The following is a 461,373-nucleotide window of genomic DNA, read 5'->3' as shown; positions in this document are numbered from 1 at the left end:
GAAAAATTTTAGAAATATTAAAATCATAAACTATTTTTAGTTTATGATTTCTTCTTTTAAAGGAAGAATAAACATAAAAGCTAATCCTTCTTTTGTTTTTTCTGCTTTTATTTCACCTTCTAATCTTTTTGTTATCAATTTTTTTGCAAGTGCCAATCCAACTCCACTACCTTCTTCTTTTTTAGAACTAAAATTTAAATCAAAAAGTTTTTCTATATCAATATTTTTTGTTCCTCCACCATTGTCTTCTATTTTTATAACTATTTTATTTTTATTTTTTTTCACAGATATAAAAATTTCTCTATTTGAAGTTTTGAAATTTTTAAGTTGATATATTGCATTTTCTAAAACAATCATTAAAGCATTTAAAAAACTTCCTTTATAACCATAATAAGATAAAGGTTCAACAGCTTTTATAATACTTATTGAGTTTGATTTAATCGCATCTTTTATCATTCTTAGAAGTGATTCTATCTCTTCTTCTATATTGAAATTTTCTTTTGATGATGGATTTGAGTAAAAATTATAAATATCATCAATTGTATGATTTAAAAATGTAATACTATATTTCATCTTAGGTAAAGTTTCTTTTATCGTTTTATCAAAATTATTTTTATCAAGTTCATAGATAGCTTCAAGCAAAAATATTTGCGAACCAAGTTGTGCAATAGGTGTTTTCCATTGATGTGTTATATTTGCAATATTTTGTCCTATTGTTGTAAATCTTGCTTGTGAAATCAAAAGTTGTTCTGTTTCATTTTTTCTTTGTTCAATCTCTTTTAGTCTACTAAATAAAGCAAGAGATAAGAAAATTACATCAAGAATAATACCAATAGGAACAATAACCCAAATATATTCAAAAGATTCAAAATATCCAATAGTAACCATCACAACATAAACAACTAATAATAAGTAAAAAACTTGCCCAAATAAATAATACATTGCTCCTGAACGTTTATTTTTTATTGCCCAAATAGAAATAAGAAGTAAACTAGGGATACTAATAAATGTTATAAAATCTGTATATTTTGTAAAATATCGAATCTCTGGGTTAGTAAATGAAAAAGAGTAAAGTATTACAGTACATATATCAATGATTAAAATTGAAATAAAATATTTAAAAATAAAAGTCTCTTTTTTAGGTTTAAAAAATAAAATAGGAAATAAAATAGTGAATACTTGTGTTAAGAAACCAATTATCCAATTTAGATTATTTAGATATTGTAAATTCACGTTTTCAAATATTTGATATGCTACTCCATTTACGCAAAGTTGGTAAGTTGCAAAAGATAAAGACATAAAAATATAGTTTAAAAAAGCAAACTCTTTTATAGAAAAAAATAGAACAAGATTATAAAAACATAAAGTAAATATTATACCTATAAAAATACCCCAAACAGTCGATTCGATATTTTCAAATTTTTCAAATGTTACTCTATTTTGCAAAGTCCAAAGAGTTGAAATACTACTATAACTTTTATGCATTATGTAAAAATCATAAAGAGTTTGTTTTTCAAGATTTAAATAAAAAGTGCTTTTTTTTGTTTTTAGTTCTCTATTTTTTATATCTCTCATATCTCCAAGTTCAATTTTTTTATAAAAACTTCCATTTTTGAAAATATATACATCTATAATATCAACGCCAGCTTTACTATTTTTAAAAAAGATCTCTTTTGTATCTAAAGTATTATTTAAAATAGAAAATCTCGACCAAATATGGCTTTTTGTTGCTTTGAAGTTTGTTTTAGAAATATTTTTAAAAGGTTCATTTTTTATTTCATCTATAGTTTTGTTATGATTTTTGTCAATATAAGTATCACTAAATGTTTCAAGAGAAATTTGTGGAATATTATTTTTTTCTAATATAAAAGTATTAGAAAATGAAAAAGATATAAAAAACAGTAAAAAAAGAATTATTCTCATATTTAATTACTTTTTAGTGAATAACCGAGGTTTTTATGATTTTCAATTAATTCTTTTCCTATTTTCTTTCTGAGTCTATAAATAAGATTTTTTAAAGCATCCTCTCCATGATTTTGCTCTTTCCATATAAAAGCAATCAATTCTTCTTTCATTACTAATTGATTTTTTTTATTAAATAAGTATTCAAAAACTTCTATTTCAAGGGCAGTTAATTCAATCTTTTTATCATTTACAAATAATAATTTCACATTTGGATCATAAAAAGTTGTTTCATTTATAATATGTTTGATATTAGTATATTTTTCAACTTCTTTTTTACATTCATATAATACTTGAAATAATTTTTCATAAATTATAGGTTTTTCTAAATATTGCATAAGTTTTAAAGGAATACATTTTAAAAGTTTCTCTTTTTCAGTATGGTTACTAAGTATTACAATAGGTATTGTTTCTGAAAGTTCTCTAATTTTTACTATTAATTCATAACCATTTAAATTAGGCATTTCATAATCAGTTAAAATCATGTGAATTTCATTTTCTTTAAATATTTCTAAAGCTTCAGCTCCATTTGAAGCAGTATAAACCTTTTGAAATAAAAGAGATAATATTTTGCTAATATTTGCTTGAACTTCAAAATCATCTTCTACATATAAAATTGATAGGTTTTTAAAATTTGTCAAAAAAAGCCTTAAAATTATTAATTTCTATTTAAATTCTTATTATAACTTAAAAGAAATCAAAATTTAAGGCTTTATTACTTTAGTATGACTTTAGATAAATATATATTTTTTTAAATTATTTATAAAATTTCTTCTACAAAATATCTATTGTTTTTTTCACCTATTGTTAGTTTTGTTTCAAAAATCTTTGATAAATTTTCACTTGTTAGAATTTCTTCTTTTTTACCACTTTTATAGATTGTGTTATCATAAATCAATGCTACATTTTCAATTTCTTCAAAAATCTCTTCTAAGTGATGAGTTACCAAAATAATAGATGAATTAATAGAAAGTTTTTTTAACATTTTTATAAAATTTATTTGGGCTTTTATATCAAGTCCAACTGTTGGCTCATCTAAAATAAATGCTTTTGGTTCATGAATAAGTGCCCGACCAACTATACATTTTCTTAGTTGTCCTGTACTCATCTCAGCTACTTTTTTATCTTTTAAATCAATAATATCTAAAAACTCTAAAACCTCTTTTGCTTTTGTGATTTGTTCTTTTGTAAAGTCTTGATGTGTAAATATCCCAACAGAACTATAATGTCCACTTAAAACAACTTCAAATCCACTAAGATAACCAGCTTCTCTTGCAAAATAGTTATGTAAATCATTTGTTATAATTCCTAACTCTTTTCTAAGCTCAAAAATAGAATAAGTTGCTTTTCCTAAAATCTCTTTTTTAAATGGTTTATCTCTTCTTGGATGAATTTCAGATTGTATAACTTTCATCAAAGTTGATTTTCCACTTCCATTTGCTCCTAAAATTGCCCAATGTTCACCTTGTTTAATCTTTAGATTTACATCTTTTAAAACGATTTTTTCATCATATCCTACATTTAAATTTTCAAAATCGATTATATTCATAGAATTTCCTTTTTTAATCTATATTCAATAATTTCTTCAATACTAATAATTGGCATAGAGTGTTTTTTTGCAAAATTTATAATTTGTTCACCTTTTGCCATAGAACCATCTTCATTTGTTATCTCACATAAAACAGCATTTGGTTCTAAATTTGCAATTTTAATTATATCAATACTTGCTTCAGTATGTCCATTTCTTTCTAAAACACCACCATTTTTTGCACACAATGGAAATATATGTCCAGGAGAGATTATATGATTTATCCCATCTTTTTTTAGAGCTGATTTTATAGTTGTAACTCTGTCTTTTGCACTAACGCCAGTAGATATATCTTCTTTTGCTTCAATTGAAATTGTAAAAGGTGTTTGAAATTTAGAATGATTTGTTTCAACCATCATAGGAAGATTTAATTCTTTTACTTTTTGAGGTGTCAAACATAAGCATACGATACCACTACATTCTCTTATTAGCAGTGCCATTTGTTTTTCAGTAATCGTATTTGCATGAAAGATAATATCAGCTTCGTTTTCTCTATTTTTATCATCAGTGATGATAATACCAGTTCCATTTTGAAGTGCTTTTATAGCAGTTTCAATATTTTTTTGTTGATTCATAGTTTTCCTTTTTTATAAAGTAAACTTATTGAATCAGGGCAATAAACCTAATTTTTTTAACAAATAATAAAGTTTAATCTTCTCTTTCATCCAGACTATGACTGTTGGTTTTGGATTTTCACCAAATCTGCTTGACCCTTATAAAATATAAGGCGCTCGTGGACTTCTATAAAATAGTTACCACCAGTAAGGAATTTCACCTTGCCCTGAGAAAATAAATTTGTGAGATTTTAACTAATAGTTTCTTATATAAAAGTGATTTATTTAGTAAATACTTGTTAGAATCTATAAAATTTTGAAGGGAAAAAATAATTTATGATAAGTGATAAAATCTTAACATCATCTTTACCAAGTAGTAGTAATATAAATAGTTTTATTTCAAAAATTGATTTTAGTGATTCTTATGAAATAAGATTAAAAAAAGATGATGACATAAAAAATATATATTTAAAATTTCTTCTAAATAGTCCTAAATTAGTAAAATATTTAATGTTATTACGAAATAAAATCATGTCTTTATTTGGCTTTAAAACAGAAATTATAAACTCAAATAATATAAAAGATATTCAACTAGGCAATAAAGTTGGATTTTTTAATATATATTTTATTAATGAACATGAAATTATTGCTGGAGAAGAAGATAAACATCTTGATTTCTTAGTATCTTTTTATAAAAGGGATACTACTTTAATAGTTACTACATTAGTAAAATATAATAATATTTTTGGAAAAATTTATATGACTTTTGTAAAACCTTTTCATAAAATAGTTGTAAAAAATATGTTAAAAAATTTAAAATAAAGAAGTAAAATGATTGAATGTAATTCAATAGATGAAGTAAGAAATAACATAAATAATATCGATGAGCAAATAGTAAAATTAATCGCTTTAAGAGGTACTTTTGTAAAACAAGCTGCTAAATTTAAAAAAGATAGCCATGATGTGAAAGCTTCTAAAAGAGTGGAAGAAGTAATTTCAAAAGTAAAAAATATTGCACGATTAAATGGTGCAAATGAAGAAGTTGTTGAAAACGTTTATAAAGCTATGATAGAAAGTTTTATAAAGCTTGAGATGAAAGAGTTTGAAAATTTAAAATGAAAGAATTTTTAGAAGAAACCCAAATAATTGATTTTAACAATAAAGAAATTTTAGCTCTTGCACAAGAGTTGGCAAAAGATTGTAAAACTGATGAAGAAATAGCGAAGAATTGTTTTATTTATGTAAGAGACAATATCAATCATAGTGGTGATTTTAAAGATGAAATTACAACTTATAAAGCTAGTGATGTTTTGAAATACAAAACTGGTTGGTGTTATGCAAAATCTCATCTTTTAGCAGCACTTTTAAGAGCAAATGGTATTCCAACTGGATTTTGTTATCAAAGATTATCTTGTAGTGAATATAAAAAAGATATTTATTGTTTACATGGATTAAATACGATTTATCTAAAAAATTATGGTTGGTATAAAGTTGATGCAAGAGGAAATAAAAAAGGTGTAAATGCACAGTTTACTCCACCTTTGGAACAACTCGCTTTCAAATTAGAAAAAAATGAGTTTGATTTAGCAAAGATTTATTCAAAACCTTTAGATGTTGTAGTTGAATCTTTGAAAAAAAATAAAACTTATGATGAAATGATAAATATTTTTCCTGATGTTGAATATTTTATAGGAAAAGCAAAAACTTTAGATGCTTTGAGATTAAGTGTAATATCAAAAGATTTAACAAAATATATTTTTGAAAAAGAAGTACCAAAATGGTTTGAAGATGAACTTTCACAAGAGAGTTTTGAAAAAAGAATTTCTAGTTTAGAGTATGAGCATTTTGTTTATGTAATGAAAGATGAAATCGTAGGATTTATAGCAATCAAAGATAAAACTCGACTTTTTCATCTTTTTGTTGATGAAAAATATCATAAAAAAGGAATTGCAAAAGAACTTTGGCAATATATCAAAGAGAATTTTGATGTTTCAACTATGAGTGTAAATTCATCAATTTATGCAATAAAAACTTATGAATCTTTTGGTTTTAAAATAAGTGGTGAAGAAAGTGAATATTTAGGTTTAAAATATCAACCAATGAGTTATAAATGCTAAATAATTCTGAAAATAAATCTTTTTTCCTTATTGATTATGATAAAAAATATTTAAAACAAATCATTGAACTTTTTATAAATACCGTTCATACTGTCAATAAAAAAGATTACATAAAAGAGCAGTTAAATGCTTGGGCAAATCCAAATTATGATTTAGAAATTTGGGAAAAAAGATTTGAAAAATCAAAACCATATCTTTGTGTTTTAGAAGATGAAGTTGTGGGGTTTTGTGAGTATTATGATGGATATATTGATTGTTTTTATGTTCATTTTAAATATCAAAATTGTGGTATTGGAAAACTACTTTTAAATCATATATTTAAAATTTCAAAAGAAAATAATATCGATAAAATTAAAGCTGATGTAAGTATCACGGCAAAGCCATTTTTTAAAAAATCAGGGTTTATTGAAGTTAGAAAAAATGTTGTAAAAAGAAATAATGTTGAGCTGATAAATTTTAGTATGATAACTGAATTACAAAATAAATAACAGGAATAAAATATGATAGCAAATACTTTAGAAACTCCATATTACGCTGTGATTTTCACTTCAATAAGAACAAAAGGTGATAATGGATATGAAAAAATGGCTAAAAAAATGTTGGAACTTGTGAGTGAACAAGAAGGCTTTTTAGGCGCAGAATCAGCAAGGGAAGATTTGGGAATAACTGTTTCGTATTGGTTAAGCTTAGAATCTATAAAAAAGTGGAAAGAAAATATTTTACATCAAGAAGCACAGAAAAAAGGCAAAGAAATCTGGTATAAAAACTATAAAGTTAGAATTGCAAAAATAGAAGAAGACTATGAATTCTAAAAAATTTAAATAAAAAAGGATATTTTATGGCATTTTCAAAAGAAGAAAGAGAAGAACTTTTAAAAGTAAAGTTTGTAGGCGAAACTGTAATAAAAAGATTTGAACAAATAGGAATTGACTCTTTAGAAAAACTCTCGCTTAGTAGTGTAGAAGAGATAACAGATATAGTTTCAGATATTTTAGGAAGTAGTTGTTGGAAAAACTCTCCACAAGCTAAAAAGGCTGTTTCTAATGCTATTGAGTTTGCGAGAGAGAAGAGTATGAATATTTAGAATAAAATATAAAGATTTATAATGAGAAAAAATATGAATTTATTTGATAAACATTTAGGTGGTTCAATTGCTATAAGAGGCTTTGAGTTTCAATTTTTATATTCATGTTATTCTATTCTAACGGAATTAACTGAAGAAGATTTAACTAAAAAAATTGGTTTAGAAAGATTAGAAGATTTAGATATTATTCATAAAAATGAGTATGTTCAGTTAAAAACTTCACTAAATGATTTAGATGCTAGTTTCTTTATAAAAACTAATATATTAAAAAACTTTTTAGACTTATATCAATATGATAAAAGTGCAAACTTCAAATTAGTGCATAATTCAAATATTTCTGATGGAAACTTAAAAAAACTACAAAATAAAAGTATTGATAATAAAACTTTAGAACATTGGACTAAAAAGATAAATGAATTAGATAGAAGTATAAATATTGATATAAAAGATTTTTTAAGTAGGATATCTTTTGAAAAAACTACAGAAAAAGAGTTATATATTAAATCTAAAAAGTTGATTCTTGAAAAGTTTAATCTTACTATTGGCTTGGAAGATACTTTTTTATTCTCACTTTTACATCATATTTTGATTTGGTCAAAAGAGAGAAAAGAAGTTACTTATACTGATGTATTAAAAGTTATTCAGTTGATTAAAGATTCCGCTTCTAAAACTCCTACTTTAGAAGCGATAAATAAAAACTACATTTCAAAAATATCTTTTAATAAGAAAATAGATTCTAAAAATTTTGATAACTATTTTGATGGAAAATCTGCAAGACCTGAACATATTATAAATGAACTTCCAATAAGAAGAAACTTTTGGGAAGAACAGATAGTAAAGAATATAATAACTCATGATGTTGTAGTTATAAAAGCATCAAGTGGACAAGGTAAATCAACTTTAGCATGGCAAAGTTCAAAAGTATTTGAAGAAGAGTATGGTTTTAATATTTATCAATTAAATTATTGTGACAATGAAACTAAAGTTGAAGAACTTTATGACTTTTTCTTGACTCGACTAGAAATCGGTGAGTTACCATTAATTGTAATAGATGGATTAAATAAAAATCTAGAAAAATATGCTCTACTTTTAGAAAGACTTTATGGGTTTTCAATAAAAGTTATAATTACCGCAAGAGAAGAAGATTGGAATATATATAAATCTGATATATCAAAATATGATTTAAGTATTATAAATATAAATCTTTTAGAAAATGAAGCAAAGAAAATATTTGAAGAACTAAAAAATAAAAATAGAGTTTTTAAAGATATTGATACATGGCAACCCTCTTGGGAAAAAGTGAAAGATAAAGCTTTATTAATAGAGTATATTTACCTTTTGACACATGGAACTATGTTAAAAGATAGGCTAGATTTTCAAATAAAATCTTTAATGGAAAATAAAGATGAATCAGCAGTAAAAATTGAAATTTTAAGGATAGTTTCTTTGGCTGATATTTTAAATATAAAAATTCAAACAAAGAAATTAACAAAATATATCCAAGATAATATTGGCTTTAAATCTGATAGAGAAAGAATATATATTTTATTAGAAAAAGAGTATTTTATTAAATTTGATAATAAGTATATAGAGGGTTTACATCCAGTTAGGTCAGAGCATTTATTAAAGATATTACATAATTTTATTCAGATAGAAGAAACTGCTATAAATTTATTGAAAATAATTGATGATAAATTTATTTATGATTATTTTATATTAATTTCTAATTATATTGATAGTGATGTAGATGACTTTTTTGAGGAAACTTCTAAAATAATATCTCAAAAAAGTTTTTCAATAATGGTTGATGTTATTGATGGTTTAATGCACTTTGAAGCATATAATTATTGGTTAGAGAATAAGAAGATTTTTGATGAAGTTTATAAAAAAGGATTTGTTAATGAATTTATTTGGGATACTATACCATTTACTAAACTTAATACAATAAAAAGTTTAAATGACACAATTCAAACTCCTGTATTTGGGTATTTAATAAAGAAACTAGATGAACTTAGTATTTATTCCACACAAAATTCAAATATTTATAAATTTGTTTTACAATTGTCACGTAACATTATAAGTTTTACAAATCAATCTTTATCATATGATAAAGTAAATTTTTTAATTAAATGGTTTAGACAACTTAATATAAATTTTAATCAGTCTTTTGAATTTGATGAAAAAGATTTAATCAATATATTACAAAATGAAAAGATAGAAGAATCAAGAGCTTTATTCAATTTTTTATACACACAAAATATTGATAAATATAATGATTTTATTGAAAAATATAAAAGTGATATTTTTAGTATTTTAAAAATGAAGACAAATAGTTTAGTGATTAAAGAAATTGATGAAGATATAGAAATAGAGTATTTGATTGATAATGAAAAAGCAGAAAAATTAAATGAATGTAGTATGGAAAGAATAGATACTATCTATGATTTCTTCCCAAAATATAAAAGATATTGTACTGAGGCATTGTATTTACCATTTCCAAATGAAGAAATATATAAAGTTATAGTGCAGAACTCTATAAAACACATTCCAAATGAAAATTTATATCATGATTTTGATACACATATAAATAGACTTTGGATAGATAGAATTGAATATGAATACTCTTATGAAACAGTATATGAATGGCAAAGGTTTATTTTTGAATTAAGAAAAAATAGTGTTGATTATTTTAAAAAATTAAATAAAGTTTTTGAATTAGTAATTTGTAAAAATAAAGTTCAAAATAAAGCTGATGAAATTGATAATATTTTTTTAGAAATTTCATCAATTTTAAAATTAAAAAAGAGTTTTCCTTTTAGTTTAAATAAAAAAAAGAAAAGAGCATTTGAAAATGAAATTAAAAATATTAATGATTATATAGGGGCTTTCCAAAAGATTTTAAATCAAATATCTTCATTAGTTAAAGATAGGTTCTCACAAGATAGTAATTTGGCTATTTTCAATTTGAAAGATTTAATAAAACATCTATTTCCAATGCAAAATAGTTTTAACGAGATTCAAAAAAACACTAGTATTTATTTTGATTTTAAAGATATAGAAATAGAAGAAGAATATTGGATAAATAGACTTTTAAAAACTATCGATTTTTACAGATACGCAGAAGATATAAAATCAAGTGATATTAAAAATCAAATAGAAAAGTGGACTCAAATCAGAAGTAAAAAAGAATTAAGAAATATTTATGATATTTTAGATACTTTTGAAATAGAATCAAATTTTAAAATTATTTATCCAAAATCAGTAATTGAAGATGCTAATCTTAGAGAAATTGTAATTGGAATAAAAGATATGAATGAATATGACTTTGAAAAGGTTGTATTTGGATTAGTTAATTTATATAAAATAGAGGGATTGAGTTTTGTAAATATAATCAATGTAATAGATAATTATGCAACTTTTGCATTTGGAATACCAATTACATACTTGTTCAAAGTTAAACATTTTCTAGAAACTGATGAATATGAAGAAGATGAGTTTGGTAATCCTCATCCTATTAATGTAACAGATGAATTACTTTCTTATTTAAATGAAAAGATTTATATTCAAGAAGTTAATTTTAATAAAAGTGCAAATAAGTTGATTAAAATTTTATTTGATATATGGGAACTTACTGAATATAGAAAGTATTTAAATAAAAATTCAGATATTGAATTTAAATGGCTTAAAGAAATAGAAAAAGATTATACATATAAAATTAAAAATGAAATAGATGAAAGTCTAGAAAAATCATCTGAAATTATAAATAATATTTTAGAAAATAAAATTAATGTTACTAAAGAAAATATACTAGAACTCCTAAATATCATTGTGCAAAAAGATTTTTTATTAAATGATGAAGTTAAGTTTACATTAGAATATCAAGAATAATTGATGATTTTTTTAATTAATTAGTAGAAGATATTAAAAAATAAGGAATTATAAGTGTCTTTAAAACAAAATGACATTTTTGCAAAAGATGTTGATATTATTTATGAATTTTTTAAAAATGATATAGAAAAACAAGGAAGGAAAACTTTAGAAAAAATCTATCAAAATACTTCTTGGATGGATGCATATTAAAATGGATTTTTATAAAACAAAAGAAAATTATAAAAACTCTATTTTAGAGATGCTAAGAGTTTCAAAAGAAGTTAGACTTTTTCCGCTTGTAGATATACAAAATAGCAAAGTTTTAGAAGAAAAAAACTTTTCACCATTTGTCTATAAAATAATAGAAGAGTTATCAAAAGATTTTAAATGTGAGATTATAAAAACAGATTTTGAGTTTCAAGTAAAAGCAAATTATTATTTGAAAATATTTAAATAAAACAAAAGGAATACAAAATTGAAAGCAATAACATTAAATTTAGCAGTTAAAGATATAAAAGAAACTATAAAGTATTATCAAGAAAATTTTGATTTTGAAGTACAAATGTTAGTTGATGAATCAAAAACTATTTTTGATACACAAATCAAAGAAGAGTTAAACTATGTTTGGGCGATGATACATAAAGATAATGTTTCTTTAATGCTTCAAAGTATAGAAAGTTTGAAAGAAGATGTAGGAGAATTTTTTCAAAATCTTGGCGCTTCTTTGACTATGTATATCGAAGTTGAAAATGTAGATGAATTATATTTAAAAATAAAAGATAAAGTAACCATTTATAAAGAAATCAAAACCACTTGGTACGGGCAAAAAGAGTTTTATATAAAAGATATAAATGGTTATATTTTAGGATTTACAAGCAAAAATAGTTGAATTTATAGTCACATTATTCTTCAAAAAACTTTTTAATATCAACATCTAAAACTTTAGTAATTTTTACAAGATATTTGATATTAAAATATCGAAACAATATCCAAAATCTGAATAAATAAATATTGATGATATAAAAAATATATAATAAAAAAGCAATAAAATCTAATTGACTAATAAGTCAACTAATTGCTATAATATTCTTGACTAATTAGTCAAGAAATTTATATAGGAATAAAAAATGAAAGTAATTGAAAAAATAGTAGAAGATAGAAACTACACTGCGATAAATCTAGGAAATCTTGATGAATTGATGGAATATTCATTAATTCATCAAATTAATAAACAAAAAATTGAAGGTAAAGTATATTTAAAAGAACCAACAAACGCTACAGGTACAGAAATTTCTTTTAATTCTTTAGCTCCTAAAACTGAACAACCTTATTTTCATATTCACCATAAAAACGAAGAAACATATATAATTTTAAAAGGTTTGGGTTATTTTCAAGTAGATGGCAAAGCTTTTGAAATAAAAGAGGGTTCTGTTATTCGTGTAGCACCAGATGGAATAAGAGGTATTAGAAATGATTCAGATGAAACAATGATTTATTTAGTTGTTCAATCAAAAGAAAATTCTCTAGAAGAATATACAACCGACGATGGGGAAAGAGTAACTTTTGATCCAAAATGGAGATAGAAATATAAATAGTTAAAAAAGTATATAAGCAACTAAAACCAATATAAAAAAATATTATAGTAATATATCTTTTCAAAAATAAATAATAAAGAGAAAAGATGAAAGTAAAATATTTAGAAAAGTTTTATGTTGCAGGAATTACAATAAGAACAAATAATGTAACAGAATTAGATGAAACAACTGCACAAATACCACAACTATGGCAAAGATATGTAGATGAAAACATAGAGGGAAAAACTTTAAATAAATCAAAAAGTTTAGCTATGTATGGAGTTTATAATAAGTATGAAAAAGATGTAAATTCTGATTATGATTATACAATTGGTGTTGAAGTTACAAAACCAAAAAATGCTATAACAATAGAAAAAGATAGATATTTAGTATTTTCAAAAAAAGGTGAATTTCCAGAAGTAGTTATAGATGCTTGGCATGATGTATGGAACTATTTTAACTCAACTGAGTGCGAATATGAAAGAGCTTATAATTATGATTTTGAAAAGTATGCAAAAGAGGACGAAGTAGAAATATATATTTCTATAAAATAAAAAATTAGTTAAAAAATGAATCAATCCATAAAAAAAGTTATTGAAATAGGTATAAACCAAGAAACTGATTCTTGGTTAGCTGGAAAAATAAAACTTGTAAATATTATCTCTTTGGTGAATTTTATTTTTATTTTAAATATGATTATAATTGATTTTTTCATAAATAAAACTCACTATTTATCTATCGTGCTTTTATTTGTAAGTTTTGTTATGTTGCTTCCATATTATTTAAATTATAAAAAGAGATATATTGCTTCTCGAATAGCATTTTTGATATTTGCATATATTTCTATTTGTTTTTTAGCTATTGTTTTTGGTAAAGAGTTCTATTTTCAGTATTATTTAGTTCCAGGTGTAGGGATGTCTTTGATTTTTTTTAGAGATGAAATAGGAAAGAAAAAATGGATATTTACATTTGCTGGAATACCTTTGTGGATTTTTTTAGAAATTTGGTTTTTTTATAATCCTGCTCTTGTAATTTTGGATGGGAAATATGTAAGTATAATTTCATATTTTAGTAGTTTTCTTATTTTTGCAACAGCAATTGTAATGTTTGGTGTTTTTACACATGAAAGTGATAAACAACTTATAAATATTTCAAGAATGAATAAAAAGTTTAAGCAACTGGCAAATGTCGATGCTTTAACAGGGCTTTATAACCGTAGATTTATAGATGAACAAATGGATTTGATTTTTAAAACAGCAAAAGAGGATAAAAGTTTTTTATCTTTAGTGATTTTTGATATTGATTTTTTCAAAAAAGTAAATGATACTTTTGGGCATGATGCTGGTGATAAAGTGCTTCAAATGATTGCAAAATTAGCAAATGAAAATTTTAGACAAACTGATTTGGTAGGTAGAATTGGTGGAGAAGAGTTTTGTATTATTTTTACAAATACAAATAAAGAAAATGTTTTAAAAATAGTTGATAGATTTCGTAAAACTATAGAAGAACAAACAGTTGTTTATGAACAAAAAAATATAAAAATTACATCTAGTTTTGGAATTAGTTATTTATCCCAAAAAATAGATAGTTACACAGATTTATTTAAAAATGCAGATGAAGCTTTGTATAAAGCAAAAAAAGATGGAAGAAATCGTATTTGTGAATACGAAAAAAAATAAATTTAAAAAAGGAAAGAACAATGAATATTTTATTTTAAATTCAAGGATAAAATCTAAAAACTACAATTGTCCTTGATACTCAAATAGCAATAAATCAAGGAATTTTATGCAACATTTACAAATAAATAATCTTACATTTAAATATCAAGATATAGATATTTTCACAAATTTAAATCTTAGTTTTACAAATGGCTGGACTGGAATAATAGGAACAAATGGTTCAGGGAAAACAACACTTTTAAAACTAATCTCAAAAAAATTGAGACCTCATTTTGGAATAATAATTGGCAATGATTTATTTTATTATTGTAATCAAAAAATGGATTCTTTACCCGATAAATTTGAAGAATTTAGAGATGATTATAGTAGTAAAAAATACAAGTTTGAAGAGTTATTATCCATAGAAGATGAATGGCTTTATAGATGGAAAAGTTTAAGTTATGGAGAAAAAAAAGAATACAAATCGCTATTGCACTTTATAGTGAAACAGATATTTTACTTTTGGATGAACCTACAAATCATTTAGATTTATTAACAAAAAAAATAGTGATAAATGCTCTTAAAAAATTTGATAAAATAGGTATTATTGTAAGTCATGATAGAGAAATATTAGATTCTCTTTGCACAAATACTGTTATCATTAAAAATAAAAATTTCTATAAATATAATACATCTTATTCAAATGCAACTTTAGAATTTGAGAAAGAACAAAATAGTTTAAAAAAAGAGTTTGATAAACAAAATCAAAAAATCTTATCTTTACAAAAAACAATACAAACTCAAAAAGAAAAAGTATCTCAAAGTAAATCAAAATTTTCAAAAAAGAATATTGATAAAAAAGATAAAAGTAGTAAAGAAAAAATAAATTTAGCAAAACTTACAGGAAAAGATAAAAATGACTCAAAAAAAGTAGATATCTTTAATACAAAGTTAGAACAATTAAATTCTCAAAAGATTATTTTGAATAAAGAATATAAAAAAGGAATTATTATAGAAAGTTCATCAAAAAAACATAATTTATTACCTTTTTCTTTAAAATCAAATAGTATAAAATTATCTGATGAAAAAACTTTATTTTTTCCTGATATTTTTATAAATAAAGGTGATAAAATCGCTCTTTTAGGAGATAATGGTGTAGGTAAAAGTTCTTTTATAAACTATTTGATTTCACATCTTAATCAAGAAGATATATTTTTTCTTCCTCAAGAAATTGATGCAAAAAATGAGAAAGAATTATTTGAAAATATTAGTAATCTATCAGATGAAAAAAAAGGAGAGATATTTACTTTAGTTACAAGATTATCTTCTAATCCTAAAAATCTTTTAAACAATCAAACACCAAGTTCTGGTGAATTAAAAAAATTACTATTTGCAAAAGCATTACTTGAAAATATTGATTTTATGATATTTAATGAGCCAACAAATCATATGGATATTGATTCTATTATCTCTTTTCAAGAAGCTTTAGAAAAATATAAAGGTACAGTTTTATTCATCAGTCATGATAAATTTTTCATTGAATGTATTCAAACAAAAACTTGGAATATTTTAAAAAAAACAGCTTCTGAATTTTATATAAAGATTTAAATAATTTTAAAATTTGTAAAGAGAAATTATTTTCTCTTTACAGCTTTTGCGTTTGGTAAATCTGTGATTGTTCCATCAAAAATCTCAGCAGTCATACCAATAGACTCGTGAAGGGTAGGGTGAGCGTGAATTGTAAGAGCTATATCTTCTGCATCACAATCCATTTCAAGTGCTAAAGAGATTTCTCCAAGAAGTTCTCCTGCATTTTCTCCTACAAGTGCACCACCAATTAGTTGATGTGTATCTTTATCAAAAATTAGTTTAGTCATACCTGTATTTGAAACATCACTAGCTAATGCTCTACCACTTGCACTCCAAGGGAAAGTTGAAACTTCATAGTTGATACCAGCTTTTTTAGCTTCAGTTTCAGTCATACCAGCCCATGCAATTTCAGGGAATGTATATGCAATAGATGGAATTTGTTTTGGTTCAAAGAATACTTTGTGACCCGCAATTACTTCAGCAGCTACATGGCCTTCATGTACAGCTTTGTGTGCAAGCATTGGTTGACCGATGATATCTCCAATAGCAAAGATATGATTTACTTTTGTTCGTAATTGATTATCAACTTTGATTAATCCTTGTTCATTTACTTCTACATTTGTATTTTCAAGTCCAAGTTTATTTCCATTTGCACTTCTTCCAAGAGCAACTAAAACAGCATCATATAAAATACCTTCTTTTGGTGCATTTTCACCTTTGAACTCTACATAAATTCCTTCATTTTTAGGAATAATACTTTGAGTTTGAGTTTTTGTCATGATATTAAATCTGTTACTATTTGCTTTTGTATATAGTTTGATTATATCAGCATCAGTTCCAGTCATAAGTTGCTCTCCTCGAATCGCAACATCAACTTGACTTCCTAAAGTTGAGTAAACTGTACCCATCTCAAGACCTATGATTCCACCACCAAGAATAAGAAGTTTTTTTGGTACTTCTTTTACTTCAAGTGCATCAGTTGAATCCCAAACTCTTGGGTCTTCATGAGGAATAAATGACATTTTAGAACTTTGACTACCAGCAGCTATAATACAATACTCAAAAGTGATTTTTGTTTTTTCATCACTATTTGTAAGAGCAACTTCAACACTATGTTCATCTAAAAATGTTGCATAACCTTGTACATGGTTTACTTTTCTCATTTTAGCCATTGCGTCTAATCCACCAGTAAGTTTTTTTACTACTCCACTTTTGTATTCAGCAATCTTTTTTATATCAATTTTTGGCTCTTCATAGAAAATACCAGCTTTTTCTATATGTTTTGCTTCTTCAACAACCTTTGCAACATGAAGTAAAGCTTTTGATGGAATACAACCAACATTTAAACAAACTCCACCTAAAGTTGAGTATCTCTCAACTATAGTTGTTTCTAATCCTAAATCCGCACATCTAAAAGCAGCTGAATAACCTCCAGGACCTGCTCCGATTACTAAAACTTGAGTTTTTATTTCTGTCATCTTAACTCCTTATAAGCTTAGTAATCTAATATCACTTAAAAGCTGTGATAAAGTAGTAGTAAATCTAGCACCATCTGCACCATCAATTACTTTGTGATCATAAGATAAACTTAATGGTAAAATCAATTTTGGTTTAAATTCTTTACCATCAAATACAGGTTTAATAGAAGATTTTGAAACACCTAAAATTGCAACTTCTGGAGCATTTATAATTGGCGTGAAGTATGTTCCACCAATTCCACCAAGGCTAGAAATAGTGAAGCATCCACCACTCATATCTGCACTTGTTAATTTTCCATCTCTTGCTTTTTTAGAAAGTTCAGCTAATTCAATAGCTATATCTTTGAAACCTTTTTTATCAACATCTTTGATTACTGGAACTAATAAACCATTTGGTGTATCAACAGCAACTCCAATATTAAAGTATTTTTTCATAATTAACTCTTGTCCATCATTACTTAAACTTGCGTTGAATTTTGGATGAATTTGTAAAGCTTTAGTAACAGCTTTTATAATAAATACTAAAGGAGATAGTTTGAAATCTACTGCAATACTATTTTGTGCTTTTCTAAACTCTTCAAGTTCAGTAATATCAGCTTCATCAAATTGTGTAACGTGAGGCATAGATAAATAGTTTTTATGTAAAAATGGTCCAGAAACTTTTTGAACACGACTCAGTTCAACTCTTTCAACTTTACCAAATACAGAGAAATCTATCTCTTTTGATTCAGGTAAGTTAAATCCAAAACCAATATTTGAAGCAGTTGCAGGTTTATTTAATTGCTCTTTTACATAAGCTTTTATATCTTCTTTTAAGATTCTTCCTTTTTCACCACTTCCTTTTACAAATCCTAAATCAACACCAAATTCTCTTGCTATTTTTCTTACACTTGGACTTGCATAAACTTTTGTAGCTTTTTTAGTAAGAACTTTACTATCTTCTTTTTCTATACTAATTGCTGCTACTTCTTGAAGTGTTGGAGTAGAATTTACTATTTTTTCTACTTTTGTGGGAGTTGTTTGTGTTTGAAATGCTGGTGTTGGAACTTTGTTTTCAATAACTACAGTTTTAATCATTTTTGCAATCAAATCACCACTGTTTATTTTTTGACCTACTTGTACAAATAGTTCTATTATTTCTCCACCAAAAGGAGCAGGAACATCCATAGATGCTTTTTCTGTTTCAAGTGTGATTAGACCATGGTCAGCTTCAACAATATCGCCAACTTTAACCATAACATCGATTAAATCAACATCTTTATCAGCACCTAAATCAGGAACTCTTACTTCTTCAACAACTGATTGAATAGATTGCTCTTTTACAAATTGAGTTGGAGTTTGAACAGCAACAACTTCTTCTTTTGATTCTTCAACTTTTATAGGTGTCGCAATTTCTTCTTTTTGCTCATCAGCACTTGAATCATCTTGCGCTTCAACTCTAGCAATTAAATCACCACTATTTACTTTATCTCCAACTTTTACTAAAATTTCTTTAATAATTCCAGCATGAGTTGTAGGAACATCCATAGAAGCTTTTTCAGTTTCAAGTGTGATTAAACCATCTTCAACTTCAACAATATCACCCACTTTGACCATTATGTCGATTAAATCAACATCTTTATCAGCACCTAAATCAGGAATAAAAATATCATAAATTTTTGCCATTTTTTACTCCTTATGCATTTCTTGGATTGATTTTATTTGCATCAATCTCATATTTTTTCATTGCATCTATAGCAACTTTTTTATCAATTTTTCCATTTATTGAAAGTTGTGCTAATGTTGTATAAACAATAAAGTTTGTATCAACTTCAAAGAAACTTCTTAAATTTGCTCTACTATCACTTCTACCAAATCCATCTGTACCTAAAGCTTTGAAACTTCCTTTTACAAAAGGAGCAATTTGCTCTGAATAAGTTTTGATGTAATCAGTTGCACTAATGATAATATTTTCACTATCATTACCTAAAACTTGATTTACATAAGAAGTTTGTGCTTCTTTATCTAAATTTAATAAATTATTTCTCTCTACATCTTGAGCTTCACGTGCAAGTTCATTATAAGAAGTTACAGAGTAAATTTCACTTGAAATTCCATACTCTTTTTCTAAAATATCTGCTGCTTTTAAAACTTCTTGGAAGATTGACCCAGAACCAAGTAACTTAACTTTGTAGTTATTTTTTGCCTCTAAAGATTTAACTTTATAAATACCTTTGATAATTCCTTCTTCTACACCTTCTGGCATAGCTGGTTGTACATAGTTTTCATTTAAAGTTGTAATATAGTAGAAAACATCTTCTTGATTTTCCCCATACATTCTATTCATACCATCTTGAACAATAACGGCAACTTCATACCCATAAGTTGGGTCATAAGTAACACAATTTGGAATAGTATTTGCTAAGATATGAGAATGTCCATCTTCGTGCTGTAACCCTTCACCATTTAAAGTTGTTCTACCACTTGTTCCTCCAATTAAGAAACCTCTTGATTTTTGATCACCTGCTGCATAACATAAATCTGCTGTTCTTTGGAATCCAAACATTGAGTAGAAAATATAAAATGGAATCATTGGACAATCATTTACAGAATATGAAGTAGCAGCAGCAATCCATGAACTCATAGCTCCAAGTTCATTAATTCCTTCTTGTAAAACTTGTCCCTTAATATCTTCTTTATAAAATGCAACTTGGTCTTTATCTTGAGGGATATATTTTTGTCCAACAGAAGAATAAATACCAACTTGTCTAAACATACCTTCCATACCAAAAGTTCTAGCTTCATCAGGTACAATAGGAACAATTTTTTTACCAATATTTTTATCTTTAACTAAAACATTTAATACTCTTACAAATGCCATAGTTGTTGAAATTTCTCTATCTCCACTACCATCTGTAATTGCAGAAAACGCGCTTAATTCAGGAATCTGTAAATTTTGAGAGAACTTTTCTCTTCTTTGAGGTACATATCCTCCAAGATTTGATCTTCTTTCTTGCATGTATTTAAATTCTGCTGAATCTTCAGCTGGTCTATAATACGAATATGATTCAACTTCTTCATCAGATATTGGAAGATTAAATCTATCTCTAAATTGAATTAAGTTAGCTGTATCTACTTTTTTTACTTGGTGAGCAATATTCATACCCTCAGCTGCAGCTCCCATTCCATAACCTTTTACAGTTTTAGCTAAAATTACAGTTGGTCGTCCTACTGTTTCATTTGCTTTTTTAAATGCAGCATAAACTTTAACAGGATCATGTCCTCCTCTATTTAATTTCCAAATTTCATGGTCACTCATATTTTCTACAAGTTTCGCTGTTTCTGGATATTTATTAAAGAAATTTTCTCTTGTATAAGCTCCACCTTTTTGTTTAAAGTTTTGGTATTCACCATCAACTGTTTTTTCCATAAGTTCAAGAAGTTTTCCTGATTTATCTTTAGCTAAAAGTGGATCCCATAAACTTCCCCAAATAACTTTTAGAACTTCCCATCCAGCACCTCTAAATTCACCTTCAAGTTCTTGGATAATTTTTCCATTTCCCCTTACTGGTCCATCAAGTCTTTGTAAGTTACAATTTATAACAAAGATTAAGTTATCTAAACCTTCTCTTCCAGCAAGTCCAATCGCTCCAAGTGATTCAGGTTCATCACACTCACCATCTCCCATAAAACAATATACTTTTTGAGCAGAACAATCTTTTATTCCTCTATTAGTAAGATATTTTAAAAATCTTGCTTGATAGATTGCTTGTAAAGGTCCAAGACCCATAGAAACAGTTGGAAATTGCCAATATGAAGGCATTAATTTAGGATGTGGATATGAAGATAATCCATCATTAAACGCCTCTTGTCTAAAATTATCCATTTGATCTTGAGTAATTCTTCCTTCAACAAAACTTCTAGCATAAATACCAGGGCTTATGTGTCCTTGGAAAAATATCAAATCTCCACCATCTTTTTCATTTGGTGCTTTAAAAAAGTGATTAAACCCAACATCATATAATGTAGCAGAAGATTGAAAAGACGCTATATGTCCTCCAAGTTCTAAACCTTTTTTTGATGCTCTTTGAACCATAATTTGAGCATTCCATCTAATAATAGATCTGATTTTTCTTTCAATATCCATATTAGCTGGCATTTTTGGCTCTTCATTTAAAGAAATTGAATTTATATAAGCTGTTGTAGCACTATATGGTAAGTGAGCTCCACTTCTTCTAGATTTATCAATTAATTTTTCTAGTAAGAAATGAGCTCTTTCTACTCCTTCTTCTTCAATAATTGCATCTAAAGCCTCCATCCATTCTTGTGTTTCTAATGGATTAATATCTTCTAAATTTAACTGTGACATAAAACTCCTTTATAAAAAATATCTTAAAATTTATAATTAATTTCTAATTTTAATAAACTTTAAATTATAATACACTTATATAAATTATTTTAGGATAAATATAGATGATATTTAATAAAAAATTTAGATTGATTATATCACATAATATTAACTCAATTGGTAACACAAATATAGATAATGCTTTATTTAAATCTTTTAAAAATGATAGTATGCCTATTTTACGGCTTTATTCGTGGGAAAAAGGTATTACATTTGGTGTAGGACAAAATCTAAATGACTATGATAATTTATTAAAAGAATATGAAAATAATTTTTCAAAAAGAATTACAGGCGGTGGAGTTTTATTTCATGGTCATGATATTTCGTATTCTTTAGTAATTCCTTCAAGTTTTATAGAAAATAAAAACGTAAAAGAGACTTATGAATTGATTTGCTCATTTATACTTGATTTTTACAAAAGTTTAGGTTTAAATGCCTCTTTTGCAAAAGATATTGAAAGTATAGTTTTAAGTAAAAGTCCCTTTTGTCAAGTTGGATTTGAAGCTTATGATATAATTGTTAATGGAAGAAAGATTGGTGGAAATGCACAAAAAAAAGCAAAAAATGTGATTTTTCAACATGGTTCAATTCCTTTAATAAGTATAAAAAATGATGAAAAATTTGGTGCAAGTCTAGAAGATTTTTCTATAAATTTGACTTTTGATGAAGCAATAGAAAAATTAAAAGAAGCATTTAAACGAACTTTTAATGCTGAACTTTTAGAATCACAATTAAATGAAAATGAATTAAATATATATAATGAATTATGTAAGGTACAAAAATGACTAAAGAGATAAAATTTAAAAAACCTGAGTGGTTAAGAAAAAAACTAACTCCACATACACAAGTAGAAATGGAAAATTTACTAAAAGATGTTGGTGGACTTCATACTATTTGTCAAGAAGCAAAATGTCCAAATATTAGTGAATGTTTTGCAAATAAAAATGCAACATTTTTAATTTTAGGAAATATTTGTACTAGAAGATGTACATATTGTAATGTAACAACAGGAAAACCAACAGAAGTTGATTTAAGTGAGATACAAAAAGTTACAACATCAGTTTTAAGACTTGGACTTAAATTTGTAGTCATTACAAGTCCCGCAAGAGATGATTTGCCTGATGGTGGAGCAGAACAGTTTTTTAGAGTAACACAAGATATTATAGAAAAATCTCCTGATACAAAAGTTGAGATATTAATTCCTGATTTTAAAGGTAAAGTTGAAAGTCTTAAAAGAGTTATAGCTTCAGGTGCTACTATTATTGGACATAATGTAGAAACAGTTCCTAGTTTATATAGAATTAGAAGAAATGGTACTTATGAAAGAAGTTTAGAAGTATTAAAAAAACTAAAAGAACTTGGTGGAGATAAAGTACAAACAAAAAGTGCTTTGATGGTAGGACTTGGTGAAACAGAAGAGGAGATGGTACAAGTATTTAAAGATTTATTAGCTGTTGGTTGTAAGTTTTTAAGTATAGGTCAATATCTTGCACCAAGTGGAGATTTTGAAAAAGTTATTGAATATGTAAAACCTGAGCAATTCTTAAGATATGAGAAATTGGCATATGATTTAGGATTTGAATTTGTAAAAGCTAGTCCATATGCAAGAAGTTCATATATGGCACATCATTATTTAAATATGGCATCAGCACTTTAATATTGCAAAAATAGGTAAAAATAATTTTTTTTGTAATAAATAACTAAAAACTAATAATAGTTTTGATACATTACTAAAATAATAATTTTTACTTATAAGAGGAGAACCATTATGAAAGGTTTTGCAATGTTAAAAATAGGGCAAATAGGATGGATAGAAAAAGAAAGACCAACGTGTGGTGTAATGGATGCAATAGTAAAACCTATTGCTGTTTCACCTTGTTCTTCTGATGTTCATACTGTTTGGGCTGGTGCTTTAGGTGATAGACATAATATGATTTTAGGGCATGAAGCTGTTGGTGAAGTAGTAGAAGTTGGTTCACTTGTAAAAGATTTTAAAGTTGGTGATAAAGTTGTTGTTCCAGCAATTACTCCTGATTGGAATAGTTTAGAAGCTCAAAGAGGTTATTCTATGCACTCAGGTGGTATGCTTGCTGGTTGGAAATTTTCAAACTTCAAAGATGGAGTATTTGCAGAATATTTTCATGTAAATGATGCAGATGGAAATTTAGCACTAATTCCAGAAGGTGTTGATCCAATAGAAGCTGTAATGTTATGTGATATGGTACCTACAGGTTTTCATGGTGTAGAACTTGCTGATGTTCAGTTTGGAGATAGTGTTTGTGTTATAGGAATTGGACCAGTTGGATTGATGGCAGTTGCAGGAGCAGCTTTGAGAGGTGCTTCAAAATTATTTGCAGTTGGTTCAAGACCAAAATGTGTTGAAATAGCTAAAGAGTTTGGAGCAACTGATATTATTAATTACCGTGAAGGTGATATAGTAGAGCAAATAATGGAAAAAACACAAGGAAAAGGTGTTGATAAAGTTGTCATTGCTGGTGGAAATTCTGATACTTTTGTTCAAGCTGTTAAAATAGTAAAACCTGGTGGAAGAATAGGAAATGTAAATTATTTAGGTAGTGGTGATTTTATTCAAATTCCAAGAGTTGAGTGGGGAAATGGAATGGCTCATAAAACAATAGTTGGTGGTTTGATGCCAGGAGGAAGACTGAGAATGGAAAAATTAGCTTCTTTAATACAAACAAATAGAATAAGTCCTAAAAAACTTATTACTCATAAATTTAATGGTATGGAACATATAGAAGAAGGTTTACTTTTAATGAAAGATAAGCCAAAAGATTTGATTAAACCTGTTGTGATTTTTTGATTAAAAAACTATTAAAATTATAAGAAAGCATTATTATTGTATAATATGGCATTTAATGTTTAAAGGAAAATAATGAGTCAATTACCAAACTGTCCAAAATGTGGAAGTGAATATACTTACGAAGATGGAGATTTATATATCTGTCCTGAGTGTGCACATGAGTGGTCTCAGGATTCATCTGTAGAGAGTAGTGATGGTGATACATTAGTTGTAAAAGATGCAAATGGTACTATTTTACAAGAGGGAGATGATGTAACTGTTATAAAAGATTTAAAAGTTAAAGGAAGTTCTTCAGGTATAAAAGTTGGTACTAAAATCAAAGGTATTAGACTTGTTGAGGGAAATGATGGTCACAATATCGACTGTAAAGTTACAGGTGTTGGAGCTATTAAATTAAAACAAGAGTTTGTTAAAAAATCTTAATTTAATCAACTAAGAAGTTTTGAGTTTTAAAACTTCTTAGAAATCTTAAGCCTTATAATTATCAATTTTAAAGGCGTTAAATAAAATATCTGTTGCTAACATTCTTGCTCCGTGATTTAGAGCATCTATTATATCTTTGTCTTGCCAATCTAACTTTCTTAAATCATTCATATCATTTTCATTTACTTTGTGAGGATTTTTCATAGAGTTGATTACAAATTTTAAAAGAGCATTTTCTTTTTGAGTTAATTTTGAACTATCTAAATCTTTTTTCATAGATTGTACTTCTTCAAGAGTCCATTTTGCGTAATTTACTAACATTGCTGTATTAAAATCGATACAAAAATTACACTCTTCTTTGCTTGATACACAAATTCTAATACTAGCAAGTAATGGCATTGATAAAGTAGGGTGAGTTGCGTAATATTTTATAAAATCTAATTGTTGTTTTAACAGCTCTGGACTTGAACTAAATAGTTTGGCATTATTTCCAACACTTCCTCTTACTTTGATAATTTCATTATAAATTTCTAGTAATTCACCGGTTGCTTCATTTGTTTCATATGTTTTTATAATTGGCATTTTATTTCCTTTATTTTTGTTAACAAGTTGGTCAAGTCTAATTTTAATAAAACTTGACCAGTTTGTCAAGTAAAAAATGTTATAATTTCAAATGGAAAATAATACAAGAAAAAATTTAATAGATTCAGCCTTTGATGAAATTTACTCAAAAGGTTATCAAGGTGCATCACTTACCACTATCTTAAAAAATGCAAAAGTACACAAAGGCTCAATGTATCATTTTTTTGAAAATAAAAAAGATATGGCATTGGTTTGTATAAAAGAAAAAATTTATGAAAGATTTGTTCAAAGATATTCTTTGATACTTACTTTAGAATCAGGTTACTTAGAAGCTTTTATAGATGGTTTAAAAGATACAACAAAAAGAGATTTTAACAAAGGTTGTCCTATTGCAAATGTTGTACAAGAGATGTCAAATATTGATGAAGATTTCAAAGTTTTGATGGAAGAGATATATCAAACATTTAGAAAAAATATAAAAGATATTTTGAATATTGCAATACAAAAAAATGAGATGAAAGAGTGTGATACAACAAAATTAGCTCTTTATATAGCTTCAACTATTGAAGGTGCTATTTTATCTGCAAAAGCTACTCAAAATATACAAGATTACGTAGATGTGATAGATATTTTATCTTCTTATATAATGTCATTTAAAAAGAGTTAATATGAATTTAGAAAAACTAAAAGATATGGAAGCTGAGTTTTTAACTTTTTATCCAACAGGTTTTGAAGATGCAAAATTTTTTCCAACTATGAAGAAGTTTAATCCATCAAAACTTGAAGAGTTTACAAAAGAAAATCTAAAAAAAGAGAATTTTTCAAACCCAAATTTGGTTGTTGATGCTTTTTTCAAAATTATTCAAAAATCTGTTTTAGTTTCATTGTTTGATAAACTAAAATTTAGAGATATGTTAGCAAATTTAACTTCTTATGAAAAAGATATGTTAAGTATAGAATTGTATGAATTATTACATGGAAATCAAAAAAATGGTTTTGAGGGATTAGTTGAGTTTTTAGCTCAATATAATCTTGCAAAATGGACGATAATCTCTGTTGTTTTATATTATAACGATAGACAAGTTGAGTATTTTATAAAACCTACAACTACAAAAAATGTACTTAAATATTTTGAAATAAAAGATTTAGTTTATAAACCAACTCCTAGTTTTGAATTTTATGATGCTTATAAAAAAGTATTAAATGAGATGAAAAAAAATGTAGATAAATCTGTGAGTTTTGATAATGCCGCATTTACAGGATTTCTAAGAATTGGAATGGAATAAAAATAATTTTATTTTTATTCACTATTTAGAGTTTTTGGTAGTTCTATTTCAAAAAGTGCACCTAAATAATTTTTATTTAAGTATTCAAATTGTGTATTTTTTGCCAAAATAATACCATTGAAACTTTTTTGTATAATTTGTAAAGACATATATAAACCAATTCCTGTTCCTTTTTTATCTCCTTTTGTTGTGAAGTAAGGTTCAAAAATTTTAGTTAAAATTTTTTCATTTATTCCTCCCGCATTATCTATAATTGATATAGAAAAATTGGAGTTAGTTTGAGAGGTTTTTATTTTGATAATTCTGTTTTTTATATCACTTTCTTCAAATTTGTCAATCGAATTATTAAATAAATTAATAAGAATTTGCATAAGTTGATTTTCAAAACCAAATATTTTAAAATCCTCAATCTCTTTTTTTATAGATATGCCGTTATTTGAAAATTGAGAATTAATAATTTTTAAGCATTTATCAATACAATTACTAATCAAAAAATTACTTTTAGGTGTATGAGGTGTATAAAAATCTCTAAAATCATCTACAGTTTGACATAAATAATTTATATTATTCATAATTTTTTCAAGTAATTCAATCTCTTTTTTATTATCAATAATTCCTAATTCTTTTTGCATTTTTATGCCACTTGCTGTTATGGTTATAACATTTAAAGGTTGTCTCCATTGATGAACAATATTTCCTAATAATTCACCAATTGTTGATAATTTTGATTGTTGAAAAAGTAAAAAATCTTTTTTTTTATTTTTCTCTTTTTCTTCTATTAAAGCATTGACATATTTTAAAAGAGATTTTTCTAAAAAGTTAGTTATGAAAAATGAACTATATAAAGATACAAAAAAGATAAAAATGGAGAAAAAAATCAATTCTTTATAGTAATAGTCAAATAATTCATTATGGTTAAAGTACAAAAAAAATGAAATAAAAAAATTAAACATAAGTATTATAACAAGAGGTGCATATTTTATAAAAAATAAAACTCTGTTTTCATTTTTTCTATTACTAAACATATTTTATCTCTCCTTTAAATTTATTTATAATTATTAAATAATAAAAGAATTTCCTTTTAATTTTTTAGATAAAATTATTTTTTCCAATTAAAAAGTTATTATCTTATCTTATCTTATCTTTCTATTAATCCTCCATTTTATTTATATTTAATTTTTAAGCCATTATGTTAGAATACAAAATGAAAAAAATCCCGTTTTATTTACTTATTAATAAACTTTATAATATGAGTTTTAAGAATTATTTTAATCATTTAAAAAAAAATATTTTATGTACAGAGTGGTTCAAAAAAGCTTGCAAAGAGAAAAAAATCACAATAAGATATTTATCAAAAAATTATTTTTCAAATGAAATAAAAAATTCTTATCTAAAATATAAAAAAGATACAGTATATTTTTTTAAACTCTTTTTATTGAAATTTGAATATAAAGAGAAATTAGAAAATGATAATCATTTAAAACTTTTAAATGTAAATATTAAAAATGAAACTATATTTAATGTAGTTTCTCTTTTGTTTTCACTACAAAAACAATTTTTGAATACAAATTATTATCAAGATATAAATATCTTTGATAGAAAAACATTTATTGTTAAATATTATGAAAAATATAATTCTTATATTGATCTTTCAATTTTGTCAAAAATTTTGAACAATGTTTTATATTTATGTGGAAATAATATATATAAATTGACTTATTTAATACCTCCAAAAAGATTTTTGTACTCTTTATATATAAAGGAGTTGATAAATTCTGATATAAGTTTATTAAAAGGAGATTCTCAATTATCTGAAATTTTATTTGAAAAATATGGTATAAAAATATCAAGAAGAACAGTTTGTGATATTAGAAATAAATTTTTAATTCCTAAAATACAAAAAAAGAAATCTTTTAATTTTTATTTATATCATGAAAATTTTTATTGTGATAAAAAAAAATTAGATAAATTAAATATTTCACATTTAGAAAATAATGTAAAAGGAATTTATGAGTTATCTTCTAATAAAATAAATAAATATCCTTTTTCAAAAAATAGTATTTTATATATAGGTTCATCAAAAAATATAAAAAAGAGATTGTGGACTTATACTTCTGAATATGCGCATACAGAGCAAATTAGGAATTTTTTGGAAAAAAATGAAGATGTATATTTTAGGATAATCAAAACTTTGGATTATAAAGAGTTTGAAATGCATTTTATTAATGCTTTTATAGATATGAATGGTGAATTACCAAAATTAAATAAACAACGAGTTTTAAATGCAAATTCTTTTGTTTAGTGGAGAATAAATTGATAGAAAGTTATTATAATCAACTAAGAGAAAGTTGTAAAAAATATTTTGATTTTGATGATGAAAATTTTGAAAGATTAAAAAATATTACTTTTTTAAAAAAGATAAAAAAAGGAGAAGTTTTACTTGATAATTATTCCAAAGCAAAATATATCTATTTTATCTGTAAAGGAATTTTACGAACTTATTATTTAGGTGAAAATGGTGAAATTTATACAAAAAATCTTTTTAGTGAAAACTACTTTTCAGCTTCAAAAGTATCACTTCTTACAAAAGAAGATTCATATTTAAATATTGATGCTTTGGAAGATTGCACACTTATTTTTATAGATTTTGATAAATACAAAGAGTTGATAGATAAATATAATGAATTTAAAACTTTTTATATAAATTATTTAGAAAAAAATTGGGTAATAGTAAAAGAAAAAAATGAAATATCTTTAATCCTTGATGATGCAACAACTAGATATGAAAATTTTGTAAGAAATAATCCAAATATAGAAAATAGAATCGCTTTACATCATATTGCAAATCATTTAGGTATAACTCCAACTCAGTTGAGCAGAATTAGAAAAAAGTTGAATAAATAAAGCTTTCTAATCAACATATGTAAATGACTTAAATATCTTTTTTTATTAGTATTCTGATAAATTTTTTAAAGGAATAGTATGAAAAAAGTTTTGGTAAATTTGGTTCATCCAAATATAAAAAATTCAAAAGTAAATAAGATATTGGCTCAAACTGTTGCAAATGAAGAAAATGTAACTCTAAATAATTTATATGAAAAATACCCAGATTTTAAAATTGATGTAGAAAAAGAACAAAAGCTACTTTTAGAAAATGATATTATTATATTTCAATTTCCTATGTATTGGTTAAGTTCACCAGCACTTTTAAAAGAGTGGTTAGATGTAACTTTAACTTATAATTTTGCTTATGGAGAAAACTATAAACTAAAAGGAAAAATTTTAATTATTGTTGTAAGTACAGGAGCAAGTCTTAAAGAGTTTAGTTCAGAAGGAAGTAATAAATTTACAGTAGAAGAGATTTTAAATTCTTTTGAAGCAGTTGCAAGTTATATAAATATGATTTATCAAAAACCTTTTATAACTTATGAAACATTTGTTTTGGATAATGAAAAACTAAAATTAATTGCAAATAATTATATAAAATATATAAAAGATTTATCTATGTAAATATAAAAGTATTTCAAAAGAAATACTTTTATATTTTAAGAAGTTGTAAATTTAAGTCCGATAATACCTAATATAATAAGTAAAATACTTATAATTTTTATAATATTTACAGAATCATTAAATAAAATTATTCCAGCTATTACAGTTCCAACAGTTCCTATTCCTACCCAAACAGCATAAGCAGTTCCTAAAGGAAGAGTTTTTAAAGAAATACTTAATAACCAAATACTAATCAGCATTGCAAATATTGTAAATAAACTTGGGATTAATTTTGAAAAACCATCTGTATATTTAAGACCAATTGCCCAAAATATTTCAAAAATTCCAGCAATAACAAGTGTGACCCAACTCATAAAAATTCCTTTTTTATAATTTGAGGCCGTCCTCTATGAAATGAAGTGGCAAGGTCGTCCTTGCTTTCTTGTATAAATTTTATACTTTTTTAGGTAATAAGTTAATAAATATACAGTAATCTTCTAAAAATCAACATATGTAAATGACTTTAATTGTATATTTCATTAATATTATAAGAATTTATTTTAAAAGGATTTTTTTTGGAAGAGAAATTAAAAGCACATTTATATGTGTTATTTGCAACATTTTTAATAGCTGGATCTTTTATTGCATCTGCTAAACTTTCAGGCGTTATTGATTCTATTTCTTTGACTTTATATAGATTTGTTTTAGCAGCTATTATTTTAGCTCCAATTGTTTTGATAAAAAAAGAGTATAGAAAAAAGATTATTTCAACTTTTCCAAGAGCTATGATTATAGGATTATTTTATTCTTTATATTTTATTGGAATGTTCAAAGCTTTGGAGACAACAACAGCTTTAAATACAGGAACTTTATATACCTTAGTTCCTTTAATGACCGCGATTTTATGTATATTCTTTTTTAAAGAAAAAATGAATTTAAAACAACTTTTTATATATTTTATAGGAATTGTAGGTACTTGTATAGTTGTATTCAAAGCAGATTTTGAATTGTTTTTAGGTTTTTCTTTAAATGAAGGAGATATTATATTTTTACTTGCTTCAACTTCTATGGCTTTGTATTCGATATTTTTGAAACTTCTACATAAAAAAGGAGATATTCTTTTAGTGTTAGTTTTTACAACACTAATTGGTGGATGTTTTTGGATGTTTCTTACTATGCAGGTTTTAAATATACCTTTTGGATGGGAAAAAATAAAAGGTGATTTGTTTTATTGGATGGCTTATTTAGTTATTGGAACAACAATTGTAACTCTATATTTATATCAAAAAAGTTCTATTATTTTAGGTCCAAAAAAACTGATGGCTTATGTATATCTAAGTCCTGCAATGGTTGCTATTTTATCTTTTATAATAGAAAAACAGACTATTAATTTTAATGTTTTTATAGGGATTATCATATCAACATTTGCTACAATGATTCTATTAAAACAGAAGTGAGAAAATATTATGAAAATACCAAATATGATTTATGGAACAGCTTGGAAAAAAGAAAACACAACTGCTTTAGTTTTTGAAGCTTTAAAACAGGGATTTAGAGCTGTTGATACAGCTTGTCAACCAAGACATTATCGAGAAGATTTAGTTGGCTTTGGTTTACAAAAAGCTTATGATAATAAAATTGTAAAAAGAGAAGATTTATTTATTCAAACAAAATTTACACCAATTGATGGGCAAGATAAAAATAATATGCCTTATTTAGAGAGTGATGAAATAGAAATTCAAGTGGAAAAATCTTTTGAAACTTCTAAAAAAAATCTAAAGACAAATTTTATAGATGCTTATATTTTACATTCACCGGTTTATCCTGGAAGTAAACTTCAAAAAGTCTGGCAAAAAATGGAAGAGTTTTTTGATGCTGGTGAAGTAGGGCAATTAGGAATTAGTAATTGTTATGATTTAGATGTTTTAGTTTACATTTATAACAATGCAAGAATAAAACCATCAATCGTACAAAATCGATTTTATGCTCAAAGTGGATATGATAAAGAAATAAGAGCTTTTTGTAATCAAAATGGTATAAAATACGAGAGTTTTTGGTCTTTAACTGCAAATCCAGATATTTTGACAAGTGCGATTTTACAAACTTTATCACAAAAATATCAACGAGGTGTTGCTGAGATTTTTTATAGATTTTTAAATCATATAAATATAACGCCTTTAAATGGTACAACGTCTACAGAACATATGATTGAAGATTTGAAAATTGGTGAGTTTGAATTGTTAGATATAGAAATAAAAGAGATTTATAAATTGTTAGATTAAATCAGTTTATTTATTAAACAAAATAATTACTTATTATTTAAACCTTTAGATATAATAATTTAATAAAGATTTAAAATTTTATCTATAAAGGTTTAAAATATGGGAATAATTAAAAATGTTTTTAAATCTAAAATATTATTAATAATTTTATTATTTACATTTGTTTATTCTCAAGAAAAAGTAACTTTACAACTAAAATGGTTTCATCAATTTCAATTTGCTGGATATTATGCTGCAAAAGAAAAAGGTTTTTATGATGAAGTTGGTTTAGATGTTGAGATAAAAGAAAGAGATTTAAAATTTAATAATATAGAACAAGTAATAAAAGGTGAATCTCAATATGGAGTTGCAGATTCTGCTTTATTCTTGTATAAGATTACAAATGAACCAGTTGTTATAGTTGCTCCTATTTTTCAACACTCTGCAAATGTACTAATTTCATTGAAAAATAGTGGAATAGATTCTCCTTATGATTTAAATAATAAAAATATTTCAATTTATGCAAATAGCACAGATAGTTTTACAATATTAGCAATGTTAAAAAAATTAGGAATTAAACCAAACTTTTTACCAGAAAGAAAGAGTGATGATTATTTAAAATTAATAACAAAACAGATAGATTTAACTTCTGCATATTTAAGTAATGAACCTTTTTATTTCAAAGAAAAAGATATAGATATAAATGTCATAGATCCTATTTTTTATGGATTTGATTTTTATGGAGATATGCTATTTACAAATAAAGAAGAAGCTATAAATCATCCTTTAAGAGTTGAAAAGTTCAAAAGAGCAACATTAAAAGGTTGGGAATATGCCCTAAATCATAAAGAAGAAATAGTTCAACTAATTTATAATAAATATAGTGCTAAAAAATCTATTGAGCATCTTATGTTTGAAGCAGATGTTATTCAAAAAATGATTGATATAAAAAATGTTCCTTTAGGTACGCTTGATAAAGGACGTTTTAAATATATCTCTGATTTATATAAAGATTATGGATTAGATAATAAAAACTTAAATGTAAAAGATTTTATTTTTGATGAGTTTGAAAATCATCTTAATTTAACAAAAGAAGAGTTGAATTTTATAAAAAATAAAAAAGAGATTACTTATTGTATTGACCCAAATTGGATGCCTTTTGAAAAAAATATTGAATCAAAACATATTGGAATTACAGCAGATTATTTTAAAATTTTTCAAGAAGAGTTGAGCATTCCTTTTAAATTTGTACCAACAACAAATTGGAGTGAGTCTTTATCTTTTATTGAAAATAAAAAATGTGATTTTTTATCTTTACTTATTGTCTCTGAAAAACGTAAAAAATTTTTAAATTTTACAAAACCTTATTTACAATCACCTTTAGTTGTTGTAACTAGAAATGATGAGATTTTTATCTCTAGTATTTTGGATATTGAAAATAAAAAAGTTGGAATTGTAAAGGATTATGCTTTTATTGAGATTTTAAAAGAGAAATATCCAAATCTTAATATTGTTGAAGTAAAAGATATAGAAGATGGATTAAATAGAGTTAAATCAAAAGAGTTATACGGTTTTATAGATACTTTGACTACAGTTGCTTATATGATACAAAATAAATATGTAACACAACTAAAAATTAGTGGAAAATTTGATGAAACCTTAGATTTATCTATTGGAACAAGATATAATGAACCTTTATTAACTAATATTTTTAATAAAGTAATAAATAGTGTCTCTAGTGAAGATAAACAAATAATTATTAATAAATATACTTCAATTAAAGTTGAAGAAAAGATGGATTATAAACAGATTGTTTTATGGGTTTTAGGAACAATTTTTTTATTTGGAATAATTCTATTTATTTTTATAAATGCAAATTTAAAACTTACAAAAGAGATAAGAAAAAGAGAAGAAATTGAAAAAAGACTAAAAAGTTTCAATGAGTTAATTGATGAAAATATTATCTCTTCTTCAACCGATTTAAGAGGATACATAACTGATGTTTCAAATGCTTTTTGTCGTATTAGTAAATATTCAAGAGAGGAATTGATAGGTAAAAATCAAAATATTGTAAGACATCCAGATATGAGTAGTGAAGTTTATAAAGAGTTATGGAAAACAATAAGTTCAAATAAGATATGGGAAGGAGAGATAAAAGATAGAGCAAAAGATGGAACAGATTATTGGATACATATAAAAATAACTCCAAAATTTGATGAATTTAATAATAAAATTGGCTATATATCTATAAAACAAGATATTACAGATAAAAAAATTATTGAAGAAATATCAATTACAGATGGATTAACTAATCTTTATAATCAACGATACTTTAATGATTTTTCTCAAAAATTTATAAATAGTGCAAAACGAGAAAATCATTTTATTTCTTTTTTAATAATAGATGTTGATTACTTTAAACAATATAATGATACTTATGGACATTTGATGGGTGATAATGTTTTGAAAAAAGTTGCAACAGCTTTAAAAGATTATAGTTCAAGATCTGATGATTATTGTTTTAGATTAGGTGGTGAAGAGTTTGGAATATTATTTAAGTCAAAAAATCAAGAAAAGGCTTTTCAATTTGCAAAAATGATTCTAGAAAATATTGAAAATCTAAAAATAGAACATAAAAGTAGCATTGTTAGTAAATATATAACTGTATCAATGGGCTTATTTAGTGATTATTCAAAAAATATTATAGATATTGATGATATTTATAAAAAAGCTGATAAAATGCTCTATCTTGCAAAAGAAACTGGTAGAAATAGGGTGATAAATGAGCTCTAGATTCTATTTTAAAGATAAAAGTAAAGAGTTAAATGAAAGTTGTATTACCTAATTTTTTAGAAAAGAATTATAAATTAAACAAGTTAGAAAATTTATCAATTTGTCAATATATCCAATATGAAGAACAATATAAAAATGAAGTTTTTACTTCAACAAATATGCTTATATTTGTGATAAAAGGTTCAAAAATACTCAATTTTAAAGATGAAAAAATCGTTGTAGATTCACAAGATGTACTTTTTTTGAAAAGTGGAAATTATGTAATGAGTGAAATTTTAGATGGTTATTATGAATCAATATTATTTATGTATGATGATGTTTTACTTTTAGACTTTATAAAAAAGTATAATTTAAATTTTGATAAAAAAGATATATTTGATAAAAATATTTTAAAAATAAAAAAAACATCAAAGTTTGATATTTTTCAGTCTTCAGTTTTAGAATATCTGCAAACAGCAAGTATAAATCAAGAATTTATCATAAAACTAAAGTTAGAAGAGGCTTTTTTAAATATTTTAGAATCAGATACAAAAGAAGAGTTTAAATGTTTTTTATCTTCTATTTATGAAAATAATTATTTTAAAACAAAAATTGAAAAAGAGTTTGAGATAGATAAAAATATACTTTTATTTGCAAAAGAGTTTCAAATTACAGATTTGGCTTTTAGAAATAAATTTAAAGATACTTTTGGAATAACTCCAAAAAAATGGCAAAATAAAAAAAGACTTGAAAAAGCAAAATTATTACTTGAAACAACAAATTATAATGTTACAGAAGTGTGTCAGACTTGCGGATTTGATAATATCTCTTGGTTTATACAGAGCTTTAAAAAAGAGTATAAAATCACTCCAAAACAGATAAAAAACAACAAAAATTGAAGTTTTTCTAATAGAATAATTTTTTTTAATAATATATACTATGAAAATTAAAAGGAGAAAATTATGAAGAAAATAGCATTATCAATATTTTTTAGTGCAAGTATGATTTTTGCACAAAATTTTACATTAAGTAGTTCTGATTTACAAGGACAATTAACATCAAAACAAGTATTTAATGGTTTTGGATGTACAGGAGAAAATATATCTCCTGAACTTTCATGGAAAGATGCTCCAAAGGGTACAAAATCTTTTGCAATTACTGCTTATGATCCTGATGCACCAACTGGTTCTGGATGGTGGCATTGGATAGTTTTTGATATATCAAAAGATAAATTTACATTACCAACTGGTTTTGGAAATAGTGAATCAAAAAATGCAATCCAAAGTATAACTGATTATGGTAAAAGTGGTTTTGGTGGTGCTTGTCCTCCTGTTGGAGATAAAGCACATAGATATGTATTTACTGTACATGCACTTGATATAGAAACTTTAGGATTAGATAAAAATGCAAATCCTGCACTAGTGGGGTTTTATTTAAATTCTCATACGCTTGCTAAAGCTTCTTTAATTTCATATTATGGAAGATAAGTAAAAGAAAGAATATACTACAATATATCCTATAACATAAAATAGGAATTTTAGACGTGAGTGTACAAATTAGTATTGAAGATTATAAATTCAGTGATTTAATTGATATTGTTGATTTTAAGCAGTTACTTGAAAGTTTTTATAAAGCGACTAAAATTCCAAATACTCTACTTGATTCAGGTAATAAAATCATTTCTCAATTTGGTTTAACAAAAGCTTGTTCTCAGTTTTATAAAACTAATTTTGAGAGTGATTTATTAAAAGAGTTTATTGATGGAAAAAAACCTTACTCTTTTTGTAAAAATGGACTTATGTATTATTCAACTCCAATAGTTGTAGAAAATCATCATTTAGCAACTCTTATTTTAGGAGAATTTTTAGATAAGACTCCAAGTAAACTATTTTTTACTCAACAAGCAGAAAAATTTAATTACGATAAAATCAAATATCTTGAAGCAATAAATAGTATTCCTATTATTAAAAAAGAGCAAATAGAGTCTTTAATGAATTGTATTGTTCAAATGGCCAAAATGCTTGCAAATAATGCTTTACTTAAATTTCGAGAAACAAAATTAGAAGATAATTTAAATAAAAGCACAGAAGAAAAAAGTGAGTTAAAAAATATTTTAGATTTCTCTCCAATTGGTATTGCTTGGTCAGATGAAGATGGTAATATAAAATATCTTAACCATCAATTTATAAAACTTTTTGGTTATACGATTGATGATATACCTACTGTTCAAGTTTGGTATGAAAAAGCTTATCCTGATATAAAATATAAAAAAGAGGTTATTGAACCTTGGCATAAAGAAGTTGTTATTTCTAAACAAACAGGAATTTTAGTCCCTGATTTAGAAGTTACAATAAGATGTAAAGATGGAAGTGAACGACGGGTATTTGTAAGAGTGTCTTGGATTGGAAATAAAAGACTTGTTAATTTTAATGATATAACTCAACATTGGAAAAGTGAACTAAGAAATCATATACATGACTCCATGTTAGAAATGGTAGCTAAAAATACATCTTTATCAGATATTTTAAATACAATCGTTAAAAATATGGAATATGAAGATCCTGGTTCTTTTTGTAGCGTTTTATTACTTGATAAAGATGAAAAACATTTGATTTTAGGTGCTGCACCAAATTTACCTGATTTTTATAATAAAGCTGTAAATGGCGTTAAAATTGCAGAAGGAGTTGGTTCTTGTGGTTCTGCTGCTTATCTTAAAACACGTGTAATTGCAGATGATATAAGCACTCATAAATATTGGCAACCATATAAAAGTTTAGCTTTACGTGCTGGATTAGCATCTTGTTGGTCTGAACCAATTATGTCTTCAACTGGTAAATTATTAGGTACATTTGCAATTTATCACTCAAAACCTTCAATTCCAAATTCTAGTGATATGGAACGTATTAATTTTGCTGCAAACTTAGCTTCTATTGCAATAGAAAATAGAAATACAAGATTAGAACTTGAGCATAGAGCATATTTTGACTATCTTACAGATTTACCTAATCGAAGATATTTTATAGAACAAGCAGAACTTGAATTATCTCGTTATCATAGATATGGTGGTGAACTCTCTTTGATAATGTTTGATATTGATCATTTTAAACAAATAAATGACAAATATGGGCATAGTATAGGAGATTTAGTTCTTCAGAATTTAGCAAAAATTAGTCGATTGATTTTAAGGGATGTTGATTTAATTGGGCGTATAGGTGGAGAAGAATTTGCTATCATTTTACCTCAAACTAATATTTCAGAAGCTTTAAATGTTGCAAAGAGATTACAAACAGCAATTTTAAATGAAAAAATTATTGTAAATGAAGAAATTTCTTTTAATTTTGCAGCTTCTTTTGGTATTACATCTGCTTGCAAATGTACAAACATAGATGATTTATTGATTCAAGTAGATTTAGCATTGTATAAAGCAAAAAATAGTGGAAGAAATCAAATTTGTATCTCTAATAAAAATGATTAAATTTGATTTCTAAATTGTTCTTTTATAAAAGATATAAAAGTTTCAAAAAGTAGATTTTTTGATTTTTCTTTATGATAAATCAAATAAAACTCTCTTTTTAACTCTAAATTTTTTAGTTTTATTTCGAAGAGTTTTTTTTCTTCTAACTCTTTTTGAACAATCACTTTTGAAATTGCTGTTACTGTATCAGGATTATTTAAAACAATTGTTTTTATCTCTTCAAAATCTTGAAGTTGCATAAAAATATCTAATTCTTTTGCAATTTCACCAATTTTATGTATAAATATTTCTCTTGTTCCACTTCCAATTTCCCTTAAAATCCATTTTTTCTCAATTGTATCAATAAAAGCTTCTTTTTTGTAGTTTTTATCACTTGTAACAACTATTAATTCATCATTTCCTAATTTTTCTTTTATTAAGCTACTATTTTGTGTATCTACTTCAATAAGTCCAATATCAAGTTGAGATTTTAAAATATTTTCTATGATTTTACTTGAGTTTATTGTCAATATATCTAGTTTTACATCTTTATATTTTGATAAAAAATTATAATAGACATTTGGCATAATATAGTTTGAAATAGTTTTACTTGCAGCTATTTTTATATTTCCAGCTAGCTTATTTTCTTGAAAAATAGTTGTTGCATCAATAAGTGCTAGATAATGAGAAAGAGTTTTTTCTTTAAAATATTTTCCTTTTTCGTTTAATATCAGCTTTTTACCAATTCTATCAAAAAGTTGTTCATTTAGGCTACTTTCAAGTGATTTTATAGCTAAAGAGATTGCTGATTGACTTATATTTAATTCACTTGCAACTTGTGTAACTTGAGGATTTTCACTTAATTTATAAAAAAAATTTAACTCTTTTAATGTCATATTTTTCCTTATTAAAAATATTAATCATTATATTAAAAATAATATATTTTACAAATTAAAAGATTAGAGTTATACTTCTACAATTAAAGGAGTTTTATTATGAAAACTAATAATAAAAGTATTATAAATACTTTTTATGGTGTTTTATTTGTAGGTATTTTTGCATTAATTGCAACAATTATAGCAGAAGCTGAATTTTTTAAAAAATTAGGAATTAGTCCTCTTATTATTGGTATTATTCTTGGAATTTTTTATGCAAATACTTTAAAACATAAACTTCCAAATCCTTGGCAAAGTGGAATAATTTTTTCTACAAAATATATTTTAAGATTTGGAATTATTTTATATGGATTTAGACTTACTTTTCAAAATCTTCAAGAAGTTGGAATAAATGGGATTTTAATAGCTTTTTGTGTTGTTTTTTTTACTTTTATTTTTGGATATTTTATAGGAACAAAAGTTTTAAAAATGGATAAAGAGTTAACTATTTTATGTAGTGCAGGAAGTTCGATTTGTGGAGCAGCAGCTGTTATGGCAACTCAAAGTGTTTTGAAAAATGAAGCTTATAAAAGTGCTGTTGCTGTATCTTTTGTGGTGATTTTTGGAACAATTGGAATGTTTTTATATCCATTTTTAGATAAGTTAGGAGTTTTTCTTTTTACAAGTTCTCAAATGGGAGTTTATATAGGAGCAACACTTCATGAAGTAGCACATGTTGTTGCAGCTGGAAATGCTTTAGGTGAAGTTGTATCAACAAATGCAATTATTGAAAAGATGATAAGAGTTATATTTTTAGTTCCATTTTTGATTTTATTATCATTTTGGTTGATTAAAACAAATTTTCATACAAAAAAAGAGAAATCAAGAATAGTAATTCCTTGGTTTGCAATATTTTTTATAGTAGTAGTTGGATTTAATTCTTTGGAACTTTTGGAAGAAAATATAATAAAAAGTATAAATTATTTTGACACTTTTGCTTTAACTATGGCAATGACTGCTTTAGGAATGGAAACAAGTTATGATAAGTTTAAAAATACAGGAATAAAACCACTTTATTTATCATTGATTTTATTTATTTGGTTAATGGTTGGAGGATATTTTTTAGTTAAGTTCTTTTTTTAAGATAAGTATTTTTAATACTTATCTTACTTCAATTCCATATTTTTCTAGCATATTAACCCAAACAATATTATTACCATTTTTATCAAAAATTGTTGGTGTTCCTTGAACATTTAAATTTAATCCAATTTGAATTTGTTCTTCTAAATGTTTTTCAAGTTTAGCAAGTTGAGTTTGTGTATATTTTGAATTTTTTACTTTATCTAAATTTTCACTTGCATCAAACATAGCATCAATTTTTTCATTTGTTGTTTTTTTATTCATAATATATAAAGATAAATCTTTTGCATTTTCATGTGATTCTAAAGGATAATAAAACACTCTAATTTTAACTTTATCTTTTATTTGTGGTAAATATGATTCTAATTTTTTACAATATGGACATTCTGGATCTGTAAATAAAAAGTACTCTTCTTTTCCTGTTCCATAAACAAAAGCTTCTTTTCCTCTAACTCCTGTTAAATCAACTGGTGCAGATACTTTCATTCCATTATTTACATCAATAACATCACCTGAAAGAATAAGTTTTTTATCTTTTGTTAAATAAATTTCATCATTGTTCCCTTGAACTTTGATGCTTAAAATATAAATACTTCCAACATCAAAAGCTTTTGTTATTTGTATATTTGCTCTTTTAAATAGTTCTAATTGTTCCATTTGAGCTATTTCAGCTTTTGATACTTCTTTTGTTGCAGCATTTAAACTACAAGTTAGGATAAGAGAACTGATTAACATTTTTTTAGTTAAATCAAACATAAGGTTTCCTAATATAAAAATTTTGCGTATTGTATCTTTTTTATATTAAGAATGTGTGAAGTAATTTATAAATTACTTCACAATTTTACTTTTTAGAGTAACTTTATCTTATTTTATGAGAGTATAAAAAATTCCTGTTGTAAATAATGAGATAATTGTTCCATATCCTACAATTGCAGAACTTAATTTTGGGGCAAGTCCAGCCATAGATGCTATAGCACCTGCTGTTATCATAGTTGGCATTGCAGCTTCCATAATTGATACAATTGATGCTGTATTATGCCAATCAAATGTTTTACAAATAATAATTGCAATAATAGGTGCAATGAAAAGTTTTACAATAAGTGCGATACTAAAAGGTTTTATCTCTTCTTTTTGTAATTTTAGTTGAAGTTGAAGTCCAACTGCAACTAAAGCAAGAGGAACAATCGTACTAGAAAAAGCACTTAAAACTTTTATTGTAACTTGATTAAATTCTGTTCCAATTAATAATAAACCAACCATTAAAGCAATAAATGGTGGAAAAGTTAAAACTTTGAATGTAATCAATCTAAAAGTAACTTTACTATTACTAGAATAGAAACTTGCTATAAAAGTACCATAAATTGCAAGTGCAATAAAATTTCCTAATTGGTCATAAACTAAAATATAAGGAATAGAACTTTCTCCCATATAAGAAGTAATTATAGGAATACCAATAAATGAAGTATTTCCTAAAACTGCTACAAGCATAAGGCAACCTGTTACTTCTTTTGAAAAATTAAATATTTTAGATAAGAACAAAATTATTACTGCACTTAATGTCATAACTGTCCATGATATTATGATAGGAATAATTGCTTCAATAGAAATATCTAATTTTGGTATTTGTAATAAAATCATCGCTGGAAGAGAAATATAGATTAAAAATTGATTTAAAATCATAGGAGCATCTTTGGAAAAGATGTTTAATCTATTAATTATATAACCAATAGACATTGCTAAAATAATTAAAATAAAATTTTCCATCTTTTAGTCACAAAAAGTATTTTGACAAGGATTATCAGATGTAACTTTTCCAAATTCTTTTACATAATCAATTCCCCATTGATGCATCTCTTCTAAAACAGGTCTTAATTTTTCTCCACAAGGAGTTAAACTATACACAACTTTTGGTGGAACACTAGCAAAACATTCCCTATGAATAATATTTTTTTCTTCTAGTTCTTTTAGTTTTATTGTTAAAGTTTTTTGAGTTATTTCACTTATTATTTCATGTAATTCTTTAAATCTTTTTTCTCCATCAAGTAAGTGCCAAATAATTGCTAACTTCCATCTATCATTGAAAATATCCAGTGTTACAGCAACTGAACATCTATATTCTTTATCATTTATATAATACATAATTAAAATCCTTAAATTTGCAGTTTGAATTATAACATAAAGAAAATTAATTTCCATTACTTACCTAAAGTAAAGTAAGCATATATTAAGTTTGTTGTAAATATAATTTTCAAAATTAAAGGAGCAAATTATGAAAAAAGTTTTAATTTTAAATGGGCATCAATATTATAAAGGTCCAGCTAATGGTGAATTAACTAATCATTATATAGAAAAAGCAAAAGATTTTTTTTCTAAAAATGGATTTGAAGTAAAATATACTTATATGGAAAAAGGTTATGAAGTAGAAGAAGAGTGTGAAAAATTTGAATGGGCTGATTATGTTTTATTTCAATATCCAGTTTATTGGATGGGTGTACCTTGGATTGCAAAAAAATATTTTGATGAAACATTTACTCAAGGAAGACACTATGAAAGTGATGGAAGAAGTAGAAGTGATGCAAGTAAAACTTATGGAACGGGAGGATTATTAAAAGGTAAAAAATATATGTTAAGTGTAACTTATAATTGTCCATTAAGTGAATTTGACAATCCAAAAGGTTTTTTTGATGGTTTATCTTTAGACCAAGCTCATGTTGCAACTCATAAAACTTTTGAATTTTGTGGATTAGAACCACTTAAAACTTATTCTGTTCATGATATTTTTAAAGGTGATTTAGATTTAGCTAAAGAGTTAGAAAAATTTGAATCAGTTTTAAAAGAGAATTTTTTATAGGAAAAAAATATGAAAAATATTGTAATAGTTGCAACTATTAAAGCAAAAAAAGGTTTTAAAGATGAAGTTTACAATGAACTTTTAAAACTTCATAAAGCAACTCATGAATTTGATGAAGGTTGTATTCAATACGATTTACATAAAGATTTAAGCGATGAAGATAGTTTTACTTTTGTTGAAACTTGGGAAAATCAAGAACTTTTATCTTTACATGAAACAAAAGAGCATTTTAAAAAATTTGTATCTAAAACCGAAAATAAAATAGATGGTTTAACAATCAATAAACTAGAAAAATTAGAAATCTAAAAAGGATTTTTTATGAGCTTATTATTAAAAAGTGGAAATATTGGAGCATTAGAGTTAAAAAATAGAGTTGTTATGCCACCTATGTGTATGTATAAAAGTGATAATAGTGGAGAAATAAAAGATTTTCATAAATATCACTATGTATCAAGAGCTTTAGGTGGAGTAGGGTTTATTATAGTTGAAGCAACTGCAATAGAGCCAAAAGGAAGAATCTCTTCAAATGACTTAGGTCTTTGGGATGATTCTTTGATAGAAAAACATAAACAATTAAATAAAGATATACACTCTTTTGGTGCTAAAACTGCAATTCAAATTGCTCATGCAGGAAGAAAGTCAACTGTTATTGATTCAACTCCTATTGCTCCAAGTTCAATTGCTTTTTCAAAAGAGGCTCCATTTAAAATTCCTAAAGAAGTTTCAATAGAAGAGATAAAAAATATTAAAAAATTATTTATAAATGCAGCTTTTAGAGCAAAAGAGGCAGATTATGATGCTATTGAACTTCATGCAGCTCATGGCTATTTATTATGTGAGTTTTTATCACCAATTTCAAATAATAGAACAGATATTTATGGTGGAACTTTAGAAAATAGATGTAGATTAGTTTTAGAAATAGCCCATGAGATAAAACAAAAATTAGATTTGCCTTTGATTGTTAGAATTAGTGCTGATGAGTGGATGAATGGTGGTTGGAATATAGAAGATTCTATTTATTTATCAAAAGAATTAGAAAAAATTGGAATTGATGCAATTCATGTATCAAGTGGTGGAAATTTAGAGAAACCTAATAATGCTCCAATAATTCAACCTTTATATCAATCTTCTTGGGCAAAAAAAATAAAAGAAAAAGTGAATATTCCAGTAATTGCAGTTGGGTTAATTACAACAGCAATTGAAGGAGAATATTTACTTAAAAATAGTTCTTGTGATTTTGTTGCATATGGTAGAGAGTTACTTAGAAATCCAAATTTTGTTTTTTATGCAGCAAATGAATTTAAAGAAAAAGAGAAAATAAATGTCTCTTATCAAAGAGCATTTATATAATAGAAAGTAGATAAAATGATTCAAAAAAGTAATACCAAATATTTTATTGGTATGTTTATAGCTATGATAATTTGGGGAATTGCATGGACTTCAGGAAAAGCAGCAACAGAACATTCGAATCCAGAAGTTGCCACATTTTGGAGATATGCAATCTCTTTTTTAACGATAATTCCTGTTATTTTATATATGAAAACGGTTTTAAAAACAGATAAAATAGGATTAATTTATATGATAGGTGCTGGAATTTTAAGTGCTATATTTAATTATCTGTTTTTCAAAGGATTATCTCATGGAGCAGCTGGTTATGGAGGAACAATGGTAACCTCAATTGCTCCAATAATTACATATATATTATCAATTATAATTTTTAAAACCCAAGTATCAGCAAAACAGATTTTTGCACTTGGAATTGGAATTTTTGGTGCATTAGTTTTACTTCGTGTTCCTTCAGAAGGATTTGCTTTTTTAAATGTAAATAGTTCATATTTTTTAGCTTGTGCTGTAGTATGGGCTATGGTTACAATATTTTCACAAAAAGCATCAAAAAGAGCAGACCCGATGTTTTATACTTTAGTTGTTTTTGGGATTACTGGATTTATAAATATGATTTTTGCTTTACCTTATCATCCTTTTGCTTTTGCATCGTATGATTATGTATTTTGGTTAAATATTATTTATATTGGAGTTTTTTCAGGGACTTTTGCAATGACACTTTTTTTTGTATCAGCTGCAAAAATTGGAGCCCATAACACAGGAGTATTTATGTTTATAGTTCCCATAGGAGCGATAGTTTCAAGCTATTTTGCATATAATGAGAATATTGCTTTATCGACAATTATGGGATGTACTTTATCATTTGTTGCTGTTGTATTATTTAATACAAAAAGTAAATTAGAGCGATTAAAAGCCAAACAAAATTTAATTTAAAAGGATAATTATGGAAAAAACATTTATGGAAGCTATGGATTTTAGACATGCTTGTAAGATTTTTGATGAGACTAAAAAAATTAGTGATGAGGATATGAAATTTATTTTAGAAGCAGGAAGAAAAAGTCCGAGTTCTTTTGGTATGGAAGCTTGGAAGTTTTTAGTTATCACAAATGAAGAGTTAAAAGCAAAATTAAGACCTGCTTGTTGGGATCAACCACAAATTACAACTTGTTCTCATTTAGTTGTTGTTTTAGCTGGAATTGAAAGTGTAAAACCAGAATCTGGGATACCTGCTTTAAGATTTGGAAGACGTGAAATGCCTCAAGAGAAAAAAGATTTTTATAATAAATTATATAAAGACCATTTAACAGTTACAAAAGTTTTAGATAGTGATGAAAATGTTTTTGCTTGGACAGCTAAACAAACAGCATTTGCAGCTGCAAATATGATGACAGCAGCTGCAATTAAAGGAATAGATTCTTGTCCTATTGAAGGATTTGATAAAGCAAAAGTTGAAGAAATTTTAGGACTTGATACTAAAAAATATCAATTATCTTTAGTTTTACCTTTTGGATATAGAATAAATCCACAATCTAGTCAAATGAGATTAGCTTTTGATGAAGTAGTTGAATTTATAAAATAATCTTTGTAGCCTTTTAAATAATAATTTAAAAGGCTATATATCTGCATATATAGAGCTTCTAGAAAATAAAAAATAATAAAAATGATACCTTTATAATACCATTTTCTATTAAAATACTTAATATAATTAATTTAATAAGGATTTTTGCTAAATGGATACAATATTTATAGATACAAATGATAAAAAAAATAAATCAATATTAGTAATCAGCGATGATATAATTTTTATAAATGAGTTGAAAAAAAAGGTTAATTCAAACTTTAAACTAAATTTTTTTGAGAACAATAAATTTTATTTATTAAATAGTGATATTAATAGTTTTGATGTAATTATTTTTGATAATAGTAAAAATGATTTAAAAAAGTTTTTGGATGTATTTAAATTAACAAAATCTTATAATTTTAATATACCTATAATTTTATTGAAAGAAGATGTTAGTGAAGATGATTTATCTTTGTATAAAATAATCAATGTTTATTCTATTTTAAAAAAACCAATAAATAAAGATTTTTTATTTAATACAATTGAACTTTGTTTAAATTTTTTAGATAGTAATAAAAAAGTGCAATTTGAAAATGGATATTATTTTGATTTAACAAGAGAAGAGTTATTTCAGGGTAAAAAGATTATAAAACTTACAAGAACAGAAAAAAAGTTAGTTAAATTATTGGCTGAAAATCCTAATAGTTTAGTTACTTATGAAGAGATTTCTTCAATAGTTTGGAAAGGAAAAGTTTTTTCTATCTATTCTTTACGAAATGTAATTAATCATTTAAGAGAAAAAACAGATGATACATTTATTAGAAATTTTTCAAATAGAGGATATATTTTAAATACTATTTGATTTTTTACTTTTTCTTAAAATTACTATATAATAATCCTTAATATGAAAAAATTAAATATAATAGTCTTTATAGTAATTTTATTTTTTTTTAATGGATGTGAGGATACGTCAAATAACTATTCTCCAACTTATCAGAAAAATAAAGTATTAGATAAAAAAATTTATATTTTAGGTGTTCATCCTTTACATAATCCAAAGCATTTATTTGAAGTATATCAACCTTTAGTGGATTATTTAAATGAAAATTTAAAAGATATAACTATTCAGCTAGAAGCTTCGAGAAATTATGACTCTTTCAATGAAAAATTATCTTTAAGACATTTTGCCTTTGCTTTACCAAATCCTTATCAAACATTAAAATCTTTAGATTATGGTTACAAAATTTTTGGAAAGATGGCAGATGATGAAAAATTTAAAGGGATAATTATTGTAAGAAAAGATAGCAATATAATAGATTTTAAAGATTTAAAAGATAAAAAGATTAGTTATCCTGCTTCAACTGCACTCGCTGCAACTATGTTACCTCAATATTTTTTATATGAAAATGGAATAGATATAAATAAAGATTTAAAGAACATTTATGTTGGTTCTCAAGAATCTGCTATAATGAGTGTTTATTTAAAAGCAACAGATTTAGGAGCAACGTGGACTCAACCTTGGGAAATTTTTAAAAAAGATAGACCAAATATTGCAAATGAATTGAAGGTATTATGGGAAACTAAAAGTTTACCAAATAATGGTTTAGTTGCACGAAATGATGTTCCCGAAGAATTGATAAATAGAATTGGTAATTTATTATTTAACATGCATTTAGATAGCAAAGGTATGTTAATACTTAAAAAAATCAATTTAACACATTTTGAAAAAGCAAATAGTGAAACTTATGATGAAGTAAAAGATTTTATAAATAAGTTTGAAAAAGATATAAGAGTAATAAAATGATAGATAAAATAAAAGCTTTTTATAGCCATTCTATTAAAAGAAGATTGATAATAACTGTTACTCTTACTCATGTATTTTTGATGAGTATTTTTGTTTATGATTTGATTAGTGAACAAAAAGAATTTTTAAAAAATCAAAGTAATGAACAAGTTACAAGTTTAACAAAAATGATTGTGAGAAACTCTGTATCTTGGATTTTATCAAATGATTATGTTGGTTTAGAAGAGTTAATCTCTTCAATCTCAAAATATCCAAATTTAGAATATGCGATGATTATAAATAAAAATGGAAAAATTTTAGCTCATACTCAAGAAGAAAAAATAAATTTGTATCTATCTGATAAATTAAGTACAGATTTTTTTGATTCAAAAAAGATTGAATCAAAAATGCTTATTCAAAATAATAAAATTTTAGACTATATTTCTCCTGTTTTTAGAGAAAATCAACATATCGGCTGGGTTAGAGTTGCTTTAAATCAAAATATAAACTCTCAAAATATAGAAGAAATTTTTAAAGAAGGATTGTTTTTTATTAATATTGCAATAATTGTTGGGTATATCTTTGCATACTTTTTAGCGAAAAATATAACAAAAGATTTATATACTTTGATGAAAATTGCTAAACAAACCGCAACAGGAACAAGAAATCAAAGAGCTGATATTTCAAGAAAAGATGAATTAGGTGTTTTAGCAAAAGATATAAATAATATGTTAGATAAGATAGAAAAAGATGAAAAACAATTAGAAATTTCTAATAGAGAATTAGAAAAAGATATTGTAAAACTTGAGTTAATGGATAGTAAATTAACTTTATTAAATAAAAATCTTGAAAAAAAAGTTGTAGAAAAAACTTATGAATTAAAAAAATTAAATGATAATTTAAAAAAAGAGATAGAAGAAGAAGTAGAACAAAATAGGCAAAAAGATAATATGCTTTTTCAACAATCAAAAATGGCTTCAATGGGTGAAATGATTGAAAATATAGCGCATCAATGGAGACAACCTTTAAGTTTTATTAGCACAAGTGCAAGTGGAATAAAATTAAATAAAGAGTATCACACTTTAACTGATGAAATTTTAGATGAAGCTATAGAAAATATTATGAATAGTACACAATTTTTATCAAATACTATTGATGATTTTAGAGATTTTTATAAAATTGATAAAATAAAAGATAAATTCAATGTAAAAGAAATTATTCATAAAACTTTAAAGCTTACAACTTCAAGATTTACAAGTAGATCTATTCAAGTTATTGAAGATTGTGATGATGTTTTTGTTTTTGGTTTTGAAAATGAATTAGTTCAAGTTTTTATAAATATTTTAAATAATGCAAGAGATGAATTAGAAAAATTACCTTATGAAGAAAGATTTATATTTATAACTATTAAAAAAGAAAAAAATGAAGCTTATATTTCATTAAAAGATAATGCAAATGGAATAGAACCAACAATTTTAGAAAAGATTTTTGATCCATATTTTACAACAAAAGGTTCTGATAAAGGTACTGGAATAGGACTTTTTATGTCAAAAGAGATTATAGAAAAACATTTCAATGGTAAAATAATTGCAGTAAATGAAAATTTTATTTATAATAAAAAAGAGTATAACGGTGCTAATTTTATAATAACTATTCCTTTATAAATAGTATTAATTTCTATTTATTATGATAGTAAATAAGACACCATTTTTTTTATTTTCTACAAAAATATCACCTAAATTATCCTTTTCTAAAATATTTTTACAAATATAAAGTCCTAATCCAGAACCATTCTTTTTATTTTTTGTTGAAAAATATGGATTAAAGATTTTTGATATTATATTTTCATCAATTCCTCCAGCATTGTCTTCTATAAAAATTTTTTGTTCTTTTTTATTTTGATTAAAAGAAATACTTATCAAAGGATTTTCTATATTTTTTTCTAAAATAGCATCTTTTGAATTATTTAATATATTTAATATTATTTGAATTAATTCATTTTTTGGAAGATTTAATTTTGAAAGTTTTTTATCTTTTATTTCAATTTTTATATTTTGAGATAAAAAAGTTTTTTCAAGCATTTTATGAGTAATTATAACTATTTCATTTAGAGTTATTAATTCTTTTTTAGAATCAATTGTAAAAAAATTTCTAAAATCATCTATTGTTGTGGACATATATTGAATATATTTATTTATATCATTTAAAATAGTATCTAAAAAAATTTTATCAAGTTTGTTTATTTCATTTTTTAATTTTATTCTAGTAATCATAGTTGATATTGTTGATAAAGGTTGTCTCCACTGATGAGCAATCATAGAAAGCATTTCTCCCATTGCAGAAAGTTTAGATTGGCGAATTACCATTTTTTCTTTCTCTTTTAATTCACTTAAATCTAAAATAAAAACCATTTTATATTCTTTATCTTTATATTGTACATTTTTGATTTTAATAATTACAGGGATAATATTTCCATCTTTTGTGATTAAAGAGATTTCTTGAAAAAGTTTTTCATTATATTTTATAAATTTTTCTTTTGATGTTGGGATTAATATCCCTGTGGCTAATTTATCAATCAATTCTTCTTTATTTTCATATCCTAAAATTTCAAGTAAAGAATGATTGATATTTTTTATAAAACCTTCTTCAATTACTAAAATACCTTCAATAGTATTATTTATAACATCACTTAAATTTATAAATATATTATTATTTTCACTCATTTTTGTCCAATACTGTTTTGATTATATAGATTTTATCTAATTAAATACAAAATATACAGAATTATGAGTAATTTTCATAAAATATTATTTTTTTATAAAAATTAATAGTATAATAAGATATATAGTCAAAGGAGCTAGCATGAAAAACTTATTTCTTATTCTTCTTATTAATTGTTTATTCTTAGGTTGTACTCAAAACCAAGTTACAGAAGAGATTTGTAAAAAAGAAGGTAAAATTTACAAAGTCAATAAAGTGCTAAATTTGAGAAGTGGCAATTATGAAGATAAAGCTCAATGTATTTAAAAAAATTAAAAACAAGAGAGAAAAATGACAAATACAAATGTAACAGTTGATTTACAAAAATTGGAAAAACTTTTAAATAAAGTAGGGGATTTAGTAATAACAAATTCTATGATGGCTCAATCAGTAGAAAATCTACCTTCAAGTGATGAAAAAAAGAGTTTAATAGAAAAAATTACTCTTTTGCAAAGGCATATTGTTGAACTTCAAGATTATGCTACAGAAATAAGAATGATTAAATTTGGAACAATGTATGAAATATATGCTGATTATTTAAAACAAATAGTTCCACAAAATAAAAAAGTAAAACTTCAATTAGTTGGAGGAGAAATCAAGGTTGATAAATCTTTAATTGAGCAATTAGATTTATTAATAAAAAAACTTATTTCAAATGCTGTTTTATTTGGAATAGAAACAGTAGATCAAAGAGTTTTAAACGATAAAAATGAAGAAGCAATAGTAAAAGTAGTTATTGAACAATTAAATGGACAAATCTCATTTTCAGTTGTTGATGATGGGGATATAGTAGATAAAGAAGATATTGAAAACATAAGTGAATTAAAAGAAAATATTTCTAAATTTAATGGAAACTTAGAAATTGAGAGTGTAGAAAAAGTTGGAACAAAAGTTTCAATTATTATTCCTTTAACTCATTCTATATTAGATGGATTAAATATTAAAATTGGAAATAGTATATTTATTCTTCCAACTGCTTCAATAGTAGAATCAATACAGCCAACAAAAGATATGATTAAATATGTTGGAGATGGAAGTAGCCAGTTATTGATGTTAAGAAATGAGTTTATTCCTATAATAAAATTATATGAGTATTTTAATATAACACCAAAATCAAAAAAACTAGAAGATGGACTTTTAATAATTGTAAAATCACAAGGTCAAAAAGCAGCATTTTTAATCGATGAATTTCTACAACAACAACAAGTAGTTTTAAAAACTATAGAAACGAACTTCAGAAAAGTGGATAGTGTTGCTGGTGCAACAGTTCGAGGTGATGGAAGTATTGGTATAATAATTGATGTAAAAACTATTTTAGAGGCTCATTAAAGGAAAAATTTTGATAAATTATATCTCCTTAGAAGAATATGGTAAAAAAATATCGGTTTTATTTGTTGAAGATGATGAAAATATAATAAAAGAGATGGGTTTTTTACTAGGAGATATATTTGAAAAAGTTGATATTGCTGTTGATGGTAAAGAAGGTTTTTTTAAATATAGTGAAAACTATAAATTAGATAAAAATTATTATGATTTAGTAATTACTGATATTCAAATGCCAAATATGAATGGAATTGAATTGATAAAAAATATTTATAAATTAAATGATAAACAAAAAGTTATTGTTTTATCTGCTCACAATGAAGCTGACTATTTGATGGAACTTGTAAATATTGGAATTTCTCAATTTATTTTAAAACCTATTGACTATAACAATTTTTTAGAAGTAATCTATAAAATATCAAAAAATATTTATGAATTAAAATATAAAAAAGATATTAAAATTTCAAATTTAGTAGAAATTGATAAAGATTTATTTTGGAATAAAGAGTTAAAACAATTAAGTTTAAAAGATAAAGTTATAAAGTTAACAAAAAAAGAGTTTTATTTAATAGAATTACTTTTAAAATACCCAGAAAAAATATATACAAATGAAGAAATAATAACTTATCTATGGAAAGATGATTTTACAAATCAGGCTGATATTTCTAATTTAAAAAATATTATTTCAAGACTTAGAAAGAAAATACCACTTTTAAATATAGAAAATATTTATAGCTTTGGTTATAGATTAACTATAAAAAATTAGAAACTAAAATTTATGTAAAAAAGATATTATTATGGTTTTATCATTTAGTAGCTATAATTGATAAAAATTATTGAATAATAAAAGGTTTATATTGAGATTAAAAAGTATTCTTTTTCTTTTTGTTTTTATTTTCTCATTAAATTCTTATGCAACTACTCAAAATCAAAAAATAAAACTTCAACTACAATGGAAACACCAATTTGAATTCGCTGGTTTTTATATGGCAAAAGAAAAAGGTTTTTATCAAAAATTTGGGATAGATGTAGAGTTTGTAGAGTTTGATGGAAAAACAAATATTACAGATAAAATATTAAATGAAGAGAACCAGATTGGTGTTTGGGGTTCAGGGATAATAAATGAATGGCTAAATGGTAAAGATGTTGTTTTTCTTGCTAATTATTTTAAAAGATCTCCTCTTGCATTAATAACAAAACCAGAAATTAGAACGCCTGAAGATTTAGTTGGAAAAAGAGTAATGATACCTTTTTTTGATGTATCAAGTGCAAGTTTTCAACAGATGTTTAAATTTTTCAACATTTCTAAAGATAGTTTAAATATAGTTGAGCCAAATTTTAAAATTCCAGATTTTGAAAAAGATAATATTGATGCAAGTTCAACTTTTTTACCAAATGAACCATACTATTTTATAAAAAAGGGAATCCCTTATAATATTTTAGACCCTAATAATTATGGTGTAGAGTTTTATGATGTTAATCTTTTTAGTTCAAGAAAATTTGTAGAGCAAAATTCAGTATTAATAAAAGATTTTATAGAAGCAACGAATAAAGGTTGGGATTATGCTTTAAAAAATGTAGATGAAACTGTAAATGTAATTTTAGAAAAATATAATACTCAAAATAAAACAAAAGATGCACTTATTTTTGAAGCAAATGAGAGTAAAAAATTTATTTTACAAAAAAATTATCCATTAGGAAGTATTGATATTAATAAAGTGAAAAAAATTTCTGAATTATACATTGAGTTAGGATTTGCTCCTAAAAGAGATAATTTAGAAGATTTACTTTTTATATCAAATGAATCTACAATTTCTTTGACTAATAAAGAAAAAGCTTTTTTGAAAGATAATCCAATAATAAAAGTAAGTAATGAGATAAATTTTCCTCCTTTTGATTTTTCTATTGGTGGAGAACCGTATGGTTTTAGTATAGATTTATTGAACCTTTTATCAAAAAAGATAGGATTAAAATTTGAGTATGTAAATGGTAATTGGGTTGAATTATATAATGATTTTAAAGATAAAAAAATAGATTTATTGCATACCTTGAGTAAAACTTCTCAAAGAGAAAATGATGGTTTTTTCTCTGAACCATATCTTTGGTATCAAACACACTTTATTATTAGAAAAGATAATCCTGATATACAGAATATTGAAGATTTAAATGGAAAAATATTAGTTGTAGGAAAATATTGGGCAAGTGAAGAGTATATTTCAAAAAACTATCCAAAAATAAAATTATTAGTTGTTGATAGTTTTGAAGATATGTTAGAGGCCGTTTCTAAAGGTGAAGCTTATGCTTTAATCGGTGAAAATCTAATTTTTAAATATCTAACTAAAAAAAGAGGTTTTACAAATCTGAAGTTATCATTGCCTTTTGATGAATTTAATAGTTTAGAAAGAACTTCTTATCGATTTTTGGTTTCTAAAGATAAGCCTATTTTAAATCAACTTTTAAATAAAGGACTAAAAAGTTTAACCTTTAAAGAGTTAAATGAATTAGAAGAAAAATGGTTTGGAAAAGAAAATGATATTAAAGAATTTGACAATTCAAGTATAAAACTTAATGAAGAAGAAGTAGTTTATTTATCAAAAAAAAGATTGATTAAAATGTGTGTTGATCCTAATTGGATGCCTCTTGAAAGAATAAATGAAAATGGTTTACATGAAGGAATATCAGCAGATTTGATAAAAACTATGTCACATAAATTGAATCTCAACATTGAATTAGTAAAAACATCTTCTTGGAAACAGAGTTTAGATTTTATAAAAAATAAAGAATGTGATATTTTATCTCTAGCTATGAAAACAAAAGAAAGAGAAGAGTATTTAGATTTTACAACTCCATATTTTTCTTCTCCTTTTGTTATTGCTACTTTAGATAAAGAGTTATTTGTTGAAAATATTGAACACATTTTAGATAAAAAAATTGCATTAGTAAAAGATTATGCTTTTACTGAATTTTTAAAGAAAAAATATCCTAATACGAAGTTTGTAGAGGTAAATAATGTAAAAGAAGGTTTGACTTTACTCTCTGAAAAAAAAGTTTTTGCATTTATTGATACTTTAATTTCTATTGGTTATACAATTAAAGAAAATAGTTTTTATAATATAAAAGTTGCAGGTAAACTTGATGAAAAATGGGAATTATCTATTGCAACGAGAAATGATGAATCTATTTTAAATAAAATTTTTGAAAAAGCAGTAAATTCACTTTCTGATAATGATAAACAAATTGCTTATAATAAGTGGTTTTCAATAAAATTTGAACAATCAGTAGATTATTCGATGTTATGGAAGATTTTAATTCCTATATTCCTTTTAATTTTTATTTCTACTTATTGGAATAGAAAACTTTATAGTGAGAAAGAAAAAACAAAAAAAGCATTGGATTCATTGAAAAAACTTCAAGATATATTAGAAATAAAAAATTTTGAATTGCAAAGAATTTCAAATACAGATAAATTAACTACGCTTTATAATAGACATAAATTAGATGAAGTTTTAAAATATGAATTATCAAGATTTAATAGAACAAATATAAGTTTTGGATTAATTATTTTAGATATTGATTTTTTTAAAGATATAAATGATACTTTTGGACATAATATAGGAGATGAAGTTTTAGTTGAAATTTCATCACTTCTTAAAAAAAATGTTAGAAGTAGCGATATTCTAGGAAGATGGGGTGGAGAAGAGTTTTTGATTATTGCTCCTGATTCAAAAGAAAAAGATCTTCTTTTATTTGCAGAAAAACTAAGAAAAGAGATAGAAAATTATAATTTTGGTATAGTTGGTAAAAAAACTTGTAGTTTTGGTGTAACAATTAGCAAAAATAATGATACTGAAACTTCTATTGTAAATAGAGCAGATAAAGCTTTATATATAGTAAAAAATAGTGGTAGAAATAAAGTGCAATTTTTATAATGTATATTTTTTTATTGCTTAATTCTATAAATTTTGTAATAATTTCATTTTAGGAATCAAAATGAATTATCAAAAAAATTTAATAAATTATATAGAAAATAAAAATCAAGAGGGAATAATTGACACAAATATTTCAGCTCTTAAATTTTTTATAACAACTGAACAAAGTGAATTCACAAGTGTTGTTTATGAGCCCTCTTTATGTATTATTTTACAAGGAGAAAAGGCTATAGGATTTGCTGATGAGATGTATAGTTATGATTCTACTAGATATTTATTAGCTTGTACACATATTCCTGTAAAAGTTAAAATAAATATGGCTTCAAAAGATTTGCCTTATATTGCTCTGATGGTAAAATTTTCACTGGAAGAAATTTATGAAGTTTTAAAACAAACTACAAATTATAAAATTGAAAATAAAATAGATGTTCAAAAAGGGTTTTGCTTATATCAATTAGATGAAACTCTATTGGAACCTATTTATAGATTAGTAAAACTACTTGAAAAAAATGAAAAAGATATTGAATTTTTTTCTTCTTTAATCAAAAAAGAGATAATTTATATTCTGTTACAAACAAGCAGTGATTTTCTAAAACATCATGTTTTAGAAGGAACTTTAACAAATCAAATAGTAAAAGCAATAAGTGAAATAAAAAATAATTTTGATAAAACTATTAATATGAAAGATTTATCAAAATCTATTGGTATTAGCGAATCATCTTTATACCAAAATTTTAAAAAAGTTACTTCAATGTCTCCTTTGCAATTTCAAAAAAAGATTAGATTAGAAGAAGCAAAAAATATTTTGCTTAGCCAAAATATTGAAGCTTCTGAAGTTGCATTTTGTGTTGGTTATGAATCTCCTTCTCAATTTAGCAGAGAATATTCAAGAATGTTTGGAATGTCTCCTAAAGCTCACTCTTTTCATATCAAAAATAATAGTATTGCTTAATTTTTTAAATTTACAGAATTAGGCAATCTTTGTGGATTATCTTTCTATTTCAAATAAACACTTTTTTATATAATAAAAAAATTAAATAAAATAGGAGTTTTATAATGCAAAATTTTACATACAGAAATCCAACAAGAATAGAATTTGGGAAAAATAAAGAAAAAAATATAGGGAAATATATAAGTGAGTATGGAGTTAAAAAAGTGCTTTTAACTTATGGTAGTAATAGAATAAAAAAAGATGGTTTATTTGATATTGTAATTGAAAGTCTAAAAGAGTTTAATATTGAATTTATAGAACTTGGTGGAATTATAAGTAATCCTGTTTTATCAAAAGTAAGAGAAGGAATAACTTTAGCAAAAGAACAAAAAGTTGAAGCAATTTTAAGTCTAGGAGGAGGTTCTGTACTAGATAGTTCTAAATCAATTGCAGTTGGTGCTTTGGATGATGGAGATGTTTGGGATTTTTTTATTGGTAGTAGAACTATTGAAAAAGCTTTAAATGTTTTTGATATTATCACGTTAGCTGCAACTGGAAGTGAGATGAACTCTTTTGCCGTTGTAACAAATGAAAAGACAAAAGAAAAATATTCAATTATGTCAAATCATATTTATCCTAAAGTCTCAGTTATAAATCCAGAACTTCAAAAATCAGTATCAAAAGATTATTTAGTTTATTCTGCAGCTGATATTATTGCTCATTCTATTGAAGGATATTTTACTGCAAAAGTTCATCCCACTATAATTTCAAAATATGTGGAATCAAATATTTCAACAGTTATTGAAACTACTGAAATCTTACTAAAAGATAGCGAAAATTATGATGCAAGAGCAGAATTTGCTTGGGCTGCAACAAATGCTTTAAATGGTACAACTTATTTAGGAGTTAGTGAATATTCATTTCCAAATCATATGATAGAACACTCTTTATCAGCTTTATTTAATGTTGCTCATGGAGCAGGATTATCAGTTGTAATGCCAGCTTGGATGAAATGGTACTATAGAAATAATGTAGCTCAATTTGAAAGATTTGCAAATGAAATTTTCGGAGTTTACTCTTCTCAAGAAGGAATAGAAGCACTAGAAAATTGGTTTAATAAAATTGGAACACCAACAAAATTAGGTCAGTTAAATATAAAACAAAGTGATATAGAAGTTATTGTTGAAAATATTTTAAATAATGCAAAACATTCAAGATTAGATAATATTTATACTAAAGAAGTATTAACTCAAATTTTAAATAATGCTTTATAAATAATATTTTTATGTTGTTTATTTTTTTAGCAATATTCGATTGTAAAATTAATAATTTGATTTATTTTATAACTAAAATGAGAAAAATAATTACTTTATCATAATAATTAAATATTGAATATTTTATATCTATAAATTATATTCCTATATAAGAAATTAAATGCTAAAATACCAAAAAATATCAAAAAGGTAGGTTATGTTTAATCTTGGAGAAATCGAAAATTGGTTAAAAGAACATTCAATAAATAATTATATGATTTCGGAAGATTTATATGTTTCAGTTCAAGGAAATGTAAATTTAAATGAGAGATTAAATGGTAAAAAACTTCCTATAAAATTTGATAGAATAGAAGGATATTTTGATATTAGTAATAATAATCTAACTTCACTAGAAGGGTGTCCAAAAACTGTTGTAAAAGATTTTAATTGTTCAAAAAATAAATTAATCTCTTTATTTGATTGCCCTACAGAAGTTGGTGATTTTGATTGTTCATATAATCAATTAAAAACTTTATCTTATGCTCCAAAAGAAGTAAAAGGGAGTTTTAATTGTTCATTTAATGAATTAAAATCAATAAAAGCAAGTCCTAGAACTATAAAAGGACATTTCAAATGTAATGATAATAAATTAGTTTCATTAGAAGGTGGTCCTAAAAATATAGATACTTATTTTGATTGTTCAAACAACTTTTTAGAAAGACTTACTGGTGGTCCAGTTACTGTTAAACATGATTATATTTGTAATGGAAATAATCTAAGTGATTTAGAAGGTCTTGCAGATGAAATAGGTGGAGATTTAGTAACTAATATTAAATTAAATAATTTAACATCAAGATTTAATGAAGAAGAAAAATTCTGGAAATATAAAGGTAGTGATGTTATAGCACATATTTATAAACCAATGGTTGCTCTTATTAACAATGAAGATATTGTTAATTGGTTAAATAAATATGAAATTAAAAACTTCTCTATTTTGCCCGATGGTTCAGTTGATGTTCAAGGAGATGTTAAGTTATCAGGAAGACTAACAAATTTATTTAAATTACCTATAAACTTTAATTTTGTTGATGGTGATTTTGATATTAGTGAAAATGAATTAGTATCTTTGGATGGAAGTCCTAAGAAAGTAACAGGAAGTTTCTTAGCTCACAAAAATGAATTAAATTCATTAAGAGGTGGACCAAAAGAAGTAAAAGGAAGTTTTATTATTTTACATAATAATATTACTTCTTTGTTAAATTCACCAACTATGGTTAAGGGTGATTATATCTGTTCTCATAACCCTTTACGATCATTAGAAGGGTTAAATACTGTTTTAGGATATGTTTTTACAGGTGTGTATATTCCAAGATTAAAGTGTCAGAAATACAATTATAAGGGAGTTACAACTTATAAATATCCAGGTGATTCAGTAATGAAATATTTAGATGAAGAGTATATTTCATTAACTGATGAAGAAAAAGCATTTGAAGCAACTAAAAAGAATTTAGAAAAAGTTATCAAAAAAATGCTAAATGCAGGAACTTTGACAAAAGAGATGATAAATGATACTTTAATTAAAAACTTAACTAAATATCAATTGGATCAATTAAAAACAAAAGTTTTATGGATAAAAAATCCACCAAATGAAGATAATAGTGATATTGTAAGTGAAGAAGATATTATGAAATTGGCTTTTGAAAAAGAGTTATAAAAAAAGTAATTAAGTCCTAAATATATTTTTTTAGATATAATCGCAAAATCAATACAATTAAGTAAATAAAATAAATGGAGAGAATTATAATATGGTTCAAACTGTCAATCTTAAAAAAGCTTTTGGTCCAAGAGTTTTATTTCAAGATATAAATTTAAAATTAGATACGGGGAAAAGATACGGACTTATCGGTGCAAATGGTGCTGGTAAGACTACATTTTTAAAAATATTATCAGGTCAAGAAGAAGCAACAGAGGGTGAAGTTCAAATCCAAAATGGTAAAAAAGTTGGAGTATTATCACAAAATCAATTTGCATATGAAAATTACTCAATTTTTGATACAGTTCTTTTAGGAAATAAAAAATTATATGACGCTGTAAAAGAAAAAGAAGAACTTTATATGAGTCCAGAATTTACTGATGAAGTAAATAATAGACTTGCTGAACTTGAAATTATCTGTTGTGAAGAAGATCCAACTTATGAATATGATGTAAAAATTACAAGAATTTTAGAAGATTTAGGATTTCCAGCTTCATCTCATCAAGATTTAATGAGTACATTAACTGGTGGAGATAAATTTAAAGTTTTATTAGCACAAGTTTTATATCCAAAACCAGATGTTTTATTTTTAGATGAGCCTACTAATAACTTAGATATTGCAACAATTGGTTGGTTAGAAAATCAATTACAACATCATGATGGAACAATGGTTGTAATTTCTCACGATAGACACTTTTTAAATGCAGTTTGTACTCATATTTTAGATGTTGATTTTAAACAAATTAGAGAATTTACTGGAACTTATGATGATTGGTATATTGCATCAACTCTAATTGCAAAACAAAATGAAAAAGATGTTAGTAAAAAATTAAAAGAAAAAGAAGAACTTGAAAAATTTATCGCTAGATTTAGTGCAAATGCTTCTAAAGCAAAACAAGCAACTTCAAGACAAAAACAACTTGATAAACTAGATGTTGGTGCAATTCAAGTATCAAGCAGACGTGATCCTTCTATTATTTTTAAACAAAAAAGAGAGGTAGGGAAAGAGCTATTAACAGTTAAAAATATCTCTAAATCTTATGATGACCATATTGTTTTAAATGATATTTCATTTACAGTAGAAAAAGGTGATAAAATTGCTCTTATTGGAACAAATGGTATTGGAAAAACTACTTTATGTGAAATCTTAGAAGGAAATTTAAAACCTGATAGTGGAGAAGTTCTATGGGGTGCAACTATTCAAAACTCTTATTTCCCACAAAATGCAACAGATATAATTGAAGGTGATATTACACTTTATGATTGGTTAAGAAATTGTGATAGAGATGCTGATATTTCTGAAATTAGAAATTGTCTTGGAAGAATGTTGTTTAATGGTCAAGAGCAAGAGAAAAAAGTAAACTCATGTTCTGGGGGAGAAAAACACAGAATGATGCTTTCTAAAATCATGTTAGAACAAGGGAATTTCTTAGTTTTAGATGAACCTACAAATCACTTAGATTTAGAAGCAATTATTGCTTTAGGTGAAGGTTTAAATGATTATGCAGGTTCTGTTATTTGTGTATCTCATGATAGGGAATTATTAGATGCATATGCAAATAGAATTATTGAAATTCAACCAGGTGGAACAATAATTGATTTTAAAGGAACTTATGAAGAATATATTGAGTCTAAAGAAGAGGCTTAATATATCTTTTAATTAAAAAAAAAGGGGGGGAAGATTTAAATCTTCCCCCTTTTTTTTTAATAAATGAATTATTTATTATTTTGAATGTCTAGAAGCCATTCTAATTTCTCTTCTTTGAATTGCATCATTATATCTTCTTTTATCATCTTCTGTTACTAAATCTAATTTTGGTACAGGAGCTGGTTTACCATGTTCATCAACTGCAATCATAGTAAAATAACAAACATTTGTATTTTTAATCGTATGATCTTTTATATCTTCTGAAATTACTTTGATTCCAATTTCCATCGATGTTCTTCCTGTATAATTAACAGAAGCATGGAAAGTAACAAGAGAACCTATTTTTATTGGGTCTTTAAATAAAACCATATCAACTGATAATGTCACAGCATACATTCCTGTGTATCTTGCTGCACAAGCATATGCAACATGATCTAACATTTTTAAGATTTCACCACCATGAACATTTTTCCCAGAAAAATTAGCTTTATCTGGAGTCATTAACATAGTCATTGTAAGAGACTTTTCTCTTTTTACTTCTTCACTACTCATTTTTAAAACCTTCTATTATAATTCTTTAAATATGTGACATTATAAAATAAAAACGCAGTATAAACATAGCAAATCCAGAAATATAGTAACAGAGATTATAAAAGTATAGAAAAAAGTAACATTTTGATTTTAATTCTTTTAATCTTTATATTTATTTCTAATCTCAATAAATTCATCGATATTCTCGAAAAATAGGTCTACAAGTATTGGATCGAAATGTTTTCCTTTTTCTTTTTTTAATAATTCAAAAATTTTTTCATCTTTCCATGCTTTTTTGTAACATCTGTCACTTCCAAGTGCATCAAAAACATCTGCAATAGCTGTTATTCTTCCATAAATGTGGATTTCTTCACCTTTTAATCCCAATGGATAGCCACTTCCATCATATTTTTCATGATGTTCTTTTGCTACAATTGCAGCAGTTTTTAAAATATCTCTATTTGAATCTTTCAAAATGTTATATCCAATTATAGAGTGTTCTTTCATTAATTCAAATTCTTCAATTGTTAGTTTATCAGGTTTTTTCAATATAGAATCAGGGATACCAACTTTTCCAATATCATGCATAGGTGAAGCAATTAAAAGATTATCAGCTTCATTTTTATCAATACCATATAATAAAGCTAGAAGTTTAGAATATTCTGCAACTCTTTTTACATGATTTCCTGTTTCTTTACTTCTTGTTTCTCCAATTTCTCCCATTTTATAGATAATCTCTTTTTGAGTTGATTGAATCTCTTCATTTAATTTAAATAATTCTGTTAAATCATTTATAATCCACATATATTCAATCGTAAAATTATTATCATCTTTAATTGGAACAATAGTTATATTTATCCAGTAATTATCACCATTTTTTGATTTATTATTTAAAATTTTGTTAAAAATCTTTTTATCATCAATTAATAGTTCAAGATTTTTAAATAAAGAATCTTCAATATCCTCATGTTTAAAAATCTTATAATCTGCTCCAATTAACTCTTTTCTTGAAAATTTAGTTAGTTCTAAAAACTTGTCATTCACATAAGTAATCTCTCCAAAGTTATTAGTTCTTAATAAGATATTACTTATATCAATTGCATTTTCATACTCTTTTGCAAGTTTTATTGAATGATTTAAATTTTCTTCTGAACCTTTTAATTTTAGTTTAAAATACTCTTTTACATTTTCTTGTTCTGTTATATCATTTCTTAAAGCAATAAATTCTTCTATGTTTCCATTTTTATCTAAAATAGGTTTTATAAAAGCTTCAACCCAATAATAACCACCATCTTTTTTTTTATTTTTTATTTTTCCTTTCCAAATTCTTTTTTTATTTTTTATTGTGTCCCAAATTTCCTCAAAGAGTTTTTTAGAACTATCTGGATGTCTTACAATATTGTGACTTTTACCTATTAATTCTTCTTTTTTATAACCAGATAATAAACAAAATTGTTTATTTACATAAGTTATAATTCCTTTATCATTTGTTTTTGAAACAATTGAACTTTCATCAACTGCATCTTTGTATTCTTGCAATAATAAAGAAGAATGAATTGATTCTTTTTGTCTTTTTTTATAATCAATCCATAAATCAATTTTTAAATATAATTCTTCAATTAAAACTGGTGTTCTTAAAATATCTACAACACCTAAATTATAAGCCTCTTTGATATTTGATATATTTTTTATATCTTTTAATATTATTGGAATTTGTAATTTATTAATTAAAAATTCATTTTTTTCTAAAAAAGATATTAGATTATAATTTTTTGAATTGCCATTTAATAAAACTAAATCAGGCTGCGTAGAATCTATTATTTCAGAAAAATCATCTAGATTTGAAGATAAAACAACTTGATAATTTCTTTTTTCTAGTAAATTCTTGAATTTTTGTTGTTTATTAGAAGAATCATCAATAATTAAAATTGTATTGTTTTTATTTTTTTCAATTTTTTCGATAGTTTCAAGAATTTGTTTACTTCTATTTACCAAAAAATCATCTTTTATAATAAAATCAATAGCTCCAATATTTGTAAAAGACTCTTTTTTTTCATTGTTTTTTTCTTTTGATAAAGCAAAAAACTTTATAGAATTTTTATTTAAAATAGTAATAAAATTATTATCTTTTATTTCAATAAGATTTATATCAAATAATAAATAGTTTATTTTTTCTTTTTTGATTATTTCTTTTGCTTTTTCTATTGTTGATACATTAAAAGTTATGTAACCTTTATTATTAAACTCTTTTGTCAATATTTCATTTATAACTTTTGAGTTATCTACTATTAAAACATTACATTTAATTTTATCAAAAATAAAATTCTTTTCAATTCTCATTTTTATCGCTTAGTAAATAATATAAATATTATTTTATTTAAATTAAAATTTAATAATTTAAAAAATAACTTATCTTTTCTTATATAATCGTACAACTTAAGTGTAACATAAAATCATAATTTTGTTATATAAAAAATTGTTTGAAATATTTACAATTTTTATTCCATTAAAAAAATAACTATAATAAAACTTGATAAAATGATATTTTTATAATACTTTTTTATAATATAATTAAATTAATAGATAAATATAAAGATGAAATTTTTTAAATTAATATTTCACTTAAAAATTATAGGAATAAAATGGAAAAATTTGCTATTTTGATTGTAGATGATATAGAAGAAAATATTTATTCATTGAGATTATTAATTGAAGAGAGTTTTGATGTAAATATTTTTACAGCATTAAATGCTAAAGAAGCGATTAAAATATTAGTTGAAAATAATATTGATTTGATTTTAACTGATATTCAAATGCCAGATATTGATGGATTTGAATTTGCTCAATATATAAAAGGTATAGATTCAATTAAACATATACCAATAATTTTTATAACAGGTATTTATGATAAAGATGAATATAAAAGTAAAGGTTATGATGTTGGTGGTGTTGAATATATAACTAAGCCAATTGACAAACATCTTTTAACTTCAAAATTAAAGATTTATATAGATATTTATAACAAAATAAAAGCAACAACAGAAAAATTAAATGAAACTCAAGATTTACTAATTCAAAATAGCAGAATTGCTTCAATGGGCGAAATGGTAGGTTTAATTTCTCATCAATTAAAACAGCCATTAAATGTTTTATCAATGTATTGTGATGATGTAAATATGTCTTATGATTTTAATGAACTTGATGAAGAACATATGAAACGTTTTTCAGATAATACAAAAAAACAGATTAACTATATGGATGCTACAATAAATGGTTTTTTAAATTTTTTTAAACCCAATAAAAAAAAGGAAGAATTTTTACTTAAAAATTGCATTGTTAAAACAGAAGAGATATTAAAAAATAAAATAAAAGTATATAGTGCAAATATAAATTTAGATTTGGATGAAGATTTAAAAATTTTTGGTGTTGAAACGGAATTGTTACAATTGATAATTAATATTGTAAATAATTCTTTAGATGAATTTAAAGAAAGAGATATTAAAGAACCAGAAATATTTATAAGTGCACATAAAGAAAATGATAAAACAGTTCTTATTTTAGAAGATAATGCAGGTGGTGTTGAAAAAGAAAATTTAGACAGAATATTAGAACCTTATTTTACAACCAAAGAAAATGGAACTGGTATAGGTTTATATTTAGTTAAAATAATTGTTGAAAACAGTTTTGAAGGTAAACTAGAAGTAGTAAATGCAGATAAAGGATTAAAGTTTATTATTATACTTTAAAAATAAATAGATGATAAAAATCATCTATTTATATACTATTCATCTCTTCATTTGAAATTGGAAGTTTAAAAGATTTTTCAATTTTATCTTTATTTATAAAATCTAATTCATCATTCGAATAAAGAACAATCAAGTTATTAACTAATTTTTCATTTATTTGATTTCTTTCTAAATCAGTTAATTTTGAAATATCAATTATAATTTTTGAATTTTCATTCTTATTTTTTAAATCAATCAACTTTTCTAAGGAATTTGTTTGTTTAACAATATATTTTTTATTTAATACGGTAATTAAATTTAAAAAAGTGATTGGATCATTATTTAGAATTAAAACAGTATCTTTATTTTTTTTCTCCTTAGTAGAATCTTTTTCTAATTCTAGATTTTCATATGAATTTATTGTTGATTTATCTTCAATTACACTTAGCATTTCATTTGAACTATTTATATCATTTCTAAAATTTTTAGGGATTAATAATTCAAAAATTGTTCCTTTATTTAATTCACTTTTTACATCAATTTTTATACCTAATAATTCACATAATTCTTTAGAAATTGCTAATCCAAGTCCTGTTCCACCATATTTTCTAGTTGTACTACTATCTACTTGTTTAAATCTTTCAAAAATTTTATTAAGATTCTCTTGAGCAATACCAATACCATCATCTTCTATATTTATTTTAATAAAATCATTTTCATTTTGAACTTTTAATCTAATTTGACCTTTATTTGTAAATTTAACAGCATTACTTAAAAGATTATTGATTATTTGTTTTAATTTTCCTAAATCTGTATAAATATCTTCAATATCTTCATTTATTTCTAAAACAAATTCCAAATTTTTATTTTTGGCTTGTTCATAAAATTTATTATAGATTGTTTGAATAGATTTTTTTATATCAATTTTTTCTATAATAAGATTTGTTTTTTTTGCATCCAGTTTTGATAAATCTAAAATATCTGTTATTAAATAAATTAAATCTTTACCACATTTATTTATAATTTTGATATTTTTTAATTGAGTTTCATCTAAAGAATTAGATTTATTTTTAAGCATAATATCACTGATTACATTTATTGAATTTAATGGAGTTTTTAATTCATGACTCATATTTGCAAGAAAATCATCTTTTGCTCTATTTGCTTCTTCTGCAAAAACTTTTGCATCATATAGTTTTTTGTTTTTCTGATTTAATTCATTAATCATTTCTGAAAAATTTTGATTTAATTGAGAAATTTCTAATATATTTGTATCAAAAATTTTTACCTTATTGCTTGTCTCTTTTATTTGTGAAGTTTGCTCAGATAAATCAATAATAGGTTGAGTAATTGAAAAAGAAAATTTATTGATTTTTTTTAATAATAAATAGAAAAATATGATATAAAACACTAATAATAAAACAATAGCAATATAACCAATTTTATCTGATAAATTTTTTAAATATTCAATTGATGCAAATATGTTCTTTTTATCAATCAAAATCATTAGTTTCCAGTTTGTTTCATTTATATTTTGTTGTAGTGTTAGATATTCATTATTGTCGATTTTTAGTGTTGAAAGAGTTTTATTATTTTTTATCAAATCTTTAAAATGTTCTGCAAATGGACTTTTATTTTTTAATAGATTAAATTCTTCAGGTTTAGAAATAGTTTTTAAAATAGCATCTGTATATAAATGCTCTTTTAACTCTTTTAGTCCCAATAATTCTTCTATTTTTTCAGGCATAGCAATAATCATACCATCTTTATCAACCATAAATAAATTTGCATCATATGGAAGTTTTCTATTTAAAATATTTTTAACAAATCTATCAATTGTAATATCAAGTCCTGTAACTCCTTCTAAAAAATCATTTTTGTATATTGGAACTATACATGATAACATCCAACCATTTCCAGCTGGATCAAGATAAGCTCCCGTCCAAACAGGTTTTTTATCTGGATTATGTTTTTTATTGGCTAAATAGTAAAAATTATAATCTTCCATATTTATGTGTTCACCATATTGCTCATAAACTTTTGGAATAAAAGGATATAAACGATTCATATTATCCCAAGAGTTAAAATATGCTGCAACAATATCCGGATTTATATCTACAACACTTTTTAAAGATATATCCATAGCTTCAGTAAATGTTGCTTTATCTATTTCTTTTTGTGATATAGGTGTTTTAGAAGAATAATATAAACTTGCTCCTATTTCATTTGTTTTATAAAAGACACCATTTTGTGCAATTGCAAATTTTGGTTCATTATTTGGTAAACCAAATCTATTTGGGTTTTCAAAAATTGCTTGGTGTTCATTTTGTAAAAGAAGTGCTATTTTTGAAACTTCATTTAATTTTTCACTAATAAAATTAGCTTCATTCTCAAGTATTGCTTGAGAATGTGATTGGGCTTCATTAAGTAATAAATTAATATTTTTTGAGGAAATATATGCATTGATTGAAAAGTACATCACTAATAATGCAACTTCAACAACTAAAATTGGAATTAAAGAGTATCTAACAAAATGTTTAGATAAAAACTTTTCAAGTCGTTGCTTTTTTACCATTTATATTTCCTTTTAAGAAATTAGTTTGTTCATTTCATCTTCTGTTATTGTTGTAACATTTAGTTCAATGGCTTTATCATATTTACTTCCTGCATCTTCTCCAAAAATCACATAATCTGTTTTTTTAGAGACACTTGAAGCTACTTTTGCACCTAATAATTCAAGTGTTTTTTTAATCTCACCTCGGCTAATACTCATTGTTCCAGTGATAACAACAGTTTTTCCTTTAAAAGGATTTTCTTCTACTTCAATTTTCTCTTCAACTTTTGGATTTATTATAGAGATTAATTTTTCTACTAACTCTTTATTTACTCTCATAAATTCAGTAAATGAGTTTGCCATTTGTTCACCAATTCCATCTAAGGCTATAAGTTGTTCAAAAGTTAAATTTATAACATTTAATCCAAATTCTAAGCAGATTTGTTTTGAAGCTACTTCTCCAATATGTTCAATTCCTAAAGCATTGATAATTCTATGAAGTTCACTTCCTTTTGTATTTTCTATTGCATTTAGAAGATTATTTATTTTTTTTTCTTTAAAACCTTCTAAGTCTTGTAAATCATCATATTTTAATGAGTAAATATCTAAAATATCATAGATTTTTTTCTCTCTTACAAGTTGTTCAACTATTTTATTTCCTAGTCCATCAATATTCATACAATTTTTACTTGCAAAATAGATGATAGAGTTTACAACTCTTGAAGGACAATCAAGATTTTGACATTTTATAAGTGCACCTTCATCTAAAAGTTCACTAGAACAATCAGGACAAGAAGTAGGGCGAGGAATATCAAATTGAGTTCCATCTCTTCGTTCAGTAAAAACTTTTGTAATTTTTGGAATAACATCACCACTTCGTATGATTATTACTTCATCATTGATTTTTATATCTTTTCTTGCAATTTCATCAAAGTTATGTAAACTTGCTCGTTCTACTATAACTCCTTCAATATCTGTTGGTTCAACAACAGCAACAGGAGTAATAACTCCTGTTCTTCCAACTTGTAAGATAATATCTTTGATTTTTGTTGTTTTTTCTAAAGCAGGGAATTTATATGCACATGACCATCGTGGAAATTTAACTGTATAACCTAATTCATCTTGTGTTTCGATGTCATCTATTTTTATAACCATTCCATCAAGCATCATTTCTATATTATCTCTTACTGCAATAATCTCATGGTAAAGTTTTTCAATTCCTTCAACACTTGAAGTTAAAGTTTGCATAGGTGGTTTTACAAAACCTAAAGAGTAGATATAATCCATCATTTCAGAGTATTTTGTATATCCAAGTGAGTTTAAACCAACTCCCCAAACATTAAAAAACAGTTTTCTTTTTGCTGTGATATTTGGGTCAAGTTGTCGCAAACTTCCAGCAGCTGCATTTCTTGGATTTGCAAAAACTTGTTCGTTGTTTTTTATTCGCTCAATATTTATTTTTTCAAAGTCAGCTTTTTTTATAACAATTTCACCTCTGATTTCTATCAATGATTTTTCTTCTATTTGAAGTGGAATAGAAAAGATTGTTTTTACATTGTTTGTTACATCTTCTCCAATACTTCCATCACCTCTTGTAATTGCTTGTTTTAAAATACCATTTTCATAGATGATATTTAGTGAAGCTCCATCAAATTTTGGTTGACAATAAAAATCTAAATTTGTTGCTACTTTTGAAGCTCTTTTTATCCAATCTTCAAGTTCTTCTGTATTAAAAACATCTTCTTGTGACCACATACGAGATAAATGTGAAGCTTTTTCAAAACCTTCTAGTACAAATCCACCAACTCTTTTATTTGGTGAATTTGGATGTGAAAGTTGTGGATTTTCTTGTTCAAAAGCTAAACAAGCACGAGATAGTTTATCATACTCTTCATCAGTTGCTATTGGATTATCAAATACATAATAGGCTTTAGCCCAAGAGATTAATTTTTCAATATTTAAATCATATTCATTTTTTGTCATAACGTCTCATTTTATTAATTTAAAAGAAATAATTATACTAAATTGATTTAGTAGTTTAGATAAATGTCATTTTTAGTAGAGAATAATATTAAAAATTTTTATGTTATACTTATTAGAATATAAGATAAGTGAAGTAGGAGAGAAAGTGGAAAGTAGTGCTTTGAAATTTAGTATTGCAAAAAAAATGTTCATCTTTGGGGTGGGTGTATTTGTAATAATTTTAGTAATGGCTGTTTTTAAATTTAATACAGTTTTAAATGCAGATAAAAATTTTGATATTTTTAAAGAAAAAGCTGTAAATGGTAAATTTTTAGCTTTAGATATTGAAAAAGAGTTAAATTTGATGGATAGTTCTGTAAAAAATATTTTTTTAGGAAATTCTTATGATGAAAATCTTGCAAATATTTTAAAAAATAAAGAAAATATAGAAAAACTTTTTGAAGAGTTGTATTTAAGTTTTAAAGGAACTTTTAATCAAGATAAAAAACTTAAAGAGACAATAGATTCAAAAGAAAAAACATTTGCTTTATTAAATCAAATTTTAGTTGACATAAAAAGTTTAAAAGATTTAAATAAAACTCCTGAAGTTTTAAGTTTGATGTACAAGCAGCATCTTGAAAAAACAGAAAATTTATCGAAATTAAGTAAAGAAGCATTTGACATAATAATTAAAACAAAAAATAATGGTTTAAATATTAGAACTAAAGCTTATCATGAAGAAATGACAAGTCTAAAAAACTTTATTTTTATAGAATCATTTATTATTTTATTTATAATCATTTTTGCACTTTTTATTTTAACAAAAGATATTGTAGGTTCATTAAATAAGTTTAAACATGGTCTAAATGCTTTTTTTGATTTTCTAAATAGAAAAAATGAAAATATTGAACTTATTGATATTAAAAGTTCTGATGAATTTGGTCAAATGGCAAATTTGATTAATGAAAATGTTAAAAATATTCAAAATAATTTAGAAGAAGATAAAAAACTTATTGATGATGCATCTATTGTAATTTCAAGAGTTAAACATGGTTGGTATAGTCAATTAATTGAAGAAAAAACTTCAAATAAAACATTAGCTATTTTAAAAGATGGTATTAATGATATGATTAAATCCACAAAACAGCACTTTGTTACTATAAATGAAACTTTAGAAGAGTATGCAAAATATAATTATATAAATGAATTAAAATTAGATAATATTGAAAAAGGTGGAGTTTTTGAGTTATTAATCACTGATATAAATAAATTAAGAAGTGCAATTAACTTAATGCTTCAAGAAAATAAAAGAAATGGATTAACTTTAAATGAATCTTCGAATATTCTTTTATCTAATGTAGCAAAATTAAATCAAAGTTCAAATGATGCAGCTGCAAGACTTGAAGAAACAGCTGCTGCTTTAGAAGAAGTTACAAGTAGTATTTCAAACTCAACTTTAAAAATTTCAGAAATGGCACAAATATCAAATAATGTAACAACTTCTGCAAATCAAGGCGAAAAATTGGCTTCAAAAACAACTAATGCAATGGAAGAGATAAATCAAAAAGTTGAAGCAATAAATGAAGCGATAAGTGTAATAGATCAAATAGCATTTCAAACAAATATACTTTCACTTAATGCAGCAGTAGAAGCAGCAACTGCAGGAGAAGCTGGAAAAGGATTTGCTGTTGTTGCTGCTGAAGTAAGAAATCTTGCTAGTAGAAGTGCAGAAGCAGCACGTGAAATAAAGAATTTAGTACAAGATGCAACTGTTAAAGCTGATGAAGGAAAAGAAATTTCAAATGAAATGATAAAAGGATATAGTTTATTAAATGAAAATATAAACCAAACAATAAGTTTAATTTCAGAAATAACAACATCTTCAAAAGAGCAGCAAAAAGGTGTAGAACAAATAAATGATGCTATTAATAGTTTGGATAAGCAAACACAAGAAAATGCTTTAGTTGCAAATATGACGAATGATATAGCAAAAAAAACTTCAAAAATTGCAAAAAAAATAGTTGAGAGTGCAGATGAAAAGGAATTTGAAGGCAAAAATTCTATAAAGATAGAAGATAGTAAAATAGAAAAAGAAATATCAAACGAAAACATATCAAAAACAAATAAAGCTATTTCTAATCAAAAAGTTGAAAAAATACAAGCAATAAAAAATAAAGAAGATGATGAGTGGGAAAGTTTTTAATAATAGGTGATTTATGAGTTATTTAGATATTTGTATAATTGGTTGGAATTTAAATGCTTTGATGTTTGTATTAAATTTTTTAATAGCAATACGAGTTATTTCTAATCAAGATAGAACAAAATTACAAGAAGAGAGTTTAGTTTTAAAAGAATTAAAAGAGGAATTAGATAAGTATTATCCATATAGAACATATGCTACAGTTTTAGCTTATATGGTACCTTTTACAGCTTTTTTTAGAATTTCTTTTAGGCTTGTAGAAATGTTTTTATTTTTTCAAAAGAATGAAGAAGCAAAACTTTTTGACTATATGGTATATAAATATAGTTATGATATTGAAAAGGCTAGAAATAAATAGGAAAAATCCTATTTCATTTCTTGAGTTATTTTTTTTACAATTTTATAAACATTTTCTACTGATTTTATTGAAACTTGTTCTTTTTTAGAGTGAGGAAAGTTTATAGTAGGTCCTATTGAAGCTACTTTTATATGAGGATATTTGTCTTTAAATATTGCACATTCAAGTCCAGCATGAATAGCTTCAAGTGAAGCTTTAGGATTAACCTCTTTATAGATTTCTAAAACTTTTGATGTAAATTCATTTATATCTGGTTTCCAAGCTGGATATTTTCCATTTGTTTCAACAATAAAGTTATAATCTTCTAACATTTTTATTGTTTCATCTTTTAGATTTTTTAATTCAGTATTATCCATAGACCTAGCGCTTAATTCTATTTTTATTTCATTTATTCCAGTTTTTATGATTGCAAGATTTATAGAGTTTTGAACAACTTTTAATTCATCATTCATAGCTCTTACACCATTTTGAAAATCATATATAAAATCAATAATTTTGTCATCATAAACATTTAAATGTTCAGATTTTGTATCTATTTTTTCTATTTCCATAAATTCATGGCTAGCAATTGGAGTAGATTTTGAAGCAATTATTGCTTTTACATTAACAGGAATTGAGTTGATTCTTTCTCCTCCGTTTATATCAAGAAGTTTTCCATCACATTCTTTTATAGTTTTTGCAATTAGTTTTATACCATTTGGAATATTTTTATCTATATCAACTCCACTGTGCCCACCTTGAAGTTTAGAAATAGTTATTTCATATAAATCAAGATTATCTGTATTTGGAATAATTTTTTTATTTGAATTAATTCCAAAAATATCAACTCCTCCTGCACAACCTATACAAATCTCTCCTTCTTCTTCACTATCAAGATTTAGCATATAAGAGGCATTTAGTGGTAGACTTAAATTATTTGCTCCAATAAGTCCAATTTCTTCATCACTTGTAAATAAAAACTCTCCATCATATTTTTCACACATTAAAGCAATCATATATGAACATCCAATTCCATTATCACTTCCTAGTGTTGAATCAGTAGCTTTTAATAAATCTCCATCTTGTACAATATTAGGAACACAATTATCACTTAAACAAACAATATCATAGTGAGATTGGAAGACTAATTTTGCATTTGAATTTTCTTTTTTACATAAAATATTATTATATTCATCAACTAAACATAAATATCCTAATTCTTTTGATAAATTTTTCATATAATTTATAAATGCTTCATGAGTTCCTGAACATCTTGGAATTGCAGTAATTTCTTTAAAAATATCAATTATATTATTGTCCATTTTCTAAAAATCCTTTAAATTTTTTTGTATTATATCATTATAAACTAAGAGGTAATTTTATAGTAAAAAGAGCACCATTTTCACTATTTATTACACTTAGATTTCCTTTACAATGATCATCAATTATAATTTTACTCATATAAAGTCCTATACCTGTTCCTTCTTTTTCTTTTTTTGTTGAAAAATATGGATCAAATACTTTATCAATAATATCAGGTGAAATTCCACCTGCATTATCTTTTATTTGAATTATTATAGAATCAGCTTCTTTATAAGTTTTTATACTGATTTTTTTATTTTTAATTCTTCTTTCAATAAAAGCATCTTCTGCATTTTTTAAAATAATTAGAATTACTTGTTGTAATTCAGTAGTATATGTAATGATTTTTTCATTGAAATTATTGTTTATTTTTAGTTCAATATTTTTTGATACAAAAGAAGTTTTTATAATATTTACAGATTTTTCTATTAGTTCTTCTAAAGTAGTTTCACTTTTTATTTTATCAGTTTTAAAGAAATTTCTGAAATCATCTATTGTTAAAGATAGATGTTGTGAATAATCTATTATTAGATTTAACTCTTTTTTTAATTGTTCATTATCTATTTTTTCATCTAATAAAAGTTTTAATAATAAAGTATTAGTTGTTGCACTAATAGCTGATAATGGTTGTCTCCATTGATGTGCAATCATACTAATCATTTCTCCCATTTGAGCCAGTCTTGATTGTTGAATTAATTGATTTGTTTTTTCTTTATTTTTTTTGATTTCTTCTTCAATACGCTCTTCTAATTTATAAGTTAAACTTTCAAGTTCTTTTTCCATTTTTTTACGTTTATTAATATCTCTAATAACTGTATGAATAACAGATATATTATCTATTTCAATTGCTGTAAGAACTACTTCTATCCAAAGTTTTTCAGAATCTTTATTTTGATGAATCCATTCAAAACTACAAATTCCGTTTTTTAGAACTTCATTTATTTTTTCTTGAGCTTTTATAGATGATTCTTTCATATTTAATTGATATTTAGGAGAAATATCAGGTAAAAATTTATTTAGAAGTTCATCTTTCTCATATTGAAGGATTTTTAAGCTTGCTTCATTACAATCAATAATTTTATTATCTTTTATAAGTAAAACACCATCTGCTGATTTATTATATAGTTTTTCAAAAAGTTCTTTTTGTTTTTCAATTAATTTTGTTTTTTCTGCAATTTCATTATTTGCAAGTTTTAAAAGTCTGTTATGTTTATTTAAAATTACTTGTCTATAAGTTAAAACACTTAAAATAATAAAAATAAAAGATAAAACTTTCCATAATAAAGAATAATCATACGAATCTTTTAAAAAAGAGTTTGTCCATTTATTGGATATTGTTGTATACTCATACTCTTTTATTTGACTTATTGTTTTATTGAAAATCTCATATAAAACATAATTTTCTTTTAATATTGCAAATTTTACATTTAATGTCATGTCAGTATATCTTGATATATAAATATCATTTAAAGCATATTTAGACATATAATAAGTTATTACAGGTAAAGGTTCAACTGCATAATATACTTTATTGTTATTTACAGCTTCTAGGGTTTCATAATCATTTGATGTTTCAAAAATATTTATATTAGGATATTTTGATTTTAGAAGATTGAGGGTTTCAGAAGTTGATTTCTTTGACATTGTTTTGTTTATAATTTCATCTAAATTTTGAACAACAGGTTTGTTCTTTTGAGTTATGATTGCTAATTTATAACTTAAAATAGGAGTTGTTAAAAGTGCAATATTTTTTAAATTTGTATTTTCAATTGTTGTTGGTAAAATATCACAAGTTCCATTTTTTAAGTAGTTTATAGCTGTTTGATAATCATTAACTTTTATATCTTCAAATTTAATAGCTAATTTTTTTGCTATTAAATTTAATAAATCTATGTTTATTCCTTGAAATTGATTATTTTCAAAAAATTCAATAGGTTTTAAATCTATAATATGGCAGATTTTTATAGAGTGTTTATTAATATAATTTTTTTCATCATTTGTTAAAAAATTCTTTTCATTTTTAATATCTGTTGTTCCAAACCATTTCTTTTTTAAGTTTAATAATTCTTCGTCTGAAACGCTATTTTGAGCTTTGATTAAAATAGTGTTTAGTAAAGGTTTGTTTTTTGATGTTGCTATTCTTATATGACTTATTAATTTATCTTCATCTATATAGTTTGTAGGAATAACTTCTGAAATATTTTTAGTTGATATTAAATAATCTAAAACATTTTTTTTATCAATAGTTGCATCAGCTTTACCTAAAGATAACAATTTTAATGCTTCAAGAGAATCTTTTACTAAAATTTGATGTATATTTGGATAATTCTTTTCTAGATATTCTTGAGCAAAAAAACCTTTTGGCATTACGATAGTTTTACCTTCAAGTTTTTCTAATGAATCTAGAGTTTCATTTCCTTTTTTTACATAAATTGCATTTGAAGCTAAATGATAGATATTTGAAAAATCAAAATATTTTTCTCTTTCTTTATTTTTTGAAATATTTATAATTGCATCGATTTCATCTTTTTTTAACATTTCCATAAATTCATCCCAAGATGGACCAGTGATATATTTTATTTTGATATTTAATTTTTTTGCTAATAAATTCATATAATCAATCGCAAAACCTTTTGGAATGCCATTTTCATTGAAATTATATGGAGGCCAGTTTAGTTCATTTTGTATTTTTAAAGGTTGATTTTCTACTAAAAATTTATATTCTTCTTTTGTTAATACTATTTCATTATTATTTGCATTTAATGATATATTGAGAATTATGATAAAAAAAATGAAAAATGAAAATTTCATTCTTCATTTTCTTCATATTTCAATGTATAACCATGAGAATAAACTGTTTCAAATAAATCATAATTTAGTTTTTGTTTTAATCTTGTGATTAAATTTCTTAATTTTTTAGTATTATTTTCATAGTTATTAAATAGATGATATTCTATTTCATCATAACTTTTTGAGTTACAATTAGTAGAAATAAACAGTTCAAAAAGTTTTCTTTCATATTTTGATAATTTGATTATTTCATTGTTTTTTTGTAATTGATTTATATTTTTATCCCAAATAAAACCTGATTTTAATTTGACTTTATTATCAAACTTCTTTTCTAAATCATATTTTTGAATTAAATTATATAAAGTTTGTAATATTTGTTCTAAAGTGTATGGTTTTAGGATATATCCGTCAATTCCTTGATTTATAGTCTTCAAAAAATATTCTTTATCATCGTGTGCTGAAAGAACAATAATAGGTATCTTTTTATCAATTCTTCTTACTGATTCAATTAGTGAAATACCATCAACTAAAGGCATTTTTATATCTGTAATAATTAAATTAAAACTAGCTTCTTTAAATAGTTCAAGAGCTTCTTTTCCATTATTTGCAAGTTCAATTTTTTTAAAGAAAGATGATAACATTTTTGTTGTTTGTTGTTGTACATCAATATTATCTTCAATATATAATACATTGAAGTTTTTTGTATAAGATATAATATTCTTTAATTTATCACTATGCATTATTTTCCTAAGATTAAATTTAAAAGGTGAATATTATATGAAAAGTTTGATATTAAATAAGTTAAATTTTGTTTTATGAGATTAAAATAATTTTTTGAGGAGTTAAATAACTTAACTCCTCAAATTTTTTAGATAGTTTCTTTTAAATCTCTATTTCTAAATGCAAGTATAATAGTAATAATTGCTACAGAGACTGTTATATAAGCCCAAACTGGAATTGGAACAGGATCTCCTGTTGCATAAGAGTGCATTCCAGATAGATAGAAGTTAACTCCTACATAAGTCATAATTATTGAACTAAATCCTAAAAGTGAAGCTGTAGCTAATGCATAAGGTGTATTTAATGATTTAACAAATCTTAAATGAAGTACAATTGCATAAACAACAATTGATACATAAGCCCAAGTCTCTTTAGGATCCCATCCCCAATATCTTCCCCATGATTCATTTGCCCAAACACCACCAAGGAAATTTCCAATTGTAACAGCAGCAAGACCAATAATTAAAGCAATTTCATTAATTGCAGAAATATGTTTGATTATTGGATCAAGGTGAGGTTTTCTTTTTCTAAAGATGAACATAACTAAAGTTAAGAAACCTAATATTGCTCCTAATCCAAAGAATCCGTATGAAGCTGTTAAAATAGAAACGTGAATAGTTAACCAGTACGATTTTAATACAGGAACTAAGTTTGTGATTTGTGGGTCAACATCTGTTAAGTGAGCTGTAAACATGAAAATCCCAGCAATAATAACAGCTGCTCCTAAAGCTAAAAGTGATTTTCTAAAGAAAATAACTCCTGCAAATACAGCAGACCAAGAAATATAAACTAAAGTTTCATAAATATTTGACCAAGGTGCATGACCTGAAAGTACCCATCTATAACCCATTCCAAATGTTTGTAATGCAAATAATATTGCTAAAACAACAAAAAATGATTTAGTAATTTTTTCGAATTTAAATTCTGGTTTAAATATAATCATAAGTGCAACAACAAGCATTACGAAACCAAGAAGCATATAAGCTAAAGTTAATTTAAAGAAAATATCTATCTTATTAAATAATATTTCAGCATCAATTTTTGATTTTGGAAGCATTACATCAGCTCCAACTCTTTCTTGATATAAAGAAATCATATTTATAAAATTATCAGCATCTTCCCATTTATTTTCAACAATTGCATTTATCAATCCTCTTGTTATTGTTTCAACAGCAGCTTGATTTTGTCCTGTGAAGTTTTGCATTGCTTCTAATGGAGAATACCATTTAAAATTATCATCTTGATTATTTGTATCTTTTACTTTAGGATAGATATTTAGTAGTGAACCATTAAATACAGAATACATAATATTTAATTTTTCATCAAGTTTTATAATATCCTTTTCGTAAGTTCCTCTTTCAATTGGTTTTGTTTGTAGAGCTTTTTCAGCTTCTGCTGCTAATAAATATTCTCCATCTTTAAATACCTCTGAAAAAGCAATATATTTTTCATTTACATCAACACCTAAAAACTTTTTAAGTTTTGGAGTTTGAATTTTAATCATTTTCACATCTTTCCAAACATCAGGTTTAGATAACATTCCAATTACTAATTGATCAGCTGTCATTCCTAAAAAAGTAGCTCTTCCACTTAATTTTTGTATTATTTCTCTATCTAATGTTGCTAATGGTTTCATTCTTCCACCATTACTTTGCACAACTAAATGACCAAATTTATCAGCTGTTTGTAAAGATTCATCTTTTAATTTATTTAAATAATCAACAGTTAATTTTGAATTATCAACTTCAGGTTGATTTTCAGCTGCTTGTAAAGAATTTGTTGCAAATGTACATGCAATAGCAATTGCAAGTGCAGCAATATTTTTACTACTTACAAATTTAGTTAATTTCCAAAATCTTGATTTTTTATCAAAGAAATTTAAAAGTAATCCAAGTGTTAATAAAAAATATCCTAAATAAGTTGGCCATTTTCCTGGGTCATTATTTACAGATAAAACTGTTCCTGTTTCATCAGGGAAATATGAACTTTGGAAAAATAAGAAATTTCCTTCACTTAAAGTTCTATTCATAAAAATTCTATAGTCATAAGATTTTCCATCCTCTTTTATTACTGTAACTTCAGATGCATATGAAGAAGGAGACATACTTCCTGGATATCTATCAAGTTGGAAGTCATTTAATTTAATAGAAAAAGGTAAATCAACAATTTTTGAACCATAACCTAAAGTTACTTTTAAATCACCAAATTGTATATCCCTTGGAATAGGAGCTTGTCCTCTAATTCCTGGCAATCTTAATTCCTGTTTTTCTCCATTATAAGTAACTTCTACAGTTGTTAATCCCATTTTAGCACCATTTTTTTTCACAAACATATAATCTTTATAGTTTACTTCTAAAGATTTATCTCCAAAATGAATAACATGAGAAAATTTATTTAATTCAGGAAATAAAGATGTAAACTCTTTTTGATATTCTTGATAATAAATTTTTTCACCATCTTTTATAGTAACTTGTAAATAAGGTTCAAGAGAAAGCATTTGATTCTCTGTTTTACCTTCTGGTATTTGCATAATACCCTCATATCCAATATATCTAGTAATTCCAGCACCAATTAAAATGATAACAAAAGATGAGTGAAAAATGAATCTAGCTTTATTTCTCCACATTTTGTATTTAAAAATTATTCCAACTAAATTGATTGCAGTTAATACAAGAATTGTTTCATACCAAAGGTTATTATAAACCAAAACTCTAGCTGAAGAAGTACCAAAATCATTTTCAATAAATGTAGCAACTCCTGCGCCAATTGCTAATAAAGCAAGTAATATAAGTGTAGTCTTAAACGAGAATAAGACATTTGTAAGCTTCAAAAAATATCCTTTTAATTTTAGTTTTGTCGATTATATTAATAAGAGGTTAACTTAGCGTTAATGAAATGTCAATTTTCTGTTATACTTATTAATTTAAGATGGAATTTTATCTTAAAAATTTATAATTACACCATGAATTTAGAAATATTACAAAATAAAAAACAAGAATGTCGTACTTGGAAAAATGTTGAACCTTGGTATTTACAGCTTCAAGAAGCTTGTAAAATAAAAAAATCAGATTTGAAAATAGACTATGGTGATTGGTTTAGTGTAGGAAAAAGAGAAGATTTAACAAATGACGAATATGAAGTTATAGTTAAAACAGCTAAAAAATTAATCCCTTGGAGAAAAGGTCCTTTTAATGTTTTTGGTTTAGAAATAGATAGTGAATGGCAAAGTAATATTAAATACAATCTTATACGTCCTTTTTTTAATCTAAAAGATAAAATTGTTGCTGACATTGGTTGTAACAATGGTTATTATATGTTTAGAATGCTTGAAGACAAACCAAAAAGATTAATTGGTTTTGATCCATCACCTTTAACTTTACATCAATTTGAGTTTATAAATCATTTTGTGAAATCAGAAATAATCTATGAAATGCTAGGAGTTGAGCATTTAGAATTTTATAATCATAAATTTGATTTTATTTTTATGCTTGGAGTCTTATATCATAGACCAGACCCAGTTGGAACTTTAAAATCATTGGCAAGAGGATTAAATAGTAAAGGTGAAATTTTAATTGATACTTTTATGATAGATGGCGAAGATGAGATTTGTTTGACACCAAATAAAAGATATTCAAAAATTCCAAATATCTATTTTATTCCAACAATTCCTGCACTTAAAAATTGGTTAGAAAGAGCAGGGTTCGAAGATATCGAAATTCTTGCTACAACAGTTACAACATCCGAAGAACAGAGAAAAACAGAATGGTCTTTTGATCAAAGTTTAGAAGATTTTTTAGATGAAAATGATAATACAAAAACTGTTGAAGGATATCCAGCACCCAAAAGAGTTTATGTAAAAGCTAAAAAAGTTTTATAAAAAATATGAAAGATACTAAAGATTAAAATAAATCAATAGTATCTTCTGCACTTAAATCACTAAATTTAAATAGTTGACTTCTCCCTTTATTCTTTGCTTCGTATAAAGCAATATCTGCATTTTTTATACAATCTGTTATTGTAATATCAGAGTTTATTTTGTAGATTTCAAATCCGATACATATAGTCTTTTTTAATGTTTGTTTAGTTTGTTCATTAACAAGAATATCAATTTGTGCAAAATCTGATATTATTTTTTTTGCTAATTCACAAGCTTGATATTCATTTGCATTATTTAAAATAGAAACTAAAAACTCATCTCCATTTAATCTTCCAACCATATCAAATTCATTTATATTTGAGTGAATTACTTTTGCAAGTTCGATTAAAACTCTATCTGCAACATCATAATCAAATTCATCAATTACTGCTTTAAAATGGTCAATTCCTATCATCAAAAAGTAAATTTCATCTTGTTTATTATTTGAAAGTCTAAGATGCGTTGTTAAATTTTCGATTAAATAATTTCTATTGTAAACATTTGTAACTGAATCTAAAGATGAAGAATCTATAAAGTTCTTCTTTAAAATTGCACTTTGAACCATAGGTGAAATTTGAAAGAAAGCAGCTTCAATAACTGAATATTTTTCTTCTAAAATTTTAAAATGTACTTTTGAAGTTGCACAAAAAGAGACAGTTGCATTTAAACTTGTATGTGTATTTATTATAAAAAAATGAGATAAATCATCATCTAGATAAAATTCTTCACCTTTTACTAAAATCTCTTCTTTTGTATTTTTATTTATATCAAAAAGTGAGAATACCATATTATCTATATTAAATTCTTTGTTTAACCAAGAAAATATATCCTCTGCTAGCTGTTTTATATTTGTAGCATATTGAAGTTGTTCATGTAGGCTAAAAATACTAACTAAAGATTTATACGCATCTTCATTTGTAGCAGATAATTTTATTAATTCAAGAATCTTATTTTTCATATTTCTACCTAAAAAAAATCTATTTTATTTGTATCTTCTTCATTAAAGAGAAAAACTTGTCCTCGCCCTCTATTTCTAGCTTCATATAGAGCAATATCAGATTTTTTTATTATTTCATCTATTGTTGTTGCATCATCAGGATAGATAGAAATTCCACCACAAATAGTTTTCATTAAAGTCTGTTTAGTCTCTTCATTTATCACAACTTTTTCTTTGCTAAAGTTATTAATAAGTTTTTCAGCAATGAGTATAGCATTGTTTTCATTAATTATATTTAATAAAATAACTAGAAACTCATCATTAGAAATTTTAATAACTAAATCAGATTCTCTAACACTATTTTTTAAAGTTTGTGCTAAAACTTTTAGAACTTTATCTCCAATTTCATAATCAAATTCATCAATTACTGCTTTGAATTGATCAATACCAATTTTAATAAAAGCAATTTTTTTCTGCTCTCTATTTGATAAACTTAATAAATTTCCAACATAATTATTTAAATAACAACGATTATAAGAGCCAGTTACATGGTCAACTAAAGACATTTCATTTAAAGTTTTTTCCATATATTTGTTATATAAAGATTGAGAAAATATTTGTAAAGACAATTTTATGAAACCAAGATTTTCTTTTATTGAAGTATATTCTTCTTCATTTTCAGATAAAAAGTTAAAAATAATTTCTGTATCACAATTTTGTTTGAATTCTAATGTGTTTACAAAATAGTTTATATTAGAGTTCGAACAATTGAATAAATTATCAATTGAATCATTTTTTTTAATATTTATAGTTAAAAAATTTATATTATGGTGTAATCTTAAATAATCAAAAATATTTAAACAACTTTTTTCTAAATCAGAAAGTTTTAATTTTTCATTCTCATTTATTATCGTCTCACAAGATAGGTTCATAAGCTAAGCCTTTTTATATATGTCTTTCCCATTGTTTTAGAGTTTGAATTTCATTTTTTAATGTTGTTTTATCTCCATGACCTGGATAAATATGAAAATCTTCATTCCATTGTAAAATTTTATTTAAACTTCGTTTCATTAACATAGCATTTGAGTTAGGAAAATCAAATCTTCCAATAGTTCCTTTAAAAATAAAATCACCTGTAAATAAATGTTTACCTATTTGTAAAGCACTACAACCTGGTGTATGACCTGGAAAATGGTGAAATTTTATTTTAATACCTTGAATTTCTATTTCTTCATCAGGATTTACTAAAATATCTGCATAAGATGGTGGCATACCCATTCCATATGGATCTAAAGTTAGCATAAATTCATCATCTTTTGGAGTATATAATTTTATATTATAGTTTTCTTTTACTGCTTGATTTGACCAAATATGATCAAAATGTCCATGTGTATTTAAAACAGCAATTGGATTTTTTACATTTGATTTTATCCATGAAAGCGCATTAACCCCTGGATCTATAATAATATCTTTCCCATCTATTGTTACAATATAACAATTTGTTTGATAATCACCCATTGGTTGAACTTTTATATCCATTTTAAACCTTACTTTGCTAAAATTGCTTGATTATATCAAAAAAGAGGTTATTTATGGATTATTTTTATACACTTGAAAAAGTTTTATTGACAAGTGAGCCAAAAATTAAAATTGAGAAATTTAAAAGTTTCTATGAAAATTTTTTAAATAATACCCTTTCTTTTGATAATTCTTATGAAGCTCCTATTTTAGATAAACCTTCATATTCTGATTTTTTAGAGATTATTAAACCAACTGCTTTACCTCCTATTAAAAATTTTAAATCTATAGAAGGTAAAAAATATCTAGTTCATACAATTTTACATATAGAATATTCTGCAATTGATTTAGCTTTAGATGCAGCTTTAAGATATAAAAATATGCCAGTTGAATATTATAAAGATTGGTTGGAAGTTGCAGATGATGAAATAAGGCATTTTTTAATGCTTGAAGAGTTAATGCATGAACTTGGCGGAGTTTATGGAGATTTTCCTGTTCATAAAAATCTTTTTGAAGCAATGGAGCAAACACCTGATTTTTTAAGAAGAATGGCAGCAGTTCCTAGATATCTCGAAGCAAATGGACTTGATCAAAATCCCAAAATTATGGAAAAATTAAACTCAAATAGAGATGAATTTAATATAAAATTTATTGAAGCATTAAGAGTTATTTTAGAAGAAGAAGTAAGTCATGTAAAAAAAGGTGATTTTTGGTTTAAATATGAGTGTGAAAGACTAAATTTGGAACCAGAATCTACATATATAAAAATCATTGAAGAAGTTTTTCCAGGAAGTACAAATAGAAAAATGGACTTAAATTTCACTGCAAGAAAAGAAGCAGGTTTTTCTTGTAATGAACTAAAAATTTTATCAAAAAGAGAGGATTGCAACGAATGATTAGCTCAAATTATGATGTTTTACTTTCAACAATTCAAAAATCAGATGCAGTAATAAAACAAGAAGTAGATAGTTTTTTAAATAAGCTTGTTTCTTCATCTTCAACAAATAATACAAATTCAATAGTTAGAACTAATGATTTAACTTATGAAAATATAAATGGTATAACTTTAGAAGAAATAGATACTCTATTTGAAAATGAAGATGATAAGAATATGGCAAGAAATTTAAGACTAGCAACACTTTTTTCAAGTGATGAAAACCTATCAAAAGCTTTATTTAATACAGTTTTAGGACAACCTTTTAATTTAGGTTATACATTCTTAACAGATAGATATAATGACAAAAATATATTTTTAAGTTCAAATAGTAGTTCATTATTTGATTTATTAGAAAGTTCAATTACAAATAAAATAAATAATACTCAAACAAATTCAACTGATGTAATATCTCAAGATAAATTAGATGAGATATTAACAAAAGTTAATTCATTTGATTTTTTGAGTGCTTTATCAAGTAGTTCAAAAAAAGGTTATGATAAGTATAAAAATGAAAAAAACGATTATTCATTTTTATACAATGATTATAATTTAAAATATCAAGAATTAATTTACAAATATCAAGATTTAGAAAATTACAATAAAAACTTAATCAAACAATTTTAATAAATATTTATTGTAAGATTAAGCTTTAAATGATCATTTTCATTTGTAACATTTAAACTAGAACCAATTCTATGTTTAGAAAGTTCACCCTCAATAGTTTGTAAAATATGCCAAAATTTTTCATTAAATGGCATTTCAAGTTTTTTTATTTTATGTTCTATAATTATTTCAACGATAGTTTGAATACAATGAAAATAAAATATTTTATTTTTTGCTCTTTGTATTTTATAGTTTCGCATTAATTTTAGATTTGAAATATATACATATTTTTCAATTTCTGATAATGAAGTTCTATTTTCTACTTCTTTTTCTTCATTGTCTAAATGTATTAAATATGAAGAAATTTCTTTGTTCATAGTCTTTTCTAAATTTGGGTGAAATTTTAGAAGAATAGTTAATACTTCATTTGAAGATAAATTTTTATGGTTTATTTGATTAGAATATATTTTTTTATCTTCATATGGATGATTAATAGAATTTAAAATGTCAATAGCAAAAGTTAAATATACAAATTTATCTTCTTTCCCATTTTTAAAGAAAATTCCCCTTTCATCTATAATAGGTTTCGCACCTGCATATTCAACTTTCATTATCTTTCCCCTTGTATTATATTAAAATTTTGAGTTTGGAATAGGGTAGTTATTAATAACAAAATCAATATCTTTATCCCCTCGACCACTAAGACTTACTAAAATAGTTTTTTCTTTATCCAATGTTTTTGCTAGTTTCATCGCAAATCCAACAGCATGAGCTGATTCAAGTGCTGGAATGATTCCTTCAAGTTGAGATAACTTGTAAAATGCTTCAACAGCTTCATTATCGTCACAAAGTCCAACTTTACTTCTTCCTGATTCTTTTAAATAAGCATGTTCAGGTCCAACACTTGGATAATCAATCCCACTTCCAATTGAGTAAACAGGCGCAGGATTTCCATCTTTATCTTTTAACATTATAGAGTTAAATCCGTGCATAACTCCTTCTTCTCCATAAGTTAAAGATGCTGAGTGTTCTCCAATGTTTTCACCTTTTCCTAAAGGCTCAACACCATAAAGTTCAACTTCTTTATCATCAATAAATCCAGAAAAAATTCCCATAGCATTACTTCCACCACCAATACAAGCAGCAATTGCATCTGGAAGTTTTCCTTCTTGTTCTAAAAATTGTTCACGTGATTCTAGTCCAATTATACTTTGGAAATCTCTAACCATCATAGGAAATGGATGAGGACCAACAACAGAACCAATACAATAAATAGAATTTTTAGTATCAGCTAAATATGCTTCAAAAGCAGAATCAACAGCTTCTTTTAACGTTTTTAGTCCATGAGTTGCTGGAATTACTTTTGCTCCAAGAATTTTCATTCTAACTACATTTGGATGTTCTTTTGCAATATCAACTTCACCCATATGAATTTCACACTCTAAACCAAAATAAGCTGCTGCAGTTGCCAATGCAACACCGTGTTGTCCTGCACCTGTTTCAGCTATTACTTTTTTCTTTCCAAGATGTTTAGCAAGTATAACTTCAGCCATACAGTGGTTTAATTTATGAGCTCCTGTGTGATTTAAATCTTCTCTTTTTAGATAGATTTTTGCTCCTCCACAAAAGTTAGTTAAATTTTTTGCAAAAGATACGGGAGTAGGTCTTCCTTGATAATGTTTTCTTACATATTTTAATTCTTCTATAAATTTAGGAGAATTTTTTAACTCTTCATAAGCTTTTTTAATTTCTTCAAAAGGTTTTTCTAATTCAGGAGGAATAAATGAACCTCCAAATTTACCAAAAAAACCATTAGCATCAGGCATACTTTCTAAATATGATTTATTCATTTATTTTCCCTTGAGTATTTTTATAAAATTTTTATGAAAACCATTTCTTAACTTTGTCAAACATAGATTCAAATGTTGATTCATGAGGTTTACTTTCTATTCCAAAACTATCTTGAAGTTTTTCTAAAAGCTCTTTTTGTTCACTATTTAAAGCTTTTGGATATTCGATTTTTATTTGTACTACTAAATCACCTTTTCCATATCCTTGAACAGATTTTACACCTTCACCTTTGAAAGTGAATTGTTGTTTATCTTTAGCACCTTTTGGAATTTCAAGTTCTAATTTTCCTCTTAAGCCTGGAACAGTTATTTTTCCACCTAGTGCAACTTGAGTAAAGAAAATTGGTGCTTCAAAATAAATATCATCATCATGTCTAACAAAGTGAGAATCCTCTTTTACTTTAACTTGAAGATATAAATCACCACGACTTCCATCAGGAGCAATATTTCCTTTATTTGAAACTCTAATTCTCATTCCATCGTTTACACCTTCTGGAATATCAACTTTAAATGTATCTTTTACTTCATCATATCCTGTTCCACCACAAGATTTACAAGAATCTGATGCAGCTTGACCTGTTCCTCCACATTTTGGACAAGTTTGAGCAAAAGTCATAAATCCTTGTCTTGAATGTACTTGACCATGTCCATTACACATAGAACAAGTAGACATTTTACCATCTTTTGCACCTGTTCCTTTACAAGATTTACAAGCAGTTTTATATTTATAACTTATATCTTTTTTACAACCAAATACTGCTTCATTAAACTCAAGTTTAACCTCAATAGTAACGTCTAAATTGTAGTTATATGATTTTTTTTGTTTTCTGCTTCTTGAACTAGAACCAAATCCAAACATCTCTTCAAAAACAGAACTTAAATCTTCAAATCCACCAGAAAAACCACTACTTCTTTGCCCATGACCTTCAAGCCCAGCTTTTCCATATCTATCATAAATAGCTCTTTTTTCTTCATCGCTTAATACTTGATAAGCTTCATTTATAGCTTTGAATTTTTCTTCAGCTTCATTATCACCTGGATTTTTGTCAGGATGATATTTCATAGCCATTTGTCTATAAGCTTTTTTGATTGTGCTTTTATCAGAACTTTTACTAACTTCTAGTAATTCATAATAATCAATCTCAGTCAATTTCTATCTCCCTTAAAAAATATAATAAATTTAATGTAAGCCGTGATTTTATCTAAAGGTTAATAAATCTTAAATGAATTAGATTTGGGTTATTTTTCATAAAAATTTTTATTGCAATTAAAAAAGTAATAAATTCAGAAACACTAAGTGCCATAAATATCCCAATATTCCCAAATATAGAAGATAAAATAAAAATTGCTGAAATTGGTAAAACAAGACTTCTTAATATAGCAATAAAAGCTGAAAGTGATGCTTTTTGAATTGAAGTTAAATATGAAGTTATCAAAATATTTAAACCTGAAAATAGAAAAGCAGGCCAAGCATAAGTAATAAATTCTAAAGTAATTTTTCTTGTTTCTTGTTCTGAATCTTTTAAAAATAGGTTTATTAAAATTTCAGGTATTGTTAGAATTAAAATAGTCATTAATAATTCTATTAATAAAATTGAAATAGAAGCAATTTTAAAAAAACTTTTCATTCTATTAAAATTTCGTGCACCATAATTTTTACTAAAGATTGGTTGCATAGAGTCTGAAATAGCAAAACTCAATAAAATACTAATCATTATAAGATAACCAATAATTGTATAAGAAGCAACTCCTTGTGTACCAAAATTTTTGAGCATTATATAGTTAAAAACTAAAACAGTAATTCCTATTGATGATTCATTTATAAATTCTGAAAAACCATTTTTTAATGTATTAATAATATTAAACCAGCTTCCTTTTGGTTTTATTAGTTTTAAACTTGTTTTTTTTGAAAAAAAATGAGGAATTAAAATAACAATAATTATGACATAAGATATTCCTGTTGCATATGCTGCACCACTTAAGCCAAAATCAAATTTAACAATAAATAAATAATCTAAAATTATGTTTGTTAAAGCACTTAAAAATAGAGCTAAAAATGATAAAGTAGGGTTCTCATCAACTCTTACAAAATAGTCTAAAACTATTGCTGTCATCAAAAAAGGTAAAAAAAACAGAATAATAGGAAGATATAATAATGTTTCTTCTTTTAAAATATTTTCAACTTTAAATAAGTTAAAAAAAGTTTCAAGATTAAAATATATTAATAAACAAAGGAAAATACCAATTATAGAAATTGAAATAATTGATTTTGTAAAAATATTTGAGATTTCATCTTTTTTATTTTCTCCCATTAATTTTCCTACTATTACAGAACTACCTACTGAAAACATTAAAGCAAATCCAAAAAGTATAGTTAGCATTGGATGAGAAATATTAATTGCAGCTAAGCCAATAGAACCTACATAATTACCTATAAAATATCCATCAACAATACTAGCAGATGAAATAGCTAAAAGGCTTAAAATAGAAGGAATAGCGTATTTGAAAAATAAAATAAGTGGTTTAGTATCTAACATAAAAAGTCTTTTAAATTTTTTGAAAAAAATAATAATTTTTGAAATGATGCCAAAGAATGTATTAAAGTATGATTTTCAAATAAAGTATATCTTAATAAAATTTATTAAAAATCTTAGATATAATCTGCGACATGAATAAAGGATTAGAAAAATTTTACGAACTTGTTGAAGCTTTTGAATCTTTACCAACTATTGGTAAAAAATCAGCTCTACGTCTAGCATATCATATAGTAATGAATGATAATTATTGTGGGATCAAAATTGCTCATAGTATTGAAAATGCTTTAAAAAATATCACAAAATGTTCACGATGTGGATCAATGAGTGAACATGAAATTTGTGAATTTTGTCTTGATGAGAGTAGAGATAATGAAAAACTTTGTATTGTTCAAAGTGCAAAAGATATTTTTGTTATTGAAGATTCAAATCAATTTGATGGAAGATATTTTGTAATAGAAGAGTTAGATCAAGATATATTGGATTCTTTACAAAAGTTTATAATAGATAATGGTGTTAAGAATATACTATTTGCAATTACTCCTTCTATTGCAAATGATGCTTTTATCCTATTTATCGAGGATAAACTTAAAACTTATGATTTGAAATTTACAAAAATTGCACAAGGTGTTCCAACAGGTGTTAGTTTGGAAAATGTAGATATTTTATCACTATCAAAAGCTATACAAAGTAAAGTTGAAATATAAAAGATTAGAGTATGGAAAAAAGAATAGTTTGTCAAAAATGTATATATTATTTTGTTACTTGGGAAGCAAATAGACCACATGGTTGTAAAGCATATGGATTTAAATCTCTTTTAATGCCATCTGTGACAGTAAAAAATTCAAGTGGTGAAACTTGTAAATTTTTTACTCAAAAAAATTTTAATACATAGTTGGAATAATGGAAAATTTTTTAGAACAAATAGAAAAAAATAAAATTACTATTATTCGAACTTGGATTTCATTTCCTATTGTTTTAGATTTAATAAAGAATAATTCAATTGATGAAAATTTATTTATTAGAAGATATGCTTTTGCTCTTATTGAACATTTTATTTTAGTTATAAAAAAAGATGAAAAAACTGAAAAAAATTCTGCTGTTATTGATTTTTTGAAATATTTAAGAAAACAAAATATTAAAATAAATGAACTTTTTTTGCTCTTTTCTACTTTCAAAAATTCTTTAATAGAATTTGCTTTTAAATCAAAGCTTGAAACAGCGAAATTAATAGAAGAGATAGATTTTTATTTTGAAAAAATTTTTTCTGTTTTATTAGATATTTATTCAAAATCAATAGCTCAAATAGAAAATGCATTAAATAAATCGGTTGATATAGTTGATAAATATGTAATTATGTCAAGAACAGATATTAATGGTGTAATTATTAGTGTTTCAAATGCTTTTTGTAAAATTTCTGGATATGAATCTTATGAAATGATTGGAAAAACTCAAGAATTTTTCAAACATCCAGATATGAAAGCAGAATTTTTTAATGAGATAAAAAAAACTATCCAATCTGGAAATATGTGGCAAGGTGAGATAAAAAATCTGAAAAAAAATGGAGGATTTTATTGGTTAAAAACTACAATCCATCCAAATTTTGATAATGATGGAAATATTATAAGTTATGATGCTATAAATGAAGATATTAGTTTTCAAAAAGAGTTAAAAAATCAACAAGATTTACTGGTAGAACAGTCAAAATCAGCTGCACTTGGCGAGATGATTAGTATGATAGCACATCAATGGAGACAGCCTTTACAAGCAGTTTCTATTTTGATTCAAAAACTTCCTTTACTAAAAGAATTAAAGGGTGAAATATCTGATGAAATGTTAAATGATGTTGTTTCTCAAGTATCGAATCAACTTGATTATATGTCAAAAACAATAGATGATTTTAGAGATTATTTTAAACCAAATAAGAAAAAAGAAGAAGTTTATATAGAAAATGTTATAAACAAATCTATGGATTTTTTATCATATTTATTTAAAATAAATTCAATAAAAGTAAATTATAAAAATGAATCTACTTCAAAAGTAGATATTTTTTTAAATGAAATGGTGCAAGTTTTTATAAATCTAGCAAAAAATTCATGTGATGCAATGATTGAAAAGAATGTTGAAAATAGAGTTATAGATATCTATAGTTATGAAAAAAATAAAAAGTTATATATTGAGTTTGAAGATAATGCTGGTGGAATAAGTGATAAGGTTATTAATAAAATATTTAATCCTTATTTTTCAACAAAAAGTAATAAAAATGGAACAGGTTTGGGATTATATATGAGTAAAACTATTATTGAACAATATAGTTTAGGTAAAATAAATGTATATAATACTGAAATTGGAACAAAATTTATAATTGAATTACCATTAAAATAGGAGTTAAGTTTGTTATATAAAGATTTTAAAGAGAGTATAAAAACATTAGGGTTTTTAAGTATTGAAGATTTTATGGTTTATGCAGGTGTTACATCAAATGATGTTTTGAGTTGGGAAGAAAAAAATGAAGTTCCATATTTAGTTTCACTAATTTTACATCTTTTAAAAGGTGAAAAAGAATTATTACCAACAAATTGGGCTTTAGATAATGTTATTGAAGAGTGTTTACCTCTTGCTTCATTACTTGAAGAAGTTTCTTCTTTCCCTCATAAACTTGAAGAGATGTTTTTATTACAAAAAAAATTAAATGATTCTACAAATGGTAAAAATTGGGAATTAGGTGTAAATAAATTTGGAAAAGAGATAAATTGGCTTAGATGTATTCATATGGAAGTGGCTGAACTTATTGAATCAACTCCATGGAAACATTGGAAAAATATCAATGCAGATCCTGATATGAACAATATTCATGTTGAGCTTGTAGATATTTGGCACTTTTTAATGTCTTATATTTTACAAGAGACAAATGTTCCAAAAGCAGTTTCTTTATCTAATACTCATTGTATCTATGAAGCAGCAACAGAAATTGATGTAAAACTTATGGTAAAAGAAGCTGAAAAATTATCTTATATTGCTTTAGCAATTGATACAGGGAATATGCCTTCATTTAGTGGAATAGAAAGATTTATTGATCAATTCTTTAGATGTTGTAAAATTTCAGGATTATCTTTTATGTGGTTACAAAAGCTATATATTGGTAAAAATTGTTTAAATCAATTTAGACAAGATAATGGTTATAAAGAAGGGCATTACATCAAAGTTTGGAATGGTAATGAAGACAATGTTGTAATGGTTGATTTATTAAAAAAAATGGAAGATGTAGGTTTTGATGACTTATATAACAAATTAAAAGAAGAGTATTCTAAAAATAGATAATTTTTCTTTATAAAATTTTTATATTTTTATGGTTCTTTTTGATTCTCTCTTTACAAGATATGAAATATAATTGACATAACAAATCCAAGAGGAGGTTGTTATGTCAACTTCAAATATTTTAATGCTTTCAATCTTAAGTGTTTTAACTTTTATTTTATTGCTAAGATTACCAAAAGCCTAAAATGAAAAGAGTATTTATTAAGTATAAAGAACATATGTATATTTTAAAAGCGTTAATAATTTTAGTAATAATTACTGGAATTAGTCATATATTCAAATTTTATTTAGATATTATAAATATTGCTTTAATTCATATAATTCCAGTTGTAGTTGTGGCAATTCATGGAAATATTAAAGCAACTCTTTTTATGACATTTTTAAGTGTTTTATGCCTAAATTTTTTATATATTCCACCTTTATATAGTTTCAATGTTAATAATGAGTTATATCTTTGGAGTTTTTTGATTTTTGGAATAGTTGGTTTAATAATAACAATGCAAGCAAAAAATTTAATTAGACAAACAAAACAAAATCAATTAAGAGAGAGTTTATTACATATAATTTCTCATGATTTAAGAACTCCATTATCTACAATCCATGGAAGTATTAATTTAATTTTATCAAATAAAAATCTTAATACAAAAAAACAAGATAGTCTTTTAGAAGATATAAATTATGCTTCACTTAGAATGAAAAGATTAATTACAAATCTTTTAGATAGTACTAGGTTATCAAATGAAAATTTTGATTTAAAATTAGAATGGTGCGATTTTGAAGATATTATTGGAGTTACTTTAAATGAATTTTCTCAAAAACAAAATGATGAAAAACTAAATATAAAAATAGATGAATTATCACTTTTTTGGGGTGATAATACACTTTTAACTCAGTTAATTGTAAATTTGCTTGATAATGCTTTTAAATATTCAAAAAGTGACACAAAAATAGATTTAGAAATAGAAAATTTAAATAATTTTATCAAAATAAAAATATTTAATGAAACAGAATTTATAGATAAAAAGAAGTTAAAAAATATCTTTGATAAGTTTTATAGATTTGAAGATACAAATGATATTTCAGGAAGTGGAATAGGATTAGCTATTTGTAAAAGTATCGTAAAGCTACATAATGGTGAGATAAAAGCAATAGCTAAAGATAGAGGAATTTTAATTGAAGTTGAACTTCCAATAGTAAAAAGAGTAAATATAGAATGAAAAATTTAATACAAATAATTGAAGATGATAAATCAGTAAAAAAACTTTTAGAGATAACTTTTAAAGAGTTTGATTTTGATTTTATTTCAAGTGAAAATAAAAAAAATGCTTTAACAATGTTCTTAAGTCATAATCCAGATTTATTGATAGTTGATTTGGGTTTACCTGATGGAGATGGAAAAGATTTTATTAAACAAATAAGAGAAATTTCAAAAATTCCAATCATTGTTTTAACAGCACGACATGATGAAAAAGAGATTATTTTAGCACTTGATGCTGGTGCTGATGATTATATAACTAAACCATTTTCAGTAAATGAATTACTTGCTAGAATTAGAGCAAATTTAAGAAGAAGCTTAAATACTGTTGATATAAATAATACATTTATTTGTGATGAATTAAAGTTAGATATAACTTCACGAGATATATTTTTGAATACTGACAAATTGAAATTAACTCCAATAGAATATGAATTATTAAAATATTTTATTTTGCATCCAAATAAAACTTTAACCCATAAACAAATACTTCAAGAAGTTTGGGGTACAGGTTATCAAAATGAAATGCAATATTTAAGAACTTATGTTAATACTTTGAGAAAAAAGATTGAAAAAAATTCAACAAGACCTAAATATATAATAACCGAACCAAGTGTTGGATATAGATTTAATTGTAATTAATAAGAAAAAATCATGCAACATAAATATGTGAAATCAATTTTTTTAGGTTATGTTATTCTTATTCTTATTGGCGCAATACTTTTATCTTTGCCTATTTGTCATATAGGAGAATTAGCTTTTATAGATGCTTTATTTACATCTGCAAGTGCAACTTGTGTAACAGGTTTAATCGTAACGAGTACATCTGAGAATTTCACTTTTTTAGGAGAATTTATAATTTTGACACTTATTCAAATGGGTGGAATAGGTTATATGAGTTTAGTAATAATCTTTTTTTTATTTATAAGACAAAGTTTGAATATTGATAAAAAAAGAGCAATGAAACAATCTTTAGACTTACCAACTTTACATGTTAGAAGTTTTTTAAAAAAGATTTTACTTTTTGTTTTATTTATAGAATTAGTAGGTGCAATTATTTTAACAATACAGTTTCTTAAAAAATTCGAATTTTTAGATGCATTATGGTTTGGAATATTCCATAGTATAAGTGCTTTTAATAACGCAGGATTTTCTCTTTTTACTGATAGTTTAATGTCATATCAAAGTGATACAATTTCTTTATTGACAATAGGTTTTTTAGTAATTCTAGGAGGATTAGGATATTTTGTTTTAATTGAAATTTATGAAAACAGAAAGTTCTCAAAAAGATTTAGTATTCATACAAGAATTATGCTTTATGGAACAATTATTTTGATTGTTTCTGGAATGGTTTTATTTCTATCAATAGAATGGAATAATTCTAAAACTTTTGGAAATCTATCTTTTTATGAAAAAATATTAAATGCTTTCTTTTTATCTATAAATTTTAGAACAAGTGGATTTAATAGTATTGATATTGGAGCTTTAAAAGATTCATCTTTATTCTTCTCCACTTTGTTTATGATGATTGGAGGAGGGCAAGGAAGTACAGCCGGAGGTATGAAAATCACTACAGTTGCTATTTTAATAATTACAGTAATTTATATTCTAAAAGATAGTAATCAAGAACCAAGTATTTTTAAAAGAACTATTGAACAAAAAGTTATAAATAAAGCATTAGCAATTATTATTTTTTCTTCTTTTCTCGTTCTTTGTATCACTTTGATATTAGTTGAAACTCAAAATCTGCCTTTTGTAAAAATTTTATTTGAAGTAGTTTCTGCTTTTGGAACAGTTGGTGTCTCAACTGGAAATGGAGATATATTAAGTTTCTCTCAACAATTTGATACTTTTGGAAAAAGTTTAATTATTATTTTGATGATAGCAGGAAGATTAGGTGTTTTTGCCTTTGGAATTATTTTATTAGGAAAAGCAAAAACTAAACATTTTAAATATCCAAAAGGAAGGATTATAATATGAAAACAATAGCAGTTATTGGTTTAGGAAGGTTTGGATTTTATGTTGCAAAAAGTTTATCAAGATTGGATGTAAAAGTAATTGCAGTTGATAATGATGAAAAAAAAGTTCAAGAAATAAGTGAATTTATTGATGATGCGTATATTATTGATAGTATAAATAAACAAGCTTTAGAAGAAGTTGGTATTTACAATCTTGATACAGTGATTGTAAGTATTGGAGAGAATATTGAAGCTAGTATATTAACTGTAATGGCTTTAAAGGATTTAAATAATAAAACAATTATTGCAAAAGCGATTAATTCAACTCATGGTGAAATTTTGTCAAAAATAGGAGCTTATAAAGTTGTTTATCCTGAAAAAATAGCTGGAAGAATGCTTGTTAAAAAACTTGTTGATACAATAACAGTTGAAGAGATAGATATAAGTAATTCAATAAAAATGATAAAATTATTTGCAAATGAAAAATTTATAAATAAAAAAATTTTTCAGATAGAAAACGAGTTTAAAAATTTAAAAATAGTTTCTTATAAAAGTTCTGGAAATTGGTTTATAAATATTGATTCAACATATGAAATAAAAAAAGATGATTTATTGGTTTTTATTTGTGAAGTAAAATATGTAAAAGATTTTTTATTAAGTGTTAAATAATAGGTTTTAAACCTATTATTTATTTTTATCTATATTCATTTTTATATTCTACATAATGTTCAGCGTGAGCTATTAATTTATCAACATCTTCTTGAGTTAATTGTTTAACCACTTTTGCAGGACTTCCCATAATCATACTTCTTGGAGGAAATACTTTTCCCGATGTTACAAGTGAATTTGCTCCTACTATACTTCCTTCTCCAATTACAGCATTATCTAAAATAGTTGCACTCATACCAATCAGACAGTTATCTTCAATTTTGCAACCATGAAGCATAACTTTATGACCAATTGTTACATTGTCTCCAATTATTGTTTTTGTATTTGTGTCTGTGTGAATACATGATAAATCTTGAATATTTGTGTTTTTTCCAATTCTAACTTCATTAACATCAGAACGAATTACACAACCAAACCAAACTGATGAATCTTCACCAATTTGAATATTTCCTATTAAATCTGCACTTGGTGCAACCCAAGCACTTGGATGAATTTCTGGGTAAAATTCTTTAAATTTCAAAATCACAGCTCTCTCCTTAGCTTAAATTTAGAAATCATTATAGCAAAGGAAAGACTATTTTGGAAGATATTCTAAAATTATAGGTTCACTATAATTTGGAACATTATCATAAGTAAATATTGCATAATATTTTGATATATCAATTGCTCCAAAATCATCAAACGTATATTCATCAACTCCTGCATAAAGTTTTTGCCCATCATGAGAAGAAAGAGGTTTTCTAAATGGATTTTTTATTACTTTTACTCCTACAAAATCTTCATTTTTAGGATTTGTCCAAGATAATTTGATTTTATTATTTTCAATAATTAAAGATACATTTGATACTTTTTCAACTGGAAATCTTCTTTTTACAATATGTTCAATTATTAGTTTAGGCTCTAAGTTCGCACTTTTTGTTTCCCAAGAAACTTTTTTGTTTTTTAAACTTTTTAATGCAGATGTTGGTTTTAAAATAAATGCGACATCTGATTTATTTTTTAATTTTTCATTTAAAACGATTTCAGAAAATGAATCAAATATGAAATATTGAGTTTGATTATTTTTTAATTCATTTGCACTTACATCATAACCAATATTTTGTATAACTTCTCTATTTATAACTGATTCATAATTTTTTTCTAAATGTTCATCGATAAATTCAAGATGAAATCTAATATCATCTTTTAAATAGATTTTTGTAGAGTTTAGTTCAAAATATGCTTTTGTAATCATTGTATCATTGTATGGTGGTAAAGAAGAGAGATTAAATTCGAAAATAGAATATATTTTATTCCCTTTTTCATCAAATCCAGCACTAATTTCATCTTTTTTTATTTCTGCTTTACTTAGAGTAAAAATCTCTTTTGGATACAAAGTAGTGATAGTTGGTTCTACTGTAAAAGTTAATTCTAGTCTTGGACGATAGTTTAATCCAAAACCAAATTTTCCATATCCAATATCCCATTGCATCATCTGTTTTGTTCTTCCAATTTTTAACTCTTTTGGTCCTTCAACTCTTAAAACAATAGTATCTTTTCTAATAGAGTTTTTTAAAGTTATACATTCTAAACCTGATAACTCCCAACTTCTCCAAATACCTTGTGTTAATTGAAAAGATTGAGTAGCTTGACCAATATATTGTAAAATTTGTAAATTTTCTACATCTTCAAAATTTGTTATATCGCCCATTGTATCTTGATTTACAATTCCAACATTCCATTCCCCATATTTTTCAATAGTTGTTGAAACTCTGTTTATTGGATAAAGGTTTAAAGAGGCTGATTTTATAATGGCATTTAAAGGAAGAGATTTTACATTTATTGAAATAATTGCATAAGAAATACCTTTGTCATCATCAACTCCAACAAATAAAGAGTTTACTCCAAAGTGTTTAGGATTGTTGTTTAGATTTTCAGCAACATAACCTGTTCCTTTTGCATTTGCATAGTAAGTTCTACTAAATTCATCATATTCAACTAAAGTTCGCACCTTTATTTGTGGACAAAATGGTGATTTTTGATTTGTTTTTTTATTTACGGCTCTTATGTTGTAATAGTAGTTTTTATTAGAAGTCAGATTTATATCATTGAACTCTAAACTTTTTGTTTTTGCTATCAAATTTGATGAGTTACAATATTGTTTATCTTTTGTACTTCTAAATATTTCAAAATAAATATTTTCATTTACTTCATATTCCCATTTTAGAGTCACGTGATTTGATCCAATATGAGTAATATTAAACTCTTCAACTCTCTTTACAAATCTATCTTTTGCATAGTTATCAGTCTCTTTTAAAGCATAAATAAGTGCAGGAATATGTTCTTTGATATTTTCACTTAAATCTTGCATATAATCACTGATATTTCTAGTTCCTACCTCAACAACAGTTGCAATAATTCCTAAAGAGTAATAAAACTCCCTGCCACTTCCACCTATTAGTTTTGCAGGTGGTTTCCCTTGATGTATTCCATATTCACGAGCAGATATTTTTCTTATCTCTTCTGCCATATTTGCACATAAAGTATTCATATCTGTTGTATCAAAAGTATCTTCATGTCTGAAATCGTGTGCTGGAAAAAAGACATTTCCTTGGCTATGATAATCAAGTGCAATAGTAATATTTGGATGTGCTAAAACAAAATCTCGTAAGGCCTTAGTTTCTGGTTCACTAAAAGCTTCACAACCTCCATAAACATTTGAAGTTGTAGTAGTTGTTTTATTGAAGCCTATAGAAAAATTTCTATTTAAATCAACTCCATAAGTTCCATCTGCATTTTGTCTTCTATTTTTTCTCCAAAATGAAAAGTGATTTCTTGAGTATTCAAAACCATCAGGATTAGCACAAGGTACTATATAAACGGTACTTTCATTTAGATAAATTTGTAGCATGGGATCTGTTTCTAAATTTTTTAAAATATATGTCACAAACTCTATTGCTAATTCATGTCCAATCCACTCTCGAGCATGAATAGTTCCTGTATAGAAAAGTGCTGGTTTTATATGGGCTGTTTGTATATTTTTCGAAATGGTTATTAGATATATATCTCTTTTTTCCCAAGTTTGACCAATAGATTCTATTTTTAGATTATTTGGATATTTTTTTTGCAAATCAAAAAAAATATTTGTTGAATCTTTATATGATCGATATAACCTTTTCAAAATTTATTCTCCAACTTTTAATCTTGATTTTAATTGGGCAAACTTATTTTTTCCAATTCCTTCAATATTTTTTAAATCCTCTATACTTACAAATTTCCCAATTTTTTCTCTATAATCAGAGATAATTTTTGCTAATTTATTTCCAATTCCTTTGATTTTTTTCAAATCTTCTTTATTAACACAATTAATATCAATTCTCATATCATCAATATGCTCTTCCCAAGATTTTAACATTTGCTCATCTATTGATTCAAGTTCAAGTAAATCAGAGCAATCAGTGATGATGTTATCTTGTAAATATTCTTTAATTTCAATTGCTAAATCCTCCTCCATTCCATAAAGTGTCATCAAATCTGTTAAACTAGCTTTGTTAAAATCTATTTTTTTTACCATAAATTCTTGTTCATTTTGATTTTGTTTATCTATTTGTATATTTAAATCTTCTACATTTGTAAATGGCATATCAGATTCTTTTGATTCATCAGTCATTTCCATTTCAAAAATATCTTTTTTATCTTTTACAAATCTTTCTCCATCATAACTTTGTGTGTATTTACCAAAAGTGATGTTTCTTAGAGTTCTTAAAAGTGATGAATCAATTTTTCCTAACTCTTCCCAAGAAAATAGGGGAATATGTGGTTTTGGATATTTTCCTTTTGAAAAATCCCACATTAAATATTGACAAATCCAATCTCTAATATATGGAAAAGCAGCAAATGCCGTAGCACACTCTAAAATATAAGCTTTATTTGTGTTTTCATCAATAGCTATATCACAAGCAAAATATTCAGCTTTTGAAGCTTTAGAAGCATTAACTGCAAGTTCTAAAGCATTCATTGGAACATTTTTATATGACATTGAACCACCTTGAGAAGTATTTGTAATCCATTGATTTTTTCCTGAATATCTCCAAAATGCACAAACTGGTTTATGCCCAATTAACATAACTCTAATATCTCCTGAATCTTTTAGTTTGATTGCATTTTGTGTATAGATTGGATTATATTTTTTTAATTCAAGTAATTCTTTTGCTTCTTGAAAATTGTTCGCTTTATGTACATAATATCCACCATAATTTGATGGTCCATAACTTCTTTTTATAATTTGTGGATAGTTTGCTTTGTTTTTTAAGTAGTCTAAACCTTTTTCCATATTGTAAAAGATTTTTGTTTTTGGAATTGATAGATTATATTTTTTACAAAAAAGCGTTACATTTTCTTTTGATTTATTTGGAAATTGGCTCTCAATTGAAGGAACAAATCTAACATTTGGTAATTCTTTTGCAATTTGTACAAAAGTATCGTAAGCAGTTGCTGGAATATTTCCAACTAAAATATCAATCTTTTTTTTCTTTACTTCTTTTATAAATCTTTCTTTATCATTTTTCCAATGATAAACAACAGATTCAATTTTGTCACTCCAACCTTTGAAGTTTGATTTATCAAAGAATCTTAAAACATAATCTAGATATAAAAGTCCAATTTTCGGTAGCTTTTTCATTTTATTTCTCCTTTGTTTAATGCTTTTCTATCTATTAAATCAACAATTAAATCAATTTTCTTATCATTAAAATTAAGACCTAGTTTTTCTTGTTCAGGAGTTGCAAAAGCAGGTATTCCATTTACTTCTAAAACTATGTATTCCTCTTTTTTTCTATCATAAATTATATCAACTCCCGCAATATCAAGTCCTAAAACTTCTGTTGCTTTGATTGCAAGATTTATTATCTCTTCATTTGGTTCTCTTAAAAATACACTTCCACCACTTGTGATATTTGTTTTCCAATGTCCAACGGCTGCTTTTCTTCCATAACAACCAACAAATTTACCATCAACAATATCAATTCTATAATCAGTGTTATCGTAATCCACATATTTTTCCACATAGAAATATTTAAGATTTATTTGATTTAAAAAAGGAATTAACATATTTAAAGCTTCAACGCTATCTATTTTAGTAACTCCAATTCCTCCCCAACCATCAGTTGGTTTATAAACCATTTTGTTCCATTTTTTCATAATAGTTTCTAGTCTATAAGTTTCATCTTTATTACAAAGTTTATAATCAGCAGTTCTGATTCCATGTTTTCTTAAAAAAAATGATGTATGAAATTTATCTTCACTTATTTCAAAAGCTTCATAAGAGTTAATCATAGGAATGATTCTATTTAAGGCTTTATATAAATATACTTGATAAGGAGTTTGTTCTCCTGCGTTGTAAGAAAAAAATAAATCAAGTTTATCAAGTTTTAGATTTTTATTTTTCATTTCATAAAGGATATGACCATTTTTAGCAATTGCATCTTTTAGATTGATATTTGTTATAGTATCAATATCTCTTTCTTTTAACTTTTTAATCATCTTTTTTTGAATAACATCTCCACCACTATTTTGATAAAGCCACATACCAATATTTCTTTTTGCCATAATTTCCCCTTTTATAGATTTTTTTGAAAATGATTTAATATTTTTGTCATAAGTTCTATTCTTGAAGTAAAACTACTTTTTACTGCTCTTTCATTTATTGTATGGTCACCATCACCAAATGGACCAAAACCATCAAGTGTTGTTACACCACAACTAGCAACTATATTTGCATCACTAACTCCACCTCTTTTTTCTTTTAAGATTTGTCTGTTTGTGATGTTTTCTAACTCTTTTATAAATTTTAGTTGTTTGTCATTTTCAGACATAACATCTCTTTGTATTCCTCCACTAAGAGTTGATTTTGAGCCTTTTACATAAGAAGTATTTACTATTTTTTCTAATGATTTTAAAACTCTTTGTTTCTCTTCATTTGATGTATATCTGATTTCTAAAAGTAGTTCACATTTTGGAGAGATTGTATTTGCTCCAATTCCTCCATTTATTTTTCCAACGTTTACAGTTGTTTGAAGTTCTAGGTTTGTTAGTTTTACAAGTTCTTGAAGTTTGAAACTTGCTTCCAAGTTTGCATCAATTCCTTTATCATAATGATTTCCAGCATGACTAGCAAGACCTTCAATAGTAATTGTAAAAGTTCCTACACCTTTTCTTTGAGTTACAACTTCAAGATTCTCTCCCGCTGCTTCAAATACAAAACAGTAATCATAATTTGTGGCAATTGATGAAGTTAATTCTTTTGAATCATCACTTCCAGTTTCTTCATCAGAAACCAAAAGAAAGTCAATGTTGAATATTTTTTTGTTTTGATTGAAAATATTTCTAAGAGCTTGTAAAGCAACAATATTCCCACCTTTCATATCACAAACTCCAGGTCCATAAACCCAAAATTCATCTTCTTTGAATCCTTCAAAACTATTTGGAGGAAAAACTGTGTCATTGTGTCCTAAAAGTAAGATTTTATTGCCAGATTTTTTTTGGGAGGAAAAGAGTAGGTGATTACCAATATTTTCTCTTGTAAAAATAGAAGTATTAAATCCAAGAGGTTCAATCCAACTTGTCATTTTTTGTCCAACTAAATCAACACCTGATTTGTTTTTTGTGTAAGAGTTTATATTTACGATTGTTTCTAAATCTTTTAAGTAATCCATACTTTCCTCACTGATAAGATGGATTATTCTAATGTTGAAAAATTACAGTTGAGTGACAGTTACAAAATGGTTATGAAAAGAGAAAAAAGAAGTGGGGAAATAAGTTTAGCTAAAGTGGAAATTCCACTTTTAGCTTATTTTCTGTTTGGATTGCTTCCAGCGATGATAAATCTTAAAGCATTTAATCTAATAAATCCTTCTGCATCTTTTTGATTATAAACTTCATCTTTTTCAAAAGTTGAATAAGCATCGTTATATAAAGACATTTTTGAATCTCTTCCAACAACAGTTACATTTCCTTTATAAAGTTTAATTCTAACTGTACCTTCAACATTTTTTTGAGTTGCATCAATAGCTGCTTGAAGCATTTCTCTTTCTGGTGAGAACCAGTATCCTTGGTAAATTAACTTAGCATATTTTGGCATTAACTCATCTTTTAAGTGAGCAGCTTCTCTATCTAAACAAATAGATTCGATTGCTCTATGAGCTTTTAACATAATAGTTCCACCTGGAGTTTCATAACAACCTCTAGCTTTCATACCAACATATCTATTTTCAACGATATCAACTCTTCCAATACCGTGTTTATTTCCTAATTCATTTAATTTAGCAAGTAATGTTGCTGGTGACATTTCAACACCATCAATAGCAACTGGGTCACCATTTTTATAAGAAATAGTTAAATATTCAGGTGCATCTGGTGCTTTTTCAGGAGCAGTTGTCCATAACCACATAGATTCTTCTGGCTCATTTGCTGGATTTTCTAAATGTAAACCTTCATAAGAGATATGTAATAAGTTTGCATCCATAGAATAAGGACTTGCTTTTGGATTTCCATTTTCATCAACGTGTTTTTTAGAGATTTCAATTCCATTTTTTCTTGCATATTCAAGTAAACTTTCTCTTGAATTTAAATCCCATTCTCTCCACGGAGCAATAACTTTAATATCAGGTCTAAGAGCTAAAGCCCCTAATTCAAATCTAACTTGGTCATTTCCTTTTCCAGTTGCTCCATGTGAAACTGCATCAGCTCCAGTTTCATTTGCAATATCAATTAATTTTTTTGCGATTAATGGACGAGCTATTGAAGTTCCTAATAAATATTCACCTTCATAAATTGCATTTGCTCTAAACATAGGGAAAACGTAATCTTTAACAAATTCTTCTTTAATATCTAAAATATAAACATTTTCAGGTTTGATACCACAAGCAATTGCTTTAATTCTTGCTGGTTCAACTTCTTCACCTTGTCCTAAATCAGCTGTAAAAGTAACAACTTCAGCTTTATATTCATCTTGAAGCCATTTTAAAATAATAGAAGTATCAAGACCTCCACTATAAGCTAAAACTACTTTTTTAACATCTTTTTTACTCATAAATCTATCCTATGGTTACATTATTTTAAGGATGCTATTTTATCGAAAATAAGTTGTAATTCAACTAAAAAATAAAATAGAATAAATAGTATTGTAATCTATATGTAATATATTAAATGAAAGATTTGATATTAAAGTATGAAATTTCTTTTAAATGATTCTAAATATTATTTAGCTTATTTTAGTTATAATCTATGTTATGAGAATAGATAAATTTTTAAATGCCGTTAATATTACTAAACGAAGAGCAGTTGCTGAAGATATGCTTGAGCATAAAGTTGTTTTTATAAATGACCAAGCTGTAAAAAAAGCAAAAGAGGTAAAAGTTGGAGATATTATAGAAATAAAATATCTTGAAAAAAGTGAAAAGTTTAAAGTATTGCAAATCCCAACTACTAAATCAACTCCAAAATCAAAAATTGAAGAATATGTACAAAGGATAAACTAAATGTTTAATGCAGCAAAATTAAAATTTGATGATATTTTTGAAAATAGATTATCACAAGAAGAAGTTAGAGAGTATTTATTAGAACTTTATGAAAGAGGTGAAACAGCTGCAGAAATAGCAGGTGCAGCAAGCGCAATGAGAGATCATCTTATTCCTCTTCCAATTTATGAAGATTTAAAAGAAAAAGCTATTGATGTAGTTGGAACAGGTGGAGATAAAAGTTATAGTTTTAATATCTCAAGTACAGTATCTATTTTACTTGCAGCTTGTGGTTCTTATGTAGCAAAACATGGAAATAGAAGTGTTACAAGTAAAAGTGGAAGTGCAGATATGCTTGAAGCTTTAGGAATAAATTTAAATTTAAGTCTAGAAAACACTGCAAAAATGCTTGAAGAAACGGGTTTTGCTTTTATGTTTGCAAATAATCATCATCCTTGTATGAAATATATTACTCCTGTAAGAAAAACAATTCCACATAGAACAATTATGAATATTTTAGGACCTTTATGTAATCCAGCAGGAGTTACAAAACAAGTAATAGGGGTATTTGATAAAGATTATATAAATAGAATAGCAGCTGCTCTTGATATGCTTGATAGTAAAAGAGCAATGATTTTATCATCAAATGATGGAATGGATGAAATTTCTGTATCTGATATAACTTATGCAACACTTTTAATAAATGGGAAAATTACTGATATCGAAATTAATCCAGAAAATTATGGTATTCCAATGGCTTCAAAAGAAGATATTATAGGAGAAGGCCCAGAATTTAATGCAAGATTAACAAGAGATATTTTATCTAAAAAAATTGTTGGAGCAAAACTTGATATTGTTTTACTAAATACTGCTGCTGCACTTATTGTTGATGAAAAAGCTAGAGATTTTAAAGATGGTATTGATATGGCAAAAGAGGCTATTATTAGTGGTGCAGCTCAAAAAAAATTAGAACAAATTATTGAAGTATCTAAAAAGTTAAGTTAGGATTATTTTGAAAAAAGAGTTTGAATTAGAGTTAACAGATTTAAATATTTTAGTTGATGAATTAAAAAACATCATTGGAAATGAAGATACTATTGTTATATTAAGAGGAGATTTAGCAAGTGGGAAAACAACACTTGTAAAAAATTATGTTAAAGCATTAGGATTAAATGATTTAGTGACTTCTCCTACTTTTTCATTGCAAGCTATTTATTCAGATAATATTTTTCATTATGATGTTTATAATAAAACTTTAGGTGAGTTCATTTCTCTTGGAATGCTTGAGGAGTTTGAAAAAGAGGGTATTCACTTTATAGAATGGGGTGATGAAAAACTTGAAGAAATATTAAAAGATTATGGATATAAAGTTATTTTAATAAATATTGAAAAAAAAGAAAATAAAAGGCTGTATAAAATAAATGCATAAATTAGAGATAAAAGACATAACAAAAACTATTAAGAAAACGCAAATTTTACATGGTATTTCTCTTGAAGTAAATTCAGGAGAAATAGTTGGATTATTAGGTCCAAATGGTGCAGGAAAAACAACAACTTTTTATACAGTTTGTGGATTAGTAAAACCAACGAGTGGAAATGTTTATTTTGATGATAAAGATATAACAGCTTTACCTTTACATAAAAGAGCAATAAAAGGAATAGGTTATTTACCACAAGAGTCTTCAATTTTTAAAGATTTGTCAGTTGAAGATAATTTGATGCTTGCAGCTGAAATTATTAGTAAAGATAAAGATGAACAACAAAAAAGAGTTGAAGAATTACTTGAGTTATTTAATATCGAGCCAATTAGACAAAGAAAAGGTGTTTCTTTATCAGGAGGTGAGAGAAGAAGAACGGAAATAGCAAGAGCTTTAGTTTCTCATCCTAAATTTTTACTTTTAGATGAACCTTTTGCTGGAGTTGATCCAATTGCAGTTAAAGATATACAAGAGATAATTCATCAATTAACAAAAATAAATATTGGTGTTTTGATAACAGACCATAATGTAAGAGAAACTTTACAGATATGTGATAGAGCTTATGTTATGAAAGCAGGAAGACTTCTTTCTAGCGGAACAAGTGAAGAAATTAAAAATGATGAAAAGGTTAGAGAACATTATTTAGGTGAAGATTTTAACTTTTAAATAGTAGTAATATTTAAGTTACTACTATATTTTTACCACTATTTTTTGCCAAATAAAGAAGTTTATCTACCTTTGATATTAATGAATTTTCATCATCAGAATCAATCATTTGAAGTACACCAAAACTTGCAGTTATTTGAAGATCTTTATCTGTTAAAGAATTTTTGATAATAGCTGTTCGAATTTTTTCTGCGACAGTTTTTGCTCCATCTAAATTTGTTTGAGGAAGTAAAATCAAAAATTCTTCTCCACCCCATCTTACACAAATATCAAGATCTCTAACATTATTTAAAAGTAATTTTGCAATTTCTTTTAATACTTCATCACCAATTTGATGTCCATAAGTATCATTTACATTTTTAAAATTATCAATATCAAAAAGTATTATTGATAAATCATTGTTATATCTTTTTGCTCTTTTTATCTCTTTAGAATAAATTTCATCAAATCTATTTCTATTAAATAAACCTGTCAATTTATCGTGACTTGCTTGATATTCAAGTAAGTTTGATTTTTCTTTTAATTTTGTAATATCAGTTAAAGAAAAAACATAATAATCTTCTTTGTTTTCATAATAATCAACATTTATAGCAAAAATTTTTTCTTCATTTAATGAATTTTTTATTTTAACAATTCTATCTATTTCATGTAAATCTTTTATATATTTTACCCAAGAAATTTGTCTATTTATTTTCTCTTTTGTGATAAATCCAAACTCTTCTTGGAAAAAATCAAAAATATTTTTTTTAGTAGATATAAATTCATTAAAATTCATAATTTCAAAAAAATCTAAAAATTTTTTATTTACATTTGTTATTTCATCTTTATTTGTAACAATTATAATATTGTCTTGAGCATCTAATATAGATTTTATTTTATTTATTTCTTGTTCTATTTTGCTTTCTAAAGATAGGTTTAATTCTATAAGTTTTCTTTTTAATAAAATGGGCTCCATAGCTTTTATGATACTTTCTATTAATTGATATAAATCAATTGGTTTCATAGCATAAGTATTTACGCCAACTTCGATAGCTTTTTTTAAAAAATTTGTATCATTATGTGCACTTGTTATTACAAGAGGCATTTCACTATTTATTTTTCTAATTTGCTCACACATATCTAAACCGTTCATTTTAGGCATATTTATATCTGAAATGATTAAATCTATATTATTTTGATTCTCTTTAAATAGTTCTAATCCTTCTAAACCATTTTTTGCAGTATAAACTTTTTTTAGCAAAGAACTTAACAGTTTAGAAGTAAATTCTCTAACATCATTTTCATCTTCTACATATAAAACAGAAATATCTTTTAAAACTTCTTTATTCATTATTCTATCTTTTCTTTAAATTCATTTATAATTGGCTCTGCAATTGGTGCTGAAAAATAGTAGCCTTGTGAATAATCAGCACCTAATTCTTTTATTATATTGAAAATTTCTTCATTTTCTACATATTCTGCTATTGTTTTCAAATTTAAACTTTTAGCAAATTCTATTATAGTTTTTGTAATTTTATATGAATTTTCATTTTTTGCAACATTTTTTATTAATGATGCATCAATTTTTAGATAATCAACATTCATTTTTAATAAATGTTCAAAATTTGAATAACCACTACCAAAATCATCAATAGCAACTTTACATCCTAAACTTTTGATTTCATCAATAAATGAGATTAAAAGATTATAATTTTTTATATTTTCATCTTCTAATATTTCAAAAACAACTCTATTTTTAACATTATATTTTTTTAACATCTCTTTTATAAAATCTAAAAAATTACTATTTTCTATATCTTCATAAGAGATATTTACTGAAAATTCAAAAGGAAGATTATCAAATTTTTTAAATGATTTTTCAATAACAATTTTTGTTAATTTTGTGTATTGATTTGACCTTTTTGATATGTCTAAAAAGAAATATGGATTTACGATTTTTCCATCTTCATCAATAAGTCTAACTAAACATTCATATTTATCAACATTTAAAGTTTTATTGTTTACTAAGGGTTGAACAAAAACTTCTATATGGTCATTTATAAATGCAGATTTTAATTTTTTAGTCCAAAACATATTATTTTCATATTCTTGAAATTTATCCAATTCATCATAGAAAATCAAATAATCTTTATGGTCTTTTTTTGCAGTTTGTAAAGCAATATCTGCTGTTATTAATTTATTGTTTTTATCTGAAAATGAAATTCCAGCTGTCATTCTTATATCAATTTCATAATGTTCAAAAATAAAAACATTTTTATAAATTGTTTCAATAATCTCATTTATTAAATTTACAAACTCATCACGAGAATTTTCTGTGTTTACAATACAATATGTATCTGATGGGAATTTGTATAATTTTAAATTTTTAAAATTTTCTATTTTTTTTGAGATTAGTTTTGCAACATCAATTAAAATCGAATCACCAACTTTATGACCAAAAAAATCATTTACTTCTTTAAATGAATTGATATTTAGTAAAGAAACAGCTTGTAAATTTAAACCATTATTTTGTAAATCTTCTATTAATTTTGCACGATTAGGAAATTTTGTTAAATTATCAGTATATAAAAGTTTATATAATTCATGTTTATGTTCTACTTCATGACTAATGTCATTTAATATAATAATATTTGTATCATTATGAGATAAATGAATTTTTTGTATTGAAAAAAATCTTTTTTTATTCTCTAAATCTTTTATACAAACTTTTAATGTTTTTTCTTTTGTATTATCAATAGAAAGTAAATCTAAATCTGTAATACAACCTTCTTCGTTTTCAAAAATATCATTTGTTGTTTTATATTTTTTATTTAATTCTTCAAGTGAAAAACAATTTGTAAGTTCATAAAAATGATTATTTGCAAATATTATATGTTCTGAATCAGTAGAAAAAATTGGATAATTAATATTATTGATAATTGAATTTGAAAAATCTTCTTCTTTTTTCAATGAAATATGATTGTTTATATTATTTATGAAAAGATTTATTTTAAAAATCAATTTATTAAAATCCAAAGGTTCGTATAATATATCACATTTTTTAGAGTTTGGGATTTTTGCTAAATCTGAATTATCTTTGATTATAAAAACGATGTAAGGTTCATTTTTTAGGTAGTTATCAATAATTTTAAAGTATTCAATAGAATCAATATGTACAATAAGTACATCTACAAATTCTATTTCATAAATCATATCTTCAACATTTGGAAATAAAGAGATATTTGTATTTCTAAGTTTCTTTTGTGAATAATCTTTAAAATCATTAAATTTAATAAGATTATCTATGATGAAGACATCATAACGCATAAATTCACCTTCGTTTTTATTTATTTCTTAGTTTTGCATAAAAGTGCTTTAATATTACTTTACTTATTAAATAAAGTAATAAAGCACTTTTTATGATTATTTTTTGAAGATTTTTATTGCGTTATCTAAATCCTGTTGAGTATCTATACCAAAAGATTTAGATGCAACTTTAACCATAGCAATTTTATGACCGTTATCAATTGCTCTTAATTGTTCTAGTTTTTCTATGTTTTCTAATTTTGATGAGTTTAATTGACAAAAATTATTTAATGATTTTTTTGTAAAACCATAAATTCCTAAATGACCAAAATATGATGCACTTTCATGATGATCTCTATGATATGGAATTTTAGCTCGAGAGAAATATATAGCATTAGAAAGTTCATCTAAAATTACTTTTACATGGTTTGGATCATCTGCTAATTCTGGACTAATTTCTTTATAACAAGAAGTGATCATAATATCTTCATTATTTTCTTTTATTTGTTTTACTCTATCTATAACAGCTTGTACAACTTGAGTTTCTATAAATGGTTCATCTGCTTGAACATTTATTATAATCTCATTTTCATCTAAATTTAAAATATTTACAGCTTCATTTATTCTATCTGTTCCACTATTGTGAGAAGTTGATGTTAAAACTGCATCAAAACCATGTTGTGAAGCTAAATTTATTACTTCTAGTGAATCAGTTGCAATTACAACTTTATCTAAACTACTTACTTGAGTAGCTGTTCTTATTACCATAGGTAATCCTAAAATATCAACCATAATTTTATTTGCAAATCTACTAGAATTTAATCTTGCAGGTATAATAATCATTTACTTTCCTTTTGTTATAAAACCTTATTTTTAGTGACATTATTATAATATAAAATCTTTAAACAAGCAAAGAAAAGAGATTTTATGAAAAAAACAATTACAGTTATAGATACATTTGGATTTTTATTTAGAAGTTATTTTGCTCTTCCACCTTTACGTTCAAGAGATGGATTTCCAACAGGCTTATTAACAGGATTTATAAATTTTATATCAAATATAGGAAAAGATTTTCAAACAGATTATGTAGTTTTTGCACTTGATGCAAAAGGAAATACTTTTAGAAATGAACTTTATGATGGATATAAAGCCCATAGACCTGATGTTCCAGAAGATTTATTAACTCAACTTCCAATTGCTATTTCATGGATTGAACAAATGGGATTTAAAGTTGCTATTAGAACAGGATTTGAAGCTGATGATATAGTTGCTTCAATAGCACATGATGCAAAAAATAAAGGTTTAGAAGTTAGAATTGTTTCTCATGATAAAGATTTATACCAATTAATAGAAGATGATACAATATATTTATTTGATCCTACAAAAAAAGTAGTTATAAATGAAGAAAAATGTTTTGAAAAATATGGAGTTTTTCCTTCTCAATTTACTGATTATCAATCACTTTTAGGTGATAGTGCAGATAATATCCCAGGAGTAAAAGGAATTGGTGCAAAAACAGCAGAAGCATTAATCAAAGAGTTTGGGACTTTAGAAAATATCTATGCAAATCTTGAAAATATAACTAAAAAAAGAACAAAAGAGTTACTAATTGAAGGTAAAGAAATGGCATTTATCTCTAAGAAACTTGTAACTTTATCAAAAGATTGTCATGTAATTGATAATTTAGAAGAATTTGTTTTACCTACTGAAAATCCTATTTTAAAAATTAGTGATATTTTAATTAAATATGATATGACAAAAATTTTAGAAAAAGTAAGTAAAAATGGAATGGCTTACAAAACTGAAATTCCAAAAGAGATAAAAAAAGAGGAAAAAATAGAATATATTTTACTTGATAATGAAAATAGTTTATCTTTAGTCATAAATACTATTCCAAGAGATTCTATAGTTGCATTTGATACTGAAACAACTAATATAGATGTAACTTGTGCAAAAATTGTTGGTTTTTCTTTTGCATATGAAAAGAATAAAGCATATTATGTTCCCATTGCACACTCATATTTAGGTGTTGGAAATCAAATTTCAAAAGAGGCAGCTTCTCAAGCAATCTATCAATTAAATAGATATAAATTAGTTCTTCAAAATTTTAAATATGATTATGAGATTATTAAACATAATTTTAATATTGAATTAAAACTTTATGCTGATACAATGATTTTATCTTGGCTTTTAAATACAAATGAAAAAGTTGGACTTGATTATCAAATTGATAAACAATTTAAACATAAAATGATTAGTTTCTCTGATGTTGTAAAAAAAGGTGAAAATTTTTCAAATGTAGATATATCAAAAGCTTGTGAATATGCTGCTGAAGATGCTTTAATGACACTAAAATTATTTAATAGACAATTAGAAATTTTTAAAGAAAAAAATGATGAAGAACTTTTAAAACTTGCGTTCGATGTTGAATTTGATTTTATTTATGTATTAGCTGAAATGGAAAATAATGGAATAAAAATCGATGTTAATCTTTTAAAGGAGTATAAAGAAAAATCTAATAAATATATTCAAGAATTAACTAATAAAATTTATAAAGTTAGTGAAGTTGAATTTAATATAAATTCTCCAAAACAATTAGGAGTAGTTTTATTTGAAACTTTAGGTTTGAATACTTCAAAAAAAACAAAAACAGGTTATAGTACAGATGAAGCTGTTTTAAGTAGTTTAGTAAATGAACATGATGTAATACCTCTACTTTTAAAGTATAGAGAAGCTTATAAATTACAATCCACATATATTGAACCTTTATTAGAACTTGGCTTAAAAAATGAAGATAATAGAATACATACTTCATTTTTACATACAGGAACTGCTACAGGAAGATTAAGCTCAAAAAATCCAAATTTACAAAATATTCCAGTGGGAAGTGATTCTCTTTTGCAAATAAGACAATCATTTATTCCTAAAAATGGATATAAATTAGTAGGAATTGATTATTCTCAAATTGAATTAAGATTATTAGCTCATTTTAGTTGCGATGAGGCTTTAGTAGAAGCATTTAAAAATGACCTAGATATTCATTATCAAACTGCTGTTAAAATTTTCGGTGAAGAAAAAGCTAAAGAAAAAAGAGGAATTGCAAAATCAATAAATTTTGGACTATTATATGGAATGGGAAGTAAAAAATTAGGAGATACTTTAGGTATTCCATCAAAAGAGGCAAAACTTTATATTGATTCTTATTTTGAAGCATTTAAAAGTGTAAAAAATTATTTAAAATCAATAGAAGATTTTGCTTATACAAATGGTTATGTGAAAACATTATTAAATAGAAAAAGGTTATTTGATTTTAATTCTGCAAATGCAATGTTAAAAGCTGCATATTTAAGAGAAGCTGTAAATACATTATTTCAAGGAAGTGCAGCTGATTTAATAAAATTATCAATGATACAAATTCATAAAAAATATAAAAATAATGATAGCATGAGATTACTTTTACAAATTCATGATGAATTAATTCTTGAAATAAAAGATGAGTTAGTTGAGGAATACACACGTGATATTAAGGAAATAATGGAGAATATTTATACTTTAAATGTTCCTTTAAAAGTATCAGTTGCCATTGGAAATTCTTGGCAAGAACTTAAATGAAGATAAAAATTGTCTAAATATATAATTTTCTTTGACAAATAAAGAAATTTTTGTTATTATTATATCTTAAACCAATATTTAAAGAGTAATAATATGTTAAAAACAGTAAGAAATATAAGAAAGTTGTACAATGCAAAGCTACTTTTTATAAGTAATGATCAAGCAGTAAAACAAGCAATTGAAAATGAGTTTGATGATTATTTCAAAGAATTGAAAATTGCAGTTACTATGGAAGAGGCTTTATCTCTAGCATGTTCAAATAATTATGATATGTCTATAATTGATGCAGATATTGAAGGTGTTTCATTTTCTGAGTTATGTTCAGAGTTATCTCAATTAGCTCCAACATTACCAAAAATAGTTATTTCTAGTTCAGATGATAATGAAAATATCGTAACAGCTATTAATTCAGGTGCTTATACATTTTTATCTAAGCCTTTAAGAGCAAAAGATGTAAAACTAGCTGTTATTATGTGTCTAAATCAAACAAAAAGAGGTGATAAGATTGAATTTGAAAATGGAATCTATTTTGATGAATATAGAGACCAATTTTTCAAATCAGGTGGAGTATTAATTGACTTTACAAGACTAGAAAAGTCATTTTTAAAATTATTAATAACTAAAAGAAATGAAATTACTGATTATGATACTATAAAAGATATAGTATGGAAAGGTAAAGACATGTCTATTTATACAATGAGAAATATAGTTAATAAAATTAGACAAAAAACTTATTATGAAATAATTAAAAATCATTCGAATAAAGGTTATACTATCGATATTCTTAAAAATAATTAATAATGATAGTTTGCAAAATCTTAGTAAAAAAGTTATAATATGGAAGAACTGATTGTTTCCAAAGAAGAATTAATTCAATTGTTTGAAACACAGAAGATAGATGACACTGGAAAAGGTTGGGTTATGGATGGTAAAGTTATTGATATAATAGCTTTGCATGATATAGATCCAAAGTTTCTCCAAGATGTTACAAATGCTAAGTTCTACAAATTAATAATTAAAGGTAATAAATAATGTCGCATTGCCCATTTTGCAAAAAAAAGATTGCTATGAGTAAGGCTTTTTGTTCAAGGAGCTGTAAAGAGAATTATTTTCAATTGATAGCTATACAAGTACCGAAACCTTTTTTAAAAAGAATTTTTGTATTTTGTACACCTGAACAAAGAGATGCTGAAATAGAAAATTTTGCAAGTAGACATGGCTGGAGATTAGATTTATTAAAAAATAAGATTGTTGAGTTAGCAGCTGAATCAGGTTATACCAAAGAAATGAAAATAAATAGTTAATTTTAACTATTTATTTTTCTTCTATTTATGAAAATTATCACACAAATTACTAAAATTATTAAAGATTGTAAAATCCCCATAGTTAGCCAATCACTATATAAAAACCCTAATTGAATATCTGGTTGTCTAAAAAATTCTGCAATTATTCTTGCTAATGAATATAAAAATCCATACATAAGTGCTAGTTGTCCATCAAATGTTTTTCTTTTTCTAAAATAAGCTAAAATAATAAATACGACTAAACCTTCAAGTATTGCTTCATAAATTTGAGAAGGATGTCTTAATACCCCTCCTACATATATTCCCCACGGAACATCTGTAATTCGTCCAACTAATTCTTGATTGAAAAAATTTCCAATTCTTCCAAAAATATACGCTGCACTAATTCCTAATACAGCTATATCAGTTATAAACCAAAAAGATATTTTATTCTTTCTACAAAATAAATAAGAAGCTATTATAAATCCAAAAAAAGCTCCATGATAACTCATCCCTGAAATTCCTGCGTATACACCATTTATATATGGGTTAAATATTTGCCAAGGATGTGTTAAATAATACATGGTATGTGTATCATAGAATAAGACATAACCCAGTCTTGCGCCTAATATTACACCAATTTCTGCCCACCAAATATATGAATCAAAAAGTTCATTTGTAATAGGTAATTTATCATGTTTTATAAACCATTTTGCTACGAAAATAGCTGAAATTAATGCTAACGCATACATTAATCCATACCAGTGAACTGCTACTGGTCCTAAATTAAAAGCAACGGGATTAAAATTTGAATAAATATTTTGCCAAAATTCCATATTTTAATCTTCCAGTGCTTCAGCAATTAATTCAATTGGATTTTTAAATTGAACATCAACATTTGCTTGATATAAAGAGTTAGTTATTTGCATTCTACATGCACTACATTCAGCACTTACAATTTGTGCTTTTGTATCTCTAATCATCGCAGCTTTTGGAGCACCAGCAGCTTTTGCAAAATCATATTTTTCAGTTTGCATAGTTACTCCACCAAATCCACAACATCTATTTGAGTCACTCATTTCAGTTAAAACATAATTTTGTTTTAAAAGATTTCTTGGTTCTTGCCAAACATTTTGCATTTTTTTAGCATGACATGGGTCATGATAAGTTACTAATGTATCAATTTTTTTACCACTAGTTGCAAGTAAATCTTTTAAATCTGTATTGTTTTCTAACCATTTTGTAGCTAAAAAGATTTTTTTAGATAATTTTATTGCTCTTTCTTTCCATTCTGGTTGATTATGTAAATAGTGTTCCCAATCTTTATTTATCATTGCACTACATGTTGCTTCTGGAATAATAACTGCATCAACTTCATCAATCCAAGTTTCAAAATATTTGATATTTTCTTTAACTAAATAATCAACTGTATCAAAAGCTCCAGTAAAATATGCAGGTGCTCCACAACAAAGTTGTTTTTTTGGAATCATGATATCTAAATCTAATTTTTTTAGAATTTTTACTAAAGAATCTCCAGTATTTGTATATGTATAGTTACTCATACAACCAATAAAAATTGCAACTTTATTTTTTTTACCAATTTCTTCTTTTTTATTTATTGCTGGAATATTTGCAGGATATTTATTCAAAAAACTTGTACTATCAGCAAATGGTAATGCTCTATCTTTTTTTACAATTGGTAATGAAAATCGTGGAAGTGCTGATTGTTTTGCATTGTCAATTTTTAAAGCACAAGTTTGGAACATCCAACCCATTTTTGATAGAAAATCCATAGTTTTTCTATGTCTTAAAAGATAGAAGAATAATCTTTTATACCAAGCAATACCATATTTTTGAGCAATATCTGATCTTACTTGCTCAATAATCATATCTGTTGGTAAATCATTTGGACAAACTTCAACACAATTTGTACATAAAAAACATGATTCAAATATATCTTTTGCTGTTTTATCAAGCTCTAATTCATCTCTTTTATACGCTCCAAGTAAATCAATAAAACCCCTTGGACTTGTTGCTTCATCTTGATTTATATTAAAGATTGTACAAACAGGTTTACATTTTCCACACTTTACACAATCATCAGAAATTTTTGTATAGTCAAATTTTTCTATAGCCACTTATAGACCCTTTATAATTTTAAAATTTATAATATTTATAATAAAAATTTAATATACAAAAATATTGGTTAAAAGTTCTTAAATAGGGAATTTATCCCTATTTTATGGAAGTTGTGACTTAGCTTTTATTTTTTCTTCTAAATTAATATTTGTACGATTAATCCCATAATTGATTAAATCTAAATATTCAACATTTGAAGTGAGAGTTTTTGCTTGATTATATAAATTATTTGCAATTTCAAGTTTTCCATAAGCTTCATAGATTAAAGCTAGATTATAGATTACTTCAAAACTTTTTTGATTTAATTCTTTATCTAAAATTTCAAGTTCGGCTTTTGCAATATCTAATCTAGTATCTTCAATTAGATTTACAATGTTTTCAAATCTATTTCTTTGTTCTTTTGTATATATTGGATTCTGATCATCTAATTCTTCGATAATATTGATGTTGAAATAGACATAATGAGGAGAAATGTCATCCAAAATATCACTAGCTATTTCATCTGCAATTTGAGAATTTATTCTATGTTTATCAAAAGATGATCTTGTATGTGGAAAATAAGGAAATGAATAGGGTGGTCTATCATAACATTCAGTTTCATAACTTGATTTATCATAAGTTTTTGAGAAAATTACACTGTTGTTTATAGGTTTTATAACTTGAATATTTGTTGTAACATTATATGTTCTATTTTCACAAGGGATATATCTAATAGCATATTCTATACAATGCTTTATTTTACTTTTTTCATCATATCTATAAAATCTACATCTTGAATAATCTATTTCATTTCTATAATATGTTTGAAAAGCAACTGAAGAATTTAAAACTTCTCCTGTAATTATTGCATCAGTTCCGAAAATATCATTTTTTAGTGTAAAAACTCTTTGATTATCTACAATTTTATTTGCTATTTTATTTTTTAAACTTATTGTTTGATTTACATCATCATTTCTGAATCTTTCAACAAGAACTGTATTTATTTTTTCTTTTTCAATTTTTGAAGGATGTAAAGTTCTTACAGTTAATTTTTTAGCACTACAGCCACTTAAAAAATATGATAAAAATATTAATAAAAAAATTTGGAATAAATTTTTCATAAAAATCCTTTTTGTAATAAAAAATTATAACTTATTAGTATAAATAATGTGTAATTATTACTAAATAAGAATAATTTAATTCTAAAATGAGATAATATTATCATTTAATAAATATTATAGTTAAGGATAGTTTTATGGGATTTTTTACAGCAGATTTATGCGATGAGTTTAGTGAAAAAGTACAAATTTTAGGACCAGATTTTAAATCTTATGGTGGAAATAAAAAGTTTAAGGGTGAAGTGATTACTGTAAAACTAGAAAAAAATAATAAAGATTTAGCAACATTTTTAAAAAACAATGATGGAACGGGAAAAGTTGTAGTTGTTGATGTAAATATGAGATATTTTGCAGTAGTTGGAGATAATCTAATGAAATTTGCAGCAGATAATAAATATGAAGGAATTATTGTAAATGGTTATGTAAGAGATACTATTAATACAAAAGATTTTGAAATTGGTCTTCTTGCAAAAGGAACTTGTCCAAGAAAATATATTCCAGTTCAAGATGGACAAATTGGTGTTCCTTTAGTTATTGATGATGTAGAAATTTATCCAGGTGATTATATTTATGTTGATGTTGATGGAATAGTAATTTGTAAAGAAAAATTGGTTTAATTATGTATCTTTTTGGTTTTGGCTCACTAATAAATCTTTCTAGTGCTCAAAAATCTTTTAAAAGAGTTTTATCTCAAAAAGATTTACTTCCTGTGAAAATTAAAGGTTATGAGAGAATTTGGAATGCCGTAGAATCTATACAATTTGAAGGGGAAGATAAAGCTATAAATGGAGTTTTTTTAAATATTAAAAAAAGTGAAAACTCTACTTTATATGGTGTAATGATTGAAATATCTGATGAAGAGTTAGAAATTTTAAAGCTAAGAGAAAAAAATTATAGTTGTATAACTATAAAAAAAGAAGATGTTTTAAATTTAGATGTAAAAGCTGATTTGATAGCTTTTATGACTACAAAAGAAGATAAATTAGCAAAAACTGGTGATAAAAATTCTTTTATACCAGAAAAATATACACAAATAGTAAAAGATGCATTAAAAAATTATGATGAGGATTTTAATAAAGATTTTGAAAAAATTTTTGAAAATTATCCTTTTATCTTAAAAAATGGAAATTATAGTTTTACTGATTCAATTCAAAATAAAGCTGCACGTGAAGGAACTAAAAGTTAAATGAACCAAAATAGTTGTTTTATTCATATTTCAAAACTTTGTAATTCAAAGAGAAAAACAAAAGAAGATAGTTGTATCACAAAGAAAAATAATAGTTTATATGTAACATATTGTGAAAACGATAGTTTAGATAAGTTTGAAGCAGATATAAATTTGCTGGCTGGAACTTCTTCTTTTTTATATTTTTTGAAAAAAAGATTTATAGCAACTTTTATTTCAGTTATTTCTGTTCTTGTGATTTTAATAGCTTTATTATCTGTATCAATTTATGAAGATTTTTTAAAGAAGATGATATTTGAAATGCCTTCTTCTTGGGAATTTAATGATTATATATCTTTTATTTTTGTTTTTGTTTTCTTTTTAGGATTATTGATGATGCCATCAATTTTAGATGGTGAAGGAAATGAATTTAAAACTTTGATTTCATCTTGGTTTAATAAAGATATTAGAAAATTAAGAAAACTAGAACTAGCTCTTTCAAATTTTGATAAAAAGATGGAAATTCATCTTTATAATTTTGATTTAGAAGATAGTGAACATTGGATTTGGAAGATATTTACAAGTAGAGTTGTAAATAGATTTTCAAATATAAATTTTTATATCAGAAATGATAAATTACAAACAATTATAAAAAGAGTAAATAAATTTGAAATATTAAATTTAGAAGTAATAAAATCAGAAAAAATACCTAAAAAATGTGATGTAGAAATTCTATTAAGCGCAAAAGAACAAAAACTTTATTCTTTAATGCAACTGTGTTCAACAGTTATTGCAAAACAAAGAGATAAAAAGACTTTTATATCATTGGAGCTTTTTGAATATTGTGGAAAGAACTTCATAAAAGAAGAAAATGATTCAAAAAATCAACTGATTTTTGGTTTTCAAAATTTTATAAATAGAAGTTTTGATGATTTTAGATTTTTAGTTCAAGAAAAATCTTTACAAGTTTTTTTCACACAAAATGTAATCTTTAAAGATTTAAGTGAAGAGGAAAAACGTCTTGCTTATTATCTTAGAAATCATATTGAAGAGTGTATTGAAAGATTTGAAAATCCTATATCTCTTTTGATTTTATATTATTATGTAAAAGATATAGTTTTAGATAAAAGAAGAACTATAAAAATTTTAGAAAAATTTATAAGGTCAATTAAAAATAAACAACAATATGAATTAATAAATTTTTATTGGTTTGAAATTGCTGGTTATATGTTTGATTTCAATGATGTAAACACTTTTGAAAGTTCAAATAACTCTTATTATAGAAAGATTTCAATAGATGCTTTAAATGATTTAGCATTTTTATTTGAGAGAAATGGGCACTTTGAACAAGCAATACTTTTAAATCAATATTTATATGAAATTAATCCAAATAAATATGCTTTAAATATTTGTTCTTTATATGAAAGAATGGGAAAATTTGAACAAGCTTATGATAGTTTACCAAAAGAGTTAAATTTAGGAAAAAGTTCAAAACCAACAGATATCGAAATCAGATATTATCAAAGAAAAGCTGCATGGATAATAATCTCTCAAAGAAATGAAGCTTTAAAAGAAGAAGCAATAGAGTCTTTAAATAAATTAGAAACATTACTATTTTCTCACAGTGAAGATAATGAACCATTATGGTTGTGGCATTTTTATAATATAAAAGCAAATCTAAAAGAATGGGAAGAAAATTATGATGAAGCAATAGTTTTCTATAAAAAATGTTTATCAATTCCAACACTTGGAGCTTTTGAATATGGAGCAACATTTGTAAATATGGCTATTTCTTATAGATGTAAATATATAGAACAAGAAATAAAAGATGAAAAAATCATTGATAAATCAATCAAATATGGAAAACTAGGAATGATTCTGAAAGAATCTGTTGGAGATAGGGATGAAATGCCTATTGTTTTACATAATTTTGCATTAAATGTGTTATATAAAATTTTGAATTCTTTTTCATTGAATTTATGTAATGAAGTTTTAAATGCAACAAATGATGCTTTAGAAATTCTTGAACAAACAAAATCAGTAAAAAGATTAGGAATGGTTTTAATAGAGAATTATATTTCAAAATCTCTTTTAAAAATAGAAGTAGATGATGTAGTTTTAAAACTTGAAAATTATATTTCATTTTTAGGAGAAAGTGAGTTGAACCAACTATTAAATATATACAAAGAGTTTGAAAAAAACAATAAAATAAAAAAATTAGAATTTTTAGATAGATTAATTTGAATAAGAGTATAAAAGGAAATGAATGAATTATATAAAAAATAGCGTAAATTTAAGTACGGGCACAATTGAAGAAAAAAGAGTTGAAATTAAAAAGCAGTTTTTACAAACTTATGAATTGGATGAAAAACTTTTTGATTTATTGAAAGAAAAAAAATTTATTTATGAACAAGCAAATAGATTAAGACATCCACTTATTTTTTATTACGGACATACTGCAACTTTTTTCATAAATAAATTAGTTTTAGCAAATATTTTAAAACATAGAGTAAATAAAGAGTTTGAATCAATTTTTGCTATTGGTGTTGATGAAATGAGTTGGGATGATTTAAATTCTGGGAATTATAAATGGCCAACTTTTGAGGAAATAAAAGAGTATAGAGCAAAAGTAAAAGAAATAATTTTAGATTTAATTGAAAATATAGAGTTTACAATGCCAATAAATTGGGATTCACCTATGTGGATTATTTTGATGGGAATTGAACATGAAAATATTCATATTGAAACTAGTTCTGTATTACTTCGAGAATTAGATATAAAATATTTAAAAGAAGATGAATTATTTAAATATTCAAATGAATTTTCTCAAAATTATCCTACAAATGAGTTAATTGATGTAAAAGGTAATACAGTTATTTTACAAAAAGATAGAAAAAATCCAATTTTTTATGGTTGGGATAATGAATTTTCATATCATAAAGCATTTATAAAAGATTTCCAAGCTTCAAAATATCTTGTTTCAAATGGTGAATACTTAGAGTTTGTAAAAGAGGGTGGATATAATAAACCTGAATTTTTTTCAAAAGAAGGAAGGGAATGGTTAGATTTTACACAAGCAAAATATCCGATATTTTGGATAAAAAAAGATGATAATTATTTCTTAAGAGAGATAAATAGAATAATTCCTCTTCCTCTTAATTATCCAGTTGATGTAAATTTATATGAGGCAGAAGCTTTTTGTAAATATAAATCTTCAAAATTAGGATTTGAAGTTAGACTTCCAAGTGAAGATGAATATTATAGACTCTATGATTTTGTAGATGCTCAGAATAAAGATGCAAATATTGGACTTAAACAGTTTAATCAAAGTAGAGTTGATAAACATAAATTTGATGAGTTTTATGATGTTGTTGGTAATGTTTGGCAATGGAGTTTAACTCCAACTTATCCTTTTGATGATTTTATCACACATCCTATTTATGACGATTTTACAACTCCAACTTTTGATGATAGACATGCTTTAATGAAAGGTGGTTCATTTATAAGTTTAGGAAATGAAACATTAAAAGAAGCAAGATATGCTTTTAGAAAACACTTTTTTCAGCATGCTGGATTTAGATATGTAAAATCTTCTAATGAATATAGAACAAAACTGAATAATAATGTTTATGAAACAGATGAATTAATTTCTCAATATTGTGAATTTCATTATGCTGATGGAAATTTTGGAGTTAAAAACTTTTGTGTAAATTCTGTTGAATTATTAAAACCGTATGTAAATGGTTTAAAAACATCTAAAGCACTTGATTTAGGTTGTTCAGTAGGGCGAGCTTCTTTTGAGCTAGCAAAACTTTATGATGAAGTATTAGGGATTGATTTTAGTGCAAACTTTATAAATGTCGGTGTTAAACTAAAACTTTATGATTCTTTGATTTATAAAATTAAAAAAGAGGGTGAATTATTTGAAGAAAAATCTATCTCTTTAAAAGAGTTAAATTTAGAAAATATTAAAAATAAAGTAACTTTTATGCAAGGTGATGCTTGTAATTTAAAGGATATTTATACAGGCTATGATTTAGTATTTTGTTCAAATTTAATAGATAGATTATATTATCCTCAAAGATTTTTAGATGATATTCCATCACGGGTAAATAAAGATGGATTACTTGTTCTTTTGAGTCCTTATACTTGGCTTGAAGATTATACACCAAAAGAGAATTGGTTAGGTGGATTTATAAAAGATAATAAAGAAGTAACTACATTTGAAACTTTAAGAGAAAACTTATCTTTAGAGTTTGAATTACTTGATACTTTAGATGTTCCTTTTGTAATAAAAGAGACAAATAGAAAATATCAACATACAATTTCACAGATGTCAATTTGGAAGAAAAAATAGAGTTTTATACTCTATTTTTTTGTTTTAGTTGTTCTAGAAGTTTTAATTGTTCACTTGAACTAATACTTAACAACTGGTTCTCTTTTAAAGAAGTACCATTTTCATTAAGTATAAAATTATTTTTTAATCCATTTATTTTTTCTTCAATTTCTTTTTGAAGTGGTAAAAAACTATTTGAATCTTCATCAATATTTCTAACTGATCTTCCTGTTGCTTTTTCTTGTGCTTCAATTAAAGTTGTTTTTAAATCTTTTAGTGTTGATTCTATTTGACTTAATGTTAAATCTCCATCAGATGACTTTCTTTTTTTTAGTGTTTCTAATTTTTCTAGAAGTTCTTTGATTCTTTCTAATTCACTTTCTGTAAATCCTGTTTTTAATAAGGATAATAAATCTTTAACTAAAGCCTCTCTTTCTTCTTTTTCATCATTTTTTATTTTTATATTTTTTTGTTTATCTTCGTTTTTTTCTTCAATTAAAGATTCAAAAGAATTATTTAAAATTTCATCTTTATCTTTTGATAAAAGTGTATCTTTTGATGTTGTATTGAATAATGAAGTAGAGTTTGTTATTTGCATTAAAAAGCCTTTCAGATGATTTTTTTATGTATAATAATCTTTATGATTATTAATAAAATGAAAAATAAACAAATTGTAACAATTTTATTCTTATTTTCACTATTTTTATTAAATATTTCTATTGAATATAGTAAATATTTAGATTTAGTTGATGAAGAAATTTATGAAACAAAAGTTGAAGTTCTAAATATTTATAATAAAGAAGAATTTAATATTTTGAGATTAAAGGCAGATAATTATGATTTTTTTACAAATATTGATAAAAAAGAAGATGTAAAAAAATCTGATTTATTAAATATTATTTTTATTTCAAAAAATATTAGTTTTTTAGATTATCTAAAAGGTTTTTATACAAAAACTATTTCTTTTGATATCTTAGAAAAATCTCCTTTATTTAGAGATAAAATTGTACAAAAAATAGATTCAAATCATCAAAATGAGATGATAAAGGAACTATTCCAAGCTTTGTTTTTAGCAATTCCAATTTCAAAAGATTTAAGGGATATTTGTACAAATTACAGTATAAGTCACTTAATTGCATTAAGTGGTTTTCATCTTGTGGTTTTATCTTTTGTTATTTATTGGTTATTATATTTTCCTTATTCTTTTTTACATAAAAAGTACTTTTTATATAGAAATAAAAAATATGATTTACTTTTGATTACAATTTTGTTTCTTTTTTGTTATTTACTTTTAACTGGAATAATTCCTTCACTTTTAAGAGCTTTTGTGATGTTTTGTTTAGGTATTTTGTTACTTCGTTCAAATATAAAAATTTTATCTTTTGAAACTCTCTTTTTTACAGCTTTAATTGTAATATCTTTATTTCCTAAATATCTTTTTTCTTTAGGATTTTGGTTTTCAATTATTGCTGTTTTTTATATCTTTTTATATCTTCAATATTTTAGTTTTAAAAATAGATTGATTCATCTTTTTTTATTTAATATTTGGATGTTTTTGATTTTTAATCCAATAGTTCATTATTATTTTCCTCAAACGTCATATATACAGTTTTTATCACCAATAATTACAATTTTTTTTAGCTTTTTTTATCCTTTTGAGATTTTTGCACATATTTTTAATTTTGCTATTTATTTTGATGGCTTTATTAAATATTTTTTGGATTTTAAGATGTTTGTTTATGAAGTCAAAACACCTTTTTATTTTTTTATTTTTTATTTGATTTTCTCATTTCTTTCAATATTTAATAAAAAGGCGTTTTATATTTTGAATATTTTGATGATGGTATTTAATCTATTTTTATATTTAAGATTTTAAAACTTTATCTAAAGTATATTTTAAATCTTCATCTAGTTCCATACTTGTTCTCATCCAGTTTAGATAATTTGTATCTATTTTTGCAACTTCTTCTACATCTTTACCTTTGTATTTTCCAAATTTGAAAGTTTTGATAAAAACAGGAGTTTTTGTCAAATCCACAAGTTTTTCAATTGGATTATAATCAGGATAAAATTCTCTACATCTTCCTACAAGTTTTGTTAAAAAAAGTTTCATTACAAGTACATCACCAATTGCATCATGAGCTTTTATAGTGATATTATGTTTTGACGCTTCTATTTCTTCTACTTTATAAAGTTCAAGTGCATATCTTATATATTGAAGTCTATGATAAGGAAGTTCAGGAAATAGATGTTTTGCACATCTTAAAGTGTCAATAATTTGATATTGATTTACAAATCCCTCTTTTTTTATCATTCCCATATCAAAAGAGATATTGTGTGCTATTAAAAAGTTTTCATTAGAATTTAATTCTTCTAATCTCTTATAAAAACTCGTTTCAGTAGCTTTTGGTTTTCCTATTAACAAATTAGGAGTTATATTATGAACTTCCATCGCTTCAAGTTTAATTTCAACATCACTTGAACAAAATTCATCAAAAGCTTCAACTTTTCCTTTTTGATCAACAATCATAGCACCAAATTGAATAACTCTATCTTCTTCTTGGTTTCCTGTTGTTTCTGTATCAAATAGTACGTAATATGCCATTTTTGTCCTTTAAATTATTAACATACCATCACCATAAGAGTAAAATCTATATTTCTCTTTTATAGCTTCATGGTAAATTTCAAGTGTTTTTTCTAATCCTACAAAAGATGCAATAAGCATAATTAGTGTAGATTTTGGTAAGTGAAAATTTGTAAGTAAATAATCAACTTTAATTGGTTGATTTGATGGATTTAAAAACAAATCACATTCACCTTGAATTTTATTTGTTCTTGCATAGTATTCAACTGTTCTAGTAACTGTTGTACCTACAGCTAAAACTTTTTTTGCATTATCTAAAGCTTTTTTTGCTTCAATACCTATTTCAAAATATTCACTATGCATTGGATGATTTAAAATCTCATCTACATCAACTGGTTTAAAAGTTCCAGCACCAACATGAAGTGTAAGATAATTTACATCATATTTATTATTAATTTTTTCCAATAGTTCAGGTGTAAAATGAAGTGATGCTGTTGGCGCTGCAACTGCTCCATAATTTCTAGCGAATAAAGTTTGATAATCTTTTTCATCCTCTTTTTCATCTTCTCTATTCATATATGGAGGAAGTGGAAGATGACCAATCTTATTTAAGATTTCAACAAGCTCTAAAAAATCTAGGTTTTTGTCTTCTTTAAAAAATTTAACAACTCTTGTTCCATCTTCATTTAATTCAATTACTTCTGCAATTAAATCTTCATCAAAAAATAGTTTTGTTCCAATTTTTACTTTACCTCTTATCATTACAAGATATCTATCCATAAAAAGAGGTTTATTTAAAAGAAGTTCAACTTTTCCACCTGATTCTTTTTCTCCAAAGATTCTAGCTTTTATAACTTTTGTGTCATTTAGAAAAATAGATAAATCAGAAGGTAAAACTTCCATAAGGTTTTTAAATGTTGTATGAGTGATTTTGTTTTCTTTTCTATTATAAACCAAAAGTCTAGCACTATCTGCTGGACTTACTGGTTTTGTTGCAATTAATTCTTTTGGTAAATCATAATCATAACTTGAAGTTTTAAGAGGGTCTAACAATTTTATTCTTCCTCTTCTTCTTTTACAGCTGGATTAAATACTTTTGCTACATAAATAGAAATTCCATATAATAAAATAAGTGGACCAGCCATTAAAAATTGAGTTAAAACATCAGGAGGAGTTAAAAGTGCAGCAATTATAAATATAAGCACAACTGCATATCTAAAAAAATCTTTTAGCATTTTATCATCAACAAGTCCAATCTTTGCAAAGAAAAATGTAATAACTGGTAATTCAAAAGCAATCCCAAATCCAATTAATAATTTAGTAAAAAAACTTACATATGCACCAATACTTGGTAGTACAGTAACAACAGCAGAACCAAAATTTACTAAAAATTCAAATCCAAAAGGAACAACAATATAATAAGCAAATGATCCTCCAATTGTAAACATTAATGTTGCAAAAAATACAAATGGAATAACAAGTTTTTTTTCATGATCATAAAGTCCAGGAGCTAAGAACAACCACATTTGCCAAAAAATTACAGGTAGTGAAAAAACAAATCCTGTAAAAAAAGCAACTTTTAATGCAGTGAAAAATGTTTCTTGAAGTTCAACTGCAACCATATGTGAATTTTTAGGAAGTACGGCTTCAACAGGAACCATCATCCAGTTTAATATTGGTTCATAAAAAGAAAAACATACAAAAAACATTGCAACAATAGTTAAAGTAGATATTACAAGCCTTTTTCTTAAATCTGCAATATGTGGTTTTAAATCTTCAAACATTAGGCATTTTCCTCTTTATTATCTAATTTTTCTTTTGATTTATTCTCTTTTTTAAATGAAACTTTTTCTGTTTTTTCTTTTATTGAATCATCTTTTAAATCATCTTTTAAAATTTCATTTAATCCTAAATCAATTTTAGAATCAAGAGATAATGAAGCTTTAGTCTCTTCTATTTGAGATTTAAATTTATTTGCTTCTGATTTCATTTCTGAAATATTTAATTCGTTATCTAATGTAGATTTAGCATCTGCAAGACCTGTTTTAAATTTATTGATAAATTTTGCAATTTGAACCATTGCTTCAGGCAATTTGTCAGGTCCTAGTGCGATAACTGCAATTATTGCAATTAGTAAGATTTCCATAAAGCCCATTCCAAACATTTGTAACTCCATTGTCTATTTAAAGGGAGAGATTTTACCTAAAATTTGTTAAAATCAACCAAAAATTAAAACTAGAATATAAGGGAAAATATGGAATTAGTAGTTTTAGCAGTTGTAATTGCAATTTTATTTTTTATAGGAAAAAACTATAAAACAGAAGAGTTTAAAAATATAAATTTAAAAAGAAAAGAGATATTTGAAGGTGATTTATTACACCACGAAGCAGGACTTTTAGTAGCTTTAATGGCAAAAGTTGCAAAAGCCGATGGAAAAGTTAGTGAACTTGAAGCTGAACTTTTAAAACATACATTTAATGATATCTCAAGTCATTTTGAAAATTTTGAAGAAGTAAGAACTAAATTAAAGAATTTATATGAAACAGAGAAACAAAGTTTTGATAATCTTATTGTAATTAGCGAAAAATTATATGCTTTAACAAGAAATGATTATAATAAACGTTTAAAAATCATGGAATATCTAATAAATTTAGCATTTATTGATAAAGAGTTTTCTAATACGGAAAAGATGATAACAGAAGATATTTCAAATGCATTAAAAATCAAAAAAGAGGATTTTGATAGATTAGTTTCAACTTTCGAAGCATTTTATGCACAACAAGCTTCAAATAAAGCTACAAGTTTAGAAAAAGCTTATGAAATTTTACAGTCAACACCAAATGACGATGCAGCAACATTAAAGAAAAATTATAGAAATTTAGTGAAAAAACACCATCCAGATATTATAGCAGGACAAGGAGCTAGTCAAAATATTATTGATGAAGCTACAAAAAAACTTCAAGAGATAAATGAAGCATATGAAATCATCAAAAAAGATAAAGGTTTATAAAAATTGCTAAATTTTCCTAAAACTTATGAAGTATGTAACTGTAAAAAAGTTACAATTGCACAAATTGAAGATGCAATAATCACTCAAAATGCAAAAACTCTTAGAGATATTCAAGATATTACAACTGCTGGAACAGATTGTAGATTTTGTATATTTGAAGAGGCTGATTTTGGAAAAATTAAGAAAAAGATATATTGTAAAGATATTTTAAATAGTGAAAAAGAAGGAATTTGATGGCTAGAAGTTTCCCTCACTCTTTTGTGGTTTGTACTTGTAAACACGTAACTTTAGGTGAAATCATTTATTCAATTAAAGAAAAAGGTGCAAAAACTCTCGAAGATTTATCTAAATTAACAGATGCTGGAAGTTGTTGTAAATCTTGTCAAAATTCACAAAGTGATATTGGTGTTGAAAAAATGGAACTATATTTAGAAGAAATTTTAAATAAATTTAATAAAGAATAATTATGAAAGAAATATTAATAGAAAATATAAAAGAGTTAATCAAAATAAATCCAAATGATAGTATTGAAATAAATCCTAAATACCTTGAATACTTTGATGAAGAAGAACTTTTGAATATTCAAAAAGAGTTAGAATTAAGAAAAGAAAACATATCTAAAATAAGTAATAATTATTTAGATGAAATTTATGAAAAAACAAAAAAAGATGAGATATAATTACTTAATAAAGGATTAAAAATGATAAATTGGGAAAAAATTAAGCAAGATTTAATCTTATTTTTAAAAGATGAAGTTGCTAAAACAGGGCTTAAAAAAGTAACTGTAGGACTTTCAGGAGGTTTAGACTCAGCTGTTGTTGCTATTTTATGTAAAGAAGCTTTTGGTGATAATTTAAACTGCGTATTAATGCCATCACAATTTTCATCAAAAAGTTCAACAGAACATGCAATTGAAGTATGCGAGAAATTCAATATCAAATATGAAATTATCTCAATTGAACCAATGGTTAGTGCATTTATAAAAAATATGGATGAAGATAAACTTAGAATTGGAAATTTCTCTGCAAGAATGAGAATGTCAGTTTTATATGATGTATCTTCAAGAGAAAAATCACTTGTTGTTGGAACTTCAAATAGAAGTGAATTACTTTTAGGTTATGGAACAATTTTTGGAGATATTGCTTGTGCAATTAATCCAATAGGGGAAATTTATAAAAGTGATGAGTTTGAATTTGCAAAATATTTAAAAATTCCTGAATCTATTTTAGGAAAAGCTCCTAGTGCAGATTTATGGGAAGGGCAAAGTGATGAATCAGAATTGGGTCATACTTATAAAGAAATGGATGATTTATTAAAAGCAATGATTGATGAGAATAAATCAAAAGATGAATTAATAAAACTAGGTTTTGATGAACCTTTTATTGATAAAATAGATTATAGAGTAAAAGCAAACTCATTTAAAGGTAAATTACCAACAATAGCTAAAATAAGGTGGAATTGATAAATGGCAAAAAATATTGCAATATATAAAGCAACAATTGATAATGATGAATTTAATCAAATTAAATCAGTTTTGGATTCAAAAAATGACTTATCAAAAGTTTTAGAATTTGAAGATGGAATAAAAAAATATATTGGTGCAAAATATGCTATTGCAACTGCTACATCTACAGCTGCTGTTCATTTAGCACTAAGTGCTATTAAACTTAAAAGAGGAGATAAGATTTTAATGTCTGTAAACTCTTTTATAAATCTTCCTGAAGTTGTAAGACATTTTGATGCGGAACCAATTTTTATTGATATTAATATGGAAGATATGAATATTGATATTGATAAATTTGAAGAAGCCTTGGCAAATAATGATTCTAAAAAATTAAGAGGAGCTATTATTACATTTATTGGTGGCCAAGCTCCGGATTTAGATAGAATTTATGATATTGTAGAAAAATATGGAATTATTTTAATAGAAGATTGTAGAGCATCTTTAGGTGCAACTTATAAAGGGAAAAAAGTTGGAAATTTAAGAGCTGATATGACAATTTTTTCAACAAATCCATCTCCTTCAAAATATGCGATCAGTAGATCTGGAGTTATTGTAACAAATAATGAAGAGATAGCAAATCGTGCAAAACTTCTAAGAACACACGCACTTACAACTGCATATGATAGTTATGGAAACTTAGATTACGTATATGATGTTGTTGATATTGGTCATAAATATGATTTATCTGAACTTGATGCAGCTTATGCGTTAGCACAATTAAATAAAACAGATAGATTTATAAAAAGAAGAAAAGAGATAGCTAAACTTTATGAAAAAAGATTATCAAATGTAAAACATATCACAATCTTACCTCATAAAGATGAACATATTTTTACTCAATTTATTATAAAAATTTCTAGAAATAGAGATGCTTTTGCAAGAGCATTAAAAGAAAGAGGAGTATCAACTGGACTTAATTATATTCCATTACATCTTTTATCTTATTACAAAACAAAATATTCAATAAAAATTACAGCATTTCCTAATGCTTTAAATAACTATCAACAGATTTTGTCACTTCCAATTTATGCTGGGCTTAGTGATGAAGATGTAAACTATGTATGTGACCAAGTAATTGAAGTTGCATCACAATGGGTTTAATTTAGTTTGAAACAAAAATTTTACTTATGGATTGAAGAGTATCTCTTCTTTCCAAATAACTTTCAAAAACTTATCTCTTTTTTATTATTACCTTTAACGTTTATTTATATGCTAATTATTCTTACAAAAAGGGCAATGGCAAAACAAATAGAGTTTGGAATACCAATTATTTCTGTTGGAAATATTATTGTTGGTGGTAGTGGTAAAACCCCAGTTACTATAAATCTTGCTTCAAAGTATGAAGATGTTTGTATAATTTTAAGAGGTTATGGAAGAGCTTCAAAAGGTTTACAAATAGTAAGTTTAAGAGGAAAAATAGAAGTTGATGTAAAAACAAGTGGTGATGAAGCTATGCTTTTAGCAAACTCTTTACCAAAAGCAACTGTAATTGTAAGTGAAAATAGGGTAACTGCAATTTTAAAAGCAAAAGAATTAGGTTGCAAAATCATATTTTTAGATGATGGATTTTCAAAATATCATATTTCAAAATTCAATATTCTTTTAAGACCCAAAGATGAACCTACAAATATTTTTTGTTTACCAAGTGGTGGATATAGAGAACCAAAAGGTTTTTATGCTCAATCAGATATAGAACTACTTGAAGGAAAAGATTTTAAAAGAGTTATTACTATAAAAAAAGATGGAAATATTGAAGAACTTCCAAATAAAACTCTTTTAATAACAGCAATTTCAAAACCTAAAAGATTATTGGAATATCTACCAAAAGATATAAAAATGATAAGTTTTCCAGATCATCATACTTTTACAAAAGAGGAAATTTCACAAATTCAAAAAGAGTATAAAGATTATGCTATTTTAACTACTGGAAAAGATTTGGTAAAATTAAAAGAGTTTAATATAAAAAATCTTTATTTAATGGATTTAGAGATAAAAATTGATGAAAATGTTGATTTTTCTTTAATGAATGAATATATAGAGAGTTTTAAGAAAGGAGTTTAAAAATGATGGGTATTTTAATGTCTTCTTTTATGATGGTATTTGTAGTCTTTACTTTTGTTTTATATATTTATGTTTTAATTGACATTTTAAAACATGAGTTTACTGGATATAATAAAATTATCTGGATTATAGTGTTGATTTTTTTCCCCGTTATTGGAGCAATTTTATATCTAATTTTTGGAAGAGGGCAACGAATAAAGTAGCTGAAAAGCCACTTTATTAGATAGTTTTAGAAAATCTTCTTTTTTCTTCAGGAATTTTATTTAAATATGCATCAAAAGGCATACAAATATTTCTAATAAGCATAGTTCCTGTTTGTGAAACTTCAATTTTATCATCACTTATTTTTACAAGTTCTGCATCTTCAAACTCTTTTAAAGCTTCTAGTGCATCACTAAAATAATCTTTAAAGTCTATTTTAAATTGTTCTTCAACTCTTGTAATATTTAAAGAGAAGTTACTCATAAGTTCCATGATTACAAATTGTCTTAATTGGTCATCATCACTTAATCTATAACCTTTAAATACTGGTAAATCTCCATTATCAATTGCATTTTCCCAAGGTTCTAAATCTTTGAAATTTTGTGCATAATAATCAACACCATTTCCAATAGATGTAAGACCAATCCCAATTAAGTCTGCACCTCCTTTAGTTGTATAACCTTGGAAGTTTCTATGTAATTCACCTTTTTCAATTGCTTTAAACAGCTCATCTTCTGGTTTTGCAAAGTGGTCCATTCCAACCATTTTATAACCATTTGATGTAAAGAAATCAATAGTATCTTTTAACATCTCTAGTTTAACTTGAGGTTTTGGAAAAGTTGTTTCATCAAATTTTCTCATTGTTTTCATAAGCCAAGGAACATGAGCATAATTAAATACTGCAAATCTATCAGTATTAAGTGTAATCATCTTTTCTAAAGTTTTTTTGAAACTCTCTCTTGTTTGAAAAGGTAATCCATAAATTAAGTCCGTATTTACAGAGTGAATTCCAGCTTCTCTTGCTATTTTAATTACATTTTGAGTTAATTCAAATGGTTGAATTCTATGAATAGTTTTTTGAACCTCTTCATCTAAATCTTGAACTCCAAAACTCAAACGATTACAACCACCAGCTTTTAAAACATTCATATGTTCAACAGTAAAATATCTTGGGTCTACTTCGCAAGAAATTTCTGCATCGGCACTAAAGTTTGGGAAAATCTCTTTAATTGCAGTTATAACTTCTTCAAGTTGAGAAGGAGAGAAATAAGTAGGTGTTCCTCCTCCAAAATGCATTTGCGTTACAACTCTTGAAGTATTTAGATGATTTTTTAAGATATTTAACTCTTTTTTTAAATACTCAATATATCTAGTTTTTTTATCTTCTTTTGAAGTAAAAATTGTATTACAACCACAAAAATAACATGCACTTCTACAAAATGGCATATGAATATAAAGTGATAATGCTCTATCATCACTTTGATTTTTGTAATACTCTTTTAAATCTTCTTGTGTGAAAGTTTCACTAAACTCAGGGGCTGTTGGATATGAAGTATATCTAGGTCCTGGTTTTGAATATTTTACAAACTTAGCGAAGTCTATCATTATTTCTCGTCTCTTTTTCTATCTAGCCAAACCATTACACCTTTTTGTGCATGTAATCTATTTTCAGCTTCTTCAAAAATAAGACTTTGAGAACTTTCCATTACTTCATCACTAACTTCATAACCTCTATATGCAGGTAAACAATGTAAGAAAATAGCTTTATCTTGTGCTAATTTCATCATATTTGAATCTACCATATATCCAGCAAAATCTTTTACTCTTATCTCTTTTTGCTCTTCTTGTCCCATAGAAACCCAAGTATCAGTTGTAACTACAGTTGAGCCTTTTATTGCTTCTTTTGGATCATTTGTGATAGTGATTTTTGCACCACTTAATTTTGCCATTTCTAAAGATTTTGCCAAAATAGTTGCATCTACTTCATAACCTTTAGGAGTTGCAATTCTAAGTTCAAAACCTAATTTAGCTGATAAGTTCAGCCATGAATGAGCCATATTATTACCATCACCAACATAAGCCACAACTAAATCTTTATCTAATCCAGCTTCTTGGATAGTCATATAATCAGCCATAAGTTGAACAGGGTGGTATTCATTTGTTAAACCATTTATTACAGGAACTTTTGAATATTTTGCAAATTCTTCGATTTTAGATTGTTCAAAAGTTCTAATCATCACCATATCTACCATTCTAGAAATTACTCTAGATGTATCACTCATAGGTTCACCTCTACCTAATTGGATGTCATTTGATGAAAGAAATAAACCAATACCACCTAACTGATAAATACCTGTTTCAAAAGATACTCTTGTTCTTGTAGAGCTTTTTTCAAAAATCATACCTAATGTTTTTTTAGGCATATAATCTTTAAATTCTCTTCTTTTAGTCTCTTCTTTGATTTGTTTAGCTAAAGCAAGTATTTCTAAAATCTCTTCTTTAGTATAATCAGCCAATGTTAAGAAATGTCTCATTTTATTTCCTCTGTAATTAATAAAAACAAACATTCTATTTAATTTAACTTTAGAATATCTTAAAATTTTGAAAAATTAAGGATAAAAAATATTCAAATTAAAATTTATTATTAAAAAAACTCCCATAAAATGACACTTTTGTGACAAAAATGCTTATATCTTATTAAGAACAACTCATCTAGAATTACAAATCTATTGAAAGGAAAAAATAATGATAGTTGATATATTAAAAAGAGATGGAACTAAACAAAAATTTGAATCTTATAAAATAGAAGATGCCATAAAAAAGGCTTTTAAAAGTGTAAATAACAAATATGATATTTCGGTATTTTTTAATGTTCTATTTGAATTAAAGTGTAAAAGAGTAGTTGCTGTTGAAGATATTCAAGATATTATTGAAAAAGAGCTTTATAAAGCGAGATATTTTGAAGTTATGAAATCATTTATTTTATATAGACATCTTCATAAAATTCAAAGAGAACAGATTTTACAAATAAATGATGATACAACATATATAAACTCAACACAAACAATAGAAGAGTATATATCTGGAAATGATTGGAGAATAAAAGCAAATTCAAATACAGGATATTCTCACGCTGGACTTATAAACAATAGTGCTGGAAAAATTATTGCAAACTATTGGCTTGATAAAGTTTATACAAAAGAACAAGGATATGCTCATAGAAATGGTGATTATCACATACATGATTTAGATTGTTTGAGTGGTTATTGTGCAGGTTGGAGTTTAAGACTTCTTCTTGATGAGGGATTTAATAAAGTACGTGGAAGAGTTGAAAGTAATGCTCCAAATCATTTTAGGGAAGCTTTAGGGCAAATGGCAAATTTTTTAGGAATACTTCAAAGTGAATGGGCAGGTGCTCAAGCTTTTAGCTCTTTTGATACATATCTTGCTCCTTATGTTTTCAAAGATAAACTTGAATATAAAGAGATAAAAAAAGCAATTAGAAGTTTTATTTATAATCTTAACGTTCCTGCACGTTGGGGACAAAGTCCTTTTACAAACATTACTATTGATTGGACTGTTCCAAGTGATTTGAAAGAGCAAATTCCAACAAGAAATCAAAAACATCTATTTAAAGATTTTTATGATGAAGAGCTATTTTTAGAGATTCAAAAAAGAGGTTTAACTTCGTTTGAACAATTAACTTATAAAGATTTTCAAAAGGAAATGAACCTAATAAATAAAGCCTATTATGAAGTTATGACAGAGGGTGATAAAACAGGACAGCCTTTTACTTTTCCAATTCCAACGGTTAATATAACTGAAGATTTTGATTGGTATGGCGAAAATACGGATTTACTTTTTGAGAACACATCAAAAATAGGAAGTTCTTATTTTCAAAATTTTATAGGAAGTCAATATAAAAAAGATGAAAAGGGAAATTTAATACAAAACGAACAAGCCTATAAACCAGGACATGTAAGAAGTATGTGTTGTAGATTGCAACTTGATTTAAGGGAACTTCTAAAACGAGGTGGAGGTTTGTTTGGAAGTGCTGAAATGACTGGAAGTATTGGAGTTGTTACAATCAATATGGCAAGACTTGGATACTTATATAAAAATGATATAAATGGTTTATTAAAAAGATTAGAAGAGTTGATGGATTTAGCAAAAGAGAGTTTAGAAACAAAACGAAAATTTATAAATAGTATGTATGAAAGAGGACTTTATCCTTATACAAAAAGATATTTAAAGAGTTTTAATAACCATTTTTCGACTATTGGAGTAAATGGGATGAATGAGATGTTGAAAAACTATTTTGGAGAAAATATTGATATTTCAACAAAAATAGGAAATCAATTTTGTATCGAAATATTAGATTTTATGAGAGATAAAATGGTCAAATTTCAAGAAGAAACTGGAAATTTATATAATCTTGAAGCAACACCAGCAGAAGGAACAACTTATAGATTTGCAAAAGAGGATAAAAAAAGATACAAAGATATTATTCAAGCTGGCTTTGATAAAAATATTTATTATACCAACTCTTCTCAACTTCCAGTTGATTTTACAGAAGACCCATTTGAAGCCTTGGAATTACAAGATGAATTACAATGCAAATATACAGGTGGTACAGTTCTGCATCTTTATATGAGGGAAAAAATCTCATCAGTTGAAGCTTGTAGAAAATTTGTAAAAAATGTAATTTCAAATTTTAGATTGCCTTACATTACTATAACTCCTGTATTTTCTATTTGTGAAATTCATGGATATATAGAAGGTGAGCATGAGTTTTGCCCAAAATGTGATGAAGAGATTTTAAAAAAGGAGTTAAAAGATGACAAATCAAGAATTGCTTGAGAAAAATATGGAAAAAAGAACTAAATGTATAATATATACTAGAGTTATGGGTTATCATAGACCAATTGAAAGCTTTAATATAGGAAAAAAAGGTGAACACAAACAAAGAGTTAAATTTGCTGAATCAAAAAGTAATTTATGATTTTACAAAATTTACAACAACGGATTATGTAGGACATTTATCATGCATAATCTGGTTTATAAAGTGTAATTTTAGATGTTTGTATTGTTATAATGATAATATGGTTTATACAAAAGAAGGAAATTACAGTTTTTTTGAGATTTTAGAGTTTTTAAAATCAAGGGTTGGTTTATTAGATGCTATTGTTTTAAGTGGTGGAGAAGCAAGTTTATATGACTTAGAAACTTTTTGTAAAAAGATAAAAGAGTTAGGTTTTAAAATAAAACTTGATACAAATGGAACAAATCTAAATTTAGTAAAGAATTTAACAAAAAAAGGTCTAGTTGATTTTATCGCTATTGATTTTAAAGCTCCAAAATATAAATTTTCTCAAATTACAGCTACAAATTTTTATGAAAAAGTGATAGATACCATAAAATATCTAATAAAAATTGGCTTTGATTTTGAACTAAGAACTACAATAAATACAAGGCTTTTAGATGAAAAAGATATAAATTTTATGATTGAAACTATCAGTTGTTTAAATTATAAAGGTATTTATTATTTACAAAACTTTATAGAAACCTCATCAAATATAGGAAATATCAAAAAAAGTAGGCTTATAGATAAAAGTTTAATTGATAGTAAAAATTTAGTTATTCAATACAGAAATTAAATAACCTTGTCCTGAAATATTTTCAATTAAATCTTTAGAAGTTTTTAGACGTAATCGTTTTATAAAAGTTCTTAATCTTTCATCATTTACCTCTTCATTCCAAAGAGAAGTTTTTATAGTTTGAGTTTTTACTATTGAGTTTTTGTTTTTTATAAGAAGATATATAAACTCTTTTTCTCTTTTTGTTAGATTTATTAATAGTTCATTTTTATGTAAAGAGAAGCTATTGTTATCAAAAATAAAATCATCTTTTAGTATTGAAATCTTTTGTTTTTCTATTTTTATTGAGAGCTTCTTTATGTGTTCTATTACCTCATCTGGGTCAAAAGGTTTGATAAAATATTTATTTATTCCAACATCTATGGCTTTTAAAAGTTTTTCTTTATCAGAGTGTGCACTTAACACAATTATAGGAATATTAGAATCAATCTCTTTGATTTTTATAGTCATATCCAAACCATCAAGTTTTGGCATCATAATATCAGTGATTATAATATCAGGTTTAAAACTTTTGTATTTTTTTAACCCTTCAGTTCCATCTTTTGCAATAACTACTTTATAAAATGAATCATTTATAGCCTCTTTTAAAAGTTGAGCTAATCTTTTTTCATCTTCAACTATTAAGATTTTTAGAGTTTTTAATATATCTTGCATTTTTACTCTTTCTCATTTAAAATTGTTATTGTAAAGATAGAACCATTTCCACTATTTTTATGGCTTAAAGTACCTTCTAAACTCTTCTCTAGAATCATTTTTGACATAAACAATCCAAGTCCAGTGCCTTGTGATTTATGTTTTGTTGTAAAGTAGGGCTCAAAGATAGAATCTTGATTTTCTTCTTTAATTCCACCTGCATTATCTTCAATCTCAAGTAAAAAATATTTTTTGTCTAAATCTTCTTTTAGAGTTATTAAAATATTTTTATCTTCTACATCATTTGTAATAAAAGCATCTTTTGCATTTTGAATTAAATTTATTATAACTTGTGATAGTTCATTTGAAACACCTAAAACTTTATAGTTTGTAGGAACATCAACCTTGATTTTTATATTTTCTTGTTGAATTAGTTTTTTCAAAATAGTTAAAGCTTCATTGATACTATCTTTTATCTCAAAACTTTTTTTCTCTTTTTTAGGATTGAAAAAGTTCATAAAATCTTCAATAGTTGTTGACATACTTGAAATTAGATTTTTACTCTCTTTATATAACTCTTCAACTTTTTTTTCATCTTTTTTTAAAGAGGCTTTTTTCATATTAAACAAAGTAAGATTTAACTCAGTTAGAGGTTGTCTCCATTGATGGGCAATATTTCCTATCATTTGTCCTAAACTTGCCATTCTTGATTGCCAAAAAAGAAGTTTTTGTTTTTCATCATTTTTAGCTATCTCTTCTTGAACTCTTTTTTCTAAAGTTTTATTTAGCTCTTTTAATTGTTTAGTTTGTTCTTTTACTTTTAATTCTAGATTTTGATTTAACTCTTCAAGCTCTTTTTCTTTTTGCTCTAAACTTTTTTTGAGCTCAACCTCAAAAGTTACATCATATCTTATAGCAATAAATTCAATAATATTTTCAAATTCATCTAAAATAGGGGTTATTGTAGTATTTAAATAGACAGTTTTTCCGTCTTTTGTAAGATTTTTTACAGTTGCTTTATATGGCTTTTTATCTAAAATAGTTTTCCATAAAAGTTCAAAACTTGAAGCTTGTACCTCTGGATGTCTTACGATGTTATGGTTTTGACCTATTAATTCATCATAAGAGTATCCAGAGATTTTGCAAAACTCATCATTTACAAAAGTGATAATTCCATTTATATCAGTTTTTGATACAATATTTGAATTTTCAATTGCTTCTTGATAAGTTGTGCTCATTTTTAGTTGTTTCTTAAGATTTCGCAAACCTCTTTTGCATGGTAAGAGATGATGATATTTGCACCCGCTCTTTTAAATGCAATCATTGTTTCCATCATAACTCTTTCATAGTCAATTAATCCAGCAATTCCAGCATGTTTAAGCATTGCATATTCACCACTTACATTATAAACACATAAAGGAAGATTAGTTTGGTTTCTTATGTCTCTAACAATATCTAAAAATGCAAGTGCTGGTTTTACCATAAGTATATCTGCACCTTCTTTTTCATCTTCAAGTGATTCTTCAATTGCTTCAAGTCTATTTGCAGGATTCATTTGATAAGTTCTTCTATCACCAAAACTTGGAGTTGATTCAGCAACATCTCTAAATGGTCCATAATATCCACTTGCAAATTTTGTTGAATATGCCATGATTGGAAGATTTTTAAATCCATTTTCATCAAGTGCATTTCTTAAAGTTGTAATAATTCCATCCATCATTCCAGATGGTGCAATCATATCAGCTCCAGCTTTAGCGTGAACTACTGCTTGTTGAGCAGAGATTTCTAATGTTTTATCATTATCAACACTTCCAGTTTTTGGGTCTAAAATACCACAATGTCCATGGTCTGTATATTCACAAAAACATAAATCAGTTACGATAAACATTTGAGGGAATTTTGCTTTGATTGCTTTAATAGTTCTTGCAATTATACTCTCCCCACATAAACATTCACTTCCAACTGAATCTTTAGTATCTGGAATACCAAAAAGAATAATTGATTTTAAATTTATACTTACTAAATACTCACACTCTTTTAAAATTTCATCAATACTCATTTGATAAACACCAGGCATTGATGCAACTTCAGTTTTTATATTTTGACCTTCTCTTACAAATAATGGATAGATGAAATCATCAGGTGTTAAAACTGTTTCTTGTACTAAATTTCTTAGTGTTTCATTAATTCTTAATCTTCTAAATCGTTTAAACATTCTATTTACCTCTTTTGGTTATAATCTTCGGATTTTAACAGTTTAAGGTTTAAATACAAATGAATATTGAAAAGTCAAATATTGCTAAATTACCAACAAAACATGGAAATTTTAAAATAAAAGCATATAAAGATGATATTCAAGAACATTTAGCAATCATGAGTGAAGATTTTGAAAAAATTGAAGTTCCATATGTGAGAATTCACTCAGAATGTTTAACGGGAGATGCTCTTGGAAGCCTAAAATGCGACTGTCAAGCACAGTTGAATTTAGCATTAGATTTTATAGCTAAAAATGGTGGTTTAGTGATTTATCACAAACAAGAAGGTAGAAATATTGGTCTATTTAACAAAGTAAATGCTTATTCTTTACAAGACCAAGGAAGAAATACAATAGAAGCTAATTTGGAATTAGGTTTTAAAGAAGATGAAAGAGATTATTCTATTATTGGATATATTTTAGAAGATTTAGGTGTAAAAAAATTAAAACTTATCACAAATAATCCTAAAAAAATAGAGTATATTGAGAGTTTAGGAATAGAAATAGTTGAAAGAATCCCAGCAATTATCGAAGCAAATAAATACAATGAAGAGTATTTAGCTACAAAAAAAGAGAAAATGGGGCATTTACTTTAATGTTAAAAGAATTACTTGAATCAAATAATTTAAAATTTGATGAAAAATTTTATAGTGATTGTGAAGTTTTTACAAAACTTTTACAGCAATGGGGAAGTGTTCATAATCTAAGTGGTAGATTAACAAAAGAGGATATAAATGAAAATATTTTAGATTCTTTATATCCTTTAACTTTTATAGATAAATATGAAAGTTTTGCAGATATTGGAACAGGTGCAGGTTATCCTGGACTTATACTTGCTATTGCTTTAAGAGATGTAAAATCTTATTTAATCGAGCCAAGAATAAAAAGAGTGTCTTTTTTGAACTTTGTAAAAGCTAGTTTAAAACTTGATAATTTAACTGTTTTATGTAATAGAGTAGAAGAGGTTAAAGATTTAAAAGTTGATTTGATAACTTCAAGAGCTGTAACAAATACTTCTTTACTTTTAGATATTACAAAAAATATCAAAAAAGAGAATAGCTCATACCTTTTTTACAAAGGTAGTATGCTAGAAGTTGAGATTGAAAGTGCTAAAGTAAATAATTATAAAATAGTAAATAGAAAAGATAGAAACTATTTATATATAAAAGGTTAATAATGGTTTTAAAAGTTATATTAGTAATTGCAGTAGCCTTTTTAGTTTATGTTTTTTTATTTAAAAAAAGTAGAGAAAAAGAGATAAATAAAAAAGACGAAATGATTACAGATGATATGGTAGAGTGCCCAACTTGTAAAACATATGTTTCTAAAAAAGAAGCAATTGTAAGTAATGGTAAATTTTATTGCTCAAATGAGTGTTTATTAAATAAATAGGTTACTAAAATGATTATAATTGGAGATGATTTAATTCCATTTGAAGAATTGAATTTAATAAATTCTATAGAAGATATAAAAAATACAAAAGCAAATTCAGCTTTGTTATTTTTTTATAATGAAGAGTTATTAAAATATTGTTTTAAAAATGAATTAACAAGTGCAATTGTTGTAAAAAGTATAAAAGAGGCTATTTATTGCAATAGTTTAAATGCAAAATATATAATATGTGAAAAAAAGTTAGCTAAAAAACTACAAAAAATAGCAGATAACTATATGTATGATTCTAAGATTTTAGCGATTATTAAATCAAATGATGAGTTAGAAAACATTGCAAAAAATGAAATTGATGGAGTTATATATAAAGATTTAATTTTATAATCATGAAAATATTTATATTAATATTTACTTTATATTTCTATTCATTTGCGTGTAGTGGAGATTGTATGTCTTGTCATGCAACTTTAAAAAACTCAATCAATGAAGAACACCATAAAATTTTAACCTCTTGTATAGCTTGTCATACAAAAACGCCAACTACCATGGTTGAATGTGGTGGAGATTGTTTTGCTTGTCATTCTCAAAATAAATTAATACAATCAAATAGAATGGAACATCAAAATTTGGCATCGTGTAAAAAATGTCATATAAATAAAGAAGATATTTTTAAAACGCCAGGTATGAATGAAGGCTCAACATTGGCTGATTTACTAAAGAATAAGTAATTATTAGTTAGAATATTAGCCTTTTATTAGATATAAATTAGGAAAAATGTGAAAGATATATTAGACACAATAATACTTATTATGTTTGTTATTATGGTTGCTTTGTTTATCATAAATTTTAATAGACAACAAATCAAAAAACATACAGATAAAATTGAAGAAAACGAAAAAATCAATAACTCTAAGAAGGAAAACGTAGATGAATAAACCATTATTAATTGAGATTGGTGTTGAAGAATTACCAGCAATTCCGTTTTTAAACGAATTACCAAATATTGAAAAAAAATGGAGTGATATATTAGAAAAAAATAGATTATTATGTGATTTTGACTTTTTTTATACACCAAGAAGATTAGTATTATGGCATAGAGAATTTCAAGTTAAACAAGAAGATTCAACTGTTGAACAATATGGAGCTCCTATTAAAATAGCTTATAAAGATGGAGTTCCAACAGGAGCTGCTATTAGTTTTGCTACAAAATGTGGAGTTGATGTATCTGCTTTAGATAAAATTGATTTAGGTAAAGGAGAAGTTCTTTATTTTAAACAAGAAGTAGTTGGTAGTGAATCAAAAACTTTATTAAATGATATGGTAAATGAATTTGTTGCTTCTTTAAACTTTGGAAAATCTATGAGATGGGCAAGTAGAACAGATAGTTTTATTAGACCAATTAGAAGTTTATCTATTCTTTTAGGGGAAGAAATAGTTGATGCTGAACTTTTTGGAGTTAAATCTTCTAATTTCTCATTTGCACATAGAATGGTTTCTTATGAACCATTTACTTACTCTTTTGCAGGAGATTATTTCTGTAAACTTGATAAAAATGGAGTTATTTTATATCCAGATGAAAGAAGAAAAATCATCTTAGAACAGATGAAAAATATTGAACAAAGACACAATGTAAAAATTGAAATTGATACTGAATTACTTGAAGAAGTTGTTGCAATTACAGAATATCCAACAGCTTTAATAGGTAAATTTGATATTGAGTTTTTAGAATTACCAGAAGAAGTAATTGTAACATCGATGAAAGAAAATCAAAGATATTTTGCAGTTTACAAAGATGGAAAATTATCAAATAATTTTATTGTTGTATCAAATGCAAAAACAGATGATTTTGGATATATTATTGCTGGAAATGAAAAAGTTTTAAGACCAAGACTAGCTGATGCTATGTTTTTTTATAAAAATGATATTAGAAATGGTTTGTCAAATGAAGGTCTTAAAAAACTTGTGTTTGTTGAAGGTCTTGGTTCTATGTATGACAAATGTGAAAGAGAAGCAAAAATTGCATCATATTTAGCAGAAATTTTAGATGTAAAAGAAAAAGAGTTAGTTCAAAGAGCAGTTATGCTTTCTAAAGCTGATTTAATGTCTGAAATGGTTTATGAATTTACAGAACTTCAAGGTCTTATGGGATATTACTATGCAAAAATTGCAAATGAAAATGACTTAGTTTCACTTGCTTTAAAAGAGCAATATTTACCAACTGGTGAAGATTCAGAACTTCCTTCAAATGTATTTTCATCAATTGTTGCTTTATCAAATAAATTAGATAATTTAATGGCTTTATTTAGTGTTGGAAAAATTCCAACAGGTTCTAAAGATCCATTTGGTCTTAGACGTGCAGCAGCTGGAATTGTAAAAATTGCAATTGAACATAAACTTCCTATTGATTTATCAAAAATCATTGATGAATTATCAACAAGTTATAAAAATTTAGATAAAAAAGTTTTAATAGAGTTCTTTAATGAAAGATTATTTAAAATATTTGAAGTTAATCCAACTGTTTTAAAAGCAGTTCTTGCTGGAGGTGAAACAGATATTTACAAAATTTCTCAAAAAATTTGTGCTTTAAATCCAATCGTTCAAAGTGACAATTTCAAAGAGTATGTTGCTACATTTAAAAGGGTAGCAAACATTATTAAAGATATTGACGTTAATAGTAAACTTGTAATTGATGAAGATTTATTTGAAAACAATGAAGAAAAAGAGTTATATACTAAATTCCATGAAGCTCAATTTAAAAAATACGCAACTTTTGATGAAGAATTAGAAGCTTTATTTGCTTTAAAACCACAACTTGATAATTTCTTTGATAATGTTTTTGTAAATCATGAAGATGTGAAAATTAAAACAAATAGAAAAAATTTAATTGGCCTTGTGTATCAAGGATTTAGAAAAATTGCTGATATTAAAGAAATTACAATATAAATTAAAAAGTACTTTTTTAGGTACTTTTTAATCTAATTTAATCCCCAAATTTCAGAAATAAGTTTATAAGACTTTATTCTATCTTCTGGATTATAAATCCATGAATTTATCATTATTTCATTTGCATTTGTTCTCTTTACAAGTTTTTCAAGTCCATTTTTAACAATTTCAGGTGTTCCCCAAATAGATTCTCTTATCTTATTTTTTATAGTTCTTTCTTCCCAAGGTTCCCACAAACTACTCATATCTTTTGTTGGTTTTGGTAATAATCTATTATCACCTCTTTGAATATATAAAAATTTTTGAAGTTCAGTTGTTGCTAGAAATTCTGCTTCTTCTAAAGTGTTTGCACAAATTGCATTTATGCAAACTATTATATAAGGCTCTTTTAATTGTTTTGAAGGTTTGAAATTTAAGCGATAAATTTTTATTGCTTCTTCCATTAAATCAGGTGCAAAATGTGAAGCAAAAGCAAAAGGTAATCCCTTTTGTGCAGCTAATTGAGCACTAAATGTGCTAGATCCAAGCAACCAAATAGGAATATCTAATCCAAATCCAGGAACAGCTTTTATACTATCTTTATTTTGATAATCTGATAAATAAAATTGTAATTCATCTAGCATAATTGGAAAATCTGAACCATCATTATAAATATCTTTTCTTAATGCTAACATTGTTTTTCTATCAGTTCCAGGAGCTCTTCCTAAGCCCAAATCTATTCTATTTGGATATAAAGATTCTAAAGTTCCAAATTGTTCAGCAATAACTAAAGGAGCATGATTTGGTAACATAATTCCACCTGAACCAATCCTAATTTTTTCAGTATTTGCTCCAATATAACTAAGTATTACAGATGTTGCTGCACTTGCAATTCCATTCATATTGTGATGTTCAGCAATCCAATAACGATTAAATTTGAATTCTTCAACAGCTTGAGCCAATTTAGTGCTATTTTTTATAGCTTCATTTATTGTAAAATCTTCACCGATTGGAACTAAATCTAATACAGATAATGGTATTTGTTTTTCTATCATCTTTTTCTCCATCTTCAGTTTTTTGTTTGATTCTATTGGAAATTTTAACTTATACATTCTTAAAGTAATATTACTTTACTTTTTGTAAGTAAGAGGAAGAAATTATTTTATTGATAAAAAAATTGCTATTTTATAAAATATTTGGAGATAAAACTCCAAATACTTATATAAATTAATACTCGCGCATATTAATCTATCTATAATTAAACTTATAATGATTTCTTATATTGTGAGAAAAAAAATTAGAATTATGGAGCTGGTGAAGGGAGTCGAACCCCCGACCTGCTGATTACAAATCAGCTGCTCTAGCCAACTGAGCTACACCAGCGTAAAAAAGTATGATTTACTTTAAAATGGTGTCAAGAGAGAGACTTGAACTCTCGACCTCCGGCTTATGAGACCAGCGCTCTAGCCAGCTGAGCTACCTTGACATAAGACATCATTCTAAAATAAATTTTTAAAGTTGTATGAAAAAAGGAAGTAAATTTATAAAATAAAATATAAATTTTAATGCCTTAAAACAATGTTTGGAATTATATTGAATACTAACTTTAAAAATACTTAAAAATAGTAAAAAATTTACTGTTTTATAAATCTATTATGAAATTTATCCTTTGATGGTAGATTTATATCTTCTGGAATAAAAGTTATTTTTGTTGTAAAAGGTTGATTTCTAAAAGTAGGAAATTTTTTTCTTGTTTGTTCATCTAAAAATTTTTCTAATTTATCATTAAAACCCTCAATATCAGAAGTATTTAATATTGAATAGGAAAAATATCCATCTTCATCAATTGTAATATTTACATCAATTGATAATTTATAGTTTATATTAAGTTGAGATAATTGATCTGATATGAGCTTATTATAAATTCTTTGATCATTTATATTAATATTTTCTTCTCTTGCATATAAATTACTAACTACATATATACATATTATGATTAATAAAACTTTTTTCATTACTTAATGCATCCTTTTAATTTTTTAATTATAACTAATTATATACCATAAATAAAAATTTTAAGTTTAATTAAAAAGAAAGAAAGAATTTTTGATTGGTTGCGGAAATAGGATTTGAACCTATGACCTTCGGGTTATGAGCCCGACGAGCTACCTAGCTGCTCTATTCCGCGATATTATAGTATTTGTGGATGGGGTAGAAGGATTCGAACCTTCGAATGACGGTACCAAAAACCGTTGCCTTACCACTTGGCGATACCCCAAGCTTTTAAGTGTCCGAATTATAGTTAAATATACTTCTATTGTCAAGTCTTTTTAGATTAAATTTTGGATTTTTTGATATAATAATTTAATAAAAAAATACTTACTAATAAAGAAGAAATATGAATGCAATACAAAGAGTACAAGAAGCTATAAAAGAGATTCAAAAAGGTAATATGGTAATTATGTTAGATGATGAAGATAGAGAAAATGAAGGTGATTTGGTTTATGCTGCACCTTTAAGTACTCCTGAAAAAGTAAACTTCATGGCAACACATGCAAAAGGTTTGATTTGTGTATCTGTTACAAAAGAAACAGCAAATAGACTACAATTAAATCCAATGGTTAGCTCAAATACTTCATCTTATGAAACGGCATTTACAGTTTCAGTAGATGCAGCAGATGCAAGCACCGGCATTAGCGCTAAAGAAAGAGATGATACTATAAAAATATTATCAAATCCTATTTCTAATCCTTTAGAATTAGTTCGACCAGGGCATATTTTCCCATTAATTGCAAAAGATGGAGGAGTCTTAGTTAGGACAGGACATACAGAAGGTAGTATCGATTTATGTAAATTAGCTGGTTTAAATGGTGAAGCTGTTATTTGTGAAATTATGAAAGAAGATGGAACAATGGCAAGACGAGATGATTTAGATATTTTTGCATTAAAACATAATCTAAAACAAATTTATATTTCAGATTTGGTTGAATATAGATTATCTCATGAAAAGCTTGTAGAAGAAATTTCTAGTGAGAATAGAAACTTCTTTTCAACAAATGTAATAAGAAAAGAATTTAAAGACCATTTAGGGAATATTCATACAGCAATAATATTTGGTGAAATTAAATCAATAAGCCATATAAAATTTCATACTATTTTACCTGATATAAATTTATTTCTAAATGATGAAAAATTACACTCGATATTAAAAACTATAAACTTTTTACAATCAAAAGGAGGAGTTCTTATTTTTTTAAGTGATGAAATGAAGAAAAAAGAATCACAAAAAGATTATGGAATAGGGGCTCAGATTTTAAATTCTTTAAATATAAAACAAATTAAACTTATGACGAGTGGAGGAAAACACTCTTTTGTTGGATTACAAGGTTTTGGTTTAGAAATAATTGAAGAAATACAAATAGAGTGTTAAAAAAATACTCTATTTAGTACATCCCTACTACTGATTTTATCAATTCTAAAGTTTTTTGGGGAATAATTAAATTTTCTGATAATTTTTCTTTATTTTCTTTATAATACTTTGATTCCAAAATAGTATTTATTTTATCTTCAAATTTTTGAATAACTGTTTCTTGAGTATCTTTATCTTCAATATCTAAAAATTGTCTTGCTTCTTGATTTTTTACTCTTGTTAGCCGATAGTTAAATAAATAAGCATTATCAAAATCTTCATTAAAAAGATTACAAATCTCTTTGTAGACATCATCAAGTTCTGCTTCATATTTTTTATAAATTATTCCAGCACTATCATTTAATGATTTTGTAAAGTTTTCATAATTAATAAATAAATTTTTAAGAGTTATTTCATCTAAATTATCTTTAGCTATATCAAATTTTTTTGATAAAACATGATTACAACAAAAATAAACAACTTCTTCTTGATTTTTTTTTATATTTTCTAAAAAAACAGTTAATTCCATAGTATTCTCCTATTTTTATATTAAAAAAAAGAGTGGAAAAACCACTCTTTAACTAATAAAATTTTTTATGGGAGAATTATATCTTATAAAACTGGTCCTGCAGCTGTGAAATCATATTCACTTTCTAAAGTTAAGTATTTCTTAAAGTTAGCTATATACATTGAAGCTAATTTCTTTTTAGTTTCATCATAAGAAACTTTATCTTCCCAAGTATTTCTAGGATTTAATACTTCTGTATCAACTCCTTTTAATGTTTTTGGAATAGCTAAGTTAAATACTGATAATGTTTCAAATTCAGAAGTATTAATTGAACCATCTAAAATAGCATTAATACAAGCTCTTGTATTTTTAATACTCATTCTTTTTCCTACACCATATGGACCACCTGTCCACCCAGTATTTACTAAATATACATTAACATTGTGTTTATCTATTTTTTTACCTAAAAGTTCAGCATAAACAGTAGGATTTAAAGGTAAGAATGCTTCTCCAAAACAAGAAGAAAATGTTGCAATTGGTTCTGTAATTCCTCTTTCTGTTCCAGCAACTTTTGCAGTATAACCACTTAAAAAGTAGTACATTGCTTGTTGTTTATCGAGTTTTGCAACAGGAGGTAAAACACCAAATGCATCAGCACATAAGAAGATTATATTTTTTGGATGACCACCTCTCATATCAGGAGTATGATTAAGAATATGGTCTAATGGATAAGAAACTCTTGTATTTTCAGTTTTTGAACCGTCTGTATAATCAACAACTCCATTTGCATCAGCTACAACATTTTCTAAAATAGCACCTTTTTTAATTGCATTAAAAATTTCAGGTTCACTAGATTTATCAAGATTTATAACTTTTGCATAACAACCACCTTCAAAGTTGAAGATACCTTCATCATCCCAACCATGTTCATCATCACCAATTAAAGCTCTATTTGGATCTGTTGAAAGTGTTGTTTTTCCTGTTCCTGATAATCCAAAAAATAAAGCTGTATCACCATCTTTACCGATATTTGCAGAACAATGCATTGGTAATTTTCCTTCTAAAGGAAGCCAATAATTCATCATTGAAAATACACCTTTTTTCATTTCACCTGCATACCAAGTTCCACCAATAATTGCTGTATTTTCTTCTACATTAAATATTACATAAACTTCTGAATGTAAACCATGACTTGCATATGCCATATCAACAGTTTTACAAGAATTATAAATTGTAAAATCTGGTTTAAAATTATCTAATTCTTCTTGAGTTTGAGGTACAATAAACATATTTTGAATAAAATGTGCTTGCCATGCAACTTCTGTTATAAATCTAACAGATTTTCTTGAATCAAGTGATGAACCACAATAAACATCTGTTACAAAAATATCTTTATTACTTAGTTGTTTTTTTGAATTTTTTAATAAATCTTCATAAACTTCTTTAGAAACTTTGTGGTTAATATCTCCCCATGCAATGTATTTATTTGATGGATCTTGATTTACAAAAAATTTATCTTTAGGACTTCTCCCTGTAAAAATACCAGTATCAATCATTAACGCACCAGTTGAAGATATTTTTGCACCTTCATTTTCAACAGCAAATTGAATCAATGAATCAACATCCAAATTTCTTTTTATAATTCCAACGTTTTCTAAACCTAATGAGTCTTTAATTTCAGACATAATTTAACTTTCCTACTTGTTAATTTTTATTATTTAAATATCGATAAAAGGACACCAGCAGCAACTGCTGAACCAATAACACCAGCTACATTAGGACCCATCGCATGCATTAATAAAATGTTCGATTTGTCATAAAGTTGACCTTCTTTACTAACAACCCTTGCTGCCATTGGCACAGCAGATACTCCAGCTGCTCCAATTAAAGGATTTATCTGACTCTCTTTTGAACTTACTAAATTCATTATTTTAGCCATTATTACACCCATCGCAGTCCCTGCAGAAAATGCTAAAAGACCTATTGCCATAATTCCTAAAGTCTCTGCTACTAAGAATTGCTCTGATGCTAGTTTTGAACCAACACCTAATCCTAAAAATATTGTTACAATATTAATTAATGCGTTTTGCATTGTATCAGAAAGTCTATCAACAACTCCTGATTCTCTTGCAAAGTTACCAAAGCATAATGCTCCAATTAATGGTGCAGCATCTGGAAGAATTAATAATGTTAAAGATAATACTACTAATGGAAAAACAATTTTCTCTAACTTAGAAACTTTTCTAAGTGTAGACATTTTTATTTTTCTCTCTTTTTCTGTAGTTAATGCTCTCATAATTGGTGGCTGAATTAGTGGTACTAATGCCATATATGAATATGCTGCAACTGCGATAGCTCCAAGTAATTCAGGTGCTAGTTTTGAAGCAACGAAAATAGATGTTGGTCCATCAGCTCCACCAATGATTGAAATAGCAGCAGCTTGTTCTAATGAAAAGTTAATCCCTGGAACAAATTGAGATAATAAAACTGCACCAACAAGTGATCCAAAGATTCCAAATTGTGCAGCACCACCTAGAAGGGCAGTTTTTGGATTAGCTAATAATGGACCAAAGTCTGTCATAGCTCCAACACCCATAAAGATTAATAATGGGAAAAATTGATTTGTAATACCCATACTATAAATAATTCCTAGCATTCCATCATGTCCTGCCATATTTGCAATTGGTATATTTGCTAATAATCCACCAAATCCAATTGGAATTAATAGTAATGGTTCAAACCCTTTTTTAATTGCTAAATAGAACAATAAGAAACAGATGAAAATCATGATGATTCTTCCATACCCTTGAGCAAAGAATGTCATCTCTTTTCCATGTGAATCTAGTACACCAGCTTGCGGTTCAAACAAAGCTTTAATACCAGTTGTTGCATAAAATGAATCAACTAATTCACTCATCGTTTTTGAATGATAAGGTTGTTTCTCTTCAGTTGGTGTTTCAACACTAGGTGTTGAAGCAAAACTATTTAGTGCAAATGCACTAAACAGAAGAAAAAAAGCTATAAGTATATTTTTTCTCATCAAATTATTCCTCATTAACCAATAATGGCTAATGTTTGACCTTCATCAACAGCTTGCGTATTTTCAACTAAAATTTTAGTAATAACTCCAGAAACTGGTGCAGTTATATCTATTTCCATTTTCATAGCTTCAAGAATCATGATTTGTTGATCTTTTTCAACTCTATCACCTTCTTTTACTAAAATTTTCCATACTGCTCCATTTACTGCGGCTGGTACTTCTGTTCCGCCATTTGAAGAAACAGGTGCAGAAGCAGCAGGTGCTGAACTTACTGCATTTGAAACAGGAGTTACTTGAATATCTGCATTACCTTCAGCAATTGTTACATTAAACTTTTGACCATCAACTACAACTGTATAGTTTCCATTTGCATTTGCCATTTTATTCTCTCCTAATTTACAATCTTTATTATCTTCACAAACTGTATCAATTTTTCTTACATTTAAAGGCGATTCACCTTTTAAGAATGCAATTCCTTTTTCATCACAAGCAGCAGCAATAAAGATATTTTCTTCAGTTGCTTCAATTCCTTCAATTTCTAATCTTTGTTTCCAAACAGAGATTTTTTTCTTTTCATCTCTATCTGCTATATCTAAAGGATTTTCTTTTGTTGGTTCAAGTTTTAGTTTTTCAGCTGCAAGTTTTACAACTTCTGCATCTGGCTCAACTGGTGTTTTACCAAAGTAACCTAAAACCATTTTTCCATATCCAGGAGCAATTTGTTTCCATGGACCAAACATTACATTTGCGTATGCTTGTTGCCAATAAAACTGAGAAACAGGAGTTACAGATGTACCATATCCACCTTTTTCAACAACTTCTCTCATAGCTTTAATAACTTCTGGGAATTTATCTAAAGTACCATTATCTCTCATCATTTGAGTATTTGCAGTTAATGCACCACCTGGCATTGGAGAAAATGGGATTAAAGGAGAAACTTGAGTAGCTTCAGGAGGAATAAAGTAGTCTTTTAAGCAATTAGCCAATACATCTTGGTATTTTAGAATTTTATCAATTTCTAAACCACCTAAATCATAATTCTTGCCTTTTACTGCATGAAGCATTGTAAGAATATCAGGTTGACTTGTTCCCCCACTTACTGGACTTGCAGCTAAATCAATACCATCAGCCCCAGCTTCAAGTGCAGCAAGATAACAGGCAACTGAAACACCAGCTGTTTCATGAGTATGAAGTCTAATATGAGTATCATTACCCACTAATCTTCTTGCCATTTGGATTGTTTCATAAATTTTTTGAGGTGAGCTTGTCCCTGATGCATCTTTAAAGCATAAAGAATCAAATGGCAAGCCACTATCTAGAATTTGTCTTAAAGTTTTTTCATAAAAAGCTACATCATGAGCACCAGTACAACCTGGAGGTAAATCCATAAGTGTAACAACTACTTCATGATTTAATCCATATTTTTTAATACATTCAGCACTATATTCAAGGTTTTGAACATCATTTAATGCATCAAAGTTTCTGATTGTTGTTGTTCCATGTTTTGCGAACATTTTTGCATGTAAGTCGATTAATTCTCTAGAACCAGTATCTAGCATTACTGTGTTGATACCTCTTGCTAAAGTTTGTAAGTTTGCATCTGGTCCAACGATTTCTCTAAATTTATCCATCATTTCAAATGCGTTTTCTTGTAGATAGAAGAATAATGATTGGAATCTTGCTCCTCCACCAAACTCAAAGTGAGTTATACCTGCTTCTTTTGCAGCTTCTACAGCTGGAAAGAAATCATTCATTAGGACTCTTCCTCCAAAGACAGATTGAAATCCATCTCTAAAAGTTGTATCCATGATATCTATATATTTTTTAGACATATATTTTAACCCTTTAGATTTTTATGATGTTGTACAGCTGCTACTATTGCAGCTATTTTTGCAGTCTCTGTATTTGTACTATTTTTTATTGGTGTTGTATTTACAACTTTCTTCTCTTCTTGTGGAAAAAATCTTGTTAATATTATCCCTTGTGCTTTTAGTACTAATATCATGATTATTAGGAATGCAAATACTACTCCCATCCCTAAAAACATAAACTTTACTGATTCTGCGATTAAGTTTACTTCCATATTACTCTCCATGGTTACCACTTGTTAATATCAACGTAATAATATATAAAAGTTGCTTTAGTAATATTTAGATTTTTAATAGATTTTTATTAAATTTGTAAATTTTATTTTATTTTTATATTTATAAAATTTTTTCACCAAATTCATATATTAAAGTATCAATCTTTTTTAGAATTTTTATAACATTATTCTTAGTTTTACTTATTTTTCTTGCCATAATTTATCCTTATTAATTAAATATTGCAAATTTTATACTAAAATAAAAAAATACTTGAAAAATATTTCATTTTGTAATATAATTTAAAATATATAGTTAAAAGGAGTTATTAATGTTGATAGTAGATGAAATTATTGAAAAATTAAAAGATATTATCAGTGCAGATGGTAAAAATGGAAAAGTGTTTGACAAAGATGTGGCAGAATCTCTTGACTTAAGCCAAGCAAATTTTGCAACTATGAAAAATAGAGGGAAGATACCGTTTTCAAATATTTTAAATTTTTGTGCTAAAAAGAAAATCTCAATTAATTGGCTTTTATATAATCAAAATCCTGGTTCATTGGTTGATACAACTGATAAATATTGGATTAAATATTATCCAGCTGTTGCTGTTAGTGCAGGAGGTGGAGCTTACGAAGCAGAAGATAATTATGAATCATTGGAATTACCTACATATTTTGTAAATATGTTAGGAGGGAAAGAAAATCTTAAAAATGTTGATGCCATAAATGTAGTAGGGGATTCAATGGAACCAACATTAAATAGTGATAATATTATATTTATTGATAAAACAAAAAAAGATGTTTCAAGAGATGGAATATATGCTTTTACGACTACTCATGGATTGTTTGTAAAAAGAATTCAAAGACGAGTTGATGGAAAGCTTGATATTATATCTGACAATAAAGATTATCCTTCTCAAATTTTAAATAAAAATGATTTAGAAATTTTAGGAAAAGTTATCAGTTCTTTTGGTTTAGTATACTAATCTTTTAAAAGAGTGTTGAAAACTTTTCAGATTTTAAAAGATATTCATAAATATCTTTATAATTAAAACCTATTATATAAATTGCATTAAATTTTATTTCTCTTAATATAGGTTTTAATTCTTCTAAATTATTTATAATAATTTGTTCTTCATCTTTTAATAAATCTAATTTAAAAGTTGAAATAAAAATAGTTTTTGCATATTTATATTTTTCTTTTAAATAAAATATTTCATTTTTATATAAATCTTTTTCATTTTGACAAATGATAAATTTATCACTTTTCCCAAATTCTATTAAATTTAGATTTCTGTCAAGAAAAAGAGGTTTTATATGATAAAATGATTTTAATTTTGAAAAATCAATATTTTGTTCAAAAAAATTAAAAACTTTAATAAAATTTTTTAGATATAAACTAGAAATTTTGAGTCTCGAAAAATATATGTTTTTATAAGAAAAAGAGGTTTCAAATAAAGAGTGTTCAATCAGATTATCAATTTTATCTAAAGTTTTATTTTCATCAAAATGGTTATTATTTGGATAGATTTTATCTAAAATTAATTTATCTGAAGAAATTATGATATCATTATCTTCTATATCATCAATATATCTGAAAAAATTTTCCAATTTATTTGGAACTAATTTTATATTTTCACCAAAATTATTAGAATAAATTTTTAACAAATTATAAGTTGCTTTTTCACAAGAATAAGCTTCCAAATTTTTAACTGCAAGTTTAAATCTAATTAATTTTATAATACTTAAATCTATATTTTTTACCTTTATCCATGCTATTTCATTATCTAAAATAGGATGATATTCTTCAATAATTATGGCAAATGCACCATTTTTTATAGCAAATTCAATTTCGTTCAAATTTTTGGTGATAAATAAATCACCTTCTTTAACTTTATTTACGTTTGTTTTGATTGAATATATAAAAGAGATTGATGGAGAGTTTAATAAACTTCCATCAACAATGTCTAAAATAGCTGATATTTGCACTAGCTAATTTTTGTTCCAGATTTTTTAGGAGCTTCTGGTCTTAATAATGATAAACCATTTTCATCTTTAGCAGCCATTAACATACCTTCACTAATCATTCCCATAAGTTTTGCAGGTTTTAAGTTTGCAACAACACATGCTTGAGTTCCTACTAATTCTTCAGCTTTATAATATTCTTTAATACCTGCAAGAATTTGTCTATTTCTTCCTTCTCCTAAATCTACTTGTAATTTTAGAAGTTTTGCAGATTTTGGAACTTCAACTGCCTCAACAATTGTTCCAATTTTTAAAGTAGTTTGAAAAAATTGGTCTATAGTGATTAAATTATCATCTTCTTCTTTTTTTTCTTCAACTTTTGCAACTTTTTTTATTTCACATTCAGCTTTTGTTTCATCTGATACAGGAGGTTGTTCTAAAAGAATTTCTTCAATTCTTGGGAATAGTTGATCAACTTTTGTTATAACTGTATCAGCTAATAATTCTTGATTTTTTATTAGTTTATTAAAAGTTTCAGTGTTAATATTCATACCTAAAGATTGTGCAATTAATTTTATTTTTTCAGGCATTACAGAATCTAAAAGTAGGGCAACTTTAGCCATAATGTTTGTGATTAGTGCAACTAAAGCCATAGCTTCAGCAGTTTTTCCATCTTTCATTAAATTCCAAGGTTCATAATCATTGATTGCTTTATTTGCAATTGTTAAAACTTTCCAAATTTCTTCAAGATATTTGTTTATTTGCATATTAAAAAGATAGTTTTCAACACTTCCTAAAATAGAATGAACTTCTTCAAGTTCTTTTGCATGGAATTTTATAACATCAATTGAACTAACTTTATAATCAAAATATTTTCCACTCATTCCAGAAATTCTATTTAATAAGTTTCCTAAATCATTTCCTAAATCAGAGTTAATTCTATCAATTAGTGCTTTTTGAGAAAAATCTCCATCTTGACCAAATGGAACTTCTCTTAACATAAAATATCTAAATGCATCAAGTCCATAAGCATCAGCTACTTCTTTAGGATTTACTACATTACCTTTTGATTTAGACATTTTTTCACCATCTCTTGTCCACCAACCATGAGCTGCAATATGTTTTGGAAGAGGTAATTCTAAAGACATTAAAAATGCTGGCCAATAAATAGCATGGAATCTTAAAATATCTTTTCCTACAAGTTGAACATTTGCAGGCCAGAAATCCATATTTTTATTGTCAGTTCCATATCCTAAAGCTGTGATATAGTTCATTAATGCATCTAACCAAACATACATAACATGTTTTGGTTCATTCATTGATTCTGGTAGTTTTACTCCCCAATCAAAAGAAGTTCTTGAAATTGATAAATCTTTTAATCCACCTTTTACAAAGTTTACTATTTCATTTTTTTTGCTTCTAGGTAAAATACAATCTTCATTTTCTTCATACCATTTAAGAAGTTTTTCTTCATATTTTGATAATTTAAAGAAGTAACTCTCTTCTTTTACTATTGAAGTTGGTCTTCCACAATCAGGACAGAATTGCTCATCTACTAATTGTTTTTCAGTAAAAAATGTCTCACAAGATACACAGTAAAAACCTTCATATTCACCTTTGTAAATATCCCCTTTATTAAACATTGTTTCAAATGCTTTTTGAACGCCAGCTTTATGTTCAAGATCTGTTGTTCTAATAAATTTATCATATGTTATATCAAAATCATCCCATAATGTTTTAAATTTACCAGATATTTCATCTGCATACTCTTTTGGAGTTTTTCCTCTAGCTTCTGCACTTTGTGCTATTTTTTGACCATGTTCATCAGTTCCTGTTAGAAAAAATGTCTCATGACCTATAAGTCTTGAATATCTAGCTAACATATCAGCGATAATTGTCGTATATGCATGACCAATGTGCGCTACATCATTTACATAATAAATTGGTGTTGTTATATAAACATTTTTACAAGATTCTTGCATTCTTACCTCTTTTTTTAAAATTCAAATCCACCGCCAGAACCTTTATTCATCGATTCATAAACAGCAATAACATATCTTTTTCTTAATTCACATTCAAAAAATTGACTACAAGGAGTACAAGATTTTAAACTATTTGATTCTTGACAATTTTTCAATTCAACTAGTATTTTATCTAGTTTTAGATCCCATTCGTCAATTATAATTTCTTCGTGATCAGACATTTTTACTATAAACTTCTAAAACTCTTTTTATTTCAGTATTTGAACCAAAAAAACATGGAGTTGTGTCATGAATATGTGAAGTTTGCACTTCTAAAACTCTTTTAAATCCATCTACAGCTTGCCCACCAGCTTTTTCATAAGCTAATGCAAATGGGAAAACTTCAAATAATTGTCTTAATTTCCCTTTTGGTCTATCACTTGTTCCTGGATATGAGAATAATCCTCCACCTTTTAGTAATATTTGATGAAGATCTGGAACCATTCCACCAGAATATCTTAATCTATAACCATCATTGAAAATATCATCAATTAATTGTTTATGAAATGGTGCCCAACAGTTTTGAGTAGACCCTGGAGCATTTAATTTACCTTTTTCATTTAGTTTAATATTTTGAATAAATTTAAATTCACCATTTAATAATCTATACATTTTTACATCAGTTGTAGTTACAACCATTTCAACTCTTGGACCAAATACAACATAAACAGAAGCAACTATATTTTTTGCATTAAATTCATTTTCATAAATACCAAAAATTGAACCAACTGAAAGATTTACGTCAACTAAAGATGAACCATCAAGTGGATCATAAGCAATTAAATATTTACCATTTTCATGTAAATTAACTATAGCTTCTTGCTCTTCACTAACTATTGCTTTAATACTTGGAATTTTTTTGAAAATATCTTCAATAATCTCATCACTTTCAATATCAAGTTTTAATTGAGTATCACCAGTTGAATTTTCAGATTCACTTTTCCCTGTATCACCAGTTTCAATTAAATATTTTATTTTTATAGCTGATTCTTCAATTGCTTTAATTATTTCTTGCATTTTTACACTCTTTTTGCATTTTTATTTATCCAAGAGATTAAATCTTCTGGATTATTTAAATCTAATTTTTCAATATTGTTTGGAATATCATTTTCATCAATAGTTTCATCACATGCAATTGCATCAGTAACATTAAAATAACTCTCATCTAATCTATCTCTAAAAATTGAAATTCTAGGAAGTTCTAAAGTTTTTAATCCTTCAACTAATAAATAATCAAAATCTTCAAAAAGTTCTATTAATTCATCAATTGTAGATGTAGATTTTTTAAATAAAGTTGTTTTATTTGGACTAATAACAGCAACATCAGCACCTGTTTGAGAAAATTTAAAGGAATCTTTTCCTTCTCTATCAAACATTGCTTTATCTTTTGGATCGTGTTTTACAATACATACTTTAAAACCCTGATCTTGAAGGATACTTGCAACTTTTACAATGGCTGTTGTTTTACCACTATTTGATGGTCCTGAAAAGGCTACTACTAATCTTTTTTTATTCATAAGTCGGATTTTATCTAAATGATTGTTAAATTAAATTTAGTTACTCTTTAACAATTTGTACTTTTTTAAAATCAGGATAAACAAAAGCACTAAAAGGTACGAATAACAAGAGCGTTATCCAAAATAATTTGTTGCTTCTTTTTTTAAATGTATCTTTCATTATAGAAATAAATGAATATAACCAAATGATTATATAATTTAACGCGAAAATAATAATAAATAATAATATTTCAAAATATAATGCAATAGCTAATAATAAAGAATTTAAAATAATTTGAATAAATAAAATTTTGGGTTTATATTTTTCTTTTACTTCTATATATCCAGAATTTATTATATTTGAATAAGTAACTTCGGGAGATTTTTTTCTTAAACTGCTTCTTAACTTGCCATTTAATTTAATTTTTTTATTTATAATTTTATTCATTTTCAATTCTTTTATTTTATACTTAAAATTATTATTTACGTTTATGATAACATTTTTTATTAAATTTTTTCTTTAAAATAATAAAAATATTTTTTAAAGCCTTTCTACAGTAAAATGTGAACAATTAAAGTTTGGAGAAGTTATGTATAAGATGTTATTTCTTTTATTTATTTCACTTTTTTTTATTTCATGTGGTCCTAAAAATAGTGCATTTAGATATTTTGAAAAAAAAGATATAGAAACAAGAGGAGTTCAGTTTACAAAAAAAACTGATTTATTAAAAGATGAAGAAGTATCTGTTATTTTTATGGCAACTTATTTAAATAAAGTTGATAAAAAACTATCTGATACAAAAAATGAAATATTTTTAATATTTACATATTTTTCAAATGCTGAAACACAAAGTATAAAAGATAATAGTTATAAATTTTTATTAAATGGTAAAGAACCTATTTTTATAGAGAAAGTTGAAAAAGAAAATGAAAACTTTAAAGATTTAATGCTAAAAAACAATTGGGGTAATTATTATTTAGTAAAATTTGATTTAATAGATGGAAATAATTTAAAATTGGTATTGACTAATGAAAAATCTAGTAAGGGGATACTAGACTTTCAAAAATAGTAGATAGTGAAATTTTATTTTCACTATTTAAATAATTATTATAAATATAATAATTAGCTAAAACTTTTTTTCCATATTCTCTTGTCTCATTAAATGAAATCATTTCCATACTTAAAAATGGCTCAAATTTGCCTTTTTCTTTAAAAAGTCCTTTTTTTAATTGGCTTCTTGTATAACCAGCTCCACCATTATAAGCATAAGCAATAAATAAAGGATTATTGTCAAATTGTTTCATTAAAGTATCTAAATGAAAGCTTCCATATTGAATATTTTTATTTGGAATAAATTGTTCATAGATATTATAATTTTCATTTAATTTTTTTGAAATATCAAGTGATAAAAAAGGCATAATCTGCATTACTCCTTGAGCTGAAGAAAAAGATATAGAAGATGGAATGAAATGGCTCTCTTGTCTTGCTATTGAATAAATCATAACTTGTTTATATACATCATAATTTTTTATAATATTTCTAAATGGAGTTATATAATATTGAGTTTTATATTTATTATATCTTTCTAAAACAAAAGTTAAATGGGGGAGGGTATCTTCATCTGTGAAAATATCATAATATTTTTGTAGTTTAGTATCATCTAAATTTTTTTTAGTATCTTCAACTACTTCCATCCATTTAAAAGCATCATAAATATCAAAAGAACTTTTTGTATTTTTTAAATCAACAGTATAGATTAAGTTATCTGGTTTTATATCTAATAATTCTTTTGCGTATAAAGTATAAATATTATTATCCCAACTTTTTGATAATTCTTGTAAAAAAGAGTTGTTTTGTGTTACTAAATATAACCAGAATAAAGCTTTGTCTTTATCAATTCTTAAGTATGCTTTATTAAATGAATTAAAAAAGAAGTTATATGCAATTTTTGCATCATTATTGTTTACTGCATTAATTCCAAGTAAAAAATTTGTACTTGATGTCAAACTCTTATCATCTTTTAAAATAAAAAGTGATTTTTGAAGATTATTAAGATTTTTATCATAAACAACATATCTTAAAAATCTTTCAAAATCTTTTTCTTTAGATAATTTATTTATTAACTCAGGAGGTAACTTTTTATTTAAAACTTTTATTCTAAAATTACTACCTAAGTCAAAAAAGAATCTTGAAAATCTTTTTATATCACTATTTACTAAATTAGTGTAAATATCATCTGATGCGATAATTTTTAAATCATTTTTTAAAGTAGGATAAGGGTCAAGTTTATTAATAAAAAATTCTAAATCTTTTTTTGATAATTGTAAAGCTTCTTTCAAAGATAATCCAAGTGCTATACACTTTGAATCTTCATCTTTTAGTTCTTCTATAGTTGCTCTATAACATTTTAAATCTATTGGAGCTGTTTTTTTATATTTATCATTAAAAACTTTTTTTAGTGTAGCATTTGTTCCATTGCCCATTTCATAAGCAATTTTCGCATTTTCAAAAGATAAATTGTCTTGATTTAGATATTGTAAAATAAAAAAATCTTTTGCATAAGATTTAGGTTTTTGTTCAAGCCAATCTAAAGTAACTTTAAAATCTTTTTGTAAGAAATCCGTAGTGCTAATTTCATTAGCACTAATAGATAAATTTAATAATATAGTAGCAGTTAAGCTAAAAAGTTGTTTTTTCATAATTATGTATTAAAAAGCTAAACTTTTTAAAAATGTCTCTAAAAAAATTAATGCAAAAATTAAAATAAGTGGAGCTAAATCCATTCCACCAACTACAGTTGGGATATATCTTCTTACAAATGCATAAGCAGGTTCTGTTAATCTATAAAGCATTTGAACAATTGGATTATAAGGATCTGGTCGTATCCAACTTAAGATAGCTGAAATAATGATAATCCATTTATATAAAAATATAATAGTTAAAACTACTGTAAAAATAGAGTTTAATAAGGCATCAATCATTTTATGATTTCTCCTAAATAATTTTTAACTAAAGGATAAATATCCGAAATATTTGGACCATTATCAACACCTGTTAAAATATATCTTAATGGTTTAAATAGATTTTTACCTTTTAATCCTGTTTGTTCCATCACATATTTTTTTAACTCTTCATAGTCTTCAAAAAATGGTGCTTTTTGTAAACACTCTTTTAATTTTGAAAATTCTTCTTCAAAACCTTCACAAGAGTTTTTAGGTGTAAAAATAGGTTCAATTTTTTCTTTTATCTCTTTTATTGTACTAGCTTCTTCTAAGAAAATTTTTCCTAGTTTTCCTATATCTGCATCAGCAAAACCTAAAATTTTTGATAATCTCATTTCATCAAGTAGTTCAATATGTTTTCTATTAATAAATCTTAATTTATCAATATCAAATTTTGCAGAACTTTTTGATACATTTTCAATTTTAAACCATTCTATTGCTTCTTCTAGTGTAAAAATCTCAGTTGGAGTTTTATTTCCCATTAAAACTAAATAATTAGCAATTGCACTTGGTAAAAAACCTTGTTCAATTAACCATTTAACGCTACTTGCATCATCTCTTTTACTCATTTTTTTACCAGTTTGAGCATTTAAAATAATTGGTAAATGAACATATTTTATCTCTTTTTCATATCCTAAAGAGTTTCTTACATGAATTTGTTTTGGAGTATTTGAAACATGGTCTTCACCACGAATTACAACAGAAATATCCATTAACATATCATCAACAGCACAAGCATAGTTGTATGTTGGAGTTTTATCTTGTCTTAAAATAATGAATGAATCAATATCAAATGGTGCATAATCAAAATCACCTTTTAAAAGGTCTGTAAATTTGATATTGTGCTCTGGTTTTTTAATTCTTACTGTAAAAGGAGCATTTGTATTTAAAACTGTTTCATCAGATAAATTTTCACAAAAACCATCATATCTGAAAGGTTTTCCTTCTTTTTTTGCTTCTTCTCTTAGTTCATCAAGCTTATCATCACTACAAAAACATGCAAATGCCTTTTTTTGAGTCATTAGTTGTAAAGCCATTTTTTGATGATATTTTAAATTTGCACTTTGATAAAAAAGTGATTTATATTCAATAGAAAAAAGACCTAATATTTCTAAAATTTCTTTATCTTTACCTTCTATATTTCGCTCAAGGTCTGTATCTTCAATTCTAATAATTAAATCTTCATTTAATTGTTTTGATACAATATAATTAAAAATAGCAACTCTAAGGTTACCAATATGCATATCTCCTGTTGGACTTGGGGCAAATCTTAACAAAATTATTTCCTTACAATTGAAAATGTTAAATTATTTATCTCATTATGAGATTTTATATATTTATTTAAATCAGCTAGTTCTAAAGTTTGAATTTTTTCTAGCTCTTTTTTTGAATAATCAGGCTCTAAACCTCTATAATATAAAGTAAAAGCTCTATTTAATCTTTGAGATAAAGTTTCACTTCTTAGTGGTTCACTTCCTGTTAAAAAGTTTTTAGCCGCTTCTAATTCCTCTTTTGTTACACCTTTTTCAACGAAATCAGCAATAATTTGAGAAACTAATTTTTGTGCTTCGTTTGCACTTTCATTTTTAGTTTGTAAATAACCATTAAAATATGTGTGCGATTTATTTATAGAGATTGAACCATATGCACTATAGGCTAAACCTCTTTTTACTCTAATTTCTTCCATTAATCTTGAACCAAAACCTGAACCACCTAATATAAATGATGCAACTTTGGCTTTGTAGTTTTCTTCATCTTTAGAATCTACATTAAATGAACTTCCAAAATAAATATAAGCTTGTTCTGTATCTTTTATTAGAGTTTTTTCCTCTTTTTTAGATATAAAATCAACTTTTTTTGCTTCTTGAGTTGTTCCAACTTTTAAAGTTTCTAAAATAGGTTTTATTAAATTTTCAAATTCATTTAAACTAAAATCCCCTCCAGCAACTATAATTAGATTCTCTAAACATAAAGTTTTATCTAAAAAATTTTCTATATCTTTTAATTCTATTTTAGAAATAGACTCTATTGTTCCAGAAGAAGGATTTTGTAAAGCTGTATTTTTAAAAAGAATTGATTTTAATTGATTTTGTGCAACATAATCAAAATCATTTTCTTTTCTTTTTAAACTTCCAACTTGAATAGTTTTTAACTTTGTCAATGTATCATCTGTAAAATTTGGTGATTTTAATAAATCATTTAAAAGTAAAATGGCTTTTGATGCTTCTTCTTTTAAACTTGATAATTCCATAACAAATGTTTCAAACCCATTTGAAGTGTTTAAACTAATTGCATTTTCATCAAGTTCTTGTGCAAATTTTGTTGCACCCAACTCTTTTGTTCCTTCATTTAAAAGCTTTGAAGAAAGATTAGCTAAACCACTTTTATTTTTATCTTGAATATAACCAGAATTTTTAAAAACAAGTTGTAGATTTAGAATTGGTAAACTTTTTTGTTCTTCAAAAATTACTGGTATTTCAACACCTTTTATATTAATATGCTTAATTGTAGCACTCATTAAACTTCCTTGTAAAATTACTAGTATAAATAAAAAATAGTATTTTATTTTCATTAGATTTAGAACCTTTCTAAAATCTCGTAAGCTGTATTTCTTTTTGCTGGATTTTCACCAATATCTTTTATCAATCTAATCATTTCATCTTGATTCATTCTATTTGCTGCACCAGCTGCTTTTACAACGTTTTCTTCCATCATTGTACTTCCTAAATCATTTGCACCAAATTTAAGTGCTAACTGACCAATATAAGAGCCTTGTGTTACCCAAGAACTTTGCATATTTCTAAAATTGTCTAAATATAGTCTTGAAACAGCTAATAATCTTAAATATCTATTTGAAGATTGAGGTTTGATTTCTGGGTGTTCTTCTAATAATTTAGTATTCTGACCTTGAAATGACCACATGATAAATGCTCTAAAACCACCTGTTTCATCTTGAAGTTTTCTTAAATGTTCCCAATGTTCAATTATCTCTTCATCAGTTTCAACTGTACCAAACATCATAGTTGCAGTTGTTTTCATACCAATTGAATGGGCAAGTCTATGAACTTCTAACCACTCTTGTGTATCCATTTTTTTTGGTGCAATTATATCTCTTACTCTATCAGATAAAATTTCAGCACCAGCTCCTGGAATTGAACTTAAACCTTTTGCTTGTAGTCTTTTTAGAACTTCGAGTTTTGAAATTTTTGAAATTCTTGCTATAAAATCAATCTCAATAGCAGAAAATCCATGAATTGTGATTTGTGGATATTTTGAATGAATATGATTTACTAACTCTTCATAATAATCGATTTTTAGTTTTGGATGAACACCACCTTGGAAAAGGATTTGCGTTCCACCAATAGCTAATAACTCTTCTATTTTTTCATCAATCTCTTCAAATTTTAAAACATAAGAATCTTCATCTTTTCCGTGTCTAAAAAAGGCACAAAATTTACAATCTACCCAACAAACATTTGTATAGTTAATATTTCTATCAACTATAAATGTTGTTAATTTTTCAGGATGCAATTCAGCTTTTTTGCTACTTGCCATTTCTCCTAATTCTAAAAGTGAAGCATTTCTTATTAAATCAAGTGCTTCTTCATTTGTAAGTCGTTTTTTTAAATCAACTTCTATTTTTTTTACCATTAGAAACTTGCTCCCAATGAAAACTCAAATGATGATGTATCATCTCCTGGTTCATCATCAAGTGCTCTTGCAAAAATTAACTGTAATGGACCCATTGGTGAAATCCATTCAAGTAAAACTCCTGCTCCTGATCTTTCTATATCATTAAATGTATCTTGTCCAATCATTCCATAATCATAGAACATTCCCCATCTCATTTTTGCACTTGGAATTAATGGGAAACTCATTTCTGCTGAACTTGCCCACATATTTTTATATGGTTCAGTTTTATAACCTGTTTCATTAGAAGGGAAAGCATACGATTTATAACCTCTTAATGTTTTAGGACCTCCAAGATATAAAGAATCACCTTGATTAATTTGTCCATTATCAATTAAAATTTTCATTTGTGTTTTTAATCTTAAAACCCAATCCAGCTCTGTTAAATCTTCTAAAGAATAAAAATATTTTAAATAAGCACTAGGTTTTATATATTTTGAATCTCCACCAACACCTGCATATTCAGCAGAAATTCCTGCTCTATATCCTTCTCTTGGGAAATAATAGTCATCTGTATTATCATAATTTAAATATGGAGTAATTGAACTTGAAGTATAATCTTGTGATTCATATATTTCACCAAAAAGAGGATTATAATTATTTTTAAATTCATCTGAATAATCATAATCTTCACTAACAAAATCAAGTCTATATCTAGCTCCAGCATAAAGATTTCTTACAAGTTCTCTTCCTAAAGCAACAGAGAAACCTTTTGTATCAATAGTTGAATCATAAGTATCTCTATTGATTTCTGATTCAGTACTATGAATTTCAACTTCACCGTTATAATTACTATCATTTATTGCAGGATTTTTTAAGCTTAATTCAAATCTATTTGATCTAGCTGACAAATCCGCACTTAATGCTAAAGCAAGACCTGAACCAAAGATATTTACATCACTAATTGATCCATTAACCATAAATTTATCATAAGAACCATAACCTCCACCTAGCATTAACGAACCAGTTGGTGCTTCAGTTACTTTTACAACAATATCCATTTTTGTATCACTAACTCTTTTTTCTTCTATTTGAACATCTTCAAAGAATCTTGAACGTTTAAGTTTATTTGTTGAATCTTTAAAATCTGTAAGATTATATAAATCTCCAGGAGCTAAATAAACATCTCTTCTAATAACTCTATCTAAAGTTCTGTTGTTTCCTGAAATTTTTACATCATTAATATAAACTTTTTTACCAGGGATTACATTAAAAACAACATCAACTTTTTGTTCTTTTTCATTTTTCTTTAAATCAAATCTTACATCAGCAAAAGCATAACCTTGATTTGCTACTTGAGTTTTAATATAATCTTGATCTTGTCTTAGTTTTTTAATATTAAAAGTATTTCCTACAATTAATTTTAGTTCAGGATAAATAGTTGCAGGATCTACAATTGAAGAATCTAAATATATTTTTATATCATTAGTTGTATATTTTTCACCTTCTGTGATAAAAAAGTCAAGCTTTGCCTGATTTGAAGCAAAATCAATATCTAAAAAAGGTTCTTTAACTTGTGCATCTAAATAACCTTTTTCATAATATAAATCATTAATTCTTCTAGCATCATATTTTAATTGATCTATCTTTACTTCACCATCATTTTGACCAAACCACCAAGAAGCAAACTCTTTTTCTTTATTTGCAGTAACATGATCAAATTCATCTTGTTCTAATTTATCAGCACCATGATAGTTTGCTTTTTTAATAATAATTTCGTCACCTTTATTAACATTAAATGTAAGTTTTAAAGATTGTTCATTTATTTTTTCAACTTCTGTTTCAACAACAGAATTGATATATCCTTCACTTTCAAGCATACTAAGAAGTTTTTCTTTTGCTTCTTTTACTTTTTTTTCAGTATACATTGACCCTTTTTTGAGCCTCAAAACAGTTTTGAGTGTATCAATATCTTCAGCTCTTGATTTATAACCTTTAATATCAATACTTGCAATTGAAGGTTTTTCTTTAAATATTAATTTCAAATTTCCATTTTCATTTATAACTTTAATATCTTCAAAATAACCCTGTTTATAAAAATTTATAACCGCATCATTTAATTTATTTTCATCAAGTTCATCACCCACATTCATATTTAATGTTTCATTTAAAATTTGAGGTGAAATCTTATTAACATCTTTATACTCTATAGATTTTATTGTATTTGCACTTAATGCTGTTGCACAAGCCAAAGATAATAGTACGACTTTATTTTTCACAACTATCCTTATTTTCATTATAGTGCAATAATATATCTAAATATAGTTTATATAAATATAAAGTAAGATATAATCCAAGCTTAATTTATTTGTTAAAAGGTTATATTTTGAACGTAGGAATTATTGGCTTAGGACTTATGGGTGGTTCTTTAGCAAAGGCAGTAAAAAGATATGGTATTGCAAAAAAAGTTTATGGTTTTACTAATAGTGAAAAAAATAAAAAAGATATCTTAGATTTAAACTTAGTTGATGAGTTAGTTGATTTAGAAACATTAAAAAAAGTTTCTGATGTAATAATTTTAGCTATTCCTGTGGATGCTATTATTTCAATGTTTCCAAATTTTTTAGATATTGATGAAAATACAACTATTATTGATATGGGTTCTACAAAAGAATATATTGTAAAAAATATTCCAGAAAAAATAAGAAAAAATTTTATAGCAGCTCATCCTATGACAGGAACAGAAAAATCTGGACCAAAAGCTGCTATTGATGATTTATATGAAGGGAAAACAGTTGTTTTTTGTGATTTAGAGGATAATGCAAATATTCATGTAAATAAAGCATTTAGAATTTTTCAAGAAATTGGTATGAGAATTGTTGTTATGGATAGTTCACAACATGATATTCATGCTTGTTATATTTCTCATTTACCTCATATTATCTCTTTCTCTCTAGCAAATACAGTTATGAGTCATGAAGATCCAAAAGCTATTATTGCACTTGCAGCTGGTGGATTTAAAGATATGAGTAGAATAGCAAAATCAAGTCCAAGAATGTGGAGTGATATTTTTAAACAAAATAGAAAAAATCTTTTAGCAGCCATTGAAACATTTGAAAATCAATTAAATGAAGCAAAAAAAATGATAGAAGATGAAAATTATGAAGTTTTAGAAGATTGGATGAAAAAAGCAAATACATTACATGAGATACTATAAATAGTATCTCTTTTTAATTTATATTGTTTATTGCTTCAAAAACTTTTATTGCTTGATAGTGTTCTTTTACATCATGACATCTAATAATTGAAGCACCATATCTAATAGATTCCAAATGAATTGCAAGAGTTCCAGAAAGTCTATCAACAACTTCTGTTGGAGTTATCATATTTATCATTGATTTTCTACTTGCTCCTATTAATAATTCATAACCAAAATGTTTAAAATGTTCTAAATTTTTTAAAAGTAATAAATTATGTTCTAATGTTTTTCCAAATCCAATTCCAACATCTAAAACAATATCATTAATTCCAAAACTTTTTGCTTTTTGGATTTGATTTTTTAAATAAGTATCAATATCTAAAATCACATTTTCATATATTGGATTATCTTGCATATTTGTTTGATTATTTTGCATATGCATAATAATTGCTTGAGCATTATATTTTGCTACAAGTTTACAAACTTCATCATTTTCTAAACCTGTAATATCATTTACAATTTTAAAACCATGATTTAAAACATAATCAATAACTTTTGGAGCAAAAGAATCAATTGAAAAATCAACTTTTTCATAGTATTTATTTTTATAAATAGTTTGAACTATATCTTTTACTCTTTCTAATTCAATATCTTCAGTAACAGCAAGACTTCCAGGTCTAGAAGAAACAGCTCCAATATCAATTATATTAGCACCATCTTCAATCATTTTTTCAATTTTTATTGATGCACTAGAGTTATCAAATCTACTATTTTTAAAAAATGAGTCTTCATTTGCATTTAAAACACCCATTATTTTTGTTTTATAGTTTTGTTCTTTTACATAATCTTTTAAAGATTTTGCTAACTCTTTTAAACCAAAAGGTTGAGCTAATTCTTTTCTTGATAAAACTTCAAAGTGTTTAGTTGTACCAATTAACACAGCATCCACATATTTATCACGAGCTACAATCACTCCACTTGGAACTGCTAAATCAGCACCAATAGATAAAGCATCTTGTTTTAAAATATTTGCTGCTCCAACATGTAAATCTTTTATGTACAAAGTATGAAGTTTTGATTTTTTAGATAGTATTTCTATACCACCTTTATCACAACCAAGATTTTCATAAAATTTTTTTGTATCTGATATTGATATTTTATATGTTTGCATATAAAACCTTTTTAGTTTTTATTTTTTTGATTTGCCAAAAATAGAAGTAGGGTTGTTAACACATTTATAGGTCTTGAATTTAATTCTAATAATTTTATTGATTTAGAAAAAAATTCTAGTTCTTTTTGTGATAACTTTATTTTTTGATTATTTACTTTTAATAAAATTGATTCAACAATATCTTTGGCTTCTTGTTTAGAAATTTTTTGATTTTCTTTTAAAAAGTTATAGATATCTCTCAAATCTAACTTATTTATATTTAAAGTAGATTCAAATTTTATTAAAGATTTTTTTAAATATTTATAAGGCAATCTTGAATAAATTGTTGGTAAAAGAGAAGTTTTTGAATTTGTTATTATTATAAATACAACATTTCTTGGTGGCTCTTCTAAAATTTTAAGCAAAGAATTTTGAGCTTCTTTTCTAAAAGTTGATCCACATAAAAAAATATATTTTTTTTCATTTGAAGCTATATATGCTTCTTTTATTGCTTGAGTAGCTTGTGCAATTAAAAATTCTTCTTTCTCTTCATTTTTTATAATTCTTGTAGAATGTAAAGGATATTTTGTCAATAATTCATTTAATGTTGACTCAATATCATTTACTATTAAAATAGAAGAGTTTTCAATAAATTCAATCACTTTTAATTTTCCACATTAATTTCAGCAAATAAAGAAGCACTAACTGATTTATTATATAACCTAAACATTTGTAAAAGTTTCATATCTAAAGCTTCATCACTACTTTTTAGATTAAATGCATCTTGTTTTTCTTCATCAAATAGCCATAAAAAAGAGTTTTTAGAGACTTTTGGGATAATAGCTCTTACATCTTGACTTTTACCAATATACCAAAAACAGTATCCATTTGGAAAAGAGATACTTAACATATCTTTTATATATGAAATATCTTCATCTGATTTTACAGCATCAATGTATCTATAAAAAGATTTAAAATCATAATATGGCAAAAAAGGTCTATTTAATTTTGTAGAATTAATATTAGCTAAAATATATTCTAAAAACCATTCTCTTTCTTTATCTGTAACAACAATAATAGAGAAACCTCTTTCAAGTAGATTATTGATGTTTTTTGATACTAATGGTGTCCATTCATATTTTTTTTCTTCTAACCAAGGAGAGATAAGTCTATCTTCCCTGATTGTATTAACAGTCCAATTTAAAAATTCTTGCACTTCTAGTTATCCAAGTGATATGCATCATGTAAAGCACGAACTGCAAGTTCTGCATATTTTAAATCAACTATCATAGAGATTTTAATTTCACTTGTAGAAATTATTCTTATATTTATATTTTCATTTGCAAGTGCAGTAAATGCTTTTGAAGCTACACCTGTATGAGATTTCATCCCAACTCCAACAATTGATACTTTACAAATTGCTTCATTATAATCAATGTTTTTAGCTTGTTCTCTAAATCTTTCCATAACTTTTTTACAAATTTCAAAATCAGTAGTTGGAATTGTAAAATCTAAATCAGTTGTTCCATCTAGTCCTCTTGTTTGAACTATCATATCAACATTTATATTTGCATCAGCAAGTGCTGTAAAAATAGCTGAAGCAATTCCAGGTCTATCTGTAACTCCATACATTCCTACTCTAATTTGATTTTTATCTAAAGCAATTCCACTTACAACTGGTTTTTCCATAATATTTTCTTCCTTAGTTATTAACGTACCTTCAACTTCTGGCGTAAAGCTGCTTCTTGATACTAAATTTACATTTAATTTTTTCGCCATTTCAACAGATCTATTTTGTAATACTTTTGCACCTAAACTTGCTAATTCTAACATTTCATCATAAGAAATTTTTTCAAGCTTTTTTGCTTTTGGTTCAATTCTTGGATCCGTTGTATAAATACCATCAACATCAGTATAAATTTCACAAAGATCAGCTTCAATCGCTCCAGCAATTGCAACAGCAGTTAAATCACTTCCACCTCTACCTAAAGTTGAAACTCTTAAAGTATCTTGAGCAACTCCTTGAAAACCAGCAACTATGATAATATTCCCATCTTTTATAGCTTTTTTCATTTGCGTTGTATCAATAGATTCAATTCTTGCTTTTGTATGAGCATTATCTGTAACAATTCCAGCTTGTCTTCCACTCATAGACATTGCTTTATAACCCATTTCATTTAAAGCAATAGATAAAAGTGCAGAAGTAACTCTTTCTCCTGAACTTAAAAGCATATCAATTTCATCTAACTTAGGAGTTTTTGAATAATATTCTGCATATTCTAATAATTTATTAGTTTCTCCACTCATAGCTGAAACTACTGCAATTACATCATCACCTTCATCTCTTATTTTTTTGATAATATTTGCAACATTTTGTATTCTATCAAGTGTACCAACACTTGTTCCACCAAACTTAAGTACTTTTAACATCTAATTTTTTATCCTTTTTAAATATAACCTTCATTTTTAAAATATTTTAAAACTTGTTTGTAGACAGTTCTTTTGAAAAAAGTTATATATTCATAAATATTTTTAGTAGGCACAAATTTATATTCGCTAAATTCAGGAATCTCAGTATTAATATTTATTTTAGCGCCTTTTTTTAGTTTTACTAGGTAATATTTTTGTCTTTGTCCATCATAAGGATACATCCTTTTTGCAATAGCAGGAGGAAATTCATATGAAACCCAAGTAGGGTATTCTGCAATGATTTCAATATCTCTAGTTCCAATTTCTTCTTCAAGTTCTCTAAAAAGTGCTTCTTTTGAAGATTCACCTTCATCAATTCCCCCTTGGGGAAATTGCCAAGCATTTTCTACATCAGTTCTTGAAGCAATAAATATTTCGCACTTATGAGGATATTTTGCTGATAGTACAATTGCGGCTACATTTGGTCTGAACTTTTTTTTCTCGTGATTAATTGTCATTTCTTTTTTATCAGTCATAAATATATTTTCCCTTATAATTAGCCAGATATTTTACAAAAACTAGGATTAAAAATTGCTTTTATATATACACATTCCCTTTTGCGACAGTAAATGTTTTTACTGCGCTTTTAACTCATATACAGATAAGTTTTCTTTAAAACACGAATATATGAAGGCATTAAAAAAACAATTAAAATATAATTTAGATAATTATGTTTTAAAAAGAGATAAAAAAATTGAAACAGTTTTTATAGGTGGGGGAACACCTTCAACTATAAAAGCTTTTGAATATGAAGAAATTTTTTCTATGATAAAACCATTTTTAGAAAAAAATGCAGAGATTACAACTGAAGCTAATCCAAACTCTGCATCTTTTGAATGGTTACAAAGTATGAAAGATTTAGGTGTAAATCGTGTTAGTTTTGGAGTTCAAAGTTTTGAAAATAATAAGCTTAAATTTCTTGGTCGTTCACATAATAGTAATAGTGCTATAAAAGCTATACAAAATGCAAATAGTATAGGTTTTAAAGGTATTAATTGTGATATAATTTATGGTGTTCAAGGTGACACTATTGAAACTATAAAAAGTGATTTAGATGTTGCTTTTTCTCTTCCTATTACCCATTTAAGTGCTTATTCTTTAACTATAGAAGAGGGAACTAAATTCTTTGATAGAAGTAGTGTAAAAATTGATGATGAAGAGTTGTCTTATGAGATATTTGATTATATTTCAAAAAAAGGTTTTACTCAATATGAAATCTCAAATTTTGCAAAAAACAAAGAATCAGAATCAAAACATAATTATGGTTATTGGCAACATAAAGAGTATTTAGGTGTTGGAGCTGGAGCTGTTGGATATATAAATTCTCAAAGAGAATATCCTTCAAAAAGTATAGAAGAATATATATCTAATCCACTATTTTTTGAAGTAGAAGAAATTGATGAAACTGATATAAAAACGGAAAAAATTCTACTTGGATTTAGATGTTCAAATGGCGTAGAATTAGAGCTTTTTAATGAAAAAGAAAAAGAAAAAATTGATGAATTAATACAATATGATAAACTTTATATAGAAAATGAAAAAGTCTTTAATAAGAACTTTTTATTGGCTGATGAGTTAGCTTTATACATATTAGATTAATCTCTTAATTATTTTTATAATATAATCTAAACTTTTAAAAGGTAAATAAATTAATGACGATAAAAGAAATTGTAAGAAAATATACAAATCAATTAAAATTAGTAACTCATATTCCTGCAAAAGAAGTTGAAATACTAATTATGCATCTATTAGAGAAAAACACTATTTGGCTCCATTTAAACTATAATCAAGAGTTTTTAAAAGAAAAAGAACTTGAAATTTTAGTAAAAAAACGAGCTACAAACTACCCTTTAGAATACATTATAAATAAAGCTTCATTTTATGGAGAAATGTTTATTGTAAAAGAGGGAGTTTTAATTCCAAGACCTGAAACAGAAATTTTAGTCGAAAATGCTGTTGAGATTTTAAAAGATAAAAAAGAAGAGATAAAAGTTTTGGAAATTGGAACAGGAAGTGGAATAATATCTGTAATGCTTGCAATATTGATTGAAAATATAAAAATTATAGCAGTTGATATAAATGAAAAAGCTTTGGAATTAGCAAAACAAAATGCTATAAAACATGGTGTTAAAAATAAAATAGAGTTTAGATTGAGTAATTTATATGAAAATATTCAAGAAGATGATATTTTTATGACGATTTCAAATCCTCCATATATTGCAAATAATTATAAACTTCCAACAAATGTAAAATATGAACCATCAAATGCTCTGTTTGGTGGGGATATTGGAGATGAACTTTTAAAAGATATTATAAAACAAACCAATGATAAAAAAATACCATATTTACTTTGTGAAATGGGATTTGACCAAAAAGCTCCTTTGGAAAACTATTTCAAAGAGTTTGAAGTTGAATCTCATAGTTTTTATAAAGATTATGAAAGTTTTGATAGAGGCTTTACTCTAAAATTTAGAAAATGAGAAAGGAATAAAAAATGTTTAAAGAATTTGATTTAAGTAATTTAGAAAATAGTAAAGAATTATTAGAAAAGTTTTTAGATGAAAATAGAAAAAAAGTTGATGAGTTATTAAAAATAGAAAATAAAACTTATAAAAATTTTGTTTTACCTTTTCAAGAAATAGGGGAGAGTATAAATGATTTTTTAACTCCAATCTTTCATATTGATTCTGTTAAAAACTCAGAAATAACTACAAAAGTTTATGAAGAGTGTATTCCAGTTATCTCAAAATATGAAACTGAAATTTCTCAAAATGAAAATATATATCTATCTTTTAAAGATATACAGTCTAAAGAAAAAAGCTCTTTAAATAATATACAGAATAAAGTTTTAGAAAATGAAATAAGAGACTTTAAACTTTCAGGTTGTCATCTTGAAAATGACAAAAAGAAAAGACTTGAAGAGATAAGTTTAAGACTTAGTGAACTATCTCATAAGTTTTCGCAAAACCTTTTAAATGCTACAAAATCTTTTGAAATGATTATTGATAATTTTGAAGATGTAAAAGAAATCCCAGCTTCTGACTTAGAATTAGCAAAATTTGAAGAAGAGGGAATTACAAAATATAAATTTACACTTCAAATGCCATCATATTTAGCATATATTACTTATGGAACTTCTAGAGAAAAAAGAGAAGAGATTTATAAAGCTTATTGTACAAGAGCACCAGAAAATGGAAAAATAATAGAAGAACTTTTAGCTTTAAAAGATGAAAAAGTAAAAATTTTAGGTTTTGAAAACTATGCTCAATATTCACTTGCTACAAAAATGGCTTCAAAAGAAGAAGATGTTGTTTCATTTTTAGAAGAATTAGGGAGCAAAGCTAAAAACAAAGCTAAAGAAGAACTTGAAGAGATAAAAGCTCTTGCTTTAAAAGATGGAATAACAGATTTTAGATCTAGTGATATGTCATATTATTCTGAGAAATTAAAAAAAGCTCAATATGATTTAGATGAAGAATATTATAGACCATATTTTGAACAACAATCAGTTTTAAATGGATTTTTTGATTTTTTACATCAAATGTTTAATATTAAATTTACAAAAGCAAATACTCCTGCTTGGGATGAAAAAGTAAAAGTATATGACTTAAGCGAAGATGGAAAAACAGTTGCTAGAATTTATATAGATTTAGAAGCTAGAAAAGAGAAGCGTGGTGGTGCATGGATGAATAATTGGCATACATACCATAGAAACTCAAATGGTGAAATAAAACTTCCAACAGCTTATATTGTAGGAAACTTCCCACAATCTACAGAAGAAACACCATCTTTATTAAGACATTCAGATGTTGTAACACTTTTCCATGAAATGGGTCATGCTTTACATCACCTCTTAAGTAAAATTGAAGAGCCATTTGTTAGTGGAATTTCTGGTGTTGCTTGGGATACAGTAGAATTTCCATCACAATTCTTAGAATATTTCTCTTATGATAAAGATGTTTTAAAACTTTTTGCAAAACATTATCAAACAGGAGAAGTTTTAGATGATGCAGCTATAAATAGAATTATAAAAGCTAAAAATTTTCAATCTTCTTTAGCAACTGTAAGACAAGTTGAATTTGCATTGTTTGATTTTAAACTACATCAAAAATTATACAAAACTGAAGAAGGGATACAAAATTTATTGGATTCTGTAAGAGAAAAATTCTCAGCAATGATACCTCCAAAATATAATAAATTCCAAAATGGTTTTTCTCATATCTTTAGTGGAGGATATTCTGCTGGATATTACTCATATAAATGGGCAGAAGTTTTAAGTGCAGATGCATTTTATATGTTTATTGATTCAGGAAATATCTTCAATAAAGAGTTAGGAATTAAATATAGAGATACGATTTTAAGCCAAGGTGGTTCGTATGATATGGATAAATTATTTTTCAATTTTGCACAAAGAGAACCAAGTGTTGATTCTTTATTAAAAATTGATGGAATTATTAGCTAAATTTTGTAATAATACGGCTTTTAATAATATATATCAATGAGGATTTAATAACCATGACAAACGCAGAAACAATTTCAAAACTAAATAATGCTTTAAGTACTCTAATTAAGGCATATGAAGAACTTCAAGAAGAAAATAATAATTTAAAAAGTAGAATTACGGAATTAGAAGATGAAGTACTAGACCTAGAGGCAGCAAAAGAAGATTTAGAGAAAAATGTTGATGAGTTTAAAAATCATACACAAGAAGATAAATCAAATATTAGTTCTATGTTAGGTAAAATTGAAAGTATTTTAAATAGAAAAATTGATACTACAAGCAATATAAATAATAATTCTTCTAATACAACAAAAGTTGAAGATAAGAAAGAAGAGGAAGAAGTAAAAGAAGAACCAAATATTTTAAATACAAACCCTAACTCTTTTGAAAATGTATTACAAAAAGAAGAAGTAAAAGAAGAATCAAATAGTAATAAAATTGATTTAAATAGAATGGCTTCTTTATTAAATGGTTTTAATCATTAATCAAAGAATTATTTATTTATGATTATTAGTGTAGATAAAGATTCTTTATTTAATTTATTTGGAGTCAATAATTTTTATTCATTGGAAACAACAATAGATAATATGGCTCCATCATTAGTAGAATATCATTTATCAAATTTTTATAATTACAATAATGATAATGTATATTTTAATAAAAGGGATGTAGAAGAGAGTGTTTCTATAGGAGAATACAATATATATATTGATTATGATAAAAATATTTATTTAGAAGTTACAGAATCAAACTTAGATGATAATACTCAAACTCTTTGGTAATCAAGAGTTTGAAATTATCATATTTTCAATGCCATTACATAAACCAATATGGGGTAATAAAATAAACTCTAATTCAGGATATTGTTTTTTGAATTTTTTTATTTCACAAGGAATATCTTCAGTTACATGTTTTCCTGCAGCTAAGAAATAAGGAAAAATCTTAATTTTTTTACATTTTTTACTTATTGCATTATTTATTGATATAAATAAAGAAGGATCTGTTGATTCTAGAAAAGCATGAAAAACATGAAGATTTGTGTTTTCATTTGACTCTTTAATTTTTTCTACAATTGTTACGATTTCATCATTTGAACTTTTCATTTTACTACCATGAGCTACAATTATTAAAGCTTCCATTCTTTCATCCTTTCTCTTAAATTAAATATTTATTTATATTACAGAAATATTATTTAAAATATCTCTGTAGTTTTACGTAATCTTTCTTTATCAAAGTGTGTATAAATTCTAGAAGTATTAATATCTGCATGACCTAAAGCTTCTTGAACAAGTATTAAATCATGATGTTTTGCATAAAGTAGGGTTGCAAAACTGTGCCTTAACATATGTGCACCATTTTTTTCTTTTCTAATTCCAGCACTTATTAAGATATTTTCAACAATTCTACTTATATAAGCTTGCGTTAATCTGTCACCTTTTTGATTACAAACTAACAAATCACTATTACAAACTCGCATATCTAACCAATTTTTTAAATCAGTTTCAATAATTGAGCTTTTTATCATTACAACTCTTGGTTTATTACCTTTACCTCTAATTTGAAGTAAATAAACATTATCTTCTTTAAACATATCTTTGATTTTCAAATTTAGTATTTCACTAACCCTAATTCCAGTATAAATTATAATTTTTAATATTAATCTATTTCGATAAGAAGTATTATCTGAAAACTCAAAAGTATCAATTGCATTTAAAAATCTATCAATTTCATCTTTATTCATAAAAGAGGGTAGTTTTGTGCCACTTTTTCCACTTAAACCTCCCCAATTTTTTAATTCAATTTTAAATAAATATGAACTTCCATCTTCATTTTGATTTTGCTTATCTATATATGAAAATAGTGATAATAGGGCTATTCTATGGTTTTTTTTAGAGGCATCAGATAATGAGCTAGTTTCACTTGCTAAAAAATCACTAAGTAATTCTTCATCTATTTCTCTCATTGAAGCAAGTCCAAGAGTTATAATAAAATTGTATAATTTAAATAGAGGATTAAAATATGTATTAACACCAGCTAACCCAATATTTCTAGCTTCTTTGACAATAGTAGCTAATTCATCAATAGATTTAGTTCCTTTTACTAATTGTTGAATTATAGAAGCTAATTTTTCTTTATCTGTAACTTGTCTGTTTGATAGTGTTGTAAGTTTATTTCTAACAAATCTTTCAATCCAAAATAAAAATGTATCATTAAAACTATTCTTAAAATCTAAATCGTATCTCATCTTAATCCTAATCAATTAATATTTAATGAAAGTATTATATCAGAAGATAAATTTATTTTAGTATTGAAAACTATAATTTTCAAACTAAAATAAATTTAGAATATCTATTATGAGTTATTGACTAATTTATCTGCCATTTCTTTTAATCTTTTAGCATAATCTTTAATTAAATCATTTGTAGGAATAATTACTTGCCAGTCTAATACTTTTGCTCCAATAGAAACTGATGCTTCTTCCATATACATTCTTGCCATGTAAAAACTATGATTCATAAAATATTTTGTTGTATTATAATTTATTAAAATAGAAGTTTTATCCAAAATTGTTTTTCTTGGAGTTGAATGAGCTTGTCCATATGGCCAATAATGATATGCGATTAACCTACTTTCAACTTTTTCAAATAACTTATTTCTATTAAATAAATCATTTCTATCAGCTACAATTACAAATGCCGTAGCTTCTTCAATTTTATCAAGTAAATCATTCATATCATCTTTTATAACACATTTTGTAGGATTATCACTTTTTATTAAAGTGCAACATCTACATTGTGTACATGTAACAATTTTGAAATCTTTAAATCTTATTCTTTCATTTTTTATATTTAAAGAATCAAAATAATTTATGAGAAAGCTTATTATATCTTCAATATTTTTATCTGATTTTTCAGTGCAATCAATTATGTTTATAAACATTTAAAAGACATTACCTCTTTTTTCCTTTAGAAAAATCTATAATGTAATCTGCAATTTCATCTAAATGAACGATATCTTTTACAGCTCCTGCTTGAATTGCTTTCATAGGCATTCCAAAAACTACACAACTCTCTTCATTTTGTGCAACTGTATATGCACCATTATCATGCAATTCTTTCATGGCAATTGTTCCATCATCACCCATTCCAGTCATCATAACAGCCATTGCAGCACCACCAACAGCATTATTTACTGATCTAAATAAAACATCAACACTTGGTTTATGTTGACTTACTTTTTTTGTATCTAATAACTTAGTTCTATATTCATTAGCATATTTTTCAATAGTAAGATGCATATTTCCAGGAGCTAAATATCCATGCCCTCTTTCTAAAATCATTCCATCTTTTGCTTCACAAACATTAACTTCAGAATTATCATTTAATCTTTGTGCAAAAGAGTTTGAAAATCCATAAGGTATATGTTGAGTTATTAATATTGGAGGTAAATCTCCAGGTAATCGTTTAAAAACTTTTAATAAAGACTCTACTCCACCTGTTGATGAACCAATTGCAATTAATTTCATTCCTGGAAAAGTTGAAGCTCTAAGAGGAATCACTTCATCTGGATGTACTTTATATTCCACATTTATAGTTGGCTTATAATTCTTTTTTAAAGCAGGTGGTTTTTTTAAAGTATATCTTTTTAATAAAAATGTTAAATTTAAAAGAGTATCTTTTATTCTATGTTGAAATGAAATCATTGATTCACCAGTATCAGGTTTTGGTATAAAACCCACTGCTCCATCATCAAAAATATCATTACCTCTAACACTTTCACCTGAAATAACAACAGCAGGCATTGGATGTAATCTCATTAAATTTCTTAAGAATGTAACACCATCCATTTTAGGCATATTAATATCTATTGTTACTAAATCAGGTTCATACTCTTTTATTTTTTCTCTTGCATCATATGCATCAGTTGCTACACCAATAACTTCAAACTCTTCAATAGAATTTATCATATCTTTTATAATTCTTCGCATTGATGGCGAATCATCTATAACTAAAACAGTATACACTTATCTTTCCACCCTACTTTATTTTAGAAAAGTTCAATTTCCATTTGAGGTTCAACTTCTTTAGTATCAATACCAAATAAATCAACTCCACCAACATATTCTTTGATAACAGGTGCTTTTGTAATTTCTTGTTGTAAATATTTTTCTTCTGACAAAATTTTACTATCTGTTTCAGATTTTTGAGTTACTTTAATAAAAGTTTCAAAATCATTTGCTAATAATATTAACCTTCCATGTTCTCCACGTGTATGTTCACTTATTAATTTAAAACCTTCTGATTTACAAAAATCTTTAGCAAATTCAACATTTCTAAATCCAATCGATTGATTAGACATATTTATTTGCATTATATCTGCACCACCTGATATTTTTGCAACCATATTTCCTTTACTACAACCTAATTTATACATTTCATTTAACATAGCTTCAACTGAATATAGACCATATTTCATATCATCATTTGTATTATTTGTTTTTGGTAATAAAAAATGATTCATCCCTTTTATTTTTGTATTTTTGTCATAAAACATAATAGCTACACAAGAACCAAGTAAAGTTTTAAAAGCTATTTGATCTGTATCACTTCCAACAGCAAATTCTCCACCAATAACAGTATGAGTTAAATATCCTTTAGTTTTTTGTGTATATCGAACAGCAGAAGTTTTTTCAATGCTTCCATCTTTATGACCTATTACAATCATATAATTTCCTTTTCCTTTACAAAAATATTTTGTCCTACTCTTTTAACAAAGGGAACTAAATCTTGAGGATTTTCTGAATGTCCTAGATATAAAGTTCCACCTATTTTTAAATGACTAAATAGTTTTTTTAATATTATATTTTGGTCTTCAGCAGAAAAATATATCAATACATTTCTACAAAAAATCACATCAAATTGATTTTTAGAAAAAGGATAAGATGAACTACTTAAATTCATAACATGAAAAGTTATCATCTTTTTTAGTTCATCATTTACTTTTATAAGAATTTCTTCTCCTGAAAGATTTTTTTGAACTCTTCTTTTAAAATACTTTTGAGGTTTAATCCAAGAAGGAAACTCTTTTGATGATTTTGAATATCTATATATTCCATTTGCAGCGTATTGTAATACACTTGTATCAATATCTGTTGCAATAATAGATGCGTTAATATGTTTTCCTAAATCTTCCATTGCTTTAAAAACAGTCATTGCCATAGAATAAGGTTCTTCTCCTGTAGAAGAAGCAGAACAATACATATTTATTTTATTGCCACTAGTAGCAAAATTGGGAAGAATCCTATCTTTCAAATCTACAAAATGAAAATCTTCTCTAAAAAAATGAGTTTTATTTGTAGTAAAAGAATTAATAAATTCTGTTACATTATTTCCTTCTTCAATAGAATTTAATAAATCCATAATATCACCAGAATATCTACAATTTCTTTTTAATTTATCAATTCTATTTGAAATCATAATATCTTTATTCTCTGAAAGAGTAATACCTGTTAAAGAATAAAGAAGTTTTTTTACTTTATTATGAACATCTTGCGTCGTATAAGCCATATATTTTATGAAGCCCTTTTTGCTAAGTTCATATCTTTCTCAATTTTAATTTGGGCATTGATTATTCCAACTACATCTAAAATTAAACCAATACTTCCATCACCTCTTACAGTTGCAGCACCAATTCCTTGAACACTTCTAAAGTTTTTATCTAAAGGTTTAACAACAACTTGATGTTGATTTAAAAACTCATCTATTGATAAAGCTACTTTAGTATTACCAGATTTAACAACAATTAACATACCATCTTCTAATTTATCAAAACTTTTTTCCAAACTAAACAATTGATGTAATTTTACAACAGGAATAAATTCTTCTCGTAACATTAATAAATCTTGTGTTCCATCTCCAATTTTTTTAATCATATCTGAAGTTGGTTGTAAAGATTCTACAATTGAACTTAAAGGTAAAATATATTTTTGATTTCCAACTCTTATATCTAAACCATCTAGAATTGCAAGAGTTAACGGTAACATAATAGTAATAGTTGTTCCCTCTCCTAAATGAGTATCAAGTTTAATTGCTCCACCTAGTTTATGAATATTTGTTTTAACAACATCCATTCCAACACCACGACCTGAAATATCTGTTATCTGATCTGCTGTTGAAACACCTGCTCCAAAAATTAATAAAGCTTTTTCATTTTCAGTCATTGAATTATATTGATTTTCATCAATTTGACCTTGCTCAAGAGCTTTTTGTGCAACTTTTTCTGAGTTAATTCCCTTACCATCATCTTCAATAGTAATAATCATTTGTCCATTTGCTTGCTCTGCTGAAATACTTATTGATCCAACTTCAGGCTTTCCTGTTAGTTCTCTTTCACTTGGAGTTTCTATTCCATGGTCTAAAGAATTTCTAATAATATGCATTAAAGGATCTGTTAATCCTTCACTCATAGCTTTGTCAATTTCAACATTATCTCCATAATGTTTAAATTCAACTTTTTTACCAAGTTTTTTAGAAATATCTCTTACAACTTTTGGGAATTTTGAGTAAATTGAATCCATAGGAACCATTCTAATACTCATAATTGAATCTTGCATATCTCTTATATGTCTTTCAAGTAACTCAAGTCTTTCTAATACAGAATTTCTTGTTTTTGATTCTTCAATTGTTGATGAAAATTGTGTTAACATTGCATTAGTTATAACTAAATCTCCAACATTATTCATTAATAAATCAATTTTATCTAGATTTACTCTAATACTGTTGTTATTATTAGAAACAGATTTTTTAGTTGTTGCTTCTTCATTATCTTCTGAAGCAGTTTTTTGTTTTCTAACTACAGGAGTATTGTTTTGTGCAGGTTTTGTTTTTTCAATTTCAGATTCAGCTATTACTTTTTCTTCAATATCATTTGTCTGCATCACTGCTGAAGGTGTCAGTTCAGGCATTTCATCAAAAAATCCAAAATTATCTTTATCTTCATTTGATATTTTGAAATCACTATCTTTTGTATTTTTTGAAATTGTTTCTAAATCATCATCATAGAAACCTATATTTTCATGTTCTTCATCAATTTCATCATCTGCAAAAATTCCATAAGGTTTATTTTTATTATCTCTTTGCTCATTTAAATCATCATCAAAAAAACCAAAATTATCGCTATCAACAACAACTTCTTCTTTTACTTTTATAGGTTCTTCTTTAGGTTTTTCAATTTTTTCAACAACAGGTTGTTCTACTTCTTTTTTTGCAACATTTCCACCGTTAGAATAAGCTCTTATTTCTTCTAATAATGAACTAGTCATTTCAGTAAAAGTATCTCTATCTAATTTATCTGCAACCTCAAGGTCCAAAATCTCTTTCATTACATCAAGACCATCTATTAATGTTTCAGCCATTTCTGGAATAAATTCAATTTTATGATTTCTTAATTTATCCATCAAGTTTTCAACATCATGAGTAAATTCAGCAAATAAAGCTAATTCTACAGAAGCACCACTACCTTTTAAAGTATGTACATCTCGAAATAACTGCCCCATTTCTTCATCAGTTAAAGTACCATTATTTTCAGCTTCTAAAAGAACATTATCCGCTGATTCAAAAAGTTCTTCAGCTTCTTCAAGAAACATTTCCCTATATTTAGAAATATCAAACGACATGAAAGCTCCTTTATTATCTACTTAACACTATATTTACTGCTTTTAATAACTGATCTGGTACAAATGGTTTTACAATCCAACCAGTAGCTCCTGCAGCTTTACCTTTCGCCTTCATCTCATCACTTCTTTCTGTTGTAAGTACTAAAATAGGTTTTTTTGAATATTGTGATATTTTTCTTAATTCACCTATTAATGTTAACCCATCCATATTTGGCATATTAACATCTGTAATTATTAAATCAAAATCTGCAGCTTTTGCTTTTGCTAAACCATCAACTCCATCAACGGCTTCAGTTACATCAGTATAACCACCCTCATTTAATGCATAGTTTAGCATATCTCTTAGCATTGTAGAATCATCTACTATTAAAAGCTTAGCCATATTAGAACCCCTTAAGTTTGCTTATAAAAAATTATTTTTACTATACTAACGTAAGAAATATTAATTTAGGATTAGAATTTATTATAATTTTTTATTATTGTCTGATAAATTGGTAAAATCGTTATTTTGTAGGGATATGTAGATATAAATTAATCCTTTTTTAAGGATTAATTTGAAGATAATTCTATTCTATCTTTTTTTACTTTTAAAACTTTTACTTCTATTTCTTGACCAACAGATAAAACATCTGAAACATTATTTACTCTCTCTTTAGAAATTTTTGAAATATGTAAAAGACCTTCTCCACCTTTTGGTAAAAGAATAAATGCACCAAAATCAACTACTCTTTCTACTTTTCCAGTTACAACTTCATCAACAGCGTATAATTTTTCAAAATCAACATTTTTTGGAGCGTCTTTTCTTGCAGGAGCATTATTTGAGATTGTTTTTATATGTTCACAAGCATCAAGAACATTTTGTTTATTTCCTCCACTAACTTTTACTGTTCCACTATCTCTATCTAAATCAATTGAAACAGTGAATTTTTCAATTATTTCTTTTATAGTTGCACCTGCTTTTCCAATAATTACCATTATTTTACTTGGATCAATTGCAAATTGTTCTACTAATGGTAAAGCTTCACTTGGAACGATATCTTTAGCAGCTTCATTCATTAAAGATAAAATATGAACTCGACCTTCTTTTGCTTGAAGTAATGCTTCTTTTAATACTGATAATTCAATTCCACCTAATTTAATATCCATTTGTAAAGCAGTAATTCCTTTATTCGTTCCTGCTACTTTAAAATCCATATCACCATCATGATCTTCTAATCCCATAATGTCAGTTAATACTGAATAATTATCTCCTTCAACAACCATACCCATTGCAACACCTGCAACTAAATCAGAGATAGGTACACCTGCTGCTTTTAGTGCTAATGAACCACCACAAACAGTTGCCATTGATGAAGAACCATTTGATTCTAAAATTTCAGAAACTAATCTTATTGTTTCTGTATAATCATCATCAATTGTTGCTTCCAATGCTTTTTTTGCTAAATTTCCATGTCCTAATTCACGTCTGCCAACACCAAACATAGGTTTTGCTTCACCAACAGAAAAACCTGGAAAATTATAATGTACCATAAATCTTTCCATTGAAGTTGATTTATCAGTTAAAACTTCATACATTTGTCCATCTTTAGGTCCTGCAATTGTACCTATAACTAGTGCTTGTGTTTCACCTCTTGTAAATAAACAAGAAGAGTGAGTTGATGGTAAAATATTAGTTTCAATTGTAATTGGTCTTACATCTTTTAAACCTCTTCCATCAGCTCTTACTTTATCGCTTACAATCATATTTCTTACAATTTCTCTTTTTACAATAGAAACGGCTTCATAAATAGTAGTAAAATCTAATTCGTTTGTAGAACAATATTCATTTGAAGATATCATTTTGGCAACATCTTTAAGCTGAGTAGCTCTTTCACTTTTTGCTAATTTTTTAATTGCCTCTTTTATTTCATTTGAAAAATTATCTCTTACATAATTTATAACTGATTCATCAATTGTAAATTTGATTAACTCTACTTCTACTTTTTCTTTGCATACTTCTTCAAAAGCTTTTTCATAAGTTAAATTTGACTCTTTTAAAGCATTTTGCGCAAAAGAAATAGCTTCAACTAAACTCTCTTCATCCATTTCATTTGTATTATGAATTTTTGTAAATGCTTCTATATCAATTTCAACTAATTCACTTGACGATATAGTTTTCATTTCTATCATTAATAATTCATCTTTAGAACCAGCTACATATAAATCTAAAGTAGAATTTTCTAATTGTTCTGATGTTGGATTAATAACTAATTCATTTTCAATTTTTCCTACTCTTACTCCACAAACTGACTTTTTTATTGGTAAATTAGAAGTATATAAAGCTGCATTTGCTGCATTTAATGATAATGTTTGTAAATCAACATCTTTATCTGCACTTAATACCATTACTGTGATTGTTGTAGGATAAACATATCCTTTAGGAAAAAGAGGTCTTAAACTTCTATCAATCACTCTTGATGTTAAAGTTTCAAAATCACTTGGTTTACCTTCTCTTTTTATAAAACCACCTGGTAATTTAGCAGCTGCATAAGTTTTTTCAATATATTGAACAGTTAAAGGAGTAAAATCTTCACTTACAGGATTATCAAATTCACTTACAACTGTAGCTAAAACTACAGCATTCCCTATTTTCGCTAAAACTGCGCCATTTGCTTGTTTCGCTACTTTCTCAAATTCGAAAACCTCTTGTTTTCCATTTAAATCAAATTCACAAACTGTTGCCATTATTTTTTATCCTTTATTTATTTTTTCTAATTCTTCAAAACTAACATCTTCTAAACTATCATAATAAAAATCAATTTCAACAAAATGATCCAATTTTTTTATGAAATATAAATCATCTGCAATTGATTCTATGGTCGGAATACTAGCTGTTGGTAAAATTGGAGTTGCCACTGAAATAGATTTTGCTTTTAAATTAATTGCAGTTTTTATACAAGCCATCATTGTAAGACCTGTATTTATACCTTCATCAACAATTAAAACATTTTTATTTTCTAATTTTTCAATTTTCTCACCTTGTCTAAATCTATTAATTCTATGTTTAATAGACTCTTCAAAAACTTGCTTAGATTTAGAATACACATAATCTAAACTTATATCAAACGATTTTACTAACTCCTCATGTATTAATACCTCTTCATGCTCTGTAACAACTGCAATTTCACAATCTTCATTATTTGGAGCATAAATTTTTCCTGAAAACATCATATCACATTTACTATTTAAAGTTTTTGCAATAATTTTTGCAATTATAAATCCACCATATGAACTAGAAATTACAGTCCAATCTTCTAATTTCATACTATCAATAGGTAAAACATCTAATAATCTATAAGCTGCTACTTCTCTATTTTTGAAATATATTTTATCAGAATTCATTAGTTGTCATTTTCCATTTTATATTTTTGTTTTATTCCACCTAATGGTTTTAATATTAAATTAACAAAAATTATTTCTTGTTCTTTTGAATCATATTTACTTGTTAAATCATTATATCGAGTTTCTGGAATTACTTCTTTTTCATATTTTAAATCTAAATTCCAACAATTATCATTTATATTAAAACTTATACCTTGTTTATTTCTTGTTTTTTCTAAAATATTATAATTTTCATAATAAGTTATTTTGTAGTCTTTCGATATTTTATAAGAAGTATTAAATCTATATGATTCTAAATCATCTCTATCGTTAAAAGTATTATCTGTTTTTTTCGATTTATAATAACCTGCTGTTAAAGAAAAATCTTCATAAGATAGAGTATTAGATATACTATTTTCAACAAAAGTATTATCATCCATATTATAAACTACTCTTCCAGAAATAGATCCGAAATCATGATTTACTTTTACGTAGTTTTCAAAATCTTCAAATTTTGGATTATCTACTTCATCATAAAGTATAGATTGAGACATTTTATGATTGATTAATTGTTTTAAACTGTTTTTCCCATATAAAGATTGATTCAATGTCAAATTAATATTTTTTTCTTCTTGAGTTATTGGAAATGCTTTTAATGTGTTATACTTTAAATTATTTAATTTTTCTTCATCTGTTATTGGTTTTTCAACTTTTTTAATTGTAATTCCATATAAATATCCCTCCTCTTTTAGATTCTTTGGAATTACATATTCTGCACTTAAATTCATAGTATGTAAATAGTTTTCATAAGGTTTAATTAAATCACTTCCAACTAAAATTGATGTTCTATTTTGTATTAAATTTCCATCTTCATAATCATTATTTGTAAAATTGTCATAATCATATTTACTAATAATAGTTTTATTTTCAACAGTTAAATACAAATAATCATCAAGGAAATATTTACTATAACTAATAGGAACACTTATTTCATAAACATTAGCTGTTAAACCTTCAGGTCTAGTATAATTCATAACTTTTGTATCAATTGAATATAATAGATTATCAATAAATACTTCTTTATTATATGAATGAAAATGTACTTGAGGTAATTCTTGTAACGTATTTGAGTTTGATTTTTCAGATGTGTCTATATAATATCTTGCATAAGTTCCCATATAATAATCAGGAGTATTATAAAAATAATTTATCTTAGATTCAACTTTTTTATCTGTTGAAATACTTTGTTCATCATCCTCTAAAGTTATATATTCAACATCATTTAGATATTTTATAGAAGTAAATAATCCATCTTCTGTATTTTGATTAGCAAAAATATTTTTTCTACTATAATCAACATTTAAACCAAAATGTTCTTGATGATCTAATGAATTTTCTTCTCTATAATCACCATCTTCTCTGAATAAACCACCTTTTACATTTAACATAGAATCAGGTGAATCTGCATATCTATAATATAAATATCCACCTTTTCCTCTAAAAGTTCTAATTTGAGGAACAAATTCTAAATCATAATTTTGTGCAGGTGCAAAATATATTGGTTGAGAGTAATAAACTCCTTCTTCTCTTGAATAACCTAAAGTAGGAAATAATAATCCTGTTCTTCTTGTTTTATCAGTTGGAAATCCAAAATAAGGACTATAAAAAACTGGAACATCTTTTATATATAATCTTGGATTATAAGCATTTATCCATTTAGCTTCTGTATCATAATCTGCACTTGATGCTCTAATACTCCAAGCAGGGTCTAAACAATCACAAGATGAGATAATAGAACTATCTAATTGAATAATCTCTTTTTCTTTATTTGATTCTTTAGTATTCATCCAAATATTGTTAGTATTCTCATATAAAAACATAGGACTTTGATTGGATAGTTCATTTTTTAAATCAACAAAAGCATGATTACTTTGGGTTTGAATATTATTGTCTTTTATAATTAGAACATTATCAAAAAGTTCAAAAGTTTCTTTTTCTTTGTCATAGATAATTTTATCAGCACTTAAATAATAAGTAGGAGAATAAATAACAACACTTCCAACTGCTGTTATTATATTTTCTTTTGAATCTATATTTTTCGCAATTAATTGGAATTTTTCATTATTTATTTCTTGAGCTGTTAATAATGAGGTACTTAGTAGTAGTGAAATTAAAATTTTCTTATACATTTACTACCAACGTTTTACCAGTAATATCATGAAAAGTTCTTCTTCCATCGTTGAAAAACCCCACTAAAAACCCTACATAAAAAAACATTTCTGAAAAAATTCTTCCTACTGCTCTTAAGAAAGATGAAAAGAAAGATACTCTTCCCCAAGAATTTGCATCAATAACTCTAATTTTTGCCACTATTTTTCCTACTGTTGCACCATAATACCAAACAAAAAAAGTTTGATAGATTATTTTTAGTATGATTAATGGCATAACTAAATCTGTTTTCATCAAATACATCATTGCATCCATATTTTGACTAACAGCAAGGATATTTTCCCAAAAAATCACCATTATAATAATTGTAACTAATAAATCATCAATTACAAACGCAAATGCACGAGAACGCATTGAAGCTAATTGAAGATTGTTTGTATTGTCTTGCATATATTTTTACTTTAAAGCTTGATAAGCAATATCAGATCTACATTTTTTGCCTGCAAAATGCACTTGACCGCATAAAGCATAAGCTCTATCTCTTGCTTCTTTTATTGATTTACCAAAGCCAACGCAAACAAGTACTCTTCCACCAGTTGCCATTAATTTATCATCAATTTTTTCAACACCAGCAAAAGAGATATGAGAATTTTGAAGTAAATCTTCATCAACTATTTCATCAACTATAATTTCAGCAGGTGTACTAGAACCATATGGATAATTTCCACTTGCCATTACAACACCAACTCCAAATTCATCTTTTATTTTAATATCTAATTTATCAAGTTGTTTAGTCGCACCTTTATAAAATAATTCAGATACAGGAGTTGCTAATAATGGCATTAAAATCTCACATTCTGGATCACCAAATCTTACATTATACTCTAAAATAATTGGTTCACCTTTTACAACCATAACACCAATAAATAGTACACCTTCAAAAGGTGCACCTTCATTTTGCATACCTTTTAAAGTTGGTTTTATCACTCTTTCTTCAATTTTTTTATAAATATCTTCATTTACAAGTGGTGTTGGAGCATAAGCACCCATTCCACCAGTATTTGGACCTGTATCTCCATCCCCTACTCTTTTATGATCCTGAGCAGCTGGTAATACTTTATAGTTTTCTCCATCACAAATTGCAAATACTGATAATTCATAACCATCTAAATACTCTTCTACAACAATAGATGTTCCAGCGTCACCAAAAGCTACTCCACTTAACATTTCAGAAGCAGCTTTTTTTGCTTCATCTTTTGTTTGTGCAATAATTACACCTTTACCTGCACATAAACCATCTGCTTTTACTACAATTGGTTCGTTCATTGTATCAATAAAATCAAAAGCCTCTTTTTCATTTGATGTTTCTATAAATGCTGCTGTTGGTATGTTATACTTTTTAAGTATATTTTTCATATAAACTTTTGAACCTTCAAGTTGAGCAGCAGCTGCACTTGGTCCAAAAATTGTTAAACCATTTTCTTTAAATATATCAACAACACCATCTACTAAAGGAGCCTCTGGTCCTACAATTGTTAAATCAATAGAATTATCTTTTGCCCAAACTGCTAGTTGATTATAATCTTTTATATTAATATTTGTACCCAATCTATCAGTTGCACCATTTCCTGGCATAAAATATAAATTATGAGCATTTTCTTTGTATATTGCTAATCCAATAGAGTATTCTCTACCACCACTTCCTAGTATCAATATATTCACGATAATTCCTTGTAATGTTTTTAATTAGGTAAGATTACCCAAGTAGCCGTTAACCATCAAATGGCCCACATAAGCCACAAATTGCAGGCAAGTGCAAATTTCAGGAGCGAGAACGCAATGAATCGCTGCACACCATTTGACTACAACTGCCCGCGAAAATTATTTATTCGGACCCACAACAATGGAAATCTCGAACTACTTAGATTCTCTTATTTTATCTAAATATGATTAAATTTGAGTTTAAAAAAAGGAATGCTTCGCTAGATTTATACACTCTTCAATAGATGTTAGAGAACTAATTTCATACTTAACATTTTCAGGTAGAAATTTTGCTGTTGTATTTCCAATAACTATTGCTTTATAAGAATCTTTCCAAGTATATTGTTTAAAAAAGCATTCTACACTCGAAGGTGAAGTAAAAATAAATGTAGAATTATCTTCCAAAATAGCAGTTGATTTTTTACATGAAGTTTTATATGCTATTAGTTCATCTAAAAGAATCTCATTTTTTCTTAAAATATTTGGTAAATCAGATACAGTTTTTAAAGCTTTAATATATAAAACTTTTTTGTTTTTTAATAAAGCTATTAATTCTTGTGCAAAATCATTCCCATGTCCTGAATTACCAATAAACGAAATCTTACCACCCAAATTTTTTATGATATTTGCAGTTTTTAAAGCTATTGCATAAGAAGGGATATTCTTCCAATCTTTGTTAAATGAATCTAAAGAATAAACTGCATTCTTTGATGTAAAAATCAAGGCGTCATATTTATTTAAATCAATTTTTGATTTTATATATTCTATTTGAAAAACTTCTAAATTTTCAACATCAGAGTATTTTTGATTATTTAATAAATAAATTTTAGCCATATATTAACTCATATTTTTGTGTATAATTTATTGCATCATCAAGATTATGATATATTCTTATTTTTTTGAATACATTTAAACTATCAACCGCTAAAACTTTTTTCTTATGTCTATATTTAAGAACTAAAATAATCTCTAAATCTTTACTTTTAAATTTTTCAATTATATCCTCAAGTGTAAAAATCGCAGAAATATCTAAAAAAGAGACATTTCTACAATCAATGATAATCTTTTTACTATTTTTTATTTTTTCTAATCTTGTATCCAAAGCTGAAGCTGTACCAAAAAATAAAGAACCATTAACTTTTATAATTTCAATATCATGATTTTCTATATCAATATCAAAAGATACTTTTGAGTGAGCTGTTTTCATTTGTGTATTTTTTGAAATTTGATATACAGCTATAATTGAAGAAATTGTAATTCCCACACCTACTGCCATAATTAAATCTACAAAAACAGTAAGCAAAAATACTGTTATCATTATAATTAAATCTTGTTTTGATACCTTATTTATTACTTTTAAAAATTTATAATCTAAAATATCAAATCCTACTTTTATCAAAATTCCAGATAATACGGCAAGTGGAATTTGCGAAGCAAGAGGAGCCAAAAATAAAACTATTAATAAAAGAGTAACTGAGTGAACCATTCCAGATAATTTTGAAGTCGCACCACTATTTATATTTATTACAGTTCTCATTGTTGCACCTGCTCCTGGAATTGCACCAAAAAAAGAACAAATAGTATTTCCTATTCCTTGTCCTATCAATTCTTTTTTAGAATCGTGTTTTGTTTTTGTTTTTGAATCTGCAACTATAGAAGTTAAAAGGGAATCAATAGAACCTAAAAGAGCTAAAGTAATAGCTAAAGTTAAAATTGTACTTAATTTTAAAATATCAAATGATATTGGTAAAACAAATTGAGGTAATCCCATAGGAATTTCTCCGATAATCATAACTTTAAAATGGAAAAAGATTGAAAATAATGTTACTAATACCAAGGCAATTAAAGCAGGAGGAATTATTTTTGATATTTTTTTAGGTGTTAAGAACATTATTGCTAGTGTAATTGTTGCAATTAATATAGCTTCATAATTTACTTTTGTTAGTGTATCAGTAAGATGTGTTAATGTATAAACAATAGAACTATATCCTTCAACACCTAAAAAAGGATTTATTTGTAAAATAATTATAATAACACCTATTCCACACATAAAACCTGAAATAACAGGATAAGGAATATATTTTATCCATTTTCCAATTCCTACTATTCCAAAAGAAATTTGCATAAGTCCAGCTAAAAAAACGATTGTCATTACAGTTTGAAAATCATTTGGAAAAGTTGCAATTGCTGTGGCAACAATAACTGTCATTGGACCAGTTGGTCCTGATATTTGAGTTGGAGTTCCTCCAAATAAAGCAGCAAAAAAACCTAATATTATGGCACCATATAATCCTGCAATCGCTCCTGCACCACTTGCAACACCAAAAGCTAAAGCCAATGGTAAAGCAACTACAGCTGCTGTAATACCAGCAAAAATATCATTTTTTACTCTATTCAAGGAATACTCCTAAAATTTTTTTAACTTTTTTCTAAATACTCTTCATCACCCATTTTATCATTTTTACCACGTGCAATTACGTGAATAGGAGTCCCTTCAAAATTAAATTGTTCTCTTAAATAATTAATCAAATATCTTTTATATGTAAAGTGTAAAAGATTTGGTTTATTCATAACAAGAGCAATTCTAGGTGGTCTTGTATCAAATTGAGTTGTATAATAAATTCTTAAATATGCTCCATTTGGACTTGGAAGTGAATGTCTAATAACTGCTTCTTCAATAACTCTATTTAATTGAGAAGTTGGTATTCTTTGCGTATAGTTATTATGAATTTCAATAATTTTATCTTTTAATCTTTCTATACTTCTTCCTGTTTTTGCTGAAACAGCGATAATTGGTGCATAAGATAAAAATCTAAATCTTCTTCTAATTTCTTCTTCAATTTTTTGGAAAGTATCCATATTCTCATCCCATTTATTTAAAACGATAATTGTTCCCAACCCATATTCATCTACAAGCCCAGCAATTTTTTCATCTAAATCAGTAAGTTCTCTTGAAGCATCTAAAATAACTAAAGCCATATTTGCCTTTTCTAACATATCTTTAGTTCTCATTAAAGCATATTTTTCAATTCCTTCAATACTTCCTCTTCTTCTAAGTCCTGCTGTATCAACAAATGTAATTTTTTTCTCTTTATATTCAAAAGATTCATCAACAGGATCAATAGTAGTTCCTGCAATTGGAGAAACAACAGATCTTTCTTCCCCAATAATAGCATTTAGAATTGAAGATTTTCCTACATTTACTCTTCCTATAATTGCTACATTGATTTTATTTTCATCAACTTCTTTATTTATTATTTCTTGTTGAGAAATTTCTTGTTCTTCTTCTGAATAATCCTCTTCATCATCAAAATCAAATTCATTTTCTCTTTGTTTTTTTAAAGCTTCAGCCTCTTCACGTGCTACTGTTTCAAGATTTACAGGAAGATGTTGATAAATCCATTCAAATAAATTTTTTGTTCCTCTATTGTGAGATACAGAAATTCCAAAAAGATTTTCATCCCCTATTCCAAATTCAAAAAATTCCCAAAGTCTTTCAAGTTCTTTATCATTATCTATTTTATTTACAACTAAAGCTAACTCTTTACCTAGTCGTTGAAGCTCATAAAATAATTCTTTATCTTTATCATCTGGTATATTTTTACCATCAACCATAAAAAGTATTATATCAGCCTCTTTTGCCGTCTCAATAGCTTTTCTTTTTACATTTGAAAATATAGCATCATTTGTTTCATCTATTCCACCAGTATCAAGCATTAAAGCTTTTCTATCCAATATTTCAATTTCATGTTTTCTAATATCCCTTGTTGTTCCAGCCATATCAGAAACAATTGCAATTCTTTTATTTGCAATTCTATTGAATAATGAAGATTTTCCCACATTTGGTTGTCCAATTAGTGCGATTTTTTTTAGTGTTTTATCCATAAGTATTTTTAATCCTAATTTTCTTTATATTATAAATTAAAAAAGGTATTAGCATTTTAGCTAATACCTTTTAACTAAATATGAGTTTTTATTAATATAACCCAAATTTTCCTTCAACTGAGCTTTTATATAAAACTCTCATATTATCATCTTTATCATAGAATACTTTAAATGCTGAATCTGATGCTTTTAAATCTTCTAAAGCTTCTTCTATATCAATTGGTTTATAAGATGTTAATCTTACAGGAGTAATTTCATCTTCAAATTTCTCTAATTCTAAAGCTATTTTATCTTGAATTTCATTAGCTACAACTTCAGCTAATTTAGTAGCTTTATGAGCTGCTATTTTATCATGATGTCTTCTTAATACTTTTGATACTCTATCAACAGCAATATCAATAGCAGAATATAAATCTTTATCTTTTTGTTTTACAACTATTGTATCTAAATGCGCAATATTTAAAGTAAATTCAAATGAGAAAGCTTTTTTACCTAATTTTTCGTCTTGAGAAATAATTGAGTTTACAGAAATAATATCTAAATTAAATTTTTTAAATACTTCTACTGAACTATTAATGTAATCTTTAATTGCATCTGTTAATTCTATGTGTCTTCCTACAATACTTGTATTCATAACATACTCCTTAATAATAATTTATATATTCTAACATAAAAAAGATAAAATGGGTACTTTTCTCAAAAAAATAACCCTTGTATAACCTTGTAATTACTGTAAAATGAATAATTATATGAGATTTTTTTTAATTACGCTTAGGAATTCCTAAGCGTAATTAAATGTAGAAGTTGAAGTTGATGAATTTTTTAAGTAACTGTTTAAGTCACTATTATTTGTTTCATTATTCATCATTTTCATAATATTTTTAAAATTATTTAAATCTAAGTTTTCTGAACTATCAGAACTATTTGATTTTATAGTATCAAGCAATAATTTGATAGTTTCTTTCATTGAAGAATTATCAACTGTTTCAGTTGAAATTCCTAATGCTGCATTTTTTTCTTCTTCAGAAACAATACCATCTTTATTTGTATCAAGTTCATCATATTCTTCTTCCTTACTAGAAGAACTTCCACCTCCTGCTCCACCTGATGGTGGTGGCATTGAAGATACAGATTGAGAAGATGAAGAATTAACTTGTTCATAAGCGCTTGACAATTCATCAGTTGAAATTGAACCATCACTATTTGTGTCTAAATCTGAAAACTCTTCTTCACTAAGTATTGAAACTTCACTTGCACTAAGTAATGAATCTCCATCACTATCATAACTTGACATTATCATAGAACTAAAATCATTTGCTTCTTGGCTTGTTGGAGCTTGTGGCATTTGAAGTCCTAGTTCTGAAATAAGACTTTCAAACTCTTCTTTTGAAGGCATTTGCCCATCAAAAGAAGATAATTTATTATCAATTGCACTTGCAATTTCATTTTGTGTAACTAATCCATCACCATCACTATCTAACGTTGAGAATTGTTCTTCACTTATTCCTAATTCATCAATACTTAAAGAAGAATCAGAATTTGTATCATTTTGAGTAACTATATCTTTTGATATATTACTAACAGGTGACATCATACCAATAGAACTATATGAAGAAATTGTCATAATATACTCCTTTTTTTAAAATATTATTCCTTTAGAGTAAATAATTGGTAACAAAATTATTTTATGAATCACTACTATCACCTTCAATTAAAAGTTTTAAAGATGAAAAAGCTGTCTCCATCTGAGTAATCAAAACAGTATATGCTGCAAATTGTTCAGACATTTGCTCATATTTTTCATCTAATTTATCAGAAGCTGTTTCATAATCTTCATTTAATGTATCTATTCGATTATTTAATTTATCTTCAAAAGTTGTTAAAAGTCCATCTAAACTATCAAGTGAATCTAAATAAGTTTTTAATCTTGTCCCTATCCCTTCTTTTTCAGCATATCCAACAAATAATTCTTTTAAATCATCATAATTATTTGTTACGGCATCAGCTAATTCTGTACTATCAACTTGCATATAACCACTACTATCAAAAGTTATTCCATATTTAAATAAACTCTCTTCATCTTCTAATCCATAACTTCCAAACATTATCTCTTTTATACTACTCATCATAGTTTTTAAAGTACTTGAGTCAGAAATTGTTGCAGGATTATCTTCATCTCCTAAGATATAAGAATTTACTAAATCAACTAAATCATTATATTTTGAAGCAATATCTTCTATTGTTGAAACAATCGTAGAATCATCTCTTTCCATTGTAATTGAAGAATCACCTGTTGATACAGCTTTTATAATTAATCCACTTTGCATAGTAACTTTATTTGATGAAGTATCATAATCAACTCCATCTATTGTAGCTTTCATATTTTGCGCTGTTAATACATGATTTGATTCATCTTCTAATCCTAAATCTAAACCACTTTGAGATATTTCAATTGCATTTGATTCACCACTTTCTGCACTTTTAATAATCATTCTATAACTACTATCACTAACTTGTTCTAAAGTTACATCTAATTTAGATTTATTACTCATTTCAGAGACTAAATCTTCGTATGTTTTTCCATCAGTTGAAAAATCATAAGTTTCATCTCCGATTGTGATACTAATTGTTCCACTATCCATAGTAGAAGTTATATCTGAAATAGTATTTGATTGATAAACATCTTTTTGAGCTAATTGACTAACACTAACACTTATTGTTCCAGGGTTTAAATTACTTGTATCAGCTGCATCAAAACTTGCCGAACTACCTGTTGTTGTTGCTGTTATTTCATCAAAAACATTTGTTCCACTTGTATATAAATCAAAATCATCAACTAAATCCAAAAATTCTAGAACCATAGTTTGAATTTCACCTAAAGCATCCAATTCAGCTTGAGTTTCATCAATTTCATTTGTTATTGGATCTAAAACAGCTGTACTTTCTGCAGTTTTTAATTTTGTAATTAAATCTGAACTTAAATCAACACTTCCCGAACTTCCAAGTCCTAAAATTCCATCTGCCATTTTTTATCCTTTACATTGCTAATAAGGTTTGTAACATTTCATCAACTGCTGTTATTATTTTTGCATTTGCTTCATATGCTGCTTGATATTTAAGAAGATTTACCATCTCCTCATCAGAATCTACTTTTGTTAAATTGTTATATGTACTTTCTAAAGAGTTTACGATTGCATTTTGAGAGTCAAGTTTAAAAGCATTATTTTCTACATTTGCAGAAACTGTAACTAATAAATTTTGATAAAACTCGCTAAATGAAGTATTTGAACTACTTCCAATAGTTAAATTTTCATCCCATTGTAATTGAGCTAAGTTTTCTAAATCATCATTTGTAAGTGAAGTTATATTATCTTTTTCAAAAGATAGTGTTTCTACACTTGTTCCTGAGAATAAAGCTACACTACTATTTTCACTTGTATAATCTACCAATGCTTTAGCAAAATCATCCAAACTATTTTTGTATGAATAAATATTTGAAGTTGAAGTTGTAAGTTCTTGAGTTATTGCTTTTAAAGAACCACTTGTTAATGATAATTCGTTGTTATAAACAGTTAAAGAGATATTATCTTCTGCATTTATAGAACTTTCACTTTTTGATATTTCTGTGCCACCTACTGAAATATCAATATTAAATTTACCATCTTCACCTTCAATATTAGATTTTATAATTAAATTATTACTTGTATCTAAATAAGCTGTGTAATCTGAAAAATCTGAATTTGAATTTATTGCACTAACAATTTGTTGTTTTAGTTCATTTTCACTTGCTCCACTAACGCTTGCACTTAAAGTCAAAGTTGTTGTGCCATTTAATGTTATTGATATTTCATCTCCATCATTAAAGTTACTATCATTTAAATCTGTTGAATTATAAATATCTTTTTGAGCAATATTATCTTCTTGAATAGTTACTTCATGCAAATTTGTATTATTAAAAATAACGTTAACACCTGCAATTTGTAAATTATAAGTTGAACTATCCCTATTTACTTTGATATCAACGTAATTTGATAACTCTTTTTCTAAAGCATCTCTTTTATCAAGTAAATCATCAGTTTCTCCATTATTTTGCATCTGTTTATTTAAATAAACAATTTGCTCTAAAATACTATTTACACTATCAACTTCATCTTCTAATTGACTATTTAGACTGTCAAGAGTATCATCTAAATCATTATTTAGTGACTGCAAACTACTTACCATTAATTCTGATTGAGTAGTTAATTCATTTTGATATATTAAGTTTGTGGAATCTCCTCTTAATGATTCTAAGGAATCAAAAAAACTACTTAAAGTAGTTGAAAAACCACTTGTTTCTGTCTCACTAAATATAATTTCTACACTACTTAAAATACTATCTTTTTCATCATAATAAGAAGACAAACTACTTTGTGAAACTAATTTATCATATAAATAAACATCTGTAGTTCTCGTTGCACCATCAAAAGATACTCCATTGCCTATATCATCTTCATATGTTCCTAATTCAGAAGTATTAACAACTCTTTTTAAATAACCTTCTGTATTTTCATTTGCAATATTATTAGATGTTACATCAACTGAATATTTTGAAGTTGAAAGACCACTTTTTGCAATATATAAAGAATTTATCATGGAAAACTCCTAATAAATTCTTTTTACATCAACAAAATCAATATAAGTTTGCATATCATCAAGAATATATCTATTATCAAGAGCACTGATCCCTAGAATTTCATGACACACTAAATATATTTTATTGTCTCTTGTTGTTTGGATAGAGTTTACATTATATTGTCTAAATGCATTTTCACCTTGTCTAACTCTTCCATCTTCAACTACTCTATCAATTACATTTACAATATTTGTCATTGTCAATAAATTCATAGACTTTTGTAGCTGAACAACCATTGTTTCTAAAGTATCAAAATTAGTATTTTGATGATTTTTCATAAAAAAACTATAACATTCAATTACTTGTGATTCTAAACTTTTTATATCTATATTATTTTGCATTGTCTAATCCTTTATTAACTCAAATACTTAACTAAAGATAAATTATTTACTTTATTTATAGTTGAATATAAAGCTGTATATGTATTTTCTAAAGCTTGTGACTCAACAGCAAGTGCTGTTAAATCTGCTGAAGCAAGTGTTTCTTGTAAAATTTTGAAATTTGTTACTTTAGACTGAACTATTGATTCATAATTTTCAATAGAAGCAGTTCTTGTACCTAGTTTTGAATGGGTTATATTTACAGTATCATAAGCATTTCCAAGTTTATCTAAAGAGCTAGATAAAATAGTATTTGCTTCATCTTCTGTTATTGTATTTCCATTTGAATCTTGTTGTTTTAAAGCATTTATAGCTTCATCTAAATCATCAAAAATAGAATGTTTTGATTCAAAAGATGTTGTTGTCGTATTTGAAAAAGTAAAAGTTCCATCTGCATTATCTGTTATTGATAAAGGAGTATTTGAACTATCGCCATTTAAATATAATCCATCATAATTACCATCATTATCAACATCTAATAATTTGTATTGATTACCATCATCATCTAAAATAATTTCATTCTCTTCAAAAGTTAAATCTTCGCCAGTTTGTGCAGTTTGATTTGTGTAATATAAAAGTTCAATACCATTAACACCTTGAGTATTATAGGTATTTGTTTCAACATTAACTGTTTTATTATCGTTTGTTGCAACATAAGAAATTTTTCCTGTTGTTTCATCTTTTACAAAGGGTTGGGTTGTAGTGCTTTTCCCTGAATAAATATATTGTCCACTAACACTACTATTTGCTAAAGAATAAATACTATTCTTTATAGATTCTAATTCATCAGCTATTGTTAATTTATTATTACTATTTGTTGTTGATGTTAATGCCTGTTGAACTAAAGATTTTGCTGAATCTAAAGAAGTTTTCATATTTGATATAGTTGTGTCACTTACCGTGTTATAAGATGATGACAATTGAATTCTTTCTAAAATAGAACTATATGAATTAACATTATTATTAATTGATAAAATTTGATTGTATTTTGTAGAATCATCACTTCCATATTGTAAAGCTTCTTTACTACTCATACCATAAGTTACTTTCTCATTTCTTTGATTTAACAAACTTAAGTTGTACATAATTGTATTTATTGAACTAACCATAATAAACTCCTAATTATCTTTTTAAATTTATTAATGTAGTTAGTATTTCATCAGCTGTTGTTATAGATTTTGCATTTGCTTCAAAAGCTCTTTGAAATACCATCAAATTAACTAAACTCTCACTTAAATCAGCTGTACTTAACTCTAATGCTTCACTTGTTATTGTTGTACCATTTCCATTATTTAAAGTATAAATAGGTGTACCACTCTCTTTTGTCGCTGATAATAAGTTATTTCCAACAGCTTCTAATCCAATATTATTTGTAAATTGTGCAATAGCTATTTGTCCAATTGCATACTCAACACCATCTTGTTTCATAGTGATAATTCCTTGATCATCAACAGAAAACTCTCCTAAAAAAGAGTCTGTTAAGCCTAAAGAATCAAGTTTTAATTGAAGTGATGATTTTAAAGAAGTTTGGTCAATAGTAGAGATGATTTGCATAAATTCAGCACCGGCTCCTGTATTTCCACTTAAATCAAGATTTTTTTCTTTTGTGTAAACTGTTCCAGCATCGTTAAATTCAATAACACCTGAAAATTCAATTCCAGCTTCTTTTGATTCAATTACTAATCTTCCATTGATATTTTTTGCTTCAACTTGTAGTTGTAAATCTGGATCAGAATTTATTTTTGTAATTAAATCTTCAATTGCTGAAGAGTAATCAGTAATAGTAGAATCAGTTGTTACTGTTACTCCATTTAGAGTAAAAGATATTGTATCTCCTGCATCAAAAGTTAAACTATTTGAGTTATCATCACTTAAAATGTCACTTGAATCATAAACATCTTGTTGAGTTCCAGCAACAGCATCTCTTAAAGCTTCCATTGCACTTTTAACAGCAGCTTCACCACTACCTGCAACTGCTTCTGTTAAAGTTGTTTTTGTTCCTACTTGTTCAGTTGAACCTGAAACTTCAGCCACATCGCCAACAGTAAATGAAACACCTGGAATTATTGAATCTATTTTTATTGTTCCTGTTAATACATCAACATTTGAGGTACTTGCATTATTTGAAGAATCAACTGTATATGCATTTAATCCAGTAATTTTTGAAATTTCATCAGCTAAAGCTTTATAAGTTGCAACTCTACTTGCAAGAGCATTATATTCTTCATCTGTTGTTGTACCAGCTGTTGTAATACCAGCAGCATCCATTTCTGCCTTAAAAGCAGTAGTTGCAGTCATACTTATATAATCTTGTGTAATTTTATTTCCATCTATATAAACATATATTTGGTCACTATCAGAATCCAATAAAGTATCAGAAGTATTTGGATAATCTATAACTGTACTTTGAGCAATAGATGTACTACTTGTAACATCTGGATTTTCAGCATAACTAGAAAGAGCTTCTGTATAGTTAGTGATTAATGCTTCAATATCAGAAATTTTGGCTGATTGTGTTTTTATACCAGAACCTGATAATTCAGTTGAATCACTTTTTGCACTTGTTGTATAATCAGACATTTTTGCAGCATAAGTTTCTATTTTATTAGAAAATTGAATAATTTGATTTCCTGCAATTTGGGTAAAAATATCTGTAAATGATGTAAGATTAGAATTTGTCGAAGTTACATCAGATGAGGGATCTATTGCACTTAATGCCCAACCTTGAACTTCATTTCCATAAGCATCTTGTAAAGTACCATTATCTCCCATTCGGAAATTTCCAGCTCTTGTATAATAAGTTTCTGATGTTCCCGTTGAACTAGCACTTGATACAACAAAAAAACCATCTCCATCTAACAACATATCATAAGAAGAACCTGTTAAGTTTACACTTCCTTGAGTATATTGCTTTTCAGCACTTGTAACAGATGAACCTTTCCCGATACTATCTTGATACATTAAATCAGCAAAAGAGACCCTTGAAGCTTTATATCCAACAGTATTTACGTTTGCAATATTATTTGACTCATTATCTAAAGCCGTTTGTTGAGAAGAGAGTCCTGCAATTCCAGTCCATAATGCACTAATCATTTTGAATCCTTTATAATAGTGATTTCACTTAATTAATCTTATGGATTTAGAGTAAATTTAGGGTATCTGAAAAATAAATACTTTTAATATTTACTAACTGTTAGTAACAGTTAGTAAATTTTTGTAATATTATCATAAGCAATTGTTTTTGTCTCATTAGAGTACGAAGTTGCGCTATCTTTAGAATAATCTAAAGATAAATCATTTTGTGATATAGATGAAGAACCGTTACTAATTGATACTATTAGTTGATAATTTCCATCTGTATTTTGTACAACAGAAGAAGTAACTCCAGAAGTTTGTGATATTTCAGTAGCTAATTCATTATATGTTTTATTATAAGTTGAATATGTATAACTATTCCCATCACTATTTGTTAAAGTAATTGAACTATCTTCATTTGATGAATCTACAATGTCAGAACCACTTGATACTTCATCAAAATAATAAAGGTCATAATAACCAGTTAATTCATAAGCTGTTAAACTTATTTCTCCATCATTCATAGAAACAGATGAAACTTTATATTGTTTTGTATTTCCTTCATCATCTGTATCACCATTTTCAACAATGTTTCCAATTAATGAAGCAGAACTAGATAATGCTGATTGTTCAAATGTTGATTGTAAAGATTCCATAGCCTCTACAGTTGCTGTACTTGCCTCTAAATTTGATAATTGAAGTTGAGTATCAAGCATTGTTGAAGAATCAACTGCACTTGTTGGATCTTGAAGTTTTAATTGCGTTAACATCAAAGTAATAAAATCAGAACTTTCTAATTTATCATTACTAACAGCTGATGTAACAGTATTACCATAAGCATCTGTCGTTGAACTCGTTGTAACTGAACTTGTAGTTGACATGATATACTCCTTAATAGTATAGAATAAAAAATTCTAACTATTTGGAGTAAATATAGGGTATTGAAGAGTAAATAAAAGGTAACTTTAGATTATTTTGATATGAAAATGATGATAACCATCTTTATAATCATATTCTAAATAATAATTATGAATTTTTACAATATTATTTGAAATATAAAGACCTAGACCTAATCCAGTTGTTGCAGTTTCATAATCATGATTAAAAGGTTTATAATATTCTTCTATATTTTTTGTTAATTTTTCACCTTTATTGATTATTTCTATATAATCTTTTTCTATAATTATTCTAGGATTTTCATCATAACCATATTTTATAGCATTATCAATCAAATTTTTTAACTCTATTGAGAATAGTTCAAAATCTGCATTTATTTCTAAATTAGCATTATCTTCTATTTCGATAGTATGTTCTTCAACTAATAAAATATCTAAAGCCTGATTTATTAATTCAATAATATGATATTTATTTTTATTTAAAGTTATTTTTCCTGAAGTTAACTCTTCTATTTTTGCAAATTCACTTAATAAATATTCTAATCTTTGGAAAACTCTTATTAAAATAAATTTTCTTTCGCTATCTTCATAGATATCTGTTATTAATTTCCCTTTTGTAATAGGAGTTTTTAATTCATGCATAATATTTCTCAAAAAAAGATTTCTTGAATTTCTTAATTCTTTCAATTGTTTTAATGCAATACTAAACTCTTTTGCAACCTGTGAAATTTCATCTTTTCCTTCTATATTAGTTGAAATTTTTAATTCACCTTTGGATAAATTTTTCATATCTTCTTTTAAACTAATTAGTGGTTTTAATTTTTCTCTTGTAAACATATAAAACCAAATTAATAAAGCATCTATTATTAATAAAATCATCAACCAAAAATATTTAAAACTTGTTTCATTTAATTCATCAATTATCAATATTCCAGGAGGCTGTGGTCGTAATTTAAAGAAAATTGGTTCTTCAAATCTTTCATATAATGGTTTTGGTGGAGGTGGCATTTTTTTGAAATCAGGAAATTTTGGATTAAAATGAACAAATTTAACATTATTTAAAATATAAACATCTATTGGAGCTTCATCATCAATTTTAACTCTTTTAGCATTTGAATTTACAAGTTCTTCAAAAGTAATATTTGATAATTTCATATTAAATATTGAAATTTTTTCATTTATTTCTTGAATAGATGCATTATCTCTATTTAAATTCTCAATCATTTTTATTGTAGATATATATCTTTTGATTTCAAATAAAGTATAAGTTTTATTATCTACAAAAAATTGAATAATTATTAAGAGGTTAATTATTAAAAAAATAGAAAAGAAAAAAAGTTTAATTTGGAAAAAAATTGAACTTTTTCTATTGATTAACCAATTTATAACCTACTCCTCTAATTAATAAAATATACTTAGGTTTTTTAGTATTTTCTTCAATTTTTGTTCTAACACGACCTATTAATACATCTATACTTTTATAAGAACTTTCATATTTAATTGATTCTACATTAGAAAGTAATTCTTCTCTTGAAACAACAAAGCCATTTTTTTGAATCATATATTGAAGGATAAAATACTCAGCATTTGTTAAATCTAATAATATTCCATCTTTGTATATTTCCATTTTTGATTCATTATAAGTAAAAATCTGTTTTTTATTTAATAAAGAATCTTTTTCTATTATTTGATGATTACATCTTTTTAGTATAGATTTTATTCTTAAAATTAATTCTTGAGTATCATAAGGTTTTGGCATAAAATCATCTGCACCATAAGAAAAGCAAGCTATTTTATCACCCAAATAAGACCTTGCAGAAGATATAATAATAGGAGTATCATATCTTTGTCTTATTATTCTACAAACTTCAATACCGTCTATATTTGGTAATGATAAATCTAATATTATTAAATCATATTTTTTAAGTGCAAGTGCAGAAATTCCAAGCTCTGGAGTTTCATAATTAGTAATTTCTATATTATACTGTTTTAAATATTCTGTTAAAATACTTGCTAATTCAACATCATCTTCTATCATTAAAATATTAATCAATTTTATTACTCCTTATTTACAAAAATAATTATAATATATCAATGTAAACAAAGAGTAACATTTTTATTTAGATTAAAATTTCTCTATTTCCTTTAGCATTTACTTCTGATAAGATACCCGTTTGTTCTAATTGCTCAACAATTGTTGCAGCTCTATTGTATCCTATTCTAAGTCTTCTTTGTATATATGAGATTGATGTTTTTTTCTCTGTTAAAACTATCTCTTTTGCATCTTCATAAAGTTCATCAAGATCACTTAAATCAGAATTATTAGAACCATTTGAATTTGAAGAAACAGAAGTTGCTCTATCTTTTATAAAATTCATATCATAAACAACTTCTCGTTGTTCTTTTAAAAATTCTACAACTTTTTCTATTTCAGCCTCAGTTGACCAAGGAGCGTGAATTCTTACAAGTCCAGACATTCCAGGAGGAGTAAATAACATATCTCCTCTTCCTAAAAGTGATTCAGCACCCTGTGAGTCCAAGATAATCTTAGAATCAATTTTTTGCCCTACTTTATAAGACAATCTACTTGGTAAATTTGCTTTAATAAGCCCTGTTACAACATCAACAGATGGTCTTTGAGTTGCAACTATTAAGTGAATCCCACTTGCTCTTGCCATTTGAGCAAGCCTTGCAATTGAATATTCTACATCTTTTCCACTTGTCATCATTAAATCAGCTAACTCATCAATTACAACTACAATATAAGGCATTGTTTCATGACCTTCATTTTTAGCTTTTTCATTGTAATTTTCAATATTCTTAGTTTTAGTTTTTGACATAAGTGTATAACGTCTTTCCATTTCACTAACCATATTTGCTAAAGCATTGATTGCATCACTTGCTTTTGTAATAACGGGAGTTAAAAGATGTGGAATATCGTTATACATTGAAAACTCCAACATTTTTGGATCAATCATAACTAAACGCAAATTATCTGGCGAATTTTTATAAAGCAATGATAAAATCATTGAATTAATTCCCACAGATTTTCCTGAACCTGTTGTTCCAGCGATTAAAAGATGTGGCAATTTTTTTAAATCTGTTACAAATGGTTTTCCAACTATATCTTTTCCTAAAATCATAGTAAGTGGAGAAATAGAGTTTTGAAAAATATCACTTTCTAACATCTCTCTTAAATAAATTGTTTGAGTGTCTTCATTTGGAACTTCAATACCAACTACATCTTTTCCAGGAATTGGAGCTTGAATTCTAATTGTTTGTGCTTTTAAAGCCATTGCTAAATCATCTTGAAGATTTAATATTTTTGAAACTTTTACATTTGGAGCTGGTTTAAACTCAAATGTTGTAACAACTGGTCCTGTATAAGTTCTTACAACATCACCTTCTATTTTAAACATTGCAAGTTTATCTAATAAATCTCCGATTTTTTGGTCAATAAAAGCTTCTGATACTTTAGATTTATTATCTTTTGGTGAACTTTGAAAAAATGATGCTGGTGGTAATTCAAAATTTTTTGGTTTTTCTGTTTTTCCTACTTCAATTTCTGCAAGAAGTTTTTTATTTTCTTCTAATTCGTCAACAATAATTCCATGAGATTCAACTACTTGAACATCTTTTTCAAAATCATCACTATCAAATAAAGAAGTTTCATAAACTTCTTTATCTTTTATTTCTTCAATATTTTCATAAATTTCAGGAGTTATTGTTGTAATATTATTTTCTACTACTTTTACTTCTTTTACTTCAGGAAGAGATTTATTTAATTTTTTATCTATACTATTTAAAATCTCTTTAGTATTTTCTTCTACTCTTTTTTCTCTATGTTTATTTTCTATTCTTTTTACATCTAAACTATTTTTTAATTTTATTTTATTTCTTAACTTTTTTAAATCATCCATATCAAATTCAGAAGTCTCAAATAAAACTAAAGAAGAGATAGTAAATCCTACAATTACAAAAAAATATAAACCTGCTCGCCCAATAACAGGACTTAGAGAATCAACTAAAATATTTCCAATTTCTCCTCTTGTATAAGGATTTTCTAAAATTAATGCTTGAAATATTAAACTTACAAAAAATAGTAAAAAAACTACTAAAATATTTAATATTAAATCTTTTTGGTCAATATTTTTTCTAAAATTAATTATATATAAAGGAATAATCAATAGTAATAAATATATATATGATAAATATCCAAAATATTTATGGGAAAAATCAGAAAATACAAATCCAACATTCCCAACAATATCTTTACTACTTTCAAAAGTAGTAAATTGAAAATAAACAATAATAAATAGAAGGATTAGTGATATAATTTTCTTAGCGATGATAAAACCTTTGTTATTTTAATAAATTTGAAATTTTACCTTGTAATTTAAGCCATTGTTTATGCTCGAATAAAGGAAATCCTGCCCATTGTTTTTTAGGTTCATGTATTGTTTTCGTAACTCCACCACGTGCAGCAATTGTTGTAAATGGTGCAATTTCTAAGTGCCCTGCTGTTGCACTTTGTCCGCCCATCACAACATAAGGATGTAATGTTGTAGATCCAGATAATCCAACTTGTGCAACTAAAATAGACCCTCGACTAATTTTACAATTATGCCCAATATGTACTAAATTGTCTATTCTTACACCATCTTCAATAATTGTTGAGTTAAAAACTGCTCTATCTATTGTAGAATTTGCTCCAATTTCAATATCATTTCCGATTGTTACATTACCATTTTGATAAATTTTTATATATTTTCCATCTTTTGTATTTGCAAATCCAAAACCATCACTACCTATTACAGTTCCAGCATGAATTATACAATCATTTCCAATACTACAATCTCTATATACTGTAACATTTGGATAAATAATAGTGTTATTTCCAATAGTTACATTATCACCAATAAAAGCTCCTGCCATTATAGTACAATCACTTCCAATAACTGAATTTTTACCAATATATACATTTGGCATAACTTTTGTTCCACCACCAATTAATGGTTTTTCACCATCCATTTCTATCACATTTGGAGCAAAAAGTTTGCTTATTTTTGCTAACATTAAATATGGTTCATCACAAATTAAAGCAATACTTGAAGATGGAACTTCCTTTGAATTTTCTTCTGTTACTAAAACAGCTGCTGCTTTTGTATTTTTCAAATCCGATAAATATTTTTTATTTTCTAAAAAAGTAAGTTGATTTTCATTTGAATCTAATAAAGTATTTAAACCTGTAATTTCTTTTTTCTCTTGGCAATCTATACCAATAAAATCTGCAATCTCTTGAAGAGTCATTTTTTATCCTTAATATAAGAACAAGATAAGAGCAAAATACTCTTATCTTTCCATTGCAACTATTCCACTTCTTACAACTTCAAGTGGATTAAATTTTTGCATAACTTTGATGAAATTCATAATTCTTGCACTTGAATCAGTAGCACTTACAATAATAGCTTCATCCGTAACATTTTGAATTGTTCCATGATAAGCACGAGCAATTACATCTATATCTGATAAGTTATTATCAATTGAGAATTTCATTAAAACTGTATCTTTTTCAACTACATTTTTATGTTCATTTACTTTTAATACAGGAATTAATTTATTTAATTGTTTAACAATTTGATCAATCACTCTTTTATCACCTGTTGTTACAATTGTCATTCTTGAATAAGGACTTTCTGCAATTGGAGCAACAGTTAAAGAGTCTATATTATAACCTCTAGCTGAAAATAATCCAACAATTCTTGATAAAACATTATGTTCATTTAATACAACAACAGAAATAACTTGTCTTGTTGTTTCACTATCATAATAATGATTAAAATTGTTCATTATTTTCCTCCTTCTATTAATGTCATTTCATTTAATGCATGACCATTTGGAACCATTGGTAATACCTCTTCATTTCTAGCAACAACAACTTCAATCATTGCTGGTTTTTTCTTTTCTACTGCATCTTTTAAAGCAGCATCAAACTCCTCTTTTGTAGTAACTCTATAACCCAATCCCCCAAAAGCTTCAACTAACATTTTAAAGTTTGGTTGAGCTGATAAATCAGTTTGAGATAATCTATTATCATAAAACATTGTTTGCCACTGTCTAACCATACCTAAGTAGTTATTATTTAAAACAATATTTATTACTGGTAATTCATATTCAACACAAGTCATAAGCTCTTGAATATTCATTAAAATTGATCCATCACCAGTAAAATTAACAGAAACTTTGTCTGTTCCTTTTATAGCTCTAGCTACTCCTAAAGCTGCTGGTAATCCAAATCCCATTGTCCCTAAACCACCACTTGTAACCCATTGTCTAGGATATGAAAATGGATAAAATTGTGCTGTCCACATTTGATGTTGACCAACATCAGTAGAAATAATTGCTTTTGAACCTAAAATTTTTCCTACTCTTTCAATTGGCCATTGAGGTTTAATAACTTCATTTGAATCAATATATCTTAAAGGTTCTTTTTCTCTATAATCTTTTAGTAATTCAACCCAATTTGTATAATCATTAAATTCATAATCGCTTATTGCTTCTATCATAGCTTTAACAGTAATTTTTAAGTCTCCAACAATTGGATAATCAGGAACTACTAATTTTGCAATAGATGTGGGATCAATATCTACATGAATAACTTTTGCTTTAGAAGCAAATTCATCAAGTCTTCCAGTTACCCTATCATCAAATCTTGCACCTAAAGAGATTAATAAATCTGTTTCATATGCAGCCATATTAGCTGCAAATTCTCCATGCATCCCTAACATTCCAAAGAATAATGGATTTTCATCACCCATTGCTCCTCTTGCCATTAATGTCTCAACAGCAGGAATATTTAATTTTCTAGCTAATTCTCTAATTTCAAATGCACAATTTGATAATATAGCTCCACCACCAACATATAAAAGTGGTTTTTTAGCATTTGAAATAGCTTCCATAGCTTTTTTCAATTGTCTTTTATTGTAGTTAATAGTTGGTTTATATGTTGGTAAATTTATCTCTTCTGGATAAATAAATTCAGCAACTTGAGCAGTAATATCTTTTGGAATATCCACATGTACAGGTCCTGGTCTTCCAGTACTTGCTATATGAAACGCCTCTTTTATAATTCTTGGTAAATCTTCAATTCTATTAACTAAATAATTGTGTTTAGTACAAGGTCTTGAAATTCCTACAGCATCAATTTCTTGGAATCCATCAGTTCCAATAATTGTAGTTGGAACTTGTCCTGAAATTACAACTAAAGGAATAGAATCCATATATGCATCAGCTAATCCTGTAACTGCATTTGTAAATCCTGGACCACTTGTTACTATTGAAACTCCAACTTTACCTGTAGCTCTTGCATAACCTTCTGCTGCAATAATTGAAGCTTGTTCATGTCTATTTAGAATGTGTTGAAAATAGTTTTGTTTATATATTTCATCATAGACGTTCATAATAGCGCCTCCAGGGTATCCAAATACTACTTCAACCCCTTCTTGATGTAATGATTCTACAACCATTTTTGCGCCAGTCATCTTCATAATAATTCTCCGTTTTTCTAAAAATAAGGTTTTATTTTACAAAAACTATGATTAAATTACCTTTTGATAGAAAGATTAATTTAAAAAAATTGTTTTTTTCTTGAAAATGAATAATGTTTTAATAAAAACTCAATATTTTTTGATATAATAAAAGTAACTATTTTTAAGGAGTAAATATGGATGTAAACGCTATAAATAATAATACGCTTTCTAATTTAAACACTTCTTCACTGCAATTAGAAAAAACTTCTTCAAAATATAAAATTAGTGATTCTGAAAAAGAAGCTTTAAATTTAAATATCAATAATTATAATAAACAAAGAGATGAATTATCTTTAAATGTTCAGTCTTTAAATGATGGAATAGCAATTTCAAAAATTGCACAAAATGGAATTGAAAAACAGCAAGAATTTTTGAAAAACGTTCAAAATAAACTTGAAAATACAAATAATTTAGAAAATAAAAATGATATAAAACAAAGTATAAATGAAGATTTAAGAAATTTTAATCAAACAGCTTATGAAACAAAATACAAAAATGAATCATTATTGGCTAATGATTTTTATGATGATAAAACAACAATTGATATAAATACAAGTTCAGAAAATTTTACAATGTCAAAACCAAATACAACAAATTTTGCTAATGATATTTTTGAAACTATAAATAATAGTGATTTAAATAATAATGAAAATTTGAACAATGCTTTAAATAAAGTATCATCTTCTTCAAGTCAATTAGATAGTATTTCTAATCAATTTTCTCAGTTTAGTAAACAACTCGAAGAAAAAGCATTAGAAAATATAAAAGAACAAAATAATCTATATAATGAAAATAAAATGAACAAAAATAAAGATTTTGGAAGAGAATCAACTGATTTCTCAAAATCTAATGTAAATGCAAATGCAGGTTATTTAGCTGCTTCTCAAGCAAATATAGTTCAAGAGCAAAGTGTAAGATTACTTTCTTAATTTTTACACTTTGTTAAACAGTAGTTTATAGCTACACCTTCTCTTAATCCATCGTCTAAAACTATCGATTCTTTTTTATTTAAAACTTCAAAAATCGCTTTATAAATAAAAATTCCAACTTCAATAAATTCAACTCTACCACGACCAACAAGTCTTGCAATTTCTTCTTTTGAAGAGTTTTTAAAAATATCTAAACTATTTGCTAAATCTTCTAAATTAACAATTGCTCCATTTACAATATTTCTATCATAAGAGAAAAAATCTTGTCCTAATTTAATAGCTGCTATTGTTGTAGGAGTTCCAGCGGTTGCAACAAAACTATAATTTGATAAATCCAAATTTAGTAAATCTAAAAATTGTTTTATTTCTATTTTTTTATTTTCTAAATCATTATGTAAGTCATGATTTTTTAAAAATTTTTGAGTCATTGTAACAATACCAAAATCAAAACTTTTTGCACTATATTTATCTTTAGTATTTACAATAATTTCAGTAGAACCACCACCAATATCAAGAAGTATAAAATTATCTGAATTAATATTTTCTCTTTTTAAAGCATACTTAACGGCAAGTAAAGTAAGTCTTGCTTCTTCATCGCCATTTATTATTTCAAAATTTATTCCCGTTTCATTTTTGAAAAATTCTAAAACTTCTTTACTATTCTTTGCTTTTCTCATAGCTGCTGTTGTAACACAAACTGCATTTTCAGGTTTATAATTTAGAACTTCACTCGAATGTTTAATTGCACTTACTACTCTTAGCATTGCTTCTTTTGAAATAATCCCAGTATCTACTAGCCCATCAGCCATTCCAACAACTTCATTATATTCTAAAACGATTTTATGATTTAAACAATCATATTTTAAAACTCTAAAAGAGTTTGAACCTAAATCAACACTAACAATTTCATTATTCATAGGTTTTCTTATAAATGAGGAATTTTAACTTTTGAATTTAGTAAATAACCTATAATTATCATCATAAAAAGAACAAAAGTTTCAGATATAAATCCTGTTAAAAAAATCAAATAAACAATCCACAATAAAATAGCACCTAAAGGAGTTGGAACACCTGTAAAATATTTTTCTACTTTACCTTCATCTGCATTGATATTAAATTGAATTAATCTTCTTAATCCTGAAATTACATAATAAACGAATGCAAAAATAATTAAAGGAACACTTAAAAAAGGTTCTTTTGTATCAATTATTGCAAAATAGATAAACATTGATGGAACAATTACAAATGATAAAAAATCTGCAAATGAATCTAACTGAATACCAAATTGAGTAGAAAGATTATATTTTCTCGCAATTTTTCCATCAAATATATCAAATCCTCCTGCAAGCCATGCAAATAATGCTGCTGCAAAAAATTGATGGTGTGTTAGAAAATAAATTGCAAATAGTCCTGATGCAATATTAAAAAAAGTCACTATATTTGCTAAATTAAAGTGATTGTATTTATTAAACAAAAAACTCATTCTTTCCCTTTGTTATATATATGATATTGATTTCTTCCATTTTCTTTTGACTTATATAAGCATTCATCTGCAAATTTATAAAGTTTGTTTGCTGAAATATATGAATTTGGCTCATATATTATAGCTCCCATCGAAATAGAAACAACATCGAGTATTTTACTATTTTTATGCTCAATTTGTAATTCGATAATTCGTTTATTCATATCTTTTAGGCAATTTTCTAAAATATTTAAATCAATATCAAATAAAATTACTCCAAATTCTTCACCACCTAATCTAAATACAAATTCATATTTTTTATTAAAATATTCTTTTAAATTATTTGCAACTTTTTTTAAAGTCACATCTCCCGAGTCGTGACCATATGTATCATTATATTGTTTAAAATAATCTATATCAATCATTATAAAAGCACATTGCCAATTATTTGCATTTGCAATAAATGGCATATTATCAAAAATCGTATCAAAATATTTTCTATTATAAAGTTTTGTCATTGAATCTGTAATAGAATCTATTTTATATCTTTTATTTAAAATAGTTAATTGTCTGTCTTTTTTTATAACCTGTAAAATAATATAAGCGATAACAACAAATGACAAAATTAGAATTAAAACTATATTATAAAATAGATAATTTTTCATTTGCTCATAATCATCTAAAAAAGCTTTTCTTTGTTTAAAGGCTTGTTGTGTTTCATATTTTATTAGAAAATCAATTCTTTTTAAAATATTGACAAATAAATTGTATTTATTTTCTTTAAATGAATTTAATATTTCATCATTAATTGTATCAACAACTATTCTTTCATCATTATTTTTATATGATTTAAAATAATAGTCCCATTCTTGTAATATAATTTCTTCTTCTTTTTTAAAATCACAATTATATTTTACTTTTCTACAATTTGCTATTTCTTGATAATTATCTGAAATAATTTGAAGTTTTATAATAGGAATTAGATTTCCAAAATAGATATTGTCAATTTGCTTTTTTAATTCATCTATTTGGCTATAAAATAGTAAAGCAGAAACTATTAATGTAGCAAGAACTGTACATACGAGCATTAACAGTTTTAATGTTGTAGACTTTAAAAACTTGTATATCATTTAGTTATTTTATCCAAATAAAAGTAAATCTTTTATTTACATTTTCATTCTTTTTTGTTAAAATGAAAGAAAAAATGGATTACTTTTGGAAATAACTGATAATTATCTAAATATATCATCAATTTATCAAGAATTATCTCTTAAAAAAAGTCAATTATCAAATATTGACAAAAAAGAGAATGAAAAATCAACTTTTGAAAAGAACGATTTAGTAACTCTTGGTGAAAAAAATTATGATGAAAATGATTATCAACGAGTTTTAAATAAATTTAAAAATAAAGATAATGAAGTAAGAACTCATGAACAAACTCATGCATCAGGTGCGACTACAACAAGTGCAATAAATTATAATTATCAAGTTGGACCAGATGGAAAATTATATGCGATGGGTGGAAGTGTTAGATTTGATACATCTATACCAGAAAATTCACAAAGTGCTAAAGTAAAACTTGAACAATTAAAAAAAGCATCTAGTTCTGTTAGTTCTTTAAGTGGTGCAGATGCAAGTATTGCACAAACTGCAAATTTAAATCGCCAATTCAAGAGATAAATGCATAAATTCACCAAACTAAGCTGTTAAAACTTTTGCAACTTTAGCATAAAAAACCTCAGATGGAGTTTTGTAACCAAGAGATTTTCTAGGTCTGTTATTTAACCTGTTTTGTATTTCTCTAATTTCTCTTCTTTTGACTTTAGTGAAATCTGTTTGTTTTGGTAAATACTGACGTATTAAACCATTTGTATGTTCATTTAATCCTCTTTCCCATGAATGATATGGATTTGCAAAGTAAAACTTTGTATCTAAAGCTTTTGATACTTCTTCATGATAAGCAAACTCTTTACCATTATCAGAAGTAATTGTATGAGTAATTGCTTTTATTGGATAAAGCATATCAATTAAAGCTTGTGTAACCACATCAGCTTTCTTAGAATCAACTTTTTTGATGAGAGTAAACTTTGTTGCTCTATCAACTATTGTAACTAATGCTCCAATATGGTTTTTACCAATGACTGTATCAATTTCAAAATCACCAACTCTTTTTTTGTATTCAACAACTTTTGGTCTTTTCTCAATTGATACTCTATTTTTAATAATTCCTCTAGAGTTATAGTCATTTCCTCTCTTGTGATACTTTTTGTTTTTATGACGTAGCATTAAATATAACTTTCCACCATGGCATTTATTTTTGTAGATATATTGATAAATAGTTTCATGTGATACATAAGAAAGCTTTTGTAATTTCATTACTCCTGATATTTGTTCAGGAGACCAATCTAATTTTAATTTATCTTTGATGTAATTCATTACTTTTCTAGTAAGCTTTAAATGCTTTGATTTATATTTGTGTCTATAGAAACTAAACTGTTCAGCAAGTTCTGGTTTATAAATACCTTCAGAACTATTTCTCTTTATCTCTCTACTAACAGTGGATTGTGAAATACCTAAAGTATTTGCTATTTGAATTTGAGTGTATCCAACTTTAGTGTAAGCAGATATTTGATATCTTACTTTTAGGGTTAACTGTGTGAATTTTCGCATAAATATTTTTCCTGTTTTTGGCGAAATAAGGATAACAAAATATTTGTTAACCCCACTTACACCTTTTCTTCAGAAATTATGCATTTATGATTTGAACTTAGGAATAAAATGTTATTAGAAAGTTTAAAACAAGGATTTACTTATGAGAATTGATAATAATTTAAATTCGATGATAGCTTCAGAATTACAAATAAATGATATGGCAACAAATATTGCAAGAGTTGCAAATACAGTTGCAGATCCAGAGTTTCAAGAAGTAAGTGCAGATTTAATAGATTCTATTGTAGGACAAATTCCAGAAGTTATTTCATATTCTGCAAATGCAAAAAGTATAGAAACGCAAAATGCTGTTTCAGATATGTTATTAAATATTAAGGCTTGAAAATGTCAAAAATAAATATAGTTTGTCCTCATTGTTTAAAAATAAATGCCATTCCTTTTAAAGATAGTTATTCAAAAGCAAATTGTGGAGCTTGTAAAAAATCATTACTTGATACATCACCTATAGAAGTAGATGAATCAAATTTTGATCATGTAATTGTAAATTCAGAAATTCCAGTAATTGTTGATTTTTGGGCACCTTGGTGTGGACCTTGTAAAATGTTTGCTCCAATTTTTAGTGAAGTTTCAAAAAAATATCCTTTGAAAGCACTTTTTGTAAAAGTTAATACAGAATCACATCAAAATTTAGCAGGAAGATTTAATATAAAATCTATTCCTACATTAATAGTTTATAAAAATGGTATTGAGAAAAAGAGAGTTTCAGGAGCTTTAGATCCACTTAGACTATCAAATCTTGTAAATGAAAGTTTATAAGAACTATTTATTAGTTTTTATAAACTTATTTAACTCTTTTAATTGAGTTTCATTAAATACCATAATTCCATTTTCTTCAAGTAATTTTGCTGTTAAACCTTGTCCGGCTATTAAATTATTAGAAAAAGTTCCATCATATATATTGATATTTCCACAAGAAGGAGAATTTGCCTTTAAAAGTGCAACTTTGATATTTTCATCTTTACAAATATCTAAAGCTTTTTTTGCACCTAATAAAAAATTTATTGTTATATCCAGTCCTTCTTGATTTTTAACAATAAAAGGTTTATCATTTTTTACTATTTCAGCTGGAATTCTTGGAATTGATAATCCACCAGCAACTTCAGGACAAAATGAATAAATTTCATTTTCACATAAAATATCCATAAATAGTTCTTTTAGTGAGAATGAAAATTTCGGATTAAATGCTATAGATGAATTATTTCCATCATATCTAACATCTTCTCCCAATAAACAAGAAGATATTAATATTTTCATATAGTATTATCTTCTTCAGTTACTTCATCCGTTAATTCTTTTAAATCTTTATAAAAGAATGTTGATAATTGGATATTACTAAAAGCTGCTTTCATTGAAACAAAGATTTTTGGATTTTCTTCTTCAAGTTTAGCTAATAATTCTTTTGTAGTAGCTCTTGCATGTGGCATTTTTACATCAAATCTTAATCCAGGACAAGCTTCATCACCAATTACATTGATTTCATTTGTATTTGCAAATGCACGTAATTGTCTCTCTCTACAAAAAATCAAAGGTCGAATAACTTCTAAACCATTTTCAGCTTTATAAATGGGAGGCATAGAACGCATAGTTCCATTATAGAAGAAGTTCATAAAAAATGATTCCATTGCATCATCTAGATGGTGTCCTAAAGCTACTTTGTTATATCCTTGCTCTTGAGCTGTTGAATATAAATATCCTCTTCTCATTCTTGAAAAGAATGAACAAAAAGAGGAATTTTTTCTGATTTTTTCACCAGCCAATTCAAAAATTTGTGTATCAATTATTTGATGTTCAATTCCATGTTCTTTACAATGGTTGCTTAAAAACTCAACTTGTTCACCCATACCATAAGTTACAGTTACAGCCTTAAATTCAAAATTGTATGGAGCGACTTTTTTTAATCTATTTAATGTATGAATTAATGTTAAAGAATCTTTTCCACCAGAAAATCCAACTAATATTCTATCACCCTCTTTTATTAATCCATATTCTGCATTAGTTTTTCCAACTATTGTAGAAATTTTTTTACTTAATTCAACCAATATATTATTCCTATAATTTTTTTGTGATTATATCAAAAAAGTTTTAATACTATTTTACATCAAAACTAAAATGGTAAGAATCAATTTTCATATCTTGATTCAAATAGAATTTATGTGCTTCATGTCTATGGACAGAAGAATCAAGATGAATTGATGTACAATTTTGTTGTTTTGCATAGATTTTTATAAAATTCAATAAAGCTTTTGCAGCATCAGATGATTTAACACTTTTATCAGTCACAAAATCATCGATATAGATATGTTTTCCCCAAGCAAGTTTTTCTCTTATTGAAAATCCTACGACACAAATGATTTGATTATTATCAGTAATATATGCCAGTTTATAACCACTTTTAATCTGTAAAGAGATACTCTTTAAAAAATCTTTTTCTGATAACTCTTTTTTAATTTGATGCATTATTTTATAACAATATTTTATTTCTTCTTCTGTTGCAATTTTTATTTCCAATAGAAAATCCTTTTATTATGTTATTATGGCAACTATATTCACTAAATTTAAAGTATAGAGAAAATTTTACTCTAATTTTAGATAAAAAATATATAATTTCATAAATATTATACAAAGATTCAAAATGACATTAGAAGAAGAAAAAGAGTTTAAACAAAAAATCCAAGAGACTATTTTACCATTTGCAGTAAATATGACAGAAGATCAAATAAGAAAAGTTATATTATCTGTTGAGAAATCAAATAGTAATCTACCAAAAGGTTTTGCGGATATGTTATTTGAACAAATAATGGTATATAAATATAATCAATTAAATAAATAATAAAAGTAAATATGAGAAATTTTATAAATTATAAAAAATCAATTGAAATAATAAATAATATTCAATTAAACAATGCTACAACACAAAAACTATTTATCACAAATGCAATTGGAAAAGTTATTGCAAATGACGTAATTGCATCACATAATAGTCCTGAATTTCCAACTTCAGCGATGGATGGATATGCCATAAAATTTGAAGATTTAAAAAGTGAATTTTTAGAAATAATTGCAAAAAATCCTGCTGGTAGTGTAGTTGAAGTAGAAGTTACATCAGAAAAATGTATAAAAACATTTACAGGTTCACTTATGCCAAAAGGAAGTGATACTTTAATTCCAATAGAAAATGTTGAAGTATTTGATAATAAAATTAAAATAAAAAAAGAGGTTCCTTTTGGTTTTGCAGTTCGTGATATTGGTGAAAACTATAAAAAAGATGAAGTTTTAATCAAAAAAGGAACTATTATTGGTTTTGCAGAAATTGGTGTTTTAGCATCATTAAATATTTCTCAAATCAATGTTATTGTAAATCCTACAATTGCCATAGCAAGTACAGGAAGTGAAGTTTTAGATTTAGGTGAAATACAAACAAACGAAGCTCAAATAAGAAGCTCTAATCATTTAACTTTGGAAGCATTATTTAAAAGTAATGGTGCAAATATTTTACAAATGGGTGTAGTAAAAGATGATATTGATTCTATTACAAGCTTATTTGAAACTGCTTTACAAAAAGCTGATATTGTTGTGACAACTGGTGGAGTTAGTGTTGGTGATTATGATTTTGTACAAGATGTAGTTAAAGACAGATTAAAAGCAAAAATACTTTTTCACGGAGTTTCAATAAAACCTGGAATGCATATCTTAATTGCAACAAAAGATGAAAAAATTATTGTTGCTCTTCCTGGATTTGCTTATTCATCAACTGTTTGTGCGATACTTTATGTTTTACCATTAATTTATAAATTTAGAAATTCCAATGAATCTTTACCAATAATAAAAGCAAAAATAACTCAAAATTTTCCTAAAAAAACAGATAAAACTGTATTTACTGCTTGTAATGTTAGTTATATAAATGGTGAATATTTTGTAGATTTCAAAGGTAAAAAAGAAGGAACAAGCGCTATTTTAACAAATATGCTTGAAAGCCCTGCTCTATTGATTCAAGATGAAAATAGTGGTGATTTAAAAGCTGGTGATTTAGTAGATATTTTATTAATTAATCATTTAAAATAGATGTCTAAAAATCTATTTCATATTCTTATGGTTTTTGCCATGGTGTTTTGGGGAGCATCTTGGATAAGTACAAAAGTTCTTACTACTTATGTAAATGAGTATGAATTAGTATTTTTAAGAATGGGAATATGTTTTATTACAATGTTTCCAATAATATATTTTTATAAACTTTCATTTAAATTTGATTTTAAATCTTTTCTTTTGATTTTAGTTGCTTCTGTTGTTTTAACATTTTATAGTATTGTTATGTTTTTGGGTGTCGAACATGGAACAGGAAGCTTTGGTGGAGCTTTAGTAACAACGCTAATTCCAATAAATACTTTTATAATAATTGCAATAATAAATCAAAAAACTATTAGTTTAAAACACTCTTTTGCATTAATACTTGGAGCTTTTGGAGTTTTAAATATGCTAAATATTTGGAATTTTAATTTAAATGAGATTTTTTCAAAAGATAATATATACTTTTTAATAGCTTCTATTTTATGGCCAATTCTTACTATAATTACAGCAAAAGCTACAAAAATAAATGCTATGGTATTTACTTTTTATACTTATATAATCTCTAGTTTCACTCTTTATTTATTTTTTGTTGACAATACACTGTTTACAAAAATAATAAACTTTGATTCTATTTTTTGGTTTAATATTTTTGTTATAACTATTTTAAGTACAACTTTTGCAACATCTATTTATTTTATTGGAGCAAGTAAATTAGGTGCAAAAGAAGTATCTTCATATATATTTTTAGTTCCAGCATCAGCTCTTATAATTGGAGCTATATTTTTAGGAGAAAAGATTACTTATAATATAGTTATTGGTACAATTTTTACAATAATTGCTATTTATATTCTAAATAATTTAAATATTTTTAAACTATTTATAAAAAATTAAAAAGTATTACAATTATTCAAATCACCAGTATCAAAACCTTTTTTAAACCAACTCATCCTTTGAGCTGAAGTTCCATGTGTAAAAGAATCAGGAACCACATATCCTCTTGCTTCTTTTTGTAAAGTATCATCGCCAATCGCATTTGCTGCATTTAAAGCCTCTTCAATATCACCTTTTTCTAAAGAGTTAAAATCTTTTTTAGAATAATATGCCCAAAGCCCCGCATAACAATCAGCTTGAAGTTCAACCTTTACTTGAAGTTGATTCTCTTTTGTTGTTGATAAATTTTGTTTTGCTTTTTGAACTTCGCTTAAAGTTCCTAAAAGATTTTGAACATGATGCCCTATTTCATGAGCTATTACATAAGCTTGTGCAAAATCTCCTGGAGCATCATGTCTTTTTGCTAATTCATCAAAAAATGATAAATCAAGATATACTTTTTCATCAGTTGGACAATAAAATGGTCCAGTTTGAGAAGAAGCAAATCCACAACCACTTTTTACTGAATTTCTAAATAATACAAGTTTTGGATCAACGTACTTTAAATCATACATTTTAAAAACTTTGCTCCAAATATCTTCTGTTTGAGCTAAAACTGCACTTACAAATTGAGCACTTTTATCATCTGTTTTTTCATTTATTACTTTATTTGAACTATTATTTGATGTTGTATTTCCATCAATCAAAGATAAAGGATTAAATCCCATAAAATAAGCAATAACTCCAACTATTAAAATTATTCTTCCTATTTTTGTACCTAAAAGTGTTTTTACAATAGGAATCAATAAAGCTAAAGAGTTATTATTGCTACCAAAATTTACTCCAGTTTCACCTCTTCTATCTTCGATATTTGAACTTCTTCTATTATCTTCCCATTTCATTATGCATCAACCTTTTTTCTATTTAACCAAGGTTTTATTAAATAATATGACATTAAAACTAGCATAATAAAACTTGAAATTTGAGATAATAAGGAACTTCTTTCTTCTTCAAGACTAAAATTTAATATATTTACATTTGTAAAAAATGTGTCAAATAAGTAACCAAATAATAAAGATAAAACAGCAATCATAGTTAAATAGATAATTAGTGAAGTTTTTCCTAAGCTTTTATATACAACACTCATTGTTATTAAACTTGTTGCTGGACCAGCACTTAAAAGTATAAATGCAGCTCCTGGACTCATACCTTCTATTATTAAAGCAGCAGCAATTGGAAGTGAAGCAGTTGCACAAATATATAAAGGCATTGAAAATAAAATTATTACAAGATAAGTTAAAAATTGATTTTCAAAAAGTAGACTTGTATACTCTTTTGGAGCTAATGAAGTAAAAAGTGTTGCGAAAATAAGTCCAATAAAAAGTGGTTTTACCATATCTTTAAATAAAGTTACATAAGCGTAAGAGAAAACTTCTTTTATAGAAAAAGTTTTTTTAGCTGGTTTTTCTGAACTACAAGAACAGTGACAAGAACAAGAAGAAGCTTCTTCTTTTTTTATCTCTTTTTCTTCATCTTTGTCAAAAATATTTTGAATAATTCCTACAACAATCGCAATTATAATTGATGAAATAACTCTATAAATTGTAAAAATAAGACCAAAAAAAGAGTAAGTTGCTAAAATAGAATCAACCCCAGTTATTGGACTTGATATCAAAAAACTCTGCACTGCACCTTTACTAGCACCCTCTTTTCTAAGACTTTGAGCAAGTGGTATAACAGAACAAGAACAAACGGGAAGTGGTATTCCAAAAATAGTAGCTTTTATAACTGAACTTATATTTCCACTTCCTAGATGTTTTATTATAAAATCATCTGGAACTATTTGTTTTAAAAATCCAGCAATCAATAATCCAACTAAAATATAAATAGCCATTGCATCAAGTAACGCTAAAAAGTTATTAGCCAAAGTTATTGCTAATTCCATATTTTATTCCTCTTGAGAATTTATCAATTTATTTGAAATTTGTTTTTTAGGTTTTACACCTAAATCTATAAACTCTTCAGCTCTTTTTATTAGATTTGCATTTCCTAAAGTAAGTTTATTCATAGCACTATCATAAGCTTTTTGAGTTCTGTTTATATTTACACCTATATCTTCAATATCAGCTACAAATGAAGCAAATTTGTCATATAAATCAGCTGCTTTTTTAGAAATCAATAAAGCATTTTCATTTTGATGTTCATTTCTCCAAATATTTTCTATTGTTCTTAAAGTAACATATAAAGTTGAAGGAGAAACTAACATAATGTTATTTTCAAAAGCTAATTTAAATAGATTATCATCAGTTGAAGTTGCAAGGATAAAAGCACCTTCAACAGGAATAAACATCAATACAAAATCTAAAGTTCTAACACCATCTAATTCTTCATATTTTTTAGAACTAAGTGCTTTGATATGAGATGTGATTGATTTTACTAACTCTTTTGAAGCTGTTGCTTTGTGTTCTTCATTTTCAGTTTTACAATAGTTTATATAAGCATTTAAAGAAACTTTAGAATCAATAACAATATCTTTTTTTGATGGTAAATGAACAATAACATCAGGTCTTAATCTTTTTCCATCATTGTCATTGAATGAGCCTTGAATTGTATATTCATTCCCTTCTCTAAGTCCAGTTTGGTCTAAAATTGATGATAAAATCATCTCTCCCCAATCACCTTGAGTTTTATTTTGTCCTTTTAAAGCTTTTGTTAAATTAACTGCATCAGTTGAAATCTGATTATTTAAATCTTTTAGATTTTTTATCTCTGTTAAAAGTGAAGTTCTTTGTTTTGTCTCTTCATTATGAATTTCATTTACTCTTTTTCCAAAAGATTCTAGCTGATCTTTAAATGAAGTTAAAACTTGTGTTAAATTTAAATTTGATTTTTTTTGATTTTCATCAAATAATTTATTTGCAAGATTTTCAAACTCTATTTTTAATTGTTTTTTTGATTCTTCTAAAAGAGTTATTTTTTCATTGAAATTTTCTTCTTTTATTTCAAACTCTCTAAGAAGTTGTTTCTCTTTTGCTTCAGACATTTTTGCAAGGCTTGAAAGTTTAAATTCATAAGCTTCTATTGTATTTGAATTTATTTGAGAAGCGTGTTTTTCTAATATCTTTAATTTATCTTCAAAACTCTCTTTAATAAGTTTTTTTTCTTCTTCAAGTTTTCTATTGGCATTGTTTAGATTAGTTATTTGAGTTTCATAAGAACTATGATTTAATTCTATTTTTTCATTTAATGCTTTTAGTTTAAGTAATGCTTCATCTTGTAAAGCTTTTAATTGATTTTCATATTTTTGTCTAGAAAATTGCAATATTATCAATAATCCTGATAATATTGCAATAAAAGTAACTATTAATGTTAAATAATTTACCTCAATTATTCCTTCACTTAACATCTATTTATTCTCACTAAATTTTAAACTTTTAACATCATATCCTAACTCTTTAAATCTTTCTACTAAAGGTGGATGAGAATAATAAAAGAAAATATACAATGGATGTGATAAAGGAAATGATTTATTTTCATTTGCAAGTTTTAATAAAGCATTTACTAAATCTTCTTTTGTTGCCAAATTTGAACCAAAACTATCTGCTGCATATTCATTATGTCTTGAAATAAAAGATATTAAAGGCATTAAGAAAAATGACAATATTGGAGAAAAAATCAAAAATACAACTATAATTGCATAAGGTTGATTTTGTAAATTTAGTCCTAAAAATAGTTTATCTGGTAAATTTCCAAAAATTGCAAAAAATACAAACATAACAACACCCATAATTCCAATATTTTTTATAATATCACCATTTTTAAAGTGTCCTAATTCATGCCCTAGAACTGCTAATAATTCATTATGTGTTAATTTTTCAATCAATGTGTCAAATAAAACTACTCTTTTTGTACTTCCTAATCCACCAAAATAAGCATTTAATCTATTATCTCTTTTACTTGCATCTACAGAAAAAACTCCACTACTTTTAAATCCTACTTCATCTAAAAGATTTTCTATTTTCTTTTCTAATTCTTTATCTTTTAATTTTTCAAATTTATCAAACATTTTATCTCTGATTACTGGATAAAGCATATTTATCAAAATAATAACAGCAAATATAAAAGCAAATCCCCAAATCCACCAAGCAGAAAAACTATTTATAATAAATGAAATTCCTGCAATTACAATTGAACCAAAAACTAAAAACAATATTCCAGTTTTTATTGTATCTTTTATAAATAAAGCTGGTGTCATATTTGAAAAACCATATTTTTTATTTAATTTAAAAGTTGAATAAAGTTCAAAAGGTAAAGTCAAAAACCAATTTATAACAATAAATAAATCTACGAAAATCACAGCTTTTAACCAGTATGAATCAACTTGAACTAAAGAATCTAAATAAGATAATCCAAACCCAATCCATAAAATAAACAATACAAAATCATAAAAAGTTGAAACAATAGCAAGTTTCTCTTTTTCTATTGAATAATTTGCAGCCTCTTCATATTTTGCTGAATCTAATATAATAGCTTGTAATGTTTTTGCATTTTTAACAAATCCTATTTGCATAAAAGAAGTATAAATATTAAATGCAAAATAGATACAAAAAACTATAACAAATATTTCTAACACTAAAAAATCCTTTTTAAATATTTTTATTTATATGATACAATTTTAATGCTTTTAGTTAAATATTTCTTTTAATTCAACTAACTTATCTATAACTTTTTTATCATCAGTTATATAAATCAAATCATAATTTTCTTCAAATGACTCTTTTGTCCAATTTGTACTTCCAATAATGGCTTTAGAAGAATCAATTAAAGCAACTTTTAGATGCATTTTATTTTTATCTTTGTTGATTATAGTTTTTATTCCATTTTCTTTTAACAAATCCAATACTTCATCATCTTTTTTTGTTTTTTTATCATCAAATAAAACAGTTACTTGTACACCTTTTTTTGAGGCTTTTATCAAATCTTTTGCAAAACTTTTATATGAAAAGTTATACATTGCAATAAAAATCTCTATTTTTGCATCCAATATAGCTGAACTAATTTGTTCTTGGGCTTTTTTTGAGTCATTTGGAAGAATAAAAACTTCACTTGAATATAAATTTAAAACCAAAAACAAAGATATAAATAAAATTTTTAACATAATTTTTTCCTAATTAAATAATTCAAAAAAATCCAAAGGAATTTTTGAAGGTTTGAAATTTTTTAAAAATGCTAATTTAAATGTAGCTTTAAATAAAACTTCATTATCTCTAGTAATTTCTTGATACATTACAATTGAAGCTGATTTTTTTTCAACCAATTTTGCAGATATTTCCAAAATATCTCCAAAAATAGCAGGTTTTATCCAATCTGCTGTTGTACTTTTAACTACAAAAAATTCATCTTTATTATGAGGAGATAAACCTTTTTGAAAAAAAAGTTCACTTCTAGCACGTTCACAAAAATTAAAATAATTAGAGTGATAAACAACTCCTCCACAATCTGTATCTTCGTAATAAACACGAATTTTCATTATAACTTTCCTTATTATATATTTCTAATGTAATTTCTTGATTGTATCTTTTATCAAATTCAATTGGACTTATAATTAGGAATAAAACAACATATTTAGCTTAATAAAAGATATTAAATAAATAAAAATTTAGTATCTTAAAAGAACTTATTTATACAGGATTTGGTGGTGCACTTATTTTAAAAAAGAAAAAGAGAAAGTTAAATATGTTAAAATCCTTTTTTAAAATCGTATATATTTAAAGGTGTTTTTCGTGTCTATTTTTGCTTTACAATCAATAGCTGGTGGTTTTCTAGATGAAGATTTAGTACATTTTAATAAAAAATTTGATGATTGGTGTATTCAATTTGAAAATTATGATGATGCTAGGGATATAGTTCAAACTCTTGAAAATCCAGAAATTATTGATATTGTAGAAATTACACCATTAAGTTATCCAAAATATTTTTTTCACGATTTACAAGGTACTATTTATGTGACAAGACAAATAGAAGATAAAATTATTTGTGTTGTAGAACCTGTCATGGGAGCTAGTTTTAGAATCGCAATTTGTGATCTTAAAACAAAAAATGTAAGATTAACAAAAACTCATTATAAAACTATTCCTAGTGTTGAAGGTGCTTTTGCTAGTTTTAGTGAGTAAAAAAAGTTGATATTAAACTAATTTTCCTAAAAGTTTTGGCATTATGATTCCTATTTCATTGTATTTATAGTCAAAACTTTCAACAACAATATCATATAACTTATGATTTTTGTATTTATTATGCCATTCTGGTTCTTTATTTTCATAAAAATTATAATACTCAAATCTTAATTTATAAGCCTCTTGAAGTATTTGTTTATCTTTGTTCACAACAATCCTTTAAAATAAAAAAAGGCTAGAAAAACTTCTAGCCTAAAATAAATCTAAATTTTAAATTTTAATTAGAACAATTTATCTCTCTAATTTTATTTAATAAATCAAAAACAATTTCTATATTATCTTCCATTTCTTTAGTTGTTGAGAAGATTTTTTCATTATTACTTTCATCTGCATATAAATTTACAGTTGATTGAACTAAATCATGAACTTTTTTATGAGCTACTTTTAAATCACCCCACTCTTTACTTTTTGCAAAAAGTTTATTTTCATTTGCATCTATCCATTTACCTAAATTACATTCATGATCATTTTTTACAGTAAATTTAAATCCTGCTTTACATAAAGCAAAATTTGTATTCTTAAAACTTATGTGATCAGATTTTAGTCTATTTATATCAATTATTAAATCTGTATCACAAACTCTTTTATGAGCATTTCTATCAAAACTTGTTTGATTTATAGTATTTTCAAGATGAGTTACTAAATCTGAAGTTTTAGTAGCCATATCATTTATAGTTGAAGCTAAAGCAGCATTTTGTTGAGTAGCTTGATCCAAAGAATTAACTGTATCATTTATTTGAGCCATTGCTTTTTGTTGTTCTTTTGATGCAGTTGCTACATCAGCAATTAATTTTGTTGTTACAACAATATTTTCATTTAACTCATTATATCCTTCAATCATTTTTGAAGTAATATCTTTTCCTTCTTTTGCTTTTATAGTTGCATTTGAAACTATTGTTTTTATTTCATTTGCAGCTTCAGCACTTCTACTTGCAAGATTTCTTACTTCAGCAGCAACAACAGCAAAACCTTTTCCAGCTTCACCAGCAGTTGCAGCTTCAACAGCAGCATTTAAAGAAAGAATATTTGTTTGGAAAGCTATTTGATCTATTACAGAAATTGCTTCATTTATAGCTATTACTTGATTATTTATTTCATCCATAGAAATAGCTGTTTTTTCAGCTAAATCTTTTCCAATATTACTTGATTTTGTAACATTTTGTGCATATTGTGCCATTTGAATAGCATTTTCACTACTTCTTGTAACTGTTGCAGATATCTCTTCAATTGCTGCGGCTGTTTCTTCTAAAGATGCTGCTTGCGTATTTGATGAATCACTTAATTTTTTAGAAGCATTTGCAAGTTCAGATGAACTTGATGATAATTCATTATTTGATTTTTCAATTAAACACATAATTTCATTGATTGATGATTGAGTAACTTTTGCCCCACTTAATAAAGAAGCAATTATTCCTGTAACATTTTGAATATGAGGAATTTGATAATCATATTTTGCTGTTGATAATGCAATTAATGTTTCACTTAAAATAGTAAGATTTTTTTGCATTCTCTCTATCATACTATTAATTTCATTTACTAGTGAATTTACACCAATAGAATTAGCTTTTCCTTTTATTCTATCATTTAATAAACCAGCATTTACTTTTTCAATAATTTGTCTCGATTCTTCTATAACTATTTGATCCTGATTTAAGCCTTTTTCAATTGAATCTAAATAGTTATTGAAACTATTTACAACTTCTCCTATTTCATCATTTGATTTAACTTCAATTCTTGTTCTTTCATTTGAATTATTTGAGATATTCTCAATTGAATTTTTTAGATTAAATATAGGAAGTAAAATATTATTTCTCATATTTACCAATGAAATACTCATTATAATTAAAACAGCAATTACTAAAATAATAAGTGCAACCCAAATAATATTTGAAGCATGATCAATAGCATTTTTAACAGAATCAATTGGTTCAGCAACTAAAGCAATACCAAGTTTTTTACCTTCAAAATCTGTTACTTCACTAAAAGTATAAAAATACTTGTCTGTAATAAGATATTTACTATTTAAAAGTTTATTAAAATCTATTTTTTTAGTTTCTTCTAAAAAATCTTTGTTTACAAATTTTTGTGAAATAAGATATTTATCTAAAGTGTCTTCTTTTTTTACATCTGCAATAGCTAAAGAAGTATCCATCAATAACAAGAAACCTCTTTTCTCTTCATCAAAAGAGATTGCAACAGAGTTTATTCCTTGCATAAATTCTAATGATCCAACATGCTCTTTATTTGAATCAAAAACTGGAACAACAGCTCTTAAACTTAATCCTGCTTTTCCTATTTCAAAACCATTTACTGCAATTTTATCTTTATTTACTTTTACAATACTTGCTCTAAATGAACTTAAATCATCTCCAAATTTTGTAGGTTGCCATGATCTTAAAAAAGAATGATTATCTTTTGTATGAAGGTGAACCTGAATATTTTTAAATGGAGTAGATTCTTTCATACTCGAAGATAAATTTGCTAAAGTAGATATAGCTAATTCTCTATTTTTTGTAGATAATGATTCTTTTATTGAAGAATCATTTGCAATTGAGATTGCATTTGAAATTCCTACTTCAAATTTAGCTTTTATTCTTTGATTACTCAAAGAATTTAAGTTTGTAGTTACATCTTGATAAACTTCTTTTGTTAAATCATTTCTATACTTATTTAATATAAAATATCCTATAACAAGAACTAATAATGTAACTATTACATTTGTTAGTGTGAATTTTTTACTAATACTCAAGTCTTTCATCTTTATCCTTTTGTGGAAATAACTTACATTTTATTGAAATATTCATTAAAAAAGATTAAATTTATAAAAAAATAATTTATCCCATTGGATATAAAATATCCTTTTGAATCTCTTCAATTTTTGCTAAAAGTTCATCATTTATCTTAAAATTAAATGCTTTTATTGACTCATCTAATTGATTTAAAACTCTTGCACCAATTATTGTTGAAGCAACAAAATCAAAATGTTTTGAATATGCAACAGCTAAAGTAACAGGTGAAATTCCGTATTCATGTGATAGTTCAATATATCTTGCTGTTGCATTTAGTGTCTTATCATTTACAAACCTTTTTGCCATTGCTTGAACTCTTATATTAGGATTGTTTGTATATGCTGTAAATCGTGCATCAGAAGGATAAAAATCATTATTATATTTTCCACTTAAAACTCCTCCTGCTATTGGAGAATAAGGTAAAAGCGAAATATTTTCACGTCTACAAACATTTGCTAATTCATCATGAAATCTTGGATTTAATAAAGAAAAATTATTCTGAATAGATTCAAATCTAGCTAGTTTTTCATATTTTGCAACTTCATTTGCTTTTGTTAAACCATAAGCACTATCATTTGAAGTTCCAATATATCGTACTTTTCCTTCTTTTACAAGTTCATCAAAAGCTCTTAATGACTCTTCAATAGGAACAACAGTGTCAGGCCAATGCATTTGATATAAATCTATATAATCTGTTTGAAGTTTTCTTAAACTTCCTTCTACTGCTCTTTTTATATGAAAAGAATCAATAGCTGTAAGTCCGTGACGAATTGGAGGGACAAACCAACCAGAAGCAGCACCAGCAACCTTTGTTGCTAAAATGATTGAATCTCTTGGTTTTGTTTTTAGCCATTCACCAACAATTTGTTCAGTAATACCTGTTGTATTTGCTTTGGGAGGGACAGGATAAAGCTCAGCTGTATCAAAAAAATTTATTCCATTTTCATAAGCTTTATCCATTATTTTGAATGCTTCTTCTTTTGTTGTAGTTGAACCAAAAGTCATAGTTCCCATACAAATAGTAGAAACTCTTAATCCACTTTTTCCAATATAACGAAATTCCATAATATATCCTTTTTAAACTCTTAAAAAAAATTTAAGAAGTAAAATTCTATGTAAAACAATAAATTGTTTTTATAGGAATTAGATTATATCGTTTTAAGTTGATTATTCCATAATACAAATCTCTTTTTTTCTCATATGTTTTATAGTTTGAATAGCAACTAAAATAACAATCACTGTTGTAATTGTTGTAAGTACATAAGCAAGTAATTCATATATCCAATATTTAGTTAATTCATGCATTAAAATAGCACTTAAACTTACAGCTGCCATCGGAAAAGTAAATGCCCACCATGATATAAAGAATTTAATTTTTACAAAGTTTTTGTACATTACAAAAACTAGAATTGTAAAAAATAGCCCTAAATTAAATAAAATTTGTGCAAAAAAGTCTAAATTTCCAGTTAATTTTATATATGAAATAAATCCAATAGCAGGAGGTGCTATTAAGATAAATAGTGTTGGCATAAATTTTGGTGCAAATTGATTATGAAAAATAATTCTATTTAAAATAATAGAAAATAGAATAATCCAGAAAAAAATTCCAATAGAAAAATAAAAATAAAGAATAGAATCATCAACAAAACCTTTTCCAGCAATGGGAACGATAAGATTTCCAACAATAGGAATAAACCAAGCTGGATTTGAGTGTTGTATTTCAAGATTATTATTTATCCAAAATTTAATAGTGTAATAAGTAAAAAAGATATGAAAAAGTGCTCCAAAAATAAAAAATATTTCAGATATATTTATAGAATAAGCTCTAAAATCAATAGATAAAATCAACATAGATATAGAAAAAGCTGCAAAAAAGTTTACTCTTATTGGGTGTGTGAACTCTTTTTTAACTTCATCTTTAAATTTAATAAGTTTTAAACTATAAAAAATTAAAACAACAAAAAATAAAATTGTTGAAATAGCTATCATTACTGTGGCTATTGACATTGGGAAAAGAAATACACTACTCATTCTTTCATATACTAAAGTCAAACCACCTAATCCCATAATTGTAGCAAACATCATTATAGGGAAAAATTGCAATCTATTGGAAGGAATTGCTTTTATACTCTCTTGTTCTTGCATTATAAATCCTATTAAGATTAATTTATTATAATTAGAAAAAATTTAAAAGGTTTATTTTGGCAAAAAGTAAAAAAATCATAGATTTAAGTAAAGAAAATCTATCTTTTGAAGATAGAAATCAAACTATAAAACTATTGAATTTTAAGATAGAAAGTATGAGTTTAGATATTGCAATTTATGAAAAAGATAAATTTATCAAAAATAGCACTATGGTTTTCGCTCATCTACCTAAAAAGTTAAAAGCCAAACTAAATCCTAAAGAAAAATAATGTTTTTTTCTAAATATTTTTATAATTATAACTTATAAAATTTAAAGTTTGTTTTATTTTATATAAGTATAAATTATAATACTAAGGAAAATGTTTGAATTGGTTAGCACATATATTTTTATCTGAATCAAATATAGATTTTCAAATTGGAAATTTTTTAGCTGATCCATTAAAAGGAAAAGCTTGGGAAAATGCCAATGAAGAGATCAAAAAAGGTATGTTTACACATAAACAAATTGATTCTTTTACAGATAAACATGAAATAGTAACTATAAGTAAAAAAAGATTAAGAGAAAAAGGTTTATTAAAACCTATAATCATAGATTTAACTTATGATTATTTTCTAACAAAAAATTGGGATAAATTTTGCAATATTCCTTTGAAAAAATTCTCTAATAATTTTTATCATGAAGCTTATAAAAGAACTCCTTTTATGCCATATCAAGCAAATTTACCAATTTCACATATGATAGAAAGAGATTTGTTAAATAAATATCACACTATAAATCAACTAAAAACTTCTTTTTCAAGAATGGATGGAAGATTATCCCCTAGACTTTTACAAAGAGATAGTGCAAGCAGTTATTCAAAAACTGTAGTTGAAAATATTCACCATTTAGAAAAAGACTTTTTAGAATTTTTTCCACAACTTTGTAAAACTGTAAAACAAGATTTAGATAAAGATAGATTAAAACATTGGAGAATTTAGATGAAAAAGTTGGTTTTAATTCGACATGCAAAATCAGATTGGAGTAATCCTTTTTTAGAAGATTTTGATAGAGCTTTAAATAAAAGAGGATTAAAAGATGCTCCTTTTATGGCAAAAATTTTAAAACAAAAAGATATAAAACCTGATTTGATAATCTGCTCACCATCACTTAGAACAAAACTAACAAGTGAGTATTTTATAAAAGAGTTAGATTTTAAAGGTAAATTTATATTTGAAAAATCTATTTATGAAGCACCTTATGAAAATCTTCTAAAAGTTTTACAAAATATAGAAGATAAAAATAAAATAGTTTTTTTATTTGGTCATAATCCTGGAGTTTGTGATTTAGTAAATTTTTTATCTAAAGAGTATTTTGAAAATATTCCAACTTGTGGTATTATTGAGGTAGATTTTAATACTAATTCTTGGAAAGATATATCAAAAGAAAACTCAAAATTTATCTTTTTTGAATACCCTAAAAAGTACAAATAAAAATTTATACTTTTTTATTTCTTTTTATAAGTAAATATACAAAAAATGGTGCTCCAATAAAAGCTGTAACAACGCCAATAGGCAAAGTTGAATCAGTGTTTAAATTTCTAGAAATTAAATCAGAAAATACTAAAAAAATTCCTCCAAAGAAAAATACTGGAAATATCAAATTATGAGCACTTTGTTTATAAATTAGTTTAATTATATGAGGAATAACTAATCCTATAAAACCTATTGGACCTACAAAACTTATGCTTATTCCAACACTTAAAGAAACTACAATCAAAAGTATTAGATTTATTTTATTTACATTTAGACCTTTTAAAAAAGCAGTATCATTACAAATCAAAAGTAGTTTAATTTTTTCTTTATACAAATAAATTATTAAATAAAAAACAAAACTTACCACCATAAGAATAAAACTATTTGTAAATCCAACTGTATCTAAACTTCCAAGAGTAAATCTAACAATAGAATAGTTTTCTTGTAAATTACTCATATAAAAAACCAACATCAACGCAGAACTATAAAAATAAGATAATGCAATTCCTATTAATAAAATTGAATTTGTAGAAACAGCAACAGAGTTTTTATTTATAACTCTTGAAATAAAATACAAAATCAAAATAGTAATAATCGAGCCAAATATTGATGAAATTGTCAAAGATAAAAAAGGAACAAAAACTATACCAATTGCAGTAAAAAGTGTAGTTCCACTTGCAATTCCCAACGTATATGGAGTTATTAGTTCATTTTTAAAAATGATTTGAAAAATCAAACCACTCAAAGATAAAATTCCTCCAACAAAAAATGCCAATAAAATCCTAGAAACTCTTAAATCCCAAAATACCATAGAAGAACTATTTGTTGAATCAAAAATTTCTTTAAAACTAAGAGTTACTTCACCTAAAAATGGCGAAATAATAACTATAATAAAACTAAAAAAATAAAGTAAAATTTTCATAAATTAACTACTAAATGGTTTTCTAGTTTTAAAATAGTTTTATTATAAAATTTTTCTAAATTCTCATTTGTAAAAAATTTTTCATGCTCATCAAAAAACGCTATTTTTCCATTTTTTACAAATAAAACTTTATATTTTAGTGCATAGGCTAAATCTAAATTATGTGTAATTACTATTTTTTGCTCCAATAAATCTGAATTTAATATCTCAAAAACTTCTTTTAATCTACTTATATCTAAATTTGCTGTTAATTCATCAAAAATCGTTATTTTTGCATTATGCATAATTGCACTTGCAAGAAGTAAAAGTTGCTTTTCACCTGAACTAAAAGCTTTGCAAAACCTATTTTTTAATTTTTCAAGTTTTAATAAAGAGATTATTTTATCTATTTTATTATTATCAACTATATCAACACTTGAGAGTTCTAAAAACTCTTTTAAAGTAATATATTCATCAAAAATAGAGAGTTTTGGAGGAATATAATTTATAAGTTTTGCTCTTTTTAAATCATCTATTTTTGAGATATTCTCTTCAAAAAGTAAAACCTTATCATTTGATATTAGATTTGATAAAACTTTTGCTAAAGTTGATTTTCCTGCACCATTTTCGCCCAAAATTATTAGATTTTCACCTTTTTTTAAAACAAATGAAATATCTTTTAAAATTGAACTATTGTAATTTTTTATCTCTAACATTTTCTAATATCTTCCTAAAATCTTTTATAAAAAACTCTATTCTATGGCTTGGTATTCCAGCGTATAATTTATCGATAGTATAAATATTATCATTTTTTGATGCATTTATTGGTAAATCTTTCCAAATTTTGATAATCTCATTTTGAGATTTTTTATCGCCTTCTAAAAATGGAGTTAATAAAACAATTATATCAGGATTCATATTTATAATTTTTTCTGTATTTACAACAGGTTGCGCATGATTTTTTGAATAATAAGCATTTTGATTTCCACTTGCTTTTATAACATCTTCAAAATAGATATAATTCCCTGTTATATAAATTTGATTAGAAAGAGTGGTTTGTGGACTTATAACAATCAAGAATTTCTTATTTTCAACTATTGAATTTAAAGAATTTAAAGCATTTGTTATATTCATATTTAACTCTTTTGCTTTATCTTTTTTATCAAAAAAATCACCTAAATCATTTATAGTATTTTGAATAGTATTTATTGTATTTGTTTTATAAATCAAAGTTTTAATACCCAAAGCTTTTAAATTTGAATTTAGTTTTTCATCATAATCTTGCCCTATTACAACTGTTGGTTTTAATTTCAATATCTTTTCTAAAGAGATATTGTTATATCCACCAATTTTTGTAACATTCTTTGATTCTTCAGGATAATCACAAAAATTTGTATTTGCAACTACATTTTTTCCAACACCTAAAGCAAATACAATTTCATTTATTGATGGAGAGAGAGTTACAATTCTCTCTTCTGCCAACAAATTTATACAAAAAATTAGTATAAATAAAATTTTTTTCATATTAGAAAGAAGCCTTTAAACCTATGTATGCACTTCTTTGTGCAGTGGCATAACCATCAACTGTTTGATAATATTTATCAAATAAATTATCAACTTTTAGATATGTTGAGAAATTTTTGCTTATTTCATAATTTACAACTGTATTCCATAAAGTATAGTTTCCAGTTTCAGTTCCAGTTTTATTTGCGCCATCATATCTATTTCCAACATAATATCCATTTACATTAAAATGTACTTTATCAAGTCCATAATAATCAACAGCAAAACCAACTTGATTTTTTGGTCTTCTTGCTAAATCTTCATCATTACTATCTTTTGCACTTAAATGTGTATAGTTTAGATTTAATAATAAATCTTCAATTATCATTTTTGTATATTTAGCTTCATAACCTTCAATAGTTGAAGTTCCAGCAATATTTTGATATTTTGAAGATTGCCAATTTATAAGATTATCAATTTTATTTTTAAAATATGTAAGTGTAAAATCTTTATATGTTGATGATATATCAAAACTTTTAACTTTTTCAGGTTCTAAATCAGGATTAGCAATTCCCCAAGGATTTAACATATTTATAATATTTGGTGCATTATATGCTGTTCCATAATTTGTACTAAAAGATAAATCCTCATTTACACTATATTTAGCTCCAATTTTTCCTGTATATTTTGAACCAAAATTTGAATAATCATCTCTTCTTAAAGATTCAGTAAGTGCAAAATCACCTAAATAGTTTGTATTTGTTATATAAATTGCTTTATTTGTATTATCATCTTTATTTGATGAATCATCACCTTTTATATAATCAACTTCTGTTTTTTCATGAGATAAACCAATTAAAAAATTATCTTTATCAAAATAAGAAATATTATCTGTTAAATCCAAAAGTTTAACTTTTCCATTAAAATCTCTTACTTGCCATGCACTTGTAGCTTCAAGTTCTTCTTTTTCAAATTTAGATATATCATATTTTAGTTTTATATTATGATTTTTATAAATCTTGTTATAACCAACAGAATATAAATTTGATTCATTATCAGAATGTAACAGTGCATCAGGTGCATTCCAGTCATCATATTCAACTAAAGAGTTTATATGATTGTAATTTACACTTAAAATATCTTCATCTGTGATATTATATGAACCTTTTAAATTAACTGTTGTATTTCTATAACCATCTTTTTCATAATCATCAACTCTATCACCATAAGGTGCTTGAGATGAGAAACCATCTGTTAAAACTCTATCTGCTGACAATTTTACACTATATTTATCAGTTTTATTTGATACTGACATTCCATATTTTTTTGTATTAAAACTTCCAGCTTCTACATTTACATCTGCATGAGCACCTTTTTTTGCCTCTTTTGTAATTATATTTATAACTCCAGCACTTGCATCTGCTCCCCAAACACTTGATTGTGCACCTTTGATTACTTCTATTCTTTCAATATCTGAAATCATAAGATGAGAAAAAGCTGCTCCACTTGTATTTGAAGGGTCTTGATATTTTACTCCATCAATTAAAACTAAAATTCTTTTAGAATCCATACCTCTTAAAAAAACAGAAGTTGTATTTCCCATTCCTCCATTACTTGTAAAAGAGATTCCAGGAACTGTATTTAAAGCTTCAACAACTGTTGTGAAGTGTCTTTCTTCAATTTCTTCTTTTGTTATAACTTCAACATTTGAAGTAACATCTTTGATTGATTGTTCTGACTTTGTAGCACTTGTAACTGTGATTGTTTCTAAATCTTGAGCTGAGAAAAGGTTTGTTGCTATTAGAAAGCTTGCAACTAAGCTTATAGATAATTTTTTTTGCATTATTAATTTTCCTAAATTATTATTTATATGTTATTTGTTGAATATAATTTGATTGGTTTTAATTGTTTTTGTAACAATTGTTTAGTAATTTTTGGCATTTTTGATAAAATAGAATGAATCATACAATTTATTGATTGTATTTTTTTATCTACAGTCGCAGCTAAAATTCCGAAAAGACTAAAGTATTTTCTATTTTTACTGATCATTATTTCCTCCTTTATAAAATTTATTTTGTTGATTTATATATGACAACTTAAAATTGATTTTGTAGGATCTGTTAGATATTCATAACCGATATATCCTATGTATATTCCAAAAGCAATTACTAAAATTGAAGCAAGTTTAATAAATAAATCTCTTAAATTTGATTGTTTGAAAAGTCCAACAAAAAAACCAAGAGAAAAAAGTGCAGGTATTGTACTAAGTCCAAAAATCAGCATTACAAATGCACCCCAAAATGCACTTCCTGTACTAGCTGCTGTAATTGCAAAAACATATACAAAACCACATGGAAGTAGTCCATTTAGCATACCTAAAAGATAAAAACTAAATAAAGAATCTGAACCTAAAAGTGATTTAAATGTTTTTTGATAAAAAGATGATTTTGAGCAACTATGTTCAAGCATTGTTAAAAATTTAATTTTACCAAGAAGTGAAAGTCCAACTAAAACCATCATAAATCCAGTTATAAGTAAAAATATCCCACTTGTAAGATTATCAAAAGTCACAACTCCACCAACAAGACCAAATAAAGCTCCCAATATCATATAAGTTGTAATTCTTCCAAAAGAGTACAATAAATGAGCAATAGCTTGAACTTGTTTTGACCACTCAGCTTTTATTTTTGTACTTGAATATGCGATAACAATTCCTCCACACATTCCAACACAATGACCAAATGAACCTAAAAAAGCTATTGAAATAATAGTTATAATACTAATTGCTTCCATTATTTACCTAATAATTCTTTTTTGTAAACTGGATTTGCCATAGTTTCACCTCGAAGCATTTTTAAACTCATCTCTTCAAAAGTAATAAATCCATCTTGTTTATTTTCATAAGCACCAAATCCGTATCTCATAGGAGTTATATCTGTTTGACTATACCAAGCCGTTCTTCCATCTATATATTTTTTTGTATCGATAGTTCTAACCCAAATTTTTGCTTCATCTTTAAAAGCTTTATCTTTTAACCAATTTGCCATTCCACCGTGGTCATGGAAAAACCAAGTTTTACCATCAGGAGCTACAACTTGAGAAACATAATCAAGATTATCAATAATCATCCCACAATCACTATCTTGATATTTTCCTAAAACTATATCAAGTGGTGTTTGAGTAATATTACCCTCTTTTAAAACAACCATTTGTTTACTATTTGACATTGATAAAAATATTATAACAATGATGGCAATTATTACTATTATTGTAAAAAAAGGTAAGATTTTTTTCAATTGGAACTCCCAAATTTTAGCCGTATTATATTCACTTGTTTATAAAATTCAGATTATTAAGGCATAAAAAAAGGCTTTACAGAGGGAAAAACTGTAAAGCCTGTATTCAAATCTATTTCAGAGTATAGGATACAAAATCATATGTATTTAGTAGTAGGAGGATTTAATACAAATATCCTATGGAAGAATAATATCAGTTCAAATATTAAAATAAGATAAAAGTTCTCCTATTTGTTTATTTTTTTTAACTATTTACTTATATTTTTAATAATATAATAAAAAATCAAAAGAAAAAAGGAATTTAATGCGTCTAATAATGTTTGATATGGACGGAACATTGATTGATAGTGGATTTGCCATTACAAATACTATAAATTATGTACGAGAAAATTTAGGTTTTGAAAAATTAGAAAAAAATCATATTTTAGAAAAAGTAAATGACCCAACTATAAACTCAGCAGAGTTTTTTTATGGAACAAAAGAGTTTACACAAGAACAAACAAAACTTTTTGAAGAGTATTATAATCAACACTGTTTAAGTGATTTGGCTGTTTATGATGGTATTACTAAACTAATTGAAGATTTAAAAGGTGATTTTACACTTGCAGTTGCAACAAATGCAAACTCAACTTATGCATATAAGATGCTAAATCATGTAGGTTTAGCAAAATATTTTTCAACTATTTTAGGTTATGACAGTGTAAAAAATCCAAAACCACATCCTGAAATGGTTTATAAAATTTTAGATAAACATAATATACAAAAACATAATGCACAACTAATTGGTGATTCTTACAAAGATATTATGGCTGCTACAAATGCAGGTGTTGATTCAGTTTTAGTAAACTGGGGATTTTCAAATCATGAAAAAGATGCAATTGAAACTGTGCAAGAATTAGAAAATAAAATAAAAGCAAAATTTTACTAAGAGTTATTATGTTTGAAAGTATAAAAAATCTCTTTAAAAAAGAGGAAGTTTTCCCTTGTATTATTTTTGATGGAAAAATTATGAAGTATCTTGACTTAACTCAAAAACAAATAGATAAACTTCAAGAAGAAAATAAAGATTGGACAATAACAAAAAAAGAGGAGTGTTAAAGTTTTATAAACTTATACTCACCCTCTTTTAAATCTTCTACATCAAATCCTGCAAAATTTAATCTATGAAGTTTAACTACCCTATTTCCTACTGCTGCAAACATTCTTTTTACTTGATGATATTTTCCCTCAACAATTTCAAGTTTCACTTGTGTTGGAGTTATAATTTCAAGTTTGGCGGAAAGTAAAGGTTTTTTTTCACCATTTAGCATAAGTTCTCCACTTGCAAAGATTTGGGCTTCATCACCTTTTAGTGGTTTTGCAAGTGTAGCTTCATAAACTTTTACAACATCACTTTTTGGACTTGTTAATCTATGATTTAAGTCTCCATCATCTGTTAAAATAATAGCTCCTGTTGTATCAACATCAAGTCTTCCAACTGTAGAGATTTTTGGATTTCTTCTATTCCAACGTTGTGGAATTAAAGAATAAATCAAACTTCCTGCATCATTATGAGAGCAAATAAAACCATTTGGTTTATTTAATAAAATAGTGATTGTTTCAGCATCTATTGGCTCACCATTAATTTTGATATCATCATGATATGCTTTTAAAGATGGGTCAAAAACTCTTTTGTCTTTTACTAAAACTTCAAAAATTCTCAAAAACTTTTTTGCTTCACCTCGTGTACAATATCCCAAACTAGACAGATGTGCATCTATTCTTTTATAACTATTTGCCATAAATTCCTATCTTTTTCTTTTAAATTGGTCGGATATTAACATTTTTTTCAATAAAATACAAATATGAAATTACTTGATAAAAAATATAAAATCTATTTATTAGATGATGATAACTTTGATTTTCCAACTTTAGAGATGATGAAAGATGATTTGGTTGCTGTTGGTGGTGACTTTCATCCTCAAAGACTTATAAATGCTTATGAAAATGGGATTTTTCCTTGGTATATTGACGATTATGGTTATATTCATTGGTTTTCTCCAAATAAAAGAATGGTTTTAAATCCAAATGAAATGAAAGTATCAAAAAGCCTAAAAAAATCTATTACAAACAAAGGTTTTGTTGTCAAATCAAATGAAAACTTTGAAAAAGTTATGCGTGAATGTGCCGAAATTAAACGAAAACATGAAGATAGCACTTGGATAAGTGAAGAGTTTATTCAAGCTTATACAAATTTGCATGAACTAGAAATTGCTTTTTCTATTGAAACATATTTGGATGATGAGTTAGTTGGTGGACTTTATGGACTTGTTATTGGTGATATTTTTTGTGGTGAAAGTATGTTTGCAAAGGTAACTGATGCTTCAAAAGTTGCTTTTTATCATCTTTGCCAATGGGCAAAAGAAAATGAAATCAAAATCATAGATTGTCAAGTTTACAACGACCATCTAGCAAGTTTGGGAGCTAGTGAAATAAGCAGAGTTGAGTATTTTAAAATATTGGGCGTAGATTAATTTACTCTATTTTTAGCCCAAGTTTTTTGCTCATCTTTTGATAAAAAAGTCCAAGCTACTATTCTACTTATTTTTTGACCGTGAGCCATTTCTATTGTTTTTACTTCTACTGCTTTTGCATCTTTTAAAGCTTTATAAATAAAAGAAAGATTCTCTTTTTTTGATACAAGAGTTGTAAACCATAAACAGTTTTTTGAAAACTCTAAACTCTCTTTTATCATATTTTTAATAAATACTATTTCTCCACCTTCGCACCAAAGTTCATTGTTTTTTCCACCAAAATTTAGAGCACTTTTTGTACTTTTTTGTTTTGTAAGATTTTGAACTTTTATTTTATTTCCTGCTAATGCTTCATCTAATGATTTATGAAAAGGAGGATTGCATAAAGTAAAATCATATTTTTCATCTTTATTGATAATATTTACAAAAATATTAGAAGGATTTTCTTGCTGTAATACTTTGATATTTTCTTTTAAAATTTCATTTGAATTTATGATATTTAAAACTGATTCAATAGAATTTTTTTCTATATCACTTCCTAAAAACTGCCAACCATAAACGCTAACACCAATAATAGGATAAATACAATTTGCTCCAACTCCAACATCTAAACCTTTTATAGCTTTTCCTTTAGGAATTTTTCCATTGTTACTTAAAGCTAATAAATCCGCAATATGATGTATATAATCAGCTCGTCCAGGAATTGGAGGACATAAATATCCTTTTGGAATTTCCCAATTCTTAATCCCATAAAAATGCGATAATAAGGCTTTATTTAAAGCAATAACAGCATCAGGATTTGCAAAGTCTATTGATAAATCACCATATTTATTTGGTTTTACAAACTCTTTTAGGCTATCTTGAGATTTTATTAAAGTAGTAAAATCATATCTATTGTTATGAAAATTTCTGTGATGTAGTGTTTTTGTATTTGACATATCTTATTTTATCCTATTGATAATGAAAATTGTATTATTGATTTTCTAAGTATTTGCAACTTTTTATTTTAATAGTGTAATATTTCTTACCAATAATAAGGAGAATATGTGGATTATAAAAAATTTAGTGAAATTTCACCTTGTGATTATGCAGGAACTTTAAAAAGAGAAAGTTTTATGGATGCTGGAATAAAAGAACTTTGGTCAAATATTCCTAGAATCTCAGGTCCTGCATTTACTGTAAATATGGTTGCAGGAGAAAATTTAGCACTTCATAGAGCTATTTATGAAGCACCAGTTGGTTCTATAATCGTAGCCCAATCAAATACAATGGATTATGCAGTAATTGGTGGAAATGTAGCCACTATTGCGTATAACAGAGGAATTGTAGGTTTTGTGATTGATGGTGTTGTAAGGGATATAGCAGAGATTAGAGAAAAAAGAATTCCAATGTTTGGACGTGGTGTTTTAGCAATGCCAGGAACAAAAAAACAAGCTGTTCCCGTAAATACACCAATAATTGCAGGTGGAATAAATGTAAATCCAGGTGATATAATAGTTGCTGATGAAGAAGGAATTGCAGTTATTCCAAAAGATAAAGCTGAAGAGATATATCAAGAGTGTAAAGAAAAAGTTAAAAAAGAGTCTGCTTTGAGTTTTGAAGAGTGGGCAAATAGACACAAAAAAAATATAGACTCTTTTTATGAGTGATTTTGACTATTAAGAAAAGATTAGATTTTGCTATCTTTTCTTAAAATAAAAAGTATAAATTTTCTCAAAATAAAAAGAATTTTATATAAAAGTTTTGAAAAAGTATTTTCATAAGCAAAGAAAAAATGCAATTTTCCCAAAATCATAGTTTTATCAACTGCACTGTTTAAAAATTCTAAAGCCTTAGCTCCTTGAAAACAATCATTTTCATATACAACTATAAAACCATCGTTTATATCAAGGTTTTTGCAAATATTTTCTAGTTCTATTTTACTTTTTCTAGCATCTATTAGTTTTAAATCAAAACTCTTTTTTAGCTTCAAAAAGTTTGTGTAATTTTTACAAAAAGGACACTCTTCATCGTAAAATATGATTATTTGATTAGTTTTCATTTTCAAAATATATCAAAACTTTTGCGATGATTCTACAATCCTCTTTTTTATAAACAAGATGAGAAAAATCAGGATTTATAGATACAAAAAACTCTTTTTGCTCTATAAGACTAGCTTTTTTTATCCACATATTATCATCTTTATAAATCAAAAATATAGCTTCATTTTCAAACTCTTTTTGAGATAAATCAGCAACAACCAAAGAGTTATCAGAAATAACTGGTTGCATAGATTTACCTTCTACTTTTGAGACAAAAAGTGAAGTCTTAGAGTATGGAACTTTTATCAAATCCTCTTCAAATTCTAACTCCTTTTTTACTATTTTGTTGTCTATTTCTTGGTGGTATTCTAGTTTTATTTTAGACATATTTTACTTCTTTTAAAACTTCATCTTTTACAAGAGGTTTTAGGTATTTTTCCCTTGCAATATCTACTTTTTTATCAAATGCTTTTTCCATAATCTCTTTTAATAAAGATTTTTTTTCATAAATATCTGTTAAATCTTTTTTTAATTCGATTAATATGTCAATATCACTATCATTTTTGGCTTCATTTCTAGCGTATGAGCCAAAAAGACCGATTTTTGTAATACCAAAATCTTTTTTGAATTGCTCTTTATGTTCTGTTAAATAGTTAATGATTATATCTTGAGTCATTTTCAATCCTTAATGAAATAATTATATCTAATTTGCTTTTATATTTACGATTTTAAAGTTTCAGCTTTTTCAATATTTTCAATGGCTTTTGATATTTCATCTTTGTCACCATTTTTTAATACTTGTGCTAAGTATTCATCTCTTATTTCTTGATTGTCTAAATATTCAGAAATATCAAAATCTTTTAACTCATTTATTTTGTGATTTTCTTTTTTCTATGTATTTTTGAAAATCACTCATTTTGTTACTCCCAATTTTTATATGATAAAAGTATTTTAAACCATTTCCCCGAAGTCAGGGAATTGGTTTAATCTATTATTTAATAATTTTATTCTCAAATATATCTCGAAAAGTATTCTCATATTTAGAAACTAATATACAATCATCAACATTATCTTTCTTTAAACATTTATACATTTCAAGTAATAAATATTCAATTAAATCTCCTTTTAAAGAAAAATTACTAATAATTCTTTGTGTGAACTTTAATATATCATTATTTGATTTAATATTTGAAATTAAAAAAATTGTTATTGCCTTCATTGTTTGAGTATTAGTATTTACTTTTGGGTCAATTAATGATAATAAATAACCATAAGTTTTTAATTCTAATTTATTGTATTCTAGTTCAAAAAGAATATTATAGGAAATACTAGAACCTATTATTCTATATCTTCTTTGATTAATTATAATTTGAAATACAATTTTTATCAAATCGGTTTCTTCTTGATAAAAGCTTATAGTATCAATAATTTTTTTGATTGCTAACTCAAGTAATTCTTCCCTGAGAATTGACAAACGATAATCTAAATTAAAAATTGTAAAATCAATTTTTAATTCATATAAATGTTTTTTATCTATTAATGCAATTATTAATACTAAAGATAAAGAGTTAAGATTAATATTAAATGAATCTTTATTATTATCCTTTAATATTTTAAAAATATTTTGAAGAAATCCAGCTTTTTTTTCATCTTGTATATTTACTGATCTATTTTCTAGTACAAATGATAATAAAAAATATTCAAATAATTTTGGATTTTTTTCAATATCAAATTGTTCATAAAAATCAATAAAAGATACTTTTTTTGCATTTCTATGTGAATAAATTAACTCTAAAAAATCAATATTAAATAATACTTTATCTGTATTATTTAATTCTTTTTCATATATTTTAAATTCTTCTAAAGAATTTCCCCATGTTGATATACTTTGTAATATTTCATCATCTGGAATTTTTTCAATCAATTTAGATATAACATATTTTAACTGCCAATTATATTCTAAAGAATTTGTATTTATTATAAATTGTATTTTTGATTTTATTACATAAAAAACATCATTTAATGTTTTTAATGTGGGTTCAAGTAAATAATTAAAAATTTTATTAAGTAGAGATAACTCATTACTTATAGAAGTTATTTCACAGAGATCTATTAACAATTTATTCTGTCTTAAATCTTTTATATTTTTTATGGAAGCTTCAAAAGGACCAATTTGTATCAAAAATTTATTTTCTTCAAATAAACTGTTATATTTTATATCTGTTTCAATATTTAATAACCTCAAAAAATATTCTGATATTTTTTCTTCAGAATATCTTTGAATATTAAAAAAAAGATATTCAGCTAAAAAATATTTTGCTTTAATATTTGAATGTAAACTTTCTGATTTTATTAATGCTTCAATAAAATCAAACTCAAAAAACATATTTGGAAGATTTTTCTCATATTTCCAATCAAAATATTTGTAATACTTCTCTAAAATAAATTCATTAAAGACACTATTATCAACAAATAAATTTAAACAATATAACTCTTCTTTTTCATCAATTGGCCAATAATTATAAAATTTTGGAAGTAAATCCTTATTATTTTCCGATAATATAGCAAGAATATTCCAACTACTCAGTCTATTAGCTAATAAACTTGACTGTAAACCCTTTTGTAAAATATCTGTCATTCCATTGTCAATAATTTTAAATCTTAATTTTTGTAGTAAATGTTTTATATTATCAGGTGCAATTATATTGGTCAATTCTTGTAAATGTTTTATAAATTTATTTTCTTGTTTTGGCCGATTTGAAAGTATTGATTCAGATAATATCTCAAGAGATAACAAAGCTCCATATTTAGAAGATTTACTTAATGAAACCTCTTTAAAATCAATATCTGAACCATTTAATTCTCCTAAATATGAATCTAAAGAGTCTAATAAATAATCTTTATTTTTCGCTATATACCCGATCATAAATATAAATATATTTCTCCAATAAATACTTTCTGAAATAACTTTTATATTTTTTGTAACTTCTTGATCACTCTTATTATGTACATTATACATCGCAGAAAAATATTCTTGTGTTGAACGTATTGCAAATCCAATTTTATTATCTTGGTTTTCTGTTATAAATACCAATCTATCTGTTATTGCTTCCATAATCTCAAGTGTATACTTTTTCTTATCTATTTCTTCTATCTCTTGCTTGGTAAAATAATCTTCTATCAAATCTTGAAAACTACTTATTTCAATATATGAAGAAGAATTTTCTTGACTTTGAGAAGAAAGTTGTAAGTTATTACCCAATAAATAATGTATTTCATTAATATAATCTTCATGTTCACTAATTATTTTTAAAACATTTTTCTGCTTTTCTCTTTTTAACATCGTTTGATAATAATCATTAAAAAGTGAAAACTTATCTTTTGATGGCTTACCTCCACTTTTTACTAAGATAGCCATTATTGTAGCTTGAAGAGGTGTTCTCATGATATTTGAAGTTACTTCTGTACTCAATGCTTCTTTTAAAATTTTTAATTGACTATTTCTATCATCCTCTGAGTTTACAGTATTATAAAGAAGATTTTCTAAATATTTTAAACAAGTTTCATCATCTAAATCATTAAGTTTAAAATGTTCAAAATTTGATTCATTAAATTCATGAGAATAACCTTGAGGTCTTGTAGTTGCAATAATTATTGCATCACAACAAATTGTTTTTAATTCATTATTTATAAAATTATCAATTTCAGCAATTACTTCTCCTCTATTTGAAGTAGATGGAACTTCATCTAAACCATCAAATATAAATAAAAATGATAATTTTTCTAAAAAAATCCTAAAATTACCAAATTCACTAAATTTTTCATCTGCTCGATACTCAATTCTATATTGAATATAAGAAAGTATAGAAAATGATAAAGCATCTTTTTTTTGATTATTTAACCATTCTGAATAATCACTTAATATAATTCTAATTGGAAACCGATAACATTTAGGATGTGTATCAAGATTCATATTTTGATCTAAAAAATTTCTACTATTATCTGACAACTTTTTGTTAAAATTCTTTAAAAAATGAACTCGATATATTTGAGTTAAAAACTGAGTTACAGTTGACTTACCTTGTCCTGGTCCACCTATAAAAACCATTTTATATTGATTATTTTTCCAAATTTTATTACCAGTATCAATACAATATTGAACAAATTTTTGACTATCATCTTCAAATAGACTATCTTTACTAATACTTAAATCAACAAATACTTTATCTAAGTTAATTTTTTTATCTGTTAATTCATTTGCTTGTTCTAATTTTGAATATAAATCTTCTTCAAATTCTTTGTTTAAAAATCTATATAAAATATTTTGATCTTTTTTCTCATTGATTTGTATTGATTTATACAATTCTTGTAAAATATCACCAGATAAAATAAAACTAGCATATGATGTTGCAACATCCCTATTATTATCTAAAAACTTACAAATTTCATCGTAACCATATATTTTAATATCTGGAATTAAATGAACATAAGTTTGTTTAAACTTTTCAATTTTATCTCTTCCTCCTGTCTTGCTTACTGAAGTAAATCTTATATTTGTAAAAAAAAGATAAACGTCAGGAGTTTTTAAATCTCTATCTTTATTTTCAAATTTTTCCATTTCTTTCTTAAATTCATTTTCAGCCCATTTCCAATCTAAATTATCCTTAGGACATGAACATTCTTTAAACTTAGCCTGAATAACATGATAACCTTTTGTAGTCTCTTCATTAATGATACAATTTCCCTCAAAAGTTGCTTCTCTCGCTCCATCAGGTCCACTTCCAAATACAATATTTTTATAATCAAATATTTTTGTTGAAAGAGATTGAACCAAATGTTCAAATTCATTATTATTTAATCTGTCTAATTCATATGTTCCCATGTTCTACCTTTTTAATCAATGTTTTTTTATTTTTATACTTATATTTTTTTTAATCATAACTTTAACTTTCATATTTATTCATAAATATATCCTTTTATTCTAATTATTTCCTAAACTTCCACAACCCGCTCAAACATCTCTTTTATCTCCATTTCATGGCTGATTAAAAATATTTGTCTATATTGTTCTTTAATTGTATGAAAGGCTTCAAGTATTTCCATTCTTCTCGTATCATCTTGACTTCCAAAAACTTCATCAAAAGCCAAAAACTCTACACTATTTGCACCGCTTAGTTCACTCAAAGTTTTTGAAATAGCGATTCTTAAAACTAAGTTTGCAAGGTCTATTTCTCCACCACTAAATCGTTCTATTGGATATCTTTTACCTTCATCGTAAATATAAAAATCAAAGTCATTTGATACTTCTATGTGTTGGTATTTGCCTTTTGTGATTTGGGCAAACATATTTGAAGCAATATCGGAGATTCTTGGAGCTACTTTTGAGTTTAGTTTTGTTTTAAACTCTGCTAGATTTATTTTGATTTTTTCATAGTCATTTAGGTCATCTTTTTTTGTTTGTACTTTTTTTAGTTGAGTTTCATTGTTTGATAAACTCTCTTGTATAGTTTTGATTTGTCCTTCTATAGTTGCTATTTTTACTTTTAAATCATTTATTAGACTTATTAGACTATCTTTTTGTTTTTGTACCTCATCAAACTCTTTTGATTTTTCTTGATGTTTTACCTCATCATAGTATATAGCTTTATACTCTAAATCTTTTTGTAGAAGTTCTAAATTGTATTTATCTTGATTATGAATAGAAGTTTGTAACTCCTCTTTTATAGTATCAACTCTTTTTAACATAGTTTCAAGTGAGAGTATATACTCATACTTAGTTTTTAACTCTTTTTGTTTTAAAAGTAGTTCTTCATGTAAGTTCTTATCATAACTATAGATTTCAAGTTTTGCTAACTCCTCTTTGTTTTTTACTCCCTTTTGTGTCACTTTTTCAAAATGCTCTTTTAAGGCTAATAAATCTCTTTTTTTATTTTCTATTAGGTTTATCTTTTTAGAGATTTCAAAATGCTCTTTTATATATGCTTTTTGTTGTTCTTCTAGTTTTTCTTTTTCTTCTTTTATATTTGCTAATTGCTCTTTTGCAGTATCTATCTTTGTATTTTGTGTATTTAGCACTATTTGTTCAAGGGAGAATATAACACTATCATACTCATCTAAAAGTGGTCTTGTACAAGTTGGACAGTTTGATTCACGTCCAAGTGTTGTAATATTTTCTATTTTCTTTTTTATATCTGCTATTAGCTTCTCTTCACCTGCTATTTCTTGTACTACTCTTTTTTCATCTAATTCTTTATTTGTTAGTAATTGTTTATACTTTTCTATACTCTTATCTAACTCTTTTTCTTTTTCTACTAACTCTAAATGCTCTTTTGTTTCAAACTCTAATACCTTTATACTATCCTTTGCTTTTGTGTATTGTTCTCTTAACTCTTTTTGCTCTAAAAGTAATCCATCTTTTCTTAGACTATACTCTTTTAGCTTATCTTGCTCTTTTAGAGTTTCATGTAGATTTATATACTCTTGCTTTATAGTTTGTAAGCCTTTTAACTCTTCTTGTTTTGTATATAGTGTATTTAGCTCATTTTGTAGTTTTTCTTGAGCTTTTTGGTGAGAATTGATTGTATTTGTTAGAAGTTCACATCTAGCTTTTAAACTTTGCTTTTGCTCTTTTGTTTTTGTAAATAGTTCTAACTCTTGTTTTATTGTAGAAACTTTTTGATTTAACTCTTCTAAAACTAAACTTTGTTTATCTATCTCTTTTAAAAACTCCTCTTTTTGAGCTGTTTGTTCAACTATATTCTCTTTTTTTATAGTTATCTCTTCACTACTTAATAATACTTCTTTAAAAGCATCTATCTCTCGTTTTAACTCCCTACTCTTTTCTACTAACTCTTTTTCTACAAAATCAATCTTTTCAAGACCTAGAAGTTTTCTAATCATCTTTTTTCTATCTTCTGGTTTACTATTACTTAAACTTGTAAGTTCTTTTTGACTAGCAAACAGTGTATGCATAAAAGCATCTTTACTCATCTTTGTTAGATTTGAAATAGTTGTGGTTACTTCTTTTGCACCTGTTGTTATAAGTTCTTCGTTTTTATATAGTTTTGCATTTGCACTTAATGTCTTTCCTCTAAACTCTCTGATGATTTTATATATACTCTCACCTATTTCAAAATCAAGTTCAACACTTACAATATCTTTTGAAGTTGCATTTGCATTTCTTACTACTTCTTTATCACCTTTGTTTCTTAGTTCTCCATATAAGGCAAATAAGATAGCTTCAAAAATAGTAGATTTTCCACTACCATTTTTCCCTATGATTCCTATAAGTCCTAAATCAAAAGAGATTTCAAAAGAGTTATACTTTTTAAAGTTTTCTAGTTTTAGTTTAGTTAGTATCATAACTTACCTCTTCATACTTAGAAAATAATTCTTGTGTCTTTTGTTTTAGTCTTTCATACTCTAGGTCATTACAACTCTCTTTTATATGCTCTAAAAAATACTCTTCAAGTGATATAGCTTCAAGATTATCAATATTTGATGAGGTAGTATCTTTTTTAAACTCTCTTTTTATACTAACACTTAAAGCAGTTGGAAATAACTCTTTGATTTGTTTGTTTTGAATATCTATTGAAGAAAGTGGTGTAAGATTTATTAGTTTTACTTCTACTATAGCATTTTTGCAATCACTTGTATCTAAAGCTTGTATTGAAACTTCATAATCTTCACAATCTATCTCTTTTTGTCGTATAGCTCTTATGTTTATTTCTTTATAGTCTATAGTAAGTGTATCTTTTATAGTTGCAACGATAAAACCTTTTGAGTTTCGTTTATCATTTAGACTTGTTCGCTCAACGCTTCCACTATAATAAACATTTTCATACTTTCCAACTTTTCCAAAACCATGCCAATGCCCAAGAGCTACATAATCCATCTTTTCAAATATATACTCTTTGTTTGATGGATATACCCACTCTCCAAACTCACTCATCAAATACCAAGCACCAACTGAACAGTGCATCATCATGACATTTTTTTTGTTTTCGTCTATATTTGCTTCACAAAAGTTTATTTGCTCACATGCAATATTTTCATCATTCATATGTGGTAAGGTATGAAATACTACATCTTCAAACTCTATTTTTTTATACTCTTGATTATATGAAACATAGATATTTTTAAAGTTTTCAAATATCTTTAAAATAGGAGAACTAAGATTTGTTCGTGGAGTTGAGTGATTTCCAGCTATTAAAATAAATGGAATATTTAAAGCATTTATCTCATTGAACTTTTGTAAGGCATAAGTAATTGCTCTATTACTTGGACTTGCTCTATGAAACAAATCTCCCGTATGGATAATAAAATCAGTTTTATTTGCTCAACTACTTGAGTAAAAGCATCATAAAAGTCTGCTTCTCTTTGGTTTATATTGTTTTCATTTATAATATCTAGGTCATTAAAACCTAGATGTGTATCGCTAAAATGTAATATTTTCAAAGTTAAATCTTTCTTTTTTTAAAATTGTTAAAAGATTATAACAAACAAATTACTCACAAATGACTTTTTTAGATTAACTTATACTCTATTGGAATTTGAATTTCTATAGTTTTATTTGTTTTAGGAAAATTTCTTGAAGCCTCTTGTATAGCTTCAATTGTTGCATTTTGTAAAAATTTATGACCATCAACTATAATAATATTTTCAACTGTACCATTTTCATTGATTTTAAATCTTACTGTTACAACTCCTTGAATAGATAATTTTCTAGCTTTCAAAGGATATTTTACATTTTGATTTATCAAATTTCTAATAAGTGCTAAATGTTTTTCTAAATACTCTTTTTTTTCATCAACTACTGGTTTTGTAGCTGATAATTCTTTTATTTCTTTTTGTATATTATTATTTACTATATTTTCTTTTACAACTTCTTCTTTTGTAGGATTTTTTTGCTCTTTTATTTCCTCTTTTCTAACTACTTTTTCTTTTTCTATTTTTTTCTCTTTTGGCTTTTTTTGAACCTTTTTCTTTTCTTCTTTTTTAATTACTTTTTCTATTGGTTCTGGTTTTATTTCTTCTTTAATTTGCTCTTTTTTTTCTTCTTGTATAATCTTTTCTTCTTTTATTTGATTAACAACTGGTTCAGGTTTTAACTCAATATGATTTAAAGATATTTTTTGAACTACTTGAGAGTCTTTCATAATCATCTTTTTATCTATAAAAAAATAGAAAATTCCAAAAGCAAAAGAACTATAAAAAACTAATGCAATAATAAAAGAATTAAAATATCTTTTCATTTTTTAGTCACTATTGAGATATTTGAATATTCGTATCTTTTTAACATATCTAAAACAGATACAAAAATCTCAAATTTTGAATTTTTATCACTATTTATATGAATTGGTGTATCTTTAGAAAATTGTAAAATATGTTCTTCTATATTCTTTAAACCCTCTATATTATTATTACAAAATAGAGTTCCATCCTCTTTTATAACTATTATTATCTCTTTATTTACTTTTAGATTTTCAGCATTTGATGCTTTGGGAAGAGATATAGGAATTATTCCTTTTGTAATAAAAGTTGATGTCATTAAAACAATAGTTAATAAAACAAGTAATACATCAATAAATGGTATTACATTTATTGAATCATATTTCTTCAGTTTCATAATAACTTTCCAAAACTTCTGCATAACGTCCTAAGATATTGTAAAAAATCTGAGAACTAATAGCAACTACAAGTCCAATAGCAGTTGCTTTTAAAGCAAGTGCTAATGAACTCATGATTTTTGCTGCATCAATGTCACCATTTCCCATAGTAAAAAATGTAAGCATTATTGCTAATACAGTTCCTAGTAATCCAATATAAGGTGAATTTGAAGCTATTGTTCCTATGATTGTTAGGTGTCTTGTCAAAGCAATATCTAAAGCCTTTTTATTTTTAAAACTTTTTACATCTAACTTTTTATAAAAGATTATTCTTTCAACAAAAAACCAAAATGAGATAAAACTCATAAAAAGTAAAAGAGCAATAACTCCATAATCTATAAGATTTTTTAAAACTTCGATATTCATTTATTCTCCATGCTCATTTGATGATTTTTATGATTGTGTCCCATATTTGCACCATAAGTTTTAAATACATAACCCGTATAAAAATTTAGACTCATATAAAAGATTATAAGTGCAGATGCAAAAGGAAAAGCAAAAACTTTTAAAATAGTTTTGCTCTCTATTAGTTTAAATCTTGCTATCATCAACACAAAAGCCCAAATATAACCTATATGATTAAAAACTTTAAAAATATGAACCCAGTCATCTTTTCTACTTGCAAGTGGTTGCATAGTTTCAAATCCTAAATAAAAAGCTTGATTAAACCCATTTACGATATTTGAAGCATAAGAATAAAAGAAAAATTCCCCAATATGTGATAATCCACCTATTATAAATAATGGAGCAAAAGCATATCCTAAAGTGTAAAATGTAGTTTGAAAATTAACTTTTAAAATCTTTGAAGCTATAAACATTCCTCCAACACTTAAAACTATTGAAATTAAAACTGCATATAAAAATGCAAAAAGTCCAATAACATCAATAGTTCCAAAATTTATAAATGATTCAAAATATCTTGCTGTTTTAGTCCAAAAAAACTCTTCAACTATCGCACTTCTTCCAAGTGCGTGATGAAATCCCATAGTTATACTAATAGCTGCTGTTATAAAAATCAATGCCCAAACTTCTGCTTTTGATGTTTTAAACTTATCAAATAATGTGCTTGAAGGTTTTTTAAATTTAAAAGCTACACTTTCACAGACACTGCTACAATCCATACATAAAGTACAATCTTCCATAGAATTTTTCTTTGCAAAAGTAAATGGTTTTAAGTTATAACTACAAGCAGTTGCACAATCAAATGTTTTACAAGATGAACAGTGTTCTTTGTAAGTTTCAAGTTTTGTAAATCCTACTTTTGAGAAAGCTTTTGTCATAGTTCCAATAGGACAAATATATTTACAATATGCCATTTCATCATAAACATAATAAAAAACTACAGCAACTAAAGTCATAATAAAAAATAAAAGTGCAGTTGCATAAGGTGTTTTGAAAAACTCCGGATACATATAATATGTAGCCCACCAACCAATAAAAAGTAAAAAAACTCCAATAAAAGGATTTGCTAAACTTTGAGGAATTTTTCTTTTTAATCCAAATTTAGTGATATATTTTCCTATAAATCCATGAGGACAAATTCCACAAAAAATTCTTCCAAATGTTGATAATGTTGTAACCATAGAAAATGGCCAAAACAATCCCCAAAAGAGTGCTGTTGTAAATAGATTTTCCTCTTTTGTAGGATTAATAAATCCCATATAAATTGCATATGCAAATAAAAATAAAACTAAAATCTGAACTATTCTTTGAAAAACTCTATTTTTAAAAATGATATTTAAAATAGGCATTCCAAAAATATCATTTTTATCTCTTTTTACAAAATTTACCATAATTATTTCCTAAAATTTATATGTATATGTAAGCATTGTCATTCTAGGACTTGCAGCTTTATATGACTCAATCCCATAAACATCTTTTGAAGCTTCTGAAGCATAATATTTATCAAATAAGTTATTGATATTTAACTGAATATTGTGATTACTTTTTTCATATCCAATCATAAAATCTGTAATTAAATCATAACCCTCATACTTTTGTGTATTTGCATTATCCATATAATAACTTCCATAAGTTCTTGCAGTTACTCTTGTTTTAAATCCATTTGCTAGATTATAAGCTGCAAATAGTGAGTATTGATTTTTTGGAATAAATGGCATATAGTTTCCATCTCTTGAAACTAAACTTCCTCGCACTGATTCATTAAAAGTATCAAATTTAAAATTACTATAAGCATAAGCTCCACCAACTTGTAAAGTTGAAGTCAAATCATAAGCTAAATTAAACTCTAAACCTTTTTTATCTGTTTTTCCTGCATTGTCATAGATAGAATTTCCATTTGCATCTTTGATTTGTATAATCTCATCATCTACAAAATTCTGGAAAAGTGCTAAATCATAAGCTAATTTATCAGTTCTTGTTTTTAATCCAATTTCATAGTTTGTACTTTGAGATTTATCTAAATCTTCATTTTCTCCCAATTCACTTGTTGTTGGAGCTTGATTTGCAGTTGCAATTGATGCATAAATATTTGTATTATCTGTTATTGCATAACTTGAACCAAATTTTGCAGAAAATAGAGTAAATGAATTATCTATTGAATACTCACCAATACCAGCTTTATAACTTTTTGTTGAATAATCATAAGTTGAAATTTCATTTCCATCTATATCAAATTTTAATTTATCAATTCTTGTACTAATATCAAAACCCAATTTATCTGTTGCTTTAAAACTCTCCATTAAATAAGCACCATAAAGTAAAGTTTGAGAATCTTCAGTTGAAGCTAAGGCTCCTTTATTATTTGATAAAGTTTTTACTATTTGATCAACTGTTGTTTTATTTGCACCCCAACCTGTTGTTACAGTATTAGTTATAACATCTGCATATTCATATTTTTTAGCATCATTAGTTTTGTCCATTTTAAATGTCAATCCACCAACAAGCATTGCATCTTTTTCAAATAGTTTATGAGCTGCATTAAACTCTAAATCTGTACCAAATACTTTATTGTCATCAGCATCATTTATAAGACCAGTTACAGGATGGAAATGTTCCCAAGAGTTAAAATAAAATCTTGGTTTATATGTAATATTTCCTACTTCTTTTTCATATTTACTATTTAATGAAAAGATTTTCGAATCCCTTGCACTATTTTGCCATTGACTTGAAGTATCATGTTGTTTTCCTGTTTGTTTAAAAATCTCAAACTCTTCTTTTGTCATAGAAGCTGGAAGTTCTAAATTTGACTCTGTATATGAAAGTTCATTTTCGATTGTTGAGTCATCATCAAAAATATGACCATATTTTAAAGTTGCTTGTGTAGTATCAAACTCATTGTTATCTCTCCAAGAGTTATCGATTTTTCTTGAACTAAATGTAAATGAAGCAAAATCATTTTCATCTATTGCACCTCTTAATTTAAGATTTACATTTCTTTGATTTTCATCACCAGCACCAACTTTGAAACTATTTTTATCTTCATCAAAAACTGATTTTGTAATTAACTGAATAACTCCACCTGTTGAATTAACAGCATTTATAGACCCTGGTCCTTTTTGAACTTCAATACTTGAAACATCTTGCATATCAATAAAATCAAATCTAGTAAAAGAATCTGGATCTGTCATAGGAACACCATCTTTCATAACCATGATTTCTCTTACCCCATATCTAGCTTTTAATCCAGCACCTCTAATAATTAGTCTTGGACTTGGTGAATTTGATGAAGATTCAGCAATTACACCTGGAATATTTTGTAAAGCATCTTGAATATTTAAGATATTTTTATCTTTGATTGTTTTTTCATCTACAACAGCAATACTTTCGCTTACTTCTTTTGTTGCTTTTTCAACTTTTGTAGCAGTTACTGACATCTGTTCTAGTTTTATTGTTTCATTTGATAAAAGATTTGCATTTAATGCAATTAGTGCAAATATAGAGTATTTTAGTCTCATTTCAGTCCTTAAATAAGTTTTTGAAATGATAGAACTACTCTGTTAACTTTCTGTTAATTTTTTGTTAGATTTGTAATAAAAAGGTGATTATCCCAAGAAAAATCTTGGGATAAGAAAAAAACTAGGCTAAAATTTCTTCAATAGTAATATAATCACCAACTCTTCCTGTCATTTGCTCAACATCAGTATTAACTGGAAGTGTTTTTTTGCCAGGAACCCAACCAGCTGGACAAACTTCACCTGTTTTAGATGCATGTTGCCAAGCTTTTACTTGTCTTAAAAATTCATTTACATTTCTTCCAACCATTGGAGCTTGAACTTCTTGAGCTACAACAACACCATCAGGATTGATTAAAAATCTTCCTCTTAAAGCTTGTCCCTCTTCTTCAATCATTACACCAAATGCTCTACTTACATTTCCTGTTGAATCAGCTCCAATTGTAAGTTTTAATCCTTTTAATAAAGGTTCAGTTTCAACAAATCTTTTATGAGAAAATTTTGTATCAGTTGAAACAGCTAAAATTTCAACTCCTAATTCTTGAAATTCATCATATTTTGCATTCATCGCTGCAATCTCAGTTGGACAAACAAATGTAAAATCTGCTGGATAAAAACAAACAACGTGCCATTTACCTTTATAATCTTCACTACTAACTGTTGTATAATGACCTGTTTTTGAATCATAAGCATCCATTTTGAACTCTGGAACTCTTCTTAAAACTAAACTTGAACTCATATTTTTTTCCTTTTTTATTTCATTATTATTTTCATTTTCTAAAACTGTTTCTTTTTCTTCTATTGGTTTTGCACCTGTATCGCAAGCCATAAGTTTCTCCTTTTAAACAAAGGATAATATTTTTCCTTTGATAAAAAGAATTGTATATGATTTAAAATAAATTAGACCTTAAAAATAAAATAAATTTATAAATTTATCATAATATATAATTATAATACTAAGAATAAATTAAATTCTAATATATTAATTTCTCTTATATATTATTTATAATATTTTAATATATTAATAAGTAAGATAACAAAAAAATTTATTAAGGATTATTTATGACTTTAAGAGAAAAATTCTCTCCGACTTGTTTTTTATCTGCGTTAGGTGCAGGTGGATTAAGTGTATCATTTTTTATGTATCTAATGTTTTTAGTTCCACATCCAAACACACCAATGGCAACTTATGATTTTATAATGCCAGCTTTATTAAAAGGAGATTGGTTATCTTTTGTAATCTCATTTTCATTAGTATTTATTATTGCATTTGCTTTTTTTCATTTCAAATTATTGCTTTGGAATACAAAACAATATAACTTATATAAAAAAACAAAAGCTTATGAAGATTTAAAAAATTCAAATGCACAAATTACTCTTATGACTCTTCCTTTAACTTACACAATGACTATAAATGTTTGTTTTGTTTTAGGTGCAGTTTTTGTTCCTGGTCTTTGGAGTTTTGTTGAATATTTATTTCCTTTTGCACTACTTGGTTTTATAACAACTGGTTATTTTGCTTTAAAGATATTTTTTGAGTATTTTTCAAGACTTTTAACAAAAGGTGATTTTGATTTTTCAAAAAACAATAACCTATCTCAAATGATTTCAATATTTGCCCTTGCAATGGTTGCTGTTGGATTTGCAGCACCAGGAGCAATGAGCCATAATATAGTTATAAATTCTATTGGATTATTCTTTTCAATATTTTTTGCCTCTTTATCAATTTTATTAATATTAATAAAAATAACATTGGGTTTCAAAAATATGTTTGAAAAAGGGCTAAATCTTGAAGCAGCTCCTTCTATTTGGATAATTATTCCTATTTTAACACTTTTAGGTATTGCTTTTATAAGAATTTCATTTGGATTAGAGCATCACTATTCTTCACCTGTAGAAAGAACTTCTTTATTTATCTTAACTTCTATTATCTTATCTTTACAAATTATATTTGGTATTTTAGGATATATGGTTATGAAACAAATAGGATACTTTGAAAAATATATAGAATCAGGTGAAAAATCTGCAATTTCATTTGCTTTGATTTGTCCTGGAGTTGCTTTTTTTGTGTTTGGTATGTTTTTTATAAATTTTGGATTAACATATAATGAAATCATTTCAAAATATTCTATGGCTTATTTTATTTTAATGATTCCTTTTATTTACATTCAAATAAAAACTATTATCTATTTCTTTAAACTTTACAAAAAGTTTTCTTTTTAAAAGAGGAAAATAATTCCTTTTTTTATCTTATTATAAGTTAAAACTATTTAGAATAAATAAGTTTTAATTATAATATTAAAACAATTTTATATAAGGATTTATAATATGAAAAAAACTTTACCTATTTTATTATCTTCGTTAGTTTTATCAACTTCTCTTTTTGCAAATGATAATTTAGCAAAAGGATTAAATGTAGTTATCACATCAAAAGATGCACAAACTCAAATGATGGGAATGGTTCTATCTATGATGACTTTAAAACAAAAAAAAGAAGTAAATATGACTCTTTGTTCTGATGCAGGAGATTTAGCTGTAAAAGGAATTGAAAGTCCTATTTTAAAACCTCAAGATAAATCACCAAAAATGATGTTACAAGCTTTAATCAAACAAGGTGCTAAAGTTGAAGTTTGCCCTCTTTATTTACCAAATGCTTCGAAAGATGAAACAGTTTTATTAGAAGGTATAAGTGTGGCAAAACCAGCTGAAGTTGCAAAAAAATTATTAGATAAAGACTATCAAAATTTAAGTTATTAAATAATTAATAGAGTAAGTTTTTCTTACTCTATTTCCAAATCACTAATGCCGTATTTTTCTCTTATTTTTCTACGTTCCTCAATTTCTTCTTTTTTTGCATTTGGTTTTGTAAAATCAATTTCAGGTCTTTCTATAACTGGGATTTTCCCTTTTAGTTTGGGATTTAATCTAAAAAATTCTTCTAAATCAATTTTATAAATGTTATCTTTATTATGTAATTCTGTTTGTTTTGGATACTTTAAAATATAACAACCTTTAAAATCTTTTTCTATTACCCCTTTTTTTGAGAGTTTTCTAAAAATATCAAATTTAAAAATCATATATCCAATTATAAATATGCAAAAAGCAAAAAAGATATCTCTAATATATTCCATAATCCTTATCCATTTAAATATTATTATTTTATTAAAAATTAGATTTTAAAGCTTGAAGTATAACAAATTTAACATTTTAATAAAATTTATTTTTCCTGATTGATTGACTCTTATATCTTAAAATGATATGATTTCATAAAGATAATAATAAGAGGAAATTATATGATTAACATAAGAAATATTTATTATTTTTATCTTAATGGTTTTAAAAGTATGACAATTGGAAAGACTTTATGGAAAATTATAATTATAAAATTATTTGTAATTCTTATTTTCCTTAATTATTTTATCCATGATAAATCATTAAATACAGAATATAAAACATACGATGAAAAAGTTGATTTTGTTTATAAAAATCTAACAAAAAAGAATTAAATAGGAAATCAAAATGGAAGAACATTTAGTTGACTGGTCTAGAGCTCAATTTGCACTGACTGCTATGTATCATTGGATTTTTGTTCCTTTGACACTTGGTCTTGGTTTTATTGTTGCTATTATGGAAACAATTTATGTAAAAACAAATGATGAGTTTTGGAAAAAAACTACAAAATTTTGGATGACATTATTTGCCATAAATTTTGCAATTGGAGTTGCAACAGGAATAATAATGGAATTTGAGTTTGGTACAAACTGGGCAAATTATTCTTGGTTTGTAGGAGATATTTTTGGAGCTCCACTTGCTGTTGAAGGTATTTTAGCATTTTTTATGGAAAGTACATTTTTTGCAGTTATGTTTTTTGGTTGGAATAAAGTTAGTAAGAAATTTCACCTAATATCTACTTGGTTAGTTGCAATTGGTTCAAATCTATCTGCATTATGGATTCTTGTGGCAAATGGGTGGATGCAATATCCAACTGGAATGACTTTTAACCCAAATACAGTAAGAAATGAGATGAATAATTTTTGGGATGTACTACTTTCACCAGTTGCCATTAGCAAATTTTTACATACTATTGCAAGTGGTTATGTTTTAGCTTCACTTTTTGTAATAGGTGTTAGTGCTTGGTATTTACTAAAAAAAAGAGACATATTATTTGCAAAAAAATCTATGATTATTGGAGCTACATTTGGATTGATTACATCTTTATTTTTAATTTTAAGTGGAGATGAATCAGCTCATCAAGTTGCACTTAAACAACCAATGAAGTTAGCGGCTATGGAAGGACTTTATGAGGGTGAAAAAGATGCTGGTATTGTTGCAATTGGAATTTTAAATCCAAATAAAACTTTAGAAAATGATGAAAAAACTTTTATTTTTGAGTTTACAATACCTTACGCTTTATCTTTTTTGGGGTATCATAACATTAATGCTTTTGTTCCTGGAATTAAAGATTTAATTTATGGTAATGAAGATCAAGGAATTATAAGTACACAAGAAAAAATGCTAAAGGGAAAGTTGGCCGTTGAGGCTTTAGAAACCTATAAAGAGGCAAAAAAATCAAGTGATGAATCAAAAATGATTGAAGCTAGAAAAATCTTGGACGAAAATATGCAATATTTTGGTTATGGACATATAAAAAATCCACAAGATGTGATTCCTCCCATCTCAATAAATTTTTATTCATTTCATATAATGGTAATTTTAGGAAGTTGGTTTACCCTACTTTTTATTATTGTTCTATTCTTATCTACTAAAAGAGATATTATGAATTACCCAATTATTTTAAAAGCTACTTTATTTACTATACCTTTAGGATATATTGCAAGTGAAGCAGGATGGATTGTTGCAGAAGTTGGAAGACAACCTTGGGCTATACAAGATTTAATGCCTGTGGGAATTGCTGCTACAAAAATTGCAACTACAAATGTAATGATAAGTTTTTTTATATTTGCAATACTTTTTACATTGTTACTTATAGCCGAAATCAAAATAATGACCAAACAAATCAAAATTGGTCCAGACAAGGAGCATTAATATGGGCTTTGGATCGCTTGAACTTTTAACACTCCAACAATATTGGTGGATAATAATATCTTTATTAGGAGGTCTTTTTGTATTTATAATGTTTGTTCAAGGAGGACAAACCTTAATAGATAAATTAAGTGAAAATGAAACTGAGAAAACTATGTTAATAAATAGTATAGGAAGAAAATGGGAACTTGGTTTTACAACTTTAGTTCTATTTGGTGGAGCATTATTTGCTGCTTTTCCACTATTTTATTCAACAAGTTTTGGTGGAGCTTACTGGGTGTGGTTAGCAATACTTTTTTGTTTTATTATTCAAGCTGTTAGTTATGAATATAGAACAAAACCAAACAATTTTCTTGGACAAAAAACCTATGAAAATTTTTTAAAAATAAATGGAAATATTGGAACATTTTTATTAGGTGTTGCAATTAGTACATTTTTTAGCGGAAGTGAATTTATAGTTGATAGTAATAACTTTGTAGATTGGCAAAATTCATTAAGAGGTTTAGAAGCACTACTTAATCCTTATAATTACTTACTTGGCTTTTCGCTTGTTTTTTTAGCAAAAATAAGTGGAGCTTTATATTTTATAAATAATATAAATTATGAAAAAATTAGAGAAAAAGCTGTTTATTCTATAAAAATAAATATGATTTTTTTCTTAGTTTTCTTTTTAGGATTTATATTTTGGATTCTTACAAAAGATGGATTTGCAGTGCAAAACGATGGTATTATTTTCTTACAAGAATACAAATATCTTCAAAATTTTATAGAAATGCCTATTGTTTTAAGTATGTTTTTAATTGGTGTTATTATGGTTATAGTTGCAGTTTTTGTGACAATTACATTTAAAAAAACGTGTTGCATAAAAACAGGTGGAATTGGAATAGTTCTAACTGTTATGGCTGTGCTTTTAAATGTTGGTTTTAATAACACATCATACTATCCATCAATATCCGATTTGCAAAGTAGTTTAACTATTATGAACAGTTCAGGAAGTCATTATACACTTATGACTATGAGTTATGTTTCTTTAATGGTACCTTTTGTATTAGCTTATATAGCTTATGCTTGGTACAGTATGGATAGAGTAAAAATTACAAAAGATGAAATAGAATCTTCTGATTCTCACAATTATTAAAAATGAGTATGAATTATGGAATATATTAGTGAATTAATCTGGTTAAGTCTTTGGCCCATTGTTATATATCTTGGATATAAGTTTTCTATGAAAAATGCAACAAAGGAGATTAAATGATTGCAATACCGTTAAATAATGAAGAAGAAAATAGTGGTTTATCAAAAAAATTTGGAAAAGCGAAATATTTTGCTTTTATAAATAATAATAAAATTGAGATTTTAAAAAATGAACAAGAAGATAAAAAAGCAGTAGTAAGTTGGTTAAAAGATAAAAATGTAAATATTCTTATTGCTTTTCATGTAGGAGAAAAAACTTTTCAAAATTTAAAAGATAATGGTATAAAAGTATATTTTTCTGGTACAAATAAAATTAAAATAGATGAAGTATTATTAAAATATGCAGATGGAGAGTTACCAATTTTGAATAAATTAAGTTTTTTATGTCATGTCGTATAATCTAGAGGAAAGTAGAGAATATCTCTCTACTTTTTTTCAATAGTTGCACTATTTCTAGAAGTTTTTAGAACTACAACTTTTTCACCTTCTTTAAACTCTTTCTCATCAAGTTTTGAATCTATTTCCCAATAAGTCCCTTTATAAAAAACTTTTGAATTTTTTATCTCACCTATTCCTTTTTCATTAAAAAAATCATCTGATATTTCCATTTTTGATTTTAAAAATTTTTCTAAAACTTTTTTTCTTAAAATCAATATTAAAAATAATGAAATCAAGGAAACAATAGCTAATTGCCAAACAGCTCCTGAAAATATAAAAAAATAACTAATTAAAGCAACTATAATAAAACCTATTCCAAACCAAATAAGAATAAATGAAACTATTAAAGCTTCTAAAGCTATCAAAGCTACACCTATTGCTAATAATATATATGGATCAACCGCACTAAGCATTATTTGTAGCTCCATTACTTACACCTTTGAAAAAAGCATCTCCTAAAACAGATGTTGAACCTATCATTTGAGAAACTTCATAAGGTAAAATCATTTTATCAGTTGAGTTACTTTCAGCCAATGCTCTAAAGGCTGCAATTCTATCTTTTGCAAGTAAAAATTCTGCTGCTTTTTCATTTTCCACCATTGAAATATTAATCAATCTCATAGCTTCTTGTTGCCCTGCTGCCATTTGTTCTTGTTCATATCTTTTTGCATCAGCCATTCTTTCGATTGCTTCCGCTTTTAAAACTTCTTCTTGTTTAAATGCTTCTGCTTTTCTAATCACTGCTTCTTTATCTGCTCGTGCTTTTGTTTCAATGGCTCTTTTTTCTCTTTCTGCTTCCATTTGCATATTCATAGCTCTTTCAATTTCAGCAGGAACTGAAATATCAGAAATTTCAACTCTAGTTACTTTGATTCCCCAGTTTGTTGCAGCACTTCCTAATTCATTTTGTAATTTTGCATTAAGTGTTTCTCTATTTGATAAAGTATCATCTAAATCCATTCCACCAATTTCAGCTCTTAAAGTTGTCATTGCAAGATTTGCAATTGCATTTTTAAAATCAACTACATTATAAGTTGCTTGCATTGCATCATCAACTTTACAAAAAACTATTCCATCAATAGAAATATTTACATTATCTCGTGTAATAACTGATTGTTTTTCTATATCAACTAATTGTTCTCTTGAAGTAAGAACTGCTCTTACTCTATCAATAATTGGAATAATAATATGAAAACCACCATGCAGAACTTTATGAAACTTTCCTAATCTTTCAATTAAGTATAAATCTGATTGTGGAACAATTTTTACACCTTTTACAATAATAATCAAAACAAAAAATATTATTGCAATAGCAAATACAATACTTGGTTCCATTGAATTTCCTTTTTTTAATTTAAAATTACATCTATAATATAATAATTTATTTTAAAGCAAAGCTTTTAAATAATTATATTTTTCAAATTTAGATTGAACTTATTTCCAAACTCTAAAGTTTCAATATTTATCAAAATTTTATTTTTATCACAAAATTCTTTTACCATAGCAAGTCCTAAACCAAAACCATCATGAGAAGGATTTTCTTGGAAATATTTATCAAAAACTATAAAAAGATTTTTAGTGTCAATTTTTTCACCAGAATTATAAATTGATAAAATTGAGTTTTTATAGCTAATTTCTACTATTGGATTTTCTTTAATATTGTATTTTATTGCATTTGAAATAAGATTATCAATAGTTTTTAAAAAACCATTCATATCGCTTTTAACTTTTATATTTGGTATATTTACAAAAATTTTTGTATCATTTTTTATATCATCAAATTTTTCAATAGAAGTATTTATAATCTCATCTAAAAAAAACTCTTGTTTGTCTATTTTATCAATCTCTTTTTTTATATTATATTCCATATTCTCATATAATTTTAAAAGATTATTACTAGCTTGTTTTATTCGTTCTAATCTTTTTAAACTCTTTTCATCTGTAATTGTTTTTTCTAAAAGTTGAGTATTCATTTTTATAGTTGAAACTGGAATATTTAGTTCATGAATAGTCTCTTTAATACTAAGTTCTAACTTTTCATCACTTTTAAACAATGGTTTTAAAATAGAAATTGAAAAACTTAGAAATATAGATAAACCTAAAATTATTAAAGGAACAATTATATATATAAAATTATCTTGATTTAGACCAAATTTAGAGATAAAAAAATAGTTTAAATACAAAATAATTACTAAACAAAAAGTAAAAATTATAGATATTGAGATTAAAAAATCTCTTTTTTTAGAATTCAATTTTATATCCTATACCTTTGATATTTGAAATTGAATCTTTATTTTCAAAAAGTTTTTTGATTTGATTTATATAAACTCTAATTGAACCTTCACTATAACCTTCACTTGTAGCCCAAAGTTTTGAAATAATCATCTCTTTTGTAACTATTTCTCCTCTATTTTCTATGAATAATTCAAATAATTCTAAAACTTTTACTGGAAGATTTAAATCAATTCCATTTTCATAAACTCTTTTATTCAAAGGATTAAAAGTTAAATTATCTGATAACTTTATAATATCAAATTGTTTTTTATTTCTTTTCAATAAAGCTTTTATTCGTAAAAGTAACTCATCTAAATCAACAGGTTTTTTTAAATAATCATCGCAACCTTTTAAAAAAGCATCATGTAAAGTATCTTTATCTTTATATGAAGTTAAAAATATAGTTGGGGTGTTATCTTCACTTTTTCGTAAATTTAATAATAAATCAAGACCATTTATTTTTGGAACATTTATATCAAAAATATATAAATCATAGTTTTTTTCATAATTTAGACTTAAACACTCTTCACCATCACTTGCAATATCAACAATAAAACCTTCATCACTTAAAAAATCTTCAAGTGTTGAGGAAAAAAGTTCATCATCTTCTAAAACTAAAATTTTATACAAAAATAATCCTTACTTAACAGCTATATTTATTATATTTATTTTTTGTTAAATAGTTGATAATTTTTACAAACAAGGGAAAAAAAGAGTTCAAAATATTATATTATCTATAAATTATAGTAAATCTAAAGATATTAATATTAATTTGCTACAATAAAGGTTTTAAAAATAATTTTTAGGATGTTTAATGGCAAAAAACTTACTTTTACCTTTTGGATTTCTTATCCTTGCATATTTTGTAATTTCACAAGAAAACTTCACTGTAATCTTGAGTGGAATCGCAATATTTTTGATTGGAATGTTTTTTATGCAAGAAGGATTCAAACAACTTTCTGGTGGTATTTTAGAAAAATTACTTCAAAAATTCACAAGTAATTTGTTTTATTCTATTTTAACTGGATTTTTATCAACATCTATTGTTCAAAGTTCTTCTATTATCTCTTTAGTTGTTATCTCATTTTTATCTGTTGAGTTATTAACTTTAGTTCAAGGAATTGGAATAATCTTTGGTTCAAATTTGGGAAGTACAACTACTGCTTGGATTGTTTCAAGTTTAGGATTTGATGTAAAAATTTCAGCTTATGCTTTTCCTATGATAGTTTTTGGTGTTGTTTTAAGATTTTTAAAAAGTAATACATATAAGGGAATTGGAAATGTTCTTTTAGGATTAGGATTTATTTTTCTTGGAATTTCATATATGAAAGATGGTTTTGATACTTTAAAAAATTCTATTGATTTAGCTTCTTTTGCTATGGAAGGACCTCTTGGAATAATAATCTACATTTTAATTGGAGCTGTTGCAACGGTAATTATTCAATCAAGTGCTGCAACATTAGCTATTATTATCACAGCTTTAAGTGCTGGAAGTATTATTTATATAAATGCTTTATCTTTAGCCATTGGTGCTAATGTAGGAACAACTTTTACAGCTATTTTAGCTTCATTGGCTTCAAATGAAAATGGTAAAAGAGTTGCATTTGCACATTTCCTTTTTAATATAATAACAGCCACAATAATTACCCTATTCATTTATCAATTTAAAGATTTAGTTGATTTCTTAGCTCCTTATTTAGGAATTAGTGAAAATAATTATGGAATGAAATTATCACTATTTCATACTATTTTTAGTTTACTTGGAATTATCATACTTTCACCATTTGTGAATCAAATAGTAAAATTATCAGAAAAACTTATTAAGAAAAAAGTATCAGCTTTATCAAAACCAAAATATCTTTTAGATTCAAATTTAAATGTTCCAGATACAGCTATAGTTTCTATTAGAAAAGAGAGCATAAATCTTTATGAAAATTGTCAAAAAGCTATGCTTCATGCTTTAAATCTTCATACAAGTAATCTAAAAACAAAAGAAGATTTAGATTTACAAATTTCTAAAGAAGTTACAAAAATCGATACGAATATTGATGAAATTTATCATTCAAATTTAAAAAACTTATATAGTGAAATCATAAAATATTCTTCTTTTGCTCAAGAAAATATGTCAAGTTCACAACAAAGAGAAGTTGCAAATATAAAAAGAAGTGCAAAATTGATTATTGAAGTTCTAAAAGATACAAGAGATATTCAAAAAAATGTTAATTTTTATTTAAAAAGCCGAAATGAATATATTAAAGAAGAGTATAATATATTAAGAAAAGAGTTAGCAACAATTTTAATAGATATTAATATGCTTGATAGTAATGAAACAGACTTGGAAAAACTTACTCAATTAGAAGTGATAAAATCAACACTTCAAGCAAATGATTTTTCAAACACAGGAAAGATTGATGCTTTAATTAGAGAAGATAAAATAAAAGCAACAATGGCAACTTCTCTTATAAATGATAGTGCGACTGTTTATTCTATTCAGAAAAAACTTGTTGAAATGGCAAGCATATTATTTATAAATAATAATCTTTTAAAAGAAATAGGAGATACACAAAATGAACCTAGATAAAATTATCAATAAAATCAAAAAATATCTAAAAGAAGAGAGTTTAGATGAATCTAAACAAGAAAAAGTTAAAGAGATAATTGAAAAATTATCTCTAAAAAAAGCAAAAATAAAAAAAGAGATTAAAGAAGCTAAAAAAGATTCAGAAAAAGAAAAACTTCAAAAAGAACTTGAAGCAGTAATAAAACTTATTGAAAAAAGTAATAAACTTATTTAAAATCTTTAAAGTTTTGTCTTAAAGCTTCGTAAGCTACGATTGATACTGAATTTGCAATATTCAAACTTCTTGCTTCATTTGTCATGGGAATTGTAATACAAGTTTTAGGACTTTTTTCTAATAAAGAAACAGGAAGTCCAGCATCTTCTCTACCAAAATATATATAATCACCAACTTTATATTCGGCATCAAAATATACTTGTTTTGTTTTAGTAGTTGCTAAAAAATGTCTATCATTAAAAGGATTTTTCAACCAAAAATCTTCAATATTTTCATATTCTCTAACATCTAAATCATACCAATAATCAAGTCCTGCGCGACGTACTTCTTTTTCAGTAATCTCACCAAAACCATAAGGTTTAATAAGATGTAAAGTACAATTCATAGCAAAACAAAGTCTTCCAATTGTTCCAACATTTCCAGGTATTCGTGGTTCTAATAAAACTATATTAAACATTATAAAATTACCGTTTTGTTTCCATGAACAAATACTCTATCATTTAAAAGTAATTCAAAAGCATTTGATAATACGATTTTTTCTACATTTCTTCCTGCATTTCGCATATCTTCCCAAGAATAACTATGATCAACTCTTACTACATCTTGAAAAATAATCGGACCTTCATCTAAATCATCAGTTACATAATGTGCAGTTGCTCCTATGATTTTAACTCCTCTTTCATGAGCTTGTTTATATGGATTTGCTCCAATAAATGCTGGTAAAAATGAGTGATGAATATTTAAAACTTTTTTAGGGAATGCTTCTACAAATTTTGGAGTTAAAATTCTCATATATTTTGCAAGAACGATAAGTTCTGGTTCATATTCAGAAATTTTTGCAATCATTTTATCTTCGTGTTCTTCTCTACTAAGACCTTCAGCGCTAATACATGTAAAAGGAATATTAAACTTTTCTACTAAATCTTTTAAATATTCATGATTTGCAATAACTGCTTTGATATTTGCATTTAATTCTCCTGCAATATAACGAATCAATAAATCACCTAAAACATGAGACTCTTTTGTTGCTAAAATAACAACATCTTTTTTCTCTTTTTTATTTAATTTAATTGAAGCACCTTTTGGTAAAACTTCTTGTAACTCTTTTAATAAAATATTTTTTAAAACTTTCCCTGATATTATACTTCTCATAAAAAACTTTTTTGTTTCAGGGTCAACATATTCAGCATTTTGCTCTATATTTAAGTGGTTTGCAAAAAGAACTTTTGAGATATTATAAACTAATCCTTTTGCATCTTCTGTATCAATTAACAGTATATACTCTTCCATATTTATCCTATGACTATTCAAGCTTAAATTTTTAAAGCTTGAATAATACCATTTTATAAATTAATAGATAATTTTAAGTTATAGCATAGAAGCTAGTTTTTCTCTATATTTTTCTAAATCAAAATTTTTTATTCTAGCTACTCCTGATTCAACAGCACCTAAAGCAACAGCACTTGATACTTCAACCATCAGTCTTTTATCAAAAGGAATAGGAATAATATACTCTCTTCCATAAGTTAAATTACCAAATGAAGCTTTTAATTGGTCTGTAATTGGTTCTTTTGCAAGATTTGCAATAGCATAAGCAGCTGCTTTTTTCATATGCATATTTATTTTTCTTGCTTGAACATCAAGTGCACCTCTGAAAATAAAAGGGAAACCTAAAACATTATTTACTTGATTAGGATAATCTGAACGTCCTGTTCCTATTATAGCTTTTGGTTTTACAGCTTTTACCTCTTCTGGAAAAAGTTCTGGAGTTGGATTTGCTAAAGTAAAGATAATTGGTTCATCATTCATAAGTTTTATATGTTCTACTGTAAATGTTCCTGGTCTTGATAATCCTAAAACCATATCGGCATTTTTAAACGCCTCTTCCATTGTCGTTATATCAGTTTGTGTAATAAACTCTTTTTTATATTTGTTTAAATCAGTTCTTCCTTTGTGAATTACACCTTTTGAATCACACATAATTAAGTTTTTTACTCCAAGTTCTTTATACATTGTTGAACAAGCAATTGCCGAAGCCCCCGCCCCTACAACAACTACTTTCATATCTTCTAATTTTTCTCCCATCATTTCACTTGCATTAATAAGTGCAGCACTTGTAATAATAGCAGTACCATGTTGGTCATCATGCATAACAGGAATATTTAACTCTTCAACTAATCTTTTTTCAATTTCAAAACATTCCGGTGCTTTTATATCTTCAAGATTAATTCCACCAAAAGTAGGAGAAATAGCTTTTACAACTTCACAAAATTTATCAATATCCGTTTCATCAACTTCTATATCAAAAGAATCAACAGCAGCAAATTTTTTAAATAATACAGATTTACCTTCCATAACTGGTTTTGAAGCAATTGCTCCAATATCACCAAGTCCAAGAACTGCTGTACCATTTGAAATAACCGCAACAAGATTTCTCTTAGATGTATATTCAAAAGCTAATTCAGGATTTTTCTGAATCTCTTCACAAGGATAAGCAACACCAGGAGAATATGCCAAGGATAAATCTCTTTGAGTTTCCAATCTTGTAGTTGTTGAAATTGCAACTTTCCCTGGATTTGGAACTCTGTGATACTCTAATGCCTCTTCTTTTGTAACTTTTGTACTCATTTTGTTTCCCTTTTTATAAACTGATTTATTATAAAATCGCAAAATAGTAACAAAATGAAACTTAAATAAAAAGAATTTTATTGATTTTTTATGAATATGTATTCATTTAAGTAAATATTTATCAGTTATGTAAAATTTATGTAAGTTTTTTTATTTAATTATAATTTATAATTATCTTTTAAGCTTTATACATTACTAATACTTATAATTCCTGCAAATCTTCCTGTTTTGGGATTTTTTCTAAAAGAAAAATATGGTTTATTTGAACATTTTGTACAAATATTCGAGATTTCTATATTTTTTATTCCTAAATTTTCTAATAACATTTTATTGATTCCTTGTAAATCAATGTTTTTATCTATACAAAACTCTTCTCCAAATGAAGTTTTTACAATTTTTAAAAGTTCATCACTTACTTCATAACAACATTTTTGAATTGATGGTCCCATAATTACTTTTATATCTTCTACTTTACAAGAAAAATTTTCTATCATTTTTTTTGCTGTAATCTCTGCAATTCTTAGAAAAGTAGAATTTCTTCCTGCATGAACAGCTGCAATTACACCTTGAATTTCATCATAAAACAGTATTGGAATACAATCTGCTACCATTACCATCAAAGGTAGATTTTTAGAATTTGTAATCAATCCATCACAATTATCTATCAATTTAAGTGATTTTTCATCTACAATTTGTACATTATTTCCATGAACTTGGTTCATATAAATAAGATTTTCATTTTTAAAATTTAGTTTTATTGCTAAGTTTTCTCTATTCTTATCTACATTTTCTTTTATATCACCAACATGATAAGCTAAATTACCATCTTGTATTGTTGTAAAATTTATTAAAATTTTTTGGCTCATTTTTTCTTCTTTTTATTTGCTTTTGATATAATTTATCAAAAAAATGTTTAAGGACAAGATTTGAATAGATTTGATGAAGCAGCTAAAACTTGGGAAAATAAACAAACAAGTATTGAAAGTTCAAATGCCTGTGTAGAAAATTTCAAAAAACATATAACTTTAAATGAAAATTCTAAAATTTTAGATTATGGTTGTGGAACTGGATTTATAGCTTTTGCTTTAAGTACAGAACAAAATAATGTCATAGGGATGGATTATTCTATAGGAATGATTAATAAATTTAATGAAAAAGCAAAAGAATTAAATTTTTCAAACATACAAGCAATACAACATAATATCAATGAAGAAGATTTACCAAAAAATGAATTTAATTTATTTATCTCTTCAATGACTATGCATCATATCAAAGATACTAAAATGTTTGCAAAAAAAGCTTATGAAAGTTTAGTTGATGGTGGAATAATTTGTATAAATGATTTAGAAGAAGAAGATGGAACTTTTCATTCTCGACATAATAACGATGGAGTTGAACACTTTGGATATGATATAGAAAAAGTATGTAAAATTTTTGAAGATGTTGGATTTGAAATAATTTCATGTGACACAGTATTTGTACATGAAAGAAACGATAAAGAATATCCACTTTTTAATTTAATAGGGAAAAAATAATGACAAAAAAATTTGTAATCTTTGGAAATCCTGTGGAACACTCAAAATCACCTCAAATGCAAAATGCAGGATTGAAATATATCAATTTTGATGGAATTTATGAAAAACATCACTTGATTGATGGAAATATCATAAAAAATATTTTTTTAGAAAATAATTACAGTGGAGCAAATATAACTGTACCACATAAAGAGTTTGCCTATGAAAATGCAGATATTGTAGAAGGAATTGCAAAAGAGATAAAAGCAGTTAATACATATATTTTGAAAGATGGAAAAGTTGTAGCTTATAACACTGATGCTCCTGGTTTTTTAAAAGCAATAGAGAGTTTTGGTAAAGTAAAAAATGTACTTTTATTAGGAGCTGGAGGAACTGCAAAAGCTATAAGTTTAGCTCTAAAAGAAAAAAATATAAAAGTAACTGTTTTAAATAGAAGTGAAGGAAAACTAGAATTTTTTAAAAATCATAATATCCCTTCTTTTTCATGGGAAAACTTCAAACCTGATACTTATGATTTAGTTGCTAACTCTACAAGTGCTGGACTAAAAGATGATTATTTACCTGCACCTAAAGAACTTCTTGAACCAATACTAAAAAATGCCTCTTTTGCTTTTGATTGTGTTTATGGAAAAATCACTCCATTTTTAGCTCTTGCACGTGAAAATAATTGTGAAATTAAAGATGGGGAAGATATGCTTTTATATCAAGGCTTACTTGCATTTGAACTTTTTACTAATACAAGAGCCGATAATTCAATAGTTGAGGCTATGAGGAAAGGACTAAGAGGAGAATGAATTTCTTTTCTTAGCTACCCTATAGAGCTACCTATATATAAAAATTGTAGCTTTTTTTATTATTTTTTTAGATTAAAACTTGCATATTTTATATAATATTCATTATAAAAAAATTTGTAATTATCAAAAACTAAATTAAATTTCATATATTTTAAATTCTTTTTTTATCAAAAAAAAGGGAATTTTTAGTAAAAAATTTAAGAGAAGCGAGTATGCCAAATGTGGTCACAAATTTCTAGCGTAATTTATACCCATTTTTCAACTCTTTTTATACATTATTACTGCCCTAATTTTAACCGCAATATTTATTAAAATAGATATTAATTTTAAGATTTATTAAAAGGAAAGATTTTCTGAAAAAATTTGTTGAAAAGAAGTGAGATTATTGAATCTCTCTTAGAGTTTCAAAAGAAAAACAAAAAATGATATCTTACTTTCAAATATTGAAGTAATAAAAACTCTTTTAATAAATTTATACACTATACAAAAACAACACTCACAAAACAATATCTCCAATATCTCTATAAAATTCTTCATTTTTTACTATATTTATCAAGCTATCTCCAAAGAAGCTGCTGAAATGGAATTTGACAACTTTGAATCTAAGTGAGGTAAAAAATATCCTATTTTAATTAAGTCGTGGAAGAACAAGTGGGAACATCTATCTGAATATTTTAAATATCCTGAAAAAATTATATGTATCATCTACACCACTAATATTATAGAATCAGTGTATAGACCGTTTAGAAAGCTTACTAAAACCAAAAGAGTTTTTCCAAATGAAAATAATTTGCTTAAACTTCTCTATATTAGAATTCAGTCTTCTAAAAAATGGACTATGCCTATTTGTGGTCTTTAACAATTTCATAGTTGGCAATATTCTTTGAGGGAAGACTAGATAAATCTTTAAACTTATGATTTAAAAAGTGACTTTTGTTGTTCTAAAAGTCCTAGAGGTTTGAGAGAATCTCTAAATTCTACTTTTTGAACATTTTTTGGAACAAATTATATCTCTAAATAAAGGTTAAAAAGCCAATAAGTTAGACTTTATAATTTTGTTCCAAAAGTAAGAGGTTTAGTAACTTAATGTTTGAACTGAATTATAAATGTAGCATTCGAGAAAGTTAAGCTAGAATGCCAGAAATATATTTTTTTTCATAATGATTTGAATTACTTACCATAGGTACACTTGTTAATTCCTGCAATTTGTCTGTATATTCAGTTTGTACACGTTTATTTTTGATTAGTATTCTAAAATAAGGGCATTTACCATTTACTGACAAATCTTTTTCATCATCACCTTTTCTAAATTTAATTATTTCAAATTGATCAGGATTAAACTTATGTAAAAATGTTATAGGAACCCCCATAACACCTTTGTAGTCTAATGGTATGTCTTTTGTTTTATTAACATTAATACCATTATAATTGTCATATTTGGGATACTCAACTTCATTTCCAAAATATCTTTTTGAAAGAGGAATATCTTCATGTCGTTTAAAATTATCTAAATTAGTTAGCCATAAACAATTGTTTGGTGAAATTATTCTATTTCCAGAACTATCTATCCGAGCCTCTGTGCCATAAAGTTCATAGTGTTCAGGCACAATAAAACCTGAAATACCTCTACCCAGATTTATTCCTAACCACGCCTTATTATCTTGAATGAGTTTGAAAATCTCTTTATAAGTTATTGCATTAATATTAGCAATTATCAAAAATTTTTTATCATATTTAATTAATTGAGCTACATACTCTCTGAATAATGAAAATGGAGGATTAGTAATGACTATATCAGACTGTTTTAATAGTTTAATACTTTCCGTACTACGAAAATCTCCATCACCCTTAAAATAAACAATATCAGCTGAATTTGGTTTATTTTTTTTACCCTTTGTATCTGTTAATTCAAAGAAAAAACCATGTTCATTTTCTTGTGTATTAAATAAATCATTTGTTTGTTCTCTATAGCAAGCTGATATTAGTTTTTTAAGACCTAATTCTTTAAAGTTAGAAGCAAAATAGTTGAAAAAGTTACTAACTCTCGGATCATCACAATTACAAAAAACAACCTTGTCTTTAAAATGACTTTTGTAATGTTGCAATTCACTTTCTATATCTGAAAGTTGAGTGTAAAACTCGTCGCTTTTTGATTTTTTAGCTTTTTGTAATAATTTATTTGTTGCATTTCTTGCCATTTTTAACCTATATTATTTTAATAACTCTTTGTTTCTTTGCTATTTACTTTTTGTTATTTGATTAAATAAGTCACTACCTAATACTTGAAGAGAAGTTTTAGAAACCTCAAGCATAATATCAAACATATTTTTAGTGTCCCATTTTTCTCCATTTCCTTGAGTGTAAATAGAAGTTGCCTGAAGCATTATTGTTTTATCTTTGTGCTTGACAAATTTATTTCTACATAAATTGGTATTAATTGGCATTCCATAATTTGCAGAGGTCAATCTATCCAGTCTGTTTAACATACCTGAGTTGTATTCTAACTTCACAGCCCTTCCATCAGGTCTTATAATTGAAATAGTTTCTGTTAAAAAGTTTGAACCTTCAAGAAATAGGACATAGGGAAAATAAGATTCTGATAACATGAAATTAGCGATTTCAGTTATGTTTTTATGTGATCTTTCTATTGCATTACCAGCAGCCATCAAATCTTGATTATTTTTTGCTCCCACAAGTTTTCCTGCTTTTATATTTTCAATGTCTTTTCCTTGATGTTTAGCTTCCGATACTAAAACTATTCTCCAATTATCATAATCGTCTTTAACTTCTATAATTCCGCCATCAGGTTTAATGCTAGAATTTAAAACAAAAAGAGTTTGTCCTAAATCTTTGTCAATTTCTTTTAAGGCTTTGTTTATTTCTTCTTTTGTTATGCTTGTTCTGTATTGAAAAGATAATTGAGGAAACTCTTCTTTAAGTTGCCGAACTACATGATTTGAGATTTCCCCAACTGTAATATCATGTGATTTTGCTTCATCCCCAAATATACCAACTACACCTTGAGACTTTTTATGTTGATTTGTTAATCTTTCTGATTGATTCTTTTTAGCCATGTAATTCCTCTTTTATCTTTTAATTTTAACATAACATAATATAAAAAGCTTTTAATATCTATATTGATGTATAACTAATTATTAAACATATATTCTAAATGTTAGTTATTAAATCTAAAAGCCAATAAATAAAACAAGTTCCACAACCTGCAGTAATTGGAGGAAGAAGATTTGGCATAATAAGTGCACCTGCAAAACTTTTTGGAGTCAAAGATGCTACAAGTTTTAGCATATCATCATCTCTTAAATGAAGATGCATGTCTAAATCAGAGTTTATAATAGATTTTTCCATAGCAAATGTTCCTTTTTTATTTGAAGCATCCTAACTAAAGAGTTTAAAAATGCAACTAAGTTGCATTTAAATCTTATTTGATAATATTTCAGACTTGCAATTAATTTGCAAAATTTAAAAAGAGTGATTTATGAAAAGTTTTATAATTTTATTTTTTGTTTCAACTATAACTTTATTTGCCCATCCTTATACATTCATCGATATTTTTCCTAAATTTATAATAAAGAAAATAGGATAACTTCAATATCTATGGTGTGAAAATTTGATGAAATGACATCAGAACTTCTAATTATGGAATTTGATGAAAATTGCAATGGTAAAATCGATGAAAAAGAACAGAAATATATAAAAGAAAACTATTTCCAGATGGTTACAATACAAATTTTTCAACCATTTTTAAAAAGAATATTTATATTTTCTACTTTGGAACAAAGAGATATAGAGATTAAGAACTTTACAAAAGACATAATTGGAATCATGAACTAGTTAAAAAGAAAATTGAGGAAGAATCAATTAAATTTGGCTATGAAAACAAGTAAAAATGAGGAAATAAGTGAAAAATATAAAAGTAGAATTAGAAAGTATAATATTTAATGTGATGCTACCAGAATCACAAGCTTTTTTAGATGAATTAAATGAAGAAATAGAAAAAGGAAATGAAGAAGAAGAGATTATTGAAGCAAAAAAAGATATTGCATCTTTTATTGAGGAATTAAATCAAGTTTTAAAACTGATTGAAGAAAAGAGACTATCAAATAAAGATGCAAAAGATATCTATAAAAAAATTAGAAATATGCTTGATGAACATGAAGACGAACATGAACATTAATGAATATTAAAGGAAAAAATGATGATGAATAAAAAAAATCTTAATATTGCTAGTGAATGGAGTCAAGAAGGATATATGTTCCGACATATGTCTCAGGATAAACAACCAACGGTTTTGAGCGATATCTATAAAGAAGAGATTAATATAGCCATTTGGCGACGAGAAAAACAATTTTCAGTAAAAGAATTTTTAGCGTTGAATCCTACATTTCAAAAGGAAATGATTTTAACGCCACAAGATGCACTTTCACGTATTAGCGAATCTTTTGATAATAATATGACTGAAGTTAGCGAAGATATTGCTCTGCTTGTGGATATGTTTTGTTATTTGTTTGAACTTAAACAAGTAGGCATGCGTTTGAAAGTTTTAGATCGAGCGATGTGCCCTAAGTTTCATGTGGACAAAGTTCCTTGCCGTCTTGTGACAACCTATCAAGGTATAGCTACAGAATGGCTACCACATGAGCTGGTTGATCAAACAAAACTGGGATGGGGTTGTAACGGCTTGCCTGATAGTGAATCAGGTCTTTACCAAAGTGAAATTGATATCCAACAACTAGATTGTGGCGATGTTGCATTAATAAAAGGTACGCTTTGGGAAGGCAATGAAAATGCAGGCTTAGTCCACCGTTCACCAGGATTAATAGCCAATGAAAAGCGTTTAATATTAACTTTAGATTTTATGTAGCTAAATGTTCTGGCTTGTCTTATGAAGCTAACAATCATATCATATTCATTCGGGAACAGTAATGTGAGGCCTTAAGTTCAATACAAAGGATTTATTATGAATGTAGGTTATGCAAGAGTTTCAACTTCAAGCCAAAATCTTGAGAATCAAATTGATCAACTCAAGAATTCAGGCTGTGAAAAGATTTTCTCAGAAAAAAGATCAGTAAAAACTGTACCAGAAGTAAGTGAAGAGGTAACATTATTTCAGACATAGAATTTAAAAGTATCTAAGTTAAAATACCAAGTTCAACAACTTGTTAAATCTGATATGACATTAAAAGAAGTTGATATTATGGCAGAGAAATGTATAGTAAAGTTAGGTGCCCGTCCTTCTTTTAAAGGATTATATGGATTTTCTGGTGCTATTTGTTTATCCTTAAATGAAGTTATCATTCATGGTTTGCCTTCAGACATTGTATTAAAAAATGGAAATATTTTAGGTCTTGACATTGCTACTGAGGTTGATGGATGGTATGGTGATGCTGCTATTACAATGCCAATTGAAAAGAAGATGATACATTAATTGCTTGTGCAAAAGATTCATTATATCATGTAATCAGTATAATAAAGGTAGGTATGAGATTTAAAGAGTTATCATATGAAATAGAGAAATTTATTGTTAATAGAGAATATCTCAACCTTTAGTTAAATTTTGTGGTCATGGAATTGGGATAAAAACACATGGAGAAGCAAAAATTCCAAATTATTTAGAAAATGGAACTCCTAAATCTGGATTCAAAATAAAAGGTGGAATGGTATTTTGTATTGAGCCTATGATATATCAAAAAGATAAAGAACCAGCTATCTTAAAAAACGGTTGAATGTAGTGTCTGCTGATGGATTAAAAGGAAGTCATTATGAGCATACAATTGCTATAATCAATGGGAAAGCTGTGATATTAAGTATCTCGGAGTAGTTTCAATAAAAGTAATATTAACATTAAATTTGTGTTCACTTTTGGTATTCATATTTTTAAGTTCAAACAGCCAGATTTGCATTCTCTAGTTTATTGAACAATAAAGAGATTTTAGAAAAAGCACTCCAAGATTCTATCGAAAAATCTATAAATGAATTAATTTTAAATATAAAGAAAAGCAACTTGTAAATTATGCAGTTATATTTAGACTTCAAAACTGCAGAATAATAAAGGAATTAAAATGGAAAACTATTTTGAAAAAGAGTTTAAGCTACGATATTTTGAAATGGATAACACAGGAAAAGCTTCTCCTATAACTATGATGACATTGCTGCAAGAAACTGCAGCAGATCACTGTGCTTTTGCTGGTCATAGCTTATTGTCTCTTATGTCACAAAATCTAGGATGGGTATTACTTTCTGGAATGATGGAAATAGACAGATATCCTGAGTACAATGAAAAGATTATTATACGAACATGGCTTTCAAAATATAAATCTATCAGAGGGACAAGAGAAAACATTATTTATGATGAACATTACAATATTATAGGGAAAGCCAAAGGGTTATGGCTTTTTTTTGATATCGAAAAACGAAGACCTAAAAAAATTCCAAATTATTTTAGAGAAAATTGGTTGTCTTGCGAGGAAACATCTTTAGATTATGATATATCAAGTACAATGCAGAGCATTAAATCTCCTCAATATCTCAATAAGTTTATTGTTAATCGCTATGATACTGACACAAATAAGCATGTAAATAATATAAGTTATTTTCATTGGCTTCTAGAATCAATACCCAAAGAGATTATAGATAACTATTATTTACACTCTATTGATGGGCGTTTTTTATCAGAGTCACAGTATGGGGATAGTATTGTTTCTTATACAAATAAAGTTGATGGTGAAAACTCTTTTATACATGAGATTTATATAGAAGGGAATAATAATCCTTGTGCTACTGCAAAAACAATATGGAAAGCAATGAAAAGTAAATAGAATTTTCTACTTTTTCTTTTTTATCAAATTTTTTAATTTAAATTCTTTTTAAATTAAATTTCAACTATAATTTTATATAAATATTAAAATTGATAAAAGTTTAATCATGAAAAAAATAACAAAACTCTGTGGAGCAAAAAAAACTTATATTATTTTACCTTTAGATGAGAAAATCACATCTAATCAAATTTATTTTTGTAATAAATGTAAAAAGACAACAAAAGAAAAAAATCTTCTTTGTTATCCTGAAATCAAAGATGTTAAAGATTCATTTTCATAATCAAATTCATCTTCAAAAAGGTCATTCATACAAAAAGTATATTTATATAAAGCATAATACCAAGGTAAAAGTAAAATAGCAAATAATAAATAATTACTATTTTGAGTAAAAAAATAATTAAATTCTAAAAAAATATATCCTAATGAATCAACCATTATTATAAAAAATAAGAAAATCCAAACATACTTTGAAAAATATCTTTTTTTATAAACATATCCCCTAATACTTAACATTGAAATAAGTGCAATTATTAGAAAAAATACATCATACATTCTTGAAAAAATATTTCCAAAAAAAACTTTTTCTTCATGTAAAACTACAAAACCTACTATTGTAATAAAACTAATTATCACAAACCAGAAATAAGCTTTCCAAAAATTAGTAATTATATTCATAAATGTTCCCTTTTATCTACTTAAAAAAATTTTATCTAAAACGTGTCACATATCCCGTCACAAAATTATAAAATTAACAAATTCTACAACCAACATAAGGAATCGTCTCTACAAATTTGTACTCAAGCTTTGTTCTAAGTCTATAAATAAGTGTTCTTAATGTACTACTTGATATGCTATTTTCTCCCCAAATTAAACTTTCTAAATCTTTAATTGTAACTATTTGTCCTCTTGATTCTAATAGTATTTTTAAAAGTAGAACTTCTTTTGATCCAAGATTTATAGGTAAAGATTTGAAATACAATCTATCTTCTTTTTTATTGAAATAGTAATTCTCACCTATCAATAAAAGATTTTCATCATAAAAAATATCTTCAATTTCTTCATTTTTATATAAACCCAACATTATATTTGATTTTAATTCATCTCTTTTAAATGGTTTTATTAAATAACTCACTGGTTTTGTCTGTATTGCTCTATTTATTGTCTCTTCATCAGAAAATGCTGTAAGATAAATAATTGGAATATCTTCAAAAGTTTTTATTTTTTTTGCTGTTTCAATTCCATCTTTACTTTTACCTAAATTCACATCCATTAAAATCAAATCAGGTTTATTTGACAAAACACTATTTATTGCTCCTTGATAATCAAAAGCTGTATTTGTTATCTCATAATCTAACTTTTCCAATGTCCTTTTTATATCAAGTGCAACAATACTTTCATCTTCTACTATGAGAATTTTTTTCTTTTTCATTAGTTCTTCTTTTTACTTTTTATAAATCTTATCATTTTGCTGTCACAGTTTCTGTCACAAAATTTATTCTTCTAAAAAAACTTTTTTAAAAAAATTTGAAGCTTCATTTGGATTATAAGAGATAATTAAAAAAGGAATATCCAAACTTCCATAAGAATCCATTTCTTTATAGATTTCAACTCCTCCTAATTTCTTAAACAGTTTTAAATGCTCTTGTTTTATCCCAGAAAGTGACATATCAATATCATTATTCATAAATATATTGTAAATTCCACACATAAGATATTTAAACTCTAAATTTAATCCTTGACCTCTATTTTTTACAATATTTCTTGAAATCTCACCTATACAATTATATTTTTTTCTCAAATCATCAAAAGAACATTTATTTTCAGAAGGAAGTTTATTTTCTGAATCAAAAATCAGTCTTATAGTTGCTGTTACTTCTTTATTATTTTTATAAAAAATCACAGCAGAATTTTTATCATAAATATCAAAATTCAATCCTTCAATTGTGTCTGGAAATTCATTTTGATAATTAATTTGTGTAAATACATCACTTCTTAATTTAAATACTTCAATTAACTCTTCTGCATTTTTAACTAATGATAAATTTTTATATTTATCTTCCCAAGATAGTTTTTTATTAAAAGAGATAGTATCTTCTAAAACACTTTCTAAAAAAACCCTTTTTTGGAAAATTTCTAAAGCTTGTTTCTGTAGAGATAAAAAAGACTCTGGAAGGTAAGTTTGTTTTTGGTGAATATCAGCCTTGATGATTTCTTGAAGTTGATTTAACGAGATATTTTTGTTTATGTAAGCCATTTTGTTTGTCCTTTTTTTAGGACAAACTTTATTAGATATGCGTCACAATTTGCGTCACAATTTCTTTATTTTATGAACTATTTGAGATTTTGCATCCTATACTTGAAATGGTTTCAATTATTTTATAATTTAATTTTGTTCTTAGTCGATAAATCAGTGTTCTTAATGTACTATCACAAATAGGAGCATCTGGCCAAAGAAAATATTCTATATATTTAAAAGAGACTATTTGCCCTTTTGCTTCAACTAAAAGAGTAAGAAGTTGTTTTTCTTTAATACTTAATTTTATTGGTTTGGTTTTAAAAAAAAGTATTTCATTTTCTAAATCATAAAAATAATCATCTCCTAATTTTTCATAAGAATTATTTTTATTAAAAGTTTGTGTTTTTAATTTATAAAGAGATAAAAGTAGTGTTGATTTTATATCTTCTTTTTTAAATGGTTTTAAGATGTAACCTAAAGGATTAGTTTTTATCGCTCGTTGAATAGTCTCTTCATCACTATAAGCAGTAAGATAAATAACTGGTATAAAATCATTTTTTTGAATCTCTTCAATGATTTCAATTCCGTCTTTACCTTTTCCAAGATTTATATCAGAAAATATTAATTCTGGTCTATTTTCTTTAATACTTTCTATTGCTTTTTCATAATTTGATACACAATTTATCACTATTTGACCAAGATTAGTAAGAATTCTTTTTACATCTAAAGCAACTATTGCTTCATCTTCAATTATTAAGATTTTTACACTATTCATCTTCATCCCATAAAATAGTTGTAGTTACTCCATCTTTTATATCTGTAATTATTTTTCCTTTTAGTTGATTTAAAGCTAAAGTGTTAACTAAAGTTAGACCTAAAGAGAAAGTTGTATTTGTTTTTTCAAACCCTATTCCATCGTCTTTGACAGTTAGTTTCATTTTTTCATCTTTTTCTAAAATAACATAAATATTTCCCTCTTTATTTGGAAAAGCATACTTAAAAGAATTTGTTATTAATTCATTTATTATAAGTCCACAATATATAGCTTGTTCCATTTTTAATTTTGTTTTTATATCGAGATGAATATTTATATAACTATCATAACTATATCTTACCTCTTCAATTAATATTTCAAAATATTCATAAACATCAATATAATTTATATTATCTTGCTTATATAAAAGTTCATGAAGATGTCCCATTGCACTAATTCTATTTTGAATTGTAAGTAAAATATCTTTTAATTTTTCATTTTCAACTTCATCACTTTGAAGTCTTATCAAAGATACAATTGTTTGCATATTGTTTTTAACTCTATGATTTAACTCTTTTAATAATAACTCTTTTTCATCAAGAGCTGTTTTTAAATCTTTTGTTCGTAAATCTACCTCTTTTGATAATCTTTTAGTTTCATTTTTTTGTTGAATTATTAATCTATTATTTGCTTCATTTTTTTCTTTTTGTAAACTTGTAATTCTATTTGCCAAAGCAATTGAAAAAATTATTGCTTCCATTACAAATGAAGTTTCGATTAAATAAGGGAAAAAACTTCTTAATATCAAAAACTCCTGAGCTTGAAAGGAACATAAGCATTCCAGAAGATAAAAATATAAACCAACCAAATAAAATAAAATATGCCTGTTTATTTCTTTTTATTGCTCCATATATTGTTACTATCATTAAAAATAGTAAAAATAACATAGTTAAACTATTTCTATATTTATCATAATCATCTGTAAATATAAAAAATAAAATTGATATTGGAATAACTATCAAAAAGCCATTTAAAATTTTATTCAAAATTGGATATTGATTTGTTTGTAAAAAACTTTTTGTAAATAATCCTAAAGCATACACAGGAAGAGCAACTAAAACAGAGGATAATTCAAGTATATCTAAAAGTATTTTTGAATTAAACATATAAAGCTTAGTAAAACCTACATATACTAAGTGATGAGCAATTAAACCAAAAATATATATTACATAATATAAATAGCTTTTATCTCTTGTAAATAAATATATAAATAAATTATAAATTCCTAGTATAAACATTGCTCCAAAGAATAGAGATAATATTATTTGATGTTTTATCTCTTTTTGATAAAAACTATTCTCATTCCAAAGTTTCAAATCTATAATTAATGTTGTTATATAAGAAGATGCTTTTACAAAATATACTTTTTCTTCATTTGGATTGAGTTCTATTTCAAAAATTGGATTAATTACATATTTGTCTTTATTTTGAGTTAAAAGCCCATCTTTTTGGAAATAATTATTTTTATTTACATCATAAAAATCAACATTTGTTGTCAAAGGATTATTATATTCGAGTATTTTTTTTATAGGTTTATTTAAATCATTTTTTAAAACAATTTTTATCCAAACATCAAAATCGGGAGAATATCCAAATGATAAAATCTCTTTATTATTTTTTTCAAATTTTACATTTTGTTTTATTATATCTTCAATAGTTAAATTTCTATTTTTATCAATATAAATTTCACTATTTGGAAGTATCTCGATAGATTTCGTTTGTTCATTTATATTTATTATATTTGCATAAAGATTTATTGAAACTAATAAAAGAAAAATTATTTTTAAATAAGACATAAATTTAATCCATAACTATTTTATTTATTATACAAAATAGTAGATAAGTAAGTTATCAAAATGGCATTGACATGTTCATCATAAAACTTGTCGAATCACCTTTTGTATCAGAATATAAATAATAATCTTTATTTAAAATATTTTTAATACTCAAATCAATTTTTGCATCTTCATCAATAAATTTAGTGTAAAAACTAGCTCCTAAACTTCCAATAGTATAACTACCTAATTTTTGACTATTGATATTATCTATATATCTACTTCCTACATAAGAAACTTTACTTATAAATTTTATATCTTTATATAAATATTCAGTTTTTAAATCAAACTCTTTTTGTGGCGTATATAAAGGAACATTTCCCTTATAATCCTCTATATTACTATTTAAAATCTCAATATTTGAAAATTTTGCACTAGATGTAAGTTTTAGATTTTCTGTTAAGTCTTTTGATAAAGCTATTTCTAAACCTCTATATAATTCTTGAGTATTTTGTAAATAATCTTCACTATCTTCACTTCTTGATAAATATCTATTATCTTTAAATATTTGATACACAGAAGTATCCAATGTAACAAAATCTAAATCTGAAGTAATACTAAACTTAAGTTTTTTGTTGTCTGTATTTTTAGAACTTTGATTTATAAATTTATCATAATCTATATTTGTATTTAAATTTTCAAAACTAATACTTGATGTTATTATAGAATTTGGTTTAAAATATAATCCAACTGAAGATTCTTCTTTTGTGCTTTTTTTCAAATACGCAACTCCACCTGAAGACTCCATAATACTTCTTAATGAATCTTTATAATTCATATCAAAATTTAACCACATATAATCATATAAATAAATACTACTACTAAATATTAGATTATAACTATCTTCATTGTAAAAATTTTCTGTATGGTAATTTATATAATCGCTATTTTCATAACCTGATTTTGCTAATTTGTATTTAAGAGCATAATCATAATTTTCTTCTTTTTTTGCCATTTTAAATTCAGCATTTTCGTCATCTAAATCTACTAACTTAAAATTATTTGCAATTAATTTGCTATAAGTATTTATATAATTTGTTTCAAATGCTTGAAGATTAACAATAAATAGTGATAAAATTAATATTATATATAGTTTTATTCTTAACATTTCATCATCTTACTTAAATTAATATTAAAATATAATTGAATTTTAATATTTACTATTTTTTATTATTTTAAAGTTCTTTATATTAATTCTTTTATTTAAGTTACTTAAAGTAAAAAAAATCTTATTATTTGATATTATCGTGTTTATATCTTGAAAAAAGGATATTTATGAGAAGTTTATTTATTTTATTTATTTTAATTACTTTTTCGTTCTCAAATGAAAAAAAAGATATAACATTACAATTAAATTGGTTAAATCAATTCCAATTTGCAGGTTATTATGTTGCAAAAGAAAAAGGTTTTTATAAAGATGTTGGATTAAATGTAACAATAAATGAATTAAAAGATAAACAAGAATTAACAAATATTATAAAAGATGGAAAAGTTGATTTTGCAATTGGACGTTCTTCTTTACTTATAAATAAAATAAATGGTGATGATATTGTAATTCTTGGGGCAATATTTCAACATTCTCCTTTGATGTTACTTACAACTAATGAAGAAATAAAAACAATAAAAGATATAAAAAATAAAACTGTCATGATTACACCTGATGCTGAATTTACAGCTTCAATCACTGCTATGTTAAATTCAAATGATATAGATAGAAAAGATTTAAAAATTTTCAAGCACTCTTTTAATGTAGATGATTTAATAAATAAAAAAGTTGATTTAATGTCTTGTTATATTTCAAATGAACCTATTATACTTCAAGAAAAAGGAATAAAATATAAGATTTTTCATCCAAAAGATTATGGATTTGATTTTTATAGTGATATTTTATTTACTTCATCAAAATTTATAAAAGAAAATCCACTAACTACAAAAAGTTTTTATGAAGCAACTTTAAAAGGTTGGGAATATGCTTTCAAAAATAAGACTGAAGCAGCAGAAATAATATATAAAAAATACAATACTCAAAATAAATCTCTTATCAATCTTATAAAAGAAGCTGAAATACTTGAGAGTTTAGTCATTGATAAAGATAATAGACAAATAGGTTATTTAGATAAAAATAAACTTGAAAAAATATTTGAAGTTTTTAAAGTATTAGGATTAACAAATGGAAAAATAAATTTAGATAATTTTATTTATACTAATAATCATCATAAGAAAATCATTTTTGAAATTGCATATGAACAAAAAAATATGTTTATAATGCTAATTATATTTATAAGCATTATTTTTGTATTAACTATATTTTTCCTAAGTCGGATTCATACTAAAAAGAAATTATTGGATGCTGTTATAAATACAAGTGATGATTTAATTTATTATAAAGATCAAAGATTAAAATATATTGGTTGTAATGATGCTTTTAAAAGATTTGCAAATAAATCTGAAAATGAAATCTTAGGAAAAGATGATTTTGATATATTTGAAAATAAATTTGCAAAAATTTTTAGAGATAATGATCTAAAAGTTTTAAGAACAAATAAAATGTCAATAGATGAAGAATGGTTAGAATTTGATAATAAATTATTGCTTTTCCAATCAAAAAAAAGACCTTTAAAATATAGTGAAACAAAAATAGGAATTTTAGGTGTAAGTAGAGATATTACAAGTCTTTATGAAATTCAAAAAAAACTTGAAGAGCAAGCAACAGTTGATGAATTAACTAAAGTTTATAATAGAAAATCTTTTAACGAAAGACTAAAAGAGAAAATAGAAATGTTTAGAAGATATGAAAGTAATTTTTGTTTGGCTTTAGTTGATATTGATGATTTTAAAAAAGTAAATGATAATTTTGGTCATGATGTAGGAGATGAAGTTCTTATAAAAGTTTGTGGAATTGCAAAAGAAAATATTCGAAATACTGATTTAATATTTAGAATTGGTGGAGAAGAATTTGTGATTTTATATCCTAAAACTTTAATTGATGAAGCTTTTTTATCTATTGAAAAAATAACTCACATAATAAAAAATGAAAATATAATAAAAAACCATCAAATTACCTTAAGTGTTGGATTAACACAAATGAAAGAAAATGATGATGAAGCTTCTATATTCAAAAGAATTGATGATTTAATGTATATTTCTAAAAAAACAGGAAAAGATAAAATTACAGTTGATTAACCAAACTTAGCTAAAATCTTTCTTCATCTAATTTATAGAAACTTTTATGTATTATTAAAATTAATACATACAATATGGAAGGATTATTAGTTTTGAAAAAAAGAAATTATATTAAAAAAATATCAGATTATGCAATAGTTGGTGGTTTGGGTGCGTTTTTAGTTATTGGACTTACAGGTTGTGATGATAAAGGAAGCAATAACCAAAATCAAGGTCAAAATGATGCTTTTACAAATGCAAGTCAAAAACAAGGTGCTTTTGTAATTATTGAACAATCTGCTGATGGAAAATATAAAATTGCAGATGAATTTCCTGCTTCAAAAACTACTATTGTTTTAAGAAATCCTGATGGAACTGAAAGAATTTTGACTCAAGAAGAAATAGATAAACTTGTAAGAGAAGAAGAAGCAAAGATTGATGCAGGAACTTCTGCACTTACTAATCCAAATGCTGAAGTAAGTAATGGTGGAATGGGACTTGGTGGAGTTTTACTGTCTTCAATTGCAGGTGCAATGATTGGTTCTTGGCTTGGAAATAAATTATTCAATAATCAAAATTATCAAAATCAAAGACAAACACAATATAAATCACCTCAAACTTATAGTAAATCTCAAAGTTCTTTTTCAAAAAGCCCATCAACGGGAACTAATACAAATAGTTCAACTAAAAAAACTGGATTTTTTGGGAATACAAGTAATTCTAATACAACTAAATCTTCTGGTTCATCAGTATTTGGAGGTTAAAAAATGGAATTAAAAAAATTAACTCCTTTGAGTGATGAATATTTAGAATCAATTGGTTTTGTTTGGCATACAGATAGCGATAATTCATCTTATGTAAGTGATGAAATAGTTGTTATAAATGAAGAAGAAGCAAATGCTTATTATGAAGCTTGTAATGAATTATACGATATGTTTATAGAAGCAGGAGAGTATGTAATTGAAAACAATTTATTTCATGAATTAAATATTCCTTTTAATCTTGTAGAAATCATAAAAGAATCTTGGGAAAGTAATGTTCACTGGCATTTATACTCAAGATTTGACTTAGCTGGTGGAATAGATGGACAACCTATAAAACTGATTGAATTTAATGCTGATACACCAACTTCACTCTTTGAAACAGCTATCATTCAATGGGCAATGTTAAAAGCTAATGGTTTAGATGAGATGAGTCAATTTAATGGTTTATATGAAGCTTTAAAAGATAATTTTAAAAGAATAATTACTTTAGATACAGATATTGAAAAATTTGAAGAATATTACTCAACACTTGGTTGGAAAATACTATTTTCTTCAATTTCAAGTTCAACAGAAGATATAAATACTACAAAACTATTACAACATATTGCTAGTGAAGCTGGATTTAATACTGATTTTGAATTTATTGAAAATGTACAATTTAGTGATGATGGAATATTTAAAAATGATGAACTTTTTGAATTTTGGTTTAAATTAATTCCTTGGGAAAATATAGGAATCGAAGAGAGTGAATTAGCCCTACTTTTAACTGAAATTATAAAAGAAAAAAAAGCTATTATTTTTAATCCTGCATATACTTTGATGTTTCAATCAAAAGGATTTATGAAAATTTTATGGGATTTATATCCAAATCATCCTCTACTTTTAGAAACCTCTTTTGAACCATTAGTCGATAAAAAACAAGTTGAAAAAAGATGTTTTGGAAGAGAAGGTGCAAATACTAAAATCATCAATTCAGATGGAACTATCGATGAGCAAACAAGTGGAGAATACGCTGGTCATAAACCAATCTATCAAGAATTTGTAGAATTTCCAAAAGATTCAAATGGAAATTATTATCAAGCAGGAGTATTTTTTGCTTATGAAGCTTGTGGTTTAGGATTTAGACGTGGTGGAAAAATTTTAAATAATATGTCAAAATTTGTTGGACATATAATCCAATAATCTCTTTAAACTGGTCTTTTAGACCAGTTCTTAAAAAATACTTTTAATCAAACTAATTTATATGCTTGTATCATTTTTACTATATAATTATTGTATTTTAGAAATATTTTATTAAACTTAATTTTACATAAATTTTTATATTTTTTAGATATATAAAAATCTAAATTAAATAAAATTAACTTATTAAAACATTAATTTTTATATTTTTAAGCATATTTGAATATTTTTTATACAATAAAATCAATTATTTATTTTCCAATTAATTTATAATTCTTTATAGGAGACAAAATGTCATTAAAAGAATTAAAAGGACAAGGACACTGGCCAACAGTTTTAGCAGCTTTTCTTTACTTTGATTTTAGTTTTATGGTTTGGACAATGTTAGGTCCTTTAGCTACAGAAATTAGTGAATCATTAAAAATCACTCAAAACTTTGTAATGAATGCTGACCAAAAAGCAACATTATTAGCAATTCCTGTATTAGGTGGAGCAATATTAAGAGTACTTCTAGGATTTTTAGTTGATAAAATTGGTGCTAAAAAAACAGCTTTGATGTCGCAATTTGTTGTTGTTTGTGGTCTTTTTTATGCTTATTTTAAAGGTGAACAAATAACTTATAATGAGTTATTAATAGTTGCTTTTGTTTTAGGATTTGCTGGTGGTTCTTTTGCTGTAGCGCTTCCACAAGCAGGACAATGGTATCCTCCAAAACTTCAAGGTGTTGTTCTTGGACTTGCAGGTGCTGGAAACATTGGTGTTGTTATTGACTTTATTTTTGCTCCTAAAATCGCAGAAATTTGGGGTTGGCAATCAGTATTTTTAGTAGGTGCTATTTTATCAACTTTTATATTCTTTGTTTATTTGTTTATGGCAAAAGATGCACCTGAAACTGTTTATAAAGCTAATCCAAAAAAATTAAAAGATTATGGAAAACTATTAAAAGACAAAGATACTTGGTGGTTTTGTCTGTTTTATGCAGTTAGTTTTGGTGGATTTGTTGGTTTTGCAAACTATATGAAAGTATATTTATTAAATACATATAAACCTGAAATGACTGAATTTGGTTTAGGTTTCTTAAGTGAAGCAAATGTATTAGTTGTCGCTGGTTATTTTGGAGCATTATGTATTTTTGCAGGTGCAGTTTTAAGACCAGTTGGTGGAGCAATTGCTGATAAATTAGGTGGAGTAAAATCTTTATACTTCTTTTATGGAATAGTTTCTTTACTTGCAATTATAAACGCAACATTTAATTTACCTTTTGGTTTAGCTATATTAGTATTATTTTTAATCATGGCTAATCTTGGTATGGCAAATGGTGCAGTATTCCAATTAGTACCTCAAAGATTTGGTAAAGATATTGGTATTATGACTGGAATTGTTGGATGTGCTGGTGGTCTTGGAGGAACAGCTTTAATTAAAACTTTAGGATGGTCTCAAAGTACATTTGAAGGTTATACAGCTGGATTCTTTATCTTTGCAACTGTAGTTTTAGTTGCTATTTCTGGAATCTCTTTAGTAAAAACAAGATGGAGAACAACTTGGGGAGCAAGTTCTGAAGGAAGAATATAAAAAGAGAAAATCCTCTTTTTATATTTAATTTAGGATTTTGATAAAATTTTAAATTATATATATCAAAGGTAATTTTAATGAGTAAAGAAAACATCAAATCTTCAGGTTTTTCACTTGCTAAAGGTAAAGAATTAACTGGTGATGACTTTTATGAGATTAAACAATTTGAAGATTTTACGATAGCTGTACTTTGTGATGGAGTTGGAAGTGCAGTTGAAGGTGCAAATGCAGCTAAAAAAGTTACTAATCATATTATCAATAACTTTAAAAACCTACCAAGTGTTTGGAGTTTCGAAAAAGCTATAAAAGAATTTTTAACTTCGATTAACTCTATTCTTTATGCAAAATCTATTCAAGAATATGAAAGACCTGAATATGTAACAACTGTAACTGTTGTAGTAATCAAAGGAAATAGACTTTATGGTGCAAATGTTGGAGATAGTAGAATTTATCTTTTAAGAGATAATAAATTATCACAACTATCAATTGATCATAACGAAGAGGGAATGGATAATGTTTTATCAAATGCAATTGGTATAGATAAAAATGTAGATATTTACTATTTTGAAAATAACATCCAAAAAGATGACAAAATTTTAATGTGTAGTGATGGTTTATACAACCTAATGAGTAGTGATACTCTTAGTAAACATCTAGTAAATGGAGCTTATCATATCGTTAAAAAAGCTAGTTCTTTAGTTGAAGATAATCTTTCTGATGATACAACAGCTGTTGTATTAGAAATTTTAGAAAATGATTATAGAGAAATATTAAAAAACTTAGATTTAAAAATTCCAGAAAAATTAAATAAAGGTGATATTATCGATGGTTATGAATTAGTTCAATCATTGATTAGAAATGATAGAACTTGGATTTGTAAAAAAAATGAGCAAGAATATGTAATCAAATTTGCCCCACTTGAAGCAATAGACAATGAAACTATTTTAGATTTATATGTAAAAGAAGCTTGGAATGCAAAGAGATTAAAAGCTGGTTTTTTTCCAAAATCATTTATTCCAAAATATAGAACAGCAAGATATTATCTTATGACAAAACTTGATGGGGTAAATCTAAAACAATATCTAAAAAAAAGACAACTTACTATTGATGATGCGATAAATCTTACAAAAACCTTGATAACGATGGAAGAGTATTTATTAAAATACAATTTAGTTCATGGAGATGTAAAACCTGAAAATATTATTGTAATTCAAAGGGATGATAAAAGAATATTTAAAATCATTGATTTTGGTTCAATCACTGAAATCTTTTCTATTACAAGTAAAGCTGGAACGCCTTCATATCTTGCCCCTGAAAGATTTAAAGAGAGCACTATAAATGAAAAAACAGAGATTTTTTCTATAGGAGTTACAATTTATCAAGCTTTAACAGGTAGTTATCCTTATGGAGAAATTGAACCTTTTCAAAATCCATCTTTTTCAAAGCCAAAAAATCCAAAATCTTTAAACTCAAAAATTCCAGATTGGCTAAATAGTATAATATTAAGAGCAATTAGTGTTGATGAAAATAGAAGATATGAGAACTATTCATATATGAAATACGAACTTGAAAATCCAACAAAAGTAAAACCTTTTTTTGATAAAAAGGCTCCTTTTCTTGAAAAATCACCTGAAAAGTTCTATAAAATTGGATTTTATTTACTTTTGATTTTGAATTTTATTTTATTTTTACAAATCTCATCAAATTAAAAATTCATATTCTCAGGTTTTCCAAAATAGTAACCTTGAGAATAATCAACACCTAATTCATCAAGGATATTAAAAATCTCTTCATTTTCTACAAATTCAGCAATAGTAATAATATTTTGTTTTTTTGTAAATGTAACTATTGTTTCAACTATATTTCGACTGTAATTATCATTTGCTATATTTTTTATCAATTTCCCATCTATTTTTAGAATATCAGGATTAAACTCTAATAATCTTTCAAAATTTGAATACCCTGCTCCAAAATCATCAATTGCAATCATAACACCCATACTTTTTACTTTTTTGATAAAAGCTTTAATAACTTGAAAATCTTTAACATTTTCATCTTCTAGTAATTCAAAAATAACTCTATGTCTATCACTTTCATACTCATCTAATAATTGAAAAAGTTTAGTCCTTGTTTCTTCTTTTTCAATATCTAAAGAAGAGAGATTTATAGAAATTTTTGTTGAAATTTGTTTTAGAATTTTAAATGAATTTTCTAAAACTCTATGAGTGATTTTATTGTAATAATTACCTTTTTTTGATATATCTAAAAATTCATGAGGAGACAAAATATTTTGATTTTCATCAATAATTCTAACTAAAGATTCATATTTTTCTATCTTTTTTGTTTTATTATTAATTATTGGTTGAAAATAAGAAATTACATTGTAATTTTCAAGGGCAATTTTTACCATTTTGATTACTTCCATATTTTTTTTAGCTTCTATTTGCTCTTTTATAGAAAAATCATTTGAATATTTAATTATTTCACTTTTTTTAATTGCCTCATCTAAACCATACTTTGAATCTTCATATAAATGTTCTCTTCCAAATGAATAACTAACAATTACATTCAAATCATACTCTATTTCATCAACGATTAAACGTGATTCTTTTACATTTTTTACTAAACTATTTAAATAATCATTTATATTTGTATGAGTTGATAAAAAATCAAAAAACTCGGTCAATAATGCAAATTGACCATTTCCTAAATAATAAATCGTATCAAAAATATAAGAATTAGGTAAATATGTTAATAAATTAAAACCAAATATTTTTTCAATTTTATCAACAATCAACATATTATAAAACTTATCAAGAATATTAAAATCTTCTATTTGTATAAGAATTAAAAGATGCAAACCTTTTTCATTTATTTTCTCAATCAACTGTTTTTTATCACTCATTACAGTATTTACATTACTTCTTATACTTATATACTCAGTAATTTCACCATTTAAGTCAAATATAGGTTTAATTGTTGTTTTTATAAAGTAAGGTTTTCCACTTTTAGAAAGATTTTTTAATACTCCTGTCCAAGGCTCTTTTTTGACTTTTATTGTATTCCACAAATCTTTGAATAACTCTTTTGGATTTTCTGGATGTCGTACAATATTATGACTTTTACCTATTAACTCTGAACTTGTATATTCAGATGATTTACAAAAATTTTCATTTGCAAAGGTAATAATCCCATGTCTATCTGTTTTAGAAACAATTGTATTTTCATCAATAATTGCATCATATTGTTTTTTTAAAAAGAATTTATCTACTTTTATTTTTTCAGTTTCTATAAATTTACTTAAAATAGCTAAAAATTGATTTTCATCTAAAGGTTTAGAAAGATAGCCATTTACTCCACAAGAGATTGCTTTTATAAAAACTTCTTTATCTTCATTATAAGAATAAATTATTGTGATAAGTTTAGGATTTATTTTTTTAACTCTTGTTATTAATGAAAAAACATCCAGCTCTGGAATTTCTGTGTCAGCAATTAATACAGATATTTCACTTTCATTAAATTTTTTAAATACATCAATTTCATTATTTGAAAAAATCATTTTCTTGAATATTTTCTTAAAATAATTTATTGAGTTATCATTTTTATCTATTGATAAATATAATAGTGTTAAGTCTTTTGTAAATCTAAATATTATATCTTTGTCCTGAATATCCATATAATTCCTTAAATAAAAAACATAAATTTATAACACAAAAAAATAAAAAGCAAACTTATATTATAAAGAAATAATTTTTTTAATTAATTTATCTTACAATATAATGTATATTTTTTAAACATATATTCCTTAATATTACATTAATTTTTTGTATAATAATGATTATAAAATATAAAAATTGCAAAAATAAGGATTTTTTACAATGATTAAGTCAGTTTGTGGATATTGTGGTGTTGGTTGTGGATTAGAATTTGAAGAGAATAAATTAGTTGGTGATGTAGTTTATCCAACAAATGAAGGAAAACTTTGTTCAAAAGGTGTTTCTGAACTTATCAGTATTCAAACACCAACAAGACTTTTAAGACCTATTTTTAGGCAAAATATAAATGAAGATTTTAAGACTATATCTTGGGAAAGCGCTATAAATCAAATTGCCACAAGAATTGCTCTTTCAAATAAAGATAAAGTTGGCTTTTATCTTTCAGGTCAACTTTTAACTGAAGATTATTACATTGCAAATAAACTTATGAAAGGTTTTATAGGTTCTAATAATGTTGATACAAATAGTAGAACTTGTATGTCTAGTGCAGTTGTAGCTTATAAAAAATCTTTAGGAATTGATTATGTTCCAGTTCGTATGAATGATGTTCATGATGCAAATTTACTTATTTTAGTTGGAGCAAATACAGCAGAAGCTCATGTTGTATTTCATAATAGAATAAAAACCGCTAAAAAAAACGGCTTAAAAATCATTGTAATTGACCCAAGATTTACAGATACTGCAAAATATGCTGATTTATATTTACCAATTAAACCTGGAAGTGATATTGATTTTTTCAATCTTGTAACAAAAAGAATTATTGATGAAGATTTAATAGATAAAGAGTTTGTAGAAAATCATATAAATAACTTCACCCTACTTCAAAATAAATTTAAAAGATTACCATCTACAAAACTTTTAAAAAGAACTGGTCTTACAAAAGAGCAATTTGAAGAGTTTTGGGAAATGTATAAATCAAATGAAAATATTATAACTGCTTGGACGATGGGAATAAATCAATCCGTTCAAGGTGTTGATAAAAATTTAGCAATTATAAATACACATTTACTAACTGGGAAAATATTTAAAAGAGGAAATGGTCCATTCTCACTTACGGGGCAACCAAATGCGATGGGAGGAAGAGAAGTTGGAGGACTTTCAACTATGCTTGCTGTTCATTTGGGATTTGATAGTGAATCAATCAAAAAAGTAAATCAATTTTGGGGAACAAAAAAAGTTTCAAATAAACCAGGACTTACAGCAACTCAAATGCTTGAAGCTGATCTTGATGTTTTAGTTATTTGTCATACTGACCCAATTTATCATCTTCCAAATAGAAATAAAATGGAAGAGTTAATCAAAAAGATTCCATTAGTTGTGGAGATAAATGCTTATGAAAACTCTGAAACAGCAAAATTTGCACATGTTAGACTCCCTGCTGCTCCTTGGGGAGAAAAAGAAGGAACTCAAACAAATTTAGATAGAACAATCACTAAACAAGAAAAATTAACTCGTGTTTCAATTGATTGTAAAGCTGATTGGGAAATTTTCCAACTTATTGCTCAAAAATTAGGCTATTTAAAAGAGTTTTGTTTTACATCTTCACAAGAGATTTTTGAAGAGTATCAAGAGATGACAAAAATAAATCCTCATTTAAATATTTATGAAACATCATATGAAGAATTAAAAGAAAAACCTTTTGTTTGGGGAGAAAAAATTAGAGAAAATAAAGAGTTTTTTACACCTGATAAAAAAGGAAATCTATTTTTTGTGGAAAACAAAGTTTTAAGTGAAAAAACTTCTTTAGAGTTTCCTTTTATTTTATTAACAGGACGTACGCGTGACCAATGGCATAGTGGAACAAAAACAAATCTTCCAAGAACACTTTTAAAACATAAAGCTTTAAATTTTTGTGAAATAAATAGTAAAAATGCAAAAATTTTAGGTATCAAAGATGGAGATAACATAAGAATCATTTCAAAACGGGGGCAAATTGAATCAGTTGCATTAATCACTGACAATATAAAAATAGATACTATTTTTGTACCTATTAGTAATAGAAAAATAAACTATCTAACAAATGATTTATATGATAGAGAATCTTTACAACCTGACTATAATCATAGTGCAGTTAATATAGAAAAATTATAAATTTATATTGTAATTAACCCAAAATCTTCTAAGCCAAACTTTAAACTGTGTGCAGTTCAATCTCATACGTTTAAAGTTTCCTAAAGTATAAAAGAAAAAATCATCACTCAAATTAGACATATGGTTATAAAAGAGAAACTTTCTCTTTAAATGATTTAAAAAATCAGCAATTATAAAATAGATAAATTAAATTTAATAATTTAATGTAAAAATAAGTTTAAAATAAAATATAAACATTATTAAAATATTTATTTTTATATATTTAATTTAAAATTAAGACTAATGAATAAATTATATACAATTTTTAAAACACAAAATTTTTTCTTTATGGGATAATTCAAATATAAGAATTAAAGGAAAGAAAAGTGAAAAAGAAATTAGTTGTAATTGGAAATGGAATGAGTGGTTTACGAACCATTGAGGATTTACTTGAACTTACAAATGACAAATACGATATAACTATTTATGGTGATGAACCTCATGTTAACTATAATAGAATCATGCTTTCATACATACTTTCAAGTGAAAAAAATTTTGAAGATACTATCATAAATCATCAAACTTGGTATGAACAAAACAATATCACTTTAAATAAAGGCGATAAAGTAATATCTATCAATAAAAATGAAAAAACTATCACAAGTGCTAGTGGTAAAGTTGAATCATATGACAAACTTCTAATTGCTACTGGTTCACTTGCTTTTATTCCTAAAACTACTGGAAGTGATTTAAAAAATGTAATTGCATTTAGAACAAAAGCTGATGTTGATACTATTTTATCAACTATTGACAAATCAAAAACAGCAGTTGTAGTTGGTGGTGGATTACTTGGACTTGAAGCTGCTTATGGAATTGCAAAACATGGAATTAAAACTATTTTAGTTCATAGAAGTAGCTCAATTCTTTCTCAACAACTTGATTCTACTGGTGGAAAACTTTTACAAAAAAATCTTGAATCTTATGGAATAGAGTTTAAACTAAACACTACAGTAACACAAATTGATGGTACAAGTGGGGTTGAAAAAGTAACATTTAGTGATGGAGATGTAGTTGATTCAAATCTTGTAATTTTTGCAACGGGAATTATTCCAAATAAAGAGTTAGCAATAAATGCTTTATTAGAATGTAACAAAGGAATTGTTGTAAATGATTTTTTACAAACAAGTGATGAAAATATTTTTGCTATTGGAGAATGTGTTGAACACTCTGGAAATACTTATGGTTTAGTTGCCCCTTTATATGAACAAGCAAAAGTTTTAGCTAAATATTTAGCTGAAGTTAAAACTGAAGGTTATAATGGCTCAACTCTTTCAACAAGACTTAAAATCTCAGGTGTTGATTTATTTAGTGCAGGTGATTATTTAGGTGATGAGACAACTGAAGATTTGATTTTATTAGATGAAAAAGTTGGTATTTATAAAAAATTAGTAATTTACAATAATAAAATCATTGGTATGGTTTTATATGGTGATACAGCTGATGCTTCATGGTATTTAAAACTATTAAAAGAAGAGACAGATATAAGTGATTTAAGAACTAAAATCCTTTTTGGAAAATCAGCACTTAGTGGTGATGCAGGTCATGGTGGAAATGATGTAAATGCTATGAGTGATGATGAAGAAGTTTGCGGTTGTAATGGAGTTTGTAAAGGTGATATTGTAAGAGCTATAAAAGATAAAGATTTAAAATCACTTTCTGATGTAAAATCTTGTACAAAAGCAGGAGCTTCTTGTGGTTCTTGTAGTGGTTTAGTTGAGCAAATTTTAGTAAATACTTTAGGTGATGAGTATAATGCAATTGAAGAAGGAATTTGTTCTTGTACAACTTTAGGTCATAAAGAGATTAAACTAGCTATTGATAATGGTGAATTTGAAACTGTTTATGATGTATTTAATAAACTTTCATGGAAAACGCACGATGGTTGTGCAAAATGTCGACCAGCAATCAATTATTACTTACTTGTAAAATACAATGATGATAAATACAAAAATGACAAACGAAGTGCTTTAGTAAATGATAGAATGTTTGCAAATATCCAAAAAGATGGAACTTATTCAGTAGTTCCAAGAATTTGGGGAGGATTAACATCTCCAAAAGAGTTAAAAGATATTGCAGAAATTGCAGTTAAATACGATGTTCCAACAGTTAAATTTACTGGTGGTCAACGACTTGATATGCTTGGAGTTAAAAAAGAGCAATTAGAGCCTATGTGGAAAGATTTAAATGATTGTGGATTTGTTTCAGGTCAAGCCTATGCAAAAGGTTTAAGAACTGTTAAAACTTGTGTTGGAAATACATATTGTAGATTTGGAACGCAGGATTCTATGAATATGGGAGTTCTTTTAGAAAAAATCACTTGGGGAAGTTGGACACCACATAAATATAAACTAGCAGTTTCAGGATGTCCAAGAAACTGTGCAGAAGCAACTATCAAAGATTTTGGTGTTGTTGGAGTTGATTCTGGATGGGAAATTCATATAGCTGGAAATGGTGGTATAAAAGTGCGAGTTACAGACCTACTTTGTAAAGTGGAAACTGATGAAGAGTTAATCGAATATACAAAAGCATTTATGCAGTTTTATAGAGAAGATGCCTACTATTTAGAAAGAACTGCTCACTGGGTTGAGCGAGTTGGACTTCAATATGTAAAAGATGTAATTTTAGATAAAGAAAAAAGAGCCTTTTATGCTCTAAGATTTGAAGAATCTCAAAAATCAGCACAAGTTGACCCTTGGGCTAAAGCAATAGAAGATGGATTTACAAAAGAGTTTTCTACAATTGTTATTAATCCAGAAGAATCACATAGTTTTGAAGCAAAGGAGTTTTAACATGGAAAAATGGTACAAAATTGTAAATATAGAAGAGATTCCTTTTATGGGTTCAAGAGTGATAGAAATTGGTGATTTACAAATTGCAATCTTTAAAACTAAAGATAATTCAATCTTTGCAGTAAACAACACTTGTCCTCATAAAGAATGAAAATTAAGTGAAGGATTAGTTCATGAACATATTGTTACTTGTCCACTTCATAACTGGAATATTGATTTAAAAAGTGGTGAAGCTTTAGGAAATGACCATGGTTGTACAAATATCTATGAAACAAAAATTGTTGAAAATATAGTTTATCTAGGAATTTAAAATGGAAAATAGAGTTTATCTAACAGGTGCTGGTCCTGGAGATATTGAATTACTTACTTTAAAAGCAGCTAGAGTTATAAGTGAAGCTGATGTAATAATCTATGATAAATTAGCAAATCCAGAGATTTTAGAAATGGCAAAAAAAGATTGTCAATTTATTTTTGTAGGAAAAGAGAGTGGAAATCACTCTGTTCCTCAAGAAGAGATAAATGAAATAATTTATCAAAGTGCTTTAAAATACAGTAATAAAGTCATTGTTAGATTAAAAGGTGGAGATCCATTTGTTTTCGGGCGTGGTGGAGAAGAAGCTATTTATCTTCACAAAAGAGGAATAAAATTTGAAATAATTCCAGGAATTAGCTCAAGTGTAGCAGTTCCAGCTTATGCTGGAATACCTGTAACTCATAGGGGAATAACAACTTCATTTAGAGTAGTAACAGGTCATGAAACACCAAATAAAAAAATATCTCAAATCGAATGGCAAACTTTTTTAAATGATGAAACAATAGTATTTTTGATGGGATTACATAATATTGGATTAATTACATCAAAATTAATGAGTCTAGGAAAAAGAAAAGATTATCCTTGTGCAGTTGTTTCAAAAGGAACAACAAAATACCAAAAAGTAGTTGTTGGAACATTGGAAGATATTACGCAAAAAGCAAAAGATTTACCAACACCAGCCATAATAATCGTAGGAGAAGTTGTAAATTTAAGAGAACAAGTTAAATGGTTTGACTAAAACTTATTTTCAAAAATGATAGAAAAACAAGCACCAATATATTGTTTTTGATTATAAGTAAACTTTTCATTATGAATATTTATTATCCCTTTATGTCTCTCTCTTATAATTTTATCAACAATTGCAAGCCCCAATCCTGTGCCTTGAGATTTATGTTTTGTAGTAAAGTATGGTTCTAACACTTTAGAAATGATTGATTCATCAATTCCCCCACCACTATCCAAAAATTGTAATTCTAGTTTATTTTCATCAAGTTTTATACTTTTTATAAATAAAAATCTATCTTCTTCATTCTTTTCTTTTAATACATCTTTACTATTTGAAATAATATTTAAAAATGCTTCTGTTAACTCATTTTTATTACCTAAAATTAACAAGTCATCATTTACTTCCAATTTAAGATTAATAAAATTATTGTGTAAAGAAGCATATACAAGATTCAAAGTATTATCTAAAACTTCTTTAACACTTATCTCTTTATAAGATTTATCTTCTTTTATAAAATCTCTAAAATTATCTATTGTATTTGATAAATATTCAGTTTGTTTTACTATTGCAATAGAAGATTCTTCAATATCTTCTTTATTTAACATTCCATATTCAGATTTCACTCTTAGTGCACTTGCACTTGTACTAATAAAACTCAAAGGTTGTCTCCATTGATGGGCAATATTTCCTATCATTTCCCCAAGTGATGCTAGTTTTGCTTGCTCTTGCATTATTTTTAGAGAACTTACATCTTTTATAACCATAAGAAATCTTTCTTTATCTGGTAATAAAGATAAACTTAAATTTACTGAAACTCTTTTATTATTAATTATAAAAGTCTCTTCATAATTACTTACATATCCTTTTGTTATTACTTCTTCTAATAATTTTTTATTCTTCTCATTTTTTGTCATCATAAAATCTATTAATTTTTTAGTTAATAAATCCTCTTCACTTAATTCTGTCATATTTAAAAAAGCTTCATTAAATTTTATAAATTTAGAATCTAAATCTAAAATTGCTATACCATCTTTTGAATAATTGAAAATCAGCTCAAATTCTTGTTTTTGCTCAAATATCTGTTTTTCTATTAATTCTTTTTCTGTTATATCAATTCCGATAGTTGTAAGATAATCCATTGAACCATCTTCTTTTTGTACAAGCATATTTGACCATTCAAATACTTTTTCCTCACCATTTCTAGAAATCCAAGAATTTCTAAAATGTTTAATCATATTTCCTTTTTTGGCTTCATCAATTATATTTATAACTTTATCTTTAACATTTTCATTCAAAAATCTTGACCAGAAATATGGTTCACTTGATATTTCTTCTTCTGTATAACCTAAAAATTTCTGAGCATATTTATTTACTTTAAACATTACTCCTTCACTATTAATTACAACAATAACAGCATTTGAATTATCAATAATCGTTGAAATAAAATCTCGCTCTTTTATGATTTGTTTTTCTAATTCTTTTCTTAAACTAATATCACTATGTGTTCCAAGTATTCGAATAGGCTTGTTATTTTTATCAAGAATAACTTTTCCTCTCGTTAAAATCCAAGTATATTTACCATATTTATTTTTCATTCTAATTTCTAAAGAATATATATTATTTTCTGGATTTTTTAGATAATTTCTTAAATTTTCCTCTACTTTACTTTTATCATCAGGATGAACTAAATCAAAAAAATATTTTGCATTATTTCCAATTTCATTATCTTCATACCCTAATAATTTTTTCCATTTAGAAGAGAAATATGCCTCATTCGTAATTAAATTCCAATCCCAAATACCTTCGTTTATACTATCAATAACTAATTCAAATCTATTATTTATCTCATCAATTTTTGATTTAGAAGTTTTTATAGTAGTAATCATTTCATTCATTTTTAATGATAATTCATTTAATTCTTTAGTATTAAATTTGGGAATCATATCTTTTGGTATTCCATCTTTATCGTTATTTAAAATTGCATTAGCAATAGTATAAATAGGTTTTAAAATAAAAACTTTAATTATAAAAAATATAATCAAAATTATGAAAATTGAAGAAATAAAAATCTCTAATAAGCTTTTTTTTATAATAGTATTAAGTTCATTTTTTAAAAATTCATTTGAACTATAAATCAATATTTCAGCAATCTTAGTATGAGAATTATTTTCTATAATTTGACTTTTAAAAGAAAAATATTTAGTGAGTAATTCTTGGTGTTTTAGATTTGTTGAATCAAATTCTACTATTTTATCTTCTATTTTAATTTTTCCAGTTTCAATAAATTCTTTACTAAATATTTTTCCATAATTATAATCTTTGATTATGATGGCTAAAATATTTTTATCTTTCATTTGATTTTCAAGTATTTTTTCATATTCATTTATTGAATAAGAGTTTATAAAATAAGGTAAGGTATCTTTTAACTGGTTATTTATTGATTCTAAATCTAAATTTATGTTACTTATTATTCTTTCTTTTGTTTGAGAATAATTATACATCGTATAAAAAGACATAATTGTTACAACACATAATAATAAAGGAGTAAGAAAAGAGAGTAATAATGTTCTATTTTTCATAAATTATTCAATACCTAATACATTTAATTTTATTGTAGGTAAATTTTCTTGAAGATTATCTTTTGAAATGGTTAAAATAGGAAGTTTTTGTTCTTTTTCAACTTTTTTATTGTTAAAAAAATCATCTAAAGAACTAACAGCTTTTTGTCCCATTAAATAAGGTTGTTGCATTGCCGAACCAACTAATGTACCTTTTTTTATCAAATCTAAAAATTCAGGTTCAACATCAAAACAAATAAGAAGAATCTGCCCCTCTTTTTTACTATCTTTTATAGCTTCTAATGTAGCTTTATATTTATCAGAACCTTGAAGCCAAATCGCTCTCAATTTTGGCTTTTCCTCTATTAATTTTAAAGAATAATCATATGTTTCTTTATACGAAAAATTTACTTGTTGATACAAACCTGCACTTTTTATGTCTGATTCATTTAGTGCTTTTATAAAACCTAAAGTTCTATCTTTTCCATTTGTTCTTTTTTGAGGAATTGAGATAATACCAACTGTACCTTCTTTGTTCCAAGAAAGTTCGGTCATTTTTTTAGTTAAGATTTTACCTAGTTCATAAGCACCTTTTTTATTATCAGAAGATATAAAAGAGACATATTCACCACTATTTGTACCTATATCAGATATAACAACAGGAATATTTGCATTTTTTGCAAGTTCTAAAAGAGTAACAGCTGTTGATGAGTTAATTGGTGAAAGAATCAAACCATCTACTTTAGAAGAAATAGCTTTAACTAGATTTTCCAGCTCAATTTTTTTTAGATTATTTGAACTATAAATTTCAATGTCATAACCTAATTTAGAAGCTTTTGCTTTTATTCCTTTCGCCATTATTTGCCAAAATGGAATTTCTAAATCAGATACTATATAAGCGATTTTTTTATTTTGTTCAGCAGAATGTAAAAAAGAAATAATACAAAATAATAAAATAATAATTTTAGAGATAATTGTACTCACGCCATACCTTAGATAGTTGTATAATGAAATAATATCGAAATTATATAAAAATACATAAAATACTTGATTTATCTAAATGTCATAATGATTATAAAAATATAAAAAAGGTAAATATTCAATCTATATTTGTATTTCATCAAGCTATATATGCGTATCACTTCTATCTTCTAAACTATCAAAGAGCATTATAATTTTTCATTTGTAGAATTTGGTATGTGATTTGTAGAATTTGGTCTTTAAATCTTTTTCTATTATTTTTATAATTCCCTTACAAAAAATAATTTGAAGGATTTAAAATATGGAATTTTCTTATCATAACCCAACAGGAATAGAGTTTGGAAAAGGAAAAATCAAAGAAATAGCTAATCTTATTCCAAAAGATAAAAAAGTATTAGTAGTTTATGGTGGTGGATCAATTAAAAAAAATGGTGCTTATGAGCAAGTTATTGAAGCATTAAATGGTCACAAATGGGTAGAATTTGGTGGAGTTGAAGTAAACCCAACAGTTGAAACAATGAATAAAGCTGTTGAACTTGTTAGAAGTGAAGGTGTTGACTTTATTTTAGCAGTTGGTGGAGGTTCTGTTATTGATGGTTCTAAATATCTTGCAGCTGCATCATTATATGATGGAGATGGTTGGAACTTTTTAGATGGAACAGCAGTAGTTGAAAAAGCTCTTCCAATCGGAGTTGTTTTAACTTTAGCTGCAACTGGTTCAGAATCAAATAACTTAACAGTTGTTTCAAGAAAAACTACAGATGAAAAAAGAATGTATTTTTCAGATTATTCTTACCCAAAATTTGCAGTTCTAGACCCATCATTTATGGGAACATTAAGTGATAGACAACTAGGAAATGGTTTAGTTGATGCATTTGTTCATATTTCTGAGCAATATTTAACTAAAACAAATGATTTATTAGTAAATGATGGTTATGCTGAAACTTTATATAAAGGTTTAGTAACTCTTGCAAACAAATGGGAAGAGAGAAGAACATTATGGTGGCAAGAAAATTTAATGCACATTTGTAATCAAGCATTAAATTTCCAACTTGCAAATGGTGTTTGTCAAGATTGGTCAACACACATAATTGGTCATGAATTAACAGCATTTTATAACCTTGATCACGCAAGATCATTAGCAGTTGTTCTTCCTCATTTATTAAGAGAAATGATTGAAGAAAAACAAGAAAAATTAGCACAATTTGGTAAAAATGTGTTTGGAATTGAAAATAACAATGAAGCTATTATCAAAAAAATTGAAGAAATATTTGAAAGTGTTGGAGTTCCTACAAAATTAACAGAATATGAAATTGATAATAAAGTTATTGAAAATGTTCATAATGCATTTAAATCTCATGGTTATTTAGAAATTGGTGAAAATGGAACTGTAACTTTAGAAAAAGTTGCAAATATTTTAAATCGTTCTATGGTAGCTTAAAACTTTTTGTTCTACTAAAAATATTTATAAAGAGGCTTTTGCCTCTTTAGGCGAATATCCAAAATAATTCTTAAAATCTCTACTAAAATGTGAAGGATTATCATATCCCAATTCATTTGCAACATCCACAGCTTTATAATCATATTTTATTAATAAATCTTTTGCTTTTGTTAATCGAATTTTTTTGATGTACTGTAAAGGAGTATGTGATGTAATTATTTTAAAATGATTATGAAATGATGATACACTCATATCACAAATACGTGCTAATGAGTCCATATCTAGGCTTTTATTATAATTATCATGGATATGTTTTAAAGCTTTTGCAATTTTAGATTCATTGTTTTCTTCTAAAAACATTTTATGAAGCATTTGAGCATTTTGCCCAATAGCAATTCTATAAAACAGCTCTTTTAAAACACCATCACCTAAAATTATTGATTCTTCTTTTGATTCTAAAATATCCAATAATTTTTCAGTTGTTTGTTCAATTTGAACAGTAACTTTATCTGAAAAAATCCCCATGTTATTTGGATTTTGAGTGTCAAAATTTTTTTGTTTTAATTCTTCAATAATATCAACCATCATTTCTCTATCAAGTGAAATAATCAAACAAATAAAAGGTTCATCTTTTGTTGCATAAGTTTCACACTCTAAAGGAAGTGTCGTTGGAACTACTAAATAGTTATCACAATCAAAGATAAATCGATTGTTTGCGAGATTTGCAATCTTTTTGCCTTGAAGTACAAGTATTAAACAAACATCATAGATTAAAGGACTTTTTGGTTCATAATTTTTTGTTTTAAATATCTTTACACTTTTTAAATTTGTATCATGAATGCCATCTTCAATTGATAATATCTCTCTATTTTCTATAATGCTTTTTTTCATTTTTATCTTTATATACTAATTTTTTTGCAATTTTAATATAAATCCACATAAATTAAGATATTGATTTTTTTTAGAAATTTTGAATAAGCTTTAACACATTAAAGTTTAGATAGTTGATTAACAAAGAAGTTTTAATACAAATTTAAATTTGATTAAATTAGGTAAACCAATAAGCCGCGTTTTGTTATTAAGACAATAATTTATCTAGCTACTAAATTACTTTAGTAGTCTTGCGAAGACCAAAATTGTGAAGTAATTACCTAGTCTTCTTGCTGCAGGTTGGGTTTACATAGCCATTAAGATTACTCAAAATGCTGGTAAGCTCTTACCTCACCGTTTCACCATCACCGAAAATCGGCTGTTTACTTTCTGTTGCACTATCCCTTAGGTTACCCTAGCCATTATTTAAATGGAACCATACTTCACAGCAGCCCGGACTTTCCTCTTAGAAATTTCTAAGCTATTGTCTGGTTTACCTAAATGAAATTATAGCTTTTAATTCTTAAATTCTATTTTCTTATAATATCATAATACTCAGGAACTATAAATTTAAAAATTTCATCAGAAATTTCACCATTTTGTATAACATTTGAAAATTTAATTTCTACATTATTTTCAAGTTTATCTTTATATTTTATTTCTTTGATTTTTTCATCATTTTTTGATAATGTAATTAAATACTCAACATCATCTATATTTGTAGAGTAAGTATCATTATCCATTTTTTTAGAAGTATTTAATAATTTTATTATATTTATTTCACTTTCTAATTGAGTAAATATTGCTTGTTCGAGTTCTGGTTCATCAACTATTGCGAAGTCGTTATTTATGTACACATTTTTAACAACTGGTGTTTCATATTTCCATAAAATTTTCCCACTTTTTTTGATAAAAACTTCACCTTTATATTCAATAATATTATTAGAACTTGATGTAATAATTTGAGTAAAACTTGCTTTAAATGAGTCTAAATTTCTTATATCACTCGAAGCTACACAAGAAATACAAAAGAGTACTAATAAAATTAGCGATTTATAAAACATACTTTAACCTTTTTTTTTATATAATCTTGCGATTATAACGAAAAGGAACTAATTTTATGTTAAATGTTTTTTCAAAAATTTTTGGTACAAGAAATGATAGAGAAGTAAAAAAATATAGAAAGAAAGCTGAATCAATTACAGCTTTAGAAAGTAAATATGAAAATTTAAGTGATGATGAACTAAAAAATGAATTCAATAAGCTAAAAGAGCTTGTACAAAAAGAAGAAAAATCATTAAATGACGTATTGTTTGAATCTTTTGCAATTACAAGAGAAGCTAGTAAAAGAGCCCTTGGAATGAGACCTTATGATGTTCAATTAATTGGAGCAATGGTTTTACATGATGGAAGAATTGCAGAGATGAAAACAGGAGAAGGTAAAACTTTGGTTGGTTCACTTGCAGTTGCATTAAATGCACTAACTGGAAAAGGTGTTCATGTTGTAACAGTAAATGACTATCTTGCTGCTAGAGATGCTAATGAATTAACACCTTTATATAATTTTTTAGGCTATAGCGTTGGAGCAATTGTTGGTGGATTAAGAAATGATGAAGAAAGACGTGCTCAATATGCTTGTGATATAACATACGGTACAAACAATGAATTTGGATTTGATTATCTAAGAGATAATATGAATTACGATATCAATGAAAAAGTTCAAAGAGAACATAACTTTGTAATTGTAGATGAAGTTGACTCAATTTTAATTGATGAAGCAAGAACTCCACTTATTATTTCAGGTCCAACAAATCACAAAAATTCAAATTATGTAAAAGCAAATGAAATAGCTTTAAAACTTGAACTTGGTAAATTAATAGAACCAAAAAATTCTTCTGAAAAACCATCAACAACTGGTGATTTTATAGTTGATGAAAAAAATAGAGCTGTTACGCTTACAGAACAAGGGCATGAAAATGCCGAAAAACTTTTTGGTGTAGATAATCTTTATTCACTTGAAAATGCAATGCTTTCTCACTCTCTTGATCAAGCTTTAAAAGCAAACTATATCTTTGAAAAAGATGTTGATTATGTTGTAAAAGATAATCAAATTGTAATTGTTGATGAATTTACAGGAAGATTAAGTGAAGGAAGAAGATTTAGTGAAGGATTACACCAAGCACTTGAAGCAAAAGAAGGTGTAGCAATTCAGGATGAATCACAAACTTTAGCAGATATTACATTCCAAAATTATTTTAGAATGTATAAAAAATTAGCTGGTATGACAGGAACAGCTCAAACAGAAGCTACAGAATTTGCGGAAATTTATAACCTTGATGTTGTTTCTATTCCTACAAATGTTCCTGTTCAAAGAATAGATAAAAATGATTTAATTTATAAAAGTGAAAAAGAAAAATTTGAAGCTGTTTGTAATAAAATCAAAGAATTTCATGAAAAAGGTCAACCTGTTCTTGTGGGGACTGCTTCAATTGAAAAATCAGAAAAACTACATAAAATTTTAGTTGATAAAAAAATCCCTCATACAGTTTTAAATGCAAAACAACATGAAAAAGAAGGAAAAATTATTGCTGATGCTGGTCAAAAAGGTGCAGTTACAATTGCAACAAATATGGCTGGACGGGGAGTTGATATTAAACTTACACAAGAAATCTTAGATTTAGGTGGTTTAGCAATTATTGGAACTGAAAGACATGAATCTAGAAGAATTGATAACCAATTAAGAGGAAGATCTGGACGTCAAGGTGATGTTGGAGAATCTCAATTTTATTTATCTTTAGAAGATAATCTTTTAAGAATCTTTGGAAGTGATAAAATAAAAGGAATTATGGAAAGACTTGGTATTGAAGAAGGTGAACATATCGAATCTAGAATGGTTACACGTGCTGTTGAAAATGCTCAGAAAAAAGTAGAATCAATGCATTTTGAAAGCAGAAAACACTTACTTGAATATGATGATGTTGCAAATGAACAAAGAAAAGTGATTTATACATTTAGAAATGATTTATTAAAAAGTGATTATGATATTGATTCAAAACTTGACGAAAATAGACTTGAATATGTACAAAATCTATTAAGTGAAGCAAATATTATTCATGGTATGCCTGAAGAAGATTTTGATTATGAATTTATTAAAAGTAAATTACAAGAGGAGTTGCATTTAGTAGTTAATGAAGAAGCATTAAAAAGTGATTCTTATGAAAATTTAGAGTCTAATTTAGCCTCTATTTTAAAAGAAGTTTATACTAAAAAAATGTCAATGGCTGCACCAGAACAAAAAAGTGAAATCGAAAGAATCTTATATTTACAAATTTTAGATAATGCTTGGAGAGAACATTTATATGCTATGGATACTTTAAAAGCAGGAATTGGTCTTCGAGGTTATAACCAAAAAGATCCACTTGTTGAATATAAAAAAGAGTCATATAATATGTTTATAGAATTAATTTCAAATATTAAACATGAAATTATCAAAATTTTATTTACTATTCAACTTCAATCAAATGAAGACAGAGAAAAAGAACAAGAAGCAATTGCAAGAATGAAAGAACAAATGGAAGAAGCAACAGAGCATATAACTACAAATATTGCACAAGAAGCTGTACGAAATAGTGATAAAAAAATTGCTAGAAATGAACCTTGTCCTTGTGGAAGTGGATTGAAATATAAACAATGTTGTGGGAAAAGTGGCCCAAAAATTGGTTTAGTAGCAGGAAACTAATTTGAATAAAAAATTAGTCAATTTTATTGTAAAAAAATATCTAAGATTTGATAAAAAAAATCCTTTCATCTCTATAAGTGCTATTCTAGCATTTATAGGAGTTTCTATTGGTGTTATGGTTTTAATTCTTTCTATGGCTATTATGAATGGAACAGCTAAAGAGTTTGAAAAAAAACTATTTACTATGAATTATCCATTAACAATTTATCCAAAAATTGACAATTCAGTGAATGAAGAATTACTTGAAAAACTTCAAAAAGAATATCCTTATTTAAAATTCTCTCCTTTTGTTTCATCACAAGCTATTATTCAAAATGGTGACATAATGAGTGGAGGAATGATTTTTGGTGTAATTCCTGAAAAAGAAGCACAAATTAATCATATTTTTAAAGAGGCTATTGGGGATTTGTTAATAAATAAATATGATGTAATTACAGGTTCTGGAATAACTGATAAATTATATTTAAACAATGGCGTTAAAACTACTTTATATTTTACAGAATTAAATCCGACTGGTTTTTCAATGATGCCAAAAATGAAAAGATTTACTTATCTTACTTCGTTTACTTCTGGCTTAAATGCTTATGATAAAGCTTATATGTACACAACAATTGACTCTTTACAAACTCTATTAAAAAAAGAACCAAATATTTATGATGGGATACATATCTATTCAGAAGATGCTTTTGCGGATATTGAAAAATTAAAAATTTCATTACAAAATACAAATACAGGAATTGTTGGTTGGTGGCAACAAAATGGTAACTTCTTTGCAGCTATGAAAATGGAAAAAACAGCTTTGTTTATAGTTTTAATGCTAATCATTTTAGTAGCTTCACTAAATATTATTTCATCACTTCTAATGACAGTTATGAGTAGAAGAAAAGAAATCGCCCTACTTTTATCAATGGGAGCCAGTGCAAAAGAGATAAAAACAATATTTTTAAGAGTTGGTACAATCATAGGATTTTCAGGGATTTTAACAGGAATTGCGTTAGGATTTTTTGGATATTGGTTACTAGATAATTTTGATATTGTTACTTTGCCAGCAGATGTTTATGGAAGTGCAAAATTACCGCTTGATTTAGCATTAACTGATTTTGTTTCTATAATCATTGGAGCAGTTATAATCGTACTTATTTCATCATATTACCCAGCTTCAAAAGCTACAAATATAGATGTAATTGATGTTTTAAGAAATGAATAAGCCTTTATTTTAAAGGCTTATTTATTAACTCTTCACTACTTTTTTCTTCTTTTTTTTCATTTTCATCATTTCCTTTTATAAAATCTAAAAGCATAGATGGTGAACTTAATATTCTTTTTGCAATATTAACTGGAATACTAAAAGTCTCTTTTGTTAAATTTGTTGAAATTTTTGGATTTGATAATTCCCCAAAAACATTTACTTGTGTTTCAACTCTATTACTATCTCCTAATAAAACATAATTAACTACAGGTATTGCACCTACGATTTTTGAATAGTCTTTTAGAAAAATTAATTTTATCTCTGAATCTAAAGTTAAATCATTTAAATTTACTTTCCCTTTACCTTCAAAATCAATACCATTTCCAATAGTTACTAATTTTTTAACATCTATTAACTCTTTTTCTTTACTATAATTAAACTCCATAACACCATTTACTATTTTGTATGCAGTTAAATTAAATCCTTGATTTGTTGCCATTCCTACAACAGAAGGAACAGCTAAAAGAGGATTTACAAGAGCAGGAGAAGTGTGAATAAATATTAAAAGATTATTTAAAATTGCTAAATCTTCAATATTACTATTTTCAATAATTATTTTCCCATTTAAATTATTTATGTCTCCATTTGCTAAAAAAAGTATATTTCCACCTTTAAAAATATTTTTATCAAAAATTGTATTTACAAACTCATCACTTATATCACTTGTAAAAATATCTATTTTTTTATCTTTTGACTCTTTAAATGTAATATCACTTTTTTTATGTTTTAAATGAATAAATTTTTCATTTTCTCTCACTCTTATTTCAAAAGTATCAGATAAAAACTTATATTTATCATTCACTATTATATTTGAACTATTTCCTATAATATTAATATTTTTATAGCTATCATTTTCTTCTTTATCTTCACTTGAATATAAAATATCATAACCATTAATATTTAATGATAAATTTTCATTTTTTAATTCCAAAATCAAATCATTATTTTTTGTGTTTAATTTTGTATAATTATTTTTATATATTCCCAAAAGTGTCAATTCATTGATCTTTTTTCCATTCTTTTTGAGTGGAAGATCTAGCTCTTTTAAATTTGCTTCAAAATTTATTTCTTCTTTTTTTATTGATAGATTTGCATTTTTTATCTTGTAAATTGTTCCATTTAAATCTATTTCATCATTTGTTAGATATAAATTCATCTTTTGATTTATATTATTTGTATCTTGTTTTTTTGTATCGATAGTTATAAAAAGATTATTTAAATAAATTTTTAAATCATCTTTTATTTCAACTTTTATATTTTCATCAATTGAGTGAATATCTATATTTTTACCACTAATATTTCCTACAATATCAAGATTTTCAATACTTTGCCCATCTTTTTTAAGAGGTAAGTTTAAACCTTTTATTAAAGCTTTAAATTTGATATTTTTGTCATCTTTTATATCTAAAGAGATATTTCCATCTTTTATTGAAATATCTTTTAAAAGCTTTGAATATGGATAAATTTTTGATAAATTATTTATATTTACATAAATTAAATCAGCTATTTTTATAGTTGTTTCTAAATCTTTTAAATCTATAGTTGTATCTTTGTTAAAATCCATATCTAAAGCTGTTTTTTTATCTTTTATATCAATTATTTTTTCTCCATTTTCTTTTTTTATTATTAAAGAATTTATAATTGTATCACCTGAAGATTTTAAGGTTTTTGTATCAATATTTATATTTACTAAAGCATCTATCATATCTTTATATTTAAAATCTGCATCTTTTACTAATACATTACTTCCATCTAAAATTACCGTTGCAGTTTTACTATTAAAAGAAAAATTTCCTATTGAAATTTCTGCATCATTTACTAAAAATTCACCTTTAGTTGTCATAGGTTTTTCTAGTTCATATGGAAAAATTAAAGTCAAAGTTGCATCTGTAGTTCCACTTTTTTGAACTAAGGGAAGGTTTATTTTATAAGCTTTTAAAATATCTAAAATATCTTTATCTAGTTTACTATTTGTTTTTATATTTACTTCAACTTCCCCATTTTGTGCACTTGCTAAATTATGAATAGTTACATAACTTCCTTCTAAACTTTTATCTTTAAAAGTTGGTTCTATTAAATTAAAATATAAATTATCATCTTTAAAAGTAATATCGAGATTTTTAGTTTGAATAGCATCTACATCTTGATGAAATTTAATTTTTGCATTTTCAATATGTGCTTTTCCATTTAAAGATTTTTCAATTAATTTATTATTTTTCAAATCAAATTCAGCATATAAACCTTCTAAAGTTATATTACCTTCAACATTATCATACATCCATTCTTCTGCTGTTTTTGGTAAATCTAAAAAATTTTTTAGAAATTTTAAACTTTTAAAAGGAGAACTAACAATATAAAATTTAGCTAATTCTTTTGTCATATCTATATTTAAATTTGCTTCTAAATCTTGATAATAAAATTTTCCAAAATAATTCAATTCTTCAGTAAAATAGTCTATTTTAATTTTCCCATCAAATAATATATCTATATCTTTTAAATATAAAGAAGATAATTCAAATAAAATTTGATTAGATGCAACATCCAATTTTGAAGAAATATTTATATATTTATTATCAAGATATAAATTATTTTCATCCAGAACTATTTTAAACTCATTATCATCAATTTTTAACTTTTTTATATTTATTTTTTGAAAAAGCATTAATACTTTAGGTAATAATTCAATATCTTTTTTTAAATCATCAAATGAGCTTTTTGTTTGAGTCTTTTTAGACTTATACTCTAGATTCCCAATATCCAAAATAAGTTTTTTATCCATTTTAATATAGAATTGCGAAACTGAAAAATTTGAAAGAGAGAAAGAGTCTATTTTTATGCCCCAATACAAAGATGAAAGAAGTAATAATATAATTAAAAAAAACAGTAGAAGTAGAAGTTTAATACTCTTCAACATAATCGATTTTATCCTTATTTGTTTTGTTGTTATTTTATTTTATGTAACAATGCCAGTAACTTCTACAAAAGTATTGTTTATTCCTAAAGGCAGTACGGCCAATATTATATCATACTTAAATAAAAGTGGATATGAGATGAATAATTTGGATGCTTTGATTATCAAATCAATGGGTTATGTTCAAAGTGGTTGGATAGATATAAATCAAAATAAACTAACTAAAATGGATTTTATTTATAAACTAATCACATCAAAAGCTGCTTTAAAAGATATTACATTAATTCCTGGTGAAACATCATATGTGTTTCTAAAAAAATTAGCAAATGAGTTTAATCTTTCAGAAGAAAAGCTAACTCAACTATACAATGAATATGCTTTTAAAGCTGATGGAAATATTTTAGCAGATACATATTCTTTACCTTTAGGAATGAAAGAAGATTATATGATTTTTTATCTGTTTTCTCAAACAAATAAAAAATATGAAGAATTTTCTAAAAAGATTTTTGGTATGTATGATAAAAATAAATGGTTTAACTATCTTATTTTAGCCTCTGTAATACAAAAAGAAGCTGCAACAACAAATGAAATGCCAATAGTTGCAAGTGTAATACATAATAGACTAAAAAAAGGAATGAAGCTCCAAATGGATGGAACTTTAAATTATGGAAAATATTCAAATGAAATTGTAACAGCAGATAGAATACGTGAAGATAATACATCTTATAATACGTATAAGTTTGTAGGACTTCCTAAAGATCCTGTTTGTGCAGTAAGTTTAAATGCAATCAAAGCTGCTATTTTTCCTGTAAAAAGTAATTATTTATATTTTGTTAGAGAAAACAAAACTGGTCTTCATAAATTTGCGAGTACATTTGAAGAACATCAAGCTAATATAAAAGCAAATGTTGGTGTAGAAAAAACTTATACAAAAGTTAAAGATATTGAAACAAAAATTGATGAAGAAGCTGAAACTATTATGAAAACTGATGTAACAAAACAAAAACCATCTTCAATTAAAGATTTATTTAACAATATAAATTAAGACAACTTGTGAAAATTTGAAACAATCAAATTTTCACAACTTTAAATATTTTCAACTTTCAATTTCCTTAAAATCAAATCTAGCTAATATATCTCCAACATTAAAATTCAAATTTAGGAAAAAATATGTCAAAAATCATTTACACAAAAGTTGATGAAGCTCCAGCTTTAGCAACATACTCTTTTTTACCAATTATCAAAGCTTTTACAAAAAGTTCTGGTATTGAAATGGTTACAAAAGATATTTCTTTAGCTGGAAGAATTTTAGCTAACTTCCCTGAGAACTTAACACCTGAACAAAAAATCAGTGATGATTTAGCAGAACTTGGAGCTTTAACACAAGATCCTGAAGCTAATATTATTAAATTACCAAATATTTCAGCTTCTATTCCTCAACTAAAAGCTGCAATTGCAGAATTACAAGCAAAAGGTTACAACATACCTAATTATGATGCTAGTGAAGAAATTACAGCTAGATACTCAAAAATTACAGGTTCTGCTGTTAATCCAGTATTAAGAGAAGGAAATTCTGACAGAAGAGCTCCAAGTGCAGTTAAAAACTACGCAAAAGCTAATCCTCATAGAATGGGTAAATGGACAAAAGATTCTAAAACTGATGTTGCTTGTATGGATTCAGGTGACTTTTATGGTTCTGAAGTATCAAAAACTTTTGATGAAGCAAATGATTTAAAAATCTCTTTCTTTGACAAAAATGGTGCTGAAACTGTATTAAAAGCTTCTACAAAAGTATTAGCAGGTGAAATTATTGATGCAACTGTTATGAGTGCTAAAGCATTACAAGATTTTTATGCAAAAACAATTGAAAGAGCTAAACAAGAAGATGTATTATTATCTTTACACTTAAAAGCTACAATGATGAAAAATTCAGATCCAATTATGTTTGGATTTGCTGTAAAAGTATATTTCAAAGATTTAATTGCTAAATATGGTGCATTATTTGATGAAATGGGTGTAAATTTCAATAATGGTTTAGGTGACTTATATTCAAAATTAGAAACTATTGATGCAGCTAAAAAAGCTGAAATTTTAGCTGATATTGATGCAATTTATGCAAAACAACCAAGACTTGCAATGGTAAACTCTGCAAAAGGAATTACAAACTTACATGTTCCTTCGGATGTTATTATTGATGCTTCTATGCCTGCTATGATTAAAGGTGGTGGAAAAATGTGGAATGCTTCTGATAAAGAAGAAGATACAATTGCTATGATTCCAGATAGAGCATATGCTGCAAGTTTTAAAGCTGTAATTGATGATTGTAAAGAGCATGGAGCATTAGATGTTACAACTATTGGAACTGTTCCTAATGTTGGATTAATGGCTCAAAAAGCTGAAGAATATGGTTCACATGACAAAACTTTCCAAGCAAAAGCAGATGGTCAAATCAAAGTTATTGACAAAGATGGAAACGCTGTATTCTCATTTGATGTTGAAAACGGTGATATTTTCAGAATGTGCCAAACTAAAGATGCACCAATTCAAGATTGGATTAAATTAGCAGTTACAAGATCAAGACTATCTAATACACCTGCTATTTTCTGGTTAGACAAAAACAGAGCTCACGATGCTCAAATGATTAAAAAAGTTGAAAAATATTTACCAACTCACGATACTACTGGTTTAGATATTACAATTATGTCTCCTGTTGATGCTACTAAAAAATCTTTAGAAAGAATGAGAGCTGGACTTGATACTATTTCTGTAACTGGAAATATTTTAAGAGATTATAACACTGACTTATTCCCAATTTTAGAATTAGGAACATCTGCAAAAATGTTATCAATCGTTCCATTAATGCAAGGTGGAGGATTATTTGAAACTGGTGCAGGAGGAAGTGCACCTAAACATGTTCAACAATTCCAAGAAGAAGATTATTTAAGATGGGATTCTTTAGGTGAATTTATGGCACTTGCTGCTTCATTTGAACATTTATCTAATACTCAAAATAATCCAAAAGCAAAAGTTTTAGCTGATACTTTAGATAGAGCAACAGGAACTTTCTTAATCAATGATAAATCTCCTGCTAGAAAAATTGGACAAATTGATAATAGAGGAAGTCATTTCTATTTAGCTATGTACTGGGCTCAAGAATTAGCTGCTCAAAATGATGATGCAGCTTTAAAAGCTGAGTTTACTCCAATTGCAAAAGCAATGACTGAAAATGAAGAAAAAATTGTTAAAGAATTAACACAATGTCAAGGAAAAGCTGTTGATATGGGTGGATATTATCTTCCAGATGATGCAAAAACATCTGCTGCTATGAGACCATCTGCAACATTAAACGCAATTATCGGATAATTAAAAAAGAGAAGATTTTCTTCTCTTTTACACTTTTCAAAAATCTTTTATAAATCTCAAAATTTCTTTCTATTAAAAATAAAGCCTAAGAGCTAAATTGTTATAATTTATTCAAAAAATTTTAAAGGATTGTTTTGAATAATAAAACTGTTGGAATCGTAGGAGTTGGAAATGTTGGAGCAACACTAGCTTTTATTCTTGCCACAAAAAACATCTGCTCAACTTTACTTTTAAAAGATGTAAGAGAAAATATAGTTCAAGCTATGGCACTTGACATCTCACAAGCTACAAATGCAGCAAAAAGTAAAACTATTACAAAGCCCTGTCTAAAGGATGAAGAATTTAAAAATTGTGATGTAATAGTTATTACAGCAGGGATTGCTAGACGTCCAGGAATGACAAGAGATGACTTATTAATAACAAATGCAAAAATTATGACTTCTGTTATGAATAGCATAACAAAATACAATCCAAATGCTATTGTAATAATAGTTTCAAATCCTCTTGATGCTATGGTTTATGCGGCACTTAAAGCATCAAATTGGAATAGAAACAAGATTATTGGAATGGCAGGAATTTTAGATAGTGCAAGAATGAGTTATTTTATATTTGAAAAATTAGGTTATGGACAAGGACAAATTGAAGCTTCAGTTATGGGTGGACATGGTGATTCTATGGTTCCACTCGCTGATTTTTCAACAGTTGCTGGTGTAAAACTCAATACTCTTCTTTCAGAAGAAGATATAGAAGATATTATAAATAAAACAAAAAATGGTGGGGCTCAAATTGTAAAATTACTTGAAACTGGTTCTGCTTATTATGCTCCTGCTTATTCAACATCATTAATGATTGAAGCAATTTTGGAAGATAAAAAGAAAATTTGTCCTTGTGCTGTTATGCTTGAAGGAGAATATGGTTATAACAATATTGTTTCAGGTGTTCCAATTATGCTTGGTATTAATGGTGCAGAAAAAATAATTGAATTGGATTTAAAAGATGAACAAAAAATTCAATTTTCAAAATCTGTATCTTCAGTTCAAGAATTAGTTGATACTTTAGAAAAAAAGTTTTTTGAAGAAAAAAAAGCTTTTTAGTATAAACATTATTGAGACAAATATTTTAATAGAATATCTAAAATTTATATTCTATTAAAAAAATAGACTAGTTTTTTATAATATCTAAAGAATATATAACTCTTCTTTAGATAAAATTGCGCCCTTTGTAAAAGATAAAAGTATTTAGGTAGAAAACATGAAAGTAGTTATCGGAGTAGTAGGTAATGATATTCACGTAGTCGCAAATCGACTAATTGATATATCACTACAAGCAAGAGGTTTTGAGGTTTTTAATCTTGGTGTTAATACATACCTTGAAGAGTTTATAGATGCAGTTATTGAAACAAATGCCGATGTGTTATTAATCTCTTCCCTAAATGGTGAAGCTGAGGGTTGGTGTAGAGATCTTCCTGTTTTAAAATCAAAATATAAAAATTTAAAAGATGTAGTATTTATGCTTGGTGGAAATTTAGCAGTTGGTGAAGGTGATGCTAGTGTTATTGTTCCAAAATTCAAAAACTATGGTTTTGATTTAGTTTTTCATCAAGTTGATTTAAATACTGGACTTAATGAATTAGAAAAATATTTAAAGGAGAGAAATTGAGTTTACTGCAAGAAGAAAGAAATATATTAGTTCAAAATAAATATGCAGATAATTTTGATTTTGCAGAAATTGAAGAGTTTATAAAAAATGCTTCAAAAAACTTATTTATTTCTCATCACTTTAAAAATGCTAATAAAATGCTAGTGCAACCTCGTGGTGGTTTCCCAACTTATAAAAAAATGTTCTCTTTATATGAATATTTTGTTGGTGCAAATGTAGATGTATTACCATGTACAATTGACTCAAATACAAGATTAAACGACTATGCAACAAGTGCTAAGATGTTAAAACTTTCAGAAGAAAATGAAGTTGATATGTTAAATGGTTATCCACTTGTAAATCATGGATATAGAACAACTAGAAAAATGATGACTCATTTTGATAAACCAATTTCTTTAAGACATGGAACACCTGATGCTAGACTTTTAATAGAAACAGCACTTGCATCTGGAATTTTTGAAATTGAAGGTGGTCCAATTACTTACCTTTTACCATACTCAAAAAACTTTCCACTTGATAAAGCATTTATGTATTGGAAATATGTTGAAAAAATCTGTGCTAACTACTCAAAACTAAATGAACCAATCAACAGAGAATCATTTGGACCTTTAACAGCAACATTAGTTCCACCTTGTATTACTATTGTTATTCAACTTTGCGAAATGCTCTTATCACTGGAAGAAGGTGTTAAATCTTTCTCGGTATCATTTTCTCAAAGTGGTTCTATGATTCAAGATATTGTAACAGCAAATGTATTAAGAAAAATGGCAAAATATTATGCAGAACAAATTGGATGTGCAGATGCTAGAATAAATCTAGTATATCACCAATGGATGGGTGCTTTCCCTTCAAATAAAGATTATAGTGAATCATTAATCAATACTTCAACAGTAATTGCGATGATGGTAAAAGCTGATAAAATTATTACAAAAACAAGAGATGAATCTTTTGGTATTCCAACTCGAGAATCAAATGCAAAAACAGTTGCAAATACTCAATATACTTTAGGAATGTTACATGGAATTCCTACAATCACAGATGAAATGGAAGAAGAAATCCTAACAGAAGAAGTAAGAAGTATTATGGAAGCTGTATTCAATGACAAAGCTGACACTTTATGGAGAAAAGTATTTAACTGTATAAAAGCTGGAATTATAGACGTTCCTTATTCTCCACATATTATAAATCATAATGAAGTTGTAACTGTAAGAGATAAAAACAAAAATATTAGAATTATTCAAAGAGGAAAACTTCCAATTTCAGATAGATGTTTTGAATATGAAAAATCAAAATGTGATTTAAATAAAGATGCCTCTTCAATCGTAAATGATATTATCCATGATATAGGAATTATGCAATGAGCCAAAACAAATTATTAATAGATGTTGGAAGTACATACTTTAAAGTTTGTGCAAATAACGATATAAATCAATATTTTAGAGATTTTAATAAAGATATATTTGATGATTTAACTAGCAAATGTGGTGATATTATCTCTAAATTTAAAAAGGATGAAGTATTTATTTGTTCATCTGCTAATGGTGGATTAACTACGTTAATTATTGGTGTTACAAACTCTTTTTCACTTAAATTTGCTACAAATATTGCATATAACTCTGGAATAAATATTATTAATACAGTTTTATATCAAGATATAGATACAACTTCAATCCCAAGTGATTTAATTGATGTTGTTATTATTGTTGGAGGAATTGATTCTATTTCAAATGTATTTGATGAAAAACTGTTTAATTTCTTAGATAATTTAAATTATTCTAATGTAGTTTTTGCAGGAACAACACAAGATGAAAAATATTTAAAAGAAAAAATCAAAAATTTAGTAGTTGTTGATAATATTATAAATAATAAACTTCACGTTGTTGAAGAGCCATTAAAAGAGTATTTAACAAACCTTTATCAAGCAGATATTATGGGGAAAGAAGATATAAAACACCTTTATGAATTAACTTCAAATCAAATATATTCAACACCTTACATCGTAAATAAAACATTACCACTTATTGATACAAAATTTGCAGTTGTAAATCCATTTATTTTAATTGATATTGGTGGAGCAACAACAGATATTCACTACTCAAAAGATTTATCAATGGATAATATGGTTACTGAAAATGAGTATGATAGACTTGTATTTAAAAAACTTGGAGTTTATAAATCAAAAGAATCACTAATTTTTGCAGCAAAAAACAACGAGTTTGTTTATGAATTACTTGAACACTTAAAAGTTACAGAAAATATTTTCAATGAAGATTCTTCTAAAGCTTTAAAAGTTTTAATGCAACTAGCAATTTTCTTAGTTTTATATAAAGTAAGTGATGCTCATCCTTTATATATAAAATTAAAGTTAAATTTACTAAAATCAATTGTATTAACTGGTGGTATCACAAAAGTTTTAAGTTTTGAAGAAGCAACAGATATTATCTCTTTCTTCTATAAAAAGATTTTAAATTCAGATATTCATCCAGCAATTATCATGGATTATAACTATGATATTTGGACTTTAGGTATTACACAACAATAAAAAGGGGTAATTATGTCAATAAATTGTATTAGAACTTTAATCGAAGATGCAAATATTTCTCATCCACAAAAAGTTGCTTTAATATATGGAAATGAAAAATTAACTTATAGTGAACTTTTCACTAAAGTTAATCAAATAGCCCTTTATTTATCAGAATTAGACTTACCAAAAGGTAGTAGAATTGGTATTTATTCAAATAAAGATATAAATCAAGTTATAGCAATACTTGCAATTTTATCAACAAACTATGTTTTAGTTCCATTAACAAAACTTTTAAAACCAGAACAAATAGAATATATCATTGAAGATTGTGATATTAAATGTATTATTACTGATAAAATAAAAATTGAGTCTATTGAAGAGATAAAATTTGATGGAAAAATCATCTCTTATGAAACAACAAATAAAGATTTAGCTTCTTTTGAAGAGATTTATAAATATTATAAAAAGCCTTATATTTGTGATGTAAGTGGACATGATAATGCTGTTATTACTTATTCATTTGGTTTAAATGGTAAACCAAAAGGAATAGTGATTTCACATAGAAATCTAATCGATAGTGCAAGAGTTGTTTCACAATATCTAAAACTAAAAGAAGATGATGTTATTTCTGGATTATTACTTTTTAATCTTGATTATGGATTAAATCAAATCTTTTGTTCTTTATATAAAAGAGCAACTTTAGCTTTACATAGATTTGTTTTACCAACAGATTTTTTTAATCATATAATCAATGATAAAGTAAGTGTAATTTCACTAATGCCTATAAATATAACTGAAATGTTTGATGAAGATGAATTTAGACTTCCAAATCCATCTTTACTTGAAAATGTAAGAATTATTGCATCTTCTGGTGGAAATGTAACTTCTAAAATGATTAAAGATATTGAAAAATATTTTATTAATGCAGAATTTTATTTAATGCATGGATTAACAGAAGCATTTAGATCAACTTATTTAGATCCAAGTCAATTAAAAATAAGACCTGATTCTATTGGAAAAGCTATTCCTGATGTTGAATTATATGTAATTGATGAAAATGGAAATGAATGTAAACCAAGAGTTACAGGTGAATTAATTCACAGAGGTGGATACATCTACAAAGGTTATTGGAATGCACCAAAAGAGACTGCTGAAAGATTTAAATCAATTCAAATACTTAAAAATGTAATAAATCTTGAAGGACAATTAACAGATGAAATCGTTGTAAAAACCGGAGATTTTGTTTATAAAGATGAAGAAGGCTACTTATATTTTGTTTCAAGACTTGATGATATGATTAAAACAAGAGGTTATAGAGTTAATCCTTATGAGATTGAATCAGTTGTAAAAAAAGAATTAAAAGATATTGAAAAATGTGCAGTATTTTCAATAGAAAATGATGAGATAGAAGAAGAGATTGTTTTAGTTTATAGTGCAAAAAATGAATTAAGTAGTAGTGAAATTTTATTTGAACTAAAAAAACATTTAGCCTCATATATGATTCCATCTAAAATAATCTACAAAAAATCTTTACCCCTTGTTCCTTCTGATAAAAATAAAATCAATAAAGAAGAACTAAAAAAAGAACTTATTTCAAAATAAAAAGAATAATTTTTAAATTATTCTTTTTATAAATCTTAAATCTTGATTGAAGTCAATAAACTCTAAACAATCTTAGTATATAATCTAATATCTAACAAACAAAGGATTATTTATGAAAAAAATCGTTATAGCTGCATCTTTATTAACTGCATGTGTTGCTTTTGCAAACCCTTATGCAAAATGTGTTGTATGTCATGGTGCAAATGGAGAGAAAGTTGCTTTAGGTAAATCTAAAATCATCAAAGATATGACAAAAGCTGATTTTGTTGCTGCTTTAAAAGGTTATCAAGATGGAACTTATGGTGGAGCTCAAAAAACATTGATGATTGGTCAAGTAAAAGATATGACTGAAGCAACAATGAATGAAATAGCAGATTTAATCATCAAATAATTCAATAAATTTAAAAACTAGAATTAAAACTCTAGTTTTTAAATAACTTACTCTTTTTTATCTCTTCCAAAATATTCATCAACTCTTTTTTTTCATCTAAAAGTTGTTTTATTAAAATATCTTTTTCATCATCAACTTCTGGTATATTTTTCTGTTCTAAAATTTTTCCTAAATGAAATTCAAATAAACCTTTTTCAATAGAATAATCGACTTTTAAACATTCAATTAATAATTGAGGTTTATCATTTCCTAAACCATTTGTAATTTGAAGTTTATTTATTTGTTTAATAGTATATGTTAATTTATCATCTTTTATAATAGGTTCAAGTAACTCTTTTTTCCAATAATTATTATTCTCTTTTTCTAAAATATGAATCTTTTTTAATAATACTTTTTCGAACAAATCTTTATTTATAGAAAGTTTATACACCCTATTCCCTCAAAGTTTTTGTTTACTATAACTATTAATTACTAAATTAAAAATATTACAACTAGCTTTAATGATAAAATGATACAATCACAAAAAAAATTATTAAAGGAAATGTATATGTTAAGAAATTTTAAACAATTATCTTTTATTTTCTTAATTACTGTTTTGTTTACTGCATGTTCTATTAAAGAACCTATTGTTATTCCAAAAGAGAGTGATATTGCTGAACTTTCAAAAAAAGCAAACGATAATTTTTTAGACCAAAATAGAGCTACAAATGATTATTTTACTAAATATTTCAAACCTTGGGATTCTTCAAAAGTTTCATATCCAAAAATTGAAGCAATGTGGGGACAATCATATAAATTTAAAAAAGTATATTTAGAAAATCATAGACTTGCAACAGAAGAATGGTTTAAAAAACAAATAGAAAATTCAAATTTTGATGAATATAATGTTCTTCCTAAAAAAGCAATTATGTTAAAAAATGCAAATGTAAGAGTTCTTCCAACAAATTCACCTATGTTTTACGATCCAACAAAACCAGGAGAAGGATTTCCATTTGACTACAATCAAAATTCTTTAATAAAAATCAATACACCAATTATTGTTTCTCATTTATCAAAAGATAGAGCTTGGGCTTATATGGAATCAAGTACAGTTGGAGGATGGGTTGAAATTGGCTCAATTGCTTTTGTAGATGATAATTTTATTAAAGAGTTTAAAACAACTAATTATTATGTTAGTATAAAAGAAAAATTTCCTATTTATGACCCAATTTTTAGAGAATATGTAAAAGTTGCTACAATTTTTCCTAAAAAAGATGATAAATTTTTAATTGCAAAAAAAGATGATAATCAAAAAGCAATAATCTCTTATATAAATTTAAATGTTGATGAAGTTGAAGCTATGCCAATAGCATATACTTCTGAAAATAGAGTAAAAATTTTAAATCAACTTTTAGAAGAACCGTATGGTTGGGGTGGATTATTAAATAATAGAGATTGTTCTAGTTTTACTCAAGATTTTTTTGTTCCATTTGGAAAATATTTACATAGAAATTCAAAATCTCAAACATCAAATGGAAAATATCTTGATATGTCAAAAATGAGCATAAAAGAGAAAAAAGAGTTTATGAAAGAGTATGGTGTTCCTTTTTCAACTTTAGTCTATTTAAAAGGTCATATTATGCTTTATGTTGGGATTAAAGATAATGAACCTTTAGTTGTTCATAATATTTGGAGTGTAAGGTTAAAAGATAATTCAGGAAGAAAATATAGAAATATCATAGGTAAAGCAACTATTACAACTTTAGAACCAGGAAAAGAATTAAAAGATTTTGATGAAGATAATAATATTTTACGAAGAGTTTTAGGAATAACTGTTCTATAAGCTTTAGAAATTTCTAAAGCTTATATTCAAAATTTTCTCAAATAAATTATTCTATACATCATAGGCACAAAATATAGATTTAAAACTGTTGCCCATAAAATACCAAATCCTAACGATACAGCCATTGGTTGAAGTATCAAAGATTGTCCTGAAGCAAAAAATATCAAACTTGCAAGACCTAAAACTGTTGTAATTGAAGTCAATAAAATTGGTCTTAATCTCATTTTTGCAAATTCAACTAATTCAGATAAATTTTTAGCTTTTTTAATAAAATCCATCATTATAATTCCATCATTAACAATAACTCCAGCAAGTCCAACCATTCCTATTAAACTTGGCATTGTTATATTAATATCCATAATTAAGTGTCCTATTAAAACACCTAAAATGGATAAAGGAATTGTACTTAATATAATCAAAGGTTTAACAATAGAATCAAACATCCAAATAAGAGCCATAAAAATCAAAACAATAGCAATAACAGCTGCTTGTGACATTTCTCTTTGAACTTTTTCATTTTCTTCTTGTTCACCTTTTATTGAAATTGTTACAGATTTTCGTAATTCTGATATTTCATCATTAATTTCTTCAAATAATTCAGCAGATGTAATTTTAGTCAAAGATGCCGTAACACTTATAATTTGTTCACTATTTTCTTTAAAAATTTGTGAATATGAAGGAATTTTAATAAAATCTGCAACTTCTTTTAATAACACTTTTTCATTATTTGAAGTATTTATTGTAAAACTATCTAAGCTCTGTAAAATATCTTTTTTCGAACTTTCAAAAACTATATCTACAAGTCCACTATCATCAAACATTTTTGAATATGAAGCTTTTAAATAAAAAGGTCTTAATTGATTTAAAATATTCTCTTCAGTAATTCCTAAACTATTTCCATAACTATTTACTTTAAATTTCAACTCATAATTTCCAATAATAGAATCATCAGCAATATTTGAAACACCTTTTACACCATGCAAACTATTTTTTAGTTTTTCAACTGCTTTTAATACCTCTTCTTTTTTACCTGAAACTGCTATTTCTACATCATTTTTTACAATTCCAGTTTGAGGTACAAATACTTTTAATTCTTCAAATTTTCCAGATTTCACATCTTTTTCTAAAATCTTTTTTAATTCACTTTCAATATCTTGAGCACTTACAGTTCTTATCATATTTGAATCATCATATTTTGGGGATAAATATGGATTTATATATTTTTCAAAAAAATTATCAGCTGCACGTTCATGTAAATTTACAAATACATGAAAATAAAACTCTTCATAATGAGGTAAATTTTTCCCATCTAATTTCATACCAATTACAGAACTAACTGAACTAATACTATTTTTAAAATCCATTGAATTTAACATTTTTTTCTCTAATTCTAAAACGATCTCTTCTGTTTGTTCTATCTTTTTACCAACCCCAACAGAACCTGTTATATAAACTTGCGTTGAATCAAAAGCAGGCATAAATTTAAATTTTTGAGTTTTAAATATCATAATTGAACCAATGATTATTAAAAGTAACATCAAAATTATTGATATATACTTACCTTTTAATAAAAATTCTAAAATATTTCCATAAAGTTTATAGTTAAAATCCCAAATTTTATGGGATTTTTTTTCTGAATGATTTACTTTTAAAATATCTTTTGCATGTAAAGGTAAAAAGAAAAAGGCTTCAAATAGAGAACTCAAAAGCAAAATACTTATCATTATTGGAAGAATCTGCATAAATTTTCCAACTTCTCCACTCATAAGTAAGATTGGTAAAAATGCAAAAATTGTTGTTGCAGTTGCAGTTAAAACAGCTGGATACATTTCTAAAGCACCATCTCTTGCAGCAGTAAATTTATCTTTTCCCATTTCCATATGCCGATAAATATTCTCTCCAACAACTATAGCTTCATCAACTAACATTCCAAGAGCAATTAAAGCTCCTAAAAGAGAAAGCATATTTAAGCTATATCCTAAATATTCTGCACCAATTAACCCTATCATAAAAGATGTTGGAATACCAATGGCAATAACAATTGCAATTCTTAAATTAATAAAATAATAAAGAGCTATACAAAGTAAAATTAATCCAAAAATAATATTTGATACAACTGTATTTAATCTATTTTTAATCCAAATGGAAGTGTCAATATATGTATCAAATCTTAGATTTTCATATTTTTTTTCAAAATCTTTTGTAATCTGTTTTATTTGTTTAACTAACTCAATAGCATCACCTTGAAAACCTTTATTTATTGAAACTGCAATATTTGTATTTCCATTAAAATGAGAGATATTAGAAACATCAGCTAACTCATATTTGATTTGTGCGATATCTTTTAAATAAATTGATTTACCATTAATTTTTATTATTGTATTTTTGATTTTCTCTACATCTTTTTCACCATTAAATGTAGATAAATAATAATGTGTTGAAGTGTCTTTTATCATTCCTATTGGAAAAATTGAACTTAAAGATGAAATGGCATTTATTACAGCAATTTTTTCAAAACCATAAGCATTGATTTTTTCATCATCTAATATCATCAAAAGTTCTTTATCACTTTCACCTAAAACCTGAACTTGAGATAGGTCTTTTAGTTGCATAACTTTTGATTTTACTTCTTTTGCAACTTCAATTAAATACTCTTTTGAATCGTGATTTTTTGAGTAAACTGCAACTGTTATTAAAGGAAAAGCAAATTCAACTGCTTTTACAGTTGGTTCATCCATATCAGAAGGTAAATTTGTTTTAACTTTTGTAATAATATCTTTTACATCATCTAAAATATCTTTTGATTTATAGCCATCTTTTAAATCAACATTTATAGAAAAACTTCCATTTTTAATAGTTGATGTAATTGTATCTGCACTACTTAAACTCAATAATTCATCTTCAATTTCAGCAACTGCAATTTTATCAAGTAACTCAGAACTAGCTCCTGTGTACGCTCCATTTATTATAACAGCATCTTTAGCTGATGGTGGAAAAATTTCTTTTGGAATTTTCAAATATGAAAAAACAGATAAAAGAAAAATAAAAAAAAGAATAAAATGGTTTAAAAGAGGTTTTCTTAAAGAAAACTCAATCATCGCTTTTATCATTTGAATTTTCCATTGTATTTAAATTTTTATTATTTAATTTATCTAGAGGATTAAATAATAAAGAATCCATAATTTGATTCTTAAACTTCATATCTTCGAGTTGCTGTGCTAAGAAAGTATTTTCTTCTTGAAGCGAAATATAATGAGCATATAATTTATTTATATCTTTACTTGTATAATAAATATTATTTCTTATATATATTTTTGGGAAATATATAAATATCGCTAAAAATAATATAGAAAATACGATAATTAAAGCATTTTTTGCAGTTATCCTATTCAAATTTGAAAATCCTTAATTTAGAACTTCTACTTCGTGGGTTTTGTTTTATTTCTTGTGCTGTTGGAATTATAGGTTTTTTTGTAATAATTTTTCCTAAAGCATGATTATTTCCACATTCACATCTAAAAACACCTTCAGGACAAATACAAGATTTACTCCATTTTTTAAAATAGTTTTTTACTATTCTATCTTCTAAAGAGTGAAAAGAGATAATTGCAACAATACAATTTTTGAATTTTGCTTTTTCTAAAGAATCAAAAAGCCTTTCAAGAACTCCTAATTCATCATTTACTTCTATTCTAATTGCTTGGAAAGGCAAAGTTGCAGGATGAAGTTTTCCTTTTGACATTTTTTTTGATAAAAATTCTGCTAGCTCTTTTGAACTATGAAAAGGTCTATTATTTACTATGATTGATGCAACTTTTTTATACTCTCGTACTTCACCATAATCTTTAAATATTCTTTCAAGTTCACCTTGAGAATAAGTATTAACTACAGTTGCTGCATCTAAACTTTGATTTTGATTCATTCGCATATCTAAAGTATCACTCTCAAACCCAAAACCACGATCTTGTTTATCAAGTTGTAAAGATGAAACTCCAATATCTGCTAAAATACCTTTAATATCATAATCTTTGAAAGTTTCAATAACATGCTCAAAATTTCCTTTATTAAAAATGACTCTATTACTAAAAGATTCAAGTCTTTTTTTACTAAAAGCTAAAGCTTCGTCATCTTGGTCATTACAAATTAAATTTATATTTTCATTCTGATTTAACAATCCACTACTATGACCTGCAAAACCTGTTGTACAATCTATTATATAACCATCATTTATATCTTTGAAAGCTTCTAATGTTTCATTATATAAAACAGGTATATGGGGAATATTCATTAAAATGGTCCTTATTTAAATTAGTATATAATATCTAAAAATATATTTGAGGCTTTTAAAATGATGGATAAAGATACAATAAAATTACTTTCTGATTTATCTGTAACAATGTTTAGTAAAAATTTTTTTGGTATTTATCACGGTGCAATTTCTGCAAAACTAGATCAATATAATTTTATAATTAATACAGGTGATGCAATTTTTGATAAAATGGATGAAAAATCATTTTGTTCACTAAATATAAATAAACAAGATTATAGATGGAATATTGCAAGTATTGAATCTCATATCCACGCAACTATTTATACAAATATACATGAGGCAAAATACATAGCATTTGGAATGCCTATTTATACTACTGCGTATACATTAAAACATAATAAAATTGTTTTTGAAGATTTCTTTGGAAAAACTATTTTTGGAGAAATTGATATATACAATCCTGGTAATTTTTCAACTTGGTATAAAAGAAATGCACTTGAAATAACTAAATACTTAAAAGAGTCAAATCATAACGTTATGATAATAAAAGGAATAGGTACTTACGTTTATGATAGAGATGTTCATGAATTGGTAAAAAAAATAGCAATATTAGAAAATTCTTGTAGATTATTAAGCATAAAGAGTTCTTTTGAATAAAAAAAACGATTTTTGATTATTTTTTTTATATTTTTTTCTCTAAGCTCCCTAATTTTAGCTATTTCAAAGCTTAAATACTATAAAGTTTTCACAATTTAATTTTATACAAGGAGTTCATCCATGAACAAGGCAGAATTTATCGATGCAGTAGCTGCAAAAGCTGGTTTATCTAAAAAAGATGCAAAAGGTGCTGTTGATGCTGTTTTAGACACAATTACAGAAGCATTAGTAAAAAAAGAATCTGTAAGCTTTATTGGATTTGGTACATTTACTGTTGCAGATAGAGCTGCAAGAACTGCAAAAGTTCCAGGTACTGATAAAACTGTTGATGTTCCAGCTACTACTGTTGCGAAATTCAAAGTAGGAAAAGCTCTTAAAGAAGCTGTATCAGCTAAATAATCTTTATCATAGAAAAAGAATCCATTTTTCAATGGGTTCTTTTTTTATTCTCTAAAAACATGCCGCTATGGTGAAATTGGTAGACACAAGGGATTCAAAATCCCTCGCCTTTGGTGTGTCGGTTCGAGTCCGACTAGCGGTACCACTACTTTGTTTTTTCATGTTTATTTTTATCCTCAAACCCCGATAAAATCGAAACTCTTTTTCCTTTTATGTTTATTTCTGTGTGTTCCTATTTATCTATATATAAAATTTATTGCGGTATTCTTTACGGTATAAAATACTAAAAAGTGTAAATTAATGAAAGTGATACCGTAATAAAATGGCAAAAATTACAAAACCCCTCACAGATACGGAGATTAAGAAAGCTAAAGAAAAAGATAAAGAATATAAATTATCTGATGGACAAGGCTTATACTTAGTTGTAAAAATAAATGGAAGTAAATTCTTTAGATTTGATTTTTCGTATGCAGGAAAAAGAAAATCTATGAGTTTTGGAGTTTATCCTAAAATATCATTAAAAGAAGCCAGAGAGCAAAGAGAAAAAGCAAAAGAACAATTAAGTCACAATATTAATCCTATTGAATCTAAAAGCTCAAATTTTGAAGTTACTGCTAATTTTAAGTATATTTCTGAAAAATGGTTTACTCTTATGAAAAGTGAATGGAAACCAGTTACTTATGAACTTAATGAAAAAAGATTAAAACTTCATGTATATCCATATATAGGAAATAAAGATATTACAACTATTGGAAGATTAGATATTTTAAATATTATTCAGAGATTACAAGAAAAAGAGCATTTTGAAATTGCAGAAAGAATTTTAAATGTAATTGAAAGAATTTACAAGTATTCAGTGACTTATGGTTTTGTAGAACATAATATAATTGCAGATATAGATAAAAGAACAATTTTTGCAAAAAAAATAGTAACTCATAGAGCTACACTTACAAAAGAAAATGAAATAAAAGAATTAATGCAAGATATAAAAACTTATGGAGAAATTTATAGAGCTGATATATCAGTAGTATGTGCATTAAAGATAATTCCCTATTTAGCATTAAGACCCTTTAATATTAGATTTCTTGAATGGAATGAAGTAAATTTTGAAAAAGAGTATTTAGACATACCAGCTAATAAGATGAAAACAAAAAAAGATTTTGTTTTACCTTTACCAAAACAAGCTCTCGAAATATTAGAAACAATAAAATCATATTCTTTTGAAAAAAGTACATTTGTATTTCCCTCACCTACTTCTAATTTAAAACCCTTTTCTGATGCGACATTAAATCATGCACTCATGAAACTTGGATACAAAGATAAAATAACTTCACATGGATTTAGAGCTATGTTTTCAACAACAGCTCATGAAAAAATTAAAGAACATGGATTTAATAGCGATATTATAGAATCTTGTCTAGCTCATGCAGAAACTAATAAAGTAAAAGCTGCTTATAATAGAGACTCTAAAATGAAATATTATGAAGAAAAAAAAGAATTGATGCAGTGGTGGGCTAATTGGTTGGATGAAATTAATTAAAATTAAATTTAGGATACTCCCTAAATATAAAAATTGATAAATAACAAGAGCATATTAAAAAGAGCCCTTACTTCATTTACTAAATAAGATATAAAGAATTAAAAGATAGCAATTTATTATATAATTACTTTATTGATTTTTAAGGATATTTATGAGAAATGAGTTAGAAAAAATTAAAGAAAACTTGATGAGTTTTTTTTGGACTGAAGATTTACACTATGGTTTAGAAGAACTTGATGATGAAGATGTAAAAGAGATTGTTGAGTCCATGAATGATGATGAAATTGCACTCAAAGTAAATAGAAAAAGACATCAGCAAGATTATATTGCTGACTACCTAAAATATTTATGGAATATAAGTGAAATTGCCTTTTGGAGGCATATTGATATGTTATTTTATGATAATGATGAATTTTTGTCTTCAGATAATATGTTTTTTTATGAACAATTATGTCAGGAAAAAATACCTTCAAAAACATTAGCATTAGCAATTGATTATCTAAGAAATTTCGAAACTATGAATAGTTATGAATATGGAAATTTATCAGAAATAATTAAAAATCAAGTTGAAAATTATCAAAGACTAGATGAAGTCAAACTTATTGTTTCTACTTATACAGGACATGATTTAAATTTTATGAAATTAAAATTAACAGAAATTTTAGATACAGAAATATAACAGGATAATATATGAACTATAATAATTTTACAATCCAATACATAAAGTCATTAAAAAGAAATCTTATGATAGAAATTGATGAAAATGATCATATTACATTTAATCCTATAAATGTAACTGAAAAAAATAAAAAGAAGTTAATATTAGAATTTACTAAAATATGGGAAATCTCACAAAGTTCAATTGATATTTTAAAAAATAAAGAAGATTCCAAAGTTCAAGGTGGATTATTTGGTTTACATGAAAATTTTGAAATGGCAGTTAAAACTGGTTTTTTAATTAGTGATAGAGTAGTACTTATAGATTATATATATGAAAGAATACTTTTTAATAAAGATGCTAAATCAATTAATTCTATACAGTTAGCTCAAGTAGCCATTGACTTAGTTAAATTATTACCTTTAGCTGAAAAAGGAAGGATAGTAATTATCCCTAATCCTTTTAGTTGGAATAATGACTCGAAGAGATTAATAAATGAAGTTGCTCAAAAGGTAACATTAAGTATGTCCCTAATAACGATGATTAACATGCTATCAATTTGTAAACTTTGTAAATTACACCCATATACGATAGCTAGTTCTAAAGAAGAATATACAAGAATTATAGAAAAAGAAATAGATTATACTGATTTAATTGGAAAAGATGGAGGTAAATATGCTTATGAAGGAATACTAGGCTCATTAATTAGCCAAAGACTATTATCAGAAATAAGATTTTCATCTATTTCAGATGTTCCTTATAACAAATTTGTTGAAATTATTTCTAACTATAATAATTTTCATAGTGAATATTTAGAAGCTATTACCCAAAGTGGTTCACTTAATGCTGATGTAAATATAGATAAAATAAAAAAATCAGTAGATTTAGCACAAAAGAATGCAAATGGAAAGCTTACTACATTATTAAATACATATAGCCCTTCTCTAAATCTATCAGGTTCAGGATTAAGCTTAGCATCTGTTGTAATGAATTTACCACCTTCTTTGACTTCTGCTTCAAGTGTTGCAGGATTAGGACTTTTAGTTTTAGGAACATTAAGTGAATTTTTTGATAATAAACAAGAAAATACTAATACAATAATAAGTGTATTTAAAGATTTAGAAAAAGTGGTTAAAAAATAATTAATATAATAACACTAACCAAAAATATGAGAGGTATTGTTACTATTTAATATATTACATGATAGAATATCTTCAGTTAAATTACAAAAAGAAAAATCAAATGAATAAAAATGCAATATATTTTCCATATATAGATATTCCAGAATCTAAATGGCTTACAGAAACTTTATTATATTGGGATAAACTTTACTCAATAGCACCATATGAATATACAGTAAATAAAGATTTATTATCAAAATCAATGAATGAATTAAAAGAAGCCAAATTTATTGAGTTAATTCAACCTATGGAATATGAAGAACAATTGAAATATTTTTTTGATGATTTTTTAATAATTGCAGAAAATTGGTATAAAAATAATAAGAATAATTATTATTCATATTCTCGGATACATTTAGAAAAATTGAGTAGTATAAGTAATAAATTAAAGAAAATGGGAATAATAAAAGAAGCTGATTATTATCCTTGGGTACTTATGCCAACACCACTATCTAATACTTTTATGTCAGGACTTGCTACGCAATTAAGTCATTTAAGTAAAATAAAAGCGACTGTATTAACTGATTTGAATGATAAAAATAATATTCCTCTTATTCAAAATGAATTAGTACTTAATGAAATTAGAGAGAATATTTTAAATGAAATACTACCTGTTCCAACAAAAGTAGTTTCAATAAAAGATATTATAGATTTCAAAAATAAATATGGATATTTATTAAATGATTTTAGAACAGAAATTGAAAAAGTTAGTATAGAAATTTTAAATATGGATAAAAGTAAAGCAGACTATGAAGAAATAAAAATTTCTGAATTAAAGAAACAAATGGAAGAAATAAAAGAAGCTATGAATACATCAATAGGAGATATAGTTATTAAAGGTATAATGCCTTTAGTAGGAGGAGGATTGACAGCACTTTCTAACAACAATAATCTTTCAATTTTGGGAGGCTCATTAATATTAGGTTCAAGTGCATATACAATTTATTCAGAAATTAATAAAAGAAATAATGATATTAAGAAACCATTAGCTTACGCAACATATGCAAGTCAAAAAATATTATTGTAAGTACATTTTAGTAATCTTATTTATTAAGTAAGATTACGAATTTTTGTATAAATATTCTCGAAAATTATTAAAAGCTTCACTAACTTTACTATCAATATTACCTTCATCATCTAAAATTTTTTTCTTTATCAAATCATTTACTTCATTATAATTTGAGTATTTTTTATATTCTTCTATTTTATTAACTATAGGTTCTTTTTCTTCTCTTTTCTTTTTTTCTTTCTCTTTTGATATTTTAATTTCTTTATAATCAGATATAATTTCATTATAATTTTCATTATATACATTTTTTAATTTATCAACAAAAGAATCTCCTTCTTCTTTATATAAATCAAAAATTATTTCATCAATATCACCACATTTATTCATCATATATTTTTTATATTTTTCAATATTCTTTTTTCTAATATAATTTTTTATTATATCCTCTATACTAGAATAAATAATAATAGGTGTAGCTATAGTAAATCCAATGATAAAAATAATTATAAGGAATGAAAAGAAATAAAAAAAAGACCTTGCAATTTTTATCCATATACTCCCTTCTATTAAATCATCCCAAAATGAATAATTTTGCTTTTTATATGCATTTTCAATTAAAAAAGATTTAATATTAGCAATTTTTCCAAAAGGATTAATAAGTATTTCTGTGTTTTCATTATGTAAAACAAGTATTGATAAAAGTAAATAATTATGTGAATCAATTATCATGTAAGGTAAAATGATTTTTTCGTAATTATATTCAATTTTTGATAATTTTTGTGAAATATATTCTGATGAAGATTCAATTATATTCACTTTAAGAATATTACCATTATCTAAAGAAAAACCTAGAGGAAATTCTTTATCATAATTTTCTAATAGAATAGGCATATTCCCTTTATTTTCAATTTTTATATTAATAATAGATAATTTTTTATTTTGTTTTAAAATATCAATATTTTTATATAAAACCTTTAAATCATCATCTAATTTATTTGTAACATCCAAAACATTTAATACAGACACCATATCAAAAGATAAAATAGCTTTATCCTCTTTTATAAATTCAGTATAAACAATATATCCTATTGATATCAAAAAACTAAAAAATGAAATTGTCAAAATATTTTTTTTAAATTTCTCAAAATCTATCATTATTACCATACCTATTATAATTCATATAACAATTCTATAATAACTATACTTATTAATTAATAATTTTAAATATATTGTAATAAATAATGCTATTTCTTTAATTCTTTCACAAAATCTAACATATCTTGCTCTAAAGAAGTTTTAGAATCTTTTCCTTTCAAATTAGCAAAAATATCAATAGGCTTTTTTTCAACATTCTCTTTTATTACCTTATTTGATTTTTCATCATCAGTATTTTTCAATTCTGTAGAAACTTTATTTTTTGATTTTTTCAAATAAAAAGAAAGGTTTTGTTCACTCAATCCAGTTTTATTTTTACATTTAGCTTTCAAATATTCAATTACTTGTTTTTGAGAATAATTCAATTCAAGAAGTTTATTTATATCTTCTAAATGTTCATCAAATATAGATTTTTTACTTCTAGGTTTATTACTTGATATAAAATCATCAATATTCATTAATTTGCCTTTAATCAATTATTATCATATATAATCTAGCTTATATAAAATATTTTAAATAATTATATAGTATTATCAAAGTTAAATCAATAAATATAAAATATAATTCTAGTATAGAACAAAAATATATAATCAGGTAATGTCATAAAAAATATTAAGCAATAAATTGCTAAAATATTTTCAATGACTAAGCTATATGCTTAACTATCGTCAAGCTTTTTTATAAAGGATTTCTATGAGCAAGAATGAATCATCATATAGAGTTGATTTACACATATTAGACCATGCAGAAACTATTTATAATACTCTTGGTTTATATAATCCTTTAAAACACAAAGCTCATTTTAAATGTTCTATTGATACAAGCCAGTTAATTGCAAATGGATTTAATTCAAAAGATAAAATAAACAATGTAATGAAATTAATGCTTGATGAGATAATTAATACCAAATATACATTTAGAGTAAAAACTAGAGAATACATTGATAAAAATGGAAATAAAAAAGAGTATTTTTCTAATAAGAGTTTTGATTTAGCAAGTGATACATTAAGTGCTTATCACAATAGAGCTTTTAGTAGTGAAATTGATTTTGATAATATTGAGCCACACTTTCACTTTTTATTTGACTCTTCAAAACAAACTGGTTTAAATTATTACCATTTAAAAAAGCATTTACAAACTGTTGCAAGTAAATATAATCTTGTATTTCACTTTGATGAAGAAAAAGAAAGAAGTGTAAATAAATATCAAGGCTTAATGGAAAAGTGTTCAAGATTTTCTTGGTTCACTCAAAAAATGACAGATAATCAAGTAATAAACTATGTTAATTCAAAAGGTGATGATTTAACTAAGAACTTAGAGCTTTTATATGATTATGCAACAGCAACTGGTAATTTACAGTTTTATATTAAAGCTATGAACAATATCAAAAAAAGATTAAACAGATTAGATTTAGATTTTGAGTTTAGAAGTAATAATATAAGAAATATATACCCTATTCCAATTGATGAAATTACAAATGAAACTTTAATTGCAATTGCAAATAAAGATAAAGAAAAATTAAAAGAGCTAATGACTAGAGATAACTTTTTAGCTAGAGATTACATCAAATATACAAATGGTTTTCAATCAACAATAATTGATGAGTTAAAACAAAGAGATTATATCTTTCCAATAATCTCTTCAAATGATTTAATACTTGATAATATGAAAGGTAAAAGTAAAACAGAGTTTAGAAGTAGTGATAAATTTTTATCTTTTAACAATGCTGTTAAAAATGATATTTTAGAAGCTTTAAAATATGCAAAAAATGAAGTTGAACTAAAAGAGATACTTTTAAAATTTGGATATAAAGATTTAGGATTTAGAAATCAAAATATTCAAGGTAAAAGAAAAAAGATGGGATTAAAATTTAGCTATGAAGATAAAAATTACTCTGTATATTTTAATCAAATTGGACTAGATGAAAGTACAATTTTATTTCACTTGCAAAATAATGCAAAATCAAATGTAACTAATACTTTAGATTTAAAACAAAAATCAAATATTCAAAATCTAAAATTCTTTGATTCTTTCCAAAATAAAATCTATAAAGATATTTACAATCTTGAAAGTGATATTGATTTATCAAGATACTACATTAAAAAAGAGAATAATTCTGTAAAAATTACTTCTAAATCAAAAGATAAAGATATTGAAATTATTGATTCTATAAATGAGATTTTAAGCAGTGGAGAAATTACTGAGCAAGAAGCTAAATTGATTGTTCAACTTATGAAACAAAAAGGATGGACTGATATTAATAAACTTGATTTTAATGAATCAAGTAAAGAGTTTGTTTCTAAGATTAGGGATGAGATGGAGAAGGATAATAATAGGTAGTTAAATAAGGGAGTGGAAGGATTTAATCCTTTCTCCTTGTCTTAATTTAATTGTATATTATAAAGTTTAATACCACTAAAATTGGACTAAGCACTAAGACATAAAACATAACTCTTTTTTTCCAAAATAATTCAGTTTTATCTCTTTTAAAATATTTTTGTTCATAATAATCATAACCTGCTATTAAAAAAAGACTTAATATTGAAGCTAAGTAATGAGAATGATACATAACATTAAATATAAATATATATGCTAAAACAAAAAATACACCAAAAATAGTTCTAAATTTTATTTTCTTTTTACGATTTTCAGCATCATTATCTATATTTTGAATAGCTATGATATTTTTTAGTTCTTCTTCTGTAGGGGTGTATTCTTTTCCCTCTGGTGCAAACAAATGCCCATAATTTAATTGAAGTTTCCAAATAAGATAGAAAAATCCATAAACAAATACTAAAGTCATAAGTGCATATTCTGTCCTAAGAGAATAAACTCCCCATAAAATTAAATACATTACTAAAATAAAAGTAAAATATATTTTTGCTCTTTTTATCCAAAATACATTATTATGTACGAGCTTATTAAGATATATATCATTTAACACCATCATATATGGTGCAAATATAATACTAAAAAACAAGAATTTATCTATAACAAATATAGACTTCTCAAAAAATCCTTCTTCAACATATACTTTTGTTAATGGGTCTTTTTCTCTCATTGATATTCCTTTGTTTTAGGTATTCTAAAATATAATAGAATAATTATTAATTTACTATAAATTAAACATATAAAATTATTTTTCTTAAAACTTGTAACCAACTGTTTCTTAATTTTCTAACTTTTAACTTATCTTTTAGTAAGTTTTGTTCTAAATATTTGATTGATTTTGTTAGTTCACTTCTTATTATTTTTTTCATTTTGATACCTTTGTAAAACTTATAAAATAAAAAAAAGCAAGAATTAAATTCTTGCTCCTCCTAATGTTTGAATTCTCTCACCAAGTAAATTTGTTAATCCACTATCACTATCATCTTTATATTTGAATTTAGCTAGTACCATGTCATCACCTTTTAAAATAATGACATAAGCTAATATCATCCCGATAAAATATACGAATATATCCGCAAATCCTCTAATTACACTTTGTGCAACAACTGAAGTTGCAATGCTAGAATCTTCATATAGTGAATTCGATAAATTTAACATTGATTGAATCACATCAAATAAGAGGGAATAAAGTGCAATAAGAATTTCATAACTAACTATAAACATAAAAAAAGAAATTACCATTAGTGTAGGTCTTGCCATAAAAAGCACAAATCCATCCACGAAATAAGCATTTACTCTATTTGTTTTTTCTTTAACTGTCATTTGCCAAAGTACCATAAACGGAGATACAAAAAAGTACATAAAACAATCCCAAAAATACAAACCTATTTTTAATATTGCTAATAGTGTAACAACTGCTGCGAAAATTCCTTGAATCATAAGTTTATATACGATTACTGCAAGTGTAAAACTAACTGTATAAGATAGGAATGACTTAAATCCAGAACTTAATACATCTATATTTTTTTGATTAAAGATATTACTCTCTTTACTATTTTTTGATTTTTGTTCATTAGTCTCTTTTACAAATTTATCTAAAGAAGATTTTGCAAAAGACGAAAGCTTACTTTGTGGCAGAAATATTCCTGCGATTTCAAATAAAGACTCACCTGTTCCCTCAACAGCTTTTTCAAAAAATTGTCTAATTTCACCAAAAAAAGGAAACATATTATATACCTGATAAGACATCATTGTAGAGAAAGAATTTTTAATCCAGTTACTCGCTGTTGAATTTAGAATCTCTGTGTCAAGCGTTTGTTTACTTACATTCTCACCATCTTTTTCATATATATCGTTTGCTTTATTAACTAACATGGTAGTTACTGCTTCACCATTGGTTGTTCTTGATAATCCATCATAAGCATTATTAATTATGTTTGAGTTTAACATAAAAACATGACTCACAGGAAGTGTTGAAGCCATAAACCAACCTATACTCTTAAACCCCAATAATTGAGTATCAATATATAAATGACTCATTGTTGTATATGAACTATTATTAGTCGTAAAATTTACATTTGAGTTTTTTGATAGATTTGAAATAGTTTTTTCACTAACTGCTTTGGTTCTCTTTAAATATTCTCTTCCTATCATTAAAGATGTCTCTAAATTTTTACACATAAGAGGTGATATAGTTCCACTATCATTAAAGATTTTATTACTTCCAGTGTTTACACCCCACAACAAATCAATGTGAGAATCTGCCATCTGAAAACCATTATGATTTTTATAAATTGATTTATGAGAGGCTATACAGTTATCTTTAAAAAATGATTGAAGCACTGCTTGTTCAACAATATCTCTTCTATTTTGATTAAGTAGTGTTATTGTGTCTGCATAACCTTTCGTGTGAGTTACTTCGGTTAAGTAAGTCATATAAATAACACCAATATTTGATGCAGTTAAATCAGCTATTTGAGCTCCCATACTCGCTAGAAAGCCAATTACTTCTTTGAAGACAGTTGAATAAGAATCCATTTGTATATTTTGATTATTAATAGTAGTATTTACTTCTAGCATTTTATCACTATCATTATTGTTTAATGATACAGTTTGAGAATTTCCCGTGGGAAAATGAAGAAAAAATACAACTAACATAACACTAATTGCTACGAACCTACTTGAAAAAGGAAAATCCCACTCTTTGTTTTCATTATTGTTATTAATTCTAAACATTACATATTTATATCCAATTACTCCACCTGAATATAAAAATACCATTGCAAGTATCAAAACTCCTGCATAATCAAAAATTGATTGCCACCCAAGAGACATAAATCTGTAATACAAGGCAAATATCTTTTTATCGAAATACTGTTCAAAACTATATACATTTGTATAATTTACATCTGTAATTCCATCTCCAGTTGCACTTTTATAAACTTCTGAAACTTTATCTTTAAATTTATCCCATATTCCTTTTTGATACTCAACTGAATCTAAAATAGCCATTTTATTTTCAATACCAGAAGATATACTAATATCTCCCATTGAATCTACACCAGTTACAACACTACTGTTTAAAGTTATTAAACCTGTTACGAATTGAGATACTGTAAAATTTTCTTTATCGGTGTTTTGACCCAAAAATGTAAGTCCTAAACTCTTAGCTCTTGACATTACATCATATGCGGTTGTCACTAAACTAGCTGAATCATCTGTACTATTTCCAATAGTTAGTATTTTATTCCCTAATTTTTTAATTGCTTCCCAAGTAGTTTCATAGTGTTCGAACTCTGGTAATACACTAAGATTTGAAGGTTTATATTCACCATTAAATAAATTATATACATCATTTATCTCTGTAGGTACATCAACCAAACTTTTCCCTGATTTTGTGCCATCGATATACCCTAAAAGTAAGGTATAATTTGGAATTGAAAGAATTATTGATTTGCTGGCATTTCCAAACTCTTTTTCATTCACATAAGAGCAAGTAAAAGTTCCCTCTTTATAATTAAAATCGATTAGATATTTTTGGGCATCTACTTTTGATTTATATTTAATATTTTCATTTTCATCATAAACATATTTGTACAAATCATTACATATTGGAGTACTTGTATTAAAATTTAAATCTTTTGAAGTTGCACCTTTGATTATAGTACTTGCCATTTTATTATCTAATAAAGAGCTTCTATTTTCAGTTTGGTATCTTATTATTTCAGCTCCTATACTATTTGTTGAACAAACAAGTAGTAAAAAAATATATAATATATACTTTTTCATGAGAGACTCTTTTCAGAATTGTTTTTGAATTCATTTAAGAATATTAAATCATCTACATTTATATTTAATTTTTTAGCTACTAAGCCTAAAACAACTACCTCATATTTATTTGGATTTGCTTTTTTTAGATTTGATAAGCTCTGTACTGTAATATTATTTGCATTTCCAATTAAATCTGTAGATTTCTTTTCTCCAATTGCTTTTGCAATTTCAGTGGGAGATAACAACTGTATATTCTGCATATTCATTTTTATATCCTTTAAATTATCATTTAAAGAACAATGCAAAAAGTAAAAAAACAATAACTATTAGTAAATAGACAACCTTATTATTGCTTTTTGTCTTTTGATTATTCAACATTTTTTCAAACTGCAATTCAAACTCTTCCATTGATTTTGAGATGAGAGCATTTATCTCTAGTTCACTTTGAGAGTTTAATTTTGCTTTTTGCTCACTTGCTTGTAAAAGTATTATCTCTTGAAGCTCTTCCATAATTTCAAATATATCTTTTATCTTTGATTCATAAATATCAAGCTTTGAGACAACTTGTTTAATTATCTCTTCACCTAAAGCTTCATGTAAAACTTCTAAGTTATCTTTCTTTTTCTCTTGAGAACTCATGCTCATTTCCTTTTACATTTTCTGATATATTTTCTTTTATGTTTTGAGGATTGATATATTTTTCAAACTTTTTATCATCAAAAATTTCATACAAACTATTACTATTTAAAAACTCTTTTAAATCAAGACTTTCAGCTTTTTCAATAATATTAATTCTTTCTGTCATTTGCTCGAAGAAATCGTTAATTAACTTCTCTTTTTCTGTTACAGTTTCATTTTGATTTTCCAGTCTATTTAGCTCTTTTTTTGCTAATTCTTTTTTGGTTAAATAATAAATATCAATTAAAGCCATAAGTCCAAGAACATCATGATTAGAACTTTGAATCTCTCTTAGCTTAGATGAAAAAGTTTTATAATCTTCATCTTTTGCATTTGTTACCATCTTATAATCCTTTCTCTCTCCATCTTTGTTCTCTAGCTCGTTGTTTTTCTTTTTCTATCTCTTTATAGGTTCTGTAGCTTTGTAATTCTTCTTCTTTTTTAATTTCTGAATCATTACCATTAATTGCGTTTTTAATGGTTGCTATCTCTTTTTTTAATTGGGCTAATTCATCAACTTTTAAATCAAGTTCTGAAAGCTTTGAGTTATAGTTTTTTATAAAATCTAAAGCCTTTTGTTCATTTCCACTTAAAAATTCACCTTTAGCTTTTTTTTCTTCAAACTCACGAAACTCTTTTTTTAATTCATAGTTAGTTCCATAAACATCTTTTTTCAAACCCTCTTCTTTAAACTCTTTTGTAAAAAGTAGTAGTTCTAAATCTATAGAGTTTTCTCTCATTTGATGAAGAGTTAAAAAATCCCTTGAAGTTCCATATTCACCTTTTCCGAACCATCTTTTAACTTTTTCTTTAACTTGTTGCCAAGCAGTTAATTTAAGTGTTTCTTTTGGCATTTAAACTCCTAGTTCAATTTGTTTTTTTCTAATAACATCAATGTCTACATATCTATTTAGAGCAACATCATCTTTTGTAGTTTTGTACAGGCTTTTTTGGGTCATATACTTAGCCATAAAAGGTGATGCTATAGAATTTTTAATTATGTATCCTTCCCCTTTCTTTATACTGTTTAACATTTCAGGTTTAAAAAAATCCTCTTCGGTTTTTGAAAGTTTTGAGTCTTCGTTATTACGAGATTTTTTTAGATTTTTATCTCTTTTCATACTCTCTTCAAGTGTAATTTTTTCAACTTTTTGCACTTTTGTATTAAGAAGCTTTACAAGTTCTACATCTTCAAGTTTTAAAGATATGATTGTTTTTACATTGGCTAGTATTTGAGAGTTATCAACTGAACCCATTGTCTCTTTTAAATCACTTTGAAATGCAAGGACTGCTCCCATATAAAGCCCTCTAAAAACTGAGAGTAAATCTCCAACTTCATGGCTTTGATTGTTCTTTGTTTTAAGCCATGAGTTGATTTCATCAAGTATTAAAAGTGTTGTAGTGTCTGGAATAAAATCCTTACCTCTTCTCTCAGTTAATAGTCTTAAAGTTGACACTAAAAGCTCCGCTAAAATCTGAGCATAAAGTCTATTTTGTCCTGGTAGATTCACAATAACAATTTTATTTGAGTCAACAGCATCTAAGATGTTTAAATCGCTATTTACATTCTTCAGGATGGGTGCGAATGAGTCAAAGAAGTTAATTAGCTTAATCATCAAACCTTGGGATTCATTCAACGCATAGAATGTACCGCTTCTCTGTGGATATTTTAATGTTACTGCTTCAATACCTGTAATAGTAGTTCCACTCTCAGTTATTACTCCATTTAGATATGTTTCTTTTAATTTTTCCCAATCTGGTACATTTGAAAGCATAATTACAACATTTTTCAACTCATTATGAAATTGGTTTTTTATACTATTATCAAGATGAGATAATGAGCTATTGTTTTTGCTCTCATCTTCAATTATTTTTATAAATTTTTCATACAACTTAAAGTTTATTTCACTTCTATTTGTTTCATAAATTTCATCAAAAATTAGTAAGAATTTTAAAAGTAAATCTGTTTCACTCATTAGTCTGTTAAATGAAAAATAGTCAAGTTTTACTAAGTGTTTTTGATACTCCTCAAACTTATTACTTGAATTAAAGACTTTGTCAATTTTTGAAATATCTAAAAAAAAATTTGCATCTTTAAGAGTTAAAATAACTTTTAAAAGAGAAGATAGATATAGTTTCGCTTTAGCCTTCCATCCACCTTCATCACTTCCTTCAAGGTCTGCTATACTTGTTAGCATAGTAATAATATCTTTTGAAGCACCTAGTTCAAAAAGGTTTATTGTGTTTGAATTAAATTTTCCTCTTTTGTCTAGGTTGAAGTCAAAAATTAACAAATCAGATAGTCTATTATAAGTTGCACAAAGAGATTGAACTCTTTGAATCATTACATTATCTGCTTTTCCAAAAATTGCGAATATTCCTGCTCCTCTTGATATACTAGATTCTATATACGAATTTAATAATAATTCTGTCTTTCCTCCGCCAGAAGATGCCATTAAAGCACAATGTTCAGTTAAGATTGAATCATCAATTAACACTGGAGTAATTGCATTACTTTTACTTGAAGTAAGTTTCTCAGATGAAATTGGTTTTTCAAGCTCATAATCAAAGCCAAAAAAATTTTTAACTTGATTATAAGGAGGGAAAACATCAACATCACTTTTATGCTTTTTTACCAAAGTCCCAAGGTGCACACTATATTTAGCTCTAAGATTATTATTATTTAAGAGTGAAAGTTCTTTAATCTTTTCATATTTATTTTTGTTTTTTAATAAATTTTTTTGAAACTTAAATGAGAAAAAATATATAAAAAGTGCAAAACCAAAGAAATGTATTTTTAAACCTATACTAAATACTAAAAATAGAATAATCCATAAAAAACTAGACCAAAAAACTTCATCAAGTAATTTTTCTTCACTATCATCTATTTTTGTATAGGCATTAACCCTTATTTTACCATTATCATTATTTTCCATTTTATACCCCTTTAATATAGTAAATAGCGTGTTTTAGGCTTAAGCTAGAGTATTTGTCGTGAGAGTAGTCTCTGAGAAAAGCCAAAAACTCTGTTTCTGATGGACTTGCGATTTGAAATAATTGACCGATACTTGGGAAATATTGATTTTCTTTAAAAGTATCGAATTTTGAGATAATTAGAAGCTTTAGAGTTTTTACTGTTTTTATTTTTTGTAAATCTTCATCAGAGATTTTTTGATATTCAAAGACATTAGCTTTTATGTTAATATAATTTATCAACTTAGAATAAAATTCAGTTATTTGAACTGGTTTATCTTCTAACTCTTTGAACTCCTGCATATCAACTTTTGAAATGTTGATTGCGACACTTTGAATTGTTAAATCTTTTGGACTATAATAATAAGTTATCCCACTATAAAAATGTGCATAATCTTTTATTTTTTTAACAGCTCTTTTCACAGGAGAAATATCGAAAGAAGTATCTTGCTTTAATTTTACAACCCTCTCATCTATTAACTCCAACTTACAATTATAAAAATAGTTTACAACTAAAAAAAATAAAGCTAAGAAACCGAAAACTTGGAGTTTAAAAACACTCTCTGCTTTATTAATACTATTTTGAAATTGCTCAAAAGCAAGTGTTAGGATGTGATTTAACCCCATAGATAAAGCAATTAGTGATACTAATATGATTCCTTGTTTGATTACAAGATTAGTACGATTTGAACGCTGATAACCTGTAAGTTTTTTATCTTTTGTTAAACCCCAAAGGATTGATAATAGGATAAAAAAAGTAATGAAAAAAATGTAGTAAAATACTATTCTGTCACTTAGTGGTTGCATTGTTATTTCTCCTTTTGGTTATCATTTAGATTTTCATAATCTTTGATTAATTGAGACTCTTTTGACTCTTTGTATGTGATTTTATTTTCAGTTGTTTTTTCTTGAAATTCTGCTTTAGAATTTTTAGTTTTATCTTTTAGGGCTTCGATTTTATCTTTTAAAGTAGAATTATCTTTTTCTAAACCCGCCTTTTGGCTTTCTATTTTGTTTTTTTCAATCAATAACTCTAACTCTTTTTTTAAGTTTTGATTCTCTTCTTTTAATTTTTCAACCGTTGATTTAAGGTTTAAAATATCTTTTTCTAATTCTGCAAATAATTTATTTTTTTGTGTTTGAGATAAAGAAGCATCTGTTAAATCGTTAATTTTTGAATCGATTTTTTTGCTGTTATTTTTTAAATCTTTTAAATTTGTTTCGATTTTTTCAGCTTGTTTTATTTTCTCTGAGAAATCATCATTAATAAGCCTAATATTTGCGCTTAAATCTGATTTGAATTGGTAAACTTTTTTAAAAAAATCTGAATTATCTTTTTCTTTTTCTGGTTCGATTTTTGAATCATTACTTTTTACATTATCAGATTTTAAATCTTTGATTTTTTGCTCTTGCTCTTGGATTTTTTTTGAGACATTATTTAGCTCGTTCTCATTTTTTAATCCCCACTCCTTAATAATTTGAGGAAAGAAATGTTGTTCTAGCTCTTTTTTTGCTAGGGATTGATTTATATTACGACTTGCATATTCACCGTTGTTTTTTATGGTTAAGACTTTAAATTCGGTTAAATCTAAAGAAGCAAATAAGTATCTATTTTCTAGTTTTTCATCAGATTTTAACTCTAAATCTGGATTAAACTCGATATTTAATCCAATATTTTTAGGATATTTTTTTTGAAAATCTTCTATTATTTTTTTCATTTTTTAATCCTTAAGCTCATATTTTGAGATTTTTGTACTATCAATATTTCTAGTTGTTACTATAATTTTATTTTCATCTTTTTCAAAAAAATAAAATTTATAATTTTGAATATCTTCAACTTCAAATTTATTTTCGATTTTTTGAACCAAAATCTGAACATTAGTTGTGTCCCAAAATGTTTTAATATTTTGGAAATATTCATCTATTACTAGCAGCTGATTTTCTGAATCTATAAAAAAAGGTATTGCCTCTGCACCTGTTACTTTCACATTTATTTCAATATTTTCATTTTTTAGTTTTAGGTCTTTTTTTACTATTTTTTTAAGATTCTTCTCAAAAAAATCTATTTTATTTTTTATTTCTTCCATTTTTTTACCTTTATTTTAGGATTATGAAATTTATGCCAGTTGTTATAACTGCAACTATTAACACCACTTTTAAGACCGACAGATTAAGTATCTTATCCGTTACATTTATTATTCTTTCTATTTTTTTTAGTTCTTGATTTTTCCCTAGATCTTCAAGTTTTTGAGCAAGGAAGGAAAGATAAAGAGAGTAGTTCTTAATCATCTCTTGCTCATTTTTTGGCTCAAATTTGTTTAAGATGAATGTGTAGTCTTTCATTTTTGAATTTAACTCTTTCAATTGAGTAATATTATTTACAACCTCTTGATTTAAAACATCAAGTTTTAAAATAGATGCTTTTAATTCTGCTGTAACTCTTTTTGCCTCTGATAAAGTTATCTCATCATTGTTTACCATTCAACACCTCGTCTAATACTTGGTGGGCAACATCGATATTTGTCTCTTTATATTTTTTTGCATCTTCTAAAATCTCAAGAATTTGTGAGTATTGATATATCTCATCATTGTTTTTATTATCGAATGCATCTAAAAGCTTAGAGTTAATGTTTTGAATCTCTGTCTCATCATTTGCAAGTTCAAAAACCGATTTTTTAAAAGTCCGTGACAAATCTATCACATCACTATCTTGTAAAACAAAATAAGTAGGATTTTTGAAAGTTTTAAAGAAGTTTTGATATTGAAATTTTAATCTTGGACTATTTTGTGCGTGTCGTGACCTACTCAGACAAAAAATTACCTTTTTCCCAAACTTAGATATAAGGTCATAAGTTCCTTTTGCATTTACAACATCTTGATGTCCACCACTTATTGGTATTATAAAAAGGTCAATCATATTATGCATATGAGTAGCACTTAATGCCTGTATAAATTCTGTAGTTGTTTGATTTCCACCGACATCTATTACTTTATTTGGAGATTTTTGATTTAAAAACAAATCTCTCACAGTGTTGTTTAATTGTTTATCAAAATCAACTTGGATTTGTGATGATTTTATTTGAGAATTTGTAAAATTAGCACTGTCTCTATTTTGATTATCTAATTCAAAAAGTTCTACCTCTTGACTTTTGCCTATAAAATAAGTAGATGCAACCTGATATGCTGTTGTACTCTTACTCGCACCACCTTTACTATTAACTGTTACTATGTTCATTTTTTTTAATCCTTTTTTGCTACGCAGTAACTAATTGCCATTTCGCAATACTTGATACTTTACTGCGGTTATTATTGCTCTGCTCAGCGTGCTACGCCTTCGTTCGCTCCTACGTCACTCTCTCTCGTTGTCCCTTGTACTATTAATTGAATACTTGTTTTGGCAACAATAATTTTTTAAATCAAAATTTCATTTTCTTTTGAGACTGCAAGATTTTCAAGCTTTTCTATCTCTATATCTTTCTTTAATTGTTGAGTTAAAAGTTTTTGATTTAACTTTTCATATTTTTCTTTTTCATCTTCTAGTTCTATCTCTATCTCTTGTCGGACTTGTCCTTTTTTTGTCTTTTGATTGTCAGGACAAAGAGAGGACAATGTCTTTTTATTTCTATATTCTCTTTTTTTTTCTGCCCATGTTGTTTCAGAACCTACCATATTTTGGACTTCCATCATGAAATAAGTACCATCTTCCCATTTTTCCATCAAGCCCAAAGATATAAAAGTATTAATTGCAGTATTAACAGTATCTATATTACAATTTGTTATGGTACTAAGCATCTCAAGGTTATATGGTATGGTGTCCTTAAATCTCAGTGTACCCTCAGTTTTTAGACTTTTAAGCAATAATTTGAAATAAAAATTGATGTAATCCTTTCCATTTTTTTGAGATTCAATAATTTTTATTTCATCTCGCTCAAAAAAATCTTCTTTGAGTTTTAACCAATAATATTTTTTATTAGCGGACATATTTAATATCCTTGATTATGTATGTATATTTATTTGATTTGAATAATCAATAAGCAGTTATATTGTAGTTATGTAGTATAATGCAGATGATTAAAACCTTTAGTCGGGATTAATTAGCTCTCTCTTTGTCCGTCGCCAAACAGTTAAAAGAGGGAGTTTTAATTAATATTTTCTTTTTTTTTATTTTTTTGTTTCTCAATCCATACTTGCAACTCATCGTGGCTGTATAGGTCAATCTTCACATTAGGCAATTTAACTGGTTCAATAAAATCACCACTTTTAATTATGTCATACAGTTTATTTTTACCAATTTTTAATATTGGCAAAATATCTGGTTTTTTTAATAATCTATCTTCACGTTTCATTTCTCATCCTTTTTTATTATTTTTAAAACTCAAACATTATGTTTTTTATGGTTGTTTATGTTTTAATCTCATAATTATGCACTTATTTTTCAATTCTGTCAAGAACCAAAAATACTTAAAAAATTCCCATTTTATAGTAGTTATATCATATTGTATTGACATTGAATATATAAATTTATATAATATATACATTAAAAAAAATTATACTAAATAAAATAATATTATTTTATTTACTTTTATTATTTTTTTAAAAAAAGAAATTTTAAAATTTCTTTTTTTAAATCAAAAAAGCTATTATTTTATAGTCTTTTTTTTGCTAATTTTTTTATTATTACAAATAAAGAAGATTTAAAAAAGATTTAGGTGCTTGATTTATCTATTCATAAAATTTTTACAAAAGATTTAAATAAAGTTCAACTAAATCCTACAATTAGTGCAAAACTATTTTTACATATTTTTCTACTTTTAAATAATAAAGAATTACATTAAGAAGATACTGATGATTTTATATATAGAGACAAAAGAGTTTCATATAAATGGTAATTTACTTTTAATTTATATAATAAATGAAACTACTTTACAATTGTTAAGAATCGGAACACATTCTTAACTTTTTAGATAATATCAAATAATAACGGTATTCGTAACGGTACTATTTTATAAACTTTCCTTTAAATAGGATTATTAGTGCACTTTTTGGAGTCCGACTAGCGGTACCACTTATAAATTATCAATAACCATTTTTAAATATTTTACTTAAGAAATATCTTAACTCTTGAAAAATTCATAAACTAATTAATCAAAATAAATAATTTTTATTACTTTTAATAATTGTAAAATAATATCTATTTTTTTATTCAAACTTTGAACAGATTATTCTTAGTTTTTTATATTTTATATTTATATTAAAATATAAAATTAGCTTAACTCTAGTTGTCATATATATTATAATTGCAAATATAGGATAAGACAATCAGAATTTACATCACTCCAAATAAGAGATTTTAAAAAAATTTATTGCAATATATGAACATCGAATTGATACAAAAGCAAAAATTATTAAGTTAACAAATAAAGGTGCTGAAGTCTTATAAAAGGCAATTATTAAAGTTGAAAACACTGACTTTGAATTTTCTTCTGCAATAAATATTAAAATTTCAATGATAATATTTCTTGAATTTTTTACTTTATAATTATTTTATTCTAAGATTTTTTTCATCTCATTCAAACTTTTTTCAACTTCATCTAAAGATAAGCCTTTTTCAAGTGCTCCTTCTTTTACTTTAGACTCACCTATTTTCATAACTATTCCATTATTTGTTAATTTATAAACAAAGTATTTATTTTGTTTATTGTCATTTAATCCTAAACTACTTATAAAATTTCCATCAGAATCATTAATCAATGGAATTTTAGAATTTTTATACATTTTTTCTAATTCACCATTTACTGCTATTTGTTTTATAATCCAAGGAGTATTTGATATATTTGCAACTAGCACTATATTATTTTTATCCGTATATTTATACAACTCTTTAAAAACGGCTAAAGCATCGTGATTTAAAACTATAATATACTTCTCTTCACCTAATTTAAATAAATTTTCTACTTTTGTATAAGGATTATTACCTACAATATCAAAATATTTTGGTATTGTTTCTATTGTAATAGTTACATTTTTGTTGTTTATTTTGTTTACATTTTTAGGCATTGTTAAATAAACTAAAATTGAAAATCCAACTATTCCTAAAAAAACTATTTTTAATATATTTTTCATATTTCCTCTTAATTCTTTTGTTTTTTAGCCCATCTTGAGAATAATCTATAATTTGTTATCTCATCATCTAACTTTTTATCATTTAGTGCACTCTGAACTAATTGATTTGCTAGATATAAAGACAAAACAAATCCTCTTCCCCCTACACCATTTAAGACATATAAATTATCTATCATTATTAAATTTTCATTTTTTATATGCGTTCCATTTTTTATATGAGGATATTTCTCAAAACTTTTTTTAGAATCAATCAATTTTCCAACCATTGGAAAATAATCAATACTAGAAGCTCTTGCACCTATTTTTACATCAACAACTTCAATATCATTTAACTGTTTTATATCATTTGCTTTTTTTAATAACTTTTGAATATCTGCCTCGATAATTTCTTTTGTCTCTTTATTATGTTCAATTTTATTTATGTTTGCTAATTCTAAATTATAACTACTATTCTTCATATCTTTATCAAATCTATTATGAGTAGCACCAATCGAAACTAAATATCTATTTTCATCAATTTTTTTACTTTTTGATAATGAACACTCTTTATGATAATTTATATCTATTTGTGAAGAAGTTAAAACATCTATTTTTTGTCCCCAAACAGCTCTTATATCAAAATATTTTTCATCGATTAAAGATATATTTGCACCTGTTGATAAAAAAAGTTTTTTTGCTTTAATTTCATCATTTATCAACCAATAATCATCTATTTTCTCTATTTTAGAAACTTCATAATTAAAAAGTTTTTCTATATCTTTTGATAATTTTAAACAAACTTCATAGGGCTTTATAACACTTCCTATTGGGAACAAATATCCATCTTCATATTTTTCATACTCAAAATCCATATATGGAATATAACTTTGAAATTTTTCTTCATCTTCTTGATTTTTTGGAATTCTACAAGTTCCACAATTTTGTAACTCTTCATTAAAATTATTTTTATAATAATCTATTGAAAAATTTAAAGCTTTAGTAACCAATTCTTTAAATTTATTTGGTTTTCCTAAAAGTGGAGATAAAAAAGCTCCAGCAGCTCCACTTGCTCCAGAAGCGACATCTTCATTTTTATCTATTAATAAAATTGAATCTGAATATTTTTTTAAAAAATGTGATAAAGAACAGCCTGCAATTCCAGCACCAATAACTACATACTCATATTTTTTCATTTATTATCCAAAAGTTGATAATTTGGTCTAAAATAAGCTCTCCCACCTTTTAAGCTAATACATTTATATTTTGGAAATTTCTTTTTATAGTATTCAAGTCTCTCTTTTGTAGTTTTTCCCGTGTCACAATAAAAAACAAAAACTGTACCTTCTTCATATAAAGCCATCTCATATGGATTATAAGTGATTGTTTCTATACTTTCTAAAGGTTTTAAGATTGTATCTACAATTACAACTTTTATACCTTTTTTTTCTAATTCTTTCTTATTTTTAAACAATTCAATCTGAGTCCATTCATCTTTTGAAAACATAAGATACTTCCCTTTTTTATAAAATACTATATTAGTATATTCCCTATTAAATAAAAGTAATTCTTATTGAATTTTAGATAAAATTATTATCAATTAGAAAATAGGAAATAATTTATGAAAATTTTGGTTACAGATGATTCTAAAATGGCAAGAAAAATGGTTATTAAAACTTTAAATGACTCTACAAAAAAAGATTTAGAAATTTTTGAAGCTCAAAATGGTCAAGAAGCCTTAGATTTGTATAAACAACATTCACCAAAAATTGTTTTTCTTGATTTAACCATGCCTGTTATGGATGGATTTGTAGCTTTAGAAAAGATTAAAGAATTTGATAAAAATGCGAAAGTTGTTATAATTTCTGCAGATATTCAAAAACTTTCTATGGATAAAGCTTTAGCTTTAGGTGCTTTTAATTTTATAAAAAAACCTGTTGATACAGCAAAAATGCAACAAATTTTAAAAAAACTTGATGAATTGGAACATAATGGAATCTAAAATACACTTAACAGAAGATGAAAAAGATTGTCTACAAGAACTTATGAATGTAGCATATGGTAGCGCAACTGCTGCTATAACTGAAATTTTAGATGCCTTTGCAAAATTATCTATTCCTAAAATTCAAATAATAAATGCAAATGAATTAAAATCATATTTATCAAAAGAATTAAATTTAGACGAAGAGCATTTGGTTTCACTACAACAAATAAATGGAACAATTAGTGGTGAAAATATGTTTGTAATAGATAAAAAATCTGCAAAAAATATTGCTTATAAATTTGGTTTAGAAGAAAATGAAATAAATGACGAAGAAATATGTGATATTGTTTTAGAAATTACAAATATTTTATCATCATCAACGATTAGTAAATTAGCAGAAGATATAGATACAAATGTTTCTTTTTCTGCACCAACTATCAAAAATTTAACTTCAATAAACCAATTAAATAATTTATTTATTAGTAAATATGAAAAAGTAATTATCATATCTACACAATTAAATTTTGATGATTTAAATATTCATGCCGAATTATTTATTTTCACAACAGATAATTCAATTTTATATATAAAAGAAAAACTAAATAAAATATTGGATGAACTTTGAAATTAGACACTAACAAATTTGACATTATTTGTAATACGGTTGATAATGGAATTATTTTAATAAATAAAAACTTAGAAGTACAATTTTGGAATAAATGGCTTGAAATTAGAACAGGAATCTCATCAAATGAAATTATAAATAAGAATTTAATGCAATTTTATCCAAACATTGATGAAAAAAAATTAGTAAGAAAGATTACTACAGCATTAAAATTAAACTCATCTACATTTTATACTCCACAAATTAGTAAATTTTTAGTAAATATTGAGTTAGGAAAAGTTACAGATAAAGTTTTTGATAATATGCAACAAAGTATTACAATCACACCATTAGATGTAAAAAATGAACTTGTAATTATCTATATTTATGATGTTACTATGCTTTCAGAAATTAATTTTAAATTAAAAGAAATAAAAGAAAAAGTTGAAGAAAAAAACGAAGAATTAAAACTACTTTTTGATACAACGATGGAAGCTATTATTTTATTTAAAGATGATAGAGTAGTTGATTGTAATAAAGTTGCAATAGATTTATTTAATTACTCATCAAAATATGATTTAATTAATAAACATTTTGAAGAACTTATTCATAATAAAAGGGTTTTAGAAAAAGCTAGTAATAAACCAATTGAAACGACTATTTTCAAAGAAGACAAATCTACATTTAAAGCATTAATAAACATCAAAGATACTATTATAAAATCTCAAACTTTTAAAATTTTAACAATAGTTGATATTAGTGAAATAAAAAGAAAAGAGACTCTTTTAGCAGAACAATCAAAACTTGCAGCAATGGGAGAAATGATAGGAAATATTGCACACCAATGGAGACAACCATTAAATATAATTTCAATTACTGCTTCAAGTACAAAACTAAAAAAAGAGATTGGTTTATTAACTGATAAAATATTATTAGATTCTTTAAAACTAATTTCTGATACAACTGAACATTTATCTAATACAATTGATGTATTCAAAGATTTTCTAAAAGAAGACAAAGAAAAATCTTTATTCAACTTAACTCAAAATATTCAAAATAATATTTCATTAATTGAAACTATTTTAAATGAAAATAAAATCAGAATTGATTTAGATTTGGATGATGAAATATATTTATATAATTTTTCAAATGAATTTAGTCAAGCATTAATTAATATTTTACATAATGCAAGTGATGCAATAAGTTCAAGATTAGCTCAAGAAGAACTAAGACTAATTAAAATTTCAACTAAACAAATAAATGATAATATTGAAATTACAATACTTGATAATGCAGGTGGTATAGATAAAAATATTATCGATAAAATTTTTGAACCATATTTTACTACAAAACATAAATTTCAAGGTACAGGTTTAGGACTTTATATGACTCATAAAATAATAAAAATGAGTATGAAAGGTGAAATTTTCGTTTCTAATGAAGAATTTATTTATGAAAATGAAAAATATATTGGAGCTCAATTTAAAATTATTTTATCAAGTAATACTTGATTGACATTGACTCAACCTTTTTGCTATAATTTCCTTTTAGAAATTAAACTATATTAAAAAATATGAATAGGATTTAAAATGGCAAAAAGTTTATATGAAACATTAGAAGTAAATGAAAATGCAAGTGCAGATGAAATAAAAAAAGCATATAGAAAACTAGCAAGAAAATATCATCCGGATGTAAATAAAGACCCAAGTGCAGAAGATAAATTCAAAGAAATTAATGCTGCATACGAAGTTTTAAGTAATCCAGAAAAAAAACAACAATATGATCAATATGGTGATTCTATGTTTGGTGGTCAAAATTTCCAAGATTTTGCAAGATCACAAGGTTCAAATGTAGATTTAGATGAAATCTTACGACAAATGTTTGGTCAATCAGGTGGATTTAATAGATCTGGTTTTTCTCAAGGAGGATTTAGTGGATTTGGAGGGTTTAGTGAACCTGACTTAGATACAAATGCTCAAATTACTATTCCATTTGATGTTTCTATTGTTGGTGGGAAACAACACATCACTTTAAATAGTGATTCTTTTGATGTAAAAATTCCTGAAGGAATTGAAAATGGACAAAAAATCAGAGCAAAAGGAAAAGGAAAATCATATCAAGGACAAAGAGGTGATTTGATTTTAAAAATCAATGTTTCACAAAGCCCAGAATATACAAGAGATGGTGATACATTAACAAAATATTTTGATTTACCTTTAAAAACTGCGTTATTTGGTGGAAAAGTTGAAGTTAAAACTATTCACAAAGATATTACATTAAAAGTTCCACAAAATACAAAACAAAATCAAAAATTTAGAGTAAAAGAATTAGGTGTTCTAAATAGAAAAAGTGGTGTAAAAGGTGATTTATATTTAAAAGCAAATATTATTTTACCAAAACTTGAGAATTTAGATGAAGAATTAGTAAAAATGATGGAAGCAAAGCTTCCTGAAAAATAAAAAGGATTTTTCATGGAAACAAATAGCTATATTGAACCTGTTTATTTAATCTCTGCTGTTGCAGAAATTTTAAATATTCATCCTCAAACATTAAGACAATATGAAAGAGAAGGACTTATAAAACCAAGTCGTACAAATGGGAAAATAAGACTTTATTCTCAAAAAGACATAGATCATATAAAATATCTTTTAACTCTTACTAGAGAGCTTGGAGTAAATTTAGCTGGTGTTGATATTATTTTACAATTAAATAGAAGAATTGAAGAGTTAGAAAAAGATGTACATATTTTTAAAAGTAAAATAAAAAGCATAAACTCTCTTTCTGTTGTTCCTGACACGAAAGCTTTAGTTGTACAAAAATCATCTTTTGATATGGTTATTGTTAAAAAATAATTTTTAACAATAACTTTTCTTTTTCCTTCATGAGATACTAATAAAATTATTATCTTCAATTCCTATTTATTATATATAAAATCATTTTTATATTTATTAAGCCTTACTTTAATTTTTATTATTGTATAAGATATTATCTATTTTTTAAGGTTTTCAGATGAAAAAAATTGCTTTTATTTTTCTTATAATTTTTATTTCACTTATTTTGTTTTTTATATTAAAAACTTATATAAAAAATTCAAATAATGTAGATAATAAATATTATGGAAACATAGATACAAGAACAGTAAAAGTTGGTTTTAGATTTATTGGAAAAATTGAAAATATCACTAAAGATGAAGGTGAAAATGTAAAAAAAGGTGAAACTCTTGTACTTTTGGATAATTCAAGTTTAAAAAAATCTATAAATGAACTTGAAGCAAATATTGAAGCTTCTACTATTGAACTATCAAAACTAAAATCAGGCTTTAGAGATGAAGAGATACAAGAAGCAAAAGCAACTTTTGATGAAGCAACTGCAAATTTAAATAAAATAAATGATACTTATACAAGACAAAAAAATCTTTATAAAACAAAATCTACATCTGAAGAGAATTTTATACTTTCTGAACTAAATTATAAACAAGCACTTGCTACTTTAGATAAAGCAAAAGCTGCTTATGAATTAGTTAAAAATGGTTATAGAAAAGAAGATATTTTAGTTCAAGAAGCAAAATTAAAAGCTTTAGAAGCACAGAAAGAAAAACTTGAAGTTGATATAAAAGATTCAAATATAATTTCACCTGTTGATGGCGTAATTCTTAATAGATACAAAGAAATTGGTTCAATTACAACTGCTGGTGAATCTGTACTTGAAATAGCAAAAACAGACGAATTTTGGGTGAGAGCTTATATTGATGAGAATCATTTAGGAGATATCAAACCAAATCTAAAAATGTTAATTTTTACTGATTCAAGAAAAGAACCTTATGAAGGATATATTGGTTTTATTTCACCTATTGCAGAATTTACTCCAAAAAATATAGAAACACAAGAATTAAGAGCAGATTTGGTTTATAGTTTTAGAGTTATTGTAAAAAATAGCGATGATAAACTAAGACAAGGAATGCCTGTAACTTTACAAATAGCTGATAATAATGCAAGTAATTAATGCAATAAATTTAGAAAAAGATTTTGGAAATAATAAAGCTATAAAAAAAATAAATTTTTCTATCTCAAGTGGAAAAATTACAGGACTTGTGGGACCTGATGGTGCAGGAAAAACTACTCTTATTAGAATGCTAACAGGACTTTTAACTCCAAGTTTAGGAAAACTTGAAGTTTTAAACTATCAAATGCCAAATACATCAAGTGAGTTTTTGCAACAAATTGGTTATATGCCACAAAAATTTGGTTTATATGAAGATTTATCTGTTTTTGAAAATCTAAGACTTTATGCAAATTTACAATCAATTGAAAATCTTAATTTTCGAATAGATGAACTTTTAGAGTTTACTAATCTAAAGAAATTTAAAGATAGACTTGCAGGTAATCTTTCAGGTGGAATGAAACAAAAATTAGGACTTGCTTGTGCATTAATTAAAAAACCCAAAATACTTCTATTAGATGAACCTGGAGTTGGAGTTGATCCAATTTCAAGGATTGAGCTTTGGGAGATGGTTCAAGAACTTTTAAAAGATGATATAGCTGTTGTTTGGAGTACATCATATCTTGATGAAGCAGATATTTGTGATGAAGTAATTTTATTAAATGAAGGTAATTGTTTATACAAAGGCTCACCAAAAGATTTCAGAGAAACTATGAATACAAGAGTTTTTTTAGTAAGTGGAGAATTTTTAAAAAAAAGAGAAGCACTTACTACTATTTTAGAACAAGAAGAGATTTTAGATGCTGTATTAGTTGGTTCAAAAATTAGAATAAATTTGCAAAAAGATAAATTATTACCAAAAAATATTTTATATACTTTAGGAAAAAATATAAAAATTGAACCTATAAATCCTATATTTGAAGATGCTTTTGTAAATATTTTGGGTGAAAAAACTCAAGCTCATTCAAAACTTGTTGAAAATATGAAAGATTTTGAAAGTTCAGATAAAAAATTAATAGAAGCAAAAAATTTAACTAAAAAATTTGGAGATTTTGTTGCTACTGATAATATTGATTTTGAAATAGGTCAAGGTGAAATTTTTGGTTTTTTAGGACCAAATGGTGCAGGAAAATCTACAACTTTTAAAATGCTTTGTGGTTTACTAACCCCTACTTTTGGAACTGCAAAAGTTTTAGGTGAAGATTTATATAACTCAAAAGCAACTGTTCGAAACTCTATTGGTTATATGGCACAAAAATTCTCTTTATATGGAAATTTAAAAATCAAAGACAATTTGGAGTTTTTCTCAGGAATTTATGGATTAAAAGGGAAAAAAAGAAAAGAAAAAATAGAAGAGATGATAGAAATTTTTGATTTTAAAAACTATCTATTTTCAAATGCCAATACCTTACCTCTTGGGATAAAACAAAGATTGGCCCTTGCATGTTCAGTAATGCATGAACCAAAAGTTTTATTTTTAGATGAACCAACTTCTGGAGTTGATCCAATTACAAGAAAAGAATTTTGGACACATATAAATAGTTTAGTAAAAAAAGGAATATCCATAATGGTTACCACTCACTTCATGGATGAAGCTGAATATTGCGATAAAATTATGCTTATTTATAAAGGAAAAGCCATAGCAAATGGAACTCCTGATGAACTTAAAAACTTAGTAGGTTCTCAAGCATCTATGCAAGATACATTTATTTCTTTAATTAGACAATATGATAAAGAAGAAAAATGAATTTTAAAAGATTAAAAGCCCTTCTTAGAAAAGAGAGTTTGCAAGTATTTAAAGACCCTAGTTCTATTTTAATAGCTTTTATTTTACCCCTTATTTTACTTTTTTTGATGGGATATGCAGTTTCCTTAGATGCTAGAAAAATTCCTATTGCAATTATTTCAAAAACTAATAGTGAATTATCTCAAAAATTAATCTCATCTTTTATAAGTTCTCGTTATTTTGAAGTTGATTTAGATAAAAATAGAGATTTTTATATAGAAAAAATGCAAGAAGGAAAAATAAAAGCAATTTTGAGTTTAAATAATGATTTTGGAAAAAATAACAATTTTGACATACAAGTAATAACTGATGGAAGTGAACCAAACAGTGCTGGTCTTGTACAAAACTATGTAAATGGTGTTGTAAAACTTTGGGCTAAAAATAATAATATAGTGAATAAAGAAAATATTCAACTTCTAACTCGTTTTTGGTTTAATGCTCCTGTTTCTAGTAGATACTTTTTACTTCCTGGTTCAATTGCTGTTATTATGACTTTAATAGGAACACTTCTAACAGCTCTTGTAATTGCAAGAGAATGGGAGAGAGGAACAATGGAAGCACTAATGGCGACACCTGCAACTATGAGTGAAATCATTGTTGGAAAACTTATTCCTTATTTTATCCTTGGGATGTTTTCTATGCTTTTATGTTTTGTTGTTGCATATTTTTGGTATGAAATACCATTTATGGGAAGTTTTTGGATTTTAATACTTCTAAGTGCAATTTATCTATTTTCGTCTTTAAGTATTGGATTACTTATTTCAACTTTAGCTAAAAATCAATTTGTTGCTGCTCAAATATCTATCATTGCAGGTTTTTTACCAGCTTTTATTCTTTCAGGCTTTTTATTTGAGATAGGAAATATGCCTCCTTGGCTTCAAATATTAACATTAATTGTTCCAGCAAGATATTTTGTAGAATCATTACAAACAATATTTTTAGCTGGAAATATATATGAAATATTTATTTCTAATATTATTTCAATGATTTTAATAGGCGCATTTTTCTTTTTATTAGTTTTAAAAAAGTCAAAAAAAGGTTTATAAATGTTACAAAGATTATTGGCTTTGATAAAAAAAGAGATTTTAGCTATCAGAAATGATAAAAAAAGTTTAATGGTAGTGATTATTCCTCCACTTGTGCAAGTAATTATTTTTTCATTTGCTGCAACTTTAGAAGTAAAAAATATAGATTTAGTTTTATTAAATCAAGATGGAAGTCAAAAAAGTCAAGAATTAATAAGAAATCTTCAAGGCTCAAACTATATAAAATCTTTAAAATTTGTAAAAAGTTATGAAGAGGGAAAAGAAAAAATTGATATTCAAGATGCAATTGGGTTTTTAATTATTCCAAATAATTTTGCAAAAAATTTAGAAAAAGGAAACTCAAATATTCAGATAATACTTGATGGAAGACGTTCAAATACTTCTCAAATAGTTGAAGGTTATCTAAATCAAATAATTTTAAATTATTTAAAAAAAGATGAAATCACGTCAAAAATTCATATAATTCCAAGAAATTTTTATAATCCAAATTTAGATAATTTTTGGTGGATAGTTCCTTCTCTTTTTTGTTCCATTTCAATGGTTGTTGCCATGATTTTAACTGCTTTATCAATAGCTAGAGAAAAAGAGTTGGGAACATTTGAGCAGATTTTAGTTTCCCCTTTAAATTCTGTTGAAATACTTTTAGGGAAACTTCTTCCTGCACTTATTATAAGTACAATAGAATCAAGTTTTATACTTTTTGTCGCAATATTTCTTTTTGGTGTACCATTAAATGGCTCAATTTGGCTTTTATATTTAAGTGTTGTAGTTTTTTTATTTTCTATGTCTGGGATTGGTTTATTTATCTCTTCAATTTCAAATACTCAACAACAAGCAATTTTAGGAAGTTTTATAGTGATGTTACCCTCTTTTTTACTTTCAGGTTTCGCAACACCAATTTCAAATATGCCAGCATGGTTACAAACTTTCACTGATTTTATACCTTTAAAATATTATTTAGAACTTATAAAAGGTATATTTTTAAAAGATATTAGTTTTTCTATTGCTTTAAATAGTTTGATTCCAATGTTTTTATTTGGAATAATCTCTTTATATGGAACACTTTTATTTTTCAAAAATAAAAGGTCTTAAGACCTTTTACAATCAAGTAATTTTTTTTAAAGTATTTAGATTATTGTGAATTAGCTTTAGAATATAACTTTTCTGACCAATCACATTTTATTAGAGAATTTAAATCATTTTGCAATGAAACACCTAGTAAATTTCTTAAAAATATTGATTTATATCCTCAATATAAAGGTTTATGCAATAAATCAAAAATAATCTATTGATTTAAATCAATTAAAAGTTCACTAAAAAAAGTTAGAATTTAATATTAATAAAATCTAACTTTAGGAAATTTAGTGTTAAATGTTTTTTTACTAACATACTTCACAAAGAAATTAAATTTGGTTATTATTGAAAAAGACAATTCAATAACAAACAAATATGGTGATTATCTTTTCTCAATTTTCAAAGAAATAAAAATATATGATTGTCAAAAAAAGTTTTTATCAGAATTAGATAGTAATAATTTTGATATTTTATTATTTGACAATGATATTTATGATATTGAATCTACATTTTTATTTGTAAAAGATGTGCATGTAATAAATCCATTGATAAAAGTAATTATATTTTCTAAATATGTTGATTATGATATTTTAATGAAATGTTTTAAATATAATATTACAGGTTTTATGTGTTGTAATAGTAATGAACAAGATTTAAAAGATTTTTTAAAAGTTTCTGTTAAAAAACTTTTGATGAATAATAGTAATAAATTTAATGAAAATAAAAATAAATTTGATGTAATTGATTGTTTAAAATTTTTAAAAGATGAGCAACCAAATATTAAATTAGTCAATCATTTTAAAGGAATTGCAATTATTCGAGCTGCTGAAATTTTGGATTTTAATGATGAAATAATCAAAATAAAAATTGATAATACTCAATTAAAAACTATAAAAATAAATGATCATGTAGTTATCTCTTCTAAACATTTAGGTGTTGAAATATTAACTATTACAAAATCTTTTGATTATGAGAAAAATGAAATAGATTTGATGTACAACAATCTTATAGATTCATATGTTCATCACAGAAAAAAACCAAGAGTTGATCCTAAAAAGAATTCAAATGTTATCATTGAAATAGATAATAAATTTATAAAAGTTGATATTATAAATATTTCTATTGATCATGTATTATGTATTTCAAAAGAACTAAATCCCGAATTAAAGATTCATTCAAATGCAAAAATTGCTATAAATTGCCATATTGATAATAAGATTGCAAATAATCCAAATTATATCATTAGAACTAATGCTTTTGTTAAAGAGATGTTTTACACAGTTGATGGAGAAAAAATACTTTTAAAGTTTAAATTAGATGAACAAGATCATCAAATTTTAGATAAATATATCTCATTTAGAATAAAAGAGATTATAAGAGAACTAAAAAATAAAACTATTTAAATTTTAATACATATTTTCTTTACAAATTTTTGGTTATGATTGCAAAAAAATTTTAACTTAATTTGGGAGTGATATGTATAACAAAATTAAAATTTTCATTGAAAGTAGTTTTTTCTCAAAATTTATTACTTATTTAATCATTATAAATGGTATAACAATGGGTTTAGAAACTTCAAAAGATTTTATGTCTAGTTTTGAAACTTATACTTCATTGTTTAATCAAATTGTTATTACTATTTTTACAATAGAAATAATACTTAGAATTTATGTTCATAGAGTATCTTTTTTCAAAGATTCTTGGAGTATATTTGATTTTACAATAGTTGCTATTTCATTGATTCCTTTAAATCCAGGTTTTGAAATATTAAGAGTTTTAAGAGTTCTTAGATTATTTAGATTAATAACTGTTGTTCCTCAAATGAGAAAAATTGTGACAGCATTAATTAGTGTAATTCCGGGAATGTTAAGTGTAGTTGCTTTAATGACTCTATTTTTTTATGTATTTGCAATTATGTCAACTCATCTTTTTGCGCAAAGTTTCCCACAATGGTTTGGAACTTTAGGAGAATCTTTTTACACACTTTTCCAAATAATGACTTTGGAATCTTGGTCTATGGGAATAGTAAGACCAATAATGGAAGTTTATCCTTATGCTTGGATTTTCTTTGTACCATTTATTTTTGTTGTTACTTTTGTAATGATAAATCTAGTTGTAGCTATTATCGTAGATGCAATGGCGATTCTAAATAAAGATGAAGAAGATAATATTATAAATGAGGTTCATTCAAATGAATCACATATACACGATGAAATAAAAAAATTAAGAGATGAAATAATAGAACTAAAATTACTATTAAAAAATAATATAAACAAATAAAAGATATAGGAGAACCTATATCTTTTATCAATATTAGTAATGTTTAATTCCTAACATTTCATATTGAAAATACCAAATAGCAACAGAAACAACATACCCTAAAAATACTGTCCATGCATATTTCATATGACTAGCAAAAGTATAAATTCCAGCCATTTTTCCCATAACACCAACACCAGCTGCTGACCCAAAAGAGATTAAAGAACCACCAATTCCAGCTGTTAATGTAACTAACATCCATTGATCTAATCCCATTTGAGGATTAGCTTTTAAAACAGCACTCATCACTGGAACATTATCTACAAAAGCAGATAAAAATCCAACTGCAATATTTGCCCAAGATGCACCTAACATATCAGGTTCATAAACAACAACTGCTAAATGTAACCATCCAATAAAATATAACGCTCCAACAGCAGCTAAAATACCAAAAAAGAAAAGTAACGTATTATTCTCTATTTTTGCTATTGCATGGAAAATATTTAAAGGACTATTATATTTTTTGATAATTCTAATTGTATAAAGTTTAAGTAATGCTAAACCAAATAACATACCCCACATTGCAGGGAAATGGAAAACTTGATGAGAAATTACAGCTAAAATAATTGTTAAAATCCCAAGAGCAATTACTACAGTTGCACCTGTCATTAGTTCTGGTTTTTTCTCTTTTGAAGCATCAAATTGAGGTTTTGAATTTGGAACAAAAGAAGATAATAGTATCGCAGTTACTAGAAATCCTAAGAATGCTGATGGAAATAAATAAAAGAAATCAGTAAAATCACCTTTTCCTGCTGTCCAAACCATAAGTGTTGTAATATCACCAAATGGAGACCAAGCACCTCCTGCATTTGCTGCAACAACAATATTAATTGCACCTGGAACTAAAAATTCTTTTTTATTTCTATCTATTGTAATTAAAACTGTTGATAAAATAAGTGCCGTAGTTAAATTATCTGCAACAGGAGAGATAAAAAATGCTAAAAATCCTGTAATCCAAAACAGTTTTCTATATGTATAACCTTTTGAAATAAGATTATATTTTAATCTATCAAATACTCCCATTGAAATTAATGTTTCGATATAAGTCATAGCAACATATAAGAAGAAGAAAATCCCTGCAATTTCTAAAATCAAATGATTCATATCATTACTTAAAATATTTATATCTAAGTCATTTAATACATAATATAAACCAATTAACATAAACATAAATGTTCCAATAAATAAAGCTGGTTTAGCTTTATCAACATGATATTTATCTTCAGCTGCTATAAAGTAGTAACCAATAACAAATATAAAAAGAGAACTTATTCCTACCCAAGTCATTGTAAGGTCAGGGAAAGATTCACTAGATTCTGAACTATTTGCAAATAGATGCACTATAGTTAAAAATAATCCTAAAAATATTTTTAGCATTTGTTTCCTTTTATGTTTTTGTAGTTGTTGCTAAAAAATTTTGTTATTTTAACAACAATTTTTCTAAGTATTTTAAAAATGTATTGTATTTTATTTTAGAAAATAGGTCTTCTTATTTTGTGATAAGTTTATTGTTTTATAGTGCTATATTTATAGTCTAATATTGCTTCATTTATATAAAATAACTCTATAAAATAAAAATTAATCCTTAGAATCTAAAATAAATTCTCTATTTTTATAAATAGATTGAATAAAGGCTAAAGAAATTGGAACTATAGCAAAGGTAGTTACAAGCATTGAAGGTAGATGATAAAAAATTTGAACTATCATAGAAAGTGCCAAAAAACCAATAGACCACATTGCACCATGCTCAAGATAAATATATTTTGATACAACATCTTTATCTACCATATAAATGGTTAAAGATCTAACAGCCATTGCACCAATTCCTAAACCTAGCATAATTATTATAATATTTTGAGTAACAGCAAATGCTCCTAAAACTCCATCTAAAGAAAAAGACATATCAATAGTTTCAAGATATATAAATGAGATAAATCCACCACTTACTTGAGTAATATTAGAATTTTTATCACTATTTGTTTCCATAAAACTCTTAAAAAACTCTATTAAATAAAAGGCTATTAATCCTATTAACATCGGTGCTAAAATCTCAATTTTATTTACAGCAATCATACTATCACCCATTACAACGTTATTTGGCGCTATATATGTAATTCCTAACATTAGAAATAGAATGAAAATAATTTTTATATCACCCTTTTTTGATATTTTACTTGCAAATTTTTCTATAAATTTTATCCAGTATAAATCTTTATTTTCATTGAAAAGAAATTTTAAAAAGAGCATTAATAAAAACATTCCACCAAAAGACATAATTACATGATGAGAACTTTGAATAATTTTTTCATATTCATCTGGATTAGTTATAGAAAGATTAAAAGAATCTATTATTCCCATTGAAGTTGAGAAATAAACTATTAAGATAGGGAAAATAAATCTTACTCCAAATACAGCAATAATCATACCCCAAATAAGAAATCTTTTTCTCCAAATAACAGCCATTGTTGCTAAAATTGTTGCATTTACAACTGCATTATCAAAAGAAAGCGACAATTCAAGTACAGATAAAACTGTACCTTGATAAACAGCAAAAAAACCTCCGTAAAGATAAAGTAAAATACTTGCAACAAACCAAACTACAAAAAAACCATAAAAATATGAAATTAGTGATTTTTCTTCCAAAATAATTTCCTCTAAAACTCTTATCTTAAAATTTTAATTCTCTTTTAATATATCATCAATACTTTGTTCTTTTGCAAACTCTTTTGAAGTTTTAAATTCAAATTCAACAGATTTTTTTTCTTTCCAACCTGATTGAGTTGAACCAAATCCACTTGAATATAATTTTTCTGCAGATACGCCATATTTTAATAATTCTCTTATAACATTATTTGCTCTTGCAGTTGATAAATCTAAAGCATCTTTATATTTTGAGCCTCTTATTTCATAATCTTCTGCATAACCTTTTACATTAATTTGTGTGTCTTTAGGTAAAACAGAAATAATTTTGGCTAATCTTGTAAAAAATGAAGAAGAACCTTCACCTTTTATCTCAGCTTTTCCATCATCAAATAATAACTGTGCAGGAATTGACATCAATGTACCATTTATTTTTTCTTGTAAATCTCCATCATTTGCATTTTTACTTTCTAAATCATTTAATTTTGCATTTATTTGTACAAATGTATCTTTTGCATCATCCATATTTGCATCTTTTTCTGCTAATGCTTTTGATATTTTTTCTCTATCTATTAGTGAACTTGTATCGACATTTAAATTAAATATTTTAAAGAATTCTTCTTTTAATGCCTTTTGTTTCTCAATATTTACAGAAGCCAATGCATAAAGAGCAATAAATAAAGCAAGTAATAAACTTAAGAAATCTGCATAAGGAACAGCCCATTTTTCACCTGATGGACAATCACATTTTGTACGTTTTTTTCTTGCCATAAATCAACCTTTTAGAGGCATTACTGTTACCATTTTTGTCAGCTTAAGTTTCAATTCTCCAGGAGCATCACCTCTTACAATTGCTCTTGCTGCATATAAAATAAGCTCTTTTTCTTTGATAATCATACGAGCTTTTGCTCTCATTTTATTTCCCCAAGGACCGAAGAAAATATAAGAAGATGCAATTCCTGTTACAGTAGCTGTAAATGCACCTGCAATACCTGCTGCCATTTCTGCTGGATTGTCTAATCTTTGTAAAGCTAAAATAAGTCCTAAAACAGCACCTATTAATCCAATCGTAGGAGAAGTTTCTGCTGCTAAAATCCAATAATGTGAAGCACTATGATAATAATGTTCTGTTTCATCAATAATTACATCTAAAGATTCTTCTATCTGCTCTTCTTTAGAACCATCAACGACCATATTCATCGCTTCTTTTAAAAATTCATCATCTATATCTTGAAGATATTTTTCTAAAGATAGTACACCATTTTTCTTAACTAAAATAGAATATTCAACCAATTCATCTATTCGTGATTCATAATCAACTGGTAATTTTGTGAAAACCATTTTTAATTCAAGATAGGCTGCTTTTATTGCTGAAGCTTCACAAGCTGCTGCTGCTGCAAATAATGCTGTTGGAATAACAATTATTAATGAGGTGATATGAATTACATGGGCAGGATTTCCACCTTCTAATAAGTCACCAATGGAAATAGATGCAATAGCACCAATTATTCCGATAAGTACAGTTAAATCCATATTTATTCCTACTATTTCTTTAAGTTATACAATATTATCCTAAAATTCATTTCCTAATTATTAAGTTAGTTAAAAATAACAAATTCATTTTCAATTGATTATAATTTATTTAATATGGTTTTATGAGATTATTTTGGTATATGGCGACCCCAGCAAGATTTGAACTTGCGTGTTCTGGAGGAAATCTTTATGTATTATATTTACATAAACTTCCAATTCTTACTAAAAAAGCCTATTTTATGGTATTTATAAGTTCATATACTATAATATACAACTTATAAATTTACATTAATTTACATTTAAAAAAGACACCTAAAAGGACACCTTTGGCAATACCAAAAACAACAAAGACTAATTATCCTGGAATAAGTTACTATAGTGATAGTCAAAAAGGTAAAGTATTTTTAGCAACATTTACAATCAATAAAAAGAAATATAGAAAAATAATTGGTTATGAAAATGATGAATTTAAAACAAATGCAAAAATTGCTTTTTTAAAAAAAGAATCGATGAAAAATGAGATTGAAAATAACACTTACATAAAAAAAGATTTAACATTTAAGCAGCTATGGGAACTGTACTTAGAACATCTAATTAATTCTAAATCTGTATCTCAAAAAACATTGATCAATAAAAAGAGTGTATATAATTGTCATTTCAAAACAAAATTTGACAATTTAAAAATAAATACTATTCAAACATTTAATATTCAATTATTTGCAAATGAACTATTAAAAACAAAATCTCCTAAAAGTGTTGATAACTATCTTGCAGATTTATCAGCTCTTTTCAAATTTGCAATAAAACATAAAATTACAACTAATAATCCTGTAATACTTGTAGATAAACCAAAATATGATAATACAAGAGAATATCCTTTAGATTTTGTAGAATCAAAAAGATTATTCAACACAATAATAAATTTTAAAGAACCTTTATATAAAAACATATTTACTTTTTTATTACATGGGAGAAGAACTGGAGAAGTTTTAAATTTAACTTGGGATATGATAGATTTTGAAAAAAGAACTTATACTATTAAATATGAAATAAACAAAGCAAAAAAGAATATGAGTTATGAAATGACTGATGAACTCTATAATATCTTTATAAATATAGAAGATAAAGATGGATATGTATTTAAATCTTTAGTAACAGGTGCAAAAATAAAAAATCTTAGATGGGCTTGGGATAGAATACTTAAAGAAGCAAATATTAATAAAAGTATGAGAATACATGATTTAAGACATTTAATTGGAGAAATATCTTTAAATAACACAGATAATAGTATGGAAGTTGTAGCAGCTATATTAGGACACAGTTCTACTAGACCCACAAGAAGATATGCAAAAGTTCAACAAAAAGTTGCAGCACAAGGAATTAAAAAAGTTTTTGATACTTTGAAGTGAATAATTTTTAATTTTTTAAATTTGAATTGAAAGTAGAAAGTTTTTTTTAATTTAAATCCGTTAATATTTTAGAATATAATAAAAGATAAAGGTATTTAGTGAGTATATACTCTGAACGACTTGCAAAATTAAAAAAAGAAATTGCAATCATTGAATCAAAAAAAAATACAAATTTTAAAAAACATCAAAAAGAGATGATAAAATTTATTCATGGAAGAATAGACAAAGTAGAATTTGAAGTAAATAGTAAGACAATAATTTTAGAAATGGGTGATGAAAAAAAAGGTTTTAGACATATACTTGAAAAACATTTTAATCCAAATGATTTAGAAACGATGGATATTTTAAATTTACCTATTATATTCAAAAATGCTTTACAACTAAGTCAAATTGGTATTTCAAATAATGCATTATCAGTTTATAAAATGCTAAAAAATCAAAAAGATTTAAGATTAGTTACAGATGAAACAAAAACAGATAAGTTAGTAGTTACAAGTTATAGAAAAAATTAAAAAAGTTGGAAGTGAGACGATAGCAGTTGAAAGTCATCTAGGACTAACCATTACTGGTACTGGTCGTAACCCCACTTCACGCCTATGTAAGATGTTTCCATCTTCAAACATAAAACTTATATTTTGAGATAGAAAATTCATTACTCCGTAATTATATTAAATTTTAAATGGAAAGTCAACTTTTTTATTTATTACTCCGTGTTTTTCTTTTATATTTTTATACTTAGAATCCTTTTATTCCTAAAGCATTTAAAGTATCAATTCCTAAGTAGCTTTCGCTTTTTATATTATGTTTTTTCTTAAAACCATCAATTGCTTTTCTTGTAGAATCACCCATCACACCATCAACTGGTCCAGAATAAAATCCTTCTAATAGTAAAACTGTTTGAACCTGTTTTATTACACTTTCTCTTTTATTTTTATCAATTGAATTATCATTTTTTGAGCTATCATATTTACTATTTGTATTTGATTGTTTTGTTGTAGAAGTATTATCAATTACTTTTGGAGCTTGATATGTAGAATTAGAATATGAAGATGAGCTATTTGATGTTCCAGAAGAATAGCTTGAATATCCACTAGAATAACCTCCTGATGATGAAGACCTATGAGAACTGTGGGAGCTATGGCTTCTATGAGAACTATGACTTCTATGAGCTGCTAAAAAATCTGAAACATGTAAATTTAAAATAGATGCTTTTTCTGTATTATTATCTAAAGAATTTAACATAAAATTTGTATTTGATATATCATCAGCCAAATTTGATTGATATGAAGCTTGTGCACTAAAAGATATCCCAAGTAATCCAGCTAAAGCTTTTAAATTTTGTTTCATATTTTATTTACCTTTTCTATATATTTATTTGTTGCAGAAGTAAAAAAACCACAGCAATCATCTTTTTCACTACAAAGTTTACAATCTTCCAAATAATAATTTTTCCAATCTGAAATAGATTTTATTGAAAAATCTCTTATATTTTTAGATAATAAACATAATGGATAATTATATAAAAATATTTTAAAGTTATATAATCTTGCTTTAAATATAGCTCTTTCAAGATATTTATTTTGTTCTTTAACTTCCAAATATAATTTATCATAATTCTTTCTTGCATAGCCTATAGGTTCTATATTCATTATAGAAATATTATTAACCATCTTAAAAGTAGAAAAAATATAGTCAATTATGTTTTCTAAATATTTAATATTTAACTTATTTGGAATAATTCTAATTTCAATACTTTGCCCAAATTCTAATAAGTTAATTATTCCTTTTGTTGTTTTATCAAAAGAGTTTTCACTTCCGACTATCATATCATGAATTCTTGAGTTGAATCCATATAATGGGATAGCCCAGACTATATTTCTTAAAGATTCTTCACAAATTTTTTTTGTAAATTCATAATCTTCAAATGATTTTCCATTAGTTAAAATATGTAAAGAATTACTATTTCCACTACAATTCAATTTATTTAAAAATTTATAAAATACTTCTTTATTATAAGTAGGTTCTCCACCAGAAATACCTATAAACTTGTTTGTTTCAAAATTTATAATTGCTTTATAAGCTTCATCAAATAAATATTCGTCATTTTTTATTTTAGGAGGTTGGCAACAAAATAAACATTTACTATTACATCTTTCAGTAACTAAAATAGTGTTTTCATTAGAAAAATTTGTTAAATATGTAGATATTTTTTTACTTTTTTGATGAAAAATTAATATATCTCCATCAACGACATTTTCTTTTAAATTATCACTTGAAAATAGTACTTTTTCATTATCAAATTCTACACTATACTGATTATCTTTAATATGAGATATTTCTAATAGATTATCGTTTGTTTGCATAGATTTTTTATTAAAAATAAACATCCCATTAATTAAGTTTTCAGATTCATAATTAAAGGTATCTATTCTTATTGGTTTTGCCATTTTAAATATAACTCCATAATATCTTTTCTATTAATTAATGAATCAAATATATAATCAAAAATCATTGTATGTAATTTACAAAAAAAAGAAATAGATTTATCACCTATTATATCTCCTTGCGTTGATAAATGATGAAAAACATCTACTCCACAATACTCTTTATAACTACAATCTTCACATCCAGGCATAGTTTCAATAAATGTATTACTTAATATTGTTATATTATTTTTTTCTAAAAAATTATATTCTTTTGTAGTTACATCACCTAGTTCAAACTCTTCAAATTTAGTCATTTCCCATAACATTCTTGCTTCATCTGACCCAAAAATTTTTCCATCATAGTTAAATACTAATGCTCCCATCATATATGAAGATGGAGATTGTAAATCTAAATAATTGTTTTGAAAAGGAGAAAATATTTTTGATAAATAAATAAGTAAATTCTCTTCAATAAAAACTCTTTCTTTATTTATTTCAAATATATATTCTAAACAATTTTTATAAAATTCAAAAAATTCTTCAGCAGAATAAATTTTATTATCGTTGAATGCATATCCTAAAAAAGTTAAAGGTCTTATAGAAATACTTGTAAAATCATTATCTAAGTAACCTTGTATAAATTTCTTGTAATCCTTTATGGTTTCTTTTGTTACAGTTGAAAGAGCACTTACATTATTACCTAATATAATTCTTGAAATTTTTAATTTTTCAGTAAATTTATCATAACTATCATAATATCTTGATGGTCTATTTAAATTGTGAATCTCTTTATTTCCATCTAAAGATGTGGATAAAAAAATATTATAATCTTTACAAAAATTTAAAATTTCATCATTTATATTATTTAATGTAGTACAAATTACAAATGAAATATTTTTATTTATAATTACTTCTTTGATTCTTTTTACAAAAGTTTCTATAAATATAAAATTTAATAAGGGTTCACCACCTTGAAATTCAATTTTAAAACTTTTATCTGAAATAAGATTTATAACTCTTATAATTTCATCTATATGTTCAATATTTAAATCATAACCTTCTTTATTTATATTTACCCTACTAACTTGACAATAGTTACAATCTAAATCGCATCTTAAAGTGGGAATTATTAAAAATAAACTTGGTTTATTTAGATTTGAATATATTTTTGTAGATAAATTTGTTAAAAATATATTTAATTTTGTTTTATACTCATTTTCATCATATATGAAATTTTTTGCCTCAAGATTATTTAATAGTACTTCTTCTAAATTTTCATAATTATTATGAATTAAATTTTCTAAATTAGCTCTTGAATTAAGAATTTCAAAACTACTTGTACTATTAGTTAATACATATTTTTGAGAAGGTAATTCTCTAAAATTAAAAGGAAAATATTTATAATTCACTATAAATCTTTTCTAAAGATCTTTTTATTATTTCTTCTCTTAGGAAAAGAGTATTTTTATCTATTTCATATCTCAATAAATTATCATTTAAATATCTATTAAAAATATTTTGGTTTTTTTCTAAGTTTTCATCAATTGTAAAAAATATTATCCAATTATCAGTATCTTCATCAAGTTTCCATTCTGTAAACCTTGAAAATTGATACAATGTTTTTCGAATTATTATTTCAGGATAGTTATATTTTAAAAAAGTCATTTTGTACATTAATTTCCTTTAGCCATAGAAAATCTAAATATACCATGTGCTAAAGCCATTAATATTAAAGATACTGCTGCAACTTTACATGCCATCTCATAAAATTTTTCTAAATCTTCGCTTGCAGCAATAAACAATCCAATAACTATACCATTTAAAGATAAACTCATTAACAATTCACTTATCAAATGAAAGATATCATCAAATAAATTTACTTTTAAATAAAAATATAATAATACAATCAACATTAATATAGTTGATATAATAAAAAAACACCATACAATTTCTTTATTTTGATGATTATCTAATATGAATAAATAATTAATACAAGAAATAAATAGTCCACTAGTAATTGTTATTGAAATATCAAATAGATATTCTTCACTAATATAATTATTCGTTTTTTTCCTAATTAAAAAAAATATTAAAACACAAAAAATTACAGGTAACAAATCTTTTAATAAAATTAATATAGGAAATTCTTCTATTTTATAAAAAAATAATATTGAATATAATGTAATAAGAAAAATAATTGTTAATATCAAGAGCTTATCTTTAAAATCAATTCCAACCATATTTACCTCTAATTATTTATTATATTATATTATATAAGACAATTGACTCTAATTAAATATTTTTTGAGAAAAATTTTAAATTGTTTTTAATCATATTACTTCATATGATATTTACATATTTCAGTTATAGTGTGCTTAAAACTCAATCCATTTATTAAAATCTGATTGTCTATAAAATCTATTAACTCTTGATTCTCTTCTTTTACTAACTTATTTTCAAAATATAATCTAAATGAAGAAACAAAAAAATCTGCAATTTGGATTCCTATACTATCTTTTGAATCTATAAAATCTATTCCATTTTTAAAAGTATCATCTTTTTTCATGTCCGTTATTAAAGAAAAATCTTCAGTTTCAATATCAAAAGCTGTTACAACTTGATTTAATAATTTTTTAGATTGTCCTTTCAAAACATTACTATTGAAGTCATGCTTAAAAATTGCTTCACTATTTGGAAATTGTTTTCTTGCATAATGCATAATTAGACTTAATATATGAAAATTAGGCAATAATCTTTTCTTATCCATTTTAAATAAAAATATATCAATATTTCCTATCACATAGTCTAATGCTTTATTTACAAGTTCTATATGATCTTGAGGTTTATTTTTAGTAATTTTAGGAATAATATTTTTTATAAATTCAATCAAATTTTCTTTATCTTGATTTATGAATAATTTATAAAATTTTTCTGAATCTTCATCTGTAAATTCACTAACTATTCCAAAAGTAAGCATTTGTCTATGCATTCGTACATTATACATTTCAGGGGGAACTTTTGGATTTAATCCACTATCAAAGAACTCATCTATAAAAAAAAGTTTAGGCAAATATTTTTTTTCTATTAATGACATAAAAACTTCTAAATCATATTTTTTAATAAGTTCTATCATTGCTTTTGATATATTTTTTCTTTCTTCTGGAGATAATTCTGTAAAATGAATTTCAGATACTTCTGATTTTAAAAATTCATTACAAATTTTTTGATAATCTTCTTTTATATTAACATTAATATCAATATCATTTTTACTGAAAATAACCGAAGTATAAAAAATTGGTTGATTTTTATCATTAAATAAATCACTTCCTGTATTTCCAGCCTCATCAGCATATAAATATATTTTATTTTTCATTATCTACCTTATTTTTTTCTTACATTTTACAAAACAAATGACTTTTTTTTGACTCTTTTTATATATTTTTATAAAAAATTTCAATATTTTTTCTTTTAACAAACTTTACAAGTAGTTTTTTCTTTTATTAAACAAGTTGAAAATTCACTTATTTGTTTATCATCATTTTAAAAAATTTATTTATAATTTCATATAAAAATTTACCATATCATCTTATTCTTACAACCATATCTAATTTTCTATGTATAAAAGATATTGTTGAAAAAACATCTAATGCATCCTGTTCTGTCATATTCCAATAATTCTTTGGTGTATGTGCTATTGGATTACGAATAGCACCAAATAACCCTATCAGCAAATTTGCAAATCCTTTTTGCTCACTTATTTCTGATTCAGTATTAAACTTATTAATAATTAGAATAGGATTATTGGCATTAAATGCCATTGTAACAAGATTACTTCCATCACTTGTTACTCCAGATAATTCTCTTATTCTTTGAGCTAATCCTTTTACTGCTTCTAATACAGCATGAAAATAATTTTCATCTAATAATTCACTTTTACAATATTTAAAAATTTCACTATGAGCATTTCTATCTTCTAATTTTGATTTTAATATTCCAGCTTTTTCTCTTGCACCTTTCAGAGTAGTTTCTTGCTTTGTTCTACTAACTTTTCCTTCTTCATTCACACAAAACCCTGAAAAAGATAATACTACATTTAATTCTGATCTTCTCCAAATAAATTTTTCTTTATCCATCGAATAATTTACAGGATTCATAGCTCTATTAATAAACATTATTAAATAATTACCTATTTGCTTTTCATTTTGTTTTTTAGCTATTGCATTAAACAATCGTTTCCATTTTGTATCTGACGGAGCAATATCTTCTATTTTTATATCTTTTAATATGTAACCTATTTGTGTTCCTGTCAATCCATTTTGAGTATCTGCTAATACTCTACAAATTGCTTCTAAATGTTGAGCATTAAAAGGTGTTATTTGTTCTGCCATTATTTTTTCCATATTTATTTAGTTTTTAAATAATACAATAAAAAATAATTAATAATGAAATATATTACAATTTGCAATATATTTTATAATTAGAAAAAAAATAAGCTATTATTTCTAATAAATAAGAAAGGAGGTGATTTTAATGGGATTAAAACCAGGACCTAAACGTATTGCTGACTCTACGGGTAAACCAGATAAAAGACAGAGAGATAACAAAAATACTCCAGGAAATACACCAAGTTTAAAGCCATCAAAAAGCACAAAAAAGAAATAAATTGTAAAATTTACCATAATAGAGGGTATTTATTGCCCTCTTCCCAAAATTATCATATTACACTTATATGAATATCTTTATCTTTAAATAACTCAATAAATTGCTTATGAACTTCAAGTTTACACTTTTTATATATTTTAGATTTAATATCTTTAAAAAAATTAGGAATAAAATAATAATAGAAAGGATATTCTATCAATTCATTAATAACACTAGAATCATATATTATTTTAATAGCTTTCAAATACTTAGAATCTGCATTAACAGGTATAAAACTTCTCCATGATCCCTGAATATACATAGTATTTCTATCCATTGTGTGTGTATACTTATATATTGATGCATTTTTATCAATATTTCCAGACCAATCAAATACTAAAATAACTCCTTCTTTAGTAAAATTTTGTCCATAATTGAAGTTACCTTTTAAAATTGGAAAAGAGTTTAGCCCAGAATCTCCATTATAAATATCACTAGAATGAGCTCTGAATGTTTTTGAATGCACAATATTTAATGCTGATTCTAAGTCCGTAAAATGATAAATTAACATTTTTTATCCCATTACATTTTAATAAATTTATTTTTGAAGAGAAATAAATTCAGATTTTACTATTGTACAATTTGTATTATCACTACTTTTATGTGTAATCAAATTCATATCAATATTATTTCCAATTGTAAAACTATACCTATCATTATTATTCCCATCATTATCAATAATAATATCTTTTTTATCTTTTGTATTGTTAAAAAGAACTTTACAATCTCCAGGAACAATTTCAGTATATGTATAATATCCTTTACACTTATTTCCATCTGGAGTATAACTTATATTACCATACCTTGCAAATTTAAATTGATTTAATAATGATTTAGTTTTAAAAGATAAAAAAATAGTATTTTTATTTGGCTGGTTAGAATCCCACCTTGTACTATAAGATACTTCTCTTGATTCTAGTAAAAAATCAATTGTTTTACCCATTGCTTCTGCACAACTTGTTGCTCCTATTTTTTTATATTCTTGTTCAATAATAGTACCTGTTGTTTTAGCTAAATTTGAAGCAGATAAATTCAAACCTATAAACAAAATCAATAATATAAATAACTTTTTCATTTAATTTCCTAAAAAATAATTAAATTGATAATAACAAAAATAAAATTATTTTTGATTTAATTTATCTCTAATCACTTAAAGTTTTTAAAATTGAAATTCCAAACAAAAACGGTGGTATAATCATAAAAATATATATTCTTAGTTTCTTCTAATTCTTTAATTATATGTGAACAATCTGTATACATTTTATTTTCAGAGCTTAAACCAATATAAATATTTTTGATGTTGTTTTGTTTTATGGCTTCTATAATATGATTATCATTTGATTTAAGTAAAGTTCCAAAAATAACTAAACTATCATTATTATTGTAAAAACCTAGTTTTTTTAATGAATTATAACAATGATTTAGATAAATATTTTTTTTAATTTTTAATAATTTATTTTGCCAAGTTCCTTCAGATACAAAGAGTGGATACTTAGAAAAATATAAAATATTTTCTCTTATTTGCGGAATCAAAGATTTATCTCTATCTTTGCTACTAATTTTAGTTATTTCAATACCATCATCAAAAATATGTAAAGCTCCATGTAAGAAATAAATAGTTTGTTCTAAATTATTCTCTTTAAAAATTAAATTACCGTTTGGTCTTCCAAAGCCATCATTAACTTCTAATCTACTATTATTTATATAATTTCTATTATATTGTAATTCCAAAGTAGCCCAAGTTAATAATAAATCATAATTTAATGTAAATATTGAATTATATTCTTTTATAAAATTTTTTGCATAACTATAATTATGTTGATCAAGACTTGCAGCATGTTCAGGGTGTAATTCAGAGAGAACATCAATAAGAATATTTCTTAAGCGATTTCCATCAATACATAATTTATTAGCATAATCAGGATAAGTATAAAAATACAATTGATAACAGTTATAAATATATAGAGCATCTTCTAATTTTTTTATTACTCTTTCAAAATCATAAGTTTCAAAATTTTTAAAAATATCATGGATAGGAGAATTTACACTTATTAAGTTTTTATTAACTGCATAGTAAAATAAATTCTTAAATGAAAATCTATCTCTATCGTAAGCGATACTAAATCCATTTCCTAATAGTAAATATCTTGAACCATTTTCAGTTCTTAAAAGAACGTCATTATATGATAAAAGTTGATAGAAAGTCATTTAAATTTCCTTCATATTATTTTAATTCTTCTTCTATCAAATCAGTTTTTATTCTATAATAGTAATATTTATAAAAGTTTTTGAATATCATTTTATAAGCCCTAAATTTTTTTCTTTTTCCCATTGTGGTTCTACTAAATATTTTTGATACCAATCTTCTTTACTATAAAAATGATCAACTATAATTATTTGAATTTTATTAACTATTTCATTTTGATTCACATCTTCAATAAATTTAATTATTGATTTATACATATCTTCTACTTTTTTAATATCTCCTGTTCCATTTTTAAAATCTTCTTGTTTAGGAAAATATACTTGACTTGGCTGATCTAAAAATATTAAAGATGGTAAAATTGATTTAGAATGATTAGAAACATATTTATGTAATCCTAAAAAAACTGATAAATGAAATGATAAATGATTTTCTGCGCTACCAATATCTGATAAATAAAAAATATTATTAATACTTTGCTGATAAGCAGTAACATCTTTTATATCAAATTTTAAATTTGGAATACCATAATCTTTTTCATCAAATGGTAATGTTTTTAACATTTCTGTAGCATAGTTTCCTATATATAATTCTGCTTCTTGTTTTTTCTTTTTTATATCAACTTTCGTTAAATCTTTATCTAATTTATCTAATTCTTCTTGTAATTTTTGTATTTCAGAATCATTAGAAGATTTATTTTCATAATCAACTATTGTCTGAATATTATTTTTAATCATTCCCCTTATCTCATAAAGTAATTTTTCTTTTTCTTTTAATGTTTTTATTTCACTTTTATCTTTTTCTAATTTATCTAATTCGTTAATTAATAACTTTAGAGTTTTTTTCTCATTATTTAATTTTTCCTCTGTAGATTGTTTTTTTTCTTCTAAAATATCTCTATTAACATTATGTAAAAAAGCTTTTTCATTTAATATTTTTTGTTTTGCAATTTCAAAAACTTGAATTTCTTCTTCAATATTTGAACTACATAGAGGACAATGTTTTGAATAATTTATATTTGAGTTGACTTGTAATTTAAGATTTGCTGTATCTATATGTTTAAGTTGATTTTGTATATTTGAATATTCAATTTTTAGATTTTCTACTAGTTTATACTGATAATTTAATTTACTTTCTATTTTTTGTATATTTGTACCTAAATCACTATCTAAGTTATATGTTAATTTCAAACTATTAACATTTTCTTGATTAAGCAAATACTCTTTATCTAGTATTTCTACATCAATATTTTGATTTAAATGTGTGAATAATCTATTATAACTGCTTCTTAAATTAAAATATTCTTTTTTTAATTCATCATTATATAAAATTTTACTATTCTCAAGTTTTCTTAATTCTTTTAAGATTTCATTTTTTCGATTAATTTTATTATATATTTCAAAATCAACCAATCCTAAAAATAATTCAAAGTCTCTTTTAATCCCTCTTCCTTTTGTACCAGCCATTTGATAAAACAATTGAGTTTTATTTTTTATAATATCTTGTGTTTGAAATATAAAAGATGGCATATGTCTTATTGTTGGACGAACCATATCTTTACCATCTAATCTAGTTTTTGGAGGGAAAGAAGAAAAATACTTAACTATTTCTAATTCTTTAAAATCATCTATTGTAAAATAATCTGATTTGTTTTCGTAAAAGAATGAAATATCTATATCAGAAAATGAAAAATTATCTTTAATTTTTTTTAAAAAAATATTTTTTTCACCTTTTAATTCTTTACTATTAAATCTATTTCTTGCAATTAATATATCATGTGTATCTATTTTTAAAAATATAGAAAAAACATCAATTTCATTTATTATTTTTCCCGCTGGTATTGTTTGTTTACTTGAACCTAAGCAATAGTCAATTATTTCTCCTATAGAGCTTTTACCAGTATTTGAATCACCACTTATAAAATTAATATCTTCATTAAATTTTATAATGTCTTTTTTGTTTTCTTGAAATAATCCAATTTCATTCACTCTAAATAACATTTATATCCACCTCAAAAAAATTATATAAACTAGCTGTTGATTTTGTAGAAAAAACTTTTCCCATATTAAAAATAATCTTATTATCACTTTTGAATTTTTTATTTATTGTAATATTCATATTTTCATCCATTGTTATATATTCTTTATCTATAGCATAGAAAATACCGAACTTAATATGATTTATACTTTTTTCATATTGAAAACCAAAATTTGAAAATATATCAGGATTTCTTTCTATATCTCTTTGAAATGAATTTATATGATTGAATACTATTCTTTCAAATTTTTCTTGTGCAGGTCGGTAACTATAAAATGCGATAATAATAAATAAATCAAAATAATTAAGGCTTCTTAATTTTGTATCTTCAAATCCTTTTACAATATTTAAAATTAATTGACTAATATTTTCAGGAGCTGTTGAGTTGTAATAGATTGCTTTAGCTAAATTCATATTTGATCCTCAGGTTTTAATGACCAGCATATTTTTTTAGGTTTTTCTTCATCATCAGCTAAGATATGTAAATAACCTTTTTGAAAAAATGTTGTTTGGTCATCAAATTCTTCAGGCATAAATGGAATTTTCGTTGAATTCATTATTTTAAAATAGCTACCTTGTGATTTTTCAACATCAGTTAAACCTCTTGTGTATTTAAACTCTATTTTTGTATCATTAACGAGCTTTTCTAAACTTTTATCATAATTATTTAATCTTTCATCAAATTCTAAAGAAGTTTTTAAATTCATTCTTTCACTAACTTCAATAATAGTTTTTGCATAATCATCTATTGCTGATTGAAAAATATCTTCTTTAAATTCAATATTTTCAAGTTTTTTTATAAACTGCTTATCTTTATAACTTGAAATTTGATTATCAATCATATTTGTATCTATACTATTATTTGTTCTTAAAATCTTATCTTGAATTAATGTTGTTGATTCTATAAGCTTTTGGTCAAATTGAATTTTTGTAATTTCCCATTTATCTTTATTTTCTAGCCCTCTTCCTATCAAACCATACAATTCATCAATAACTTTATTTTTCTTTTTTTCATCATCTTTAAAAAGGCTAAAATGTGATGTTTGTTTTATCTCATTTCTAATTTCTAATATACTAAATAAAGAATGTTGAATATCAAACTTTGCTAATACTTTTTTCAATTCATCAATATTTTTATTTATTTTATGAAAATACTTAACCATATTAACATAAGTAGTACCATTTTTTTGAGTTTGATTTTCTTGTAAAGTTTTATATTTTTTATCTGAATCATATTGATTCCAATTTTTAAGTGGATTATTTGCTGATATAGTTGAAGTTGTCATTAAAATTAATTTTATATTTTCATCAAAAATATTTCTTATATCAAACCAATTTGATAAAGTTTTTAAAAATTCTTCTTCATAAATTTTTAATTCATTTTTCCCTATGTGATGTTTTACTTCAATATTAAAAATTTGTTTATTATTTTTATCTATTAATGCAATATCTCCAAACTTTTCAATTTCACATCTACTCCAGTTATTATTCTCTAACAAGAGCTTTATAGCTAAATAATAATGATATATATCTCCCATTTTTGTAGATAAAGCATTTTGTTTAATTTTATCCATAACTATGTATAATCCTCACTAAAAATTAATTATTCTATTAACTATCTAAGTTCCTCTTCTATCAAATCAGCTTTAATTCGATGATAATAATATTCTTGTCGTTTTAATGAAAGTTTTTGAATGTCATTTATAAGTTCTTCTTGAAATGATTTATTTGTATCTCTTACTTCAGTTTCAAACATTGAACCATTTCCTGTTAATAACCATTCAAAAGAAACATTATATTGTTTATTTAATTTCTCTATAAATGTGTGAGGAATAACTTTTACTTGTCCTTGCTCATAAGTTTGATATGTTCTAAAAGATATGCCTATAGCTTTTGCAAACTCATCTTGTCTTGAAAAACCTAGTTCTTCTCTAACTTCTTTAATTCTATTAAAAATCAATATATTGTTCCTTTTTAAACAATTTAATGTTTTATAACTTGACAATAAACATTATTATGTGATATACTTCACAATATTATGTTTAAACATACATTTATTTACATTTTAACCTTAAAGAATACCAAAATTACGATTAATAACCGTAATTGGATTTTGAATTAATAAATATAAAGTTTATCAAAATTTAAGGAGTACCAAAATGAACTCAGATAAAAGTTTTATATCAGAAATATTTGAAGAAGATAAAATAAATAGATTAAAAGAAGCAAGAAGTAAATTTTTTATTCTTGATGATTTTATTGAATTTGAAACAAATAAACAAATTTTATATGTTCAAAGTGATTTAAGATTAGCTCATCAACTATTACTTCAAAGTTTAAAAGACATTAATGAAAGCTCTGATACTAAATATTTAAATTTTAATGCTTTTAAAAATCTATGTATAAACCTAAAATTAAATTTTAAATCGATATTCAAATTTGAAAAAATAGAAGATGATGAATATGGATATAAACAGTATAGAGTAACTATTACAAAAAATAATTCTACTTACACAGCCATACTAACTGAAAATAAACATAAGCAAAATATAAGTGATGAATATTGTAGTTATGCTGCAATTTTTGATGTTAATGAAGATGAAAATTACTATTTATTTAAAGAAAATGTTACTGAAAAATACGATATGACAATATATAGAGATTCTAATAGATTTAACTTTTCTAAAATGATAAGACAAATTATATCTGGAACTAAAAAAGAAAATAAAAAATATAGATTAGAGCTAAGACAAAACAATGACTTTTTTATCTCTTCAAAAAATCAATTAAAAGAAGATTTTAATGATTTTTTAGAACATATTGAAGAAAGTATTTCAGAATATGATGAAGAATTAAAACATACTGTAAATGGTAAAAAAGAATATGTATTTAAAGATAATGAATATGTTGGTGAAAGTACACTTAAATTAAATTCAAAAGCTCAAGATGTAATAGATAAAAATAAATTCACTTACGATTTATTTATAAAATCTCTCGATTTAGAATTTCCAAATATTGAAATAATCAAATCCACTTCTTACTCATTACACTACAAATTAAAAGGGAAAAACTATGTTTCAAAAGATTGATTTATCTCTTGATTTTAAAGATTTAGAAATGATTAAAAATGCTTTAGAAAATGAGATTGAGTATTTAGAAAAGCAAAACTTTGCAGATGTTGAAAAAGAAAATATAGATGAACATAAACAATTATTAAAAACAATAGATAACTCTCTAAATAAAATTATGGAAGGAAAGTAAATGATAAAAAAAATATTACTTTCAAGTAGTGTAATTGTTGCATTAAATGCAACTGATATTTCAGATTTTATAGATCTAAATAATTGTGATCAAATCATAGATAAACAAATATTTAAAATCTGTTATTCATACAAATATAAAGGAGCTCTTGCTGTTTGGTATGAACTAGATGGAAAATTTGTAAATAAAAACAACATAAAAAATAGACCTGATTTTTATAGTGAAAAAAATATTCCTATTGAGTATAGGACAAAATCACAAGATTATATAAATAGTGGATTTGATAGAGGACATTTAGCACCAGATGCAAGTTTTGATTATGATTCAAAAACTCAAATAAAAACTTATACTATGGCAAATGTTGTTCCTCAATACCCTACACTAAATCGTAAAGCCTGGTTAAAAGTAGAAAGATATGAAAGACTAATTGCAAGTAAACTTAAAACAACTACTGTAATAAATCTTATAGATTATTCAAAATCAACTCAAAAAATTGGAAAAAGTAAATTGTCAGTTCCTAATGGATTTTATAAAATCATTTTTAATGATCAAAAAAATTTTAAAAAATGTTTTAAATATGAAAATATAGAAATAGATCCAGAAACTGATAAATTGAGAAATCATCAAATAACTTGTTAAAGGATAAAACATGAATGAAAAACTACTTACAAAAGAAGAACTAGCAGTAAGACTAAATATATCTGCTTATGATGTAGATAAGTTAAGAAAAGAAAAAAATATGCCGAATATAAAAATTGGGAGAAGCTATAGATATAACCTTGAAGATATTGAAAAATTCATTAAAAAATTAGGAAATAAATAAAAATGAAACTTTTTGAAAAATACTCTATAAATGGCAATTTTACAAATTATAGTTTAGAAAGTATGCTTAAAGATTTGAATATAGATTCTAAGTTAATTGATGAAATCATAATTAGAAGTTCTATAAGCTCTTTAACAAAAGAATTTATAGAAAAACTAAAAAAAACTGATGAGAAAGAAAATATATTTAATATCGTACTAGAGTATTTTTTACTTGCAGATAAAATGAAACCTATTAGTTGTAATAAACAAACTCTTTCAAAACTTACAGGATTAAGTGAAAGACAAATTGATGAAAAAAGAAGAGCTAGACAACTTCCTTTTATTCAACTATCTGGAGGAAATGAAGCTGGAAGAAAAATCATAGTTTATGATCCAATTGAAGTAATAAACTATCTACATAAAGATAAAGTAAAAGTTATCGCTTAATGATGAAACAAAATCTAAGAATTATAAAACCTAAAACTAGACCTATACAAATTGAACCTTGGTTTTTTAGATATCTAAATGAAGGACAATTAAAAGTTGTAGCTGCTATTTTATCTCATGCAGATATAAAAGATAGACAATCAAACTCTTTCCCTTCTAATAGAGTAATTGCATTTTATTGCGGTTTTGGAAATTTTGAAAAAGGTTCAAAAGCTTATGAAAAATATGAAAAATTATCTGATGATGAAAAAATAAAATTTAAAAATGAAAAAATAAAAAATGCAATCATAACTGTTGCAAATATAAAAAAATCATTAGAAAAGATTGGACTTTTAAAAAGAGAATATGTTGGACAAAAAGGAAAACAAATTGTTTATATGACTTTAGACCTGGAATGGAAAAAAGAACAATATTTAAAAGAACATGATGAATTCTTTAATGATGTTATATATGAAAATAGTAAAGATGAAAAAGAAGAAATTGCTAAAGAACTTGCAGAGCTACAAAGATTAAATGAAGAAGGAAATATATCTAAAGATAATCTAGCAAATAGATTGAAAAATCTAAGTAATAAATTGAATGCATCTAATACAGAAAATTCTCAAGTTCCTCTTGAAGATATAGAAAAAGTTGCAACGTATATAATGAATACTTCTAAAGTTCAAAATAAAATAGATGAAGGAATTATTGAAAATAAAGAAGCTTATAAAAAATCAATAATTAAATCAATTTCAAATAATAGTTTCAATGGTGCAGATAAATATTATGAAGCTCTAGTAAAAAAAGAACAAAAAGATATTCTTGAAACACTAACTATATCTTTAGAACAAAATGAAAATGAAAATTTCTACCAAAAAAATATTTTATACTTCAAAGATTTAATATTTACAAATAATATTTTCCTAGCAACTTATCAATCAAAAGATAAAAATTTTTCTAAACAATACATAATTTCAGATGAAAAAATAAAATACTATTTACATTCATCTTATTTCTATACAAAACAAAACAAAGAACTACTAGATAACTATAACCAAGCAATAAAAGATTATCAGGATTTATTAAAAAAATCGCAAGAAAACTCAACGAGAAATACCTCGTAATTTATAAATAAGGAGAAAAAATTTTGGCAGAACAAACAGAAAAAGATTTACTTGAACAAGCAAAAAAAATTCAAGATGATGCAAATAAAAAAGCTAAAGAGCTAAAAGATAAAGCTAAAGAATTAAGACAAAAAAATTTAGCAAATTTAGGTGAACTTGCTATCAAGTTCTTACAAAATGAAATTAGTTTAGAAGACTTAAAAACTTTTGCAACTAATCATAATTTTTTAAAAAATTAGGAGTTAAATATGAGTAATACTGATGAAACTTTACCAAGTCAAGCACAAAGAGATTTTGCTTTATTAATCGCTGAAAGATTAGAAATTGAAATAGATGAAAATATCTTATTAAATAAAGATGATTTAAGTGAATGGATAAAAGAACATAACAATCTTCCATCACCAAAACAAATAGAACTTGCAGAACAAATTGCAGAAAAAAAAGGTGAAGAACTTCCAAGTGATTTACTTGAAGATAGTGAAAGTTTATCTACTTATATAGATGAAAATATTCATCTTATAAATTCAAATAAGCCTTCAACTAAACAGATTTCTTTTGCAAAAAATATTGCGAAAAAATTAAAACTTGAACTAGAAAATGAACTATTAGAAGATAAAAAACTTTTAAAAAATTGGATTGATGAACACAATAAACCATCATCAAATGGAACTGGATTAAAAAAGAAAAAAGTGCAATAAATTTGCTTTGAAAAGTATGGATAAATTGAGTTTTTTTTCTTCACTTATTATTCATACTTTTTTCAAAAATCAGCAGAGCAAAAAGCGTAAATTTTAAATTAGGCATATTGTTTTGAGAAAGAAAAGATAAAGCAGTAGCTTTGACACTCTCAAAAAGAGTGCAAGATAAAACGATACGACAAATAGTAGTACTAATTTTTTATTAAATTCGTATTTACAGGGCTTTTAGGGTATGACAAATGGTAAGACTTTATGATATTTGTCCGACTTTAGTAGGACAAAATATCATAAAAGCCTATTTTATAGAATATATAAGGTATGACAACAGTAAGACAATGGAAAAAATTACAATTAAATTAGATACAGAATTAGATGAACAAATTATGAAATATGCAGCATTAAAAAAGATAAATAATAAATCTCAAGCAATAAGAGAATTAATAACTGCTGGAATAGATATAACTGCTAATGAAAGTGAAATATTAAAAGAGATAAAAAGTTTAAGAGCAGATGTGAGAGATAATCATAACTTTAATAAAAAAGGTTTTGATAGATTAGCAAGTTTATCTGTAAAAAATGGAATCAAAATTTTTAGCATTTGGCATGTAGTTTTAATACAAATTTTCTTTAGAAGTAAAGATAAAGGACTTGCTGATAATTTATGTGTTCAAAGTAGAGAAGAAGCTATGAAAACAGCAACAACTCTTGGAGCTAATGAATATAACAATACTAAGGCAGAAAACTAATGAATGATTTTTTATCAAATATGAAATCATTTGTTTTATATCAACAAATTACTAAATTATCTAATGAAAAGAATAAAAATAAATCTAATAACTTAGAAGATGATTTACAACTTGAAATGATTAAATTTAAAAAAGCTATTTCAAGTTCACCAACACCAATAAAAATTGAAAATCTAAATTACAAAGATTATTCTTCTGCTATTACTAAAATAGATTCTCCTTTACTAAATGCTAGTGAAAATATAAAAGATACTTTTGCAAAAAATAATTCATTATCTACTTTGGTAAGTAAGGCTTCGTCACAATCAATTGAAGCAACAAATTCATCAATTATAATAAATAGTGGAAGTACATCTTTAAATAATTATAGTTCAACTTTTTCTTTTTCTAGTTCGAGTTCTATTCCTGTTATTAAACAATTTGGATTAATCAAAATGACAGGAACAGAAGGAAATCTTAAAAATGGATACACAATAGGAAAAGAAGCTAAACAAAGAGCAAGTGCATCTATCGAATATGTAACTAGAGATGAAAATGGAAAATCAATTGCAGATCTAAAAGATAAAAATGGAAATGTAATATCTAAGCAAGAAGCAAAACAAGAAATTCAAAATATTGCAGCTGAAAGAAGATTAGTTTTAAGTCCAAATCCTAGATTAAATATAAGTGAAGAACAGTTAGACAAAGTTGTTAGAGAAACTATGAGTAGTTACTCTGAGAGCTTTGGAAAAGAGTTTAATTACTTTTATGCAATTCATAATAATACTAAAACACCTCATGCACATATAATAATGAATTCAAGCCATCCAGATGGTGATGGAATAAAAATGTATAAAGATGAACTCTTTGAATTAAAAATGAATTTTGAAGATAATTTAAAAGAGTTAGTAAAAGACTCTGGAATAAATATAAAAGATGAATCTACGCTACCAACTGCTAAACAAATAGCAAATTTTATTGGAGCTATTCCTGATACAAGTTTATTTATGCAAAACAAATTTTTAGCACAAAAAATTGCTAAAAAATTTGATTTAGAATTTGATCAAAAACAAATCCAAAATAACCCAGAAAAATTAGAAAATTGGTTTTCAAAAAATGACAATTTGTATAAAGAATATTTTATGAGTGCAACAAATAAAGATGCTTTTTTATTTCAAGATTATATAAAAATTGCTCAAGATTTATCACAAAAATATGATTTAGGATTAGATAAAAATATTACATCAAATATAAAAGAGTTTAAAAATTGGTTGGATGATAAACAAGAGATATTTTTAGCTCATAAAGTTGCCCTGGACAAAAATATAATTTTACAAAAAGAAGATGTAAGTGATAAAAATAAATTATATAAATGGTTCAAAGAGAATGAGTCTGAAGTAAAAGAATGGAATGAAAAGAATAAATATTTTCCAAGTAAACAAATGAGTTCTTTAGCACAAAAATATTCTGAAATGGTAGATATGAAACCTGATAATATTTTAGAAAGTAGAAAAGATGCAAGAGAATTTGTAAAAAATTATACAAAAAATCCTTTAATGTATGCAGGAGATAGTAGAAAATCTTTATATGAAGTTTTAGGAGTAAAAAAAGAACAATATAAAAATGAATATGCAGAAAAGAAAATAAATGTAAAAAGTTTTGAAACTGAAACAGAAAGAATTAGTACTTTACAAAAAAGATTATCTCAATCTCAACAAATAACAGAAGGAAGTTTAAAAAAATACAATTTAGATACAAATATTTATTCAACAGATTCAAAAACTATACAAATTGATGGTATCAACTTTACAAATGATGATATAAAAAAAGACTTGATTGAAAGAATAAATGTACATACTAAAAATTTATCAAATGATGAAAAAACAAATGACGAATATAGTAAAAATTATATTAAAAAAGCAACAGCATTAAATTATATTATTTCAAAATCAAATAATATAAGTATATCTGCTCTTGAAAATATTGGACTAAACAAAGAGAAAGATTTACAAGATTTTAAAATAGAGAAAGTTGATACTGAATTAAAAATTATAAATTTCCAAAATACTGATTTAAACAAAGATTTGAAAGATATAAAAACAGCTGAAGATATAAATAAAAATAGACCATTAGCTCATCAAGTAGAAAAACTATTAAAAATTGAAAAAGATTTTAAAATAAATACAGAAAATATATCTTATAAAGAATCAAATAACTTTATTAATGAAAATAAAAATTTTAACTCTTATGATAAAAAAGAGATAACTGAAATCATAAAAAATATACAAACTCAAAACATAAAATTAAAAGGTAGTGATATATTTTTAAATAAATATATAGATACTATCAACAAAAATTTAGATAATTTGTATAAGAAAATAGAATTTGGTAAAAATACCTTATCTTTAAATGAAGTTGAATCAACTGGAATAGATACTAAAAAGATTGAAACATATCAAGGAACTATAAAAACAAATATTATCTCAAATGATGAAAAGAACTTGAAAAAACTAGATCATTTAGTAAAAGAGTACTCAAATAAAAAAGAGTATGAAAATTTTATAAATCAAGCTAAAAATAGTGATATATCAAAACTAAATCTAAATAATGCTCTTGCCAAAGCTACATCAAATAACAATAATATCAAAGTATTACCTATAAATTTAAAGAAAAATTTACTAGAAAGTGTAAAATTTGAGCCTAAAGAAATAACTCAAGAGCTAGTAAAAATTGATAGTTTAAAAATTATTAAAATAAATGAAACCGTATCAAATGCCATTTTCAACTCTCCTAAATATTTTGAAAACATTGCTAAAAGATTACAAAATGACCATAGTATTGAAATTAAAACAGTTAAAGATTTATCTGATAATTTTGACAAAATTGGTAAACCTGCAAAATTAAGAACTATATTATCAAAAACAATTCAGTATAAGATTGATGAGTTTAAAGAACTAAATAATTTAAACAATCAAGAGAATTTTAATAAATATCTTGAAAAGATAGATATAGATAAGAAATCAAAAAATCCACTAGATACAAATCAAAAAGAGTTAAATGGACTAAATAGCTTTTTAGCAAAAAATAATGGTAATTTCCCAATATATACAAGTGATTTACAAAAGATTAGTGCAAATACTATTGATTTTACAGATAAAGAGAATATAAATATAAAAGTTGAAGTAGTTCCAGTTACTAGTGAAAATAAATCTCAAATACTAAGTACTTTTGATTCTTTGATATTTCATTCAGAAAAGAAAATTGAGAATACTAAAATAAATGAGCAAGATAAAGCCATAATTGATAATATATATGAACAAGAAAAGATAAAATCAGGCTTTAAAGATGAAGCAAATAAATATATAAAAACTGCAATAAACCCGAAAGAAACAATAAATTATGTTTCAGCAATCATAGATAATAGAACTTTAAATGGTATGTCTTATATGATTAATAAAGGAAAAATAGAAGATATTCCAAAAAACTTTTTAGAAGCTAGAAACATTGATACATCAAACTTTGAGATAGTAGAAAAAGATAAAGAGGTAGAAACTGTTGCCATAGGCTCTAAAAATAATTTTGAACAGTTCAAAGAATTTTTAATAAACAATAATTTAGAAAATATTTTAAATGAAATAACTCAAACACCTGTAATAGAAAATATAGATTATAAAACTGAAACAAATACTTTTATATCTTCAAATCAAGAAATAAATAACTCAAATATAAATCAATTTAACACTCTTTTATCTTTAGCAATTGAAGATAAAAATATTGAACTTATGGATTCATTATATAAACTTGATTTTACTTCAAAAAATGATGCTGATTTATTAGAACTAAAATTTATATCTTATGCAGAAGCTCTAAATATTTCAAAAGATGATGTCTATATAAAAATGCTTGAAAAATATTTTAACTTAGATAATGAAGAGATAAAAAGCTTAGATAACCTAGAAAAAACATTTGATACTTATTTTGAATTATCTACTGAAGAAAAAGAAAATCTGTCACTTACAGATTTAAAACATCAATTATATGTAGAAAATTTAGCAGAACTTGTTACAAATGAGTATGAACAATATATGTGGAAATACTTTGACATGGATAATGAAAATGTAAGTGAAGAAAATATGAAAATATACTTTGAATCAACTCAAAATATTACAGATGAAGCATTAAAATTAAATGAACTTATTACAGAAAAATTAGAAATCAAAGAATTAGAAAATCAAATTGAAAACTATATAAATAATGCTAATTTTAATAAAGCTCAAGAGTTAATGCAAGATGAAAGACTTGAAAGCACAATAAAAAATAACTTTGAGTACTTATATCAAAGTATGTTAAGTGATGAGAATATACTTGATAATGTATATGAAAAAGTAATTATTAATATGGATTTAGAAGTAAAAACTTATGAAGCATTTAAAGAAGATGATTTTTTAAATGAAATGAAAAAAATTGATATTGAAGGAGAATTAATGAATGAAATTTTTGAAGAAATGAAACAAGAAGAATTAGAAGAACATGAATTAACACTAGGAGGAGAATAATGGCAGGTAATACACTAATATCACCAACTTTGGTAAGAAAAGTTAAATTAATATTTAACTATGGAATTTTAATAAGTCTAATGTATATATTTTTAACTCTAAATTTTGATACAAGAATATTTTATTTTGAACTTAGAGATTCTCAAACTGCAATGGAAATTTATAATACATATTTTTATAAAAATCATATAGGTAAATATTTATATAAAGCTTATATTTATTTACTTAGTGATTATTCAGTTAATAGAATTATTCAAGGTTTTATTATTGGTTTTGGATTATCTACATTTCTGATATTAAAAATTACAATAAGAGAAAGTAAAAAAGTTCTAAGAGGTGCAAAAATTGTCGAACAAAATGAACTTATAAGAGAAATAAATAAACAATCTTTAAAAAATAGAATTTTCATAGCTCTTAAAAAAATACCTCTCCCCTATTTTGAAGAGAATAGAAGTATTTTATTTATAGGTAAAGCTGGAGCTGGTAAAACTCAAGCTTTTTTTAATCTACTATTACAGATATTTAAATTTAATGAAACTATGATTATTTATGATAGAAAACCAGATTTTTGGAATAGATTTTATGATGAAGCAAGAGATTTTTTATTTTATCCAAAAGATGAAAGAACTCTTTGTTGGAATATTTTTGATGATATAAAAGATGAAGATGATATTGATTTTGCTATAAAAAGTATCATTCCAATTAATACTGAAGCAAAAGATCCTTTTTGGGATAATGCAAGTAGAGATTTACTTAAAGCTGTATTTTTAAAAATACTTACATTTGAAAAACCATCTAATAAAAAACTTATAGATTTTCTTCGTATAAATTCAACAGCAGATGAATTATTTGAAGAACTAAATGAAATAGCAGTTAATAATGGTGTAAATTTAGAATATTACCTTAAATCAAAAAATACAACAGCAAGTATCATGAGTACATTTTCAGCCCATACAAACAAACTTCTTAGAAAAGAATTTTATTATCAAGAGGGAGATTTTAATGTAATTGATTTTATAGCAAACGTTGATACAACAAATAAAGGTAAAAAACTATTTTTAGTTCAAACTGCGAATGAAAGCGGAGCTTATGAAGTTTATTTTAGATTGATGATAGATTTATTAATTCGTGAAATAAAAGGCTTACTAAATAATTCAGAAAGAAGAATTTGGATTGGATTAGATGAATTCCAATCTTTAGGAAAATTGAAAGAAATAGAAGAAGGACTTGCCGAGGGAAGATCAAAAGGATTAGCTATCTTACTTGGAACACAATCTCTTGCAAAAGTTGAAGAAATATATGGAAAATTACTAATGAGAAGTTTATTCCAACTTTTATCTACAAAAATAGTACTTCAATATGATGAACCAGAAGGTGCAAAATTTTTATCTGATTTCTTTGGGGAACAAGAAGTAATTGAAGTAAATGAAAATAGAATGGTTACAAGTGAAGGTAGTAGAGATATAGCTCAAATGCAACAAAAAGAAACTACTAAAAAGATTTTTCTAGGTGGAGAATTTGCCACATTAAAACCTCTTGAAGCTTTTATAAGAATTTCAAATTTCAATATCTCAAAAATTACATTCAAATATGTAGAAATTCCAGATAAAAATATTATGAAAAAAGCAAAAGTAATAGCATTTGACAATATTTATGAGAATAATGAAGAATCAATTGAAGAATTAGAAATTGAAGATAAAAAACAAATAGATGAAAATAAAATTTCTATGAAAATAGATAATGATCAAAATCAATCTGAAGTTGCAGTAGATTCAATAAATGAACTTGCAATCTTGCAACTTACAAAAGGAGAAGAATATGAACGATAATAACCCTGATTTAATAATTGAAATACAAATAAAAAATGATGATATAAATGTAATTTCTTCAAAAACAACAAATTTTAAACTAGAACAGAAAGAAAAGTCATTGATTTTAATAGCTTTATATCAATTAAAACAAAAAATAATTAATAATGAACTTGAAATAGAGGTAAAAAAATGTTAAAACTTTTTTTTACTCTAATTTTTATTTCCATTCCTGCATTTGCTGTTGATGCTATCTATACTTGGGGATATGGTGAAGATATAAAAAACATTTTAATATCTATAAAATTTTTTACAGGAAATGCAACTTATTTAATTGATACAGCTATTGCTATTGGACTTTTATTAGTTATGTATAGAGATACGCAAGAAAGTAATACAGATAGAATAATGAAAGTTGCTTTCTTAGCACTAGTTGTTTCTCAACTGTTTTTCCACTCAACAAAAGATTATATGGTAGAAGATGAAGTAACTAATCAAGCTTTTGCAGTTACTGATGTTCCAGTTGGTATAGGAGAGTTATTTAGTTTATTTTCAACAACAGAAAGAGTTTTGATAAAAGCTTTTGAATCAAGTTATTCAACACCAAATAGTTTAAATTACTCTCAAGTTGGATTAGGTTTTTCAATGTCTGCTCATTTAGCTACAAATGATGCAAACTTTATTGATGGAAATGCACATGAAACATTTATGGATTACACAACTAATTGTATCGCTAGTGGGATGTTAAGTGGACAAATTAGTAAAAATCTTATTGCAAGTGAAAATATCGTTTCAAATATTAGAGTAACTGGATTTGAAACTTTAGTATATAAAAATAATGGTACTGTTGAACAAATGAGTTGTCAAGATAGTTATGATAATTACATTGTAAACTATTTTCAAAATGAATCAAATTCATTTATTCAAAATAGAATTGCAGCACAAATGAGTTTAGATCAAGTAAAAGTTGAAGGAGCTATACAAGAAACATCAAGACTATTTTTTGGAGTGTCTAAGAGTGGAAAAGATTATGTAATGCAACAAATGGGAAAAAATATGTTGAAAAAAGGCTTAGAAGTTATGGCTATGACAACAGGTGGTGATACACAAGCACTTGCTTATGGCTCAGCACTAAGTAGTTCAACTATGGAGAATCAATGGCAACAAGCAAGTATATTAACGCAAACTACTCTTCCACTAACGAAAGCCTATCTAACATCAGTTATCTTAGCTATGACTCCATTATTAGCTCTACTATCAATTATGTTTGGAGATTGGAAATATATTAAAATGATTATTACATTACTAACCACTTTAATGCTATTTTCACCTTTAGCTTCAATAATTAATTATTTAATGTATCTAAAATTAGAAGAGATTATACCTGTTATCTCAAAAGGATTGTGGATGCCCATGTTAGCAATGAGAGATATAAATAATCAAATATTTAGTTATCTTAACTTTTTAGGATATGCAGCCATGTCTATTCCTATTTTAGCTTATGCATTAGTAAAAGCAAGTGAACAAGGATTTGTAAATTTTATGAGTAGTATGGGTGGAGTTGCAAGTAATGCTGGTAATTCTGGTGCTGGACAAAAAGTTACAGGTGTAAATATAGGTAATACAAAAGTTGGAGGTGGTTCATATACTGGAATGAATGGAACTACAACAGATATGGGTGGAGGTTCAACACAAACAGATAGTATTCAATCATCAAATGAAGGTACATATAGAGATCAAACAGTAACAAGCTCCAATGGAAATACAAATTCAACAATTACAAATAGTGTTGCTGATATCACTATGCAAAATGATCAATTATCAAGCATAGGATATAAAAATTTAGGTTCAGAAATTACTCAAGCTCATCAAAATTCTTTTAATCAAGCAAAAGCGACTGAAAGTAGTACACTGGAAAGTCTTTCTAATACTTTAAGTTCAGGATTAAGTACTTCAATGGCAAAAGGACAAATTTTTACAAATAGCGATGATTTTTCAAAAAATACTGGATTAAATAATGCAGATAGTAGAACTATAGTAAGTTCACAAAATGAAGCTATTGTAAGCACTTTAAATAAAAAGTTATCTGAAGCTCAAACAAGTTCAACAACATCTGATGCAGGATTTAAATTATCTGGAAATGCGGGATGGGATGCAAAAGATACTTTTGTAGGCAAAATTACAGGTGTTAATGCAGGAGCAAATGGTAGTTTTACAATTTCTGGTACTTCAACAGATGGAAAAAACTTTAGTGCAGATATGTCAAAAGATGAAATGGCAAATATTCAAAAATCTGTATCTGATAACTTATCAAAAACCTTCAATCAAGATTCTGGCTTAGCATTTAGAACAAGTCAAAGTTTAGCAGATAATGAAGTATTTAGTAGTACAGCATTAAAATCAAATATGGATGCATACACAAAAGCCCATAGTATAGCTGAAAAATATAGCGAGAATTATAGTAAAACAGATAGTGATAGTGTTTCATTTGCAGCTAAAGCAATGCCTGAAGTAACAAAACAATTTATACAAAATGATGAAAGATTAAAAGCTATGTATGAAAGTGGAGATTTCAAAGCTTCTAAAAATGCAGTCGATGAAGCAAGTAAAAGAATTGATAAAGCATATACATCTGGTATAGGTGCAGATTATAATAATTTAAACAGTGCATTCATAACTGTAACAGGATTTGATGCAAAAGGAAATATATCTGATTTTGTAAATACACAATTAAATCAAGGTAGAAATCTTGATTCTAATATTGGTAATATTGTTTCTCAAGGGCAAAGTAATATATCAAATACAAATATTAATAATTCTATAAATCAAAATCCAACTGATACTTATCAATCTCAAGCTGATGATTTCAAAAATAACTCAGTACAAAATATAGATAAACATAAAAATGAAACTAAATTAAATACAGAAAAAGCTATTAATAAAGGTGAAGAAATACTAAAAGATAGAAGAACTGAAAGCAATGATGATTCGAGAAGTGGTAAATCATTTGTTGCACTTGGTGGAAGTATGGGTGATATAAAAAAAGGAGTTGAAAATTTAATAGAAAATGGGAATAAAGATACAGCTTACATAACAAAAGATGGAAAAGCATTACCATCAAATAATTTAGAAGATATAAAAAATCCTATTAGTAGCTTAAATACAGAAAATATTCAAAATAAAAATCTTGAATCATCACTTACTAATGTTGTTTCTCAAGGACAAAATAATAACAATCAATTAGCAGAAGTAAAAGAACAGTTATCTTATTTAAAAGATGATATTGAAGATATGACTTATGCAACAAATCAACCAATAGATAAAAAAGGAGCTAAAAAATGAGAGAATTTATATTAATTTTATTTAGTTTTTTAATTACATTAAATGCAGCAGAAAAAAATGTTGAATATACAGAAAGTAAAAATGGACTTACACATCCATTTTTTGGATATAAAGAAGAAATAATAGAGAAAGAAAAAGAGTCAAAAAAAAGAGTTAATATTCCCGAAAATTTAGAAGAATTAACAGCAGATGAAATAAGTAAACTTATTATTGATTCTAAAAAGATTGCAGTATCTTTTCCCACAGATGAAAATATTCATAACTATATACAATTACAAAACTATGCAACTAAAAAATCTGAAAACTTTGCTATAAAATGGCAACAAGCTTTATTAAAAGATAGTTCATTAGATTTATCCGCAACAGCTTCTAAAAGTACATTTGCAAGAAATGCAACAAGTGCTAATAAAACAAATAAAAGAGCTCAATTTTGGAAAGAAAATATAGATAATATAGGGATTGTTGCAGTTATGGATAAAAATGAAAAAGAAATAAATACTGCACAAGATAAAGTACTTTTTTTTCTAAATCAAGATTATCCTGCATTAGCTATAAGAACAATATTTAAAGATGAACATACTTCTTTAGTAAAAGAACAAGGTATAGGAGTAACACCAGATATATTTATCGTGCATAAAGATAAAAATGAAAATGCAAATTGGTATAGAATAAAAACAGGGCTTACAACAAAAAATGAAATCCTTGATAACATAGATTTTGTATATGAGTATTTCATTTATAAAGGAGATAAAAAATGATAAAAATGATAGTCCTTTTATTCCCTATACTTTTATTTTCCAGCATATTGAAAAAACAATATGAAACGGGAGAAACATTTCCATTTGCTGAAAAAGATATGATAGAAGAAATAAAAAATCAAATAATAAATAATAAAACCCAAATAGAAACTAAATTAGAAGAGTATAAAAAAACTACAAAAGAAAAAGTAAATAATTACAAACCAGCGGATTTAAAAGTATTAACTCCTGCTATTAAGAATAATACTTTTTACCCTGATATGACATATACAAATCCTAATGATATATATGATAATAAGGGGAATATCATTTATCCAAAAGGATTTAAATTTAATCCTTTAGATTATCAAACTATTTCTTATCAAATGATAATTATTGATGGAACATCTAAAAAAGAACTTGATTGGTTAATAAAAAATAATTATACAAATAATATGAAATACATGATTTTACTATCAGATGGCAATTATAAAGAGATAGGAGAAAAAATCAAACAACCTATTTTCTATGCTATGCCAAAAATAACTGAAAAATTTAATTTAGAACATACACCAAGTATTATTACTCAAATTGGCAATAAAATGGAAGTTAAAGAAATTTGCTTAAATTGTGAAAATGGAAATAAAAAATGAAAAAATTAGTCTGTTTAATTTTATTAACATTACAAATAAAACTATTTGCAGTATGTTCACCGACGGGGGCTTTAACTGTTGATATTATTTTAAAAGCTGATTATACAGCTATGTTTCCACTAAGAATTGCAGGTATTCCAATAATACCTGGAAGAATGCCTGACATAGGAGGAAGTGTAAGTAGCCCAATTTGTATATGTAAAGATCCTATTCCAAGAATTGGAATACCTGTAAGTTTTTTTGAACCAAGTAGATTAATTGAAGTAGTAAAAGATCCATACTGTTTTCCTAGTATGGGATTTGGACTACCAACTTCAGGTGGAGCAATAGGAGGAACAAGTGGAGATGATGGAGTTGGTAATCAATCAACTTTTTATCAAGCTCATTATTACATATTTCCTATTTATGCATTACTTGAATTATTGACTGATTTTATTTGTTTACAGTCAACTGGATTTGATATGGCATATATCACAGAAGTAGATCCTCTTTGGAACAATGACACATTAAGTGCAATAATAAATCCAGAAGCTCTTCTTTTTGGTAATCCTATTGCCAATCTTGCATGTATGGCAGATGCAGTTAGCTCTGCTGTATTTCAGCCTTTAGATCCTTTATTTTGGTGTAAAGGAAGTTGGGGTAATGCTTATCCACTTACTGGGCAAACGGGTGGAGATGGATATGTAGAAGCAAGTGCAAGTGTTGTAGCAAGTTTAATATACAAACTTCATAGACAATTAATATTATGGGGTAGCTGGGGGCAACTAGGATTATGTGGATATTACCCAGCTCCAATTTGGAGAAAATCTGCATATAGATTACAAATTGTGACCCCTATTCCAAGTATTTATGCAACAACAATTGGAACAACAGGTATGTTATGGAGCTTTGGAAAAAATCCACCTTTTGTGGGTGATAACTTTTCATATTTATTATTCAAAAAAAGGGAATGTTGTGCATTTTAAATTTATTTTACTTATATTCTTATTTCTAATCCAAAGTTTAGATGCTAAACCTATAATCTATTTTATAGTATCAAATGATTGTCCTATTTGTCATAATTTAATAAATGACATAAAATCAAATGATAATTTAAAAAATTTTCTTTCTACTGAATACCAGGTGAAAATTATAGATACTATGCAAAATGATGTTCCAAATTTTTTACCATTTGATGGAACAGTACCTACAATATTCATAATTAATAATGATAGATTTATTGGCGATTCATTAAAAGGATATGTTCCTTCTAATGAATTAATGAGATATTTAACTGATGTAAAAAACTATATAAACAAAAATAATAAAAGGATCTACTATGCATTTTAAAACTCTTTTTCTGGCTATAACTTTTTTAATATTATCAGCTCAAGCAAATGAAAATAAAAAAGAAATATTTAATGATAAATATTTAAACTCTCAGAAACTTGATCAATATAGAGATACAGATATAAACAAAAATTCTGATTTTAAAATATCAAATATAAAAGAGATGACAAATATATCTAATGAAGTAAATACAAACACTTCTTCTATGATAAGTAATAGTTTAAAATCTGATACTCTTGAAAATGAAGCTCAAGAAATTGATAGTAAAGTAAAATCAAAAGATTTTCAGAAAAAAATCATAGAAAATGAAAATTATCTACTTTATGATAAAAAAATAAATTGGCAGCAACATTTAGGACAATATAAAAATCGTACAAATACAGCCTTAGAACAATTAAAAGATGAAGGAGCTGTATCAAGTAAAATTTCATCAAATCAGTTTTTAGAAAGTGACGAAAAGCTTTTTATAGTAATTTCTTCATCTATTCCAAAACATATACTAAAAAACTATTTTGAAACACTTCAAAAAGTTAACACTGATGTAACTTTTGTATTAAGAGGTACAATTGATGGAGTAAAAAAAATTAAACCCACTTTAGATTGGATACAAGAGATTCTAACAAAAAATGATAATACAAGATATGAATATAATATTATAATAGAACCTAGAATTGTAAGTAAATATAATATAAAACAAGTTCCAGCAGTTCTTTATGTAAAAAACTATAATCCATCATATACTGAAGAATCAACAGATGAAGAACATTATATATATTATGGAGCAGTTGATATTGACTATGCCCTTAAAAAAATAAATGGTGATGTAAAAAGTTTGGGGATTGAGAAGATTTTGGGTAGAATCTGAAACAATTTGTATATAGTTGTTCTACAATACAAATTCAAAATTATTATTTATAAAGGTGTTTTTTTGATTAAAGGTTGTAATTTAAAAGAAGTTATTAATTTTGAAAATGAAATTAATAAATTAAGAGAAAAATTAAAAAAAGATGAAAATTATCGTAAAGATGTCATTAATTGTGGAAGTTCTTATGGTAAAATAAAGAGTTTTTTTCAAGAATTTTGCAAGTTTTTAAATTATATTGAAAAAATTGATGGATATGAATTCTATCGTATAAGAAAAAATAACTCAGATAAACCTTTTACTACAAGAAAAGAACTTATTTATCCTGAAGCAAATCCAAATCATAAAGATAGAATGAATAATAAAAATTTTCGTGTTTTATATGTTTCATTAAATGAATATACTGCAATGGCAGAAGCAAGATTAGATAGCAGTTATATAAATAAAAAATTTCAATTAACAAGATTTTCAACAAGTAATGCTTTAACTGTTTACAAATTAGGAATGTTTAGTGAATTATATTTTAATACAGATAGAGATTCAGAACATACACAAAAAATAATCAAAAATTTATTCAATGAAAATATTACAGATAAACTTATACAAGGTTATTCTGCAATAGAATGTGCCCTTGCAGATATTTTATATGATAAAACAGAAGATTATCATATATTATCATCTATATTGGCTGATGCAATATTTAGTTTAAATCCAAGCATTGATGCAATAATGTACCCTTCAATGCAAAATAGATATGGAATTAATTTAGCTATAAAAAAAGAATGTGCAGATGTACTAGATATTAAATACACTTCTTTAAATCAATTAGTTGAAATATATAAAAATGGATTTTACAAATATTACACAAAAATGGAATGTGAAAACTTTAAAGATGAAAATAATTTTGAATTTACTATAGTAGAGGGTAATTGTATTTATAGATAAAACATTAATAATTTTTATGGGAACTAATTCCCATAAAAATCCCCTACTTTATCTTTTACATAAGTACCTAAATTTTGAATAACACTTGATTGAACAGAGCTTTGAATATCTTTTACGAATTCAGTTAAATCTATTTTTGAAAAATCTATCTTTTGAAACTCTTCAGGAGTAAATCCACGACATTCTGGAGATTTGGCACTTCCCCAAGATATTCCTAATTGTTCTCTTCCTTGTTCCTGGATAATTTTTGCTAAACTTGAACTAAAAGTACAGTAACTATCTGATTTTTGCACACATATTTTTGCAAAACCTAATTTTAATTGTTTACTACAAAAGTTTCCTATGTAATGTGCCTGTTTTTGTTCTCTTTGTTTTGCTAATAATTTTTCATTCTCTTTACAAGCTACAAGTCCAGCAAATACTTTTTCTTTATCACAACAACCTCCACCTACTAAACCAAAAAACATATCCCAGTTTCTACATTTGTTTGATTTTCCATTGAAAATATAAATTGTTCCTGTACAAGCTCCATCTTCTGACCATCCATCATTCTCTTTATCACTCGTTCCAACTTGAGTATCTAAATTATCAAAATTTGATTGTCCCATGCAAGGGAAAGGTGAACATTGCCATGAATTATCTACATAAGAGCAAGGACGTTCTGCATTTGCAAGACAAGTAAATTTCTCTCTTTTACAATTATTTACGGGAGGAGTAGAACTATTTAAGGCACTTGTTAAATCATTCTGTATTGTTGTGTTTGGGTCAGATTTACCTGTATTTCCACCACTATTAATCGCAACATAATTATAACCTTGAGAATTCTCAGAATTATCACAAAGATAATTATAATAAGTATATTCTTGAGTTCTTTTACATTGTCCTTTAGCTGTTTCTGCTCCTATTGTTTCTGTATATCCACTAGGACAAGTTAAAGTTGTTGTAGTTGTTTCACATTGTCCGTTTACTGGTGTTGTTCCATTTTGACAATTTAAAGTTTTTTTATAAAATATTGCATTTCCCTCTGTATATCTACTATGATAATCTGTGAGTGTTATAATTATCTTATAATCTCCATGATATACAATTTTTGAATTTTCTGAATCCATAACCTTTATCTGTCCAATAGTAGTACCATTAAATATTACATAAATATTAGAGCTTTGAACAGCGTTTGATGTTCTACCATCTAACACATAATTATCATAATTATCAATTTCACCACTTATATTAGTACCACCTTTTAAAAAACGCCCTTTTAAAGTAATTATATAACTCCATTCTTCAGTAGGACTTGAATAAGTTGTTGTTGAAATTGCAACTTTATTTGTATAATCTGTAACAGTTCCCACGCCACTTACGCTATATCCGTTATCATAATCCCAACTTGAACCACATTGAGCAAGTGCGCTAGGACAATATTCATTTCCATAACTATCTATTTGACAATCTAATGTTTGTCCCATTGTAAGTGTATCTATTGTAGAATCCCAGATCTTTGTATTACAAAATCTACCAGTTAATTCTTGTACTCCATCATCTGTTAAAGGTTTACATTCATTGAGATTTTCAAATTCAAAAACTGCTTTATATTTAACTGGATTATTATACGCATCTGCGTGATTTCCAAAATCATGCCATTTACCATTATTACCATCCATGGCAACCCAATGTTCTCCTAAAGGAGAAACCATTTGTTTACCATCAACGACATCATATTGTTTTACTAAATTATCAGGTTGATTAGGATAGAAGTTTTTATAAAGTAAACTATTGTTTTTCACATCTTTAAATCTTGATGAATCATAAACACAATTAGAACCAAAGCAATAGTTTTGTAATTTATTTGGATCATAAATACCTATCCAACCAATAGAACCACCACCGATTAAAGTTTTAATAAAATCATTTTCTTCTTGAGAATTTGGAATTGCTAAAGTTCCACCATTATTAACTGCTATTTGTTTAGCATTATCAAAAGTCTGCTTATCAATAGATACACTATAATAATGTCCATTGAACTTTTGAAATTCACTATAATCACTACAATTCATTGCATTTATATTTGTAGTAATAAAAATAAAAAATAAAAAAAGTATTTTCATATTAGACCTACTCTAAACTACAACTAAAATCATCAACTGCTTCATTTATAGCTGTTAAAATACTTGTTGCTTCTGCAAAATTATCTACATCTCCACAAGGGTGTTTTATTATTTCACCACTACTTGTATCAACAGGACAAATATCATAATTTGTACCTGTACATTCAACTATTTTTGTTTTCCAAGTTTCAGTATCTCCTGAACTACTTTGATGTGTTTCACCGTCACTAAATACAGTACTGTTAGTTTCTAAATACTTGATTTCACAATATTTAATATCTGGATTTAAAAAATCTATATTTACTTTTGCATCATCATTTCTCATACTCCAACTACCATCTTCATTTTGACTTTTTCCACTATATGTAAAAGTATAATCACTTGTATCACCTTCAACACTAACACTATTTTTTATGTTTACTGTTTGATTGACATCACTATTAAAATTGTTATTATTTTGATTTTCAACATTTTTGTTTAATACATAATAAACACTATTTTCATCATTACTTTGAGAAGCAATTACGCTTGTTGTATCAAGCTCATGACTTTGACTAGGAGCTTCATCTTTAAAATTTTGACAATCTTTATAATTTTGTCCATAAAAAACTATTTTATTTCCATTATTTTGCGTTTTTGTTATTAGATAATTTGGGTTTGAACTTTGATACATTGACGAAATAGCTCCACCAATAGTATCAAGAACATTAATTTTCTGATTTGTAGATAAACTTCCACAACTTGAATTTATACAATATGAACCACCTAAATTAGTTAGTACAGTTTCAGATAATGTAAGATTATTATTTGAAATATTCCATAAAAAATATTTGCAATTACTCCAGCTATTTGTGCTACATTTAATTATTCCATTTGTAGCTAAACCACTTACTTCACTAAATGCAAAGGTTTTATCCATTGTTCCATTTAAATCTGTATCAATTTTTACATTTATTGAAATATCACTTATCCCTGAATAATCAATTTCTAAAAAAGGTTTTATAGTTTCGTTGCAAGTAAGATTTGCACTAAAAGATTCTGAACCATTTACAGTTTTAAATTCTGCATTTGATGTTAAAGGAGTTGATACATTTGTTTGAATATTACTAAAATGATTTCTCAAATTGTTACCTGTTTGAACACCTTCATTTGCTGCAAATAAATTTGTTATAACAAGTAAACAAAATATTTTATTTTTCATTTAAATACTTATCCCATTTCTTTTCATCAAATCCATGAATTGTATCAACTAGGTTATAGTTTTTATCAAGAAGAAGAGCAAAAGGTGTACCGAACCCTTTAATTCTTTCATTTACTAATGTTAATTGTTGTTTTAATCTATTTCCTGCATCTTGAATATTATATTTTGATATATAAAAATCTTCACTATCTTTTCCAGGTGCTAAATATATTGATAATTCTAAATTCTTTTCTTTTAAATACTCTTCCAATTTTTTACAATAAATACAAGTTAATGATTTAAAAAGAACAATATTATATTTTTGTTCAACATTTTTTCCAACTTTTACACCCATATCAAAAAGATTTTTTAAATACTTTTGATTTTCTAATGAATTTATTTTTAATTCATTTATGCTTTGCTCTATTGGTTCTTTAATGTTATTTGTAGATTTATATTCAGATATACTTTTTTGAGTTAAAGATTGACCTGTATTAGTATAAATTTCACCCATTATTAAAAGTCTTTTATCTGGAATTACATACATTAGACTTCCATCTTTAAAATATGCTTCATACATACCACTTATAACACTAGGTTTTACTTTTTCTATTTTAGTTCCAGGAATAATACTTTGAACTAATTCAAACTGTTTTTCTTCAATAATTGTATTTGCATTTAATGTAACAATTACACTACTTGAAAGTAATATTTTTTTTATCATTTTAATCCTTTATTTATTTCAAAATTATCAAATCTCTCTATTGTTCTTCTAACTTCATGCAAACAATGTAATTCTTGCTTATAATGTTTTTTAATAAATAGATCTTCCATCTTTTGTTTATATGTATTACACTTTTTTTCAGTATTTTCAATAATTATAAGAAGATAGTTATAGACGTTTGTAGTAGGTTTATCAATCAATGCTATTGATTCAATATAATAATTAATTTCTATTTCTATCTCATCTAAAAAAACTCCAAAATTTTTTCTTGCCACATTTTTAAAATAAGAAAAATCTTTAATTTCTAAAGCATTAGTTAAATTTAAATTATCATAGATTAATTTATTATTTTCCCAAACAGACATAAAAACATATTTTAAATCATCATCATATCCACATATAAACTCTAATTCTTTTCCAGTTCTATCTATGTATCTTCTTTTTATTTGCATGTTATTTTCCTTTAAAAATAAGCGTTAAAAGTCCCTGAATTTGCAAGTCTTGATTTCAATCTTTGTTCAAGCTCTATATAGTAATCATTAATAGTTTTATTTTGTGTCCATTCTTGTAAAGATTTTATAAACCATTCATTAGTTGACTTCTTAAAACTTATAGCATTTTCACTTACTGACATCAAATATTCTTTTACCTCTTGTGGATTTTGGTTATCTGAAGAGTTAATGATTTTATAACTAAGAGCTTTACTCGTTGTTGTAACAATAAAATCTAAAAAAGCTTTTGTTTCAATAATTGATAAATATTCAACTAAACTATCTATATCATCTATTGCTGCTAAAACTTGTGTATTCAAATATTTTGCAATTGGTATAGGCATACTATTTATAAAATCTCTATTATCTTGCGAAATAGCTGTTTTTGTTTTCATTGAAGTTAAAATTGATTCTAATCTTGTTTTGTATAATTGTTTTATTCCTACAAAATTAGTTTTAGATGCAGTAACAGTAGGCATACCTTTATTATCAGTTTTTGTTTTCACATAAACATAATCTATATCACTACCACCTTCTAAAAATGCTTTAAAATTAATACTATATCGAGGTATAAATTTTAATTTAGGTGTTCCATCTCCACTTCCTGCTTCACCACCACTATTTCCTGTCATATTTGATTTATATCCAACAACATCACCAATCATTGCTCTAACTATAGAAGTAAAAAGATTACCTCCACTTGGATCTTGTCCTAAAATTGACACATCAACTGCACTTGTATTTTCAATAGCTTCTTGAATTAAGCTACCTTGTAAAGTAATATTTTTAGTCGTTTCTTTTGCTAGTTCTGTATTACCACCCATATAATAAGACACTGTATTTAAATAATCAGACCAAGTTGATTCTTGATTTGACTTTGCATTTTCACTCGCTTCAATAAAATTGTTACTTTGTCCACTATTCATATTTGAATCAATTGCTGTCATAATTTTATCTGCTGCAAATTCACCAATTCTTTTACTTGCTTTGCAAGTATCCATATTGAAATTATTAAGCTGATTTGCAATATTTTCTAACCAATTTAAAGTTGTTTTACAATCTTCACATAAAACTCCAAGTGCCATTTGAAAAGCAAAAGCTGGAGCTGCTGCACTTATCGCTTTTAATTTTTCAACAAGATAGTCAACATTTAAATATGAAAATCCTCCAAAAGTTGCATCTATTCCTCCACAACCCATTCCAAAAGATGGAGCTTCAACATTAAAAGGACTGAACGTACCCATATTATTAAATTTTGCACGACCAGAACCTAAACTATATAAACCTCTTGTTTGACTTTCATAATATCCTGGATTTTCAACTGTTGCATTTATACTCTCATCAAGAAAACTTTGCATACTTCCAGCTTGAGAAAATGTAGCAATTAATAAAATTAATAAAAATATTTTTTTCATATTAATCCTTTTGCTGTTGCAATTATTCTATCTTTAGAAACAAATCCCCAATATTTACTATCCCAAGATTTTTGATGAGTACCTGTTACAAAATAGTTATTTTTAGGAATAATCCCATTAAAAACAAATGGGCTTAAACTTTTTCCCTGACCATCTTCTAAAAAAGCTTTTCCTATATATTCATCATTACAAAAATATTCATAATTTTCTGTTTTTAATATCTCTCCAGGAACACATGAAACAATTTTTACAAAAGATTCATCTGTTTTATAGTTATAAACATTTTCTCCTGGATATTTAAAAACTATCAAATCTTTTTTACTAAAAGTTAAATCTTTTTTATTAATGAGAAAAGCATAATAAGGTAAAGATGGTGTTACACTAAATCCTATTCCATAGGATTGTTTTAAAATATAAATTCCATGAAAAAAAATCATCAAAAAAATAAATATTTTAAGATTTAATTTTGAATTCATAATAAACCTTTTTTTTCTAAAGCTTTTTCTATTAAAGGTGTTATATCTCTTGTGTTACCTTTTAAAATAGCTTCCTTTTGATAAATTGGTTTACCATTGATATTTGAAAAATCTTCCAATAATAAATCAGTAATTCTGATTAGATCTTCTAACTCTTTTTCTTTATTAGTTGTATCTTCATTATTTAAAATTGCTTTTTTGATTTGTAATTTTTTATATTCAATAATATCTTTAGCACTAAAAACAAGAATTTCCTCATTTTTAGTATCTTTATTGATAAATTTGTTATAAGATAAAATTACTATTAAACTAACAGCTATTGATACCAATATATTTTTTAAATCATCAATCATGCTACATATCCTTTCTCAAGTAAATAATTAATTGCATCTTTTTTAGATAAATTAAATTTTCTCATAGTATTAAAGACTTTTTGTTTATCATCTTTATCTGTTGTTGTTAAGTAATAAAAATATCTATTCATTACTAATCTATATGGTATCTTTTGTTGTTCTGGAGTTATTAAAAACAGTTCTGAATATTCAGGTTTTACCGTTGCTACTGCACGTATTAATTGCTCTTCAATTGAATCAAATTGAAATGCAGATGAGGCAAATAATAAATTTAATGAAGTTTCTTCTTGCCCTAAGAAAATTTTCCATGGACTGTTTGCTAAAATAACTCTTCCAGCTCTTGATAATCCTTCATTATTATTTATATCTTCAAAAGATTGTGTTGCTATCCAAATAGAAGCTAAATGTTTTCTAAATCTTCTATATGCCTGTTCTATAGCATCATCCATCATTTCATTTTTTCCAAGAAATTTGTGAACTTCATCAATTATTACAAGAATCCTTCTTCCACCCTCTTCTGCTGTTTTTTCTTGTTTATAAATTGCATTAGATTTATGATATTCCCAAATAAATATCATAGCATCTCTAATTTCTTGTATATTTTCAACTTTTCCTAGTTCTAAAACAGCTAATTGATTATTTAAATTTATTTGACTTTTACCAGTTAAAAAATCTCCATAAAGTTCACCTTTACAAAAAGGAGTAAGTGCAATAGCAAAATCTTGATATCTTGAATCTTTAATTTCTTTTATTGCATCTCTTATATTTGTAATTTCTAAATTACTTCCTAAATTTTCAAATAAATTTCTAATTATTTCTTGAATCTTAGGTTTTATAATATTTTGAAGTTTTAAAGCTTCTGATTTTAATTTTGAAGCTCCAAGAGAATATATCCAATCGCTAAAAAAATTTAAATCTTCTAAAGTAAGTTCTTTTAAATCTGAAAAAGGATTGAATGAAATTGGTTTATCTAAATCTATTTCGATATATTGTCCACCAAGTTCTTCACATATTGGTTCATAACTTCCACCAATATCAGTTATAAATATTCTATCACCTCTTGTATGTGCATTTAAAACCTTATAATTTAATAATACAGATTTTCCTGCTCCTGACTTTGCAATAATATATCCATTCTTTGATGCACTCGTTAAAAAAAAATCAAATCCTGCAAGTTGCCCCCGTTTTGATATAAATAAATTATTTGGATAATTACCTTTATAATCAGCTTCTATAGGACAAAACTGTGCAACTTGATTAGCAAATAATTTGTATGGATTACCTTGAATATCTGAAAAATAATCTTTGTTTAGACCTAATGGCAAACTATTCAAGAAAATTGGTAAATGAACAGAATCTGTTCGTCCTAATATAATCCCTGAAGTATCCCCACCTGAAGCCCAAAAAGTTTGTACACTAGTAGCATTTTTATCAGCTAATTCATAATTATCACCCGAAACTAAAACGACTAAATCCATATTATAAAGAGGTTCAAAATCTTTTAATCTTCTATTTACACTTTGTGCTTCTGATTTTTTATCTAATAATTTAGTATCTGTATTTTTAACTCTTTTATTTACTAAAGAATTTTGCTTTTTTCCAATTGCTGAGTTTTCAGTTCTTGAAACTTTATTAACATTTATAGTAACTATAAATGAATCATTAAATTGATTTGTATTACAAGCCCCTGATAAATAATCTCCCAACTTTTTCCCAAAATCTTGAATATGTGCATAATCAGGTAAAGCTGAAGATGATAAGCCTATCCAAGTTTTTCCAACAAAAGAATTTGCATTGTTTTTTCTACCAATTTTTATATGTGTATCTTCAACTTTTACAATATTTTCTCCTGAAACTACTTGGCTATTAAAAAGTTTTTTATGATCATATTTTGGAATATTTTTAAAGCTATGTTTAGGATTTAATAATTCCCAAAAAATTGGTTTTAAATCTGAAAGGTTCAATTCATTTGGATAAAATGAATTTGTAGATAAAATATTTTTTACATGATTCTTTATATCTAATAATTTTTTTTCATCTTTAGACTTAAATGTAAAAAATAATCTATGATTTTTTATTGAAGTTTCCATAGAATAGGAAATTTGTTCATTTGTTTTTGATCTAAAAAATTCTCCAAATTTATTAATAGCTTCATTTATTGCTTCATTTTTTGAATGATGATCAAATTCCCATTTATTCAATATTGATTCAATATTCTTACTTCCCCACAAATTAATTTGCATAAATATATCATCGGGTAGTTTTTTTAATATAGATTGAATAGTTTCAGCTGATTTTGTTCCTCCTCTTATATTAGGAACACATTCATAAACAAATCCAAAATATCCATCATTACAAATTATATTTTTTTCAGAATCTGCAATAGGTTTTACAAATTGACTAATGCTATATCTTTTAAACATTTCATTTTGTTTTTTAATTGGAAGAGATGAAAAATTATCTTCATCAAAAGAAAAAATATCTTTTAACCATTTTTTTGGATTTATTGACATTATATTCCTCCAATTGTATCTTCTACAACAATTTTATTTTTCATTTGTTCATCAAAAATAAATTTACTTGATTCTAGTTTTGTTTCAATATATCCTCCATAATCTATATCATTTTCAGAATTTTCAAAAGGCAAAACAAGTATTTTTATAAATTTACTTTCTCTAACATAAGGGATAGGTACATCTTTTATTTTTGGAGTGATTATTTTTGTTTTCACTTCATTATTAATCATTGATGTTTTTAATGTATTATTATCTCTAACACAAGCATTAAAACTTACTATAATTAGTCCAAGAGAAATTAATTTAATTATTTTTTTTATCATTATTTATTCCTTATCAATATCTTTTATTGTTTCTTTATATGTATCTACAATTGAAGATGTACATTTACCAATTATTCCTGGCTGGCATTTAAATTCGTTGTCATACGGAGTTAAAAAGCAACCATTAAAGCCTATTATGACTATTCCAAGAAAAATCAATTTAACTACTTTTTTCATTCCTTTTCCTTTTTCTGCTTTTCAAAATCTATTGGCTCAAGCACTAATCCATCAGTAAATACTAAACCAACTTCTTGTGCTAATATCTCAACAGTTTCAGATATATTTCTTGCTTTTTCCAGATAAAGTTCTTTTGCACTTTCACTTGCAGTTCCTAATCCTCCTCCAATCATATTATTTGCAATATCTTTGGTATCAGTTGATTGAGAAGTTGTTATTCCTAATGGAGATTCTATTTGTGTTTGACCTGTATTTTTAAACATTTCAGAAGCACCTTCAAAAACTCCTGCTAGAAACATTCTTCCTAACATAGCATCTTGTTTAGATACAACATGTCCAGGTAATCCTTGTTTATTATCTGTAAGTGAAGTTAGATATCCACTTGCTTTAGTGTCATAAATTTTTTTGCCATCTTCATTGATGCATACAAATTTAGTAAATTTAAAATAAGCCCTTTCATCACTTAATTGTCCATAACCTTCAACGAGGAGATTACATTCTTTTATATTGAATTTTTTTCGATTGGGTAAAAAAGCAACATCTTTTATCATTACAACTGTTGGCATTGGTTTGCTCATTGAAGTTGGAGCATTTAATCCATGAAGTAATGCTCCTTTTGAAATAGATGTTGTAGGAATATAAAGCTTTTCAGTATTTAAGCTTTCATCAGTTTTTTTTTCAACTTTCCCAAAATTTGGATCAATTGCTGGTGTTTTGTTAATATCAGTTTGATCCATTACTTTATAAAGTATTTTAGTTTGCTTTAAATCAGGGCTTATTCTTTGAGTAAAGTTATTAGGGATATCAGTATTTATCAAATCTGGAATTTTAGGATTTGTATCGGGAAAACTACTATATAAATTATCTTTTTTTAATGGATTATTTTCTTCTTTTTTATTTATATACTGTTTCAATGATTCTATTTCTTTTTTCATCTTTTCATTTTCAGATTTAATATTATCTTGACTAGAAACAGCAAGATTTAATTTATCTTCTATAGAATCTGTATATCTTGTAGCGACTAATTCATCTTCTTTAAATAAACTTAAATTAAGATTATTATTTATTTGGGGATTTTGTTTAGTTTCCATACCAGCACTTATAACAAAAATTAAAACAGCCAAAATTATTAAAGGTATTCCTATCTTAAAGCTAATTTGTTTAAGTTTTAAATATTTATCCATCTCAATTCCCTACTATAATTAAAAGTTGGGTTGAGCTATTTTTAAAAAGTTTTTTTTCTTTAACAACTATTGCTCTTTTATTCATCAATGACAAATTTAAAAAGATTTTTTCATTTATATTTTGAACATCTTCTCTTGCTGTTATATTAAATAAATGAGCTGAATAAATTTTTCCTTTAAAAATATATGTTGGAACAATTATCAAATTATCTAAAATTGTTGCTTCTTTAGCTAATTTTATTTTTTCATAATTTTCAATTTCTTCATTTAAAAGTACTTCTTTTGAAATATCTTTAAATACTTTTCTAGGCTCATTCATTTCAAATTTTAAAAGATTTTCATTTTTATTTTGAATATTCTGAATTAAATAAGTTTTTGCTTCACTTTGAATTGGTTCAATTGTAAAACTATAAGTTCCATTTTTCGTAGAAACAAATAATTCAGTTTTTTTTGCATTTGTATAATCAATATCTAATATTTGTTCTTGTTTATCAGAAACTTCAACTTTTAACATTGGTTTATATTTTATGAAAATTGAATTATTAGCTTTTGAGATTTCAATATTTTTTTCTTTAGAAAAAATTGGTTCTGCATTTACTTCACTATCAAAAATAATCCTATTCCAACTATCCTTACTTAACTTTATATTTACAATATCACCATAATAATTTATAGTATCTGCTGCATTTAATGTAATTAAAAAACTAAATAAAATTAATACAAATTTTCTCATTTTGTTTTCTCCAATCCTAAATTTTTTATTCTAAAATATGTTCCATACTTAACAATATATTCAATTGTTAAAACAACAGTTTCATAATCATTATTACCATTTTTTAAAGTTTCACCAGATACTCTTCTTTCTCTCACACCTTTAACTTTGATGATTTTATTATTTTGATCAATATCAACATTACTAACATAAAAAATTTGTGTGATTTTATTTCTAATAATATAGAGAGCTTCTAATTTTAGATTTTTTTTGACTTCATCAAAGTTCTGACTTTCTAAAAGTGGTAAAAGCATTTGTAATTGTTCATTTGCATTTGAATAAGTTATATTTTGAGTTAGATTACTTATATACCAACTAAATTGATTTAATCTTTCTATATCTTCTATACCTCCTGAAATTACTTCATCTTTATTTGTTGTAGCATAAGGAGATTTTAAAATGATTTTTTGGTTCATTGAAAAAAATACAATTGCTCCTGCAAATACGACTAATACAAATGATTGAATTATATTTATTAAAACCACTTTGTTATATTTATATCTATTTTCATCTATATCGTTATCGTAAGTTTGATTATCCATTTTAATTTCCTGTAAATTCGTTTATATAACTTTTTGGAAAATTTTGTGAATTTTTAAATCCATATTTATAGGCCAAATGATGTTTAAAAGATCTAACTTTTGTTGCTTTTAATTCATGCAACCATAACATTCCTTGATAACCTAAATAAATAATTAATCCCATTAATCCTAATTTTAACTGTTCCTGAAAAACATAAACAAAAATTACACTTGCCAAAAGTATTAAAACTTCTTCTAATTCATAATTTCCTATCATAAACACGTTTTTAATGTGTTTATGAATATATATGTAATCATTATTTTTCATATCATTAAAGCACCAGAAATACCAGAAGCTAATGCAGTTAATGAACCAATACCTAAACCTAAAGCTCCTTGAGGTAGAGCTTTATTTGAATCACCAGTTTCTTTATATATTCCATAGGCTTTCCATAAAAATCCCATTGCCAATAAAGCACCAATATATGTATCACCTAAAGCAGCATCAACCTTGTCGAATATTGGTTTTGCACCGTACGCATCACCAGTTCCTGCAAATGCAACACCTGCAAGACCAAAAATCACTACCAAAAATACAATTTTTTTCATAATTATCCTTTTTATAAATTTATGTAAATATAACTTAATAAATATTAAGTAATACTTACAATAAATTATTTTTATTTGTAAATTATTTAATTTATATATTTTAAGTATCTGCAAAAAGTTTAAATATTTATTTGTTAAGAAGTTTTATATAGTTTTTAATTAATTTTTCTTTGTAGATTTTGTTAAGTTTAGGTGTTAGAGAATGATAAGTAGCTAATGTTTCCCAACTCCAATTTTTCGTAATTCTAATTTTTTCTTCTATTACTTCACACGCTGTAAGATGTGCCAATTCTTCATCAAAATAACTATGAATTTGATACTTAAAACTTTTATAATTAATTTGAAATAATCCTAAATCAAGATTTGTTATATTTTCTTTTATAAGAGCTGTTGCCAATTTTGTACAATTATCAGAATTAATACAATCAACTACCATAGTATCTTCTGTCTTTTTATGATTAAAATATTTAATTATTTCATTGAATTTATTTAATTTTTCATTATCATTAGTTCTTATATAAAATGGATATAATGTTTCATTTTCTGTAATTTTTATTGTTTCTAAAAGAATTCCTGGAACAATACATTGAGTTGCGAAAACTTGTATTTGAAGCCCAAAAAGTATAAGAAATTTAATAAAATTCATTTTCTATTGAAAAAATAGATTAATATTAAATTTGAAGGAAACATAATTGATAAGTAAATTATTAGATCTAAATATTTTTGTTCCATTTTAAGCTTTCATATTAATATACTTATATACACTGGTTCTACTTGTTCCTGAATCTTTTGCAATTTTAGAAATAAGCCAATTACCTTTTGAATCTTGATATTCAAATGCAAACATTCCTTTTATGCAGCTAAATATCTTTTCTTTTGTTTTTTTAATTCTTTGATTTGTCATTTTCCTTGCGTTAGCTTGTCTTGTTGCCATTAATTATTTCCAATATTTATATCTAATATGTATTACCATAACAATAACTATTGCATATAAAAAGATTGGTATTAGGGATAGATTTAAAGTTATTTCCATTTTAAAACTCTTTTAAAGTTTTTAATATGACTTTTATAAAACCTAAAATGAAAAGCGTAGAAAAGAATAACAGTAAAAAAATTTCTCTTAATTCTACATTCTTAAGCAAAGACAAATCATAAAAAATTTTTTGAAAATCCCATTCATAGACATTTCCTAAGAGAATAACTGTTATTAAAGAAACTATACCAGCTACATTAATAAAAATATTTACAATCTCAACAATTACATCAAGTATAAATTTATATACTTTTATAATAGTTTTATTTTTCATTTTTACACCTTTTATAGTGATTTTTTTAAATAAATAATAAGAGCTACTACATTAAAACTAAAAACAATAATTGCAGGAATATATTCATTTTCAGTTATTAAACTTAGATAACCACCTAATATCCAACCAGTTAAAATGAGGCTAAAAATTATATTTTTCATTTCTTCATTTCTAAATTTATTTTTATCTTTCACCATTAACTTCTATCTAATACCTAAATCTTTTTTAGTTTCATTTTTATTTACTTCCTCTTCTTGTTTTAAAAGATTTAAATTTCTATTTTCATTTAATTCATTCAAAATACGACTAAAATTAATTTCTTCAAATTGAGTTATTTTTTCATCTTTTATAATATCTTCAAAATATTTTTTACATTCAAGATATTCGAAACAGTTATCCTTTTTGTTATTAATTTTTTCATATAAAAAGTTATTTATCTCTATAAATTTTGAACTAATAAGATAAATATTAATGACAAATAAAAAAATAAAAAAACAAACTGTATAAAATTTTAATTCTGTTAAACCATCTTCCTTAAGAATTAAGTACAAATAAGTAGCAATGATAATAGAAAAGAATTGATAAACCCAAAAATAATATTCCATAATTTCCTCTCTTCAAATTTATGTTCATTTCATTTAACTGAAATGAACAATTTGTTTTTCTTTATCTAAAATTTCATTAGAACTATTCTCAATAAAAATTTCTTTTTTATTAAAAATATTACCTTCTCCACAATTCATAAATAAATAATCATTAAGTATTTGTCTGTATTTACTTTGATTAATATCATTTATTTTTTCATCTTCTAAAGTATGTAATGCCATCAAAAAAGTAAAAGTTGGATTTGAAGATACAAATAATTTTATTTCATTAATATCAACTGTTTCATAAAAATTTTTTTTACAAGTTTTTATTGCAAAATAATCTTTTACAACAGATGCAGTACTTGGCATAACTTTTTCAAGTCCTTCAAAAAATTCTGCTAGCTCATGATTAGAATTGTCCTCTCCAAATAATAAAGTTGAAGCTAAAAGAATACTTACAGATAATTTCTTCACGTTTTTCCTTTGTAATAAATTATCTACAATTATTGCTTAATAATTATTAAGTATTACTTACAGATAATTTAATTTTAAAAGATTTTTTAATAAACTATCAAGATGATAAACAATACAAAAGAATTAATAAAAAAAAATCTTGGCATAAATTTAAAAACTTTTTGTGAACAAAATGGTTTTGATCTTGATACTTTAAATAATCTACTAGCAGGAAAAACAAAAGGAGATAGAGAAGGAACTAATGCTTACAAAATAAAACAATTTCTTATTGAAAATGGACTTTTTACAGAAGATAATAAAAAAGAAAATATCCAAATAAATACAGATAATATAAATAATCCTCTCCTAAAAAATTTTTTTATTGTTACTTTCAATAAAAAAATTTCTACTATTCAGACAATGAAAGAATTAACAAAATTCACTCATAAAAAAATACCTGCTATCTTAGATTTATATTTTGATACAACCGTACAAGATTATGTAAAAGATATCTATTTTATTGAAAAAAATATAAATTCTAGAGACTTTAGTCAATTTTGTTTTGGAACAAGTGATGGAACTCAGAAAGGTTCTAAAGCATATTACATAAAACAAAAACTTATTCAAGATGGAGTTCTTCCAATAATTTCAAAATAATGTATATAAATTAAAATATACATATATTTTTTAATTTATATGTATATTTCGTTTTTTATATGTATTTCTAATTTATAGAGCTAAAATCTGGAAGATAATAATAGTAATGTAATTTATTTATTTTTGTTGCAATCGATTTATCAATTACAAAACTACCTTCATAACTAATACCATCTTTAAAATTAACAGTTAAATTTTTTAGAAAGATTGTTTTTGTAGTTACAGTAAAATTATCTTGATCTAAAAAGACTAAAGTTAAATTATAAGTTTTATCATAATTAGTAATTATTTTTTTCCATTCTTCAAAATTAATTTTTGAAACATCATTTTTAACTTTCTTAGAAGGATTTGATTCGTCATTTACTTCTGCAATCAAAGGAACATATTGTAAATCTATCTTATAATACAAACTATCATTATAAACTTTTGATTTCATAAATATTTTTGTATAATTGATGGTATCTTCTAAATTTAATATTTCACCTATTTTATTTTTTGTTTCTGTCTCTGTAACTACCTTGTACATTGTTTTATTATCTATATAAAATAATTCGCCATTTTGTTTATTTAACAAATAAGTTTTATCTATTATATTTGATAATTCAAATTTTGTATTATCATCATCACATCCAGCAAAGAATAAACTCATTGAGCTTAAAATTAATGTGGATAAAAATATATTTTTTTTCAATTTATTCTCCTTAAAAATTTTTTCCTATTTTATAAAATAAATGACTCACAAATTACTCTTTTTTAATATCTGTATTTTTAGCTTAATATTTATCAATCAATATAATGTATTTTTAATAAAATATACATATATTTATTAAATAATACATTCTAATAAATTAAAATATATATATTTTATTAAAAATATATATATTGTAAGTTACACTTAATATTTATTAAGTAATAATTACTTTAATAAATTTATTTTTAAAGGATATTACTTGAAAAAAACAGCACTTATAATTAACTCAAAAGGAAGTGTAGGTAAAACACCTATATCATTTAACTTAGCTTATGATTTAGGTATGAATATCATAACAAATGACAAATCAGCACTTATTGCTTGTTATAAAGATAAAACAATATTAACAAATCAATTAGAATTAATTGAAAATAGCTTATATGATTGTGGAGGTTTTTCTGCTCCTGGTATTCTAAATATTGTGCAACAAGTTAATATAGTTATAGTTCCAGTTTTTAATGATCTATCTTCGCTGATACAAACAAGAGATACATTAAAACAAATTTTACCATTAGCAAAAAAGGTTATTATTGTAACTACAAAAACAGAAAATAAAGATGCAAATACAATAAAAGATAATCTTGATAAAAAATATCCTGGAATAGAGTATTTTAATCTACCTTTAACAAAAGCTTTTAATCATACATTAGAAACAGGAAAATCTATAAAACATTTAGTAGAAACAGATAAAATTTATGAAAATTGGTTTGGTAATTTTGTGCAAAATAATTATATTCCATTTTTAAATACAGTAAAAAAAGAGTTGGAGCTATAGGATGATAGGAATAGATTTTGATGAACTTGATAATATAGAATTTAATACATTTAACGATCAAGATAAAAAAGCTAATTTTCTTAATAAAAGAAAAAAAATTATAAAAGGTACAGAAGAAGAAAAAACTGAAAGAATAGGATTAAAATTTACACCTAGATATAAACAAGAACTGGAACAGTATAAAAAAAGCTTAGGAGTGAGAACTTTTAATGCTCTTTTATATAAACTGATTGAACTGGGAAAAGAAACTCATATTAAAGAGCTTGAGAAATTAATTAAAAAGGATTGAAGATGTTAAAAACAGTACATATTAAAACAGCTAGTTTAGAAGATGGTGGAAAAACTGCATCTTGGTTAAGTAATGACAGGGCAAATATAAAAACTATTGTTGATGGAGAAGCTCTTGCAAAAGAAATTGAAAAGCAAGGAAACTTTTTAATCAAAGAAGGATATCAAATACTTAGTATTTTGCCAATTACATCTGAGAAAATTGAATCACATAGTTTAAGTGCTACTTTTACATCTAGTGTGATAATAACTGCAATAAAAAATTAACTGATTATATCAGTAATTTTTTTTATTAAAGGATGTTTTCTAAATAGATATATAAGAACAATAAAAAGTACAAAAATAAGTACATAAATGTCAAAAGTTATATTCATAAATAGATTTTAATATTAAAAGGATTTAAAGATGTTTAAAATGGTTATAAATGAGTTTTCTATTTTTAATGAAGCTGAATATAAAGCTATATTAAATAGCGTTCTAATACCCCTTATTTTGACGCTATTAACTAAAAACTTATTAATTGGATTATGTTGGATTTTATTAGTAACAATAATTTATAAATTCATACAGAAAAATAAAACAGAAAATGCAAAAGTTTTTTTCAATTTTTTAAAAGTACAAAGTCTAATATTTCTAAATTTAATTGTCTTCATTTTATTTAATACAATAATTAAATAATTACTAACTCTTTCTAACAAAAGGTTTTTACCTTTTGTCTAATTCTAATTTTTCTTTTTAAATAAAAAATACTACAACTGTAGTATTACTTCTTTTTTGTATTAAAGTATTAATACTATGTATTTGTAGGAATACAAGAATCTATAGATACCCAATTAATCATATCATTTTTAGAATACCATTAATTTTACAATGAATGGGTATAAATTAAAAAATTGAGTAGGTATTAATTTCATAATTAAGGGGAATTAGTTTGTAAATTGGGTGGATATTAATTCTATAATTAATGGTTAATTTTAAAATTAATAGTAATTTTATTCATAATTCAAAAGCTACTTTATTTTTAGCAAAATATTTATTTTTCTATTTTATAAGGACACCTAAAAAGACACCTTTTTTATAAAAATGAAAAGTATAAAATCATTTCTTCAAATAAAAGCCTATTTTATGGGCTTTTTAAATGGCGACCCCAGCAAGATTCGAACTTGCGTGTTCTGGAGGAAATCCAGACGTCCTTGGCCACTAGACGACAGGGTCAAAAAATGAAGATTGAAATTATAATTTAGTTTGAGTTTATTTTTGCTTAAAAGTAACTATTAAATAATGATTTTATCGTAATTTTTTATATGATTTTTTAGCTAGTTTTATAATTGTTGAAGCTTTAGTTTCATAAAAACCTCTATTATCCTCTACTATTACTTCTGTATTGAGTATAGCAAAATTTTTATCAAAATTTTTACCAGTTTTATTTGCTGATGTTGAATATAAAACACCAAATTTATGTATAAAATCGTAAAATTTAGAACTTTTTTCTACAACACGAAATGACATACCATTAGGATAAATAAATGTTGTTTTTTTGCTATTTCTAACTTTTTTTCTAAAATTCTTTGGAATTCTAGTATTTTTATTTAATGTTGAAAAAGAATCTACCGTATTTAAAATTTTTTTGGTAATTGGTCTTTGTTTTAAAGAAGAAAGCTTCTCATCACTTGATGATGAGAAACCTACTGTTGTATCTGTTTGAACTAAATAAATCAGATTCTGATTCATTTTAATCGTTTAAAAATTCTTGAATTGATTTTGGTGTTGAAACATCATTTGTTTTTAAAACTTTTATTGCTTCAACAGCTGCATTCGCAGCAGCTACAGTTGTAAAATATGGTACATTCATTCTTAAAACTGCCCTTCTAATTTCTTTTCCATCATCTTTCGATGATTCTTTAGCTTCACTTGTATTAATAGCCATTGCTATATCACCATTTGTAAGTAAATCTGTAATATTTGGTCTACCTTCACTTACTTTTAATACATTTTCGCAAGCTATCCCTGATTCAGCAATAATTTTATAAGTTCCACCAGTTGCAACTATTGTAAATCCATTTTCAGTTAAACCTTTTGCGATACTTGGAGCAAACTCTTTATCTAAATCACATAATGAAATAAATACTTTCCCTTCTTTTGGAAGATTATTTTTTGCTGCACTTTGAGATTTTGCAAATGCCATACCAAAGTTATCTGAGATACCCATAACTTCACCTGTTGATTTCATTTCAGGGCTTAAAAGTAAATCAGCACCATTTAATTTATTAAATGGGAAAACAGCTTCTTTAACTGCAACATGATTTTTTAATTTTGGTTTTAAAACATTATTATCTTCAAATACAATTTTTTTATCATAAATAGAAAGTGCATCTCTTAAAGTTTCACCCCACATAACTCTAGTTGCAACTTTAGCAAGTGGCATTCCTGTTGCTTTAGATACAAATGGAACTGTTCTTGAAGCTCTTGGATTTACTTCAATTAAGTAAATTTGTCCTTTATGAATTGCGTATTGAGTATTCATAAGTCCCACCACACCAAGACCTAAAGCCATCTCTTTTGTTTTAGTCTCTAATTCTTTGATTAATTCATCACTAATAGAAACAGGAGGTAATGAACAAGCAGAGTCACCTGAGTGAATACCAGCTTCTTCAATATGTTGCATAATCCCACCAATATAAACTTCTTTTCCATCACTTATGCAATCAACATCAAGTTCAATTGCTCTATCAAGGAATTTATCAATTAATACTGGTGCATCATTTGAAACAGAAACTGCTTCATCCATATATTGTTTTAATTCATCAGTTGAATAAACAATTCTCATACCTCTTCCACCAAGTACAAATGAAGGACGAACTAGAACAGGATATCCAATTTTTTCAGCAATTTCTATTGCTTCAGTTACTTCAACGGCTGTTCCATTATCAGGTTGTAATAATCCAATATTTTCAACAAATGCTGAGAATTTTTTTCTATCTTCTGCTAAATCAATAACTTCAGCAGTTGTTCCGATGATTTTTGCTCCTGCTTTTGTTAAAGCATTTGCAAGTTTTAATGGAGTTTGCCCACCAAAATGAACAATAACACCATCTGGATTTTCTTTCTCAACAACACTTCGTACATGTTCAAAATCAATTGGTTCAAAATATAAAATATCAGATGTATCATAATCTGTTGAAACTGTTTCTGGGTTACAGTTATACATTATAGTTTTTACACCCATTTCATTTAAAGCAAATGAAGCGTGAACACAACAATAGTCAAATTCAATACCTTGACCAATTCTATTTGGTCCACCACCAATAATCATAACTTTTTTATCAGTTGATTCAGTTTTATCTATTTTTGGAAGTTTTGTTACGTTTGTAGTTGAGTATAAATATGGTGTTAAAGCTTTAAACTCAGCAGCACAAGTATCAACTTCATTGTACTCAAAATCAACATCTAAAGATTTTCTAGCAGTATAAATATCTTCTTCTGATTTACCAATCAATTTACCAATCATTTTATCACTAAATCCATTAGATTTGATTTTTCTCATAAAATCTGCATTTGTTAAAATTGATGAATCAATAGATTTTTCTAAATCATGAATTTCTCTAAATTTAGTTAAGAACCAAGGATCAATTTTTGATAATTCAAAGATGTCTTCATTTGATAAACCTTGTCTCATACCTTCCATTAGGTATAAAAGTCTTTTATCATTTGGTCTTCGAATCTCTTTTTTGATGAAATCTAAATCTTTATCTAAAATTCTATCAAATCCAATAAGTCCAGTTTCCATTGAACAAAGTGCTTTTTGAATTGATTCATTAAAAGTTCTACCAATTGCCATAACTTCACCAACAGATTTCATAGAAGTTGTTAAAGTTGAATCAGCTTTAGGGAATTTTTCAAAAGTAAATCTAGGAATTTTTGTAACAATATAATCAATTACAGGTTCAAATGAAGCTGCTGTTCCAGTTATATCGTTCGTAATTTCATCAAGTGTAAATCCAACAGCTAAAAGTGTTGCAACTTTTGCAATAGGATAACCTGTTGCTTTTGATGCAAGTGCAGAAGATCTCGAAACCCTTGGATTCATCTCAATTACAATCATTCTTCCTGTTTTTGGATCAATTGAAAATTGTACATTTGAACCACCTGTATCAACACCAATTTCTCTTAAAATTGCAAAAGATGCATTTCTCATATCTTGATACTCTTTATCTGTAAGAGTAAGAGCAGGTGCAATAGTAATAGAATCTCCTGTATGAACACCCATTGGGTCTAAGTTTTCAATAGAACATACAATAATACAGTTATCTTTATTATCTCTGATAACTTCCATTTCATATTCTTTCCATCCAAGCATAGATTCCATAATTTCGATTTCACTAATAGGACTTGCTTCTAATCCAGATGCTGCTAATTTTTTAAACTCTTCCATATTATATGCAACACCTGAACCTCCACCAGCAAGGGTAAAAGAAGCTCTTGAAATTACTGGAAATCCAATCTCTTTTGCAACTTTAATTGCTTCTTCAAGATTATAAGCATTAGCACTTTTAGGTAAATCCATACCAATTTTTTTCATGGCTTCATTAAAAAGATGTCTATCTTCACCTTTTTTAATAGAATCAGGATGAGCACCTAAAAACTTAACACCTTCTAACATTCCCTTTTCGTACATTGAAGTTGCAACATTAAGTGCTGTTTGTCCACCCATAGTTGGTAAAATAGCATCAATATTTTCTCTTTCAATAATTTTTGCAACAACTTCTTCTGTAATTGGTTCAATATATGTTTTGTCAGCGAACTCAGGATCAGTCATAATAGTAGCTGGATTTGAATTTATTAAAACAACTCTGTATCCTAGTTCTTTTAGCGTTTTAGTAGCTTGAGTACCTGAATAATCAAATTCACACGCTTGACCAATAACAATTGGTCCAGAACCAATAAGTAAAATAGACTTTATATCTTCTCTTTTTGGCATAAAAAATTCCCCATATTTATTTTATAAAATTTGGATAGTGTATCGAAAAGGGGCTTAAGATTCGGTTATGTATTACAATTTTGTAGTTACAAGTTTTACATATAATATAAGAAATTATTTTTATATTATATATTAAAACTTGAACTTTTAAATAACAAATAATTAAGCTTATAAATTTTTAAGCAGAAGGAAGATTAAACTTTTTTGTATCTAAAATACCTTCATTATCAAATGATAGATAATATAAAACATCTTTTTTTACTTCTAAACCAGCTAAATATCTTAAAGCCAAATTTGCTTGAAGGGAACCAATATGCATAACAATTGGACAAGCTATTCCATTTGGTTTTCTATCATTTATTTGAAAAACTGCTTCATACGAAGCTTTTTCAAAAAAACAAACTTGACCATGAAATTCTTCAACACTCCCATAAATCCAAGGTTGATTATGTTCTATACAATATTTATTTATTGAAGCTCTTGTTGGAAGATTATCTGTTGCATCAATAATCAAATCAAAAGTTAAATCTCTTTTTGTAAATTCATCAAAAGTTTCTTTATAAGCATTTACTTTAACATAAGGACATCTTGATTCTATAAGTTCTTTTAAAACATCTGCTTTATATTTTCCATCATCACCAACTTTAAAACCTATTTGTCGATGAATATTATGAACTCCAACAGTATCAAAATCTACAAATGTAAACTCTCCAATTCCAGATGCTCCAAGCGCAATCCCTAAAGTACATCCTAATCCTCCACTTCCAATAATTGCTATTTTTTTATTTTGTAAAGAATTTTGAACTTCTTCTCCCCAAAGTTTTATTTGTCTATTAAAATATTCATTAAATTCATTTTGCATTATTTATTCCTTACTATATTACATAAGATTATTATTTTTATATTGTTTTATAATAATAGCAAATTATAATTAAATTACTATGACTAAAATCAAGTATTAATAATCTATAATTGTGTAATGAAAAATCAATAAAAGGTAACAAATGAAAAAATCTTCTATTTTTTTAACTCTATGTCTTTTAGCTTTAAGTGCTAATTCGGCTTCTATTAATTCTTCAAATGATTATGAAAAATTAAAACAGTCCATAGAAAAAAAATATCAGAATAAAAACCCTAAACAATGGGGAGAAAATGTAACAGGGGTTAAAACAAAGTTAAAAACAAAAGATAAAGTAATTGCACTTACAATGGATGCTTGCGGAACAGAAAGTGGAATGGGTTATGATAATCATCTAATAGCTTATTTAGAAAAGGAAAAAATCCCTGCTACTTTATTTATAAATGGAAGATGGATAGATAGAAATATGGAAAATTTTAAGCATTTAGCTTCAAATCCACTATTTGAAATAGGAAATCATGGATATTTACATAAACCAGCTTCTGTAAATGGAAAATCTATTTATGGCATCAGTGGAACAGCCAATATTTCAGAACTTGTTGATGAGATTGAATTAAATGCAAGAAAGATTGAAGAACTAACAAATAAAAGACCAAAATATTTCCGTTCAGGAACTGCATATTATGATGAAATTGCTGTAAAAATTGCAAATAATTTAAAACAAGAAGTTATAGGATTTTCAGTTTTAGGTGATGCAGGAGCAACTTATAGTGCAAAGCAAATTGAAGAAGCTTTTGCAAATGTAAAAGGTGGAGAAATTGGAATAATTCATTTTAATCATCCTGAATCTCATACAAGAGAAGGAATTATTAGAGTTATTGAAAAATTAAAAGAAAAAGGTTTCAAATTTGTAAAATTATCTGATTATTCTTTAAAATAATCAGATTAATTTTTATTTTCAACAGAGAAGATAAGCTTAGCTTCATCAAGAAGCTTTTGAGCTTCTTCTAGTTCTTTTATTCCTGTTTTATAAAGTTTTATAGAATCACTTAATGTAATTTGTGGATTTGATAATTTTTCTAAAAGTTCTTTTGCTTTTAAAACTTTTTCTTCAAAACTAATCTCTTCATTCATACAATATCCTCATTATTATTTATATAAGAGTCTATTATATCTATAATTAATAAAAAAATATGTAAACTAAAAAAAACATTGGTGTTTACATGATAGATTTTTCAAAAATACTTGTTATTGTTACTCTACTAGGAGGGCTTGGTATATTTTTGATTGGTTTAATAATCATGACAAAAGGTTTACAATCACTTGCAGGTGATACATTGAGAAATGCCATGTTACACTTTACAAAAAGTCCTTATAGTGGTGCTTTAAGTGGTGCTATTATGACTACTTTATTACAATCTTCAAGTGCTACAACAGTTGCTGCTGTTGGTTTTGTAGGTGCTGGAATTATTAGTTTTTCCCAATCTTTAGGTATTATTTTTGGTGCAAATATAGGAAGTACTTTTACAGGTTGGTTAGTTGCTATCTTTGGATTTAAATTTAATCTTGAAACTTTTGTTTTACCTTTTATATTTTTAGGCGCAATTTTAAAACTTTTCGCAAAAGAAAATGTTGCTTCTGCTGGTTTTACACTAGCTGGTTTTGGACTTATTTTTGTAGGTATTAGCACAATGCAAGAAGCTGTTTCAGGATTTGAAAATATCTTAACTCCTGATCTTTTACCTAATGATTCTTTTGGAGGAAGACTTTTACTAATTGCTATTGGTATTGGTATTACTATGATTACTCAAGCTTCTAGTGCTGGAATTGCTATGACTTTAACTCTACTTTATGGTGGTGCAGTAAATTTTGAACAAGCTTTAGCTTTAATTATTGGTATGGATGTAGGTACAACTGTTACAGCTGCAATGGCGACAATTGGAGCAAATATCAATGCAAAAAGGACAGGATTTTCTCATGTAATATATAACTTTATTAGTGCTATATTTGCTTTTTTGTTTATTACACCTTTTATTTCAATTCTAAATTATATAAAACCCGAATTTATTTTAGAAAATGCTCAAATTGCTGTAGTTGTATTTCATAGTTCATACAATATTATAAGTGTATTACTTATTCTACCATTTACAAATATTTTTGCAAATTTCATAAAAAAATTAATAAAAGAAAATTCAAATAATTCTATTAACAATTTAAATGAAGAATTTTTAAAAGAACCCAAACTTGCATTAAATGCTACACTACAAAGTATCATTAAAGAGTATATTACTATTTTAAAACATATAGAATTCATATTAAATAAAGAATCAAAATATCAAAGAATGGATATAAAAGAAGTTCAAAATATATTAAATATTACTCATAAATTTTTAGACAAAATTCATATTAAACAAAAAGACAGTCCTGATTGGGCTTATTTAGTTGATTTAATTCATGCAATAGACCATCTTCAAAGATTACATGAAAGATGTGAAGAGGAAGAAGATAGAATTATTTGTGCAAAAAATATAATTGAACTAAAAGATATATTAAATCAATTTCATACAAATATTTTAAGTACCATTTTAGTTCAAAAAACAAATAATTGGAACCAACTAATAAAAAATAGTGAAGAACTAACTAAAGATATTGAAAAGATAAGACAACAATACAGAGAAGATATTGCAAATAAAATCGCAACAGGCGAACTTGATGTGCCAGATGGTTCTGATAGATTAGAAGCTATTAGATGGATAAATAGAGTAAGTATTCATATTTATCGTATAAACTATTATATTCATAAAGCTATACTTTCATCTGGGAAATAATAAAAACTATTTATCTTTTAAAATTTCTTTCACATAATTTTCAAATTTTTCAACTTCAACTAAAAAAGAATCATGTCCTGATTGGCTTTGTATCAATTTATATGTTACTTGTTTTTCATGTCCAAGTTTTATCATAATATCTCGTATTTCTTCCATTTCTTCTGGAAAAAACAACATATCATCACTAAAAGCAATCAAATGCAAATTTGATTGAATCTTATCAAACGAATCTTCAAGTTTATCTTTGTTTCTTCCTGCATCAAAAATATTCATTGTTTTACAAGTATACAAATATGAAAGTGGATCAAAATACTTTGGAAAACTATATGCGTTATATTCCAAATATTTTTCTACTTCAAATCTTCCAAAAAGTTCATATAATCCATCAGTTGCAGAATATTCTCTTCCAAATTTATTATTAAATAAAGTTGGACTTAAATAACAGATTAATCCTGCCATTCTTCCAATAGCAAGACCAGGAAGTCCTAAAGCTTTTAAATCATCTTTAGTATAATTTCCATTTTTAAAAATTGGGTCATGTCGTAAAGCTTCCATTCCAATTTTATTAAAAGCTATAGCCCAAGGTCTTGTATATGCAGTTGTTGCCATTGCAATAATTTCTTTTGCAAAATTTGGATATTCAATAGCATAACAAAGTGCCTGCATTCCACCTAAACTTCCACCAACAACTGCGACAGCATTAGAAATTCCTAATTTTTTATATAGTTTCATTTGAGCTTTTACAATATCTGATATTGTAATAACTGGAAATTTTAATCTATACTCTTTTTTTGTTGAAGGGTCAATACTCATAGGACTTGTTGAACCATAAGAACTTCCAATATTATTTGAACAAATTACAAAATATTTTGTTGTATCAATAGCCTTTCCATCGCCTATAAATTTATCCCACCAACCAGGTTTTACTTCATCTGCATAACGCCCAGCTGCATGATGACTTAAAGATAATGGATGACAAATAACAATAACATTTGATTTATCTTCATTTAGTTCACCATATGTTTCATATATGATTTCAAAAGATTCTAATAGTCTTCCACTTTCTAAATATAAAGGTTCATTAAATTTTTCTACTTTTGTCTCTATTTTCAAAATTAATCCCAACTGTAAAGTTTTTAAGCCTGATAGTCTAGCTAAACTATCATAAGAAAGTTATTTAGTCTTATGCCTTGTACAAATCATCCAAACTTATTTTCATAAGTTCTTGCCAAGTTTTATCTGGATTCCAAATATTAAATATTGACAAATCAATCTCTTCAAATGGAGTTTTTAAAATATATTTATGATAAACATACATAAACGCACTAACTCTATAATTTTTCGCACAATGTACCCAAACTTTGTTTGCTCCAAGTGCTTGCATAGTATTTAAAAAAAGTTTTAAATCACTTGGCTTTGGATTTTCAAAATCTACAGGAATATGAAAATAACTCATTCCAAGATTTGTCACTACTTTATCTTCATTTTCAATAGCATTAGAAGCATTACATAAAGCAAGATTAATTACTACTTCAAAACCTTCATTTTTTATCAAATCAAACTCTTCAATTTTTGGCTGACCAGAAGTTGAAATAAGTTCATTAATTTTGATGTAATTCAAAATATTTTTCATATTCGCTCCTTTGCTTTTTTATCATTGTAAGATTTTCTTTCTTATTCATAAGTAAATTTATATATAATTAGCCCATGAAAAAGATATATATAGCAGGATTTGATGTTTTTGAAAGTAATTCCATAGAGATAGGTAAAAAGTATGTACAACTTTGTAAAAACTATGGTTTTGAAGGTTTATATCCACTTGATAATATCGTAGATTTCAATCAAGAAAAAAGAAAAATTGCACAAGATATTTTTAAAGCTAATGTAAACTTGATAAATCAATGCGATATTGTTATTGCAAATTTAAACTCATTTAGAGGAAAAGAAGCAGATAGTGGAACAGTTTGGGAATGTGGTTATGCAACTGCATTAGGAAAAAAAGTATATGGTTATATGAAAAAAGAGCAAAATTATATAGATAGTTTTTCAAAAGATGAAAAAAAAGTTATAGATAATGTAACTTATGATTTAGAAAATAGAGTTATTGAGGATTTTGATTATTCTATAAATTTAATGATTGCTTGTAGTATACAAAAGATGATATTTGGAGATTTTGAAGATTGTTTAAAGGAGATTTGTAAATGAGTTTGATTTTTGCTAAATCACAAGATGCTAAAAAAGCTTATGAATTAGTTAGAAGTTTACAAACAAGATTTGTAGAAAAACTAAATGATTTAAGTGAAAAATTTGGAGAAGATAAAAAATTTGAAGAAGTTATTTGGCTAAGAAATGGTGGAACTTTTGGTGGTGGAAGTAGATTTGAAGCAAGAGATGAGATATTTTTTAATAGAGCTAGTGTAAATGTATCTCAAGTTCATTATGAAGATGATTCAACAAAAAGTTTAGATAGTGCAACAGCTATTTCAACCATAATTCATCCAAAAAATCCAAACTTACCATCTATTCATATTCATATTAGTTTAACTATTTTAAAAGATGGGAACTCTTATTGGCGAATTATGGCTGATTTAAATCCAAGTATTGAAAATATTGAAGATAAAAAAGTTTTTGAAAAAGCTATAAAAGAAGCTTCAAAAGAGACTTTTGAAGAAGGTATAAAACAAGGTGAAAAATACTTTTTTATTCCAGCATTAAATAGACACAGAGGAATTTCTCACTTCTATTTAGAAAATTATAAAACTCAAGATAAAGAAAAAGATTTTGCATTTGCTTTAAATTTTGGTGAAATTATTATAGATAGATATATTTTGATTTTGAAAAATGCTTTTTTAAATAGACAAACATTTAGTGTTCAAGATATTAAAAAACAACTTGATTATCACACGTTATATCTATTTCAAGTTTTAACTTTAGATAGAGGAACAACTTCAGGACTTTTAGTACATAATGAAAATGACACAGGAATTATGGGCTCACTTCCAAAATTTGTAAATAAAAAACTTTTAGAATCTTGGATAGAAAAAGTTCCAAATCCACAAGATAAACTTTTATTAGAAATTACTAAAACTATAAATGACAATGGCTTAATAGATGAAAATACAAAAAAAGAATTAGCACAAGTTGTAAGAAATCACTACAAAAAATACCCTGATTCATTGAAATATCAGGCAAGTGGAAATACTATACCAACAACAGTTAATAATCATACTAAATAAAAGGAATAGAAAATGAATAAAATTAATGAATTAGAAAAAATTTTAAAAAGTGATGTTTTAATAGAAGTAGATGCTGAACTAAAAGCATTAGAGAAATTAATTTCAAAAGATAAAGATGATAAAGATTTAAAAGTTGAATTAGATTATATATTGGATGTAAAAAAATTTTATGATGAAGTTTTACTTCATATTGAAAAAAAACTTTTAACAGAAGAAGAAGCTATAAATATCCTTAAAGATTTAGAGGATATGAAAGCAGAAGATGAGGACGAGGTATAAAATGTTTGAATTAGAAACTTATCAAATAGTTAATATTTTAGGATTAATAATAGGAATCTTTTTTGGAATAATTGCCCAAAAAAATCAATTTTGTTTTAGTGGTTCAATAAAAGATTATATTTTAATAAAATCTACAAAAAGAGGTGCTTCTGTTATTATGGCAATGATTGTTGCAATTATTTCAACTACAATTATCTCTAAGTATTTTGAATTAGATTTAACACAAACAAATTATTTTAAAAGTAATATAAACTATTTTGCAATAATTTTAGGTGGATTGTTATTTGGTAGTGGAATGATGATTGCTGATGGTTGTAGTAGTAGAAGTTTGATTAAATATGCCCAAGGTGATACAAATGCATTAATCACATTAATTTTTATAGCTATTTTTGCATATGCAACAACTAAAGGACTTTTATTTGATATATTTAATCCATTTATTAATAATGAATTTTTAATAAATGTTTCTTCATATATTACGAATACTCAAATGAACATATATATAGTTTTAGCTATTTTATTTGTTATTCTTTTTTATACAGTAAATAAAAGAATAAAAAGAGTATTTACTTTAATAGATGGAATTTTAATAGGATTACTTGTAAGTGCTGCTTGGTTTGTAAGTGGTTATATCGGTCAAGAAAGTATGGAAAGAAGTATAGAACTAACAGGAATAAGTTTTGTCTATCCAACAGCAAAAACTTTAGAATTGTTTACATATTATCAAGTAAATGAAGTAACATTTAGCATTTGTATGGTTATTGGTGTTTTAGTAGGAACTTTTACTATGTCATTTTTTAATAAAAAATATAGTTTTGGATGTACTGCAAATAAAAATATTAATAAAGTAAAATATAATATGATTGGTGGAGCATTGATGGGAACAGGTGGAATTATGGCTATTGGATGTACAGTAGGACAAGGATTGTCTGGTCTTTCAACATTAGCTTTTGCGTCTGCTATTGCAATTATTTCAATATTTATTTCTGCATTAATAACTGCAAAAATTCTAAATAAATATAATAAACTTCCTATGTGTTTTATCTTTGAATGGGATGATGAAAATAAAAATAAACCTGTTGATTTTCAGATTTAAAAAAGAAAAAAAAGGAGTTTAAACTTTGAAATTTAAACCCCTTTTTTTAATATAACATTAATTTAATTGATATTGAACAATATAATCTCTCATTAAAGGTGGAATATCTAAATAATTTTCACTATCAGCAATAACTGCACTTTGATTACTATTTTCTTCTATTCCCTCTGCTGTTTCTTCAACTTCTTCATTTCTTGATTCAAAACCTGTTGCAACAATAGTGATTTTTACTTCATCTTTTTCTAAAGTACTATCAGAAGTTGTACCAAAAATAATCTCTGCATTTGAATCCATTCTTTCATTTATAGTTCCCATAACATCATTTATTGCAAATAATGAAACTTGTGGATGAATATTAAAATGAATTAAAATTCCTTTTGCACCATTTAATGAAACTTTATCAAGTAATGGAGAATCAATAGCATCTTCTAAAGCTCTTTGAGCAGCATTTTCACCTTTTGCTCGCCCTATTCCCATTAAAGCCATACCTTTGTGTTGCATAATAGTTTTAACATCTGCAAAGTCTGTATTAATATCTGAATTTCCAGGATTTAAAATCACTTCAGACATACCATTTACAGCTTGATATAAAATATTATCAATTATTTTAAAAGCATCTTTCATACCTACATTTTCATCAATAATTTCTAATAATCTATCATTTGGAACAATAATGATTGAATCACTTACTTTTTTTAGTTCTTCAAGTCCAAGATTTGCTAATCCTGCTCTTTTTTTACCTTCCCAAGTAAATGGTTTTGTTACAACAGAAACAGTTAATGCACCTATTTCTTTAGCAGCTTTTGCAATAATTGCAGCAGCTCCTGTTCCAGTACCTCCACCAAGTCCAGCAGCAATAAATACAATATCAGCACCTTTTAAAGAACCTTTTATCTCTTCATAACTTTCAACTGCTGAATCTCGTCCAACTTCTGGTTTCATACCAGCACCTAAACCCTTAGTAAGTTTTAGTCCTAGTTGGATTTTTTTTGGAGCTTTTGAAATATGAAGCACTTGTAAATCAGTATTTGCTGCAATTAAATCAATTTTATGAGAACCTTCATTTATCATGTGGTTAATCATATTACAACCACCACCACCAACTCCAATAACAGCAATTTTTGCTACATTATCAGATAAAACTTTACTTGGCATATCTACTTTTATATCATCAACTCTAAATAAATTTTCCATTAAAACCACTCCGATACTTTACTCCAGAACTTAGAAACACCTTTTTTCTTATCTTTTATTAGAGGTGTTAAAATCGCTCCATTGTCTTTAATTTGAATATGTTCTTTATTATTTGTTTCCATTGTAGGTTTTTCAGAAGGAATTGCATTTGAAACAGAAATTTTAGGTTCAACAACTCTATCTTTTCTCAAAGGTTTAATTAGTTTTTTACTTGAATCTAATTGATAACTTCTATTTGTTCCTAAAGCATAAAATAACAATCCAACAATTGTAGCCATATTAGCTTCATCAAAACTCATAAATCCATTTTTAATATTTTTAGGATTTGAAACACTTATTGGTATACCTTCAAAAATCTTTTCAGTTAATTTTTTGATTCCATCAAGATAACTCATTCCTCCTGTTATTACAATTCCAGAACCTGTATTATCTAATAAACCACTTTTTTTAAGTTTATTTTTTACTAAAACCAAATCTTCTTCAACACGAGCATGAATAATTGTTTGAATATAATCTAATGCAACTTCTGAGATACTCTCTTCATCACCAATTCTAGGAATTTTTACTTTTGTAACACCTAATTCATTATTTGGAGAATAATTTCTAATAAGTGATCCATATTCTAATTTTATCTTTTCAGCAGCTGTTGGAGGAGTATGTAACATAACAGATAAATCATTCGTAATATGATTTGAACCAACAGGAATAAATCCATTAAAAATTATAGAATTACCTTTAAAATAGACAAATTCTGTTGTTGTTGAACCTAGATTTATAACTATTGCACCAAACTTTTTTTGTTGATCATCTAAAACTGCAAGTGCTGCTGCATATGAATCTAAAACAAATTTAACTACTTCTATTCCAGAAATTTTCAATGCTGATTTTATATTAGTTAAAGCTGTTCTTTTAGCTGTTACAATATAAACAGAAACTTCAAGTCTACTTCCGTTCATATTTAAAGGATTATCAACTTCAACAGAATCATCAACTTTAAAAAATATTGGAACAACATGAACAACTTCATATTCTGGAACAATTGTAGCATTGTATAATGCCATTTGCATAACTTGATTTATTTCAGTTTCTGTTATAAGTCCATTTGGAACATTAACTGAACCACTACTTCTAATACTTTTTGAATAACTTCCAGAAATAGATACAACTGTTGTATCAACTAATTCTGTTGTAGTTCTTTTTGCAATAGAAACCGCATCTTTTATAGCTTTTGAAGCTTCTTCAATATTAATAATTAAACCTTTATTAATACCATTACTTTTTTGAATTCCTGTACCTAATATATTTATATTATTTTCTAAATCATGTTTTGCAATAACTGCGGTTATTGTTGATGAACCTATGTCAATTGCTAAAAAAGTATTATTCAATTATTACTCCTTTTCTTGGATTGAAGATTGAATAGTAAAAGTATTTTCTAATTTTTTCATTAGGTTTAACATTAATTCTTCTTCTTGAAGTTGGATTATTGTTCCTTTTACAACGTCATCTTTTGTTTTATTATAATCAGCCATTTTTGAATTATTAATTCTAAAAAGAACTATTTTATTGTCTAATTTTACAATTCCTTCTTTTGTAGTTGCAGAAAATAATTGATTTAAAAATTTAGCTGCTTCTTGTTGTTCTAAACCAGGGATTTTTGTAATTGATTCTCTTGTAATACCTGAAATCTCTTCACCTTTAAAATCTTTTAGTGTTGAATTTGCAATTTCTTCTAATTTTTTTGATTTTAATACTTTTTCAAAATCAGTTTTTACTTGAACTAAAGCTTGTTCAAAAGTCAAGGTAATTGAAGGATTTTTCTTAACTACTTTTACAATATAATATTTATTATTTTCAAAAAATGGTTTTACAATTTCTAAATCTTTTGATTCTTCAATTTTTAAATTATTTTCTGATGAATAAGGAAGTTGAGTTTGTACAAAATTTTGAGTAAGATCAAATTTATCTTCATCTTTTTTAAGTTTTAAATATATTTTTAAAGCTTCTGTTTTTGTAAATTTTTCATCTAAATCTTTAATTATTTGTTCTCTTGCTTCTTCTAAAGACTTAATTTTTCCATCTTCATGTTTATAATCAATTTTAAATTTTTCATAATGAGTTTTAATTTCATCTTCTGTTGGATTAGAAGAAGCTAAAGGTATCTCTTTTATTTGTAAATCATATGAAACTTCTGACATATAAGAATTTTTATTTTCTTCCCAGTATTTTTTTAGTTCATCATCTTTTAAATCAACTGAGATATCATTTATTGACAAAATTTTAAAACTAATATCATCTTCTAAAAAAAGTAATTTACTAATATTTTCAATTTCATTTGAAGTAGGATTTATTTCAAATAATTTTTGAACTTTTTGTAATAATAGACCTCTTTTTAAAGATTCTTCAAAATCTTTTGGTGTCATTCTATTTTGAGCTAAAACTCTTATATAAGTCTCTTTATCAAATTTACCATCTTTTGTGAAAGCTTGATATTTTAGTAACTCTTTAGCAATTTCTTCATTTGTAACATCTAAACCTAAAGAATCTCCATAAGACATAATTAGATTTTTTTGTAAAGCTTGTCTTAAAGCTACATCTTTTAATTTTAGTTGTTCAGCTAATTCTTTGTTAAACATTGTTCCGAACATTCTTGAATATTGATCATAAAGATTTGAATACTCTTGTTGATACTCTTCAACAGAAATTTCTCTATCACCAACAACTGCTACTACTCCGCCTTGTTTTCCATACTCGTAAGAACCCCAACCAACAAATCCAGCTCCAACGAATGCAATTGTACTTATCCAAATAGTAATTACTAGCCACTTCTTGTGTCTTTGCATCCACGTTATCATAAAATATAATCCTCTTAAAAATTTTAGAGATAATACAAAAAAGTTGCTTTTATGTTCGTTAAACGCTAATCATTTCTATATTAGAAGAGTCAATATTTAGCTCTTTTTTACTTAATAAATCATTTATAACTGATTCTCTAATAGTGATTTCAAGTTTTTTACAAGCACTTTTAAAAGCTTCTTCTTCTCCTACAATAAAGCACATCTTTTTTGCTCTTGTAATTGCAGTGTATAAAAGCTTAGTATTATGCATAATATAGTGAGAAAAACTCATAGGAATTAAAGCATTATCATATTCCATACCTTGAGTTTTATGAATAGTTAAGCAATAAGCTAAAGATAATAGATGATGTACATTTTCAAAATCATAAAATACAACCATATCATCATTTGGATATAAAACAATACATTTTTCTTCATCAAAATCAAGCTTTATTATAAGTCCTAATTGACCGTTATAAACTCTTCTTTCTAAAAAATCAGTTGAAGCATTTTTATACATACTCATTGTTTGAGCTCGCATATTTTCATTTTTTATATGAATAACTTTATCTGTTAATTTATATTCATAAATTTTTGATACAAAAGCTTTTCCTTTTGTATGATTAAAAAGTTTTTGAAGTTGAATATTTAAATTATCAACACCTAAAATCCCACCTTTCATAGGAGTAATTACTTGAAAAAGTGTCAAAGCTTTTGATATTTTTTTCTTTTTTATAAAATCATAATAATCTTGTATATAAGTTGAAGAAATATTTAAAATATTATTTAAAATATATTCACTATTTTCACCTCTTAAATCAGCAAATTCATTTGTAGAAACTGAATTTTTTCTTGAATAATAATTTGAAATAGAAACATCAATAAATTTAAAATCTTCATACTCTTGTTTATAATCAGGTAATTCACCTTTTCTTATATCATTTGCAATTACAGCTATTGCTTGATTTTCATTTTGTCTATAAATTTTTGTTAATTTGCAAATTGGAGCTAATTCATATTTTATAGCATCAGCTAATACATTACCAGCACCAATTGCGGGTAATTGTCCATCATCTCCAACAATTATAAAAATTGTATCATCATCAATTTTTGAAACAATTTGATAAAAAGTTACAGAATTTACCATAGAAGCTTCATCAAGTAAAATAGCTTTATATGGAAAAAAATCTTTCTCTTTATGTTTTACAAGTAAGCTTTGTATTGTTGAAGAATTATAACCTGTTGTATCACTTATTCTTTGAGATGCTATTCCACTAAGTGCAATAGTCATAATATCATCATAACTCATAATTTCTTCAAGAAGTTCCAGTATTGCTCTACTTGAAGTTGATTTTCCAGTTCCAGCATAACCTATCAAAAAAAGCGTTTTATCACCATTATTTATAAGTTCAACTGCTTTTTTCTGCTCTTCACTTAAATCAAATCCTAAAGTCTGCTGTTTTTTTACTAAATATTCATCAAAGGTTGCGATAATTTTTCTGTTTTTTTCATTTTTTCGTCTACTAAAAAAATCTAAAATTCTTTTTTCAGCATAATAAAGCATTGAAAGAGCAAGCCTATTTTCACTTGTAACAAAAATATTTTCTTCAACAAGCATTTTTGAAATTGCTTGTTCATATAACGTTTCTTCATTTGAAAATCTCAAACTTTCATCTAAAAGTTTGTACAAATGAAATTTATCTATTGAAGAATTTCCATTGTTATCACAATATTCTCTTAAAGTATAGTTTAAACAAGCCATTATTCTAAACTCTGATTTAGGGTCAATTCCTAAAGATTTTGCTATTTCATCAGCTCTTTTAAATCCAATTCCTTTTATGTTTATTAAAATATATGGATTTTCTTTGATTTTATCTATAAGATTTTCAACTTCTCCTAAACTTGAATATATTTTTGTAATAAGATTTGAAGTAACTCCAAATTTTGCCAAAAAAGAACCTAATTCACGTAAATGCTTAAATTTCTGCCAAGAAGAAACAATAGTTTCAAGTTTTTTATCTTTTATTCCTTTGAAATCTAAAAGTTCATTTGGTCTTTCATTTAATATCTCAACTAATTCATCTTCTGAATATTTTTCCAAAAGTTCATGAGCAAATTTTTTTCCAACACCTTTTACAATTTTTGTAAGAAAAAAAAACATTTCTGCTTCTTTAAGTTCTAAAGTATCAAATTCAAATTGAACTCCATATTTTTTATGAGTAATCCAATTTCCTTTTAATATAACTTCTTCACCTACAATTTTTTCAATATCCGTATCAAAATATGCACCACAAATTTTTTGATTATTTTCTAAAACAGCAATTATGTATTTTGTTTCGTCATTTTTATAAAGAACTTTTTTTATAATTCCAGATAATTTAAAACTTTTATACTCTTCTTGCATTAATATCCATCATTAAATTTATGTTTTTTATGTTTATCTTTTTTATAATTACTTTTATTTTTTTCTTTTTGAAGAAGATTTGCATCTTTTAACAAGTTTGCTCTTTCTTCCTCAAAAGTTTCACTATGATTTTGTGTATAATTTACTGTTTTTGAGATAAATACTTTTAAATTTGTATAATATTCTGAATATAACTCAACTTCTTGAGTTTTTTTCATATCTTCATAATTTTTTTTAGTTCTTTGTTTAAATAATTCTTTATCAAAGTTTTCTATTTTTAATAATGAAATAGTTCTTGTAAAAAATTTTTCTAAAACTCTTATATATTTGATTCGTTGTTGTTTTTCATTTATTTCAAAAGTCATTTAAGTAATTCTTCTAATTTTTCAATAGGTCTTGCTATTACAGCTTTATCGCCTTTTATAATAATTGGCCTTTCTATTAAAATTGGATGTTCAACCATAATTTCAATCAATTGTTCTTCATCAATTACATTTTTAAGATTTAACTCTTTATAAATATCTTCACCAGTTCTTAAAAGTTCACTAGCTTTCATATTTAATTTTTTTAGTACATCTTTTAATTGCTCTTTTGAAGGTGATGTTTCTAGATATTTTACAATATTAGCATTTATACCTTTTTCTTCTAAAAGTGTCATTGCATTTCTTGATTTTGAACATTTTGGATTATGCCAGATTTGGATATTTTGCATATAATAAACCTTATTTTTCTAATAAAGTTTATTATATCTAAAAGTTTTTTATAGAAGATAAAATATTACAAAGTGTAATGTTTCAAGTTTTAAAATGTTGCACCTAAAGTTAAAATAGGTCCTTTATATTGGAATTTATATCCATTTATATCATCTTCAAAATCTAATGTTCTATTTTTATATCCTGCACTTAAAATCAGTGCATCATTATTTAGTAATTTATAACCTAGATTTACATAATACTCATAAACATAATCTATATTATGATTTTTTCCATATGAAACTCCATATTCAACTTGCAGTTTATCATCTTCATTTTTCATATGAAATTCTAAAGTAGGAAACTCTTCAGTATTTGATAATACAACATTGTATTTTACAACTTTCCAATCTAAATCAAATTTGTTATAAGCTATACCCAAATTTGCATTTTTAAAATTATATAGATAATATAGTTTATTCCATTTTGTTGTCGTTTCTAAATCAGACCCAATTAAAAGTACATTATTAAAATATGCTTTTGAATCCATAAAATCAGCTTTTAATATATGATTTTTATATTTAAAAGATATTTCTGGAATAACTTCATTTGTTTCATCCAAAACACTAACTTTATTAGTACCATAAATATCTGTTTTCAAAAAAGAATATGTTAATTTTGGTGTTATTGAAAAATCTTTACTAAAATTACTTTGAGAAACTTTTTTTTCATCTTTTAAAATATTATCTTTTTTGTATTCTTTTACAAACTCATTATTTATTGGTTTTGATAGTTCTTGTTTTTCTTCAATTATTTCATCTTTAAATGTTTGAATATTATCATTTTTATTTATATCTTCAATTTTTTCATATTCATTGTTTCCAGCAGTGTTAATTTCAGTTTTTTTATTTATAAAATTGTATTCAACTTTTTTTTCTTGTGATAAATTACTTAAAGGAACATAATCATCACTTGCAAAAAGATATAAAACTAAACTTGAAATTATTATTATTTTTTTCATAAAAAAACTCCTCATTTTTTAAACAGCAGATAATATCAAACTTTATTTTAAAAAATTATTTAAACTATTATCTTATTATAATTATTTTTTATGTATTCTGCAACTCTAAATGAATTGGCATAAATAGTAAATGTATAAGGAACACTTCCACCTGTTGGCATAAAACTTCCATCTGTTACAAATAGATTTGAAACTTCATGAGCTTGACAATTTTTATTTAAAACTGAAGTTTTTGAATTATCTCCAAATCTACAACCACCAGCTTGTAAATTTGAAGATGGAAGTGCTGATATATCTGAAACTATATTTTTACCACCCATTTTTTCAAAAACTTTAAGTGCTTTTTCTTTTATAAAATTTGCAATTTTCAAATCTCTTTCATGAGCGCCAATTCTTATATTTGCAACAGGAATGCCATATTTATCTTTATATTTTTCATCAACACTTATAAAAGCATTATCATTTGGTGTCCAATCAATAAAAATTTCCATATTTAAAGTTCTTGTTTTTGTAAAGGTTCCAAATATTGCGTTTTGTAACTCTTCCCCTATTCTTAAATCTCCATTTTCTTTCCATCGTAAACTTGAAGCTCTTCGTATAGGATTTTGATGTTCAAAAAGTACATCAATAACTCCTCCTTTGAACTCTTTTGTATAATACCAATCCATAATTGACCTATTTACAAAAAGTCCAGAAGCGTGTAAATCTTTTAAAGGAAGATGTGTTTCATCAAAAGTAGCACTAATTATTCCACCACTACTTGAAAGAAAATTTTTACCTACATTTCCACTATTATTTGCAACTCCATTTGGAAAGTTTTCATCTTTTGAGTTAAGTAATAATCTTGAAGTTTCAACAGCTTGAGCAGCAACTACAAAAAGTTTTGCTTCAAGCTCTTTTTTAGTTCCATTTTTTGTTAAATATGTAGCACTTTTTATCTTTTTATCTGTTGTTGTATTTAACTTTATAACAAAAGCATTTGGAATTATTTCAACATCATTTGTAAGAAGTGTATCTTTTATTAAACTTGCCCGTGAACTTCCTTTTGCTCCACTTGAACAAGCATATGAACCACAATAATTTGAGTAATAACAAGGATTTCTAAAATCTTTTTGTTTTGAAATAATTGCTCTTGGAGTTTTTATACAAGTATAATCTAAATCAGAACAAGCTTTATCTATCAAATCAACTATTTTATTTTCATTTAATGATGGATATATAAAGTCTTTTGTACTTCTTGGTTCTAAAAAAGCATATTCTTGAACCTTTCCAGAAACTCCAACAAGCTCTTCAACTTTTGTATAGTATGGTTCCAACTCTTCATAACTTATAGGCCAATCTACAATATTTGAATTTTTTGGAACTCCATAAATTGAAGCTAGTTTAAAATCATTTGGTTTAAGTCTATGGAAATATCCACTCATAAAGTTTGAAGAACCTCCAAGAAGTGAGCCATTCCAAAAACTCCAACCACTTTCATATGTTGGAAATTTATGCCAAGAACCATCAATAAACTCTTCAATAGTATGATATTCTTCTTTTAAATTTGGTGTATAAATATCACGGCGTACTACAATTTCATCTTTTGAAAAATCTTTTTCATTGTAAATATCACCTTTTTCTAAAACACAAACTTTTAAACCAGCATGACTTAATTCATAGATTATTGGACCAGCACCTGCTCCACTTCCAATAACACAAACATCATATATCATATTTTTTGTCCGTAAGTCTTTAAAGGTCGTGGATAGCCAATATTATGTTTTACACTATTCCATCCAATTTGTTCAAAATTTCCACCATAAATTGGATCACTAAACATAGCTTCAACTCCATAATATGTAAGTTTCGAAATCCAAGATTTTGCATAAGAACTATTTTTTATAATTCTAAAAATCAACTCTTTTTTTTCATCTTCTTTCAAATTCAAAAAATCTGGAAAACTTTCAATAAAATCTTTTGTTCCATCAACAATCAAAACCTTGTCATCATCATCAAAAGTTTTATGTGAAATATTTTGAACTAAATAATTTAATGCTTTAAACTCTTTTGCACTTGGCATTGTTGAAGTTTTTGGAAAGATTATATTCAGTATTTCATCCAAAATGATTAAATTATTTTTTGAAATAATTCTTGCAATTACTATATTTGAAGATAATAAAAGAGCCCAAACAGTAGTAAATTTAATAAAAGTTCTTCTTTTCATAAAAAAAGTATAACTAAAAAAGTGTTTAATTCCTGTTTAGATTATGTTATACTTAACTCATGTTAGTTTCAAATAGTACTTTATTAAATATTCTTACTACAAATGATAACAAAGTTCTAAAAGATGTATTAAAAGAAGCAGATACTAAAAGTTTAGAACAAATGGTTAAAAATAACTCTACATCTGCAACTGATGTATTAAAAGAGTTATTTACTAATCTAAAAGATGGAACAAAATCAAACACAACTATTGAAAATATTTTAAAAAATTCTAATATTTTTAAAGATTTAGGAAATGTATCTTCAAACTTATCAAATTTACTTGAAAATATTTCTGAAGATGAAAATTTACAAAAATTTAAACCATTAATTGAAAATTTTTTAAAAAATATAAAAGATATGGATGCAAATACATTAAAAGAACAACTCAAAAATTCTGGTGTATTTTTAGAATCAAAATTATCACAAAATTCAAATACAAAACTTGAAACTATTTTAAATCAAATACAAAATTTAGTAAAAGATATAAATACACCTCAAGCAAAACAGGTAAATGAGCTTTTAAATAAACTTTTACAAACTCCACAAAATAGTAATCAAACTACAAATACAAATGTAGAATTTACTAATAATTTAAAATCTCTTACAACAGCTTTACAAAATTTAAATAGTTCATTAACTCCAACTCAAACACAAAATTTAGCAAATCTTTCAACTCAACTAAATTCTTTGGTAAATAATGGCTCTTTAGTAGAATCAAAAGTAGAAAATAGTGTTTTAAATCAAATTCAAAATTTAGTAAAAGATATAAATACACCTCAAGCAAAACAAGTAAATGAGCTTTTAAATAAACTTTTACAAACTCCACAAAATAGTAATCAAACTACAAATACAAATGTAGAATTTACTAATAATTTAAAATCTCTTACAACAGCTTTACAAAATTTAAATAATTCATTAACTCCAACTCAAACACAAAGTTTAGCAAATCTTTCAACTCAACTAAATACTCTGATGACCCAAGATGCTCCTTTACAAAATCTACAAACAAAAGAAGTGATTAATACACAAACTAAAGAGTTATTAGGTCAAATTAAAAATGATATTATTCAAAGTCCTATTTTACAAAATAAAAATATTTTACCAATGATTGATAATCTTTTAAAAATGCCTGATTTATTTGTAAAAGGTGAGAATTTACAAAATCTTCTTACTTCTTCAAATAATTTAAGTACATTTTCAAATAATTTTGCATCAAATTTAACTCCTCTTTTAAACAATTTAAAAGAGAGCTTAGAAGTATTAAATCCTAATAATTCAAATTTACAAAATCATCTAACAAAATTAGTAGATAAAGTTGAACATATAATTCAAGATATATCAAATAATCCTAAAACAGATGTAAAAATTACAGATGATATGAAATCTGTTTTATTACAAATGCAAGATGATTTATCTTCAAAAACTGATGCAAAATCTCAAGATATATCAAAACAAATTGATAAACTCTTAACGCAAATAGATTATCATCAATTAACTTCTTTAACTTCAAATTCAAATTATGTTTATCTTCCATTTTTTTGGGAAATGATGGAAGATGGAACAATAAATATGAAAAAAGGTGAAGAAGATAAATTTTATTGTCAAATTAATCTTACATTAAAAGATTTTGGAAAAGTTGATTTAATGCTGGGATTATATGATAAAAATAAACTTGATTTAACAATATATGCCCAAAGAGAACATTTCAAAGTTGCAATTAGAGATAATATGCAAAAATTAAAAATTGCTTTAAATAGTGTAAATTTAATTCCAGTAAATATCAAACTTCTTGATATGAATGAAGATGAAAAAAAAGAGAATAAACCAACACAAGTCTATATGAATAATGCCTATAATCAAAGTATTAGTTCTGGAATTGATATAAGAGTATAAAAATGCAAGAAAATATAAATAAAAACTTTGTACAAAAAGCCGTTGCACTAAAATATGATATTGAAAAAGATAATGCACCAAAATTAACAGCAAAAGGAAAAGGGGAAACTGCATCTAATATCATAAAAATTGCAAAAGAAAATAATATTCCTATTCAAAAAGATGAAGATTTAATAGAACTTTTATCTCAGATTGATATTGATAAAGAGATACCAGGTTCTATGTATAAAGCTGTTGCAGAAATTTTTTCCTTTATTTATGATTTATCAAATAATAAAAAAGATATTGATGAAAAGTTAAAAAATAAAACACAAAATAGAATTTGAGGTTTTATAAGAGTTTTTATAATATAATCATCACTCAATCAAAAAATAAAGCATAAATTTATATGACAAGAAACAACCTAGATAATCCATTATTTTTATTTATTGTATTAGTTATTGCAATTACTGTTAATACTATTGCATCTATACATTTTTTACTTATAATGCTTGCTGGAATAATTTTTACAGCTTTTTATAGATGTTTAAAAAAAAGATATTTGTATTCATTAACTTTTGTTATTTTGGCATTTTTATTTATCGAAATTAATAGTGGATTAAAACCATTTTCATTAAGCCTTTTATCTTTATTTATTTATATTTTTATTCTGCCAAAAGTTGATAATTCAACTTCATATAATTTAACAAATAGTTATATTTATATACTTTTTTTCTATATTGGTCTAATTATTATGTGGTCTTTATCTTTTGGTATGGATGAACGAATATTTTTATCATTAGTTGTAAATTTAATCATAGATTTAATATTTTTTGGAGTCTTTCTTTGAACATAAGATTAAACATAATTTTTTTAATAATCATAGCAATAATAGTTACCCTACTTTCAAGAATCTATTTTTTAAGCATAAAATCAAATACATATTATGAAGAATTGTCTAAAAATAACTACATAAATAGAGTTAATAAAATACCTATTAGAGGAATTATTGAAGATAGAAATGGTGAAAAATTGGCCATTAATGAAATGGGGTTTTCTGTATTAGTAAAACCACATCTAAGTTCATATAAGAATAAAGAACAATTAGAAAAAACCATCGATTTAATTGTAAAAAATTTACCTCAATATGAAAAAGATAAATTAATAAAAGAGTATAAAAAAAATGATTCCTCATATAATCATGATTTTATTCAAATAATTGATTTTGTTCCTTATGAAGAATTTTTTTCAAAATATACCATTTTAGCTTCAGAAGATGATATAAAAATTGAATCTTCATCAAAAAGATATTATCCACAAAAAGAAGTAGCTTCACATATAATTGGTTATGTAGGTAAAGCCTCAAAATATGATATTTTAAATAATAGCTTATCTTCATATAATGGAATTATTGGGAAAAATGGTTTAGAAAAATATTATAACTCAAAACTTCAAGGAGAAATGGGTTACAAAGATGTTAAGGTAAATGCTTTAAATCAAGAAATAGAAATATTAAATGAAAAAGAAGCTTCAATTGATAACAATATTAAAATTACTCTTGATATAAATCTTCAAAGATATATTCAAGAGTTATTCACAGGGAAAAGTGGTGCAATTGTTGTAATGGATGCAAGAAATGGAGAATTACTTGCTGCAGCATCTTTTCCTGAATTTGATAATAATATCTTTGCAAGAGGTATTTCTGTAAAAGAATGGAATGAGATGAGAAATGATTTTAACCATCCTTTTACAAATAAAATTATAAATGGTTTATATCCTCCTGGTTCAGTTATAAAAATGGGAGTTGGTTTATCATTTTTAGAAAATGGTATCAAAGAAAATTTTACAGTAAATTGCTCTGGTTCTCTTCCTATTGGAAATAGAAATTTTAGATGTTGGAAATCAACTGGACATGGAACAGTTAATTTTAGAAAAGCAATAAGTGAAAGTTGTGATGATTTTTTTTATAAAGGAAGTCTAAAAATAGGAATAAATAAAATTTCTCACACTTTAGATAAATTAGGATTTGGACAACAAACAGGAGTTGATCAAATAAATGAGTTTGTAGGAGTAAATCCAAATAAAGAATGGAAAGAAAAAAAGTACAATCAACCTTGGTACGTGGGAGAAACAGTTATCACATCTATAGGTCAAGGGAATATGTTAGTAACACCTCTTCAAATTGCAAGATATACAAGTTATATAGCTACAGGGAAACTTCCAAAACCACATTTTTATAAAGCAAATTATGAAGAACCTAAAGAACTTGATATTCCTTCATCATATTTGGATATTATGAGAAAAGGTATGTATGATGTTTCTTATGCACCAAAAGGAACAGCAAGCAGACATATTAGATCAAAAGTTACAATTGCATCAAAAACAGGTACAGCTCAAGTTGTATCTATTCCTCAATCTGAAAAAGTTAGAATGAAAGAGAGCGAGTTAAAATATTTTGAAAGATCACATGCGTGGATTACAACTTATGCACCATTTGAAAATCCACAATATGTAGTAACAGTTATTGAAGAGCATGGAGGACATGGTGGAGAAGCAGCAGGTGATATAGCAAGCAAAATTTATGATAAATTATATGATTTAGGATATATCTCTATTCCTGAGCAAACTAAATAATGAATACCCTTTTAAAGATTTTTTAGATAATATTGGCTTCATTTTTTAAATAGGATTTTTTTTGAAAATTATAATTTCTCTTTTGTTTTTTTCTATTTTTGCATTTGCAGAAGATACAGCACCAATTGTAAACTTATCAGTTGCAGCACTAAATGAACCAGCACAATTTGTAAAAACTATCAATATTGCGATTATTCTAACTTTAATGGTATTAGCTCCAACGTTAATACTTATGGTTACTTCATTTACAAGAATTGTAATAGTATTTTCTTTATTAAGACAAGCAATGGGATTGCAACAAACACCTCCTACTCAAGTTGTTATTTCTTTATCTTTAATTTTAACTATTTTTATTATGGAACCTTATGCAAAACAATCTTGGAAAGATGGTGTAGTTCCATATATGGATGAAAAGATTGGTTATGAAGAAGCTTTTGAAAAAGGTGTTAAACCATTTAAAGATTTTATGATTAAAAATACAAGAGAAGCTGATTTAGCACTATTTTATAGAATAAAAAAAGAACCAAATCCTAAAAATATAGATGATGTACCTTTAACTTTATTAATGCCAGCATTTATTGTAAGTGAATTAAGAACTGCTTTTGAAATTGGATTTTTAATATTTTTACCTTTTTTAGTTATTGATATTATTGTAGCTTCAATTCTTATGAGCTTAGGGATGATGATGTTACCACCTGTTATGATATCCTTGCCTATAAAGATTATCTTTTTTATTGTAATTGATGGATGGCAATTAATAATTGGAAATCTAGCACAATCCTTTAAATAAATATTTATTTAAGAGGTAAAACAATAATAAAATTTGCACCTATATAACTTTTATTTTCATACATAAAAGTTTTATTTGAAACTTTTAATTCACCTTTTGATTTATCTATAATTATTTTAGACATATATAAACCTATTCCTGAGCCAACTTTTTTATCTTTTGTACTAAAATGACTATCAAAAATTTTATTTATAATATCTTCTCTAACTCCACCTGCATTATCTAAAAATTCTAAAATTAAATTATTATTTTCTATTTTTGAACTAATTTTAATGAGTTTTACATTTTCATTCAGATTTTCTAAAGAATCTATTGCATTACTTAAAATATTCATATAAACTTGAATAAGTTCATTCTCATAACCTAAAATAGAAATATTTTTTATATCCTTTATAACTACAATATCTTTCTTTCTAAGTCTTGAAGACAATAACACTAAAGATTTTTCAATAGATTCAGATATAAAGAACTCTTTTTTTTCTATTTTATTGTTATAAAAGTCTCTAAAATCATCTATAGTTTTAGACATATAATTTGCTGATTTCGTAATATTATTTAATCCTTCTTTCAAGAAATTATCGTCTAAAATATTCAACTCTTTATTTAAAAGAATACCTGAGGTTAATGTAGTGATTGTTGAAAGTGGTTGTCTCCATTGATGGGCAATATTTTCTAACATTTCTCCCATAGCAGCAAGTTTAGATTGTTGTAATAAAAGTTGTTGATTTATTTCTAGTTGGTTTTCTATCTCTTTTTGTTTAGTTGTATCTAAAAAAGATGCTATATAATAAATTATTTCACCTTTATCATTTAAAACTGATTGAATAATTAAATGTTCATTAATAATTGTTCCATCTTTTCTTAAATTATTTATTTCTCCTATCCAGAAGTTATTCTTTTCTAAAGAATCATACATATTTTTATAAAAATTTATATCATGTAATCCTGATTTTAAAATAGCTGGAGTTTTTCCTATAACTTCATCTAAAGTATATCCCGTTATTTTTGTAAATGATTTATTTACTTGAATTATTTTTTGTTTTGCATCAGTTATTATCATTCCACTTTGTGTCTCAAAAGCAGCAGAAGCAACCTTTAATACATAATAAGAATTTTCAATTCTTTCTAACATTTTATTTACTTCTTTATAGAGTTTTCCAAATTCATTTGTTTCATTTGTAATAACTCTTTTACTTAACGCTTCTGTTTTATCAATTCTTTCAAGAAAACAAACTAATTTTAAAATTGGTTCTGTAAATTTTGTAGCAAAAAAATTTGCAAGTAAAAAAGAAACTCCTAAAGCATATAAAAAAATCAAGATTATTATGAAAATGTCTCTTTTTATAATATCACTTAAAGATTCTATTTTGAACTCAAATGATACAACACCCAAATAAGTTCCTTGATAGATTACTTTATGATAGATTTTTACTAAATTATCAAATTTAAGAATTTTATCAATATTATCAAAATTTATTTTTTCTACCTGAAAACTTTTATTATCTATATTGTACTGAAGTATTGCATTTGCATCTTTTTTGTATAAAACTAACTTTTGAAGATTTGTAAAAGATTTTAATTGAGTCGATATATCAGCTGCTGCTGATACATCATCTAAAAGAATAAGTTTTCCAACATCTTGAGAGATAACAATTCCAATAGTATTTGATAATTCTAAGGTTTTTTTGTATTGTTCATTCATATACCAAGAAACAAATCCAATATAACCTAAAGCACTCGTGATTGAAGTTACAGCTAAAATAATAAGAATTAATTTACTTTTTATGGAATCTTTCATATTTTCAAACTACTTTTTAGATGGATTTTCAATTGGAACAGAGTCATCATTTCCCCATTCCGCCCAAGAACCATCATAAACAGCAGCTTTATATCCCAATTCTTGTAAAACTATATAATTTAACGCTGCATCAGCACCACCATCACAATATAAAAGAACTTTTTTATCTTTTGGTATATCTTTATAAATTTCTTTTAACTCTGAAAGTTCTCTCATTTTATTTCCTGTTGTATTTACTTGGAAATTTTGTGTACAAGCATAGTTTTTGGCTGTTGGAATATGTCCAAATCTTTTTGCTATTGATTTTTTACCATCATAATGTTCTTCTTGTCTTCCATCAATAATAGTTTTATTTCCTATTGAAAGTAAAGTACTTAATTTTGTTTCTATTTTTGAGTTATCAATTCTTGGAATAAATTCACTTTTTAAAGCAACTGTGTCTTGTGTTGAAATTTCAAAATTATTCATCAGTTCTTTTCCATAAGCAACTTTTAAAATCCCAACATTTTCATGACCTAAAGTTTGAAGTATCCAATAAAATCTAGCTGCCCAAATAAAATCACCATTATCATATGCAACAACTAATTTTTCTGAATCTATTCCTGCATCACTAAATATTTTTTTTAAAATATCAAGTTTTGGCATAAAAAAGTTTTCATCAAATAAGGATTTTAAACCTGGAATATTTACTGCATTTTTAAGATGACCTTTCTGATATTCATCATAAGGACGTAAATCAACAATTACAACTTTTGGATTATTTATATTTGTTTTTAGCCACTCAATAGGTGTAATAGCTGGTATTAATCTTTCTTGAGAATTTGAATATAAATATGAAATTAAAAGAAAAATCACAAGTGGTATTTTGGACATTTTTTTCATTATAGACCTTTTATACAAAAACTATAAATTTTAAGAAAAAATAGATAAACATAAGTTTAAAATATTTATTAAAATATTAAAAGTTTTTTTATCAAATTTAAAAAAATAATTATATCTATAAAATTCTTTAAATAATCATATATTATAATTATAAAAACTATTAATTATATATAATTTTATTTTATAATATAAATGATATAATTACCTTTTTTACAATATAATATAAGAAACTTAAATTAAAATAGGAATACTTTTTATGCATAAGATTTATTTATCTTTAATCCTAGCAACTATGACTTATGCTCAAAGTGTAAACTTTGATGAAGTTTTGGAACAAACTTTGAAAAATAGTAAGGATTTACAACAACAACAATTAAATATTGATTCTTCTAAACTTGATTCACAAATGATTGATTCTATAAATTATGGAAAATTAGCAATAACTGAAGAATTTAGTAGAACAAATCATGCTGGATATGTTTTTAATTCAAAACTCTCTTCAAGAGAAGCAACTTTTAGAGATTTTGGTTTTGCTCAAGTGGGAGATATGAGTAATTTTGATATTCAACCTGTAGATTTAAATTATCCAGATGCTAGAAACAATTTCAATACAAAAATCACTTATGACATTCCACTTTTTACTGGTTTTAAACTATCTAATCAAAAAGATATTTTAAAACTTCAAGAAAAAGCAAATGAACTAAAATATAATCTTGATAAAAAAACTTTAGAACTTGAAGTTTTAAAAGCATACAATAGTGCAGTTGTTGCAAAAGATTTTGTGCAAGCTTTAGAAAAAGGAAAAATTGCTGTTTCTAAAATAGTTGAAGGTGCAAATGCCTTTCATAAAGAAGGCTTTGTAACAAAAATTGATGTAAATGAAGCAAAAGTTTATGAGCTTAATATAAATGCTAGTTTAATTGAAGCAAAAAACAATTTTCAATTAGCCTTAGCATACCTTAGATTTCTTAGTTCAAATGATGAAATAAATGATGTACAAGAACTTGAAAATAGATATTTCCATTTTCCAAATGAAAAAGAATTATATAAAAAAGCATTAGAAAATAGAGATGAAGTTAAAATGCAAGATATTCAAGTAAATGCAACTAAAAAAAGTATTGAAATAGCAAAAAGTGCATATTATCCAACTGTTTATTCTCATTTAGAATATGGTTATAACGATAATAAATTAACACTTGATGATGATAAAGATTATTATATGGCTTTAGTTGGAATTTCACTTACTTTATTTGATGGAACAAGAGATATTGAAAAAGAGAAATCAAAAATTGAATATGCAAAAGCAACTTTAAATCAAGAAAAATTAAAAGATGCAATAAAACTAGAACTAAAAAAAGCAATTTTAGATTTAGAAGCTAAAGATGCTATTTTAAAAGAGAAAGTTGAAGCAAAAAACTTAGCAAGTAATGTACTAGAGCAAGCAAAATTACAGTATAAAAATAGATTAATTTCTATGACAACTCTACTTTCACAAGAAGCAAATTTTAGAAAAAATGAATCTATGTTAATTCAAGCAAGATATGAAAAATCTCTTGCTTTAGCAAATATAAATCTTATTTTAGGGCAAAATATTAAAGAGGAAAATAACTAATGATAAAAGCACTTTTAACAACACTTTTTTGTATAAATTTATTTGCTGGAAATCAAATAGAATTATCAGGAACTGTAGAATCAGATAATGAAAAAATCATAACAAGCAGAAATATGGGTTACATAAAAGAAGTTTATGTAAAAGAAGGTTCAAATGTAAAAAAAGGTGATATTTTATACGAAATTGACTCATCAAATATTGATTCAAATAAAAAAGAGATAGAACTAAATCTTCAAATTTTACAAAATCAAAAAAATAATATAGAAGTAAATCTAAAAAGATATAAAAATCTATTAGAGCAAGATTTAGTATCACGTTATGAAGTTGAACAAATGGAGTTAAATTTAGCAAATACAAAAAATATGTTAGATATTACAAAAGCAAAATTAAAAGAGATAAATACACAATATGATTATCTAAAAATCAAAGCTCCAAATGATGGACTAATTATCAAAAAATCTATAAAAGCTGGTGAAATGTCGATGCCTGGAATGCCAGCGTTTGTTTTAACTGATTTATCAACTTTATTAATAAAAACAAATATTTCAGAATCAAATCTAAATAATATAAAACTTGGTCAAAAAGTCGATCTTGAAATCACTTCTCAAAACTTTAAAACACAAGGAACAATAAGTGCTGTTATTCCAAATACAGTTGATTTAACGCACTCATTTATACTAAAAATTAGTTTTGATAAAAAAGATTTTAATATCTATCCTGGAATGTATTCAAAAATTTTGCTTAATTTAGAAAATTAGGAAGAGTTGATGAATAATAATTTTGATAAAAATTTGAATATCGCAGGAAAACTTTCCTTATCTTTTATAAATCATCCTCTTACAATGATTTTTGGAATATTTATTTTAGCTTTA

At 25.5% G+C, this 461,373-nt stretch carries 464 protein-coding genes, 6 tRNA genes, 1 other RNA gene, 5 pseudogenes and 1 riboswitch (2 of these 477 only partly in view); of the genes and pseudogenes, 219 read left to right on the top strand and 257 right to left on the bottom strand.

Features of this window, described 5'->3' with window-relative positions:
- On the top strand, positions 1–12 hold the final stretch of the coding sequence (gene dapE, locus ABLL_RS08635) for a succinyl-diaminopimelate desuccinylase (RefSeq protein WP_014474411.1). It extends 1,089 nt beyond the left edge of the window; 12 of the gene's 1,101 nt are visible here — the last part of the coding sequence; its start codon lies beyond the left edge, outside the window; its stop codon occupies positions 10–12.
- A 24-nt stretch (positions 13–36) separates the two neighbouring features.
- Here dapE and ABLL_RS08630 read toward each other — a convergent pair whose 3' ends face one another.
- From ABLL_RS08630 to ribB, 4 genes are all read right to left on the bottom strand, one after another.
- A complete protein-coding gene (locus ABLL_RS08630) occupies positions 37–1,923 on the bottom strand; it encodes a 7TM diverse intracellular signaling domain-containing protein (protein ID WP_014474410.1) in 1,887 nt (628 codons plus the stop codon).
- Positions 1,924–1,925: 2 nt separating this feature from the next.
- Positions 1,926–2,603: a response regulator transcription factor gene (locus tag ABLL_RS08625; protein ID WP_014474409.1), complete on the bottom strand. Its 678-nt coding sequence runs from the start codon at positions 2,601–2,603 to the stop codon at positions 1,926–1,928.
- Between the two features lie 119 nt (positions 2,604–2,722).
- On the bottom strand, positions 2,723–3,511 hold the full coding sequence (locus ABLL_RS08620) for an ABC transporter ATP-binding protein (protein ID WP_014474408.1): 789 nt from the start codon (positions 3,509–3,511) through the stop codon (positions 2,723–2,725).
- The gene (gene ribB / locus ABLL_RS08615; protein WP_014474407.1) at positions 3,508–4,125 is read right to left on the bottom strand and encodes a 3,4-dihydroxy-2-butanone-4-phosphate synthase; all 618 of its coding nucleotides are present in this window, start codon (positions 4,123–4,125) and stop codon (positions 3,508–3,510) included. The genes ABLL_RS08620 and ribB overlap by 4 nt, the downstream gene beginning before the upstream one ends.
- Before the next feature lie 74 nt (positions 4,126–4,199).
- A riboswitch (FMN riboswitch) is annotated at positions 4,200–4,343 on the bottom strand.
- A gap of 97 nt (positions 4,344–4,440) precedes the next feature.
- Between ribB and ABLL_RS08610 the strand changes: the two genes are divergently transcribed.
- From ABLL_RS08610 to ABLL_RS08545, 15 genes are all read left to right on the top strand, one after another.
- Positions 4,441–4,926 carry a DUF2867 domain-containing protein gene (locus ABLL_RS08610; RefSeq protein WP_014474406.1) on the top strand — a complete coding sequence of 162 codons (486 nt, stop codon included), beginning with the start codon at positions 4,441–4,443 and terminating at the stop codon, positions 4,924–4,926.
- Between the two features lie 9 nt (positions 4,927–4,935).
- A complete protein-coding gene (locus ABLL_RS08605; protein WP_014474405.1) occupies positions 4,936–5,223 on the top strand; it encodes a chorismate mutase in 288 nt (95 codons plus the stop codon).
- Positions 5,220–6,221, top strand: coding sequence for a GNAT family N-acetyltransferase (locus ABLL_RS14920; protein ID WP_014474404.1), 1,002 nt, complete (start codon positions 5,220–5,222; stop codon positions 6,219–6,221). Before ABLL_RS08605 ends, ABLL_RS14920 begins: the two co-directional genes overlap by 4 nt.
- On the top strand, positions 6,215–6,709 hold the full coding sequence (locus tag ABLL_RS08595; protein ID WP_014474403.1) for a GNAT family N-acetyltransferase: 495 nt from the start codon (positions 6,215–6,217) through the stop codon (positions 6,707–6,709). The genes ABLL_RS14920 and ABLL_RS08595 overlap by 7 nt, the downstream gene beginning before the upstream one ends.
- 12 nt (positions 6,710–6,721) lie before the next feature.
- Positions 6,722–7,033: an antibiotic biosynthesis monooxygenase gene (locus ABLL_RS08590; RefSeq protein WP_014474402.1), complete on the top strand. Its 312-nt coding sequence runs from the start codon at positions 6,722–6,724 to the stop codon at positions 7,031–7,033.
- A 26-nt stretch (positions 7,034–7,059) separates the two neighbouring features.
- The gene (locus ABLL_RS08585) at positions 7,060–7,305 is read left to right on the top strand and encodes a hypothetical protein (protein ID WP_014474401.1); all 246 of its coding nucleotides are present in this window, start codon (positions 7,060–7,062) and stop codon (positions 7,303–7,305) included.
- Positions 7,306–7,326: 21 nt separating this feature from the next.
- Positions 7,327–11,193: a hypothetical protein gene (locus ABLL_RS08580; RefSeq protein WP_014474400.1), complete on the top strand. Its 3,867-nt coding sequence runs from the start codon at positions 7,327–7,329 to the stop codon at positions 11,191–11,193.
- A gap of 54 nt (positions 11,194–11,247) precedes the next feature.
- Complete coding sequence (locus tag ABLL_RS15070; protein WP_014474399.1) at positions 11,248–11,385, top strand: hypothetical protein; 138 nt, start codon at positions 11,248–11,250, stop codon at positions 11,383–11,385.
- Position 11,386: 1 nt separating this feature from the next.
- On the top strand, positions 11,387–11,632 hold the full coding sequence (locus ABLL_RS08575; protein WP_014474398.1) for a hypothetical protein: 246 nt from the start codon (positions 11,387–11,389) through the stop codon (positions 11,630–11,632).
- Positions 11,633–11,650: 18 nt separating this feature from the next.
- Positions 11,651–12,064 (top strand): glyoxalase/bleomycin resistance/extradiol dioxygenase family protein, encoded by a 414-nt coding sequence (locus tag ABLL_RS08570; protein ID WP_014474397.1) that lies wholly within the window; start codon positions 11,651–11,653, stop codon positions 12,062–12,064.
- Positions 12,065–12,302: 238 nt separating this feature from the next.
- Positions 12,303–12,758 carry a cupin domain-containing protein gene (locus ABLL_RS08565; protein ID WP_014474396.1) on the top strand — a complete coding sequence of 152 codons (456 nt, stop codon included), beginning with the start codon at positions 12,303–12,305 and terminating at the stop codon, positions 12,756–12,758.
- Between the two features lie 98 nt (positions 12,759–12,856).
- A complete protein-coding gene (locus tag ABLL_RS08560; RefSeq protein WP_014474395.1) occupies positions 12,857–13,303 on the top strand; it encodes a GyrI-like domain-containing protein in 447 nt (148 codons plus the stop codon).
- A gap of 15 nt (positions 13,304–13,318) precedes the next feature.
- Positions 13,319–14,428, top strand: a complete 1,110-nt coding sequence (locus ABLL_RS14725; RefSeq protein ID WP_014474394.1) for a GGDEF domain-containing protein — start codon at positions 13,319–13,321, stop codon at positions 14,426–14,428.
- A 106-nt stretch (positions 14,429–14,534) separates the two neighbouring features.
- Entirely contained in the window at positions 14,535–14,954 is a 420-nt protein-coding gene (locus ABLL_RS08550) for an ATP-binding cassette domain-containing protein (RefSeq protein ID WP_014474393.1), read from the top strand.
- The gene (locus ABLL_RS08545; RefSeq protein WP_041654800.1) at positions 14,852–16,015 is read left to right on the top strand and encodes an ATP-binding cassette domain-containing protein; all 1,164 of its coding nucleotides are present in this window, start codon (positions 14,852–14,854) and stop codon (positions 16,013–16,015) included. The genes ABLL_RS08550 and ABLL_RS08545 overlap by 103 nt, the downstream gene beginning before the upstream one ends.
- Positions 16,016–16,041: 26 nt before the next feature.
- Here the strand turns inward: ABLL_RS08545 and lpdA are convergent, their stop codons facing one another.
- From lpdA to aceE, 3 genes are read right to left on the bottom strand one after another with little or no spacing between them, the layout of a single operon-like run.
- Complete coding sequence (gene lpdA, locus ABLL_RS08540; RefSeq protein WP_014474391.1) at positions 16,042–17,475, bottom strand: dihydrolipoyl dehydrogenase; 1,434 nt, start codon at positions 17,473–17,475, stop codon at positions 16,042–16,044.
- A 9-nt stretch (positions 17,476–17,484) separates the two neighbouring features.
- Positions 17,485–19,140: a dihydrolipoyllysine-residue acetyltransferase gene (locus tag ABLL_RS08535; RefSeq protein WP_014474390.1), complete on the bottom strand. Its 1,656-nt coding sequence runs from the start codon at positions 19,138–19,140 to the stop codon at positions 17,485–17,487.
- Between the two features lie 10 nt (positions 19,141–19,150).
- Positions 19,151–21,823, bottom strand: a complete 2,673-nt coding sequence (aceE, locus tag ABLL_RS08530; protein WP_014474389.1) for a pyruvate dehydrogenase (acetyl-transferring), homodimeric type — start codon at positions 21,821–21,823, stop codon at positions 19,151–19,153.
- Positions 21,824–21,927: 104 nt separating this feature from the next.
- Between aceE and ABLL_RS08525 the strand changes: the two genes are divergently transcribed.
- The 4 genes from ABLL_RS08525 (at position 21,928) to ABLL_RS08510 (ending at position 25,109) form a co-directional block, all read left to right on the top strand.
- Positions 21,928–22,647, top strand: a complete 720-nt coding sequence (locus ABLL_RS08525) for a lipoate--protein ligase family protein (RefSeq protein ID WP_014474388.1) — start codon at positions 21,928–21,930, stop codon at positions 22,645–22,647.
- A complete protein-coding gene (gene lipA, locus ABLL_RS08520; protein WP_014474387.1) occupies positions 22,644–23,519 on the top strand; it encodes a lipoyl synthase in 876 nt (291 codons plus the stop codon). The genes ABLL_RS08525 and lipA overlap by 4 nt, the downstream gene beginning before the upstream one ends.
- Positions 23,520–23,630: 111 nt before the next feature.
- Positions 23,631–24,686: an NAD(P)-dependent alcohol dehydrogenase gene (locus ABLL_RS08515; protein ID WP_014474386.1), complete on the top strand. Its 1,056-nt coding sequence runs from the start codon at positions 23,631–23,633 to the stop codon at positions 24,684–24,686.
- Positions 24,687–24,758: 72 nt separating this feature from the next.
- On the top strand, positions 24,759–25,109 hold the full coding sequence (locus tag ABLL_RS08510) for a zinc ribbon domain-containing protein YjdM (protein WP_014474385.1): 351 nt from the start codon (positions 24,759–24,761) through the stop codon (positions 25,107–25,109).
- Between the two features lie 45 nt (positions 25,110–25,154).
- Here the strand turns inward: ABLL_RS08510 and ABLL_RS08505 are convergent, their stop codons facing one another.
- Entirely contained in the window at positions 25,155–25,691 is a 537-nt protein-coding gene (locus ABLL_RS08505; protein WP_014474384.1) for a carboxymuconolactone decarboxylase family protein, read from the bottom strand.
- A 91-nt stretch (positions 25,692–25,782) separates the two neighbouring features.
- Between ABLL_RS08505 and ABLL_RS08500 the strand changes: the two genes are divergently transcribed.
- A complete protein-coding gene (locus ABLL_RS08500) occupies positions 25,783–26,358 on the top strand; it encodes a TetR/AcrR family transcriptional regulator (RefSeq protein ID WP_014474383.1) in 576 nt (191 codons plus the stop codon).
- A gap of 1 nt (position 26,359) precedes the next feature.
- Positions 26,360–26,977 (top strand): hypothetical protein, encoded by a 618-nt coding sequence (locus tag ABLL_RS08495; RefSeq protein ID WP_014474382.1) that lies wholly within the window; start codon positions 26,360–26,362, stop codon positions 26,975–26,977.
- Between the two features lie 14 nt (positions 26,978–26,991).
- On the opposite strand, the gene ABLL_RS08490 is transcribed toward ABLL_RS08495, so the two are convergent.
- Positions 26,992–28,002: a sensor histidine kinase gene (locus ABLL_RS08490; protein ID WP_014474381.1), complete on the bottom strand. Its 1,011-nt coding sequence runs from the start codon at positions 28,000–28,002 to the stop codon at positions 26,992–26,994.
- 224 nt (positions 28,003–28,226) lie between these two features.
- Here ABLL_RS08490 and ABLL_RS08485 point away from each other — a divergent pair, with 224 nt between their 5' ends.
- The 3 genes from ABLL_RS08485 to ABLL_RS08475 all read left to right on the top strand — a co-directional run bounded on the left by ABLL_RS08485 (position 28,227) and on the right by ABLL_RS08475 (position 30,487).
- Complete coding sequence (locus tag ABLL_RS08485; protein ID WP_173363177.1) at positions 28,227–29,279, top strand: GIY-YIG nuclease family protein; 1,053 nt, start codon at positions 28,227–28,229, stop codon at positions 29,277–29,279.
- Between the two features lie 11 nt (positions 29,280–29,290).
- Positions 29,291–29,881, top strand: coding sequence for a Crp/Fnr family transcriptional regulator (locus tag ABLL_RS08480; RefSeq protein WP_014474379.1), 591 nt, complete (start codon positions 29,291–29,293; stop codon positions 29,879–29,881).
- A 78-nt stretch (positions 29,882–29,959) separates the two neighbouring features.
- Complete coding sequence (locus tag ABLL_RS08475) at positions 29,960–30,487, top strand: NAD(P)H-dependent oxidoreductase (RefSeq protein ID WP_014474378.1); 528 nt, start codon at positions 29,960–29,962, stop codon at positions 30,485–30,487.
- A gap of 35 nt (positions 30,488–30,522) precedes the next feature.
- On the opposite strand, the gene sugE is transcribed toward ABLL_RS08475, so the two are convergent.
- Complete coding sequence (gene sugE, locus ABLL_RS08470; RefSeq protein WP_014474377.1) at positions 30,523–30,840, bottom strand: quaternary ammonium compound efflux SMR transporter SugE; 318 nt, start codon at positions 30,838–30,840, stop codon at positions 30,523–30,525.
- Positions 30,841–31,041: 201 nt separating this feature from the next.
- Here sugE and ABLL_RS08465 point away from each other — a divergent pair, with 201 nt between their 5' ends.
- The 6 genes from ABLL_RS08465 to ABLL_RS08440 all read left to right on the top strand — a co-directional run bounded on the left by ABLL_RS08465 (position 31,042) and on the right by ABLL_RS08440 (position 38,974).
- Positions 31,042–31,923, top strand: a complete 882-nt coding sequence (locus ABLL_RS08465; protein ID WP_014474376.1) for a DMT family transporter — start codon at positions 31,042–31,044, stop codon at positions 31,921–31,923.
- Positions 31,924–31,932: 9 nt separating this feature from the next.
- A complete protein-coding gene (locus ABLL_RS08460; RefSeq protein WP_014474375.1) occupies positions 31,933–32,748 on the top strand; it encodes an aldo/keto reductase in 816 nt (271 codons plus the stop codon).
- 99 nt (positions 32,749–32,847) lie between these two features.
- Positions 32,848–35,520 (top strand): diguanylate cyclase, encoded by a 2,673-nt coding sequence (locus ABLL_RS08455; protein ID WP_014474374.1) that lies wholly within the window; start codon positions 32,848–32,850, stop codon positions 35,518–35,520.
- A gap of 32 nt (positions 35,521–35,552) precedes the next feature.
- Positions 35,553–36,398 (top strand): helix-turn-helix transcriptional regulator, encoded by an 846-nt coding sequence (locus ABLL_RS08450; protein ID WP_014474373.1) that lies wholly within the window; start codon positions 35,553–35,555, stop codon positions 36,396–36,398.
- Between the two features lie 63 nt (positions 36,399–36,461).
- Positions 36,462–36,986 (top strand): YbhB/YbcL family Raf kinase inhibitor-like protein, encoded by a 525-nt coding sequence (locus ABLL_RS08445; protein WP_014474372.1) that lies wholly within the window; start codon positions 36,462–36,464, stop codon positions 36,984–36,986.
- 56 nt (positions 36,987–37,042) lie between these two features.
- Positions 37,043–38,974, top strand: coding sequence for a diguanylate cyclase (locus tag ABLL_RS08440; RefSeq protein WP_014474371.1), 1,932 nt, complete (start codon positions 37,043–37,045; stop codon positions 38,972–38,974).
- Here the strand turns inward: ABLL_RS08440 and ABLL_RS08435 are convergent.
- Positions 38,971–39,849 carry a LysR substrate-binding domain-containing protein gene (locus ABLL_RS08435; protein ID WP_014474370.1) on the bottom strand — a complete coding sequence of 293 codons (879 nt, stop codon included), beginning with the start codon at positions 39,847–39,849 and terminating at the stop codon, positions 38,971–38,973. The two genes, ABLL_RS08440 and ABLL_RS08435, sit on opposite strands and share 4 nt — an antisense overlap.
- 99 nt (positions 39,850–39,948) lie before the next feature.
- Here ABLL_RS08435 and ABLL_RS08430 point away from each other — a divergent pair, with 99 nt between their 5' ends.
- Positions 39,949–40,971 carry a YeiH family protein gene (locus ABLL_RS08430; RefSeq protein ID WP_014474369.1) on the top strand — a complete coding sequence of 341 codons (1,023 nt, stop codon included), beginning with the start codon at positions 39,949–39,951 and terminating at the stop codon, positions 40,969–40,971.
- Between the two features lie 18 nt (positions 40,972–40,989).
- On the opposite strand, the gene ABLL_RS08425 is transcribed toward ABLL_RS08430, so the two are convergent.
- The 3 genes from ABLL_RS08425 to ABLL_RS08415 all read right to left on the bottom strand — a co-directional run bounded on the left by ABLL_RS08425 (position 40,990) and on the right by ABLL_RS08415 (position 43,107).
- Positions 40,990–41,724: a DsbC family protein gene (locus tag ABLL_RS08425; protein WP_014474368.1), complete on the bottom strand. Its 735-nt coding sequence runs from the start codon at positions 41,722–41,724 to the stop codon at positions 40,990–40,992.
- A gap of 108 nt (positions 41,725–41,832) precedes the next feature.
- Positions 41,833–42,732, bottom strand: coding sequence for an AEC family transporter (locus tag ABLL_RS08420; RefSeq protein ID WP_014474367.1), 900 nt, complete (start codon positions 42,730–42,732; stop codon positions 41,833–41,835).
- Between the two features lie 3 nt (positions 42,733–42,735).
- The gene (locus ABLL_RS08415) at positions 42,736–43,107 is read right to left on the bottom strand and encodes a helix-turn-helix domain-containing protein (protein ID WP_014474366.1); all 372 of its coding nucleotides are present in this window, start codon (positions 43,105–43,107) and stop codon (positions 42,736–42,738) included.
- A gap of 130 nt (positions 43,108–43,237) precedes the next feature.
- Between ABLL_RS08415 and ABLL_RS08410 the strand changes: the two genes are divergently transcribed.
- The 8 genes from ABLL_RS08410 to ABLL_RS14715 all read left to right on the top strand — a co-directional run bounded on the left by ABLL_RS08410 (position 43,238) and on the right by ABLL_RS14715 (position 50,171).
- Complete coding sequence (locus ABLL_RS08410) at positions 43,238–43,819, top strand: NAD(P)H-dependent oxidoreductase (protein WP_014474365.1); 582 nt, start codon at positions 43,238–43,240, stop codon at positions 43,817–43,819.
- 9 nt (positions 43,820–43,828) lie between these two features.
- Positions 43,829–44,125: a putative quinol monooxygenase gene (locus ABLL_RS08405; RefSeq protein WP_014474364.1), complete on the top strand. Its 297-nt coding sequence runs from the start codon at positions 43,829–43,831 to the stop codon at positions 44,123–44,125.
- Between the two features lie 12 nt (positions 44,126–44,137).
- Positions 44,138–45,169 (top strand): NADH:flavin oxidoreductase/NADH oxidase, encoded by a 1,032-nt coding sequence (locus tag ABLL_RS08400; RefSeq protein ID WP_014474363.1) that lies wholly within the window; start codon positions 44,138–44,140, stop codon positions 45,167–45,169.
- A 15-nt stretch (positions 45,170–45,184) separates the two neighbouring features.
- A complete protein-coding gene (locus tag ABLL_RS08395; RefSeq protein WP_014474362.1) occupies positions 45,185–46,096 on the top strand; it encodes a DMT family transporter in 912 nt (303 codons plus the stop codon).
- A 10-nt stretch (positions 46,097–46,106) separates the two neighbouring features.
- Positions 46,107–46,742, top strand: coding sequence for an NAD(P)H-dependent oxidoreductase (locus ABLL_RS08390; RefSeq protein WP_014474361.1), 636 nt, complete (start codon positions 46,107–46,109; stop codon positions 46,740–46,742).
- A 151-nt stretch (positions 46,743–46,893) separates the two neighbouring features.
- Positions 46,894–47,586 (top strand): helix-turn-helix domain-containing protein, encoded by a 693-nt coding sequence (locus ABLL_RS14720; protein WP_014474360.1) that lies wholly within the window; start codon positions 46,894–46,896, stop codon positions 47,584–47,586.
- 42 nt (positions 47,587–47,628) lie between these two features.
- Complete coding sequence (locus ABLL_RS08380) at positions 47,629–48,528, top strand: phosphate/phosphite/phosphonate ABC transporter substrate-binding protein (protein ID WP_014474359.1); 900 nt, start codon at positions 47,629–47,631, stop codon at positions 48,526–48,528.
- A complete protein-coding gene (locus ABLL_RS14715) occupies positions 48,525–50,171 on the top strand; it encodes an ATP-binding protein (protein WP_014474358.1) in 1,647 nt (548 codons plus the stop codon). Before ABLL_RS08380 ends, ABLL_RS14715 begins: the two co-directional genes overlap by 4 nt.
- 6 nt (positions 50,172–50,177) lie before the next feature.
- Here the strand turns inward: ABLL_RS14715 and ABLL_RS08370 are convergent, their stop codons facing one another.
- Complete coding sequence (locus tag ABLL_RS08370; protein ID WP_014474357.1) at positions 50,178–51,230, bottom strand: PAS domain-containing sensor histidine kinase; 1,053 nt, start codon at positions 51,228–51,230, stop codon at positions 50,178–50,180.
- Positions 51,231–51,369: 139 nt separating this feature from the next.
- On the opposite strand from ABLL_RS08370, the gene ABLL_RS15065 reads away from it, so the two are divergent.
- The 8 genes from ABLL_RS15065 to abc-f all read left to right on the top strand — a co-directional run bounded on the left by ABLL_RS15065 (position 51,370) and on the right by abc-f (position 62,104).
- Positions 51,370–51,534, top strand: coding sequence for a hypothetical protein (locus ABLL_RS15065; RefSeq protein WP_158310009.1), 165 nt, complete (start codon positions 51,370–51,372; stop codon positions 51,532–51,534).
- 24 nt (positions 51,535–51,558) lie between these two features.
- Entirely contained in the window at positions 51,559–52,596 is a 1,038-nt protein-coding gene (locus tag ABLL_RS08365) for a chemotaxis protein CheW (RefSeq protein ID WP_014474356.1), read from the top strand.
- 10 nt (positions 52,597–52,606) lie between these two features.
- Positions 52,607–53,356, top strand: coding sequence for a response regulator transcription factor (locus ABLL_RS08360; protein ID WP_014474355.1), 750 nt, complete (start codon positions 52,607–52,609; stop codon positions 53,354–53,356).
- Positions 53,357–53,447: 91 nt separating this feature from the next.
- Positions 53,448–56,519, top strand: a complete 3,072-nt coding sequence (locus ABLL_RS08355; protein WP_014474354.1) for a diguanylate cyclase — start codon at positions 53,448–53,450, stop codon at positions 56,517–56,519.
- Positions 56,520–56,580: 61 nt separating this feature from the next.
- Entirely contained in the window at positions 56,581–57,471 is an 891-nt protein-coding gene (locus ABLL_RS08350) for an AraC family transcriptional regulator (protein WP_014474353.1), read from the top strand.
- A gap of 104 nt (positions 57,472–57,575) precedes the next feature.
- Complete coding sequence (locus ABLL_RS08345; RefSeq protein ID WP_014474352.1) at positions 57,576–58,724, top strand: iron-containing alcohol dehydrogenase; 1,149 nt, start codon at positions 57,576–57,578, stop codon at positions 58,722–58,724.
- A 196-nt stretch (positions 58,725–58,920) separates the two neighbouring features.
- On the top strand, positions 58,921–60,417 hold the full coding sequence (locus ABLL_RS08340; protein ID WP_014474351.1) for a hypothetical protein: 1,497 nt from the start codon (positions 58,921–58,923) through the stop codon (positions 60,415–60,417).
- A gap of 91 nt (positions 60,418–60,508) precedes the next feature.
- Complete coding sequence (gene abc-f, locus ABLL_RS08335; RefSeq protein ID WP_014474350.1) at positions 60,509–62,104, top strand: ribosomal protection-like ABC-F family protein; 1,596 nt, start codon at positions 60,509–60,511, stop codon at positions 62,102–62,104.
- 75 nt (positions 62,105–62,179) lie between these two features.
- Here the strand turns inward: abc-f and ABLL_RS08330 are convergent, their stop codons facing one another.
- Positions 62,180–62,656, bottom strand: a complete 477-nt coding sequence (locus tag ABLL_RS08330) for an acyl-CoA thioesterase (protein WP_014474349.1) — start codon at positions 62,654–62,656, stop codon at positions 62,180–62,182.
- A gap of 138 nt (positions 62,657–62,794) precedes the next feature.
- Positions 62,795–64,975 carry a PAS domain S-box protein gene (locus tag ABLL_RS08325; RefSeq protein WP_014474348.1) on the bottom strand — a complete coding sequence of 727 codons (2,181 nt, stop codon included), beginning with the start codon at positions 64,973–64,975 and terminating at the stop codon, positions 62,795–62,797.
- A 302-nt stretch (positions 64,976–65,277) separates the two neighbouring features.
- Between ABLL_RS08325 and ABLL_RS08320 the strand changes: the two genes are divergently transcribed.
- Positions 65,278–66,381: a response regulator gene (locus ABLL_RS08320; RefSeq protein ID WP_014474347.1), complete on the top strand. Its 1,104-nt coding sequence runs from the start codon at positions 65,278–65,280 to the stop codon at positions 66,379–66,381.
- 28 nt (positions 66,382–66,409) lie between these two features.
- Here the strand turns inward: ABLL_RS08320 and ABLL_RS14710 are convergent, their stop codons facing one another.
- The gene (locus ABLL_RS14710) at positions 66,410–68,935 is read right to left on the bottom strand and encodes a sensor histidine kinase (protein ID WP_014474346.1); all 2,526 of its coding nucleotides are present in this window, start codon (positions 68,933–68,935) and stop codon (positions 66,410–66,412) included.
- 12 nt (positions 68,936–68,947) lie between these two features.
- Entirely contained in the window at positions 68,948–70,897 is a 1,950-nt protein-coding gene (ligA, locus tag ABLL_RS08310; RefSeq protein ID WP_014474345.1) for an NAD-dependent DNA ligase LigA, read from the bottom strand.
- Between the two features lie 145 nt (positions 70,898–71,042).
- Between ligA and ABLL_RS08305 the strand changes: the two genes are divergently transcribed.
- Together ABLL_RS08305 and ABLL_RS08300 are read left to right on the top strand one after the other, a co-directional pair.
- Positions 71,043–73,079 carry a methyl-accepting chemotaxis protein gene (locus ABLL_RS08305; RefSeq protein ID WP_014474344.1) on the top strand — a complete coding sequence of 679 codons (2,037 nt, stop codon included), beginning with the start codon at positions 71,043–71,045 and terminating at the stop codon, positions 73,077–73,079.
- Positions 73,080–73,092: 13 nt separating this feature from the next.
- Complete coding sequence (locus ABLL_RS08300) at positions 73,093–73,434, top strand: hypothetical protein (protein WP_014474343.1); 342 nt, start codon at positions 73,093–73,095, stop codon at positions 73,432–73,434.
- A gap of 8 nt (positions 73,435–73,442) precedes the next feature.
- Here the strand turns inward: ABLL_RS08300 and ABLL_RS08295 are convergent, their stop codons facing one another.
- The 4 genes from ABLL_RS08295 to ccsA form a co-directional block, all read right to left on the bottom strand.
- A complete protein-coding gene (locus tag ABLL_RS08295) occupies positions 73,443–74,735 on the bottom strand; it encodes a M20/M25/M40 family metallo-hydrolase (protein WP_014474342.1) in 1,293 nt (430 codons plus the stop codon).
- 37 nt (positions 74,736–74,772) lie between these two features.
- Entirely contained in the window at positions 74,773–77,586 is a 2,814-nt protein-coding gene (locus ABLL_RS14705; protein ID WP_014474341.1) for a transporter substrate-binding domain-containing protein, read from the bottom strand.
- A complete protein-coding gene (locus ABLL_RS08285; RefSeq protein ID WP_014474340.1) occupies positions 77,583–78,305 on the bottom strand; it encodes a response regulator transcription factor in 723 nt (240 codons plus the stop codon). Before ABLL_RS08285 ends, ABLL_RS14705 begins: the two co-directional genes overlap by 4 nt.
- Positions 78,306–78,433: 128 nt before the next feature.
- A complete protein-coding gene (gene ccsA / locus ABLL_RS08280; protein WP_014474339.1) occupies positions 78,434–81,175 on the bottom strand; it encodes a cytochrome c biogenesis protein CcsA in 2,742 nt (913 codons plus the stop codon).
- Positions 81,176–81,307: 132 nt separating this feature from the next.
- On the opposite strand from ccsA, the gene cmoB reads away from it, so the two are divergent.
- On the top strand, positions 81,308–82,222 hold the full coding sequence (gene cmoB, locus ABLL_RS08275) for a tRNA 5-methoxyuridine(34)/uridine 5-oxyacetic acid(34) synthase CmoB (protein WP_014474338.1): 915 nt from the start codon (positions 81,308–81,310) through the stop codon (positions 82,220–82,222).
- 22 nt (positions 82,223–82,244) lie between these two features.
- Here the strand turns inward: cmoB and ABLL_RS08270 are convergent, their stop codons facing one another.
- Genes ABLL_RS08270 through ABLL_RS08260 form a run of 3 tightly spaced genes read right to left on the bottom strand, consistent with a single transcriptional unit; the run spans position 82,245 to position 84,737 of the window.
- Positions 82,245–83,219 (bottom strand): GGDEF domain-containing protein, encoded by a 975-nt coding sequence (locus ABLL_RS08270; protein WP_014474337.1) that lies wholly within the window; start codon positions 83,217–83,219, stop codon positions 82,245–82,247.
- A gap of 8 nt (positions 83,220–83,227) precedes the next feature.
- Positions 83,228–84,130, bottom strand: a complete 903-nt coding sequence (locus tag ABLL_RS08265; protein WP_014474336.1) for a GGDEF domain-containing protein — start codon at positions 84,128–84,130, stop codon at positions 83,228–83,230.
- A 13-nt stretch (positions 84,131–84,143) separates the two neighbouring features.
- On the bottom strand, positions 84,144–84,737 hold the full coding sequence (locus ABLL_RS08260) for an MBL fold metallo-hydrolase (RefSeq protein ID WP_014474335.1): 594 nt from the start codon (positions 84,735–84,737) through the stop codon (positions 84,144–84,146).
- 53 nt (positions 84,738–84,790) lie between these two features.
- Here ABLL_RS08260 and ABLL_RS08255 point away from each other — a divergent pair, with 53 nt between their 5' ends.
- Together ABLL_RS08255 and ABLL_RS08250 are read left to right on the top strand one after the other, a co-directional pair.
- Positions 84,791–85,612 (top strand): ferritin-like domain-containing protein, encoded by an 822-nt coding sequence (locus ABLL_RS08255; protein ID WP_014474334.1) that lies wholly within the window; start codon positions 84,791–84,793, stop codon positions 85,610–85,612.
- Positions 85,609–86,277, top strand: a complete 669-nt coding sequence (locus ABLL_RS08250; RefSeq protein WP_014474333.1) for a hypothetical protein — start codon at positions 85,609–85,611, stop codon at positions 86,275–86,277. The genes ABLL_RS08255 and ABLL_RS08250 overlap by 4 nt, the downstream gene beginning before the upstream one ends.
- On the opposite strand, the gene ABLL_RS08245 is transcribed toward ABLL_RS08250, so the two are convergent.
- From ABLL_RS08245 to ABLL_RS08230, 4 genes are read right to left on the bottom strand one after another with little or no spacing between them, the layout of a single operon-like run.
- A complete protein-coding gene (locus ABLL_RS08245) occupies positions 86,274–86,867 on the bottom strand; it encodes a hypothetical protein (RefSeq protein ID WP_014474332.1) in 594 nt (197 codons plus the stop codon). The two genes, ABLL_RS08250 and ABLL_RS08245, sit on opposite strands and share 4 nt — an antisense overlap.
- Before the next feature lie 21 nt (positions 86,868–86,888).
- Positions 86,889–88,106, bottom strand: coding sequence for a tryptophan synthase subunit beta (trpB, locus tag ABLL_RS08240; RefSeq protein ID WP_014474331.1), 1,218 nt, complete (start codon positions 88,104–88,106; stop codon positions 86,889–86,891).
- Positions 88,107–88,137: 31 nt separating this feature from the next.
- A complete protein-coding gene (gene dnaJ / locus ABLL_RS08235; RefSeq protein ID WP_014474330.1) occupies positions 88,138–89,256 on the bottom strand; it encodes a molecular chaperone DnaJ in 1,119 nt (372 codons plus the stop codon).
- Positions 89,257–89,308: 52 nt separating this feature from the next.
- Complete coding sequence (locus ABLL_RS08230; protein ID WP_014474329.1) at positions 89,309–90,643, bottom strand: MATE family efflux transporter; 1,335 nt, start codon at positions 90,641–90,643, stop codon at positions 89,309–89,311.
- A 131-nt stretch (positions 90,644–90,774) separates the two neighbouring features.
- On the opposite strand from ABLL_RS08230, the gene recR reads away from it, so the two are divergent.
- From recR to ABLL_RS08190, 8 genes are all read left to right on the top strand, one after another.
- Entirely contained in the window at positions 90,775–91,347 is a 573-nt protein-coding gene (recR, locus tag ABLL_RS08225) for a recombination mediator RecR (RefSeq protein ID WP_014474328.1), read from the top strand.
- 11 nt (positions 91,348–91,358) lie between these two features.
- Positions 91,359–91,535, top strand: a complete 177-nt coding sequence (locus ABLL_RS08220; protein ID WP_014474327.1) for a hypothetical protein — start codon at positions 91,359–91,361, stop codon at positions 91,533–91,535.
- An 8-nt stretch (positions 91,536–91,543) separates the two neighbouring features.
- Positions 91,544–93,025 (top strand): PAS domain-containing sensor histidine kinase, encoded by a 1,482-nt coding sequence (locus ABLL_RS14700; protein ID WP_014474326.1) that lies wholly within the window; start codon positions 91,544–91,546, stop codon positions 93,023–93,025.
- Between the two features lie 9 nt (positions 93,026–93,034).
- Positions 93,035–93,961 (top strand): dUTP diphosphatase, encoded by a 927-nt coding sequence (locus ABLL_RS08210; RefSeq protein ID WP_014474325.1) that lies wholly within the window; start codon positions 93,035–93,037, stop codon positions 93,959–93,961.
- 182 nt (positions 93,962–94,143) lie between these two features.
- Positions 94,144–95,175 carry a DUF4118 domain-containing protein gene (locus ABLL_RS08205; RefSeq protein WP_041654794.1) on the top strand — a complete coding sequence of 344 codons (1,032 nt, stop codon included), beginning with the start codon at positions 94,144–94,146 and terminating at the stop codon, positions 95,173–95,175.
- Positions 95,172–95,855: a response regulator gene (locus ABLL_RS08200; protein ID WP_014474323.1), complete on the top strand. Its 684-nt coding sequence runs from the start codon at positions 95,172–95,174 to the stop codon at positions 95,853–95,855. The genes ABLL_RS08205 and ABLL_RS08200 overlap by 4 nt, the downstream gene beginning before the upstream one ends.
- Before the next feature lie 12 nt (positions 95,856–95,867).
- A complete protein-coding gene (locus tag ABLL_RS08195; protein ID WP_014474322.1) occupies positions 95,868–97,193 on the top strand; it encodes a TrkH family potassium uptake protein in 1,326 nt (441 codons plus the stop codon).
- Positions 97,190–97,840, top strand: a complete 651-nt coding sequence (locus ABLL_RS08190; RefSeq protein WP_014474321.1) for a TrkA family potassium uptake protein — start codon at positions 97,190–97,192, stop codon at positions 97,838–97,840. The genes ABLL_RS08195 and ABLL_RS08190 overlap by 4 nt, the downstream gene beginning before the upstream one ends.
- 25 nt (positions 97,841–97,865) lie before the next feature.
- Here ABLL_RS08190 and ABLL_RS08185 read toward each other — a convergent pair whose 3' ends face one another.
- The 6 genes from ABLL_RS08185 to ABLL_RS08160 form a co-directional block, all read right to left on the bottom strand.
- Positions 97,866–98,366: a gamma carbonic anhydrase family protein gene (locus tag ABLL_RS08185; RefSeq protein WP_014474320.1), complete on the bottom strand. Its 501-nt coding sequence runs from the start codon at positions 98,364–98,366 to the stop codon at positions 97,866–97,868.
- Positions 98,367–98,414: 48 nt separating this feature from the next.
- On the bottom strand, positions 98,415–101,000 hold the full coding sequence (locus ABLL_RS08180; protein WP_014474319.1) for a M14 family zinc carboxypeptidase: 2,586 nt from the start codon (positions 100,998–101,000) through the stop codon (positions 98,415–98,417).
- 3 nt (positions 101,001–101,003) lie between these two features.
- On the bottom strand, positions 101,004–102,500 hold the full coding sequence (locus ABLL_RS08175; protein WP_014474318.1) for a helix-hairpin-helix domain-containing protein: 1,497 nt from the start codon (positions 102,498–102,500) through the stop codon (positions 101,004–101,006).
- The gene (locus ABLL_RS08170) at positions 102,497–103,426 is read right to left on the bottom strand and encodes a RimK family alpha-L-glutamate ligase (RefSeq protein WP_014474317.1); all 930 of its coding nucleotides are present in this window, start codon (positions 103,424–103,426) and stop codon (positions 102,497–102,499) included. Before ABLL_RS08170 ends, ABLL_RS08175 begins: the two co-directional genes overlap by 4 nt.
- Positions 103,427–103,437: 11 nt before the next feature.
- On the bottom strand, positions 103,438–104,532 hold the full coding sequence (locus ABLL_RS08165; protein WP_014474316.1) for a M20 family metallopeptidase: 1,095 nt from the start codon (positions 104,530–104,532) through the stop codon (positions 103,438–103,440).
- A gap of 134 nt (positions 104,533–104,666) precedes the next feature.
- Positions 104,667–105,908: an argininosuccinate synthase gene (locus ABLL_RS08160; protein WP_014474315.1), complete on the bottom strand. Its 1,242-nt coding sequence runs from the start codon at positions 105,906–105,908 to the stop codon at positions 104,667–104,669.
- A 199-nt stretch (positions 105,909–106,107) separates the two neighbouring features.
- On the opposite strand from ABLL_RS08160, the gene ABLL_RS08155 reads away from it, so the two are divergent.
- From ABLL_RS08155 to lptB, 4 genes are read left to right on the top strand one after another with little or no spacing between them, the layout of a single operon-like run.
- Complete coding sequence (locus ABLL_RS08155; protein ID WP_014474314.1) at positions 106,108–106,356, top strand: S4 domain-containing protein; 249 nt, start codon at positions 106,108–106,110, stop codon at positions 106,354–106,356.
- Positions 106,357–107,340: an anthranilate phosphoribosyltransferase gene (gene trpD, locus ABLL_RS08150; RefSeq protein ID WP_014474313.1), complete on the top strand. Its 984-nt coding sequence runs from the start codon at positions 106,357–106,359 to the stop codon at positions 107,338–107,340.
- 7 nt (positions 107,341–107,347) lie between these two features.
- Complete coding sequence (gene tsaE / locus ABLL_RS08145) at positions 107,348–107,764, top strand: tRNA (adenosine(37)-N6)-threonylcarbamoyltransferase complex ATPase subunit type 1 TsaE (RefSeq protein WP_014474312.1); 417 nt, start codon at positions 107,348–107,350, stop codon at positions 107,762–107,764.
- Positions 107,757–108,479, top strand: a complete 723-nt coding sequence (gene lptB, locus ABLL_RS08140) for an LPS export ABC transporter ATP-binding protein (protein ID WP_014474311.1) — start codon at positions 107,757–107,759, stop codon at positions 108,477–108,479. Before tsaE ends, lptB begins: the two co-directional genes overlap by 8 nt.
- A gap of 13 nt (positions 108,480–108,492) precedes the next feature.
- Here lptB and ABLL_RS08135 read toward each other — a convergent pair whose 3' ends face one another.
- From ABLL_RS08135 to kdsB, 3 genes are all read right to left on the bottom strand, one after another.
- Positions 108,493–109,809, bottom strand: coding sequence for a diguanylate cyclase (locus tag ABLL_RS08135; RefSeq protein WP_014474310.1), 1,317 nt, complete (start codon positions 109,807–109,809; stop codon positions 108,493–108,495).
- A complete protein-coding gene (locus ABLL_RS08130; RefSeq protein ID WP_014474309.1) occupies positions 109,809–111,785 on the bottom strand; it encodes an EAL domain-containing protein in 1,977 nt (658 codons plus the stop codon). The genes ABLL_RS08135 and ABLL_RS08130 overlap by 1 nt, the downstream gene beginning before the upstream one ends.
- Before the next feature lie 96 nt (positions 111,786–111,881).
- Positions 111,882–112,607 carry a 3-deoxy-manno-octulosonate cytidylyltransferase gene (gene kdsB / locus ABLL_RS08125; protein WP_014474308.1) on the bottom strand — a complete coding sequence of 242 codons (726 nt, stop codon included), beginning with the start codon at positions 112,605–112,607 and terminating at the stop codon, positions 111,882–111,884.
- 84 nt (positions 112,608–112,691) lie between these two features.
- Here kdsB and polA point away from each other — a divergent pair, with 84 nt between their 5' ends.
- The 5 genes and pseudogenes from polA (at position 112,692) to ABLL_RS08105 (ending at position 116,680) form a co-directional block, all read left to right on the top strand.
- Entirely contained in the window at positions 112,692–115,376 is a 2,685-nt protein-coding gene (gene polA, locus ABLL_RS08120) for a DNA polymerase I (protein ID WP_014474307.1), read from the top strand.
- Positions 115,377–115,469: 93 nt separating this feature from the next.
- Positions 115,470–116,174, top strand: a complete 705-nt coding sequence (locus tag ABLL_RS08115; protein ID WP_014474306.1) for a response regulator transcription factor — start codon at positions 115,470–115,472, stop codon at positions 116,172–116,174.
- 39 nt (positions 116,175–116,213) lie between these two features.
- Positions 116,214–116,408 carry a hypothetical protein gene (locus ABLL_RS08110; RefSeq protein WP_014474305.1) on the top strand — a complete coding sequence of 65 codons (195 nt, stop codon included), beginning with the start codon at positions 116,214–116,216 and terminating at the stop codon, positions 116,406–116,408.
- Positions 116,408–116,476 (top strand): annotated as a pseudogene (locus ABLL_RS15195) (hypothetical protein); the annotation flags it as partial. The gene ABLL_RS08110 and the pseudogene ABLL_RS15195, both read left to right, overlap by 1 nt.
- Positions 116,477–116,491: 15 nt before the next feature.
- Positions 116,492–116,680: a hypothetical protein gene (locus tag ABLL_RS08105; protein ID WP_014474304.1), complete on the top strand. Its 189-nt coding sequence runs from the start codon at positions 116,492–116,494 to the stop codon at positions 116,678–116,680.
- Between the two features lie 2 nt (positions 116,681–116,682).
- Here the strand turns inward: ABLL_RS08105 and lgt are convergent, their stop codons facing one another.
- The 3 genes from lgt to ABLL_RS08090 all read right to left on the bottom strand — a co-directional run bounded on the left by lgt (position 116,683) and on the right by ABLL_RS08090 (position 119,898).
- On the bottom strand, positions 116,683–117,495 hold the full coding sequence (gene lgt / locus ABLL_RS08100; RefSeq protein WP_014474303.1) for a prolipoprotein diacylglyceryl transferase: 813 nt from the start codon (positions 117,493–117,495) through the stop codon (positions 116,683–116,685).
- A gap of 3 nt (positions 117,496–117,498) precedes the next feature.
- Positions 117,499–118,797: a (Fe-S)-binding protein gene (locus ABLL_RS08095; RefSeq protein ID WP_014474302.1), complete on the bottom strand. Its 1,299-nt coding sequence runs from the start codon at positions 118,795–118,797 to the stop codon at positions 117,499–117,501.
- Positions 118,798–118,899: 102 nt separating this feature from the next.
- Positions 118,900–119,898 carry a hypothetical protein gene (locus ABLL_RS08090; protein ID WP_014474301.1) on the bottom strand — a complete coding sequence of 333 codons (999 nt, stop codon included), beginning with the start codon at positions 119,896–119,898 and terminating at the stop codon, positions 118,900–118,902.
- Between the two features lie 134 nt (positions 119,899–120,032).
- Here ABLL_RS08090 and rraA point away from each other — a divergent pair, with 134 nt between their 5' ends.
- From rraA to ovoA, 4 genes are read left to right on the top strand one after another with little or no spacing between them, the layout of a single operon-like run.
- Positions 120,033–120,512: a ribonuclease E activity regulator RraA gene (gene rraA, locus ABLL_RS08085; protein ID WP_014474300.1), complete on the top strand. Its 480-nt coding sequence runs from the start codon at positions 120,033–120,035 to the stop codon at positions 120,510–120,512.
- A gap of 2 nt (positions 120,513–120,514) precedes the next feature.
- Positions 120,515–121,081 (top strand): gamma-glutamylcyclotransferase, encoded by a 567-nt coding sequence (locus tag ABLL_RS08080; RefSeq protein WP_014474299.1) that lies wholly within the window; start codon positions 120,515–120,517, stop codon positions 121,079–121,081.
- Positions 121,082–123,304: a lipopolysaccharide assembly protein LapB gene (locus ABLL_RS08075; RefSeq protein ID WP_014474298.1), complete on the top strand. Its 2,223-nt coding sequence runs from the start codon at positions 121,082–121,084 to the stop codon at positions 123,302–123,304.
- Positions 123,305–123,326: 22 nt separating this feature from the next.
- On the top strand, positions 123,327–125,417 hold the full coding sequence (gene ovoA / locus ABLL_RS08070) for a 5-histidylcysteine sulfoxide synthase (protein WP_014474297.1): 2,091 nt from the start codon (positions 123,327–123,329) through the stop codon (positions 125,415–125,417).
- Positions 125,418–125,421: 4 nt separating this feature from the next.
- On the opposite strand, the gene ABLL_RS08065 is transcribed toward ovoA, so the two are convergent.
- Positions 125,422–125,994, bottom strand: a complete 573-nt coding sequence (locus ABLL_RS08065) for a hypothetical protein (protein WP_014474296.1) — start codon at positions 125,992–125,994, stop codon at positions 125,422–125,424.
- 42 nt (positions 125,995–126,036) lie between these two features.
- Between ABLL_RS08065 and ABLL_RS08060 the strand changes: the two genes are divergently transcribed.
- Positions 126,037–127,272, top strand: a complete 1,236-nt coding sequence (locus ABLL_RS08060; protein ID WP_041655169.1) for a ComEC/Rec2 family competence protein — start codon at positions 126,037–126,039, stop codon at positions 127,270–127,272.
- Here the strand turns inward: ABLL_RS08060 and ABLL_RS08055 are convergent.
- The 4 genes from ABLL_RS08055 to tatB are packed head-to-tail and all read right to left on the bottom strand — an operon-like array spanning position 127,261 to position 130,156.
- A complete protein-coding gene (locus tag ABLL_RS08055) occupies positions 127,261–128,001 on the bottom strand; it encodes a 3'-5' exonuclease (RefSeq protein WP_014474294.1) in 741 nt (246 codons plus the stop codon). The two genes, ABLL_RS08060 and ABLL_RS08055, sit on opposite strands and share 12 nt — an antisense overlap.
- A 9-nt stretch (positions 128,002–128,010) precedes the next feature.
- Positions 128,011–129,033 (bottom strand): tRNA preQ1(34) S-adenosylmethionine ribosyltransferase-isomerase QueA, encoded by a 1,023-nt coding sequence (queA, locus tag ABLL_RS08050; protein ID WP_014474293.1) that lies wholly within the window; start codon positions 129,031–129,033, stop codon positions 128,011–128,013.
- Between the two features lie 2 nt (positions 129,034–129,035).
- Positions 129,036–129,764 carry a twin-arginine translocase subunit TatC gene (gene tatC / locus ABLL_RS08045; protein ID WP_014474292.1) on the bottom strand — a complete coding sequence of 243 codons (729 nt, stop codon included), beginning with the start codon at positions 129,762–129,764 and terminating at the stop codon, positions 129,036–129,038.
- Positions 129,764–130,156: a Sec-independent protein translocase protein TatB gene (tatB, locus tag ABLL_RS08040; RefSeq protein WP_258239350.1), complete on the bottom strand. Its 393-nt coding sequence runs from the start codon at positions 130,154–130,156 to the stop codon at positions 129,764–129,766. Before tatB ends, tatC begins: the two co-directional genes overlap by 1 nt.
- Positions 130,157–130,234: 78 nt before the next feature.
- Here tatB and ABLL_RS08035 point away from each other — a divergent pair, with 78 nt between their 5' ends.
- The 8 genes from ABLL_RS08035 to ABLL_RS08000 are packed head-to-tail and all read left to right on the top strand — an operon-like array spanning position 130,235 to position 134,758.
- Positions 130,235–130,990 carry a TerB family tellurite resistance protein gene (locus ABLL_RS08035; protein WP_014474290.1) on the top strand — a complete coding sequence of 252 codons (756 nt, stop codon included), beginning with the start codon at positions 130,235–130,237 and terminating at the stop codon, positions 130,988–130,990.
- A gap of 3 nt (positions 130,991–130,993) precedes the next feature.
- On the top strand, positions 130,994–131,224 hold the full coding sequence (locus tag ABLL_RS08030; protein ID WP_014474289.1) for a (2Fe-2S)-binding protein: 231 nt from the start codon (positions 130,994–130,996) through the stop codon (positions 131,222–131,224).
- The gene (locus ABLL_RS08025) at positions 131,224–131,454 is read left to right on the top strand and encodes a (2Fe-2S)-binding protein (protein WP_014474288.1); all 231 of its coding nucleotides are present in this window, start codon (positions 131,224–131,226) and stop codon (positions 131,452–131,454) included. The genes ABLL_RS08030 and ABLL_RS08025 overlap by 1 nt, the downstream gene beginning before the upstream one ends.
- Positions 131,455–131,456: 2 nt before the next feature.
- Complete coding sequence (locus ABLL_RS08020) at positions 131,457–131,669, top strand: hypothetical protein (RefSeq protein ID WP_014474287.1); 213 nt, start codon at positions 131,457–131,459, stop codon at positions 131,667–131,669.
- Between the two features lie 21 nt (positions 131,670–131,690).
- Complete coding sequence (locus ABLL_RS08015; RefSeq protein WP_014474286.1) at positions 131,691–132,452, top strand: NAD+ synthase; 762 nt, start codon at positions 131,691–131,693, stop codon at positions 132,450–132,452.
- 3 nt (positions 132,453–132,455) lie between these two features.
- Positions 132,456–133,595, top strand: a complete 1,140-nt coding sequence (locus tag ABLL_RS08010) for a DegT/DnrJ/EryC1/StrS aminotransferase family protein (protein ID WP_014474285.1) — start codon at positions 132,456–132,458, stop codon at positions 133,593–133,595.
- Between the two features lie 6 nt (positions 133,596–133,601).
- Positions 133,602–134,555 carry a tetraacyldisaccharide 4'-kinase gene (locus ABLL_RS08005; protein WP_014474284.1) on the top strand — a complete coding sequence of 318 codons (954 nt, stop codon included), beginning with the start codon at positions 133,602–133,604 and terminating at the stop codon, positions 134,553–134,555.
- Positions 134,556–134,557: 2 nt separating this feature from the next.
- Complete coding sequence (locus tag ABLL_RS08000) at positions 134,558–134,758, top strand: PLDc N-terminal domain-containing protein (protein ID WP_014474283.1); 201 nt, start codon at positions 134,558–134,560, stop codon at positions 134,756–134,758.
- 16 nt (positions 134,759–134,774) lie between these two features.
- Here ABLL_RS08000 and hemN read toward each other — a convergent pair whose 3' ends face one another.
- The gene (hemN, locus tag ABLL_RS07995; protein WP_014474282.1) at positions 134,775–136,142 is read right to left on the bottom strand and encodes an oxygen-independent coproporphyrinogen III oxidase; all 1,368 of its coding nucleotides are present in this window, start codon (positions 136,140–136,142) and stop codon (positions 134,775–134,777) included.
- Positions 136,142–137,071, bottom strand: a complete 930-nt coding sequence (gene argF / locus ABLL_RS07990; RefSeq protein WP_014474281.1) for an ornithine carbamoyltransferase — start codon at positions 137,069–137,071, stop codon at positions 136,142–136,144. Before argF ends, hemN begins: the two co-directional genes overlap by 1 nt.
- A 211-nt stretch (positions 137,072–137,282) precedes the next feature.
- On the opposite strand from argF, the gene ABLL_RS07985 reads away from it, so the two are divergent.
- The 3 genes from ABLL_RS07985 to ABLL_RS07980 are packed head-to-tail and all read left to right on the top strand — an operon-like array spanning position 137,283 to position 140,194.
- The gene (locus tag ABLL_RS07985) at positions 137,283–139,397 is read left to right on the top strand and encodes a ribonucleoside triphosphate reductase (protein ID WP_014474280.1); all 2,115 of its coding nucleotides are present in this window, start codon (positions 137,283–137,285) and stop codon (positions 139,395–139,397) included.
- Positions 139,375–139,539 carry an anaerobic ribonucleoside-triphosphate reductase gene (nrdD, locus tag ABLL_RS15015; RefSeq protein WP_014474279.1) on the top strand — a complete coding sequence of 55 codons (165 nt, stop codon included), beginning with the start codon at positions 139,375–139,377 and terminating at the stop codon, positions 139,537–139,539. The genes ABLL_RS07985 and nrdD overlap by 23 nt, the downstream gene beginning before the upstream one ends.
- Positions 139,490–140,194, top strand: a complete 705-nt coding sequence (locus tag ABLL_RS07980; RefSeq protein WP_041654789.1) for an anaerobic ribonucleoside-triphosphate reductase activating protein — start codon at positions 139,490–139,492, stop codon at positions 140,192–140,194. The genes nrdD and ABLL_RS07980 overlap by 50 nt, the downstream gene beginning before the upstream one ends.
- On the opposite strand, the gene ABLL_RS07975 is transcribed toward ABLL_RS07980, so the two are convergent.
- Genes ABLL_RS07975 through hemB form a run of 3 tightly spaced genes read right to left on the bottom strand, consistent with a single transcriptional unit; the run spans position 140,171 to position 143,042 of the window.
- A complete protein-coding gene (locus ABLL_RS07975; RefSeq protein WP_014474277.1) occupies positions 140,171–140,848 on the bottom strand; it encodes a response regulator transcription factor in 678 nt (225 codons plus the stop codon). The two genes, ABLL_RS07980 and ABLL_RS07975, sit on opposite strands and share 24 nt — an antisense overlap.
- Positions 140,849–140,850: 2 nt before the next feature.
- Positions 140,851–142,065 (bottom strand): ATP-binding protein, encoded by a 1,215-nt coding sequence (locus ABLL_RS07970; protein ID WP_014474276.1) that lies wholly within the window; start codon positions 142,063–142,065, stop codon positions 140,851–140,853.
- A gap of 2 nt (positions 142,066–142,067) precedes the next feature.
- Positions 142,068–143,042, bottom strand: a complete 975-nt coding sequence (hemB, locus tag ABLL_RS07965; RefSeq protein ID WP_014474275.1) for a porphobilinogen synthase — start codon at positions 143,040–143,042, stop codon at positions 142,068–142,070.
- A gap of 59 nt (positions 143,043–143,101) precedes the next feature.
- Here hemB and ribA point away from each other — a divergent pair, with 59 nt between their 5' ends.
- From ribA to glyS, 7 genes are read left to right on the top strand one after another with little or no spacing between them, the layout of a single operon-like run.
- Positions 143,102–143,677 (top strand): GTP cyclohydrolase II, encoded by a 576-nt coding sequence (gene ribA, locus ABLL_RS07960; RefSeq protein WP_014474274.1) that lies wholly within the window; start codon positions 143,102–143,104, stop codon positions 143,675–143,677.
- Complete coding sequence (gene rsmG / locus ABLL_RS07955) at positions 143,677–144,255, top strand: 16S rRNA (guanine(527)-N(7))-methyltransferase RsmG (RefSeq protein ID WP_014474273.1); 579 nt, start codon at positions 143,677–143,679, stop codon at positions 144,253–144,255. The genes ribA and rsmG overlap by 1 nt, the downstream gene beginning before the upstream one ends.
- Positions 144,256–144,257: 2 nt before the next feature.
- On the top strand, positions 144,258–144,473 hold the full coding sequence (locus ABLL_RS07950; RefSeq protein WP_014474272.1) for a PP0621 family protein: 216 nt from the start codon (positions 144,258–144,260) through the stop codon (positions 144,471–144,473).
- Between the two features lie 9 nt (positions 144,474–144,482).
- Complete coding sequence (locus tag ABLL_RS07945; protein ID WP_014474271.1) at positions 144,483–144,854, top strand: hypothetical protein; 372 nt, start codon at positions 144,483–144,485, stop codon at positions 144,852–144,854.
- Positions 144,855–144,856: 2 nt separating this feature from the next.
- Positions 144,857–145,198, top strand: coding sequence for a hypothetical protein (locus ABLL_RS07940; RefSeq protein ID WP_041654786.1), 342 nt, complete (start codon positions 144,857–144,859; stop codon positions 145,196–145,198).
- Positions 145,199–145,246: 48 nt separating this feature from the next.
- On the top strand, positions 145,247–145,405 hold the full coding sequence (locus ABLL_RS15120) for a hypothetical protein (RefSeq protein WP_014474269.1): 159 nt from the start codon (positions 145,247–145,249) through the stop codon (positions 145,403–145,405).
- Positions 145,398–147,413, top strand: a complete 2,016-nt coding sequence (glyS, locus tag ABLL_RS07935; protein WP_014474268.1) for a glycine--tRNA ligase subunit beta — start codon at positions 145,398–145,400, stop codon at positions 147,411–147,413. Before ABLL_RS15120 ends, glyS begins: the two co-directional genes overlap by 8 nt.
- Positions 147,414–147,445: 32 nt before the next feature.
- Here glyS and ABLL_RS07930 read toward each other — a convergent pair whose 3' ends face one another.
- From ABLL_RS07930 to ABLL_RS07905, 6 genes are all read right to left on the bottom strand, one after another.
- Positions 147,446–148,447 (bottom strand): LLM class flavin-dependent oxidoreductase, encoded by a 1,002-nt coding sequence (locus ABLL_RS07930; protein WP_014474267.1) that lies wholly within the window; start codon positions 148,445–148,447, stop codon positions 147,446–147,448.
- 251 nt (positions 148,448–148,698) lie between these two features.
- A tRNA-Thr gene (locus tag ABLL_RS07925) sits at positions 148,699–148,775 on the bottom strand.
- A gap of 26 nt (positions 148,776–148,801) precedes the next feature.
- Positions 148,802–148,878: transfer RNA gene (locus ABLL_RS07920), tRNA-Met, on the bottom strand.
- A gap of 148 nt (positions 148,879–149,026) precedes the next feature.
- Positions 149,027–149,407 (bottom strand): TonB C-terminal domain-containing protein, encoded by a 381-nt coding sequence (locus tag ABLL_RS07915; protein ID WP_014474266.1) that lies wholly within the window; start codon positions 149,405–149,407, stop codon positions 149,027–149,029.
- A 96-nt stretch (positions 149,408–149,503) separates the two neighbouring features.
- A tRNA-Met gene (locus ABLL_RS07910) sits at positions 149,504–149,580 on the bottom strand.
- A gap of 15 nt (positions 149,581–149,595) precedes the next feature.
- Positions 149,596–149,670 (bottom strand) — tRNA-Gln (locus tag ABLL_RS07905).
- Positions 149,671–149,790: 120 nt separating this feature from the next.
- Here ABLL_RS07905 and ABLL_RS07900 point away from each other — a divergent pair.
- Positions 149,791–150,822: a bifunctional 3,4-dihydroxy-2-butanone 4-phosphate synthase/GTP cyclohydrolase II gene (locus ABLL_RS07900; RefSeq protein WP_014474265.1), complete on the top strand. Its 1,032-nt coding sequence runs from the start codon at positions 149,791–149,793 to the stop codon at positions 150,820–150,822.
- 13 nt (positions 150,823–150,835) lie between these two features.
- On the opposite strand, the gene ABLL_RS07895 is transcribed toward ABLL_RS07900, so the two are convergent.
- The 5 genes from ABLL_RS07895 to ABLL_RS07875 all read right to left on the bottom strand — a co-directional run bounded on the left by ABLL_RS07895 (position 150,836) and on the right by ABLL_RS07875 (position 156,432).
- Complete coding sequence (locus tag ABLL_RS07895) at positions 150,836–151,330, bottom strand: hypothetical protein (protein ID WP_014474264.1); 495 nt, start codon at positions 151,328–151,330, stop codon at positions 150,836–150,838.
- Between the two features lie 83 nt (positions 151,331–151,413).
- Positions 151,414–152,994 carry a phosphoenolpyruvate carboxykinase (ATP) gene (pckA, locus tag ABLL_RS07890; protein ID WP_014474263.1) on the bottom strand — a complete coding sequence of 527 codons (1,581 nt, stop codon included), beginning with the start codon at positions 152,992–152,994 and terminating at the stop codon, positions 151,414–151,416.
- A 29-nt stretch (positions 152,995–153,023) separates the two neighbouring features.
- Positions 153,024–154,349: a sodium ion-translocating decarboxylase subunit beta gene (locus tag ABLL_RS07885; protein ID WP_014473004.1), complete on the bottom strand. Its 1,326-nt coding sequence runs from the start codon at positions 154,347–154,349 to the stop codon at positions 153,024–153,026.
- Positions 154,350–154,363: 14 nt separating this feature from the next.
- Entirely contained in the window at positions 154,364–156,181 is a 1,818-nt protein-coding gene (locus tag ABLL_RS07880) for a biotin/lipoyl-containing protein (protein ID WP_014473005.1), read from the bottom strand.
- 5 nt (positions 156,182–156,186) lie between these two features.
- Entirely contained in the window at positions 156,187–156,432 is a 246-nt protein-coding gene (locus tag ABLL_RS07875; protein ID WP_014474262.1) for an OadG family protein, read from the bottom strand.
- A gap of 329 nt (positions 156,433–156,761) precedes the next feature.
- On the opposite strand from ABLL_RS07875, the gene ABLL_RS07870 reads away from it, so the two are divergent.
- Positions 156,762–157,418, top strand: coding sequence for a S24 family peptidase (locus ABLL_RS07870; RefSeq protein WP_014474261.1), 657 nt, complete (start codon positions 156,762–156,764; stop codon positions 157,416–157,418).
- Between the two features lie 4 nt (positions 157,419–157,422).
- On the opposite strand, the gene ABLL_RS07865 is transcribed toward ABLL_RS07870, so the two are convergent.
- From ABLL_RS07865 to ABLL_RS07840, 6 genes are read right to left on the bottom strand one after another with little or no spacing between them, the layout of a single operon-like run.
- A complete protein-coding gene (locus tag ABLL_RS07865; protein WP_014474260.1) occupies positions 157,423–158,421 on the bottom strand; it encodes a hypothetical protein in 999 nt (332 codons plus the stop codon).
- The gene (gene metG, locus ABLL_RS07860; RefSeq protein WP_014474259.1) at positions 158,421–160,379 is read right to left on the bottom strand and encodes a methionine--tRNA ligase; all 1,959 of its coding nucleotides are present in this window, start codon (positions 160,377–160,379) and stop codon (positions 158,421–158,423) included. The genes ABLL_RS07865 and metG overlap by 1 nt, the downstream gene beginning before the upstream one ends.
- Positions 160,380–160,393: 14 nt before the next feature.
- Positions 160,394–160,600 carry a hypothetical protein gene (locus ABLL_RS07855; protein WP_041654784.1) on the bottom strand — a complete coding sequence of 69 codons (207 nt, stop codon included), beginning with the start codon at positions 160,598–160,600 and terminating at the stop codon, positions 160,394–160,396.
- A complete protein-coding gene (locus tag ABLL_RS07850) occupies positions 160,593–161,435 on the bottom strand; it encodes a class 1 fructose-bisphosphatase (RefSeq protein WP_014474257.1) in 843 nt (280 codons plus the stop codon). Before ABLL_RS07850 ends, ABLL_RS07855 begins: the two co-directional genes overlap by 8 nt.
- A 2-nt stretch (positions 161,436–161,437) precedes the next feature.
- Entirely contained in the window at positions 161,438–161,935 is a 498-nt protein-coding gene (gene mobB, locus ABLL_RS07845) for a molybdopterin-guanine dinucleotide biosynthesis protein B (RefSeq protein WP_014474256.1), read from the bottom strand.
- A 40-nt stretch (positions 161,936–161,975) separates the two neighbouring features.
- Positions 161,976–162,362 (bottom strand): PLDc N-terminal domain-containing protein, encoded by a 387-nt coding sequence (locus ABLL_RS07840; RefSeq protein ID WP_014474255.1) that lies wholly within the window; start codon positions 162,360–162,362, stop codon positions 161,976–161,978.
- Positions 162,363–162,504: 142 nt separating this feature from the next.
- Here ABLL_RS07840 and ABLL_RS07835 point away from each other — a divergent pair, with 142 nt between their 5' ends.
- The gene (locus ABLL_RS07835; protein WP_014474254.1) at positions 162,505–162,984 is read left to right on the top strand and encodes a hypothetical protein; all 480 of its coding nucleotides are present in this window, start codon (positions 162,505–162,507) and stop codon (positions 162,982–162,984) included.
- Here the strand turns inward: ABLL_RS07835 and ABLL_RS07830 are convergent.
- The 6 genes from ABLL_RS07830 to bamA are packed head-to-tail and all read right to left on the bottom strand — an operon-like array spanning position 162,953 to position 170,826.
- On the bottom strand, positions 162,953–164,614 hold the full coding sequence (locus ABLL_RS07830; protein ID WP_014474253.1) for a lytic transglycosylase domain-containing protein: 1,662 nt from the start codon (positions 164,612–164,614) through the stop codon (positions 162,953–162,955). The two genes, ABLL_RS07835 and ABLL_RS07830, sit on opposite strands and share 32 nt — an antisense overlap.
- A gap of 9 nt (positions 164,615–164,623) precedes the next feature.
- Complete coding sequence (locus ABLL_RS07825; RefSeq protein WP_014474252.1) at positions 164,624–164,896, bottom strand: YggT family protein; 273 nt, start codon at positions 164,894–164,896, stop codon at positions 164,624–164,626.
- Positions 164,893–166,194 carry a glutamate--tRNA ligase gene (gltX, locus tag ABLL_RS07820; RefSeq protein WP_014474251.1) on the bottom strand — a complete coding sequence of 434 codons (1,302 nt, stop codon included), beginning with the start codon at positions 166,192–166,194 and terminating at the stop codon, positions 164,893–164,895. Before gltX ends, ABLL_RS07825 begins: the two co-directional genes overlap by 4 nt.
- A 2-nt stretch (positions 166,195–166,196) precedes the next feature.
- Entirely contained in the window at positions 166,197–167,435 is a 1,239-nt protein-coding gene (locus ABLL_RS07815; RefSeq protein ID WP_014474250.1) for a pitrilysin family protein, read from the bottom strand.
- A 59-nt stretch (positions 167,436–167,494) separates the two neighbouring features.
- Entirely contained in the window at positions 167,495–168,568 is a 1,074-nt protein-coding gene (locus tag ABLL_RS07810; RefSeq protein WP_014474249.1) for a dehypoxanthine futalosine cyclase, read from the bottom strand.
- Positions 168,568–170,826, bottom strand: a complete 2,259-nt coding sequence (gene bamA, locus ABLL_RS07805; protein ID WP_014474248.1) for an outer membrane protein assembly factor BamA — start codon at positions 170,824–170,826, stop codon at positions 168,568–168,570. Before bamA ends, ABLL_RS07810 begins: the two co-directional genes overlap by 1 nt.
- A 107-nt stretch (positions 170,827–170,933) precedes the next feature.
- Between bamA and ABLL_RS07800 the strand changes: the two genes are divergently transcribed.
- A complete protein-coding gene (locus ABLL_RS07800; protein ID WP_014474247.1) occupies positions 170,934–171,764 on the top strand; it encodes a prephenate dehydrogenase in 831 nt (276 codons plus the stop codon).
- 13 nt (positions 171,765–171,777) lie between these two features.
- On the opposite strand, the gene folP is transcribed toward ABLL_RS07800, so the two are convergent.
- Genes folP through ABLL_RS07775 form a run of 5 tightly spaced genes read right to left on the bottom strand, consistent with a single transcriptional unit; the run spans position 171,778 to position 175,841 of the window.
- Positions 171,778–172,917, bottom strand: coding sequence for a dihydropteroate synthase (folP, locus tag ABLL_RS07795; RefSeq protein WP_014474246.1), 1,140 nt, complete (start codon positions 172,915–172,917; stop codon positions 171,778–171,780).
- An 11-nt stretch (positions 172,918–172,928) separates the two neighbouring features.
- Positions 172,929–173,558, bottom strand: a complete 630-nt coding sequence (locus ABLL_RS07790; protein ID WP_014474245.1) for a DNA polymerase III subunit delta' — start codon at positions 173,556–173,558, stop codon at positions 172,929–172,931.
- Between the two features lie 2 nt (positions 173,559–173,560).
- A complete protein-coding gene (locus tag ABLL_RS07785) occupies positions 173,561–174,112 on the bottom strand; it encodes a HobA family DNA replication regulator (RefSeq protein ID WP_014474244.1) in 552 nt (183 codons plus the stop codon).
- 2 nt (positions 174,113–174,114) lie between these two features.
- Positions 174,115–175,326 (bottom strand): aspartate kinase, encoded by a 1,212-nt coding sequence (locus ABLL_RS07780; protein ID WP_014474243.1) that lies wholly within the window; start codon positions 175,324–175,326, stop codon positions 174,115–174,117.
- Between the two features lie 17 nt (positions 175,327–175,343).
- A complete protein-coding gene (locus tag ABLL_RS07775) occupies positions 175,344–175,841 on the bottom strand; it encodes an RNA pyrophosphohydrolase (protein WP_014474242.1) in 498 nt (165 codons plus the stop codon).
- Positions 175,842–175,896: 55 nt separating this feature from the next.
- On the opposite strand from ABLL_RS07775, the gene hemW reads away from it, so the two are divergent.
- The 5 genes from hemW to ABLL_RS07750 are packed head-to-tail and all read left to right on the top strand — an operon-like array spanning position 175,897 to position 180,648.
- Positions 175,897–176,964, top strand: coding sequence for a radical SAM family heme chaperone HemW (gene hemW / locus ABLL_RS07770; protein WP_041654776.1), 1,068 nt, complete (start codon positions 175,897–175,899; stop codon positions 176,962–176,964).
- Between the two features lie 53 nt (positions 176,965–177,017).
- On the top strand, positions 177,018–177,845 hold the full coding sequence (gene prmC / locus ABLL_RS07765; protein ID WP_014474240.1) for a peptide chain release factor N(5)-glutamine methyltransferase: 828 nt from the start codon (positions 177,018–177,020) through the stop codon (positions 177,843–177,845).
- Positions 177,846–177,859: 14 nt separating this feature from the next.
- The gene (locus ABLL_RS07760; protein WP_014474239.1) at positions 177,860–179,827 is read left to right on the top strand and encodes a M3 family metallopeptidase; all 1,968 of its coding nucleotides are present in this window, start codon (positions 177,860–177,862) and stop codon (positions 179,825–179,827) included.
- 53 nt (positions 179,828–179,880) lie between these two features.
- Positions 179,881–180,351 carry a hypothetical protein gene (locus tag ABLL_RS07755; protein ID WP_014474238.1) on the top strand — a complete coding sequence of 157 codons (471 nt, stop codon included), beginning with the start codon at positions 179,881–179,883 and terminating at the stop codon, positions 180,349–180,351.
- Positions 180,352–180,369: 18 nt separating this feature from the next.
- Positions 180,370–180,648 (top strand): hypothetical protein, encoded by a 279-nt coding sequence (locus ABLL_RS07750; protein WP_014474237.1) that lies wholly within the window; start codon positions 180,370–180,372, stop codon positions 180,646–180,648.
- Here ABLL_RS07750 and ABLL_RS07745 read toward each other — a convergent pair whose 3' ends face one another.
- The 30 genes from ABLL_RS07745 to ABLL_RS07600 form a co-directional block, all read right to left on the bottom strand.
- Positions 180,649–181,005 (bottom strand): sirohydrochlorin chelatase, encoded by a 357-nt coding sequence (locus ABLL_RS07745; protein WP_014474236.1) that lies wholly within the window; start codon positions 181,003–181,005, stop codon positions 180,649–180,651.
- A gap of 53 nt (positions 181,006–181,058) precedes the next feature.
- Positions 181,059–182,111: a tyrosine-type recombinase/integrase gene (locus ABLL_RS07740; RefSeq protein ID WP_014474235.1), complete on the bottom strand. Its 1,053-nt coding sequence runs from the start codon at positions 182,109–182,111 to the stop codon at positions 181,059–181,061.
- A gap of 107 nt (positions 182,112–182,218) precedes the next feature.
- On the bottom strand, positions 182,219–182,806 hold the full coding sequence (locus tag ABLL_RS07735; protein WP_014474234.1) for a flavodoxin family protein: 588 nt from the start codon (positions 182,804–182,806) through the stop codon (positions 182,219–182,221).
- 10 nt (positions 182,807–182,816) lie between these two features.
- Complete coding sequence (locus ABLL_RS07730) at positions 182,817–183,890, bottom strand: chemotaxis response regulator protein-glutamate methylesterase (RefSeq protein WP_014474233.1); 1,074 nt, start codon at positions 183,888–183,890, stop codon at positions 182,817–182,819.
- A 23-nt stretch (positions 183,891–183,913) separates the two neighbouring features.
- On the bottom strand, positions 183,914–184,591 hold the full coding sequence (locus tag ABLL_RS07725) for a chemotaxis protein CheD (RefSeq protein ID WP_014474232.1): 678 nt from the start codon (positions 184,589–184,591) through the stop codon (positions 183,914–183,916).
- Complete coding sequence (locus tag ABLL_RS07720; RefSeq protein WP_014474231.1) at positions 184,588–185,433, bottom strand: protein-glutamate O-methyltransferase CheR; 846 nt, start codon at positions 185,431–185,433, stop codon at positions 184,588–184,590. The genes ABLL_RS07725 and ABLL_RS07720 overlap by 4 nt, the downstream gene beginning before the upstream one ends.
- 5 nt (positions 185,434–185,438) lie before the next feature.
- The gene (locus tag ABLL_RS07715) at positions 185,439–187,541 is read right to left on the bottom strand and encodes a chemotaxis protein CheA (protein ID WP_014474230.1); all 2,103 of its coding nucleotides are present in this window, start codon (positions 187,539–187,541) and stop codon (positions 185,439–185,441) included.
- Between the two features lie 13 nt (positions 187,542–187,554).
- Positions 187,555–187,923, bottom strand: coding sequence for a response regulator (locus tag ABLL_RS07710; RefSeq protein ID WP_014474229.1), 369 nt, complete (start codon positions 187,921–187,923; stop codon positions 187,555–187,557).
- Between the two features lie 167 nt (positions 187,924–188,090).
- Positions 188,091–190,265, bottom strand: a complete 2,175-nt coding sequence (locus ABLL_RS07705; RefSeq protein ID WP_014474228.1) for a polyribonucleotide nucleotidyltransferase — start codon at positions 190,263–190,265, stop codon at positions 188,091–188,093.
- Positions 190,266–190,271: 6 nt separating this feature from the next.
- Positions 190,272–190,922 carry a phosphoribosyltransferase gene (locus ABLL_RS07700; RefSeq protein ID WP_014474227.1) on the bottom strand — a complete coding sequence of 217 codons (651 nt, stop codon included), beginning with the start codon at positions 190,920–190,922 and terminating at the stop codon, positions 190,272–190,274.
- Complete coding sequence (locus ABLL_RS07695) at positions 190,922–193,090, bottom strand: LPS-assembly protein LptD (protein ID WP_014474226.1); 2,169 nt, start codon at positions 193,088–193,090, stop codon at positions 190,922–190,924. Before ABLL_RS07695 ends, ABLL_RS07700 begins: the two co-directional genes overlap by 1 nt.
- Positions 193,083–193,520, bottom strand: a complete 438-nt coding sequence (locus tag ABLL_RS07690) for an RDD family protein (protein WP_014474225.1) — start codon at positions 193,518–193,520, stop codon at positions 193,083–193,085. Before ABLL_RS07690 ends, ABLL_RS07695 begins: the two co-directional genes overlap by 8 nt.
- 6 nt (positions 193,521–193,526) lie before the next feature.
- Complete coding sequence (gene purD / locus ABLL_RS07685) at positions 193,527–194,792, bottom strand: phosphoribosylamine--glycine ligase (protein ID WP_014474224.1); 1,266 nt, start codon at positions 194,790–194,792, stop codon at positions 193,527–193,529.
- Between the two features lie 240 nt (positions 194,793–195,032).
- Positions 195,033–195,665, bottom strand: coding sequence for a uroporphyrinogen-III synthase (locus ABLL_RS07680; RefSeq protein WP_014474223.1), 633 nt, complete (start codon positions 195,663–195,665; stop codon positions 195,033–195,035).
- On the bottom strand, positions 195,658–197,229 hold the full coding sequence (locus tag ABLL_RS07675) for a SulP family inorganic anion transporter (protein WP_014474222.1): 1,572 nt from the start codon (positions 197,227–197,229) through the stop codon (positions 195,658–195,660). The genes ABLL_RS07680 and ABLL_RS07675 overlap by 8 nt, the downstream gene beginning before the upstream one ends.
- A 20-nt stretch (positions 197,230–197,249) precedes the next feature.
- Complete coding sequence (gene der, locus ABLL_RS07670) at positions 197,250–198,716, bottom strand: ribosome biogenesis GTPase Der (protein WP_014474221.1); 1,467 nt, start codon at positions 198,714–198,716, stop codon at positions 197,250–197,252.
- A gap of 91 nt (positions 198,717–198,807) precedes the next feature.
- Positions 198,808–199,350, bottom strand: a complete 543-nt coding sequence (gene hpf, locus ABLL_RS07665) for a ribosome hibernation-promoting factor, HPF/YfiA family (protein WP_014474220.1) — start codon at positions 199,348–199,350, stop codon at positions 198,808–198,810.
- A gap of 147 nt (positions 199,351–199,497) precedes the next feature.
- The gene (locus tag ABLL_RS07660) at positions 199,498–200,340 is read right to left on the bottom strand and encodes an EF-hand domain-containing protein (protein ID WP_014474219.1); all 843 of its coding nucleotides are present in this window, start codon (positions 200,338–200,340) and stop codon (positions 199,498–199,500) included.
- Positions 200,341–200,401: 61 nt separating this feature from the next.
- Positions 200,402–201,742, bottom strand: a complete 1,341-nt coding sequence (gene fliD / locus ABLL_RS07655) for a flagellar filament capping protein FliD (RefSeq protein WP_014474218.1) — start codon at positions 201,740–201,742, stop codon at positions 200,402–200,404.
- Positions 201,743–201,752: 10 nt separating this feature from the next.
- A complete protein-coding gene (locus tag ABLL_RS07650) occupies positions 201,753–203,351 on the bottom strand; it encodes a flagellar hook-associated protein FlgK (RefSeq protein ID WP_014474217.1) in 1,599 nt (532 codons plus the stop codon).
- Between the two features lie 9 nt (positions 203,352–203,360).
- Positions 203,361–203,732: a hypothetical protein gene (locus tag ABLL_RS07645; RefSeq protein ID WP_014474216.1), complete on the bottom strand. Its 372-nt coding sequence runs from the start codon at positions 203,730–203,732 to the stop codon at positions 203,361–203,363.
- A 14-nt stretch (positions 203,733–203,746) separates the two neighbouring features.
- On the bottom strand, positions 203,747–204,880 hold the full coding sequence (locus ABLL_RS07640) for a flagellar hook-associated protein FlgL (RefSeq protein ID WP_014474215.1): 1,134 nt from the start codon (positions 204,878–204,880) through the stop codon (positions 203,747–203,749).
- A gap of 13 nt (positions 204,881–204,893) precedes the next feature.
- Entirely contained in the window at positions 204,894–206,864 is a 1,971-nt protein-coding gene (locus ABLL_RS07635) for a flagellar hook-basal body complex protein (RefSeq protein WP_014474214.1), read from the bottom strand.
- A gap of 110 nt (positions 206,865–206,974) precedes the next feature.
- The gene (locus tag ABLL_RS14695; RefSeq protein WP_014474213.1) at positions 206,975–207,727 is read right to left on the bottom strand and encodes a flagellar hook capping FlgD N-terminal domain-containing protein; all 753 of its coding nucleotides are present in this window, start codon (positions 207,725–207,727) and stop codon (positions 206,975–206,977) included.
- Positions 207,728–207,811: 84 nt separating this feature from the next.
- Positions 207,812–209,098: an ArsS family sensor histidine kinase gene (locus tag ABLL_RS07625; RefSeq protein WP_258239371.1), complete on the bottom strand. Its 1,287-nt coding sequence runs from the start codon at positions 209,096–209,098 to the stop codon at positions 207,812–207,814.
- A gap of 10 nt (positions 209,099–209,108) precedes the next feature.
- On the bottom strand, positions 209,109–209,795 hold the full coding sequence (locus ABLL_RS07620) for a response regulator transcription factor (protein ID WP_014474211.1): 687 nt from the start codon (positions 209,793–209,795) through the stop codon (positions 209,109–209,111).
- A 67-nt stretch (positions 209,796–209,862) separates the two neighbouring features.
- Complete coding sequence (locus ABLL_RS07615) at positions 209,863–212,091, bottom strand: DNA translocase FtsK 4TM domain-containing protein (protein WP_371325620.1); 2,229 nt, start codon at positions 212,089–212,091, stop codon at positions 209,863–209,865.
- 13 nt (positions 212,092–212,104) lie between these two features.
- A complete protein-coding gene (gene lpxD / locus ABLL_RS07610; protein WP_014474209.1) occupies positions 212,105–213,052 on the bottom strand; it encodes a UDP-3-O-(3-hydroxymyristoyl)glucosamine N-acyltransferase in 948 nt (315 codons plus the stop codon).
- Positions 213,053–213,094: 42 nt separating this feature from the next.
- Positions 213,095–213,592 (bottom strand): acetolactate synthase small subunit, encoded by a 498-nt coding sequence (gene ilvN, locus ABLL_RS07605; RefSeq protein ID WP_014474208.1) that lies wholly within the window; start codon positions 213,590–213,592, stop codon positions 213,095–213,097.
- Positions 213,592–215,289 carry an acetolactate synthase large subunit gene (locus tag ABLL_RS07600; RefSeq protein WP_014474207.1) on the bottom strand — a complete coding sequence of 566 codons (1,698 nt, stop codon included), beginning with the start codon at positions 215,287–215,289 and terminating at the stop codon, positions 213,592–213,594. Before ABLL_RS07600 ends, ilvN begins: the two co-directional genes overlap by 1 nt.
- A gap of 176 nt (positions 215,290–215,465) precedes the next feature.
- Between ABLL_RS07600 and ABLL_RS07595 the strand changes: the two genes are divergently transcribed.
- A complete protein-coding gene (locus ABLL_RS07595; protein WP_014474206.1) occupies positions 215,466–216,260 on the top strand; it encodes a hypothetical protein in 795 nt (264 codons plus the stop codon).
- On the opposite strand, the gene ABLL_RS07590 is transcribed toward ABLL_RS07595, so the two are convergent.
- The 3 genes from ABLL_RS07590 to ABLL_RS07580 are packed head-to-tail and all read right to left on the bottom strand — an operon-like array spanning position 216,257 to position 218,810.
- On the bottom strand, positions 216,257–217,177 hold the full coding sequence (locus ABLL_RS07590; RefSeq protein ID WP_014474205.1) for an exopolyphosphatase: 921 nt from the start codon (positions 217,175–217,177) through the stop codon (positions 216,257–216,259). The two genes, ABLL_RS07595 and ABLL_RS07590, sit on opposite strands and share 4 nt — an antisense overlap.
- Positions 217,178–217,185: 8 nt before the next feature.
- Entirely contained in the window at positions 217,186–217,743 is a 558-nt protein-coding gene (locus ABLL_RS07585) for a phosphatidylcholine/phosphatidylserine synthase (RefSeq protein ID WP_014474204.1), read from the bottom strand.
- Positions 217,740–218,810 carry a GGDEF domain-containing protein gene (locus ABLL_RS07580; protein ID WP_014474203.1) on the bottom strand — a complete coding sequence of 357 codons (1,071 nt, stop codon included), beginning with the start codon at positions 218,808–218,810 and terminating at the stop codon, positions 217,740–217,742. Before ABLL_RS07580 ends, ABLL_RS07585 begins: the two co-directional genes overlap by 4 nt.
- A gap of 127 nt (positions 218,811–218,937) precedes the next feature.
- Here ABLL_RS07580 and ABLL_RS07575 point away from each other — a divergent pair, with 127 nt between their 5' ends.
- Entirely contained in the window at positions 218,938–219,402 is a 465-nt protein-coding gene (locus ABLL_RS07575; RefSeq protein ID WP_014474202.1) for a putative metalloprotease CJM1_0395 family protein, read from the top strand.
- Positions 219,403–219,420: 18 nt separating this feature from the next.
- Here ABLL_RS07575 and ABLL_RS07570 read toward each other — a convergent pair whose 3' ends face one another.
- The gene (locus ABLL_RS07570) at positions 219,421–220,392 is read right to left on the bottom strand and encodes an IS30 family transposase (RefSeq protein ID WP_014473003.1); all 972 of its coding nucleotides are present in this window, start codon (positions 220,390–220,392) and stop codon (positions 219,421–219,423) included.
- Positions 220,393–220,534: 142 nt separating this feature from the next.
- Here ABLL_RS07570 and ABLL_RS07565 point away from each other — a divergent pair, with 142 nt between their 5' ends.
- Complete coding sequence (locus ABLL_RS07565) at positions 220,535–220,774, top strand: hypothetical protein (protein WP_014474201.1); 240 nt, start codon at positions 220,535–220,537, stop codon at positions 220,772–220,774.
- A 2-nt stretch (positions 220,775–220,776) separates the two neighbouring features.
- Positions 220,777–221,208 (top strand): thioredoxin TrxC, encoded by a 432-nt coding sequence (trxC, locus tag ABLL_RS07560; RefSeq protein ID WP_014474200.1) that lies wholly within the window; start codon positions 220,777–220,779, stop codon positions 221,206–221,208.
- Between the two features lie 3 nt (positions 221,209–221,211).
- On the opposite strand, the gene ABLL_RS07555 is transcribed toward trxC, so the two are convergent.
- Genes ABLL_RS07555 through ABLL_RS07545 form a run of 3 tightly spaced genes read right to left on the bottom strand, consistent with a single transcriptional unit; the run spans position 221,212 to position 222,960 of the window.
- Positions 221,212–221,706 (bottom strand): DUF523 domain-containing protein, encoded by a 495-nt coding sequence (locus tag ABLL_RS07555; protein ID WP_014474199.1) that lies wholly within the window; start codon positions 221,704–221,706, stop codon positions 221,212–221,214.
- Positions 221,703–222,491, bottom strand: a complete 789-nt coding sequence (locus ABLL_RS07550) for a tRNA 2-thiocytidine(32) synthetase TtcA (RefSeq protein WP_014474198.1) — start codon at positions 222,489–222,491, stop codon at positions 221,703–221,705. The genes ABLL_RS07555 and ABLL_RS07550 overlap by 4 nt, the downstream gene beginning before the upstream one ends.
- 49 nt (positions 222,492–222,540) lie before the next feature.
- Positions 222,541–222,960, bottom strand: coding sequence for a GNAT family N-acetyltransferase (locus tag ABLL_RS07545; RefSeq protein ID WP_014474197.1), 420 nt, complete (start codon positions 222,958–222,960; stop codon positions 222,541–222,543).
- Positions 222,961–223,084: 124 nt separating this feature from the next.
- Between ABLL_RS07545 and ABLL_RS07540 the strand changes: the two genes are divergently transcribed.
- The 3 genes from ABLL_RS07540 to ABLL_RS07530 are packed head-to-tail and all read left to right on the top strand — an operon-like array spanning position 223,085 to position 225,408.
- Positions 223,085–223,282 carry a hypothetical protein gene (locus ABLL_RS07540; protein ID WP_014474196.1) on the top strand — a complete coding sequence of 66 codons (198 nt, stop codon included), beginning with the start codon at positions 223,085–223,087 and terminating at the stop codon, positions 223,280–223,282.
- A gap of 11 nt (positions 223,283–223,293) precedes the next feature.
- Entirely contained in the window at positions 223,294–224,514 is a 1,221-nt protein-coding gene (locus ABLL_RS07535; protein WP_014474195.1) for a molybdopterin molybdotransferase MoeA, read from the top strand.
- Positions 224,515–225,408 carry a DMT family transporter gene (locus tag ABLL_RS07530; protein ID WP_041654768.1) on the top strand — a complete coding sequence of 298 codons (894 nt, stop codon included), beginning with the start codon at positions 224,515–224,517 and terminating at the stop codon, positions 225,406–225,408. It abuts the gene before it with no gap.
- Here ABLL_RS07530 and ABLL_RS07525 read toward each other — a convergent pair.
- Genes ABLL_RS07525 through ABLL_RS07500 form a run of 6 tightly spaced genes read right to left on the bottom strand, consistent with a single transcriptional unit; the run spans position 225,405 to position 230,917 of the window.
- A complete protein-coding gene (locus ABLL_RS07525; RefSeq protein WP_014474193.1) occupies positions 225,405–226,289 on the bottom strand; it encodes a neutral zinc metallopeptidase in 885 nt (294 codons plus the stop codon). The genes ABLL_RS07530 and ABLL_RS07525 overlap by 4 nt on opposite strands.
- Positions 226,289–227,332 (bottom strand): SO_0444 family Cu/Zn efflux transporter, encoded by a 1,044-nt coding sequence (locus ABLL_RS07520; RefSeq protein ID WP_014474192.1) that lies wholly within the window; start codon positions 227,330–227,332, stop codon positions 226,289–226,291. Before ABLL_RS07520 ends, ABLL_RS07525 begins: the two co-directional genes overlap by 1 nt.
- A gap of 3 nt (positions 227,333–227,335) precedes the next feature.
- On the bottom strand, positions 227,336–228,793 hold the full coding sequence (gene rmuC / locus ABLL_RS07515; protein WP_014474191.1) for a DNA recombination protein RmuC: 1,458 nt from the start codon (positions 228,791–228,793) through the stop codon (positions 227,336–227,338).
- The gene (locus tag ABLL_RS07510; RefSeq protein ID WP_014474190.1) at positions 228,794–230,020 is read right to left on the bottom strand and encodes a M48 family metallopeptidase; all 1,227 of its coding nucleotides are present in this window, start codon (positions 230,018–230,020) and stop codon (positions 228,794–228,796) included.
- Positions 230,021–230,071: 51 nt separating this feature from the next.
- A complete protein-coding gene (locus ABLL_RS07505) occupies positions 230,072–230,545 on the bottom strand; it encodes a phospholipase D-like domain-containing protein (RefSeq protein ID WP_014474189.1) in 474 nt (157 codons plus the stop codon).
- Between the two features lie 9 nt (positions 230,546–230,554).
- Positions 230,555–230,917: a YbgC/FadM family acyl-CoA thioesterase gene (locus ABLL_RS07500; RefSeq protein ID WP_014474188.1), complete on the bottom strand. Its 363-nt coding sequence runs from the start codon at positions 230,915–230,917 to the stop codon at positions 230,555–230,557.
- 253 nt (positions 230,918–231,170) lie between these two features.
- Between ABLL_RS07500 and ABLL_RS07495 the strand changes: the two genes are divergently transcribed.
- Positions 231,171–231,560: a hypothetical protein gene (locus ABLL_RS07495; RefSeq protein ID WP_014474187.1), complete on the top strand. Its 390-nt coding sequence runs from the start codon at positions 231,171–231,173 to the stop codon at positions 231,558–231,560.
- Positions 231,561–231,572: 12 nt separating this feature from the next.
- On the opposite strand, the gene ABLL_RS07490 is transcribed toward ABLL_RS07495, so the two are convergent.
- The 4 genes from ABLL_RS07490 to ABLL_RS07475 form a co-directional block, all read right to left on the bottom strand.
- A complete protein-coding gene (locus tag ABLL_RS07490) occupies positions 231,573–231,770 on the bottom strand; it encodes a hypothetical protein (RefSeq protein WP_014474186.1) in 198 nt (65 codons plus the stop codon).
- Between the two features lie 67 nt (positions 231,771–231,837).
- A complete protein-coding gene (locus ABLL_RS07485; protein WP_014474185.1) occupies positions 231,838–234,378 on the bottom strand; it encodes a methyl-accepting chemotaxis protein in 2,541 nt (846 codons plus the stop codon).
- A 76-nt stretch (positions 234,379–234,454) separates the two neighbouring features.
- Positions 234,455–235,474 carry an aldo/keto reductase gene (locus ABLL_RS07480; RefSeq protein WP_014474184.1) on the bottom strand — a complete coding sequence of 340 codons (1,020 nt, stop codon included), beginning with the start codon at positions 235,472–235,474 and terminating at the stop codon, positions 234,455–234,457.
- A gap of 102 nt (positions 235,475–235,576) precedes the next feature.
- On the bottom strand, positions 235,577–236,554 hold the full coding sequence (locus ABLL_RS07475) for an SLAC1 anion channel family protein (RefSeq protein ID WP_014474183.1): 978 nt from the start codon (positions 236,552–236,554) through the stop codon (positions 235,577–235,579).
- 56 nt (positions 236,555–236,610) lie between these two features.
- On the opposite strand from ABLL_RS07475, the gene ABLL_RS07470 reads away from it, so the two are divergent.
- From ABLL_RS07470 to ABLL_RS07460, 3 genes are all read left to right on the top strand, one after another.
- On the top strand, positions 236,611–236,823 hold the full coding sequence (locus ABLL_RS07470; protein WP_014474182.1) for a hypothetical protein: 213 nt from the start codon (positions 236,611–236,613) through the stop codon (positions 236,821–236,823).
- A 94-nt stretch (positions 236,824–236,917) separates the two neighbouring features.
- A complete protein-coding gene (locus ABLL_RS07465; RefSeq protein WP_014474181.1) occupies positions 236,918–237,532 on the top strand; it encodes an ACP phosphodiesterase in 615 nt (204 codons plus the stop codon).
- Positions 237,533–238,024 (top strand): histidine phosphatase family protein, encoded by a 492-nt coding sequence (locus tag ABLL_RS07460; RefSeq protein ID WP_014474180.1) that lies wholly within the window; start codon positions 237,533–237,535, stop codon positions 238,022–238,024.
- Positions 238,025–238,028: 4 nt separating this feature from the next.
- On the opposite strand, the gene ABLL_RS07455 is transcribed toward ABLL_RS07460, so the two are convergent.
- Genes ABLL_RS07455 through ABLL_RS07425 form a run of 7 tightly spaced genes read right to left on the bottom strand, consistent with a single transcriptional unit; the run spans position 238,029 to position 243,766 of the window.
- Positions 238,029–238,988 (bottom strand): iron ABC transporter permease, encoded by a 960-nt coding sequence (locus tag ABLL_RS07455; RefSeq protein WP_014474179.1) that lies wholly within the window; start codon positions 238,986–238,988, stop codon positions 238,029–238,031.
- Entirely contained in the window at positions 238,985–239,683 is a 699-nt protein-coding gene (locus ABLL_RS07450) for an ABC transporter ATP-binding protein (protein WP_014474178.1), read from the bottom strand. The genes ABLL_RS07455 and ABLL_RS07450 overlap by 4 nt, the downstream gene beginning before the upstream one ends.
- Entirely contained in the window at positions 239,658–240,491 is an 834-nt protein-coding gene (locus ABLL_RS07445; RefSeq protein ID WP_014474177.1) for an ABC transporter substrate-binding protein, read from the bottom strand. The genes ABLL_RS07450 and ABLL_RS07445 overlap by 26 nt, the downstream gene beginning before the upstream one ends.
- A 1-nt stretch (position 240,492) precedes the next feature.
- Complete coding sequence (locus tag ABLL_RS07440) at positions 240,493–242,313, bottom strand: TonB-dependent siderophore receptor (RefSeq protein WP_014474176.1); 1,821 nt, start codon at positions 242,311–242,313, stop codon at positions 240,493–240,495.
- A 23-nt stretch (positions 242,314–242,336) separates the two neighbouring features.
- Positions 242,337–242,519 carry a hypothetical protein gene (locus ABLL_RS07435; protein WP_014474175.1) on the bottom strand — a complete coding sequence of 61 codons (183 nt, stop codon included), beginning with the start codon at positions 242,517–242,519 and terminating at the stop codon, positions 242,337–242,339.
- A 33-nt stretch (positions 242,520–242,552) separates the two neighbouring features.
- The gene (locus ABLL_RS07430) at positions 242,553–243,263 is read right to left on the bottom strand and encodes a sulfite exporter TauE/SafE family protein (RefSeq protein WP_014474174.1); all 711 of its coding nucleotides are present in this window, start codon (positions 243,261–243,263) and stop codon (positions 242,553–242,555) included.
- Positions 243,263–243,766: a hypothetical protein gene (locus ABLL_RS07425; RefSeq protein WP_014474173.1), complete on the bottom strand. Its 504-nt coding sequence runs from the start codon at positions 243,764–243,766 to the stop codon at positions 243,263–243,265. Before ABLL_RS07425 ends, ABLL_RS07430 begins: the two co-directional genes overlap by 1 nt.
- Before the next feature lie 304 nt (positions 243,767–244,070).
- Between ABLL_RS07425 and ABLL_RS07420 the strand changes: the two genes are divergently transcribed.
- Both ABLL_RS07420 and ABLL_RS15060 read left to right on the top strand, forming a co-directional pair.
- On the top strand, positions 244,071–244,694 hold the full coding sequence (locus tag ABLL_RS07420; protein WP_014474172.1) for an HAD family hydrolase: 624 nt from the start codon (positions 244,071–244,073) through the stop codon (positions 244,692–244,694).
- 8 nt (positions 244,695–244,702) lie between these two features.
- On the top strand, positions 244,703–244,864 hold the full coding sequence (locus ABLL_RS15060; RefSeq protein ID WP_158310008.1) for a hypothetical protein: 162 nt from the start codon (positions 244,703–244,705) through the stop codon (positions 244,862–244,864).
- Here ABLL_RS15060 and ABLL_RS07415 read toward each other — a convergent pair.
- Positions 244,861–245,547, bottom strand: a complete 687-nt coding sequence (locus ABLL_RS07415; RefSeq protein WP_014474171.1) for a pseudouridine synthase — start codon at positions 245,545–245,547, stop codon at positions 244,861–244,863. The genes ABLL_RS15060 and ABLL_RS07415 overlap by 4 nt on opposite strands.
- 63 nt (positions 245,548–245,610) lie before the next feature.
- Between ABLL_RS07415 and aat the strand changes: the two genes are divergently transcribed.
- Positions 245,611–246,279 (top strand): leucyl/phenylalanyl-tRNA--protein transferase, encoded by a 669-nt coding sequence (gene aat / locus ABLL_RS07410; protein WP_014474170.1) that lies wholly within the window; start codon positions 245,611–245,613, stop codon positions 246,277–246,279.
- On the opposite strand, the gene rlmF is transcribed toward aat, so the two are convergent.
- A complete protein-coding gene (gene rlmF / locus ABLL_RS07405) occupies positions 246,276–247,217 on the bottom strand; it encodes a 23S rRNA (adenine(1618)-N(6))-methyltransferase RlmF (protein WP_014474169.1) in 942 nt (313 codons plus the stop codon). The two genes, aat and rlmF, sit on opposite strands and share 4 nt — an antisense overlap.
- A gap of 108 nt (positions 247,218–247,325) precedes the next feature.
- On the opposite strand from rlmF, the gene ABLL_RS07400 reads away from it, so the two are divergent.
- On the top strand, positions 247,326–247,928 hold the full coding sequence (locus ABLL_RS07400; RefSeq protein WP_014474168.1) for an RraA family protein: 603 nt from the start codon (positions 247,326–247,328) through the stop codon (positions 247,926–247,928).
- Positions 247,929–247,948: 20 nt separating this feature from the next.
- Here ABLL_RS07400 and ABLL_RS07395 read toward each other — a convergent pair whose 3' ends face one another.
- The 13 genes from ABLL_RS07395 to ABLL_RS07340 all read right to left on the bottom strand — a co-directional run bounded on the left by ABLL_RS07395 (position 247,949) and on the right by ABLL_RS07340 (position 262,579).
- A complete protein-coding gene (locus ABLL_RS07395) occupies positions 247,949–248,320 on the bottom strand; it encodes a DCC1-like thiol-disulfide oxidoreductase family protein (protein WP_014474167.1) in 372 nt (123 codons plus the stop codon).
- Positions 248,310–248,687 (bottom strand): S24 family peptidase, encoded by a 378-nt coding sequence (locus ABLL_RS07390; RefSeq protein ID WP_014474166.1) that lies wholly within the window; start codon positions 248,685–248,687, stop codon positions 248,310–248,312. Before ABLL_RS07390 ends, ABLL_RS07395 begins: the two co-directional genes overlap by 11 nt.
- Positions 248,680–248,976, bottom strand: coding sequence for a nucleotidyltransferase family protein (locus ABLL_RS07385; protein ID WP_014474165.1), 297 nt, complete (start codon positions 248,974–248,976; stop codon positions 248,680–248,682). The genes ABLL_RS07390 and ABLL_RS07385 overlap by 8 nt, the downstream gene beginning before the upstream one ends.
- A 44-nt stretch (positions 248,977–249,020) precedes the next feature.
- Complete coding sequence (locus ABLL_RS15260) at positions 249,021–249,173, bottom strand: hypothetical protein (RefSeq protein WP_371325619.1); 153 nt, start codon at positions 249,171–249,173, stop codon at positions 249,021–249,023.
- 118 nt (positions 249,174–249,291) lie between these two features.
- A complete protein-coding gene (locus ABLL_RS07380) occupies positions 249,292–253,182 on the bottom strand; it encodes a hypothetical protein (RefSeq protein ID WP_014474164.1) in 3,891 nt (1,296 codons plus the stop codon).
- A 110-nt stretch (positions 253,183–253,292) separates the two neighbouring features.
- Positions 253,293–255,662, bottom strand: coding sequence for an ATP-binding protein (locus ABLL_RS07375; RefSeq protein ID WP_014474163.1), 2,370 nt, complete (start codon positions 255,660–255,662; stop codon positions 253,293–253,295).
- Complete coding sequence (locus ABLL_RS07370) at positions 255,649–256,602, bottom strand: DNA exonuclease SbcCD subunit SbcD (RefSeq protein WP_014474162.1); 954 nt, start codon at positions 256,600–256,602, stop codon at positions 255,649–255,651. The genes ABLL_RS07375 and ABLL_RS07370 overlap by 14 nt, the downstream gene beginning before the upstream one ends.
- Before the next feature lie 223 nt (positions 256,603–256,825).
- Positions 256,826–257,554, bottom strand: coding sequence for an energy transducer TonB (locus tag ABLL_RS07365; protein WP_014474161.1), 729 nt, complete (start codon positions 257,552–257,554; stop codon positions 256,826–256,828).
- Complete coding sequence (gene exbD, locus ABLL_RS07360; RefSeq protein WP_014474160.1) at positions 257,551–257,928, bottom strand: TonB system transport protein ExbD; 378 nt, start codon at positions 257,926–257,928, stop codon at positions 257,551–257,553. The genes ABLL_RS07365 and exbD overlap by 4 nt, the downstream gene beginning before the upstream one ends.
- Positions 257,909–258,334, bottom strand: a complete 426-nt coding sequence (gene exbB, locus ABLL_RS07355) for a TonB-system energizer ExbB (protein ID WP_014474159.1) — start codon at positions 258,332–258,334, stop codon at positions 257,909–257,911. The genes exbD and exbB overlap by 20 nt, the downstream gene beginning before the upstream one ends.
- Entirely contained in the window at positions 258,331–259,761 is a 1,431-nt protein-coding gene (locus ABLL_RS07350; protein WP_014474158.1) for a 4Fe-4S binding protein, read from the bottom strand. The genes exbB and ABLL_RS07350 overlap by 4 nt, the downstream gene beginning before the upstream one ends.
- 9 nt (positions 259,762–259,770) lie before the next feature.
- Positions 259,771–261,885: a TonB-dependent receptor gene (locus ABLL_RS07345; RefSeq protein ID WP_014474157.1), complete on the bottom strand. Its 2,115-nt coding sequence runs from the start codon at positions 261,883–261,885 to the stop codon at positions 259,771–259,773.
- Positions 261,886–262,006: 121 nt separating this feature from the next.
- The gene (locus tag ABLL_RS07340) at positions 262,007–262,579 is read right to left on the bottom strand and encodes a peroxiredoxin (protein ID WP_371325618.1); all 573 of its coding nucleotides are present in this window, start codon (positions 262,577–262,579) and stop codon (positions 262,007–262,009) included.
- A 365-nt stretch (positions 262,580–262,944) separates the two neighbouring features.
- Between ABLL_RS07340 and ABLL_RS07335 the strand changes: the two genes are divergently transcribed.
- Both ABLL_RS07335 and ABLL_RS07330 read left to right on the top strand, forming a co-directional pair.
- Positions 262,945–264,105: a hypothetical protein gene (locus ABLL_RS07335; RefSeq protein ID WP_014474155.1), complete on the top strand. Its 1,161-nt coding sequence runs from the start codon at positions 262,945–262,947 to the stop codon at positions 264,103–264,105.
- A 105-nt stretch (positions 264,106–264,210) separates the two neighbouring features.
- Positions 264,211–264,639: a DsrE family protein gene (locus ABLL_RS07330; RefSeq protein WP_014474154.1), complete on the top strand. Its 429-nt coding sequence runs from the start codon at positions 264,211–264,213 to the stop codon at positions 264,637–264,639.
- Between the two features lie 23 nt (positions 264,640–264,662).
- On the opposite strand, the gene ABLL_RS07325 is transcribed toward ABLL_RS07330, so the two are convergent.
- Positions 264,663–265,013 carry a hypothetical protein gene (locus tag ABLL_RS07325; RefSeq protein WP_041654763.1) on the bottom strand — a complete coding sequence of 117 codons (351 nt, stop codon included), beginning with the start codon at positions 265,011–265,013 and terminating at the stop codon, positions 264,663–264,665.
- A 162-nt stretch (positions 265,014–265,175) separates the two neighbouring features.
- Between ABLL_RS07325 and ABLL_RS07320 the strand changes: the two genes are divergently transcribed.
- From ABLL_RS07320 to ABLL_RS07305, 4 genes are all read left to right on the top strand, one after another.
- Entirely contained in the window at positions 265,176–265,388 is a 213-nt protein-coding gene (locus ABLL_RS07320; protein ID WP_041654762.1) for a DUF4492 domain-containing protein, read from the top strand.
- A gap of 13 nt (positions 265,389–265,401) precedes the next feature.
- Entirely contained in the window at positions 265,402–266,928 is a 1,527-nt protein-coding gene (locus ABLL_RS07315) for a cytochrome ubiquinol oxidase subunit I (protein ID WP_014474151.1), read from the top strand.
- A gap of 1 nt (position 266,929) precedes the next feature.
- Complete coding sequence (gene cydB / locus ABLL_RS07310) at positions 266,930–268,063, top strand: cytochrome d ubiquinol oxidase subunit II (RefSeq protein WP_014474150.1); 1,134 nt, start codon at positions 266,930–266,932, stop codon at positions 268,061–268,063.
- Positions 268,064–268,176: 113 nt separating this feature from the next.
- The gene (locus tag ABLL_RS07305) at positions 268,177–268,518 is read left to right on the top strand and encodes a NifB/NifX family molybdenum-iron cluster-binding protein (RefSeq protein ID WP_014474149.1); all 342 of its coding nucleotides are present in this window, start codon (positions 268,177–268,179) and stop codon (positions 268,516–268,518) included.
- Positions 268,519–268,544: 26 nt separating this feature from the next.
- Here ABLL_RS07305 and ABLL_RS07300 read toward each other — a convergent pair whose 3' ends face one another.
- The 4 genes from ABLL_RS07300 to ABLL_RS07285 all read right to left on the bottom strand — a co-directional run bounded on the left by ABLL_RS07300 (position 268,545) and on the right by ABLL_RS07285 (position 271,461).
- Positions 268,545–268,985, bottom strand: coding sequence for an NfeD family protein (locus ABLL_RS07300; RefSeq protein ID WP_041654761.1), 441 nt, complete (start codon positions 268,983–268,985; stop codon positions 268,545–268,547).
- Complete coding sequence (locus tag ABLL_RS07295) at positions 268,963–269,892, bottom strand: SPFH domain-containing protein (protein WP_014474147.1); 930 nt, start codon at positions 269,890–269,892, stop codon at positions 268,963–268,965. The genes ABLL_RS07300 and ABLL_RS07295 overlap by 23 nt, the downstream gene beginning before the upstream one ends.
- A 65-nt stretch (positions 269,893–269,957) precedes the next feature.
- Positions 269,958–270,809 carry a sensor histidine kinase KdpD gene (locus tag ABLL_RS07290; RefSeq protein WP_014474146.1) on the bottom strand — a complete coding sequence of 284 codons (852 nt, stop codon included), beginning with the start codon at positions 270,807–270,809 and terminating at the stop codon, positions 269,958–269,960.
- Complete coding sequence (locus ABLL_RS07285; RefSeq protein WP_014474145.1) at positions 270,799–271,461, bottom strand: response regulator transcription factor; 663 nt, start codon at positions 271,459–271,461, stop codon at positions 270,799–270,801. The genes ABLL_RS07290 and ABLL_RS07285 overlap by 11 nt, the downstream gene beginning before the upstream one ends.
- Before the next feature lie 184 nt (positions 271,462–271,645).
- Here ABLL_RS07285 and ABLL_RS07280 point away from each other — a divergent pair, with 184 nt between their 5' ends.
- The gene (locus ABLL_RS07280; RefSeq protein WP_014474144.1) at positions 271,646–273,412 is read left to right on the top strand and encodes a Na/Pi cotransporter family protein; all 1,767 of its coding nucleotides are present in this window, start codon (positions 271,646–271,648) and stop codon (positions 273,410–273,412) included.
- Positions 273,399–273,626 (top strand): hypothetical protein, encoded by a 228-nt coding sequence (locus ABLL_RS07275; protein WP_041654760.1) that lies wholly within the window; start codon positions 273,399–273,401, stop codon positions 273,624–273,626. Before ABLL_RS07280 ends, ABLL_RS07275 begins: the two co-directional genes overlap by 14 nt.
- On the opposite strand, the gene ABLL_RS07270 is transcribed toward ABLL_RS07275, so the two are convergent.
- The 4 genes from ABLL_RS07270 to pgeF form a co-directional block, all read right to left on the bottom strand.
- A complete protein-coding gene (locus tag ABLL_RS07270) occupies positions 273,619–274,083 on the bottom strand; it encodes a tRNA (cytidine(34)-2'-O)-methyltransferase (RefSeq protein ID WP_014474143.1) in 465 nt (154 codons plus the stop codon). The two genes, ABLL_RS07275 and ABLL_RS07270, sit on opposite strands and share 8 nt — an antisense overlap.
- Positions 274,083–274,916, bottom strand: coding sequence for a formyltetrahydrofolate deformylase (purU, locus tag ABLL_RS07265; RefSeq protein ID WP_014474142.1), 834 nt, complete (start codon positions 274,914–274,916; stop codon positions 274,083–274,085). Before purU ends, ABLL_RS07270 begins: the two co-directional genes overlap by 1 nt.
- 78 nt (positions 274,917–274,994) lie before the next feature.
- Positions 274,995–276,254 (bottom strand): malic enzyme-like NAD(P)-binding protein, encoded by a 1,260-nt coding sequence (locus tag ABLL_RS07260; protein WP_014474141.1) that lies wholly within the window; start codon positions 276,252–276,254, stop codon positions 274,995–274,997.
- A 185-nt stretch (positions 276,255–276,439) separates the two neighbouring features.
- The gene (gene pgeF / locus ABLL_RS07255) at positions 276,440–277,120 is read right to left on the bottom strand and encodes a peptidoglycan editing factor PgeF (protein ID WP_014474140.1); all 681 of its coding nucleotides are present in this window, start codon (positions 277,118–277,120) and stop codon (positions 276,440–276,442) included.
- A gap of 60 nt (positions 277,121–277,180) precedes the next feature.
- Between pgeF and ABLL_RS07250 the strand changes: the two genes are divergently transcribed.
- From ABLL_RS07250 to ABLL_RS14915, 3 genes and pseudogenes are all read left to right on the top strand, one after another.
- The gene (locus tag ABLL_RS07250) at positions 277,181–277,789 is read left to right on the top strand and encodes a class I SAM-dependent methyltransferase (RefSeq protein WP_014474139.1); all 609 of its coding nucleotides are present in this window, start codon (positions 277,181–277,183) and stop codon (positions 277,787–277,789) included.
- Positions 277,789–278,583 carry a shikimate dehydrogenase gene (locus ABLL_RS07245; protein WP_014474138.1) on the top strand — a complete coding sequence of 265 codons (795 nt, stop codon included), beginning with the start codon at positions 277,789–277,791 and terminating at the stop codon, positions 278,581–278,583. The genes ABLL_RS07250 and ABLL_RS07245 overlap by 1 nt, the downstream gene beginning before the upstream one ends.
- A 547-nt stretch (positions 278,584–279,130) precedes the next feature.
- Positions 279,131–279,453, top strand: a pseudogene (locus ABLL_RS14915) (transposase); the annotation flags it as partial.
- Between the two features lie 254 nt (positions 279,454–279,707).
- Here the strand turns inward: ABLL_RS14915 and ABLL_RS07240 are convergent.
- From ABLL_RS07240 to ABLL_RS07230, 3 genes and pseudogenes are all read right to left on the bottom strand, one after another.
- On the bottom strand, positions 279,708–280,781 hold the full coding sequence (locus ABLL_RS07240) for an adenine-specific methyltransferase EcoRI family protein (protein ID WP_014474137.1): 1,074 nt from the start codon (positions 280,779–280,781) through the stop codon (positions 279,708–279,710).
- Between the two features lie 39 nt (positions 280,782–280,820).
- Positions 280,821–281,657: an EcoRI family type II restriction endonuclease gene (locus tag ABLL_RS07235; RefSeq protein WP_014474136.1), complete on the bottom strand. Its 837-nt coding sequence runs from the start codon at positions 281,655–281,657 to the stop codon at positions 280,821–280,823.
- Between the two features lie 151 nt (positions 281,658–281,808).
- Positions 281,809–281,949, bottom strand: a pseudogene (locus ABLL_RS07230) (dihydroorotase); the annotation flags it as partial.
- Between the two features lie 270 nt (positions 281,950–282,219).
- Between ABLL_RS07230 and ABLL_RS07225 the strand changes: the two are divergent.
- The 7 genes and pseudogenes from ABLL_RS07225 to ABLL_RS15055 all read left to right on the top strand — a co-directional run bounded on the left by ABLL_RS07225 (position 282,220) and on the right by ABLL_RS15055 (position 285,699).
- A complete protein-coding gene (locus ABLL_RS07225; RefSeq protein ID WP_041654758.1) occupies positions 282,220–282,435 on the top strand; it encodes a hypothetical protein in 216 nt (71 codons plus the stop codon).
- Positions 282,436–282,502: 67 nt separating this feature from the next.
- Positions 282,503–282,778 (top strand): double-stranded DNA repair protein Rad50, encoded by a 276-nt coding sequence (locus ABLL_RS07220; protein WP_014474133.1) that lies wholly within the window; start codon positions 282,503–282,505, stop codon positions 282,776–282,778.
- A gap of 21 nt (positions 282,779–282,799) precedes the next feature.
- The gene (locus ABLL_RS07215; protein ID WP_014474132.1) at positions 282,800–283,465 is read left to right on the top strand and encodes a DUF1826 domain-containing protein; all 666 of its coding nucleotides are present in this window, start codon (positions 282,800–282,802) and stop codon (positions 283,463–283,465) included.
- A gap of 96 nt (positions 283,466–283,561) precedes the next feature.
- Positions 283,562–283,720 (top strand): recombinase family protein, encoded by a 159-nt coding sequence (locus tag ABLL_RS15255; RefSeq protein ID WP_014474131.1) that lies wholly within the window; start codon positions 283,562–283,564, stop codon positions 283,718–283,720.
- Positions 283,721–284,422: pseudogene (map, locus tag ABLL_RS07210) on the top strand (type I methionyl aminopeptidase); the annotation flags it as partial.
- 241 nt (positions 284,423–284,663) lie between these two features.
- Complete coding sequence (locus ABLL_RS07205) at positions 284,664–285,419, top strand: acyl-[acyl-carrier-protein] thioesterase (RefSeq protein ID WP_014474129.1); 756 nt, start codon at positions 284,664–284,666, stop codon at positions 285,417–285,419.
- Positions 285,420–285,525: 106 nt separating this feature from the next.
- Positions 285,526–285,699: a hypothetical protein gene (locus ABLL_RS15055; protein ID WP_158310007.1), complete on the top strand. Its 174-nt coding sequence runs from the start codon at positions 285,526–285,528 to the stop codon at positions 285,697–285,699.
- Here the strand turns inward: ABLL_RS15055 and ABLL_RS07200 are convergent.
- The 7 genes from ABLL_RS07200 to ABLL_RS07170 form a co-directional block, all read right to left on the bottom strand.
- Positions 285,660–286,094, bottom strand: a complete 435-nt coding sequence (locus ABLL_RS07200; protein WP_014474128.1) for a hypothetical protein — start codon at positions 286,092–286,094, stop codon at positions 285,660–285,662. The two genes, ABLL_RS15055 and ABLL_RS07200, sit on opposite strands and share 40 nt — an antisense overlap.
- Positions 286,095–286,167: 73 nt before the next feature.
- Positions 286,168–286,848, bottom strand: a complete 681-nt coding sequence (locus ABLL_RS07195) for a response regulator (RefSeq protein ID WP_014474127.1) — start codon at positions 286,846–286,848, stop codon at positions 286,168–286,170.
- A gap of 63 nt (positions 286,849–286,911) precedes the next feature.
- The gene (locus ABLL_RS07190) at positions 286,912–287,673 is read right to left on the bottom strand and encodes a hypothetical protein (RefSeq protein WP_014474126.1); all 762 of its coding nucleotides are present in this window, start codon (positions 287,671–287,673) and stop codon (positions 286,912–286,914) included.
- A 70-nt stretch (positions 287,674–287,743) separates the two neighbouring features.
- Positions 287,744–288,430 carry a response regulator gene (locus tag ABLL_RS07185; RefSeq protein WP_014474125.1) on the bottom strand — a complete coding sequence of 229 codons (687 nt, stop codon included), beginning with the start codon at positions 288,428–288,430 and terminating at the stop codon, positions 287,744–287,746.
- Complete coding sequence (locus ABLL_RS15115) at positions 288,423–289,169, bottom strand: sensor histidine kinase (protein ID WP_014474124.1); 747 nt, start codon at positions 289,167–289,169, stop codon at positions 288,423–288,425. The genes ABLL_RS07185 and ABLL_RS15115 overlap by 8 nt, the downstream gene beginning before the upstream one ends.
- On the bottom strand, positions 289,132–290,265 hold the full coding sequence (locus tag ABLL_RS15110; RefSeq protein ID WP_014474123.1) for a 7TM diverse intracellular signaling domain-containing protein: 1,134 nt from the start codon (positions 290,263–290,265) through the stop codon (positions 289,132–289,134). Before ABLL_RS15110 ends, ABLL_RS15115 begins: the two co-directional genes overlap by 38 nt.
- A 55-nt stretch (positions 290,266–290,320) precedes the next feature.
- Positions 290,321–291,412: a TonB-dependent receptor gene (locus tag ABLL_RS07170; RefSeq protein WP_014474122.1), complete on the bottom strand. Its 1,092-nt coding sequence runs from the start codon at positions 291,410–291,412 to the stop codon at positions 290,321–290,323.
- 167 nt (positions 291,413–291,579) lie between these two features.
- On the opposite strand from ABLL_RS07170, the gene ABLL_RS07165 reads away from it, so the two are divergent.
- From ABLL_RS07165 to ABLL_RS07145, 5 genes are all read left to right on the top strand, one after another.
- Positions 291,580–293,487, top strand: coding sequence for a GGDEF domain-containing protein (locus ABLL_RS07165; RefSeq protein WP_014474121.1), 1,908 nt, complete (start codon positions 291,580–291,582; stop codon positions 293,485–293,487).
- Between the two features lie 92 nt (positions 293,488–293,579).
- On the top strand, positions 293,580–294,230 hold the full coding sequence (locus tag ABLL_RS07160) for a UPF0323 family lipoprotein (RefSeq protein ID WP_014474120.1): 651 nt from the start codon (positions 293,580–293,582) through the stop codon (positions 294,228–294,230).
- Positions 294,231–294,233: 3 nt separating this feature from the next.
- On the top strand, positions 294,234–295,412 hold the full coding sequence (locus ABLL_RS07155) for a glutathionylspermidine synthase family protein (RefSeq protein ID WP_014474119.1): 1,179 nt from the start codon (positions 294,234–294,236) through the stop codon (positions 295,410–295,412).
- Positions 295,413–295,700: 288 nt separating this feature from the next.
- Positions 295,701–296,981, top strand: a complete 1,281-nt coding sequence (locus tag ABLL_RS07150) for a nitrate/nitrite transporter (RefSeq protein ID WP_014474118.1) — start codon at positions 295,701–295,703, stop codon at positions 296,979–296,981.
- 77 nt (positions 296,982–297,058) lie between these two features.
- Positions 297,059–298,690: a bifunctional protein-serine/threonine kinase/phosphatase gene (locus ABLL_RS07145; RefSeq protein ID WP_014474117.1), complete on the top strand. Its 1,632-nt coding sequence runs from the start codon at positions 297,059–297,061 to the stop codon at positions 298,688–298,690.
- Here the strand turns inward: ABLL_RS07145 and ABLL_RS07140 are convergent.
- On the bottom strand, positions 298,687–300,657 hold the full coding sequence (locus ABLL_RS07140) for an EAL domain-containing protein (RefSeq protein WP_014474116.1): 1,971 nt from the start codon (positions 300,655–300,657) through the stop codon (positions 298,687–298,689). The two genes, ABLL_RS07145 and ABLL_RS07140, sit on opposite strands and share 4 nt — an antisense overlap.
- A 202-nt stretch (positions 300,658–300,859) precedes the next feature.
- Between ABLL_RS07140 and ABLL_RS07135 the strand changes: the two genes are divergently transcribed.
- From ABLL_RS07135 to cobA, 4 genes are all read left to right on the top strand, one after another.
- Positions 300,860–302,848 carry a molybdopterin oxidoreductase family protein gene (locus ABLL_RS07135; RefSeq protein ID WP_014474115.1) on the top strand — a complete coding sequence of 663 codons (1,989 nt, stop codon included), beginning with the start codon at positions 300,860–300,862 and terminating at the stop codon, positions 302,846–302,848.
- Positions 302,849–303,213: 365 nt separating this feature from the next.
- Positions 303,214–305,676, top strand: coding sequence for a nitrite reductase large subunit NirB (gene nirB / locus ABLL_RS07130; RefSeq protein ID WP_014474114.1), 2,463 nt, complete (start codon positions 303,214–303,216; stop codon positions 305,674–305,676).
- Position 305,677: 1 nt separating this feature from the next.
- Positions 305,678–305,827, top strand: a complete 150-nt coding sequence (locus tag ABLL_RS14900) for a Rieske 2Fe-2S domain-containing protein (protein ID WP_014474113.1) — start codon at positions 305,678–305,680, stop codon at positions 305,825–305,827.
- A 160-nt stretch (positions 305,828–305,987) separates the two neighbouring features.
- Positions 305,988–306,728 (top strand): uroporphyrinogen-III C-methyltransferase, encoded by a 741-nt coding sequence (gene cobA / locus ABLL_RS07120; RefSeq protein ID WP_014474112.1) that lies wholly within the window; start codon positions 305,988–305,990, stop codon positions 306,726–306,728.
- Here cobA and ABLL_RS07115 read toward each other — a convergent pair.
- Both ABLL_RS07115 and ABLL_RS07110 read right to left on the bottom strand, forming a co-directional pair.
- Entirely contained in the window at positions 306,725–309,295 is a 2,571-nt protein-coding gene (locus tag ABLL_RS07115) for a PAS domain S-box protein (RefSeq protein ID WP_014474111.1), read from the bottom strand. The two genes, cobA and ABLL_RS07115, sit on opposite strands and share 4 nt — an antisense overlap.
- A gap of 3 nt (positions 309,296–309,298) precedes the next feature.
- Positions 309,299–310,258, bottom strand: a complete 960-nt coding sequence (locus tag ABLL_RS07110) for a substrate-binding domain-containing protein (RefSeq protein ID WP_014474110.1) — start codon at positions 310,256–310,258, stop codon at positions 309,299–309,301.
- 298 nt (positions 310,259–310,556) lie between these two features.
- Here ABLL_RS07110 and ABLL_RS07105 point away from each other — a divergent pair, with 298 nt between their 5' ends.
- On the top strand, positions 310,557–311,696 hold the full coding sequence (locus ABLL_RS07105) for an iron-containing alcohol dehydrogenase (RefSeq protein ID WP_014474109.1): 1,140 nt from the start codon (positions 310,557–310,559) through the stop codon (positions 311,694–311,696).
- 24 nt (positions 311,697–311,720) lie between these two features.
- Here the strand turns inward: ABLL_RS07105 and ABLL_RS07100 are convergent, their stop codons facing one another.
- The 3 genes from ABLL_RS07100 to lolA all read right to left on the bottom strand — a co-directional run bounded on the left by ABLL_RS07100 (position 311,721) and on the right by lolA (position 313,630).
- Complete coding sequence (locus tag ABLL_RS07100) at positions 311,721–312,587, bottom strand: AraC family transcriptional regulator (RefSeq protein ID WP_014474108.1); 867 nt, start codon at positions 312,585–312,587, stop codon at positions 311,721–311,723.
- 154 nt (positions 312,588–312,741) lie between these two features.
- Positions 312,742–313,066: RNase P RNA component class A (gene rnpB / locus ABLL_RS14845), an RNA gene on the bottom strand.
- 30 nt (positions 313,067–313,096) lie between these two features.
- Positions 313,097–313,630: a LolA-like outer membrane lipoprotein chaperone gene (gene lolA, locus ABLL_RS07095; RefSeq protein ID WP_014474107.1), complete on the bottom strand. Its 534-nt coding sequence runs from the start codon at positions 313,628–313,630 to the stop codon at positions 313,097–313,099.
- Positions 313,631–313,686: 56 nt separating this feature from the next.
- On the opposite strand from lolA, the gene secA reads away from it, so the two are divergent.
- Both secA and ABLL_RS07085 read left to right on the top strand, forming a co-directional pair.
- A complete protein-coding gene (gene secA, locus ABLL_RS07090; RefSeq protein WP_014474106.1) occupies positions 313,687–316,305 on the top strand; it encodes a preprotein translocase subunit SecA in 2,619 nt (872 codons plus the stop codon).
- 1 nt (position 316,306) lies between these two features.
- Positions 316,307–317,512, top strand: a complete 1,206-nt coding sequence (locus tag ABLL_RS07085; RefSeq protein ID WP_014474105.1) for an ABC transporter permease — start codon at positions 316,307–316,309, stop codon at positions 317,510–317,512.
- Between the two features lie 4 nt (positions 317,513–317,516).
- Here ABLL_RS07085 and ABLL_RS07080 read toward each other — a convergent pair whose 3' ends face one another.
- Positions 317,517–320,333: an AsmA-like C-terminal domain-containing protein gene (locus ABLL_RS07080; RefSeq protein WP_014474104.1), complete on the bottom strand. Its 2,817-nt coding sequence runs from the start codon at positions 320,331–320,333 to the stop codon at positions 317,517–317,519.
- A gap of 55 nt (positions 320,334–320,388) precedes the next feature.
- Between ABLL_RS07080 and mltG the strand changes: the two genes are divergently transcribed.
- From mltG to ABLL_RS07040, 8 genes are all read left to right on the top strand, one after another.
- Entirely contained in the window at positions 320,389–321,510 is a 1,122-nt protein-coding gene (gene mltG, locus ABLL_RS07075; protein ID WP_041654751.1) for an endolytic transglycosylase MltG, read from the top strand.
- Between the two features lie 125 nt (positions 321,511–321,635).
- Positions 321,636–323,828 (top strand): NADP-dependent isocitrate dehydrogenase, encoded by a 2,193-nt coding sequence (locus tag ABLL_RS07070; RefSeq protein ID WP_014474102.1) that lies wholly within the window; start codon positions 321,636–321,638, stop codon positions 323,826–323,828.
- 134 nt (positions 323,829–323,962) lie between these two features.
- Entirely contained in the window at positions 323,963–324,922 is a 960-nt protein-coding gene (locus tag ABLL_RS07065; protein WP_014474101.1) for a malate dehydrogenase, read from the top strand.
- Between the two features lie 157 nt (positions 324,923–325,079).
- Complete coding sequence (glmS, locus tag ABLL_RS07060; RefSeq protein WP_014474100.1) at positions 325,080–325,487, top strand: methylaspartate mutase subunit S; 408 nt, start codon at positions 325,080–325,082, stop codon at positions 325,485–325,487.
- Positions 325,484–326,848: a methylaspartate mutase gene (locus ABLL_RS07055; RefSeq protein WP_014474099.1), complete on the top strand. Its 1,365-nt coding sequence runs from the start codon at positions 325,484–325,486 to the stop codon at positions 326,846–326,848. Before glmS ends, ABLL_RS07055 begins: the two co-directional genes overlap by 4 nt.
- Positions 326,845–328,029: a glutamate mutase L gene (locus tag ABLL_RS07050; protein WP_014474098.1), complete on the top strand. Its 1,185-nt coding sequence runs from the start codon at positions 326,845–326,847 to the stop codon at positions 328,027–328,029. Before ABLL_RS07055 ends, ABLL_RS07050 begins: the two co-directional genes overlap by 4 nt.
- A gap of 12 nt (positions 328,030–328,041) precedes the next feature.
- Complete coding sequence (locus tag ABLL_RS07045) at positions 328,042–329,613, top strand: AMP-binding protein (protein ID WP_014474097.1); 1,572 nt, start codon at positions 328,042–328,044, stop codon at positions 329,611–329,613.
- A 112-nt stretch (positions 329,614–329,725) separates the two neighbouring features.
- A complete protein-coding gene (locus tag ABLL_RS07040; RefSeq protein ID WP_014474096.1) occupies positions 329,726–330,004 on the top strand; it encodes a cytochrome c in 279 nt (92 codons plus the stop codon).
- Between the two features lie 31 nt (positions 330,005–330,035).
- Here ABLL_RS07040 and ABLL_RS07035 read toward each other — a convergent pair whose 3' ends face one another.
- Positions 330,036–330,407 (bottom strand): hypothetical protein, encoded by a 372-nt coding sequence (locus ABLL_RS07035; RefSeq protein ID WP_173363176.1) that lies wholly within the window; start codon positions 330,405–330,407, stop codon positions 330,036–330,038.
- Between the two features lie 144 nt (positions 330,408–330,551).
- Here ABLL_RS07035 and ABLL_RS07030 point away from each other — a divergent pair, with 144 nt between their 5' ends.
- Complete coding sequence (locus tag ABLL_RS07030; protein ID WP_014474094.1) at positions 330,552–331,826, top strand: SH3 domain-containing protein; 1,275 nt, start codon at positions 330,552–330,554, stop codon at positions 331,824–331,826.
- Positions 331,827–331,852: 26 nt separating this feature from the next.
- Here the strand turns inward: ABLL_RS07030 and ABLL_RS07025 are convergent, their stop codons facing one another.
- From ABLL_RS07025 to rsmH, 3 genes are read right to left on the bottom strand one after another with little or no spacing between them, the layout of a single operon-like run.
- On the bottom strand, positions 331,853–334,936 hold the full coding sequence (locus ABLL_RS07025) for an efflux RND transporter permease subunit (protein ID WP_014474093.1): 3,084 nt from the start codon (positions 334,934–334,936) through the stop codon (positions 331,853–331,855).
- Positions 334,917–335,219 carry a hypothetical protein gene (locus ABLL_RS07020; RefSeq protein WP_014474092.1) on the bottom strand — a complete coding sequence of 101 codons (303 nt, stop codon included), beginning with the start codon at positions 335,217–335,219 and terminating at the stop codon, positions 334,917–334,919. Before ABLL_RS07020 ends, ABLL_RS07025 begins: the two co-directional genes overlap by 20 nt.
- On the bottom strand, positions 335,212–336,114 hold the full coding sequence (gene rsmH, locus ABLL_RS07015; protein WP_014474091.1) for a 16S rRNA (cytosine(1402)-N(4))-methyltransferase RsmH: 903 nt from the start codon (positions 336,112–336,114) through the stop codon (positions 335,212–335,214). Before rsmH ends, ABLL_RS07020 begins: the two co-directional genes overlap by 8 nt.
- Positions 336,115–336,174: 60 nt before the next feature.
- Here rsmH and ABLL_RS07010 point away from each other — a divergent pair, with 60 nt between their 5' ends.
- The 7 genes from ABLL_RS07010 to ABLL_RS06980 all read left to right on the top strand — a co-directional run bounded on the left by ABLL_RS07010 (position 336,175) and on the right by ABLL_RS06980 (position 341,558).
- Positions 336,175–336,753, top strand: coding sequence for a class II aldolase and adducin N-terminal domain-containing protein (locus ABLL_RS07010; RefSeq protein ID WP_041654748.1), 579 nt, complete (start codon positions 336,175–336,177; stop codon positions 336,751–336,753).
- A 120-nt stretch (positions 336,754–336,873) separates the two neighbouring features.
- The gene (locus tag ABLL_RS07005; protein ID WP_014474089.1) at positions 336,874–337,152 is read left to right on the top strand and encodes an HU family DNA-binding protein; all 279 of its coding nucleotides are present in this window, start codon (positions 336,874–336,876) and stop codon (positions 337,150–337,152) included.
- A 61-nt stretch (positions 337,153–337,213) separates the two neighbouring features.
- Positions 337,214–337,297: transfer RNA gene (locus tag ABLL_RS07000), tRNA-Leu, on the top strand.
- Between the two features lie 177 nt (positions 337,298–337,474).
- A complete protein-coding gene (locus ABLL_RS06995) occupies positions 337,475–338,692 on the top strand; it encodes an integrase arm-type DNA-binding domain-containing protein (protein ID WP_014474088.1) in 1,218 nt (405 codons plus the stop codon).
- A 151-nt stretch (positions 338,693–338,843) separates the two neighbouring features.
- The gene (locus ABLL_RS06990; protein WP_014474087.1) at positions 338,844–339,371 is read left to right on the top strand and encodes a hypothetical protein; all 528 of its coding nucleotides are present in this window, start codon (positions 338,844–338,846) and stop codon (positions 339,369–339,371) included.
- Between the two features lie 11 nt (positions 339,372–339,382).
- Entirely contained in the window at positions 339,383–340,492 is a 1,110-nt protein-coding gene (locus ABLL_RS06985; RefSeq protein WP_148268895.1) for a hypothetical protein, read from the top strand.
- Positions 340,493–340,592: 100 nt separating this feature from the next.
- Positions 340,593–341,558, top strand: a complete 966-nt coding sequence (locus tag ABLL_RS06980; protein WP_014474085.1) for a DUF6236 family protein — start codon at positions 340,593–340,595, stop codon at positions 341,556–341,558.
- A gap of 33 nt (positions 341,559–341,591) precedes the next feature.
- Here ABLL_RS06980 and ABLL_RS06975 read toward each other — a convergent pair whose 3' ends face one another.
- Positions 341,592–342,695, bottom strand: a complete 1,104-nt coding sequence (locus tag ABLL_RS06975) for a hypothetical protein (protein WP_014474084.1) — start codon at positions 342,693–342,695, stop codon at positions 341,592–341,594.
- A gap of 89 nt (positions 342,696–342,784) precedes the next feature.
- On the bottom strand, positions 342,785–343,153 hold the full coding sequence (locus tag ABLL_RS06970; protein ID WP_014474083.1) for a hypothetical protein: 369 nt from the start codon (positions 343,151–343,153) through the stop codon (positions 342,785–342,787).
- A 235-nt stretch (positions 343,154–343,388) separates the two neighbouring features.
- On the opposite strand from ABLL_RS06970, the gene ABLL_RS06965 reads away from it, so the two are divergent.
- Positions 343,389–345,035 carry a hypothetical protein gene (locus ABLL_RS06965; RefSeq protein ID WP_014474082.1) on the top strand — a complete coding sequence of 549 codons (1,647 nt, stop codon included), beginning with the start codon at positions 343,389–343,391 and terminating at the stop codon, positions 345,033–345,035.
- A 46-nt stretch (positions 345,036–345,081) separates the two neighbouring features.
- Here the strand turns inward: ABLL_RS06965 and ABLL_RS06960 are convergent, their stop codons facing one another.
- From ABLL_RS06960 to ABLL_RS06895, 15 genes are all read right to left on the bottom strand, one after another.
- On the bottom strand, positions 345,082–345,756 hold the full coding sequence (locus ABLL_RS06960; protein ID WP_014474081.1) for a hypothetical protein: 675 nt from the start codon (positions 345,754–345,756) through the stop codon (positions 345,082–345,084).
- Between the two features lie 61 nt (positions 345,757–345,817).
- Positions 345,818–345,955 (bottom strand): hypothetical protein, encoded by a 138-nt coding sequence (locus ABLL_RS15050; RefSeq protein ID WP_014474080.1) that lies wholly within the window; start codon positions 345,953–345,955, stop codon positions 345,818–345,820.
- 43 nt (positions 345,956–345,998) lie between these two features.
- Positions 345,999–348,875 (bottom strand): hypothetical protein, encoded by a 2,877-nt coding sequence (locus ABLL_RS06955; protein WP_014474079.1) that lies wholly within the window; start codon positions 348,873–348,875, stop codon positions 345,999–346,001.
- Positions 348,872–349,123: a hypothetical protein gene (locus tag ABLL_RS06950; protein WP_014474078.1), complete on the bottom strand. Its 252-nt coding sequence runs from the start codon at positions 349,121–349,123 to the stop codon at positions 348,872–348,874. Before ABLL_RS06950 ends, ABLL_RS06955 begins: the two co-directional genes overlap by 4 nt.
- Positions 349,124–349,142: 19 nt before the next feature.
- Positions 349,143–349,496 carry a hypothetical protein gene (locus ABLL_RS06945; protein ID WP_014474077.1) on the bottom strand — a complete coding sequence of 118 codons (354 nt, stop codon included), beginning with the start codon at positions 349,494–349,496 and terminating at the stop codon, positions 349,143–349,145.
- Positions 349,468–349,878 carry a hypothetical protein gene (locus ABLL_RS06940; protein WP_014474076.1) on the bottom strand — a complete coding sequence of 137 codons (411 nt, stop codon included), beginning with the start codon at positions 349,876–349,878 and terminating at the stop codon, positions 349,468–349,470. Before ABLL_RS06940 ends, ABLL_RS06945 begins: the two co-directional genes overlap by 29 nt.
- Before the next feature lies 1 nt (position 349,879).
- The gene (locus ABLL_RS06935) at positions 349,880–350,389 is read right to left on the bottom strand and encodes a hypothetical protein (protein ID WP_014474075.1); all 510 of its coding nucleotides are present in this window, start codon (positions 350,387–350,389) and stop codon (positions 349,880–349,882) included.
- Entirely contained in the window at positions 350,390–352,471 is a 2,082-nt protein-coding gene (locus tag ABLL_RS06930; protein WP_014474074.1) for a TraM recognition domain-containing protein, read from the bottom strand. It lies immediately after the preceding gene.
- Between the two features lies 1 nt (position 352,472).
- A complete protein-coding gene (locus ABLL_RS06925) occupies positions 352,473–353,315 on the bottom strand; it encodes a hypothetical protein (protein WP_014474073.1) in 843 nt (280 codons plus the stop codon).
- 2 nt (positions 353,316–353,317) lie between these two features.
- The gene (locus ABLL_RS06920; RefSeq protein ID WP_014474072.1) at positions 353,318–354,226 is read right to left on the bottom strand and encodes a hypothetical protein; all 909 of its coding nucleotides are present in this window, start codon (positions 354,224–354,226) and stop codon (positions 353,318–353,320) included.
- A 3-nt stretch (positions 354,227–354,229) separates the two neighbouring features.
- Positions 354,230–354,595, bottom strand: a complete 366-nt coding sequence (locus ABLL_RS06915; RefSeq protein ID WP_014474071.1) for a hypothetical protein — start codon at positions 354,593–354,595, stop codon at positions 354,230–354,232.
- Between the two features lie 10 nt (positions 354,596–354,605).
- Positions 354,606–354,989: a hypothetical protein gene (locus ABLL_RS15105; RefSeq protein ID WP_014474070.1), complete on the bottom strand. Its 384-nt coding sequence runs from the start codon at positions 354,987–354,989 to the stop codon at positions 354,606–354,608.
- Positions 354,976–355,743, bottom strand: a complete 768-nt coding sequence (locus tag ABLL_RS06905) for a division plane positioning ATPase MipZ (protein ID WP_014474069.1) — start codon at positions 355,741–355,743, stop codon at positions 354,976–354,978. Before ABLL_RS06905 ends, ABLL_RS15105 begins: the two co-directional genes overlap by 14 nt.
- A gap of 176 nt (positions 355,744–355,919) precedes the next feature.
- Positions 355,920–356,489 carry a phage replisome organizer N-terminal domain-containing protein gene (locus tag ABLL_RS06900; RefSeq protein WP_050989844.1) on the bottom strand — a complete coding sequence of 190 codons (570 nt, stop codon included), beginning with the start codon at positions 356,487–356,489 and terminating at the stop codon, positions 355,920–355,922.
- 158 nt (positions 356,490–356,647) lie between these two features.
- Entirely contained in the window at positions 356,648–356,854 is a 207-nt protein-coding gene (locus ABLL_RS06895) for a hypothetical protein (RefSeq protein WP_014474067.1), read from the bottom strand.
- Between the two features lie 363 nt (positions 356,855–357,217).
- On the opposite strand from ABLL_RS06895, the gene ABLL_RS15190 reads away from it, so the two are divergent.
- Both ABLL_RS15190 and ABLL_RS15185 read left to right on the top strand, forming a co-directional pair.
- Positions 357,218–357,343, top strand: coding sequence for a hypothetical protein (locus ABLL_RS15190; RefSeq protein ID WP_258239368.1), 126 nt, complete (start codon positions 357,218–357,220; stop codon positions 357,341–357,343).
- Between the two features lie 10 nt (positions 357,344–357,353).
- Complete coding sequence (locus tag ABLL_RS15185) at positions 357,354–357,464, top strand: type II toxin-antitoxin system YafQ family toxin (protein ID WP_258239367.1); 111 nt, start codon at positions 357,354–357,356, stop codon at positions 357,462–357,464.
- A gap of 588 nt (positions 357,465–358,052) precedes the next feature.
- Here the strand turns inward: ABLL_RS15185 and ABLL_RS06885 are convergent.
- From ABLL_RS06885 to ABLL_RS06875, 3 genes are read right to left on the bottom strand one after another with little or no spacing between them, the layout of a single operon-like run.
- Entirely contained in the window at positions 358,053–358,631 is a 579-nt protein-coding gene (locus ABLL_RS06885; RefSeq protein ID WP_014474066.1) for a hypothetical protein, read from the bottom strand.
- 8 nt (positions 358,632–358,639) lie between these two features.
- Positions 358,640–359,803, bottom strand: coding sequence for an FAD-dependent oxidoreductase (locus tag ABLL_RS06880; protein WP_014474065.1), 1,164 nt, complete (start codon positions 359,801–359,803; stop codon positions 358,640–358,642).
- Complete coding sequence (locus ABLL_RS06875) at positions 359,800–360,114, bottom strand: hypothetical protein (protein ID WP_014474064.1); 315 nt, start codon at positions 360,112–360,114, stop codon at positions 359,800–359,802. Before ABLL_RS06875 ends, ABLL_RS06880 begins: the two co-directional genes overlap by 4 nt.
- A 114-nt stretch (positions 360,115–360,228) precedes the next feature.
- On the opposite strand from ABLL_RS06875, the gene ABLL_RS06870 reads away from it, so the two are divergent.
- The 12 genes and pseudogenes from ABLL_RS06870 (at position 360,229) to ABLL_RS06820 (ending at position 371,320) form a co-directional block, all read left to right on the top strand.
- On the top strand, positions 360,229–360,609 hold the full coding sequence (locus ABLL_RS06870) for a response regulator (protein ID WP_014474063.1): 381 nt from the start codon (positions 360,229–360,231) through the stop codon (positions 360,607–360,609).
- Positions 360,599–361,216, top strand: coding sequence for a chemotaxis protein CheX (locus ABLL_RS06865; protein WP_014474062.1), 618 nt, complete (start codon positions 360,599–360,601; stop codon positions 361,214–361,216). The genes ABLL_RS06870 and ABLL_RS06865 overlap by 11 nt, the downstream gene beginning before the upstream one ends.
- Complete coding sequence (locus ABLL_RS06860) at positions 361,213–362,706, top strand: ATP-binding protein (RefSeq protein WP_014474061.1); 1,494 nt, start codon at positions 361,213–361,215, stop codon at positions 362,704–362,706. Before ABLL_RS06865 ends, ABLL_RS06860 begins: the two co-directional genes overlap by 4 nt.
- A gap of 78 nt (positions 362,707–362,784) precedes the next feature.
- Positions 362,785–363,654, top strand: a complete 870-nt coding sequence (locus tag ABLL_RS06855; protein WP_014474060.1) for a DnaJ family protein — start codon at positions 362,785–362,787, stop codon at positions 363,652–363,654.
- Between the two features lie 12 nt (positions 363,655–363,666).
- Entirely contained in the window at positions 363,667–364,047 is a 381-nt protein-coding gene (locus ABLL_RS06850; RefSeq protein WP_014474059.1) for a heat shock protein transcriptional repressor HspR, read from the top strand.
- A 157-nt stretch (positions 364,048–364,204) separates the two neighbouring features.
- Positions 364,205–365,197 carry an HlyD family efflux transporter periplasmic adaptor subunit gene (locus tag ABLL_RS06845; RefSeq protein WP_014474058.1) on the top strand — a complete coding sequence of 331 codons (993 nt, stop codon included), beginning with the start codon at positions 364,205–364,207 and terminating at the stop codon, positions 365,195–365,197.
- The gene (locus tag ABLL_RS06840) at positions 365,184–366,881 is read left to right on the top strand and encodes an ATP-binding cassette domain-containing protein (RefSeq protein ID WP_014474057.1); all 1,698 of its coding nucleotides are present in this window, start codon (positions 365,184–365,186) and stop codon (positions 366,879–366,881) included. Before ABLL_RS06845 ends, ABLL_RS06840 begins: the two co-directional genes overlap by 14 nt.
- The gene (locus tag ABLL_RS06835) at positions 366,878–367,966 is read left to right on the top strand and encodes an ABC transporter permease (protein WP_014474056.1); all 1,089 of its coding nucleotides are present in this window, start codon (positions 366,878–366,880) and stop codon (positions 367,964–367,966) included. Before ABLL_RS06840 ends, ABLL_RS06835 begins: the two co-directional genes overlap by 4 nt.
- Positions 367,967–369,058: an ABC transporter permease gene (locus ABLL_RS06830; protein ID WP_014474055.1), complete on the top strand. Its 1,092-nt coding sequence runs from the start codon at positions 367,967–367,969 to the stop codon at positions 369,056–369,058.
- 59 nt (positions 369,059–369,117) lie between these two features.
- Positions 369,118–369,258 (top strand): annotated as a pseudogene (locus ABLL_RS15250) (hypothetical protein); the annotation flags it as partial.
- Positions 369,259–369,330: 72 nt separating this feature from the next.
- Positions 369,331–370,443: a hypothetical protein gene (locus ABLL_RS06825; protein WP_041654746.1), complete on the top strand. Its 1,113-nt coding sequence runs from the start codon at positions 369,331–369,333 to the stop codon at positions 370,441–370,443.
- A gap of 73 nt (positions 370,444–370,516) precedes the next feature.
- Entirely contained in the window at positions 370,517–371,320 is an 804-nt protein-coding gene (locus tag ABLL_RS06820; protein WP_014474053.1) for an ion transporter, read from the top strand.
- Positions 371,321–371,353: 33 nt separating this feature from the next.
- Here ABLL_RS06820 and nhaD read toward each other — a convergent pair whose 3' ends face one another.
- The 4 genes from nhaD to motA all read right to left on the bottom strand — a co-directional run bounded on the left by nhaD (position 371,354) and on the right by motA (position 375,532).
- On the bottom strand, positions 371,354–372,736 hold the full coding sequence (nhaD, locus tag ABLL_RS06815; RefSeq protein ID WP_014474052.1) for a sodium:proton antiporter NhaD: 1,383 nt from the start codon (positions 372,734–372,736) through the stop codon (positions 371,354–371,356).
- Positions 372,737–372,937: 201 nt separating this feature from the next.
- Positions 372,938–374,002 carry a DUF475 domain-containing protein gene (locus ABLL_RS06810; RefSeq protein WP_014474051.1) on the bottom strand — a complete coding sequence of 355 codons (1,065 nt, stop codon included), beginning with the start codon at positions 374,000–374,002 and terminating at the stop codon, positions 372,938–372,940.
- Positions 374,003–374,035: 33 nt separating this feature from the next.
- Complete coding sequence (motB, locus tag ABLL_RS06805) at positions 374,036–374,770, bottom strand: flagellar motor protein MotB (RefSeq protein WP_014474050.1); 735 nt, start codon at positions 374,768–374,770, stop codon at positions 374,036–374,038.
- Positions 374,771–374,773: 3 nt separating this feature from the next.
- On the bottom strand, positions 374,774–375,532 hold the full coding sequence (motA, locus tag ABLL_RS06800; protein ID WP_014474049.1) for a flagellar motor stator protein MotA: 759 nt from the start codon (positions 375,530–375,532) through the stop codon (positions 374,774–374,776).
- A 326-nt stretch (positions 375,533–375,858) separates the two neighbouring features.
- Between motA and ABLL_RS14690 the strand changes: the two genes are divergently transcribed.
- Positions 375,859–376,941 carry a site-specific integrase gene (locus tag ABLL_RS14690; RefSeq protein ID WP_014474047.1) on the top strand — a complete coding sequence of 361 codons (1,083 nt, stop codon included), beginning with the start codon at positions 375,859–375,861 and terminating at the stop codon, positions 376,939–376,941.
- Between the two features lie 98 nt (positions 376,942–377,039).
- Positions 377,040–377,453, top strand: coding sequence for a hypothetical protein (locus ABLL_RS06790; RefSeq protein WP_014474046.1), 414 nt, complete (start codon positions 377,040–377,042; stop codon positions 377,451–377,453).
- 223 nt (positions 377,454–377,676) lie between these two features.
- Here the strand turns inward: ABLL_RS06790 and hxsA are convergent, their stop codons facing one another.
- From hxsA to ABLL_RS06755, 7 genes are all read right to left on the bottom strand, one after another.
- Positions 377,677–378,288: a His-Xaa-Ser repeat protein HxsA gene (gene hxsA / locus ABLL_RS06785; protein ID WP_014474045.1), complete on the bottom strand. Its 612-nt coding sequence runs from the start codon at positions 378,286–378,288 to the stop codon at positions 377,677–377,679.
- Complete coding sequence (gene hxsC / locus ABLL_RS06780; protein WP_014474044.1) at positions 378,285–379,388, bottom strand: His-Xaa-Ser system radical SAM maturase HxsC; 1,104 nt, start codon at positions 379,386–379,388, stop codon at positions 378,285–378,287. Before hxsC ends, hxsA begins: the two co-directional genes overlap by 4 nt.
- On the bottom strand, positions 379,373–380,776 hold the full coding sequence (gene hxsB / locus ABLL_RS06775; protein ID WP_014474043.1) for a His-Xaa-Ser system radical SAM maturase HxsB: 1,404 nt from the start codon (positions 380,774–380,776) through the stop codon (positions 379,373–379,375). Before hxsB ends, hxsC begins: the two co-directional genes overlap by 16 nt.
- Complete coding sequence (gene hxsD, locus ABLL_RS06770) at positions 380,766–381,041, bottom strand: His-Xaa-Ser system protein HxsD (RefSeq protein WP_014474042.1); 276 nt, start codon at positions 381,039–381,041, stop codon at positions 380,766–380,768. Before hxsD ends, hxsB begins: the two co-directional genes overlap by 11 nt.
- Positions 381,041–381,280 carry a hypothetical protein gene (locus ABLL_RS15045; RefSeq protein WP_158310006.1) on the bottom strand — a complete coding sequence of 80 codons (240 nt, stop codon included), beginning with the start codon at positions 381,278–381,280 and terminating at the stop codon, positions 381,041–381,043. Before ABLL_RS15045 ends, hxsD begins: the two co-directional genes overlap by 1 nt.
- Positions 381,281–381,702: 422 nt before the next feature.
- Complete coding sequence (locus ABLL_RS06760; RefSeq protein WP_014474040.1) at positions 381,703–382,740, bottom strand: DUF3800 domain-containing protein; 1,038 nt, start codon at positions 382,738–382,740, stop codon at positions 381,703–381,705.
- Between the two features lie 208 nt (positions 382,741–382,948).
- The gene (locus ABLL_RS06755) at positions 382,949–383,755 is read right to left on the bottom strand and encodes a TIGR02391 family protein (RefSeq protein ID WP_014474039.1); all 807 of its coding nucleotides are present in this window, start codon (positions 383,753–383,755) and stop codon (positions 382,949–382,951) included.
- A 142-nt stretch (positions 383,756–383,897) separates the two neighbouring features.
- Here ABLL_RS06755 and ABLL_RS15180 point away from each other — a divergent pair, with 142 nt between their 5' ends.
- Positions 383,898–384,029 carry a hypothetical protein gene (locus ABLL_RS15180; protein ID WP_014474038.1) on the top strand — a complete coding sequence of 44 codons (132 nt, stop codon included), beginning with the start codon at positions 383,898–383,900 and terminating at the stop codon, positions 384,027–384,029.
- A gap of 52 nt (positions 384,030–384,081) precedes the next feature.
- Here ABLL_RS15180 and ABLL_RS06750 read toward each other — a convergent pair whose 3' ends face one another.
- From ABLL_RS06750 to ABLL_RS06720, 7 genes are all read right to left on the bottom strand, one after another.
- Complete coding sequence (locus tag ABLL_RS06750) at positions 384,082–384,579, bottom strand: hypothetical protein (protein WP_014474037.1); 498 nt, start codon at positions 384,577–384,579, stop codon at positions 384,082–384,084.
- 27 nt (positions 384,580–384,606) lie between these two features.
- The gene (locus tag ABLL_RS06745) at positions 384,607–385,143 is read right to left on the bottom strand and encodes a hypothetical protein (RefSeq protein WP_014474036.1); all 537 of its coding nucleotides are present in this window, start codon (positions 385,141–385,143) and stop codon (positions 384,607–384,609) included.
- A gap of 71 nt (positions 385,144–385,214) precedes the next feature.
- Complete coding sequence (locus tag ABLL_RS06740) at positions 385,215–386,276, bottom strand: DUF4917 family protein (protein ID WP_014474035.1); 1,062 nt, start codon at positions 386,274–386,276, stop codon at positions 385,215–385,217.
- 87 nt (positions 386,277–386,363) lie between these two features.
- Positions 386,364–388,271, bottom strand: coding sequence for a DUF3732 domain-containing protein (locus tag ABLL_RS06735; protein WP_014474034.1), 1,908 nt, complete (start codon positions 388,269–388,271; stop codon positions 386,364–386,366).
- Positions 388,261–388,722: a three component ABC system middle component gene (locus ABLL_RS06730; protein ID WP_014474033.1), complete on the bottom strand. Its 462-nt coding sequence runs from the start codon at positions 388,720–388,722 to the stop codon at positions 388,261–388,263. Before ABLL_RS06730 ends, ABLL_RS06735 begins: the two co-directional genes overlap by 11 nt.
- Entirely contained in the window at positions 388,719–389,882 is a 1,164-nt protein-coding gene (locus ABLL_RS06725) for a hypothetical protein (RefSeq protein WP_014474032.1), read from the bottom strand. The genes ABLL_RS06730 and ABLL_RS06725 overlap by 4 nt, the downstream gene beginning before the upstream one ends.
- A gap of 41 nt (positions 389,883–389,923) precedes the next feature.
- On the bottom strand, positions 389,924–390,268 hold the full coding sequence (locus ABLL_RS06720; protein ID WP_014474031.1) for a helix-turn-helix domain-containing protein: 345 nt from the start codon (positions 390,266–390,268) through the stop codon (positions 389,924–389,926).
- 199 nt (positions 390,269–390,467) lie between these two features.
- Here ABLL_RS06720 and ABLL_RS06715 point away from each other — a divergent pair, with 199 nt between their 5' ends.
- The 19 genes from ABLL_RS06715 (at position 390,468) to ABLL_RS06630 (ending at position 409,578) form a co-directional block, all read left to right on the top strand.
- A complete protein-coding gene (locus ABLL_RS06715) occupies positions 390,468–391,397 on the top strand; it encodes a hypothetical protein (protein ID WP_014474030.1) in 930 nt (309 codons plus the stop codon).
- Positions 391,381–391,569 (top strand): hypothetical protein, encoded by a 189-nt coding sequence (locus ABLL_RS06710; RefSeq protein WP_014474029.1) that lies wholly within the window; start codon positions 391,381–391,383, stop codon positions 391,567–391,569. The genes ABLL_RS06715 and ABLL_RS06710 overlap by 17 nt, the downstream gene beginning before the upstream one ends.
- Positions 391,570–392,208, top strand: coding sequence for a DNA/RNA non-specific endonuclease (locus ABLL_RS06705; protein WP_014474028.1), 639 nt, complete (start codon positions 391,570–391,572; stop codon positions 392,206–392,208).
- A 10-nt stretch (positions 392,209–392,218) separates the two neighbouring features.
- The gene (locus ABLL_RS14890) at positions 392,219–392,392 is read left to right on the top strand and encodes a helix-turn-helix domain-containing protein (protein ID WP_014474027.1); all 174 of its coding nucleotides are present in this window, start codon (positions 392,219–392,221) and stop codon (positions 392,390–392,392) included.
- Between the two features lie 2 nt (positions 392,393–392,394).
- Positions 392,395–392,820: a hypothetical protein gene (locus ABLL_RS06700; RefSeq protein WP_014474026.1), complete on the top strand. Its 426-nt coding sequence runs from the start codon at positions 392,395–392,397 to the stop codon at positions 392,818–392,820.
- A gap of 2 nt (positions 392,821–392,822) precedes the next feature.
- Positions 392,823–393,923, top strand: coding sequence for a hypothetical protein (locus tag ABLL_RS06695; protein WP_014474025.1), 1,101 nt, complete (start codon positions 392,823–392,825; stop codon positions 393,921–393,923).
- 23 nt (positions 393,924–393,946) lie between these two features.
- Positions 393,947–394,162 (top strand): hypothetical protein, encoded by a 216-nt coding sequence (locus tag ABLL_RS06690; RefSeq protein ID WP_014474024.1) that lies wholly within the window; start codon positions 393,947–393,949, stop codon positions 394,160–394,162.
- A 9-nt stretch (positions 394,163–394,171) separates the two neighbouring features.
- Positions 394,172–394,621, top strand: coding sequence for a hypothetical protein (locus ABLL_RS06685; protein WP_014474023.1), 450 nt, complete (start codon positions 394,172–394,174; stop codon positions 394,619–394,621).
- A gap of 239 nt (positions 394,622–394,860) precedes the next feature.
- Positions 394,861–395,367: a hypothetical protein gene (locus tag ABLL_RS06680; RefSeq protein WP_041654740.1), complete on the top strand. Its 507-nt coding sequence runs from the start codon at positions 394,861–394,863 to the stop codon at positions 395,365–395,367.
- Positions 395,367–399,902: a relaxase/mobilization nuclease domain-containing protein gene (locus ABLL_RS06675; RefSeq protein WP_014474021.1), complete on the top strand. Its 4,536-nt coding sequence runs from the start codon at positions 395,367–395,369 to the stop codon at positions 399,900–399,902. The genes ABLL_RS06680 and ABLL_RS06675 overlap by 1 nt, the downstream gene beginning before the upstream one ends.
- Positions 399,902–401,731: a type IV secretion system DNA-binding domain-containing protein gene (locus ABLL_RS06670; protein WP_014474020.1), complete on the top strand. Its 1,830-nt coding sequence runs from the start codon at positions 399,902–399,904 to the stop codon at positions 401,729–401,731. Before ABLL_RS06675 ends, ABLL_RS06670 begins: the two co-directional genes overlap by 1 nt.
- Positions 401,721–401,909 carry a hypothetical protein gene (locus ABLL_RS06665; protein ID WP_014474019.1) on the top strand — a complete coding sequence of 63 codons (189 nt, stop codon included), beginning with the start codon at positions 401,721–401,723 and terminating at the stop codon, positions 401,907–401,909. Before ABLL_RS06670 ends, ABLL_RS06665 begins: the two co-directional genes overlap by 11 nt.
- Positions 401,903–405,052, top strand: coding sequence for a conjugal transfer protein TraG N-terminal domain-containing protein (locus ABLL_RS06660; protein WP_014474018.1), 3,150 nt, complete (start codon positions 401,903–401,905; stop codon positions 405,050–405,052). The genes ABLL_RS06665 and ABLL_RS06660 overlap by 7 nt, the downstream gene beginning before the upstream one ends.
- On the top strand, positions 405,049–405,810 hold the full coding sequence (traF, locus tag ABLL_RS06655) for a conjugal transfer protein TraF (protein ID WP_014474017.1): 762 nt from the start codon (positions 405,049–405,051) through the stop codon (positions 405,808–405,810). Before ABLL_RS06660 ends, traF begins: the two co-directional genes overlap by 4 nt.
- Positions 405,807–406,442 carry a hypothetical protein gene (locus ABLL_RS06650; protein ID WP_014474016.1) on the top strand — a complete coding sequence of 212 codons (636 nt, stop codon included), beginning with the start codon at positions 405,807–405,809 and terminating at the stop codon, positions 406,440–406,442. Before traF ends, ABLL_RS06650 begins: the two co-directional genes overlap by 4 nt.
- On the top strand, positions 406,439–407,407 hold the full coding sequence (locus ABLL_RS06645; RefSeq protein ID WP_014474015.1) for a TraU family protein: 969 nt from the start codon (positions 406,439–406,441) through the stop codon (positions 407,405–407,407). The genes ABLL_RS06650 and ABLL_RS06645 overlap by 4 nt, the downstream gene beginning before the upstream one ends.
- Positions 407,397–407,771, top strand: a complete 375-nt coding sequence (locus ABLL_RS06640) for a thioredoxin family protein (RefSeq protein WP_014474014.1) — start codon at positions 407,397–407,399, stop codon at positions 407,769–407,771. The genes ABLL_RS06645 and ABLL_RS06640 overlap by 11 nt, the downstream gene beginning before the upstream one ends.
- A complete protein-coding gene (locus tag ABLL_RS06635) occupies positions 407,761–408,636 on the top strand; it encodes a TrbC family F-type conjugative pilus assembly protein (RefSeq protein ID WP_014474013.1) in 876 nt (291 codons plus the stop codon). Before ABLL_RS06640 ends, ABLL_RS06635 begins: the two co-directional genes overlap by 11 nt.
- 63 nt (positions 408,637–408,699) lie before the next feature.
- Complete coding sequence (locus tag ABLL_RS06630) at positions 408,700–409,578, top strand: RES domain-containing protein (protein WP_014474012.1); 879 nt, start codon at positions 408,700–408,702, stop codon at positions 409,576–409,578.
- A 23-nt stretch (positions 409,579–409,601) separates the two neighbouring features.
- Here ABLL_RS06630 and traN read toward each other — a convergent pair whose 3' ends face one another.
- The 21 genes from traN to ABLL_RS06530 all read right to left on the bottom strand — a co-directional run bounded on the left by traN (position 409,602) and on the right by ABLL_RS06530 (position 424,792).
- Positions 409,602–411,683, bottom strand: coding sequence for a conjugal transfer protein TraN (gene traN, locus ABLL_RS15175; protein ID WP_014474011.1), 2,082 nt, complete (start codon positions 411,681–411,683; stop codon positions 409,602–409,604).
- A gap of 7 nt (positions 411,684–411,690) precedes the next feature.
- The gene (locus ABLL_RS06620; RefSeq protein ID WP_014474010.1) at positions 411,691–412,884 is read right to left on the bottom strand and encodes a hypothetical protein; all 1,194 of its coding nucleotides are present in this window, start codon (positions 412,882–412,884) and stop codon (positions 411,691–411,693) included.
- On the bottom strand, positions 412,874–413,587 hold the full coding sequence (locus ABLL_RS06615; protein WP_014474009.1) for a disulfide isomerase DsbC N-terminal domain-containing protein: 714 nt from the start codon (positions 413,585–413,587) through the stop codon (positions 412,874–412,876). Before ABLL_RS06615 ends, ABLL_RS06620 begins: the two co-directional genes overlap by 11 nt.
- Positions 413,584–414,039, bottom strand: coding sequence for a hypothetical protein (locus tag ABLL_RS06610; RefSeq protein ID WP_014474008.1), 456 nt, complete (start codon positions 414,037–414,039; stop codon positions 413,584–413,586). The genes ABLL_RS06615 and ABLL_RS06610 overlap by 4 nt, the downstream gene beginning before the upstream one ends.
- A gap of 11 nt (positions 414,040–414,050) precedes the next feature.
- A complete protein-coding gene (locus ABLL_RS14685; RefSeq protein WP_014474007.1) occupies positions 414,051–415,493 on the bottom strand; it encodes a conjugal transfer protein TraH in 1,443 nt (480 codons plus the stop codon).
- Positions 415,490–415,969, bottom strand: coding sequence for a signal peptidase I (gene lepB, locus ABLL_RS14680; protein WP_014474006.1), 480 nt, complete (start codon positions 415,967–415,969; stop codon positions 415,490–415,492). The genes ABLL_RS14685 and lepB overlap by 4 nt, the downstream gene beginning before the upstream one ends.
- Positions 415,966–416,322 (bottom strand): hypothetical protein, encoded by a 357-nt coding sequence (locus ABLL_RS06595; protein WP_014474005.1) that lies wholly within the window; start codon positions 416,320–416,322, stop codon positions 415,966–415,968. The genes lepB and ABLL_RS06595 overlap by 4 nt, the downstream gene beginning before the upstream one ends.
- Entirely contained in the window at positions 416,319–418,835 is a 2,517-nt protein-coding gene (locus tag ABLL_RS06590) for a TraC family protein (protein WP_014474004.1), read from the bottom strand. The genes ABLL_RS06595 and ABLL_RS06590 overlap by 4 nt, the downstream gene beginning before the upstream one ends.
- Positions 418,835–419,161 carry a hypothetical protein gene (locus ABLL_RS06585; RefSeq protein WP_014474003.1) on the bottom strand — a complete coding sequence of 109 codons (327 nt, stop codon included), beginning with the start codon at positions 419,159–419,161 and terminating at the stop codon, positions 418,835–418,837. Before ABLL_RS06585 ends, ABLL_RS06590 begins: the two co-directional genes overlap by 1 nt.
- A 3-nt stretch (positions 419,162–419,164) precedes the next feature.
- A complete protein-coding gene (locus ABLL_RS15040; protein ID WP_014474002.1) occupies positions 419,165–419,338 on the bottom strand; it encodes a hypothetical protein in 174 nt (57 codons plus the stop codon).
- Positions 419,335–420,522, bottom strand: coding sequence for a TrbI/VirB10 family protein (locus tag ABLL_RS06580; RefSeq protein ID WP_014474001.1), 1,188 nt, complete (start codon positions 420,520–420,522; stop codon positions 419,335–419,337). Before ABLL_RS06580 ends, ABLL_RS15040 begins: the two co-directional genes overlap by 4 nt.
- A 1-nt stretch (position 420,523) precedes the next feature.
- Positions 420,524–421,255, bottom strand: a complete 732-nt coding sequence (locus tag ABLL_RS06575) for a type-F conjugative transfer system secretin TraK (RefSeq protein ID WP_014474000.1) — start codon at positions 421,253–421,255, stop codon at positions 420,524–420,526.
- Complete coding sequence (locus ABLL_RS06570; RefSeq protein ID WP_014473999.1) at positions 421,252–421,836, bottom strand: TraE/TraK family type IV conjugative transfer system protein; 585 nt, start codon at positions 421,834–421,836, stop codon at positions 421,252–421,254. Before ABLL_RS06570 ends, ABLL_RS06575 begins: the two co-directional genes overlap by 4 nt.
- A gap of 1 nt (position 421,837) precedes the next feature.
- Positions 421,838–422,092, bottom strand: coding sequence for a hypothetical protein (locus tag ABLL_RS06565; protein ID WP_014473998.1), 255 nt, complete (start codon positions 422,090–422,092; stop codon positions 421,838–421,840).
- Positions 422,093–422,139: 47 nt separating this feature from the next.
- Positions 422,140–422,424, bottom strand: coding sequence for a hypothetical protein (locus tag ABLL_RS06560; RefSeq protein ID WP_014473997.1), 285 nt, complete (start codon positions 422,422–422,424; stop codon positions 422,140–422,142).
- A 127-nt stretch (positions 422,425–422,551) separates the two neighbouring features.
- The gene (locus tag ABLL_RS06555) at positions 422,552–423,070 is read right to left on the bottom strand and encodes a hypothetical protein (RefSeq protein WP_014473996.1); all 519 of its coding nucleotides are present in this window, start codon (positions 423,068–423,070) and stop codon (positions 422,552–422,554) included.
- A gap of 87 nt (positions 423,071–423,157) precedes the next feature.
- Complete coding sequence (locus tag ABLL_RS06550) at positions 423,158–423,358, bottom strand: hypothetical protein (protein ID WP_014473995.1); 201 nt, start codon at positions 423,356–423,358, stop codon at positions 423,158–423,160.
- A 100-nt stretch (positions 423,359–423,458) separates the two neighbouring features.
- On the bottom strand, positions 423,459–423,731 hold the full coding sequence (locus ABLL_RS06545) for a hypothetical protein (protein ID WP_014473994.1): 273 nt from the start codon (positions 423,729–423,731) through the stop codon (positions 423,459–423,461).
- Positions 423,732–423,742: 11 nt separating this feature from the next.
- Positions 423,743–423,925: a hypothetical protein gene (locus ABLL_RS06540; protein WP_148268894.1), complete on the bottom strand. Its 183-nt coding sequence runs from the start codon at positions 423,923–423,925 to the stop codon at positions 423,743–423,745.
- 9 nt (positions 423,926–423,934) lie between these two features.
- Positions 423,935–424,336 carry a hypothetical protein gene (locus ABLL_RS06535; RefSeq protein ID WP_014473992.1) on the bottom strand — a complete coding sequence of 134 codons (402 nt, stop codon included), beginning with the start codon at positions 424,334–424,336 and terminating at the stop codon, positions 423,935–423,937.
- A 33-nt stretch (positions 424,337–424,369) separates the two neighbouring features.
- Positions 424,370–424,792 carry a hypothetical protein gene (locus ABLL_RS06530; protein WP_014473991.1) on the bottom strand — a complete coding sequence of 141 codons (423 nt, stop codon included), beginning with the start codon at positions 424,790–424,792 and terminating at the stop codon, positions 424,370–424,372.
- Between the two features lie 102 nt (positions 424,793–424,894).
- On the opposite strand from ABLL_RS06530, the gene ABLL_RS06525 reads away from it, so the two are divergent.
- A complete protein-coding gene (locus ABLL_RS06525; RefSeq protein ID WP_014473990.1) occupies positions 424,895–425,428 on the top strand; it encodes a hypothetical protein in 534 nt (177 codons plus the stop codon).
- Between the two features lie 67 nt (positions 425,429–425,495).
- Here ABLL_RS06525 and ABLL_RS06520 read toward each other — a convergent pair whose 3' ends face one another.
- Positions 425,496–426,119 (bottom strand): hypothetical protein, encoded by a 624-nt coding sequence (locus ABLL_RS06520; RefSeq protein ID WP_014473989.1) that lies wholly within the window; start codon positions 426,117–426,119, stop codon positions 425,496–425,498.
- Positions 426,120–426,378: 259 nt separating this feature from the next.
- Between ABLL_RS06520 and ABLL_RS06515 the strand changes: the two genes are divergently transcribed.
- The 3 genes from ABLL_RS06515 to ABLL_RS06505 are packed head-to-tail and all read left to right on the top strand — an operon-like array spanning position 426,379 to position 427,509.
- Positions 426,379–426,954: a hypothetical protein gene (locus tag ABLL_RS06515; RefSeq protein ID WP_014473988.1), complete on the top strand. Its 576-nt coding sequence runs from the start codon at positions 426,379–426,381 to the stop codon at positions 426,952–426,954.
- A gap of 1 nt (position 426,955) precedes the next feature.
- Positions 426,956–427,243 (top strand): hypothetical protein, encoded by a 288-nt coding sequence (locus tag ABLL_RS06510; RefSeq protein WP_014473987.1) that lies wholly within the window; start codon positions 426,956–426,958, stop codon positions 427,241–427,243.
- Between the two features lie 2 nt (positions 427,244–427,245).
- Positions 427,246–427,509 carry a hypothetical protein gene (locus tag ABLL_RS06505; protein ID WP_014473986.1) on the top strand — a complete coding sequence of 88 codons (264 nt, stop codon included), beginning with the start codon at positions 427,246–427,248 and terminating at the stop codon, positions 427,507–427,509.
- Positions 427,510–428,381: 872 nt separating this feature from the next.
- Here the strand turns inward: ABLL_RS06505 and ABLL_RS06495 are convergent.
- The 4 genes from ABLL_RS06495 to ABLL_RS06480 all read right to left on the bottom strand — a co-directional run bounded on the left by ABLL_RS06495 (position 428,382) and on the right by ABLL_RS06480 (position 433,082).
- Positions 428,382–428,457: transfer RNA gene (locus tag ABLL_RS06495), tRNA-Glu, on the bottom strand.
- 72 nt (positions 428,458–428,529) lie between these two features.
- Positions 428,530–428,973, bottom strand: coding sequence for a hypothetical protein (locus tag ABLL_RS06490; protein WP_014473984.1), 444 nt, complete (start codon positions 428,971–428,973; stop codon positions 428,530–428,532).
- A 1-nt stretch (position 428,974) separates the two neighbouring features.
- On the bottom strand, positions 428,975–432,220 hold the full coding sequence (gene carB / locus ABLL_RS06485; RefSeq protein WP_014473983.1) for a carbamoyl-phosphate synthase large subunit: 3,246 nt from the start codon (positions 432,218–432,220) through the stop codon (positions 428,975–428,977).
- Positions 432,221–432,398: 178 nt separating this feature from the next.
- Positions 432,399–433,082 carry a ThiF family adenylyltransferase gene (locus tag ABLL_RS06480; RefSeq protein ID WP_014473982.1) on the bottom strand — a complete coding sequence of 228 codons (684 nt, stop codon included), beginning with the start codon at positions 433,080–433,082 and terminating at the stop codon, positions 432,399–432,401.
- Between the two features lie 142 nt (positions 433,083–433,224).
- On the opposite strand from ABLL_RS06480, the gene ABLL_RS06475 reads away from it, so the two are divergent.
- The gene (locus ABLL_RS06475; protein WP_014473981.1) at positions 433,225–434,019 is read left to right on the top strand and encodes a polysaccharide deacetylase family protein; all 795 of its coding nucleotides are present in this window, start codon (positions 433,225–433,227) and stop codon (positions 434,017–434,019) included.
- A gap of 5 nt (positions 434,020–434,024) precedes the next feature.
- Here the strand turns inward: ABLL_RS06475 and xseB are convergent, their stop codons facing one another.
- Entirely contained in the window at positions 434,025–434,213 is a 189-nt protein-coding gene (gene xseB, locus ABLL_RS06470) for an exodeoxyribonuclease VII small subunit (RefSeq protein WP_014473980.1), read from the bottom strand.
- A gap of 89 nt (positions 434,214–434,302) precedes the next feature.
- On the opposite strand from xseB, the gene ABLL_RS06465 reads away from it, so the two are divergent.
- Entirely contained in the window at positions 434,303–435,907 is a 1,605-nt protein-coding gene (locus tag ABLL_RS06465) for a Na/Pi cotransporter family protein (RefSeq protein WP_014473979.1), read from the top strand.
- A gap of 6 nt (positions 435,908–435,913) precedes the next feature.
- Here ABLL_RS06465 and ABLL_RS06460 read toward each other — a convergent pair whose 3' ends face one another.
- Together ABLL_RS06460 and ABLL_RS06455 are read right to left on the bottom strand one after the other, a co-directional pair.
- Positions 435,914–437,020 (bottom strand): homoserine O-acetyltransferase, encoded by a 1,107-nt coding sequence (locus ABLL_RS06460; RefSeq protein ID WP_014473978.1) that lies wholly within the window; start codon positions 437,018–437,020, stop codon positions 435,914–435,916.
- Positions 437,021–437,090: 70 nt separating this feature from the next.
- The gene (locus ABLL_RS06455) at positions 437,091–437,540 is read right to left on the bottom strand and encodes a protein tyrosine phosphatase family protein (protein WP_014473977.1); all 450 of its coding nucleotides are present in this window, start codon (positions 437,538–437,540) and stop codon (positions 437,091–437,093) included.
- 74 nt (positions 437,541–437,614) lie between these two features.
- On the opposite strand from ABLL_RS06455, the gene ABLL_RS06450 reads away from it, so the two are divergent.
- Genes ABLL_RS06450 through ABLL_RS06435 form a run of 4 tightly spaced genes read left to right on the top strand, consistent with a single transcriptional unit; the run spans position 437,615 to position 440,518 of the window.
- Positions 437,615–438,112: a nucleoside 2-deoxyribosyltransferase gene (locus ABLL_RS06450; protein ID WP_014473976.1), complete on the top strand. Its 498-nt coding sequence runs from the start codon at positions 437,615–437,617 to the stop codon at positions 438,110–438,112.
- Positions 438,109–439,143, top strand: coding sequence for a coproporphyrinogen III oxidase (locus tag ABLL_RS06445; protein ID WP_014473975.1), 1,035 nt, complete (start codon positions 438,109–438,111; stop codon positions 439,141–439,143). Before ABLL_RS06450 ends, ABLL_RS06445 begins: the two co-directional genes overlap by 4 nt.
- A 12-nt stretch (positions 439,144–439,155) precedes the next feature.
- Positions 439,156–439,422 (top strand): hypothetical protein, encoded by a 267-nt coding sequence (locus ABLL_RS06440; protein ID WP_014473974.1) that lies wholly within the window; start codon positions 439,156–439,158, stop codon positions 439,420–439,422.
- Position 439,423: 1 nt separating this feature from the next.
- The gene (locus ABLL_RS06435; RefSeq protein ID WP_014473973.1) at positions 439,424–440,518 is read left to right on the top strand and encodes a YeeE/YedE family protein; all 1,095 of its coding nucleotides are present in this window, start codon (positions 439,424–439,426) and stop codon (positions 440,516–440,518) included.
- A 57-nt stretch (positions 440,519–440,575) separates the two neighbouring features.
- On the opposite strand, the gene ftsZ is transcribed toward ABLL_RS06435, so the two are convergent.
- The 9 genes from ftsZ to ABLL_RS06390 form a co-directional block, all read right to left on the bottom strand.
- Positions 440,576–441,712, bottom strand: coding sequence for a cell division protein FtsZ (gene ftsZ, locus ABLL_RS06430; RefSeq protein WP_014473972.1), 1,137 nt, complete (start codon positions 441,710–441,712; stop codon positions 440,576–440,578).
- Entirely contained in the window at positions 441,712–443,100 is a 1,389-nt protein-coding gene (ftsA, locus tag ABLL_RS06425; RefSeq protein WP_014473971.1) for a cell division protein FtsA, read from the bottom strand. Before ftsA ends, ftsZ begins: the two co-directional genes overlap by 1 nt.
- Before the next feature lie 3 nt (positions 443,101–443,103).
- The gene (locus tag ABLL_RS06420) at positions 443,104–444,567 is read right to left on the bottom strand and encodes a peptidylprolyl isomerase (protein WP_014473970.1); all 1,464 of its coding nucleotides are present in this window, start codon (positions 444,565–444,567) and stop codon (positions 443,104–443,106) included.
- Between the two features lie 58 nt (positions 444,568–444,625).
- The gene (locus ABLL_RS06415) at positions 444,626–446,953 is read right to left on the bottom strand and encodes an AAA family ATPase (protein WP_014473969.1); all 2,328 of its coding nucleotides are present in this window, start codon (positions 446,951–446,953) and stop codon (positions 444,626–444,628) included.
- On the bottom strand, positions 446,953–447,318 hold the full coding sequence (locus tag ABLL_RS06410; RefSeq protein ID WP_014473968.1) for a hypothetical protein: 366 nt from the start codon (positions 447,316–447,318) through the stop codon (positions 446,953–446,955). Before ABLL_RS06410 ends, ABLL_RS06415 begins: the two co-directional genes overlap by 1 nt.
- The gene (arsC, locus tag ABLL_RS06405) at positions 447,315–447,665 is read right to left on the bottom strand and encodes an arsenate reductase (glutaredoxin) (RefSeq protein WP_014473967.1); all 351 of its coding nucleotides are present in this window, start codon (positions 447,663–447,665) and stop codon (positions 447,315–447,317) included. Before arsC ends, ABLL_RS06410 begins: the two co-directional genes overlap by 4 nt.
- 89 nt (positions 447,666–447,754) lie before the next feature.
- Positions 447,755–448,666 carry a hypothetical protein gene (locus ABLL_RS06400; RefSeq protein WP_014473966.1) on the bottom strand — a complete coding sequence of 304 codons (912 nt, stop codon included), beginning with the start codon at positions 448,664–448,666 and terminating at the stop codon, positions 447,755–447,757.
- A gap of 59 nt (positions 448,667–448,725) precedes the next feature.
- Positions 448,726–450,381 (bottom strand): GMC oxidoreductase, encoded by a 1,656-nt coding sequence (locus tag ABLL_RS06395; protein ID WP_014473965.1) that lies wholly within the window; start codon positions 450,379–450,381, stop codon positions 448,726–448,728.
- A complete protein-coding gene (locus tag ABLL_RS06390) occupies positions 450,378–450,872 on the bottom strand; it encodes a gluconate 2-dehydrogenase subunit 3 family protein (protein WP_014473964.1) in 495 nt (164 codons plus the stop codon). Before ABLL_RS06390 ends, ABLL_RS06395 begins: the two co-directional genes overlap by 4 nt.
- A gap of 59 nt (positions 450,873–450,931) precedes the next feature.
- Between ABLL_RS06390 and ABLL_RS14675 the strand changes: the two genes are divergently transcribed.
- From ABLL_RS14675 to fliP, 5 genes are all read left to right on the top strand, one after another.
- Positions 450,932–452,806 (top strand): flagellar hook-length control protein FliK, encoded by a 1,875-nt coding sequence (locus tag ABLL_RS14675; protein WP_014473963.1) that lies wholly within the window; start codon positions 450,932–450,934, stop codon positions 452,804–452,806.
- Between the two features lie 2 nt (positions 452,807–452,808).
- Positions 452,809–453,132, top strand: coding sequence for an EscU/YscU/HrcU family type III secretion system export apparatus switch protein (locus ABLL_RS06380; RefSeq protein WP_014473962.1), 324 nt, complete (start codon positions 452,809–452,811; stop codon positions 453,130–453,132).
- A gap of 62 nt (positions 453,133–453,194) precedes the next feature.
- Positions 453,195–453,635 carry a hypothetical protein gene (locus ABLL_RS06375; protein ID WP_014473961.1) on the top strand — a complete coding sequence of 147 codons (441 nt, stop codon included), beginning with the start codon at positions 453,195–453,197 and terminating at the stop codon, positions 453,633–453,635.
- Positions 453,632–455,419 (top strand): penicillin-binding protein 2, encoded by a 1,788-nt coding sequence (gene mrdA / locus ABLL_RS06370; RefSeq protein WP_014473960.1) that lies wholly within the window; start codon positions 453,632–453,634, stop codon positions 455,417–455,419. Before ABLL_RS06375 ends, mrdA begins: the two co-directional genes overlap by 4 nt.
- A 61-nt stretch (positions 455,420–455,480) precedes the next feature.
- On the top strand, positions 455,481–456,209 hold the full coding sequence (gene fliP, locus ABLL_RS06365) for a flagellar type III secretion system pore protein FliP (RefSeq protein ID WP_014473959.1): 729 nt from the start codon (positions 455,481–455,483) through the stop codon (positions 456,207–456,209).
- A 4-nt stretch (positions 456,210–456,213) separates the two neighbouring features.
- On the opposite strand, the gene ABLL_RS14670 is transcribed toward fliP, so the two are convergent.
- On the bottom strand, positions 456,214–458,007 hold the full coding sequence (locus ABLL_RS14670) for a HAMP domain-containing sensor histidine kinase (protein WP_014473958.1): 1,794 nt from the start codon (positions 458,005–458,007) through the stop codon (positions 456,214–456,216).
- Positions 458,008–458,016: 9 nt separating this feature from the next.
- Positions 458,017–458,889: a sulfurtransferase gene (locus tag ABLL_RS06355; protein ID WP_014473957.1), complete on the bottom strand. Its 873-nt coding sequence runs from the start codon at positions 458,887–458,889 to the stop codon at positions 458,017–458,019.
- Positions 458,890–459,145: 256 nt separating this feature from the next.
- Between ABLL_RS06355 and ABLL_RS06350 the strand changes: the two genes are divergently transcribed.
- The 3 genes in view from ABLL_RS06350 to ABLL_RS06340 are tightly spaced (at most 9 nt apart) and all read left to right on the top strand, a layout consistent with a single transcriptional unit that may run on beyond the window.
- Complete coding sequence (locus tag ABLL_RS06350; protein ID WP_014473956.1) at positions 459,146–460,501, top strand: TolC family protein; 1,356 nt, start codon at positions 459,146–459,148, stop codon at positions 460,499–460,501.
- A complete protein-coding gene (locus ABLL_RS06345) occupies positions 460,501–461,259 on the top strand; it encodes an efflux RND transporter periplasmic adaptor subunit (protein ID WP_014473955.1) in 759 nt (252 codons plus the stop codon). The genes ABLL_RS06350 and ABLL_RS06345 overlap by 1 nt, the downstream gene beginning before the upstream one ends.
- 9 nt (positions 461,260–461,268) lie before the next feature.
- Positions 461,269–461,373, top strand: the 5' portion of a protein-coding gene (locus ABLL_RS06340) for an efflux RND transporter permease subunit (RefSeq protein ID WP_014473954.1). Its footprint extends 1,455 nt past the window's final position; 105 of the gene's 1,560 nt are visible here — the first part of the coding sequence; its start codon is at positions 461,269–461,271; its stop codon lies off the right edge, out of view.

This window comes from Arcobacter sp. L, from assembly GCF_000284235.1.
Classification (GTDB): Bacteria; Campylobacterota; Campylobacteria; order Campylobacterales; family Arcobacteraceae; genus Aliarcobacter; species Aliarcobacter defluvii.
The sequence above is the reverse complement of the archived record's forward strand: the minus strand, read 5'-3'. Positions and strand labels throughout refer to the sequence as shown.

Bases quoted from the DNA above. Each gene is read 5' to 3' on its own strand.
- ABLL_RS08630 (WP_014474410.1), bottom strand. From the start codon at position 1,923: ATGAGAATAATTCTTTTTTTACTGTTTTTTATATCTTTTTCATTTTCT.
- ABLL_RS08620 (WP_014474408.1), bottom strand. From the start codon at position 3,511: ATGAATATAATCGATTTTGAAAATTTAAATGTAGGATATGATGAAAAA.
- ribB (WP_014474407.1), bottom strand. From the start codon at position 4,125: ATGAATCAACAAAAAAATATTGAAACTGCTATAAAAGCACTTCAAAAT.
- ABLL_RS08610 (WP_014474406.1), top strand. From the start codon at position 4,441: ATGATAAGTGATAAAATCTTAACATCATCTTTACCAAGTAGTAGTAAT.
- ABLL_RS08605 (WP_014474405.1), top strand. From the start codon at position 4,936: ATGATTGAATGTAATTCAATAGATGAAGTAAGAAATAACATAAATAAT.
- ABLL_RS14920 (WP_014474404.1), top strand. From the start codon at position 5,220: ATGAAAGAATTTTTAGAAGAAACCCAAATAATTGATTTTAACAATAAA.
- ABLL_RS08595 (WP_014474403.1), top strand. From the start codon at position 6,215: ATGCTAAATAATTCTGAAAATAAATCTTTTTTCCTTATTGATTATGAT.
- ABLL_RS08590 (WP_014474402.1), top strand. From the start codon at position 6,722: ATGATAGCAAATACTTTAGAAACTCCATATTACGCTGTGATTTTCACT.
- ABLL_RS08585 (WP_014474401.1), top strand. From the start codon at position 7,060: ATGGCATTTTCAAAAGAAGAAAGAGAAGAACTTTTAAAAGTAAAGTTT.
- ABLL_RS08580 (WP_014474400.1), top strand. From the start codon at position 7,327: ATGAGAAAAAATATGAATTTATTTGATAAACATTTAGGTGGTTCAATT.
- ABLL_RS08575 (WP_014474398.1), top strand. From the start codon at position 11,387: ATGGATTTTTATAAAACAAAAGAAAATTATAAAAACTCTATTTTAGAG.
- ABLL_RS08565 (WP_014474396.1), top strand. From the start codon at position 12,303: ATGAAAGTAATTGAAAAAATAGTAGAAGATAGAAACTACACTGCGATA.
- ABLL_RS08560 (WP_014474395.1), top strand. From the start codon at position 12,857: ATGAAAGTAAAATATTTAGAAAAGTTTTATGTTGCAGGAATTACAATA.
- ABLL_RS14725 (WP_014474394.1), top strand. From the start codon at position 13,319: ATGAATCAATCCATAAAAAAAGTTATTGAAATAGGTATAAACCAAGAA.
- ABLL_RS08550 (WP_014474393.1), top strand. From the start codon at position 14,535: ATGCAACATTTACAAATAAATAATCTTACATTTAAATATCAAGATATA.
- ABLL_RS08545 (WP_041654800.1), top strand. From the start codon at position 14,852: ATGGAAAAGTTTAAGTTATGGAGAAAAAAAAGAATACAAATCGCTATT.
- lpdA (WP_014474391.1), bottom strand. From the start codon at position 17,475: ATGACAGAAATAAAAACTCAAGTTTTAGTAATCGGAGCAGGTCCTGGA.
- ABLL_RS08535 (WP_014474390.1), bottom strand. From the start codon at position 19,140: ATGGCAAAAATTTATGATATTTTTATTCCTGATTTAGGTGCTGATAAA.
- aceE (WP_014474389.1), bottom strand. From the start codon at position 21,823: ATGTCACAGTTAAATTTAGAAGATATTAATCCATTAGAAACACAAGAA.
- ABLL_RS08525 (WP_014474388.1), top strand. From the start codon at position 21,928: ATGATATTTAATAAAAAATTTAGATTGATTATATCACATAATATTAAC.
- lipA (WP_014474387.1), top strand. From the start codon at position 22,644: ATGACTAAAGAGATAAAATTTAAAAAACCTGAGTGGTTAAGAAAAAAA.
- ABLL_RS08515 (WP_014474386.1), top strand. From the start codon at position 23,631: ATGAAAGGTTTTGCAATGTTAAAAATAGGGCAAATAGGATGGATAGAA.
- ABLL_RS08510 (WP_014474385.1), top strand. From the start codon at position 24,759: ATGAGTCAATTACCAAACTGTCCAAAATGTGGAAGTGAATATACTTAC.
- ABLL_RS08505 (WP_014474384.1), bottom strand. From the start codon at position 25,691: ATGCCAATTATAAAAACATATGAAACAAATGAAGCAACCGGTGAATTA.
- ABLL_RS08500 (WP_014474383.1), top strand. From the start codon at position 25,783: ATGGAAAATAATACAAGAAAAAATTTAATAGATTCAGCCTTTGATGAA.
- ABLL_RS08495 (WP_014474382.1), top strand. From the start codon at position 26,360: ATGAATTTAGAAAAACTAAAAGATATGGAAGCTGAGTTTTTAACTTTT.
- ABLL_RS08490 (WP_014474381.1), bottom strand. From the start codon at position 28,002: ATGTTTAGTAATAGAAAAAATGAAAACAGAGTTTTATTTTTTATAAAA.
- ABLL_RS08485 (WP_173363177.1), top strand. From the start codon at position 28,227: ATGAGTTTTAAGAATTATTTTAATCATTTAAAAAAAAATATTTTATGT.
- ABLL_RS08475 (WP_014474378.1), top strand. From the start codon at position 29,960: ATGAAAAAAGTTTTGGTAAATTTGGTTCATCCAAATATAAAAAATTCA.
- sugE (WP_014474377.1), bottom strand. From the start codon at position 30,840: ATGAGTTGGGTCACACTTGTTATTGCTGGAATTTTTGAAATATTTTGG.
- ABLL_RS08460 (WP_014474375.1), top strand. From the start codon at position 31,933: ATGAAAATACCAAATATGATTTATGGAACAGCTTGGAAAAAAGAAAAC.
- ABLL_RS08455 (WP_014474374.1), top strand. From the start codon at position 32,848: ATGGGAATAATTAAAAATGTTTTTAAATCTAAAATATTATTAATAATT.
- ABLL_RS08450 (WP_014474373.1), top strand. From the start codon at position 35,553: ATGAAAGTTGTATTACCTAATTTTTTAGAAAAGAATTATAAATTAAAC.
- ABLL_RS08445 (WP_014474372.1), top strand. From the start codon at position 36,462: ATGAAGAAAATAGCATTATCAATATTTTTTAGTGCAAGTATGATTTTT.
- ABLL_RS08435 (WP_014474370.1), bottom strand. From the start codon at position 39,849: ATGACATTAAAAGAGTTAAATTTTTTTTATAAATTAAGTGAAAATCCT.
- ABLL_RS08430 (WP_014474369.1), top strand. From the start codon at position 39,949: ATGAAAACTAATAATAAAAGTATTATAAATACTTTTTATGGTGTTTTA.
- ABLL_RS08425 (WP_014474368.1), bottom strand. From the start codon at position 41,724: ATGTTTGATTTAACTAAAAAAATGTTAATCAGTTCTCTTATCCTAACT.
- ABLL_RS08420 (WP_014474367.1), bottom strand. From the start codon at position 42,732: ATGGAAAATTTTATTTTAATTATTTTAGCAATGTCTATTGGTTATATA.
- ABLL_RS08415 (WP_014474366.1), bottom strand. From the start codon at position 43,107: ATGTATTATATAAATGATAAAGAATATAGATGTTCAGTTGCTGTAACA.
- ABLL_RS08410 (WP_014474365.1), top strand. From the start codon at position 43,238: ATGAAAAAAGTTTTAATTTTAAATGGGCATCAATATTATAAAGGTCCA.
- ABLL_RS08405 (WP_014474364.1), top strand. From the start codon at position 43,829: ATGAAAAATATTGTAATAGTTGCAACTATTAAAGCAAAAAAAGGTTTT.
- ABLL_RS08400 (WP_014474363.1), top strand. From the start codon at position 44,138: ATGAGCTTATTATTAAAAAGTGGAAATATTGGAGCATTAGAGTTAAAA.
- ABLL_RS08395 (WP_014474362.1), top strand. From the start codon at position 45,185: ATGATTCAAAAAAGTAATACCAAATATTTTATTGGTATGTTTATAGCT.
- ABLL_RS08390 (WP_014474361.1), top strand. From the start codon at position 46,107: ATGGAAAAAACATTTATGGAAGCTATGGATTTTAGACATGCTTGTAAG.
- ABLL_RS14720 (WP_014474360.1), top strand. From the start codon at position 46,894: ATGGATACAATATTTATAGATACAAATGATAAAAAAAATAAATCAATA.
- ABLL_RS08380 (WP_014474359.1), top strand. From the start codon at position 47,629: ATGAAAAAATTAAATATAATAGTCTTTATAGTAATTTTATTTTTTTTT.
- ABLL_RS14715 (WP_014474358.1), top strand. From the start codon at position 48,525: ATGATAGATAAAATAAAAGCTTTTTATAGCCATTCTATTAAAAGAAGA.
- ABLL_RS08370 (WP_014474357.1), bottom strand. From the start codon at position 51,230: ATGAGTGAAAATAATAATATATTTATAAATTTAAGTGATGTTATAAAT.
- ABLL_RS15065 (WP_158310009.1), top strand. From the start codon at position 51,370: ATGAAAAACTTATTTCTTATTCTTCTTATTAATTGTTTATTCTTAGGT.
- ABLL_RS08365 (WP_014474356.1), top strand. From the start codon at position 51,559: ATGACAAATACAAATGTAACAGTTGATTTACAAAAATTGGAAAAACTT.
- ABLL_RS08350 (WP_014474353.1), top strand. From the start codon at position 56,581: ATGAATTATCAAAAAAATTTAATAAATTATATAGAAAATAAAAATCAA.
- ABLL_RS08345 (WP_014474352.1), top strand. From the start codon at position 57,576: ATGCAAAATTTTACATACAGAAATCCAACAAGAATAGAATTTGGGAAA.
- ABLL_RS08340 (WP_014474351.1), top strand. From the start codon at position 58,921: ATGTTTAATCTTGGAGAAATCGAAAATTGGTTAAAAGAACATTCAATA.
- abc-f (WP_014474350.1), top strand. From the start codon at position 60,509: ATGGTTCAAACTGTCAATCTTAAAAAAGCTTTTGGTCCAAGAGTTTTA.
- ABLL_RS08330 (WP_014474349.1), bottom strand. From the start codon at position 62,656: ATGAGTAGTGAAGAAGTAAAAAGAGAAAAGTCTCTTACAATGACTATG.
- ABLL_RS08325 (WP_014474348.1), bottom strand. From the start codon at position 64,975: ATGAGAATTGAAAAGAATTTTATTTTTGATAAAATTAAATGTAATGTT.
- ABLL_RS08320 (WP_014474347.1), top strand. From the start codon at position 65,278: ATGGAAAAATTTGCTATTTTGATTGTAGATGATATAGAAGAAAATATT.
- ABLL_RS14710 (WP_014474346.1), bottom strand. From the start codon at position 68,935: ATGGTAAAAAAGCAACGACTTGAAAAGTTTTTATCTAAACATTTTGTT.
- ligA (WP_014474345.1), bottom strand. From the start codon at position 70,897: ATGACAAAAAATGAATATGATTTAAATATTGAAAAATTAATCTCTTGG.
- ABLL_RS08300 (WP_014474343.1), top strand. From the start codon at position 73,093: ATGAGTTATTTAGATATTTGTATAATTGGTTGGAATTTAAATGCTTTG.
- ABLL_RS08295 (WP_014474342.1), bottom strand. From the start codon at position 74,735: ATGGACAATAATATAATTGATATTTTTAAAGAAATTACTGCAATTCCA.
- ABLL_RS14705 (WP_014474341.1), bottom strand. From the start codon at position 77,586: ATGAAATTTTCATTTTTCATTTTTTTTATCATAATTCTCAATATATCA.
- ABLL_RS08285 (WP_014474340.1), bottom strand. From the start codon at position 78,305: ATGCATAGTGATAAATTAAAGAATATTATATCTTATACAAAAAACTTC.
- cmoB (WP_014474338.1), top strand. From the start codon at position 81,308: ATGAATTTAGAAATATTACAAAATAAAAAACAAGAATGTCGTACTTGG.
- ABLL_RS08270 (WP_014474337.1), bottom strand. From the start codon at position 83,219: ATGAAAAATAAGATTCTTGAATTAATAAAATTATCTGCTACAAATGAA.
- ABLL_RS08265 (WP_014474336.1), bottom strand. From the start codon at position 84,130: ATGAACCTATCTTGTGAGACGATAATAAATGAGAATGAAAAATTAAAA.
- ABLL_RS08260 (WP_014474335.1), bottom strand. From the start codon at position 84,737: ATGGATATAAAAGTTCAACCAATGGGTGATTATCAAACAAATTGTTAT.
- ABLL_RS08255 (WP_014474334.1), top strand. From the start codon at position 84,791: ATGGATTATTTTTATACACTTGAAAAAGTTTTATTGACAAGTGAGCCA.
- ABLL_RS08250 (WP_014474333.1), top strand. From the start codon at position 85,609: ATGATTAGCTCAAATTATGATGTTTTACTTTCAACAATTCAAAAATCA.
- ABLL_RS08245 (WP_014474332.1), bottom strand. From the start codon at position 86,867: ATGAAAGTTGAATATGCAGGTGCGAAACCTATTATAGATGAAAGGGGA.
- trpB (WP_014474331.1), bottom strand. From the start codon at position 88,106: ATGAATAAATCATATTTAGAAAGTATGCCTGATGCTAATGGTTTTTTT.
- ABLL_RS08230 (WP_014474329.1), bottom strand. From the start codon at position 90,643: ATGTTAGATACTAAACCACTTATTTTATTTTTCAAATACGCTATTCCT.
- recR (WP_014474328.1), top strand. From the start codon at position 90,775: ATGAATAAAGGATTAGAAAAATTTTACGAACTTGTTGAAGCTTTTGAA.
- ABLL_RS08220 (WP_014474327.1), top strand. From the start codon at position 91,359: ATGGAAAAAAGAATAGTTTGTCAAAAATGTATATATTATTTTGTTACT.
- ABLL_RS14700 (WP_014474326.1), top strand. From the start codon at position 91,544: ATGGAAAATTTTTTAGAACAAATAGAAAAAAATAAAATTACTATTATT.
- ABLL_RS08205 (WP_041654794.1), top strand. From the start codon at position 94,144: ATGAAAAGAGTATTTATTAAGTATAAAGAACATATGTATATTTTAAAA.
- ABLL_RS08200 (WP_014474323.1), top strand. From the start codon at position 95,172: ATGAAAAATTTAATACAAATAATTGAAGATGATAAATCAGTAAAAAAA.
- ABLL_RS08195 (WP_014474322.1), top strand. From the start codon at position 95,868: ATGCAACATAAATATGTGAAATCAATTTTTTTAGGTTATGTTATTCTT.
- ABLL_RS08190 (WP_014474321.1), top strand. From the start codon at position 97,190: ATGAAAACAATAGCAGTTATTGGTTTAGGAAGGTTTGGATTTTATGTT.
- ABLL_RS08175 (WP_014474318.1), bottom strand. From the start codon at position 102,500: ATGAAAAAGCTACCGAAAATTGGACTTTTATATCTAGATTATGTTTTA.
- ABLL_RS08170 (WP_014474317.1), bottom strand. From the start codon at position 103,426: ATGGCAAAAAGAAATATTGGTATGTGGCTTTATCAAAATAGTGGTGGA.
- ABLL_RS08165 (WP_014474316.1), bottom strand. From the start codon at position 104,532: ATGGATTACTTAAAAGATTTAGAAACAATCGTAAATATAAACTCTTAC.
- ABLL_RS08160 (WP_014474315.1), bottom strand. From the start codon at position 105,908: ATGAGTAAAAAAGATGTTAAAAAAGTAGTTTTAGCTTATAGTGGAGGT.
- ABLL_RS08155 (WP_014474314.1), top strand. From the start codon at position 106,108: ATGAGAATAGATAAATTTTTAAATGCCGTTAATATTACTAAACGAAGA.
- trpD (WP_014474313.1), top strand. From the start codon at position 106,357: ATGTTTAATGCAGCAAAATTAAAATTTGATGATATTTTTGAAAATAGA.
- lptB (WP_014474311.1), top strand. From the start codon at position 107,757: ATGCATAAATTAGAGATAAAAGACATAACAAAAACTATTAAGAAAACG.
- ABLL_RS08135 (WP_014474310.1), bottom strand. From the start codon at position 109,809: ATGAATAAAGAAGTTTTAAAAGATATTTCTGTTTTATATGTAGAAGAT.
- ABLL_RS08130 (WP_014474309.1), bottom strand. From the start codon at position 111,785: ATGCGTTATGATGTCTTCATCATAGATAATCTTATTAAATTTAATGAT.
- kdsB (WP_014474308.1), bottom strand. From the start codon at position 112,607: ATGATTATTATACCTGCAAGATTAAATTCTAGTAGATTTGCAAATAAA.
- polA (WP_014474307.1), top strand. From the start codon at position 112,692: ATGAAAAAAACAATTACAGTTATAGATACATTTGGATTTTTATTTAGA.
- ABLL_RS08115 (WP_014474306.1), top strand. From the start codon at position 115,470: ATGTTAAAAACAGTAAGAAATATAAGAAAGTTGTACAATGCAAAGCTA.
- ABLL_RS08110 (WP_014474305.1), top strand. From the start codon at position 116,214: ATGGAAGAACTGATTGTTTCCAAAGAAGAATTAATTCAATTGTTTGAA.
- lgt (WP_014474303.1), bottom strand. From the start codon at position 117,495: ATGGAATTTTGGCAAAATATTTATTCAAATTTTAATCCCGTTGCTTTT.
- ABLL_RS08090 (WP_014474301.1), bottom strand. From the start codon at position 119,898: ATGAAAAATTTATTCCAAATTTTTTTATTAATATTTTTATCATATTTT.
- rraA (WP_014474300.1), top strand. From the start codon at position 120,033: ATGGGATTTTTTACAGCAGATTTATGCGATGAGTTTAGTGAAAAAGTA.
- ABLL_RS08080 (WP_014474299.1), top strand. From the start codon at position 120,515: ATGTATCTTTTTGGTTTTGGCTCACTAATAAATCTTTCTAGTGCTCAA.
- ABLL_RS08075 (WP_014474298.1), top strand. From the start codon at position 121,082: ATGAACCAAAATAGTTGTTTTATTCATATTTCAAAACTTTGTAATTCA.
- ovoA (WP_014474297.1), top strand. From the start codon at position 123,327: ATGAATTATATAAAAAATAGCGTAAATTTAAGTACGGGCACAATTGAA.
- ABLL_RS08065 (WP_014474296.1), bottom strand. From the start codon at position 125,994: ATGCAAATAACAAACTCTACTTCATTATTCAATACAACATCAAAAGAT.
- ABLL_RS08060 (WP_041655169.1), top strand. From the start codon at position 126,037: ATGATTATTAATAAAATGAAAAATAAACAAATTGTAACAATTTTATTC.
- ABLL_RS08055 (WP_014474294.1), bottom strand. From the start codon at position 128,001: ATGGCATATTACGTACTATTTGATACAGAAACAACAGGAAACCAAGAA.
- tatC (WP_014474292.1), bottom strand. From the start codon at position 129,764: ATGTTTGAAGATTTAAAACCACATATTGCAGATTTAAGAAAAAGGCTT.
- tatB (WP_258239350.1), bottom strand. From the start codon at position 130,156: ATGGAGTTACAAATGTTTGGAATGGGCTTTATGGAAATCTTACTAATT.
- ABLL_RS08035 (WP_014474290.1), top strand. From the start codon at position 130,235: ATGGAATTAGTAGTTTTAGCAGTTGTAATTGCAATTTTATTTTTTATA.
- ABLL_RS08025 (WP_014474288.1), top strand. From the start codon at position 131,224: ATGGCTAGAAGTTTCCCTCACTCTTTTGTGGTTTGTACTTGTAAACAC.
- ABLL_RS08020 (WP_014474287.1), top strand. From the start codon at position 131,457: ATGAAAGAAATATTAATAGAAAATATAAAAGAGTTAATCAAAATAAAT.
- ABLL_RS08015 (WP_014474286.1), top strand. From the start codon at position 131,691: ATGATAAATTGGGAAAAAATTAAGCAAGATTTAATCTTATTTTTAAAA.
- ABLL_RS08010 (WP_014474285.1), top strand. From the start codon at position 132,456: ATGGCAAAAAATATTGCAATATATAAAGCAACAATTGATAATGATGAA.
- ABLL_RS08000 (WP_014474283.1), top strand. From the start codon at position 134,558: ATGATGGGTATTTTAATGTCTTCTTTTATGATGGTATTTGTAGTCTTT.
- hemN (WP_014474282.1), bottom strand. From the start codon at position 136,142: ATGATAGACTTCGCTAAGTTTGTAAAATATTCAAAACCAGGACCTAGA.
- argF (WP_014474281.1), bottom strand. From the start codon at position 137,071: ATGAGACATTTCTTAACATTGGCTGATTATACTAAAGAAGAGATTTTA.
- ABLL_RS07985 (WP_014474280.1), top strand. From the start codon at position 137,283: ATGATAGTTGATATATTAAAAAGAGATGGAACTAAACAAAAATTTGAA.
- nrdD (WP_014474279.1), top strand. From the start codon at position 139,375: ATGACAAATCAAGAATTGCTTGAGAAAAATATGGAAAAAAGAACTAAA.
- ABLL_RS07975 (WP_014474277.1), bottom strand. From the start codon at position 140,848: ATGCAAGATATATTAAAAACTCTAAAAATCTTAATAGTTGAAGATGAA.
- ABLL_RS07970 (WP_014474276.1), bottom strand. From the start codon at position 142,065: ATGAGCACAACTTATCAAGAAGCAATTGAAAATTCAAATATTGTATCA.
- hemB (WP_014474275.1), bottom strand. From the start codon at position 143,042: ATGTTTAAACGATTTAGAAGATTAAGAATTAATGAAACACTAAGAAAT.
- ribA (WP_014474274.1), top strand. From the start codon at position 143,102: ATGAATATTGAAAAGTCAAATATTGCTAAATTACCAACAAAACATGGA.
- rsmG (WP_014474273.1), top strand. From the start codon at position 143,677: ATGTTAAAAGAATTACTTGAATCAAATAATTTAAAATTTGATGAAAAA.
- ABLL_RS07950 (WP_014474272.1), top strand. From the start codon at position 144,258: ATGGTTTTAAAAGTTATATTAGTAATTGCAGTAGCCTTTTTAGTTTAT.
- ABLL_RS07945 (WP_014474271.1), top strand. From the start codon at position 144,483: ATGATTATAATTGGAGATGATTTAATTCCATTTGAAGAATTGAATTTA.
- ABLL_RS07940 (WP_041654786.1), top strand. From the start codon at position 144,857: ATGAAAATATTTATATTAATATTTACTTTATATTTCTATTCATTTGCG.
- glyS (WP_014474268.1), top strand. From the start codon at position 145,398: ATGAATAAACCATTATTAATTGAGATTGGTGTTGAAGAATTACCAGCA.
- ABLL_RS07930 (WP_014474267.1), bottom strand. From the start codon at position 148,447: ATGATAGAAAAACAAATACCATTATCTGTATTAGATTTAGTTCCAATC.
- ABLL_RS07915 (WP_014474266.1), bottom strand. From the start codon at position 149,407: ATGAAAAAAGTTTTATTAATCATAATATGTATATATGTAGTTAGTAAT.
- ABLL_RS07900 (WP_014474265.1), top strand. From the start codon at position 149,791: ATGAATGCAATACAAAGAGTACAAGAAGCTATAAAAGAGATTCAAAAA.
- ABLL_RS07895 (WP_014474264.1), bottom strand. From the start codon at position 151,330: ATGGAATTAACTGTTTTTTTAGAAAATATAAAAAAAAATCAAGAAGAA.
- pckA (WP_014474263.1), bottom strand. From the start codon at position 152,994: ATGTCTGAAATTAAAGACTCATTAGGTTTAGAAAACGTTGGAATTATA.
- ABLL_RS07885 (WP_014473004.1), bottom strand. From the start codon at position 154,349: ATGAGAAAAAATATACTTATAGCTTTTTTTCTTCTGTTTAGTGCATTT.
- ABLL_RS07880 (WP_014473005.1), bottom strand. From the start codon at position 156,181: ATGTCTAAAAAATATATAGATATCATGGATACAACTTTTAGAGATGGA.
- ABLL_RS07875 (WP_014474262.1), bottom strand. From the start codon at position 156,432: ATGGAAGTAAACTTAATCGCAGAATCAGTAAAGTTTATGTTTTTAGGG.
- ABLL_RS07870 (WP_014474261.1), top strand. From the start codon at position 156,762: ATGTTGATAGTAGATGAAATTATTGAAAAATTAAAAGATATTATCAGT.
- metG (WP_014474259.1), bottom strand. From the start codon at position 160,379: ATGCAAGAATCTTGTAAAAATGTTTATATAACAACACCAATTTATTAT.
- ABLL_RS07855 (WP_041654784.1), bottom strand. From the start codon at position 160,600: ATGTCTGATCACGAAGAAATTATAATTGACGAATGGGATCTAAAACTA.
- ABLL_RS07850 (WP_014474257.1), bottom strand. From the start codon at position 161,435: ATGCAAGAAATAATTAAAGCAATTGAAGAATCAGCTATAAAAATAAAA.
- mobB (WP_014474256.1), bottom strand. From the start codon at position 161,935: ATGAATAAAAAAAGATTAGTAGTAGCCTTTTCAGGACCATCAAATAGT.
- ABLL_RS07840 (WP_014474255.1), bottom strand. From the start codon at position 162,362: ATGAATAAAATTATAAATAAAAAAATTAAATTAAATGGCAAGTTAAGA.
- ABLL_RS07835 (WP_014474254.1), top strand. From the start codon at position 162,505: ATGTATAAGATGTTATTTCTTTTATTTATTTCACTTTTTTTTATTTCA.
- ABLL_RS07830 (WP_014474253.1), bottom strand. From the start codon at position 164,614: ATGAAAAAACAACTTTTTAGCTTAACTGCTACTATATTATTAAATTTA.
- ABLL_RS07825 (WP_014474252.1), bottom strand. From the start codon at position 164,896: ATGATTGATGCCTTATTAAACTCTATTTTTACAGTAGTTTTAACTATT.
- ABLL_RS07815 (WP_014474250.1), bottom strand. From the start codon at position 167,435: ATGAGTGCTACAATTAAGCATATTAATATAAAAGGTGTTGAAATACCA.
- ABLL_RS07810 (WP_014474249.1), bottom strand. From the start codon at position 168,568: ATGGTAAAAAAAATAGAAGTTGATTTAAAAAAACGACTTACAAATGAA.
- folP (WP_014474246.1), bottom strand. From the start codon at position 172,917: ATGCAAACATATAAAATATCAATATCAGATACAAAAAAATTTTATGAA.
- ABLL_RS07780 (WP_014474243.1), bottom strand. From the start codon at position 175,326: ATGTTAAAAGTACTTAAGTTTGGTGGAACAAGTGTTGGTACACTTGAT.
- ABLL_RS07775 (WP_014474242.1), bottom strand. From the start codon at position 175,841: ATGACTGATAAAAAAGAAATGACAATTAATCACGAGAAAAAAAAGTTC.
- prmC (WP_014474240.1), top strand. From the start codon at position 177,018: ATGACGATAAAAGAAATTGTAAGAAAATATACAAATCAATTAAAATTA.
- ABLL_RS07760 (WP_014474239.1), top strand. From the start codon at position 177,860: ATGTTTAAAGAATTTGATTTAAGTAATTTAGAAAATAGTAAAGAATTA.
- ABLL_RS07755 (WP_014474238.1), top strand. From the start codon at position 179,881: ATGACAAACGCAGAAACAATTTCAAAACTAAATAATGCTTTAAGTACT.
- ABLL_RS07750 (WP_014474237.1), top strand. From the start codon at position 180,370: ATGATTATTAGTGTAGATAAAGATTCTTTATTTAATTTATTTGGAGTC.
- ABLL_RS07745 (WP_014474236.1), bottom strand. From the start codon at position 181,005: ATGGAAGCTTTAATAATTGTAGCTCATGGTAGTAAAATGAAAAGTTCA.
- ABLL_RS07740 (WP_014474235.1), bottom strand. From the start codon at position 182,111: ATGAGATACGATTTAGATTTTAAGAATAGTTTTAATGATACATTTTTA.
- ABLL_RS07735 (WP_014474234.1), bottom strand. From the start codon at position 182,806: ATGTTTATAAACATAATTGATTGCACTGAAAAATCAGATAAAAATATT.
- ABLL_RS07725 (WP_014474232.1), bottom strand. From the start codon at position 184,591: ATGATTGTAATAGGTCATAAAGATGGAAGCATTGAAAAAACTTCTGCT.
- ABLL_RS07720 (WP_014474231.1), bottom strand. From the start codon at position 185,433: ATGGCTTATACGACGCAAGATGTTCATAATAAAGTAAAAAAACTTCTT.
- ABLL_RS07715 (WP_014474230.1), bottom strand. From the start codon at position 187,541: ATGTCGTTTGATATTTCTAAATATAGGGAAATGTTTCTTGAAGAAGCT.
- ABLL_RS07710 (WP_014474229.1), bottom strand. From the start codon at position 187,923: ATGGCTAAGCTTTTAATAGTAGATGATTCTACAATGCTAAGAGATATG.
- ABLL_RS07705 (WP_014474228.1), bottom strand. From the start codon at position 190,265: ATGGCAACAGTTTGTGAATTTGATTTAAATGGAAAACAAGAGGTTTTC.
- ABLL_RS07700 (WP_014474227.1), bottom strand. From the start codon at position 190,922: ATGAATTCTGATAAAATATATTTCAAAAATAGAGAAGTAGCAGCTTAT.
- ABLL_RS07695 (WP_014474226.1), bottom strand. From the start codon at position 193,090: ATGTATAAGAAAATTTTAATTTCACTACTACTAAGTACCTCATTATTA.
- ABLL_RS07690 (WP_014474225.1), bottom strand. From the start codon at position 193,520: ATGCAAGACAATACAAACAATCTTCAATTAGCTTCAATGCGTTCTCGT.
- ABLL_RS07680 (WP_014474223.1), bottom strand. From the start codon at position 195,665: ATGGCTAAAATTTATTTATTAAATAATCAAAAATACTCTGATGTTGAA.
- der (WP_014474221.1), bottom strand. From the start codon at position 198,716: ATGGATAAAACACTAAAAAAAATCGCACTAATTGGACAACCAAATGTG.
- hpf (WP_014474220.1), bottom strand. From the start codon at position 199,350: ATGAATACAAGTATTGTAGGAAGACACATAGAATTAACAGATGCAATT.
- ABLL_RS07660 (WP_014474219.1), bottom strand. From the start codon at position 200,340: ATGACAATTTCTTCATATAGTTCTATTGGTATGATGTCACCTGTTAGT.
- fliD (WP_014474218.1), bottom strand. From the start codon at position 201,742: ATGGCAGATGGAATTTTAGGACTTGGAAGTTCGGGAAGTGTTGATTTA.
- ABLL_RS07650 (WP_014474217.1), bottom strand. From the start codon at position 203,351: ATGATAAATTCTTTATATATTGCAAAAAGTGGTCTTTCAACTTCAAAA.
- ABLL_RS07645 (WP_014474216.1), bottom strand. From the start codon at position 203,732: ATGCAAAATAATATAGATATAAAAAGTTTAGAATCACAAGTAATTGAA.
- ABLL_RS07640 (WP_014474215.1), bottom strand. From the start codon at position 204,880: ATGGTTAGTTCAATAAATACAATTATGTACAACTTAAGTTTGTTAAAT.
- ABLL_RS07635 (WP_014474214.1), bottom strand. From the start codon at position 206,864: ATGATTAGTGCATTATGGACTGGAATTGCAGGACTCTCTTCTCAACAA.
- ABLL_RS14695 (WP_014474213.1), bottom strand. From the start codon at position 207,727: ATGTCAACTACAAGTTCAGTTACAACGAGTTCAACGACAGATGCTTAT.
- lpxD (WP_014474209.1), bottom strand. From the start codon at position 213,052: ATGACTCTTCAAGAGATTGCAGATTTTATTGGTATAGATTGCCAAGAG.
- ilvN (WP_014474208.1), bottom strand. From the start codon at position 213,592: ATGAACAATTTTAATCATTATTATGATAGTGAAACAACAAGACAAGTT.
- ABLL_RS07600 (WP_014474207.1), bottom strand. From the start codon at position 215,289: ATGAAGATGACTGGCGCAAAAATGGTTGTAGAATCATTACATCAAGAA.
- ABLL_RS07595 (WP_014474206.1), top strand. From the start codon at position 215,466: ATGGATGTAAACGCTATAAATAATAATACGCTTTCTAATTTAAACACT.
- ABLL_RS07590 (WP_014474205.1), bottom strand. From the start codon at position 217,177: ATGAATAATGAAATTGTTAGTGTTGATTTAGGTTCAAACTCTTTTAGA.
- ABLL_RS07585 (WP_014474204.1), bottom strand. From the start codon at position 217,743: ATGAGTTTTTTGTTTAATAAATACAATCACTTTAATTTAGCAAATATA.
- ABLL_RS07580 (WP_014474203.1), bottom strand. From the start codon at position 218,810: ATGCTCGTATGTACAGTTCTTGCTACATTAATAGTTTCTGCTTTACTA.
- ABLL_RS07570 (WP_014473003.1), bottom strand. From the start codon at position 220,392: ATGCGAAAATTCACACAGTTAACCCTAAAAGTAAGATATCAAATATCT.
- ABLL_RS07565 (WP_014474201.1), top strand. From the start codon at position 220,535: ATGAGAATTGATAATAATTTAAATTCGATGATAGCTTCAGAATTACAA.
- trxC (WP_014474200.1), top strand. From the start codon at position 220,777: ATGTCAAAAATAAATATAGTTTGTCCTCATTGTTTAAAAATAAATGCC.
- ABLL_RS07555 (WP_014474199.1), bottom strand. From the start codon at position 221,706: ATGAAAATATTAATATCTTCTTGTTTATTGGGAGAAGATGTTAGATAT.
- ABLL_RS07540 (WP_014474196.1), top strand. From the start codon at position 223,085: ATGACATTAGAAGAAGAAAAAGAGTTTAAACAAAAAATCCAAGAGACT.
- ABLL_RS07535 (WP_014474195.1), top strand. From the start codon at position 223,294: ATGAGAAATTTTATAAATTATAAAAAATCAATTGAAATAATAAATAAT.
- ABLL_RS07530 (WP_041654768.1), top strand. From the start codon at position 224,515: ATGTCTAAAAATCTATTTCATATTCTTATGGTTTTTGCCATGGTGTTT.
- ABLL_RS07525 (WP_014474193.1), bottom strand. From the start codon at position 226,289: ATGAAATGGGAAGATAATAGAAGAAGTTCAAATATCGAAGATAGAAGA.
- ABLL_RS07520 (WP_014474192.1), bottom strand. From the start codon at position 227,332: ATGGAATTAGCAATAACTTTGGCTAATAACTTTTTAGCGTTACTTGAT.
- rmuC (WP_014474191.1), bottom strand. From the start codon at position 228,793: ATGTTAAGTGAAGGAATAATTGAGGTAAATTATTTAACATTAATAGTT.
- ABLL_RS07505 (WP_014474189.1), bottom strand. From the start codon at position 230,545: ATGTTAAAAATTTTATTTATATCTTTGTTTTTGGTTTTAAATTTATAT.
- ABLL_RS07500 (WP_014474188.1), bottom strand. From the start codon at position 230,917: ATGAAAATTCGTGTTTATTACGAAGATACAGATTGTGGAGGAGTTGTT.
- ABLL_RS07485 (WP_014474185.1), bottom strand. From the start codon at position 234,378: ATGAAAGACTTGAGTATTAGTAAAAAATTCACACTAACAAATGTAATA.
- ABLL_RS07480 (WP_014474184.1), bottom strand. From the start codon at position 235,474: ATGGAATTTCGTTATATTGGAAAAAGTGGATTAAGAGTTTCTACTATT.
- ABLL_RS07475 (WP_014474183.1), bottom strand. From the start codon at position 236,554: ATGCAAGAACAAGAGAGTATAAAAGCAATTCCTTCCAATAGATTGCAA.
- ABLL_RS07460 (WP_014474180.1), top strand. From the start codon at position 237,533: ATGAAAAAGTTGGTTTTAATTCGACATGCAAAATCAGATTGGAGTAAT.
- ABLL_RS07455 (WP_014474179.1), bottom strand. From the start codon at position 238,988: ATGAAAATTTTACTTTATTTTTTTAGTTTTATTATAGTTATTATTTCG.
- ABLL_RS07450 (WP_014474178.1), bottom strand. From the start codon at position 239,683: ATGTTAGAGATAAAAAATTACAATAGTTCAATTTTAAAAGATATTTCA.
- ABLL_RS07445 (WP_014474177.1), bottom strand. From the start codon at position 240,491: ATGAAAAAAATTTTATTTATACTAATTTTTTGTATAAATTTGTTGGCA.
- ABLL_RS07440 (WP_014474176.1), bottom strand. From the start codon at position 242,313: ATGCAAAAAAAATTATCTATAAGCTTAGTTGCAAGCTTTCTAATAGCA.
- ABLL_RS07435 (WP_014474175.1), bottom strand. From the start codon at position 242,519: ATGATCAGTAAAAATAGAAAATACTTTAGTCTTTTCGGAATTTTAGCT.
- ABLL_RS07430 (WP_014474174.1), bottom strand. From the start codon at position 243,263: ATGGAAGCAATTAGTATTATAACTATTATTTCAATAGCTTTTTTAGGT.
- ABLL_RS07420 (WP_014474172.1), top strand. From the start codon at position 244,071: ATGCGTCTAATAATGTTTGATATGGACGGAACATTGATTGATAGTGGA.
- ABLL_RS15060 (WP_158310008.1), top strand. From the start codon at position 244,703: ATGTTTGAAAGTATAAAAAATCTCTTTAAAAAAGAGGAAGTTTTCCCT.
- ABLL_RS07415 (WP_014474171.1), bottom strand. From the start codon at position 245,547: ATGGCAAATAGTTATAAAAGAATAGATGCACATCTGTCTAGTTTGGGA.
- aat (WP_014474170.1), top strand. From the start codon at position 245,611: ATGAAATTACTTGATAAAAAATATAAAATCTATTTATTAGATGATGAT.
- rlmF (WP_014474169.1), bottom strand. From the start codon at position 247,217: ATGTCAAATACAAAAACACTACATCACAGAAATTTTCATAACAATAGA.
- ABLL_RS07395 (WP_014474167.1), bottom strand. From the start codon at position 248,320: ATGAAAACTAATCAAATAATCATATTTTACGATGAAGAGTGTCCTTTT.
- ABLL_RS07390 (WP_014474166.1), bottom strand. From the start codon at position 248,687: ATGTCTAAAATAAAACTAGAATACCACCAAGAAATAGACAACAAAATA.
- ABLL_RS07385 (WP_014474165.1), bottom strand. From the start codon at position 248,976: ATGACTCAAGATATAATCATTAACTATTTAACAGAACATAAAGAGCAA.
- ABLL_RS07380 (WP_014474164.1), bottom strand. From the start codon at position 253,182: ATGGGAACATATGAATTAGACAGATTAAATAATAATGAATTTGAACAT.
- ABLL_RS07375 (WP_014474163.1), bottom strand. From the start codon at position 255,662: ATGATACTAACTAAACTAAAACTAGAAAACTTTAAAAAGTATAACTCT.
- ABLL_RS07365 (WP_014474161.1), bottom strand. From the start codon at position 257,554: ATGAAAAGATATTTTAATTCTTTTATTATTGCATTAGTTTTTTATAGT.
- exbD (WP_014474160.1), bottom strand. From the start codon at position 257,928: ATGAAACTGAAGAAATATGATTCAATAAATGTAATACCATTTATTGAT.
- exbB (WP_014474159.1), bottom strand. From the start codon at position 258,334: ATGAATATCGAAGTTTTAAAAAATCTTATAGATTATGGAGTTATTGCT.
- ABLL_RS07350 (WP_014474158.1), bottom strand. From the start codon at position 259,761: ATGGTAAATTTTGTAAAAAGAGATAAAAATGATATTTTTGGAATGCCT.
- ABLL_RS07345 (WP_014474157.1), bottom strand. From the start codon at position 261,885: ATGAGACTAAAATACTCTATATTTGCACTAATTGCATTAAATGCAAAT.
- ABLL_RS07340 (WP_371325618.1), bottom strand. From the start codon at position 262,579: ATGGATGCTTATGATTCAAAAACAGGTCATTATACAACAGTTAGTAGT.
- ABLL_RS07335 (WP_014474155.1), top strand. From the start codon at position 262,945: ATGACTTTAAGAGAAAAATTCTCTCCGACTTGTTTTTTATCTGCGTTA.
- ABLL_RS07330 (WP_014474154.1), top strand. From the start codon at position 264,211: ATGAAAAAAACTTTACCTATTTTATTATCTTCGTTAGTTTTATCAACT.
- ABLL_RS07325 (WP_041654763.1), bottom strand. From the start codon at position 265,013: ATGGAATATATTAGAGATATCTTTTTTGCTTTTTGCATATTTATAATT.
- ABLL_RS07320 (WP_041654762.1), top strand. From the start codon at position 265,176: ATGATTAACATAAGAAATATTTATTATTTTTATCTTAATGGTTTTAAA.
- ABLL_RS07315 (WP_014474151.1), top strand. From the start codon at position 265,402: ATGGAAGAACATTTAGTTGACTGGTCTAGAGCTCAATTTGCACTGACT.
- cydB (WP_014474150.1), top strand. From the start codon at position 266,930: ATGGGCTTTGGATCGCTTGAACTTTTAACACTCCAACAATATTGGTGG.
- ABLL_RS07305 (WP_014474149.1), top strand. From the start codon at position 268,177: ATGATTGCAATACCGTTAAATAATGAAGAAGAAAATAGTGGTTTATCA.
- ABLL_RS07300 (WP_041654761.1), bottom strand. From the start codon at position 268,985: ATGGAGCTACAAATAATGCTTAGTGCGGTTGATCCATATATATTATTA.
- ABLL_RS07295 (WP_014474147.1), bottom strand. From the start codon at position 269,892: ATGGAACCAAGTATTGTATTTGCTATTGCAATAATATTTTTTGTTTTG.
- ABLL_RS07280 (WP_014474144.1), top strand. From the start codon at position 271,646: ATGGCAAAAAACTTACTTTTACCTTTTGGATTTCTTATCCTTGCATAT.
- ABLL_RS07275 (WP_041654760.1), top strand. From the start codon at position 273,399: ATGAACCTAGATAAAATTATCAATAAAATCAAAAAATATCTAAAAGAA.
- ABLL_RS07270 (WP_014474143.1), bottom strand. From the start codon at position 274,083: ATGTTTAATATAGTTTTATTAGAACCACGAATACCTGGAAATGTTGGA.
- purU (WP_014474142.1), bottom strand. From the start codon at position 274,916: ATGGAAGAGTATATACTGTTAATTGATACAGAAGATGCAAAAGGATTA.
- ABLL_RS07260 (WP_014474141.1), bottom strand. From the start codon at position 276,254: ATGAGTACAAAAGTTACAAAAGAAGAGGCATTAGAGTATCACAGAGTT.
- pgeF (WP_014474140.1), bottom strand. From the start codon at position 277,120: ATGAGCCAAAAAATTTTAATAAATTTTACAACAATACAAGATGGTAAT.
- ABLL_RS07245 (WP_014474138.1), top strand. From the start codon at position 277,789: ATGACAAAAAAATTTGTAATCTTTGGAAATCCTGTGGAACACTCAAAA.
- ABLL_RS07240 (WP_014474137.1), bottom strand. From the start codon at position 280,781: ATGGCAAGAAATGCAACAAATAAATTATTACAAAAAGCTAAAAAATCA.
- ABLL_RS07235 (WP_014474136.1), bottom strand. From the start codon at position 281,657: ATGGCTAAAAAGAATCAATCAGAAAGATTAACAAATCAACATAAAAAG.
- ABLL_RS07225 (WP_041654758.1), top strand. From the start codon at position 282,220: ATGACATCAGAACTTCTAATTATGGAATTTGATGAAAATTGCAATGGT.
- ABLL_RS07215 (WP_014474132.1), top strand. From the start codon at position 282,800: ATGATGAATAAAAAAAATCTTAATATTGCTAGTGAATGGAGTCAAGAA.
- ABLL_RS15255 (WP_014474131.1), top strand. From the start codon at position 283,562: ATGAATGTAGGTTATGCAAGAGTTTCAACTTCAAGCCAAAATCTTGAG.
- ABLL_RS07205 (WP_014474129.1), top strand. From the start codon at position 284,664: ATGGAAAACTATTTTGAAAAAGAGTTTAAGCTACGATATTTTGAAATG.
- ABLL_RS15055 (WP_158310007.1), top strand. From the start codon at position 285,526: ATGAAAAAAATAACAAAACTCTGTGGAGCAAAAAAAACTTATATTATT.
- ABLL_RS07200 (WP_014474128.1), bottom strand. From the start codon at position 286,094: ATGAATATAATTACTAATTTTTGGAAAGCTTATTTCTGGTTTGTGATA.
- ABLL_RS07195 (WP_014474127.1), bottom strand. From the start codon at position 286,848: ATGAAAAAGAAAAAAATTCTCATAGTAGAAGATGAAAGTATTGTTGCA.
- ABLL_RS07190 (WP_014474126.1), bottom strand. From the start codon at position 287,673: ATGGCTTACATAAACAAAAATATCTCGTTAAATCAACTTCAAGAAATC.
- ABLL_RS07185 (WP_014474125.1), bottom strand. From the start codon at position 288,430: ATGAATAGTGTAAAAATCTTAATAATTGAAGATGAAGCAATAGTTGCT.
- ABLL_RS15115 (WP_014474124.1), bottom strand. From the start codon at position 289,169: ATGGAAGCAATAATTTTTTCAATTGCTTTGGCAAATAGAATTACAAGT.
- ABLL_RS15110 (WP_014474123.1), bottom strand. From the start codon at position 290,265: ATGTCTTATTTAAAAATAATTTTTCTTTTATTAGTTTCAATAAATCTT.
- ABLL_RS07170 (WP_014474122.1), bottom strand. From the start codon at position 291,412: ATGTTAAGAATAAAACTATATATAATATTAATTTTATCACTATTTATT.
- ABLL_RS07165 (WP_014474121.1), top strand. From the start codon at position 291,580: ATGAGAAGTTTATTTATTTTATTTATTTTAATTACTTTTTCGTTCTCA.
- ABLL_RS07155 (WP_014474119.1), top strand. From the start codon at position 294,234: ATGGAATTAAAAAAATTAACTCCTTTGAGTGATGAATATTTAGAATCA.
- ABLL_RS07150 (WP_014474118.1), top strand. From the start codon at position 295,701: ATGTCATTAAAAGAATTAAAAGGACAAGGACACTGGCCAACAGTTTTA.
- ABLL_RS07145 (WP_014474117.1), top strand. From the start codon at position 297,059: ATGAGTAAAGAAAACATCAAATCTTCAGGTTTTTCACTTGCTAAAGGT.
- ABLL_RS07140 (WP_014474116.1), bottom strand. From the start codon at position 300,657: ATGGATATTCAGGACAAAGATATAATATTTAGATTTACAAAAGACTTA.
- ABLL_RS07135 (WP_014474115.1), top strand. From the start codon at position 300,860: ATGATTAAGTCAGTTTGTGGATATTGTGGTGTTGGTTGTGGATTAGAA.
- ABLL_RS14900 (WP_014474113.1), top strand. From the start codon at position 305,678: ATGGAAAAATGGTACAAAATTGTAAATATAGAAGAGATTCCTTTTATG.
- cobA (WP_014474112.1), top strand. From the start codon at position 305,988: ATGGAAAATAGAGTTTATCTAACAGGTGCTGGTCCTGGAGATATTGAA.
- ABLL_RS07115 (WP_014474111.1), bottom strand. From the start codon at position 309,295: ATGAAAAATAGAACATTATTACTCTCTTTTCTTACTCCTTTATTATTA.
- ABLL_RS07105 (WP_014474109.1), top strand. From the start codon at position 310,557: ATGGAATTTTCTTATCATAACCCAACAGGAATAGAGTTTGGAAAAGGA.
- ABLL_RS07100 (WP_014474108.1), bottom strand. From the start codon at position 312,587: ATGAAAAAAAGCATTATAGAAAATAGAGAGATATTATCAATTGAAGAT.
- lolA (WP_014474107.1), bottom strand. From the start codon at position 313,630: ATGTTTTATAAATCGCTAATTTTATTAGTACTCTTTTGTATTTCTTGT.
- secA (WP_014474106.1), top strand. From the start codon at position 313,687: ATGTTAAATGTTTTTTCAAAAATTTTTGGTACAAGAAATGATAGAGAA.
- ABLL_RS07080 (WP_014474104.1), bottom strand. From the start codon at position 320,333: ATGGATAAAAAACTTATTTTGGATATTGGGAATCTAGAGTATAAGTCT.
- mltG (WP_041654751.1), top strand. From the start codon at position 320,389: ATGCCCCAATACAAAGATGAAAGAAGTAATAATATAATTAAAAAAAAC.
- ABLL_RS07070 (WP_014474102.1), top strand. From the start codon at position 321,636: ATGTCAAAAATCATTTACACAAAAGTTGATGAAGCTCCAGCTTTAGCA.
- glmS (WP_014474100.1), top strand. From the start codon at position 325,080: ATGAAAGTAGTTATCGGAGTAGTAGGTAATGATATTCACGTAGTCGCA.
- ABLL_RS07050 (WP_014474098.1), top strand. From the start codon at position 326,845: ATGAGCCAAAACAAATTATTAATAGATGTTGGAAGTACATACTTTAAA.
- ABLL_RS07045 (WP_014474097.1), top strand. From the start codon at position 328,042: ATGTCAATAAATTGTATTAGAACTTTAATCGAAGATGCAAATATTTCT.
- ABLL_RS07040 (WP_014474096.1), top strand. From the start codon at position 329,726: ATGAAAAAAATCGTTATAGCTGCATCTTTATTAACTGCATGTGTTGCT.
- ABLL_RS07030 (WP_014474094.1), top strand. From the start codon at position 330,552: ATGTTAAGAAATTTTAAACAATTATCTTTTATTTTCTTAATTACTGTT.
- ABLL_RS07025 (WP_014474093.1), bottom strand. From the start codon at position 334,936: ATGATAAAAGCGATGATTGAGTTTTCTTTAAGAAAACCTCTTTTAAAC.
- rsmH (WP_014474091.1), bottom strand. From the start codon at position 336,114: ATGAATATTCCCCATATACCTGTTTTATATAATGAAACATTAGAAGCT.
- ABLL_RS07010 (WP_041654748.1), top strand. From the start codon at position 336,175: ATGATGGATAAAGATACAATAAAATTACTTTCTGATTTATCTGTAACA.
- ABLL_RS07005 (WP_014474089.1), top strand. From the start codon at position 336,874: ATGAACAAGGCAGAATTTATCGATGCAGTAGCTGCAAAAGCTGGTTTA.
- ABLL_RS06995 (WP_014474088.1), top strand. From the start codon at position 337,475: ATGGCAAAAATTACAAAACCCCTCACAGATACGGAGATTAAGAAAGCT.
- ABLL_RS06990 (WP_014474087.1), top strand. From the start codon at position 338,844: ATGAGAAATGAGTTAGAAAAAATTAAAGAAAACTTGATGAGTTTTTTT.
- ABLL_RS06985 (WP_148268895.1), top strand. From the start codon at position 339,383: ATGAACTATAATAATTTTACAATCCAATACATAAAGTCATTAAAAAGA.
- ABLL_RS06980 (WP_014474085.1), top strand. From the start codon at position 340,593: ATGAATAAAAATGCAATATATTTTCCATATATAGATATTCCAGAATCT.
- ABLL_RS06975 (WP_014474084.1), bottom strand. From the start codon at position 342,695: ATGATAGATTTTGAGAAATTTAAAAAAAATATTTTGACAATTTCATTT.
- ABLL_RS06970 (WP_014474083.1), bottom strand. From the start codon at position 343,153: ATGAATATTGATGATTTTATATCAAGTAATAAACCTAGAAGTAAAAAA.
- ABLL_RS06965 (WP_014474082.1), top strand. From the start codon at position 343,389: ATGAGCAAGAATGAATCATCATATAGAGTTGATTTACACATATTAGAC.
- ABLL_RS06960 (WP_014474081.1), bottom strand. From the start codon at position 345,756: ATGAGAGAAAAAGACCCATTAACAAAAGTATATGTTGAAGAAGGATTT.
- ABLL_RS15050 (WP_014474080.1), bottom strand. From the start codon at position 345,955: ATGAAAAAAATAATAAGAAGTGAACTAACAAAATCAATCAAATATTTA.
- ABLL_RS06955 (WP_014474079.1), bottom strand. From the start codon at position 348,875: ATGAAAAAGTATATATTATATATTTTTTTACTACTTGTTTGTTCAACA.
- ABLL_RS06950 (WP_014474078.1), bottom strand. From the start codon at position 349,123: ATGAATATGCAGAATATACAGTTGTTATCTCCCACTGAAATTGCAAAA.
- ABLL_RS06945 (WP_014474077.1), bottom strand. From the start codon at position 349,496: ATGAGTTCTCAAGAGAAAAAGAAAGATAACTTAGAAGTTTTACATGAA.
- ABLL_RS06940 (WP_014474076.1), bottom strand. From the start codon at position 349,878: ATGGTAACAAATGCAAAAGATGAAGATTATAAAACTTTTTCATCTAAG.
- ABLL_RS06935 (WP_014474075.1), bottom strand. From the start codon at position 350,389: ATGCCAAAAGAAACACTTAAATTAACTGCTTGGCAACAAGTTAAAGAA.
- ABLL_RS06930 (WP_014474074.1), bottom strand. From the start codon at position 352,471: ATGGAAAATAATGATAATGGTAAAATAAGGGTTAATGCCTATACAAAA.
- ABLL_RS06925 (WP_014474073.1), bottom strand. From the start codon at position 353,315: ATGCAACCACTAAGTGACAGAATAGTATTTTACTACATTTTTTTCATT.
- ABLL_RS06920 (WP_014474072.1), bottom strand. From the start codon at position 354,226: ATGAAAAAAATAATAGAAGATTTTCAAAAAAAATATCCTAAAAATATT.
- ABLL_RS06915 (WP_014474071.1), bottom strand. From the start codon at position 354,595: ATGGAAGAAATAAAAAATAAAATAGATTTTTTTGAGAAGAATCTTAAA.
- ABLL_RS15105 (WP_014474070.1), bottom strand. From the start codon at position 354,989: ATGGTAAACAATGATGAGATAACTTTATCAGAGGCAAAAAGAGTTACA.
- ABLL_RS06905 (WP_014474069.1), bottom strand. From the start codon at position 355,743: ATGAACATAGTAACAGTTAATAGTAAAGGTGGTGCGAGTAAGAGTACA.
- ABLL_RS06900 (WP_050989844.1), bottom strand. From the start codon at position 356,489: ATGTCCGCTAATAAAAAATATTATTGGTTAAAACTCAAAGAAGATTTT.
- ABLL_RS06895 (WP_014474067.1), bottom strand. From the start codon at position 356,854: ATGAAACGTGAAGATAGATTATTAAAAAAACCAGATATTTTGCCAATA.
- ABLL_RS15185 (WP_258239367.1), top strand. From the start codon at position 357,354: ATGATTTTATATATAGAGACAAAAGAGTTTCATATAAATGGTAATTTA.
- ABLL_RS06885 (WP_014474066.1), bottom strand. From the start codon at position 358,631: ATGAAAAATATATTAAAAATAGTTTTTTTAGGAATAGTTGGATTTTCA.
- ABLL_RS06880 (WP_014474065.1), bottom strand. From the start codon at position 359,803: ATGAAAAAATATGAGTATGTAGTTATTGGTGCTGGAATTGCAGGCTGT.
- ABLL_RS06875 (WP_014474064.1), bottom strand. From the start codon at position 360,114: ATGTTTTCAAAAGATGAATGGACTCAGATTGAATTGTTTAAAAATAAG.
- ABLL_RS06870 (WP_014474063.1), top strand. From the start codon at position 360,229: ATGAAAATTTTGGTTACAGATGATTCTAAAATGGCAAGAAAAATGGTT.
- ABLL_RS06865 (WP_014474062.1), top strand. From the start codon at position 360,599: ATGGAATCTAAAATACACTTAACAGAAGATGAAAAAGATTGTCTACAA.
- ABLL_RS06855 (WP_014474060.1), top strand. From the start codon at position 362,785: ATGGCAAAAAGTTTATATGAAACATTAGAAGTAAATGAAAATGCAAGT.
- ABLL_RS06850 (WP_014474059.1), top strand. From the start codon at position 363,667: ATGGAAACAAATAGCTATATTGAACCTGTTTATTTAATCTCTGCTGTT.
- ABLL_RS06845 (WP_014474058.1), top strand. From the start codon at position 364,205: ATGAAAAAAATTGCTTTTATTTTTCTTATAATTTTTATTTCACTTATT.
- ABLL_RS06840 (WP_014474057.1), top strand. From the start codon at position 365,184: ATGCAAGTAATTAATGCAATAAATTTAGAAAAAGATTTTGGAAATAAT.
- ABLL_RS06835 (WP_014474056.1), top strand. From the start codon at position 366,878: ATGAATTTTAAAAGATTAAAAGCCCTTCTTAGAAAAGAGAGTTTGCAA.
- ABLL_RS06830 (WP_014474055.1), top strand. From the start codon at position 367,967: ATGTTACAAAGATTATTGGCTTTGATAAAAAAAGAGATTTTAGCTATC.
- ABLL_RS06820 (WP_014474053.1), top strand. From the start codon at position 370,517: ATGTATAACAAAATTAAAATTTTCATTGAAAGTAGTTTTTTCTCAAAA.
- nhaD (WP_014474052.1), bottom strand. From the start codon at position 372,736: ATGCTAAAAATATTTTTAGGATTATTTTTAACTATAGTGCATCTATTT.
- motB (WP_014474050.1), bottom strand. From the start codon at position 374,770: ATGGCAAGAAAAAAACGTACAAAATGTGATTGTCCATCAGGTGAAAAA.
- motA (WP_014474049.1), bottom strand. From the start codon at position 375,532: ATGGATTTAACTGTACTTATCGGAATAATTGGTGCTATTGCATCTATT.
- hxsA (WP_014474045.1), bottom strand. From the start codon at position 378,288: ATGAAACAAAATTTAAAAGCTTTAGCTGGATTACTTGGGATATCTTTT.
- hxsC (WP_014474044.1), bottom strand. From the start codon at position 379,388: ATGGCAAAACCAATAAGAATAGATACCTTTAATTATGAATCTGAAAAC.
- hxsD (WP_014474042.1), bottom strand. From the start codon at position 381,041: ATGTACAAAATGACTTTTTTAAAATATAACTATCCTGAAATAATAATT.
- ABLL_RS15045 (WP_158310006.1), bottom strand. From the start codon at position 381,280: ATGTTGATTGTATTATTATATTTTTATTTAAAAGTAAATTTATTTGAT.
- ABLL_RS06760 (WP_014474040.1), bottom strand. From the start codon at position 382,740: ATGAAAAATAAAATATATTTATATGCTGATGAGGCTGGAAATACAGGA.
- ABLL_RS06755 (WP_014474039.1), bottom strand. From the start codon at position 383,755: ATGGCAGAACAAATAACACCTTTTAATGCTCAACATTTAGAAGCAATT.
- ABLL_RS15180 (WP_014474038.1), top strand. From the start codon at position 383,898: ATGGGATTAAAACCAGGACCTAAACGTATTGCTGACTCTACGGGTAAA.
- ABLL_RS06750 (WP_014474037.1), bottom strand. From the start codon at position 384,579: ATGTTAATTTATCATTTTACGGACTTAGAATCAGCATTAAATATTGTG.
- ABLL_RS06745 (WP_014474036.1), bottom strand. From the start codon at position 385,143: ATGAAAAAGTTATTTATATTATTGATTTTGTTTATAGGTTTGAATTTA.
- ABLL_RS06740 (WP_014474035.1), bottom strand. From the start codon at position 386,276: ATGACTTTCTATCAACTTTTATCATATAATGACGTTCTTTTAAGAACT.
- ABLL_RS06735 (WP_014474034.1), bottom strand. From the start codon at position 388,271: ATGTTATTTAGAGTGAATGAAATTGGATTATTTCAAGAAAACAAAAAA.
- ABLL_RS06730 (WP_014474033.1), bottom strand. From the start codon at position 388,722: ATGAATTTAGCTAAAGCAATCTATTACAACTCAACAGCTCCTGAAAAT.
- ABLL_RS06725 (WP_014474032.1), bottom strand. From the start codon at position 389,882: ATGGATAAAATTAAACAAAATGCTTTATCTACAAAAATGGGAGATATA.
- ABLL_RS06715 (WP_014474030.1), top strand. From the start codon at position 390,468: ATGAACTCAGATAAAAGTTTTATATCAGAAATATTTGAAGAAGATAAA.
- ABLL_RS06710 (WP_014474029.1), top strand. From the start codon at position 391,381: ATGTTTCAAAAGATTGATTTATCTCTTGATTTTAAAGATTTAGAAATG.
- ABLL_RS06705 (WP_014474028.1), top strand. From the start codon at position 391,570: ATGATAAAAAAAATATTACTTTCAAGTAGTGTAATTGTTGCATTAAAT.
- ABLL_RS14890 (WP_014474027.1), top strand. From the start codon at position 392,219: ATGAATGAAAAACTACTTACAAAAGAAGAACTAGCAGTAAGACTAAAT.
- ABLL_RS06700 (WP_014474026.1), top strand. From the start codon at position 392,395: ATGAAACTTTTTGAAAAATACTCTATAAATGGCAATTTTACAAATTAT.
- ABLL_RS06695 (WP_014474025.1), top strand. From the start codon at position 392,823: ATGAAACAAAATCTAAGAATTATAAAACCTAAAACTAGACCTATACAA.
- ABLL_RS06685 (WP_014474023.1), top strand. From the start codon at position 394,172: ATGAGTAATACTGATGAAACTTTACCAAGTCAAGCACAAAGAGATTTT.
- ABLL_RS06680 (WP_041654740.1), top strand. From the start codon at position 394,861: ATGGTAAGACTTTATGATATTTGTCCGACTTTAGTAGGACAAAATATC.
- ABLL_RS06675 (WP_014474021.1), top strand. From the start codon at position 395,367: ATGAATGATTTTTTATCAAATATGAAATCATTTGTTTTATATCAACAA.
- ABLL_RS06670 (WP_014474020.1), top strand. From the start codon at position 399,902: ATGGCAGGTAATACACTAATATCACCAACTTTGGTAAGAAAAGTTAAA.
- ABLL_RS06665 (WP_014474019.1), top strand. From the start codon at position 401,721: ATGAACGATAATAACCCTGATTTAATAATTGAAATACAAATAAAAAAT.
- ABLL_RS06660 (WP_014474018.1), top strand. From the start codon at position 401,903: ATGTTAAAACTTTTTTTTACTCTAATTTTTATTTCCATTCCTGCATTT.
- traF (WP_014474017.1), top strand. From the start codon at position 405,049: ATGAGAGAATTTATATTAATTTTATTTAGTTTTTTAATTACATTAAAT.
- ABLL_RS06650 (WP_014474016.1), top strand. From the start codon at position 405,807: ATGATAAAAATGATAGTCCTTTTATTCCCTATACTTTTATTTTCCAGC.
- ABLL_RS06645 (WP_014474015.1), top strand. From the start codon at position 406,439: ATGAAAAAATTAGTCTGTTTAATTTTATTAACATTACAAATAAAACTA.
- ABLL_RS06635 (WP_014474013.1), top strand. From the start codon at position 407,761: ATGCATTTTAAAACTCTTTTTCTGGCTATAACTTTTTTAATATTATCA.
- traN (WP_014474011.1), bottom strand. From the start codon at position 411,683: ATGAAAATACTTTTTTTATTTTTTATTTTTATTACTACAAATATAAAT.
- ABLL_RS06620 (WP_014474010.1), bottom strand. From the start codon at position 412,884: ATGAAAAATAAAATATTTTGTTTACTTGTTATAACAAATTTATTTGCA.
- ABLL_RS06615 (WP_014474009.1), bottom strand. From the start codon at position 413,587: ATGATAAAAAAAATATTACTTTCAAGTAGTGTAATTGTTACATTAAAT.
- ABLL_RS06610 (WP_014474008.1), bottom strand. From the start codon at position 414,039: ATGCAAATAAAAAGAAGATACATAGATAGAACTGGAAAAGAATTAGAG.
- ABLL_RS14685 (WP_014474007.1), bottom strand. From the start codon at position 415,493: ATGAAAAAAATATTTTTATTAATTTTATTAATTGCTACATTTTCTCAA.
- lepB (WP_014474006.1), bottom strand. From the start codon at position 415,969: ATGAATTCAAAATTAAATCTTAAAATATTTATTTTTTTGATGATTTTT.
- ABLL_RS06595 (WP_014474005.1), bottom strand. From the start codon at position 416,322: ATGATTGATGATTTAAAAAATATATTGGTATCAATAGCTGTTAGTTTA.
- ABLL_RS06590 (WP_014474004.1), bottom strand. From the start codon at position 418,835: ATGTCAATAAATCCAAAAAAATGGTTAAAAGATATTTTTTCTTTTGAT.
- ABLL_RS06585 (WP_014474003.1), bottom strand. From the start codon at position 419,161: ATGATAAAAAAAATAATTAAATTAATTTCTCTTGGACTAATTATAGTA.
- ABLL_RS15040 (WP_014474002.1), bottom strand. From the start codon at position 419,338: ATGAAAAAAGTAGTTAAATTGATTTTTCTTGGAATAGTCATAATAGGC.
- ABLL_RS06580 (WP_014474001.1), bottom strand. From the start codon at position 420,522: ATGGATAAATATTTAAAACTTAAACAAATTAGCTTTAAGATAGGAATA.
- ABLL_RS06575 (WP_014474000.1), bottom strand. From the start codon at position 421,255: ATGAGAAAATTTGTATTAATTTTATTTAGTTTTTTAATTACATTAAAT.
- ABLL_RS06570 (WP_014473999.1), bottom strand. From the start codon at position 421,836: ATGGATAATCAAACTTACGATAACGATATAGATGAAAATAGATATAAA.
- ABLL_RS06565 (WP_014473998.1), bottom strand. From the start codon at position 422,092: ATGATAGGAAATTATGAATTAGAAGAAGTTTTAATACTTTTGGCAAGT.
- ABLL_RS06560 (WP_014473997.1), bottom strand. From the start codon at position 422,424: ATGAAAAAAATTGTATTTTTGGTAGTGATTTTTGGTCTTGCAGGTGTT.
- ABLL_RS06555 (WP_014473996.1), bottom strand. From the start codon at position 423,070: ATGAATTTTATTAAATTTCTTATACTTTTTGGGCTTCAAATACAAGTT.
- ABLL_RS06550 (WP_014473995.1), bottom strand. From the start codon at position 423,358: ATGGCAACAAGACAAGCTAACGCAAGGAAAATGACAAATCAAAGAATT.
- ABLL_RS06545 (WP_014473994.1), bottom strand. From the start codon at position 423,731: ATGAAAAATAAAACTATTATAAAAGTATATAAATTTATACTTGATGTA.
- ABLL_RS06535 (WP_014473992.1), bottom strand. From the start codon at position 424,336: ATGGAATATTATTTTTGGGTTTATCAATTCTTTTCTATTATCATTGCT.
- ABLL_RS06525 (WP_014473990.1), top strand. From the start codon at position 424,895: ATGATAAACAATACAAAAGAATTAATAAAAAAAAATCTTGGCATAAAT.
- ABLL_RS06510 (WP_014473987.1), top strand. From the start codon at position 426,956: ATGATAGGAATAGATTTTGATGAACTTGATAATATAGAATTTAATACA.
- ABLL_RS06505 (WP_014473986.1), top strand. From the start codon at position 427,246: ATGTTAAAAACAGTACATATTAAAACAGCTAGTTTAGAAGATGGTGGA.
- ABLL_RS06490 (WP_014473984.1), bottom strand. From the start codon at position 428,973: ATGAATCAGAATCTGATTTATTTAGTTCAAACAGATACAACAGTAGGT.
- carB (WP_014473983.1), bottom strand. From the start codon at position 432,220: ATGCCAAAAAGAGAAGATATAAAGTCTATTTTACTTATTGGTTCTGGA.
- ABLL_RS06480 (WP_014473982.1), bottom strand. From the start codon at position 433,082: ATGCAAAATGAATTTAATGAATATTTTAATAGACAAATAAAACTTTGG.
- ABLL_RS06475 (WP_014473981.1), top strand. From the start codon at position 433,225: ATGAAAAAATCTTCTATTTTTTTAACTCTATGTCTTTTAGCTTTAAGT.
- xseB (WP_014473980.1), bottom strand. From the start codon at position 434,213: ATGAATGAAGAGATTAGTTTTGAAGAAAAAGTTTTAAAAGCAAAAGAA.
- ABLL_RS06465 (WP_014473979.1), top strand. From the start codon at position 434,303: ATGATAGATTTTTCAAAAATACTTGTTATTGTTACTCTACTAGGAGGG.
- ABLL_RS06455 (WP_014473977.1), bottom strand. From the start codon at position 437,540: ATGAAAAATATTTTGAATTACATCAAAATTAATGAACTTATTTCAACT.
- ABLL_RS06450 (WP_014473976.1), top strand. From the start codon at position 437,615: ATGAAAAAGATATATATAGCAGGATTTGATGTTTTTGAAAGTAATTCC.
- ABLL_RS06445 (WP_014473975.1), top strand. From the start codon at position 438,109: ATGAGTTTGATTTTTGCTAAATCACAAGATGCTAAAAAAGCTTATGAA.
- ABLL_RS06440 (WP_014473974.1), top strand. From the start codon at position 439,156: ATGAATAAAATTAATGAATTAGAAAAAATTTTAAAAAGTGATGTTTTA.
- ABLL_RS06435 (WP_014473973.1), top strand. From the start codon at position 439,424: ATGTTTGAATTAGAAACTTATCAAATAGTTAATATTTTAGGATTAATA.
- ftsZ (WP_014473972.1), bottom strand. From the start codon at position 441,712: ATGGAAAATTTATTTAGAGTTGATGATATAAAAGTAGATATGCCAAGT.
- ABLL_RS06420 (WP_014473970.1), bottom strand. From the start codon at position 444,567: ATGATAACGTGGATGCAAAGACACAAGAAGTGGCTAGTAATTACTATT.
- ABLL_RS06415 (WP_014473969.1), bottom strand. From the start codon at position 446,953: ATGCAAGAAGAGTATAAAAGTTTTAAATTATCTGGAATTATAAAAAAA.
- ABLL_RS06410 (WP_014473968.1), bottom strand. From the start codon at position 447,318: ATGACTTTTGAAATAAATGAAAAACAACAACGAATCAAATATATAAGA.
- arsC (WP_014473967.1), bottom strand. From the start codon at position 447,665: ATGCAAAATATCCAAATCTGGCATAATCCAAAATGTTCAAAATCAAGA.
- ABLL_RS06400 (WP_014473966.1), bottom strand. From the start codon at position 448,666: ATGAAAAAAATAATAATAATTTCAAGTTTAGTTTTATATCTTTTTGCA.
- ABLL_RS06395 (WP_014473965.1), bottom strand. From the start codon at position 450,381: ATGATATATGATGTTTGTGTTATTGGAAGTGGAGCAGGTGCTGGTCCA.
- ABLL_RS06390 (WP_014473964.1), bottom strand. From the start codon at position 450,872: ATGAAAAGAAGAACTTTTATTAAATTTACTACTGTTTGGGCTCTTTTA.
- ABLL_RS14675 (WP_014473963.1), top strand. From the start codon at position 450,932: ATGTTAGTTTCAAATAGTACTTTATTAAATATTCTTACTACAAATGAT.
- ABLL_RS06380 (WP_014473962.1), top strand. From the start codon at position 452,809: ATGCAAGAAAATATAAATAAAAACTTTGTACAAAAAGCCGTTGCACTA.
- ABLL_RS06375 (WP_014473961.1), top strand. From the start codon at position 453,195: ATGACAAGAAACAACCTAGATAATCCATTATTTTTATTTATTGTATTA.
- ABLL_RS14670 (WP_014473958.1), bottom strand. From the start codon at position 458,007: ATGAAAGATTCCATAAAAAGTAAATTAATTCTTATTATTTTAGCTGTA.
- ABLL_RS06355 (WP_014473957.1), bottom strand. From the start codon at position 458,889: ATGAAAAAAATGTCCAAAATACCACTTGTGATTTTTCTTTTAATTTCA.
- ABLL_RS06350 (WP_014473956.1), top strand. From the start codon at position 459,146: ATGCATAAGATTTATTTATCTTTAATCCTAGCAACTATGACTTATGCT.
- ABLL_RS06345 (WP_014473955.1), top strand. From the start codon at position 460,501: ATGATAAAAGCACTTTTAACAACACTTTTTTGTATAAATTTATTTGCT.